421 protein-coding genes, 4 tRNA genes, 4 rRNA genes, 5 pseudogenes and 1 riboswitch (2 of these 435 only partly in view) are annotated in these 461,373 nt (G+C 55.7%); of the genes and pseudogenes, 255 read left to right on the top strand and 179 right to left on the bottom strand.

What is annotated here, in order from left to right:
* A protein-coding gene (locus tag KCG39_RS18050; protein WP_228299421.1) for a hypothetical protein crosses the window boundary here: on the top strand, positions 1-176 show its 3' portion. The gene continues 616 nt to the left of window position 1, outside the view; the window shows 176 of its 792 coding nt (coding positions 617-792); the start codon falls outside the window, past its left edge; its stop codon occupies positions 174-176.
* Between the two features lie 251 nt (positions 177-427).
* Here the strand turns inward: KCG39_RS18050 and KCG39_RS18045 are convergent, their stop codons facing one another.
* From KCG39_RS18045 to KCG39_RS18025, 6 genes and pseudogenes are all read right to left on the bottom strand, one after another.
* Positions 428-2,761 carry a primase-helicase zinc-binding domain-containing protein gene (locus KCG39_RS18045; protein WP_142468053.1) on the bottom strand — a complete coding sequence of 778 codons (2,334 nt, stop codon included), beginning with the start codon at positions 2,759-2,761 and terminating at the stop codon, positions 428-430.
* 11 nt (positions 2,762-2,772) lie between these two features.
* On the bottom strand, positions 2,773-3,093 hold the full coding sequence (locus KCG39_RS18040; protein ID WP_032433269.1) for a DUF5375 domain-containing protein: 321 nt from the start codon (positions 3,091-3,093) through the stop codon (positions 2,773-2,775).
* On the bottom strand, positions 3,090-3,317 hold the full coding sequence (locus tag KCG39_RS18035) for a hypothetical protein (RefSeq protein WP_163621176.1): 228 nt from the start codon (positions 3,315-3,317) through the stop codon (positions 3,090-3,092). The genes KCG39_RS18040 and KCG39_RS18035 overlap by 4 nt, the downstream gene beginning before the upstream one ends.
* On the bottom strand, positions 3,314-3,508 hold the full coding sequence (locus KCG39_RS27935) for a host cell division inhibitor Icd-like protein (protein ID WP_266098451.1): 195 nt from the start codon (positions 3,506-3,508) through the stop codon (positions 3,314-3,316). The genes KCG39_RS18035 and KCG39_RS27935 overlap by 4 nt, the downstream gene beginning before the upstream one ends.
* A 24-nt stretch (positions 3,509-3,532) precedes the next feature.
* Positions 3,533-3,751: pseudogene (locus KCG39_RS27930) on the bottom strand (ash family protein); the annotation flags it as partial.
* A gap of 116 nt (positions 3,752-3,867) precedes the next feature.
* A complete protein-coding gene (locus tag KCG39_RS18025) occupies positions 3,868-4,134 on the bottom strand; it encodes a helix-turn-helix transcriptional regulator (protein WP_004132554.1) in 267 nt (88 codons plus the stop codon).
* A 541-nt stretch (positions 4,135-4,675) separates the two neighbouring features.
* Between KCG39_RS18025 and KCG39_RS18020 the strand changes: the two genes are divergently transcribed.
* The 5 genes from KCG39_RS18020 to KCG39_RS18000 all read left to right on the top strand — a co-directional run bounded on the left by KCG39_RS18020 (position 4,676) and on the right by KCG39_RS18000 (position 8,705).
* Positions 4,676-5,413, top strand: a complete 738-nt coding sequence (locus tag KCG39_RS18020; RefSeq protein ID WP_211811442.1) for a glycoprotein 3 — start codon at positions 4,676-4,678, stop codon at positions 5,411-5,413.
* The gene (locus tag KCG39_RS18015) at positions 5,410-5,655 is read left to right on the top strand and encodes an ogr/Delta-like zinc finger family protein (RefSeq protein ID WP_004185270.1); all 246 of its coding nucleotides are present in this window, start codon (positions 5,410-5,412) and stop codon (positions 5,653-5,655) included. Before KCG39_RS18020 ends, KCG39_RS18015 begins: the two co-directional genes overlap by 4 nt.
* A gap of 17 nt (positions 5,656-5,672) precedes the next feature.
* On the top strand, positions 5,673-6,239 hold the full coding sequence (locus KCG39_RS18010; protein ID WP_211811441.1) for a phage polarity suppression protein: 567 nt from the start codon (positions 5,673-5,675) through the stop codon (positions 6,237-6,239).
* Positions 6,240-7,015: 776 nt separating this feature from the next.
* Positions 7,016-8,536 carry an anti-phage dCTP deaminase gene (locus KCG39_RS18005; RefSeq protein ID WP_142468057.1) on the top strand — a complete coding sequence of 507 codons (1,521 nt, stop codon included), beginning with the start codon at positions 7,016-7,018 and terminating at the stop codon, positions 8,534-8,536.
* Between the two features lies 1 nt (position 8,537).
* Positions 8,538-8,705: a hypothetical protein gene (locus KCG39_RS18000; RefSeq protein WP_163621171.1), complete on the top strand. Its 168-nt coding sequence runs from the start codon at positions 8,538-8,540 to the stop codon at positions 8,703-8,705.
* A gap of 63 nt (positions 8,706-8,768) precedes the next feature.
* Here KCG39_RS18000 and KCG39_RS17995 read toward each other — a convergent pair whose 3' ends face one another.
* Positions 8,769-9,944 (bottom strand): tyrosine-type recombinase/integrase, encoded by a 1,176-nt coding sequence (locus KCG39_RS17995; RefSeq protein ID WP_049087306.1) that lies wholly within the window; start codon positions 9,942-9,944, stop codon positions 8,769-8,771.
* Positions 9,945-10,106: 162 nt separating this feature from the next.
* Positions 10,107-10,201 (bottom strand) — tRNA-Sec (locus KCG39_RS17990).
* Positions 10,202-10,492: 291 nt separating this feature from the next.
* Between KCG39_RS17990 and KCG39_RS17985 the strand changes: the two genes are divergently transcribed.
* From KCG39_RS17985 to KCG39_RS17935, 11 genes are all read left to right on the top strand, one after another.
* The gene (locus KCG39_RS17985; protein ID WP_004126747.1) at positions 10,493-11,887 is read left to right on the top strand and encodes a glycoside-pentoside-hexuronide family transporter; all 1,395 of its coding nucleotides are present in this window, start codon (positions 10,493-10,495) and stop codon (positions 11,885-11,887) included.
* 13 nt (positions 11,888-11,900) lie between these two features.
* Positions 11,901-14,219 (top strand): alpha-xylosidase, encoded by a 2,319-nt coding sequence (gene yicI, locus KCG39_RS17980; RefSeq protein ID WP_142468059.1) that lies wholly within the window; start codon positions 11,901-11,903, stop codon positions 14,217-14,219.
* Between the two features lie 795 nt (positions 14,220-15,014).
* Positions 15,015-16,586, top strand: a complete 1,572-nt coding sequence (locus KCG39_RS17975) for a BglG family transcription antiterminator (RefSeq protein ID WP_142468060.1) — start codon at positions 15,015-15,017, stop codon at positions 16,584-16,586.
* Between the two features lie 10 nt (positions 16,587-16,596).
* On the top strand, positions 16,597-17,067 hold the full coding sequence (locus KCG39_RS17970; protein ID WP_142468061.1) for a PTS sugar transporter subunit IIA: 471 nt from the start codon (positions 16,597-16,599) through the stop codon (positions 17,065-17,067).
* Between the two features lie 21 nt (positions 17,068-17,088).
* Positions 17,089-17,403, top strand: a complete 315-nt coding sequence (locus KCG39_RS17965; protein ID WP_087828387.1) for a PTS fructose transporter subunit IIB — start codon at positions 17,089-17,091, stop codon at positions 17,401-17,403.
* Positions 17,404-17,426: 23 nt separating this feature from the next.
* Positions 17,427-18,518 (top strand): PTS fructose transporter subunit IIC, encoded by a 1,092-nt coding sequence (locus KCG39_RS17960; protein WP_004126739.1) that lies wholly within the window; start codon positions 17,427-17,429, stop codon positions 18,516-18,518.
* Between the two features lie 11 nt (positions 18,519-18,529).
* Positions 18,530-19,381, top strand: coding sequence for a class II fructose-bisphosphate aldolase (locus tag KCG39_RS17955; RefSeq protein ID WP_004126737.1), 852 nt, complete (start codon positions 18,530-18,532; stop codon positions 19,379-19,381).
* Positions 19,382-19,461: 80 nt separating this feature from the next.
* On the top strand, positions 19,462-20,322 hold the full coding sequence (locus KCG39_RS17950) for a ketose-bisphosphate aldolase (protein ID WP_211811440.1): 861 nt from the start codon (positions 19,462-19,464) through the stop codon (positions 20,320-20,322).
* Between the two features lie 50 nt (positions 20,323-20,372).
* The gene (locus tag KCG39_RS17945) at positions 20,373-21,305 is read left to right on the top strand and encodes an ROK family protein (RefSeq protein ID WP_123828643.1); all 933 of its coding nucleotides are present in this window, start codon (positions 20,373-20,375) and stop codon (positions 21,303-21,305) included.
* The gene (locus KCG39_RS17940) at positions 21,286-21,960 is read left to right on the top strand and encodes a D-lyxose/D-mannose family sugar isomerase (protein ID WP_049113012.1); all 675 of its coding nucleotides are present in this window, start codon (positions 21,286-21,288) and stop codon (positions 21,958-21,960) included. The genes KCG39_RS17945 and KCG39_RS17940 overlap by 20 nt, the downstream gene beginning before the upstream one ends.
* A 159-nt stretch (positions 21,961-22,119) precedes the next feature.
* On the top strand, positions 22,120-22,851 hold the full coding sequence (locus KCG39_RS17935) for a MurR/RpiR family transcriptional regulator (RefSeq protein ID WP_004126732.1): 732 nt from the start codon (positions 22,120-22,122) through the stop codon (positions 22,849-22,851).
* 91 nt (positions 22,852-22,942) lie between these two features.
* Here the strand turns inward: KCG39_RS17935 and KCG39_RS17930 are convergent, their stop codons facing one another.
* The 4 genes from KCG39_RS17930 to KCG39_RS17915 form a co-directional block, all read right to left on the bottom strand.
* The gene (locus KCG39_RS17930; protein WP_004126731.1) at positions 22,943-24,322 is read right to left on the bottom strand and encodes a family 4 glycosyl hydrolase; all 1,380 of its coding nucleotides are present in this window, start codon (positions 24,320-24,322) and stop codon (positions 22,943-22,945) included.
* Positions 24,323-24,335: 13 nt separating this feature from the next.
* Positions 24,336-25,895, bottom strand: a complete 1,560-nt coding sequence (locus KCG39_RS17925; RefSeq protein ID WP_211811439.1) for a PTS transporter subunit EIIC — start codon at positions 25,893-25,895, stop codon at positions 24,336-24,338.
* 194 nt (positions 25,896-26,089) lie between these two features.
* The gene (locus KCG39_RS17920) at positions 26,090-27,805 is read right to left on the bottom strand and encodes an AsmA family protein (protein WP_049113011.1); all 1,716 of its coding nucleotides are present in this window, start codon (positions 27,803-27,805) and stop codon (positions 26,090-26,092) included.
* Positions 27,806-27,950: 145 nt separating this feature from the next.
* A complete protein-coding gene (locus KCG39_RS17915; protein WP_004126728.1) occupies positions 27,951-29,342 on the bottom strand; it encodes a nucleobase:cation symporter-2 family protein in 1,392 nt (463 codons plus the stop codon).
* A gap of 286 nt (positions 29,343-29,628) precedes the next feature.
* Between KCG39_RS17915 and gltS the strand changes: the two genes are divergently transcribed.
* On the top strand, positions 29,629-30,831 hold the full coding sequence (gltS, locus tag KCG39_RS17910) for a sodium/glutamate symporter (protein ID WP_004126725.1): 1,203 nt from the start codon (positions 29,629-29,631) through the stop codon (positions 30,829-30,831).
* Positions 30,832-31,171: 340 nt separating this feature from the next.
* Here the strand turns inward: gltS and glpK are convergent, their stop codons facing one another.
* Positions 31,172-32,683, bottom strand: a complete 1,512-nt coding sequence (gene glpK, locus KCG39_RS17905; RefSeq protein WP_004126722.1) for a glycerol kinase GlpK — start codon at positions 32,681-32,683, stop codon at positions 31,172-31,174.
* Between the two features lie 21 nt (positions 32,684-32,704).
* Positions 32,705-33,556, bottom strand: coding sequence for an MIP/aquaporin family protein (locus KCG39_RS17900; RefSeq protein ID WP_004106970.1), 852 nt, complete (start codon positions 33,554-33,556; stop codon positions 32,705-32,707).
* 442 nt (positions 33,557-33,998) lie between these two features.
* Between KCG39_RS17900 and zapB the strand changes: the two genes are divergently transcribed.
* The 8 genes from zapB to KCG39_RS17860 all read left to right on the top strand — a co-directional run bounded on the left by zapB (position 33,999) and on the right by KCG39_RS17860 (position 42,156).
* The gene (gene zapB / locus KCG39_RS17895; RefSeq protein ID WP_009652751.1) at positions 33,999-34,244 is read left to right on the top strand and encodes a septal ring assembly protein ZapB; all 246 of its coding nucleotides are present in this window, start codon (positions 33,999-34,001) and stop codon (positions 34,242-34,244) included.
* A 151-nt stretch (positions 34,245-34,395) separates the two neighbouring features.
* Positions 34,396-35,385: a sulfate ABC transporter substrate-binding protein gene (locus KCG39_RS17890; RefSeq protein ID WP_123828644.1), complete on the top strand. Its 990-nt coding sequence runs from the start codon at positions 34,396-34,398 to the stop codon at positions 35,383-35,385.
* A 202-nt stretch (positions 35,386-35,587) separates the two neighbouring features.
* Complete coding sequence (locus tag KCG39_RS17885) at positions 35,588-36,349, top strand: CDP-diacylglycerol diphosphatase (RefSeq protein ID WP_049123098.1); 762 nt, start codon at positions 35,588-35,590, stop codon at positions 36,347-36,349.
* A gap of 264 nt (positions 36,350-36,613) precedes the next feature.
* A complete protein-coding gene (locus tag KCG39_RS17880) occupies positions 36,614-37,948 on the top strand; it encodes an MFS transporter (protein WP_004126712.1) in 1,335 nt (444 codons plus the stop codon).
* A gap of 10 nt (positions 37,949-37,958) precedes the next feature.
* Entirely contained in the window at positions 37,959-38,918 is a 960-nt protein-coding gene (locus KCG39_RS17875; protein ID WP_004126709.1) for an aminoimidazole riboside kinase, read from the top strand.
* Between the two features lie 9 nt (positions 38,919-38,927).
* Entirely contained in the window at positions 38,928-39,968 is a 1,041-nt protein-coding gene (locus KCG39_RS17870; protein WP_004126707.1) for an ADP-ribosylglycohydrolase family protein, read from the top strand.
* 62 nt (positions 39,969-40,030) lie between these two features.
* A complete protein-coding gene (locus KCG39_RS17865) occupies positions 40,031-40,753 on the top strand; it encodes a GntR family transcriptional regulator (RefSeq protein ID WP_142468063.1) in 723 nt (240 codons plus the stop codon).
* A gap of 98 nt (positions 40,754-40,851) precedes the next feature.
* Positions 40,852-42,156, top strand: coding sequence for an SLC13 family permease (locus tag KCG39_RS17860; RefSeq protein ID WP_142468064.1), 1,305 nt, complete (start codon positions 40,852-40,854; stop codon positions 42,154-42,156).
* 109 nt (positions 42,157-42,265) lie between these two features.
* On the opposite strand, the gene tpiA is transcribed toward KCG39_RS17860, so the two are convergent.
* Entirely contained in the window at positions 42,266-43,033 is a 768-nt protein-coding gene (gene tpiA / locus KCG39_RS17855) for a triose-phosphate isomerase (protein ID WP_004126701.1), read from the bottom strand.
* A gap of 108 nt (positions 43,034-43,141) precedes the next feature.
* Positions 43,142-43,741: a DUF1454 family protein gene (locus tag KCG39_RS17850; RefSeq protein ID WP_004126697.1), complete on the bottom strand. Its 600-nt coding sequence runs from the start codon at positions 43,739-43,741 to the stop codon at positions 43,142-43,144.
* Between the two features lie 112 nt (positions 43,742-43,853).
* On the opposite strand from KCG39_RS17850, the gene KCG39_RS17845 reads away from it, so the two are divergent.
* Positions 43,854-44,282, top strand: coding sequence for a DUF805 domain-containing protein (locus tag KCG39_RS17845; protein WP_004126694.1), 429 nt, complete (start codon positions 43,854-43,856; stop codon positions 44,280-44,282).
* On the opposite strand, the gene fpr is transcribed toward KCG39_RS17845, so the two are convergent.
* The 7 genes from fpr to gmk form a co-directional block, all read right to left on the bottom strand.
* Positions 44,283-45,029, bottom strand: a complete 747-nt coding sequence (fpr, locus tag KCG39_RS17840) for a ferredoxin--NADP(+) reductase (RefSeq protein WP_004126692.1) — start codon at positions 45,027-45,029, stop codon at positions 44,283-44,285.
* Between the two features lie 95 nt (positions 45,030-45,124).
* The gene (gene glpX / locus KCG39_RS17835) at positions 45,125-46,135 is read right to left on the bottom strand and encodes a class II fructose-bisphosphatase (RefSeq protein ID WP_004126688.1); all 1,011 of its coding nucleotides are present in this window, start codon (positions 46,133-46,135) and stop codon (positions 45,125-45,127) included.
* A 53-nt stretch (positions 46,136-46,188) separates the two neighbouring features.
* Complete coding sequence (gene recG, locus KCG39_RS17830) at positions 46,189-48,270, bottom strand: ATP-dependent DNA helicase RecG (RefSeq protein WP_004126685.1); 2,082 nt, start codon at positions 48,268-48,270, stop codon at positions 46,189-46,191.
* A 2-nt stretch (positions 48,271-48,272) separates the two neighbouring features.
* The gene (trmH, locus tag KCG39_RS17825) at positions 48,273-48,962 is read right to left on the bottom strand and encodes a tRNA (guanosine(18)-2'-O)-methyltransferase TrmH (protein WP_004126682.1); all 690 of its coding nucleotides are present in this window, start codon (positions 48,960-48,962) and stop codon (positions 48,273-48,275) included.
* Between the two features lie 163 nt (positions 48,963-49,125).
* Positions 49,126-51,246, bottom strand: coding sequence for a bifunctional GTP diphosphokinase/guanosine-3',5'-bis pyrophosphate 3'-pyrophosphohydrolase (spoT, locus tag KCG39_RS17820; RefSeq protein WP_004126679.1), 2,121 nt, complete (start codon positions 51,244-51,246; stop codon positions 49,126-49,128).
* 18 nt (positions 51,247-51,264) lie between these two features.
* Entirely contained in the window at positions 51,265-51,540 is a 276-nt protein-coding gene (gene rpoZ / locus KCG39_RS17815) for a DNA-directed RNA polymerase subunit omega (protein WP_004106927.1), read from the bottom strand.
* 54 nt (positions 51,541-51,594) lie between these two features.
* Positions 51,595-52,218 (bottom strand): guanylate kinase, encoded by a 624-nt coding sequence (gene gmk, locus KCG39_RS17810; protein ID WP_004126677.1) that lies wholly within the window; start codon positions 52,216-52,218, stop codon positions 51,595-51,597.
* A gap of 257 nt (positions 52,219-52,475) precedes the next feature.
* On the opposite strand from gmk, the gene ligB reads away from it, so the two are divergent.
* Positions 52,476-54,152, top strand: a complete 1,677-nt coding sequence (gene ligB / locus KCG39_RS17805) for an NAD-dependent DNA ligase LigB (RefSeq protein WP_142468065.1) — start codon at positions 52,476-52,478, stop codon at positions 54,150-54,152.
* Between the two features lie 5 nt (positions 54,153-54,157).
* Here ligB and KCG39_RS17800 read toward each other — a convergent pair whose 3' ends face one another.
* Positions 54,158-54,775 (bottom strand): trimeric intracellular cation channel family protein, encoded by a 618-nt coding sequence (locus tag KCG39_RS17800; protein ID WP_004126674.1) that lies wholly within the window; start codon positions 54,773-54,775, stop codon positions 54,158-54,160.
* A 274-nt stretch (positions 54,776-55,049) separates the two neighbouring features.
* Between KCG39_RS17800 and KCG39_RS17795 the strand changes: the two genes are divergently transcribed.
* Positions 55,050-56,309, top strand: a complete 1,260-nt coding sequence (locus tag KCG39_RS17795) for a chloride channel protein (RefSeq protein WP_139529940.1) — start codon at positions 55,050-55,052, stop codon at positions 56,307-56,309.
* A 73-nt stretch (positions 56,310-56,382) separates the two neighbouring features.
* Here the strand turns inward: KCG39_RS17795 and KCG39_RS17790 are convergent, their stop codons facing one another.
* Positions 56,383-57,246, bottom strand: coding sequence for a YicC/YloC family endoribonuclease (locus KCG39_RS17790; RefSeq protein WP_004126669.1), 864 nt, complete (start codon positions 57,244-57,246; stop codon positions 56,383-56,385).
* A 123-nt stretch (positions 57,247-57,369) separates the two neighbouring features.
* Here KCG39_RS17790 and rph point away from each other — a divergent pair, with 123 nt between their 5' ends.
* Both rph and pyrE read left to right on the top strand, forming a co-directional pair.
* Positions 57,370-58,086 carry a ribonuclease PH gene (gene rph, locus KCG39_RS17785; RefSeq protein WP_004106921.1) on the top strand — a complete coding sequence of 239 codons (717 nt, stop codon included), beginning with the start codon at positions 57,370-57,372 and terminating at the stop codon, positions 58,084-58,086.
* Between the two features lie 65 nt (positions 58,087-58,151).
* A complete protein-coding gene (gene pyrE / locus KCG39_RS17780; protein WP_142445864.1) occupies positions 58,152-58,793 on the top strand; it encodes an orotate phosphoribosyltransferase in 642 nt (213 codons plus the stop codon).
* Positions 58,794-58,917: 124 nt separating this feature from the next.
* Here the strand turns inward: pyrE and slmA are convergent, their stop codons facing one another.
* The 3 genes from slmA to coaBC form a co-directional block, all read right to left on the bottom strand.
* Entirely contained in the window at positions 58,918-59,514 is a 597-nt protein-coding gene (slmA, locus tag KCG39_RS17775) for a nucleoid occlusion factor SlmA (protein ID WP_004137709.1), read from the bottom strand.
* A gap of 177 nt (positions 59,515-59,691) precedes the next feature.
* Positions 59,692-60,150 (bottom strand): dUTP diphosphatase, encoded by a 459-nt coding sequence (gene dut / locus KCG39_RS17770; protein WP_004126662.1) that lies wholly within the window; start codon positions 60,148-60,150, stop codon positions 59,692-59,694.
* Positions 60,128-61,339: a bifunctional phosphopantothenoylcysteine decarboxylase/phosphopantothenate--cysteine ligase CoaBC gene (gene coaBC / locus KCG39_RS17765; protein ID WP_071988288.1), complete on the bottom strand. Its 1,212-nt coding sequence runs from the start codon at positions 61,337-61,339 to the stop codon at positions 60,128-60,130. The genes dut and coaBC overlap by 23 nt, the downstream gene beginning before the upstream one ends.
* A 175-nt stretch (positions 61,340-61,514) precedes the next feature.
* On the opposite strand from coaBC, the gene radC reads away from it, so the two are divergent.
* The 8 genes from radC to mutM all read left to right on the top strand — a co-directional run bounded on the left by radC (position 61,515) and on the right by mutM (position 68,998).
* Positions 61,515-62,180: a RadC family protein gene (radC, locus tag KCG39_RS17760; protein WP_004126657.1), complete on the top strand. Its 666-nt coding sequence runs from the start codon at positions 61,515-61,517 to the stop codon at positions 62,178-62,180.
* Positions 62,181-62,397: 217 nt separating this feature from the next.
* Positions 62,398-62,634 (top strand): 50S ribosomal protein L28, encoded by a 237-nt coding sequence (rpmB, locus tag KCG39_RS17755; RefSeq protein ID WP_002436699.1) that lies wholly within the window; start codon positions 62,398-62,400, stop codon positions 62,632-62,634.
* A 20-nt stretch (positions 62,635-62,654) separates the two neighbouring features.
* Positions 62,655-62,822 carry a 50S ribosomal protein L33 gene (gene rpmG / locus KCG39_RS17750; protein WP_003024094.1) on the top strand — a complete coding sequence of 56 codons (168 nt, stop codon included), beginning with the start codon at positions 62,655-62,657 and terminating at the stop codon, positions 62,820-62,822.
* Between the two features lie 195 nt (positions 62,823-63,017).
* Positions 63,018-63,695 carry a vWA domain-containing protein gene (locus KCG39_RS17745; RefSeq protein ID WP_004126649.1) on the top strand — a complete coding sequence of 226 codons (678 nt, stop codon included), beginning with the start codon at positions 63,018-63,020 and terminating at the stop codon, positions 63,693-63,695.
* A 4-nt stretch (positions 63,696-63,699) separates the two neighbouring features.
* A complete protein-coding gene (locus KCG39_RS17740; RefSeq protein ID WP_112166047.1) occupies positions 63,700-64,425 on the top strand; it encodes a PP2C family serine/threonine-protein phosphatase in 726 nt (241 codons plus the stop codon).
* The gene (locus tag KCG39_RS17735; protein ID WP_142468066.1) at positions 64,415-65,788 is read left to right on the top strand and encodes a DNA-binding protein; all 1,374 of its coding nucleotides are present in this window, start codon (positions 64,415-64,417) and stop codon (positions 65,786-65,788) included. The genes KCG39_RS17740 and KCG39_RS17735 overlap by 11 nt, the downstream gene beginning before the upstream one ends.
* Positions 65,789-68,125 (top strand): TonB family protein, encoded by a 2,337-nt coding sequence (locus tag KCG39_RS17730; protein ID WP_211811438.1) that lies wholly within the window; start codon positions 65,789-65,791, stop codon positions 68,123-68,125.
* A gap of 63 nt (positions 68,126-68,188) precedes the next feature.
* Positions 68,189-68,998 carry a bifunctional DNA-formamidopyrimidine glycosylase/DNA-(apurinic or apyrimidinic site) lyase gene (gene mutM / locus KCG39_RS17725; RefSeq protein ID WP_049112648.1) on the top strand — a complete coding sequence of 270 codons (810 nt, stop codon included), beginning with the start codon at positions 68,189-68,191 and terminating at the stop codon, positions 68,996-68,998.
* Between the two features lie 118 nt (positions 68,999-69,116).
* Here mutM and coaD read toward each other — a convergent pair whose 3' ends face one another.
* The 7 genes from coaD to rfaQ form a co-directional block, all read right to left on the bottom strand.
* Positions 69,117-69,593 carry a pantetheine-phosphate adenylyltransferase gene (gene coaD, locus KCG39_RS17720; protein ID WP_004106901.1) on the bottom strand — a complete coding sequence of 159 codons (477 nt, stop codon included), beginning with the start codon at positions 69,591-69,593 and terminating at the stop codon, positions 69,117-69,119.
* On the bottom strand, positions 69,590-70,366 hold the full coding sequence (locus tag KCG39_RS17715; protein ID WP_087828413.1) for a glycosyltransferase family 2 protein: 777 nt from the start codon (positions 70,364-70,366) through the stop codon (positions 69,590-69,592). The genes coaD and KCG39_RS17715 overlap by 4 nt, the downstream gene beginning before the upstream one ends.
* Complete coding sequence (gene waaA, locus KCG39_RS17710; protein WP_004126633.1) at positions 70,366-71,640, bottom strand: lipid IV(A) 3-deoxy-D-manno-octulosonic acid transferase; 1,275 nt, start codon at positions 71,638-71,640, stop codon at positions 70,366-70,368. The genes KCG39_RS17715 and waaA overlap by 1 nt, the downstream gene beginning before the upstream one ends.
* Before the next feature lie 92 nt (positions 71,641-71,732).
* Entirely contained in the window at positions 71,733-72,722 is a 990-nt protein-coding gene (locus KCG39_RS17705; RefSeq protein WP_004126630.1) for a glycosyltransferase, read from the bottom strand.
* A gap of 30 nt (positions 72,723-72,752) precedes the next feature.
* Positions 72,753-73,847 (bottom strand): glycosyltransferase, encoded by a 1,095-nt coding sequence (locus tag KCG39_RS17700; protein WP_142468068.1) that lies wholly within the window; start codon positions 73,845-73,847, stop codon positions 72,753-72,755.
* A 2-nt stretch (positions 73,848-73,849) separates the two neighbouring features.
* A complete protein-coding gene (locus KCG39_RS17695; protein ID WP_004126625.1) occupies positions 73,850-74,977 on the bottom strand; it encodes a glycosyltransferase family 4 protein in 1,128 nt (375 codons plus the stop codon).
* Positions 74,974-76,050, bottom strand: a complete 1,077-nt coding sequence (gene rfaQ / locus KCG39_RS17690; RefSeq protein ID WP_049115843.1) for a putative lipopolysaccharide heptosyltransferase III — start codon at positions 76,048-76,050, stop codon at positions 74,974-74,976. Before rfaQ ends, KCG39_RS17695 begins: the two co-directional genes overlap by 4 nt.
* Positions 76,051-76,161: 111 nt before the next feature.
* On the opposite strand from rfaQ, the gene KCG39_RS17685 reads away from it, so the two are divergent.
* Positions 76,162-77,124, top strand: coding sequence for a polysaccharide deacetylase family protein (locus KCG39_RS17685; protein WP_004126620.1), 963 nt, complete (start codon positions 76,162-76,164; stop codon positions 77,122-77,124).
* Positions 77,125-77,145: 21 nt separating this feature from the next.
* Complete coding sequence (locus KCG39_RS17680) at positions 77,146-78,228, top strand: glycosyltransferase family 9 protein (protein WP_142468069.1); 1,083 nt, start codon at positions 77,146-77,148, stop codon at positions 78,226-78,228.
* A gap of 26 nt (positions 78,229-78,254) precedes the next feature.
* Here the strand turns inward: KCG39_RS17680 and KCG39_RS17675 are convergent, their stop codons facing one another.
* The 5 genes from KCG39_RS17675 to rfaD are packed head-to-tail and all read right to left on the bottom strand — an operon-like array spanning position 78,255 to position 83,282.
* The gene (locus tag KCG39_RS17675) at positions 78,255-79,421 is read right to left on the bottom strand and encodes an O-antigen ligase family protein (RefSeq protein ID WP_004126614.1); all 1,167 of its coding nucleotides are present in this window, start codon (positions 79,419-79,421) and stop codon (positions 78,255-78,257) included.
* Positions 79,399-80,307 (bottom strand): sugar glycosyltransferase, encoded by a 909-nt coding sequence (locus KCG39_RS17670; RefSeq protein ID WP_142468070.1) that lies wholly within the window; start codon positions 80,305-80,307, stop codon positions 79,399-79,401. The genes KCG39_RS17675 and KCG39_RS17670 overlap by 23 nt, the downstream gene beginning before the upstream one ends.
* Positions 80,307-81,278 carry a lipopolysaccharide heptosyltransferase RfaC gene (gene rfaC, locus KCG39_RS17665; protein ID WP_004126608.1) on the bottom strand — a complete coding sequence of 324 codons (972 nt, stop codon included), beginning with the start codon at positions 81,276-81,278 and terminating at the stop codon, positions 80,307-80,309. Before rfaC ends, KCG39_RS17670 begins: the two co-directional genes overlap by 1 nt.
* Before the next feature lie 3 nt (positions 81,279-81,281).
* Positions 81,282-82,340 (bottom strand): ADP-heptose--LPS heptosyltransferase RfaF, encoded by a 1,059-nt coding sequence (gene rfaF, locus KCG39_RS17660; protein WP_004126606.1) that lies wholly within the window; start codon positions 82,338-82,340, stop codon positions 81,282-81,284.
* A 9-nt stretch (positions 82,341-82,349) separates the two neighbouring features.
* Positions 82,350-83,282 (bottom strand): ADP-glyceromanno-heptose 6-epimerase, encoded by a 933-nt coding sequence (rfaD, locus tag KCG39_RS17655; protein ID WP_004126603.1) that lies wholly within the window; start codon positions 83,280-83,282, stop codon positions 82,350-82,352.
* Between the two features lie 214 nt (positions 83,283-83,496).
* Here rfaD and kbl point away from each other — a divergent pair, with 214 nt between their 5' ends.
* From kbl to KCG39_RS17640, 3 genes are all read left to right on the top strand, one after another.
* The gene (gene kbl, locus KCG39_RS17650; protein WP_004126601.1) at positions 83,497-84,690 is read left to right on the top strand and encodes a glycine C-acetyltransferase; all 1,194 of its coding nucleotides are present in this window, start codon (positions 83,497-83,499) and stop codon (positions 84,688-84,690) included.
* A 9-nt stretch (positions 84,691-84,699) separates the two neighbouring features.
* Positions 84,700-85,725: an L-threonine 3-dehydrogenase gene (gene tdh, locus KCG39_RS17645; protein WP_004126597.1), complete on the top strand. Its 1,026-nt coding sequence runs from the start codon at positions 84,700-84,702 to the stop codon at positions 85,723-85,725.
* A 161-nt stretch (positions 85,726-85,886) separates the two neighbouring features.
* Positions 85,887-86,684, top strand: a complete 798-nt coding sequence (locus tag KCG39_RS17640; RefSeq protein WP_049114109.1) for a glycosyltransferase family 2 protein — start codon at positions 85,887-85,889, stop codon at positions 86,682-86,684.
* Here the strand turns inward: KCG39_RS17640 and KCG39_RS17635 are convergent.
* The 3 genes from KCG39_RS17635 to gpmM are packed head-to-tail and all read right to left on the bottom strand — an operon-like array spanning position 86,681 to position 90,442.
* Entirely contained in the window at positions 86,681-87,613 is a 933-nt protein-coding gene (locus tag KCG39_RS17635; protein ID WP_004126591.1) for a divergent polysaccharide deacetylase family protein, read from the bottom strand. The two genes, KCG39_RS17640 and KCG39_RS17635, sit on opposite strands and share 4 nt — an antisense overlap.
* 3 nt (positions 87,614-87,616) lie before the next feature.
* Positions 87,617-88,888: a murein hydrolase activator EnvC gene (gene envC / locus KCG39_RS17630; RefSeq protein WP_142468071.1), complete on the bottom strand. Its 1,272-nt coding sequence runs from the start codon at positions 88,886-88,888 to the stop codon at positions 87,617-87,619.
* Positions 88,889-88,897: 9 nt separating this feature from the next.
* Positions 88,898-90,442 (bottom strand): 2,3-bisphosphoglycerate-independent phosphoglycerate mutase, encoded by a 1,545-nt coding sequence (gpmM, locus tag KCG39_RS17625; protein WP_142468072.1) that lies wholly within the window; start codon positions 90,440-90,442, stop codon positions 88,898-88,900.
* A 245-nt stretch (positions 90,443-90,687) separates the two neighbouring features.
* Here gpmM and KCG39_RS17620 point away from each other — a divergent pair, with 245 nt between their 5' ends.
* The 5 genes from KCG39_RS17620 to cysE all read left to right on the top strand — a co-directional run bounded on the left by KCG39_RS17620 (position 90,688) and on the right by cysE (position 93,927).
* On the top strand, positions 90,688-91,119 hold the full coding sequence (locus KCG39_RS17620; RefSeq protein ID WP_004126582.1) for a rhodanese-like domain-containing protein: 432 nt from the start codon (positions 90,688-90,690) through the stop codon (positions 91,117-91,119).
* Positions 91,120-91,230: 111 nt separating this feature from the next.
* Positions 91,231-91,482: a glutaredoxin 3 gene (gene grxC, locus KCG39_RS17615; protein WP_004106850.1), complete on the top strand. Its 252-nt coding sequence runs from the start codon at positions 91,231-91,233 to the stop codon at positions 91,480-91,482.
* 59 nt (positions 91,483-91,541) lie between these two features.
* Positions 91,542-92,009 (top strand): protein-export chaperone SecB, encoded by a 468-nt coding sequence (gene secB, locus KCG39_RS17610; protein ID WP_004106849.1) that lies wholly within the window; start codon positions 91,542-91,544, stop codon positions 92,007-92,009.
* Positions 92,009-93,025 (top strand): NAD(P)H-dependent glycerol-3-phosphate dehydrogenase, encoded by a 1,017-nt coding sequence (gene gpsA, locus KCG39_RS17605; protein ID WP_049114115.1) that lies wholly within the window; start codon positions 92,009-92,011, stop codon positions 93,023-93,025. Before secB ends, gpsA begins: the two co-directional genes overlap by 1 nt.
* 80 nt (positions 93,026-93,105) lie before the next feature.
* Complete coding sequence (cysE, locus tag KCG39_RS17600; RefSeq protein ID WP_004106845.1) at positions 93,106-93,927, top strand: serine O-acetyltransferase; 822 nt, start codon at positions 93,106-93,108, stop codon at positions 93,925-93,927.
* Positions 93,928-94,032: 105 nt separating this feature from the next.
* Here cysE and trmL read toward each other — a convergent pair whose 3' ends face one another.
* The 5 genes from trmL to KCG39_RS17575 all read right to left on the bottom strand — a co-directional run bounded on the left by trmL (position 94,033) and on the right by KCG39_RS17575 (position 98,985).
* A complete protein-coding gene (gene trmL / locus KCG39_RS17595; RefSeq protein WP_004126574.1) occupies positions 94,033-94,506 on the bottom strand; it encodes a tRNA (uridine(34)/cytosine(34)/5-carboxymethylaminomethyluridine(34)-2'-O)-methyltransferase TrmL in 474 nt (157 codons plus the stop codon).
* 115 nt (positions 94,507-94,621) lie between these two features.
* Complete coding sequence (gene lldD / locus KCG39_RS17590; protein ID WP_142468112.1) at positions 94,622-95,851, bottom strand: FMN-dependent L-lactate dehydrogenase LldD; 1,230 nt, start codon at positions 95,849-95,851, stop codon at positions 94,622-94,624.
* Positions 95,851-96,624, bottom strand: a complete 774-nt coding sequence (gene lldR / locus KCG39_RS17585) for a transcriptional regulator LldR (protein ID WP_004126569.1) — start codon at positions 96,622-96,624, stop codon at positions 95,851-95,853. Before lldR ends, lldD begins: the two co-directional genes overlap by 1 nt.
* The gene (gene lldP / locus KCG39_RS17580) at positions 96,621-98,276 is read right to left on the bottom strand and encodes an L-lactate permease (protein ID WP_142468073.1); all 1,656 of its coding nucleotides are present in this window, start codon (positions 98,274-98,276) and stop codon (positions 96,621-96,623) included. The genes lldR and lldP overlap by 4 nt, the downstream gene beginning before the upstream one ends.
* A gap of 346 nt (positions 98,277-98,622) precedes the next feature.
* Positions 98,623-98,985, bottom strand: a complete 363-nt coding sequence (locus tag KCG39_RS17575; RefSeq protein WP_004126558.1) for a YibL family ribosome-associated protein — start codon at positions 98,983-98,985, stop codon at positions 98,623-98,625.
* Positions 98,986-99,259: 274 nt separating this feature from the next.
* Between KCG39_RS17575 and KCG39_RS17570 the strand changes: the two genes are divergently transcribed.
* Complete coding sequence (locus tag KCG39_RS17570; protein ID WP_004126554.1) at positions 99,260-99,484, top strand: hypothetical protein; 225 nt, start codon at positions 99,260-99,262, stop codon at positions 99,482-99,484.
* Here the strand turns inward: KCG39_RS17570 and mtlR are convergent.
* From mtlR to KCG39_RS17555, 3 genes are all read right to left on the bottom strand, one after another.
* On the bottom strand, positions 99,473-100,069 hold the full coding sequence (gene mtlR, locus KCG39_RS17565; RefSeq protein ID WP_004137764.1) for a mannitol operon repressor MtlR: 597 nt from the start codon (positions 100,067-100,069) through the stop codon (positions 99,473-99,475). The two genes, KCG39_RS17570 and mtlR, sit on opposite strands and share 12 nt — an antisense overlap.
* Positions 100,066-101,214: a mannitol-1-phosphate 5-dehydrogenase gene (gene mtlD / locus KCG39_RS17560; protein ID WP_049114683.1), complete on the bottom strand. Its 1,149-nt coding sequence runs from the start codon at positions 101,212-101,214 to the stop codon at positions 100,066-100,068. Before mtlD ends, mtlR begins: the two co-directional genes overlap by 4 nt.
* 125 nt (positions 101,215-101,339) lie before the next feature.
* Positions 101,340-103,250, bottom strand: a complete 1,911-nt coding sequence (locus tag KCG39_RS17555; RefSeq protein ID WP_049114682.1) for a PTS mannitol transporter subunit IICBA — start codon at positions 103,248-103,250, stop codon at positions 101,340-101,342.
* Positions 103,251-103,785: 535 nt separating this feature from the next.
* Between KCG39_RS17555 and KCG39_RS17550 the strand changes: the two genes are divergently transcribed.
* The 5 genes from KCG39_RS17550 to selB all read left to right on the top strand — a co-directional run bounded on the left by KCG39_RS17550 (position 103,786) and on the right by selB (position 109,319).
* A complete protein-coding gene (locus tag KCG39_RS17550) occupies positions 103,786-104,157 on the top strand; it encodes a DUF3302 domain-containing protein (RefSeq protein ID WP_087828417.1) in 372 nt (123 codons plus the stop codon).
* Between the two features lie 3 nt (positions 104,158-104,160).
* The gene (locus KCG39_RS17545; protein WP_024359733.1) at positions 104,161-105,297 is read left to right on the top strand and encodes an HlyD family secretion protein; all 1,137 of its coding nucleotides are present in this window, start codon (positions 104,161-104,163) and stop codon (positions 105,295-105,297) included.
* Between the two features lie 91 nt (positions 105,298-105,388).
* A complete protein-coding gene (locus tag KCG39_RS17540) occupies positions 105,389-105,997 on the top strand; it encodes a glutathione S-transferase (protein ID WP_004126536.1) in 609 nt (202 codons plus the stop codon).
* Positions 105,998-106,092: 95 nt separating this feature from the next.
* Positions 106,093-107,481: an L-seryl-tRNA(Sec) selenium transferase gene (selA, locus tag KCG39_RS17535; RefSeq protein ID WP_139529930.1), complete on the top strand. Its 1,389-nt coding sequence runs from the start codon at positions 106,093-106,095 to the stop codon at positions 107,479-107,481.
* On the top strand, positions 107,478-109,319 hold the full coding sequence (gene selB, locus KCG39_RS17530; RefSeq protein ID WP_142468074.1) for a selenocysteine-specific translation elongation factor: 1,842 nt from the start codon (positions 107,478-107,480) through the stop codon (positions 109,317-109,319). The genes selA and selB overlap by 4 nt, the downstream gene beginning before the upstream one ends.
* A gap of 107 nt (positions 109,320-109,426) precedes the next feature.
* Here the strand turns inward: selB and KCG39_RS17525 are convergent, their stop codons facing one another.
* Together KCG39_RS17525 and KCG39_RS17520 are read right to left on the bottom strand one after the other, a co-directional pair.
* The gene (locus KCG39_RS17525) at positions 109,427-111,388 is read right to left on the bottom strand and encodes a glycoside hydrolase family 127 protein (RefSeq protein ID WP_049113620.1); all 1,962 of its coding nucleotides are present in this window, start codon (positions 111,386-111,388) and stop codon (positions 109,427-109,429) included.
* A 10-nt stretch (positions 111,389-111,398) separates the two neighbouring features.
* Positions 111,399-112,799 (bottom strand): MFS transporter, encoded by a 1,401-nt coding sequence (locus tag KCG39_RS17520; RefSeq protein WP_087828422.1) that lies wholly within the window; start codon positions 112,797-112,799, stop codon positions 111,399-111,401.
* Positions 112,800-113,051: 252 nt separating this feature from the next.
* On the opposite strand from KCG39_RS17520, the gene KCG39_RS17515 reads away from it, so the two are divergent.
* A complete protein-coding gene (locus KCG39_RS17515) occupies positions 113,052-113,855 on the top strand; it encodes an AraC family transcriptional regulator (RefSeq protein ID WP_211811437.1) in 804 nt (267 codons plus the stop codon).
* Between the two features lie 188 nt (positions 113,856-114,043).
* On the opposite strand, the gene araD is transcribed toward KCG39_RS17515, so the two are convergent.
* From araD to yiaK, 10 genes are all read right to left on the bottom strand, one after another.
* On the bottom strand, positions 114,044-114,742 hold the full coding sequence (gene araD / locus KCG39_RS17510; RefSeq protein WP_142468076.1) for an L-ribulose-5-phosphate 4-epimerase: 699 nt from the start codon (positions 114,740-114,742) through the stop codon (positions 114,044-114,046).
* Positions 114,736-115,596, bottom strand: coding sequence for an L-ribulose-5-phosphate 3-epimerase (locus KCG39_RS17505; protein WP_004126521.1), 861 nt, complete (start codon positions 115,594-115,596; stop codon positions 114,736-114,738). The genes araD and KCG39_RS17505 overlap by 7 nt, the downstream gene beginning before the upstream one ends.
* Positions 115,589-116,251 (bottom strand): 3-keto-L-gulonate-6-phosphate decarboxylase UlaD, encoded by a 663-nt coding sequence (gene ulaD / locus KCG39_RS17500; RefSeq protein ID WP_049113623.1) that lies wholly within the window; start codon positions 116,249-116,251, stop codon positions 115,589-115,591. Before ulaD ends, KCG39_RS17505 begins: the two co-directional genes overlap by 8 nt.
* Complete coding sequence (locus KCG39_RS17495) at positions 116,248-117,744, bottom strand: FGGY-family carbohydrate kinase (protein ID WP_142468077.1); 1,497 nt, start codon at positions 117,742-117,744, stop codon at positions 116,248-116,250. Before KCG39_RS17495 ends, ulaD begins: the two co-directional genes overlap by 4 nt.
* A gap of 3 nt (positions 117,745-117,747) precedes the next feature.
* A complete protein-coding gene (yiaO, locus tag KCG39_RS17490; protein ID WP_004126515.1) occupies positions 117,748-118,734 on the bottom strand; it encodes a 2,3-diketo-L-gulonate TRAP transporter substrate-binding protein YiaO in 987 nt (328 codons plus the stop codon).
* Positions 118,735-118,745: 11 nt separating this feature from the next.
* A complete protein-coding gene (gene yiaN, locus KCG39_RS17485; RefSeq protein WP_004126509.1) occupies positions 118,746-120,023 on the bottom strand; it encodes a 2,3-diketo-L-gulonate TRAP transporter large permease YiaN in 1,278 nt (425 codons plus the stop codon).
* Positions 120,024-120,025: 2 nt separating this feature from the next.
* Positions 120,026-120,499, bottom strand: a complete 474-nt coding sequence (gene yiaM / locus KCG39_RS17480) for a 2,3-diketo-L-gulonate TRAP transporter small permease YiaM (protein WP_142468078.1) — start codon at positions 120,497-120,499, stop codon at positions 120,026-120,028.
* A 132-nt stretch (positions 120,500-120,631) separates the two neighbouring features.
* Entirely contained in the window at positions 120,632-121,573 is a 942-nt protein-coding gene (locus KCG39_RS17475; RefSeq protein WP_142468079.1) for a DUF4862 family protein, read from the bottom strand.
* 23 nt (positions 121,574-121,596) lie between these two features.
* On the bottom strand, positions 121,597-122,061 hold the full coding sequence (locus tag KCG39_RS17470; RefSeq protein ID WP_004126501.1) for a YhcH/YjgK/YiaL family protein: 465 nt from the start codon (positions 122,059-122,061) through the stop codon (positions 121,597-121,599).
* A gap of 11 nt (positions 122,062-122,072) precedes the next feature.
* Entirely contained in the window at positions 122,073-123,071 is a 999-nt protein-coding gene (gene yiaK / locus KCG39_RS17465; protein ID WP_211811436.1) for a 3-dehydro-L-gulonate 2-dehydrogenase, read from the bottom strand.
* Between the two features lie 229 nt (positions 123,072-123,300).
* Between yiaK and yiaJ the strand changes: the two genes are divergently transcribed.
* Positions 123,301-124,104 (top strand): IclR family transcriptional regulator YiaJ, encoded by an 804-nt coding sequence (gene yiaJ / locus KCG39_RS17460; protein ID WP_004126495.1) that lies wholly within the window; start codon positions 123,301-123,303, stop codon positions 124,102-124,104.
* 118 nt (positions 124,105-124,222) lie between these two features.
* Complete coding sequence (locus KCG39_RS17455) at positions 124,223-124,711, top strand: 4Fe-4S binding protein (protein ID WP_004126493.1); 489 nt, start codon at positions 124,223-124,225, stop codon at positions 124,709-124,711.
* A gap of 150 nt (positions 124,712-124,861) precedes the next feature.
* Here KCG39_RS17455 and avtA read toward each other — a convergent pair whose 3' ends face one another.
* Both avtA and KCG39_RS17445 read right to left on the bottom strand, forming a co-directional pair.
* The gene (gene avtA, locus KCG39_RS17450; RefSeq protein WP_142468082.1) at positions 124,862-126,118 is read right to left on the bottom strand and encodes a valine--pyruvate transaminase; all 1,257 of its coding nucleotides are present in this window, start codon (positions 126,116-126,118) and stop codon (positions 124,862-124,864) included.
* A gap of 174 nt (positions 126,119-126,292) precedes the next feature.
* The gene (locus tag KCG39_RS17445) at positions 126,293-128,323 is read right to left on the bottom strand and encodes an alpha-amylase (protein WP_049113632.1); all 2,031 of its coding nucleotides are present in this window, start codon (positions 128,321-128,323) and stop codon (positions 126,293-126,295) included.
* A gap of 315 nt (positions 128,324-128,638) precedes the next feature.
* On the opposite strand from KCG39_RS17445, the gene KCG39_RS17440 reads away from it, so the two are divergent.
* Positions 128,639-129,466 (top strand): protein bax, encoded by an 828-nt coding sequence (locus KCG39_RS17440; RefSeq protein WP_071988248.1) that lies wholly within the window; start codon positions 128,639-128,641, stop codon positions 129,464-129,466.
* 60 nt (positions 129,467-129,526) lie between these two features.
* Here KCG39_RS17440 and xylR read toward each other — a convergent pair whose 3' ends face one another.
* The 4 genes from xylR to xylF form a co-directional block, all read right to left on the bottom strand.
* Positions 129,527-130,705 (bottom strand): D-xylose utilization transcriptional activator XylR, encoded by a 1,179-nt coding sequence (gene xylR, locus KCG39_RS17435; RefSeq protein ID WP_004126484.1) that lies wholly within the window; start codon positions 130,703-130,705, stop codon positions 129,527-129,529.
* 122 nt (positions 130,706-130,827) lie between these two features.
* Complete coding sequence (xylH, locus tag KCG39_RS17430) at positions 130,828-132,009, bottom strand: xylose ABC transporter permease XylH (RefSeq protein WP_049113636.1); 1,182 nt, start codon at positions 132,007-132,009, stop codon at positions 130,828-130,830.
* Complete coding sequence (locus tag KCG39_RS17425; RefSeq protein ID WP_049113638.1) at positions 131,987-133,528, bottom strand: xylose ABC transporter ATP-binding protein; 1,542 nt, start codon at positions 133,526-133,528, stop codon at positions 131,987-131,989. Before KCG39_RS17425 ends, xylH begins: the two co-directional genes overlap by 23 nt.
* A gap of 64 nt (positions 133,529-133,592) precedes the next feature.
* Positions 133,593-134,585: a D-xylose ABC transporter substrate-binding protein gene (xylF, locus tag KCG39_RS17420; protein WP_123828669.1), complete on the bottom strand. Its 993-nt coding sequence runs from the start codon at positions 134,583-134,585 to the stop codon at positions 133,593-133,595.
* A 374-nt stretch (positions 134,586-134,959) separates the two neighbouring features.
* Here xylF and xylA point away from each other — a divergent pair, with 374 nt between their 5' ends.
* The 3 genes from xylA to yiaB all read left to right on the top strand — a co-directional run bounded on the left by xylA (position 134,960) and on the right by yiaB (position 138,360).
* Positions 134,960-136,282, top strand: coding sequence for a xylose isomerase (gene xylA / locus KCG39_RS17415; RefSeq protein WP_004137805.1), 1,323 nt, complete (start codon positions 134,960-134,962; stop codon positions 136,280-136,282).
* A 75-nt stretch (positions 136,283-136,357) separates the two neighbouring features.
* Positions 136,358-137,812, top strand: coding sequence for a xylulokinase (xylB, locus tag KCG39_RS17410; protein WP_004126469.1), 1,455 nt, complete (start codon positions 136,358-136,360; stop codon positions 137,810-137,812).
* Positions 137,813-137,979: 167 nt separating this feature from the next.
* Entirely contained in the window at positions 137,980-138,360 is a 381-nt protein-coding gene (gene yiaB, locus KCG39_RS17405) for an inner membrane protein YiaB (RefSeq protein ID WP_004126465.1), read from the top strand.
* On the opposite strand, the gene KCG39_RS17400 is transcribed toward yiaB, so the two are convergent.
* Positions 138,357-139,352, bottom strand: a complete 996-nt coding sequence (locus KCG39_RS17400) for an acyltransferase (protein WP_004126463.1) — start codon at positions 139,350-139,352, stop codon at positions 138,357-138,359. The genes yiaB and KCG39_RS17400 overlap by 4 nt on opposite strands.
* 180 nt (positions 139,353-139,532) lie before the next feature.
* On the opposite strand from KCG39_RS17400, the gene KCG39_RS17395 reads away from it, so the two are divergent.
* The 5 genes from KCG39_RS17395 (at position 139,533) to KCG39_RS17375 (ending at position 145,358) form a co-directional block, all read left to right on the top strand.
* Entirely contained in the window at positions 139,533-139,838 is a 306-nt protein-coding gene (locus KCG39_RS17395) for a YsaB family lipoprotein (RefSeq protein ID WP_004126460.1), read from the top strand.
* Positions 139,839-139,965: 127 nt separating this feature from the next.
* Complete coding sequence (gene glyQ / locus KCG39_RS17390; RefSeq protein ID WP_004126458.1) at positions 139,966-140,877, top strand: glycine--tRNA ligase subunit alpha; 912 nt, start codon at positions 139,966-139,968, stop codon at positions 140,875-140,877.
* Between the two features lie 9 nt (positions 140,878-140,886).
* Entirely contained in the window at positions 140,887-142,956 is a 2,070-nt protein-coding gene (glyS, locus tag KCG39_RS17385) for a glycine--tRNA ligase subunit beta (protein WP_142468083.1), read from the top strand.
* A gap of 328 nt (positions 142,957-143,284) precedes the next feature.
* Complete coding sequence (gene hokA, locus KCG39_RS17380) at positions 143,285-143,437, top strand: type I toxin-antitoxin system toxin HokA (RefSeq protein ID WP_139155932.1); 153 nt, start codon at positions 143,285-143,287, stop codon at positions 143,435-143,437.
* Positions 143,438-143,738: 301 nt separating this feature from the next.
* Positions 143,739-145,358 carry an ATP-binding cassette domain-containing protein gene (locus KCG39_RS17375; RefSeq protein ID WP_142468084.1) on the top strand — a complete coding sequence of 540 codons (1,620 nt, stop codon included), beginning with the start codon at positions 143,739-143,741 and terminating at the stop codon, positions 145,356-145,358.
* Between the two features lie 98 nt (positions 145,359-145,456).
* On the opposite strand, the gene cspE is transcribed toward KCG39_RS17375, so the two are convergent.
* The 3 genes from cspE to KCG39_RS17360 all read right to left on the bottom strand — a co-directional run bounded on the left by cspE (position 145,457) and on the right by KCG39_RS17360 (position 147,818).
* Positions 145,457-145,669 carry a transcription antiterminator/RNA stability regulator CspE gene (cspE, locus tag KCG39_RS17370; RefSeq protein WP_004126446.1) on the bottom strand — a complete coding sequence of 71 codons (213 nt, stop codon included), beginning with the start codon at positions 145,667-145,669 and terminating at the stop codon, positions 145,457-145,459.
* Positions 145,670-145,929: 260 nt separating this feature from the next.
* Positions 145,930-146,223, bottom strand: coding sequence for an HTH-type transcriptional regulator (locus KCG39_RS17365; protein ID WP_004126445.1), 294 nt, complete (start codon positions 146,221-146,223; stop codon positions 145,930-145,932).
* Positions 146,224-146,459: 236 nt separating this feature from the next.
* Positions 146,460-147,818, bottom strand: coding sequence for an MFS transporter (locus KCG39_RS17360; RefSeq protein WP_087828551.1), 1,359 nt, complete (start codon positions 147,816-147,818; stop codon positions 146,460-146,462).
* A gap of 634 nt (positions 147,819-148,452) precedes the next feature.
* On the opposite strand from KCG39_RS17360, the gene KCG39_RS17355 reads away from it, so the two are divergent.
* On the top strand, positions 148,453-149,163 hold the full coding sequence (locus KCG39_RS17355) for a DUF3053 domain-containing protein (protein WP_004126443.1): 711 nt from the start codon (positions 148,453-148,455) through the stop codon (positions 149,161-149,163).
* Positions 149,164-149,220: 57 nt separating this feature from the next.
* Here KCG39_RS17355 and ghrB read toward each other — a convergent pair whose 3' ends face one another.
* From ghrB to KCG39_RS17325, 6 genes are all read right to left on the bottom strand, one after another.
* Positions 149,221-150,192 carry a glyoxylate/hydroxypyruvate reductase GhrB gene (gene ghrB / locus KCG39_RS17350; protein WP_004126442.1) on the bottom strand — a complete coding sequence of 324 codons (972 nt, stop codon included), beginning with the start codon at positions 150,190-150,192 and terminating at the stop codon, positions 149,221-149,223.
* A gap of 24 nt (positions 150,193-150,216) precedes the next feature.
* Positions 150,217-151,497 (bottom strand): MFS transporter, encoded by a 1,281-nt coding sequence (locus KCG39_RS17345; protein ID WP_004855346.1) that lies wholly within the window; start codon positions 151,495-151,497, stop codon positions 150,217-150,219.
* A 101-nt stretch (positions 151,498-151,598) separates the two neighbouring features.
* The gene (locus tag KCG39_RS17340) at positions 151,599-152,537 is read right to left on the bottom strand and encodes a sugar kinase (protein ID WP_142468085.1); all 939 of its coding nucleotides are present in this window, start codon (positions 152,535-152,537) and stop codon (positions 151,599-151,601) included.
* Positions 152,538-152,540: 3 nt separating this feature from the next.
* Positions 152,541-153,290, bottom strand: a complete 750-nt coding sequence (locus KCG39_RS17335; protein WP_142447004.1) for a sugar phosphate isomerase/epimerase family protein — start codon at positions 153,288-153,290, stop codon at positions 152,541-152,543.
* Positions 153,291-153,398: 108 nt separating this feature from the next.
* Positions 153,399-154,415, bottom strand: coding sequence for a LacI family DNA-binding transcriptional regulator (locus tag KCG39_RS17330; RefSeq protein ID WP_211811435.1), 1,017 nt, complete (start codon positions 154,413-154,415; stop codon positions 153,399-153,401).
* 93 nt (positions 154,416-154,508) lie between these two features.
* Positions 154,509-155,171 (bottom strand): OmpA family lipoprotein, encoded by a 663-nt coding sequence (locus tag KCG39_RS17325; protein ID WP_004126414.1) that lies wholly within the window; start codon positions 155,169-155,171, stop codon positions 154,509-154,511.
* 167 nt (positions 155,172-155,338) lie between these two features.
* Here KCG39_RS17325 and KCG39_RS17320 point away from each other — a divergent pair, with 167 nt between their 5' ends.
* Positions 155,339-157,669: a molybdopterin guanine dinucleotide-containing S/N-oxide reductase gene (locus KCG39_RS17320; RefSeq protein WP_004126411.1), complete on the top strand. Its 2,331-nt coding sequence runs from the start codon at positions 155,339-155,341 to the stop codon at positions 157,667-157,669.
* Here KCG39_RS17320 and KCG39_RS17315 read toward each other — a convergent pair.
* A complete protein-coding gene (locus tag KCG39_RS17315) occupies positions 157,632-158,078 on the bottom strand; it encodes an N-acetyltransferase (RefSeq protein ID WP_004126407.1) in 447 nt (148 codons plus the stop codon). The two genes, KCG39_RS17320 and KCG39_RS17315, sit on opposite strands and share 38 nt — an antisense overlap.
* Positions 158,056-158,637: a DNA-3-methyladenine glycosylase I gene (gene tag / locus KCG39_RS17310; protein ID WP_004126404.1), complete on the bottom strand. Its 582-nt coding sequence runs from the start codon at positions 158,635-158,637 to the stop codon at positions 158,056-158,058. Before tag ends, KCG39_RS17315 begins: the two co-directional genes overlap by 23 nt.
* Positions 158,638-158,796: 159 nt before the next feature.
* Between tag and KCG39_RS17305 the strand changes: the two genes are divergently transcribed.
* From KCG39_RS17305 to dppF, 9 genes are all read left to right on the top strand, one after another.
* The gene (locus tag KCG39_RS17305; RefSeq protein ID WP_004126401.1) at positions 158,797-159,441 is read left to right on the top strand and encodes a hypothetical protein; all 645 of its coding nucleotides are present in this window, start codon (positions 158,797-158,799) and stop codon (positions 159,439-159,441) included.
* 296 nt (positions 159,442-159,737) lie between these two features.
* Positions 159,738-160,940 carry an L-lactate MFS transporter gene (locus tag KCG39_RS17300; protein ID WP_004126398.1) on the top strand — a complete coding sequence of 401 codons (1,203 nt, stop codon included), beginning with the start codon at positions 159,738-159,740 and terminating at the stop codon, positions 160,938-160,940.
* A gap of 241 nt (positions 160,941-161,181) precedes the next feature.
* Positions 161,182-162,870: a kdo(2)-lipid A phosphoethanolamine 7''-transferase gene (gene eptB, locus KCG39_RS17295; protein WP_142468086.1), complete on the top strand. Its 1,689-nt coding sequence runs from the start codon at positions 161,182-161,184 to the stop codon at positions 162,868-162,870.
* A gap of 89 nt (positions 162,871-162,959) precedes the next feature.
* Positions 162,960-163,036, top strand: a tRNA-Pro gene (locus KCG39_RS17290).
* 891 nt (positions 163,037-163,927) lie between these two features.
* Positions 163,928-165,535: a dipeptide ABC transporter periplasmic-binding protein DppA gene (dppA, locus tag KCG39_RS17285; protein WP_004126393.1), complete on the top strand. Its 1,608-nt coding sequence runs from the start codon at positions 163,928-163,930 to the stop codon at positions 165,533-165,535.
* Between the two features lie 107 nt (positions 165,536-165,642).
* The gene (dppB, locus tag KCG39_RS17280) at positions 165,643-166,662 is read left to right on the top strand and encodes a dipeptide ABC transporter permease DppB (RefSeq protein ID WP_004126390.1); all 1,020 of its coding nucleotides are present in this window, start codon (positions 165,643-165,645) and stop codon (positions 166,660-166,662) included.
* Between the two features lie 9 nt (positions 166,663-166,671).
* Positions 166,672-167,574 (top strand): dipeptide ABC transporter permease DppC, encoded by a 903-nt coding sequence (gene dppC, locus KCG39_RS17275; RefSeq protein WP_004126388.1) that lies wholly within the window; start codon positions 166,672-166,674, stop codon positions 167,572-167,574.
* Positions 167,575-167,584: 10 nt separating this feature from the next.
* Positions 167,585-168,568, top strand: a complete 984-nt coding sequence (gene dppD, locus KCG39_RS17270; protein ID WP_004126385.1) for a dipeptide ABC transporter ATP-binding protein — start codon at positions 167,585-167,587, stop codon at positions 168,566-168,568.
* Positions 168,565-169,578, top strand: coding sequence for a dipeptide ABC transporter ATP-binding subunit DppF (dppF, locus tag KCG39_RS17265; protein WP_004126382.1), 1,014 nt, complete (start codon positions 168,565-168,567; stop codon positions 169,576-169,578). The genes dppD and dppF overlap by 4 nt, the downstream gene beginning before the upstream one ends.
* A gap of 134 nt (positions 169,579-169,712) precedes the next feature.
* Here the strand turns inward: dppF and KCG39_RS17260 are convergent, their stop codons facing one another.
* The 6 genes from KCG39_RS17260 to KCG39_RS17235 form a co-directional block, all read right to left on the bottom strand.
* On the bottom strand, positions 169,713-171,311 hold the full coding sequence (locus tag KCG39_RS17260) for a hypothetical protein (RefSeq protein ID WP_004126379.1): 1,599 nt from the start codon (positions 171,309-171,311) through the stop codon (positions 169,713-169,715).
* Between the two features lie 16 nt (positions 171,312-171,327).
* Entirely contained in the window at positions 171,328-171,723 is a 396-nt protein-coding gene (locus tag KCG39_RS17255; RefSeq protein WP_004126376.1) for an allophanate hydrolase-related protein, read from the bottom strand.
* Positions 171,724-171,788: 65 nt separating this feature from the next.
* A complete protein-coding gene (locus KCG39_RS17250) occupies positions 171,789-172,742 on the bottom strand; it encodes a carbamate kinase (protein ID WP_142445854.1) in 954 nt (317 codons plus the stop codon).
* Positions 172,729-174,135, bottom strand: coding sequence for a YlbE family protein (locus tag KCG39_RS17245; RefSeq protein ID WP_142468087.1), 1,407 nt, complete (start codon positions 174,133-174,135; stop codon positions 172,729-172,731). The genes KCG39_RS17250 and KCG39_RS17245 overlap by 14 nt, the downstream gene beginning before the upstream one ends.
* A gap of 3 nt (positions 174,136-174,138) precedes the next feature.
* Positions 174,139-175,689 carry an acyl-CoA synthetase FdrA gene (gene fdrA / locus KCG39_RS17240; RefSeq protein ID WP_004126367.1) on the bottom strand — a complete coding sequence of 517 codons (1,551 nt, stop codon included), beginning with the start codon at positions 175,687-175,689 and terminating at the stop codon, positions 174,139-174,141.
* A gap of 73 nt (positions 175,690-175,762) precedes the next feature.
* Entirely contained in the window at positions 175,763-176,425 is a 663-nt protein-coding gene (locus KCG39_RS17235) for a cysteine hydrolase family protein (RefSeq protein ID WP_004126364.1), read from the bottom strand.
* A 242-nt stretch (positions 176,426-176,667) separates the two neighbouring features.
* Here KCG39_RS17235 and KCG39_RS17230 point away from each other — a divergent pair, with 242 nt between their 5' ends.
* A complete protein-coding gene (locus KCG39_RS17230; protein WP_004126361.1) occupies positions 176,668-177,459 on the top strand; it encodes an oxamate carbamoyltransferase subunit AllH family protein in 792 nt (263 codons plus the stop codon).
* A gap of 157 nt (positions 177,460-177,616) precedes the next feature.
* Here the strand turns inward: KCG39_RS17230 and KCG39_RS17225 are convergent, their stop codons facing one another.
* Positions 177,617-178,528 carry a LysR substrate-binding domain-containing protein gene (locus tag KCG39_RS17225; RefSeq protein WP_004126358.1) on the bottom strand — a complete coding sequence of 304 codons (912 nt, stop codon included), beginning with the start codon at positions 178,526-178,528 and terminating at the stop codon, positions 177,617-177,619.
* A gap of 807 nt (positions 178,529-179,335) precedes the next feature.
* Here KCG39_RS17225 and KCG39_RS17220 point away from each other — a divergent pair.
* The 8 genes and pseudogenes from KCG39_RS17220 to KCG39_RS27790 all read left to right on the top strand — a co-directional run bounded on the left by KCG39_RS17220 (position 179,336) and on the right by KCG39_RS27790 (position 191,145).
* A complete protein-coding gene (locus tag KCG39_RS17220) occupies positions 179,336-179,923 on the top strand; it encodes a cellulose biosynthesis protein BcsO (protein ID WP_004126356.1) in 588 nt (195 codons plus the stop codon).
* Position 179,924: 1 nt separating this feature from the next.
* Positions 179,925-180,717: pseudogene (bcsQ, locus tag KCG39_RS17215) on the top strand (cellulose biosynthesis protein BcsQ).
* A gap of 20 nt (positions 180,718-180,737) precedes the next feature.
* The gene (bcsA, locus tag KCG39_RS17210; RefSeq protein WP_087828562.1) at positions 180,738-182,849 is read left to right on the top strand and encodes a UDP-forming cellulose synthase catalytic subunit; all 2,112 of its coding nucleotides are present in this window, start codon (positions 180,738-180,740) and stop codon (positions 182,847-182,849) included.
* On the top strand, positions 182,846-185,248 hold the full coding sequence (gene bcsB, locus KCG39_RS17205; protein WP_049114976.1) for a cellulose biosynthesis cyclic di-GMP-binding regulatory protein BcsB: 2,403 nt from the start codon (positions 182,846-182,848) through the stop codon (positions 185,246-185,248). Before bcsA (KCG39_RS17210) ends, bcsB (KCG39_RS17205) begins: the two co-directional genes overlap by 4 nt.
* A complete protein-coding gene (locus KCG39_RS17200; protein WP_211811434.1) occupies positions 185,245-189,297 on the top strand; it encodes a cellulose biosynthesis protein BcsC in 4,053 nt (1,350 codons plus the stop codon). The genes bcsB (KCG39_RS17205) and KCG39_RS17200 overlap by 4 nt, the downstream gene beginning before the upstream one ends.
* Positions 189,297-189,773, top strand: a complete 477-nt coding sequence (bcsD, locus tag KCG39_RS17195) for a cellulose biosynthesis protein BcsD (RefSeq protein ID WP_162626056.1) — start codon at positions 189,297-189,299, stop codon at positions 189,771-189,773. Before KCG39_RS17200 ends, bcsD begins: the two co-directional genes overlap by 1 nt.
* An 11-nt stretch (positions 189,774-189,784) precedes the next feature.
* Positions 189,785-190,783, top strand: a complete 999-nt coding sequence (locus tag KCG39_RS17190; protein WP_004126345.1) for a family 8 glycosyl hydrolase — start codon at positions 189,785-189,787, stop codon at positions 190,781-190,783.
* 305 nt (positions 190,784-191,088) lie between these two features.
* Positions 191,089-191,145, top strand: coding sequence for a hypothetical protein (locus KCG39_RS27790; protein WP_120787595.1), 57 nt, complete (start codon positions 191,089-191,091; stop codon positions 191,143-191,145).
* 82 nt (positions 191,146-191,227) lie between these two features.
* On the opposite strand, the gene bcsG is transcribed toward KCG39_RS27790, so the two are convergent.
* The 3 genes from bcsG to bcsE are packed head-to-tail and all read right to left on the bottom strand — an operon-like array spanning position 191,228 to position 194,651.
* Complete coding sequence (gene bcsG, locus KCG39_RS17180) at positions 191,228-192,904, bottom strand: cellulose biosynthesis protein BcsG (protein WP_004126343.1); 1,677 nt, start codon at positions 192,902-192,904, stop codon at positions 191,228-191,230.
* A complete protein-coding gene (gene bcsF / locus KCG39_RS17175; RefSeq protein ID WP_004126340.1) occupies positions 192,901-193,098 on the bottom strand; it encodes a cellulose biosynthesis protein BcsF in 198 nt (65 codons plus the stop codon). Before bcsF ends, bcsG begins: the two co-directional genes overlap by 4 nt.
* Positions 193,095-194,651 (bottom strand): cellulose biosynthesis protein BcsE, encoded by a 1,557-nt coding sequence (gene bcsE / locus KCG39_RS17170; RefSeq protein ID WP_142468089.1) that lies wholly within the window; start codon positions 194,649-194,651, stop codon positions 193,095-193,097. The genes bcsF and bcsE overlap by 4 nt, the downstream gene beginning before the upstream one ends.
* Positions 194,652-194,818: 167 nt before the next feature.
* Between bcsE and bcsR the strand changes: the two genes are divergently transcribed.
* From bcsR to KCG39_RS17125, 9 genes are all read left to right on the top strand, one after another.
* Positions 194,819-195,007 carry a cellulose biosynthesis protein BcsR gene (bcsR, locus tag KCG39_RS17165; protein ID WP_004126335.1) on the top strand — a complete coding sequence of 63 codons (189 nt, stop codon included), beginning with the start codon at positions 194,819-194,821 and terminating at the stop codon, positions 195,005-195,007.
* Positions 195,008-195,018: 11 nt separating this feature from the next.
* Positions 195,019-195,756: a cellulose biosynthesis protein BcsQ gene (gene bcsQ, locus KCG39_RS17160; RefSeq protein ID WP_004126333.1), complete on the top strand. Its 738-nt coding sequence runs from the start codon at positions 195,019-195,021 to the stop codon at positions 195,754-195,756.
* Positions 195,753-198,371 carry a UDP-forming cellulose synthase catalytic subunit gene (gene bcsA, locus KCG39_RS17155; protein ID WP_139529913.1) on the top strand — a complete coding sequence of 873 codons (2,619 nt, stop codon included), beginning with the start codon at positions 195,753-195,755 and terminating at the stop codon, positions 198,369-198,371. The genes bcsQ (KCG39_RS17160) and bcsA (KCG39_RS17155) overlap by 4 nt, the downstream gene beginning before the upstream one ends.
* Positions 198,372-198,381: 10 nt before the next feature.
* Entirely contained in the window at positions 198,382-200,715 is a 2,334-nt protein-coding gene (gene bcsB, locus KCG39_RS17150) for a cellulose biosynthesis cyclic di-GMP-binding regulatory protein BcsB (protein WP_004126329.1), read from the top strand.
* 3 nt (positions 200,716-200,718) lie between these two features.
* Positions 200,719-201,828, top strand: coding sequence for a cellulose synthase complex periplasmic endoglucanase BcsZ (gene bcsZ / locus KCG39_RS17145; protein ID WP_185910497.1), 1,110 nt, complete (start codon positions 200,719-200,721; stop codon positions 201,826-201,828).
* Positions 201,810-205,295: a cellulose synthase complex outer membrane protein BcsC gene (gene bcsC / locus KCG39_RS17140; RefSeq protein ID WP_004126325.1), complete on the top strand. Its 3,486-nt coding sequence runs from the start codon at positions 201,810-201,812 to the stop codon at positions 205,293-205,295. The genes bcsZ and bcsC overlap by 19 nt, the downstream gene beginning before the upstream one ends.
* A 411-nt stretch (positions 205,296-205,706) precedes the next feature.
* The gene (gene hmsP, locus KCG39_RS17135; RefSeq protein WP_004126323.1) at positions 205,707-207,713 is read left to right on the top strand and encodes a biofilm formation regulator HmsP; all 2,007 of its coding nucleotides are present in this window, start codon (positions 205,707-205,709) and stop codon (positions 207,711-207,713) included.
* Between the two features lie 154 nt (positions 207,714-207,867).
* The gene (locus KCG39_RS17130) at positions 207,868-209,154 is read left to right on the top strand and encodes a dicarboxylate/amino acid:cation symporter (RefSeq protein ID WP_004126321.1); all 1,287 of its coding nucleotides are present in this window, start codon (positions 207,868-207,870) and stop codon (positions 209,152-209,154) included.
* A 221-nt stretch (positions 209,155-209,375) separates the two neighbouring features.
* The gene (locus KCG39_RS17125; RefSeq protein WP_004126319.1) at positions 209,376-210,881 is read left to right on the top strand and encodes a M16 family metallopeptidase; all 1,506 of its coding nucleotides are present in this window, start codon (positions 209,376-209,378) and stop codon (positions 210,879-210,881) included.
* Positions 210,882-211,075: 194 nt separating this feature from the next.
* Here the strand turns inward: KCG39_RS17125 and kdgK are convergent, their stop codons facing one another.
* Positions 211,076-212,011, bottom strand: a complete 936-nt coding sequence (gene kdgK, locus KCG39_RS17120) for a 2-dehydro-3-deoxygluconokinase (protein WP_004126317.1) — start codon at positions 212,009-212,011, stop codon at positions 211,076-211,078.
* A gap of 195 nt (positions 212,012-212,206) precedes the next feature.
* On the opposite strand from kdgK, the gene KCG39_RS17115 reads away from it, so the two are divergent.
* Positions 212,207-214,258: an AsmA family protein gene (locus tag KCG39_RS17115; RefSeq protein WP_004126316.1), complete on the top strand. Its 2,052-nt coding sequence runs from the start codon at positions 212,207-212,209 to the stop codon at positions 214,256-214,258.
* Positions 214,259-214,307: 49 nt separating this feature from the next.
* Here KCG39_RS17115 and KCG39_RS17110 read toward each other — a convergent pair whose 3' ends face one another.
* The 3 genes from KCG39_RS17110 to KCG39_RS17100 all read right to left on the bottom strand — a co-directional run bounded on the left by KCG39_RS17110 (position 214,308) and on the right by KCG39_RS17100 (position 218,083).
* Entirely contained in the window at positions 214,308-215,630 is a 1,323-nt protein-coding gene (locus KCG39_RS17110; protein WP_004126314.1) for an MFS transporter, read from the bottom strand.
* Between the two features lie 270 nt (positions 215,631-215,900).
* On the bottom strand, positions 215,901-216,932 hold the full coding sequence (gene yhjD, locus KCG39_RS17105) for an inner membrane protein YhjD (protein ID WP_004126313.1): 1,032 nt from the start codon (positions 216,930-216,932) through the stop codon (positions 215,901-215,903).
* Between the two features lie 251 nt (positions 216,933-217,183).
* A complete protein-coding gene (locus KCG39_RS17100) occupies positions 217,184-218,083 on the bottom strand; it encodes a LysR family transcriptional regulator (protein WP_049114761.1) in 900 nt (299 codons plus the stop codon).
* 119 nt (positions 218,084-218,202) lie between these two features.
* On the opposite strand from KCG39_RS17100, the gene KCG39_RS17095 reads away from it, so the two are divergent.
* Positions 218,203-218,961: an SDR family NAD(P)-dependent oxidoreductase gene (locus tag KCG39_RS17095; RefSeq protein WP_004126309.1), complete on the top strand. Its 759-nt coding sequence runs from the start codon at positions 218,203-218,205 to the stop codon at positions 218,959-218,961.
* 361 nt (positions 218,962-219,322) lie between these two features.
* Positions 219,323-219,931 carry a response regulator transcription factor gene (locus tag KCG39_RS17090; RefSeq protein WP_142446998.1) on the top strand — a complete coding sequence of 203 codons (609 nt, stop codon included), beginning with the start codon at positions 219,323-219,325 and terminating at the stop codon, positions 219,929-219,931.
* Here KCG39_RS17090 and KCG39_RS17085 read toward each other — a convergent pair.
* From KCG39_RS17085 to KCG39_RS17070, 4 genes are all read right to left on the bottom strand, one after another.
* On the bottom strand, positions 219,928-220,356 hold the full coding sequence (locus KCG39_RS17085; RefSeq protein ID WP_004126306.1) for a lysozyme: 429 nt from the start codon (positions 220,354-220,356) through the stop codon (positions 219,928-219,930). The genes KCG39_RS17090 and KCG39_RS17085 overlap by 4 nt on opposite strands.
* A 75-nt stretch (positions 220,357-220,431) precedes the next feature.
* A complete protein-coding gene (locus KCG39_RS17080; RefSeq protein ID WP_049114759.1) occupies positions 220,432-220,959 on the bottom strand; it encodes a GNAT family N-acetyltransferase in 528 nt (175 codons plus the stop codon).
* 68 nt (positions 220,960-221,027) lie between these two features.
* The gene (locus tag KCG39_RS17075) at positions 221,028-222,680 is read right to left on the bottom strand and encodes an alpha,alpha-trehalase (RefSeq protein WP_123828686.1); all 1,653 of its coding nucleotides are present in this window, start codon (positions 222,678-222,680) and stop codon (positions 221,028-221,030) included.
* 266 nt (positions 222,681-222,946) lie between these two features.
* Positions 222,947-224,095 (bottom strand): iron-containing alcohol dehydrogenase, encoded by a 1,149-nt coding sequence (locus KCG39_RS17070; RefSeq protein WP_142468090.1) that lies wholly within the window; start codon positions 224,093-224,095, stop codon positions 222,947-222,949.
* A gap of 121 nt (positions 224,096-224,216) precedes the next feature.
* Here KCG39_RS17070 and KCG39_RS17065 point away from each other — a divergent pair, with 121 nt between their 5' ends.
* Positions 224,217-224,840: a glutathione S-transferase family protein gene (locus KCG39_RS17065; RefSeq protein ID WP_142446996.1), complete on the top strand. Its 624-nt coding sequence runs from the start codon at positions 224,217-224,219 to the stop codon at positions 224,838-224,840.
* A 51-nt stretch (positions 224,841-224,891) separates the two neighbouring features.
* Here the strand turns inward: KCG39_RS17065 and gorA are convergent, their stop codons facing one another.
* Positions 224,892-226,244, bottom strand: a complete 1,353-nt coding sequence (gene gorA / locus KCG39_RS17060) for a glutathione-disulfide reductase (protein WP_211811433.1) — start codon at positions 226,242-226,244, stop codon at positions 224,892-224,894.
* A gap of 71 nt (positions 226,245-226,315) precedes the next feature.
* Positions 226,316-227,158, bottom strand: coding sequence for a 23S rRNA (adenine(2030)-N(6))-methyltransferase RlmJ (locus tag KCG39_RS17055; protein ID WP_009651758.1), 843 nt, complete (start codon positions 227,156-227,158; stop codon positions 226,316-226,318).
* A gap of 185 nt (positions 227,159-227,343) precedes the next feature.
* Here KCG39_RS17055 and KCG39_RS17050 point away from each other — a divergent pair, with 185 nt between their 5' ends.
* On the top strand, positions 227,344-228,615 hold the full coding sequence (locus KCG39_RS17050) for an acid phosphatase (protein WP_112165984.1): 1,272 nt from the start codon (positions 227,344-227,346) through the stop codon (positions 228,613-228,615).
* A gap of 167 nt (positions 228,616-228,782) precedes the next feature.
* Here KCG39_RS17050 and envZ read toward each other — a convergent pair whose 3' ends face one another.
* Positions 228,783-230,144, bottom strand: a complete 1,362-nt coding sequence (gene envZ, locus KCG39_RS17045; protein WP_004126293.1) for a two-component system sensor histidine kinase EnvZ — start codon at positions 230,142-230,144, stop codon at positions 228,783-228,785.
* Positions 230,141-230,860, bottom strand: coding sequence for an osmolarity response regulator transcription factor OmpR (gene ompR, locus KCG39_RS17040; RefSeq protein WP_001157751.1), 720 nt, complete (start codon positions 230,858-230,860; stop codon positions 230,141-230,143). Before ompR ends, envZ begins: the two co-directional genes overlap by 4 nt.
* A 237-nt stretch (positions 230,861-231,097) precedes the next feature.
* Here ompR and greB point away from each other — a divergent pair, with 237 nt between their 5' ends.
* The 5 genes from greB (at position 231,098) to feoC (ending at position 237,240) form a co-directional block, all read left to right on the top strand.
* Positions 231,098-231,577 (top strand): transcription elongation factor GreB, encoded by a 480-nt coding sequence (gene greB, locus KCG39_RS17035; RefSeq protein WP_004106676.1) that lies wholly within the window; start codon positions 231,098-231,100, stop codon positions 231,575-231,577.
* 101 nt (positions 231,578-231,678) lie between these two features.
* The gene (locus KCG39_RS17030) at positions 231,679-234,009 is read left to right on the top strand and encodes a Tex family protein (RefSeq protein WP_142446995.1); all 2,331 of its coding nucleotides are present in this window, start codon (positions 231,679-231,681) and stop codon (positions 234,007-234,009) included.
* A 411-nt stretch (positions 234,010-234,420) separates the two neighbouring features.
* Positions 234,421-234,648 carry a ferrous iron transporter A gene (gene feoA, locus KCG39_RS17025; RefSeq protein ID WP_004126281.1) on the top strand — a complete coding sequence of 76 codons (228 nt, stop codon included), beginning with the start codon at positions 234,421-234,423 and terminating at the stop codon, positions 234,646-234,648.
* A 27-nt stretch (positions 234,649-234,675) separates the two neighbouring features.
* Positions 234,676-236,994 carry a Fe(2+) transporter permease subunit FeoB gene (gene feoB, locus KCG39_RS17020; RefSeq protein ID WP_004126277.1) on the top strand — a complete coding sequence of 773 codons (2,319 nt, stop codon included), beginning with the start codon at positions 234,676-234,678 and terminating at the stop codon, positions 236,992-236,994.
* 9 nt (positions 236,995-237,003) lie between these two features.
* Positions 237,004-237,240: a [Fe-S]-dependent transcriptional repressor FeoC gene (gene feoC / locus KCG39_RS17015; protein ID WP_004126276.1), complete on the top strand. Its 237-nt coding sequence runs from the start codon at positions 237,004-237,006 to the stop codon at positions 237,238-237,240.
* A 220-nt stretch (positions 237,241-237,460) separates the two neighbouring features.
* Here feoC and KCG39_RS17010 read toward each other — a convergent pair whose 3' ends face one another.
* Both KCG39_RS17010 and bioH read right to left on the bottom strand, forming a co-directional pair.
* On the bottom strand, positions 237,461-237,730 hold the full coding sequence (locus tag KCG39_RS17010) for a YdgH/BhsA/McbA-like domain containing protein (protein ID WP_004106665.1): 270 nt from the start codon (positions 237,728-237,730) through the stop codon (positions 237,461-237,463).
* A gap of 111 nt (positions 237,731-237,841) precedes the next feature.
* Positions 237,842-238,624 carry a pimeloyl-ACP methyl ester esterase BioH gene (gene bioH, locus KCG39_RS17005; RefSeq protein WP_004126275.1) on the bottom strand — a complete coding sequence of 261 codons (783 nt, stop codon included), beginning with the start codon at positions 238,622-238,624 and terminating at the stop codon, positions 237,842-237,844.
* A gap of 38 nt (positions 238,625-238,662) precedes the next feature.
* Here bioH and gntX point away from each other — a divergent pair, with 38 nt between their 5' ends.
* The 5 genes from gntX (at position 238,663) to rsmJ (ending at position 244,657) form a co-directional block, all read left to right on the top strand.
* Positions 238,663-239,337 (top strand): DNA utilization protein GntX, encoded by a 675-nt coding sequence (gene gntX, locus KCG39_RS17000; RefSeq protein ID WP_004126274.1) that lies wholly within the window; start codon positions 238,663-238,665, stop codon positions 239,335-239,337.
* A gap of 58 nt (positions 239,338-239,395) precedes the next feature.
* Complete coding sequence (gene nfuA / locus KCG39_RS16995; protein ID WP_004126273.1) at positions 239,396-239,971, top strand: Fe-S biogenesis protein NfuA; 576 nt, start codon at positions 239,396-239,398, stop codon at positions 239,969-239,971.
* A gap of 330 nt (positions 239,972-240,301) precedes the next feature.
* Positions 240,302-241,618 carry a gluconate transporter gene (gene gntT, locus KCG39_RS16990; protein ID WP_004126272.1) on the top strand — a complete coding sequence of 439 codons (1,317 nt, stop codon included), beginning with the start codon at positions 240,302-240,304 and terminating at the stop codon, positions 241,616-241,618.
* 209 nt (positions 241,619-241,827) lie between these two features.
* Positions 241,828-243,870, top strand: coding sequence for an oligopeptidase A (gene prlC / locus KCG39_RS16985; protein ID WP_142468092.1), 2,043 nt, complete (start codon positions 241,828-241,830; stop codon positions 243,868-243,870).
* 7 nt (positions 243,871-243,877) lie between these two features.
* Complete coding sequence (gene rsmJ, locus KCG39_RS16980) at positions 243,878-244,657, top strand: 16S rRNA (guanine(1516)-N(2))-methyltransferase RsmJ (protein ID WP_142446994.1); 780 nt, start codon at positions 243,878-243,880, stop codon at positions 244,655-244,657.
* Between the two features lie 133 nt (positions 244,658-244,790).
* Here the strand turns inward: rsmJ and dtpB are convergent, their stop codons facing one another.
* Positions 244,791-246,257 (bottom strand): dipeptide/tripeptide permease DtpB, encoded by a 1,467-nt coding sequence (gene dtpB / locus KCG39_RS16975; protein ID WP_049123330.1) that lies wholly within the window; start codon positions 246,255-246,257, stop codon positions 244,791-244,793.
* Between the two features lie 262 nt (positions 246,258-246,519).
* Positions 246,520-246,957 (bottom strand): universal stress protein UspA, encoded by a 438-nt coding sequence (uspA, locus tag KCG39_RS16970; protein ID WP_004126268.1) that lies wholly within the window; start codon positions 246,955-246,957, stop codon positions 246,520-246,522.
* A gap of 380 nt (positions 246,958-247,337) precedes the next feature.
* On the opposite strand from uspA, the gene uspB reads away from it, so the two are divergent.
* Positions 247,338-247,673 (top strand): universal stress protein UspB, encoded by a 336-nt coding sequence (gene uspB, locus KCG39_RS16965; RefSeq protein WP_004126267.1) that lies wholly within the window; start codon positions 247,338-247,340, stop codon positions 247,671-247,673.
* Between the two features lie 68 nt (positions 247,674-247,741).
* On the opposite strand, the gene pitA is transcribed toward uspB, so the two are convergent.
* Entirely contained in the window at positions 247,742-249,238 is a 1,497-nt protein-coding gene (gene pitA / locus KCG39_RS16960; RefSeq protein ID WP_004126266.1) for an inorganic phosphate transporter PitA, read from the bottom strand.
* Positions 249,239-249,467: 229 nt separating this feature from the next.
* Here pitA and KCG39_RS16955 point away from each other — a divergent pair, with 229 nt between their 5' ends.
* Entirely contained in the window at positions 249,468-250,664 is a 1,197-nt protein-coding gene (locus tag KCG39_RS16955; protein ID WP_032741979.1) for a BaiN/RdsA family NAD(P)/FAD-dependent oxidoreductase, read from the top strand.
* A 34-nt stretch (positions 250,665-250,698) separates the two neighbouring features.
* Here the strand turns inward: KCG39_RS16955 and KCG39_RS16950 are convergent, their stop codons facing one another.
* The 5 genes from KCG39_RS16950 to KCG39_RS16930 form a co-directional block, all read right to left on the bottom strand.
* Positions 250,699-252,582, bottom strand: coding sequence for a sigma-54-dependent Fis family transcriptional regulator (locus tag KCG39_RS16950; protein ID WP_004126264.1), 1,884 nt, complete (start codon positions 252,580-252,582; stop codon positions 250,699-250,701).
* Between the two features lie 140 nt (positions 252,583-252,722).
* Positions 252,723-253,886, bottom strand: coding sequence for a metallo-dependent hydrolase (locus KCG39_RS16945; protein ID WP_004126263.1), 1,164 nt, complete (start codon positions 253,884-253,886; stop codon positions 252,723-252,725).
* A gap of 12 nt (positions 253,887-253,898) precedes the next feature.
* Entirely contained in the window at positions 253,899-255,293 is a 1,395-nt protein-coding gene (locus KCG39_RS16940; protein ID WP_004126262.1) for a DASS family sodium-coupled anion symporter, read from the bottom strand.
* Positions 255,294-255,359: 66 nt separating this feature from the next.
* Positions 255,360-256,058 carry an RraA family protein gene (locus KCG39_RS16935; protein ID WP_004126241.1) on the bottom strand — a complete coding sequence of 233 codons (699 nt, stop codon included), beginning with the start codon at positions 256,056-256,058 and terminating at the stop codon, positions 255,360-255,362.
* An 11-nt stretch (positions 256,059-256,069) separates the two neighbouring features.
* Complete coding sequence (locus tag KCG39_RS16930; RefSeq protein ID WP_004106636.1) at positions 256,070-257,023, bottom strand: hydroxyacid dehydrogenase; 954 nt, start codon at positions 257,021-257,023, stop codon at positions 256,070-256,072.
* Between the two features lie 360 nt (positions 257,024-257,383).
* Between KCG39_RS16930 and KCG39_RS16925 the strand changes: the two genes are divergently transcribed.
* Positions 257,384-257,689 carry a LysR family transcriptional regulator gene (locus KCG39_RS16925; RefSeq protein WP_004126236.1) on the top strand — a complete coding sequence of 102 codons (306 nt, stop codon included), beginning with the start codon at positions 257,384-257,386 and terminating at the stop codon, positions 257,687-257,689.
* Here KCG39_RS16925 and KCG39_RS16920 read toward each other — a convergent pair.
* The 8 genes from KCG39_RS16920 to KCG39_RS16885 all read right to left on the bottom strand — a co-directional run bounded on the left by KCG39_RS16920 (position 257,655) and on the right by KCG39_RS16885 (position 265,530).
* Complete coding sequence (locus tag KCG39_RS16920; RefSeq protein ID WP_211811432.1) at positions 257,655-258,668, bottom strand: magnesium transporter; 1,014 nt, start codon at positions 258,666-258,668, stop codon at positions 257,655-257,657. The genes KCG39_RS16925 and KCG39_RS16920 overlap by 35 nt on opposite strands.
* Before the next feature lie 56 nt (positions 258,669-258,724).
* Positions 258,725-258,908, bottom strand: a riboswitch (M-box (ykoK) riboswitch).
* A 165-nt stretch (positions 258,909-259,073) separates the two neighbouring features.
* Positions 259,074-259,490: a nickel-responsive transcriptional regulator NikR gene (nikR, locus tag KCG39_RS16915; RefSeq protein ID WP_142468093.1), complete on the bottom strand. Its 417-nt coding sequence runs from the start codon at positions 259,488-259,490 to the stop codon at positions 259,074-259,076.
* Between the two features lie 5 nt (positions 259,491-259,495).
* Positions 259,496-260,266, bottom strand: a complete 771-nt coding sequence (gene nikE, locus KCG39_RS16910; RefSeq protein ID WP_004126231.1) for a nickel import ATP-binding protein NikE — start codon at positions 260,264-260,266, stop codon at positions 259,496-259,498.
* Complete coding sequence (gene nikD / locus KCG39_RS16905; RefSeq protein ID WP_142468094.1) at positions 260,266-261,027, bottom strand: nickel import ATP-binding protein NikD; 762 nt, start codon at positions 261,025-261,027, stop codon at positions 260,266-260,268. The genes nikE and nikD overlap by 1 nt, the downstream gene beginning before the upstream one ends.
* Positions 261,027-261,860: a nickel ABC transporter permease subunit NikC gene (gene nikC, locus KCG39_RS16900; protein ID WP_004126222.1), complete on the bottom strand. Its 834-nt coding sequence runs from the start codon at positions 261,858-261,860 to the stop codon at positions 261,027-261,029. Before nikC ends, nikD begins: the two co-directional genes overlap by 1 nt.
* On the bottom strand, positions 261,857-262,801 hold the full coding sequence (gene nikB, locus KCG39_RS16895) for a nickel ABC transporter permease subunit NikB (protein WP_123828692.1): 945 nt from the start codon (positions 262,799-262,801) through the stop codon (positions 261,857-261,859). The genes nikC and nikB overlap by 4 nt, the downstream gene beginning before the upstream one ends.
* Positions 262,801-264,369: a nickel ABC transporter substrate-binding protein gene (gene nikA / locus KCG39_RS16890; protein ID WP_049113780.1), complete on the bottom strand. Its 1,569-nt coding sequence runs from the start codon at positions 264,367-264,369 to the stop codon at positions 262,801-262,803. Before nikA ends, nikB begins: the two co-directional genes overlap by 1 nt.
* A 300-nt stretch (positions 264,370-264,669) precedes the next feature.
* Positions 264,670-265,530, bottom strand: a complete 861-nt coding sequence (locus KCG39_RS16885; protein ID WP_139529902.1) for a LysR family transcriptional regulator — start codon at positions 265,528-265,530, stop codon at positions 264,670-264,672.
* A 97-nt stretch (positions 265,531-265,627) separates the two neighbouring features.
* On the opposite strand from KCG39_RS16885, the gene KCG39_RS16880 reads away from it, so the two are divergent.
* The 8 genes from KCG39_RS16880 to arnF all read left to right on the top strand — a co-directional run bounded on the left by KCG39_RS16880 (position 265,628) and on the right by arnF (position 273,912).
* Positions 265,628-266,134 carry a phenolic acid decarboxylase gene (locus KCG39_RS16880; protein WP_025106840.1) on the top strand — a complete coding sequence of 169 codons (507 nt, stop codon included), beginning with the start codon at positions 265,628-265,630 and terminating at the stop codon, positions 266,132-266,134.
* Positions 266,135-266,533: 399 nt separating this feature from the next.
* Positions 266,534-267,673: a UDP-4-amino-4-deoxy-L-arabinose aminotransferase gene (gene arnB, locus KCG39_RS16875; protein ID WP_004126209.1), complete on the top strand. Its 1,140-nt coding sequence runs from the start codon at positions 266,534-266,536 to the stop codon at positions 267,671-267,673.
* Between the two features lies 1 nt (position 267,674).
* Positions 267,675-268,658: an undecaprenyl-phosphate 4-deoxy-4-formamido-L-arabinose transferase gene (arnC, locus tag KCG39_RS16870; protein WP_004126208.1), complete on the top strand. Its 984-nt coding sequence runs from the start codon at positions 267,675-267,677 to the stop codon at positions 268,656-268,658.
* Complete coding sequence (gene arnA, locus KCG39_RS16865; protein WP_004126207.1) at positions 268,655-270,640, top strand: bifunctional UDP-4-amino-4-deoxy-L-arabinose formyltransferase/UDP-glucuronic acid oxidase ArnA; 1,986 nt, start codon at positions 268,655-268,657, stop codon at positions 270,638-270,640. The genes arnC and arnA overlap by 4 nt, the downstream gene beginning before the upstream one ends.
* Entirely contained in the window at positions 270,637-271,539 is a 903-nt protein-coding gene (arnD, locus tag KCG39_RS16860; RefSeq protein WP_004126206.1) for a 4-deoxy-4-formamido-L-arabinose-phosphoundecaprenol deformylase, read from the top strand. Before arnA ends, arnD begins: the two co-directional genes overlap by 4 nt.
* Positions 271,539-273,194, top strand: coding sequence for a lipid IV(A) 4-amino-4-deoxy-L-arabinosyltransferase (gene arnT / locus KCG39_RS16855; protein ID WP_142468095.1), 1,656 nt, complete (start codon positions 271,539-271,541; stop codon positions 273,192-273,194). The genes arnD and arnT overlap by 1 nt, the downstream gene beginning before the upstream one ends.
* Entirely contained in the window at positions 273,191-273,529 is a 339-nt protein-coding gene (arnE, locus tag KCG39_RS16850; protein WP_004126204.1) for a 4-amino-4-deoxy-L-arabinose-phosphoundecaprenol flippase subunit ArnE, read from the top strand. Before arnT ends, arnE begins: the two co-directional genes overlap by 4 nt.
* Positions 273,529-273,912, top strand: a complete 384-nt coding sequence (gene arnF, locus KCG39_RS16845) for a 4-amino-4-deoxy-L-arabinose-phosphoundecaprenol flippase subunit ArnF (protein WP_004126203.1) — start codon at positions 273,529-273,531, stop codon at positions 273,910-273,912. Before arnE ends, arnF begins: the two co-directional genes overlap by 1 nt.
* Here the strand turns inward: arnF and KCG39_RS16840 are convergent.
* Positions 273,909-274,958: an AI-2E family transporter gene (locus KCG39_RS16840; RefSeq protein WP_004126202.1), complete on the bottom strand. Its 1,050-nt coding sequence runs from the start codon at positions 274,956-274,958 to the stop codon at positions 273,909-273,911. The two genes, arnF and KCG39_RS16840, sit on opposite strands and share 4 nt — an antisense overlap.
* A gap of 341 nt (positions 274,959-275,299) precedes the next feature.
* Between KCG39_RS16840 and KCG39_RS16835 the strand changes: the two genes are divergently transcribed.
* A complete protein-coding gene (locus KCG39_RS16835) occupies positions 275,300-276,520 on the top strand; it encodes an MFS transporter (RefSeq protein WP_142446991.1) in 1,221 nt (406 codons plus the stop codon).
* On the opposite strand, the gene KCG39_RS16830 is transcribed toward KCG39_RS16835, so the two are convergent.
* Entirely contained in the window at positions 276,521-277,078 is a 558-nt protein-coding gene (locus KCG39_RS16830) for a DcrB family lipoprotein (protein ID WP_004126200.1), read from the bottom strand. It lies immediately after the preceding gene.
* 73 nt (positions 277,079-277,151) lie between these two features.
* On the bottom strand, positions 277,152-277,817 hold the full coding sequence (locus tag KCG39_RS16825) for a 7-cyano-7-deazaguanine/7-aminomethyl-7-deazaguanine transporter (protein ID WP_004126198.1): 666 nt from the start codon (positions 277,815-277,817) through the stop codon (positions 277,152-277,154).
* 291 nt (positions 277,818-278,108) lie between these two features.
* On the opposite strand from KCG39_RS16825, the gene tusA reads away from it, so the two are divergent.
* Positions 278,109-278,354: a sulfurtransferase TusA gene (gene tusA / locus KCG39_RS16820; protein ID WP_004106582.1), complete on the top strand. Its 246-nt coding sequence runs from the start codon at positions 278,109-278,111 to the stop codon at positions 278,352-278,354.
* A 115-nt stretch (positions 278,355-278,469) separates the two neighbouring features.
* On the opposite strand, the gene zntA is transcribed toward tusA, so the two are convergent.
* A complete protein-coding gene (gene zntA, locus KCG39_RS16815; RefSeq protein WP_112165958.1) occupies positions 278,470-280,674 on the bottom strand; it encodes a Zn(II)/Cd(II)/Pb(II) translocating P-type ATPase ZntA in 2,205 nt (734 codons plus the stop codon).
* Between the two features lie 78 nt (positions 280,675-280,752).
* A complete protein-coding gene (locus KCG39_RS16810) occupies positions 280,753-281,379 on the bottom strand; it encodes a lysoplasmalogenase (RefSeq protein WP_004126194.1) in 627 nt (208 codons plus the stop codon).
* A gap of 142 nt (positions 281,380-281,521) precedes the next feature.
* Here KCG39_RS16810 and KCG39_RS16805 point away from each other — a divergent pair, with 142 nt between their 5' ends.
* Positions 281,522-281,881 carry a DUF2500 domain-containing protein gene (locus tag KCG39_RS16805; RefSeq protein ID WP_004126192.1) on the top strand — a complete coding sequence of 120 codons (360 nt, stop codon included), beginning with the start codon at positions 281,522-281,524 and terminating at the stop codon, positions 281,879-281,881.
* Positions 281,882-281,895: 14 nt separating this feature from the next.
* Here KCG39_RS16805 and KCG39_RS16800 read toward each other — a convergent pair whose 3' ends face one another.
* On the bottom strand, positions 281,896-282,174 hold the full coding sequence (locus KCG39_RS16800; RefSeq protein WP_004126191.1) for a DUF1145 family protein: 279 nt from the start codon (positions 282,172-282,174) through the stop codon (positions 281,896-281,898).
* Positions 282,164-282,760 (bottom strand): 16S rRNA (guanine(966)-N(2))-methyltransferase, encoded by a 597-nt coding sequence (gene rsmD, locus KCG39_RS16795; RefSeq protein WP_004126189.1) that lies wholly within the window; start codon positions 282,758-282,760, stop codon positions 282,164-282,166. The genes KCG39_RS16800 and rsmD overlap by 11 nt, the downstream gene beginning before the upstream one ends.
* A 192-nt stretch (positions 282,761-282,952) precedes the next feature.
* Here rsmD and ftsY point away from each other — a divergent pair, with 192 nt between their 5' ends.
* The 4 genes from ftsY to rpoH all read left to right on the top strand — a co-directional run bounded on the left by ftsY (position 282,953) and on the right by rpoH (position 287,303).
* Complete coding sequence (gene ftsY, locus KCG39_RS16790; protein ID WP_087828579.1) at positions 282,953-284,470, top strand: signal recognition particle-docking protein FtsY; 1,518 nt, start codon at positions 282,953-282,955, stop codon at positions 284,468-284,470.
* A gap of 2 nt (positions 284,471-284,472) precedes the next feature.
* Positions 284,473-285,141 carry a cell division ATP-binding protein FtsE gene (gene ftsE, locus KCG39_RS16785; protein ID WP_004106557.1) on the top strand — a complete coding sequence of 223 codons (669 nt, stop codon included), beginning with the start codon at positions 284,473-284,475 and terminating at the stop codon, positions 285,139-285,141.
* Positions 285,134-286,192 carry a permease-like cell division protein FtsX gene (ftsX, locus tag KCG39_RS16780; protein WP_032742212.1) on the top strand — a complete coding sequence of 353 codons (1,059 nt, stop codon included), beginning with the start codon at positions 285,134-285,136 and terminating at the stop codon, positions 286,190-286,192. Before ftsE ends, ftsX begins: the two co-directional genes overlap by 8 nt.
* 256 nt (positions 286,193-286,448) lie before the next feature.
* Positions 286,449-287,303 carry an RNA polymerase sigma factor RpoH gene (rpoH, locus tag KCG39_RS16775; RefSeq protein ID WP_004106554.1) on the top strand — a complete coding sequence of 285 codons (855 nt, stop codon included), beginning with the start codon at positions 286,449-286,451 and terminating at the stop codon, positions 287,301-287,303.
* 32 nt (positions 287,304-287,335) lie between these two features.
* On the opposite strand, the gene pdxR is transcribed toward rpoH, so the two are convergent.
* Entirely contained in the window at positions 287,336-288,850 is a 1,515-nt protein-coding gene (gene pdxR / locus KCG39_RS16770) for a MocR-like pyridoxine biosynthesis transcription factor PdxR (protein WP_049112323.1), read from the bottom strand.
* Positions 288,851-288,967: 117 nt separating this feature from the next.
* Here pdxR and KCG39_RS16765 point away from each other — a divergent pair, with 117 nt between their 5' ends.
* The 3 genes from KCG39_RS16765 to KCG39_RS16755 all read left to right on the top strand — a co-directional run bounded on the left by KCG39_RS16765 (position 288,968) and on the right by KCG39_RS16755 (position 292,987).
* Positions 288,968-290,233 carry a 4-aminobutyrate--2-oxoglutarate transaminase gene (locus tag KCG39_RS16765; RefSeq protein ID WP_004126179.1) on the top strand — a complete coding sequence of 422 codons (1,266 nt, stop codon included), beginning with the start codon at positions 288,968-288,970 and terminating at the stop codon, positions 290,231-290,233.
* Positions 290,234-290,382: 149 nt separating this feature from the next.
* Positions 290,383-291,627 (top strand): aromatic amino acid transport family protein, encoded by a 1,245-nt coding sequence (locus tag KCG39_RS16760; RefSeq protein WP_004126177.1) that lies wholly within the window; start codon positions 290,383-290,385, stop codon positions 291,625-291,627.
* A gap of 256 nt (positions 291,628-291,883) precedes the next feature.
* On the top strand, positions 291,884-292,987 hold the full coding sequence (locus KCG39_RS16755) for a branched-chain amino acid ABC transporter substrate-binding protein (RefSeq protein ID WP_087828580.1): 1,104 nt from the start codon (positions 291,884-291,886) through the stop codon (positions 292,985-292,987).
* A gap of 631 nt (positions 292,988-293,618) precedes the next feature.
* Here KCG39_RS16755 and panM read toward each other — a convergent pair.
* Positions 293,619-294,005, bottom strand: a complete 387-nt coding sequence (gene panM / locus KCG39_RS16750; protein WP_142468096.1) for an aspartate 1-decarboxylase autocleavage activator PanM — start codon at positions 294,003-294,005, stop codon at positions 293,619-293,621.
* 420 nt (positions 294,006-294,425) lie between these two features.
* On the opposite strand from panM, the gene livK reads away from it, so the two are divergent.
* Genes livK through livF form a run of 5 tightly spaced genes read left to right on the top strand, consistent with a single transcriptional unit; the run spans position 294,426 to position 299,278 of the window.
* Entirely contained in the window at positions 294,426-295,535 is a 1,110-nt protein-coding gene (gene livK / locus KCG39_RS16745) for a high-affinity branched-chain amino acid ABC transporter substrate-binding protein LivK (protein ID WP_004126171.1), read from the top strand.
* A gap of 60 nt (positions 295,536-295,595) precedes the next feature.
* Positions 295,596-296,522 carry a high-affinity branched-chain amino acid ABC transporter permease LivH gene (gene livH / locus KCG39_RS16740; protein ID WP_004106541.1) on the top strand — a complete coding sequence of 309 codons (927 nt, stop codon included), beginning with the start codon at positions 295,596-295,598 and terminating at the stop codon, positions 296,520-296,522.
* Positions 296,519-297,799, top strand: coding sequence for a branched chain amino acid ABC transporter permease LivM (gene livM / locus KCG39_RS16735; RefSeq protein WP_004126168.1), 1,281 nt, complete (start codon positions 296,519-296,521; stop codon positions 297,797-297,799). Before livH ends, livM begins: the two co-directional genes overlap by 4 nt.
* Positions 297,796-298,563, top strand: a complete 768-nt coding sequence (gene livG / locus KCG39_RS16730) for a high-affinity branched-chain amino acid ABC transporter ATP-binding protein LivG (protein WP_004126165.1) — start codon at positions 297,796-297,798, stop codon at positions 298,561-298,563. Before livM ends, livG begins: the two co-directional genes overlap by 4 nt.
* A gap of 1 nt (position 298,564) precedes the next feature.
* Positions 298,565-299,278 carry a high-affinity branched-chain amino acid ABC transporter ATP-binding protein LivF gene (livF, locus tag KCG39_RS16725; RefSeq protein WP_004126158.1) on the top strand — a complete coding sequence of 238 codons (714 nt, stop codon included), beginning with the start codon at positions 298,565-298,567 and terminating at the stop codon, positions 299,276-299,278.
* A 44-nt stretch (positions 299,279-299,322) separates the two neighbouring features.
* Here the strand turns inward: livF and KCG39_RS16720 are convergent, their stop codons facing one another.
* The 4 genes from KCG39_RS16720 to KCG39_RS16705 form a co-directional block, all read right to left on the bottom strand.
* Positions 299,323-300,918, bottom strand: a complete 1,596-nt coding sequence (locus KCG39_RS16720) for a UxaA family hydrolase (protein ID WP_004126154.1) — start codon at positions 300,916-300,918, stop codon at positions 299,323-299,325.
* Positions 300,919-300,951: 33 nt separating this feature from the next.
* Positions 300,952-302,262: an MFS transporter gene (locus KCG39_RS16715; protein WP_004126145.1), complete on the bottom strand. Its 1,311-nt coding sequence runs from the start codon at positions 302,260-302,262 to the stop codon at positions 300,952-300,954.
* A gap of 18 nt (positions 302,263-302,280) precedes the next feature.
* Positions 302,281-303,180 carry a dihydrodipicolinate synthase family protein gene (locus KCG39_RS16710; protein WP_004126143.1) on the bottom strand — a complete coding sequence of 300 codons (900 nt, stop codon included), beginning with the start codon at positions 303,178-303,180 and terminating at the stop codon, positions 302,281-302,283.
* Positions 303,181-303,409: 229 nt separating this feature from the next.
* A complete protein-coding gene (locus KCG39_RS16705; RefSeq protein WP_087828637.1) occupies positions 303,410-304,177 on the bottom strand; it encodes an IclR family transcriptional regulator in 768 nt (255 codons plus the stop codon).
* Between the two features lie 271 nt (positions 304,178-304,448).
* Between KCG39_RS16705 and ugpB the strand changes: the two genes are divergently transcribed.
* From ugpB to ugpQ, 5 genes are all read left to right on the top strand, one after another.
* Positions 304,449-305,765 carry a sn-glycerol-3-phosphate ABC transporter substrate-binding protein UgpB gene (gene ugpB, locus KCG39_RS16700; protein ID WP_049115482.1) on the top strand — a complete coding sequence of 439 codons (1,317 nt, stop codon included), beginning with the start codon at positions 304,449-304,451 and terminating at the stop codon, positions 305,763-305,765.
* Between the two features lie 128 nt (positions 305,766-305,893).
* Positions 305,894-306,781, top strand: coding sequence for a sn-glycerol-3-phosphate ABC transporter permease UgpA (gene ugpA / locus KCG39_RS16695; RefSeq protein WP_004126134.1), 888 nt, complete (start codon positions 305,894-305,896; stop codon positions 306,779-306,781).
* A complete protein-coding gene (ugpE, locus tag KCG39_RS16690) occupies positions 306,778-307,623 on the top strand; it encodes a sn-glycerol-3-phosphate ABC transporter permease UgpE (RefSeq protein WP_004116045.1) in 846 nt (281 codons plus the stop codon). The genes ugpA and ugpE overlap by 4 nt, the downstream gene beginning before the upstream one ends.
* A 1-nt stretch (position 307,624) precedes the next feature.
* Positions 307,625-308,695, top strand: a complete 1,071-nt coding sequence (locus KCG39_RS16685) for a sn-glycerol-3-phosphate import ATP-binding protein UgpC (protein ID WP_004126131.1) — start codon at positions 307,625-307,627, stop codon at positions 308,693-308,695.
* Entirely contained in the window at positions 308,692-309,432 is a 741-nt protein-coding gene (gene ugpQ / locus KCG39_RS16680; protein WP_004126128.1) for a glycerophosphodiester phosphodiesterase, read from the top strand. The genes KCG39_RS16685 and ugpQ overlap by 4 nt, the downstream gene beginning before the upstream one ends.
* Positions 309,433-309,455: 23 nt before the next feature.
* On the opposite strand, the gene KCG39_RS16675 is transcribed toward ugpQ, so the two are convergent.
* Complete coding sequence (locus KCG39_RS16675; protein ID WP_123828699.1) at positions 309,456-309,776, bottom strand: DUF2756 family protein; 321 nt, start codon at positions 309,774-309,776, stop codon at positions 309,456-309,458.
* 121 nt (positions 309,777-309,897) lie between these two features.
* Here KCG39_RS16675 and ggt point away from each other — a divergent pair, with 121 nt between their 5' ends.
* Positions 309,898-311,640 carry a gamma-glutamyltransferase gene (ggt, locus tag KCG39_RS16670; protein WP_087828639.1) on the top strand — a complete coding sequence of 581 codons (1,743 nt, stop codon included), beginning with the start codon at positions 309,898-309,900 and terminating at the stop codon, positions 311,638-311,640.
* Between the two features lie 50 nt (positions 311,641-311,690).
* Here the strand turns inward: ggt and yhhY are convergent, their stop codons facing one another.
* Positions 311,691-312,182, bottom strand: coding sequence for an N-acetyltransferase (gene yhhY, locus KCG39_RS16665; RefSeq protein WP_142468097.1), 492 nt, complete (start codon positions 312,180-312,182; stop codon positions 311,691-311,693).
* Between the two features lie 247 nt (positions 312,183-312,429).
* A complete protein-coding gene (locus KCG39_RS16660; RefSeq protein WP_142468098.1) occupies positions 312,430-313,068 on the bottom strand; it encodes a bactofilin family protein in 639 nt (212 codons plus the stop codon).
* A 232-nt stretch (positions 313,069-313,300) separates the two neighbouring features.
* Here KCG39_RS16660 and KCG39_RS16655 point away from each other — a divergent pair, with 232 nt between their 5' ends.
* The 11 genes from KCG39_RS16655 (at position 313,301) to glgP (ending at position 329,556) form a co-directional block, all read left to right on the top strand.
* The gene (locus tag KCG39_RS16655) at positions 313,301-314,338 is read left to right on the top strand and encodes an oxidoreductase (protein WP_004126116.1); all 1,038 of its coding nucleotides are present in this window, start codon (positions 313,301-313,303) and stop codon (positions 314,336-314,338) included.
* Positions 314,339-314,459: 121 nt separating this feature from the next.
* Positions 314,460-315,155, top strand: coding sequence for a pirin family protein (locus tag KCG39_RS16650; RefSeq protein WP_024359821.1), 696 nt, complete (start codon positions 314,460-314,462; stop codon positions 315,153-315,155).
* 114 nt (positions 315,156-315,269) lie between these two features.
* A complete protein-coding gene (gntR, locus tag KCG39_RS16645) occupies positions 315,270-316,265 on the top strand; it encodes a gluconate operon transcriptional repressor GntR (protein WP_004106498.1) in 996 nt (331 codons plus the stop codon).
* A gap of 181 nt (positions 316,266-316,446) precedes the next feature.
* The gene (gntK, locus tag KCG39_RS16640; protein ID WP_004126110.1) at positions 316,447-316,977 is read left to right on the top strand and encodes a gluconokinase; all 531 of its coding nucleotides are present in this window, start codon (positions 316,447-316,449) and stop codon (positions 316,975-316,977) included.
* Entirely contained in the window at positions 316,977-318,317 is a 1,341-nt protein-coding gene (gene gntU, locus KCG39_RS16635) for a gluconate transporter (RefSeq protein ID WP_004126107.1), read from the top strand. The genes gntK and gntU overlap by 1 nt, the downstream gene beginning before the upstream one ends.
* Before the next feature lie 452 nt (positions 318,318-318,769).
* On the top strand, positions 318,770-319,876 hold the full coding sequence (gene asd / locus KCG39_RS16630; RefSeq protein ID WP_004106493.1) for an aspartate-semialdehyde dehydrogenase: 1,107 nt from the start codon (positions 318,770-318,772) through the stop codon (positions 319,874-319,876).
* A gap of 248 nt (positions 319,877-320,124) precedes the next feature.
* A complete protein-coding gene (gene glgB / locus KCG39_RS16625; RefSeq protein WP_004126099.1) occupies positions 320,125-322,311 on the top strand; it encodes a 1,4-alpha-glucan branching enzyme in 2,187 nt (728 codons plus the stop codon).
* Positions 322,308-324,284, top strand: a complete 1,977-nt coding sequence (glgX, locus tag KCG39_RS16620; protein ID WP_004126096.1) for a glycogen debranching protein GlgX — start codon at positions 322,308-322,310, stop codon at positions 324,282-324,284. Before glgB ends, glgX begins: the two co-directional genes overlap by 4 nt.
* 80 nt (positions 324,285-324,364) lie before the next feature.
* A complete protein-coding gene (gene glgC, locus KCG39_RS16615; protein WP_004126094.1) occupies positions 324,365-325,660 on the top strand; it encodes a glucose-1-phosphate adenylyltransferase in 1,296 nt (431 codons plus the stop codon).
* Entirely contained in the window at positions 325,660-327,093 is a 1,434-nt protein-coding gene (gene glgA, locus KCG39_RS16610) for a glycogen synthase GlgA (RefSeq protein WP_087828642.1), read from the top strand. The genes glgC and glgA overlap by 1 nt, the downstream gene beginning before the upstream one ends.
* 15 nt (positions 327,094-327,108) lie before the next feature.
* Entirely contained in the window at positions 327,109-329,556 is a 2,448-nt protein-coding gene (gene glgP / locus KCG39_RS16605) for a glycogen phosphorylase (RefSeq protein ID WP_004126089.1), read from the top strand.
* Positions 329,557-329,608: 52 nt separating this feature from the next.
* Here the strand turns inward: glgP and glpD are convergent, their stop codons facing one another.
* Positions 329,609-331,117: a glycerol-3-phosphate dehydrogenase gene (glpD, locus tag KCG39_RS16600; protein WP_004126088.1), complete on the bottom strand. Its 1,509-nt coding sequence runs from the start codon at positions 331,115-331,117 to the stop codon at positions 329,609-329,611.
* Positions 331,118-331,328: 211 nt separating this feature from the next.
* On the opposite strand from glpD, the gene glpE reads away from it, so the two are divergent.
* Genes glpE through KCG39_RS16585 form a run of 3 tightly spaced genes read left to right on the top strand, consistent with a single transcriptional unit; the run spans position 331,329 to position 333,326 of the window.
* Positions 331,329-331,658: a thiosulfate sulfurtransferase GlpE gene (glpE, locus tag KCG39_RS16595; protein WP_004126086.1), complete on the top strand. Its 330-nt coding sequence runs from the start codon at positions 331,329-331,331 to the stop codon at positions 331,656-331,658.
* A 59-nt stretch (positions 331,659-331,717) separates the two neighbouring features.
* On the top strand, positions 331,718-332,548 hold the full coding sequence (glpG, locus tag KCG39_RS16590) for a rhomboid family intramembrane serine protease GlpG (protein WP_032741973.1): 831 nt from the start codon (positions 331,718-331,720) through the stop codon (positions 332,546-332,548).
* A gap of 19 nt (positions 332,549-332,567) precedes the next feature.
* Complete coding sequence (locus KCG39_RS16585) at positions 332,568-333,326, top strand: DeoR/GlpR family transcriptional regulator (RefSeq protein ID WP_004126080.1); 759 nt, start codon at positions 332,568-332,570, stop codon at positions 333,324-333,326.
* Between the two features lie 169 nt (positions 333,327-333,495).
* On the opposite strand, the gene malT is transcribed toward KCG39_RS16585, so the two are convergent.
* Positions 333,496-336,201 carry an HTH-type transcriptional regulator MalT gene (gene malT / locus KCG39_RS16580; protein WP_004126077.1) on the bottom strand — a complete coding sequence of 902 codons (2,706 nt, stop codon included), beginning with the start codon at positions 336,199-336,201 and terminating at the stop codon, positions 333,496-333,498.
* Between the two features lie 619 nt (positions 336,202-336,820).
* On the opposite strand from malT, the gene malP reads away from it, so the two are divergent.
* On the top strand, positions 336,821-339,211 hold the full coding sequence (malP, locus tag KCG39_RS16575; RefSeq protein WP_087828643.1) for a maltodextrin phosphorylase: 2,391 nt from the start codon (positions 336,821-336,823) through the stop codon (positions 339,209-339,211).
* A 10-nt stretch (positions 339,212-339,221) separates the two neighbouring features.
* A complete protein-coding gene (gene malQ / locus KCG39_RS16570; RefSeq protein ID WP_087828644.1) occupies positions 339,222-341,315 on the top strand; it encodes a 4-alpha-glucanotransferase in 2,094 nt (697 codons plus the stop codon).
* A 46-nt stretch (positions 341,316-341,361) separates the two neighbouring features.
* Here the strand turns inward: malQ and pckA are convergent, their stop codons facing one another.
* From pckA to KCG39_RS16545, 5 genes are all read right to left on the bottom strand, one after another.
* Positions 341,362-342,984, bottom strand: coding sequence for a phosphoenolpyruvate carboxykinase (ATP) (gene pckA, locus KCG39_RS16565; RefSeq protein WP_211811431.1), 1,623 nt, complete (start codon positions 342,982-342,984; stop codon positions 341,362-341,364).
* Positions 342,985-343,332: 348 nt separating this feature from the next.
* On the bottom strand, positions 343,333-344,217 hold the full coding sequence (gene hslO, locus KCG39_RS16560) for an Hsp33 family molecular chaperone HslO (protein WP_162626051.1): 885 nt from the start codon (positions 344,215-344,217) through the stop codon (positions 343,333-343,335).
* 18 nt (positions 344,218-344,235) lie between these two features.
* Positions 344,236-344,637: a ribosome-associated heat shock protein Hsp15 gene (hslR, locus tag KCG39_RS16555; RefSeq protein ID WP_004126060.1), complete on the bottom strand. Its 402-nt coding sequence runs from the start codon at positions 344,635-344,637 to the stop codon at positions 344,236-344,238.
* Entirely contained in the window at positions 344,634-345,317 is a 684-nt protein-coding gene (gene yrfG, locus KCG39_RS16550) for a GMP/IMP nucleotidase (protein ID WP_004126058.1), read from the bottom strand. The genes hslR and yrfG overlap by 4 nt, the downstream gene beginning before the upstream one ends.
* A gap of 62 nt (positions 345,318-345,379) precedes the next feature.
* Entirely contained in the window at positions 345,380-347,509 is a 2,130-nt protein-coding gene (locus KCG39_RS16545; RefSeq protein WP_004126056.1) for an intracellular growth attenuator family protein, read from the bottom strand.
* 332 nt (positions 347,510-347,841) lie between these two features.
* Between KCG39_RS16545 and nudE the strand changes: the two genes are divergently transcribed.
* On the top strand, positions 347,842-348,402 hold the full coding sequence (gene nudE, locus KCG39_RS16540; RefSeq protein WP_004126053.1) for an ADP compounds hydrolase NudE: 561 nt from the start codon (positions 347,842-347,844) through the stop codon (positions 348,400-348,402).
* 43 nt (positions 348,403-348,445) lie between these two features.
* Here nudE and mrcA read toward each other — a convergent pair whose 3' ends face one another.
* Positions 348,446-351,004 carry a peptidoglycan glycosyltransferase/peptidoglycan DD-transpeptidase MrcA gene (mrcA, locus tag KCG39_RS16535; RefSeq protein WP_049115497.1) on the bottom strand — a complete coding sequence of 853 codons (2,559 nt, stop codon included), beginning with the start codon at positions 351,002-351,004 and terminating at the stop codon, positions 348,446-348,448.
* Positions 351,005-351,121: 117 nt separating this feature from the next.
* Between mrcA and KCG39_RS16530 the strand changes: the two genes are divergently transcribed.
* The 20 genes and pseudogenes from KCG39_RS16530 to KCG39_RS16435 all read left to right on the top strand — a co-directional run bounded on the left by KCG39_RS16530 (position 351,122) and on the right by KCG39_RS16435 (position 368,663).
* Positions 351,122-351,913, top strand: a complete 792-nt coding sequence (locus KCG39_RS16530) for a type IV pilus biogenesis protein PilM (RefSeq protein ID WP_142468100.1) — start codon at positions 351,122-351,124, stop codon at positions 351,911-351,913.
* Positions 351,910-352,444 (top strand): annotated as a pseudogene (locus tag KCG39_RS16525) (PilN domain-containing protein). Before KCG39_RS16530 ends, KCG39_RS16525 begins: the two are co-directional and overlap by 4 nt.
* A complete protein-coding gene (locus tag KCG39_RS16520; protein ID WP_142468101.1) occupies positions 352,434-352,874 on the top strand; it encodes a HofO family protein in 441 nt (146 codons plus the stop codon). Before KCG39_RS16525 ends, KCG39_RS16520 begins: the two are co-directional and overlap by 11 nt.
* The gene (locus KCG39_RS16515) at positions 352,864-353,271 is read left to right on the top strand and encodes a HofP DNA utilization family protein (protein WP_142468102.1); all 408 of its coding nucleotides are present in this window, start codon (positions 352,864-352,866) and stop codon (positions 353,269-353,271) included. Before KCG39_RS16520 ends, KCG39_RS16515 begins: the two co-directional genes overlap by 11 nt.
* Positions 353,180-354,421, top strand: coding sequence for a DNA uptake porin HofQ (gene hofQ / locus KCG39_RS16510; protein WP_142469300.1), 1,242 nt, complete (start codon positions 353,180-353,182; stop codon positions 354,419-354,421). The genes KCG39_RS16515 and hofQ overlap by 92 nt, the downstream gene beginning before the upstream one ends.
* Positions 354,422-354,690: 269 nt before the next feature.
* Positions 354,691-355,212: a shikimate kinase AroK gene (gene aroK, locus KCG39_RS16505; RefSeq protein WP_004106441.1), complete on the top strand. Its 522-nt coding sequence runs from the start codon at positions 354,691-354,693 to the stop codon at positions 355,210-355,212.
* Between the two features lie 54 nt (positions 355,213-355,266).
* Positions 355,267-356,361 carry a 3-dehydroquinate synthase gene (aroB, locus tag KCG39_RS16500; RefSeq protein WP_004126042.1) on the top strand — a complete coding sequence of 365 codons (1,095 nt, stop codon included), beginning with the start codon at positions 355,267-355,269 and terminating at the stop codon, positions 356,359-356,361.
* A gap of 84 nt (positions 356,362-356,445) precedes the next feature.
* Positions 356,446-357,744, top strand: coding sequence for a cell division protein DamX (gene damX, locus KCG39_RS16495; RefSeq protein WP_142468104.1), 1,299 nt, complete (start codon positions 356,446-356,448; stop codon positions 357,742-357,744).
* Between the two features lie 78 nt (positions 357,745-357,822).
* A complete protein-coding gene (gene dam / locus KCG39_RS16490) occupies positions 357,823-358,650 on the top strand; it encodes an adenine-specific DNA-methyltransferase (RefSeq protein ID WP_004126040.1) in 828 nt (275 codons plus the stop codon).
* 17 nt (positions 358,651-358,667) lie between these two features.
* Positions 358,668-359,345: a ribulose-phosphate 3-epimerase gene (rpe, locus tag KCG39_RS16485; protein ID WP_004126039.1), complete on the top strand. Its 678-nt coding sequence runs from the start codon at positions 358,668-358,670 to the stop codon at positions 359,343-359,345.
* Positions 359,338-360,087, top strand: coding sequence for a phosphoglycolate phosphatase (gph, locus tag KCG39_RS16480; protein WP_123828704.1), 750 nt, complete (start codon positions 359,338-359,340; stop codon positions 360,085-360,087). The genes rpe and gph overlap by 8 nt, the downstream gene beginning before the upstream one ends.
* A 3-nt stretch (positions 360,088-360,090) precedes the next feature.
* Positions 360,091-361,095 carry a tryptophan--tRNA ligase gene (trpS, locus tag KCG39_RS16475; protein WP_004126032.1) on the top strand — a complete coding sequence of 335 codons (1,005 nt, stop codon included), beginning with the start codon at positions 360,091-360,093 and terminating at the stop codon, positions 361,093-361,095.
* Between the two features lie 150 nt (positions 361,096-361,245).
* The gene (gene yhfZ, locus KCG39_RS16470; protein ID WP_004126029.1) at positions 361,246-362,151 is read left to right on the top strand and encodes a GntR family transcriptional regulator YhfZ; all 906 of its coding nucleotides are present in this window, start codon (positions 361,246-361,248) and stop codon (positions 362,149-362,151) included.
* Positions 362,152-362,167: 16 nt separating this feature from the next.
* Entirely contained in the window at positions 362,168-362,530 is a 363-nt protein-coding gene (locus KCG39_RS16465) for a PRD domain-containing protein (protein ID WP_004126026.1), read from the top strand.
* 83 nt (positions 362,531-362,613) lie between these two features.
* Positions 362,614-363,777 (top strand): YhfX family PLP-dependent enzyme, encoded by a 1,164-nt coding sequence (locus KCG39_RS16460; RefSeq protein WP_049114525.1) that lies wholly within the window; start codon positions 362,614-362,616, stop codon positions 363,775-363,777.
* Positions 363,777-365,000, top strand: coding sequence for a phosphopentomutase (locus KCG39_RS16455; protein WP_142468105.1), 1,224 nt, complete (start codon positions 363,777-363,779; stop codon positions 364,998-365,000). The genes KCG39_RS16460 and KCG39_RS16455 overlap by 1 nt, the downstream gene beginning before the upstream one ends.
* Positions 365,000-365,878, top strand: coding sequence for a phosphotriesterase-related protein (locus KCG39_RS16450; protein WP_004126017.1), 879 nt, complete (start codon positions 365,000-365,002; stop codon positions 365,876-365,878). The genes KCG39_RS16455 and KCG39_RS16450 overlap by 1 nt, the downstream gene beginning before the upstream one ends.
* A 10-nt stretch (positions 365,879-365,888) precedes the next feature.
* Positions 365,889-366,242, top strand: coding sequence for a DUF2620 domain-containing protein (locus KCG39_RS16445; protein ID WP_004126014.1), 354 nt, complete (start codon positions 365,889-365,891; stop codon positions 366,240-366,242).
* A 12-nt stretch (positions 366,243-366,254) separates the two neighbouring features.
* Positions 366,255-367,559 (top strand): annotated as a pseudogene (locus KCG39_RS16440) (YhfT family protein).
* Between the two features lie 15 nt (positions 367,560-367,574).
* Entirely contained in the window at positions 367,575-368,663 is a 1,089-nt protein-coding gene (locus tag KCG39_RS16435; RefSeq protein ID WP_004126009.1) for an aminotransferase class I/II-fold pyridoxal phosphate-dependent enzyme, read from the top strand.
* A 44-nt stretch (positions 368,664-368,707) separates the two neighbouring features.
* On the opposite strand, the gene cysG is transcribed toward KCG39_RS16435, so the two are convergent.
* From cysG to nirB, 4 genes are all read right to left on the bottom strand, one after another.
* Entirely contained in the window at positions 368,708-370,081 is a 1,374-nt protein-coding gene (cysG, locus tag KCG39_RS16430) for a siroheme synthase CysG (RefSeq protein ID WP_004126006.1), read from the bottom strand.
* Positions 370,082-370,301: 220 nt separating this feature from the next.
* Entirely contained in the window at positions 370,302-371,108 is an 807-nt protein-coding gene (gene nirC / locus KCG39_RS16425) for a nitrite transporter NirC (RefSeq protein WP_004126003.1), read from the bottom strand.
* Positions 371,109-371,244: 136 nt separating this feature from the next.
* A complete protein-coding gene (gene nirD / locus KCG39_RS16420; protein WP_004126000.1) occupies positions 371,245-371,571 on the bottom strand; it encodes a nitrite reductase small subunit NirD in 327 nt (108 codons plus the stop codon).
* Positions 371,568-374,111, bottom strand: a complete 2,544-nt coding sequence (nirB, locus tag KCG39_RS16415) for an NADPH-nitrite reductase large subunit (RefSeq protein WP_004125996.1) — start codon at positions 374,109-374,111, stop codon at positions 371,568-371,570. The genes nirD and nirB overlap by 4 nt, the downstream gene beginning before the upstream one ends.
* Before the next feature lie 240 nt (positions 374,112-374,351).
* Between nirB and KCG39_RS16410 the strand changes: the two genes are divergently transcribed.
* Positions 374,352-375,674, top strand: a complete 1,323-nt coding sequence (locus tag KCG39_RS16410) for a cytosine deaminase (RefSeq protein WP_004125993.1) — start codon at positions 374,352-374,354, stop codon at positions 375,672-375,674.
* On the opposite strand, the gene tsgA is transcribed toward KCG39_RS16410, so the two are convergent.
* Entirely contained in the window at positions 375,671-376,855 is a 1,185-nt protein-coding gene (gene tsgA, locus KCG39_RS16405) for an MFS transporter TsgA (RefSeq protein WP_049114521.1), read from the bottom strand. The two genes, KCG39_RS16410 and tsgA, sit on opposite strands and share 4 nt — an antisense overlap.
* Positions 376,856-377,132: 277 nt before the next feature.
* On the opposite strand from tsgA, the gene ppiA reads away from it, so the two are divergent.
* The 5 genes from ppiA to argD all read left to right on the top strand — a co-directional run bounded on the left by ppiA (position 377,133) and on the right by argD (position 380,474).
* Positions 377,133-377,702 carry a peptidylprolyl isomerase A gene (ppiA, locus tag KCG39_RS16400; protein ID WP_004125987.1) on the top strand — a complete coding sequence of 190 codons (570 nt, stop codon included), beginning with the start codon at positions 377,133-377,135 and terminating at the stop codon, positions 377,700-377,702.
* A gap of 107 nt (positions 377,703-377,809) precedes the next feature.
* Complete coding sequence (locus tag KCG39_RS16395; protein WP_065366150.1) at positions 377,810-377,977, top strand: YhfG family protein; 168 nt, start codon at positions 377,810-377,812, stop codon at positions 377,975-377,977.
* A complete protein-coding gene (locus KCG39_RS16390; protein WP_049114520.1) occupies positions 377,967-378,569 on the top strand; it encodes a putative adenosine monophosphate-protein transferase Fic in 603 nt (200 codons plus the stop codon). Before KCG39_RS16395 ends, KCG39_RS16390 begins: the two co-directional genes overlap by 11 nt.
* 31 nt (positions 378,570-378,600) lie before the next feature.
* Positions 378,601-379,164, top strand: a complete 564-nt coding sequence (pabA, locus tag KCG39_RS16385) for an aminodeoxychorismate synthase component 2 (RefSeq protein WP_004125978.1) — start codon at positions 378,601-378,603, stop codon at positions 379,162-379,164.
* 89 nt (positions 379,165-379,253) lie between these two features.
* Positions 379,254-380,474, top strand: coding sequence for a bifunctional acetylornithine/succinyldiaminopimelate transaminase (gene argD, locus KCG39_RS16380; protein WP_004138387.1), 1,221 nt, complete (start codon positions 379,254-379,256; stop codon positions 380,472-380,474).
* Here the strand turns inward: argD and KCG39_RS16375 are convergent.
* Together KCG39_RS16375 and crp are read right to left on the bottom strand one after the other, a co-directional pair.
* The gene (locus KCG39_RS16375) at positions 380,464-382,542 is read right to left on the bottom strand and encodes a YccS/YhfK family putative transporter (protein ID WP_004125973.1); all 2,079 of its coding nucleotides are present in this window, start codon (positions 382,540-382,542) and stop codon (positions 380,464-380,466) included. The genes argD and KCG39_RS16375 overlap by 11 nt on opposite strands.
* 51 nt (positions 382,543-382,593) lie before the next feature.
* Positions 382,594-383,226, bottom strand: a complete 633-nt coding sequence (gene crp, locus KCG39_RS16370; protein WP_000242758.1) for a cAMP-activated global transcriptional regulator CRP — start codon at positions 383,224-383,226, stop codon at positions 382,594-382,596.
* A gap of 304 nt (positions 383,227-383,530) precedes the next feature.
* Between crp and KCG39_RS16365 the strand changes: the two genes are divergently transcribed.
* Positions 383,531-383,935 (top strand): OsmC family protein, encoded by a 405-nt coding sequence (locus KCG39_RS16365; RefSeq protein WP_004106401.1) that lies wholly within the window; start codon positions 383,531-383,533, stop codon positions 383,933-383,935.
* A 46-nt stretch (positions 383,936-383,981) separates the two neighbouring features.
* Here KCG39_RS16365 and KCG39_RS16360 read toward each other — a convergent pair whose 3' ends face one another.
* The 4 genes from KCG39_RS16360 to KCG39_RS16345 form a co-directional block, all read right to left on the bottom strand.
* On the bottom strand, positions 383,982-384,851 hold the full coding sequence (locus tag KCG39_RS16360) for a phosphoribulokinase (RefSeq protein ID WP_004138395.1): 870 nt from the start codon (positions 384,849-384,851) through the stop codon (positions 383,982-383,984).
* A gap of 35 nt (positions 384,852-384,886) precedes the next feature.
* Positions 384,887-385,105 carry a YheU family protein gene (locus tag KCG39_RS16355; protein ID WP_004125965.1) on the bottom strand — a complete coding sequence of 73 codons (219 nt, stop codon included), beginning with the start codon at positions 385,103-385,105 and terminating at the stop codon, positions 384,887-384,889.
* On the bottom strand, positions 385,102-386,061 hold the full coding sequence (locus KCG39_RS16350) for a hydrolase (protein ID WP_229295910.1): 960 nt from the start codon (positions 386,059-386,061) through the stop codon (positions 385,102-385,104). The genes KCG39_RS16355 and KCG39_RS16350 overlap by 4 nt, the downstream gene beginning before the upstream one ends.
* A 144-nt stretch (positions 386,062-386,205) precedes the next feature.
* Entirely contained in the window at positions 386,206-386,925 is a 720-nt protein-coding gene (locus KCG39_RS16345) for an NUDIX hydrolase (protein WP_004125960.1), read from the bottom strand.
* A 196-nt stretch (positions 386,926-387,121) separates the two neighbouring features.
* Between KCG39_RS16345 and prs the strand changes: the two genes are divergently transcribed.
* Both prs and KCG39_RS16335 read left to right on the top strand, forming a co-directional pair.
* On the top strand, positions 387,122-387,991 hold the full coding sequence (prs, locus tag KCG39_RS16340; protein WP_004125959.1) for a ribose-phosphate diphosphokinase: 870 nt from the start codon (positions 387,122-387,124) through the stop codon (positions 387,989-387,991).
* Positions 387,992-387,995: 4 nt separating this feature from the next.
* Positions 387,996-389,486 carry a nicotinate phosphoribosyltransferase gene (locus KCG39_RS16335; protein ID WP_142468114.1) on the top strand — a complete coding sequence of 497 codons (1,491 nt, stop codon included), beginning with the start codon at positions 387,996-387,998 and terminating at the stop codon, positions 389,484-389,486.
* 61 nt (positions 389,487-389,547) lie between these two features.
* Here KCG39_RS16335 and KCG39_RS16330 read toward each other — a convergent pair whose 3' ends face one another.
* On the bottom strand, positions 389,548-391,452 hold the full coding sequence (locus KCG39_RS16330; protein ID WP_004125957.1) for an ABC transporter ATP-binding protein: 1,905 nt from the start codon (positions 391,450-391,452) through the stop codon (positions 389,548-389,550).
* Positions 391,453-391,627: 175 nt separating this feature from the next.
* Here KCG39_RS16330 and kefG point away from each other — a divergent pair, with 175 nt between their 5' ends.
* The 4 genes from kefG to slyD all read left to right on the top strand — a co-directional run bounded on the left by kefG (position 391,628) and on the right by slyD (position 394,874).
* Positions 391,628-392,188, top strand: a complete 561-nt coding sequence (gene kefG / locus KCG39_RS16325) for a glutathione-regulated potassium-efflux system ancillary protein KefG (RefSeq protein WP_004125956.1) — start codon at positions 391,628-391,630, stop codon at positions 392,186-392,188.
* On the top strand, positions 392,175-393,980 hold the full coding sequence (kefB, locus tag KCG39_RS16320; protein ID WP_142468106.1) for a glutathione-regulated potassium-efflux system protein KefB: 1,806 nt from the start codon (positions 392,175-392,177) through the stop codon (positions 393,978-393,980). The genes kefG and kefB overlap by 14 nt, the downstream gene beginning before the upstream one ends.
* An 11-nt stretch (positions 393,981-393,991) precedes the next feature.
* The gene (locus tag KCG39_RS16315; RefSeq protein WP_004106389.1) at positions 393,992-394,192 is read left to right on the top strand and encodes a YheV family putative zinc ribbon protein; all 201 of its coding nucleotides are present in this window, start codon (positions 393,992-393,994) and stop codon (positions 394,190-394,192) included.
* A 94-nt stretch (positions 394,193-394,286) separates the two neighbouring features.
* Positions 394,287-394,874, top strand: coding sequence for a peptidylprolyl isomerase (gene slyD / locus KCG39_RS16310; protein WP_004125951.1), 588 nt, complete (start codon positions 394,287-394,289; stop codon positions 394,872-394,874).
* 59 nt (positions 394,875-394,933) lie between these two features.
* Here slyD and KCG39_RS16305 read toward each other — a convergent pair whose 3' ends face one another.
* Entirely contained in the window at positions 394,934-395,152 is a 219-nt protein-coding gene (locus tag KCG39_RS16305; RefSeq protein ID WP_004106384.1) for a protein SlyX, read from the bottom strand.
* Positions 395,153-395,374: 222 nt separating this feature from the next.
* Between KCG39_RS16305 and fkpA the strand changes: the two genes are divergently transcribed.
* From fkpA to bfr, 11 genes are all read left to right on the top strand, one after another.
* Positions 395,375-396,193, top strand: a complete 819-nt coding sequence (fkpA, locus tag KCG39_RS16300) for an FKBP-type peptidyl-prolyl cis-trans isomerase (RefSeq protein ID WP_004125943.1) — start codon at positions 395,375-395,377, stop codon at positions 396,191-396,193.
* Positions 396,194-396,359: 166 nt separating this feature from the next.
* Entirely contained in the window at positions 396,360-397,082 is a 723-nt protein-coding gene (locus tag KCG39_RS16295) for a helix-turn-helix transcriptional regulator (protein WP_004125940.1), read from the top strand.
* On the top strand, positions 397,082-397,468 hold the full coding sequence (tusD, locus tag KCG39_RS16290) for a sulfurtransferase complex subunit TusD (RefSeq protein WP_087828653.1): 387 nt from the start codon (positions 397,082-397,084) through the stop codon (positions 397,466-397,468). The genes KCG39_RS16295 and tusD overlap by 1 nt, the downstream gene beginning before the upstream one ends.
* Positions 397,468-397,827 (top strand): sulfurtransferase complex subunit TusC, encoded by a 360-nt coding sequence (gene tusC / locus KCG39_RS16285; protein WP_004125933.1) that lies wholly within the window; start codon positions 397,468-397,470, stop codon positions 397,825-397,827. Before tusD ends, tusC begins: the two co-directional genes overlap by 1 nt.
* A 7-nt stretch (positions 397,828-397,834) precedes the next feature.
* Positions 397,835-398,122, top strand: coding sequence for a sulfurtransferase complex subunit TusB (gene tusB, locus KCG39_RS16280; protein WP_004125931.1), 288 nt, complete (start codon positions 397,835-397,837; stop codon positions 398,120-398,122).
* Positions 398,123-398,246: 124 nt separating this feature from the next.
* Positions 398,247-398,621, top strand: a complete 375-nt coding sequence (gene rpsL / locus KCG39_RS16275; protein ID WP_002920115.1) for a 30S ribosomal protein S12 — start codon at positions 398,247-398,249, stop codon at positions 398,619-398,621.
* 95 nt (positions 398,622-398,716) lie between these two features.
* Positions 398,717-399,187 (top strand): 30S ribosomal protein S7, encoded by a 471-nt coding sequence (rpsG, locus tag KCG39_RS16270; protein WP_004106370.1) that lies wholly within the window; start codon positions 398,717-398,719, stop codon positions 399,185-399,187.
* 95 nt (positions 399,188-399,282) lie between these two features.
* The gene (fusA, locus tag KCG39_RS16265) at positions 399,283-401,397 is read left to right on the top strand and encodes an elongation factor G (RefSeq protein ID WP_004115957.1); all 2,115 of its coding nucleotides are present in this window, start codon (positions 399,283-399,285) and stop codon (positions 401,395-401,397) included.
* A 70-nt stretch (positions 401,398-401,467) separates the two neighbouring features.
* Positions 401,468-402,652, top strand: a complete 1,185-nt coding sequence (gene tuf / locus KCG39_RS16260; RefSeq protein ID WP_004097636.1) for an elongation factor Tu — start codon at positions 401,468-401,470, stop codon at positions 402,650-402,652.
* Positions 402,653-402,825: 173 nt separating this feature from the next.
* Positions 402,826-403,020, top strand: a complete 195-nt coding sequence (gene bfd, locus KCG39_RS16255) for a bacterioferritin-associated ferredoxin (RefSeq protein WP_004125913.1) — start codon at positions 402,826-402,828, stop codon at positions 403,018-403,020.
* Between the two features lie 74 nt (positions 403,021-403,094).
* Positions 403,095-403,571 (top strand): bacterioferritin, encoded by a 477-nt coding sequence (gene bfr / locus KCG39_RS16250; RefSeq protein ID WP_004125910.1) that lies wholly within the window; start codon positions 403,095-403,097, stop codon positions 403,569-403,571.
* Here bfr and KCG39_RS16245 read toward each other — a convergent pair.
* The gene (locus KCG39_RS16245; RefSeq protein WP_004125908.1) at positions 403,555-404,031 is read right to left on the bottom strand and encodes a prepilin peptidase; all 477 of its coding nucleotides are present in this window, start codon (positions 404,029-404,031) and stop codon (positions 403,555-403,557) included. The two genes, bfr and KCG39_RS16245, sit on opposite strands and share 17 nt — an antisense overlap.
* Positions 404,032-404,411: 380 nt before the next feature.
* On the opposite strand from KCG39_RS16245, the gene rpsJ reads away from it, so the two are divergent.
* The 31 genes from rpsJ (at position 404,412) to KCG39_RS16090 (ending at position 419,290) form a co-directional block, all read left to right on the top strand.
* Positions 404,412-404,723, top strand: a complete 312-nt coding sequence (rpsJ, locus tag KCG39_RS16240) for a 30S ribosomal protein S10 (RefSeq protein WP_001181005.1) — start codon at positions 404,412-404,414, stop codon at positions 404,721-404,723.
* Positions 404,724-404,755: 32 nt separating this feature from the next.
* Positions 404,756-405,385, top strand: a complete 630-nt coding sequence (rplC, locus tag KCG39_RS16235; RefSeq protein ID WP_004106354.1) for a 50S ribosomal protein L3 — start codon at positions 404,756-404,758, stop codon at positions 405,383-405,385.
* 10 nt (positions 405,386-405,395) lie between these two features.
* Positions 405,396-406,001, top strand: a complete 606-nt coding sequence (gene rplD / locus KCG39_RS16230; protein ID WP_003031119.1) for a 50S ribosomal protein L4 — start codon at positions 405,396-405,398, stop codon at positions 405,999-406,001.
* Positions 405,998-406,300, top strand: coding sequence for a 50S ribosomal protein L23 (gene rplW, locus KCG39_RS16225; protein ID WP_000617546.1), 303 nt, complete (start codon positions 405,998-406,000; stop codon positions 406,298-406,300). The genes rplD and rplW overlap by 4 nt, the downstream gene beginning before the upstream one ends.
* A 17-nt stretch (positions 406,301-406,317) precedes the next feature.
* Positions 406,318-407,139: a 50S ribosomal protein L2 gene (gene rplB / locus KCG39_RS16220; protein ID WP_000301869.1), complete on the top strand. Its 822-nt coding sequence runs from the start codon at positions 406,318-406,320 to the stop codon at positions 407,137-407,139.
* Positions 407,140-407,155: 16 nt separating this feature from the next.
* Complete coding sequence (gene rpsS / locus KCG39_RS16215) at positions 407,156-407,434, top strand: 30S ribosomal protein S19 (RefSeq protein WP_001138115.1); 279 nt, start codon at positions 407,156-407,158, stop codon at positions 407,432-407,434.
* 14 nt (positions 407,435-407,448) lie between these two features.
* The gene (gene rplV, locus KCG39_RS16210; protein WP_002919773.1) at positions 407,449-407,781 is read left to right on the top strand and encodes a 50S ribosomal protein L22; all 333 of its coding nucleotides are present in this window, start codon (positions 407,449-407,451) and stop codon (positions 407,779-407,781) included.
* A gap of 17 nt (positions 407,782-407,798) precedes the next feature.
* Complete coding sequence (gene rpsC / locus KCG39_RS16205; protein WP_004106350.1) at positions 407,799-408,497, top strand: 30S ribosomal protein S3; 699 nt, start codon at positions 407,799-407,801, stop codon at positions 408,495-408,497.
* Positions 408,498-408,509: 12 nt separating this feature from the next.
* Entirely contained in the window at positions 408,510-408,920 is a 411-nt protein-coding gene (gene rplP / locus KCG39_RS16200) for a 50S ribosomal protein L16 (protein WP_002919759.1), read from the top strand.
* Positions 408,920-409,111 carry a 50S ribosomal protein L29 gene (gene rpmC / locus KCG39_RS16195; protein WP_002919754.1) on the top strand — a complete coding sequence of 64 codons (192 nt, stop codon included), beginning with the start codon at positions 408,920-408,922 and terminating at the stop codon, positions 409,109-409,111. The genes rplP and rpmC overlap by 1 nt, the downstream gene beginning before the upstream one ends.
* Entirely contained in the window at positions 409,111-409,365 is a 255-nt protein-coding gene (gene rpsQ, locus KCG39_RS16190; protein WP_004106347.1) for a 30S ribosomal protein S17, read from the top strand. Before rpmC ends, rpsQ begins: the two co-directional genes overlap by 1 nt.
* 165 nt (positions 409,366-409,530) lie before the next feature.
* Positions 409,531-409,902, top strand: a complete 372-nt coding sequence (rplN, locus tag KCG39_RS16185; RefSeq protein ID WP_000613954.1) for a 50S ribosomal protein L14 — start codon at positions 409,531-409,533, stop codon at positions 409,900-409,902.
* A gap of 10 nt (positions 409,903-409,912) precedes the next feature.
* Positions 409,913-410,227, top strand: a complete 315-nt coding sequence (gene rplX / locus KCG39_RS16180; RefSeq protein WP_004106345.1) for a 50S ribosomal protein L24 — start codon at positions 409,913-409,915, stop codon at positions 410,225-410,227.
* A gap of 14 nt (positions 410,228-410,241) precedes the next feature.
* Positions 410,242-410,781: a 50S ribosomal protein L5 gene (gene rplE / locus KCG39_RS16175; RefSeq protein WP_001096202.1), complete on the top strand. Its 540-nt coding sequence runs from the start codon at positions 410,242-410,244 to the stop codon at positions 410,779-410,781.
* Between the two features lie 14 nt (positions 410,782-410,795).
* The gene (gene rpsN / locus KCG39_RS16170) at positions 410,796-411,101 is read left to right on the top strand and encodes a 30S ribosomal protein S14 (RefSeq protein ID WP_002919667.1); all 306 of its coding nucleotides are present in this window, start codon (positions 410,796-410,798) and stop codon (positions 411,099-411,101) included.
* Between the two features lie 33 nt (positions 411,102-411,134).
* Positions 411,135-411,527: a 30S ribosomal protein S8 gene (gene rpsH, locus KCG39_RS16165; RefSeq protein ID WP_004106343.1), complete on the top strand. Its 393-nt coding sequence runs from the start codon at positions 411,135-411,137 to the stop codon at positions 411,525-411,527.
* 12 nt (positions 411,528-411,539) lie between these two features.
* The gene (rplF, locus tag KCG39_RS16160; protein WP_004106341.1) at positions 411,540-412,073 is read left to right on the top strand and encodes a 50S ribosomal protein L6; all 534 of its coding nucleotides are present in this window, start codon (positions 411,540-411,542) and stop codon (positions 412,071-412,073) included.
* A 9-nt stretch (positions 412,074-412,082) separates the two neighbouring features.
* The gene (gene rplR, locus KCG39_RS16155; RefSeq protein WP_000358960.1) at positions 412,083-412,436 is read left to right on the top strand and encodes a 50S ribosomal protein L18; all 354 of its coding nucleotides are present in this window, start codon (positions 412,083-412,085) and stop codon (positions 412,434-412,436) included.
* A 14-nt stretch (positions 412,437-412,450) separates the two neighbouring features.
* Positions 412,451-412,954 carry a 30S ribosomal protein S5 gene (gene rpsE / locus KCG39_RS16150; protein ID WP_004106339.1) on the top strand — a complete coding sequence of 168 codons (504 nt, stop codon included), beginning with the start codon at positions 412,451-412,453 and terminating at the stop codon, positions 412,952-412,954.
* Between the two features lie 3 nt (positions 412,955-412,957).
* Complete coding sequence (gene rpmD / locus KCG39_RS16145) at positions 412,958-413,137, top strand: 50S ribosomal protein L30 (RefSeq protein WP_001140434.1); 180 nt, start codon at positions 412,958-412,960, stop codon at positions 413,135-413,137.
* 3 nt (positions 413,138-413,140) lie between these two features.
* Positions 413,141-413,575, top strand: coding sequence for a 50S ribosomal protein L15 (gene rplO, locus KCG39_RS16140; protein WP_004106336.1), 435 nt, complete (start codon positions 413,141-413,143; stop codon positions 413,573-413,575).
* Positions 413,576-413,582: 7 nt separating this feature from the next.
* A complete protein-coding gene (gene secY / locus KCG39_RS16135) occupies positions 413,583-414,914 on the top strand; it encodes a preprotein translocase subunit SecY (RefSeq protein ID WP_004106334.1) in 1,332 nt (443 codons plus the stop codon).
* A gap of 31 nt (positions 414,915-414,945) precedes the next feature.
* On the top strand, positions 414,946-415,062 hold the full coding sequence (rpmJ, locus tag KCG39_RS16130) for a 50S ribosomal protein L36 (protein WP_000868187.1): 117 nt from the start codon (positions 414,946-414,948) through the stop codon (positions 415,060-415,062).
* Positions 415,063-415,208: 146 nt separating this feature from the next.
* Complete coding sequence (gene rpsM / locus KCG39_RS16125; protein ID WP_004106333.1) at positions 415,209-415,565, top strand: 30S ribosomal protein S13; 357 nt, start codon at positions 415,209-415,211, stop codon at positions 415,563-415,565.
* Between the two features lie 16 nt (positions 415,566-415,581).
* Positions 415,582-415,971 carry a 30S ribosomal protein S11 gene (rpsK, locus tag KCG39_RS16120; RefSeq protein WP_004138423.1) on the top strand — a complete coding sequence of 130 codons (390 nt, stop codon included), beginning with the start codon at positions 415,582-415,584 and terminating at the stop codon, positions 415,969-415,971.
* 33 nt (positions 415,972-416,004) lie between these two features.
* Positions 416,005-416,625 (top strand): 30S ribosomal protein S4, encoded by a 621-nt coding sequence (rpsD, locus tag KCG39_RS16115; RefSeq protein WP_004125897.1) that lies wholly within the window; start codon positions 416,005-416,007, stop codon positions 416,623-416,625.
* Between the two features lie 25 nt (positions 416,626-416,650).
* Positions 416,651-417,640, top strand: coding sequence for a DNA-directed RNA polymerase subunit alpha (locus tag KCG39_RS16110; RefSeq protein WP_002919219.1), 990 nt, complete (start codon positions 416,651-416,653; stop codon positions 417,638-417,640).
* 40 nt (positions 417,641-417,680) lie between these two features.
* Positions 417,681-418,067: a 50S ribosomal protein L17 gene (gene rplQ, locus KCG39_RS16105; protein WP_001216372.1), complete on the top strand. Its 387-nt coding sequence runs from the start codon at positions 417,681-417,683 to the stop codon at positions 418,065-418,067.
* 107 nt (positions 418,068-418,174) lie between these two features.
* A complete protein-coding gene (locus KCG39_RS16100) occupies positions 418,175-418,543 on the top strand; it encodes a DnaJ family domain-containing protein (RefSeq protein WP_004125895.1) in 369 nt (122 codons plus the stop codon).
* 2 nt (positions 418,544-418,545) lie between these two features.
* A complete protein-coding gene (gene zntR / locus KCG39_RS16095; RefSeq protein ID WP_004125893.1) occupies positions 418,546-418,971 on the top strand; it encodes a Zn(2+)-responsive transcriptional regulator in 426 nt (141 codons plus the stop codon).
* A gap of 58 nt (positions 418,972-419,029) precedes the next feature.
* Positions 419,030-419,290 carry an alternative ribosome-rescue factor A gene (locus tag KCG39_RS16090; protein WP_004125891.1) on the top strand — a complete coding sequence of 87 codons (261 nt, stop codon included), beginning with the start codon at positions 419,030-419,032 and terminating at the stop codon, positions 419,288-419,290.
* Here KCG39_RS16090 and mscL read toward each other — a convergent pair.
* From mscL to def, 5 genes are all read right to left on the bottom strand, one after another.
* Positions 419,244-419,657 carry a large-conductance mechanosensitive channel protein MscL gene (mscL, locus tag KCG39_RS16085; protein WP_004125889.1) on the bottom strand — a complete coding sequence of 138 codons (414 nt, stop codon included), beginning with the start codon at positions 419,655-419,657 and terminating at the stop codon, positions 419,244-419,246. The two genes, KCG39_RS16090 and mscL, sit on opposite strands and share 47 nt — an antisense overlap.
* A 140-nt stretch (positions 419,658-419,797) precedes the next feature.
* Entirely contained in the window at positions 419,798-421,174 is a 1,377-nt protein-coding gene (trkA, locus tag KCG39_RS16080; RefSeq protein WP_004125888.1) for a Trk system potassium transporter TrkA, read from the bottom strand.
* A gap of 21 nt (positions 421,175-421,195) precedes the next feature.
* The gene (gene rsmB / locus KCG39_RS16075) at positions 421,196-422,485 is read right to left on the bottom strand and encodes a 16S rRNA (cytosine(967)-C(5))-methyltransferase RsmB (RefSeq protein ID WP_142467990.1); all 1,290 of its coding nucleotides are present in this window, start codon (positions 422,483-422,485) and stop codon (positions 421,196-421,198) included.
* 52 nt (positions 422,486-422,537) lie between these two features.
* Positions 422,538-423,485 carry a methionyl-tRNA formyltransferase gene (gene fmt / locus KCG39_RS16070; protein WP_142467988.1) on the bottom strand — a complete coding sequence of 316 codons (948 nt, stop codon included), beginning with the start codon at positions 423,483-423,485 and terminating at the stop codon, positions 422,538-422,540.
* Between the two features lie 14 nt (positions 423,486-423,499).
* Complete coding sequence (def, locus tag KCG39_RS16065; RefSeq protein ID WP_049113989.1) at positions 423,500-424,009, bottom strand: peptide deformylase; 510 nt, start codon at positions 424,007-424,009, stop codon at positions 423,500-423,502.
* Positions 424,010-424,138: 129 nt separating this feature from the next.
* Between def and dprA the strand changes: the two genes are divergently transcribed.
* The 6 genes from dprA to KCG39_RS16035 are packed head-to-tail and all read left to right on the top strand — an operon-like array spanning position 424,139 to position 427,931.
* A complete protein-coding gene (gene dprA, locus KCG39_RS16060) occupies positions 424,139-425,263 on the top strand; it encodes a DNA-protecting protein DprA (protein WP_004125875.1) in 1,125 nt (374 codons plus the stop codon).
* Positions 425,235-425,708, top strand: a complete 474-nt coding sequence (gene smg, locus KCG39_RS16055) for a DUF494 family protein Smg (RefSeq protein WP_004125874.1) — start codon at positions 425,235-425,237, stop codon at positions 425,706-425,708. Before dprA ends, smg begins: the two co-directional genes overlap by 29 nt.
* 27 nt (positions 425,709-425,735) lie before the next feature.
* Positions 425,736-426,278, top strand: a complete 543-nt coding sequence (locus KCG39_RS16050; protein ID WP_004125871.1) for a DNA topoisomerase family protein — start codon at positions 425,736-425,738, stop codon at positions 426,276-426,278.
* A gap of 4 nt (positions 426,279-426,282) precedes the next feature.
* A complete protein-coding gene (gene tsaC / locus KCG39_RS16045; RefSeq protein WP_004125868.1) occupies positions 426,283-426,855 on the top strand; it encodes an L-threonylcarbamoyladenylate synthase type 1 TsaC in 573 nt (190 codons plus the stop codon).
* 3 nt (positions 426,856-426,858) lie between these two features.
* On the top strand, positions 426,859-427,677 hold the full coding sequence (gene aroE / locus KCG39_RS16040) for a shikimate dehydrogenase (RefSeq protein WP_004125865.1): 819 nt from the start codon (positions 426,859-426,861) through the stop codon (positions 427,675-427,677).
* Complete coding sequence (locus KCG39_RS16035; protein WP_004125863.1) at positions 427,674-427,931, top strand: DUF1488 family protein; 258 nt, start codon at positions 427,674-427,676, stop codon at positions 427,929-427,931. The genes aroE and KCG39_RS16035 overlap by 4 nt, the downstream gene beginning before the upstream one ends.
* Here the strand turns inward: KCG39_RS16035 and KCG39_RS16030 are convergent.
* Positions 427,907-428,461 (bottom strand): gamma carbonic anhydrase family protein, encoded by a 555-nt coding sequence (locus tag KCG39_RS16030; protein WP_004125862.1) that lies wholly within the window; start codon positions 428,459-428,461, stop codon positions 427,907-427,909. The genes KCG39_RS16035 and KCG39_RS16030 overlap by 25 nt on opposite strands.
* 472 nt (positions 428,462-428,933) lie before the next feature.
* Here KCG39_RS16030 and KCG39_RS16025 point away from each other — a divergent pair.
* From KCG39_RS16025 to rrf (KCG39_RS16000), 6 genes are all read left to right on the top strand, one after another.
* Positions 428,934-430,473: ribosomal RNA gene (locus KCG39_RS16025) — 16S ribosomal RNA — on the top strand.
* 85 nt (positions 430,474-430,558) lie between these two features.
* Positions 430,559-430,634: transfer RNA gene (locus KCG39_RS16020), tRNA-Glu, on the top strand.
* 190 nt (positions 430,635-430,824) lie between these two features.
* Positions 430,825-433,732, top strand: a 23S ribosomal RNA gene (locus KCG39_RS16015).
* Positions 433,733-433,932: 200 nt separating this feature from the next.
* Positions 433,933-434,048, top strand: a 5S ribosomal RNA gene (gene rrf / locus KCG39_RS16010).
* Between the two features lie 14 nt (positions 434,049-434,062).
* Positions 434,063-434,138 (top strand) — tRNA-Thr (locus tag KCG39_RS16005).
* Between the two features lie 38 nt (positions 434,139-434,176).
* A 5S ribosomal RNA gene (gene rrf / locus KCG39_RS16000) occupies positions 434,177-434,292 on the top strand.
* Together the 16S, 23S and 5S rRNA genes with 2 tRNA genes alongside form the textbook arrangement of a ribosomal RNA operon.
* A 226-nt stretch (positions 434,293-434,518) precedes the next feature.
* On the opposite strand, the gene KCG39_RS15995 is transcribed toward rrf (KCG39_RS16000), so the two are convergent.
* The 3 genes and pseudogenes from KCG39_RS15995 to KCG39_RS15985 all read right to left on the bottom strand — a co-directional run bounded on the left by KCG39_RS15995 (position 434,519) and on the right by KCG39_RS15985 (position 439,286).
* Positions 434,519-434,740, bottom strand: coding sequence for a putative periplasmic lipoprotein (locus KCG39_RS15995; protein WP_004125860.1), 222 nt, complete (start codon positions 434,738-434,740; stop codon positions 434,519-434,521).
* 282 nt (positions 434,741-435,022) lie between these two features.
* A pseudogene (locus KCG39_RS15990) lies at positions 435,023-438,133 on the bottom strand (efflux RND transporter permease subunit).
* 13 nt (positions 438,134-438,146) lie between these two features.
* Complete coding sequence (locus KCG39_RS15985; protein ID WP_087829066.1) at positions 438,147-439,286, bottom strand: efflux RND transporter periplasmic adaptor subunit; 1,140 nt, start codon at positions 439,284-439,286, stop codon at positions 438,147-438,149.
* A gap of 378 nt (positions 439,287-439,664) precedes the next feature.
* On the opposite strand from KCG39_RS15985, the gene envR reads away from it, so the two are divergent.
* Positions 439,665-440,315 (top strand): acrEF/envCD operon transcriptional regulator, encoded by a 651-nt coding sequence (gene envR / locus KCG39_RS15980; protein ID WP_211811430.1) that lies wholly within the window; start codon positions 439,665-439,667, stop codon positions 440,313-440,315.
* Between the two features lie 64 nt (positions 440,316-440,379).
* Here the strand turns inward: envR and fis are convergent, their stop codons facing one another.
* From fis to acuI, 11 genes are all read right to left on the bottom strand, one after another.
* Positions 440,380-440,676 (bottom strand): DNA-binding transcriptional regulator Fis, encoded by a 297-nt coding sequence (fis, locus tag KCG39_RS15975; protein WP_000462905.1) that lies wholly within the window; start codon positions 440,674-440,676, stop codon positions 440,380-440,382.
* Positions 440,677-440,700: 24 nt separating this feature from the next.
* Positions 440,701-441,666, bottom strand: coding sequence for a tRNA dihydrouridine synthase DusB (gene dusB / locus KCG39_RS15970; RefSeq protein ID WP_024360647.1), 966 nt, complete (start codon positions 441,664-441,666; stop codon positions 440,701-440,703).
* Between the two features lie 328 nt (positions 441,667-441,994).
* Positions 441,995-442,735, bottom strand: coding sequence for a carbonic anhydrase (locus KCG39_RS15965; protein ID WP_004125853.1), 741 nt, complete (start codon positions 442,733-442,735; stop codon positions 441,995-441,997).
* Between the two features lie 138 nt (positions 442,736-442,873).
* Positions 442,874-443,755, bottom strand: coding sequence for a 50S ribosomal protein L11 methyltransferase (gene prmA, locus KCG39_RS15960; RefSeq protein ID WP_049114902.1), 882 nt, complete (start codon positions 443,753-443,755; stop codon positions 442,874-442,876).
* Positions 443,756-443,766: 11 nt separating this feature from the next.
* Positions 443,767-445,218 carry a sodium/pantothenate symporter gene (gene panF / locus KCG39_RS15955; protein WP_004125850.1) on the bottom strand — a complete coding sequence of 484 codons (1,452 nt, stop codon included), beginning with the start codon at positions 445,216-445,218 and terminating at the stop codon, positions 443,767-443,769.
* On the bottom strand, positions 445,208-445,450 hold the full coding sequence (locus tag KCG39_RS15950) for a YhdT family protein (RefSeq protein ID WP_004125848.1): 243 nt from the start codon (positions 445,448-445,450) through the stop codon (positions 445,208-445,210). The genes panF and KCG39_RS15950 overlap by 11 nt, the downstream gene beginning before the upstream one ends.
* A gap of 110 nt (positions 445,451-445,560) precedes the next feature.
* Positions 445,561-446,910 (bottom strand): acetyl-CoA carboxylase biotin carboxylase subunit, encoded by a 1,350-nt coding sequence (gene accC, locus KCG39_RS15945; RefSeq protein ID WP_004125846.1) that lies wholly within the window; start codon positions 446,908-446,910, stop codon positions 445,561-445,563.
* A 10-nt stretch (positions 446,911-446,920) separates the two neighbouring features.
* Positions 446,921-447,394 (bottom strand): acetyl-CoA carboxylase biotin carboxyl carrier protein, encoded by a 474-nt coding sequence (gene accB, locus KCG39_RS15940; protein ID WP_004125844.1) that lies wholly within the window; start codon positions 447,392-447,394, stop codon positions 446,921-446,923.
* Between the two features lie 393 nt (positions 447,395-447,787).
* Positions 447,788-448,387, bottom strand: a complete 600-nt coding sequence (msrQ, locus tag KCG39_RS15935) for a protein-methionine-sulfoxide reductase heme-binding subunit MsrQ (RefSeq protein ID WP_004125842.1) — start codon at positions 448,385-448,387, stop codon at positions 447,788-447,790.
* The gene (msrP, locus tag KCG39_RS15930) at positions 448,387-449,388 is read right to left on the bottom strand and encodes a protein-methionine-sulfoxide reductase catalytic subunit MsrP (protein WP_004125841.1); all 1,002 of its coding nucleotides are present in this window, start codon (positions 449,386-449,388) and stop codon (positions 448,387-448,389) included. Before msrP ends, msrQ begins: the two co-directional genes overlap by 1 nt.
* Before the next feature lie 77 nt (positions 449,389-449,465).
* Positions 449,466-450,440, bottom strand: coding sequence for an acrylyl-CoA reductase (NADPH) (gene acuI, locus KCG39_RS15925; protein WP_004125839.1), 975 nt, complete (start codon positions 450,438-450,440; stop codon positions 449,466-449,468).
* Between the two features lie 219 nt (positions 450,441-450,659).
* Between acuI and csrD the strand changes: the two genes are divergently transcribed.
* The 7 genes from csrD to yhdP all read left to right on the top strand — a co-directional run.
* Positions 450,660-452,600 carry an RNase E specificity factor CsrD gene (csrD, locus tag KCG39_RS15920; RefSeq protein WP_004125832.1) on the top strand — a complete coding sequence of 647 codons (1,941 nt, stop codon included), beginning with the start codon at positions 450,660-450,662 and terminating at the stop codon, positions 452,598-452,600.
* A 305-nt stretch (positions 452,601-452,905) separates the two neighbouring features.
* On the top strand, positions 452,906-453,949 hold the full coding sequence (gene mreB / locus KCG39_RS15915) for a rod shape-determining protein MreB (protein ID WP_002918653.1): 1,044 nt from the start codon (positions 452,906-452,908) through the stop codon (positions 453,947-453,949).
* A 70-nt stretch (positions 453,950-454,019) separates the two neighbouring features.
* A complete protein-coding gene (mreC, locus tag KCG39_RS15910; protein WP_004125831.1) occupies positions 454,020-455,006 on the top strand; it encodes a rod shape-determining protein MreC in 987 nt (328 codons plus the stop codon).
* Entirely contained in the window at positions 455,006-455,494 is a 489-nt protein-coding gene (gene mreD / locus KCG39_RS15905) for a rod shape-determining protein MreD (protein WP_004125830.1), read from the top strand. Before mreC ends, mreD begins: the two co-directional genes overlap by 1 nt.
* A gap of 7 nt (positions 455,495-455,501) precedes the next feature.
* A complete protein-coding gene (locus KCG39_RS15900) occupies positions 455,502-456,083 on the top strand; it encodes a Maf family protein (RefSeq protein ID WP_004125828.1) in 582 nt (193 codons plus the stop codon).
* A gap of 2 nt (positions 456,084-456,085) precedes the next feature.
* Positions 456,086-457,555, top strand: a complete 1,470-nt coding sequence (gene rng, locus KCG39_RS15895) for a ribonuclease G (protein WP_004125826.1) — start codon at positions 456,086-456,088, stop codon at positions 457,553-457,555.
* 78 nt (positions 457,556-457,633) lie between these two features.
* Positions 457,634-461,373: the 5' portion of an AsmA2 domain-containing protein YhdP gene (gene yhdP / locus KCG39_RS15890; protein ID WP_004125823.1), read on the top strand. Its footprint extends 58 nt past the window's final position; only the first 3,740 of its 3,798 coding nucleotides appear in the window; the start codon lies at positions 457,634-457,636; its stop codon lies beyond the right edge, outside the window.

Genomic DNA, 461,373 nt, shown 5'->3' with positions numbered 1-461,373 from the left:
TAGACGAGGGATCTCATAGTCATGAGATGGAAGTGCTTTTTGAACGAGGTGTACAGTTGAATCTTGTTAGTAGTTCAACGGTGAATCTGCACTTTAAAACGTGCAAATCGACAAGTGCATCGGATATTGACTGTAAATTTATCGCCGCTAATGTTCTTCAAATTGAAATGATATAGTGACTCTATTGTCGTTAGTTTGGATTGTGTTAGCTCCTTGGTTTGAACGTCTGCTTTGGCACTGAGCAGCCTGATCACGTTTAAGGGTAAAAAGTTTTTTCTGGAAAAACTGTTCACACTGTTCACTCGGGGTTTTTGTTGTTTAATTTCATTGTGTTATCTGGTGAATACTCGGTGAACAGTGAACACTTTACTGTTCACTCTGGCCGGTGTGCAGGTAAAAAAAGACCGGCAATGCCGGTCCGGATAGGTTATGTAGCGGTGGGGTCGTCGCACTTCGGCAGCCAGTCGGCGTTGCTTTCCTCCCTGAGGGCGAGATTGGTCTGCATCCCCTGATTTGTGCGGCGCTTCTCGTAATTCAGACCGTACTCTTTGAGCATGGCTGAGAGCCCCTTGCCGAACATGGTCAGGCTGAGCGCATTCCTGTAGCCGTGGGCCTCCATGTACACCAGATAGGCATGATACAGGTACAGGCGCGGCTGGCGCGGGATAATGTTGGCGTTCCCCATATACATCCCGTCCGGCTCCGGCAGCGCCTCCAGATAGCCGCAAAAATCAAACGTCGGGTCAGCATCGCGCTTGATGCTCAGCGCCTCGTCGGAGTTCTGCTGCGACTGGAGCAGCGTGCGGGCACTCATCGGGTCGCTGAACTGCTGCATCAGCTGGCGCACGATGACGGCCAGCTCGCGAGCGATTTTATCCCTGAGCTGCGGGTCGCGCTCCTCCGGGGCTATCTGCTCCGGGAAATGAATAATAACCCGGCGACGTGACACGCCGCCGCTGCGGTCGGTGAAGCGCATCGGGTTATTGTTGACCGCTAGGATCACCGCCGGAATGTGCGTCGAGTACGGGTTCTGGTATTTCGGGTCGACCGACACCGCATCGCCGCCGGTGATGGCCTTGAGCCCCGCACCGTCACCACTCCATTTCTCCTGGTCAGGCAGGCGTATCAGTGAGAAACCAATCAGGGAGGCGCGCTTGCGCGGGTCTTCCAGCGTGTCTATATCCGCCGACGTGGCGTTATCCTCTCCGGCCAGCATCGTGGCGATTTCGGCCAGAATACTTTTCCCGCTGCCGCCGGGGCCGGTGACTTCGAGAAAGAGCTGCCAGTCGTAGCGGTTCGCCAGCACCATAAACAGTGCGGCCAGAATCACGTTACGTTTTGTCGGGTTGCCACTGGCCGCCCGGTCGAGCCAGCGCCAGAAGTTCGGCGCGTGGGTTTCCAGCGTTTCGCTCTCCACCGGCGGGGTAAAATCGACATCACAGAGCGTGCGCAGCCAGTGTGATTTGCTGTGCGGGCTGAATATACCTGAGCTGGTATCGAGCACCCCGTTGCGAAAACCAATCAGACGGCGTGCCGGTGCATCCTGCTGCGGGATAATCAGTTTCAGGGTCTCCACCACCGACGCAATTCTCCCTGATGAGAACGGGGCGCGCAGCCGCTGGAACAGTCCGGCCACGTCGCGGGCAAAATCAGACGGCGTTATCACCTTCCAGATGCCGTTTTCATAGCGGGACAGAAGCTGGCCGTTGGCATCCACGGCCAGCGCTTCGCCGTAATGCTCATGCACCCGCATTGCCTTATCGCTGGCGCTCATGGCGGTAAATTCCGCCTCGCTCATGGTGTCGAAGGGGCTTTGTGCCGCTGGCCGGATGGCGGCATAAATGGCTTTCCGCGTGGCGTCTTCGCCTCTGAGCATCACCGCATCATTCCAGTCACCAAATACCGGCGGCAGGGCGAGAACGCCCTCACAGGCCTGAGCGGCTGCGGTGGCTTTGTTCTGTCCATCGCCGTTCAGGTCACGGTCGGCGGCGAGGATAATCTGACAGGCCGGGTGTTTCTGACGGGCCAGGCTCGCCAGAGAAGAAAGGTTCACGGACGACAGCGCCACCATGACGGTTTCCCCGGTCAGGTGATGCACGGTAAGGGCCGTTGCATAGCCCTCCGCTATCCACAGGCGTTTTCCTGCCTGTTTTTTCCCTTCGATAGTGTGGCTCGCTCCTTTTACCGCGCCGCCCTTCAGGGTGCGTTTGAGACCCTCAGCATTAATAAGCTGGAGGTTAACCAGCGCGCCGGACTCGTCATACAGCGGTACAACTAAATCACCGGCGCGGTAGGCCACGCCGCCGGTTTTGTGCGACGTGGTCAGCGTCAGACATTCCCGGGCGGGAAAGCCCTTGCGGGTCAGGTAGGCGTTGCCGGTGGCCGGGCGGGTTTTCTCCAGCAGTCTGACGGCCAGCGCAATGGCCGCTTTGCGGTCGGCTTCCGTTCCGGCCTCTGCGGCTGCTGTCACCTCCGGGGCCACCGGCGGCATATTGCCGGTGACGGCGTTCACCTTCCGGGCAGCTTCGGGAGCCGATATGCCGAACACCTTCTCAACCAGTTTCAGGCCGTCACCGGCGCCGCACTGGTTACAGAACCATGTGCCGCGCCCCTCTTTATCGTCAAAGCGGAACCGGTCAGCACCGCCACACACCGGGCAGGCCTGATGGCGGTTTTTTATCACTTTCATGCCCAGCGCCGGGAGAATGCGCGGCCAGTGGCCGCACGCCTGTTTTACGGTGTCCGTTACGTTCATTTTCATGGTTTTCTCCCTCAGTGCAGTACAGGCGATGTCAGATGGCGGGCGCAGAGCTCATCCATCACGGCGAGCCCGAGGAAGGACAGCGCCGGGGCGGCTTTCAGCGGCCCGGCCTGCATCAAATCTTCCAGCAGCGCACAGGCAATCAGACGGCCTTTTTCCTCGCCGTGCTGGCGCAGGTAGAAGCCCTCCAGCTCGGCGGCGATGGCACTTTCCAGCGCGTCAAGGGTGAGGTGAGGATAGCGGTGCTGACGTTCGCACAGGGTCAGCCAGGCACAGGCGACAGCGCGGCGATAGAGCGCGGCACGCAATACGGGCGGTAATGGCGTTTTCATACGTTGCCCTCCCCGGTGAACCAGCGGTGGTTGCAGCGCTCGACCACGCCGTCGAGCTGGGCGGTCATGAGGTAAATCACGGAAGTGAGCTGTAACTGCTGAGTCGGGTCACGACGCAGGGAAGTACAGTCCTGCACCTGCATCAGCTCGCCGACGAACTGGCCGACGTTACGCAGGTGCTCCAGGCATTCGAGGTCACGGGCAGTAATCGTGGAGTGTTTCATGCGCGCACCTCCGCCACCGGCAGACGACCGGCAAACGAGAGGACGTAATCGCGAACGAGGGAAAGGCGTGCGGCGTGCTCGTCACCGGCAACGGTGCGGAGCATACAGATACGGGGCTGACAGTCTGCACGACGAACGGCGGCAAACACAAAGACAAACTGCGGGTGTGACGGGGTGAGGATAGTAGCCATGATGGCAGCCTCCATTGAGTAGCGGTTATTGCCACCACCGGAGTTCCTACACTCATGGGTGGTGACCCGGACGGGGGTAGGAATACCGGCCTCAATGGGTACCGGCCAGCCCGAAAGCTGCCCCGCCCGGACCACCATTATCTTGCCGGAGCTGCGGTGTGTGCGTAAACACCACAGCCCGAAAAATGGGTGTGCCTGAGCAACGACGTAAAAAAAGACGCATGGCGCGTCTGGTGTCGCCATTGAGTAACTCGGGTTCCTACGCCCGGCTGCCGATTTTGCGACAGCGATAAAACTATACCTGGAAACGGCGAAAGGAAGCAAGCCAGAAAAAGGGGCTTTTTGCGGAACGGGCATCATCATGCGTCATAGCCCCGGTTGCGTTCGGCGATGCGGTCGGCCATCCATCCGGTGATTTCCGACTGCGCCCACGCCACGTTTTTTCCGCCGAGCGAGATTTGTTTCGGGAAAGCCTCCCGGCTGATGAGGTCGTAAATCGTGGAGCGGGACAGGCCGCACAGATGCATCACTTCAGGCAGGCGAATAAAGCGCTCCTGAACGGCATCAGAAACCGGCATCAGAGGCGCGGCAGGGGCAGAAGACGGGGAAGAAAAAGCGGTGTGCATCGGGCTACCTCATAAAGTCCATACAGTGCCGGTCGTGTCCGTCCGGCCTCGGGTAGCTCTCTATTTTGTGAATATTTTCCCCGAGGGCAACAAGTCATTTTGTAGTGGCCCACCACACAACAGAGCGATTTTTAGACAGTGGCAAACGCTGGCCATCTTTTGGTAAACGTTGGCAAACTGGTGGCCCATTCCTGATTACTTTTATTTATATATTCTTCATTTTTAATCGCAAAAAAGACTAAATGAGCAGGGTTTCGTCAAAACAGAAAGGTGAACAGTAGTGAACAGTCGGTGAACACTTCTGACCTCAACTGTTCACCACTTAACTTACTGTATTACTTATTCTTTTATTTAAAGTGAACAGTAGTGAACAGTTATATGTAAAAAAATAAACGGTGAGTATGCTTTTCCTGAGACCTTTCTCTGGCAAGCCGGGTTTTGACGTCCTGTTTGTGCCAGAACTGCCACAACCGCAACAGGTCGTGTTGTTGTGTGTGCCCCGGCAGAATCACCTCATGTTGAAATCACGAGGAAACCTGCCATGACCGACACCCCCTTTATCCCTGATTACCTGAAACCGGCGCTGGAGCGACTGGCCGCAGCCCGAGAAGCCCATCTTGAACAGGCCCGCCGGATGGAGGACACCCTGACGGCCATTACCCGCGCGGAGGAGCAGAAAGCGGCGCTGGAGCAGGACAACGGCAGCGACACCCGCACATGGCGCGCTGCTTTCCGTGCCGGGGGTGCCATGCTGACCGATGAGCTGAAAAGCGGCCATATCGAGCGAGTGGCCCGCCGGGAGCTGGCGCAGGAATGCCACAACCTGACCGAAGTGCTGGCCTTTGAACGTGACCAGCTGAAAGCCACCTGCAACAGCACCGCGCGGGCATTCCGCCAGGCGCATCATGCTGTGCTGAGTAAATACGCTGAGGAAGAGCTTAACCGCGCGCTGAATGACACCCTCGGGCCACTGGTCCGGGCGATGGTGCTGAAAGCAGAGGTGATGGAAAATCCGCTGGCCAACACCACCGGCCATCAGGGGTACACCGAGCCGGAGAAAGAGGTCATGCATCAGGTGGTGACCTTCCTGACCAGGAAAGTGAGCGCCTTCTCCGTCACGCCAGCCGATGAGCCGGTGCTCTCCCTGACCGGCTTCCCGGCCGTCGCGCTTGCGCATATGGACCACGACGCCGCCAGCACGCCCGGCGAGCGTAAGGTCTGGCAGGAGAAAATGCGTCAGCGCGAGGCTGACCTGAAAGCGCGGGGGCTGCTGCCATGATGCACTGTCCGTTCTGCAAAAAGTCGGCGCATGCCCGCACCTCCCGCTATCTGTCGGAGAACGTCAAACAGCGCTATCACCAGTGCACCAATATTGAGTGCTCGGCGACGTTCCGCACCACTGAAGCCATCGACGAGGTTATCCGGCCCCCGGCGGAGAAAGCGCCGCCTGTCGCGGAGCCGGTCACACCCCCGGCACCCCGTAAAGTGCAGGGCTGCTACAGCTCGCCATACCGTCATTAATCAGGGGAGAACTGACCATGACCACCCTCACGCTACAGCAGGCCTTTGAAGCCTGTCAGAAGAACGAAACCGCCTGGCTGAACCATAAAGCCGAACTGGCGGCCGCAGAGCAGGAATACCGGGAACAGGTGCTGGCCGGGGATGACCGTATACCGGGCAGAATGCAGAAATTACGCGACATTATCGATGTCAAAAAATGGGAGATAAATCAGGCCGCCGGGCGCTATATCCGCTCCCATGAAGCGGTACAGCGCATCAGTATCCGCAACCGGCTGAATGACTTTATGCAGGCACACGGGACAGAGCTGGCCGCCACGCTTGCGCCGGAGCTGATGGGACTCAGTCAGCAGCCCGCACTCCTGACCGGCCATGCGCTTGACCGTTCGGCGCATTACCTGCGCGAAGCCCTGTCCGTGTGGCTGAGTACCGGTGAAGAAATTAATTATTCGGCAGAAGACAGCGATATTTTAACGGCCATCGGATTCAGGCCTGACGCGGCTTCACGGGTGGATAATCAGGAAAAATACACCCCCGCACAGAGCCTGATTTATGCCCGCCAGCGCACGGAACTGGCCAGTAAGTAGCTCCGCAAGAAATCCCCGAAAATATCGCTATTTTTCCCGAATTAAGCCATGCATCCACAGGGTGCATGGTTTTGCATGCGCTTTCCCGTCCCGTCACTCCCTTCGCAGCCCTGTCCCGGCGCGGCCTGAGCCCCCTGATGCACCTGCATGAAAACCGCCCCACGAAGCGGGCAGGCGAGGCGGGGAAAGCACTGCGCGCCAGCGGTAAAGTATTTATTTAATGATATTTAATTTGGCGGCCTGAGCGCGTCGCTGCGCTGCGCGGGTTCGCGGGAGTGTCAGTGGGTAGCGCCGTGCTGTTCGGGAGTGTGACGAGCCTCTGAGGAGATCAGGTGAGGGATAAGAAAGCGCCACCGGAAGGGAGGTAAATCAGTCATTTTATAATGTGGGGGAGTACCTCCTCGACATAAGAAACGTGCAGGCGTGAGAGAGGAAAGTATTATTAGAAGAGTCTGTTTAGTGATTTTGAAATGATGATCTTGGCGATGGTTTCACTTTAACTTCGAAGGTATATAAAAAAAATGCATAAACCCCGTTAGTTTGTAATGGTGGTTGGTATATGCAAGAGGAGCATATAGTCTTTACATATCTTAAAGGTGAAAATTAAAATACAATTATATATCACTTGCTCACCTTTTAATTGTTTAAAATCAGTGTGTTACCAAGCATGACTTAAAGAAAAACATGATGTGATTCAAATAATTTAATCAAACAATAGAAAATATGCTAAGAATTATTTATAAAAATGTTTTATCTCATGGGGGAGGCGGCTTCATATGAAAATCACAAAAATAACAGAATTGATTAAAGAGGCTCCTCAGGTTTTGAAAGGCTCTGAAGATGATAAGTTTTCTACGAAACCTTTAGAAGAAATGGTAATTGGGTTAGTTTGCTCTGTTGGTACAGACCTGGAAGCGATCACAAAAAAAATAAGAGATAGATTGTCCTTATATCAATTTGAATGTTCTGAGGTCCGGATTTCATCGGATGTGATCGCTCAGCTTTCTGGTTTTGGGCATTACATAGATAACTATCAAAGAATTGATGATTTAATGACCAAGGGGAATAAGCTAAGAGAAGATAGTGAATGTAATTATGTGTTAGCCCTCGGAGCAATAACTAAAATTAATGAAATAAGGGCAAGGAATGAATGTTTAAAGATAAAGAAAAAAGGGGTTGCGTATATTATTAATTCAATCAAGCATCCTGAAGAAGTTTATAAATTTAGAGAGGTCTATGGCTCTGGATTTTTACTTTTCGGAATTTTTTCAGATGAAAATCGTAGATTGGATAATTTGACTCGTAATAAAGGAATTCCAGAGGATAAAGCAAGTTTATTGATTGCCAGGGATGAGGATGAGGAATCTGGACATGGGCAGCATACCAGAGATACATTCCACTTAGCCGATTTCTTCTTAAACCAAGATGGAAGAGATGATAAGCTTAATAATGATATAAAAAGAGTCTTTGACTTGCTCTTCGGTAATCCTTTTATTACTCCAACGTTTGATGAATATGCAATGTATATGGCTTTTTCTTCAGCTTTGAGGTCTGCCGACTTATCTAGACAAGTTGGAGCTGTATTAGCTAAAAACTACGCTATTATGTCAACTGGGGCTAATGATGTTCCTAAGTTTGGTGGGGGGTTATATTGGCCATACTTTAATACAGAAAACGAAAGTTACGAGGATTATTCAGATGGAAGGGACTATGTAAGAGGTTTTGATTCAAATGCAAAACAAAAAAAAGAAATTATGGATGATATTCTTAAGCAAATAAATGGAAAATCGCGTGATAAATTAGAAAGAATCCTCAAGAACAGCCTTATTCAAGATATCACGGAATATGGTCGTGTAGTCCATGCAGAAATGGAAGCGATTTTGGCATGTGCCAGAACAAATATTAGCACTCAAGATGCTTATATATATTGCACAACTTTTCCATGCCACAATTGTGCTAAGCATATTATAGCTTCGGGAATTAAAAGGGTGGTTTACATAGAGCCATACCCCAAAAGTAAGGCTTATGAATTTCATTCAGAGTCAATAACTAATGATGAGAGAGAACATGAAAAGGTGCTTTTCGAACCGTTTATTGGAATAGGGCCTAGAGTTTATTTTAATCTATTTTCCATTGTTAATGGGAGTGGAAATAAAATTAAAAGGAAAGATAGTTATGGGAATGTTATGAAATGGAGCGAGTCTAATGCAACATTGAGAACATTAATGTTACCTATTTCTTACTTGGAAAGAGAACAGATTTCTGTTAATTTGTTCGCAAGGATCATAGGAGTTTAACATGTCTATCGAAAATAATTTTATTAAACATATAGTTGCAACAAAAGAAAGAATTAACGAATGGCCAGAGTGGAAAAAAAACCTCTTGGGAGGTGATGATTTATCTTCCAAGTCAATTAAGGTTTTAAATAATCTTGCTATACAACAAGATAAAAAGAATAAAAAGTAATAAATAAAGAATAAAAAAGAGTCTCGAAAGAGGCTCTTTTTGTTTTATAAATTAGAGTGTGGGTTAATTGTTCATTCTAAATATAAAATCACTGTACCATTGAAGCATAGAGCGTCTTTTTTCTAAATATTGTGCGTGATTATATGTTCCGCGAATAGAATTTTTATCTACATGCGCTAACTGCATCTCAATCCACGCACTATCAAATCCATTTTCATGCAATATTGTTGACATGGTATGCCGAAACCCATGGCCAGTTGCCCGCCCTTTATAGCCAAGTAGTTCAATGACTTGTGTCACACTTTCTTTCGAGATTGGCTTGCTGCGATTGTTCCTTCCAATAAAAATGTAAGGGTAATGGCCAGTGATGGGCTTGAGTTGCTTAAAGAGTTCAATCACTTGGGTAGATAAAGGTACGACATGCGGCCTGCGCATTTTCATCCGTTCTGCTGGAATTTCCCAAATTGCCTTTTCTAAATCAATTTCATCCCACGTAGAAAAGCGCATTTCCTGCGTTCTTACACCAGTTAACATGACTATCTTAGTCGCATTTTTAGTGATGATGCTGCCGGTATAGGCTTCAAGATCTCTGATAAAATGGGGCAATTCTTCAGCGGATAAGAAAGGATGATGTTTTTGCTTCGGTATGGCCAATGCGATAGCTAGATCAGGTGCAGGGTTATACTCAGCACGGCCAGTAATAATCGCGTATCTAAATACCTCTCCGCACCGCTGGCGTACTTTACGTGTTTTCTCCAGTGCTCCACGTTTCTCTATTCGTCGCAGCACTTCAAGTAATTCTAACGGTTTGATCTCACCGACAGGACGTTTGCCGATGAACGGGAAAACATCTTGCTCGAAGGTCTTAATGATTTCGTCGCGGTATGCCACTGTCCAGCGGTCAGCTTTGTTTGCATGCCATTCGCGGCTTATGGCTTCGAATGAGTTTTCTGTTGAAAGCTGCTGTGCCAGTTTTTGCGCTTTCCGTTCCTCAACTGGATCAATGCCATTAGCAACTTGCTTGCGGGCGACCTCGCGCTTTTCACGAGCTTCAGCGAGGCTTATCAAGTCGTAGCTGCCAAATGACATTAACCGCGCTTTTCCAGCGAGGCGAAAACGGAACCGCCAGCCCTTCGAACCATCGGGATTGATAAGCAATGACAGGCCTTGCCCATCGTTCAATGTGTAGGGTTTGTCTTGGGGCTTTGCTCGTTTGATTTGTATGTCTGTCAGTGCCATGTGTATAAGCCAAAAATGTGTATAAAAAACCTATACACATCACTATACATATTTTTCATGGATTCAGGGAGAACTTGTCGGACGATTACGGATGAACGATTAACTATGTGTATTGAAAATAAAGGGATTTTTAGACTTTCTCGGATAGCGGCGGAGCAATTTTGGCGGAAGATCACAGGAGTTGAACCTGCCCGGGACCGCTGGCGGCCCCAACTGGATTTGAAGTCCAGCCACCTCACCGGAGATGACGATCTTCCGCGCCTCGATTGCTACATGGAGGCGGGGCGCATTATAGCTACTTTCCTGCATTAACCACATACCCAAACGCACTTTTTTACTGTTAAAACTGGACTTTACAGAACCTTCTTAAACAATTCCTTGCAAAATCCGTGGCTTACACTTTTAAACACTCTTTCAGGCTACCGGGATCACATAAAACAAGAAACGTAATTTGAATATGAGATATCGCAATTCATCTTACTGCGCGGATGGTTTACAAAGCATGTAACCGGTACCAACCCGCGGCAGCGCTGAGAGAAGAGTGTGCGATGAAAGATCATATTTTGTCCGTCAAAGAGAAGATTGGCTACGGCATGGGCGATGCCGCAAGCCACATCATTTTTGATAACGTCATGTTGTATATGATGTTTTTCTATACCGATATTTTTGGTATTCCTGCCGGCTATGTCGGCACCATGTTCCTGCTGGCCCGCGCGCTGGATGCGATATCCGACCCCTGCATGGGGCTGCTGGCCGACCGTACCCGCAGTCGCTGGGGGAAATTCCGCCCGTGGATCCTGTTCGGCGCGATTCCGTTCGGCCTCGTCTGCGTACTGGCCTACAGCTCGCCGGACCTGAGTCATAACGGCAAGCTGATTTACGCCGCGGTCACCTACACGCTGCTGACCCTGCTCTACACCGTTGTTAACATCCCGTACTGCGCGCTGGGCGGGGTTATCACCGACAACCCAACGCAGCGCATCTCCCTGCAGTCCTGGCGCTTTGTGCTGGCGACGGCGGGCGGCATGCTCTCCACCGTGCTGATGATGCCGCTGGTGAACTTTATCGGTGGCGAAGACAAAGCCTTTGGTTTCCAGGGCGGCATCGCGGTGCTCTCGGCGATCGCGTTCCTGATGCTGGCGTTTTGCTTCTTCACCACCAAAGAGCGCGTCGAAGCGCCGCCGAGCTCAACCTCAATGCGGGAAGACCTGCGCGATATCTGGCGCAACGATCAGTGGCGTGTCGTTGGTCTGCTGACCATCCTCAACATCCTCGCGGTCTGCGTTCGCGGCGGCGCGATGATGTACTACACCACCTGGATCATGGGATCTGCGGGTCTGTTCACCGCCTTTCTCACCACCTACTGCGTCGGCAACCTGATTGGCTCGGCGCTGGCGAAGCCGCTCACCGACTGGAAATGCAAAGTCAGCGTCTTCTGGTGGACCAATGCTCTGCTTGCGGCGCTGAGCGTGGCAATGTTCTTCGTGCCGATGGACGCCGAAATCACCATGTTCGCCTTTATCTTCGTGATTGGCGTGCTGCACCAGCTGGTGACGCCGATTCAGTGGGTGATGATGTCCGACACCGTCGACTACGGCGAATGGTGTAACGGCAAACGCCTGACCGGCATCAGCTTTGCGGGCACCCTGTTCGTGCTCAAGCTGGGCCTGGCGCTGGGCGGCGCGCTGATTGGCTGGATGCTGGCAGGCGGCGGTTACGATGCTGCGGCCAAAACCCAGAACAGCGCCACTATCACCATCATTATCTCATTATTTACCCTCGCTCCGGCGGTCTGCTATCTGCTGAGCGCGGTCATTGCTAAACGCTACTACACCCTGAAAACGCCGTTCCTGAAAAAGATGATGACGGAGCTGGCTCAGGGGGCACGGCGCAACGAACACGACTTCACTTCAGCGCCGATCGGCAAAGAATGGCAAAACTAAAAGGAAGATATTGATGAAAATCAGTGATGGAAACTGGCTTGTCCAACCCGGACTCAATCTGATCCAACCCGTACAAGTATACGAGGTTGAGCAACAGGGTAACGACATGGTGGTCTATGTCGCGTCGCGCGAAGTGCGCGAGCGCGCCGCCCAACTGGACGTTCCGCTCTTTACCGTGCGCTTCTTCTCTCCGCAGGAAGGGGTGATCGGCGTACGCATGGAGCACTTTCAGGGCGCGCTGAACAACGGCCCGCATTATCCGCTGAACGTTGTAAAAGATGTGAAGGTGGAGATTCACAACGGCGCTGAATTTGCCGAGCTGAAGAGCGGCAATTTGACCGCACGCGTCACGAAAGGCGACTTCTGGTCGTTGGATTTCCTGCGCGACGGCGTGCGGATTACCGGTAGCCAGCTGAAAAACGACGGCTACGTGCAGGATACGAAAACCAACCGCAACTATATGTTCGAGCGCCTGGATCTCGGCGTCGGCGACACCGTTTACGGCCTCGGCGAGCGCTTTACCGCGCTGGTGCGCAACGGTCAGACGGTCGACACCTGGAACGAAGACGGCGGCACCAGCACCGAACAGTCGTACAAAAATATCCCGTTCTATCTGACTAACCGCGGCTACGGCGTGCTGGTTAATCATCCGGAGCGCGTCTCTTTCGAAATCGGCTCCGAGAAAGTCTCTAAGGTGCAGTTCAGCGTCGAAGGTGAATACCTGGAGTACTTCGTGATCGATGGCCCGACCCCGAAAGAGGTGCTGAACCGCTATACCCGGTTTACCGGGCGTCCGGCGCTGCCGCCGGCCTGGTCTTTTGGCCTGTGGCTGACCACCTCGTTCACGACCAACTACGATGAAGCGACGGTTAACCGCTTTATCGACGGCATGGCGGAGCGCAACCTGCCGCTGCACGTGTTCCACTTTGACTGCTTCTGGATGAAGGCTTTCCAGTGGTGCGATTTTGAATGGGATCCGGTGACCTTCCCGGACCCGGAAGGCATGATTAAGCGCCTGAAAGAGAAAGGGCTGAAGGTCTGCGTGTGGATTAACCCCTATATCGGCCAGCGTTCGCCGGTGTTTAAAGAGCTGCAGGAGAAAGGCTATCTGCTGAAACGCCCGGACGGTTCGCTGTGGCAGTGGGATAAATGGCAGCCGGGCCTGGCGATTTATGACTTCACTAATCCGCAAGCCTGCCAGTGGTATGCCGACAAGCTGAAAGACCTGGTAGCGATGGGCGTTGACTGCTTCAAGACCGACTTCGGCGAGCGTATCCCGACCGACGTGCAGTGGTTTGATGGTTCCGATCCGCAAAAAATGCACAACTACTACGCCTTCATCTATAACGAGCTGGTGTGGAACGTGCTGAAAGAGACCGTCGGCGAGAAAGAAGCGGTGCTGTTCGCGCGCTCCGCCTCGGTGGGCGCGCAGCAGTTCCCGGTGCACTGGGGCGGCGACTGCTACGCCAACTATGAATCGATGGCGGAAAGCCTGCGCGGCGGCCTGTCGATCGGCATGTCCGGCTTTGGGTTCTGGAGCCACGATATCGGCGGCTTCGAAAACACCGCGCCCGCCCACGTCTACAAGCGCTGGTGCGCCTTCGGCCTGCTGTCGAGCCACAGCCGGCTGCACGGCAGCAAATCCTATCGCGTGCCGTGGGCCTACGATGACGAGTCCTGCGACGTGGTGCGCCACTTCACGCAGCTGAAATGCCGCATGATGCCGTATCTGTACCGGCAGGCGGCGCTGGCCAATGAGTTCGGTACGCCGATGCTGCGTTCGATGATGCTGGAGTTCCCGCACGACCCGGCCTGCGACTATCTGGATCGGCAGTACATGCTGGGGGATTCGGTGCTGGTGGCGCCGGTGTTTAGCGAAGCGGGAGACGTGCAGTTCTGGCTGCCGGAAGGCCGCTGGACTCATCTGTGGCGTAATGATGAAGCACAGGGTAGCCGCTGGCATAAGCAGAATCACGATGTGCTGAGCCTGCCGGTGTACGTGCGTGATAACACTCTGCTGGCATTGGGTAACAATGACCAGAAGCCAGACTACGCGTGGAACGAAGGTACCGCCTTCCAGCTGTTTAGCCTCGACGATGGTCGCGAAGCCGTCTGCCAGGTGCCAGCCGCGGACGGGTCGGTGGTCTTTACCCTGACGGCAAAACGCCAGGGCAATGTCATCACCGTCAGCGGTGACGGCGAGGCCGGCGGCTGGACGCTATGCCTGCGCAATATCCAGCACGTTGCCGGCGTGCAGGGCGGCGCGCAGGCGGGTAGCGAGCTGGGCGTGGTGGTGACCGCGCAGGACAATGCGTTGACGATTACGCTGTAAGCGCTTTGTAGCCGGACAGGCGCATCAGGCGCCGCCTCCGGGGTTAGAGGCGCAATGCAGCCTCCGCTTTTCCCCGGCTCGCGCTACGCTTAGCCGGGCTACAGGCACCCCATCGGCTGCGGGCCAGTAGCCCGGACAAGGCGCGTCAAGCGCCGCCTCCGGGGAAACAACGCGCAATGCAGCCTCCGCTTTTCCCCGGCTCGCGCTACGCTTAGCCGGGCTACAGGCTCCCCATCGTCTGCGGGCCAGTAGCCCGGACAAGGCGCGTCAAGCGCCGCCTCCGGGGAAACAACGCGCAATCTAACCTCCGCTTTTCCCCGGCTCGCGCAGCGCTTAGCGGGTTTACAGGCTCCCCATCGTCTGCACGCCGGTAGCCCGGACAAGGCGCGTCAAGCGCCGCCTCCGGGGAAACAACGCGCAATCTAACCTCCGCTTTTCCCCGGCTCGCGCAGCGCTTAGCGGGTTTACAGGCTCCCCATCGTCTGCACGCCGGTAGCCCGGACAAGGCGCATCAAGCACCGGCTCCGGGAATGCTGTCAGGCTAAAGGCGGTCCGGATATATTCTTATGATGAATTGAGATCGCTATCACGTATATTTCTTCCTGAAATGTGATCTGAATTATAATTATTCCCTAATCCCTTTCTTCGTTTTATTTCTGTCCGGATGTCTGGACAAAATTTAGTATTGTTGTTTACGCCTCAGCTACTTATATTTATCCTCAATGATTTATGTAGCGCTCGCGTGGTATCGCGCTGGCCTCCAGGCATTAATCTGGTATGCAAAAAGGGTAAATAATGCAAATGATTACCTCACGACAGAACAGATTATTGAAATTTCTCCTGCCCCGCAGAGAATACGTTACGCTGATGAAAATTGCTGAATATTTAAATGTTTCAGAAAAAACGGTTCAGCGTGATTTACGCTTTTTAGAACAGTGGTTATCTGAGTGGAAAATGACTATCGATAAACGCTCAGGTACCGGCGTGATGCTGATCGCTGATAATGTCGCGGACCTGCTGCAATTAGACCAATTACTCGGTAACGAGGGGGAGGACAGCGATGTCATGATGAATAACTCCCGGCGCGTGAAAATTGCTTCGCAGCTGTTAAGTGAGACGCCGCGGGAGACATCAATAAATAAGCTCTCTGAGCGTTATTTTATCAGTAGCGCTTCTATCGTTAATGACCTGAAAATTATTGAATCATGGATTGCTCCGCTCGGCTTAGCGCTGATTCGTAGCCAGAGCGGGACGCATATTGAAGGTAGCGAAAACAGCGTCCGTCAGGCGATGGCGTCATTAATTAATGGGGTGATTAATCATAATGAGCCCGGTTGTATTATCCATTCCCGACTGGACTCAGGAAGCTATAAAGCGCTGGTGCATTATTTTGGTGAGGATGACGTTTTATTTGTTCAGTCATTATTACAGGAAATGGAGCGCAAGCTGTGCTGGTCATTAGGCGAACCGTATTATGTGAATATTTTTACCCATATCCTGATTATGATGTATCGCATTACCCGTGGGAATGCCTTACCGCGGCGTGAACAGGGGCAGCAGATTTTTGATGAGACGATATTTAGCGTTGCCCAGAATATGCTGCGAAAAATTGAACACCGTATTGATCATTCGCTGCCGGAAGATGAAGTCTGGTTTATTTATCAGTACATCATCTCATCTGGCGTTGTGGTGGAAGAGCGTGATGACGTCAGTATGGCGCGCTATATGCATTCTAGCGATGAGGCCCGACAAATTACCGATCGCCTGATTAGCGCTTTTTCCACCATGATTGATCTCGATTTAACCGCCGATCGCGTGTTATACGATGGTCTGCTCATTCATATTAAGCCGCTCATTAATCGCCTAAATTTTCGGATTTATATTCGTAACCCTCTGCTGGAGGATATCAAGGGCGAGCTGACGGACGTGTGGCCGCTCACCCAACGGGCGGTCAATCAGGTTTTTAGCTGCTGGGGCGAGCATGCGGTTTCCGACGACGAGATTGGCTATCTCACCGTTCATTTCCAGGCGGCGATGGAAAGACAGGTCGCCAGCAAGCGCGTTCTGCTGGTTTGTTCTACCGGAATCGGCACATCTCACCTGTTGAAAAGTAGAGTGTTGAGAGCGTTTCCTGACTGGACCATCGTCGGCGTAGTTTCGGCAAGCAGTCTGCATACCCTTCAACCGCAGGACAAGATTGAACTGGTTATTTCGACGATTAATCTGCCAGAAATAGCTTTGCCGGTAGTCTATGTTAGCGCTTTTTTTAATGATGCCGATATCCGACGGGTTACGGAAAAAATCGTTACCGACAAATTACATCGTGCGGCAATATCTGCTGTAGATAATGAAGTTTTATATCCATGAGGTAAAGAATATGGACATAACCAGTATTTTAAACACCAAACGCGTTTTGTTAGATATGCACGCTACGAATAAAGCGGAAGCCATCGAGGAGTTAACCGACTTATTACAAAAAGATGGGGCGATAAGCTGTCGTGAAACCTTTATTCAGGATGTCTGGCAGCGTGAGTCGGAAGGCTCAACGGGGTTTGAAAATCATATTGCGATCCCGCATGGAAAGTCTTCCGCCGTTGTTAATACTACCCTTGCCATTGGCCGCACCCGGCAGGATATCGCCTGGGAAACGCTGGACGGCAGCCAGGTACGCTGCATTATTTTATTTGCCGTTCGTCTGGAAGATCAAAATACCACCCATATTCGCCTGTTGTCCCAGGTCGCTGGAGCGCTGGCGGATGATGACATTATTGAACAACTGCTCAAAGAAACCAGTCCGCAGAGGATTATTGATCTGTTTAACCAATATGCCGAGTCGGACATTTACTAACAATAACTAGCGGAGTCCGAGATGAATATTGTCTGTGTTGCTGCCTGTACCGCAGGTATTGCTCATACTTATATTGCACGTGAGAAGCTGATTAAAGGCGCGAGAGCGCTGGGCCATAATGTCAAAGTCGAAACTCAGGGAACCATTGGAACTGAAAATGAACTGGCGGCGGAAGATATTGACGCTGCGGATGTCGTTATTCTTGCCATTGATGTGAAAATCAAAGGCGAAGAGCGTTTTAAAAATAAACGGATTGTCAGAGTAAAAACGGAAGTCGTGATTAAGTCGCCGATTCAGTTTATCGAAAAGGTCGAAAAATCCTTAGCGAATGCCTGATCCTTAATCTGGAGGGATCTACCATGAGTGAGAATAAAACTCCCGTCTCACAGGAAATTAAGAAGCATCTATTAACCGGTATTTCATGGATGATACCGCTGATCGTCGCCGCCGGGATCTGTATCGCGCTGGGACAAGTCCTTGGCGGGACGAACGTAGGCGAGAAAACCGGCACCATTCCGTGGATGTTAAACCAAATCGGCGGCTGGGGAATGGGGCTGATTGTGCCCTTGATCTGCGCCGCTATCGCTTACTCCATTGCCGATCGTCCTGGATTTGCTCCGGGTTTGATCGTGGGCTTTGTCTGCGGGCAAATTCATACCGGTTTTATTGGCGGCATGCTGGGCGGCTTCCTCGTGGGCTACACGGTACTGGCGCTGAAGCACTATATTCGGCTGCCGAAGTCGATGCAGGGGCTGATGCCGATTATGGTGCTGCCGGTATTAAGTACCATCATTAGCGGTTTGCTGATGATGACCCTGATCGGCAAGCCCATTGCCTGGCTGCAAGAAGCGCTGATTCACCTGCTGGAGTCGATGCAGGGCGGCTCGCGTTTCCTGCTGGGCGCCATCCTTGGCGCCATGGCGACCTTCGACTTTGGCGGCCCGGTGAATAAAACCATGTCGCTGTTTGCCGATGGTCTGCTGGTCAGCGGCGTTTATGGCCCGGAAGCGGTGAAGTTTGTGGGTTCGATCATCCCGCCGTTCGGCATCACCCTCTCGTTCCTGCTGACCCGGCATAAATATACCCGTGCCGAACGCGAAGCTCTGAAGGCCGCGTTCCCGATGGGGATCTGCATGATCACCGAAGGGGTGATCCCCATCGCCGCCCGCGATCTGCTGCGCGTCGTGGGATCCTGCGTGGTGGCGTCAGCGGTGGCCGGTGGCCTGATCATGACCTGGGGCGTGGAGAGTCCGGTGCCGCACGGTGGGATGTTCGTGGTGCCGCTCTTTACGCATCCCCTGCTGTTCTGCCTCTCTCTGGCGATTGGCACCGTGATTTGCGGTGTGATGCTCTCGCTGTGGAAAAAGCCGGTTACCGAGCGTGATGAAGAGTTTGATGAGCTGAACGACCAAAAGGTCAAAGACGACGAAATCACCTTTACCCTCGAATAAACGGAGGCCCTATGTTTGCCGATATGAAAAGTATGGTGATCAAAGCCTGGCGTGAACGGTATGCCCTGCTGGCGATTAACTGCATGAACCTGGAAAGCGCACGCGCGGCGGTGCGCGTGGCGGAAAAACATCGCGCGCCGATTATTCTCAACCTGTATCAGGGTCACCTGTCGCACTTTCCGGCGACCACGGCGGCGGCGGTAGTCAGGGTACTGGCGGAGGAAGCGAGCGTACCCGTGACGTTAAGTCTCGATCACGGTAAAGACCCGATAAAAATACGTCAGGCTTTCCGCGCCGGATTTAGCGGGTTAATGATCGATGCTTCGGCGTTCGCGCTGGCGGAGAACATCCGCCAGACCCGAGAGGTCGTTGAACTGGCCGCCAGCGTCGGGCTGTGCGTGGAGGGCGAACTGGGGCACCTGGCGGATGCGCCGCGCTACGACCAGGCCAGCAATGCCGATTTAATGACTCAGCCGGAGGACGTCCCTCCCTTTATCGAACAGACCGGGATTGACCTGCTGGCGGTCTCCGTGGGAACCGCCCACGGTATGTACGCTCCCGGTGTAAAACCAATGCTCGATTTCGACCGCCTGGCGCAGATACAGCGCGCGTCATCCGTGCCACTGGCGCTGCACGGCGGGAGCGGTACGCCGTTCGAGCAGCTGCAACGTTGCCCGGAATTCGGGGTCGCAAAAATCAACGTTGGGGCGGCGGTATTTGAAGCGGGGAAAGCGGCGCTGCTGCACACCCTGTGCCACGACAGCACCATTGAGCTGGCCGATGCGCTATCGGTGATGGAGCAGGCCAGCGCTGACGCCATCGTTCCCTATTTACGCGCATCCGGCTCAATCAACAAAGCCTGATTAAATCTCAGTAAGGCCTTCCATGCCGGCGCCCGTATGCCCTGGCAGGGCTTACCACACCCTGAAACTGGAGAATAACGATGTTAGTTTCAATGCACGAATTACTTAAACCCACCCGTGAACATGGTTTTGCTATCAGCGCATTTAACGTGGCGGATAGCTGTTTTATTCGCGCCGTGGTGGAAGAGGCGGAAGCGACAAATACGCCGGCGATTATTTCCATTCACCCCAGCGAGCACGATTTTGTTGGCGACGCGTTTTTTAGCTACGTGCGGGATATCACCCAGCGCAGCCGCGTGCCTTTCACCCTGCATCTGGATCATGGTGCATCGGTGGAACATGTTCTGCGCGCCATTCAGTGTGGCTTCACCTCGGTCATGATCGATGGTTCGTTACTGCCTTATGAAGAAAACGTCGCCCTGACCCACGAAGTGGTGCAGCTGGCGCACGCGGTGGGCGTGTCGGTGGAAGGTGAGCTGGGAACCATCGGCCAGACCGGGACTTCCGTGGAAGGCGGCGTGTCAGAAGTCACCTATACCGACCCGGCACAGGCGGAAGATTTCGTCGCCCGTACCGGCGTAGATACGCTGGCGGTAGCGATTGGCACCGCACACGGTATCTATCCGAAGGGGATGCAGCCGGAGCTGCAGATGCACATTCTGCGCGATATCGCCGGGCGTCTGTCGATTCCGCTGGTGCTGCACGGCGGCTCGGCTAATCCGGATGCGGAAATTGCGGAATCCGTTACGCTTGGCGTTGGCAAAATCAATATTTCCAGCGATATGAAATATGCCTATTTCCAGAAAGTGCGCGAAATTCTGACAAAAGAGACATGGTGGGATCCGAATGTCATTTATCCGGAACCGATTGACGCCGCGCGGAAGGTGATTCGCCACAAAATGAAGCTCTTTGGCTCCACCGGCAAGGCCAGCCTGTACTAATCCCCCGGCGGGGCGGGGAAACCTGCCTCGCTATCAATAAGGAGGCCGGTATGAAGTATTTGGGGCTGGATATCGGCGGGAGCAAAATCGCCGCCGTGGTGATGGATGAACAAGGCCATGAATGGAGGCGTTTTCGCGTTGAAACGCGAAAACAGACCCGGCAGCAGTTTATTGCAACGCTGGTGGCGTTAATCACCGCGATTGGTGATGAGCTGGCTCAGCCTTTGGCTATCGGTATCGCCCTGCCGGGAAGTATCTCCCCGCAGACCGGCAAGATCCGCAATGCCAATATTCAGGTCATCAACGGCTGCCGCTTACAGGATGAGCTTGAGCAGCGCCTGGGCCAGCCGGTTGTGCTGGCGAACGATGGCAACTGTTTCGCTTTATCAGAGGCCTGCGATGGCGCAGGTGCCGATTATTCGCTGGTATTTGGCATGACGCTGGGGACCGGATGCGGGGGCGGTATTGCGCTTAATCGCCAGATTTTCTCCGGCGCGTCAGGGATTGCGGCGGAGTGCGGGCATATCACGCTGCCGGGATATCAGGAGGTCAACGATGGGCCGCCCGCGCGCTGTTATTGCGGAAAATATAATTGCGTCGAGTCCTTTATTTCCGGCACCGGGCTGAGCGCGCGCTATCGTTTGCTGACCCGGGAGGCGCTCAGCAGTCAGGCTATTATCGCCCGGGCGCTGGAGGGCGAGCATGCCGCCTGCGAGCAGGTGCTGCGCTTTCGCCAGCAGCTGGCGCGGACGCTGGCGACGGTGGTGAATCTTATCGATCCCGGCGTGATTGTTCTCGGCGGCGGTCTGTCTAACGTGGCGCTGCTGGTGAACGACCTGGCGGCGGATGTTGCCCCGCTGGTGTTTACCGACCATTTCATCACCCCCATCGTGCCTGCCCGACATGGCGACAGTAGCGGTATGCGCGGCGCAGCCTGGCTGGCCGTCCGAAGCGGAGTCGAAAATGAAACGTTCACAGATTAACTACGCGATTGATAAAGCGCACGCTATCGCCGAGTCCTTTCGCATTTGTTTACCCGAGTTTGCCTGCTTTACCGCCGATATCTGGGCGAAAAAGCGGATTGAAGAGTGGCGAGAAGTTCGGGATCTACAGCTTGGCTGGGATATTACCGATTTTGGCAGCGGCCGTTTTCAGGAAACCGGACTGACGCTGTTGACCCTGCGTAATGGCGCGCCGGGCGATTCGCGCTATCCCAAACCCTACGCCGAGAAAATGTTGCAGATTCAGCAAGATCAGCAAACCCCCTGGCATTTTCATTATCACAAAATGGAAGATATTCTGAACCGCGGCGGCGGCCGGCTCTGTCTGCAGCTGGCATGGGCGACAGAGGATGAACGGCTGGATATGCAGCGCAGCGTGAGCGTCGCGGTTGATGGCCGCCAGCGCACGCTGAAACCGACAGAAACCCTGGTTCTTAACCCCGGGCAAGGTGTTTGCTTGCCGCCTACGCTGTACCACCGTTTTTGGGCTGAAAACGCGCTGGTGATGGGCTGGGAAATTTCGATGGTGAATGATGATAAGCGCGATAACCGTTTTCTGGAAGATAGCGGCCGTTTCCCGATGATTCAGGAAGATGAACCGAAAAAATGGTTATTGTGCAGTGAGTACGAGTGCTGAAAAGAGATAGACGTTGCTGAATCCATCACCCTCTTTACCGGAGGGTTTTTTTATTCCATTTTGTCTAAAAAAGTAATGTTCATTTCATTCTGGTGATTAATGCCACAGACGCCAGCGCCGCCGGGTGATAGCGTAGTTTAGCGCTGAGAGGAGCCCGGTATGGATTTAGAAAACATCTTTCGTGACGTTAAGCTAAGCAAAACGGAAATGACCGTGCTGCGTTTTATTCAGAACGATCCTGAGCAATGCGTTCGTGAGGGGATCCGCGCCGTGGCGGAGCACTGTTATAGTAATCCCTCTTCGCTGGTACGCCTGGCGAAGAAGCTGAAATTCAGCGGCTGGCTGGAGCTGGTCTATTTTATTAAATTCAATATCACTATGCCCAAACTCGATGTGACCAACGACATCGATTATATGAGCATTCAGCCGGCGGAGCGGATAGCTCCGCTGCTGGAAAGCCTGCAACATCACCGCATTTTGATTCACGGCAGCGGCTTTTCGCAGCTGATCGCCCAGTATATTTACAATAAATTTTTGGTAACCGGGGTGAATGCCAGCCTGGCGCTGTGGCCGGATTACGAAATCCTCGAGCAGAAGAACGCCGCCAAATTTGATTCGATCTGGATTATTTCCAAATCCGGACGCAGCAGTTCGGCGCTGAACTGGGTGAAAGCGCTGGAAGGCAAGGAGATTAACCTGGTCTGCTTTACCGGCGATTATCAAAGCCCGCTGGCGCAGGCGGCGGATACGGCGTTTATCATTCATGACCCGCAGAAGTTTGATGACGATATTTACTGGAGCAATCCATTCTTCGGCTACTGCATACTCGGCTTTGAGCGGCTACTGAAGATGTGGTTTATGCAGGCGGGCCTTCCCGGAGGCGGCGCCTGAGGCGCCTGTCCGGGCTACCGGCCCGCAGTTGGCGATGAACCTGTAGCCCGGATAAGGCGTTAGCCGCTATCCGGGGGATTTCTCCGGGCGTTTATCGCCAGTCGGCGAACTGCTTATCGTCGAGATAGGCTTCAACCAACGTTTTCGCCAGCGAATACGAGCCGACCAGCGGATGCGCCATCAGAGCCCGTATCGCCAGCGATTTATCGCGCTGCAGAATCGCCGCCACCGCCAGCCGCTCATACTCCTTCACGCTGGCGATCATGTTTTTCTGCGCCGTTGGCACATGCTTCGGCGTCACCGGCTTCAGGCCGTCTTTACTCAGGTCGCAGCTGATCTCAATCACATCATCCGGGCGCAGGAAGTCCAGCGTGCCGTTGTTCGACATCGACACCACGATACGCTTGGTGGTGGTGCTGTTGACCGCTTCCAGAATATCCAGCGCCACGCCAGCGTAACCGCCGGTATCCGGCTCCTCGATAAACTGCTTTAAGGTCAACGGCTCGCGGGTATGGAATTTTTCCTGCTGCGACTCGTTCTGCATATAGCTATTTTCCCGGCGCAGATAGTGCTTCATCCAGAGGGTAAACGCCGCTTCCGGGTTGGCTTTCACATCCACAGTTCGCAGCTCTTCGCGCATATCGTGATTGATACGGGCAATCTGCTCGCCGCGGGTTTCCGGCGCGTTCTGAATCGCTTTTAAGGCCACTTCGCGATAATAGTAGTAATAAAGATATTCATTCAGCAGCTGCTTATCGCACAGCTGTACCAGCTCCGGTGAAAAGTACTGCATTGCCGTCTTGCGATACAGGTCCGGGCTGGCGATCAGACGCTCGGTGACATCCTCGCCGCGCACGGTGAAGTGGGTAAACCAGGAGAAGTGGTTCAGCCCGTAGCACTCGACGCCGAGATCGCGCTCGTCGCAGCCGAGGATCTCGGGCAGCTCGCGAATCAGCTCCGACGGCGCGTCGCAGATGCCATACACCCGACGCTTAAAGCCGGATTTGATAATCGCCTCGGTGACCAGGCCCGACGGGTTGGTGAAGTTAAACAAAATGGCATCTTCGGCGGCATGCTCTTCAATCAGGCGGCAGTAGTTGAGAATCGCCGGAATGGAGCGCATCGCCATGGCGAATCCGCCCGCCCCGGTGGTCTCCTGGCCCAGCGTATTGTGCTCCAGGGCGATACGCTCGTCGCGGATCCGGCTCTCATCGCCGCCGACCCGCAGGGTGGTGATCACATAGTGGCTATTTTTCAGCGCGGGCACCGGGTCGCTGGTTACGCTGAAGTGAATATCCGGGCGAATAGCATTAAACACATAGCGGGCAATCTCGCCGAATATCGCCAGGTTCTCAGCGGAGCTGTCGAGAAATACCACTTCCGTTAACCCAATGCGGTGCGCGTTATATGCCAGAGATTTTGCCAGAAACGCAGAGCGAACGCCGCCCCCGCCTAATACGGTTAATTTCATAAATCACTCCTAATTAATTTTCTGCTAGCCAGCTATCAACCCGGGAACGAACCTGTCCGACTTTGACGCCGTAAATAACCTGAACTTCATTTCGATTTCGTACTACGCCATTTGCGCCGGTGCTTTTTAATATCGTATCGTCAACCAGATCCATATTATGAATAGCGACGCGCAGGCGGGTGAAACAGTTATCGACGGAAATAATGTTTTCTTTACCGCCCAAGCCATTGATAATTTCGTTAGTCACCGACTGCGGTTCGCCCATTTTTTTACGATAATCCGCCTTGCTATATAACTTCACGTTTTCATCGTCTTCACGACCCGGTGTTTTGAGATTCAACTTAATGACAAGGGTGCGGAAGATAACGTAGTAGACGGCGAACTGACCGAGCCCGATAAGCACGTAGCCGGGCCAGCGCGTCAGGGAGACCGGCAGCGGCAGGTTGTAAATCAGGAACTCAATCAGCCCGGAAGCGCCCCAGGGACGCACGGTGAAGATGTCGCAAATCGCCTGCGAGGCCGCGGTTAAGGTGGCGTGGATCACCCACAGCAGCGGCGAAACGAACAGGAAGGTAAACTCAATCGGCTCGGTGATGCCGGTGAGCATGGAGGTGATAATGGCCGGCAGCAGAATCGCTTTGGCCATCATTTTTTTCTCCGGTTTCGCCGTGTGGTAGAACGCCAGTGAGGCGCCGGCCAGGCCGAAGATGGTGGTCATTCCCTGCTGCGAGAAACGCAGCGCCTCGTTCATCACTGGGGTTAAATCCGGGTGGCGCATATAGGCGAGGAAAATCGCCTGGGTGCCGGAGACGACCTGGCCGTCGACGCTCAGCGTCCCGCCGATTTGGGTGAGCTGGAACGGCGACCAGACGAAGTGGTGCAGGCCGGTGGGGATGAGGAATTTTTCAAAGAAGCCATAGACGAAGACCCCGGCCACGCCGGCGTTTTTCATAAAGCCGGTCAGCGCCGCGATGCCGTGGGTCATAAACGGCCAGATCCAGGTAAAGGCGATAGCGTAGAGAATGACGATCGGCGTCATCGCCACCAGCGTCAGCTTGGCTCCGCCGTACATGGAGAGCGCGCCGGGCAGTTCAATCGTCGAGACTTTGTTATGCACCCAGGCGATGGTGCAGCCGAGAATAATCCCGAGGAAGACCCCCATATCGACTACCACAAACCCCAGCAGCTGAGTCTGCCCGGTACCGTAATATTCGCCGTTAATTTTTTCCGCGAGTCCGTGGGTATGTTCCAGCCACGAGTGGTTAGCGCCAAGAAACATGATAAAACACATTACCGAAACCAGCGCCACTTCGGTTTTTTTATCTTTTGCCAGGCCATAGCTGATACCGACGCAAAAGAGTAATCCCAGATTGCCAAATAATGGCCAGAAGGTATCGCCGAGGAGCTGTCCGAGCTGGTGTAAAAAACTGGTCTCCGAAATTAATGTTGGGTTAGTTAAGACTGAACTGAGTGCCAAAATTAAGCCAATGACCGGCAAGAACAATACTGCACCGATCATTGCTCTGGAGAATTTTTGCATATTCTCCAGAATACGCTGACATATTACAGACATGGTCGTTCCTTTATTTTTGTAGGTTCAGGGACTTTAATTATTTTTTTAACTTCCAGTATTTTTGTTATAGCAAGTCCGCTATTTGAAAGGAACAGGTTGCGGGAAATAGGTACAAACAGCCGCTTAATGGCAACAGGTTTCGCGAATGGAACAGGCCCCTCTCCCGTGGGGAGAGGGGAGAGGGTGAGGGAAAGTCAGGGAGTCGTTGTCGCCGGCGCTGAAGGGGTCGGGGCGTTGATGATCTCCCCGTTGCGCATCACCTGCGCCACCTGCTGTTTTTCCATATTTATCGCGCTAAGCTGCCCGTTGACGGTCGGCTTCAGCGGCGCATCCGCCAGCATGCTGCCGGTCGCCGTCAGCTGAAGGTTACCATCGCCGGAAACCGGCAGCGCGGGCCAGCCCCACGCCTGCAAAATATTCAGCGGCACGCCGCGACCGTTGAGACTCAGGTTGACCAGGCGCTGCGGGAGCTGCGACACCGCTGCGGTGGCTTGCAGGATCCCTCGTTCGGTAAAGGCGCTGAGCTCGTTAACGTTCACCGTTGAGGCGTTGGCGCTCAGCTTCAGCGACGGGCGGCGGACGTCAATCCGGTTAAACGTCGCGGCGGCGGCGTTCAGCGTCGCGCTACCGCTCCACACGCCCCAGCTGCGGTTTTTCACCAGCTGCAGCTCGCCGCCGTAGCCGTCGAGCGCGGTGATTTGCCACGGGAACGCCGGTTCAATATCGATAATCAGGTTGCGGCTGGCGCTGAACTTTCTCAGCGTCAGGCTTTGCAGCCAGTCGGGCAGCGGAGCCATCCACAGCTGCTTCCAGTTGTCCGGCAGGGTGTATTCCAGCCCGGCAAACGCCGCGTCATCCAGCACCAGGGCGTGACCGGCACGCAGCCAGTTACCGGACGTGCGCACCATGCCGCCCTCCCAGCGTGAGGTGAACTGGCGCAGCGCGATGCCCTGCGGTGAGAACCCGGCGTTAAGGATCGGGTCGAGGAAATGCAGCGAGCCGTAAATGAACTCGTTGGCGTTCATCGACAGCGTACCCTCCTGGCTTTGCCAGTCGCCGTGGCTCAGGGTGAGGTTGCGCAGATTAAGGTCGAGACCGGCGATCGCCCAGTCAGGCCCCTGCAGGCTGGCGTCGGTGACATCAAGGCGGCCAATCTCTAGCGAAGGCAGGGTAGTCAGCGGCGCGAAAAAGTCGGCGAGGGATTTATCGCTTTGCAGGCGGATTTCGCTGAGGCGCAAATTATCGACCTGCCAGCCGCCGTCGGCGCTGCGTTTCGCCGTGCCGGTGAGCGTACCGCGGGCGACGTCCGCTCCAATGGTCGAGAGGGACACTTCGCCGTTATCAATATTCCCCTGAATCAGCACGTTGCTGGCTTCAATACCGTTGAGCGTCATCGACCCGGCGCTGATCTGAATCTGCGTTTTCTTACCTAGCACGTTGCCCGCTTCCGGCGCCCACGGGCTGACGCCGCCGGTGACGCGCTGCGCGCTCAGATCCCAGTCGCTCTCCGGGCTGTTGAACGCCATATTGCGCAGCTGCAGACGGTCGGCGGCGAATGGCAGCGCCGCAGAGGAAGGGGAAAAGTTTAGCGTGCCGTCGCTGAGGACGATTTCGTCGGCATGCAGCGGGTCGCTAAACTGGCGGCTGCTAAAACCAATATCCACCGTTTGCGCCACCAGCGTGGCGGGTTTGCCGTCGCGGCCGAGGGTGACGTTTTGCAGCTGCAGGTGCATCGGCGAGGAGAAATTATGGTTCATCTTGTTGAAAGAGACCTTCCAACCGGTGCCGTCGCTTAGCCAGGCGCTGGCCTGGCGCCCACCCCACTGGGTTTGCAACAGGAAGTAAGCGGCAATAATCACCACCAGCAGGGCAATCAGCAGCCAGAGAATCAGCTTTCTGAGAAATTTCATGGTCTTCGATCCTGAGCGAGGCACATAAGGCTGTTATGCCCGAATTATGCGCAATCCTCAAGACAGGAATTGTGTAATGAGATGATGTGAGGTTGATGATGCAGACGCCCCGGCCAGCATTGCGCGGCCGGAGCGTCACAGAGGATCAGTTTTTCTCTGGCGGGAAAATCAGATTCAGAACAATCGCCGTGATACCGCCGGCAGCGATACCCGAGGAGAGCAGGTTCTTCAGCCAGTCAGGGGCGAACTGCAGGATCAGCGGCTGCTGGGAGACGCCAAGGCCGACGGCCAGCGACAGGGCGATAATCAGGATCGCCCGGCGGTTCAGCGGCTCGCGGGAGACGATGCGCACGCCGGAAGCGGCAATGGTGCCGAACATGACCAGCGTCGCGCCGCCGAGCACCGGCTCAGGAATATGCTGCACAAAGCCGCTCACCGCCGGGAACAGGCCGAGCACGATCAGCATCAGCGCGACCACGAAACCGACATAGCGGCTGGCGACGCCGGTCAGCTGGATCACGCCGTTGTTCTGACCAAAGCAGGAGTTCGGGAAGGTATTGAATACCGCCGAAACAAAGGAGTTCAGGCCGTTAGCCAGCACGCCGCCCTTCAGACGCTTCATATATACCGGGCCGGAAACCGGCTGCTCGGAGACGTCAGAGGTGGCGGTAATATCGCCGATGGTTTCCAGCGAGGTAATCATAAACACTAGCATCAGCGGCAGCAGCAGGTTCCAGTCGATGCCCAGCCCGTAGTAAAGCGGCGTAGGCACCATAATCAGGCTGCTTTCCGTCGGCGTGGTATTGGCCGGCAGCATATCGAGCAACCATGCCGCCAGATAGCCGGCCGCCATCGCGATTACCAGCGAAGCGATGCGCAGGTACGGGTTACGCTGGCGGTTAAGGATAATAATCAGCGCCAGCACGATCCCTGCCAGCAGCAGGTTTTTCGGCGCGCCGAAGGTGTGATCGGCCATGGCCGCATAGCCGCCGCCGATGGAGGTCAGGCCAACCTGGATCAGCGACAGGCCGATAATCATCACCACCACGCCGGAGACCAGCGGGGTAATAATGCGGCGGGCGAGATGCAGGACGCGGGAGAGAACCATCTCCGTGCAGCTGGCCAACATCAGGGTGCCGAACAGCGCGGCCATCATGGTCGGAACATCGGCGCCGCCGGTTTTCAGCGCGGTGCCGCCCATAATCAGCGGTGCGACGAAGTTAAAGCTGGTGCCCTGAATCGAGAGCAGACCAGATCCCACCGGGCCCCAGGCTTTAATTTGAATGATGGAGGCCACGCCGGAGGCGAAAAGGGACATGCTGATGATGTGTTGCGTATCCTGAGCCGGAAGGCCCAGCGCCTGGCAAATTAACAGCGCCGGAGTGATAACCGCGACAAACATCGCCAGCAGGTGCTGGAAAGCGGCGAACAAGGTTTGCGGTAGCGGCGGGCGGTCTTCGAGGCGGTAGATTAATTCGCTGGTTTGCATGTGCGCAACCGGTTGCGCATTTTCTGACTCTGCGGTGTTAACGGACATCACAACAATCCCAAAGGTGGCAAAGCGGGGATTTTATCGGACTGTAGACCAAAAGCAAACGTTTGCCACTCTTTAGCGGCAAATATTTAAGCATGGAATAAGTGTCAAATATTTATTAACATTTTGTATGCTTGATCGCATCATTATCCCTACAAAATATCTTTTCCTGTCCTTTTTTCCGTACTTCTGCTTAAAATCCCTTCCCGATTACTCATGATGAGAAGCAATCGACACCGGGAATACCGTCGCGTGTGAATGGATCATGCGCCTATAAGGAGCTCTTTTTATGTTTCATCTCGATACCTTATCGACGCTCGTTGCCGCAACACTCGTGTTGCTACTGGGTAGAAAACTCGTTCAAATCGTCCCTTTCCTCAAGAAATACACCATTCCTGAACCCGTTGCGGGCGGCCTGCTGGTCGCGCTGGCGCTGCTGGTATTAAAGAAAAGCATGGATATCGAAATCGATTTCGATATGAGCCTGAAAGATCCGCTGATGCTGGCTTTCTTTGCGACTATCGGCCTCAACGCCAACCTCGCCAGCCTGCGCTCCGGCGGCAAAGTGGTGGGGACGTTCCTGATTGTGGTGGTGGGACTGCTGCTGCTGCAAAACGCGCTCGGAATCGGCATGGCGAAGCTGCTGGGCCTCGACCCGCTGATGGGGCTGCTGGCCGGTTCGATTACCCTTTCCGGCGGCCACGGCACCGGCGCGGCATGGAGTAAATTGTTTGTTGAGCGCTATGGTTTTGCCAACGCCACCGAAGTGGCGATGGCTTGCGCAACCTTCGGTCTTGTCCTTGGCGGCCTGATCGGCGGACCGGTGGCGCGCTATCTGGTTAAGCACTCTTCCTCCCCGGACGGTACGCCGGACGATCAGCTCGCGCCGACCGCGTTTGAAAAGCCGGATATGGGGCGCATGATCACCTCGTTGGTGCTGATTGAGAGCATCGCGCTGATCGCCATCTGTTTGACGGTAGGGAAGATCGTTGCGCAACTGCTGGCGGGAACCATATTTGAACTGCCCACCTTCGTTTGCGTATTGTTTATCGGCGTGATCCTGAGCAACAGCCTGTCGGCGCTGGGGCTGTACCGCGTGTTCGACCGCGCGGTGTCGGTGCTGGGTAACGTCAGCCTGTCGCTGTTCCTGGCGATGGCGCTGATGAGCCTGAAGCTGTGGGAGCTGGCGTCGCTGGCGCTGCCGATGATTATTATTCTGGCGGTTCAGGCAGTGGCCATGGCGCTGTATGCAGTGTTTGTGACCTACCGGATGATGGGCAAAAACTACGATGCCGCGGTGCTGGCCGCCGGCCACTGTGGTTTCGGCCTCGGCGCGACGCCGACGGCGATTGCCAATATGCAGGCGATTACCGACCGTTTCGGTCCGTCGCACATGGCGTTTCTGGTGGTGCCGATGGTGGGTGCGTTCTTTATTGATATCGTTAACGCGCTGGTGATTAAGCTCTATCTGCTGCTGCCGGTATTTGGCTGATTAAAACCCGGCGGCGCTGCGCTACGGGGTTGTGCGGTCTGCGGGCAGTAGCCGGGTAAGGCGTTTAAGCCGCAAGCCGGGGATACTCCGGGATTTATACATCGACGCGGTTTCTCCCCGGCTCGCGCTGCGCTTAGCCGGGCTACGGGGTTGTGCAGTCTGCGGGCAGTAGCCCGGGTAAGGCGTTTACGCCGCAACCCGGGGATACCCCGGGTTTTATACATCGGCGCGGTTTCTCCCCGGCTCGCGCCGCGCTTAGCAGTGCTACGGGGTTGTGCGGTCTGCGGGCATTAGCCCGGCTAAGGCGTTTACGCCGTCAGCCGGGAATACCTCAACAATCTTACGCTTCGTCGTGCTCTTCCCACGCCAGCGCGCGTTTTACCGCTTTCTTCCAGCCGCTGTAGCGATAGTTACGCTCGGTGGTTTCAATTCCTGGACGGAACTCGCGCTCGATAACGGCTTTCTCCTGCAGCTCATCCAGATTCTGCCAGAAACCGACCGCCAGACCGGCCAGATAAGCTGCGCCCAAAGCGGTGACTTCACGGACTTCCGGGCGCTCCACGCGGGTGCCGAGAATATCCGACTGGAACTGCATCAGGAAGTTGTTGGCGACCGCGCCGCCGTCAACGCGCAGGGCGTGCAGACGGATCCCGGAGTCAGCCTGCATCGCTTCCAGTACGTCGCGGGTCTGATAGGCGATCGACTCTAGCGTGGCGCGAATAATATGGTTGGAGTTCACGCCGCGGGTCAGGCCAAAAATTGCGCCGCGGGCATAGGGATCCCAATACGGTGCGCCGAGGCCGGTAAAGGCCGGAACGACGTACACGCCGTTGGTATCCTTCACTTTGGTGGCGAAATATTCGGAATCGAACGCGTCGCTAATCAGCTTCATCTCATCGCGCAGCCACTGGATGGAAGCGCCCGCCATAAACACCGCGCCTTCCAGCGCATAGTTCACCTCACCGCGCGGGCCGCAGGCGATAGTCGTCAACAGGCCGTGCGTTGATGTCACCGCTTTCTCGCCGGTATTCATCAGCATAAAGCAGCCGGTACCGTAGGTGTTTTTCGCCATCCCCTCTTTAACGCACAGCTGGCCGAACAGCGCAGCCTGCTGGTCGCCGGCGATACCGGCGATCGGAATACGCGTCCCGCCTTTACCGCCGATGTTGGTCTGGCCGTACACTTCGGACGACTTGCGCACTTCCGGCAGCATGGCGCGCGGGATATCCAGCGCATCGAGCATTTTGTCGTCCCAGTCCAGCTCGTGGATATTAAACAGCATGGTACGCGAGGCGTTGGTGTAGTCAGTCACGTGAACGCGTCCCTGGGTCATTTTCCAGATAAGCCAGGTGTCTACGGTGCCGAACAGCAGCTCGCCGCGTTTAGCGCGTTCGCGCGCGCCTTCGACGTGGTCGAGGATCCACTTCACTTTGGTGCCGGAGAAGTACGGGTCAACTACCAGGCCGGTGGCCTTGCGGATGTACTCTTCCATGCCGTCGCGCTTGAGCTGCTCGCAGATCTCGGCGGTACGGCGGCACTGCCAGACGATAGCGTTATAAATCGGCTTGCCGGTTTCACGCTCCCAGACGATGGCGGTTTCACGCTGGTTGGTGATACCGATCGCCGCGATTTCATCGGAGCTGATATCGGCTTTTGCCAGCACTTCGACCAGCGTAGAGCTTTGCGATGCCCAGATCTCCATCGGGTCGTGTTCAACCCATCCTGGGCGCGGATAAATTTGTTCGAATTCTCGCTGAGAGACGCTGACGATATTGGCATCGTGATCCATTACCACGGCGCGGGAGCTGGTGGTGCCCTGGTCGAGCGCTACGATATATTTTTTGTCGGTCATAGTATGAGTCCCGTAGTCAGATTACAGCGAAGCTTTGTGTTGCGTCGTAGAGGGAGATGCGGCTTCTTTCTCTTCAACAACGCAGGTGTCGCAAGGCAGGTGGCGGCCAATCAGCTTGCGGTAGCAGAATGCGCCCAGCGCAGCACCGACGATTGGCGCACACAGCGGCACCAGGAAATAAGGAATATCTTTGCCGCCGGTGAAGGCGACGTTGCCCCAGCCTGCCAGCCAGGCGAAGGCTTTCGGTCCGATATCACGCGCCGGGTTCATGGCGAAGCCGGTCAGCGGGCCCATGGATGCGCCAATGACGGCGATCAGCAGACCAATCAGCAGCGGCGCCAGCGGGCCACGCGGCACGCCGTTGCCATCGTCGGTCAGCGCCAGAATGACGCCCATCAGGATAGCGGTAATCACCATTTCTACCGCGAAGGCCTGCACAAAATTGATATGCGGGTTCGGGTAAGTAGAGAAAATGCCAGCCAGCTCGAGACTTTCGACGCTACCGCGCACCATATTGTGGGTATGTTCGAAATCGAAGAAAAGATTGTAATAAAGCCCGTAAACTAAAGCCGCAGCGCAAAAGGCGCCAGCGAATTGCGCAATGATAAAAGGAACAACTTTACGACCGTCAAAGCAGGCGAATAGCCACAGCGCGATGGTGACCGCTGGGTTAAGATGCGCACCGGAAACCCCTGCGGTCAGGTAAATCGCCATGGCGACGCCCAGACCCCAGATGATGCTGATTTCCCATTGACCGAAGCTGGCTCCCGCGACCTTAAGCGCAGCGACGCACCCAACGCCGAAAAAGATCAACAACCCGGTACCGAGGAACTCTGCGATGCACTGGCCTTTTAGTGTTGATGTTTGGCTCATAATCGAATCCTGAAGCGTAGTGATGATTATTGTAAGTGTGAAGGTCGCAGGCGACCATGCTGCCATGTAGGCATAGTGTTAATTTATCGTTAACGAACAAAAACGAGAAATATCGAAATTCAAATGTGTGTACCACGTCAAGAAAATGAGCGTTTTCGCGCCATAAACGCGTATTCGGCCGTTTGCGGGAGCGTTTCACCGCTCATTTTTTTACGTCTTGATTAACAATTACGAAAAAGTACCGGGTAAAAGCGGCGAACGGACCAGGTAAAGGCTGAAAAGTGTTGCAAACCGCAATCTGCGCGGGTTGTCGCTGGACAGGGGAGGCGGGGCTTCATACAATCGACTACATCACCACTGTAGTGCGCTAATTTTCGTTAAGGCGTCAACGCGTATACGAAACGGACGGTTTCTATCAACGCCTTGCAAGTTCAGGAGAGGTATGACGATGTCATTAGAAGTGTTTGAGAAATTAGAATCTAAAGTTCAGCAGGCGATTGATACCATCACTCTGTTACAGATGGAAATCGAAGAGCTGAAAGAGAAGAACAACACGCTGGCGCAGGAAGTACAGAGCGCACAGCACAGCCGTGAAGAGCTTGAGCGTGAAAACGGTCAGCTGAAAGAACAGCAGCAGGGCTGGCAGGATCGTCTGCAGGCGCTGCTGGGCCGCATGGAAGAAGTCTGATGCTTCCCGCTCCCTCCCGTTTGGGAGGGGGCAAACTCTCCCCCGTTCTATATACTCGCAAGTTATAGCCAATCTTTTTTTATTCTTTAATCATCAGTCCGCTTTCTGGCACGCTTAATCCATCACAACACGACATAAAGAGAGCGGTGCGATGAATAAGTGGGGCATAGGGTTAACTCTGTTGCTGGCATCCGCCAGCGTTCTGGCAAAAGACATTCAACTATTAAACGTTTCTTACGATCCGACGCGCGAGCTGTACGAACAGTACAATAAAGCCTTTAGCGCCCACTGGAAGCAAGAAACCGGCGACAACGTGGTGATTCGTCAATCCCACGGCGGCTCCGGCAAACAGGCGACCTCGGTGATCAACGGCATTGAAGCCGACGTGGTGACCCTTGCGCTGGCCTATGACGTCGATGCGATTGCCGAACGCGGCCGAATCGACAAAAACTGGCTGAAACGTCTGCCGGATAACTCTGCGCCGTATACCTCCACCATCGTGTTCCTCGTACGCAAAGGCAACCCGAAGCAGATTCACGACTGGAACGACCTGATTAAACCGGGCGTGTCGGTGATTACCCCGAACCCGAAAAGCTCCGGCGGCGCGCGCTGGAACTATCTGGCGGCATGGGGCTACGCCCTGCACCAGAACAATGGCGACCAGGCGAAGGCGCAAGAGTTCGTAAAAGCGCTGTTTAAGAACGTCGAAGTGCTGGATTCCGGCGCCCGGGGCGCGACTAACACCTTCGTAGAGCGCGGGATCGGCGATGTGCTGATTGCCTGGGAAAACGAAGCCCTGCTGGCGACCAACGAACTGGGTAAAGACAAATTTGAGATCGTGACCCCGAGCGAATCGATTCTCGCCGAGCCGACGGTTTCCGTGGTGGATAAAGTGGTCGACAAGAAAGGCACTCGCCAGGTGGCGGAAGCGTATCTGAAGTATCTCTACTCGCCGGAAGGCCAGGAGATTGCGGCGAAGAACTTCTATCGCCCGCGCGATCCTGAAATTGCGAAAAAATACGCGAATGAGTTCCCGAAACTGAAGCTGTTCACCATTGATGATGTGTTTGGCGGCTGGACGAAAGCGCAGAAAGAGCACTTCTCCAACGGCGGCACCTTCGACCAGATTAACCAGCGTTAAATAGCCTCTCCTTATCCCCGCTCGCGCTGCGCGTAGCGGGGCTACAACTCTTGTAGCCAGGGTAAGCCGCGACCCGGGGCAGAGTAGCCCGGTCAGGCGCGTTAAGCGCCGCCTCGGGCAAAACTCAATGCACCACCTCCCGTTTTCATTTAGTCATCAAACTGCGTTACTCTTCCGTTTCTGGCTGAGACAGGAAAATAGAATGCGAAGAGTACGATACCTTTTATTAGCGCTGCTGGTGGCGGTTGTGGCGGCGATGGCCGGCGGCTACTACTGGCTCCATTCCGGCAACCCTGACGCGTTGCGCAAAATTGTTCTGCAGCAGTGCGTCCCCAACCAACAGCAGAATCAGGATCCCGCACCCTGTGCGGAAGTGAACCTGAAGGGCGGCTATGTGCTGTTTAAAGACCGCAATGGCCCGCTGCAGTATCTGCTGATGCCGACCTACCGTATTAACGGCACCGAAAGCCCGCTGCTGCTCAATCCCCTGACGCCGAACTTCTTCTGGCAGGCCTGGCAGGGGCGCGAAATCATGAGCCAGCATCGTGGTTCCGCTGTATCGGATGACGCGGTCTCCTTGACCATCAACTCACGCAGCGGACGCACGCAAAATCATTTCCATATCCATATCTCCTGCCTGCGTCCCGATGTCCGTACTCAGCTGGACAAGGAAGCGCCCGCTATCAGCAGTCGCTGGTTGCCGCTGCCCGGTGGACTACTGGGCCACGAATATCTGGCGCGCCGGGTCACCGAAACGGAGCTGGCGCAGCGCAGCCCGTTCCTGATGCTGGCCGAAGAGGTACCGGAAGCACGTGAACATATGGGCCGTTTTGCGCTGGCGATGGCGAAGCAGAGCGATGGTTCGCTGGTGCTGCTGGCGACCGAGCGTAACCTGTTGACGCTGAATCGCGCATCGGCGGAAGAGATTCAGGACCATAGCTGCGCCATTCTGGAATCCCGTTAATTTTCTTTACGTTCCCGCCATTCATTATCTCCTTGATTCTTATCCCGGTTTAACGCCGGGGTAGGATCGGGTGCATAAAAATATGTGAAACCGATCAAAAGATATAAAGGTATACCTTTATATCTTTTTGAGTATGGTTACACTCTCTTCATCGCCTCCATAAATTTCTGGCGGCGGCTTATATATAAAAACGTTTTTATTTCATGTAGTGACATCATTAATTGCTCACCCTATTTGCGCTGTTAAGCGTAAAGGAATATCAACATGAAACTTTCTATTGTGGAAAAGATCGGCTTCGGCGCAGGAGACATGGCGATAAACGTTGTGATTATCGCCATGCAGCTGCTGCTCGCCTATTTCTATACCGATATCTATGGCCTGAGCGCCGCTGATGTTGGCGTACTGTTCGTGGTTGTACGGATGATCGATGCGATTATCGATCCCGCCATGGGGGTTCTTACCGATAAGCTGAATACGCGCTGGGGACGTTATCGCCCGTGGCTGTTGTGGTTTGCAATCCCTTTTGGCTTCGCCGTTTATTTGATGTTTATCACGCCTGATATGGCCTATATGGCCAAACTGGCATGGGCCTACGGCACCTATATTCTGATGACTCTGGTCTATACCGCCATAACTATTCCTTATATTTCGATGATTGGCGTAATCACCAGCGACCCTGTCGAACGCTTAAGCGCAAACGGCTATCGCTTTGTGATGACTAAGATTGCCGCTTTTCTGGTAACTATCGTTGTGCCGATGCTCGCCGTCTGGCTGGGGCAGGGCAACAAGGCGCTGGGCTATCAGTTTTCAATGGGGCTGATGGGCGCGATGGGCGCCGTGCTGTTTATCTTCTGTTTTCTCACCACGCGTGAACGCAGCGAGCCGGAAATTACCTCGCTCTCGGTGGGGAAGCAGTTTAAGTATCTGTTACGTAACGATCAGTGGATTATTCTCGGCGTTGTTATTTTACTGCTGATGTGCGGCTATGTTATTCGTGGTTCCGTCGCGGCTTATTATGCTAAGTATTATCTGAACGGTGGCGATAGCCTGATTTCACCCTTCCTGACCACCGGCGTCATCGCTTCTATTTTGGCGATGATCGCCACCACATGGATAACCAAGTTCTGGGATAAAATTAAGATGTTCCGCTACACCCAGATTATTACTTTTATCCTGAGCGCGCTAATGTATTTCTCCGTCGGGCGTGAAAACCTTGTCCTGGCGTTTGCGTTCTATTTTCTTATTAATTTCTTCTGCGATATGCAAATGCCGGTGTTCTGGTCCTCTATCGCTGAAGCGGTAGATTACGGAGAAAAGAAAACCGGGCTGCGCGTTTCCGGACTCGCGTTTGGCGGCATCCTCTTCTTCCAGAAGTTTGGTATGGGCATTGCGGGAGGCATTCTTGGATTTCTGCTGAGCCACTTTGGCTATCAGGCCGATGTTGAACAGAGCGCACGTTCTCTAACCGGCATTGCGCTGATGATGACGCTCATTCCTGCCCTGTTCCACCTTGCGGTGGGGCTGCTTATGAAAAAATATCTGATTAATAACGAATATTACCGTGATATTCAGCTCGCCCTCGCGCAGAAAAAGGCATAAGGAGGCGCAAATGGACACCATCAATAAAGTTTGGGTTATCGGTGACGCCTCCGTTGACCTGGTGCCGGAAAAACAAAATAGCTACCTGAAATGTCCCGGTGGAGCATCGGCCAACGTGGGAGTGTGCGTGGCCAGGCTGGGCGGAGAATGCGGTTTTATCGGCTGTCTTGGCGACGATGATGCCGGGCGTTTTCTGCGCCAGGTATTCCAGGACAATGGCGTAGATGTCTCATTTCTTAGGCTGGACGCGAGCCTGACCAGCGCGGTGCTGATCGTCAATCTGACGGCTGACGGCGAGCGCAGCTTTACCTATCTGGTGCATCCAGGAGCCGACACCTACGTTTCGCCGCAGGATCTGCCGCCGTTCAGGAAACACGAATGGTTTTACTTTAGTTCGATAGGCCTCACCGACAGCCCCGCCCGCGAGGCGTGCCTTGAGGGGGCGAGACGTATGCGTGAGGCCGGCGGCTACGTTCTTTTTGACGTCAACTTACGCAGCAAGATGTGGCGCGATGCTACGGAGATCCCTGATCTGATCGCCCGATCTGCCGCGCTTGCCTCTATCTGCAAAGTCTCAGCAGATGAGCTTTGTCAGCTGAGCGGCGCCAGCCGCTGGCAGGATGCGCGTTATTACCTGCGCGATCTGGGCTGTGAGACCACCATTATTTCGCTGGGGGCTGATGGCGCGCTGCTCATTACCGCCGAGGGGGAGTTCCTTTTTCCTGCTCCGCGCGTTGACGTCGTCGATACCACCGGAGCAGGCGATGCCTTTGTTGGCGGCCTGCTGTTCACGCTTTCCCGCGCAAACGGCTGGTCTCATGCCCTGCTGGCGGAGGCTATCGGTAATGCCAACGCCTGTGGTGCGATGGCGGTGACGGCAAAAGGTGCGATGACGGCCCTGCCGTTTCCCGACCAGCTAAACACTTTTCTGGCCAGCCATTCGCTGGCACAAGCTATGACCATGAAATAAGGAGTCATCATGCACGTTGATCAAAACAAAATACTGGGATGCCTGGTTGGCGCCGCCGCCGCGGACGCGATGGGAGCGGCAACGGAAGTTCGGACTCAGCAGCAAATTAAGGACTATTTTGGCGGCTGGGTGACAACCTTTCAAAAACCGCCGGCGGATACGTTTGGCCGCTGCAATGAAGCGGGCATGTGCACCGATGATTTTATTCAGGCTAAGTACATTATGGACGCGCTGCTGTGCCATCAGCGCCAGGTCAGCGACGAAGCGATGCGCGAGGCGTTCCAGCAGTGGCTGGATTATCCTTACTACGCCAACTTTACCGGTCCGACGACGCGCGCGGCGATGAAAGCGATCTTCAATGACAACCGCGCCTCTTTGCAGGGCGAGCTGGAAGGTGAAAAACAGTCGGTACAGATTATTAATAAAGGAAACGCGGAAGCCACGAACGGCGCGGCGATGAAGATTTGGCCAGCGGCGGTGCTGCACCCCGGCAATATCGACGCGGCAATTGAATGTGCGCTGCAGATTTGCCGCTTTACGCACAACAATGTGCTGGCGATGTCCGGCGCGGCGGCGATGGCCGCGGCAACCAGCGAGGCGTTAAGATCGCAGACCAATGCAGACAGCATTATTGCCGCCGGTGTTTACGGCGCTCAAAAGGGCTATCTGCTGGCGCAGGAGCAAGGAGCGATGATGGTTGCAGGCCCTTCCGTTGCCCGGCGCATTGAGCTGGCGGTGGAGATCGGTAAACGTCATCGCCATTGGGAAACCGCGGTAGTGGAAATCGCCGATATTATTGGTTCCGGGCTGCACGTAAGTGAAGCAGTGCCTGCGGCCTTCGGTCTGTTCGCGTGTTGTCCGAATTCTGCCGTAGATGCTATTATCTCCGGCGTTAATATCGGCAATGATACTGATACTGTCGCCACCATGGTTGGGGCGATCTCCGGCGCATTTCATGGTGCGGATGCTTTCCCCGCCGATTATTTAACGACCGTGGATCGTATGAATCATTTCGATTTGGCAGAACTGGCCAGGCAAATCGCAGGGTAGCGAATTCACCCTGCCGGGGACGGTGAAACGTCCCCTGCTGGCGAAGACGTGAGGTGCGCAGTTTGCAGGTTGATAAAACGAGCTTTACTCCGCTTTATAAGCAACTATTTTTTATCATCTGTCAGCAGATCCAAAACGGGTCTTTGCCTTTAGGCAGCCAGCTGCCGACGCAAAAAGAGGTCGCCAGAGCCTACAACGTCTCGTTGATTGTGGTGAAGCAGGCCTGGAGCGAATTAATCAATGCCGGCATTATTTCGTCCCAGCGCGGAAGCGGCTCGGTAGTATGTTCCGTGCCGGAAGGCGTGAGCTATGGCCATACGTTTCGCGGAATTACCAGCGATCTTCAGGATGCCAGCGTCGAGATAGAGAACCGTATTCTGGAAATCGCTCCGCGCCGCGCGCGCGATGCTCAGGCAGATGGCTTGAGCCTTCCTGCCCATCATCATTATCTTTATATCTCGCGTATTCGTTGCCTGAATAACCGCCCGTTCAACCATGAAAAAATATATCTCGATCTTAGCTTCTTTCCCGGCCTGGAATTGACCCCGCGGTCGCTGGAACATACGTCGCTTTATTCGTTATTAAACGTTACAAGCGACTCGGCGATTGAAAAAGTTGAGGCGATTTTACCTTCCCCCGAGTTATGTGAAAAACTGCAGATTGCTGAGAATAAACCGCTGCTATCCGTCGCCAGACAGACGTTTCAGGCCGGACGCGATAGTCCTTTTGAATATTGCCGTTATTACGTGCTGTCTGAATACTTTGGTGAGATCCATTATCACTAAACTGCCTGTATCCATCCCGTAATAACCCCACCATATCTGGCGTTTACCTGTCTTATTGTCCGTCGTATTCTTGCTGAAAAAAACGACAGGAGACAGGTATGTCGCTCTGGTTTTCCCACCCTCTGTTCCTTCCCTCTATCATCGTCGGCATCACTATTCTCCTCTGGGCGACCTCGCTACTGCCGGAGTTTATGACCGCGCTGCTGTTTTTTGCCGCGGCGATGATCGCCAAAATCGCGCCGCCGGAGGTGATTTTCGGCGGCTTTGCCTCATCGGCGTTCTGGCTGGTGTTCAGCGGCTTTGTGCTGGGGATCGCTATACGCAAAACCGGGCTGGCGGACAGGGGGGCCCGGTCGCTCTCGTCGCGGCTAACCGACTCCTGGCCGCTGATGGTCGGCAGCGTGGTGCTGCTCAGCTATGCGCTGGCGTTTGTGATGCCGTCCAATATGGGACGTATCGCGCTGCTGATGCCGATTGTGGCGGCAATGGCCAGGCGTGCCGGTATCGAAGAGGGGACGCGCCCGTGGTTTGGCCTGGCGCTGGCGGTAGGGTTCGGGACCTTCCAGCTGTCTGCCACCATTCTGCCTGCCAACGTCCCGAATCTGGTGATGAGCGGCGCGGCGGAGGGGTCATACGGCATCCACCTGAATTACCTGCCCTATTTACTGCTGCATACGCCGGTACTCGGCTGGCTCAAAGGGGCTGTGCTGATCGCCTTGATATGCTGGCTGTTTCCCGGAAAACCGCACCCGCCGCGCGACATGACGCCGCTGCCGCCGATGAGCCGCGATGAGAAGCGCCTGGCGTGGCTGCTGGTGGTGGTGCTGACGCTCTGGGTGACGGAGAGCTGGCACGGCGTGGGGCCGGCCTGGACAGGGCTGGCGGCGGCGGTGATAACGCTGCTGCCGCGGGTCGGTTTTATCAGCGGCGAGGAGTTTTCCAGCGGCGTGAATATCCGCACCTGTATTTACGTCGCCGGAATTTTGGGACTGGCGATCACCGTGACGCAAACCGGTATCGGCGGCGTGGTGGGGAATGCCCTGCTGCAGATTATGCCGCTGGATAAAGAGAGTCCGTTCACCAGCTTTCTCGCATTGACCGGCATTACCAGCGCGCTGAACTTTATCATGACCGCTAACGGCGTACCGGCGCTGTATACCACCTTCGCGCAGAGCTTCTCCGATGCCACCGGCTTCCCGCTGCTGAGCGTGATTATGATTCAGGTGCTGGGGTACTCCACGCCGCTGCTGCCGTATCAGGCGTCACCGATTGTCGTGGCGATGGGGCTAGGGAAAGTGCCTGCGCGGGCGGGAATGCTGCTGTGTATCGCGCTAGCGGCGGTGAGCTATTTGATTCTGCTGCCGCTGGACTATCTGTGGTATCAGGCGCTGGGGAAACTGTAGCGGTGTAAAAAACCCGGCTTGCGCTGCGCTGAGCCGGGCTACAAATATTGCAGATTTCTGGTCAGTAGCCCCGGTTGCGAAGCGCGACCGGGATAGCCTTTAAAGCGAATTACGCTTTTTTCGCGGCTTCTGCTGCTTTAACGATCACCGCGAAAGCGTCAGCTTTCAGGGATGCGCCGCCAACCAGCGCGCCGTCGATGTCCGGCTGGGTAAACAGCTCTGCTGCGTTGCCCGCGTTAACGGAACCGCCGTACTGGATGATCACTTGTTCAGCCACTTTCGCATCGGCTTTCGCGATGTGGTCGCGAATAAATTTGTGTACTGCCTGAGCCTGAGCCGGGGTAGCGGATTTGCCGGTACCGATCGCCCATACGGGTTCGTAAGCGATAACCACGCCTTCGAAGGCCGCCGCGCCCTGAGTTTTCAGAACGGCGTCGATTTGACGGGCGCACACTTCTTCCGTTTTGCCCGCTTCGTTTTCCGCTTCGGTTTCACCGATGCACAGAACCGGGATCAGACCCTGCTCTTTCAGAACCGCGAATTTTTTAGCGATGAGCTCGTCGGACTCTTTATGGTAGGTACGACGCTCGGAGTGGCCGATGATGATGTACTGAGCGCCGATGTCTTTCAGCATTTCAGCAGAGGTTTCGCCGGTGAATGCGCCGGACAGGTTCAGGTCAACGTTCTGCGCGCCCAGGTGAATGTGGCTGCCGGCAGCGGCTTGTTTCGCCAGGTCGATGTACATTTCAGGCGGAGCAATTGCAACTGCACAGCCGGTCACGCCAGCCAGTTCGGTACGCAGGTTCGCGACCAGTTCGTTTACCATGTGGCGGCTGCCGTTCAGTTTCCAGTTACCCATCACTAAAGGATGTCGCATTTTTATTCTCCACGCTTCAAAGCGAATTAAGGAATATAGCCGCCCCCGAGGGCAGCATGGTCTGTGAAACAGTATAGAGATTCATCACTGGAAAGGCTTTGCTTTTTGTCATTTATTGTTGTTTTCCAGCGTTTCAGATAGCGCCAGCTTAATCGGTTCAACAGCGAAGGTCAGCCCCTTTTCGCCGTTGTCCGCCACCACATAGCGTACCGCGCCTTCGGTTTCGCTGAAGTAACGTTTACCTTTTCCGGCGGTCAGCAATTTTTGCAATTTTTGCTGGCTTTGCGTCTGGCTCAGGGTGGGCACAAAAGCGCGCATCACGGCGCTCATATACTCCTGAGCCCTGGCTTTCGCCGCTTTCTGCTGCGGCCCCTGAATCGGTAGCCAGGTTATTTGCATCGATTTAATTTTGAGGGTTCCACGTTCAAGCGCGGTCGACGCGTAGAGGTTCTCATTGATCTTGGTGGCGGCGCGGGTCAGGTTCGCCTGGTCTTTGCTGGCGGCGACGGCGCGAAATTCATTGAGCGTTAGCTTCGGGTTATCGCGATTGAATTTTTCCCGAAACTCGCTGATGGAAATATCAAAGACCGGCGCGCCGGAGAGAAGATAGGGTGCCGTAGCACCGGCGTCTGACTCGGCGGACAACGCCTTTTGGCCAACGGATAACGCCGCCAGCCCAATCAAACATAAGGTTGCCCACTTCTTCATGCCCATCTTCCCTTTTTTTATCTGCTGACGATTAAAACGAGAACCGTCACGCTTGTCAAAAAGTCACGCCTTCAGGGTAAACTACGTCGGTGATGATGATAAGGAATAAAATATGACCCTACAGCAGTGGCTATTCTCAATTAAAGGGCGGATTGGACGTCGCGACTTCTGGATCTGGATCGCTATCTGGATAATGACCATGAGCGCGCTGTTCACGCTGGCTGGCAGTAATCTTCTTAATTTACAGACGGCGGCTTTTATTCTGGTGTGCTTGCTGTGGCCGACGGCGGCGGTGACCATTAAACGCCTGCACGATCGGGGTAAATCCGGTCTCTGGGCGCTGCTAATGATTCTGGCGTGGATGCTGCTGGCGGGCAACTGGTCAATGCTGCCTGGGGTCTGGCAGTGGGGCGTCGGGCGGTTTATACCGACGCTGATTATCGTCATGATGCTGATCGACCTGGGCGCGTTTGTCGGCACCCAGGGCGCGAATAAGTTTGGTAAAGAGACGCTGGACGTACGCTGGAAAGCGGAATCCTGATTACCAATAGTGTTCGGCTGTCATATGACCCGGTCGGCGACGCAGGTGCTTGCTCATCTGCCGGGTCTCTTTCAGTAGCTGCTGGGTGTCGCGCACCATCTGCGGGTTACCGCACAGCATAACGTGGCTGCTCTCGGCGTTCATCGGCAGGCCGACGGCCTCTTCCAGCGCGCCGGTCTCAATCAGGAACGGGATGCGCCCCGTGAGCATGCCCGGCGCGGTTTCCCGACTGACGACTGACTGGATGCGCAGCTTGCCCGCATAGCGCGCTTCCAGCGCCTGCATCTGCGGCAGATAGCTGAGATCGGCGGCATAACGCGCGGCGTGCACCAGTACCAGGTTTTTAAAACGATCCAGGTCTTTCCCTTCTTCGAGAATCGACAGGTACGGGCCAATGGCTGTGCCGGTGGCGAGCATCCATAGCGTGTCGCAATCGGGTACCTCTTCCAGGACAAAGAAACCAGCGGCTTCGCTGACAATCTGCACTTCGTCGCCCGGCTTCAGTGCCGCCAGCCGCGGGCTGAGCTTGCCCTCCGGAACCGTCACCAGGTAGAACTCAAGATCGGGATTACCGGGGGCGTTGACGTAGGAATAGGCGCGCTGCACGCGTTCACCGTCAATGTCCAGGCCTAGCTTGGCAAACTGACCTGCGGTAAACGGCGCAACCGGTGCGTGAACGGTGAGGCTAAACAGTGCATCAGTCCAGTTTTGTACTTTTACCACTTTACCTGTAACCCAGTTGGCCATAGCGTCTCTCCTCTCAATCCTGTTAGCGTATCTTCACCGCGACGAGAGCAGATTTCCAGCCCGAAAAGGCTGGAAAGCTCTATTGATCAAATGTTTTACAGGATGTGCAGCTGGATATCCGGATCTTTGCGATCGAGATAATGAATCGACTGAATACGGCGAATTGTGCGGGATTTGCCGCGGATCAGCAGAGTTTCGGTGGTGGCCATATTGCCTTTACGGGTGATACCGTCCAGCAGATCGCCTTTGGTGATGCCGGTCGCTGAGAAAACGACGTTGTCGCTGCGCGCCATATCGTCCAGGCGCAGCACTTTGCCTGCTTCAATGCCCATTGCTTTGCAGCGTTCCAGCTCGTTTTCGCCGATGCGGCGGTTCTCTTCGCTGTCGCCCTTCACGTGGTGACGCGCCAGCAGACGGCCGTTCATATCGCCGTCCAGCGCGCGGATCACCGCTGCGGAAACGACGCCCTCCGGCGCGCCGCCGATACCGTACATAACGTCAACTTCGCTGTCCGGCATACAGGTCAGAATAGAGGCGGCAACGTCGCCGTCGGGGATAGCAAACACGCGCACGCCCAACTTTTGCAGCTCAACAATGACCTTATCATGGCGCGGCTTGGCTAAGATGGTGACCGTTAATTCGCTCAGCGGCTTATTCAGCGCGCGGGCGATATTATGCAGGTTCTCCGCCAGCGGCAGGTTCATATCGATGGTGCCTTTCGCCCCTGGGCCGACGATCAGCTTTTCCATGTACATATCCGGCGCGTTCAGGAAGCAGCCCTTATCGCCTACCGCCATGACCGCCAGCGCGTTCGCCTGGCCCATCGCCGTCATGCGGGTGCCTTCGATGGGATCGACAGCGATATCTACCGCATCGCCGTGGCCGGTACCGACGCGCTCGCCGATGTACAGCATCGGCGCTTCGTCGATTTCGCCTTCGCCAATCACGATGGTGCCGTCGATGTTGATCAGGTTGAGCATAATACGCATGGCGTTGACGGCGGCGCCGTCGGCGGTGTTTTTATCACCACGGCCTAACCACTTGTAGCCTGCCAGCGCGGCGGCTTCGGTGACGCGCGAAAATTCGATGGCCAGTTCTCGTTTCATAATCCACTCATCTGAATAAAAATTATGCGCAGCGTGGCGAGATGACGTTCGCGCTACGCGTTGGAATAGCGTTCGGTTTCCGGCATCCAGCGCTCAATCAGGGCCTGGGCCTGCTGGGGATAGCGTTCGTGAATATGGCGGGCGATGCGCTGAACTTCCGGGATCATGGCCTGATCGCGCAATAAGTCCGCAACTTTAAATTCAGCATTGCCGGTCTGACGGGTGCCAAGCAGCTCGCCGGGACCGCGAATTTCCAGGTCTTTTTGGGCGATGACGAAACCGTCGTTGCTATCGCGCAGAACCTGCAGGCGCTTCTGGGCGGTTTTTGAAAGCGGCGATTTGTAGAGTAGCACGCAGTGGGAAGCTACCGCGCCGCGCCCGACGCGGCCTCTGAGCTGGTGCAGTTGAGCCAGGCCCAGACGCTCCGGGTTTTCGATGATCATCAGACTGGAGTTGGGCACGTCCACACCGACTTCAATCACCGTGGTGGCGACCAGCAGATGCAGCTCGCCCTGCTTGAATGCGCTCATCACCGCCTGCTTCTCGGCGGACTTCATGCGCCCGTGCACCAGGCCGATATTCAGCTCCGGCAGCGCGAGCTTCAGCTCTTCCCAGGTGGCTTCCGCCGCCTGGGCTTCCAGCAGATCCGACTCTTCAATCAGCGTACAGACCCAGTAGGCCTGACGACCTTCGTGGGTGCAGGCGTTGCGCACGCGGTCAATAATATCGCTGCGGCGGGTATCCGGAATAGCCACCGTAGTGACCGGCGTACGGCCCGGCGGCAGTTCATCGATGACCGAGGTGTCGAGATCGGCATAAGCGGTCATCGCCAGGGTTCGTGGAATCGGCGTGGCGGTCATAATCAGCTGGTGCGGGTGAAAACCCTGCTGTTGGCCTTTTTCCCACAGCGCCAGCCGCTGATGGACGCCAAAACGGTGCTGTTCGTCGATAATCACCAACGCGAGGCCGTTAAACTGGACCTGCTCCTGAAAGATGGCGTGGGTCCCGACAATCATCTGCACCTGTCCGCTGGCGATAGCCTCCTGCTGCGCCAGGCGCGCTTTGCCTTTTTGTTTGCCCGCCAGCCAGCCAACCTCAACGCCCAGCGGTTCGAACCAGCTGCGGAAATTATTGGCGTGCTGTTCAGCCAGCAGCTCGGTCGGTGCCATCAGCGCCACCTGTTTGCCGTGGGCGATGGCGCGCAGGGCGGCAAGCGCGGCAACCAGGGTTTTACCGGAACCCACGTCACCCTGCACCAGACGCATCATCGGCACGTCCAGCGCCATATCGCGCTCGATTTCAGCCGTCACGCGCGCTTGCGCGCCGGTCGGCGTAAAGGGGAGGGAGGCCAGCAGCTTGTCTTTTAACGTGTCGTTAGCGCTAAGCGCGAGGGCGTGATAGCGCTGGGCGCCTGCCCGCAGCGCCAGCATGCTGAGGTTATGCGCCAGCAGCTCTTCCAGAATTAAGCGCCGCTGGGCTGGATGTTTACCGCTTTCCAGCTCGCCAAGCTGTAACGTGGGCGGCGGGCGATGCAGGGTGCGTAAGGCGTCCGGCAGGCTCATCATCCCCTGGGCCAACTCCGGCGGCAGCAGCTCGGCGATAGCGCAGGTTTCAAGCAGCTCAAGCGCCTGGTCAGTGAGCTTGCGCAGCGTAGCCTGCTTGATGCCTTCGGTGGTGGGATAAACCGGGGTCAGCGTTTCCTGTAAATCAGGCGTACTCATGTCGCCCTGAACCCGATATTCCGGGTGGATCATCTCCGCTCCGTGCTTACCGCGCTTCGCTTCGCCGTAGGCCAGTACGCGGCGCCCGGTTGCCAGGCTGTTTTTCATCGCCGCGCTGAAGTTAAAAAAGCGCATGGTGAGGATGCCGGAACCGTCGCTTATCTGGCAGGTCATCATCCGGCGGCCGCCGAAAGTGATATTGCAGTTGAGAACTTCGCCTTCAACGGTGGCGTAAACGCCGGGCAGCAGTTCGCCGATTTGATACAGATGGGTGCGGTCTTCGTAGCGTAGCGGCAGGTGCAGGAGCAGATCCTGTACCGTATGCAGGCCAATCTTTGCCAGTTTACTACTCTGGGCCGCGCCAACGCCCGTCAGGGAGTTGAGCGGCACCGCATCCAGCAGACGGCCCTGCATGATTACTTCGCCGCCTGCATGGTGGCCCACCACGCGGCATCGGCTTCGACTTCACCCTGCTCGTTGATGTGGGGGTAGGGGAGACCTTTGCGTTTTGCGACCCTCGCCAGCACCGGATAGCCGCCCTCAAACAGCAGGCGCTGCTGGTCTTCTTCCGGCAGCATGCTGTTCTCGCGCTGGTACATGCCGGCGTTCTGCCGCTGGCGCTGAGCTTCATAGAGGATAAGCGCTGAGGCGACGGAAACGTTCAGCGACTGCACCATGCCAATCATTGGAATGATGATGTCCTGGTCCGCCAGGTCTAACGCTTCCTGCGTAATGCCGGTTTTCTCCTGCCCCATCAGGATACAGGTAGGGCGGGTATAGTCGATTTCACGGAAATCAACGGCTTTATCAGAGAGATGGGTCGCCAGGATCTGCATTCCCTGGCCTTTTAAATGCGTGACGGCCTCGCCAATAGTACGGTGGGTTTTAACCTGCACCCAGCTATTGCTGCCGGCCGCCGCAGAGGCCATGGTACGCATACGGCTGCCCGGCCAGATGGCGTGCACTTCATGCACGCCAACGGCGTCAGCCGTACGAATGACCGCAGAGACGTTATGAGGTTTGTGGACCTGCTCCATGCAGACCGTCAGGTCAGGCTGACGCCTGGCGAGCATCTCGCAGATACGCGCATAACGCTGTAAATTCATTACACTTCATCCTTCGAATGACTCTTTAATCGCCGCAGATTACTCGGCCCATCCCTGGGCCTCGCCCCTTGCGGGGCTGCTGTAAGCAGCGTTCAAATCCGCTCCCGGCAGATTTGTCATTCGCTTGCCGCCTTGATGCAATTCGAATGATTTTGTGTCAGAGCTAGTTTCGGTTACGGGTGACTTTTATCACATCCGGCATGACGCGAATTTTGCGCATAATATTCGCCAGATGCACGCGGTCGCGCGCGGTGAGGCGAATAAAGGCGCTGTAAACGCGGCCATCTTTCTCTTCCGTATTCAGGCTTTGGATATTGGAAGAGGCGGTGTTGATCGCGGCGGTAAGATTCGCCAGGGCACCCTGATGGTTGAACATGTCCACCTTGATTTCGGTGATAAATTCCTGCGCCGTCTCTTTGTCCCACTCGACCGCCATAAATTTCTCCGGCTCTTTCTGATAGCCGCGAATGTTACGACAGGACTCATGGTGGATGACCAGGCCTTTGCCCGGACTAACGTGCGCAATAATCGGGTCGCCGGGGATCGGACGGCAGCATTTGGCAAAGGTGATCAGCACGCCATCCGCGCCTTTAATCGGCAGATGGTTATGGCCGACAGGCGCCGGCTGTACAGGCACGGCGGTAGTTTCACCCTGCTGTAGGTTTTTGGCCACCACGACGCTCATGGCGTTGCCGAGGCCGATTTCGGCCAGCAGATCGTCAAGCGTGGTCAGCTTCATGCGCTCAATTTCACGCTGAATATTCTCTGGCGGAATCTCCGCCAGCTTACGGCTACCGCCGAGGGCGTGGTTGAGCAGGCGGCGTCCGAGGCTAACGGAATCGTCGCGCTTGAGGTTTTTCAGCAGCTGGCGAATTTTGGCGCGCGCTTTCGAGCTGACGACAAAGTTCAGCCACGCGGCGTTCGGGCGTGCGCCCGGCGCGGTGATGATTTCCACCGTTTGGCCGCTGGAGAGCGACTGCGATAGCGGATAGGGCTGGCGGTCGACGCGCGCGCCGACGCAGGCATGGCCGATATCGGTATGCACCGCGTAGGCGAAGTCCACCGGCGTCGCGCCAGCGGGCAGTTCGACAATGCGCCCTTCCGGGGTGAAAACGTAAATCTCATCCGGGAACAGATCGGATTTCACGCTCTCAATGAATTCAAATGAACTACCGGCGCTCTGCTGAAGCTCCAGCAGGCTCTGCATCCAGCGCTGGGCGCGGATTTGCGCCGTGGTGCTGCTCTCGCCGCCGTGCTCTTTATAAGCCCAGTGCGCCGCAACCCCCATTTCCGCCATCTGGTCCATGTCTTCGGTACGAATTTGTACCTCAACCGGGACGCCGTGCGGGCCGATCATCGAGGTGTGCAAAGATTGATAGCCGTTCGCCTTTGGAATGGCAATGTAGTCTTTGACGCGACCCGGACGCGGCTTGTAAAGGCTGTGCATCTGGCCTAGCACGCGATAGCAGGTGTCAGAATCATGGACAATCACGCGGAAGGCGTAGATATCCATAATCGAGTGAAAACGCTGCTCTTTGAGCACCATCTTGCAGTAGATGGAGTACAAATGCTTTTCACGGCCGCTTACGCGACAGGGAATTCCCGCTTCCTGCAGGCGCCCTTCGATTTCGGAGAGGATCTTTTGAATCATCTCTTTACGGTTACCGCGCGCCGCTTTGACCACCTCTTTAATGACGCGGTAGCGGTTAGGATACAGCGCCTCAAAGCCCAGCTCTTCGAGCTCGGTTTTGATGTGATGAATACCTAAACGGTGCGCCAGAGGGCTGTAGATTTCCAGCGTTTCGCGGGCGATGCGGCGACGCTTATCCGGGCGCAATGAGCCCAGCGTACGCATGTTATGGGTGCGGTCAGCAAGCTTGATAAGGATGACGCGGATATCCTGCACCATCGCCATAATCATTTTGCGAAAGTTTTCGGCCTGGGCCTCTTTTTTGTCGCGAAACTTAAGCTTATCAAGTTTTGATACCCCCTCTACCAGTTCAGCAACGCTTTTACCAAAAAGCTGTTCCATGTCCTGGTAGGTGGCGGGGGTATCTTCTATCACGTCGTGCAGCAGAGCGGCCATCAGCGTTTCGTGGTCGAGTTTCATCTCGGCCAGGATACAGGCTACCGCTACCGGGTGCGTGATATAGGGTTCACCGCTTGAACGTGTCTGGCCCTCGTGAGCGTCACGTGCAACGAGATAAGCCTGCCGAAGACGTTTAATTTGCTCTTCGGGCAGGTAGTTTTGAATCAGCTGATTCAGGCTTTCAAACAGATACAAGGGCGACCCGCAGTGTGATTAACGACGACCTTCAGCAATAGCGGTAACGGCTTGTAATTCAGCGGCTTCCTGCTCTTGCTGTTCCTGGCGCTCACGAACGTCGAGGATCTTATTGTTGATCAAACCCTCTTCGATTTCGCGCAGTGCGATAACGGTAGTTTTATCGTTTTCTTCCGGTACCAGCGGATCCTTTCCGCCTACCTGCATCTGACGAGCGCGACGCGCGGCGACCAGCACCAGGTCAAAACGGTTACCAATTTTCTCTACAGCGTCCTGAACAGTTACGCGTGCCATACTTAAAATGCTCCACAGGTGAAGAAATGACTGGGCATAATACTGAATGTGGGTTCAGTCTGCCAACAGTTTGGTGATTAAAGCGCCATGTCGCTGCTTTTGGCGGCTCATGCGCAGACGTTCGGCGCGAATAATAATTTTCAGATCGCTCAGCGCGGTATCAAAATCATCATTCACAATCAGGTAATCATATTCCGCGTAATGGCTCATTTCTGCAACTGCCTGCGCCATACGTTTCGCGATAACCTCTTCGCTATCCTGACCGCGGCCGCGCAGGCGACGATCAAGCTCATCTTTTGACGGCGGCAGAATAAAAATACTGCGCGCGCCGGGCATTCTGTTGCGGATTTGCTGCGCGCCCTGCCAGTCGATATCAAGGAAGACGTCGACGCCGGTCGCCAGTACCTGCTCGATAGCTTCGCGCGAGGTGCCGTAATAGTTGCCAAAGACTTCTGCATGTTCAAGAAAAGCGTCTCTGCCAATCATCGTTCTGAATTCGTCGTGATTCACAAAGAAATAGTGTTCACCGTGCACTTCACCCGGACGCGGAGCGCGTGTGGTATGCGAAACAGAAACCTGAGAGTCGTACAACGGTTGGGTTTTTAATAAAGCCTGAATCAGGCTGGATTTACCCGCGCCGCTAGGGGCGGAAACAATATAAAGCGTGCCTTGAGCCATGAGTGTCTTTTGTATGTGATGGTCGAAATAGAGCTTACATACGAGCCTATTATACACGGCGGCGCAGCGTGACGCAGTCCCTGTCACACTTTTTGCGTTCTTTCTTTCATTTTGCTTGCTGTTTTCCTGATTTCTCCGTGCGTTGCAGAAACAACGCAGAAAAGCCGGAAGCATGCTCGCAGCGTTAAAAATCCCCTCTCGCCGATGAAAATAAGCCTGCGGCACAATCCACGGTGAGAAAACAGGAGGGCATCGCGATGCAAAAAGGAGTCTGGGCGCTGGTGCTGTGGATGCTGGTGGGATACGGGCAGGCAGCCTGCCCCGCGTGGCCGCAGGCCAGGGCTGAACAGGAAATCGAACGTCTTGGTCAGCGGATAACTGAATGGAATAACGCCTACTGGCAGCAGGGGAGCAGTACGGTAAGCGATGAAGTCTATGACCAGCTTGCGGCGCGGCTGGCATACTGGCAGCGCTGCTTCGCCAGCGAGACCCCCGCTCGCTTTGCGCTTCCGTCGCTAAGGGGAGATATCAGACATCCGGTAGCGCACACCGGCGTGCGTAAACTGGCGAATCAAGCCGACGTGGCGCGCTGGATGCGCGGCCAGTCCAGCCTGTGGGTACAGCCGAAAGTCGATGGCGTCGCGGTCACGCTCGTATATCGGCAAGGGCGTTTGACGCAGGCGATAAGCCGGGGTAACGGCTTGACCGGAGAAGACTGGACGGCCAGGGTCTTGCAGATCCCCTCCGTTCCTAAAACTTCTGATGGCTTACTCGCGAATAGCGTGCTGCAAGGCGAGCTGTTCCTGCTCCGCGAGGGGCATGTGCAAAAGCGAATGGGCGGCATGAACGCGCGGGCAAAAGTAGCCGGCATGATGATGCGACAGGAGGCGCAAGCGGAGCTTGATAGGCTGGGCATCTTTATCTGGGCGTGGCCAGATGGTCCAGAGGATATGGAACAGCGGCTGGCGCTGCTGCGGCAGGGCGGCTTTCTTTACAGCGCGCTTTTTTCGCATCCTGTCGCGGATGCGCAGCAGGTTGAACGGTGGCGCCAGCGTTGGTTAACTTCACCGCTGCCTTTTGCCACCGATGGCGTTGTGGTGCGGCGGGCGAAAGAGTCCCCCGGGCGTTTCTGGGCGCCGGGTCAGGGCGATTGGGTTATCGCCTGGAAATATCCGCCTGCCTCGCGGGTTATGGAGGTTCGCGGTATCAGCTTCAGCACCGGTCGTAGCGGTAAAATAGCCGTGGTGGCGCTCCTGGAGCCGCAGCTGCTGGACGATAAGCGCGTGCAGCGGGTGAACATCGGCTCGGTATCCCGCTGGCACAATCTGGACATCGGTATTGGCGATCAGCTGCAAATCAGCCTTGCCGGGCAGGGGATACCGCGCATCGATTCGGTCGTCTGGCGCACGGCTCAGCGTAATAAACCCCAGCCACCGGCGGCGCGTTTCAATGCCTTAACCTGCTATTTCGCCACCCCAGAGTGCGCGGAGCAGTTTCTCTCGCGGCTGGTCTGGCTCTCATCCCGATCGGTTCTCGATATTGACGGCGCGGGGGAAACGCTGTGGCGGTCCCTGCATGATGCGCGCGGCATGGAGCATCTCTTCTCATGGCTGGCGTTTACGCCGGAGCGGCTGCAATCCATCCCGGGCATCTCTGCACAGCGTGGGCAGCGGCTGTGGCATCAGTTCAATCTTGCGCGCGAACGGCCTTTCCTGCGCTGGATACAGGCAATCGGCGTGCCCATACCGAAGACGGCATTTGCCGGGCTGAAGGAGGATGACTGGCGACAGATGCAGGATCGCAACGAAGAGCAGTGGCGACGCCTGCCGGGCATCGGGGAAGAACGGGCGCGGCAGCTGGTGACGTTCTTGCATCATCCGGATGTCGCCGCGCTAGCGAAGTGGCTAAGCGGGCAACACGTTCCGGGATTCTGAAAGCACTAATGTGCGCTATGGTTGTAATTAAACACCGGCAGGCCCAGCTTCCAGCGCAGCGCCAGCATGCGGGCGGTAAAGCCGAACAGCAGGGTGGAGATAACCACCACATCGTGATTGCTGACGTAATGCTGGAGCGCGATATAAAGCACCGCGGCGGCGAATGATACCCCGGCGTACAGCTCTTTCTGGAACACCAGCGGGATGCGCTTGCAGAACATATCGCGCAGCACGCCGCCAAAGACGCCGGTGATCACGGCGGCAATGGAGGCGATGACCGGGCCCTGGCCCATATCCAGCGCGATCTGGGCGCCAATGATAGAAAACACGATCAGGCCGAGCGCATCAAGCACCAGAAACAGACGGCGCAGATGCGGCATCACCGGCGCGGCAATCGTGGTCAGGACCGCGGCGACGGCGACAATAATCACGTATTCAGGGTGCTGCACCCAGCCCAGCGGGTAGTGGCCAAGCAAAATATCGCGCACTGAACCGCCTCCGAGAGCCGTCGCGGTGGCAATAATAATGACGCCAAACGTATCCATACGGCGGCGTCCGGCAGCCAGCGCGCCGGTCATGGCTTCCGCCGTAATCCCAATCAGATAAAGAATATGAAGCAGCATAAATCCCCCACGGTGATGGCGGAAGGTTAACAATTTGTGCTCAGGATCACGATTGAGATTTTCTAAAGTGAATGCGTTTAACCTGATTAAACTAATGCACGATAGATTTAAATTGGCTGAAGTTAACGGTTTATTTATCATTTATTCATTTTTATTGATTATAAAAAGTAATGTGAAAGCCGTCGATGCGTATCGGTATTGAAAACGCGATGAATACCTGTTGTTTAACTCTCAACCTTTATCCTTTTATTTTCCTCCTTCAAGGCCTGAGAAAATGACTGCAGCAGCTGGCAATAAAAACTATCTCACCCGCCTGATTGCCGTTGTGCTGACGGGGCTGCTTGCCGGTCTATCAGGCATGGTTCTGGCGCTGATTTTACACGCGATTCAGCACCTGGCCTTTGGCTACAGCCCCGGGCAGATCGTGAGCGCGGAGTCATTTTTACAGGGCGTCACGGATTCATCCTGGCCTCGTCGCATCTCGGCCATTGTGGCGGGGGGAGCCATCGCAGGATTTGGCTGGTGGCTCCTTGGGCGCTATGGGCAGAAGCGAGTCTCAATAGCGTCAGCGGTGGCGAATCCTTCCGTGCCAATGCCTGCGGGTACCACAACGATTCATGCCCTGTTGCAGATTGTCACCGTGGCGCTGGGTTCTCCGCTTGGTCGCGAAGTGGCTCCCCGGGAAATGGGCGCGCTGGGAGCGGGGATGGTGGCGCGTAAGCTGGGGCTGACGGCGGATGAAACCCGAACGCTGGTTGCCTGCGGCGCCGGTGCGGGCCTGGCGGCGGTGTATAACGTCCCGCTGGCCGGTGCGTTATTCAGCCTTGAGGTCATGCTGCTGTCGTTTAGCTGGGAAAAAACGCTGGCGGCGATGATTACCTCGGCGATTGCCGCGTGGACGGCAACGCTCGGGTTAGGCGAGGAATCGCAATACCATTTTGCTTCCGACATCCTGCCGCATTCATTTCTCTGGTGGGCAATTATCGCCGGCCCCATTCTTGGCGCCGGGGCCTGGCTCTTCCGCAAAGCGACCAGCACGGCGCGCTCGCGGGTCCGAAGCAACTGGCAGATGCCGGTTTTCTGTCTACTGGCGTTTTCTCTGCTCGCCGTCCTCAGCCTCTATTTCCCCCAGCTTCCGGGAAACGGTAAAGGACCTATGCAGCTGGCTCTCAACGATGAACTGGGTTTCCCCGGGGCGGCGATGCTGCTGGCGCTCAAAATGGTGGTGATTCTGGCGGTGCTGCGCGGCGGCGCGGAAGGCGGCCTGCTGACGCCGGGGCTGGCGGTCGGCGGCCTGACCAGCCTGCTGCTGTGTATGCTCTGGCAACAGCTGCTTCCCGGCGGAGATTACGGCAGTTTTGCTCTCGTCGGCGCGGCGGCGTTTCTCGCCGCATCCATGCAGATGCCGCTCACAGCGGTCGCGCTGGTGATGGAGTTCACCCACATGGATCACAGCTATCTGGCACCTACGCTGCTGTGCGCCGCAGGGGCATTTTTAACCTGCCGGATATTGGACAAAAACTATGGCTTCTGAAACGCAGCGAAAATAAAAGGCCATGATTTACCATGGCCTTTTGTCTGAGCGTGATGTGGCGGGCGGGGAACCGTTACTCGATGTTCTGGATCTGCTCGCGCATTTGTTCGATCAGCACTTTCAGCTCAATGGCGGAGTTCGTCACTTCGGCATTGATTGATTTAGACGCCAGGGTGTTCGACTCGCGGTTGAACTCTTGCATCATAAAGTCGAGACGGCGACCGACCGCTTCTTTCTTCTTCAGGATATTCCACGTTTCTTTCACGTGTGCTTCCAGACGATCCAGCTCTTCGGCGACGTCTATACGCTGCGCCATCAGCACCAGCTCCTGCTCGAGGCGGTTGTTTTCCAGCTGCACTTCCGCATCTTCCAGCTTGGCAACCAGACGCTCGCGTTGCCACTGTAAAATTTCCGGCATATGGGCGCGCACTTTAGCCACTTCGGCCGTCACGCCGTCGAGACGCTGTTCGATCAGCGCTTTCAGCGCCTGGCCTTCGGTTTCGCGGGCGACGATAAAGTCATCCAGCGCGCCGTTTAACGCGCCCAGGATTTCGGCGGCAATGGCGTCCAGATCCTGCTCATGAGCTGACATTACGCCCGGCCAGCGCAGAATATCGACTGGATTGATTTCGCCTTCGTCGCTCTGCATTTTGACCCAGTTGGCGGCGTTAACCAGCTGCTTTGCCAGTTTCTCGTTGAGGATCAGCTCGCCCTGCGCGCTCGGGTCCTGCTCAAAACGCAGGGTACATTCGACTTTACCGCGGGTCAGACGGGAACGAATACGTTCCCGCACCACGGGCTCCAGGCTACGGAACTGCTCCGGCAGGCGGAAGTAGGTTTCCAGATATCGTTGGTTTACCGAGCGCAGTTCCCACGCGGCGCTACCCCATTCACCCTTGATTTCACGCCGGGCGTAGGCGGTCATACTGCGGATCATAGACGTTCCTGTTTTTAAAGGAGAGTGGGGTGGATTATAGCTTTCGAGGCCTTATCAGGATAGGAATAAGCGCGCATTATCCGTATAATGCGCAGCCACATTCGTTTCAAGCCGGAGAACACCATGCGTCCAGCAGGCCGTAGCGCTAATCAAGTGCGCCCAGTAACCCTGACCCGTAACTACACAAAACACGCAGAAGGCTCCGTGCTGGTCGAATTTGGTGACACGAAAGTATTGTGCACCGCTTCTATTGATGAAGGCGTGCCGCGCTTTCTGAAAGGCCAGGGCCAGGGGTGGATCACCGCTGAATACGGCATGCTGCCGCGTTCTACCCACACGCGTAACGCGCGTGAAGCCGCAAAAGGTAAGCAGGGCGGACGCACCATGGAAATCCAGCGCCTGATCGCGCGTGCGCTACGCGCTGCAGTTGACCTGAAAGCGCTGGGTGAGTTCACCATCACGCTGGACTGCGACGTGCTGCAGGCAGACGGCGGCACCCGTACCGCGTCTATCACCGGAGCCTGCGTGGCGCTGGCCGATGCGCTGAATAAGCTGGTCGCGGCCGGTAAGCTGAAAACCAACCCGATGAAGGGAATGGTGGCGGCGGTCTCCGTGGGTATCGTGAATGGCGAAGCGATTTGCGATCTGGAATACGTTGAAGATTCCGCGGCGGAAACCGATATGAACGTGGTGATGACCGAAGATGGCCGCATCATTGAGGTGCAGGGAACGGCGGAAGGCGAGCCGTTCACCCATGAAGAACTCCTCACCCTGCTGGCATTGGCCCGGGGGGGTATCGAATCCATTGTCACGACGCAGAAAGCGGCGTTGCAAAACTAGTTTTTAAGGCGACTGAGAAGTCGCCTTTTTTTTGTCCGTAGAAAAGTAAGATGAGGAGCGAATCCATGAAACCGTATCAGCGCCAGTTTATTGAGTTTGCGCTTAACAAGCAGGTACTTAAGTTTGGCGAATTTACGCTGAAATCCGGGCGCAAGAGCCCCTATTTCTTCAACGCCGGCCTGTTTAATACCGGGCGCGATCTGGCTCTGTTAGGCCGTTTTTATGCCGAAGCGCTGGTGGATTCCGGGATTGATTTTGACCTGCTGTTTGGCCCGGCCTATAAAGGCATTCCGATTGCCACGACCACGGCGGTCGCGCTGGCGGAACACCATGACCGCGATCTGCCTTACTGCTTTAACCGCAAAGAGGCAAAGACTCACGGCGAGGGTGGAAACCTGGTGGGGAGCGCGCTGCAGGGCCGCGTGATGCTGGTGGATGATGTGATTACCGCAGGCACCGCGATTCGGGAATCGATGGAAATTATTCAGGCCAACGGTGCTGAGCTGGCCGGCGTACTGATCTCTCTGGATCGTCAGGAACGCGGACGCGGCGAAATCTCCGCGATTCAGGAAGTTGAGCGCGACTACGGCTGTAAAGTGATTTCCATCGTGACGCTGAAAGACCTGATTAGCTATCTGGAAGAGAAACCGGAAATGGCTAAACACCTGGCGTCCGTTCGCGCCTATCGCGAAGCGTACGGCGTATAAACCGCAGCCCGGCAGGCGCCGGGCTGATTCAAGCCGCTACGCTGAGAGCTGCAGGATATCAACGCGGATCACGTTCCTGTGGGAAGAGATGCAGCCTTTCTGGCTGCATAGAGACAGGCGATAATTACTTCAGCTGGGCGGCGACCAGCGGCCAGCGGGCGTCAAAATCGTCCGTCGGGCGATATTTAAATTCGCTGCGCACAAAGCGCGACAGCATCCCTTCGCAGAAGGCCAATAGCTGGCTGGCCAGCAGGGCCTCATCGACGGTAAAGCCTTCGCCTTCGCGCATTTTCTTTTCCCGCATCACCTGACGCAGCTGAACTTCAATACGCTCGAACAGCTGATTGATACGGCCCTGAAGCCGGTCCTGTTCAAACATCAGCGCATGGCCGGTCAGAATTCGTGTCAGCCCAGGATTACGCTCGCCAAACCCAAGAATCAACAGAACAATCAGCCGCAGGCGCGCTGAAGTGTCTTTTTCATCTTTTAAAATCAAATTGATGCGCGTAATCAGGCTGTCTTCAATAAATTCAATCAGGCTATCAAACATGCGGGTCTTGCTCGGGAAATGCCGATACAGAGCCGCTTCGGATACGCCAACGGACGCCGCCAGTTTCGCTGTGGTAATGCGCTGACTTCCATCGCTGGATTCAAGCATTAGCGCCAGAGATTGAAGTATTTCTTCGCGACGATTCCTTTTCGCAGTTTGTTTTTCTGCCATGTTTTAAAATACCCCTGAAAAAAAGCACTTGTCAGGCAGGCACCCACAAAGCGACCGCAAGCTGTGGCCTGCGGTGATGTTATTGCATTAGTGCGCTTTGCGATGCTGGTTCCACTTCATCCTTCAGGCTGCCTTTTTGCCGGCGACGCCCCGAAAGGTTTTTGTCTAACGCCGGGCTTATTGACGCCCTGAGTGGCCGAAGCCGCCTTCGCCGCGATCGGTGGCGTCAAAATCTTCCACCAGGTTAAATTCCGCCTGCACAACAGGCACAAACACCATTTGCGCGATGCGCTCGCCGGGTTCGATGATGAAGCTCTGCTGGCTGCGGTTCCAGACGGAAACCATCAGCTGGCCCTGATAGTCAGAATCAATCAGACCGACCAGGTTACCCAGTACGACACCGTGCTTATGGCCCAGCCCGGAGCGTGGGAGAATGACTGCGGCCAGAGAAGGATCGGCAATATGAATCGCCAGTCCGGTTGGCACGAGGGTGGTTGCGCCGGGAGCCAGCTCTACGGCGTCATCGAGACAGGCTCGCAGGTCAAGTCCGGCGGAGCCGGAGGTGGCATAGGTCGGCAGCGGAAATTGCTGACCAACGCGCGGGTCCAGAATCTTAACGTCGATTTTTTTCATCATAACGGGTAACGATCTCGTCGAGTAATAATTGGCCCAGGAGTTCCTTGCGCTCAAGTGGTAAGCGCTTATCTCCCTCCTGCCAGAAAAGGTGTAATGCATTGCTGTCGCTGTTAAATCCTTGATTTGGCTGTGAAACATCATTTGCGCAAATCAGATCAAGATTTTTGCGGGCTCGCTTTTGCCGTGCGTATTCTTCCACATTATTTGTTTCGGCGGCAAACCCAACGACGTAAGGGCGGTTGGCCTTAAGCGCAGCGACCCCTGCGACGATATCCGGATTTTTCACCATTTTCAGGGTTAATTCATCACCTTGTTTTTTAATTTTTTCTTCGGCGATGGCAACCGCGCGGTAGTCGGCGACTGCCGCACAGCCAATAAAAATCTGCTGTTGAGACGCGCTGTTTTGCACCGCGGCTTCCATTTCCAGCGCGGTGGTAACATCAATTCTGTGTACAAACGGCGGCGTAGGCAGCGAAACCGGGCCGCTCACCAGCGTGACGTTCGCCCCGCGGCGCGCGGCGGCGGCGGCAATCGCGAAGCCCATCTTACCAGAACTGTGGTTGGTGATATAACGCACCGGATCCAGCGGCTCCCGGGTGGGGCCCGCGGTAATCATGATGTTCAGATGTTGCAAATCTTTGACAGGAGAGAAATGCTGCGCGGCCATATCCACAATGGTCAGCGGGTCGAGCATCCGCCCTGGGCCAATATCGCCGCAGGCCTGGCTGCCGCTGTCCGGGCCCCAGACCAGCAGGCCGCGTGCGGCGATGACGCCAAGATTATGCTGGGTGGCGGCGGCGCGATACATCTGCTGGTTCATGGCGGGCAAGACGGCGACCGGCGACGGCGTAGCGAGACAGATCGTCGAGACGAGATCGTTGGCCATGCCTGCCGCGATGCGGGCGATTAAGTCGGCGGTGGCGGGGGCAAGAATGACCAGGTCAGCCCATTTCCCCAGCTCAATATGGCCCATTGCCGCTTCGGCGGCCGGGTCGAGCAGGCTGTCGGATACCGGATAACCGGATACCGCCTGTAAACTTAACGGTGTAATGAAGGCTTTTGCGGCTTCCGTCATGGCGACGCGGACATCCGCGCCGCGGTCACGCAAGCGGCGCACCAGTTCCGGCGTTTTATAGGCGGCAATGCCGCCGCTCACGCCAAGAACGATCTTTTTACCAGCCAGACTCATCATGATTTTTTCCTGTTGCGGTACACCAGAATTCGCGCATCTTATCACAATCCTCACGGCATCGTGTGCCTGGTAGAGATTCACTTTGCGAGGCGCCACGCAGGGACAAAACTTGCGTATCGGCGGCGCAAAAAGGCTGTGCCAGGATAGCGCGGAGTGGGAAGGAGAGGCCGCGATGGAAATACAAGAATCCCTGATGCCGAGGGAAAAGATGCAGCGCTACGGTATCGAAGTTTTGTCGGATATTGAGCTGTTGGCGCTATTTTTACGTACCGGTACCCGCACGCAGGATGTGATGACGTTTTCGCGCGAGTTGCTGCAGCGTTTTGGCTCGCTGTACGGCCTGTTATCGGCGGAGGAGTCGCAGTTTGCCGAGGTCGAAGGCATTGGCCTGGCGAAATATGCGCAGCTAAAAGGGATTGCTGAACTGGCGCGACGCTATTTTAGTCTGCGAATGACCGAAGAACCCTCGCTGGTTACCCCATCGATGACGCGGGAATTTCTGCAAAGTCAGTTAGCCGACGAAGAGCGCGAGATCTTCATGGTGATCTTTTTAGACAATCAGAACCGGGTATTGAAACATAGCCGACTTTTTTCTGGTACTCTTAGCCACGTTGAGGTGCATCCGCGAGAAATCGTACGCGAAGCCATCAAAGTGAACGCCGCCGCGGTGATCCTGGCACATAATCATCCATCCGGTAGTCCTGAGCCGAGCAAGGCCGACAGGTTGATTACCGAAAGAGTGATAAAATGTTGTCGATTCATGGATATACGTGTGCTTGATCACCTTGTAATCGGCCGCGGAGCGTACGTATCTTTTGCTGAACGCGGCTGGATTTAGCCCCGATCGCGCGATCCATCGGGATCTTTGTCTGTTCGGGACTTGAGCACATCGCCGAGTCAGCGTATACTACGCCACCTTTGAGAATCTCGGGTTTGGCATTTGGGCCTGGCAATCGAGAGTTCAATAGAACTATGCGATGACCGGGCTGTAAAGCCTGACGAGGCGCCAATACCCCATACGAAGCTCGAGCTAATTTGATTTTTGGAGAATAGACATGTCCCGAGTCTGCCAAGTTACTGGCAAGCGTCCGGTGACCGGTAACAACCGTTCCCACGCACTGAACGCGACTAAACGCCGTTTCCTGCCGAACCTGCACTCTCACCGTTTCTGGGTTGAGAGCGAGAAGCGTTTTGTCACCCTGCGCGTATCTGCTAAAGGTATGCGTGTTATTGATAAGAAAGGCATCGATACAGTTCTGTCCGAACTGCGTGCCCGTGGCGAAAAGTACTAAGTACTTAGAGGAAATAAGTCATGGCTAAAGGTATTCGTGAGAAAATCAAGCTGGTTTCTTCTGCTGGTACTGGTCACTTCTATACCACCACGAAGAACAAACGTACTAAGCCGGAAAAACTGGAACTGAAAAAGTTCGATCCAGTTGTCCGTCAGCACGTTTTATACAAAGAAGCTAAAATCAAATAATTTTAGATTCCTTGTAAAGAAAAACCCCGCCTCGGCGGGGTTTTTTGTTTCCATTTTATAGCCCTCCTTCAGTATTAATCAGTCGTCCATGTTTTCCTTTTCAATCATTAACTATATGAATGAAATGGTTTTTCTTGTCTTGAGTGCATGAGGTGTTTATTCTGCCGGTACAGAAAACCACCGACAGGGATTGTTATGGCATCTTTAATTCCGGATGTTTCATTTATTGATAATAGTGAACAGCGCACGCCTTTAATTTTGGTTCTCGATTGTTCCGGTAGTATGGACGGCCAACCTATGGCTCAGCTCAATCAGGGGCTTAAGCTCCTGGAAGAAGAGCTGAAGCAGGATGTCATCGCGGCTAAACGCGTCCGCCTGCTGGTGATTAAATACGGCGGTTATGATGAATGTGAACTGTATGGCGACTGGTGTGATGCGATGGACTTCACGGCTCCCGTACTTGAAGCCAATGGACTGACGCCAACCGGGCAGGCCGTTAGCCTGGCGCTGAGCGAAATCGAGGCAGAAAAACAGCGTCTGAAAGCAGCTGGTGTACCCTATACCCGGCCATGGCTGTTTTTGATGTCGGACGGCGAGCCTACGGACAACTGGCAAGCCGCGGCGCAGGAGTGTCGCGAAGCGCAGGCGGCAAACAAAGTCGCCGTATTCCCGATTAGCGTAGGAAAAGAAGCCACTGAATCAATGGGCCACTTCAGCCGTAGCGGCATTAACGGCGTGAAGCAGCTAAAAGGATTGCAGTTCCGCGAGCTGTTCCTCTGGCTGAGCGCCAGTATGCAGGTCGTTTCGCAGTCGACGCCGGGCGGTAAAGCACAGCTGCCGCCGACGGATAGCTGGTCAGAAATTTCGGTCTGATGCCATGAGCTGGCGCGTTTACGCTTCGTCGGTCATTGGCAGCAGCCACCGACAAAATAACCTTCCCTGTCAGGATGCTTTTTGCTATCGCAATTTGGGCGATCGTCTGGTGGCCGTCGTTTGTGACGGCGCAGGCTCCGCCGCGTATGGCGAACAGGGGGCGGCTTTGGTCAGCCGGGAGCTGGTTGAGGGGCTGGTAAAATTTACCGCCGTACCCGATGAAAATCAGCTGTCTACTCTGGTGGAGAGCGTGCGCAAGACCATTCTGAGCCAGGCGCAAGAGCGGGAACGCTCCGCAGGCGATTTTGCCTGTACTGTTGTGGCCGCGTGGCTCGGGGAGAGTGCCTCAGTGATGCTACATATCGGCGACGGTGTTGCAGCGTTGCATATTGATGCTGATGAGCACTTCTCTTTACCTGAGAACGGAGAATACGCTAACCAGACCTGGTTTCTTACCAGTCACGACTGGCGAGACCATTTACGTATCAGCCAGTTTGCTGGTCGCGCCACGCAGCTGGTGATGATGTCTGACGGCGTGCAGCCGTTCGCGCTAAACCGGCGCGGCGATGCGCTGTTCTCTCCTTTTATGGATCCTGTTTTGCGCTATTTACAGCAGGTCTCCGAGGCTAAAGGGAGCGAAGCGATATGCGCCACGCTTGACGATCCGCGCTCCTGGGCGATAACCGGTGATGACAAGACGCTTCTGGTAGCTCTGCGTCATGAAGCATAAAAAGGTTGCGACCTGCTATACCGAGCAGCGCCGCGCGGTACGTCTGGGGAAACTCATCAAGAGCGGCGGTGCGGGTAGCGTCTATTTCCTGGCGGATGACCCGGACCGCGTTGCCAAAATTTACCATCCCCATACCGATACCGGTTATTACCAGCGTAAGCTCGGCGCTATGCTGGCGCAGCGCCCGGAAATCCCTGCGCCGACAGAAGATGAGGCGATTGTTCAGCTGGCATGGCCTGATTATTTGCTTTTCGATGAGCGCAGGCGCGTCGTTGGTTTTGTTATGCCTGTTCTGGATACCCAGCGCACCATTGAGCTGGAGTACATTTTACAGGCGCGGCAGGCGAAGGCGCAGAATCTGCCGGAAGGCATCGGCGCAAAAGTGAGCCTGGCCTGTAACCTCGCAACCCTGGTATCCGCGCTGCACGCTCGGCAGCACCGGGTGATCGACATGAAGCCGATCAACCTGCGGTTTTATCGTGACAGCCTCTATATCGCGCTGCTGGACTGCGATGGCTTTAGCATCCAGGGCGTCGGTGAACGTTTCCCGGCCGGGCAGTTTACGGCGGATTACCTGGCGCCGGAGTTTCAGCGCATCGGGCAAGTACCCGGAGAACAGGAAGAGGCTCAGGATCGCTTTTCTCTGGCAGTCATTATTTTCCAACTGCTTAACCACGGTATCCATCCCTATAGCGGCCGTTCACAAACGGCGAAGGTGCCTGATGATTTATCAGGGCGTATTGCCGTGGGCTGCTACGCCTACGGCATTGATGCCGCAAACAGTATCTCTCCGGTACCGGCCAGCACTCACCATCTCTTGCCGCTCGAGCTACGTAAGCTGTTCGATCGCGCTTTTAGCGATTCAGCCTCCCGACGTCCTTCCGCCGATGAATGGGCGCAGGTGCTGCGTCCTTATGCGCTACGCAGCACGCAAAAAATTATTCTCTGTAGTCAGAAGCATCAGCATTTCGCCGGAATGCCGTGCCTGGTCTGCGCGCGTGAAAAACAGCTTACTGAGGGGGTAAAACAGGCGAAGCAGCATAAAAGGACGCAAACCATTCGCCCGCGTCCTGCGCCTGTAAAACGGCAGCCTCATGCGGCGTCAGCCGCCGCGGTTCCTCGGCAGCCAGCCGTGCCGGGGCCGTTAACGCTGCTGTGGCGCAATATTCGCGGCAAAGTCCCTTCGTTTGTATGGCATGGCGCCCTGGCTCTTATTAGTACGCTGGTGATGGCCATATTAGCGCGCAATTTTACCCAACTGAGCGGTCCCTGGCATGCCTGGTACGATAACGCGGCGTTAATCCTGATTTTTGTCTGGATAACCGTGATGGGGTTGCTGGCGATTTTTCGGAGTAAGCCATAAATGATTACGCCGAAGTTAAAATACCTGCTGGTTATCTTGTCTTTGATTGCGCTTTTTGTCGCGCCGAATATGGTGCTCTTTCTCTGGTCTGCACCCTTTATGTTGGTGGATAAGCTTTCGCTTTTACCTGCGGTGCTCAACGACCCCCAGCGTGTATATCTCTATGGCCTGTGGCTGGGGGGAATGCTCTATTTTTCCGCCCTGATGTGGGTGGCGGTTACCCGGCGTAATAAAGGTTATCTGGCAGCCGCCGTGGCGCAGGTTGTTTTTGTCGTGGGGATCACGTTATTCAATGTCCCCATCGGCGAGCAGAACCAGCGGCGCTGGCACAGTATGAATCAGCTGGAATCATCCGCCTGGCAGGGATTTCTCTATGATCGCCATGCCCGTTTTATTCAGATAACCTTGGGCGGAGAGCCGTTTAATCAGCATCAGATTATTGAGCAATTTCTCGCGCAGAAAAGACCGCTGGCGGAGCTGCCGCTTGGCTGGAGTGAAGAAGATGCCGCCGCTGCCGATGCGCTCTGGCAACAGGCATTGGGCTATCCTGAGCAAGAGGCAAAAGCCCTTCTGAAGATGGATGATTATTTGTCCTGGATGCCGGACCGTGGCGATCTGACGCTGGCTGCGGCCGTCCTGACGCTGACCACGGATGCCAATAAATCGCTGGCTGAAAGCGCGTTTCGTCGGGCAATCGCTATTGTGCCGGAAAACCCTGACGCCTGGCTGGGTTGGGCATTAGCGCTGATTCAGTCCCGGGATGATGAGCGGGTGCGAAATTCGCAGTTTCAGCCGCTTACGCAAAGCATCACCAGCGGATTATTGATGGCGGAGGGCCTGAAGGATAGCCCGCGCCAGCCTGCGCTACAGCAGCGGTTAGAGGAGTATATCGCGCAAATGCCGGCAGAAGATCGGCAAATCCTGCAAATTCTGCGGGCCAGAATGCAGAGCCGTTCCTGCGATTTGCCACTGGACAGCTATGCCTCGGAAAAGGGTGAGGCTGGTAAGGTACTGCCTTTATCGAAATCGATCCTGTTTAAACAAGGCCTTGTGCATAGCGTCAGCCCGGTTAACGAGCGCTTTCCCGGACACGTGAGTATTGAGGCCGAAAGATATGGAATCGCCAAAGAGACGTTGTCTCCGATGCTCTATCCGGCGATATATAAATTTATCAAGTCGGCGACGACGGTGCTCTCGGTGGATACTCACGTTAGCGGCGATCTGTTAAACGTGGTGGTTGAATGCAGTAGCGGCGTTCCAGAGTTTGATAAGGCTGCGCTGCACTACGCGCAGCAGTGGCGTTTTCACGCTAACCCGCAGGGAAGGCGTTTGCTGATACCAGTGACGTTTATCAGCGATCGTCTGCCTCCTGAGGAACACTATCGGGAGATGGAAACACGGGCGATGCGTATCGCCCGGCTGGCGGCCCGGCATAATAAAGCCGGGATGGAAACTGCCGCGCAAGAGATGACCGCGCAATTCACCCGGATGAAAGCGCTCTTTCCGCAGAAGAAGCTCAGCGCGGAAGAGGCGCGAAATTTGCAGCTCGTCTACTTCAAAAAGCGGGATAAAAGTACCAAAGGCCGAATGGAAGCCTTCACTGAAATGACCGAGGCGATGGAGGCCCTGGTTGATACGCATCCGTACTACGCGCCGCTATTGAAGGATCTGGCGCTGCGAAAGAGCTTTGCTTCTTTTGAAGAGAATCGGGCAACGTGGGCACAGCTGCTGGCGCTGGCTCCGGAAGACCCGCAGGTATGGATGGCCTGGGGTAGTCTGTGGGCCGAGCGTGACCCCGAGCTGTACATTGGTGCGATGATCTATTCCCTGTTGCTACAGCCCCTCGTCGCGGATACCGAGCAGAAATTAGCCGATATCAAAACTAAGCTGCTGATGCGGGTTGGCATGGGTGAACGTAATGCGATTCTTTCAGCAAAAGTGTACGCGGATTATGTCGATATCCTCGGGGAAAGAGCGAAAGGTGAAGATACCGCAAAGGCCGGAGACATCTTACCGGCGAGCAAAATGCTGGACCGTCATGAAACCATTGTTGCCGGTGACTTTCCGGTGAGTATGGCGGTTGATATCGATCGGAATGAGGTGTTAAACGCGCCTTTCTTCAACGTTGAATGGAAGACGCCGCAGGCGCAAGGAGACAAACGCGCTGAGCTGAGCGTTGATATTGATAAAAATGGCGCTCCGACGCTGGTGCTGGTGAGCAAAAGCAGCGAAGTGGAAGAGTATGATGCACGGGCGATCGATATGTTTTGGCGCTGGAAATTCAAGCCGCAGCCTGACGGCAGGAGAATAACTATCCGAGTGAATTTTCAGCACTAAACGCTTCGTTACCTCCTGAAAGAGGTAAAATAGGGGCGCCTGCTGTTTAAACATGAGAAAAATATGCCTGAATTACCTGAAGTAGAAACCAGTCGCCGCGGCATTGAGCCGCACCTGGTGGGAGCCACCATCCTGCACGCCGTTGTGCGCAACGGGCGTCTGCGCTGGCCCGTTTCTGAAGAGATCTATCGTCTGAGCGACGTTCCGGTGCTCAGCGTACGCCGCCGTGCTAAATATCTGCTGCTGGAGCTGCCCGACGGCTGGATTATCGTCCACCTCGGCATGTCCGGCAGCCTGCGTATCCTCAGCGAAGAGCTGCCCGCGGAAAAACACGATCACGTAGACCTGGTGATGAGTAACGGCAAGGTCCTGCGCTATACCGATCCGCGCCGCTTTGGCGCCTGGCTGTGGACTAAAGAGCTGCAAGGCCATCCGGTGCTGGCGCATCTGGGGCCGGAGCCGCTGAGCGATGAGTTCAACGCCGATTATCTGCAGGCGAAGTGCGCGAAGAAGAAAACCGCGATTAAGCCCTGGCTAATGGATAATAAGCTGGTGGTCGGGGTGGGCAATATCTACGCCAGCGAATCGCTCTTTTCGGCGGGCATTCATCCCGACAGGCTGGCTTCTTCTCTATCGCGAGAGGAGTGCGAGCAGCTGGTGAAAGTGATTAAGCTGGTCCTGCTGCGCTCCATCGAACAGGGCGGGACGACGCTGAAAGATTTCCTGCAAAGCGACGGTAAACCGGGCTACTTTGCCCAAGAGCTGCAGGTGTATGGCCGCAAGGGCGAGCCGTGCCGCATTTGCGGGACGCCGGTTATCGGCAGTAAGCACGCCCAGCGGGCGACGTTTTATTGCCGCCAGTGTCAGAAGTAAAGTGCGGGGGTTACCGTGAACCCGGCTCGCGCTGCGCTTAGCCGGGCTACAGGGCGGCAACGGAGATAGCCCCGCTAAGCGCAGCGCGAGCGGGGGAGTGCATGGGTAAAAAACTTTACTACAGCTTCTTCAGTAGCGCCTGGTGAACGTTTGCCGGCAGAAAGTGAGAGACATCGCCCTGGTGGCGCGCCACTTCTTTTACCAGCGAAGAGGAGATAAACGACCACTCTTTGCACGGCATCAGAAACACGCTCTCCAGCGTCGGCATCAAATGACGGTTCATATGCGCTAGCTGCATCTCATATTCAAAATCCGCCACCGCCCGCAGGCCGCGAATTAAAATATTCGCCTGCTGCGCGCGGGCGAAGTTGGCCATTAAATCGCTGAAGCCAATAACCTCAACGTTGACCAGATGCGCCGTTGCCTGGGTGGCCAGCGCGATGCGCTCGTCGAGAGTGAACATCGGCTTTTTGCTCGGGCTGGCGGCGATAGCCAGCAGCACTTTATCGAACATGCTGGCCGCGCGGGTGACGATATCGATATGGCCGTTGGTGATAGGGTCGAAGGTTCCCGGATAGATCGCTTTTGTGCTCATAATGACACTTTCTCCGAGTAGCCGCGGCTCAGGGCCCACAGCTCGGTGTATTTATTAAACGTATATTGCGCGTTGACCACCGCCAGCAGCCAACCTTGTTTCCCATCCAGAATGCCCCCGCGCAGCAGCAGCGTTTTAACAAAAGCGCCCAGCGTATGGCCGAAGATAGCGGCCAGCGAGGTCTTCTTCCCTCTTTGATGGCGCTCCTGCGCCCAGGCGGCGGCGTAGGCCAACTGCTTTTGCTGAAAGCCGGAAAAATCGCGGCAGGTCAGATGCAGCAGGTCGCCCGCGAGTTCGATAACCTGCGCGCCCTGGGCGTCGAGAGATTCGTGGACCAGATTATCGTTATAGCGGTAACGGTCGCGTTCGTACAGGCGCATCACGCGGTCGGGGTACCAGCCGCTGTGGCGCATAAAGCGGCCAAGGAAATAGTTGCGCCGGGCGATGCTGTATATCGCGCCGGTTTGCGGCGCGGCCAGCACGCTGCGGATGGACTGCTCAAGCTCCGGGGTCACGCGCTCGTCGGTATCGATCATCAGCACGTAGTCGCCGGTGGCGTAGGCCTGGGCGCGCTGGCGCTGAATGCCGTAGCCCTGCCAGTCGCGGTTGATATGTACCTGAACGCCCTGGCTGCGGGCGAGTTCGACGGTGTTGTCGTTGCTGCCGGAATCCAGCAGCACTATCTCATCGGCCCAGCTTACCGAGGCCAGACAATCAGGCAGCAGATCTGCCGCGTTTTTGGCGATCATCACGACCGAGAGGCGAGGCGACATCAGTGGCTCCGCTGCGGCAGGTAGGGTTGTAGTAACTGTAGCAGACGGGAGAGCGCGCCCTGGTTTTGGTGCAGAACTTCCACCGCGTGACGGCCGTACCACAGACGGTAATCTTCATCGGTTAGCAGGTTAGACACCTGCGTTACCAGCGAGTCGGCGTCGGTGACGGTAATCAGTCCATCGTCCTGCTGCAGCTTGGCGCAGATATCTTTGAAGTTGAACGTGTACGGACCCATCAGTACCGGTATCGCATGGGCGGCGGGCTCCAGCGGGTTATGGCCGCCGCGTTCTACCAGGCTGCCGCCGACAAACGCGAGGTCGGCAATACCGTACAGCAGCATCAGCTCGCCCATGGTATCGCCAATCACCACTTGGGTACTGTTCGATGGGATTTCGCCAGTGCTGCGCAGGGTGTAGCTCATTCCCGCTTTCTGCACCATCTCGCGGGCGTCGCTGAAGCGCTCCGGATGGCGAGGGACAAGGATCAGCAGCAGGTTGGGGAAACGCTCGAGCAGCTTTTTATGCGCCTGAAGAATAATTTGTTCTTCGCCGTCGTGGGTGCTGGTGGCAATCCACACCTGGCGGTGGGGCGCCCACTGGCGGCGTAGGGTGATGGCGCGAGCCGCCAGCTCCGGCGTGACCGAAATATCAAACTTCAGGCTGCCGGTGACCGCCAGTTGATTGCGTTTCAGGCCAAGGGCGATAAAGCGGCTAGCGTCTTCTTCGTTCTGCGCGGCGATAAGGGTAATGCGGCTTAGCAGCCGACGCATAAATTTCCCCAGTTTGGCATAGCCTTTCGCCGACCGTTCGGAGAGGCGGGCGTTGGCGATCACCAGCGGGATTTTACGCTTGTGCAGCGTGGCGACCATGTTCGGCCAGAGTTCGGTTTCCATGACGATAACCAGCTTCGGCTGAACGGTGTTGAAGAAGCGGTTCATCGCGCCGGGCAGATCGTAAGGCAGATAGACGTGATGCACGTCTTTGCCGAAAGCGGACATGGCGCGTTCAGAGCCGGTTGGCGTCATGGTGGTGACGGTGATTGGCAGATAGGGGTAACGGTGGCGTAGCGCGCGCACCAGCGGAATCGCCGCCAGGGTTTCGCCAACGGAAACGGAATGCAGCAGGATGCCACCCGGTTCTACCTTGTTCTGGCAGAAGCCATAACGTTCCTTCCAGCGTTTACGATAGGCAGGGGCCTTACGGCTGCGTAACAGCAGTCGCAGCCACACCAGCGGCTGAATGAGGTAAAGTAGGGCGGTATAAAGCAATTCCAAGCGATTTATCCGTATTTATGTTTTTGCGGGCAAATTCTAAGCATTTAACCCGCGTAAAGCTATCTCTTTGGCGGAAACTAAGGGATTCAGTATTAAGCCGCGTCGCGATAGCGCTTGATGCGCAGATAGCGGCGTCCAAGACGCCAGCGTAGACGGAACGTACGGGCGTTTTTCCAGATCAGGCGCCAGATGCCGCGGTCGAAAAACTCTTTAATGATAATATGCTTTTTTGACTCATCTTTCATGCTATCGAAGGTATGAATAATTCCCAGCCCCTCTTTGGCGATCTGCCAGCGGCAGGCGGAAATATCGCGAACCTTGTCCGGATAGCGCTGGTTGATGGCGTCCAGCATCTCCAGAATCTTCATGTAGTGGCGCGCTGAACGCATCAGCGTGTCGTCGTTGTCCGGCTTATGCGATACCGATTCCGAGTGAATATAGTAGTCGTAGAACTGTTCGCTGGTGTACTGCACGCGTTCTGCCGCCAGCAGCACTTCGGTGGTCCAGGGAATATCCTGATGGCGCAGGCCAGGCTCAAAATGGAAGTGGTGGCTGGCGATAAACTCGCGGCGGTAGATATTGAGCCAGGTGACATGCAGGAACTTACGAGAATCCAGCGCCTGCTTTAACCAGACGTGGCCGGGCAAAACGCCCGTCGACTGCAGCCGGTCCAGCGGAAAAATAGGATGGATATCTTTTTTCGTCTCGTAGACGTAGCGGCCGTTGCAGGTGGCGACGTCAAGATTGCCCTTTTCCGCCATCTCCAGAAGCGTACGGTACATGCCCGGGTAAAGCTTATCGTCGATATCCGGGAAGGTCAGGTACTTACCGGTCGCCGCGGCGAGGCCGGTATTGCGCGCCACCGACACGCCCTGGTTTTCCTGCTCCAGCACGAGCACGTTTTGCAGGCGCTCTTTCCACTGGTCGATAACCGCAAGGCTGCCGTCCGTCGACCCGTCGTTCACCAGGATCAGTTCATAGCTTTCCAGCTGCTGTTGCTCAAGGCACTCAAAGAATTGCGCAAGGAATTTTTCGCCGTTATAGACGGCGGCTACGATGCTTAGTAAAGGCGTTTGACTCATAACTCATTCGATCCTGGTTGAATAACGGCGTCAGGCGCTGCGCAGCTGACGATACTGCTGACAAATCGATGCCACGCTGAACTTCTCCAGCGCCGCTGCGTCGATGGCCGGCGGGCTATGGTAAATGCTTTGCATCGTCTGAGCCAGCGCCGGGCTGTTGAGATCCGCCAGGCCGCGCGACAGCTCGCCGGTGAGGATCTCGGTCACGCCGCCCGGGCAGCGGGTGCTGGCGACCGGCGTATCCAGCAGCAGCGCCTCAACCACCACGTTGCCAAAGCCTTCGCTATCGGAGCTGAGGACCAGCATCCGCGCGCCTTTGATCCACGGCAGCGGGTTTTTCTGGAAGCCTTTAAACAGGACGCGATCGGCAACCTGTAGCGCCTGCGCCAGCTGGCGCAGGCGCTGCTCTTGTTCCGGTTTGCCCTGCCCCAGCAGCACCAGCGGCGCGTCGATACCGCTTTGCGCATAGGCCTCAATCAAGCGGTCGTGCCGTTTGCCGGGGTGGAAGCGGCCGACGTGAATAATATAGTCGCCGTCGGGTCGCTGGCTGGGCTCTTCGGCCGCGGCGCGCAGGGCGGCGATATCAAACGGGTTATAAATCGTTTTAAGCTGGGCGGGGCGAATGGCGAACTGCTCGATCAGGTCTTGACCGACCGCATCGGAGACGGTAACGACATTGCGTCCCTGATAAACGCGCCCGATCTTCTGCTTTTTCATCCAGCGGTTAAAACCGCTGCGGTGTCCGAGATAGGACGTGGAGAACACGCCGTGCAGGCAGAACCAGACGTTGCGCCCGTTCAGCAGGCGGCTGCGGGAGACGATGCGGTCGGTTTTATGTAGATTGGAGAGCACCAGATCGAAACGGCCCTGCTGTTCTGCTTTCTCGATTGCCGCATCAAGCTGGCGCGCGCGCCGGGATAGCTCGGTGAGTTTGCGCCAGGGTTTGCGGCAGCGGTCGGCGATGACCTGATAATCCAGCCCCGCCGGTAGCGGATACTCGCAGACATCGCGTAGGGAAAAAAGCGATACCTGTTCACCCTGGCTGCTAAAATGCGCTGCCAGCGTCAGCACGACTTTTTCCGCGCCGCCGCCGGGCAGGCCGTCGATAACAAACAGTATGCGCATCGTTATTTCACCAAATCCTGATAGAGGGAGAGCAGCTGTGCCGAGAGCCGTTCGCTGGTGCAGGTCATGATCCGCTCGCGGGCGCGCTGGCCTTCTGCAGAACCCAAAGCCCGAGCAGGCAGGGCGTTAACCGACTCCTGCAGGGCCGGGATATCCAGCGCATCGCAAACGTAGCCGTTGCTGCCCTGAACGATAAACTCCGCGCCGCCGCAGCCGGTAGTCGTAATCACCGGCAGGCCGCAGGCCATCGCTTCGAGAATGACGTTGGGGAACGGATCGTAAAGCGTCGGCAGCAGCAGGGCGTCGGCCATCTGATAGAATGGCAGGGTTTCCGACTGCATGCCGAAAAAGCGCACCCGTTCCTCGCAGTTGAGCGTTTTCGCCAGCTGCTGATAGCGACTCTGCTCTTTATCTTTGCCCACCACCAGAAGATAGCGGTTGGTCGGCGCGATGGCGCGGATCGCCGCATCCAGCCCCTTGCGCTCAAAGCCGGAGCCGACGTAAATCAGGCAGGTTGCCTGGATCGGCAGATTCCATTTGGCGCGCAGCGCGGTAAAGGCTTCTTCCGTCGGCGGCAGAAAACGCTGGTTATCAATAGCGTTATAGATGACGTGAATTTTTTCCGCCGGCAGGCCGAAGTCTTCAATAATCTCGCGTTTAATCATCTCCGCGTTGCAGATAACGCCGCGCAGGTGCGAGTCCTGGTACATGTCGCGCTCGGCCTGCATCACATAGCGATGGTAGCGGTCGGCAAACAGCAGGCGGCTTTTCCAGCCGGGCAAAATGCGCGAGCGCTGCTGCAGCCAGCGACGGTGTACGCCGTCTCCGGCGCGGTACAGGTCGCAGCCGGGTATACGCTCATGGCTTTGCACCAGATCGAAGGCTTCGCGCTGCCAGAGCTGGCGGGCGGCGTCGGCAAACCCACGCTCGCGGCTGATCCGCCCCCACTTGCGCGGATTGCAGATGTGGATGTTCCACTCGGGCTTCACCGGCCCCTGCCACTCGCGGGTGATGACGTTCAGTTCAAGATCGCTGTCGTCGAGGGCTTCCAGCGCGCGGGAGACAAAGCGCTCCGCACCGCCGTCCGGGCGATACTTCTGGCGTACCAGAGCCAGCCTGAATTTACTCATGCCAGTACCTTTTTCGCCGCCGCGATGACCGCGTCGGTGGGGATTAAATCGAGAAAGCGTTCGTTGGTGTTGGTATCAATGTCGTCAGGATCGGGAATCGATCCAAAATCACCCGCCCAAATCACCTCGCCCTGCGCCTGCCATGGACGCCAGAAGGTGAGCTTGGAGGGGCCGAATAGCGCCACCAGCGGCGTACCGAGCGCGGCGGCCATATGCATCGGCACCGAGTCGACGCCGATGAACAGGCGGGCATGGTCGATGACGGACGCCAGCTGGCGCAGGGTGAGCAGCCCGGCGAGGGAGTGCAGGCGAGCATCGGGGCAGCCCGCCATAATGGTGTCGATCATCTGCTTCTCTCTGGCGTCAGGGCCGGAGGTCAGCACGACCGGGTAGCCTGCTTCAGAAAGCGCGTTTATCAGGGCGCTCATTCGCGCTTCGCGCCAGCACTTAAAGAACCAGCGGGAGGTCGGCTGAATGACGATATAGTTATCCTGAAATCCTTCCGGCAGCAGCGCGCGGCTGGCGCGCCAGTCCTGCTCGCTGTAGCCCATCTTCGCCGGCGCGTCAGCAATATCCAGTCCAAGCGGCGCCAGAATCGACAGATTCTGCTGCACGGTATGCAGCTGGTTATGCCGCTCGGTTGAGGCGAGGGCGGTATGGCAAAAACGCCAGGCCGGGTGGCGACGCTTCGGAAAGTCAAAGCCGATACGGATGGCCGCCCCGGTCAGTTTGGTGATGATCGCGCTGGGCCACTGATCGGCAAGATTGAGCACCATATCGTAGCGCTGCTGGCGGAGCGTGCGAATCAGCCGCCACTCCATCTTCAGCTGATGGCCAGCGCCCTGTTTTTTCCAGCGCCGGTCAATGCCGTAAATGTGGCGGATATCCGTATTCGCTGCGAGCATATCCCGCGTTTCTTCATAAAGCAGCACATCCACGCAGGCGGCGGGATATTGCTGCTTAAGCGCATGAATAAGCGGCGTTATCAATAACATATCGCCATGATGGCGAAGCTTAATAACCAGGATTCGCGCCGGGTTCACGCGGCCGGAAGTGCGGGTTTCAGGCGTCATTCTCTGTTCTTCATTCAGGGTCAGGGCTCCGATTCTAGGGGATCAGATAGATTGAGAGAAGCCTTGTCTTGCTCTACCATGACCCGATACGTATGGCCTGAGGACGTTTTCGTGCACAAACCCGCATTTCTCATCACGATTGATACAGAGGGTGATAACCTCTGGCAAAAACATGACAGCATCACCACCGAGAATGCGCGCTATCTACCGCGTTTTCAGCAGCTTTGCGAAAAGTATGGTTTTAAACCGGTCTGGTTGACCAACTATGAAATGGCTATCGACCCGGTTTATATCGAATTTGCCAAAGATACGATCGCCCGGGGAACCGCGGAAATTGGTATGCATCTCCACGCGTGGAACAGCCCGCCGACCGATCCGCTCACCGATGACGACTGGCGACATAAACCGTATTTGATCGAGTACAGCGATGCGGCGATGCGGGCAAAAGTCGACTATATGACCCGTCTGCTGGAGGACACCTTCCAAACCAAAATGGTCAGCCATCGCGCCGGGCGGTGGGCGTTTGATGAGCGCTACGCGCGTCTGCTGGTGGAGTATGGTTATCTGGTGGATTGCTCGGTTACCCCGAGAGTGAACTGGAAGACGGCGAAAGGCGCGCCGCAGGGCGACGGCGGCACCGATTATCGTCATTTCCCGCAGCACGCCTATTTTCTTGACGAGAATGATATCCGTCGTGAAGGGCAATCATCGCTGCTGGAAGTGCCTATGAGCATTCAGTACAAGCACTCCGCGTGGATGAATAGCCTGAAGCAGGGCTACGATCGCCTGCGCGGCAAAGTACGCTCGCCGTCGGTACACTGGCTGCGTCCGATGGGCGGTAACGTTGAGACGATGAAAAAAGTGGTCGAACAAACGTTGACTCAGGGTAATGACTACGTCGAATATATGCTCCACTCTTCAGAGTACATGCCCGGCGGCAGCCCAACGTTTAAAAACGAGCAGGATATCGAGCGCTTATATGCCGATCTGGACGCTTTTTTCAGCTGGCTGGCGCCGCAGGTGAAGGGAATGACGTTGGCGGAGTATTACCAACAGAAACTCACACAGCGATAAAAGATCACAACCAGGTACCGTATGCGTATCGTGAAGCAGTTTACGCGGAAGAAAAATGCCTTCTTCCGCGAAATTAAGTTTAATTTAATTAACTATCGTTACAGAAATAAAAGCGCACGCCAGCCCTTTAATTCCGCGAAGATTCAGCATGTTTTATTATTGCGCCTGGATGACAAAGTTGGGGATATGGTCGTAACGACCGGCTGCGCAAAGCTTTTAGCCGATCGGGGCTATAAGGTTTCTGTGCTGACCGGGCTGGTCTGTAAGCAGATGCTTGCCGGCGCGGATTTTCTTGAGCAGGTCTATTTATATCAGCCGCGGATGCCGTTAAACGCACTGCGTGCGGCAGGATTTGACGCGGTTGTTGATTTTGATGATGTGAAAACCTACGAGCGTTTTAAACTGCTGGCTGATTTGCAGCCTGGCTGTGTTATCGGTTTTAATAAACAAGAATATAAACTTTACGATCACTCCATCCCTTTTCTGGATAGCAGCAGCCATATTTCCGCCCGCTATAAAGCCGTCGCCAGGCTATTTGGCATAGAACACCCTCATTACCACTATCATCTGCCCGGCGATGCTTTTGAGCGGGAAAAAGTCAAAACACTGATGGCTCAGCACAAGGGGAGTCAGCTCTGTATTGCCATAAACCCGTTTACCGCCTCAACGGATAAAGACTTTTGCCGTCATCAGGTTTCTGCCCTGATTGAGCGCTTATATACGCTCCCTTATAAAATCAGCGTCGTGATGGTCGGGCATAGCGAGAAAATTCGTCAGCTTAATCTGGAAACGGCGCTGCATCTGCCTGATAGCAATATTAATTCAGCAGTTGAGATTGTTCGCCACTGCGATCTGGTGATTACGGCGGATACCGCCATCGTGCATATTGCTCGCGCGTTCGACAAGCCCATGGTGGCGGTTTACAACAAACGTAAACTCAAAGATACCGGATTGCCGGGCTATACCATCTGGGCGCCGGGTTATGACAAGGCCAGACAAATTGTCTGCGAAGAGACTAACGTCGCCGACATGACCATTGACGCGGTCTGGCCGGTGATCAAAGCCCAGGCGGATGCCCTGATCGCCGCCCGCCAGCAGGCGTAAAAAAGGGCCCGCTGCGGGCCCTTGTCTTAGCGTTTCGCCTTCAGGCCGCCGCTGAGCGCAATGCCCAGCGGTAGCCAAAACAGCGGCCAGCTTTCGCGAGGGTTGCTGATGATAAACATGCCCTGCGAAGCCATAAAAATCAGCGCATAGATAAAAATCGCCAGCCCGTAGCGGCCATCCTGCTGTTTACGCCATGCCTGCCATAACCCTCCGGCAATCACCGCCAGCAGCAGCGCCAGGCCGATGATGCCGCCTTTCAGCAGTGCGCCAAGATAGACGCTGTGGGTGGTGGTGATATGCTCGCCGCTGTAGTTGGTAAAGTTGAGCTCGTAGTCAAAGCCACGACCCAGCCACGGCTGGCTGGCCACTTCCTGGACCGTATGGCGCCAGATACTCAAGCGCAATCCGCTTTGTGTGCCCAGCTCTTCAAAGCGCGCCAGCAGCAGGTCTCCCGTTGGCGTAAAGAGGAAAAGCGCGCCCAGAACCAATGCTAACGCGGCGACAATCAAAAGATTGCGGCGGGTAAAGACGTGCAGGTGCAGGGTGCAAACAAACGCCACCAGCAGGGCGATAATCGGGCCGCGGCTTTGGGTCAGAAACAGCATCACCAGCATGATGGCCATCGGCACATACAGCAGGTGGCTGCCTTTCTCCTTCAGCAGCATCGCGCAAATAAGGATACCGATACCGCAATAGCCTGCGAGGTCGATAACGTTGGTCGGCCCGGGATTGCCCGGTGACACCAGACGCTCTTTGAGGACCAGGGTGAAATCGATCGCCATCGTCCAGATGGAGAGCACCGTGATCCCGGCAACGACGCTCAGCAGCGCCAGATGTCGGGTTCGGGTGTCGCCCAGCAGGGTAGTTAGCAGCAGGAGATAAAAAATTAAATAGGCGCCGTGCGTCAGCGGCGAGTCGATATGCTGAGGCGTCTGCCCCCAAATATTGCTCAGGGCATAGTAAACGCAGAATACCACCAGCAGGCTATAAACCGGCCACCGCTGGCGGATGCTTTCCGCTATTGCCTGACGGTTAACCTGGTTAAGCAGTGAAAGCAAAAACAGCAAGATAGATAAATGAAGAAGGTTGTTTGTCCGGGTTGATACGCAAAAAACAGCGCTAAAAAACAGAAACAAAGTGAAGAAAATGGTGTAGCCCTGTCTGGCGTAACTACTTATTTTTAAAGTACTCATCAAAAGAAACCTTTGCGAAAATCGTTTCCGGAACCGCGCTTTCTAAAGAGAAGTTAACGACCCGAATATGGTTTTGTTGCAGCACGTTGGCAGCGTGCGAAAAGGACGGCATGACCAGGTCATCCACCTTATTTGCCAGCCAGGAGGGGAGTTTATCCTGTTCCGTTTCGTAGAATCGCGGCTGGTTGAAGTTACTCATATCCAGACCGCTTATCAGAATGGTTTTAAATCCCAGCCACATCAGAATTTGCAGGGCCCAGTAGACCACGGTTCCGGCATCGAAAATGCCCTGGCGGATATCGGTGCTAAAGCAAATATCCTGCCGCTGCGGGTGAAAGCGTAAAGCCGCAACGCCTTTCCAGACCTGCGGCATCGCGCTTTTGGCGACTTTGGGCTGATAAATTTTATAACAGGCGTCTTCAATTAATGCCAAACGACAGCGAAGCTCTGCGCCGTAGCGGTCGAGGATTTTGGCGATACCGTGCATGGTGGTGAAGAGCACGAGATCGGGTTGGCTAATCACTGAACGAATCACGTCCGGCTTTTTATCGTAAAACACCATATCGACAATGGTATAGAACGAAAATTTAATTTTATCAGAGAGATGCCAGGCGCCATTCACCCCCATCACCGGAACGCTTTTCGGCAGCCGCGTGAAATCAATACGGCGCGTAGAGGGGCCGGTGGCGGTCAGCAGCACCTCGCCCTGGGCGCTATCCTTCAGTTCGCTGAGATTAACCAGCGGCACCGTTTTCCCTTTGTATTTCAGGGTGCGGATTTCACCGCTCGCCGCGCGCGTGATATGGGTAAACGGCCAGAGATTTTCGTTATGGCGATAGGCGCGTCGATGCGTGTAGCGATAGATCTGCTTAAATAATGAACCCATTAAGCCAGTTCCTGAGATTTCAACAGTTGCCGAATCCGGGAGGCGGGTATATCCCCCGTGCTGCTGCCGCTTTCCGGGCGCACCACGTACTGATTTTTACCGTAGCCGCCAATCAGCCCCGGATCGGTCGGACCGTACAGCGTGAAGTTCGGTTTATCGAGCGCGGCGGTAAGATGGCTCAGCCCCGTGTCGACGGAAACCACCCCGCGCGCGCCTGCCAGAACCTCTGCTACCTGCTCCAGGCTCATGCGCGGCAGGACGTCGACAAAATCGTGCCCCTCCGCCAGGCGCCTGGCCCGCGCCTCTTCATGGGGGGCGCCCCACGGCAGTTTGATGCGTACGCCGCTGTCGGTCAGCAGGGCGATAAGCGCCCGCCAGTTCTCTTCCGGCCAGTGCTTATCATCGCGCGTCGTGGCGTGGAGGAACACCAGATACGGCGCAGCGGACGGGTCAGTCTGACGCAAAAAATGGCGGGCGATCGCGTAGTCGCCCTGGGTTTCCGGCTTCGCGTAGCCGAGGCTTTTTGCGAACAGCTCGCGGGTGCGCTCAACGGCGTGCTGCTGTTTAGCAATATGGTGGCGACGGTTGTAAAACAGGCTGGCCAGCGGCTCGCGGGCGGTTTGCCAGTCCATACCGTGCTTCACGCCGCGGGCCAGCCGGGTGACCAGCGCGGCGCTCTTCACCAGCCCCTGAGCATCGATGATCGCGTCATATTTTTCCGCCCGTACGGCGTCGCGGAAAGCCTTACGCTCGGCTTTGATCGGCGCGGAAAACCACGCCTTGCGCCAGCGGCGAATCGCTACCGGGATGACCCGGTCGACGGTCTCATGCCAGGAGGGGATCTGCGCGAAGCCTTCCTCAACCACCCAGTCGAAACGAATGCCGGGAAAGGCCAGCGCGGCGTCGCTCAGCGCGGGCAGCGTGTGCAGCACGTCGCCCATGGACGAGGTTTTTACGATCAGTACCCGCATCCGTTAGTCTTCCTCTTGTTCCGTTTTTTCCAGCAACAGGTCGTTTAATTCTTCCAGCACGCGCTGTGGCGTAATGTCGATCAAACTCTGATGATAGCCTTCGGCGGCGTCGCCTTTACGCACTTTGTGGTAGCCACTGATCAGGCGGATCACGCGCGCTTTGTGCGACAGAGGTGGAGTGAAGTCCGGGCTGCTGGGCCCGTAGAGCGCCACCAGCGGACGGTCGAGCGCGGCGGCGACGTGCATCAGGCCGGAATCGTTGCTGACCACCGCTTTACAGGCGGCGATCAGAATGACTGCCTGCTCAAGTTGAGTCTCCCCGGCCAGATTGCGGCACCATGCCTGCTGTTCGGTATTGAGGGCGGCGAGGATTTCATTGCCCGCTTCGTGATCTTTCGCGGAGCCAAACAGCACGATCTGAAAGCCTTCGTCGATCAGCTGTTTCGCCAGTTCGGCGTAGTGATAGTGCGGCCAGCGTTTTGCCGGGCCGAACTCTGCGCCGGGGCAGAAGCCGATGAGCGGGCGCTCGGCTGAGAGGTTAAACGCGCTACAGGCCTGCGATTTTTCGCCTTCATGTACCTGCAGCTGCGGCCAGAGCAGCGGCTGCGGCAGATCTTTCGCGCAGCGCATCACGCCTTTGTCGTAGGCCAGACCGACGTAGCGTTCGACCATCAACGGCCAGGCGTCTTTATCCAGCTTGCGGGCATCGTTCAGCAGGCCGTAGCGCATCTCGCCGAGCCAGCCGGTGCGATGCGGTATTCCCGCAAAGAACGGCACGAGGGCCGATTTAAACGAGTTGGGCAGCACATAAGCGCGATCGTAGCGACGTTCGCGCAGGCTGTGCCCAAGCTTACGCCGTTCCCCGATTTCCAGCGCGCCGTGGCCGAGCGGCATCGGGATTGCTTCGTTGACTTCCGGCATGCGCGATAGCAGCGGACGGCACCATGCGGGCGCCATCACGTCGATGATCGCCTGGGGATAGCGCGCCCTGAGCGTACGATAAAGACTTTGCGACATCATCATGTCGCCCACCCAAGACGGGCCAATCACCAGTATTTTCATGCTTGCTTCTTACGCGTCGCGGTTCAGCCAGGCCATATATTCCGTTACGCCTTCGGCAACGGTCTTAAACGGTTTATCGTAGCCCGCTGCGCGCAGGTTTGTCAGATCCGCCTGGGTAAACGCCTGATAGCGGCCTTTCAGCTTATCCGGGAACGGAATGTACTCGATGCTGCCTTTCTGGTGGTAAGCCAGCGTTGCGTCTGCGACAGCCTGGAAAGACTCCGCGCGGCCGGTGCCAAGGTTGAAAATGCCGGATACGCCGTTTTCCCAGAACCACAGGTTCACCGCCGCGACGTCGCCGACGTAGACGAAGTCGCGCTTGAAGCCGTCGCTGCCTTCAAACAATTTCGGACTTTCGCCATTATTCAGCTGAGTATTCAGATGGAAAGCGACGCTGGCCATGCTGCCTTTATGGCCTTCGCGCGGCCCGTAGACGTTGAAATAGCGGAAGCCGACGATCTGCGAGTTCGCTTCCGGCAGGATCTGACGGACATATTCATCAAACAGAAACTTGGAGTAGCCGTAAACGTTGAGCGGCTGCTCGTATTCGCGGGATTCGATAAAGTCGCTGGTGCGGCCGCCGTAGGTCGCCGCGGAAGAGGCGTACAGGAACGGGATTTCACGCTCCAGACAGTAGTGAAGCACCTCTTTTGAGTACTGATAGTTGTTATCCATCATGTACTTGCCATCCCACTCCGTGGTGGAAGAGCAGGCGCCTTCATGGAAAATAGCGTCGATATCGCCGAACTCTTCGCCCGCCATAATCTGGATCAGAAAGTCTTCTTTATCCATGTAGTCGGCAATGTTCAAATCCACCAGATTGATGAATTTGGTGCCGTCTTTCAGATTATCTACGACCAGAATGTCGGTAATGCCCTGGTCATTCAGTGCTTTAACGATATTGCTGCCGATAAAGCCTGCGCCGCCGGTAACGATGATCATAACTGTAACCTTTGAAGTGGGTAGTCCAGAGACAATCCGGACATGAATACTCTTATCATATCACTACATCGAAAAGGCTTCAGCCATTCGCCGATAAGGTAGAGAGGGACTCGTGATTTATGCTGCAAATAATTCATGCAGTAATGCATCATCTCGTATCAGCGTATAGCTTTAGGTAATATGTGCCAAATTTTGCCGAATCTGGAGAGTTGCAATGCGTGGTGATTTCTACAAACAGTTAACCAATGACCTGGATACCGCGCGCGCGGAAGGGTTGTTTAAAGAAGAACGGATTATTACTTCGGCGCAGCAGGCGGATATCACCGTCGGCGGCAGCCAGGTGATTAACTTCTGCGCCAATAACTATCTCGGCCTCGCGAACCACCCGGAACTGATTGCCGCCGCGAAAAGCGGCATGGATAGCCACGGCTTCGGTATGGCCTCCGTGCGTTTTATCTGCGGGACCCAGGACAGCCATAAAGCGCTTGAGAAGAAGCTGGCCGATTTTCTCGGTATGGAAGATGCGATTCTCTACTCCTCCTGTTTTGATGCTAACGGCGGCCTGTTTGAAACCCTGCTCGGCGCAGAAGATGCGATTATCTCCGATGCCCTGAACCACGCGTCGATCATCGACGGCGTGCGCCTGTGTAAAGCGAAGCGCTTCCGCTACGCCAACAACGATATGGTGGAGCTGGAAGCCCGTCTGAAAGAGGCGCGTGACGCCGGCGCGCGCCATGTGCTGATTGCCACCGACGGCGTGTTCTCAATGGACGGGGTGATCGCCAACCTGAAGGGCGTTTGCGATCTGGCGGACAAATACGACGCGCTGGTGATGGTGGATGATTCTCACGCCGTGGGTTTTGTGGGTGAAAACGGCCGCGGTTCCCATGAGTACTGCGACGTGATGGGCCGCGTCGATATTATCACCGGTACGCTGGGTAAGGCGCTGGGCGGCGCGTCCGGCGGCTATACCGCCGCGCGTAAAGAAGTTGTCGAGTGGCTGCGCCAGCGCTCGCGTCCGTATCTGTTCTCCAACTCGCTGGCACCGGCGATTGTCGCCGCTTCCATCAAAGTGCTGGAGATGGTGGAAGCGGGCAGCGAGCTGCGCGACCGCCTGTGGGCTAACGCGCGCCTGTTCCGTGAAAAAATGACCGCGGCAGGGTTTACCCTCGCGGGCGCCGATCACGCCATTATCCCGGTGATGCTCGGTGAAGCCACCGTGGCGCAGCAGTTCGCGCGCGAGCTGCAAAAAGAAGGGATTTACGTCACCGGATTCTTCTACCCGGTGGTACCAAAAGGCCAGGCGCGTATCCGTACCCAGATGTCTGCGGCACATACCCCTGAACAAATTGAACGTGCGGTGGAAGCCTTTACCCGCATCGGTAAACAACTGGGCGTCATTGCCTGAGGGTGTGAGATGAAAGCGTTATCCAAACTGAAGGCGGAAGAAGGCATCTGGATGACCGACGTGCCGGAACCGGAAGTCGGCCATAACGATTTGCTGATTAAAATTCGCAAGACCGCGATTTGCGGTACCGACGTGCACATCTACAACTGGGACGAGTGGTCGCAAAAGACCATTCCGGTGCCGATGGTGGTGGGCCATGAATATGTCGGCGAAGTGGTGGGTATCGGTCAGGAAGTTCGCGGTTTTAAGCTTGGCGACCGCGTTTCCGGCGAAGGGCATATCACCTGCGGCCACTGCCGTAACTGCCGCGCCGGGCGTACGCATCTGTGCCGCAATACCACGGGCGTCGGCGTCAACCGTCCGGGCTGTTTTGCCGAATATCTGGTGATCCCGGCGTTTAACGCCTTTAAAATCCCCGACAATATCTCTGACGATCTGGCGTCGATTTTCGACCCATTTGGCAACGCCGTGCATACCGCGCTTTCATTCGACCTCGTCGGTGAAGATGTGCTGGTTTCCGGCGCCGGCCCGATCGGCGTGATGGCCGCCGCGGTGGCGAAACACGTTGGCGCGCGTAACGTGGTGATTACCGACGTTAACGAATATCGTCTGGAGCTGGCGCGCAAAATGGGCGTCACCCGGGCGGTGAACGTTTCTAAAGAGAACCTTAACGATGTGATGGCCGAACTGGGCATGACCGAAGGTTTCGACGTGGGTCTGGAGATGTCCGGCGCGCCGCCGGCGTTCCGCACCATGCTCGATACCATGAACCACGGCGGGCGCATCGCCATGCTGGGGATCCCGCCGTCGGATATGTCTATCGACTGGACCAAGGTGATTTTCAAGGGGCTGTTTATCAAAGGGATTTATGGTCGCGAAATGTTCGAAACCTGGTACAAGATGGCCGCGCTCATCCAGTCCGGTCTCGATCTGTCGCCGATCATCACTCACCGCTTTGGTATTGATGATTTCCAGCAGGGCTTTGACGCGATGCGTTCCGGCCAGTCTGGCAAAGTCATTCTCAGCTGGGATTAATTTCCCTCGGTCTGCATTTTAAAAAAGCGCCCTGCGGGCGCTTTTTTGAGAGTTGTCCTACATTTTTGTGATACTTAATCCACTCCGCACTTTTTCTAAATCGCTTTCTCGCCTATTCGTTTATACAGTCAGTTTAACCATGGTTTAACCCTACAAAGATTATGCTTAAACTTTCTGTATGCTTATTGACCTGTAATTCATCCCGCTTATTACGGGAGGTTTTACCACCTTTGCTTAAGGTAGCCGATGAATTTATCGTCATCGATTCAGGCAGTACGGACGCCACGCTGCAGATTTGCCAACAGTTCGGTCTCACCGTTCACTATCATGCTTATACCACTCACGGCTCGCAGATGAACTACGCGACCTCCCTCGCCAGCCACGACTGGGTGCTGTGTATGGATAGCGATGAGATTCTTGATGACGAGGTGGTGGCAGCTATTCTGGCGCTGAAGGCGGGGGATGAGCCCGATCCAACCTGCGCCTGGCGTCTGCCGCGCTACTGGTTCGTGCTGGGTGAAGAGGTGCGAACTATTTACCCGGTATCCTCGCCGGATTTCCCGGTTCGCTTGTATAACCGTTCTGCCGCCCGGTTCAACGAGCGTCCGGTAGACGATCAGGTCGTCGGTTTTTCGCACTCGGCCAGGCTACCGGGATGCGTGCGCCACGACACTTTCTACTCCCTGCATGAAGTGTTTAATAAGCTTAATAGCTACACCACGCGGCTGGTTAAATATCAGAAGATCAGGCCGTCTCTTGGGCGCGGAGCGATCAGCGCGATTGGCGCTTTCTTTAAGTGGTATCTGTTTAGCGGAGCGTGGCGAAAGGGCAAGGTCGGCGTGGTCACCGGGCTTTACGCGACCTTTTACAGCTTTCTTAAATACTTTAAAGCCTGGTACGCCCATCAGGACAAGCCGGAATCCGCGGCGGATAAGCACACGGATTCCCGGACGATTTAGTTGGTGGGCTGATCCCAGCCCTGCCACTTCAGCTGGTAATACTGCAACAGCGTACTCTGGGCGATGCTTTCGCTCAGAATGGTAAAGAAGCGGCTGGCGTTGACCGGCTCCGGCGGACGTTTAGATTTGCACTGCTTCACGCCGCGGAACGGATTGCGCGGCGGCTGAACCCGCGGCGCGGTGTTCGGCGTAGAGGTATCCACCTGCGGTTCGTTGAGCAGGCTGCTCGGGCGAACCAGAGTGATATCCGGCGGCAGGTTATACACCATCTGCTGCAGCACGCGCACCGTCGTCGGGTGCGGGTGGCCGATAGCAATGGCGGAACCGTTGCGCCGCGCCAAAGCGATAGCGCGGTTGAACTGATAGCGGATATCCGCTTCGTTTTGGGTATCGTCGAGGAAAACCTTACGCTTAATCACCTTTACGCCGGTGCCCTGCGCCGCGCGCATGGCTTGGGTATTGCCGATGGTGACGCTATCGAGAAAGTAGAGATTGTAGCGCTCGAGCGCCTGCATCACCTTCTGCATGCCGAAGAGGTTCGACGTCATCGCGCTGCCCATATGGTTATTCAGCCCCACGGCGTAAGGGACCTTGCCGTAGGCTTCGCGGATAATGCGCTCTATCTCGCTGCTGTTCATATCCGGACGGAGAGTATCTTTTTCCAGCGGCTGTTTGCTGAGCGGCGCCATCGGCAGGTGGATGAGCACCTCGTGGCCGAGATTATGCGCTTTGGTTGCCATTTCGCGGGCGTGGGGCGCATTAGGGAGTACGGCAACGGAGATCGTCGCTGGCAGCGCCAGCACCTGGTTTTCCGTTTGTGGACGATAGCCAAAGTCGTCGATAACAATGGAGAGTTTGCCGGCAAATACCGGCGACGCGATAACCAGCGTACCGGTTACCGCGAGTGCGATTCTGCGAAATTGAAGCAAAACTTATCTTCCCAACCACGGCTGTGGATTGACCGCCTGACCCTGGCGGCGAATTTCGAAATAGAGCGACGGACGGCCCTGACCGCCGCTGCTGCCTACGAGAGCGATCGGCTGGCCCGCCCGGACCTGAGTGCCGACGCTGACCAGCGCGCTTTGGTTATAGCCGTAAAGACTCATGTCGCCTTTGCCGTGTTCAACGACCACCACCAGGCCATAGCCCTGCAGCCAGTCGGCGAGAATAACCCGACCATCGGCAACGGCTTTGACCTCGGTGCCTTCAGACGCAGCGATAACCATCCCCTTCCAACGTAGTTCACCTTGCAGCTGTTCGCCATAGCGATGGAGAATTGAGCCGCGAACCGGCCAGAATGCCTGGCCGCGCGGTGAGCCAAGCCCGCCGGTGCGGGACATCAGCGAGCGTTCGCTTTCGGTAGGTTTGTAGGTGGTGCCTTTACGCGAGGCTTCCTGCTGGCGATCGCGCACATCCTGCGCTTCGCGGGCTTCGCGATCCGCCCGCGCTTTGGCCGCCGCCGCCGCCTGGGCGATACGGCCGCGCAGGCGTGATTCGTTAGCCCGCATCTCGCTGAGCTGCTGCTGGCCTTGCTGAATGGAGGATTCCAGGCTGGCGAGGGTCTTTTTACGCTCGTTGCGCGCCTGCTCCAGCTTGCTCTGCTGGGCGCGCTGTTCGTACACCAAGGTTTGCTGCTGGCTCTGTTTCTCTTCCAGCATCGATTTTTGCACCGCCATGTCTTCGCGGGTTTTCTTCAACTGGGCGATGGTTTCCTGGCGCGCCTGGTTCAGATAGCCAAAGTAGGCCTGCAGGCGTTGATTACGCTGCCCCTCTTCGCCGCTGAGGATCATCTGGATACCGGTATGTGGCCCCTGACGAAACGCGGCGTCGAGTTGCGCGGAAAGATTACGCTCCTGCGAGGCGCGCTGACGCTCCAGCTTAGCCAGCGCGGCGTTCATTTCGTCGATCTGCTTATTTAGCTGGTTCAGCGTTTCCTGAGTTTCGCGCAGCTTGCGCGCGGCGGCGGAGATAGCCTCCTCCTGCGTTTTAAGCTGAGCGACCAGGGAAGCGCGCTGCTGCTGCTGCTGCTTAATCGCCCGCTGTTTAGCGGCGATATCGGCCTGAATGGATTTAAGCTGGTCGCTGTCGTCGGCGTGAGCAGATGCGGCGCACAGCAATACGCCAGCGCTAAGCGCGCTGGCGTAAAGGACGGATCGAACTGCCGTTGCGATCCATGTAGTTGAATAAGTCGCCTTTCCCCTCATGGGGAAGGATTATTCCACGATGAACAGCGGCTTGCCAGTCATCTCTTGCGGGATTTCCATTCCCATCAGCGTCAGCATGGTCGGCGCGATGTCGGAAAGTTTGCCGCCGTTAACCGCTTTGACGTTTTTATCGCCAACGTAAATCAGCGGAACCGGCAGGTTGGTGTGCGCGGTATGCGCCTGACCGGTGGCCGGGTCGCGCATCTGCTCGGCGTTGCCGTGGTCTGCGGTGATCAGCAGCTGTCCGCCAACGGATTCAACGGCTTTGCTAACCTGGTCGATGCAGTGATCCAGCGCTTCCACCGCTTTAACGGCGGCTTCCATCACTCCGGTATGGCCAACCATATCGCCGTTCGGGTAGTTACAGATGATGGTGTCGAACTGACCGCCCTTGATGGCGGCAACCAGTTTTTCGGTCAGCTCGGCGGAGCTCATTTCCGGCTGCAGATCGTAGGTCGCGACCTTCGGCGAGTTGATCAGAATGCGCTCTTCGCCTTTGAACGGCTCTTCAACGCCGCCGTTGAAGAAGAAAGTTACGTGAGCGTATTTTTCGGTTTCGGAGATGCGCAGCTGGGTTTTGTCGTTCCTCGCCATCCATTCGCCGAAGGTATTGGTCAGGGACGCCGGCGGATAAGCACAGGCGACTTTAATGTCCGCGGCGTATTCGGTCAGCATGACGAAATCGAGGTTCACCACTTTCTTACGGGCGAAGCCGTCGAAATCGGCGTTAACGAAGGCGCGAGTAATTTCGCGGGCGCGGTCGGCGCGGAAATTCATGAAAATCAGCGCATCGCCGTCTTCCATCGCCGCGTCGGCCTGGCCTGCGGCGCGGATAACGGTCGCTTTCACGAACTCATCGTTCTCATCGCGCGCATAAGCGGCCTGCAGGCCTGCAACGGCGGTATCGGCCTGGAACTCGCCTTTTGCCAGGGTCATCAGATCGTAAGCCTGCTCAACGCGATCCCAACGATTGTCGCGGTCCATGGCGTAGTAGCGGCCAATGATCGAGGCGACGCGGCCTTTGCCCAGCGCGGCAAATTTGTCTTCGAATTTCGCCAGCGTCTTTTCAGCGCTGCGCGGCGGGGTATCGCGGCCGTCGAGGAAGGCGTGCAGATAGATTTTATCCGCGCCGCGCTCGGCTGCCAGTTCCACCATCGCCATGATGTGGTCTTCGTGGCTGTGGACGCCGCCCGGCGACATCAGGCCCATGATATGCACGGCTTTGCCCGCGGCGACGGCTTTATCGACCGCGCCGGTCAGTACCGGGTTGGCGAAGAAGGTGCGTTCTTTGATTTCAACGTCCAGGCGGGTCAGATCCTGGTACACGATGCGGCCCGCGCCGAGATTAACGTGGCCTACTTCAGAGTTGCCCATTTGACGATCCGGCAGACCGACTTCCAGGCCTGAAGCATCGATCAGAGTGTGCGGACGTTTTGCCCACAGTGCGTCCATAACAGGGGTTTTAGCGCTATAAATAGCGTTATCCTGCTGGTCTTCACGGTAGCCATAGCCATCCAGAATCACCAGTACCATAGGTTTTTTAGAAACCGACATTGCGACAACCTCATGCTCAAAGACAGAAAATTTGCGTAATTTTACTACAGCTGAATCGATCAAATCACCGTAAAAGATCAAAGAAAGAGGGCGGCCAGAGCGCATCGTTGCGGCGAGAGCGGTTTTTTTTCGTGACGGGCCGCAGAAAATACATTACATCGCGCTCACTGGCTGTATTTGCCGCAATGCACAGGTATACTCCTTCCCTGGTTTTTTTATCACTTAGTCGGGAGTTGTAACCCCCCATGCAAGAAATTATGCAATTCATCAGCCGTCACCCCGTCCTGAGCATCGCGTGGGTCGCGCTGCTGGTGGCGGTGCTGTTCACCACCTTTAAAGGATTGATGTCGAAAGTTAAAGTCATCACCCGTGGTGAAGCGACGCGCCTGATCAACAAAGAAGATGCCGTGGTTGTCGACCTGCGTCAGCGTGACGATTTCCGTAAAGGCCACATTGCGGGTTCTATTAACCTGCTGCCGAGCGATATCAAAGCAAATAACGTCGGCGAGTTGGAAAAGCACAAAGCACAACCCATTATAGTAGTAGACGGCTCAGGTATGCAGGCGCAAGAACCCGCCAGCGCGCTGAACAAAGCCGGCTTTGAAAAGGTCTTCGTACTGAAAGAGGGCATCGCTGGCTGGAGCGGCGAGAACCTTCCTCTGGTACGCGGTAAATAATTTACCCGCGTCTTTATGGCGCAGCGCGGTTTTCCCTGCGGCGGCTATTCGCCAGCGGGAAAATAGCGCCTGCGGCGTGAAACTCTCGGGGGTAAAAACAGGAGTGAAGTCATGGCCAATATTGATATCTATACCAAAGCGACCTGCCCGTTCTGCGTACGTGCAAAAGCGCTGCTGAACAGCAAGGGCGTGACGTTCAACGAGTTGCCTATCGATGGCGATGCTGCGAAGCGTGAAGAAATGATTCAGCGCAGCGGTCGGACGACGGTTCCGCAGATTTTTATTGATGCGCAGCACATTGGCGGCTGTGACGACTTGTATGCGCTTGATTCACGTGGTGGACTCGATCCCCTCCTGCGCTAATTTTTGCGCTCATCCCCATTGGACGGGCGTACTTAAGGACAACACGAAAGGGTTTTACTATGTCAGAACAAAACAGCACCGAAATGACTTTCCAGATTCAGCGCATCTACACCAAAGATATCTCTTTTGAAGCGCCGAACGCGCCGCAAGTTTTTCAGAAAGATTGGCAGCCGGAAGTTAAACTTGATCTGGATACGGCTTCCAGCCAGCTGGCTGAAGGCGTGTATGAAGTGGTGCTGCGCGTAACCGTAACCGCCTCTCTGGGCGAAGAAACCGCGTTCCTGTGTGAAGTACAGCAGGGCGGTATTTTCTCCATCGAAGGCATCGACGGTACCCAGATGGCGCACTGCCTCGGCGCATACTGCCCGAACATTCTGTTCCCGTACGCGCGCGAGTGCATCACCAGCCTGGTTTCTCGCGGTACCTTCCCGCAACTGAACCTTGCGCCAGTGAACTTCGATGCGCTGTTTATGAACTATCTGCAGCAGCAGGCTGGCGAAGGTGCTGAACAACATCAGGATGCCTGATGAACGCGCTTAACGCTGCAATGACTGTGATCGGTGCCGGCTCTTACGGCACCGCTCTTGCCATCACCCTGGCAAGAAATGGCCACGAGGTTGTCCTCTGGGGCCATGACCCGAAACATATCGCGACGCTGCAGAACGATCGCTGCAACGCTGCGTTCCTTCCCGATGTTCCATTCCCGGATACGCTGCACCTTGAGAGCGACCTGGCAACGGCGCTTGCCGCCAGCCGCGATATTCTCGTGGTGGTGCCCAGTCACGTCTTTGGGCAGGTTCTGCGCCAGATCAAGCCGCTGATGCGCCCTGACGCGCGTCTGGTATGGGCAACAAAAGGTCTGGAAGCCGAAACCGGACGCCTGCTGCAGGACGTGGCCCGTGAAGCGCTGGGCGACGCTATTCCGCTGGCGGTGATTTCCGGCCCGACCTTCGCCAAAGAGCTGGCGGCAGGCCTGCCGACCGCGATCTCGCTGGCGTCTACGGACCCGCAGTTCGCTGATGATTTGCAAAGCCTGCTGCACTGCGGCAAGAGCTTCCGCGTCTATATCAACCCGGACTTTATCGGCGTGCAGCTCGGCGGCGCGGTGAAAAACGTCATCGCTATCGGCGCCGGCATGTCTGACGGCATCGGCTTTGGCGCCAACGCGCGTACCGCGCTGATTACCCGCGGGCTGGTTGAGATGTCCCGCCTCGGGGAGGCGCTTGGCGCCGATCCGGAGACCTTTATGGGGATGGCGGGCTTAGGCGATCTGGTGCTCACCTGCACCGATAACCAGTCGCGTAACCGCCGCTTCGGCATGATGCTCGGTCAGGGCATGGACGTGCAAAGCGCGCAGGAGAAGATTGGCCAGGTGGTTGAAGGCTATCGCAATACCAAAGAGGTTCGCGTTCTGGCGCAGCGTTTAGGCGTCGAAATGCCAATAACCGAGGAAATTTATCAGGTATTGTATTGCGGAAAAATTGCGCGCGAGGCAGCATTGACCTTATTAGGTCGTGCACGCAAGGACGAGCGTAGCAACTAACTGCGATGGAACCTGGATCACCTGAGTGACCCGGCCAGCAAAGAACTGGCCGGTCATTATTATATCGTCTGGAGTCAGCAATGCCGTGTGAAGAACTGGATATCGTCTGGAATAATATTAAAGCCGAAGCTCGGGCTTTAGCTGACTGTGAGCCGATGCTCGCCAGTTTTTACCACGCCACGCTACTCAAGCACGAAAATCTCGGCAGCGCCCTGAGCTATATGCTGGCGAATAAACTGGCTTCTCCGATCATGCCCGCCATCGCGATTCGTGAAGTGGTGGAAGAGGCCTACGCCGCCGACCCGGAAATGATCGCCTCCGCCGCCTGCGATATTCAGGCGGTTCGTACCCGCGACCCGGCGGTGGACAAATACTCGACGCCGCTGCTCTATCTGAAAGGGTTCCACGCGCTGCAGGCCTATCGTATCGGCCACTGGTTGTGGAATCAGGGGCGTCGGGCGCTGGCGATCTTCCTGCAAAATCAGGTTTCCGTATCGTTCCAGGTGGACATCCACCCGGCGGCGAAGATTGGCCGTGGGATCATGCTTGACCACGCGACGGGTATCGTCGTCGGTGAAACGGCGGTGATTGAAGACGATGTGTCGATTCTACAATCCGTGACCCTTGGCGGTACCGGTAAAACCAGCGGCGATCGTCATCCGAAAATTCGCGAAGGCGTGATGATTGGCGCCGGGGCGAAGATCCTCGGCAATATCGAAGTCGGACGCGGGGCAAAAATCGGCGCGGGTTCGGTGGTGCTACAGCCGGTGCCGCCGCATACCACCGCCGCAGGCGTTCCCGCCCGCATCGTGGGCAAGCCGGAGAGCGATAAGCCGGCGATGGATATGGATCAGCACTTTAACGGCATACACCATACCTTCGAGTACGGCGACGGTATCTGATTGATTTCCCGGAGACGATGCTGCGCATCTATCCGGGCTACAAAACAGAGCGCTGTCCGGTAGCCCGGACAGGTCCTACGCGCCGCAATCCGGGAATCGCTCAGGCTAGCTGCGCAGCACCGCTCCGGGATAGCCCAGCTGGCGCCAGGCTTCATACACCACCACCGACACCGCATTTGACAGGTTCATGCTGCGGCTGTCCGGCATCATCGGAATACGAATTTTTTGCTCTGGCGGCAGGGCATCGAGAATGCTGGCCGGCAGGCCGCGGGTTTCCGGGCCAAACAGCAGAAAATCGCCATCCTGATAGCTCACCGCGCTATGCGCCGGGGTCCCTTTGGTGGTCAGGGCGAACAGACGCTGCGGCTTTGCGCTTTCAATAAAAGCGGCGTAATCACGATGGCGCTGGACGGCGGCGAACTCATGGTAATCCAGCCCGGCGCGGCGAAGACGCTTATCATCCCAGGCAAAACCCATGGGTTCGATAATATGCAGATTGAAGCCGGTGTTAGCGCACAGGCGGATGATATTCCCGGTATTTGGCGGGATTTCTGGTTCGAATAAGACGATGTTCAGCATACTGCCCCCTTAATTGCGGGGGGCAGAATAGCAGATATTTGGTTAACCCTCACCCCGACCCTCTCGCGGAAAGGGTGCGGGAGAAAACCGGCGCCGGCCTGTGAGCCCGATGGCGTTAACCCGCCTGCCGGACGTTTCCCTCTCCCTGGGGGAGAGGGGTCACTGCCGGGTTTCCTGCTACGATCGTATCAAAGGTCCGCAGCGCATCGGCGTTTTGCACTAAAGATTCACGGCTGATTTCGCCGATAGTTTTCGCGCCGGTCAGCGTCATCGCCACCTTCATCTCTTTCTCGATCAGGTTCAGCAGATTGGCGACACCCTGCTTGCCGTGGGTGGCGAGCGCATAGAGGTATGCGCGGCCCAGCAGCACGCTGTCGGCGCCAAGGGCGATCATGCGTACGACATCGAGACCGTTGCGGATGCCGCTATCGGCGAGGATGGTAATGTCGCCTTTAACCGCATCGGCAATCGCGGGCAGGGCGCGGGCGGAAGAGAGCACGCCGTCAAGTTGGCGGCCGCCGTGGTTGGAAACCACGATGCCGTCAGCGCCGAAGCGCACCGCGTCGCGGGCGTCTTCCGGATCGAGGATCCCCTTGATCACCATCGGACCGTCCCAAAAGTCGCGGATCCACTCAAGGTCTTTCCAGGAAATCGAAGGATCGAAGTTATTCGCCAGCCAGCCGATATAGTCCTCCAGACCGGTCGGCTTGCCGAGGTAGGCGGAGATATTGCCCAAATCGTGCGGCCGACCGTTTAATCCGACGTCCCATGCCCACTGAGGATGAGTCACCGCCTGCCAGTAGCGGCGCATTGCCGCGTTCGGGCCGCTCATCCCGGAGTGAGCGTCGCGATAGCGCGCGCCGGGGGTTGGCATATCGACGGTAAAGACCAGCGTTGAACAGCCCGCCGCCTTCGCCCGCTCCAGCGCATTGCGCATAAAACCGCGGTCGCGCAGGACGTATAGCTGGAACCACATTGGGCGCTTAATGGTCGGGGCGACCTCTTCAATCGGGCAGACGGAAACGGTAGAGAGGGTAAACGGAATACCTTTTTCATCCGCCGCGCCGGCGGCCTGCACTTCACCGCGGCGGGCGTACATCCCGCACAGTCCAACCGGCGCCAGGGCTGTCGGCATCGCCAGCTTCTCGTTGAATAAGGTGGTTTCCAGGCTCAGGTCCGACATATTGCGCAGAATACGCTGGCGGAGCGCGACGTCGGACAGGTCCTCAACGTTGCGGCGCAGGGTGTGCTCGGCGTAAGCGCCGCCGTCGATATAGTGGAACAGGAACGGTGGCAGGATACGCTGTGCGGCGGCGCGGTAGTCGCTGGCGGCGGAAATAATCATCACAAGTTCTCCCTGGAATTTTCGTTATGGTCACCGGGCAGGCGGGTAATTCGCGCCTGGCGGGCCTGGTCTTCATCAAAGCGTTTGATCGTGGCGTGAACAAAGCCCAAATGGGCCATCATCGCCTTTCTGGCACCTTCCGGGTCACCGGCGATAATCGCCTCCATGACCGCCTGGTGCTGTTCGGTCAAGCGAGCGAATACCGGCGGGACGAGATACATCCGCTGGCGGCTCTCCTTGACTGAGGACTGTAAGAGGTCGAAAAAACCGCGCATGGTTTGCAGCAGCACCACGTTGTGCGAGGCTTCGGCAATCGCCAGGTGGAAGCGGACGTCGGCCTGCGAGGCCAGGTCCGGATCTTCGCTTTGGGTGGCTTCAAAGCAGAGGCGGATTTTCTCTTTTTCGGCATCGGTTGCCCGCATTGCCGCATGCCAGGCGGTACTGGCTTCGATGGCGTGACGGGCTTCGAGAATATCAAAGCTGTAATCGGGGTCGTCGGAGAGCAGCGTCTTCAGCGGCTGGACGATGTTTTGCTCCGACCACGCTTCATGCTGCCAGCGCACGAAGGTGCCCCCGCCGCGACGACTGAGCAGCACCCCTTCGTTGACTAACATCGCCAGCGCTTCGCGCAGGGAATTGCGCGATACGCCCAGCTGCGCCGCCAGCTGACGTTCGGCGGGCAATCGCATGCCCGCCTCCAGCTTTTGTTCTTCAATCAGCGCCCGCACGCGACGGGCTACATCGTCGGCAAGGCGTTTTGGCATCACTATCACGGGATCATCCAGGTTAAGACGTAGGCCTGCAGGGTGGTGATCACGCCGACCATGCAGGTGAAAATCAGACTATGTTTCACGGTAAAGCGGAACAGGTCCGACTCCTTCCCAACCAGACCGACCGCCGCACAGGCGATGGCGATGGACTGTGGGGAGATCATTTTCCCGGTCACGCCGCCGGTGGTGTTGGCGGCGACCAGCAGGATATCGGAGACGCCAATCTGCTGGGCCGCCGTCGCTTGTAGCGCGGCAAACAGCGCGTTCGACGAGGTATCCGAACCAGTCAGGAATACCCCCAGCCAGCCGAGGAACGGCGAGAAGAAGGTAAACGCATGGCCGGTATGCGCCAGCGCAAGGGCCAGCGTTGAGGATAGACCGGAATAGTTAGAAATAAAGGCGAACGCCAGTACCATGCCGATGGAGTAAATCGGCAGCGCCAGCTCTTTCAGTGTGCTGCCAAAGGCCGAGATCGCGTCCTTCGGCTTCATGCGCAGCCAGACGATGGAAAGCAGCGCGGCGAACAGGATGGCGGTGCCGGTGGCGGAGAGCCAGTCAAACTTATAGACCGCGGCGTAAGGCGTGGCTTCGTTGACCACCGGCGGCATGCGGGCCACCATTTTGTCGAGAAACGGCACGGAAATATTAATCACAAAATCGTACATCGCGCCGCCCGGGGCGAACAGCGCTTTGAACGGCGGCACGCTCCACAGGGTCACGGTTGCGGTCAGAAACAGGAACGGCGACCACGCGCGAATCACCTGTCCCGGCGTGTAGCGGGTGTGCGCCAGGTTCATATCGACCTGCGATGCGCCCATATCGCCGAAGCGGAAGATGCGAACCGGCTGCCAGCGTTTGAGGAACAGCGTCAAGCAGACCAGCGATACCAGTGAAGAGATAATGTCCGGCAGCTCCGGGCCGAGGAAGTTAGAGCTGAGGTACTGAGCAATCGCGAAGGAGCCGCCGGCGACCATGACTGCGGGCCAGGTCTCTTTAATGCCGCGCCAGCCGTCCATAATCGCCATGATCCAGAACAGCACGATGATGGTCAGGAACGGCAGCTGGCGGCCAACCATCTGGCCGATTTCGAAACTGTCGAGGCCCGTCACCTGTCCGGCGACCAGAATCGGAATGCCCATCGCGCCAAACGCGACCGGCGCGGTGTTAACGATCAGACAGAGGCCTGCCGCATACAGCGGGTTAAAGCCGAGCCCCACCAGCAGCGCTGCGGTGATGGCGACCGGCGCGCCAAAACCGGCGGCCCCTTCGAGGAACGCGCCGAAGGAGAAACCGACAATCAGCATTTGCAGACGCTGATCCGGGGTGATTGACAAAATCGATGAGCGGATAATGTCGAACTGCCCGGTTTTCACCGAGATTTTATAGACGAAGACCGCAGCGATAATAATCCACGCGATTGGCCACAGGCCGTAGAAGAAGCCGTAGATGACGGAGGCCAGCGCGTGGTCAACCGGCATTTTGTAGAACAGCAGAGCGACGGAGAGCGCAATGAGCACGGTCCAGGTCGCGGCAACGTACCCTTTCAGCTTGAGCTTTATCAGGGCAAAAAAGAAAAACAGAATCGGTAGCGATGCGATAAGACTCGATAGCCAGATGTTGCCGGCCGGATCGTAATTTTGTTGCCAGAGGTTCATGCAGGTCTCCATCGGGCCGTTATGATGCCGTGCTGAGTCTTGCGCTCTTAGCAGGTCACATCATTTGTAAAATTGGCCCAGCCAAATTGCGATTGTAGGATTAACGACAACGAATGGTTAATCAAATGTTATTGATGAGCAATATGTCTGTGACGAAAAATGATGGATATGTGAACCATTGGGCGATTTAAGAAATAATTGGTAGGGCCAGTTGGGGCGATGAATAGCGTTAGAAACAGAATAGATCCCGGAGGCGATGCTGCGCATCTGTCCGGGCTACCATCTCGCAGACGGCGGTGAACCCATAGCCCCGGTAAGGCGTTAGCCGCCACCGGGGACGACAGGATTAGAACGCGGTTTTGGCGAAGCCGGTCATCTCTTTGAGGCCCATTTCGCGACCCAGCGCGGTCATCGGGTGAACAACAACCAGACCGCGCACGCTTTTCTTGAGTTTGCCCATATCGGCCTGCTCTTTTTTGGTGATGGCGCGGCGATGCGGCATGTCCATCAGCTTTTGCGCTTCTTTGCTCAGCTTCTGGCCTTGAATCTCACGCAGGCGGATGATTTCTGCCTCAATGGTGGTTTTTTCTTTTTCCAGCTCGGCGTATTTTTCTGCGGCTTCAACCAGGGACAGATCGGCCTGCTGGTGGCGGATGGCGTCAAGACGATCGCTCAGACGTTTAATTTCGTTTTTTTCGACTTCTTTCATGATGGCTTAATCTATTAAGAAAGGGGCATTATCAGACTATAGTATGTGCTGTCGCTTGGGTTGTGGGTAGTAATTTATCAAAACGTCGCCGTTTTTTGGTCATAACAGCCGTAACGGCATTCAATAACCTATTGAACATAAAAATCATTTTTAGCCAGAGTTAGCGAATATTCATTTCTGTGAAGCCTGTCGGTCATTCAGCACGTTTTCCTCATCTGAAAGCCTGTTTTTGGCTAATCCTTAATAAGATCATTCCCGAGCAGAGGAGAGCGTGATGGCGAAAATCGGCGACGGCGTACCGCGCATTATTGATAAGGCCGTAGATTTTATGGCTTCAAGCCAGGCTTTTATGGAATATCTGAAAAAATCTCCGCGTTTGCAGCATATACCGCCGGATATTCCGGCTGATAAAGAAGCGCTATTTCTGCGGCGTCTTGAGTATTATCGTCAGCTTTATCGGCCGACGTGCGACCAGCAAGAGCCAGAATCAGAGCGTTGATTTTTGAAAGGCTTTTTTTAAGCTGATTTTAGAAATCAGCTCGGTCAGAGATAGCATCATTGTCGAACGTACGACCTGCTGGTAGCGCAGCTTTTGCATTGCCAGCAGGTCCGCATCGCTCTCATCAAATAGCGGCGTTGGCGGCAGAGCGGCTACGCAGTGCAGTTCGCCAAACGGTCCAAGGATCTCATCGTCGGTAAAGCTGTACTCATTACCGTCGTGGTTCAGTTCTTCGCGCAGGGCCATCAGCAGTTCAGCGTCTTCATATTCGGCGCGGCTAATCACCCCAAGGCCGTAAATCAGCTTCAGGCGTACAGAAAGGTCGCCAAGCGGCCCGTCGCCGTCCAGCAACGGCTCCACTGCGTATTTCACCGCGTAGTCGTCTTTACGGAATACCTGAAGCACCAGAATATTGACCGCTTCCGTCAACAGTTCAACGGTGGCGATCAGGAAGCTTCTTACGGTTTTGCCAGCATTCAGACGTTCAAGCACACGGTTTTCAAATGCCTGTGTTTCTTCCATTATTGCCTGCATATCTGACATGAGTAATGGGCGCGGTTCGGACCGCGCCAGGTCTTGCCTCATTTGGTGGCGCTGTAGTCGTTAACGGCCTCCGCCACCACTTCGCTTGCCGCGTCCAGACCCGAAATCTGCGCCAGCGCAGCCTGCGGACCTTTCTCGGCAATCAGCGCCGCCAGTTCCTGCGCCTGCGGGTCCTCTTCGCTGCGGAAATGCATCGCCGCGGCGATCCCTTTCACCAGATTCCGATGCGGCAGGCCATATTCCAGCGTGCCGAGCAGCGGCTTAATTAAGCGATCCCCCGCGCTCAGTTTGCGCAGCGGCTGGCGGCCAACGCGCTCAACGTCATCTTTCAGATACGGGTTCTCAAAACGACCAATAATTTTCTGGATGTATGCAGCGTGCTTTTGCGCATCAAAGGCATAGCGTTTGATCAGCACCGCGCCGCTCTCTTCCATTGCCCCTTTGACCACAGCGCGAATATTCTCATCAAGAATCGCGTCGCGAATCGTCTGGTGGCCCGCCAGTTTTCCGAGGTAGGCGGTTATAGCATGTCCGGTGTTTAAGGTGAATAGCTTACGTTCGACAAATGCCATCAGGTTATCGGTTAATTCCATACCTGGGATGTTCGGCAGTTCGCCTTTGAACTGGGTCTTGTCGACAATCCACTCGCTGAAGGTTTCCACGGTGACTTCCAGCGGATCGTGAGTGGCGGAAGCGGACGGCGGAACGATGCGGTCAACGGCGGAATCAACGAAGCCGACGTTGGCTTCAACCCAGGCTTTATCCTCTTCGGCCAGGGCGTTAAAAACGTGGCCCTTAAGCTGGCTGGTGCCGCGAACCATATTCTCGCAGGCGATGATATTCAGTGGGGCCGTAACGCCCTGGGCCTTGCGTTTAGCCAGGCCTTTGGCAATCGCCGGTGCGATGCGCTCGAGCACGACCGGGCCGACGGCGGTGGTCAGCAGATCCACGTGGGCGATCAGCTCCACGACTTCATCGCCGATGCTGCTGACGGCATCAACGCCGGAAACGGTATCAACCTGCTCGTTCTCGCCGACTACGTGAACCTGATAGCTATGACGGGCATTCAGGGCATCAAGAACGACCTGATTTACATCCGCAAACGTCAGCTGTATCCCCGCGTCCGCCAGCAGTTTGCCGATAAAGCCACGACCGATATTACCTGCGCCAAAATGTAATGCTTTCATAGTATTAACCTTAAATTAATGTTTTTACCTGAGAGGGCTGGGGTGAGGCTTTTCCCTCACCCAAACCCTCTCCCCATGACTAAGGAGAGAGGGGGGCGTTTCCCGGCGCACCGCCGGGAGACAAATTACCCTTTCAACAGCGTCAGAACTTCTTCAACGCTGGTGGTTTTCGTCAGACGCTCAATCACAGATTCATCGTCCAGCGCGTTCGTCAGGCTGGTAATGACCTGAATATGCTCGTTATTACGAGCCGCGATACCGATAACCAGGCGAGCCACCTCGTCCTCTTCTTCGCCGAAGCGCACGCCTTCGGGATACTGGCAGAAGACGATGCCGGTTTTCAGGACGCGATCTTTCGCTTCAATCGTGCCGTGCGGTACCGCGATAGACTCACCCAGATAGGTGGAGGTCAGCTTTTCACGGTCCAGCATCGCCTGGACGTATTCCGGCTCAACGTAGCCGCCTTTCACCAGCTGCTCGCCGGCAAACAGAATCGCTTCTTCTTTGGTCGCCGCTTTACGACCGAGGAAGATGTTCTCCGCGCCGAGTTTGAACAGGTTGGTGTCAGCCGCCTCGAAGCTGTCTTTCAGGCTATCGCGGACTTTCTCTTCGTTGTCAGTATGGCGCTGCGCCGCAACCAGACGTTCAGTCAGGCTGGTGTACAGGCCGCTGTCGAGGAAGTTAGTCAGCGAAATATGCTGCGCCTGCGGCACCTGACGCATCGCCCGCTCGGTCAGATCGCGGTGGGTGATGACCAGGTCCACATCCGGCGGCAGGTTGTTAATCGCACAGTTAGTCACGGAGATATTGCTCAGCCCGGCATCCTGCACTTTCTTACGCAGCACGCCTGCGCCCATGGCGCTGGAGCCCATACCGGCGTCGCAGGCGACGATGATTTTACGTACGTGGCTCAGGTCGTTCGCGACATCGCCAGCGGCCAGCGGAGTAGCGGCGCCTTTGGATTCGGCTTTCATATCGTGCATGCGACGGGTCGCGGCTTCGATATCATCTTCTTCTTTCACTTTGCTGGTTTTCAGCAGAACCGCTGCGACCACGAAGGAAACGGCCATCGCGGCGACAATCGCGGCGATATTAGCGAAGTAGGCGCCTTTCGGCGTCATCGCCAGCACGGCCAGGATGGAGCCCGGGGAAGCCGGAGAGACCAGACCGCCGTTAAAGATGGTCAGCGTGAATACACCGGTCATCCCGCCGAGGATAACGGCCAGAATCAGGCGCGGGTTCATCAGCACGTACGGGAAGTAAATCTCGTGGATACCGCCGAGGAAGTGGATGATTGCCGCACCGCCCGCAGACTGTTTGGCGCTGCCGCGGCCGAAGAACATATACGCCAGCAGGACGCCCATCCCCGGACCTGGGTTAGCTTCGATCAGGAAGAAGATCGATTTGCCCAGCTCGTGGGATTGCTGAATACCCAGCGGCGAGAAAATACCGTGGTTAATGGCGTTGTTGAGGAACAGGATTTTCGCCGGTTCAACAAAGATAGACGCCAGCGGCAGCATCTCGTGCGCCACCATGAAGTTAACGCCTGCGGCCAGAATTTTCGACAGGACTTCAACCGCCGGGCCAATGCCGAGAAACGCCAGAATGGCGAGGATCATACCGATGATGCCTGCGGAGAAGTTATTCACCAGCATCTCAAAACCGGATTTGATCTTACCGTCTACCCAGACGTCGAATTTTTTAATTGCCCAGCCGCCCAGCGGGCCGGCGATCATGGAGCCGAGGAACATCGGCATATCCGCGCCGACGATAACGCCCATGGTGGTAATCGCGCCGACCACGCCGCCGCGCTCGCCGCCAACCAGCTTACCGCCGGTATAACCGATCAGCAGCGGCAGCAGATAGGTGATCATCGGACCAACCAGCTTCGCCAGCGTTTCGTTCGGTAACCATCCTGTCGGAATGAATAGAGCGGTGATAATACCCCACGCGATAAACGCGCCGATATTTGGCATCACCATATTGCTGAGGAAACGACCAAAGCTTTGCACTTTGATCTTGATATCGGATGACATAAAACACCCCTTCTTCTGTTTTTGCTATCGGCAGGCTGAAAGCCCGAGGCTTGTTGTTAATAAGGCGGCAGAGGTAGCCGGGCCCTGAGTGATAGTGCGAAATCTGGCACTGAATCGTTAAGCTGTCCAGTCGATGGATTTTTATGTGATTTGGATCACATGAATATAGGGCGATAACGGTCTTTTGTAGTGATCTGCATCACAAAATGGATGTGTAAAAAAACAACAGACCGGGTTTTAAGGGGGGATAATGCATTTTTATGTGATGAAAATCACAAATTTACTTTGGCACTTTGTTATTTATCTGTGATGTTTATCACAAAATATTTTCACCAGGATTTAGCCTGGTGTGATCTCGCGCAGGTTATGCCGCGTTCCGCTTGCTGATACGTCACTCAGCAACGCGATCGCTTAAAGAACATTTTAGTCATCAATGGCGAAAATGATACGGGTGAATTATGCTCATTTTGTCGGCCCATTTTTCATCCGGCCCGGCACACATCCTGAAAATAATTAGCGTAAATCCGAGGAAATTATGTTTCTCAATTATTTTGCGCTCGGTGTTCTGATCTTTGTATTTCTGGTGATTTTTTATGGAATCATCATTCTTCATGATATTCCTTACCTGATCGCGAAGAAACGTAATCATCCGCATGCCGATGCGATTCACGTCGCGGGCTGGGTGAGCCTTTTTACGCTGCACGTCATCTGGCCGTTTTTATGGATATGGGCCACGCTTTACCGGCCAGAACGCGGCTGGGGTATGCAGCATCGGCGGGACGAGACGCCGTCTGAGGCGGTGGAAGAGGGGGACGAAATCAGCGAACTGCGCCAGCGGGTTATCGCGCTCGAGCAGCAAATAAACGGTCTTAGACCGTCAGCTCAACCTCCTTCGGTGGAGAAATAACTCATGGATCTGCTAATTATTTTGACCTATGTGGCAATTGCCTGGTCAATATTTAAAATATTTAAGATCCCGGTAAATAAATGGACGGTTCCCACCGCGGCGCTGGGCGGCGTATTTATTGTTAGCGCGCTTATTTTATTAATGAACTATAACCACCCGTATACCTTTACCGCGCAAAAAGCGGTTATTTCTATTCCTATTACGCCGCAAGTCACCGGGGTGGTCAGCAGCGTCACGGATAAAGCAAATCAACGGGTTAAAAAGGGCGAGGTGCTGTTTACCATCGATCCGGCGCGTTATCAGGCCCGGGTGGACAGGCTGCAGGCCGACCTTGTTACTGCGCTGCACAGCATTAATACCCTTAAAGCCCAGCTTTCTGAGGCTCAGGCCAATACCACGCGCGTTTCGGCGGAGCGCGACCGTCTGTACAAGGATTATCAGCGCTACCTGAAAGGAAGCCAGGCGCGGGTCAATCCGTTTTCTGAAAGCGATATCGATAATGCCCGGCAAAACTATCTGGCGCAGGATGCAATGGTGAAAGGGTCTGTCGCGGAGCAGGCACAGATCCAGAGCCAGCTCGACAGCATGATAAACGGTGAGCAGTCGCAGGTGGTGAGCCTGCGCGCGCAGCTGGCGGAGGCGAAATATAACCTCGATCAGACGACCGTGCGCGCGCCCAGCGATGGTTATATCACCCAGGTGTTAATTCGTCCTGGGACCTATGCCGCCTCGCTGCCGCTGCGTCCGGTGATGGTCTTTATCCCCCAGCAAAAACGGCTGATTGTGGCGCAGTTCCGGCAAAATTCGCTGCTCAGGCTGGAGAAGGGTGACGATGCTGAAGCGGTGTTCAACGCGCTGCCGGGACAGGTCTTTCGCGGCAAGCTGGTTAGCATCCTGCCAGTCGTGCCGGGGGGAACATACCAGGCGCAGGGCACGCTGCAGGCGCTGACGGTGACGCCGGGCACCGACGGCGTGCTGGCGACCATTGAGCTGGAGCCTGATGCCGCCGTAGACGCCCTGCCTGACGGCATTTACGCCCAGGTGGCGGTCTACTCCGATCATTTCACCCACGTTTCGGTGATGCGCAAGGTGCTGCTGCGGATGACCAGCTGGATGCACTATCTCTATCTGGACCATTAGCGGGGTCGGTCCGGCATGAGGTGATTGCTCTCTCTGCTATTTGCCTGCGTCTGCGCCATACTTACTACTTTGTTGGCGAAAGGAGCAGGCAATGAAACTGATCGGCAGCTACACCAGTCCCTTTGTGCGCAAAATTTCCGTCATATTGCTGGAAAAAGCGATCCCCTTCGAGTTCGTCAACGAATTCCCTTACCACGAGACCAACGGCGTGGCGCAGTATAATCCGCTGGGAAAAGTACCCGCTCTGGTCACCGACGACGGTGAATGCTGGTACGACTCGCCCATTATTGCGCAATATCTGGAGCTGCTCGGCATCGCGCCGGATATGTTGCCTGTGGCACCGAAGGCCGCGCTGAAATTGCGTCAAATTGAAGCGCTGGCTGATGGCGTGATGGAGGCTGCGCAAACGCTGGTACGGGAGAAAACGCGCCCGGCGGCCCAGCAGTCGGAAAGCGAACTGCTGCGCCAGCGCGAAAAAATTGCGCGCGGGCTTGATGCGCTGGAAGGGTATGCAGGTGACGGGACATTACGTCCTGATGAGGTCAATCTGGCAACCATTTCGACCGCCTGCGCCATTGCTTATCTCAATTTCCGTCGCGTCGCGCCGGGCTGGTGCGCTACTCGACCGAAGCTGGTTCGGCTGGTGGATTCCCTCTTTCAACGCGCCAGCTTTGCGCGCACTGAACCGCCGGTGAGTTGACCCAGACAGGTAACAGTTTTTGCGCGGAGGCATTACAATTGCTGCTCATTTGTTGACTCCCTCTCCCGTTGGGAGGGGGGAAAATAGGTTCATTCATGACTAGCGAAATTCGTGCGCTTTATACCCGGCTTCCGGCCATCGACCGTTTACTCCGCGACCCCGCATTTTCACCGCTGTTGATGCAATACGGTCATGCCCAGACGGTGGCGCTGCTGCGTCAGATGCTGGACGAGGCGCGGGAATACATCCGCCTGAACCAGGCGCTGCCGGACTGGTGCGAAGCGTGGCTAATGGAGACCTCGCGTCGTTTGACGCAGAGACAGCAAAGTGCGCTGCGCCCGGTGTTCAACCTGACCGGTACCGTGCTACACACCAACCTTGGGCGGGCGATTCAGGCGGAAGCGGCGGTGGAGGCGGTGACCCAGGCGATGCGCGCGCCGGTGACGCTGGAATACGATCTTGACGATGCCGGACGCGGCCACCGCGATCGCGCGCTGGCCGACCTGCTTTGCCAGATCACCGGCGCGGAAGACGCCTGTATCGTCAACAACAATGCGGCAGCGGTGCTGCTGATGCTGGCGGCAACCGCCAGCGGCAGTGAGGTGGTGGTGTCGCGCGGCGAGCTGGTGGAGATCGGCGGCGCGTTCCGTATTCCCGACGTGATGCGCCAGGCGGGCTGTGTCCTGCATGAGGTCGGAACCACGAACCGCACCCACGCGAAAGATTATCGTCAGGCGGTGAATGACAATACCGGCCTGCTGATGAAGGTGCACACCAGCAACTACAGCATCGAGGGCTTTACTAAAGCGGTCGATGAGGCGACGCTGGCGCAGATTGGCCGCGAGCTGAATATCCCGGTGGTCGCCGATCTCGGCAGCGGCTCGCTGGTTGATTTAAGCCAGTACGGCCTGCCGAAAGAGCCGATGCCGCAGGAGATGATTGCCGCCGGCGTCAGCCTGGTGAGCTTCTCCGGCGATAAACTGCTGGGCGGTCCGCAGGCGGGAATTATCGTCGGTAAAAAAGCGCTGATCGACCGTTTGCAGAACCACCCGCTCAAGCGCGCCCTGCGGGCGGATAAAATGACCCTCGCGGCGCTCGAGGCGACGCTGCGCCTCTATCTGCATCCGGAAAAGCTGGCCGCTGAACTGCCGACCCTGCGTCTGCTGACTCGCCAGGCGGACGAGATTCGCCTGCAGGGCGAGCGCATTCAGGCCGCGCTGGCTGCGCATTATGCTGATTTTGACCTGCAAGTTGAGCCATGCCTGTCGCAGATTGGTAGCGGCTCGCTGCCGGTGGACCGCTTGCCCAGCGCGGCGTTGACCTTGACCCCGCGCGATGGCCGCGGCAGCCGGCTGGAAGCCCTGGCGGCGCGCTGGCGTCTGTTGCCCGTGCCGGTTATTGGCAGGATCTACGATGGCCGCCTGTGGCTGGATCTGCGCTGTCTTGAGGATGAAACCCGGTTTATGGAGATGTTATTGAGATGATTATTGCCACTGCCGGCCACGTTGACCACGGCAAAACCACGCTGCTGCAGGCGATTACCGGCATCAACGCCGATCGCCTGCCGGAAGAGAAAGCGCGCGGGATGACTATCGACCTCGGCTACGCCTACTGGCCGCAGCCCGACGGGTGGGTGCTGGGTTTTATCGACGTCCCCGGTCACGAAAAGTTTCTGTCCAATATGCTGGCCGGCGTTGGCGGTATCGATCACGCGCTGCTGGTGGTGGCCTGCGATGATGGGGTGATGGCGCAGACGCGCGAGCATCTGGCGATCCTCCAGCTTACCGGGCAGCCGACGTTAACCGTGGCGCTGACCAAAGCGGACCGCGTAGAAACGGCGCGGGTTGAGGAAGTGAAGGCGGAGGTCGAGGCGGTGCTGGCGGAGTTCGGCTTTACCGGCGCGACCCTGTTCGCCGTCGCGGCGACGGAAGGTCTGGGTATCGCCGGGCTGCGCGATCATCTCCTGCAGCTTTCCGCGCGCGCTCACCCGCAGCATCAGCGTTTTCGCCTGGCGATCGACCGGGCGTTTACCGTCAAAGGTGCGGGGCTGGTGGTCACCGGGACGGCGTTATCCGGCGAGATTAACGTTGGCGATACGCTGTGGCTGACCGGCGTCGATAAACCGATGCGCGTGCGCGGCCTGCACGCGCAGAATCAGCCGGTGGCAAAAGCGTGGGCCGGTCAGCGCATCGCCCTGAATATTGTCGGCGATGCGCAAAAAGAGGATCTCAACCGCGGTGACTGGCTGCTGTCGCTACGGCCGCCGGAAGCCTCTGAACGGGTCATTGTCGAACTCCAGTGCCACACGCCGCTTAGCCAGTGGCAGCCGCTGCATATCCACCATGCCGCCAGCCATATTACCGGCCGCGTGTCGCTGCTCGAAGGCGCGCTGGCGGAGCTGGTTCTCGATACGCCGCTGCGGCTGGCGGATAACGACCGTCTGGTGCTGCGCGATATTTCCGCGCGCCTGACGCTGGCCGGCGCGCGAGTGGTGACCCTCAATCCGCCGCGCCGGGGCAAGCGTAAGCCGGAGTATTTACAGTGGCTGCACGCGCTGGCCGCCGCGCAGGGCGATGACGTCCAGGCGCTGGATATTCACCTTCAGCGCGATGCGGTGCGCCTCGATGATTTCGCCTGGGCGCGTCAGCTCAGCGACGAAGGGCTGAAGGCGCTGATTAACCGTCCTGATTACCTGCAGGCGGGCAATAGTCTGCTGAGCGCCCCGCTCGCCGCGCGCTGGCAACGGAAACTGCTCGACGCCCTGGCGCGTTACCACGACCAGCATCGCGATGAGCCCGGGCCGGGCCGCGAACGCTTGCGGCGTATTGCGCTGCCGATGGAAGATGAAGCGCTGGTGCTGCTGCTGATTGAGCAGATGCGTGAAAGCGGTATTGTTCATAGCCACCACGGCTGGCTGCATCTGCCGGAGCATAAAGCGGGCTTTACCGACGAGCAGCAGGCCATCTGGCAGCGGGTTGCCGGGTTGTTTGCCGATGAGCCATGGTGGGTTCGCGATCTGGCGCGTGAAGCCAACGTAGAAGAGTCGTTAATGCGGGCGGTATTACGCCAGGCGGCGCAGCAGGGGATGATTACCGCGATCGTTAAAGATCGCTACTATCGCAACGATCGGATTGTGGCGTTTGCCAAAATGATCCGCGAGCTGGATCTGGAAAGAGGCTCAACCTGCGCGGCGGATTTTCGCGATACCCTGAACGTCGGGCGTAAGCTGGCGATTCAGATCCTCGAGTATTTCGACCGTATCGGCTTTACCCGTCGTCGCGGTAATGACCATATTCTGCGTGATAAGGCATTGTTCCTTTAGAATAAGCAGGTTGTCCCGGGTCGCGGCGTGAACGCCTTACCCGGGCTACGATAACGCACAAACCTTGTAGCCCCGGTAAGCACAGCGCCACCGGGGAATGTTCACACTTACGCTTCCGTCTCGTTCACCCAGATACGCATCTCGCCTTCGCCGCGGTTGGCCCAGCTAAACCACGGAATAAAGGTTAATACTTGCGGCTGACGGGAGGACTGCGCACGGTCATAGTTCCACAGAGCCTGGTTTTCGGCATCTTCCGCCGTTTGCTTATAGCCAGGCGCCTGGAGAAGTATCTTGCGGGCAAAAATCCCTTTGCCCTCTACAGTGCTAAACCGGGCGTCGCGCGGCAGCTGCAGGTTATGCAATTGCTCGCCGTTATCCGCCTGCTCCAGGCAGTAAACCAGCGGACCGCGCTGGACGGCGACCAAACCGGCCTGGTGGCGCACCAGCGGGTTACCGTAAATGCGGCGCACCGGCATCGGCAGGGTTAACTGTAGCGTGTCGCCCTCCTGCCAGAGATGGCTGATGTGCAGATACCCTTTGCGTACGTCCTGCGTAACCGGCACGCCGTTGAGCGTCACCTGCGGCTTATCGCACCAGTCCGGCAGGCGCAGGGCCAGGGTATGATGCACAGGTGAAGATGAATCGACGACTATCTTCACCTGTTCCTGCCATGGATAGTTGCCGCTGATGCGCAGGCGCAGTGCCTCATTGCCGACCGGGATCTCCACGCTGTTGCCGACATACAGGTTGATGTACAGGGCGTCGTCGTGCGGCGAGTAGATATAGTGCCCCAGCGAGGTGAGCACGCGGGCGATATTCGGCGGGCAGCAGGCGCATCCGAACCAGCGCTGGCGGACGGGCTTAACGTGATCGTAAATATGGTTGAATTTTAAGGATTTTGGATTCACTTCCAGCGGGTTGACGTAGAAGAAGTGCTTGCCGTCGAGCGCCATTCCACCCAGCACGGTGTTATACAGCGCGCGCTCCATCACGTCGGCGTACTGGCTGTCGGCTTCCATCTCCAGCATCCGGCGGGCAAACATCATCAGGCCAATGGAAGCACAGCTTTCGGCATAGACCGTGTCGTTTGGCAGGTCATAGTCGCTGCTGAAGGCCTCCCCGCTGCTCTGCGAACCGATGCCGCCGGTGATATACAGCTGACGCTGGGCCATATTTTTCCACAGACGCAGACAATCCTGGCGCTTGCCCTCGTCCTGACTTAAACGGGCGAGATGGGCAACACCGGTCATCAGATAGACGAAACGGACCGCGTGGCCGATGGCGACCGGCTGTTCGGAAATCGATTGATGCGCCTGGCTGTAGGGCTTATCCATCACCATCCACGCCGGACCGTAGGTGTTCCAGTAAGAAGTTTTGCCGCGCTTCTCATATTCGATATCGTAAAAATGCGGCTGCGTTCCGCGCGCCTCAACGAAGTACTTCACCAGCGCGATATAGCGCGGCTCCTGAGTGACGTCGTACAGGCGCATTAACGCCAGCTCGATTTCCGGATGGCCAGGATAGCCGTGCAGCTGATTATCTCCGGGGCCAAACACGCTATCGATGTGGTCAGCGAGGCGGCAGACGACATCCAACAGACGACGTTTTCCGGTGGCCTGGAAGAAGGCGACGCCCGCTTCAATCATGTGCCCGGCGCAGTATAGTTCATGGCATTCGGCGAGGTTTGTCCAGCGCTCCTCTGGCGCTTTGACCGTGAAATATGTATTCAGATAGCCATCTTCACACTGGGCGGCCGCGACCAGTTCAATCACCTCGTCGGCAGTTTTTTCCAGCCCGGCGTCCGGCTTCTGGCACAGCGACCAGGCCACCGCCTCCAGCCATTTCGCCACGTCGCTGTCCTGAAAGACCATGCCGTAGAATTCGCCCTCCTGTCGACCGGCGGCGATGCGGAAGTTCTCTATCGCATGACTCGGGTCCGCCTCTTCGATGCGGTCATTAAGCGCATCCCACTGGTAGGGGATGACGACATCGCGTACCAGTTGCTGGTACTGGCCGAGGAACGGGTCGTTGATTTTCAGTTTGTGCAGATCGACTTCCATAACGGGCATGACGGACTCCTTAAGACTGAACGTGACGCGTGCGCAGGTCAGTGGCAATGCGCGCCATCATAGGATTGTTAAGCTTGCAGGCGCGAATAGTGAAGGCCAGCAGCAGATGGAACAGGGCGGGCAGCAGGGTCTCCATTGAGGAGATGCCCGCCAGGGATGAGGCCGTTTGGTTTTCCACGCCCGGCTGATAAGCCACGTAGATAAACACGACGCTGATAATGCCGGCGCTGGAAGCCCATGCCAGCTTGATAAAGAACAGGTTAAAAGCGAAGTTCATCCCGGAAGAGCGCACCCCGGTTTTCCATTCGCCGTAGTCGTCGGAGAAGGCCATCAGCGAAAAGTGCAGCGGAAGGGTAAAGCCGAGAATAATGCCGTTACCGAGAATGACGACCAGCCACAGGGTCTGGTACGCTTGCCCGGTTGGCAAAAACCACATCGCCACGGCCAGCGCGGCTAGCACCAGGTTGGTGTAGTAGTAGAGTTTGACGGTATCGAAGCGGCGCGAGAGCAGGTTGATGATCACGGAGCCCGCAATCGAGGCGAAGGTTACCATGGTGAAGAACAGCGAGGTGTAGCCGGTGGAGCCGCCCAGCACGTAGGTGATGAAGTACATATAGCCGCCGCCGCGGATATTAAAAACGTTGATCAGCAGGAACGACATTACCAGCATCAGCAGCAGCTGGTCGTTTTTACGCAGCCCGGCGATGTGCTCGCGCAGGGTAAATTTCCCCATGACATCCAGCGAGACGCGTTCGCGAACCCAGAAGAAGCAGCACAGGAACATCGCCACCGCGATGGCGCAGAGTACGCCGACGCCGTACTGATAGCCCTGCGCGGTATCGCCCTTGCCGAGCGCTTTCACCAGCCACGGCAGCCCAACGGAGACTAAGAATCCCGCCACGCCGCACAGCACAAAACGCCATGCCTGACATGAGATAACCTCGCTATGGCGCGTGGTCATGGTGTTGATCAGCGCGCAGTAGGGGACGTTAATCGCGGTGTAGCTCACCGACAGCAGCAGATAGGTGCCGAACGCCCAGGCGATTTTTACCCCCATGCTGGCGTCGGGCACGGTAAACGTCAGGACGCCGATAACGCCGATTGGCACGGCAATCCACAGCTGCCAGGGACGAAAGCGTCCCCAGCGGCTCTGGGTACGGTCGGCCAGCACGCCCATGATCGGGTCGGAAACAGCGTCGAAAACGCGCAGGGCCAGGAATAGGGTCCCGACCAGCGCGGGCGTCAGGCCGAAGACATCGGTATAGAAAAAAGTTAAAAAGTTCATGATCAGGCAGGTAATCACCGTCCCGCCCGCGTCGCCGAGTCCGTAGCCTATTTTTTCCCGAAGGGATAATTTGTCGTCCTGGGCACGCTGTGCCAAATCAGTTGTGGTAATCGGAGCCGAAGTCATAAATAACTCCCGGAGAGGATGTGCGAATAATATCCCACTGAAGTGCGGGCTTTAATTGTGTTATTTGCAAATTACGCTATTTATTCTGCACCAAATGTTGGGGGCAACAAGGGAAGGGAAAAGTATAAAAAGAGGACGATTCCGACCTGATGGTAAAAATGTGATTTCGATCCAGCAGACGGCTATTTTATCGTGAATAATCAAAGGGAATAGGGGTTGTTAATGATATTAAAAGCGGAATATTGAATATCTATGCTTGAATTATCCATGTCACTTCCGATTAAAGTGCAGAACGGCGGATTGTTTATTTCCCGCGGCGTCGGCAGCCATCCGGCGCGCCGGCTTCACTCCTGGGAAATAATCTTTGTGGAAAAAGGGACATTAACGATTCGCGAAAACAACGAGATTTTTAGCGTCAATGCCGGGGACAGTTTGCTGCTCTGGCCGCAGCGATTACATGTGGGGATCGGACAGTTTCCGGCAGATTTAAAATTCTACTGGCTGCATTTTGAAGTGATGTTGGGTGAGGGTGATACGCTGCTTTCTATTCCACAACACATGCGCGTTAATGACCCGCAGTATATTATTTCGTTGTTCCGCCAATTCTTACGCGAGCAGGAAAATATTCATCGTAGCGTGGCGCTGGAGCTGATTCTGTTGCTGATTTTGCAGCAAATTTCGGCGGCAGCAGGCGAACAGCCCGCCGACAGTCCCGGTAACGCGCTGGCGTGGCGAGCGCAGCAAATCATTCGTACCCGGTTTCATTTGCCCCTTTCCGCATCCACACTGGCGCAGGAGCTGCACTGCAATGTGGATTATCTGGGGCGCGTTTATCGCCATGTTTTCCGGCTGACGTTAACCGAAGCGCTGCACCGTCAGCGGGTAAGGGCGGCGGAAAAGCTGCTTATCAGCGATTCCCTGTCGCTTACCGAGGTGGCGATGAAATGCGGGTTTAACGATGTTGGCTATTTTCGCAAGATTTTCCGCAAGCACACCAGCCTGACGCCGGCGGCGTGGAAGCGTCGTTACTGCAAGGAACATATTAATTCGGCGTAGGGTTGATGGGCTTTTCCCGACGGGGACGGGCAGCTCGGACAGATGCGCAGCATCGCCTCCGGGAGAATTCTGCAACATCCTGCACGCTTTCCCCGGGGGCGGCGCAAAGCGCCTGCCCGGGCTACGGGACCGCAGACCGCCGGTAGCCCTGATAAGGCGTTAGCCGCGATCTGGGGAGTCCCGAGGTGTTAGTTTTGTCCGTAATAGGCGTTTGCGCCGTGTTTACGCAGATAGTGTTTATCGAGCAGTTCAGACTGCATATCCGGCAGCTGTGGCGACAGCTGGCGCGAGAAGAGACCCATATAGGCACACTCCTCCAGCACCACGGCGTTATGTACGGCGTCGGCCGCATCTTTACCCCAGGCAAACGGGCCGTGCGAATGGACCAATACCGCCGGGATTTGCGTCGGATCCAGGCCGCGCTGTTCAAAGGTTTTGATAATCACCTCGCCGGTCTGATACTCATACTCGCCGTTAATCTCCTCAACGGTCATCCGTCTGGTACAGGGGATCGCGCCATAGAAGTAGTCGGCGTGGGTGGTACCCCAGGCGGGGAGATCGAGCCCGGCCTGCGACCAGATCGTCGCGTGGCGGGAGTGGGTATGCACGATCCCGCCTATCTGCGGATAGCGACGATAAAGCGCCAGATGTGTTGGCGTATCCGAAGAGGGTTTTTTAGCGCCTTCAACGACTCTACCGCTGGCGATCTCTATGACCACCATATCGTCGGCGGTCATCTCCTCATACTCGACGCCGGAGGGCTTAATGACCATCAGCTTGCGCGTTTCATCGACCGCGCTGACGTTGCCCCAGGTAAAGGTGACCAGTCCGTGCGCCGGGAGCGCCAGGTTTGCCGCCAGTACCTCGGCTTTCAGTTGTTCTAACATGTGAATCCCCCTTCCTGCATCCGTGATTCAATCCAGCGCCGGGCCTGGATAATCTCCAGCACCGGCTCGCTGGCTTTCTCCGTCCACATCTCAATCAAAAATGAACCGCGGTAGTTCAGCTCGCGCAGCGTCTTAAAAATGCCGACAAAATCGACGCATCCTTCGCCGAACGGCACGTCGCGGAACTGTCCGGGGCTATCGTCGGTCACGGGCAGCGTATCTTTCAGGTGGATGGCGGCGATACGATCGATGCCCAGCTTCAGCTCGGCGGTGACGTCGTTTCCCCAGGCGCTGAGGTTGCCGACGTCCGGGTAGACGGTAAACCACGGTGACGAAAGCATCTCGTCCCACTTTTTCCATTTGCTGATGGAGTTCATAAAGGCGGTGTCCATGATCTCCACCGCCAGCATTACCTGCGCGGCAGCGGCCTGTTCTACCGCCCAGGCCAGCCCTTCGGCAAAACGCTGCCGGGTGCCTTCATCGTGCTCTTCGTAATAAACGTCGTAACCCGCCAACTGGATGGTGCGGATCCCCAGATCGCGCGCCAGGCGGATGGCTTTGGTCATGATCTCCCGCGCCCGATCGCGTACCGCTTCATCGCGGCTGCCAAAGGGGAAACGGCGATGGGCGGACAGGCACATTGAGGGGATGGCGACGCCGGTTTCCAGCATTGCGCTCACCAGCGATGCCCGCTGGCCCGGGGTCCACTCCAGGCGCGAAAGGCGTTCGTCGGTCTCGTCCACCGACATTTCGACAAAATCAAAACCGCAGCTTTTGGCCAGCACCAGCCGCTCAGGCCAGCTGAGATCCTTCGCCAGCGCTTTTTCATAAATACCTAACGGGTGGCTACGCATGCTGTTCTCCCCAGATAGCGTCGATTTGCGCGTGGAATTCGGCGGCAACCCGCGCCGGATGGGCGGCGCCTGCCAGCGCACGCCCGGCAATAAAGGCTTTGACGTTGATATCTTTGAACAGCGGCAGATCCGCCGGGGTAATGCCGCCGGTGATCGATAGCTCAAGGCCGATGTCGGAGAGCGCTTGCATGCGCGCCAGATCCGCCTCCCCCCACTGCTGCCCGCTGGCCTGGGCATCGCGTCCGCGATGGTAAATCGCCTGATGGACGCCGGTACGGTACCAGGCGCGGGCGTCATCCAGCGTCCAGTTGCCGAACAGCTCCATCTGAATCTCACCGCCGCAGGCCTGGGCCACGGCGTGGCCTTTCTCGACCGTGGCGAGCGGCGCGGCGCAGATGATGGTCATCCAGTTGGCGCCAGCGCGAAAGGCCTGCTGCGCCAGGGTTTCACCGGCGTCGGCGACTTTCCAGTCGGCGACGATGATCTTCTGCGGACACTGGGCGCGCAGGGCTTTAACCGCGCTAAGCCCTTCGGTTAAGCAGAGGATGGTTCCCGCCTCCACAATATCAACGTGATCCTGTAGCAGGGCGACATCGCGCTGCGCAGCCTGAAGGCTGGTGTGGTCGAGCGCCAGCTGCAGTAATGGTCGGCTCATAATGCGTGCTCCTTAATACGGGCGTGATAGCCCTGTAGTGCTTCAATCAAATGCAGGTAGTGGCGGTATTTGCGCTGATAGCGCGCGTGGGCGGTCATATCGGGCAGCAGCGTGCGCACCGGGTGCTGCCGGGCGTGCCGGGCATCGCTAAAGCTGCGGTATACGCCAGTGCCGACGCGAGCGGCGAGGGCCGCGCCATAGCAGCCGGTCTCTTCCACCTGCGGCAGTTCAACGCGTAAGCCGCTGACGTCTGCCAGCATTTGCATCCAGACGTCGGAGTGCGCCGGGCCGCCGGTGACGCGCAGGGTCTGAACGCTTGTAAAGCGTTCGCGCATACGGTTGAGATGGGTCATATGGCTGAATACCACGCCTTCATAAACCGCCTGCAGCAGGTGGGCGCGGGTATGCAGCGCCTGCATGCCGTAAAAGCCGCAGGTCATCTCCAGCCCGGCGTTGCTGCCGTAGAGAAACGGCAGAAAAAACAGCTCGCTACCGGCTTTCGGCAGGCTGGCTACGGCCTGATTGATCTCAGCAAACGAGAGATCGCCCCACTGGGCGGTAAACCATTCGAGGTTGCCGGACGAGGTCGGGCTGGCTTCGTGAACGATATACTGGCCGTCATTGACGTAGCGGCCATAGACATAAGGATGGGCTTCGTGTTCGCGCAAACCGTTGGCTATCCCGCTGGTGACGGCCCAGGTTCCCATTACCGCATTGAGGGCCGATTCATCCTCAATCCCGGCGCAAAGGGCGGTGGAGACCACGTCAAACAGGCCGCCAACGACGGGAGTACCCGCCGCCAGACCGGTTAAAGCGGCTGCCTGAGCGGTGATCTCCCCGCAAATTTCGGCTGACCCTACAACGGGTGGCAGCGCGTTATCGATTTCACCGATGCCCAGCCACTCGGTCAGGCGCGGGTCGTACTGGCCCGCGGCCATGTTGTAAAGGTTTGACTCGGAGATGTTGCTCTCCTCACAGCCTTTCACGCCGGTTAAGCACCAGCGCAGATAGTCATGCGTCATCATGACGCAGCCTATCTGCGCATAGCGCTGAGGTTCATTGTCTTTCATCCAGCGTAAAAGGGAGACCGGATGGCCGGTCCATAACGTTTGTCGGGTAATGGGGTAGAGTTGTTCCGGAATACCATCCTGCTGCCATTGATGGATGATGCCCATCGCGCGCCTATCGGATGAGAGGATTGCCGCTCCCAGCGGTTTGTCATTTTTATCGAGTAAAAATAGCCCCTTGCCTTGAGCTGAGATGCCTACACCGCGGATGCGGGTATTGTCGATGCCGGTACGTGAGAGCAATGTGGCGATAACCGCAGCACACTGTTGCCATAACGCATACATGTCGCGCTCTGCTCTACCCGGCTGTGGACTGAGCGTGCGCAGCGGCAGGCGCTCTACGCCTGCCTCCCGGCCTTCACGGTCATACAATCCGGCTTTCAGCCAGCTTCCGCCGCAGTCTAACCCCAGCCAGTAATCGCTCATAACTTATTGCACCTCATCAACGGCTTTCAGGAGATCTGCGCCCTGAGGGCTGTCTTTCAGGAACATATCGCGTACCTGGTTACCGAGCACATCGCTAAAGGCTTTACGATCGATATCGGTCAGAACTTCCACTCCGGCTTGCTTCATGCCGTCGATGATTTTTTGCTGATCTTCGGCGACCAGTTTGCGCTGATAGTCGCCGGCTTCTTTGGCGGAACTTAGCAGCGCTTCCTGAAACTGCGGGCTTAAAGAATCGAATTTGGTTTTATTGATCACCAACAGCAAAGGAGAATAAGCGTGGTGAGTCAGAGAAAGGTACTTTTGTACTTCATAGAATTTGGCCGACCAGACGACATTAATAGGATGTTCCTGGGCATCAATCGTGCGGGTTTCCAGCCCGGTATAGACTTCGGAGAACGGCATCGGAATCGGGTTCGCACCAAAGATTTTAAAAGCCGCGATATTCATTGGGCTGTTATTGGTACGAATTTTTAACCCTTTTAGATCGGCAGGGGTTTTTACCGGCGTACGGGAGTTAGTAACGTCACGCCAGCCATTTTCCCAGTACGCGAGAACTTTTAGCCCTTTTGACTCGAGTGATTTTTTCAGTTCATCGCCGACTTTACCGTCGAGCGTTTTATGCGCATGTGGGGTATCGCGAAACAGGAATGGAACATCAAGTAAGTTGAATACCGGGGCCAGGCCGGTGAAATTGTTTGAACCGGACATTTCCATATCAATGGTTCCGCCACGCACCCCGCTGATCATCGCCTGTGCGTTACCTAATGTGCTGTCAGGAAAAAGTTTTAAGGCCAATTCGCCATTGGTTTTTTCTTTTAATAATTCGTTAAATTTTTTCGCAGCAATATGTTGGGAGTCAGTTTGCGGTGTTTCATAACCAAAACGTAAAGACTGCGCCGCCAGAGACGACATGCTGAAAACTGTCAGGCCAGCTATGAATAATGAACGAGCAATAACATGTAATTTCATAATATTATCCTTTAATTAATCCATTTAAGCGGTGTGGTAATTAGCTCGGGAATAAAAATAAATAGAACCAGCAGCGACATCAGGACAGCAACGTACGGGAATACGCCTCTCACCGCGTCATCAAACTTTAATTTTGCTACGCCGGATATCACGTTAAGAACGTTACCGACCGGCGGTGTGATTAACCCTATAGAGCAGTTAATAATGAACATGACTCCGAAATAAATAGGGTCAATGCCTGCTTCTTTAACCAGCGGTAATAATACGGGGGTAAGAATTAACACCGTTGGCGTTAAATCCATCACCATACCCACGACCATAATTGAAATCATAATGACGATAAATAAGAGTCGCGGAGAGTCGACCAGCGGCTGCAGCAAATCTGACACCATCATTGGCAATTCCGCGATAGTAATCAGCCAGGCGGATACTTGTGCCGCGGCGACCAGAAACATGACGACAGAGGTTGTTTTGGCAGCATTGACCAGCACGTGGTAAAGACTGGAAAACGTTAATTCCCGATAGATAACGACGGCGACAAAGAGGGCGTAAAACGCGGCAACTGCCCCAGCTTCTGTTGGCGTGAAGAGCCCGGAACGGAAGCCGCCGATGATAATCACCGGTAAAAACAGCGCCCAGATGCCTGAAACTAATGATTGCCAGATTTCACGCGTTGTTGCTTTGGGCTGGGAGGGAAGATTTAATCGCCCGGCTTGCCACCACCATGTGAGCATAAGCGCCGCGCCCATCATGATTCCCGGTGCGATGCCAGCCATGAACAGCTTGCTGATAGACAGACCGCTGGAAACGCCAAAGATAATAAAAGGAATTGAGGGTGGAATAATGGGTGCAATGATCCCGCCGGAAGCGATTAACCCAACGGAGCGGTTGATCGGATAGTTTGCCGAACGCATCATCGGCACGAGCAGCGCGGCAACCGCGGCGGTATCCGCCACCGCAGAGCCAGAAAGACTGGCCATGATCATGGCTGCAATAACGCCTACGTAGCCCAGGCCGCCGGGTTTATGGCCGACCAGCTTCATTGGCAGATCGACGATTCGCTTTGACAGGCCGCCCGCGTTCATGATTTCCCCGGCCAGAACAAAAAAAGGAATCGCCAGCAGGGAGAAACTGTCTGCCCCGTTAACCAGAGTCTGCGCCATAATCTGCACGTCAAACATATCCAGGTATGTCATCAGAGCAGCGCCGCAAAGTAGTAACGACCAGGCGATGGGTAAACCAATCGCGATCCCGCCGAGCAGGCAGCAGAGAAATATCACCACGGCCATGATTAGGCTCCTTGCTGTGGTTGTTGAAAGGAATCGTTACGCGTTATTAAGCGATACAGCCGACGCAGTTCGATTAATGCGATGGCAACGCTTGTGGGCAGACAAGCGATATACATCAGGCCAATCGGTAAACCGAGGATTGGCGAGTGATCGCTCCAGTCCTGCATCGCTTTTTGCAAACTGCCCCAGCCTAGTGCGATGCATAACAATAAAATCAGCGAATGTGTCAGTAGCGAGAGACGGCGTTGATTCGCTGGTGAGAGTTTTTCCACTACAAAGATGACCTGAACGTGAGCGTTATCCATAAATGCAACGATGGCACCGATAAATGTCAGCCATACAAAGAGATAACGAGATAATTCATCCACTGATAAAATACTGCTCTCAAAACCATAACGTAAAACCACATTAATAAATACAATGCAGGAAAGTACGGCAATTAATACCGCAAGTATGCCCTCAAGTACCCGCTTCATAACGACTCCATCAGGTTGTGGAACTTATATTTTTTGCGCTGAATATTGGAACTTAACTTCTTATGCCTGGTGTATATTAGGTCCGGTACAAAAACGAATTGTTCGTCGTAAATTAAGATTTTAATACTTGAGTCAGGTCAACCGCTGGGTGGCTTTCGCCAGAGTATTAATACCGTCACGTAATATACTAATGCGGTGATTAATATCGGCGCTGGCATTGATTTCCAGCAATTTAATCCCGGTAAACCGCAGCGGATCGGGATCGGCGGCGGTAATGAGCTCCCTGGCATGTTTCTCGGTCATCAGGCTTTGCGAGCAGAAAGGGGAGAATGGAGCATGGAGATCTTGCCACGCGCCGTACTCTCCGCTCTGCGTCGTGCCGGAGAACATCAGCGCACCGAGCTTTCCTGCCCGTTTGGCCTGATGCACGTGGGTTAGTGGCAAACGACTATTCTGCCCTTCAATGGCGGAACGCGCCCAGTTAATGCAGATGCTGATGTCATAGTCAGCAATGGTTTCCAGCACGTTTTCTAACGGTAAGAATCCTTTGCGCGGTGCGGGGCCATTCATTGCGTCGCAGTGTTCGAGCACCAGCTCGCAGGACCAGTCCCAGCGGGTAATTTCTTTTAATGAACGGGCAAAGGCGTCGGTCGCCTGAGCCACGTTGGCATTGCCCGCCAGCGGGGCGGCGTGAAGCTCAAGGGCAATGACCTTTCCGTCGTTATTGCCATTGATTTTAGCGATCTTCTGCTGCAGGTGGCGATAGTACTCCACGCAGGCTTTGCGCTGCTCTTCGTCGCTGGACGCCAGCCCAAAGCCGCCGTTTTCACCGCGGCGGCGCATGGTCTCCATAATGGCGGTGACAACGATTTGCCAATTTCCCGGCGTATGGCGCAATAACCACTCGTCGCCGAGTGGATGCAGATGTTCAAGGCAAGGCTGCTCCAGCCCACGAATGTTTGGGGTATCGGAGAGCTGTCGCCAGAATTCCGTCTCTTCCTCTTCACTCTTTTGGTGAAATGAGGGGGCACAGGGGTACGCACCGATAATGTAACCGGTATTATTCGAATTCATAGTGTGCTCCTGAAAATAATTTTCTATAAAGCCGCTATTGCAACTTTAACGACTATTTTCCTGATTGGCGTAGCGATATTTTTATTACAACCTGGCCGATGAACATCCTGCGGGAAAAAAATCGCGTAACTTCCCGGTATCATTTCAATGAACGACTCATGCTCACTATCGTGGTAAAAAATAATATCACGCTGTTCTAATAAGGCTTCGTTTATTTCATTATTGCCGGTATCAATAGCAATACCGATTTTCTCTTCACCCGACGCCAAAAATTGAATATCCAGATAGCGGCGATGCACCTCGGGACGATTGTCAGCGGCATCGCGGGTGGTTAAATCGATGATCTGCGCGTAAATATTTTTACCATCAATCTCCACGACGCCGGGTTCGTGCGTGCGAAAGTCTGTGGTGCGTAAAAAATGAAGCGCTTTCTCAATCGCGTCTGGCAGATGACATGGATTCGGCTGCGCGATATGACCAAAGATCATATTTTAACTCCCTACAACGCTTGAATTTTAGCCCAGACGCTATCGTCAATGGTGATGCCGTTACGACGATTTTCATCCAGCAGTTTCGTAAATTCATGACCAGGCAGACGAATGGCCACGTTTTCATCTGCCCGTTCAGCGGTGGTGACGAAACCCATAATCCGCTGCAGTTTGGCATCACGGGTTGCGCCGTCGATCAGCTTATCCACTTCAATGGCGATGAAGATCTGCGAAACGCCATATTCATCGCTGTTTTCCTGGGTGACTTCAGCAACGGAGGAACCGTTAGAAAGCAGAGTGGCTATCATATCCAGCACGATGGACAGACCGGAGCCTTTCCAGTAGCCCATTGGCAAAATGCGGCGATTTTTTTCGATTACGCCAGGCTCTTTGGTCAGATGACCCTCATCGTCGAATCCACCATCCACGGGCAGTTCGCGGCCGGCAAGGCGGTTAACTTCCAGCATACCGTAGGAGAACATCGACATCGACATATCCACCATGGTGATCGGCGTCGACGGAATGGCGACGATCAGCGGGTTGGTACCGATGCGGCACTCTTTAGCGCCCCAGGGTGGCATCACGGCGATGGAGTTGGTCCAGCAAATGCCGATATAGCCTTTTTCCGCCGCCTGCCAGCCGTAGCTGCCGCCGCGCATCCAGTGATTGGCATTACGTAGTGCGATCAAACCGATACCGTGCCCGGAGGCCAGCTCAATGGCCCGATCCATCATCTTTTTCGCCGTCAGGTTGCCGATGGAGCGTTGGGCATCCCATTGTTCGATGGCGCCGAGGCTGGTCACCCGCTGCGGTTTAGCTTCAGGGATAATGTCGCCGTTATGTAACTGTTGGATGAAACGCGGAAAACGGTTAACACCATGGGAATAGACCCCGGACTCGGTTGTTCTGGCGAACATTTCAGCGCACTCGTCCGCCGTTTCTTCCGTGATATTTCGTGACCGTAGCACACGATAGAAGGCCTCTTTTAACTCTGCGAAAGTTACTTTCATCCCAGCTCCCCTGGTCGATTCTTAAAAATGATGGTATGTTTTTTTATCTCTAAATTTCACAATGCGAAACCTGATTCCAAATATATAGATCAAAAATTAACAAGGCAACGATATGTAACTTTTTTAAAAATCATTAAAATCAAAATGTTATGCTTTTTATGTTGAGATCGTGAACTACAACACACTTTGAGCTACCATCTGAGTGCCAGGAAAAGGAGGGGTATTTCTGATGAACCTGAACGATGAAAAAGAGAAACCAGCAGGAAGTCAGAGCCTGTTTCGTGGCCTGACGTTGATAGAAATTTTGAGTAACTATCCGAACGGCTGCCCGTTGGCGCACCTGTCGGAATTGGCGGGATTGAACAAAAGTACCGTTCATCGCTTATTACAGGGGCTGCAGTCCTGCGGGTACGTGACGCCTGCCCCGGCGGCGGGGAGCTATCGTCTGACGACAAAATTTATCGCCGTTGGCCAAAAGGCTTTGTCGTCGCTGAATATTATCCACGTCGCGGCGCCGCATCTTGAGGCGCTCAATCTTGCCACCGGCGAGACGGTGAACTTCTCCAGCCGTGAAGATGACCACGCCATCCTGATTTATAAGCTGGAGCCGACCACCGGCATGCTGCGTACGCGCGCTTATATTGGTCAGCATATGCCGCTGTACTGTTCGGCGATGGGGAAGATCTACATGGCGTTTGGTCACCCTGATTATGTTGAGACTTATTGGGACACGCACCAGGACATCATCCAGCAGCTCACCCGTAATACCATCACCACGTTACCCGCCATGAATCTAGAGCTGGCGCAGATCCGCGAGCGAAACATGGCGATGGACAGGGAAGAGAACGAGCTGGGCGTATCGTGCCTGGCTGTTCCCGTTTTCGATATCCATGGGCGCGTGCCTTATGCCATTTCTATCTCTCTATCAACATCGCGCCTCAAGCAGGTGGGAGAGAAAAATTTACTCAAGCCGCTGCGCGATACGGCAGAGGCGATTTCCCGCGAACTGGGCTTTTCCGTGCGGGAAGGGTAAGGCAGATGACCAGATTATCCCGGGCATCTGAGAGAAAACGCCGCTGACTCCATTCAGGATCAAGGCGCGGAAGCGGTTTTTTCTGGCACTCTGCGTTTTTATCCCCAATGGAGCAAGGATGAACCGGTTTATTCTCGCGGATGCGCAAAAGTGCATCGGCTGCCGTACCTGTGAAGTCGCCTGCGTGGTGTCCCATCAGCAGGACCAGGACTGTTCTGGCGTCTCCGCCGCGCGCTTTGCGCCGCGGATCCGCGTGGTGAAAAATGATGAACTCTCGACGGCGACGCTGTGCCGCCAGTGCGAAGATGCGCCCTGCGCCAACGTCTGCCCCGAGGGCGCAATCCGCCGCGAAAACGCGGTCTGGCACGTGGATCAGCGCCGCTGTATCGGATGCAAAAGCTGTATGGTGGCGTGTCCCTATGGCGCGATGACCGTGATGCGGGTGGAGGAGGGCGTACAGGCGCTGAAGTGCGATTTATGCAGCCATCGCGAAGAAGGCCCGGCCTGCGTGGCGGCGTGCCCGACCCAGGCGCTGCGCTGCATGGAGCCGATGGAGCTGGAGAGAATAGCCGCTGAACGTCGCCAGCGGATGGCGCTGGCGATGTAGCGATGACGCCTTCTTACGGTGTGTTCCCGGAGGCGGCGCTTGCGCGCCTTGTCCGGGCTACCTGTCCGCAGATCGCTGGAAGCCTGTAGCCCGGCTGAGCGCAGCGCGAGCCGGGAATATATCTGGATTATTCAGGATTCTGGCGCCCGTTTACCCGCCCTGTTCACCCCATGCGCGTTCAACCTCTTCGGCGAGAATCTTCACGCCCGCTTCAATCTTCGCCGGGTCCGGCACGTAGTTCATGCGCATGCACTGATGCGTGTGCGGCCACGGCTTATCCAGGCCCGGGAAGAAGTAGTCGCCCGGCACCATCAGGACGCCGCGCTTTTTCAGGCGCTGGTACAGCAACTCGGTAGAAATCGGCAGATCCTTAAACCACAGCCAGAGGAAAATCGCCCCTTCCGGCTTATGAATCAGGCAGCGATCTTCCGGTAAATAGCGGCGAATAATGGCGATAGTCTCCTGCACGCGCTGGTAATAGAAAGGCTTAATCACCGTTTCTGACAGGCGCAGAAGATCGTTGCGCTTAATCATCTCGCACATCATAGCCGGCCCCATTCCACCGGGGGCGAGGCTGATAATGCCGTTCATATTGCTGATGGCGGTGATGATTTTTTCGTTTGCGATGATAATCCCGCAGCGGCTACCCGGCAGGCCCAGCTTGGATAGGCTCATGCACAGCACGATATTCGGATTCCACAGCGGCCTGGCGTCGCTGAAAATAATCCCCGGGAACGGAACGCCGTAGGCGTTATCAATCACCAACGGGATGCCGTGCTGGTTGGCCAGCGCATCCAGCTTGATCAGCTCATCGTCGGTGATCACGTTACCCGTTGGGTTGGTGGGGCGGGAAACGCAGATCATTCCCGTCTCGTCCGTGACCTGCAAATGTTCGAAATCCACGTGATATTTAAACTGGCCTTCCGGCAGCAGCTCAATATTCGGGCGAGTGGCGACAAACAGATCTTCTTCGAGGCCGGAATCGGCGTAGCCGATGTACTCGGGCGTTAACGGAAACAGCACTTTACGGGTGGTTCCATCCGCACGACGGCCTGCGAAGAGGTTAAACAAGTAGAAAAACGCGCTCTGACTGCCGTTTGTCAGTGCAATATTCTGTGGTTCGATCTCCCAACCCAGTTCATCACGCAGCATCTGCGCCAGCAGGGCCAGCAGCTCGCTTTTACCCTGCGGACCGTCATAATTACAAAGCGCATCAAGGGCTTTGCCGCTGTTCAGCATGTCGGCCAGCAGGCTATGGAAGTAATCATTCATTTCCGGAATCTGTGCGGGATTGCCGCCGCCCAGCATGATGGCGCCCGGCGTACGTAGGCCGTCATTGAGGTCTTCCATCAAGCGGGTGATGCCCGAATGACGGGTAAATTTGTCGCCAAAAAGTGAAAATGTCATCGCGATTAGTCTGTCGGTATTCCAGGAAAGTGGGTAACCATAACGCCAGTGCAGACAGGGTGCAAATCGAGGTATCAGGAAGATATTTTGTTTTTATGCTGTGAGAGAAAATATTTTTGGATGTTTATCCTGAAAAGGCTCCCCCGAACGTCAGGGGAGCCATGGGTCAGAAAGCTACTGCTGACCTGCCCATACCACCATCACTTTGTCATCGCCGTTCTCGCGAATAAAGCCGTAGCCTTTCGCCATCGATAGCGTGGTTTGTTTACCCATGCCAATCGCCGGGTGACGGGCGCGGAACTGGCCCAGTTTCTCCCAGTGGGTCACGCTGCGCGCGGCTTTGCCGTTGACGTCCTGCCAGTTCATATCTGAACGCGTCCCCTGAAGCGGATCGGAGCCGGTCGGACCGAACGGTCGTGAGGATTCATCGCCGTAGAAGATCTGCACTGCGCCAGGCGCGAGCAGCAGCAGTTCCGCCGCCGTGCTGCCGCCTTCGCGGAACAGGCTGGTATCGTGTGAGGAGAGGTAGCTTAACACATTGAAATCCTGAAGCTTCTCCGCCATATGTTGCCAGGTGAGGTCTATGTTCGCCAGGCAGCTTGTCGCTTTCGCCGCCTGATCCTGGTAATCAAAGTTCAGCATGGCGTCAAAGCCGTGGCGATAGTAGTCGCTCTGCATCACGCCGTGGCCCCAGGCTTCGCCGGTCATCCAGAACGGCGCGTTATCCAGCGCTTTGTCCGGATTGGCTTTTTTCCATTCCGCCAGCGCTTCAGTGGCCTGAGTTTTTAATTGCAGCCAGGCGGCCTGCTCGACGTGCTTGGCGGTATCGACGCGGAAGCCGTCGATACCGTAATCGCGCACCCATTGGCTCAGCCAGTGGGTCAGATAATCGCGCGGCGTATAGCCGGGGATCGCTTTGGCCGCGGTATCCGGCTTATGGCGATAGAAGTTCGGCAGGCCGGATGGCTCCGTGGATTCGGTTTTCAGATCCGGCAGGAAGGCCAGCGACATGGTCAGGTCGTCAAAGCCGGGGTTGTCGTAGTCGCCGATATCGGTGCGGATCCATTTTTTACCCCACCATTTCTCCCATCCGGCTTTGTCGCTGAAGTTGATGTAATCGTTAAAGCTGTGCCAGCTTTGGCCCGTGCGGGGCTTCCAGTCGGTCCAGCGCTCTCCGAAGGTCTTTTTCAGTTCATCTCCCTGGATGTACAGCGAGCCGAACTGAAACTCCTGCATATCGGCCAGGGTCGCGTAGCCGGTATGGTTCATCACCACGTCGAACAGAATGCGGATCCCGCGCTTGTGGGCTTCATCGACGAGGCGACGCAGATCGTCTTCCGTCCCCATATTAGCATCCAGCTTCGTCCAGTCCTGGATGTAATAGCCGTGATAGGCGTAGTGCGGGAAATCGCCTTTCGTACCGCCGCCGACCCAACCGTGGATTTGTTCCAGCGGCGAGCTGATCCAAAGGGCGTTGACGCCGAGCTGCTGGAGGTAATCCAGTTTGCTGGTCAGGCCCTGCAGGTCGCCGCCATGGAAGGTGCCAATTTCCTGCATGCCGTCTTTGTGGCGGCCATAGCTATTGTCGTTGGCCGGGTTGCCGTTGACAAAGCGATCGGTCAGGACGAAATAGACGGTGGCGTTATGCCAGTTGAACGGCGCGGCGGCTTCCGTTTCCGCGCGTTCAAGCAGCAGCAGACCATTGCTGTTGAATGCCGGCTGGAGGGTAATTTTACCGCCGCTGACGGTCGCGATATTGCCGCTGTAGAAATCGCGAACTTGACTGCCTTCGGCGAAGGATTTGCTGACGTCAATGGTGAGCGGCTTGCCATCCCATTTCGGACACTGTTTCATCTGCGGCGCGGCGGCGGCGGTCTGCTTCTCCTCCAGAGAGACCATCAGGGTTGGCGTACCTGAACGGGTATCGACTTCCAGTGTATAGCGGCCATCGCGGAATACGCGCCACTGCGGCGCCGGATCGCGGCAAGGCTCCATAGAGAGCATCTGGTTGAGCTTGATCGCGCCGGCAGGCTGCCAGCACTGTTGGTCAAACGTAATCCGCAGAGGGCGCGTACCCTTTGCTACCTCGTTTTGACTGATAAATCTGCCGGTGCCTTCTTCGGTAAAGGCGGGGAAATCTGCGGTAGTCCAGGCGGCGAAGGCCATCCCAGGCAACAGCAGCGACGCAAGCGCAGCGAGTTTCATTCCGGAGTCCTGTGTGCGGTTTTTTGTTCAGTTTGCGCGTCCGGCAGTCCCATGAACTCATCCCAGCGGCGCTTTTCCAGGGAGGATGGAAAAGGGTGAGTGATCGCGTTCAAAAAATGAGCAAAAAATGAGAAGGTAGTCGCATTTTTGTACTGTTGTCAGGATGCGGAAACCGATTTCAGATGACAGCTTTTCGGAATTGGACTATTTCTGTGGGTGCGTCATCTGGGTATTTTTGATACTATTCGCGATTCAACTATCGATTTTTTGTGAAAAACAAGGCGTTGGAATGATTGCATCCGACCAGGAGACCTAATGATATCGACTCCCATTCGACGATATGGGGCCGCGATACTCATGTTACTTACCTGCATATTTTCAGGTAGTGTGCTGGCAACAACACACACAGCAACAACGAGTCATAAAGCCCCAATCGTTAAGAAGCAAAGTACCGTTAAAGTAAGCAAGGTAAGCAGTAAACAAGAGTATTCTCGCAATAGTGTAAAGAGCAGTTCACTTCCTGATTTGCGAAAATACCCTTCCGGGACACCAAGGAAAAAAGCGTTTCTCCGGACGGTAATGCCTTATATTACGAAACAGAATCAGGTGATTACCGCCGATCGTAACTGGCTTGTTTCAAAGCAGTACGATGCGCGCTGGTCGCCAAGTGAGCGTACTCGACTGAAAGAGATCGCCTCTCGCTATAAAGTGAAGTGGTCCGGCAATACTCGCCATATTCCATGGAACTCGTTGCTTGAGCGCGTCGACATTATCCCGAATAGCATGGTTGCCACCATGGCAGCGGCGGAAAGCGGCTGGGGAACGTCAAAGCTGGCGCGGGTGAACAACAATCTGTTTGGTATGAAGTGTGGCGGTGGAAACTGCCGCGGCGCGGTGAAGGGCTACTCCCAATTTGATTCGGTGGAAGAGTCCGTTCAGGCCTATGTCCGAAATCTGAATACGCATCCGGCCTACTCGTCATTCCGTAAATCGCGTGCGCAGCTGCGTAAAGCCGATCAGGAAGTGACCGCCAGCACGATGATTCATAAGCTGAAGGGCTATTCGACCAAAGGGTCGAGCTATAACAACTATCTCTTCGCGATGTATCAGGATAACCAGCGGTTGATAGCCGCGCATATGTAATGGATTATCCATGACATTATTAATGCCCGGCGCGTAAGCCCGGGCATTTTTCTTTGCGCGCTACATCATCACTTCGCTGTGCCGGTCGCGGTACTCCTTCGGCGTCACGTCGTACTCTTTCTTAAACACCGAGTAGAAATACTGCAGCGAGGGATAGCCGCACATCTGTGAGATTTCGTTAATCGAAAGGGTGGTCGATACCAGCAGGCTGCGCGCTTTTTCCAGTTTTTCGCTGTGGATCACCGTATGAATGGTTTCGCCGACTTCCTCTTTGAAGCGCTTTTCCAGGTTCGAGCGGGAAATACCCACGGCGTCCAGCACCTGCTCCACTTTTATCCCTTTACAGGCGTGGTTACGAATATAGTGCATCGCCTGGATAACCGAGGGGTCGGTGAGCGAACGGTAGTCGGTGGAGCGGCGTTCTACCACGCGCATCGGTGGGATAAGCTGACGCTGAAGCGGCAGCTCTTCATTCTCCAGCAGGCGATGCAGCAGCTTTGCCGCCTGGTAGCCCATCTGACGGGTGCCCTGCGCAACGGAGGAGAGGGCCACGCGCGACAGGTAGCGGGTCAGCTCTTCGTTATCTATGCCGATAACGCACAGCTTTTCCGGTACCGGAATATGCAGGCGCTCGCAGGCCTGTAATACGTGGCGGGCGCGGGCGTCGGTAACGGCGATGATGCCGGTTTGCGGCGGCAGGGTTTGCAGCCAGTCGGCGAGGCGGTTTTGCGCATGCTGCCAGTTTTCGGGCGCCGTCTCTAGACCCTGATAGACCACGCCGCGATATTTCTCTCTGGCGACCAGCTGGCAAAACGCGTGTTCGCGCTCGGCGGCCCAGCCCTTACAGCTGGAAGCGGGCAGGCCGTAAAAGGCGAAGCGGTTGATGCCTTTTTCTTTGAGGTGTAGAAAGGCGCTCTCGACCAGCGCGGCGTTGTCGGTGGCGATATAGTGAACCGGCGGATAGCATTCCGGCCGGTGAAAGGAGCCGCCAACGCCGACAATCGGCACATTGACGTCGATCAGCAGATTTTCAATTTCCGGATCGTCATAATCAGCAATGACGCCGTCGCCTAACCACTCCTTGATGTTTTCAATCCGCGCCCGAAAATCTTCCTCAATGAAGATATCCCATTCCAATTGCGATGCCTGAAGATACTCGCCAACGCCCTCAACGACCTGACGGTCATAGGCCTTGTTGGCGTTGAATAACAGCGTAATACGGTGACGCTTTTCAAACATAGTGTTGTTCCTGGTCTCTCTTGCAGGCCATACAATACCGGCCAATGCCCGGATTATTTCAAGTTACTTGTGCCTAAGTTTGGCTGTAGCGCAAATAATTCGGGCATTTTTTTTCACTGTCCTCAGTTCCGACGTTTAGTGGCTGAATCCATCCACACCGCGAGCAATAAAATGACCCCTTTGACGATGTACTGCCAGAAGGTGGCGACGTCCATCATGCTCATGCCGTTATCCAGCGCGGACATGATGAAAGCGCCCATGACTGCGCCCGCGACGCTGCCAATGCCGCCGGCCAGGCTGGTACCGCCGATCACGCAGGCGGCGATGGCGTCCAGTTCGGCGATGTTGCCGGCGGAAGGGGAACCGGCGCCCAGGCGCGAGCTGAGAATCAACCCGGCGATCGCCACCATCAGGCCGTTAATGGCGAACACCGCCAGCTTGGTGCGCTCCACGCTGATACCGGATAAACGCGCGGCCTCCAGGTTGCCGCCGATGGCGTAGATGCGGCGCCCAAACGCGGTACGGGTGGCCATAAACATGCCCGCCAGCAGCAGCGCGGCGAGGATCAGTACCGGCGTCGGGACGCCGCGATAGTCGTTTAACAACCAGATGGCGCCCAGCACGATAACGGCGGTGATCGTCTGACGGCCAACGGTTGAGGCGGAGGCGGGCGTGGAGAGGCCCAGAGCCTGGCGTCGCATACGGCCGCGCCACTGCCAGATAATAAATGCCGCCATACCCAGCACGCCGATGCCAAAGCCAATACCATCAGGTAGATAGCTCTGGCCGATTTGCGACATCGCCGGGCTGGTGGGAGAGACGGTGGTGCCGTTGGTGATGCCTATCAGAATACCGCGAAATGCCAGCATCCCGGCGAGCGTCACGATAAACGAGGGGACCTTACGATAGGCAACCCACCAACCGTTCCAGGCCCCCAGCAGCAGACCCAGGACGAGGGTAACCACAATTGTCAGCGGTAGCGGCCAACCGAGCCAGACGTCAAAGATTGCCGCCGCGCCGCCGAGCAGGCCCATCATTGAGCCCACGGAGAGGTCGATCTCGGCGGAAATAATCACAAACACCATGCCGACCGCGAGAATGCCGGTGATAGCGGTCTGGCGCAGCAGGTTGGAGATATTACGCGCGCTCAGATAAGCGCCTTCGGTAGTCCAGGTGAAAAACAGCATAATGGCCACGATGGCGGCGATCATCACGAATACCTGGAGGTTCATCCCCTTCAGCCCTGACAGCGCGCCGGCAGTAGGCGGGGTGAGTTTCATTTCAGACGACGTGTTCTTCGACATGGCGTTCGCTCCTCAGTGCGGCTTCCATTACCTGTTCCTGGGTCAGACCCTGGTTGATCAAATTAGCCTTCAGCTTACCCTCATGCATCACCAGCACCCGGTCGCTTAGGCCAAGCACTTCGGGCAGCTCGGATGAAATGACAATGACGGCGATCCCCTGCTGCACCAGCTGATTAATCAGCTTGTAGATTTCATACTTGGCGCCGATGTCGATGCCGCGGGTAGGCTCATCGAGTATCAGAATGCGCGGGTTCAGTAGCAGGCAGCGGGCGAGGATCGCCTTTTGCTGATTGCCGCCGCTCAGACGACCGATCGCCAGCTCCGGCGATGAGGTTTTGATCTTCAAACGCTGGATGGATTGCTGAATACAGTGCTGCTCTCCGGCATCGTCAAGACTGCTCAGCGGACCGGTAAACTGGTTTAACGCGGCGAGGGTGATGTTTTTACCCACTGCCATAACTGGCACGATGCCGTCTTTCTTCCTGTCTTCCGGCACCATGGCGATGCCCTGGGCAATAGCCTGCTGGCAGCTGTGAATCGTCACCTGCTTGCCATCAATAAAGATTTTTCCTTGCCAGCGGCCCGGCCAGACACCGAACAGGCACTGCACCGCTTCGGTTCGGCCCGCGCCGACCAACCCGGCGATCCCCAGAATTTCGCCGCGCCGTAGCGAGAAGGAGACGTCATTGACGCGCTTAATGTGGCGATTCACCGGGTGCCAGGCCGTCAGGTTCTCCACCCGCAGGATTTCCTCGCCGCAGCTGTGGGCTTCGCTCGGGTAGAGGGCGGTAAGCTCGCGGCCGACCATCATGGTGATAATGTCATCTTCGCTCATGCCGTCAGCGTTGCGGGTGCCAATATGCTGCCCATCGCGGATCACGCAGATGGTGTCGGAGATGGCTTTGACTTCATTGAGCTTGTGGGAAATGTAAATGCAGGCAATACCGTGATTTTGCAGATCGCGAATAATATTCAGCAGAATTGCCGTCTCTTGTTCCGTTAATGAGGCGGTGGGTTCGTCGAGAATTAACAACCGCACCTGCTTGTTCAGCGCTTTTGCTATTTCAACCAACTGCTGCTGACCAAGGCCTAAATCGCCGACGCGGGTGTCGGGTGATATGGCTAAATTGACCTGGGCCAGCAGCTTCTCGCAGCGCAAAGTCATGGTTTCATAATCCAGCAGACCGTGGCGGGAGATTTCCGCGCCGAGAAAAATATTCTCCAGCACGGTCAGATGTTTTACCAGCGCCAGCTCCTGATGAATGATGGCAATCCCTTTGCGCTCGGTATCGCGTATATGGCCCGGCCGCAACGTTTCCCCGGAAAAAATAATCTCTCCCTCATAGCTACCGTGCGGATATATTCCGCAAAGGACCTTCATGAGCGTGGACTTACCGGAGCCGTTTTCGCCGCACAGCGAGACCACTTCTCCGGCGTTAAGCCGCAGACTGACATTATCGATCGCCTTCACCGTACCGAAGGTTTTAGTAATGTTTTTCATTTCGAGTAACCAGGACATAGAGACTCCACATAAGCGATATCCGGCTGAATGGGGCAACGCCCCCGGGAGAGGGCGTCAGAGATTACAGCTCGCTTTTTTTGTGGAAACCGTCTTTGATCACCGTCTGATCAATGTTGTCTTTATTGACCTCAATGGGGGTCAGCAGCCGTGACGGGACATCTTTCAGCCCATTGTTGAGCGTGGAATCGGCCTGCGGCTGCTTGTCGTTGCCTAGTTCGACGGCGATTTCAGCCGCGGTGGTGGCAAGGGTGGTGATAGGTTTATAGACGGTCATCGTTTGGGTGCCGGCGATAATGCGCTTCACGCCGGCGAGGTCGGCATCCTGTCCTGATATGGCGACTTTGCCTGCGAGTCCCTGGGCGCTTAATGCCTGGATGGCGCCTCCAGCGGTGGCGTCGTTGGAGGCGACGACCGCATCAATTTTATTGTTGTTGGCGGTCAGGGCGTTTTCCATAATTTTCAACGCATTTTCCGGTAACCATCCGTCGACCCACTGATCGCCGACGATTTTAATTTTCCCTTCATCAACATAAGGCTTGAGGACTTTCATTTGTCCGGCACGGAAAAGCTTGGCGTTATTGTCCACCGGCGAGCCGCCCATCAAGAAATAGTTACCCTGAGGCACTTTATCGACCAGACTTTGCGCCTGCATTTCACCCACTTTTTCATTATTAAATGAAATATAAAAATCAATGTCGGCGTTATTGATAAGACGATCGTAGGCGAGAACTTTAATTCCCTCCTGTTTCGCCTCTTTTATGACATTGCTCAGCACCTGGCCGTTATAGGGAATAATCACCAGAACGTCGACGCCACGGTTGATCATATTTTCGATTTGCGACATTTGCGTTTCTTCGTTGCCATTGGCTGACTGGACGAATACTTTTGCACCTAATGATTCTGCTTTGTTGACAAAAATATCGCGATCTTTTTGCCAGCGTTCAAGACGCAAGTCGTCAATCGCCATGCCAATTTTAACTTCTTTAGCAATGCCCGACAGGCTGGTGAGGAGGAGTGAAGCGCAGAGCGTTAGGCAAAGGTTCTTTATCTTCATAATAATAACACCTTTTTTGTAAAGTGCAGGATAAGACGAACGATAAAAATAAACGGCCTGATACGTAGCAGATTTTTAACGCGGAAAGGAACGCTGGCAATTATCTATGCTTATTTTGCCGTTATGAAATTTTGTTTATTTGTTAATTTATGACCGCGATCGTACTTTAATAATTAGTTCTCACCGTATTTCATTGATCTTTCGTGGCGGAAGCGGCGGAATGGGGCCGCTGACGTATTATTTTTGCGACCTGGCGCACGTTTGTGGATTCTCTCAATCACGGTGTGAAATAACGTAATTGAGGAAACTAAAAAGAGAATTCTATATTGGCTTATGACTTATTACTCGCCGCATCCCTGAATATGGAGTTCATTATGCAGACCTATTTTGACCAGCTCGATCGCGTTCGTTATGAAGGCCCGAAATCCGCTAACCCACTGGCTTTCCGTCATTACAACCCGGATGAGCTGGTGCTGGGCAAACGGATGGAAGACCATTTACGCTTTGCGGCCTGCTACTGGCACACCTTCTGCTGGAACGGTGCCGATATGTTCGGCGTGGGCTCCTTTAACCGCCCGTGGCAGCAGCCGGGTGAAGCAATGGAAATGGCGAAACGTAAAGCCGATGTCGCTTTTGAGTTTTTCCATAAACTGAACGTACCGTACTACTGCTTCCACGACGTCGACGTTTCTCCTGAAGGGGCATCGCTGAAAGAGTATGCCAATAACTTCGCACAAATGGTTGATGTGCTTGCGGAAAAACAGCAGCAAAGCGGCGTCAAGCTGCTGTGGGGCACGGCAAACTGCTTTACGAACCCGCGTTACGGCGCCGGTGCGGCAACCAATCCGGATCCGGAAGTGTTCAGCTGGGCGGCGACCCAGGTGGTGACCGCGATGGATGCGACCCACAAACTGGGCGGTGAAAACTACGTCCTGTGGGGCGGTCGCGAAGGCTATGAAACCCTGCTGAACACCGACCTGCGTCAGGAACGCGAGCAGATTGGCCGCTTCATGCAGCTGGTCGTGGAGCATAAACATAAAATCGGCTTCCAGGGTACGCTGCTGATTGAACCGAAACCGCAGGAGCCCACCAAGCATCAGTACGATTACGACGCGTCTACCGTCTACGGCTTCCTGAAACAGTTCGGCCTGGAAAAAGAGATCAAGCTGAATATCGAAGCGAACCACGCGACGCTGGCCGGCCACACGTTCCACCACGAAATTGCTACCGCCATCGCCCTCGGCCTGTTTGGTTCCGTTGACGCTAACCGCGGCGACCCGCAGCTGGGCTGGGATACTGACCAGTTCCCGAACAGCGTTGAAGAGAACGCGCTTGTGATGTACGAAATCCTTAAAGCGGGCGGCTTCACCACCGGCGGCCTGAACTTTGATGCTAAAGTGCGTCGTCAGAGCACCGACAAATACGACCTGTTCTACGGCCACATCGGTGCGATGGACACCATGGCGCTGGCGCTGAAAGTCGCTGCCCGTATGATTGAAGGCGGCGAGCTGGATAAACGCGTTGCCAAACGCTATGCCGGCTGGAACGGCGAGCTGGGTCAGCAGATCCTCAAAGGCCAGATGAACCTGGCGGACATCGCCCAGTATGCCACTCAGCATAACCTGGCGCCGCAGCACCAGAGCGGCCATCAGGAACTGCTTGAAAACGTGGTTAACCGCTACCTCTTTGATCGCTGATGATGGCGAAAATGCCCGGCGGGTCCGGGCATTGGTTTAACCGATGCTTTATTCCCGTTAGTAAGGAGAGGCTGTATGTATATCGGGATTGATCTCGGCACCTCGGGCGTTAAGGCCATTCTGCTCAACGAGCAGGGCGAGGTCGTGGCTTCGCACACCGAAAAGCTCAACGTGTCGCGTCCGCACCCTTTATGGTCTGAACAAGATCCTGAGCACTGGTGGCTGGCGACGGACCGCGCGATGAAAGCGTTGGGCGCGCAGCACTCTTTGCGCGCGGTTAAAGCGTTGGGCATTGCGGGTCAGATGCACGGCGCGACGCTGCTCGATAAGCAACAGCGCGTCTTGCGCCCGGCGATCTTGTGGAATGATGGCCGCTGCGGCGAGGAGTGTGCGCTGCTGGAGGAGGAAGTCAGCCGTTCGCGACAGATCACCGGTAATCTGATGATGCCGGGATTTACCGCGCCGAAGCTGTTGTGGGTGCAACGTCACGAGCCTGAGATTTTTAGGCAAGTCGATAAGGTTCTGCTGCCAAAAGATTATTTACGTTTGCGTATGACCGGTGAGTTTGCCAGCGATATGTCCGATGCCGCCGGAACGATGTGGATGGACGTGGCGCGCCGCGACTGGAGCGATGAAATGCTCGCCGCCTGTGGGTTGAGCCGCGATAACATGCCAGCGCTTTTCGAAGGATGCGAAGTGACGGGCTCGCTGCGCCCGGCCGTCGCGCAAGCGTGGAATATGCCGGAAGTATTGGTGGTGGCCGGCGGCGGCGACAACGCGGCGGGAGCGGTTGGCGTAGGTATGGCGGATGCGGGCCAGGCGATGCTGTCGCTGGGGACCTCGGGCGTCTACTTTGCCGTCAGCGACGGCTTTCTTAGCAAACCGGAAAGCGCCGTTCACAGCTTCTGCCACGCGTTGCCTGGACGCTGGCATCTGATGTCGGTCATGCTGAGCGCGGCTTCCTGCCTTGATTGGGCGGCGACATTAACTGGCCTGGGCACGGTTCCGGCGCTGATTGCGGCAGCGGAAGCGGCGAACGACGATGCCGATCCGGTCTGGTTCTTGCCTTATCTCTCGGGTGAACGCACGCCGCACAACAATCCGCAGGCGAAAGGCGTCTTTTTCGGCCTGACTCATCAACACGGTCCGGCGGAGCTGGCGCGGGCGGTGCTGGAGGGAGTCGGTTATGCCCTGGCGGACGGCATGGATGTGGTTCACGCCTGCGGCGTCAAACCGGAGAGCGTCACGCTGATTGGCGGCGGCGCGCGCAGCGCCTACTGGCGGCAAATGCTGGCGGATATAAGCGGCCAGCAGCTTGATTTCCGCACCGGCGGCGATGTCGGACCGGCGCTTGGCGCGGCGCGGCTGGCGCAGCTGGCGCTGCATCGAAATGTCGCGTTTTCCGATCTGCTCCCGCAGCTCCCGCTGGAACAGGCTCATCTTCCGGATGCCGAACGCTTTGCGCGTTACGCACCTCGTAGGGAAACTTTCCGCCAGATTTATCAGCAGCTTTTACCGCTGATGTCCTGAAACATTCGCCCCTTTCACGGGGCGAATTCATCTAATGAATATTTTTAAAATCATCTAGTTATCGAGTGTATTGATATATTCCGAATTTGTCGTTTCAGATGCGAAAAGTGCGGATAATCACGTTCTGGCAGTACACAATGGGGCCTGTCTTATGCCAGGGAGGCCTCATGAAAAATAATATTATTCCTAAGCTATTGATGTCCCTTGGGGCACTGGTTTATCTGCTGGGGATCTGGCGCACCTGTCCGTTATTTAGCGGCAAGGGCTATTTTCTCGGCGTTCTGGTGATGGGCATGTTCGCGATTTTAGCGCATCAACGTACGATGCAGGAGAAGGGGCCAGACGATGGCTTTGCTTCGCTGTGCCGCCTTGTGCTCCTGCTGTCGGTCGGTTTACTGATGGTCGGCGCCTGGTTCGTACCCGCCGGATGGAACGAGAAGATCATCTACGTGGCGGCCTGGTTTGTGTGCTTATACGGCGTTTCCGCGATGCCCCAGAAAGCGCTGGACGCACAGGCTGCGCAGAAAGATTCCTCAGAACGGCCTTAACTGACAAAGCGGCGGACATCAAACCGCTGAACCAGCATTGAGAGCAATAAACTTCCCAGCAGCGCAGCGCTGAATATCCAGACAATATCTAATAACGGCCAGCGGGACAGCGCCAGTCCGCTGGCGCGGAGCGCGTGGATAATCAACGCATGAAAACCGTAAATCCCTAATGAATGGCGTGCAATCAGCGCAATAAGAGGCAACTCACGCGTATTCAGCGTATTTTTTACCAGCGTCAGAAGCGCTATCGCGCAAACAAAAACCGCGGGACCGCAATATAAATACCAGGTATCGCCAAAGTCGCCGCGCCAGCGCAGTTCGTGCAGCGTACCGCGTGATATGACCCATACTCCCGCGATGAAAAGGCCAGCGCTGAGCGCAGTCAGCCATTTTTTATCGCTATTCATCATACCGATTGCCCGGCCTAACACGCCATACATCACATAGTAGAACGTATCCCCGTTGATATAGAGATTGATCGGCAGCCACTCGACTCCTCCCGCTTTCACCGCCACCATATTAGGATTCGCCAAAAGCCCGATGATCGCCATCAGCGCCAGCAGCATCTTGCCGCTAACCGGTTTGACCTGAACCAGCGGTGAAAGCAGGTAAATGACGACGATTGCGAAGAAAAACCACAGATGGTAGAACACCGGTTTTTGCAGCAAATTCTTCAGCGATAGCTCAACGTTGATGTGGGTAAACAGGGTGATATAGAGCAGCGACAGCGCGCTATAAAAGAGGATGCACAGCGCGATGCGCAAAAAGTGCCGGGGCTGGGCGCTGCGCTCGCCGAAAAACAGATAGCCTGAAATCATGAAAAATAGCGGCACGCTGACGCGAGACGCGGAGTTGAGGATATTGGCTACATCCCACGTCAGCAGACTAACGGTGTGCGGGTGCGTGATATACCAGGTGGTGCTATGAATCATGACGACCATCAGGCAGGCAATACCGCGCAAATGGGTAATCCAGTGTATTTTTTCCTGCATCAGTACCTCTGTTTCTCCTTCTCAGACAGGGTCTGACTGCCCTTATCCGCTTGTATCGCAGTGGAATAATCCGAGTTTTTCATCATAGACTTGTCGAGGTGTGGTCCAATTCGCACAATGAGCCGGTTATTTAACGTAACCTGCACGATAACAATTTACTAACAATGCGGTCGAGAAAAAATGGTGATGAAATATGCGTTTTCTGGACTGCTGCTGTGCATGCTTGCGGGCTGTAGCGCAACGCCGCCTCAGCCAGCGCAGAAGGCGCAAAAAGCGCGGATAACGCCGCAGGCAACACTCAATATGGCGCAGCTGTGCAAGGATAATGCCGCCGTACGTTACAGTACAGGCGTGCGTCAGATTGACGTCAGCCATTTCGAACAGTTCCGGGGGAGCTACGAGCTTTCGGGCAAGACTGCGCGGAATGAACGCTTTATCTGTTCTTTTGACCCGGACGGGCAGTTTTTGCATCTTTCCATGCGCTAGATGCGCCCGCGATGGCGCTTATTTCCGCAATTTTCCCTAAACAATCCCGTTTCATACTGTATATCTCGCAGCCAGCGGGTATACTGGCTCCTTCCTTTAAATCCACACGTATCCAGCACGAAATCATATGCAAAAGTTTGATACCAGGACCTTCCAGGGCCTGATCCTGACCTTACAGGATTACTGGGCTCGCCAGGGCTGCACCATTGTTCAACCACTGGACATGGAAGTCGGCGCAGGCACTTCTCACCCAATGACCTGCTTACGCGCATTGGGCCCAGAGCCGATGGCAACCGCCTACGTGCAGCCTTCCCGCCGTCCGACCGATGGTCGCTACGGTGAAAACCCGAACCGTTTACAGCACTACTATCAGTTCCAGGTGGTGATAAAACCTTCTCCGGATAATATTCAGGAGCTGTACCTTGGGTCTCTGAAAGAGCTGGGTATGGATCCGACCATCCACGACATTCGCTTCGTTGAAGACAACTGGGAAAACCCGACGCTGGGTGCCTGGGGTCTGGGTTGGGAAGTGTGGCTGAATGGTATGGAAGTGACGCAGTTCACCTACTTCCAGCAGGTTGGCGGCCTGGAGTGTAAGCCGGTAACCGGCGAGATCACCTACGGTCTGGAGCGCCTGGCGATGTATATCCAGGGTGTCGACAGCGTTTACGATCTGGTCTGGAGCGATGGCCCGCTGGGTAAAACTACCTACGGCGACGTATTCCATCAGAACGAAGTGGAGCAATCCACCTATAACTTCGAATACGCCGACGTGGACTTCCTGTTCTCCTGCTTCGAGCAGTATGAGAAAGAAGCCCAGCAGCTGCTGGCGCTGGAAAACCCGCTACCGCTGCCTGCTTACGAACGCATTCTGAAAGCCGCCCATAGCTTTAACCTGCTGGACGCGCGTAAAGCCATCTCCGTCACCGAGCGTCAGCGCTATATTCTGCGCATTCGCACCCTGACCAAAGCAGTGGCTGAAGCTTACTATGCTTCCCGTGAAGCCCTTGGCTTCCCGATGTGCAACAAGAATAAATAAGAGGCGGCCATGTCTGAGAAAACTTTCCTGGTGGAAATCGGCACTGAAGAGCTGCCACCAAAAGCCCTGCGCAGCCTGGCTGAATCCTTTGCTGCGAACGTGACCGCGGAGCTGGATAACGCCGGCCTCGCGCACGGTAAAGTTGAATGGTTCGCCGCGCCGCGCCGTCTGGCGCTGAAAGTGGCGAATCTGGCGGCTGCGCAAGCAGACCGTGAAGTCGAAAAACGCGGTCCGGCGATTGCCCAGGCGTTTGACGCCGAAGGTAAACCGAGCAAAGCGGCTGAAGGCTGGGCGCGCGGCTGCGGTATTACCGTCGATCAGGCTGAACGTCTGGCGACCGATAAAGGCGAATGGCTGCTGTATCGTGCCCACGTGAAAGGCGAGAGCACCGAAGCGCTGCTGCCGAACATGATCGCTACCTCGCTGGCGAAGCTGCCGATCCCGAAACTGATGCGCTGGGGCGCGTCTGACGTGCACTTCGTGCGTCCGGTTCACACCGTGACCCTGCTGCTGGGCGACAAAGTGATCCCGGCAACGATTCTGGGCGTACAGTCCGACCGGATTATTCGCGGCCATCGCTTTATGGGCGAGGCGGAGTTCACCATCGATTCTGCCGATCAATACCCAGAAATCCTGCGTGAGCGCGGTAAAGTGATTGCGGATTACGCTGAGCGTAAAGCCAAAATCAAAGCCGATGCCGAAGAAGCGGCGCGCAAAATTGGCGGTAACGCCGATTTGAGCGAAAGCCTGCTGGAAGAAGTCACTTCCCTGGTGGAATGGCCGGTGGTATTGACCGCGAAGTTCGAAGAGAAATTCCTTGCAGTGCCTGCCGAAGCGCTGGTTTATACCATGAAGGGCGACCAGAAGTACTTCCCGGTTTACGACAACGCGGGCAAGCTGCTGCCAAACTTTATCTTCGTGGCCAACATCGAATCGAAAGATCCGACCCAGATTATTTCCGGTAACGAGAAAGTAGTTCGTCCGCGTCTTGCGGATGCGGAGTTCTTCTTCAATACCGACCGCAAAAAGCGTCTGGAAGACAATCTGCCGCGTCTGCAAACCGTACTGTTCCAGCAGCAACTGGGTACGCTGCGCGACAAGACCGATCGCATTCAGGCGCTGGCCGGCTGGATTGCCGGGCAGATTGGCGCAGACGTTAACCACGCGACCCGCGCGGGCCTGCTGTCCAAGTGCGATCTGATGACCAACATGGTCTTCGAATTTACCGATACTCAGGGCGTGATGGGGATGCACTACGCGCGCCATGATGGCGAAGCGGAAGATGTGGCGGTTGCCCTGAATGAGCAATATCAGCCGCGCTTTGCCGGTGACGCCCTGCCGTCAAATCCGGTTGCTTGCGCGCTGGCGATTGCCGACAAGATGGATACTCTCGCGGGTATCTTCGGGATTGGTCAGCACCCTAAAGGCGACAAAGATCCGTTCGCGCTGCGCCGCGCTGCGCTGGGCGTGCTGCGTATCATTGTTGAGAAGGACCTCAATCTGGATCTGCAGACCCTCACCGAAGAAGCGGTGCGCCTGTACGGCGATAAGCTGACGAACGGCAACGTGGTCGATGATGTTATCGACTTCATGCTGGGACGCTTCCGCGCCTGGTATCAGGACGAAGGCTACACCGTCGATACCATTCAGGCGGTACTGGCGCGTCGTCCGACCCGTCCGGCAGACTTCGATGCGCGCATGAAGGCGGTTTCGCACTTCCGTACCCTCGAAGAGTCCTCCGCGCTGGCGGCGGCGAACAAGCGCGTTTCCAATATTCTGGCGAAATCGGACGTTACGCTGAACGATATCGTTCACGCCTCCGTGTTGAAAGAAGCGGCTGAAATCAAACTGGCAGGCAATTTAGTCGTGCTGCGCGATAAGCTGCAGCCGTACTTCGCCGAAGGGCGTTACCAGGATGCGCTGATCGAGCTGGCGTCCCTGCGCGAGCCGGTTGATGAATTCTTCGAGAACGTGATGGTCAACGCCGAAGACCAGAACGTGCGCGTGAACCGTTTGACGCTGTTGTCCAAACTGCGCGATCTGTTCCTGCAGGTAGCGGATATTTCCCTGTTGCAGTAAGCGTATCGCTAATAATAAAAAACCTGCCTCAGTGCAGGTTTTTTTTATGCGTATACTATAAATAAGCGAACCATTAATAATTCTCTGATCAATATTTTTTTTCAATATATAGATTCAAGAAAAATATTTTAGGAATATGCCAGCGCAGTCTGGTCAGATATTTGCGGTAGAATAGTTGTGGGTGTTTGAGACTGTTTGTCTCAGGCGTTCAGCAGGAGACAAATAGAGAAAAGCCCCACCTGATGATAAATCAAAGTGAGGCTCCCCTATGCATCAACACCATAAGAGTAGCCTCTTACCTGTTGGAAATCAACACCGGAGGCGAGGAATGCCGCAAAAGCATCTGTTGTTTGGCTTAATAGTGATTTGCTTCACTATTTTATTATTCACCTGGATGGTTCGTGATTCACTGTGTGAATTACAGGTCAGACAGGGGAATATCGAGCTGGTGACATTCTTAGCTTGTGAAATTAAACGGTAAGAGCATCTGGCGGGGAGCGATTGCCGCCAGACTTACGGCGTTAGGCATTTTCAATGCACCCTGTTTTTTTCATTAATTAATTATTTTGCCTCCTGATACAGGAGGCTTTTTTTTCGCAACCATCGTCTGTTGAAAAAACAGGCTTGAAAAGTATACCGCAGTATGGCTATCCTATGCTCCGACGAATCCCTCGTCTCACCGGAGAGCACGCGCCAAATGAACAAACACGACTGATGAATTTCGCTCCTTGCTTAGCGCTATTTGCGAGCAGGGGAAGTATTGATTTCATTCAGGAGTGCTTATGGCTCATTGTGCCCAATCCCCCTCTTTTCTTTTGCATCAGGTCACCTGTCAATTTGCGACGGGAGATACGCTTTTTGGTCCGCTGAATTTATCGCTGGAAGGCTCCCTCTGCGGGCTTGTCGGGCGCAATGGCGTCGGTAAAACCCGACTGTTGCGTTTACTGGCGGGCCTGGACTCACCGTCGAGCGGCCATATCGAACGTATGGTTTCGGTAAGCTACGTTGCTCAGCAGCATGCGATGACTCCTGATACGACGCTGGCGGAGTGGCTAAGCTTCGAATTCGTTTTTTCTGCTCTGGCGCGTCTTGAGCGAGGCGAAGGGCGAGTTGACGATCTCGAACGTCTTGATGGCTTTTGGGATCTTCCGGATCGTTTGAATGCAGGCTTCCTGGCCGCTGGCTTGGGGGAATTTTCTCCCGCACGGCTCGCCTCTTCGTTGAGCGGCGGGCAAAGAGTGAAGGCGCAGCTCTGCGCAGCATTCTTGTCCGGCGCGGATTTTCTCCTGCTTGATGAACCCACCAACCATCTCGACAGACAAGGCCGGGCGTGGTTCTATCAGCAGCTTGAGCAATGGCGCGGCGGCGCGCTTATCGCCAGCCATGACCGCGAGCTGCTGGCCCAAACGCCGCGCATCCTCGAGCTGACGTCCGCAGCTTTGCGCAGCTACGGCGGTAACTATGCGGATTATCAGCAGCAGCGTGAGCTGGAGCAGCAGGCGGCTCGCGCCGCGCTGGAGCATGCCGTCATCGAACGGCGGCGTACTCGCGCAAGGATGCACAAAGAGCATGATGCCTGCCTGCGGCGCTCTGCGCAGACGTTGCGTACTATTGATACGCTAAATATCGCTTCATTCGAGCGGGTTGCTTACAAAGGCGCGGCGAAAGAGCGCCCCGGAACCCTTAAGCGCCAGCATCGTGAACAACGTAGCGCGCTTAACGATGCGGTGGTTCAGGCGCGGGAGCGGGTCGAGGAGGACAACCCGGTGATGTTTACTCTGCCCGGTAGCCAGGTCGCTGCGGGAAAACAGGTGCTGGAGCTGGAAGCGTTGCGGCTGGCGTATGCGTCTATAGCGCCGCTGAACTGGCGCATGGATGGGCCGATGCGCGTGGCGCTGCGGGGCCCCAACGGCTGCGGTAAGACGACGTTGCTTAAAACGCTGCTGGGCCTGGAGTCGCCGCTTTCAGGACGCTGCCGCTTATCGGTAAACGCGGCGTATCTGGACCAGCATCTGACCCAGCTGGATCTGTCATTATCCGCAATGACGCACCTGAATCTCGGCGATACGCCTTTGGAAGAGGGCGTGCTGCGCAGCCAGCTGGCGCAGCTACAGCTGGGGGCGGACAAAGTCCATTTGCCGCTATCGGCCCTTAGCGGAGGAGAACGCCTGAAGGCGGCGCTGGCCTGCGTGCTCTGGCGGAGGGAAGCCACGCAGCTACTGTTGCTGGATGAGCCCACCAATCATCTCGACCTGGCGTCCACCCAGGCGATTGAAAAAGCGCTGGCGCAGTTTCCCGGCGCGATGCTGGTGGTATCGCATGATGACGCCTTTTTACAGGCGCTGAAGCTGACCCACTGCCTGGAATGGCGGGAAGATGGCTGGCGCTTTGAGCGGCGATAAATGCAAAACCGCCATCCCCGGGATGGCGGTTTCTTATCGCACAAATAAAAAAATCCCCGCCGTTTGGCAGGGACTTAAGAATTTTGAGCTTTTTAAGCTTACAGGCTGGTTACGTTGCCAGCTGCCGGGCCTTTAGCGCCGCTTTCGATGGTGAAGGAAACTTTCTGACCTTCGTCCAGAGATTTGTAGCCTTCGTTCTGGATAGCAGAGAAGTGTACGAACACGTCTTTAGAACCATCGTCAGGAGTGATGAAACCAAAACCTTTGTCAGCGTTGAACCATTTTACGATACCAGTCATTTTACCGGACATAGTGAATTACCTTTAAAAAAAATAAATGAGCCTTTCGGCGTTACGGTCTGGACTACAGATTTGAAGCGATAAAGGGAAAGTTCACTACCGGGGTATCAACGGATAACCTTTGAAGGACTGCTCTATTCGAATGCTCTGTGGTCTTTACATCAAACCTGCGAGCATTAACGCATGTTCACGTTGTGATAGCAAACTTTTTTTTATTGGCATGAAAACGGTCCTTTATCAGGACCGCTAGCCGAAACCAAAAAACGCTAAAATTATGAGTCAATAAGCTGTCTTGAAAGCTGCGGATTCGCCTGTATCAGGCGCATCAGCTTAAGCTCCGTGGGAGAGGGCTTCACGCGTCTCGATTCCCACTCTTGTACCATTGCTACACTGACGCCCATGGCGCTGGCAAAATCATCTATTTTCAGCCCGGTGCCTTTGCGTAGCTGGTCAAATTCAATGCTTGCGGCGGGCTTACGCGTCAGCGAGGCCGCCTGTGCCTGATCTTTAAAAATAATTTGTTCAAGGTTGCTCAGCAGTTCAAATGCAGGATCTTTATATTCCATTGAGAACTCCTCTCTTTCATACGGCGGAGGGTGAATTATGTAGAGCCTCTTAAGAATAGTCGGAAAAAAAAGTCAGGAATGATTACCGTGGTAATTATTTATCACTTGAGGTTCTTTACGTCCGTTTCCAGCGGTATAACGTGCTGAAAAGTAATAGAGAGAGCCGTTAAGAAAATTATTGTAAACAGATAAGAAGAAAAGCGGAAAAGGCCAGCGCGCGCCCGCTGGCCGGTGTATTACGCCTTTTGCAGCTTCTTCACATCGCCTTGCGAAGCCGCGGGTTGCCGTTGGCCCAGCTTATATTTGACCAGCAGCGCAATGGCCGACAGGAAGGCCGGAATAGCCAGCAAGGAGAAAATCGTTTCGAAAGAGAGCTGGGCCTGCATCAGGAACGCGCCGCTAAAGGCGCCGAGGATACCGCCAAAGCGGCCAATCCCTAACATCCAGGCCACGCCGGTCGCACGTCCCTGTGTGGGATAGAAACCGGCGGCCAGCGCAGGCATTGATGATTGCGCGCCGTTCATAATGCTGCCGGCGATAAAGACCATTATCCCCATCAGCAGCAGGTTATGGGTCGAGAAACCAACCAGACAAACGAACACGCCGGTCAACAGCCAGCCCACGGCAACCACTTTGTTTGGGTTGAGCTTATCCATCAGCGCGCCGAGGATAAGCACGCCAATACCGCCGCCCAGCGGGAACAGCGCGGTGATAATAGAGGCCTGACTCATCGTCGCGCCGGTTTCGCGGATGAGCAACGGCAGCCAGCTGGTCAGCAAATAGAAGATCAGCAGGCCCATAAAGTAGGTCAGGCAGAGCATGATGGTGCCGACGGCGTAGCGCGGAGAGAAAATCACGCCGATGGATGATTTCTCTTGTATCTGGCCCGCTTCGCGTAGCTCAAACTCAGCCTGCTCGGGAACCGGCGCGATGCGGCGCAGGATCGCGGCGATACGCTGTGCAGGTTGGCGTTTGACCACCATATAGCGCGCGGATTCCGGCAGAAGGAAGATCAGCACTACCGCCAGCAGCAGCGGCATCACTCCGCCAAGCACCAGCACGCTTTGCCAGCCGTAGTGGGGGATCATCCAGGCGGAGAGGAAGCCGCCCAGCGAGGAGCCCATCGGAAAGCCGACGAACATCAGGTTGACCATCAGCGCCCTACGCCGCTCGGGGGCGTATTCGCTCATCAGCGTCGCGGCGTTCGGCATGGCGGCGCCCAGCCCAAGGCCGGTGAGAAAACGCAGTAGCGTCAGTTGGTTAAGGCTGGTAGCAAAGGCGGTCAGCAGACTGAAGCCGCCGAAAACCACGATGGACATAATCAGAACTTTTTTCCGCCCAACGCGGTCGGCGAGCGGTCCGGCGGTCAGCGCGCCGACGGCAAGCCCGACTAAGGCGGCGCTCATCACCGGGCCTAACGCCGATTTTTCGACGCCCCATTCCTGCACCAGGTCAGAGGCGATAAAGCCGATTATCGCGGTATCGAATCCGTCCATCGCGACGGTGATAAAACATAAGGCCAGAATCATCCACTGGTATTTCGTGAAGGGATGTTCATTGATAAAAGCCTGAATATCGATGGTTGTGTTCTTCATGCGGCATTCCTGGCAGGCAGAGCGGGGGACAGAGATATACCCGTCATACTTCAAGTTGCCTGTGCGTTGGCTTCGCTCGTTCACCCTAGTCACTTACACCAGTAAGCTCCTGGGGACTCCCTCACTTGCCGCGTCACTCGGCCTAAGGCCTCGCCCCTTACGGGGCCAGCGCAAGCGCTGTTCAAAACGGTTTAACGTTTTGTCCCGCAACTCGAATTATTTTGGGTATAGATTATTGTTATCTCCCTCGCGGTCGTTGATGTTGTTTGTGCGATTATCGAACAATGCGCCGTTAATCGCTCATTTAATAAAATCATCGAACGGTGGTTCAGGCAATGCGGGAGAAAAGGGAAGCGTGCGATTATCGTCCGCTTTACGGGCAACTCGGGAGTGAGGTTAAAGTAATCGTAGTAAAATCATATTATTAGATAAACTCGCTGCGCGCTGAACGATGGTGGTAATTGTGATGAACTTAACAGAGGCCGCCGCCGCGCGCTAAAACGTCGAAAACCCGGTTTTAAAGGCGGAAGATTGTCAGGAAAAGGTATCCTGCAAGGCCGACCTGGACTATCCTTGTCAGCGTCTGGCACGTGTGTGTCTGTTTGCGCTTTTTTTGGCTGAAAGGAGTAAAAAAATGGCGACAGGAAAGTCCTGCTCTCGCTGGTTTGCGGCTATTGCGGCCCTGTTAATGGTGGTTAGCCTGAGTGGGTGTTTTGATAAAGAAGGCGATCAGCGCAAAGCGTTCATCGACTTCCTGCAAAATACGGCAATGCGTAGCGGCGAACGTCTGCCGACGCTGACCGCCGATCAGAAAAAACAGTTCGGGCCTTTCGTTTCCGATTACGCGGTGATTTACGGCTATTCACAGCAGGTAAGCCAGGCGATGGATGCGGGTTTGCGTCCGGTAGTTGATAGCGTGAACGCGATCCGCGTACCGCAGGATTATGTTACCCAGCGCGAGCCGCTGCGTCAGGCAAATGGCGCTTTGGGCGTACTGAGCCAGCAACTGGAGAACGCAAAAATACAGGCGGATGCCGCCCACGGCGCGCTGAAACAGGGTGACGATCTCAAGCCGGTCTTCGACCAGGTCTATAATAAAGTCGTGACGGCCCCGGCGAATGCGCTACAGCCGTTAATTCCGGCAGCGCAGGTATTTACCCAGCAGCTGGTGCAGGTGGGTGATTTTATCGCCCAGCAGGAGACTCAGGTCAGCTTCGTGGCGAACGGTATTCAGTTCCCGACTTCGCAGCAGGCCAGTCAGTATAATACGCTGATTGGACCGCTGGCCGCTCAGCATCAAGCTTTTAATCAGGCGTGGACAGCGGCAGTTAACGCGACCCGTTAACGGCTCTGACAACCCGGGCAAGGCTTCACCTTAGCCCGGGTTTTCTTTTTTCACTTCTCACTTCACCTGCGGATTCACGCAGTTCTTCTCAACATTGCCGTTCAGGGCATCAATCAGATTATCCACCGCGCAGGCCGCCATGTTATAGCGGGTTTCATGCGTGGCTGAGCCAATATGCGGCAACGCGACGACATTCGGCATGCTCAGCAGCGGGGAGTCTTTCGCCAGCGGCTCTTGTTCAAAAACGTCCAGCCCGGCAGCATAAATTTCACCTTCCTGCAGCGCGGCAATCAGCGCCTTCTCATCCACTACCGGTCCGCGCCCGGCGTTAATAAAGATGGCGGAGGACTTCATTTTGGCAAACTGCGCTTTGCCGAACAGGTGATGAGTCTCTTCGGTCAGGGGCAGGATCAGACAGACAAAATCCGCTTCCTCCAGCAGGGTATCGAGATCGCAGTAGCGGGCGTTAAAGCGCTCCTCCGCCTGCGGGTGCTGGCGGCGGGCGTTGTAGAGAATGGGCATGCCGAAGCCCGCGTGGGCGCGCTGGGCGAGCGCCATCCCGATACGCCCCATACCGACGATACCGAGGGTTTTATGGTGCACGTCGTTGCCAAACCAGTCCGGGCCGATGCTTTTGGTCCACTCGCCGGCCTTCACGCGGTTAGCCACTTCCACCACCCGACGCGCGGTGCTCAATACCAGCGCCATCACGGTATCGGCGACGGTCTCGGTCAGTACCGTCGGGGTGTGCATCAGCAGTACTTTACGCGCGTTCAGCGCATCGACGTCGAAGTTATCGTAGCCGACGGAAATGGTCGAAGTTGCACGAAGCTTGGGCATTTTCTCCAGTAACGCGGTATCGACTTTTTCGCTGGAACCCAGCAGACCTACCGCCTCAGCAAACGCGGCGGCGTGCTGTGAAACGGTCTCCGGACGCAGGTTTTTCACCTGCGTGACGGTAAAGTGTTGTTCCAGACGCTGTTGCAGGTCGTCGGGAAGCGTTTTGTAGAGAATGACTGACGGCTTCATGCGGTTCTCCGTTGCGTTAAGGTTTCAGGCGTGACGTGCGCCGAGCGGAAGTTTTTGATTATTAGCAGGCTTAACAATCAAAGTAAGCCATACCGAGACGAAAAGCGCCACTCCCATGAAAATGTACGAGGCTGCGGGGCTGCCGGTGGTGCCGTTCAGGTAGCCGACAAACCATGAGCCAAAGAACGAACCCAGCGCGCCCATGCTGTTAATCAGGGCCATGGCGCCCCCGGCGACGTTACGCGGCAGCATCTCGGGAATGATGGCGAAGAACGGCCCGTAGGGGGCGTACATCGCCGCGCCGGCAATCACCAGCAGGGTATAAGAGACCCAGAAATGGTTGGCGCCAACGGCCCAGGAACCAATAAAGGCGAAGGCGGCAATCAGCAGCAGCGGCCAGACGAACAGCTTGCGGTTCTGCATTTTATCGGAGGCCCATGACACCACGATCATCGCGATGGTTGCCGCCAGATAGGGGACGGATGAGAGCCAACCGACCTCGACCATGCCCATATTCTCGCCGCCGCTGCGGATAATTGACGGCAGCCACAGCACGAAACCGTAAACCCCGATGCTCCAGGCGAAATACTGCATGCACAGCAGGACAACGTTGCGCGAGCGGAAGGCTTCGCCGTAGTTGCGCACCGGTTTGATTCCCTGCTGTTCACGCTCCAGCTGCTCCTGCAACGCGGCTTTTTCGCTTTCCGCCAGCCAGTTGACCTGCGAAGGTTTGTCTTTTACCAGCACCCACCAGCAGAAGGCCCAAATTACCGCCGGAACGCCTTCGATAATAAACATTTCCCGCCAGCCGAATGCCTGAATCAGGTAACCGGACACCACCGACATCCACAGCACCGTCACCGGGTTGCCGAGGATCAGGAAGGTATTGGCGCGCGAGCGTTCAGATTTGGTAAACCAGTTGCTGATGTAAATCAGCATCGCCGGCATGACCGCGGCCTCGACGACGCCGAGAATAAAGCGAATCGCCGCCAGCGCGGGAATATTGTGCACCATCCCGGTCAGCGAGGCGCAGGCACCCCACAGGATCAGGCAGATAAAAATGAGTTTGCGTACGCTGCGGCGTTCGGCGTAAATCGCGCCGGGGATCTGAAAGAAGAAGTAGCCAAGGAAGAACAGCGCCCCCAGCAGGGAGGAGATACCTTTGGTGATCCCCAGATCTTCAGTAATACCGGCCGCCGAAGCGAAGCTGAAGTTAGCGCGGTCGAGGTAGGCCAGGCTATACGTGATAAACACGATAGGCATGATGTACCACCAGCGTTTTGTTGCATTCGTCGAACTATTCATAGGTATGCCTCTGTGAGTGAGGTGACGCTCATCATAGAAAAGATCCGTTACGCCGCGCTGCATGTAGGGTACAGAACGGCCTGACGTTGTGCTGAATCTGCTTACTCGCCCAGCGCCTCACGCGTGGGTAAGCCTTCGCTATCGCCCTGAACCTGAATGGCCAGTGAGCCGATTTTGTTTCCGCGTTTCACCGCCTGCCGCAGCGGTTTTCCTTCCAACAGGGCGCTAATCACCCCGACGGCAAAGCCATCGCCGGCACCAACGGTATCGACGACGTTATCTACTTTTATCGCCGCCACGGCCCTCTGTTCGCCGTCGGCCGTTTTATACCAGGCGCCGTCGGAACCGGTTTTAATGATGACCGCACGAACGCCCTGGCCGAGATAAAAGTCGGCGATGGCTTCCGGCGTTTGTAGACCGGTCAGAATCATGCCCTCTTTTAAACCCGGTAGAACCCAGTCGGCCTGAAACGCCAGCTGGTTAAGCTTCTCGATCATTTCGCCTTCGCTTTTCCACAGCGTTGGCCGCAGGTTGGGGTCGAACGAAATCGTTTTTCCCTGCGCTTTCATCGTGCGCGCCGCGCGCTCCAGCAGGGCGTATGAGCTTTCCGACAGCGCGGCGGCCACGCCGCTTAAGTGCAGGTGACGGGCGCTGGCGAAATACGATTCATTAAAATCGTCCGGCGACAGATGGCTGGCGGCGGAGCCTTTGCGGAAATATTCCACAATGGGATCGGTTCCATTTTCGACTTTAGATTTCAGCTGAAAGCCGGTAGCGTAGCGGCCATCGGTACTCACGCCGCGGGCGTCGATTCCCTCTTTCGCCAGCGCGTTGAGGACGAAGCGGCCAAAGCTGTCCTTGCCGATGCGGCTTACCCAGCCGACGCTCAGGCCGAGGCGAGCCAGCCCGGTCGCGACGTTCAGTTCCGCGCCCGCCACGCGCTTCATAAAATGTTCTACTTCAGCCAGCTCGCCGGTCTCTGTGGCGACAAACATCGCCATGGCTTCGCCTATCGTGATGACATCTAATGCTTTTTGCATAACTTAATCCTCGCGTAGCAGGTTGACGTAGCGGCGGGTCACGGCCGTCAGGTCATGGCCAGTCAGCGGAAATTCAATCCCGCGCGGGGCATCGGCGGGCAGGTTATCGAGCAGCGCCAGCCAGCGTCCGGAGGCTTCATCCGGCGGTACGGCGCGAAAGTGCGAATGGTGCGGCTCAGCCGCCTTAACATGAATATAGCTGACGGCCGGGGCCAGGTGGCGCGCGGCCTCTTCCGGCGAGTCGCCGACCCATAGCCAGTTGCCCATATCAAAGGTGAGAGTGATCGGCAGCTGGTTAACCCGGCAGGCGGCTTTGAAGCGCTGCATCGGCGCCAGCTGGCCGCAGTCGGTTTGATCGTTTTCCACCACCAGCGCCATGCCGCTCTCGCGCAAAATATCGCGCAGGGTTTCCAGGCCATGGTGGTGGGTAAAATGGCCCAGCGAGAGCTTAAGCCACAGCGCGTTAAGGGTTTGCGCTTCCTGTAAAAGGTCAGAAAGATGGGGGTTAAGCGCTCCGTCTGCGGCAAACAGGGCTTCCGGCGCGGAATAGCAAACCAGCAGGCCGCGGCGCTCAATATCGGCGGCCAGCTCCGCCAGGCTGTTCAGCTCATCCGCGCTGAAAAGTTCCCGGCGGATCTCTACGCCGTCCGCGCCGGAACCGGCGATAAACGGCAGTACGGCGGACTGCCCGCCAAGCGCTTTAATATGGTCATTCCCGTACGCGGCGGTAACGACAATAATCTTTCTGGCCATCCCAATACTCCCGACGATAATCTGATGCGTTGTTTATTACGCTAGATGGTATCGGTTCCAAAGCAAAGGCCAGGATGTCTAATTTATGATCGCCATCACGAAGGATCGTTAGCGGGAGGTGGAGCCTCTGACGATCAGCTCGCCGGAAAACACTCGTTCGCAGACCGGGTCGTTGCTGCCTTCAATCCGACGCACCACCTGCTCGACGGCGGCGAAGCCAATCTGCCAGGTCGGCTGTTTGAGCGTGGTGATCCCCACGCCCGCCAGTTCGGCCCACTCCAGCTCATCGAAGCCTAGCAGGCCGATATCGCTGCCCCAAATCAGGCCAACGCGTTTAAGCGAGCGTGCCACCTGCAGCGTCAGCGCGCCGTTGGCGGAAATCACCGCCTTGCGCATGCCGCGATGGTGGGAGTGGAAATGGCGCAGGACGTTATCCAGCATCGCGCCATCGTTCAACGGTACTTCGGCGTTTTCCGCGACGATACCGCTGTGGTGCTGCAGGGTGTGACGAAAGGCGCTCAGGCGCTCGCGGCGGGTATTGACCGAGCCAAGGGGTTCGCTGAGGAACAGCAGGGCCTCGAAGCCTTTTTCCACCAGGTGTTCGGTGGCGGTGGTGGCGGCCTGGGTATTATCGAGGCCGACGACATCGCAGGCGAATTCTGGAATCTTGCGGTCGATAAGCACCATCGGTAGCGCCGACTGCTGCAGGCGGTTCAGGCCGTCCTCGCGCATCCCGACGGCGTTGACCACGATCCCTTCCACCTGGTAACTGCGCAGCAGGTCGAGGTAGTGCAGCTCCTGGTCCAACTCGTTATTGGTATTACATACCAGCAGGGTGAAACCCTTTTCGCGACAGGCGGCTTCAATGCCGCTGAGCACGTTGACGGAGTAGGGATTGGTGATATCGGCGATGATCAGGCCGATCAGCCGGGTGCGGCCATGCTTCAGGCCGCGGGCCATCAGGCTGGGACGATAGTCGAGCTCGGCAATGGCTTTTTCAATCCGCCCCAGCAAATCCTCGGAAAGCAGATGCTTTTCGCCGTTCAGATAGCGTGAAATGCTGGTTTTGCCGGTCTGTGCGGCTTTCGCCACATCGCTAATGGTTGCTCGCGCCGCTTTCGCCATGGTGGCTTCCTTTGCTGAAATCTGCACACACCTTAGCGCGAAAATTCGCTATATCAAGCATTTTGCCCGGCGAGTCGCCGGGCAAAGAGGGCATTACTGCAGCGGGCTGAGGGTAATTTCAACGCGGCGGTTCTGCGCTTTGCCTTCCGCGGTGCTGTTGCTGGCGATCGGGTTCGCCGGGCCCATGCCGGTAGTGCGGATGCGGTTAGCCGCTACGCCCTGGGTGATAAGCGCGCTGGCGACGCTCTCCGCGCGCTGCTGAGAGAGGCGCATATTCAGATCCTGGCTGCCGGTGCTGTCGGTGTAGCCAACCACGTTAACGGCGGTTTTCTCATACTCTTTTAGCACCATCGCTACCCCGGTCAGGGTATTGGCGCCCGCCGGTTTCAGATTGGCGCTGCTGCTGTCGAAGGTCACATTGTTTGGCATGTTCAGCACGATATTGTCGCCATTTCGCGTCACGCTTACGCCGGTTCCCTGCATTTTCTCGCGCAGCTTCGCTTCCTGCACGTCCATATAGTAACCAATGCCGCCGCCCAGCGCCGCGCCGGCCGCCGCGCCGATCAGCGCGCCTTTGCCGCGGTCATGTTTGGAGGAAGAGAGCACCCCTACGCCTGCGCCGACTAACGACCCAATGCCCGCGCCGATCCCGGATTTACCCGCTTCGCGCTCCCCGGTGTAGGGGTTGGTGGTACAGCCAGAAATAGCCAGTGCGCCGCTAACGACAGCCGCAATCATGAGTACGCGTTTTTTCATCTTATTTCCTTAATCCTTTTTATTCTTTGCCACAGCGACCGTGACGGTTGATTATGACGCGCGAAACCGGAGAAAATTCCGCAGAGAGCATCTCAATTTGTAAATAACATTGAACGGCTGAATAACGTGCCGTCACCACACCTGCTATCGCTGACCAGGAGCCCGCATTGCCAACCTCATCCGCCACCAAAACTATCCTCACCGCAGCCCACTGGGGGCCAATGCTGGTCGAAACCGATGGCGAGAACGTCATCTCATCGCGAGGGGCGCTTGATACCCCTTTCGCCAACTCGCTGCAAAGCGCCGTACGCGATCAGGTGCATAGCAAAACCCGCGTACGGTACCCGATGGTACGTAAGGGATTTCTCGCCTCGCCTGAAAGCCCGCAGGGCGTGCGCGGGCAGGATGAGTTTGTGCGGGTAAGCTGGGATCGGGCGCTGGATCTGATTCACGCCCAGCATCGCCGAATTCGCGAAAGCTACGGCCCGGCGTCGATTTTTGCGGGTTCCTACGGCTGGCGCTCAAACGGCGTGCTGCACAAAGCGGCGACGCTGCTCCAGCGCTATATGAGCCTGGCGGGCGGCTATACCGGGCATCTGGGCGATTATTCCACCGGCGCGGCCCAGGCGATCATGCCGTACGTGGTTGGCAACAATGAGGTTTATCAGCAGCAGACCAGCTGGCCAATGGTGCTGGAACATAGCGATGTGGTGGTGCTGTGGAGCGCTAACCCCTTAAATACGTTAAAAATCGCCTGGAACGCTTCCGACGAACAGGGTATCCCGTGGTTCGACCGTCTGCGCCAGAGCGGGAAGCGGGTGATCTGCATCGATCCGATGCGATCGGAAACGGCGGAATTCTTTGGAGATGCGGCGGAGTGGATCGCCCCGCATATGGGCACCGACGTCGCCCTGATGCTTGGTATCGCCCATACGCTGGTGGAAAACGGCTGGCAGGATGACCAATTTTTGGCCCGTTGCACCAGCGGCTATGACGTTTTCGCCCGCTATCTGGCCGGCGAGAGCGACGGAACGGCAAAAACGGCGGAATGGGCGGCGGCGATCTGCGGCGTTAGCGCGGATAAAATTCGCGAACTGGCAAAACTTTTCCACGAAAACACTACCATGCTGATGTCCGGCTGGGGCATGCAGCGCCAGCAGTTTGGCGAACAAAAACACTGGATGCTGGTGACCCTTGCGGCCATGCTCGGCCAGATCGGCACTGAAGGCGGGGGTTTTGGCCTTTCCTATCACTTTGCTAACGGCGGCAACCCTACGCGGCGTGCGGCAGTGCTGGCCTCAATGCAGGGTAGCGTGGCGGGCGGTACCGACGCGGTAGCGAAAATTCCGGTCGCGCGCATCGTTGAAGCGCTGGAGAACCCCGGCGCCGCTTATCAACATAACGGGATGGATCGTAGCTTCCCGGATATTCGCTTTATCTGGTGGGCGGGCGGCGCCAACTTTACCCACCATCAGGACACCAACCGGCTGATCCGCGCCTGGCAAAAACCGGAGCTTATCGTGATTTCAGAATGCTTCTGGACCGCGGCGGCGCGCCATGCCGATATCGTCCTGCCCGCGACAACCTCGTTTGAACGCAATGATATGACCATGACCGGGGATTACAGCAACCAGCATCTGGTGCCGATGAAGCGGGTGGTCGCGCCGCGCGATGAAGCGCGCGATGATTTCGAGGTCTTCGCCGACCTCAGCGAGCGCTGGGAAGCGGGCGGGCGGGAGCGCTTCACCGAGGGTAAAAACGATCTGCAGTGGCTGGAGACGTTTTACCAGATTGCCGCCCAGCGCGGGGCGCAGCATCAGGTTACGCTGCCGCCGTTCGCCCAGTTCTGGCAGGATAATCAGCTGATTGAAATGCCGGAGAGCCCCGAAAACGCGCGCTTCGCCCGTTTTGCCGCCTTCAGGGCCGATCCGCAGGCGAACCCGCTGAAAACCGCTAGCGGTAAAATTGAGATTCACTCACCGACCATCGCCGGGTATGCCTATCCGGATTGCCCGCCGCATCCGATGTGGCTGGAACCGGACGAGTGGCATGGCAATGCGCAGGAAGGTCAGCTTCAGGTGCTGTCAGCGCATCCGGCGCACCGCCTCCACAGCCAGCTCAACCATACGTCGCTACGCGAACGCTACGCGGTGGCGGGCCGTGAACCATTAACCATTCATCCGCGCGATGCGCAGGCGCGTAATATCGCCGATGGCGATCTGGTGCGGGTATGGAATTCACGCGGCCAGGTGCTGGCCGGCGCGGTAGTGACTGACGGTATTCGTCCTGGGGTTATCTGCTTGCATGAAGGAGCATGGCCCGATCTCGACCCTCAGGCGGGGATCTGCAAAAACGGTGCGGTGAACGTGCTGACCAAAGATATTCCGACATCGCGGCTGGGCAACGGCTGCGCCGGAAATACGGCGCTGGCGTGGCTGGAAAAATATATCGGGCCCGAGCTTACGCTGACGGCATTTGATCCGCCGACCAATGCATAATCCAGGTCGGATGCTGGGTTTCATCCTGCCATGCGCAGTCTTCAATACGGAAGCCTTGCGCATGGTAGAAATTCACCGCCTGAACGTTTTTCTGGTATACCTCAAGGGTTAGCCAACCGTAGTGTTTTTTGACTTCGCCAATCAGCGCGCTGCCGATACCCTGTCTGGCTGCATCCGGTGCGACGAACAGCGCGCCGATGAAGCGTGACTCCATCACGCTGATAAAACCCTTCAGCACGCCTTCCTGCTCCCATACCCAGGTTTGGGCGGAGGGCAGGTAAACGTCGCGCACTATCGCCAGACTGTCATGCCAGTAGCTTTCGGCGATAAATGGGTGGGCGTGGATCGTACTCTCCAGCCATAGCTCAAGCAGCGGGCCGGTTTCGTTAGCGTCCCAATTGCGAATCATCCTGGCCTCCTGAGCGACAGAAACAGCCGGTAACGTGGTCATTGACCAGACCGCAGGCCTGCATAAAGGAGTAGCAGATCGTTGAGCCGACAAACTTAAAGCCCCGTTTTTTCAGCGCTTTTGACAGCGCATCAGAAGCCGGAGTGGTTGTCGGGATCTCCGCCAGCGCGGCGGCGGTAGTCACCTGGGGATGATTATCGACGAATGACCAGACGAAATCTGCGAAAGGCTCGCCATTTTCCTCCATCGCCAGAAAGGCCCGGGCGTTGCCGATGATGGCCTGAATTTTCCCGCGATGGCGAATAATACCGGCATCGAGCACCAGACGTTCAACATCTTCTTCGCCCATCGCCGCGACGCGAACCGGGTCAAACTGATGAAAGGCGCTGCGGTAGTTTTCACGCTTTTTCAGTACGGTGATCCACGATAGCCCGGCCTGCTGGCCCTCGAGACAAATCATCTCAAACAGCTTGCGGGGATTTTTTTCAGCAACGCCCCACTCGTTATCGTGGTACTCAATGTATAAAGGATCCTGACTGACCCATCCGCAACGTTGCATCTGTCTCTCCCTTTTGTCATAAAAATCAGCCGGGCAACTTGACGGCTGTAAGATAAAGATAATAGTTAATACAGGGTTATTATCCCCAAAACAGGGATAGGATACCCCATAAAAAAACACAGCAACCTTGCCGTTTCGGCTCTTTTTGGAGTCGCATTAATGATAATAAAGAAATGCAATGGCCTCCGGGTATTCCTGGTCCCGGCGTATGTATCCGTCTGGGCGTCGTGTGTTGCCGGTGCGAATGCCTGGCAACAGGAATATATCGCTATCGATACAAAAAGTAATACTGCGGAACGCTATACATGGGACAGCGATCACCAACCGCGCTATGAAGATATTCTCGCGGAGCGGATAAATGCGTCCGACGATCCTTCCGGACTGGCGTTTAATCAGGCGGTCTCTCCAGTGGATAGCGCACGCGGTATGAGCGTCGGCTGGAATTTCTCTCTGACCGAGGGTATGACGTCCGGCCCGGTCGCCAGTTTACATTCCGATCTGACGTCGCCGCCGCTGACCCGCAATACGGCCGGAACCGGCTACGTGAATACGCTGGGCTGGCGGGTAGATTATCAGAAGCTATGGGGCGTACATCCGTGGGCCCAGGTGAGCTATAACCAGGGATTCACGGCTGATGCCGGCGGACAGAATCGCACGCAGGACGGTGCCTGGCGGGACGTGACCTTTGGCGCCGATATGTCGCTCAACTCTCATCTTGCCGCCTGGGCGGCGTTGTCGCAGGCGGACAACTTGCCCAACGGGGCAAACTATCTCTATTTAATGGGCGTGAGCGCCAATTTTTAATTTATTCGTCATGCTTCAAGCTGGAGATGCGTTGGCTGCAATTCTAATTATTTAGGCTAATTATGTAGCATATTTGATACGTTTAATTTACTTCATAATTACAGTAATGATGCATCTTCTGGCGGTAGCAGGTACTAACTTTTCAATGAATATTTAAGGCGTGAATGTTTTTCACTGTCATTCATTCCGCCTTTAGTGCATTTCATTCCGCGGTGACGGCAGTTCATGCCTTTTTTCCCCAGGCTTAAAGGGGACTTCGTTATGGTGGCGGCAGTTAATTATCCAGGACAACTGCTATGAACGCTGCAAACCGTCAATACACCCGCTGGCTTACGCTGCTTGGCACTATCATTACGCAATTTGCGCTGGGATCGGTTTATACATGGAGTTTGTTCAATAGTTCGCTTTCCACCAAGCTGGACGAACCGGTCAGCCAGGTGGCGTTCTCATTCGGCCTGTTAAGCCTTGGCCTGGCGCTCTCCTCATCCGTGGCGGGCAAATTACAGGAACGTTTCGGCGTCAAACGCGTCACCATGGCGTCCGGCGTCTTGCTGGGCCTCGGATTCTTCCTGACCGCGCATTCAAACAGCCTGATGATGCTGTGGCTGAGCGCGGGCCTTCTGGTCGGGCTTGCCGACGGCGCCGGCTATCTGCTGACGCTGTCGAACTGCGTCAAATGGTTCCCGGAACGTAAGGGGTTGATTTCTGCTTTCTCTATCGGTTCTTACGGGCTTGGCAGCCTGGGTTTCAAGTTTATTGATTCCCATCTGCTGGCGACGGTCGGTCTGGAAAAAACCTTTATCATCTGGGGCGCTATCGTGCTGGTGATGATCGTTTTCGGCGCGACGCTGATGACAGACGCGCCGAACCACACCGTCTCCGCGAACAATGGCGTGGTCGAAAACGACTTCACACTCGCCGAATCGATGCGTAAACCTCAGTACTGGATGCTGGCGGTGATGTTCCTGACCGCCTGCATGAGCGGCCTGTACGTGATTGGCGTAGCGAAAGATATTGCCCAGGGAATGGTGCATCTCGATGTGGCGACGGCAGCCAACGCGGTGACGGTGATTTCCATCGCTAACCTGAGCGGCCGTCTGGTTCTGGGCATTCTGTCGGATAAAATGTCGCGCATCCGGGTGATTACCATCGGACAGGTCGTTTCGCTTATCGGTATGGCGGCGCTGCTGTTCGCTCCGCTGAACGCCACGACTTTCTTCGCCGCCATCGCCTGCGTGGCCTTTAACTTCGGCGGCACGATTACCGTCTTCCCGTCGCTGGTCAGCGAGTTCTTTGGCCTCAATAACCTGGCGAAAAACTACGGTGTGATTTATCTCGGTTTCGGTATCGGCAGCATCTGCGGTTCGCTGATTGCTTCCCTGTTCGGCGGTTTCTACGTGACCTTCTGCGTCATTTTTGCGCTGCTGATTCTTTCCCTGGCGCTTTCGACAACGATTCGCCAGCCGAAAAGTGAAATTTACCACCAGGCTCATGCCTGAAACCGGGCGTTATTACGGCCCCGATGGTTAATTACCTAAGCTAATAGTGCCAATCCAACCAAATGTTTTGTAAATGTTTGGTTGGATCACATTCCCTCCTGATACTTTTTCCTTCCGCTGTGGTCTACTTATCGCGCTTTGTAGAGGTTTCTTATAACCAAGCTAAACGCACTTTATTAACCTGCTTACTTATATCGCTTAAGTCGGGCGGTTTTATCTCTTCGTTTTCCAGGTTTTTTGCATGAAATACATTAAAACGATGACGCAGCTGAAGCTCAGTATCTGGCTGGCGCTGTACATCGGCTGGTTTATGAACGCTGCCGTATTCTTCCGCCGCTTCGAAGGGTACGCTCAGGAGTTTACCATCTGGAAAGGACTCTCCGGTGCAGTTGAGCTGATTGGGACCTTTCTGGTCACCTTCTTTCTGCTGCGTATTTTGTCGCTGTTTGGCCGCCGGGTCTGGCGCATCCTTGCGACCATCGTTGTACTATTCTCCGCCGCCGCCAGCTATTACATGACCTTCCTGAACGTGGTGATCGGCTACGGGATTATTGCCTCGGTGATGACTACTGACATCGACTTGTCCAGAGAAGTTATCGGCTGGCACCTGATTCTCTGGCTGGTGCTGATGAGCGCGCTGCCGCTGGTGCTTATCTGGAGCAACCGCTGCCGCTTCACGCTGCTGCGTCAAATTCGTACGCCCGGCCAGCGGATGAAGAATATTACCATCGTGCTGCTGGCTGGCCTGATGGTTTGGGGGCCAATTCGTCTGCTGGAGGTTCGCCAGAAGAACTTCGAGCGCAGTTCCGAAGTCGATCTGCCAAGCTATGGCGGGGTGGTGGCTAATTCCTACCTGCCGTCTAACTGGCTTTCAGCGCTGGGTCTTTACGCATGGGCGCAGGTGGATGAGTCTTCCGATAATAAATCTCTGATCAATCCAGCGAAAAAATTTACCTACGTTGCGCCGCAAGGGCTGGATGACACTTATGTGGTGTTTATCATCGGCGAAACCACCCGCTGGGACCATATGGGCATCCTGGGCTATAACCGCAATACCACGCCTAAGCTGGCGCAGGAGAAAAACCTGGTCGCTTTCCGCGGATACTCCTGCGATACCGCGACTAAGCTGTCGCTGCGCTGTATGTTCGTTCGTCAGGGCGGGGCGGATGATAACCCGCAGCGGACGCTGAAAGAACAGAACGTCTTTGCCGTCCTCCACCAGCTCGGCTTTACCGGCAATCTGTACGCCATGCAGAGCGAGATGTGGTTCTACAGCAACACAATGGCGAACAATATCGCCTATCGCGAGCAGATTGGCGCTGAGCCGAGTAACCGCGGCAAGAGCGTTGACGACATGCTGCTGGTAGATGAAATGAAGCGCGGGCTGGCGAAGAATCCCAATGGTAAGCACCTGATTATTCTGCATACCAAAGGATCGCACTTTAACTATACCCAGCGCTATCCGCGCAGCTTTGCCCAATGGAAGCCGGAGTGCGTTGGCGTCGATAATAAATGCTCGAAGGCTGAGCTGATTAACTCATACGATAACAGCGTGACTTACGTCGATCACTTTATCGTTAGCGTGCTGGATCAACTGCGGGATAAGAAGGCGATTGTTTTCTATGCAGCCGACCACGGCGAGTCCATCAACGAGCGCGAACACCTGCACGGGACGCCGCGCAAGATGGCGCCGCCGGAGCAGTTCCGCGTGCCGATGCTGGTGTGGATGTCCGATAAGTATCTGGAGTCGCCTGACCACGCAGCCTCCTTTGCGCGCCTGAAGCAGCAGGCGGCAATGAAGGTACCGCGTCGTCACGTAGAGCTCTATGACACCATTATGGGCTGTCTTGGCTATACCTCGCCGGACGGCGGGATTAACCAATATAACAACTGGTGCCACGTTCCTGACGCTGTGGCGAAGAAGGAGTAGCAGAGTGGCGAGTTTCTCGCCGCTTGAGCGACTTTTTCATAATAAGGCATTGACGGGTGTGTATCGCAGCAGTAAGATGCGCCCGCATTCGGTGATTGGCGCAGCCTGGTAGCGCACTTCGTTCGGGACGAAGGGGTCGGAGGTTCGAATCCTCTATCACCGACCAAATTCAAAAAGCCTGCTCAACGAGCAGGCTTTTTTGCGTCTGTCGCCGGTAAAGGCGCCCAGCACCGCCTCCGGGAATTTCAGCGACTCTGCGCTCGGCTCCCCGGTGGCGGCTGACGCCTTACCGGGGGGGCTACGGGTTCACCGTTGTCTGCGGGCCGGTAGCCCGGACAGATGCGCAGCATCGCCTCCGGGAAAATACGCTGCTTGCTAAGAGTGTAAAAAAACGCCTCCACCCTCATTTCCTGGCGCCAATTCCCTGTTTTGTGACATCTTCCATTGTATTTTTTTATATATACTCCGATCTTTTTTCGCGAAGCTTATGGATAACTTCAGCATTTTCCGCTGTGCGTTTTAACGTTCACGCTATTTATCGCTCACATATTGGTCACATCGCAAGAAATTTTTACCATTTGCCATAATTGCTTATCACTGGCTACCGGAAAATATTAAGGCGTTTATTCTGTATACTGGCCGCTAGCATAAATTTCTCTGCTGGAAATAGCGCTTTGCACTTTTTTTAATCTTTGCCTGCCGATTCTCACCCCGGATGTAAAACCTGGTTGGCTGTATTGACGTTTCCCCATTCTGTTGACAGATTGTAGGGCATGAGGGGCATTTCATGGAGAATCCGTACTGCAACTCAGTCGTTTTTGTGAAAGGAATCCCCATCTCTCTCAACGCTTTCGGGCACCACCGACCGGACCGGGTATATTCTAAATAGTTCGAGCTGCGGGAAGGCGGCAAGCTTGAGAATCCCCAGGAGCATAGATGACTATGTGACTGGGGCTATCGAGCGCAGCCAACGCATCCGTAGTTCGAAATATGACGAATAAAAATAAATAAAGGTCTGGCGGATATATGCAAACAACATCACATTTGGAGCAGAATAATGAGTATTTCCTTGAAAAAATCAGGGATGCTGAAGCTTGGTCTGAGCCTGGTTGCCATGACCGTCGCAGCAAGCGTACAAGCGAAGACCCTGGTTTATTGTTCAGAAGGTTCGCCGGAAGGCTTTAACCCGCAGCTCTTCACTTCTGGTACCACCTATGACGCCAGCTCAGTGCCGATTTATAACCGCCTGGTAGAATTCAAAACCGGCACCACGGAAGTCATTCCGGGCCTGGCTGAAAAATGGGAAGTTAGCGAAGACGGGAAAACCTATACTTTCCATCTGCGTAAAGACGTGAAGTGGCAGGATAACAAAGATTTTAAACCGACCCGCACGCTGAACGCCGATGACGTTGTCTTCTCATTCGACAGACAAAAAAATACCAACAACCCGTACCATAAAGTGTCTGGCGGCAGCTATGAATACTTTGAAGGCATGGGGTTACCTGACCTGATTAGCGAAGTGAAGAAAGTGGACGATAATACCGTCCAGTTCGTGCTGACCCGTCCGGAATCGCCGTTCCTTGCCGATCTCGCTATGGACTTCGCCTCTATTCTGTCAAAAGAGTATGCCGACAACATGCTGAAAGCCGGTACGCCGGAAAAAGTGGACCTCAACCCAATCGGTACCGGCCCGTTCCAGCTGCTGCAGTATCAGAAAGACTCCCGTATTCTCTATAAAGCCTTCCCGGGCTATTGGGGCACCAAGCCGAAAATCGATCGCCTGGTCTTCTCCATCACCCCTGATGCTTCCGTGCGCTACGCTAAGCTGCAGAAAAACGAATGCCAGATTATGCCGTACCCGAACCCGGCAGACATCGCGCGCATGAAACAAGACAAGAACATCACTCTGCTGGAGCAGCCGGGCCTGAACGTCGGCTACCTCTCTTTCAACACCGAGAAGAAGCCGCTGGATGATGTCAAAGTTCGCCAGGCGCTGACCTACGCGGTAAACAAAGAAGCGATTATCAAAGCCGTTTACCAGGGCGCAGGCCAGGCCGCGAAGAACCTGATCCCGCCGACCATGTGGGGCTATAACGACGACATTAAAGACTACACCTACGATCCAGAGAAAGCGAAAGCGCTGCTGAAAGAAGCAGGCCTGGAAAAAGGCTTCACCATCGACCTGTGGGCGATGCCGGTACAGCGTCCGTATAACCCGAACGCGCGCCGTATGGCTGAGATGATTCAGGCTGACTGGGCGAAAGTCGGCGTCCAGGCCAAGATCGTGACCTACGAGTGGGGTGAATACCTCAAGCGCGCGAAAGCGGGCGAACACCAGACCGTCATGATGGGCTGGACCGGCGACAACGGGGATCCGGATAACTTCTTCGCCACCCTGTTCAGCTGCGCGGCGGCAAAAGACGGTTCTAACTACTCCCGCTGGTGCTACAAACCGTTTGAAGATCTGATTCAGCCGGCTCGCGCCACCGATGACCACAACAAACGCATTGAGCTGTACAAACAGGCTCAGGTCGTGATGCACGATCAGGCTCCGGCGCTGATCGTCGCTCACTCCACCGTCTATGAGCCGGTGCGTAAAGAAGTCAAAGGCTACGTGGTCGATCCATTAGGTAAACACCACTTCGATAACGTCTCTATCGAATAATAACAGCGTGTTTCCCCTCTCCCCGCCTTGGGGGGAGGGAATTGACATTTGTGAGCAATACAGACGTCCTGTCACCAGGCGGGTCGTCTCCAGAGAGAATCCGGGTTATGTTGCAGTTCATTCTCCGACGTTTGGGACTTGTCATCCCAACATTTATCGGTATTACCCTTCTCACTTTTGCCTTCGTTCATATGATCCCCGGCGACCCGGTGATGATTATGGCGGGCGAACGTGGTATTTCCCCTGAACGTCACGCGCAGCTGCTGGCCGAAATGGGCCTCGATAAGCCAATGTGGCAGCAGTACGTCAACTATATTTGGGGCGTGATGCACGGTGATTTGGGCATCTCGCTGAAAAGCCGTATTCCCGTCTGGGAAGAGTTCGTACCGCGCTTTAAGGCCACCATGGAGCTGGGCGTCTGCGCGATGATTTTTGCCATCATCGTCGGGATCCCGGTGGGTGTGCTGGCGGCGGTCAAACGCGGCTCTATCTTCGACCACACCTCCGTGGGCCTCGCGCTGACCGGCTATTCCATGCCTATCTTCTGGTGGGGGATGATGCTGATCATGCTGGTGTCGGTACAGCTTAACCTGACGCCGGTTTCCGGGCGTATCAGCGATACCGTCTTCCTTGACGATACCCTGCCGCTGACCGGATTTATGCTGATCGATACCGCGATTTGGGGCGAGCCGGGCGACTTTATTGATGCGGTGATGCATATGATCCTGCCCGCCGTGGTGCTGGGGACGATTCCCCTGGCGGTGATCGTGCGTATGACTCGTTCGTCGATGCTGGAAGTGCTGGGCGAGGATTATATCCGTACCGCGCGCGCGAAAGGCCTGACGCGGATGCGGGTGATCGTCGTTCATGCTTTACGTAACGCGATGCTGCCGGTGGTCACGGTTATCGGCCTGCAGGTCGGTACGCTGCTGGCGGGGGCCATCCTGACCGAAACCATCTTCTCCTGGCCGGGTCTTGGCCGCTGGCTGATTGATGCGCTGCAGCGCCGCGACTATCCGGTGGTGCAGGGCGGGGTGCTGCTGGTGGCGACGATGATTATTCTCGTCAACCTGCTGGTCGACCTGTTGTACGGCGTGGTGAACCCGCGTATCCGGCATAAGAAGTAAGGGGCCATCATGTCACAAGTTACTGAAAATAAAGTTGTCGCCGCACCGGTGCCAATGACCCCTTTGCAGGAGTTCTGGCACTATTTTAAACGCAACAAAGGCGCCGTTGTGGGGCTGGCCTACGTCGCGGTGATGATTATCATCGCCGTCTTCGCCAACTTCATCGCGCCCTATAACCCGGCGGACCAGTTCCGCGACGCGCTGCTGGCTCCGCCGTTCTGGCAGGAAGGCGGCAGCGTGACCCACCTGCTCGGCACCGATGACGTCGGCCGCGATATCCTGTCGCGCCTGATGTACGGCGCGCGCCTGTCGCTGCTGGTTGGTTGTCTGGTGGTGGTGCTGTCGCTGATCCTCGGCGTGGTGCTCGGCCTGATTGCTGGCTATTTTGGCGGCGTGGTTGACTCGGTCATTATGCGCGTTGTCGATATTATGCTGGCCCTGCCAAGCCTGCTGCTGGCGCTGGTGCTGGTGGCCATCTTTGGCCCATCCATCGTCAACGCCTCACTGGCGCTAACCTTTGTCGCCCTGCCGCACTACGTGCGTCTGACCCGCGCCGCGGTGCTGGTGGAAGTCAACCGCGACTACGTGACCGCTTCTCGGGTGGCGGGCGCAGGGGCTATGCGTCAGATGTTCATCAACATTCTTCCCAACTGCCTTGCGCCGCTGATTGTTCAGGCGTCGCTGGGCTTCTCTAACGCCATTCTCGATATGGCCGCTCTTGGCTTCCTTGGCATGGGTGCGCAGCCGCCGACACCGGAGTGGGGCACGATGCTCTCCGACGTGTTGCAGTTCGCGCAGAGCGCCTGGTGGGTCGTCACCTTTCCGGGTGTCGCTATCCTGCTGACGGTGCTGGCATTTAACCTGATGGGTGACGGTCTGCGTGACGCGCTCGATCCCAAACTGAAGCAGTAAGAGGTTCGAGATGGCGTTATTAAATGTAGATAAACTCTCGGTGCACTTCGGCGACGAAGGGACGCCGTTCCGCGCCGTAGACCGCGTAAGCTACAGCGTAAACCAGGGCGAAGTGGTCGGTATTGTCGGCGAGTCCGGCTCGGGCAAATCGGTCAGTTCGCTGGCGATTATGGGGCTGATTGACTACCCCGGCCGGGTGATGGCTGAAAAGTTGGAGTTTAACGGTCGCGACCTGAAGCGCATTTCCGAAAAAGAGCGCCGCCAGCTGGTGGGCGCGGAAGTGGCGATGATCTTCCAGGACCCGATGACCAGTCTGAATCCGTGCTATACCGTCGGCTACCAGATTATGGAAGCCATCAAGGTCCACCAGGGCGGTAATAAGAAAACGCGTATTCAACGGGCGATTGACTTGCTGACGCTGGTGGGGATCCCCGACCCGGCTTCGCGTCTCGATGTCTATCCGCACCAGCTCTCCGGCGGCATGAGCCAGCGTGTGATGATCGCGATGGCGATTGCCTGTCGGCCAAAGCTGCTGATTGCCGATGAACCGACGACGGCGCTGGATGTGACCATTCAGGCGCAGATCATCGAGCTGCTGCTGGAGCTGCAGCAGAAAGAGAATATGGCGCTGATCCTGATCACTCACGATCTGGCGCTGGTGGCCGAAGCGGCGCACAAAATCATCGTCATGTACGCCGGCCAGGTAGTGGAAACCGGCGATGCGAAGGATATCTTCCGCGCGCCTCGCCACCCCTATACGCAGGCGCTGCTGCGCGCGCTGCCGGAGTTCGCTCAGGATAAAGCGCGCCTCGCCTCGCTGCCGGGCGTGGTGCCGGGCAAATACGACCGTCCGAGCGGCTGCCTGCTCAACCCGCGCTGCCCGTATGCAACAGACAAATGCCGCAGTGAAGAACCTGAACTGAACCTGCTTAACGGCGGTCGTCAGTCAAAATGTCATTACCCACTTGATGATGCCGGGAGGCCAGGGCTATGAGTACGCATGAGGCCACCACGCAACAGCCTCTGTTGCTGGCCACCGATCTGAAGAAATACTATCCGGTGAAGAAGGGGCTATTTGCGCCGGAACGCCTGGTCAAAGCGCTGGACGGCGTCTCGTTTACTCTTGAACGCGGTAAAACGCTGGCGGTGGTGGGGGAATCCGGCTGTGGTAAATCGACGCTCGGCCGTCTGCTGACGATGATTGAAATCCCCACTGGCGGCGAGCTCTATTATCAGGGGCAGGATCTGCTTAAGCACGATCCGCAGGCGCAAAAGCTGCGCCGGCAGAAAATCCAGATTGTGTTCCAGAACCCCTACGGTTCGCTGAACCCGCGCAAAAAGGTGGGGCAAATTCTGGAAGAGCCGCTGCAGATCAACACCAGCTTAAGTAAGGAGCAGCGCCGGGAGAAAGCGCTGGCGATGATGGCCAAAGTGGGCCTGAAAACGGAACACTACGACCGCTATCCGCATATGTTCTCCGGCGGCCAGCGTCAGCGTATCGCCATCGCCCGTGGTCTGATGCTTGACCCGGACGTTGTAATCGCTGACGAACCGGTCTCCGCGCTGGACGTTTCGGTGCGCGCGCAGGTGCTGAACCTGATGATGGATCTGCAGCAGGATCTGGGGCTTTCTTACGTCTTTATCTCCCACGATCTGTCGGTCGTGGAGCACATCGCAGATGAAGTGATGGTGATGTACTTAGGCCGCTGCGTGGAAAAAGGGTCGAAGGATCAAATCTTCAACAACCCGCAGCATCCGTACACTCAGGCACTGCTGTCGGCAACGCCGCGCCTGAACCCGGATGACCGCCGCGAGCGCATCAAGCTGACCGGCGAGCTGCCGAGCCCGCTGAATCCGCCGCCGGGCTGCGCGTTTAACGCCCGCTGCCGTCGCCGCTTTGGCCCATGCACTCAGCTTCAGCCGCAGCTGAAGGATTACGGCGGCCAGCTGGTGGCCTGCTTTGCCGTCGACCAGGATCAAAACGGCGAGAAACCGCTGAGCTGATAATCAGGTATTGTCTTCCCCGGTGGCGCTAACGCTTACCGGGGCTACGGGTTCACAGACGCCTGCGTTCCCGTAGCCCGGCTAAGGTGTTACGCCGCAAGCCGGGGAAAATCCCGGCAGCGGCGGTTTATGACTTAATGTACCACCTCATCGCCATTATCAATTGGCGACCAGTCGACTTTTCCTTCTTCCTTAACCTGTCGCCAGGCCATAAAGGTCAGGAACAGCGTGGCAACGCCATAGCCAAACGTCACCGTCGGTGAAGCGTTAAACGCCATCTGATGGCCGTGAATAAAGCCGAAGAACGACAGGACGGTGGCTGCTGCGGCATAAAGCGCCGCCCAGTTAAAGCGCCGGTCGATAATGAACGCGGCAATCGCCCCCATCATTAACCCCGCCAACACCGCACCGCCCCCGGTGGTTGCCATACCGTGATACAGCACACCGTTGTTGGCCATCGTATTAACGACGTCAGCCGGGAGGTTGACGGTATTCGCGCCGGCCGCCGCCAGCGCACCATCGACCTGGCTCTTCGCCCATTCGGCGATATTCGGTACCAGCGCCAACACGATCGCCGGAGCGTGGCGTTTCGGCGACACCTGGAACGCCTGAGCGCCAATGACCAGACCGATAAACAGCAGAATAGGTACGATTGCCACCAGTGGGATGATGGAGAGCAGCAGCGCGGTGAGGCCCAGGAAGCAGACGATGGCCATACAAACACCGGTTGCCAGCGAATAACCAATGCGCCCGCCCATCGCTTTCCAGCCCGGATGGCCGATATAAACCGCAGGTGGAAACGGCGAACCCAACAATGCGCCGACAATCGCGCCCAGCCCGTCAGCCGCCAGTACCGCGCGCAGGTTGTAGCTGTCGCCTCCTACTGCGGCGGATTCGACGTTATTGAGGATTTCGGTAAAGTTGAAAATCCCTAACGGGATCGCCGTCACCAGCAGTGGCCAGACCAGGCTCATCGGGACGTTAAAGACATCAGTAGAAAGCGTGGGTAAATAGAGCGAGAAACGCCCCGCGGCCTCTTTGACTTCCGCCGGATTCATAATGTCGCTAAAGCCAAGCCAGGTCGCGCCCCAGCCCAGCAGGCAACCCACCAGAACCACCGCCAGCCCGCCCGGCAGACCGAACGGCAGCCGCACGTTACCGACCCAGTTGAGCAGGATAATGGCGAAGCAGACAATGCCAATCCAGGCGGTATCAAACATCTGATACGCCGGGCGCATGGCGATAAACGCAATCGCAATCCCCGCCAGCGTCCCCAGCATTGCGGCGCGCGGCGTATATTTACGAATCGCCGGGCCAACCAGCACGCCTGCCAGCACAATAAGGCCGACAATCATTGCCCAGATAAGCCCGAGCTTCCACGCCAGCATCCAGTCTTTATGGATAAGCAGCGTTGGCAGCATGACAACGAACACCACGATGAACATGTGCGGTACGCTTGGCCCGTATGGCAGGGCGGTCACCGTGTCGCGACCCTCGCGTTTTGCCATCCGCCAGGCAAGCCAGGCGTAAAACAGATTACCCAGCGGCAGCGCGATACCTAACGCTGGTAGGATGCGGCCATAAACGGTGGTCGCCGGGATTTGCGCGACGTACAGCGCGAGGCCTGACAGGACCAGCACGTTCAGTAATACGTTGGTAAACAGTCCGAAAAAAGCGTTGAGATCGCCCGTCACCCATAGCGGTGGACGAAATGTGAGTTTTCCTTGCCCCATAATCCTTCTCCTGAAGTTATTCAGTCATGTGGTGGCCGGTGTATGCCCGCCAACCGCCGAGGTCAGTGATCTCCGGCTGGCCTTCAACCAGCCAGGATTCCGCCAGAACGCCCAACACTTCACTACCGTCGTCCAGTAACACTTTGCCGATACAGAGTCCGGCAGGTTCTTTTTGCAGAATATTCCCCAGTCCGGCAGGAGGAACCGCCCAGATTTCCAGCGCGATTTTTGCGCCGTTATCCGGTGAACGAATCATTCCGGGGTGATCGTCGTTGATGCTCCAACAGCGGTAGCAGGGGGCCGTTTTATCCTCACGAACGAATTCGGCATTAACGGCAAGCATGTTGGGGTTTAGCTTCAGGCCGCGCATTAGCGTGCCGTTAACCGCAAGCAGGATTTTGCTATCTGACATCGTATTTATCCTTATTTATACCTGAATATAGGGCCGCCATTCGCCGTGCGCATGGCGGCGTAAACTTAACCGGTAAACCGGGTTCCACCGTTACCGTCAATGGCGCGAACGATGGTTTCCGGATTGGTAATCAGCCCAACCCCCGCAGGATTACATCGCAGGAAGGTGAGCATGGCTTCGACTTTTGGCGCCATGCTGCCGGCTCCGAACTGACCGCTTTGCAGCATGGCCTGCGCTTCAGCTAACGTTAAAGTATCGAGCCAGCGCTGCTCCGGTGTGCCAAAGTTGATGGCGACTTGCTCTACGCCGGTCGGAATCAGCAGCATGTCCGCCTGCAATTCGCAGGCCAGCAGCGCCGATGCGCGGTCTTTATCAATGACCGCCTGGGCGGCAATAAGCTTGCCAGACGTATCGCGCCAGACTGGAATACCGCCGCCTCCGCAGGCAATGACTAAGACATTTTGCTCAAGCAGGGTGCGAATAACCGGCGTTTCGATGACTTCTTTTGGTGCCGGTGATGCCACGACGCGTCGCCAGCCGCGGCCCGAATCTTCTGCGATATCCCAGCCCTGAGCCGCCGCCAGCGTCTCCGCCGTTTCCAGAGTCATATAGTCGCCGATAGGCTTATCAGGATGGCTGAAGGCGGTATCGTTTGGGTCTATTAACGTTTGCGTCACCAGCGCGACGGCGCTGACGCTATCAAGACCGCGTAAGGTCAATGCGTTATTCAGCGCGTTCTGGAACATAAAACCAATTGCGCCCTGGGTATCGCCGACCGCGTACTCCAGCGGCACCGCAGGAACGGCGTCTTTGGCGATTTCGCTACGGCGCAGGATAAAACCCACCTGCGGACCATTACCGTGCGTCACCACCACGCGCCAGCCTGCGGCAATCAGATCAACCACATTTTCAGCAGTGGCTTTTACCGCTTCGTACTGCTGTTCCAGCGCATTTTCTCCGGGGTTGCGGATCAATGCATTACCGCCGACGGCGACGACGGCGACTTTATTTTTTTTCATGGTCAGCTCCTTCTGCCAGCGCGCGAAGCGCGGCGGTAAAGCAGGCCAGCGGCGCAGTGGTGATCCCGGCACCGATCTGCCCTACGCCCGCGCGTTTATGCGCAATCCCGGTGTTGATGACCGGGAGAATATTGCGATCAACCACGTAGCGGGCATCGATACCGCAGCCGCTACCGGCAAAGTTCAGCGCGGGCAGCGTGAACGCCGGATGGGTGGCGAGCGTGATTTCCTGCATCGTCAGGCTATGACGGACGGCATCGGCTGGCGTGCCGCCGACGAATTTAACGATGGCCGGGGAGGCTGCCATGGCAAATCCGCCGATCCCGGCGGTTTCGGTAATTGCCGAGTCGCCTAAATCGGCCGCCGCATCGTCGATACCGTAGCCAGGGAAGAACAGGCCATCGACGGGATTAGCCGGGGCCTGGAACCAGCGTTCACCGGTACCAGAGAGGCGAATGCCGAAGTTGACACCGTTGCGCGCCATTACCGTAACCAGCGAGCTGTGCGGCACATCACAGGCGGCATCCAGCATTGATTTACAGGCAGCCATCGAAAGATTAAGGAAGAAATGGTCGTTGGCGGCGATAAACTCCAGCGCTTCCGGGCCGTGTTGAATACGCGCCAGATGCGGCGCCAGGCGTTTAAAGAACAGCCCGCTCGCTGCCGCGTTGCGGTTATGGCACTCATCACCCATATGCAGCGCCTGGGCAATCAGCGGTTTGAGCTCTATTTCGCCGCTGAGCGCCAGCGCCTGCTTCAATGCAGGAGTCAGCACGTTCCCCATCCAGGTCAGGCGGCTCAGCACATCCTCGTTATTGGCCCCGAAACGCAGAACTTTACCGAGTCCCTCGTTGAAGTTACAAAACGCGCGATTGCCGTGAGTGCGGTTTTCTACAATCCACACCGGCATGGAAGGACTGATAATCCCTGCCATCGGCCCGGTGGCGTGGTGATGATGGCACGGTTCGAGATCGACCAGCCCCGTCGCCGCCATTTGCATTGCTTCTTCCGTGCTGCTGGCCCAGCCTTCAAAAACAATCGCGCCAGCAATCGCGCCCTGCATCGGGCCGCACATATCGCTCCAGGCGATCGGTGGCCCGGCATGAAGAATTTTGCGTACGCCGTTCAGGCCGGAGATTGCCTCGCTGGCTTTGGCGACATCGACCAGTACCGGTTGGGCATCAAGATAGCGCTGTAGCGCCTGTTCGTTAGCGGCTTTTATACGCTCGTCGGCCAGCAGGGTCGCCAGCGTCCAGCCCGCCTGTTCATCACCCTGCGCCACGGGTTGCCATTGCAGATGAAGCACTTCGCCACCGGCTTCGCGCAGATTATCAGCAAAACTTTCCAGTCCGAGATTGATAACCGAAAGCGGTTGTTGAAATAAGGTCGTCATAGTTTATTTCCGTTGTTGCGCGATAAATGCCGCCAGGCGAGCGGCCTCGATATTGCTGTCAGCCACCAGGACGCCAGCGCTTTGCAGCAGCGTGATCTGCTGCGCTCTGTCCTGGGGATCGGTATCCGTGCCGCAGACATGAGCAAGCAAGACAATATGGCGCTGTTCAGCGGCTTCAATGCGCTGAATTTCTTCGATAATGGGCAGCAGGGCGCTGCACGGCTCGGCGCTGGCGCCATAGCCCAGCACGATGTCGAATAGCAGGACGGCGGTGCGCGGGTCCAGCGCTTCCGACAGCAGGCGCGCGTTACGCAGTTCCGGGTCAATCATCGGATGCGGGCGTCCCTGGGTGAACTCATCATCGCCCATATCCACCAGACTGTGGCCGTGACCATGATGTTTATCCTGCAGCGCCCGTGCGCCCGTTACAGGGGCATTGGATTCACAGGACAGTCCTGCCGCCTGGAGCGCGAGCTGGGCTTCGTAGCAGAAAGTCCCGCCCGCGAAAACGCCGCGAATGTCGGTTTGCTCCGCGGTCATCTCGCGAATCGATTGCACCGCTTGCTGCCGTAAGGCTTCAGGTAAGGAATGGCTGGCGGCGGCCGTTTCTCCCCGCAGCGTGGCGACCGCGATATCCGCGGCATGCTGCAGACTGTGGGCTGGGATGATGCCATACGTCAGCAGCGTCGCCTCGCTTGTCCCGAGGAAATGGGCTACAACCGGTTTGCCACACTGACGGGCGGATTCCAGCACTTTTTCCATGATGGCGGGTGACGGTGGTTTGGAGATCAGCGCAATGAGCTGCGTTTCGGGATCGTCCGCCAGCATGGCGATCCCTTGCAGCATGCTCAGACCACCAATCTCTTCGTGCAGATCGCGACCGCCGGTGCCGATAGCTTGCGAAACACCTTCACCGAGGTGGTGAATGCGGCAGCTCACTTCCTGTAAGCCGGTACCGGAAGCGGCAACCAGACCAATCGCTCCGCGGCGGACTACGTTGGCGAATCCCAGCGGCATTCCGTTGATGATGGCGGTACCGCAGTCCGGCCCCATCACCAGCAGGTTATGCTCGCGGGCATACTGCTTAATGGCCGCTTCCTGTTCTTCCGGGACGTTATCGCTAAAGAGCATCACGTGCAGCCCGGCGCTCAGGGCTTTAAGCGCTTCGGCGGCGGCGTAGCTGCCGGGAACCGAAATCAGCGCCAGATTAGCCTGCGCGGACGCTCCCACACCTGCGGCGATGCTGGTGGCCGGGCGTCGGGTTGTACCTTCGGTGTTTTCCGTTGCGGCTGGAGGGCTCAGTAACTCACCCGCCAGCGTCAGCGCCTGTTTTGCCGTTTCGTCATCGGCCAGCAGGGCAATAAGCAGATCGTTAGGTCGGGCCTCAAGCGTAATGGGCATTCCCGCATCGCGCATGCGTTCGATATTGGCCGCCGTCGCCATGGCGACAGAAGCTTGCTCAACGCCCTCTAAAGCATTGAGTTTTGCGGAAACCTGCATCAGAGAAACGGAATCTTTATACAGGTTAGGGAAGCAGTGGTAATGCAGAGTCATTTCCTGTCCTCGGGCAATAAGAGGCCACCGCCACAGATGTGGCGGAATGGGGTTATTACCAGTTGTCGAAAAATTAGTTTTGCAGCGCGCCGATAATGCTGGCTGAATCGCTGACCCAGCCGACGATGGCGCCCTGGGCTTTCATCATGTCGAGCGCGGCGCGGTGGAATTCTGGAAAGTAGGAGGCGCAGCAGTCTTCCGGGATGACCAGCTCGTAGCCTCTGTCGTTGGCTTCTCTGGCCGTGGTTTGCACGCACACTTCCGTGGTCACGCCGCAGATAATCAGTGATTTAATGCCGCGAGTTTGCAGAATCAGCCCCAGGTCGGTGGCGTAAAATGCTCCCTTGCCGGGTTTATCGATAATCGGTTCACCGGGGAGTGGCGTGAGCTCCGGGATGATATCGTGCCCTTGTTCGCCACGAATTAAAATACGCCCCATCGGGCCGGATTCGCCGATAAATGTTTTCCCGCCGCGTGTTTTTTTCGCTGGAGGACAGTCCGCCATATCCGCGCGATGGCCTTCGCGGGTGTGAATAATAAATAACCCTGAGGCTCGGGCTTGTTCCAGCAGTTGACGGCATGGCGCGATAGTCCGGCGCAGATGCGAGACGTCATTACCCAGCACCTCGCCAAAACCGGCGGGTTCGACAAAGTCGCGTTGCATATCGATGATGACCAGCGCAGTGCTGGCAGGATCAAACGTGAAATCAAAAGGTTGAGCTTGAATAGTACGCATAAACGATCCCTTGTTAGCTATGACTACACTAGCAGTGTATGGACAGAACGCGATGGCTGCGCAGAAAGGTTTTCTGCTTATCCCTCAAAAAATATGAGGGATAAATCCATATCGGCAAGGCAAAATGGCTGGGGTCCTGATGCCGTGGGGATTACGGCGAACAGGGGAGATCAGCCGGTCGGTCAAGGGGGCGAAAATGGATGTGCAAAAGTGTGAACCCCCTCGGGAAATAAGGTTAACGTATGGCTTTGAATGCACTAAAACATTGCGCCAGACTGACTTCTGGGCAAGCGGGGCGCGTGCACTCGGTCTTCACCCACGCCTGTAATCTGCTCATGCCGAATGGCGAACTCTGGGTTGTGCAAACCCGCGAAATGCCGCTGGCCCCCAACGGTATCATTGTCGACATCGACGATTTGCGACTCCGTTTTATCGCCGGGACGAGTGTGGCCTGTTTGCCCCGCGGGGGCGATGTGTCGATGCTCGGTTCGACTCCTGTCTCCACGCAGCTTATTTCTGCCGGAAACGCCGCGAATTTACGGCGTTTCGCCAGCGCATTATCTGTTTTCCTCGCAGGGCAACCCTGCAATGGTATTCGGCTGGCCTTGCAGCAAGAGCCCGCGCTGGCTGATGTCTATCAACGCTTTACCCGCTGGCTGACGAATGGTGAAGGTGATGTCGTTCCCCTGCTGCGTTTTCTGATTGGGCGCGGGGAGGGGCTAACGCCCTCAGGCGATGATTTCCTGGTGGGCGTATTGCTGGTCATGGAGAACTGGCAACATCCCCGGCTCTCCTTGCTGCGCCGGGCTATTCCCCCGCTGTTGTTAGCTACCACGGATATCAGTCGGGAAATGCTGGGACATGCGTGTCAGGGGCGCTATAGCCAGCATTTGTTAGCGCTGATGGCGACGCCTGCGGTTAATTTTCCTGCGGTTGCCGGGTATGGTCATACGTCTGGTCTGGATATGCTGGCCGGGATGGGGGCGGCGGTCAGCGTTTTATACCCGTCATACTTCAAGTTGCATGTGCGTTAGTTTTGTTACTCGGCTCATCCATGAGCCTCGCCCTGCAATCTGTTCCGGACAGATTTGTCGCTCACCCCTGTCACTTACGGAAGTCAAGCTCCAGGGGATTCCCTGCGTCACTGCCTTCCTGCAACTCGAATTATTTAGGGTATATCAGCAAACCCGGTCAACTGAGTTCGGTTAAAAACCCTTCGATGACATCCGCCCGCTGCAACTGCGTCAGCCACCAGTGGCAGCAAGGGCGGGGAGGTTCGTTTTGCCAGGCCAGAAAAAGCGGCGTCGGCGGTTTACTGACGTCCACCGGCACGCTAACGAGTCTGCCGTCGTCAATGTAGCGCTGGCAAAAATGGCGGGGAAGAAAGCCAATGCCCAGACCGTGGAGATGCATCGTAATTTTGCTGTGGTAATCGGGAGCGAGCAGCGCTTTTTGGCCGCGCAGTTGCCAGGCAACCTGTGGCTCGAGCTGCACGGAAGTATCCTGGATACAGATTGCCGGGTAGCGGCGCAGATCTTCTGCCTGTAGCGGGCGGTGAACCGCCGCCAGCGGATGGTCGGGCGCAATGGCGAACAGCCACTCAACGGCGGGCATTTCTGCACAAAGGACTTCACCGTGGCGTACCACCTGGTTAGGCGCGCCGATAGCGATATCCGCACGCTTTTCCAGCAGCGCGTCCCAGACGCCATCATGCACATCAATACTCAACTGAATTTCCGTTTGCGGGAAGTGGTGTTCACTTTGTTTCAACAGCGCGTAAATAGGTTGCAGGCTGATAATGTTATTGAGCGAGAGGCTTAAGCTCGTCTCTGTACCGCTGGCAATGCGACGAGTGGTGTGCTGCAACTCTCCCAGTTCGCTCAGGATCAACTGCCCTTTTTTGATAAAATAACGGCCCGCTTCCGTCAGGATCAGCTGTTTGCCCTGGCGTTCAAACAGTTTGGCGCCCAGCTCGTTTTCCAGCTTATGTACCGTGTAGCTGAGAGCCGTGGGCACCTTGTGCAGCTCTTCGGCGGCAGCACTAAAGTTGCCACAGCGCGCGATGGTGACGATGACGTTCAATGCCTGGACGCTTATCAACATACCCTCTTCCTAGCGATATACCCGTCATCCTTCAAGCTGCCTCTTTGTTGGCTGCACTCAGAAACCCCAGTCACATAGTTATCTATGCTCCTGGGGATTTCTTCCCTTGCCGCCTCGGTGCATCTCGAATGATTTTGTGTATAGACTGAAAAACCCCTTCACAATCGGGAACATAAAACGAACATTTATCGAATATAGAGGATCTGAAATCACTATGTCTATCAACTAAGCTAACTCTCTGAATATATTTTATTTTACGCTATTCAAGCTTTCAGGTGGTCTAAAAGGGGGGCAGCAATGATTTCTGATGTTGTTCTTTGTTGTTCGCTCAACGCTTTATATTCCTGGTTTTTGGATAACATCCTGAGCTATTTATTTTGCGGCAGAACATTATTTATTATTTTAATTAAGCGCGGGAGGTGATTTCTAAACGCCTTAAAAAATATTAAAATGTATTCTCTTTAGCCGTCGGTTGGCGTGTATTACGCCGTTTTTTAAAATTAAGGCAGTATAAAAAACTACTCTCTGCGAATAGCCTGGCAGGCTGCGGGGGGAAAGACGGCGCCGCCGCCTAAAAAATGGGGCTATCATTTTGAAAAAGAGCTGTTAGTGTAGCCGCACTACCACTATGGTATTACACCAGCCTGACTTATTCATAATAATCAAATCGCGACTAAAGTTAGCATATTGTGACGGGCATGACGCCGGATAAATGCCCAAAAAACAACAAATTAAACTATGCTTTAGCGGCGTAGAATGACAATTAAAACAGATTAAATATGATGTATTTAAATCATGAGGTTATCTATGAACCATTATGATGATTTGCAGCGCTTCAAGGAAAAGACGCGGACACACAGTCTAAAATTCAAGGACCTCTCATCAGAAACCGGCGCCGGTGAAAAAGGCGATTGGGTTATTCTCAATCAGCTTATTCCCGCGGAGGAAGCATCCTCTTTGGCTATGGGCGGATCGGTATCTTTACCCGTGCCGCAGCTGGTACCTGCCAATATGTTTCATCAGGTGGAGCGGACAGCCGTTCAGACCGCGCCGGCGGCATCGTCGGTTGTGCCGTCGGTAATGATTCCAGACCCTGTCGCATCATCCGCGCCGCAGCCTGTTCCCGCGGTGAGTCCTGTTGCTCCGGTGGCCGTAGAACCGGTAGTGCAGGCAAGCGAGGCCGCGACCGGGCAAGCTCCCCGGGCAGCCGTGTCGCAACCTGCTGCACCGCTATCTGACCACGTGACAGCTCCGGCTGTCAGACATCGCCCGGCGATAGCGCCGACGGCGGAAGGGTTTGCCCATCTCTTTGCGACAAAAACCGCAGAGCCGGTAGCAAAAGATAAAGATCAGTCACTGAAATCACTCCTGGAGAGGATCGCGACATGCCGTTGATCTGCGTGTGTTCACCGAAAGGCGGCGTAGGAAAGACGACCCTGGCGGCAAATCTGGCCTGGGCGCTGGCCCGCGCAGGCAGCAAAGTTCTGGCCCTCGATTTTGATGTGCAGAACGCCCTGCGCCTGCATTTTGGCGTCCCGCTTAGCGATGAGCGCGGCTATGTCGCGAAAGCGCTGGAGCTCCATGACTGGAGCCAGTGCGTATTAAGCGCCGGCAGCAATATTTTCGTCTTGCCCTACGGCGAAGTGAGTGAAGCCCAGCGACAGGCTTTTGATGAGCGTTTGACCCACGACGAGCATTTCCTGACCCGCGGCCTGGCGGCATTACTCAACTATCCGGGGCTGATTACCATCGCCGACCTGCCGCCGGGCCCGTCGCCCGCGCTGAAAGCGCTCACTTCGCTTGCCGACCTGCATCTGGTACCGCTGCTGGCGGATACCGCTTCAATGTCGGTGCTGTCGCACGTCGACAATCAGCGGCTGACCGGGGGCGAACTCAACCAGAAACACGGACACTATTTTGTGATTAACCAGAGCGATAGCCGTCGCCAGGTCAGTCGCGATGTCACGGCGTTGATGGAAGAAAAGCTGGGCGATCGTTTGCTGGGCATCATTCATCGTGATGAAAGCGTGGTGGAAGCGAATGCTTCCCAGAAGTCGATCCTTGACTTTAATTCATCCTCCGCAGCCGCCTTTGATATTGAAATTATTGCCAAAAAAATTTCTGCGCTGTTGGGTATCAATATTGGTGACGGCAAGGTGCATAGCCAGCCTCGCAGGTCAGGGCTTTAATTTAATTGCAGGGCTGCTGAATGAAAAAGACGCTTTTCTGGTTGCTGGTACTGGTGCTTTCGCCGATTGCCGTGCTGGTGGTGATCACGCCGATGGACAGTCAAAAGCAGTATATTTTTGGCCTGCTGAGCATCGGTATTCTTTTCCTGATGGGATTCAGTAAAAATCGCAGCGTTTCCGTCATCATGGTGGTGACATCGCTGCTGATGTCGACCCGTTATATGTATTTCCGTCTGACGCAGACCCTGCATTTTAACTCCACCATCGAAGCGATTCTGGGGATGGGGCTGTTTCTGGCGGAAGTCTATATCTGGGTGATGCTACTGCTTAACTACCTGCAAACGGTCTGGCCGCTAAAGCGTGAAATCGTCCCGCTGCCGGATGATATGAGCAAGTGGCCGACGGTCGATATCTATATTCCCAGCTATAACGAACCGCTTGAAGTGGTGCGTGATACCGTACTGGCCGCACAGTGTATTGATTATCCTAAAGATAAATTAAAAATCTATTTACTGGATGACGGGAAGCGCAATGAATTTGCGGTCTTCGCCGCCGACGTTGGGGTGGGGTATATCACCCGTAACGACAACAAACACGCCAAGGCGGGCAACCTCAACCACGCGATGACGCTGACCCACGGCGAGCTTATCTGCGTGTTTGACTGCGACCATGTGGCAACCCGCGTTTTCCTGCAGGCGACGGTAGGCGGATTCCTCAACGACCCGATGCTGGCGCTGGTACAGACGCCGCACTACTTCTACTCGCCGGATCCCTTTGAGCGCAACCTCTCCGTTGGCCGCAATATTCCTAACGAAGGGATGTTGTTTTATGGCCCGATTCAGCAGGGGAACGATAACTGGAACGCGACCTTTTTCTGCGGCTCCTGTGCCGTCATTCGCCGCGCCGCGCTGGAGCAGATCGGCGGCTTTGCGGTAGAGACCGTGACCGAAGATGCCCATACCGCGCTGAAGTTCCAGCGTCTGGGCTGGAAGTCGGCATTCCTCGATATCCCACTGGCGGCCGGCTTAGCCACCGAACGTCTGGTGGTGCACGTCATTCAGCGTACCCGCTGGGCGCGAGGGATGACGCAAATATTCCGTCTGGATAACCCGCTGCTGGGCCGCGGGCTGACCTTTCAGCAGCGCCTGTGCTACCTCAGCGCCATGCTCTATTATCAGTTCGCCCTGCCGCGCGTGGTCTTTGTCACTGCGCCGCTGGCCTACCTGCTGTTCAACCTGAATATCATCTACTCCTCGGCCAGCCTGATCGTCTCTTACGCGCTGCCGCATCTCTTCCTCGCGATCTACGTCGGTTCGCGCATGAACGGTCGCTATCGTTACAGCTTCTGGGGCGAAATCTACGATATCGTGCTGGCGTTCCACCTGGTGCTGCCGACGCTGGTGACCATGATTTTCCCCAAACGCGGGAAATTCAACGTGACCGATAAAGGCGGCCTGCTGGACGTAGGCTACTTCGACTTTACCGTCGTCAGACCGCACCTGGTCGTCGCCTGTCTGCTGGGCCTGGGCGTGGTGGTCGGTATCGTCCGCGCCATCGGTCACGACTACTTTGCCTCAGACCCGAACGTTATCGCGCTGAACGTCGGCTGGGGAATTTACAGCCTGATCTTCCTGCTGGCGGCCATCGCCGTGGCGCGCGAAACCCGCCAGGTGCGAAAAACGATTCGTATTGACGTCGATATCCCGGTGCTTATCCACTACGCCAGCGGCATTGTCTCCCGCAGCCACACCGCGGACCTGTCAATGGGCGGCTGTCGCGTTAGCGCGCCGGATAACCGTCACCTGCAGGATGAAATTGAAGAGATTGAGCTGATCCTCCAGTCCGGGGCGATCTCGATTCCGGTACGCCAGATCACCGCCGATGAGCGCTTTATCCGCCTGCAATTTGATGAAAATATTCAGCTTTCCCGCCGCCGCGAACTGGTGCGCGTGGTATTGGCCCGCGCCGATGCGTGGATTAACCCGCCGCGCCCGCAGGATAACCCGTTCCGCTCTTTTGCCACCATTTTGCGCTGCGTGTTTGAACTGTTCTGGCTAACGTGGAAAACGCGCCGCAGCCAGCGCCGCCAGCCGCCTGCGGCCAATCCGGCGCAGGAGGATGGTAGCTTATGAAACGCTTAACGACGCTTGCGCTGCTGGCCGGGATGCTCTCTGCGCCGACGCTGCATAGCGAGGAAACGCCCGCTGACGCATTGCCGCAGCTTAACTTTCCGCTATCCGGGACGGAAGCCAACGGCGCATCGGCGGCCGAGGCGAATTCGCCCGCCGCGACGGAGCCCGAGCCGGCAAACGCCGTTCAGCCGGCTTCGCTACCCGCGATGCCGCCGCCGATCGCCCCCGGCATTCCTGATACGGTACCACTAACGCCGATTGTCGGCGGTAACCTGAACCTGACGCAGATGGGTATGCCGGACGGCATCATCCTTAGCGGCGGGCAAAACCAGGGCGGCGCCAGCTTTACGTTGCCCTCCGATCAGGTGGTGACCCACGCTCAGCTGATGCTGGACGTTAAGGTCTCGCCGGAGATGGCGGCCCGCAACGCCACGCTGCAGTTAATGCTCAATGGCCAGCCCCTCGGCACCTTGCCGCTGGGCGCGGACGGCGAGGATATTTCGCACTATCAGCTGGATATCCCGGCGGCGCTGATGGTCTCCAGCAACAACCTGAGCTTTAAGATTAACGACGGCGACGCGATGCAGTGCCGGCTCGATATTCACGACACCTCGCGGGTGACCATTTTACCCGCCTCGCACTTTAGCTGGGAGAGCCAGCAGCTCAATATCAGCAACGATTTAAGCCACTTTCCGCGGCCGTTTTTCGACAGCATGCAGATGACGCCGGCGGATATCGCTATCGCTTATCCGGAGAAATCGACGGCGGATATCTTCAGCGCTGCGGCGCTGGTGTCGTCGTGGCTGGGTATTCAGGCCGACTATCGCGGTATCGCCTTTGACGCGCTGCGCGATCGCCTGCCTGAGAAGCACGGCATTATTATCGGCCACCCCGGCGATCGGGTGGGCGGCCTGACGCTACCGCAAACCGACAAGCCGCTGCTGCGGATCGTTGAGAATCCCGGCAACCCGGCCTATAAGCTGCTGCTGATTGTCGGGCAGAATGACGCCGCGCTGCGGATGGCCGCCTGGCGTCTGACCCGCGGCGATTTCGCCCTGCAGACGGCCAGTATGGAGGTTGATCCGCAGGCGATTCCCGTCGGCAAGCCGTATGACGCCCCGCGCTGGATCGCCACCGATCGGCCGGTAAAAATCAGCGAGCTGATCCGCCAGGATCAAAGTATGACCGTCAGCGGCGTGTGGCATGAACCGCTGCGCGTCGCCTTCCGCGCCGCGCCGGATCTCTACCTGTGGGATGGCGAAACCATTCCGTTGCAGATTGGCTACCGTTTCCCGTCGGAGAGCTGGATTAACGAGGACAAGTCGTTGTTGAGCGTGACGCTCAACAACACCTTTCTCAACAACCTGCCGATGAACAAACAGGGGCCGCTGGAGAAGCTCTGGCGTCACCTGGGCGGCGACGCGCGTCAGGAGCGTTTTACGATCCCGCTGGCGCCGTATCTGATTTACGGCGATAACCAGCTCTCGCTCTATTTTAATCTGGTGCCGAAGGATAGCGCTCCCTGTTCAGTGCTGCTGAACAGCACGATCAAGAGCCGCATTACCGACGACTCGTGGATCGATTTGAGCGGCACCCGGCACTTCTCGCTGTTGCCGAATCTCTCCTACTTTGTCGGCGCGTCGTTCCCATTCTCCCGGCTAGCGGATTACTCGCAAACCACGCTGCTGCTGCCGGAGCGACCTTCGGAAACCCAGGTCGCGATGATGCTGAATCTGGCCGCCCGCTCGGGGAACTCGACCGGCAAAGCGCTGGCCAATAACCGCGTGATGCTGGGCGTTCCTGACGACGTCGCCAATTCGCCTTTTCTACGCGATCGCGATGTGCTGGCGGTGAGCGCGCTTGACCAAAAAGCGTTCAACCAGCGCCTGTTGGCAGACTCTCCCTATAACCCAGTCGAAAACCTGCTGAGCGTGCGTGAACCGGCGCTATGGGCGAAAATTCAGCGCAGGCTGAGCGGCGACTGGGCCTCCGACGGCGTGGATGCCGATCGCTATTTCTCTTCCAGCAGCGCCTGGCGTGGGTTTATTAGCTATCGCTCGCCGTGGAACCCGCAGCGAGTAGTGGTGGTGGCGATGGCCAGCAGCGACGATCAGCTGGCGAAACTCGAAGACGACCTTAATTCACCGCGTATCAATGCCGGTATTCGCGGCGATACGGCGGTGATTACCAGCGATAACGGCGTGCGTAGCTTCCAGGTCAGTACGCCGTTCCCCAGCGGCCAGATGCCGTGGTACATGATGGCGGTGTGGTATGCCAACCAGCACTCCGGCCTGCTGGCTGTGCTGGGGTTAATCGCCACATCGATTCTGGGTCTGGCGCTGACCGCCATGTTTAAACGTCATGCTCGTAAGCGCCTGGAGTCGGGAGATAGCCAATGAAAAGAGTCAGCAGAATGAATAATAAGGCGGCCCGTCAATTTTCCACGCTGTGCCTGTCCGGCGCGCTGACGCTGGGCGCCTTTGGCGAGGCGCAGGCGGCGGGTAACGATGCGGCGCTACAGGCGCTGTTTGCGCAGGCCAACTACTGGCATGAAAAATCCCACGATGAGCTGGCGATGGAATCGCTGCAAAAAGTGTTGTCGGTGGATGCCAACAACGCTCAGGCGCTGTACCTGATGGCGCTGTGGGCGCAGCAGGGAGGCAACCTGCAGGCCGCGGCCCAGTGGCGGGCGCGACTGGAGAAAGCGGCGCCCAACAGTCCCGGCTTGCAGGATCTGGATAGCGCCAAAAAAATGGCCCAGGTCCCGCAGGGGCAGCTAAACTTGGCGAGACAGCAGGCGCGCAGCGGCAACGTGCCCGCCGCGCTGGCGACCTGGCGGAGTATGTTTAACGGCAACGTTCCGCCTTCCGGTCTGGCGGCGGAATACTACCTGACGATGGCCAGCGACAAGTCGCTCTATCCGCAGGCGGTGAGCGAACTGCGTCAATACGTCGCTCAGCATCCGCAAGAGAACGGGCCGCGCGTAGCCCTGGGTAAGGCGCTGACCTGGCGCGAAGAGACACGGCGGGAAGGGATCGCTATGCTGGAGCCGATGGCCAGCGGCAGCAAAGAGGCCGATGCCGGACTGCGCCAGGCGCTGCTGTGGATGGGACCACAGCCGGGGGATGAACCGTTTTACGATACCTGGATGCAGCGCCACCCGCAGGATAGCGAAGTGCAAAACTACTTCCGTGAACGGCGTAGCGGCCAGGCGCGCGGTCAGGGCTACTCTGACCTGAACAGCGGCAATACCGCCGCGGCGAAGCAGCAGTTTGAACAGGTCCTGCAAACCAATCCGCAGGACGCTGACGCGCTTGCCGGGATGGGCTATATCGCCCAGCGCAGCGGCGATTTTCAGGCGGCTTCTCAATATTTGAGCCGGGCGGCGGATCTCGGCGGCGAGAGTTCTGAAACCCGGCGCCAGCAGGCGGCGGATGCGCTGTTTTACGGCCAGCTCGCGCAGGCGCAGCAGGCCTACAAGCAAGGCAACATTAGCCAGGCGCTGGCGCTCTCCGCGCCGCTGGCGCAGCAGAGCGGAGCCCAGGGCTCGGCGGCGAAGCTGTTCCGCGCCGACGTTCTGCGCCACAACAAAGATCTGCCTCAGGCCGAACAAACGCTGCGGGCGCTGCTCAACGACCAGCCGCAAAATGGCCCCGCCCGGGAGAATCTCTATTACGTCTTGCGTGAACAGAATAAAACTGCGGAAGCCCAGGCGATGCTGCGAACGCTGCCGGAAAGCCTGCAGCAAAAACTGCAGCCGCGCGTGGTCACCGGGACGCCGGGAGACTCCCTGCGTCGGCAGGCGCAGGAGCAGGCCAGCGGTGGTAACGTGACCGGGGCTATCGCCACGCTGCGCCAGGGCGTTTCTCGCTATCCGGACGATGCGTGGATGCGCCTCGATCTGGCCCGACTGCTGCAAAAGTCCGGTAACGACGGCGAGGCGAACGCGATCATGGGCGCCGCGTATCGTCCCGGCGCCAGCAGCAGCTCGCTGTACGCCGCGGCCCTTTTCGCCAGCGAGAACGGCGGCTGGCAGCAGGCGCAAACCCTGCTGGCGAGAATTCCTCCCGCCAGCCAGACCAGCCAGATGCGCGATTTACACCAGCGGGTGAACTACAACCTGCAGTTGGCGACGGCGCAGGGCTATCTGGCGCAGGGGAATACCGTCGCGGCTTCCAATACGCTAAGGGCGATGGCCGCGACGCCGCCAAAATCCCCGGCTGATGTCGGTAAACTGGCGCGTCTGCTGGCCCAGAGCGGCGATGTGACCACCGCGGTATCGCTGGTACGCAACAATATTAACGGCGGTATCTCGGGTAATGCCGGGGATTACGCAGACCAGGTGACGGTACTTAACCAGGCAGGCCTGACGAACGAAGCGCAGAGGCTGCTCACCAACCCGCAGCTGCAGGCGAGCAGTACGCCGACGCAGCTAGCCAGTATCCGCAACGGCTATGTGATTAACGAAGCGGACCATCTGCGCGAGCAGGGCAACTACGCGGCGGCGTATGACAAGCTGATGGGCGCGATGCAAAGCGACCCGCAAAATACCGACCTGATGTTCGCCATGGCGCGTCTCTATCAGAGCGGCAAAATGAATAAAGAGGCCGGGGTCGTCTATGACTACCTGATGACCCGCGATACGCCGACCCAGGACGCGCGCAGCGGGGCTATTGATGTCGCGTTGTCGGCAGGCGATAACGACCGGGCGGCGCAGCTGGCAGGCGGGCTGCGCCCGGATAATTCGCCGGACCGTTTGCTGCTGCTGGCGCGCGTTGCCGAATCGCAGGGGCATCATCAGCAGGCGATGACCTATCTGCGCAGCGCTCGCGGAAGGCTGCTGGGGTTACAGAGCAGCAACGGTACGCAAACGCCGACCGTGGGCGGCGTGCTGGCGGCGGATAATCCGTTTGTCGGCGTCTCGCGTACGCCGGCGGCGACGCGTACTGCCTCCACCTACGGGCAATATATGCCGTGGCAGGTTTCTCAGGTATCGACGGGTGATGGCAGCACGCTGCCGGGGATCCAGCGCACCGATCTGCCGGTCGAAACCGCGCAGACCCGAATGCTGCGCCAGGTGGACACCATGATGGAGACGTTGCAGGAAAAAACCGGCACCTGGCTGCAGGGGGGCATGGAGGTTCGCGGTCGTGATGGCGAATCCGGCACCAGCAAGCTGACCGAAATAAAAACCCCCCTGACCTGGTCCTCCTCGCCGTTCGGTGATTCGCGTTTCGACTTTACCGTGACGCCAATTACGTTGAACGCAGGGACGGCAACCGGCGACGCCTGGCGGCGCTATGGCGCGAATCCGCTATCAAACGCGGTCTCCAATATGATCTCCACCGCCACCAGCGAGCAGGCGGCGATTGCGGCGATGACCGCTACCGAGCGCACGACGTACTTTGCCAACAATCCGGGGGCGGAGACATTGAGCGGCCTCGGCACGCTGAATGCTTCAGATTTTAATGCCACCACCAGCAGCGGCATGGAGAATCTGGCAAAGCTCGGCACCTATGACTCCGGGCAAGTTGCCAGCTATCTGGCTTCTTCAAATCTGAAACCTAACGTTGATCAGGCCAGCGGCTCGACGGATTCGCAGAAGGCGAACGGCGTGGAGCTGGCGCTGGCGCTGAGCGGCGACGAATATCGCGTCGATATCGGCAGCACGCCGCTGGGTCAGGATCTGAATACCGTGGTGGGCGGTGTGAAGTGGTCGCCAAAGCTGACCAACTACCTGTCGCTGATTTTTACCGGCGAGCGTCGTTCGCTGACCGACAGCCTGCTCTCCTACGTGGGGCTGAAGGATTCCTACTCCGGCAAGACCTGGGGTCAGGTGACCAAAAATGGCGGCACCCTGCAGCTAAGCTATGACGATGGCGATGCTGGTTTTTACGTCGGCGGCGGGGGCTATAGCTACCTTGGTCAAAACGTCGCCAGCAACACCAGCATTAACGCCAACGCTGGGGTTTACCTGCGGCCTTATCACGATGAATATCGTCAGTTACAAACCGGGTTGAGTATGAGCTACATGGATTACTCGAAAAACCTCAGCTACTTCACCTACGGGCAAGGGGGCTACTTCAGCCCGCAGAACTACGTCAGCGTGTCGCTGCCGGTCAGCCTGACGGAGAAATATGATAACTGGACGATGAAGCTTGGCGGTTCGGTGGGGTATCAATCGTACAGCCAGGATAAGAGCGCCTATTTCCCGACCAACGCCGAGTGGCAGCAGACGCTCGAGACCGCTGTGAGCAACGGTTTTGCCAAAGAGGCGTACTATTCAGCCACGTCGAAGAGCGGCATCGGCTATACGCTGCGCGCCGGCGCGGATTACAAAGTGAATAAACAGATGACGCTCGGCGGCCAGGTGGGCTATGACACTTTCGGCGATTATAACGAGAGCACCGCCGGCCTCTATATCCGCTACATGCTGGGAGATCGCTGATCATGACGGACAATAATAATGCGCTGGTGACGACCTGGTTTCAGCAGCAGCAAACGCCTGCCGGGTGGTTCGATCTGCTGCTGATTATGGTTGATGGCATGGTCAACAACGCGGGTGAACTGGAGAGTCAGCCCTTTCTGCGACAAATGGGCGAGGCGTTGGCCGATGAGCATCCGCTGCCGGAGTCGGAGACGATCGGTGAGCTGGAAGCCCATATCAATGCGCAGCTCAGCCGCTTTCAGTGGGGGCTGGTGAGCGTTGAGGTGAGCGATGATGGCCTGCGGTTACGCCATCAGGCGCTGCCGGTGAGCCGCGATGAAGCGCGCCGCGTACGCTGGTGTAATGCGTTTTGTGCCATACTCGAGGGGCTTTATTCCCGCTGGCTACAGGGACAGGGCGGCGCGGCGCATGTGGTTTTACAGCGCGAGCGGCTGTTTTCGGTCTCTGACGTTCAGTTTCTTTACTTCCATCCCTGAAGGGTGAATTTATGTCCTTGCGTGCTTTAGCGACAGTCGTGGTGACGACGGTGATGATGCTTCCCCACGCGTGGGCCGATACGGCGTGGGAAAGCTATAAATCGCGTTTTATGATGCCGGACGGGCGCATTATTGATACCGGCAATGGCAACGTCTCTCATACCGAAGGGCAAGGTTTTGCCATGCTGTTAGCGGTGGGCAATAACGATCGCCCCGCCTTTGACAAGCTATGGCAGTGGACCGATAAAACGCTGCGTAACAAAGAAAATGGGCTGTTTTACTGGCGCTATAATCCGGTGGCGCCTAATCCGGTGGCGGATAAAAACGATGCCACCGATGGCGATACCCTGATTGCCTGGGCGCTGCTGCGCGCGCAGCAGCAGTGGCATGAAAAATCCTACGGCAGTGCGTCGGATGCGATAACCGCTTCGCTACTGAAGTCCACGGTGGTCACCTTCGCCGGCCGTCAGGTCATGCTTCCGGGCGCGAAGGGATTCTATCTCAACGATCATCTGAACCTTAATCCCTCCTACTTTATCTTTCCGGCATGGCAGGCTTTCGCCGCGCGGACGCATTTAACCGCCTGGCGAAAGCTGCAGAGCGATGGTCAGGCGCTGTTGGGGAAAATGGCGTGGGGGACATCTCAGCTTCCCAGCGACTGGGTCGCCTTAAGAGCGGACGGCAGGATGGAGCCGGCAAAAGAGTGGCCGACGCGGATGAGCTTCGATGCGATCCGTATTCCGCTGTATGTTTACTGGAGTGACCCGAAAAGCAGCCTGTTGACGCCATGGAAAAACTGGTTCCAGCGCTATCCGCGTCTGCAAACGCCGGCGTGGATCAACGTCAACACCAATGAAGTGGCGCCGTGGTTTATGACCGGCGGGCTGCTGGCGGTACGCGATTTAACCCTTGGCGAAGCGCAGGCCGAGCCGCAGATTAGTGCCCAGGACGACTACTACTCCGCCAGCCTGAAGCTGCTGGTATGGCTGGCAAATAAAGACCAGGCGTAAACTATGGAAGGCGCCTCGAATAACGCGCCAGGACCGAGTACTGAAATCGGAAGGGCGCCGTAGAATCATCGGCAAGCCGGGATTACCCGGTGAGGCGCAATGTTGCGGGGGCTTGAACCCCGGCGGCAGAGATGAATTGGTTGCTGGAAAGAGAAAACCCCCGCACGTTGTTTGGTATCAACCTGGCAACGTATCGGGGGCTACTCTCAAACCTGAACAATTTGAGGATAGCCGCGAACGGTTGCCATTGCAACAAGGCGGCTGTATGACGCTCGCTCAGTTAGGCCTGGTGCTGTGGGACGACGGTGATTGCTGGCATTCTGGTCAGCATCATCGTGAGCTGGATGGATAACCGCAAGTAGCCAGCCGGTGGGTATCTGCCTGCCTTAGTGGCAGCATGCGCCCGAACGGGGCCGCAGGGGTAACATCCTGCGGCCTTTTCGTTTACTGCGGATAAGGGACCCAACTGCCGCCGTTCAGCTGAACATACGGTTTCCCCTGGTACTGAATGACGATAGCGTTGGAGTTTTCCGACACCGCCGCGCTCTGCGGCAGGTTGGCTATATACTGCTGCCAGTTGATGTCGTTTTCGTCAAACATCTTGCCGTCGAGGGCGCGAACCACCAGCTCAGAAATCGCCAGGTAGCTGCTTGGCTGGTTGATGATTATCGGCGCATCGGGATGTTGCGCTTTAATGCCGAAGAATTTCACCGCCGCAGGAACGTTAGTAATGGACGGACTGGGAATATCGCGCAGGCCGGAAACCTGCATTTTGTCGCCTTTCAATGCTGCACCGTGTTCCGGTACGACGATGACCAGCACCTTACGCCCCGATTTCTCCAGTTCAGTGAAGAAACTGTCCAGCTCATCGAAGAACTTCTGCGCACGGGCTTTATAGTCCGCGGTTTTGCTCTGGCCCGGATAGTGGTTACCGTCATGCAGCGGCAGCGTGTTGTAGAAGGTCGCCGTGCGCGGCGTATTCAGCTTATCCAGCGTCTGCAGCCAGCGGTTCAGCGTTGCCTGGTCGTCATAGACCGGGGAGCCGTCAAAGCCCTGCAGAATCACCGGCAGGCCGGATTGATCCATCAGCGGGCTCTGGATACCGCCCAGCGAGCGTAGTTCTTTCAGGAAATCGCCGAAGATACCGTTGTGACCGAGCATCAACTGCTGAGTAAAGCCCAGCTTCGCGAGGTTTTCAAACAGATAGCATTCGCTACCTGACGGCTGGTAGAGGTTGGCGTGCGAGAGCTGGCCGCAGCTGGCGCGCAGCAGACGCGCCGCCGCCGGGCCGCTGTAGGAGGTCGCCGAGTTAAAGTTTTTGAACAGCAGGTCGAAATGCTTCCACAGCGGATGGTCCGTCAGCCCGGCTGCTTCAATGTCTGACCATGAGAGCGAGCAGATATTGATAATCAGGACATCAAACGGCTGGGCATCGGCCGGAAGCGCGTCCGGGAAAGTGGTTTTACGTTTCTGCTCAGAAGCATAAAAGGCGTTCAGCCAGTTGGTCAGATTGGCTGAAGTCGGCGGCTCGGTTTGCGGCGGAATATCGTTATTCGCCGGTGCGGTATTGGTCGCGATGGCCGTACCGCCGGTCGTATTCGCGGTGGTGTTCGCCGCCACTGCCGTTGGCTGACCTGCCGGCCAAAGGGTGAAAGAGGGCAGCAGCGGGCTGACGACCAGCCAGACCATGATTGCAGAGACGAAAACCGTCACCCGCAGCCACTGGCTGATAAACAGCCACAGAACCAGCAGCACGAAGAAAGCGCCGACCATATTCCAGTTAATAAAGCGGGTCACCAAATCCCAGATATAGTCGGCGCTGAAGCCGGCAATCTGCGAGCCCTGGCTGGCAATGCTTTCCGGGCCGGGCAGCCAGGTGTCGTGCCAGAACAGCATAAAGCCCAGCGGGATCGCTATCCAGTGGCGGATGCGGTGCAGCTTATACTGCGGAATCGGCACCAGCAGGAAGGCCAGAAACACCAGGTTTAACATGGGATGAAAATTGAGGTATCCCGCCCATAGCAAAGCGAACTTCACCAGAAAGTAGAAGTTCCAGCCAGATAAGCCTCGCCAGTACCGCCAGAGCGGAAGCGACGCGGTGGGTGTTTTGGGTTTGGTCATTTCGTTGGTTTGCCTTGCCTGGATGCCGCTTCCCGGCGCAGCACGCCAGCCGGTTTGACATAACGGGGTTTAAAGAACATCAGTCTTAACGTGGTGCGAATACGCCGCTGGTAGTGGCGCGTCAGGTATCCCAGCGGGAAGAACAGCAGGGCGCACAGGACGACCAGCTGAATAATATCGGCGATAGACATCATAAGGTTGGCTCCCCATCAAGGGACAGACGGTGCGCCTCGGGGTTGCGCCGCCAGCTTCGCCCGTCATGGGTCGCGTTGATGGTTTCATTTTTGCCAAGCGAAATGGGCAGCGGCGTGTTCCAGTTCTCCGGCAGAATCCCGCGCATCTGGATGATCTCTGCCGTTATTTGCTTATCTTCAAACCAAATCATACGGTTAGAAAAAATATCGCCGGTTGGTAAAGGGAAAATATGGTTTAACGCGGTATCCAGGTCGTTCACCCGGCAAAATGACAGAAACAGCACCAGGCGATTGTTGCCGATGGTCATAATGTCGCCCATGCGGTTGGGCTTGCACAGCGTCAGCGCCTGCTCTACGCGCAGGCCGGGCGCCGGGCGCAGCGCCACCATCACGCCTTTGCCATCGGCGGGCAGCATGGTGTTGGCCATAATATTATGCACCGCTTCGCAGAAGTCCTCCCATTTCTGGTAGCCGCGCAGTTTTAGCGGCTGGCTCCAGGTCAGCAGAGTATTAAAATCTTCCGGAATATGGCGAGTAAACTGCTGTTTCTGAACGCTTTCTATAAGCGTAAGGCAGCGTGATAACGGCGCGCCGCTGGGAATAACCATATTGGCGCCGCTACTCAGCAGCAGGCGTTCATCGGTGGCGCGCAGGCTTGGCGTTTGCTCACGGACGATAATTTTTAACGCACTGCCGCGCTGTCGGCGCAGGGTATGGATATAGCGTCCCAGCTGTTCAATCTGCTCATTCTGGGTAATGGAGAAGATCAGCGTCGCCGCCTGCGCCATCCTCCCGGCGTTGAAAACGGCGTCGTTGGTATCGAACAGCGTCCAGTATTCGGAAAGCGCGGGAGCCCCCTCCAGTACGCGCAGATTGCTGAGAATGACTTTCTCATCGCTGCGCGGCTGCACCACCGTTTCTTCATCCTGCGCCAGCTGCCAGCCGTTCTCATCCTGGAGAACAATGAGCTGCTGCCGGGCGCTGATGCCTTTTTCACTTCCCCACCAGGCGATATCGAACAGGTGATTATCCCCCTGGTAACGAATACTTGCCAGGCCGGAAAGCGAGCGGTACTCGCGTAATAAAGGGGAGAGTTGCTTATCGATATCGTGCCCGGAATTAAGTACTAATAATGAACAACGATGGTAATTAGTCCATCGATATGATTTTTCAACCCAATTGCATAGATCTTCACTTTTTATATTTTGCCAGGCATTTTCAGCGCATAGCAGAATAAACAAATAATTGCCAGGTTCGAGGGAGCAAACTAAATCACGGTGCATTTCTGCCAGACCCTCAAAGCGGTTCGGCATGCTAAACAATGCGATCTTTTCTGGGCCGCGATCTTTTCCTGGTGCAATGATTTTATTGGGGTTCTCGCCCATGACTATCGCCGCAACCTGACTCTTTTTATCCTGGGCTGCCAGCGTATGGTTGAGCAGGCTTACTGCGTCAGCATGGCGGTCGACATTCAGCCACCATACTCCACCAATGGGCATATGGCGTACTTCGTCCCATAATGATGAAATACCCAAAGAATATACGATATCCACGGCGTCCCTCGTGAGACTTGATTTACACTTGATTAGTTTACTAGCGAAAGCGTCAGAGTAAACCTAACATTGAAATTAAAGGACATCAGTTTTAGCATGTAAACATATTTTAAGGATGAACTTACGCCTCTCGGTTTAATTTATTGTATTTTCCAACGGACAGAGAAATGCCAGCAAAAGAGCCTGCTGTACCCACCGATGCGACTTTGGGCTACACGTTTCAAAATGATTTCCTGGCGTTAAGCCGGGCATTTTCCCTGCCTGATATTAACTACCACGATATTTCCCGACGCGAGCAGTTAACCGCGGCGCTAAAACGTTGGCCATTACTGGCTGAATTAGCAGAGAAAAAGTAAGGAAGCCATCAATGGCGATACTGGGATTACAGGGCGTGCGCGGCGGTACTGGCACCACGTCGATAACCGCTGCGCTGGCCTGGGCGCTGCAGTTACTTGGTGAAACCGTACTGGTGGTGGACGCCAGCCCGGACAACATGCTGCGCTTCTTTTTCAACGTCGATTTCAGCCATAAAGCGGGCTGGGCGCGCGCCACGATCGATGGCACCGACTGGCGCGACGCCGGGCTGCGCTACACTTCGCATATCGATCTGTTGCCTTTTGGTCAGTTGACGCCGGGCGAGCGCGAGAATATCGACCAGCTTCAGCCGACGCTGGCGCCGATGGCCGGGATCGTGCAGAAGCTCCATCAGCAGGGCGATCACCGCTGGCTGCTGATTGACCTGCCGGACGGTTACTCGCCGCTGACCCGCTCTCTCATTGACGTCTGCGACCGCACGCTGGTCGTCGTGCATCCGGACGGCAATAGCCATATTCGCCTGCATCAGCAGGCGCTGCCGGTCAATAGCGATATTTTGATTAACGATCTGCGCGTCGGCAGCCAGCTGCAGGAGGATTTGTATCAGCTGTGGCTGGAGAGCCAGCGGCGCATTCTGCCGGTAACGATTCATCGTGATGAGGCGATGGCGGAGTGTCTGGCGGCGAAGCAGCCCCTCGGCGAATACCGCCAGGACTCGCTGGCGGCGGAAGAGATACTGACGCTTGCCAACTGGTGTCTGCTGCACTACGCCGGCAAGGGGGCGGAATGATTCGCCTGAGCGCGCTGCTGCTGGCGCCGCCGGTCGGGAAACGGCTGAGCGAGCGCTATCTTGATTACCGCCAGCACGGCGCCTCGTGGTTGTCGGCCGCGCTGGGCTGCCTGTGGGCGTCTCTGGCATGGGCGTTTATGCCGTTGGAAACGCCGCGCTGGCAGGCTATCCGCGAACGTCACGGCGAGTTTTTCCCACATATTAATCCGTATCGGCCGCGCCCGCTGGACCCGATTCGCTACCTGCTGCAAGCCGTGTGGCTGCTGGCGACGCGGGCGCCGGAGCCGGATAAAAAGATCAACTGGCGTTCCCTGGCGGCGCTGGAAGGCGTCCACGGGCGCTACGCCCAGTGGCTGGAAAAGCTGCCGGAAAAGGTCAACGCCCGTACCGGCCATCTGGATAAGCATAAAGAGCTGGGGCACCTGAATCCGAAAATACGGCGGCTTATTCTGGGCACGATAACCTTTTTCTCGCTGATCCTCGCGCTGCTCTGCATTACCCAGCCGTTTAATCCGCTATCGCAGTTTATTTTCCTGCTGCTGCTGTGGGGCGTAGCGCTGCTGGTGCGCCGTATTCCGGGACGCTTTTCGGCCCTGATGCTGATCGTGCTGTCGCTAACCGTCTCCTGCCGCTACATCTGGTGGCGCTACACCTCGACGCTCAACTGGGATGATCCCGTGAGCCTCGTGTGCGGGATAATTCTGCTGTTTGCTGAAACTTATGCCTGGGTGGTGCTGGTGCTGGGGTATTTCCAGGTCGTCTGGCCGCTGAACCGTCAACCGGTTCCGCTGCCGGAGGATATGGCGCAGTGGCCGACGGTCGATATTTTTGTGCCGACCTATAACGAAGACCTTAACGTGGTGAAAAACACCATTTACGCTTCTCAGGGAATCGACTGGCCGAAAGACAAGATCAATATCTGGATCCTCGACGACGGCGGGCGCGAAGAGTTCCGTCAGTTCGCCAAAGACGTCGGGGTGCACTACATCGCGCGCACCACCCACGAACACGCGAAAGCCGGCAATATCAACAACGCCCTGAAGTACGCCAAGGGCGAGTTCGTGTCGATTTTCGACTGCGACCACGTGCCGACCCGTTCGTTCCTGCAGATGACCATGGGCTGGTTCCTGAAAGAGAAAGAGCTGGCGATGATGCAGACGCCGCACCACTTCTTTTCCCCGGACCCGTTTGAGCGCAACCTGGGACGATTCCGCAAAACGCCGAACGAAGGCACGCTGTTTTATGGCCTGGTGCAGGACGGGAACGACATGTGGGATGCGACCTTCTTCTGCGGCTCCTGCGCGGTGATCCGCCGCGGCCCGCTGGATGAAATCGGCGGCATTGCCGTGGAAACGGTGACGGAAGACGCCCACACCTCTTTGCGCCTGCACCGTCGCGGGCACACTTCAGCCTACATGCGTATTCCGCAGGCGGCTGGTCTGGCGACGGAGAGCCTGTCGGCGCATATTGGCCAGCGCATCCGCTGGGCCCGCGGGATGGTACAAATTTTCCGCCTTGATAACCCGTTGTTTGGCAAAGGGCTGAAGCTGGCGCAGCGCGTCTGCTACGTCAACGCGATGCTGCACTTTCTGTCCGGTATTCCGCGGCTGATCTTCCTGACCGCGCCGCTGGCGTTTCTGCTGCTGCACGCCTATATCATCTATGCGCCAGCGCTGATGATCGCCCTGTTCGTGCTGCCGCATATGATTCACGCCAGCCTGACCAACTCGAAGATTCAGGGCAAATACCGCCACTCTTTCTGGAGTGAAATTTATGAAACGGTGCTGGCGTGGTATATCGCGCCGCCGACCTTTGTCGCGTTGATTAACCCGCATAAGGGCAAATTCAACGTGACGGCGAAAGGCGGCCTGGTGGAGGACGAGTACGTCGACTGGGTGATCTCTCGTCCCTATATCTACCTCGTGCTGCTGAACCTGGTCGGCGTCGGGGTGGGGATCTGGCGCTTTATGTACGGCCCGGAAAACGAAATTCTGACCGTCTGGGTGAGCATTATCTGGGTGTTCTATAACCTGATTATTCTCGGCGGCGCGGTGGCGGTCTCGGTTGAGAGCAAGCAGGTGCGGCGATCGCACCGCGTGGAGATGTCGATGCCAGCGGCGATTGCCCGCGATGACGGGCACCTGTTCTCCTGTACCGTCCATGATTACTCCGACGGCGGCCTCGGCGTCAAGATTCACGGCGAGGCGCAGGTGCTGGAAAGTCAGCACGTCAAGCTGCTGCTGAAGCGCGGGCAGCAGGAGTACGCCTTCCCGGTGCGGGTTGCGCGGGTCAACGGCAGCGAGGTTGGGCTACAGCTGCTGCCGTTAAGCAATCAACAACATATCGATTTTGTACAGTGTACGTTTGCCCGCGCAGATACGTGGGCGCTTTGGCAGGATAGCTTCCCGGAAGATAAGCCGATGGAAAGCCTGCTGGATATCCTGAAGCTGGGGTTCCGTGGATATCGTCACCTGGCGGAGTTCTCTCCGCCGTCGGTGAAGGTTATTTTCCGCTCGCTCACCATGCTGGTGGCCTGGTTTGTCTCGTTTATTCCGCGCCGTCCGGAACGCGCAGCGGCGACACTCTCGGCAGAACCGGCGATGGCTCAACAATGATGATAATGCGATGAACAGAAAACTCTCTTTGATTTGTGCAGTAGCGGTGGGCATTGGCGGCTGGTCTCCCTTCGCTTCGTATGCGGAACCGGCGCCGCAGGCCACGCAGACGACGACGGTACCCGGTATCGCCGGTACGGTGGCGGACAGCCAGCCCACGGCGACGCTTGCCGACCCAGCGGCGCCGGTGGTGGTGCTGGATAACGCCCCGACCCGCGACGTGAAGCTGACCTTCGCTAAAATCGCCCCGCCTCCGGGCAGCATGGTGCTGCGCGGCGCGCGCCCTGAGGGTTCGGTAGAGTTCGGCATGCGCAGCGATGAAGTGGTAGCGAAAGCGCTGCTGAATCTCGACTACACGCCCTCTCCGTCACTGCTGCCGGTGCAGTCGCAGCTGAAGGTGTATCTTAACGATGAGCTGATGGGCGTGCTGCCGGTCACCAAAGAGCAGTTGGGCAAAAAAGTCAGCGCGCAGATCCCTATCGATCCGCTCTATATCACCGACTTTAACCGCGTGCGTCTTGAGTTCGTTGGCCACTATCGCGATGTGTGTGAAAACCCGGCCAGCAGCACCTTATGGCTGGACGTCGGTCGCGAAAGCTATCTGGATTTAACCTACCAGTCGCTGAACGTGCGCAACGATCTTTCGCATTTCCCGGTGCCGTTCTACGATTCGCGCGATAACCGCCAGCTGACGCTGCCGATGGTCTTCGCCTCCGCACCGGATGTCCTGCAGCAGCAGGCGGCGGCCATTATCGCCTCCTGGTTTGGTAGCAAGGCGGGCTGGCGCGGCCAGCAGTTCCCGGTCCAGTTCAACCAACTGCCTGACCGTAACGCCATTGTTTTTGCGACCAACGATAAGCGCCCTGACTTCCTGCGCGAGCATCCGCCGGTTAAGGCGCCGACGATTGAAATGATCGACCACCCGGATAATCCGTACGTCAAGCTGCTGGTGGTCTTCGGGCGGGATGATAAAGACCTGCTGCAGGCGGCGAAGGGGATAGCCCAGGGCAATATTCTGTTCCGCGGCAGCAGCGTGACGGTTGACGATGTCAAACAGCTGCAGGCGCGTAAACCGTACGATGCGCCAAACTGGGTGCGTACCGATCGGGCGGTGACCTTTGCCGAGCTGAAAACCTACGAACAGCAGCTGCAATCCAGCGGTCTGGTGCCGGATTCCATCAACGTGGCGCTGAACCTGCCGCCGGATCTCTACCTGCTGCGCGCCAACGGCATCGATATGAACCTGAACTATCGCTATACCATGCCACCGATCAAGGACAGCTCGCGCATGGATATCAGCCTTAACGATCAGTTCTTACAGTCCTTCAGCCTCAACAGCTCGCAGGATGTGAATAAGCTGATACTGCGCCTGCCGGTGCTGCAGGGGCTGCTGGACGGCAAAACGGAAGTGACGATCCCGGCATTGCGCCTCGGCGCCATGAATCAGCTGCGCTTCGACTTCCAGTATATGAACCCGATGCCGGGTGGTTCTATCGATAACTGTATTACCTTCCAGCCGGTGCAGAACCACGTGGTGATAGGCGATGACTCGACCATCGATTTCTCGAAGTACTATCACTTTATGGCGATGCCGGATCTGCGCGTCTTTGCTAACGCGGGCTTCCCGTACAGCCGGATGGCCGATCTCGCCGATACCCTGGTCGTGGTGCCCAGGTCGCCGACCGAGGGCCAGGTTGCCACGCTGCTGGAAACCGCCGGCGGCATCGGCGCGCAAACCGGCATGGCGGCCATTAACCTGCGCATGACTGACGATGGTAGCCAGATTAAAGATAAAGACGCCGACCTGCTGCTGATTGGCTCCATTCCGCAGGCGCTGAAGGACGACACGAAAATCAACCTGCTGGTTGAAGCGACCAAAAGCTGGGTGAAAATGCCGATGCGCCACTACGATCTGGCCAGCATCTATCCCGATACCGAGGCCAGAACGCCGAATACCCGCACCGACGTCACGTCGACCGGGCCGATGGCGGCGATTATTGGCTTCCAGTCGCCGTACAACGATCAACGCAGCGTCGTGGCGCTGCTGGCCGACAGCCCGCGCGGCAACGAACTGCTGACCCAGGCGCTTAACGACAGCGGTAAACGCGCGGCGATGTTTGGTTCCGTTGCGGTCATTCGTGAGTCGGGTGTTAACAGCCTGAGGGTGGGCGATATTTACTATATCGGCCACCTGCCGTGGTTCGAACGCATCTGGTTTGCGCTCTCCAGCCATCCGGTGCTGCTGGCGATTCTGGCGGCGGTCAGCATCGTTCTGCTGGCATGGGTACTGTGGCGCATGCTGCGTATTATCAGCCGTCGCCGCCTCGATCTTGATGATGAGTAATTGATGATGAACGCGGTACGTAGTGTGGTGTTATCAGTATTGATGCTGGCGGCGGCGCAGGTGAGCGCCGCCTGCCAGTGGCCGGCCTGGGAGCAGTTTAAAAAAGAGTACGTCAGCGCCGAAGGTCGGGTTATCGATCCCAGCGATGTGCGAAAAATCACCACCTCAGAAGGACAAAGCTACGGGCTGTTCTTTGCTCTGGCGGCTAACGATCGCGACGGCTTCCGCAAGCTGTTTGAGTGGACGCAAAACAATCTTGCTGAGGGCGATCTGCGCGCGCACCTGCCGGGCTGGCTGTGGGGGAAAAAGAGCGATGACCAGTGGACGGTGCTGGACAGCAACTCCGCCTCGGACTCCGACCTGTGGATAGCCTGGGCGCTGCTGGAAGCCGGACGTCTGTGGCAAACGCCTCACTATACGGAAGTCGGCAAAGCGCTGCTGGCGCGTATTGCCGAAGAAGAGGTCGCCACGGTGCCGGGACTGGGGCCGTTGGTACTGCCGGGAAAAGTCGGCTTTGTTGATGACGGCGGCTGGCGTTTCAATCCCAGCTACCTACCGCCACAGCTGGCAACCTATTTTGCCGCTTTTGGCGCACCCTGGCCGAAAATACGCGACAACAATCTGCGCCTGCTGCTGGAGACCGCGCCAAAAGGCTTCTCGCCTGACTGGGTGCGCTACCAGAAAGGGAAAGGCTGGCAGCTAAAAGCGGATAAACCGATTATCGGCAGCTATGACGCCATCCGCGTCTATCTGTGGACCGGTATGCTCGATGACGGCGATAAGCAAAAAGCCCCCCTGCTGGCGCGCTTTAAACCGATGGCGGCCCAGACGGTTGCACAGGGCGTGCCGCCAGAAAAAACCAACATCGCGACCGGTAAAACCACCGGTAATGGCCCCGTCGGCTTCTCTGCGGCGTTACTGCCGTTCTTGCAGAAGGAAGATGCCCGCGCCATTCAGCGCCAGCGCGTCGCCGATGACTATCCCGGGGCGGATGCATACTACAGCGCGGTCCTGACCCTTTTCGGCCAGGGATGGGATCAACACCGTTTTCGTTTCACCGCTGGCGGTGAATTACGGCCTGACTGGAACCAGGAATGCACAAGTTCTCACTAAGCTTATTCACTCTCTCCCTGGGCGTCGCGCTGATGCCGCTGGCGCATGCCGCGACTACCCCTGTTCAGGAGCATCTACTGGAGCAGGTCCGCCTCGGTGAGGCCAGCAAACGTGAGGATTTGGTGCGCCAGTCGCTCTATCGCCTGGAATTGATCGACCCGAATAATCCGGACGTTGTTGCCGCGCGGATGCGCTATCTTCTCCGCCAGGGCGATACCGCCGGCGCGAAGCAGCAGCTGGAACGTCTGGCGAAGCTGGCGCCGGAATCGCCTGAGCTGAAAGCCTCGCGCGATGAGATGAAAAGCAGCACCGGCGATGGTCGCCAGGAGCTGCAGCAGGCTCGTCTGCTGGGCGTGGCAGGGAAGGTTGATGAAGCCATCGCCGCTTACGAGAAGCTGTTTAACGGCGTTCCTGATGATGATGACGCGGCGATTGAGTACTGGACGCTGGTGGCGCGGCTTCCCGCCCGTCATAACGAAGGCATCAATCAGCTGAAAAAACTTAACGCCCGCTTGCCGGGCAACGTCTCGCTGCAAACGGCGCTGGCGAAACAGATGTTTGGCGATAATAAGCCCGAAGAGGGATTTGCTTATCTGGAGCAGATGTCCCGCTCGGCGGCGGGCCGCGGTATCGCGGCGGACATCTGGTTTAACGAAGTGAAAAGCATGCCGGTCAGCCGGGCCAGCGTGCAGGCGCTGCAGCGCTTTCTCATGCAGTTTCCCACCGGTTCCACCTCGGCCAATGCCCGCGTCCTGCTCGATCAGCAGCAGACGCAGCTAAAAGACCCGACGTTCCGCGACCGCGCGGAGGGGCTGGCGGCGGTGAAGGCCGGGAAAGGTTCGGTGGCCGTGGCCGATTTGCAGCAGGCCGTACGGGCGGATGCCAAAGACAGCGACGCGGTTGGCGCATTGGGGCAGGCGTACTCCCAGCGCGGCGATCGGGCGCGGGCGGTGGCCCAACTGAGTAAAGCCATCAAAATGGACCCGGATAGCCCGAGCCGCGATAAGTGGGACAGCCTGCTCAAGACTAACCGCTACTGGCTGCTGATTAAGCAGGGCGATAGCGCCCTCAAAAGCGGCCAGCTGGCGCAGGCGCAAAATAATTACGCCCAGGCGCAGCGTATAGACAATACCGACAGCTATGCGGTGCTGGGGCTGGGCGACGTGGCGGCGGCGCGTAAAGAAAACGCGGCGGCGGAGCGCTACTACCAGCGCGCGCTGCGAATGGATCGCGGCAACAGCCTGGCGGTGCGCGGTCTGGCGAATCTGTATCGCGCCGAATCGCCGGAAAAAGCCAGCGCGTATATCGCCAGCCTGTCGCCGGGCCAGCGGCGCAGCATTGATGATATTGAACGCAGCCTGACGAACGATCGGCTGGAGAAACAGGCCGAAGCGCTGGAGAGCCAGGGCAACTGGGCGCAGGCGGCGGAAGTGCAGCGCAGACGGCTGGCGCTGGATCCGGATAGCGTGTGGATCGCCTACCGTCTGTCGCGGGATCTGGTCAGCGCGGGCAGCCGCAGCGAAGCCGATGCGATCATGCGCGCGATGGTCAATCGCCAGCCTGGCGATGCCGACCGGGTTTACGCCTACGGCCTCTATTTATCCGGGAATAACCAGGATGAGATGGCGCTGGCGCAGATTAACGCCCTGCCGCGCGGCCAGTGGACGGATAATATCCGCGAGCTGGAGGCGCGTCTGCAAAGCGACAGGATCTTGCGTCAGGCAAACCAGCTGCGCGATAGCGGCCAGGAAGACCGGGCGATCGCGCTGATTCAACAGCAGCCGACGTCGGTGCGCTACGCGCTGACGCTAGCGGACTGGGCGCAGCAGCGCGGCGACAGCCTGACGGCGATTGCTGAATATCAGCGGGTGCTGGGGCAGCAGCCGGACAACGGCGATGCGCGTCTGGGCCTGGCGGAAGTGTATCTTGCCGATGGCGATAAAAATGCCGCCCGCGCCCAGGTGGCGCAGCTCAAGGGCGAAGACATCGATTCTATCAATATGCAGCGGCGTATCGCCCTGGCGCAGGCCGGGTTGGGCGATCGCGCTCAGGCGCAGCAAACCTTCGCCCGCATCGTGCCGCAGGCGAAAGCGCAGCCGCCGTCAATGGAAAGCGCGCTGGTGCTGCGCGACGCCGCGCGTTTCCAGGCGCAGAACGGCGAGCCGCAGCAGGCGCTGGAAGGCTATAAAGATGCAATGGTGGCCTCCGGCGTCGCCCGCGAGCGCCCACAGGATAACGACACCTTTACGCGGCTGACACGTAACGACAGCAGCGATGACTGGCTGAAGCGCGGGATCCGCAGCGACGCCGCCGATCTTTATCGTCAGCAAGATCTTAACGTCACCCTCGAACATGATTACTGGGGCTCCAGCGGTACCGGCGGCTATTCCGACCTGAAAGCGCATACCACAATGCTGCACGTGGACGCGCCGCTGGCCGACGGGCGCATGTTCTTCCGTACCGATCTGGTGAATATGGACGCCGGGAGTTTTTCGACGAAGAGCGACGGCAGCTATTCGCCGAGCTGGGGTACCTGCGGTGAAATCGCCTGTACCGGCGGCAGCAAACACCAGAGCGACAGCGGCGCCAGCGTCGCGGTGGGCTGGAAGAATGATACCTGGAGCGGCGATATCGGCACTACGCCGATGGGCTTTAACGTCGTTGATGTGGTGGGCGGCCTGAGCTACAGCAGCGACGTTGGCCCGCTGGGCTACACCGTTAACCTCCACCGACGCCCCATCTCCAGCTCGCTGCTGGCCTTTGGCGGGCAGAAAGATAACCCTAACGACGGCCATACCGGCAAGACCTGGGGCGGAGTGCGCGCCGACGGCGGCGGTGTGAGTCTGAGCTACGATAAAGGCGAGGCCAACGGCGTCTGGTCTTCGCTGGGCATCGACCAGTTGACCGGGAAAAACGTCGCCGACAACTGGCGCGTGCGCTGGATGACCGGCTACTACTATAAAGTGATTAACGAAGATAACCGCCGGGTCACCGTCGGCCTGAACAATATGCTCTGGCACTACGATAAGGATCTCAGCGGCTATACACTGGGTCAGGGCGGTTACTACAGTCCGCAGGAATATGTCTCCTTCTCGGTGCCGGTCACCTGGCGTCAGCGGACGGAGAACTGGTCATGGGAGCTGGGAGGCTCGGTGTCATGGTCCCATTCGCGCACCAAAACCGAGGCGCGCTATCCGCTGCTCAATTTGATTCCCTCGCAGTATCGCCATGATGCCAGCCAGCTTACGGAAGAGGGCAGCAGCAGTTCCGGCGTCGGTTATACCGCGCGGGCGCTGATTGAGCGACGGGTGACCAGCAACTGGTTTGTCGGGGCGGCGGTGGATATTCAGCAGGCGAAAGATTACACCCCGAGCCACGCGCTGCTGTACGTCCGCTATTCAGCTTCCGGCTGGCAAGGCGATATGGATATGCCGCCGCAGCCGTTGGTCCCTTACGCTGACTGGTAGCAGATTAGACTGAATTATGCGACAGGGCGCCACTCCACGGCGCTCTTCGCGTATACTCGTTGCCTTCAGCCAGGCACGCAGATTCCCTTTCCGGTGGCGCTGAAGCTGCACTGCGCGCTGCATCCCGGAGGCGGCGCCAGGGGCGCCTGTCCGGGCCACCGGCCCGATGGCGGTGGTGAACTTATCACCCGGACGGTTTTGTAGCCCGGTAAGGCGTCAGCCGCCGCCCGGGAATGTTCCCCGGTCGCGCTGTGCTTTACCGACCCGTGTAGCCTGCGGGAAAGCCTCCCGATGGCATTGCTTCGCGCCTGGCGGGCGTGAGCGAACAATTTAAGTATATAATCAGCCTGATAACGATCGGTGAGAGGGATCTATACCCGATATACGTTCAGTTTCAGTGGAGAACCCCCGTTGCGCGTCAGCCGTTCACTTACAATTAAACAGATGGCGATGGTCGCGAGCGTGTCCATGGCGTTTGTACTGGTCTTCTGTTCTATTCTGCTGTTTCACTTCGTCCAGCAGAGTCGCTTTACCACGGCCACGCAGTTAGAAAGCATCGCGCGTTCCGTTCGCGAACCGCTGTCAGCGGCTATCCTGAAAGCCGATATCCCTGAGGCGGAAGCCATTCTGAGCCGTATTCAGCCCGCAGGCATCGTCAGCCGGGCGGATGTCGTGCTGCCCAACCAGTTCCAGGCGCTACGGATGCGCTTTATTCCCGAACGCCCGGTGCCGGTAACGATCACCCGCATGTTCGAACTGCCGGTACAGATTTCTCTGCCAATTTACTCCCTGGAGCGCCCGGCCAACCCGCAACCGCTGGCCTATCTGGTGCTGCAGGCCGATTCCTACCGCATGTATAAATTCGTCATGAGCGCGCTCGCAACGTTAGTGACTGCTTACTTACTCCTGGTGCTGATTCTGACGGTGGCGATTACCTGGTGTATCAACCGCCTGATCGTCCGCCCGCTGCGTAAAATCGCCCGTGAGCTGAACGATGTCCCGCAGCATGAGCGTTTGGGCCATCAGCTCACGCTGCCGCGTTTACATCATGATGATGAAATCGGCATGCTGGTGCGTAGCTACAACCGCAACCAGCAGACGCTGCTGCGCATGCACGACGAGCTCTCTTTGCAGTCGACCCGTTTCCCGGTATCCGAGCTGCCGAACAAAGCCTTTCTGATGGCCATGCTGGAGCAAACCGTCGCCCGCCCGCAGGCCTCGGCGCTGCTGATTGTCGCCTGCGAAACGCTACAGGATACCGCTGGCGTACTGAAAGAGACGCAGCGTGAAATGCTGCTGCTAACCCTTGTTGAAAAGCTGCGGGCGATTATCCCGGCGCAGATGGTGCTGACCCAGGTGAGCGGCTACGACTTCGCGATTCTGGCCCACGGTATCAGCGAACCCTGGCAGGCGGTGACGTTAAGTAAGCAAGTACTTACTGTCTTAAATGAACGTTTGCCGCTGCACGGGATCCAGCTGCGCCCCTGCGCCAGTATCGGTATTGCGATGTTTAACGGCGACATTAACGGCGAACAACTCTACCGTCGGGCGTTTTCCGCCGCCGTGACCGCGCGTCGTAAAGGGAAAAACCAGATTGAATTCTTCGATCCGCACCAGATGGAAAAAGCGCAGCGCCGCCTGATGGAAGAGCACGATATTCTGACGGCGCTTGATAACCAGCAATTTGCTATCTGGCTACAGCCGCAGGTGGACGCCAGCAGCGGTAATGTGTGCGGAGCGGAAGTGCTGCTGCGTCAACGGCAGGCGGACGGGAGCTGGTCGCTGCCGGGCGATCTGATTGAGCGTATTGAAGCCTGCGGACTGATGATCCCGGTTGGCTACTGGGTGATGGAGGAGGCTTGCCGTCAGCTTGCCGCCTGGCAAAACCAGGGCATCATGCTGCCGCTGTCGGTCAACGTGTCGTTGCTACAACTGCTGCATCACGATCGCGGCGAGGAGATGCTGGCCCTGCTCGCACGCTATCGCATCGCGCCGGGTACGTTGGTTCTGGAGGTCACCGAAAGCCGGCGGATAGACGACCCGCAGGCGATTATTTCCCTGCTGCGTCCGCTGCGTGAAGCGGGAGTGCGGATTGCGCTGGATGACTTTGGTATGGGCTACGCGGGACTGCGCCAGCTGCAGCATATTAAATCGCTGCCGGTGGATATCCTGAAAATCGATAAAGTCTTTATCGATATGCTGCCGAATGACATCAGTATGGTGCCTGCGATTATCCAGCTGGCGCGCGGACTGAATCTGCGCATTGTCGCGGAAGGCGTCGAAACCGATACCCAGTACCGCTGGCTGCAGGTGGCGGGGGTCGAGACGGTGCAAGGGTATCTTTTTGGCTGCGCCATGCCGCCTGAAGCTTTTATCGCCCGCTTTTTACCCGCCGCCGTAGAGGATGCAAGTTTGTAAACGCATTGTTAGCTTACGCGAGTCAGCTCAAATAAATTAACAATTACATTTCAATTTCATCACTCGTTATTTCTGAAATGTTTCATGGGTGTTATTTTTAAGCCACGGACGCAATACCCCCTCACGGTCTGTGGTTATATCCAAAGGACACCCTATGAAAATCTCTTTCTTTAAAAGCCTTTATGTCCAGGTTCTCTCGGCCATAGCGATCGGTATTCTGCTGGGCCATTTTTACCCGGAATTGGGTGCGCAGATGAAACCCCTCGGCGATGCCTTCGTTAAGCTGATTAAAATGATTATTGCCCCGGTTATCTTCTGTACCGTCGTGACGGGGATTGCCGGGATGGAGAGCATGAAGGCCGTCGGCCGCACCGGCGCGGTGGCGCTGCTCTATTTTGAAATCGTGAGTACCATTGCGCTGATCATCGGCCTGATTATCGTTAACGTGGTGCAACCCGGCGCGGGAATGAACGTTGACCCGGCGACCCTCGACGCGAAGGCCGTGGCGGTTTACGCCGAACAGGCGAAGGACCAGGGGATCGTGGCATTTTTGCTCGATATTATCCCCGGCAGCGTGATTGGCGCTTTCGCCAGCGGCAACATTTTGCAAGTACTGATGTTTGCGGTGCTGTTTGGTTTCGCGCTGCACCGCCTCGGCAGCAAAGGCCAGCTGATTTTTAATGTTATCGAAAGCTTCTCGCAGGTGATCTTCGGCATCATCAATATGATTATGCGCCTGGCGCCGATTGGCGCTTTCGGGGCCATGGCCTTTACCATCGGCAAATACGGCGTCGGTACGCTGGTGCAGCTTGGCCAGCTGATCGTCTGCTTCTACATCACCTGTATCCTGTTTGTGGTGGTGGTGCTGGGGTCAATCGCCAAAGCCACCGGCTTCAGCATCTTTAAATTTATCCGCTATATCCGCGAAGAGCTGCTGATCGTGCTGGGCACCTCTTCATCCGAGTCGGCGCTGCCGCGTATGCTCGATAAGATGGAAAAGCTGGGCTGCCGTAAGTCGGTGGTGGGGCTGGTTATCCCGACGGGGTACTCCTTTAACCTCGATGGAACCTCAATCTACCTGACGATGGCGGCGGTGTTTATCGCCCAGGCGACGAACAGCCATATGGATATTTTCCATCAGATAACCCTGCTGGTGGTGCTGCTGCTCTCCTCGAAGGGCGCGGCGGGGGTGACGGGCAGCGGCTTTATCGTCCTGGCGGCGACGATTTCCGCCGTCGGCCACTTGCCGGTCGCCGGTCTGGCGCTGATCCTTGGTATCGACCGTTTTATGTCCGAGGCGCGCGCGCTGACCAACCTGGTGGGTAACGGCGTCGCGACTATTGTGGTCGCGAAATGGGTTAAAGAGCTGGACTCACAGCAGCTCGATGATGTGCTGAATAACCGTACGCCGGTAAACAAATCGCACGAATTATCCTCATAAATCCATCTGTTAGGCCCGTAGTCCCTTGCTGGAGTACGGGCTCCTGCGCATAATTAGGGGTCACTGTCGCTTACGCGGCGGTGGCCCTTATGATTATTTCACGTCAACATGCGACATTTTCATCTCCGTGTGGTCTAACCGACGTACTTAACTCACCATATTTTTTCGGCGGCCCTCCCGTGGGCCGCTGTTGTAACCAGGATTGTTCATCAGGGGTTCACATGCAGGGCACAAAAATTCGACTCTTAACCGGTGGTTTGCTGATGATGGCGACGGTCGGTTATGTGCAGGCAGAAGCGCTCCAGCCGGACCCGGCCTGGCAACAGGGGACACTGGCGAACGGGTTTCAGTGGCAGGTTCTGGCCACCCCGCAGCGTCCCAGCGATCGTATCGAAGTTCGCCTGTCCGTGAATATTGGCTCGCTGAGCGAAAGCACTCAGCAGAGCGGCTTTAGCCACTTTATCCCGCGTCTCGCGCTGACGCAAAACGGCGGCCTCCCGACCATGCAGGCCCGTTCGCTATGGCAGCAGAGTATTGATCCGAAGCGTCCTCAGCCGCCCGCCATCGTCTCTTATGACTACAGTTTGTTTAACCTGAGCTTACCGAATAACCGTAACGATCTGCTGAAAGAGGCCCTGAGCTGGCTGGCCAGCGCCGGCGGTAAAATGTCGATCACCCCGGAAGCGGTCAACCACGCGCTGCAGGGCGAAGATATGGTGGCGACCTGGCCTGCCGATACCAAAGAAGGCTGGTGGCGCTATCGGCTGAAAGGGTCCACCATGCTGGGGCACGATCCGGCGGCACCCCTGAAGCAACCGGTTGATATTGCTCAGCTAAAAGAATATTACCAGAAGTGGTACACGCCGGATGCCATGACCCTGATTGTGGTCGGCAACGTTGACAGCCGCAGCGTTGCGGAGCAAATCAACAAAACGTTCGGCGGCCTGAAGGGCAAGCGCGAAACGCCGGTGGCGGTTCCTACACTGTCGCCGCTGCCGACGACACCGGTCAGCATCATGACCGATGCGGTGCGCCAGGATAAGCTGTCGCTGATGTGGGATGCGCCGTGGCAGCCGATCCGCGACTCGGTCGCTCTACAGCGCTACTGGCGTGACGATCTGGCCCGGGAAGCGCTGTTCTGGCACGTACAGCAGAATCTGAGCAAAAGTAATATTAAGGATATCGGCCTTGGCTTTGACTGCCGCGTCCTCTACCAGCGCGCCCAGTGCGCGATCAATATCGAATCGCCGGGCGAGCGCCTGAACGCCAACTTAACCACCGTAGCGCGCGAGCTGGCGAAAGTACGCGATAACGGCCTGCCGCAGGAGGAGTTTGATGCTCTGATCGCGCAGAAAAACCTCGAGCTACAGAAGCTATTCGCCACCTATGCGCGCACCGATACCTGGATCCTGATTAGCCAGCGGATGCGTTCGTTGCAAAATCAGGTGGTGGATATCGCGCCCGAGCAGTATCAGAAGCTGCGCCAGGAGTTTCTCAATTCGCTGACGGTCGACATGCTGAATCAGTACCTGCGTCAGCAACTGTCGCAGGATATGGCGCTGGTGTTGCAGCAGCCGCAGGGCGAGCCGGAATACAACATGAAGGATCTGCAGGCGACGTGGGAAAAGCTGATGGCGCCAGCGCCGGCGGCCGCAGCGGCGCCCAGCAGTAACGGAGACGTTGTGCAAGGGCGTAACGAAGCGACGGATATCCCGCCAGGGCAGTAAAGCAAAACCGGATAGCGTGGCTATCCGGTGAGGTTTATGGCTAATCTGTTTTAAGTATTGCTGGGTTGGCCCGGTGATTTTCCCGGAGACGGCGCTGGTGCGCCTTGTCCGGGCCACCGGCCCGCAGACGGCGGTAAACTCGTAGCCCGGCTAAGCGCAGCGCAAGCCGGGAAGCAGCAGCGCCGATGCTTCTGCTATAGCTCCTGCGGCATCGCCTCGCGCGGGATAATCGCGCCGCGATACTGGATCACCGTGCTGGCGGTCAGATGCCCGCGTTTGGCCGCCGATTCAGCATCGCCCCCGGTCAGGCGCACGGCCAGGTAGCCAGCGCTGAACGAATCGCCCGCCGCGGTGGTATCAACCACTTTCTCTTTCGGCAGCTTAACGGCCGGGACTTCCCGCTGCGGCTGTCCGGCAATCGCCACCAGGCAGGAGTCTGCGCCGCGCTTAACCACCACTTCTTCCACGCCGGCGGCGTGGGTGCGGGCAATCACTTCCGCAACCGGCTTCTCGCCCCACAGCGCGTCTTCGTCATCGAGGGTCAGGAAGGCGATATCGGTGCAGCTCAGCATCTGCTGATAAACCTGCTGCGTCTCCTCTTTGCTGCTCCACAGGCGCGGGCGATAGTTGTTATCAAAGATAACTTTGCCACCGTTCGCCCGGCACTCACGCAGCAGGGTCAGCAGCTTCTCGCGGCTGGTTGGGCTAAGGATCGCCAGGCTAATGCCACTGAGATACAGATAATCAAAGGTCGCCAGCTCTTCACAGATGGCCGCGGACTGTTCGCTCTCCAGCCAGAACTTCGCCGCGGCTTCATTACGCCAGTAATAAAAGGTGCGCTCGCCGGTATCGTCGGTTTCGATGTAGTAGAGGCCCGGTAGCCGGTCGGCCATGCGCTGAATCAGGTCAGTCTGGACATTCTCGCTCTGCCAGGATTCAAGCATTTGCTGGCTGAAGGTATCCGTTCCCAGGGCGGTAACGTAGTGCACGCCCAGCGCACTGGCGTCAGTCTGACGCGCAATGTAGACGGAAGTGTTTAAGGTATCGCCGCCAAAGCCGCGATTTACCGCCGCGCCTTTCTCTGACAGCTCAATCATGCATTCGCCGATGACGGCAATTTTCTTAGACATAGTGATGACCTGAAATTAAATCAATATTAACCCTAGTGTGCGCTGGGCCGCTTTTATGGTCAATGATATTAAAACAACGTTCCATTATTTTTTTGACCTGGCGCGGATTATGTGACGAAAACCTCATTCGACGGAGCAACTGGCGTTTCTCAACTATATTCAGGACTGGCGATACGCAAAAGGAGTGCAGAAGGGATGAGCAGAACCCGAAAAACCGTTGCTATTATTTCTGGAACGATAGTCATACTGATCGTTTTGTTTTTTATCGTGCTGGCGACCTTTGACTGGAACCGCCTGAAGCCGACGATTAATCAGAAAGTATCGGCCGAGCTGAACCGCCCGTTTGCTATTCGCGGCGATCTGGGCGTCGTCTGGGAACGCCAGCCCGGTGAAAGCGGCTGGCGAAGCTGGATCCCCTGGCCGCACGTTCACGCCGAAGATATCGTCCTCGGCAACCCGCCTGATATCCCACAGGTCACGATGGTCCATCTGCCGCGCGTTGAGGCGACGCTCGCCCCGCTGGCGCTGCTTAGCAAAACGGTCTATCTGCCGTGGATAAAGCTTGAACAGCCCGACGCGCGACTGATTCGACTGTCGGAGAAGACCAACAACTGGACCTTTGACCTGGCCTCGGCGGGGGCGTCGGAGAAAGATGCGCCGCCTTCCAGCTGGTCTTTCCGTCTCGACAATATTCTGTTTGACCGCGGCAAGATTGCTATCGACGACAAGGTGTCGCGCGCAGACGTGACGATTGTGGTTGACCCGCTCGGTAAGCCGCTGGCGTTTAGCGAGGTGACTGGTGAAAAGGGGAAAGGGCAGTCGCAGAAAGTGGGCGATTACGTCTTCGGCCTGCAGGCGAAAGGCAGCTACAACGGGCAGCCGCTTGCCGGTAACGGCAAAATCGGCGGCATGCTGGCGCTGCGCAGCGAAGGCACGCCGTTCCCGCTGCAGGGGGATTTTCGCTCCGGCAATACCCGGGTCGCTTTTACCGGCACGGTCAGCGACCCGCTTAACCTCGGTGGAGTCGATCTACGGTTGAAGTTCTCCGGTGATTCGCTGGGCGATCTCTACGACCTGACCGGCGTACTGCTGCCGGATACGCCGGCGTTTTCGACCGACGGGCATCTACGGGCCACCTTCAAGGATAAGGCCGGTTCACGCTTCGCCTATCAGGACTTTAATGGCCGTATCGGCGAGAGCGATATCCACGGCTCCCTGACCTACACCACCGGTAAACCCCGACCTAAGCTGGAGGGTGACCTGGAGTCCAGGCAGCTAAGGCTGGCGGATCTGGGACCGCTGATTGGCGTCGACTCCGGCGGCAAAGGGAGCAAAACCGAACAGCGTAAAGGCGAGTCCTCTCCGCAGCCGGCCGGAAAAGTGTTGCCGTATGACCGCTTTGAAACCGATAAGTGGCAGGTGATGGATGCCGATGTGCGCTTTAAAGGACGGCGCATTGAGCACGGCGGCACGCTCCCTATCAGCGACCTCTCCACCCACGTGATCCTCGAACGGGGCGACCTGCGCCTGCAGCCGCTGCGTCTGGGGTTGGCCAACGGCACCATTGCCGGCAGCATTCATCTGGCGGGGGATAAAAAACCGTTGCAGGGGACGGCGAACCTGCAGGCGCGCCGCCTGAAGCTGAAAGCGCTGATGCCAAACGTGGAGATGATGCAGAAAACCCTCGGCGAAATGAACGGCGATGTGCAGCTTCGCGGTACCGGCAACTCCGTCGCCGCGCTGCTGGGCAACAGTAACGGTAACCTGAAGCTGCTGATGAACGACGGGCTAATCAGCCGCAACCTGATGGAAATCCTCGGTCTGAACGTCGGCAACTATATCATCGGGCAGATCTTTGGCGACGATGAGGTGCGGGTAAACTGCGCGGCGGCCAATATCGACGTGGTCAACGGTGTCGCCCGGCCGCAGGTATTTGCTTTTGATACCGAAAACGCGCTGATCAACGTCACCGGTACCGCCAGCTTTGCGTCGGAGCAGCTCGACCTGACCATCGATCCGGAAAGCAAGGGATTCCGCATTATCACTCTGCGCTCACCGCTCTACGTGCGCGGTAGCTTTAAGTCGCCGAACGCGGGCGTGAAGGCGGGTCCGCTGATTGCACGCGGCGCTGTGGCGGCGGCGCTGGCGACGCTGGTGACGCCAGCCGCCGCGCTGCTGGCGCTGATCTCACCCGCCGAAGGCGAGGCGAATCAGTGCCGGACCATACTGTCGCAGATGAAAAAATAGTCGGCAAGGTGACTCCCCTGGCCGGATGGTCAGGGGAGCGAGTGGAGAATTACAGCGACTGGTGGCGCGTTTCGTGAGTCAGCAGCAGCGCGATCATCGTCAGCGCCGCCATGGCGGCCAGATAGAGTCCGACTGCAGGCAGACCGTAGTTACCCTGCAGCCAGGCGGCGATATACGGCGCGACGGACGCCCCGAGGATCGACGAGACGTTGTAGGAGAACGATGCGCCGGTATAGCGAACTTCCGTCGGGAACAGCTCCGGCAGCAGCGCGCCCATTGGGCCAAACGTCAGCCCCATCAGGCTCAGGCCAATCAGCAGGAAGGCAAAGACCAGCAGCGGGTTACCGGAACCAAGCAGCGGTTTAAAGGCAAACAGCGCGAAGAGAATGATCAGGGTCGTGATCACAACCATGCTCTTACGACGACCAAATGCATCCGCCAGCAGGCCCGCAACCGGCACCATCACGCCAAAACCGATAACCGCCATCATCAGCATCCACAGCACTTCGTTACGCGGCAAACCGAGGCCAATCGGCGCGGCGGCGGTACTGAAGGTCATGGAGTAGACGGTCATGATGTAAAACAGCGTGTAGGTCGCCAGCATGATAAACGTGCCGAGCACCGTCACGCGGACGTGTTTGGTCAGCAGCGTGCCCAGCGGGATTTTGACCTGTTTCTTCGCGGCGGCAACCTTAGCGAATACCGGCGACTCGTGCAGCGAAACGCGGACGTACAGGCCGATAATCACCAGCACGGCGGAGAAGATAAACGGCATACGCCAGCCCCACTCCATAAACTGCTGGTCGGTCAGCAGCCAGGAGAGCAGCAGGAAGGTGCCGTTAGCGAAGAAGAAGCCAATCGGCGCGCCCAGCTGTGGGAAAGAGCCGTACAGCGCGCGTTTGCGCGGCGGAGCGTTTTCCGTCGCCAGCAGCGCCGCGCCGCCCCATTCGCCGCCAAGGCCGAGCCCCTGGCCAAAGCGCGCCAGCGCCAGCAGCACCGGCGCCATAATGCCAATGGTTTCATAGCCGGGCAGCAGGCCGATAACCACGGTGGAGATCCCCATCGTCAGCAGCGAGGCGACGAGGGTCGCTTTACGGCCTACGCGGTCGCCGAAGTGGCCAAAGACCGCTGAACCGATAGGGCGTGCGATAAAGGCGATAGCGAAGGTGGCCAGCGATTGTAGCGTCGCGGCGGCGGGATCGCCCTGCGGGAAGAAAATGTGCGGGAATACGATAACCGCCGCGGTGGCATAGATGTAGAAGTCGAAGAACTCGATGGCGGTACCAATGAGTGAGGCGACGACGACTTTATTGCGTGAGTTAACCGGTACGGTGTCCTGCGCGTTGTCGAGTGTTGTGGCTGTGGCTTGCATAGATCTTTCTTATTTTTTGCGAACGAAAGGCCATATAGCCACAGCCTTTGGGACATTTCAATCTGTAACAAGGGGCGAGAGAGGCGAAAAAAGAAGCAAAAAGTGAATAATTTCTGTGCCAGAAAAATAACTTCTATGAAATGCTTCACAAAATTCAAATAATGGTCGATAAAACCAGGTTTTGGTTAAATAAAAGTTACATGTTGGATTTATATGCTGAAATGCCAGGTTGGGCTGAATTTTGCGTCTTTTATTCAGCCCAGTGATGGTTTAGTCGTGGGCTTTGCCCGGCATCCGGCGGTCGTCTTTATATTCGGCGGTCGCAATCCATGCGGCGCAGAACAGCGTCAGGCGGGCGAAAAAATAGAAGAAGGCCATTATCCCCAACACCGACCCGAATGCCGCCCCAGAGGGAGATTTCACCAGCGCAGGTAGCGTCCAGGTCATGATGATTTTGATTATCTCAAAGCCGACGGCCGCAATCAGGGTGCCGCGAATCAGCGCCTTACGGCGAGGACGGTGGCGCGGGAGCCGCCAGAAAATCCAGAAAAACAGCAGATAGTTGGCGAAGATGGAAATCGCCAGGCCAATAAGCCGCCACGCCGGTTTCAGCCACTCAATGTAATCAAGATAAAGCGCCGAGATAATCATCTGCTGCGCCGAGCCGGCGATAGAGGTGATCGACAAGGTAATAACCAGCGCCACCAGCAGGCCGATCAGCGAGATAAAGTCGCGGAAATACTTTACCCAGATTTTCTCCTGATCCTGCGGCGTGCGCTCCCAGACATCGCGCGACTGGGCGCGAATGGCCTCACGCAGGTTGCCCATCCAGTTAATGCCGGAGTAGAGCGCCACCAGAAGACCCACGATCCCGACGGCGGTGCGCTGCTGTACGGCGGTGTTGATGGTATTTTTCAGCGTTGCGGCGAGTGTCGGATCGCTAACGTTCAGCAGGATTTTATCGAAAATGTCCTGTAGCAGCGTGGGATGCGAGGCCAGCACAAAACCGGCGGCCGCAAAAGAGACCATCAGAATCGGGATCATCGATAAAAACGAGAAGTAGGTGATCGCCGCGCCAAACTGATTACCCAGCCTGTCGTTGAAGCGCTCTGCGGCGCGGATAATATGGGCGACCATATGGTTACGCTGAACTTTTTCCGCCGTTCCGGTGACGCTTTTCAGCGCCTGGTTGGCTTTTTTCGCCACGGTAGAGTCGTTTATCGCAGCCATCGCGCTTTTGTTTTTTTCCGGCTGCTGGCCCGGATCCTCGGTTGGGCGTTGAGCGTCGTTTTCCGGCGTCATAAATTATTTCTTCCTTTTTTACAGCGATATTCTTCAAAAATTATATACGTAAAATCGCGGATAAGGCGTACTGGAGCCATCCGTTGTATGAATCAGAGGGCGGTTGAAGCGCGCTCTTCTGCCATTGTGCGGAGCTACAGGAAGTTGATAACGTGATGTTATAGCTGGTTTTTCATTCTGATTCAGGCCTCATTCGGCATCCGGCAGAAAATATCGGCACGCTCTCAAATACGGATTTTTCATCATGCGGACTAATCAACGTAGTTTTTCATCAGCCCGCCGAGCCACTCCATAAACAGATGTACCCGCCGCGAGAGATTACGCCGGTGCGGGTAAATGAGCGACACCGGCAGCGGTTCGGCGCGGTAGTGGGGAAGAATTTCGATCAGTTCTCCGCTGCGCAGCATTTCGCGAACGCCTACCCGTGGAACCTGAATAATCCCCAGTCCTGCCAGACATGACGCCTGATAGGTCTCGGTACTATTGACCGTAAGCACGCCGCCCGCTTTAACCCAGCGAACCGCGCCATCGCTGACCACTTCAAATCCGAGAGGACGAACGCCCAGATTGCTGGCGTAGTGGATCAGCGCATGATCCGCGAGATCGTCCAGCGACTGCGGATAGCCAAAGCGCGTCAGATACTGCGGGCTGGCGCAGTTAATTTGCGTGAGCTTACCCAGCGGCCGCGCGATCAGCCCGGAATCTTTCAGCGTACCGACGCGTACCACGCAGTCAAAGCCCTCGCGGACCACATCGACTAACCGATCGCTGCTGCTGAGCTCCAGTTCGATGCCCGGATACTGCTGCAAAAACGCCGGCAGCTGCGGAATGACCAGCTTTTTCGCGACTGCGACAGGCATGTCGATCCGCAGACGTCCGCTGATGCTGGAGGGGTCGAGCTGAAACATACCGTCGAGCTCCTCAAGATTGCTCAGCAGGTCTCTGGCGCGTTCATAGTAAACCATGCCGTCCTGGGTTAGCTGCACCCGGCGGGTCGTGCGGTGCAGCAGGCGAGCGCCAAGGTGGCTCTCCAGCGCCTGAATCTGGCGCGATACGCTTCCTTTCGGCAGGCCAAGAGTGTCGGCGGCGCGGGAAAAACTTTCCAGCTCAGCTACCCTAATAAACAGCTGCATTGCGTGAATTTTATCCATCCCGGCGACCTATTGTTGTTCAATAAGAAACAGTAAAACGTAATTTGCCATATTTATTGTTGTTATAGCAGCTAATAAGCTCTTCAACTATGCAAACGCAACCGAGAAGGGGTTTTCTGATGGCACAACGTATCGCTTTAGTCACCGGCGGCAGCCGTGGATTGGGAAAAAACGCCGCATTGAAACTGGCGGCGAAGGGAACTGATATTATTCTGACCTGGCGCAGTAACCGGCAGGATGCGCTGGACGTGGTGGCTGAAATTGAACGAACAGGCGTGAAAGCCGCGGCATTACCGTTAAACGTCGGTGATGTCGGCAGTTTCGATGCTTTTGCTCAGCAGGTGGCGGAGGTACTGCGGGAGCGCTGGAAACGGGATACCTTCGACTATTTATTGAACAATGCCGGAATTGGTCTGAATATTCCTTTTGCTGAAACCAGCGAAGCGCAGTTTGATGAATTAATGAACATCCAGTTTAAAGGGCCTTTCTTCCTCACCCAACGCCTGCTGCCGTTATTGCAGGACGGCGGGCGGATCCTCAATGTTTCCAGCGGGCTGGCGCGTTTTGCTCTCCCGGGCTACGCGGCCTATGCCTCAATGAAAGGGGCGATGGAGGTGCTGACGCGCTATCAGGCGAAAGAGCTGGGGGAACGCGGAATTTCGGTCAATATCATTGCGCCTGGCGCGATTGAAACCGATTTTGGCGGCGGCGTGGTGAGGGATAACGCCCAGGTTAATCAGCATATTGCCGCGCAAACGGCGCTGGGAAGAGTAGGGCTTCCGGATGATATTGGCGATGCCATCGCCGCGCTACTGAGCGATGACCTGCGCTGGATGAACGCCCAGCGCGTAGAAGTTTCAGGCGGGATGTTTTTGTGATCGAACGCCCCTCCATCAATGATGGCGGGGCAACGCGCATTTCATGCGTTTTCTTACTCCGTAACATACTTTCCTCACTTTGCCATCGCCTGCGTTTCCGGGATCGTTTAAAATAGAGTAATTAATATTATGTTTTATTCTTTTCTTGCCTGGTAATTAAGGATTTCCTTAATTTAAATGTAATAATTATTGTGAATAAGTAATGGTATCAACAAGGCCTGTAACTATTCATTGTTATGATATTCAGTTAATCCTCTCTATCGGTAAAATGCCCCAGGCCAAACAGCGAGCGCTTATTTTACTTGCTGATATTCCCCTTCCCCCTGATTAAATCGGGCATTTCTTTGATGGAGAGAAATCCATGCAGGTAATTATGTTTGACAGGCAGTCGATATTTATTCATGGAATGAAAATTGGCCTTCAGCAATACATTCCTGAAATTGATCTTTTTGGCACCTGTCAGTCTGAACAGCTCTGGCAGACGCTGACGACGCACCCTGACGCGCTGCTCATTCTGGATGGTGATATGCACAGTGAGTTTTGCTGTTGGTTGTTGCAGGAAAAACAGCTTCGCTTCCCGCAATCTCAGGTACTGTTAATTGTTTCTGACAATAATAAGAACTGGCTACAGCGCGCGCTGTCTTACAATGTGCGGGCCATCGTGCAACGCGAGGAAGGTTTGCAAACTTTCGCTCAGGCGATCAACAGCGTACTGCAGGGGCTGCTCTGTTTACCGGGCGATTGGCTAATGACGGCGGATGCACGGGATAATAAATGGGTTCATTTAAGCCAGCGCCAGCGTGAGATTTTACAGCTGCTGGCCGCCGGTGATTCAAATAAAGAGATTAGCCGTACGTTAAATATTAGCGCCGGCACGGTAAAGGCCCACCTTGAGTCGCTCTATCGCCGGCTTGACGTGAAGAATCGTACCCAGGCGGCGATGATTTTTAATAGCATTAGCGAAACTTAATCGGTTCTGGCTTTGAATCGTGCGCACTCTTCGCGACGCTGTTCGCGTCCGCTGCGAATATTTTCCCATGCTTTAAGCGCCTCAGCGAACCGCTGCTGGTTAAGATGCGTCAAAACGAGATTAAGCGCCGGAGACGCTGGCCCGCAGCTAAAGGCTAAAGAGACCAGCGCATCATATTGCGCTTGATTAAGCGTAACCCGAAGGCTGCGCTTAAGCTCGCGCTGGCATTGCAGTAGATCCACGGTAAGTAAGGTCTCCGCGACCTCGCGCGTGAAGTGGCTGAACGTCTCGAAATCGTTGAGAACGTGGCCGTAGCCAATCACGCGCAGGCCGTTTTCGTCCCGATAGGGGACGAGCGATAATCCCTGGGCGCGCTTAATAAACTCGAGGCCCTGCAGGCTTAGCGGCGGTATCGTCGGGAACATTTATTGCCTTCCTCTGTTGTCGGCCTGCAGTGTAGAGGAAAAGTCCGTCGCGCCCTATTCGCCAGATGGCCCAGGCTAGTTGTAATCGCGGTGCAGCAGGCCAAAAAGCCAATCATTATGCCAGCGACCGTTGAGCCAGTAGCATTCGCGCAGCTCGCCTTCCTGATGAAAACCCACTTTTTGGAGCAGATTTTTTGACGCAAGGTTGCCCGCGGTGACGGTTGCCGTAAGCCGCCGGATGCCGCCCGTGGAGAAGGCGTAATCGCATAGCGCGCGCAGAGACTCATAGCCGTAACCCTGGCCCTGTGCATGGGGAGCGAACAGAAAACCCGCTTCAGCGCTGTCGGGGGCATGGTGATGATAACCGGTGAGGCCAAGGGGGGCGTGGGTATAGCGGTCGCGCACCACCAGGCACAGCCAGTGGGGCGCCCCCGGCGACCACGCGGGAAGCCGCGAATCAAAAGCGTCGCGAATTTCCGCTACCGGGCGAGGATCCGCGACGTAGAGCATGACCTCGGGGTCTTGCTGTAAGCTGAGAAAAAAGGGCCAGTCGTCAAGCTGCAGCGGCGAGCAGCGCAGGCGTGGGGTCATCAGTTCAGGCATGGCAGGGGTTCCGGCGAAAGTCGATGTCATGAACATAGCAGGACATCGACTCCTCGAATAGCGAGCTTTTACAACGGCTCGCCGTACAGGCCGATAAGCCGGCGCACCACGCCGTTAGTCCAGCCGAACCCGTCCTGGAGGGGATATTCACCCCCTCCGCCTTCGTGGGGTGTGGCGCTGGCGATATGGTACTTTTCAATCAGCTTGTAGTGCTGTTTATAGTAATGATTCACCGTTTGCAGCCAGCTCTGCGCTATTTCATCGCCGAGCGGATCCTGGCCGTACATTTTAAAACCCTGTACCGCCATCCACTGCAGCGGCGCCCAGCCGTTGGGTTTATCCCACTGTTCGCCGCTTTCATATTCGGTCGCCATAATACCGCCCGGAGTGAGCAGGCGAGCGCGTACCGCGTCGGCGAGCCTGTCGGCCTGTTCATGGGTCGCCATGCCGACGTAGAGCGCGACGATGCTGGCGGCGGAAAACAGCGCCAGCTGCTCGCGGCGCCAGTCGTAATCGCGAAAACAGCCGCTTTCGTCATCCCACAGATAGCGGGTTACCGCCGCCCGGCGGTCGCTGGCCTTCTGGCGAAACGCGGCCTCTGTTTCCCGGTCGCCCTTGAGGCCGGAGAGGTTGGCGATGGTGTTCTCCAGCTTGAACAGAAAGGCGTTCAAATCGATGGGGATAAACTGGGTGGTGCGGATGCTCGCCAGCCGGGTGATATCCCGCAGCCAACGGCTGGAGTAATCCCAGCCGGACTCCGCCCCGGCGCGCAGGTCGCGATAGACCTCGTTTGGCGGGCGGCCGGAGTGTTTTGCCGTTTCGACATCTTCCCGCCATGACTCATCGCGCGGCGTATCGCGATCGTCCCAGTAGCGGTTCAGCAGCGAGCCGTCCGGCATACGCACCACATGGCGGTAGGCCTGATTGGGGATCAGCGATTCCGCGCCGTCCATCCAGAAACTGTACTCCATCTGCAGATGGTCAAGGTATCGTTTAGCGCCGCGGACGCCATCTTCTTCAAACAGTTCAACCATCAGGGCAAACACCGGGGGCTGCGAGCGGCTGAGATAATAAGTGCGGTTGCCGTTGGGAATATGGCCATAAATTTCAATCATCCACGCGAAGTTGTCGGCCATACACTTCAGCAGATCTCCACGGCCGCTTTCCGCCAGCCCCAGCATGGTGAAGTAGGAATCCCAGTAGTAGGTTTCGCTAAAACGGCCGCCGGGAACGATATAAGACTGCGGCAGCGCCAGCAGCGACGACCAGGGAATATGATCCTGCGGCTCGCGGGTCAGCACGGGCCACAGGTTATCAATATGCTCTTTTAACGTTCGATTAGGATCGGAGACGTAATCCTCGGCACGGCTATCCGGCAGCCAAAAGTGATCTTCAACGAACTGGCGGAGATCGAATCCGGGAGTGCGCCTTACGCGACGGTAGTGAATCAAAATATCCAGCGGGTCCTGCTTCGGCGCGCAGTCGGGGAAGGTTTTGCTATCGGCGAAAATGCGTGACTTCTGGACGTGAGCGAACAGTTCCAGATAGCGATCGGCAGGGGTCAGGGCATCCGAGGCGGGCAGCCCTTCGATGATCTCCGGTTCGGGTTCGGCGTCGAACATTTCATCCAGCTTTAACTCATACGGATCGGCTTCGTAGCACGGATCGTTTTCGATCCTGAGCTCATCGTCATCAACGTTGCGTAATTTCTGGCTGAACATAGTGGTACGGACCTCCGGATTGCGTCAGTAGAGGATGCCGGGCGCGCCCGACCTGTCTATTAAGCTTAGACATTCGCAGCGGGAAACGAAAAGAGAAGTGTGAGGTGTATCACGCTTTTTTCTAAACCTTCAGCCCGGGGTTTGTGCTTTAACTATTTGACCTGGCGCATTAAAACCGTTTTAACCGCTTCGTATTGTGCCGAAAAATTCGGAGATTTCGTTTTGCAACAAAATCTAAATTTCCGGGCGCTTTAGCAATAAAGCTCTTACTCCCACGCGGCTTCCAGCATCTCCAGCAGCTGCTCGCTGGTTAGCACGACCGGGTTAGCCTTCATTGATGACGAGCTGCTGGCGGCGAGAGCCGCGGGTTCCAGCGCTTCGCGGGAGACGCCGAGCTCGCGCAGGTTACCCAGCCCGGCGCGCTGGCTCCATTCGCGCAGGCTCTCCCAGGCGTCGTTCGGGTCAACGTCCAGCCCCGCCGCCAGCCACTGGCGTACGTCGGCAAAACGCTGGCGGATTTTTTCGTCATTAACCTGGGTTTCATTGAGCGCCAGGCCGAAGGGGAGCAGGCTGCCGCAAAGCGCGCCGTGGGCGGCGTTGCTCAGACCGCCTAAGGGGCCTGCCAGACCGTGAATCACGCCGAGGCCGGCATTGGCTAACGCCAGTCCGCCGCACAGGCTGACCCATGCCATCTCATCGCGGCTATCCGGGCACTCTTTTAGCATCAGCGTTCTGAGCGCTTTGATGCCGCGTGGGATCGCCTCCCGGCAGAGAGCGTCGGTAAAAGGATTCGCCCGGGTGCACAGCCACGGCTCAATCACCTGGGTGATGGCGTCGAGACCGGAGGCGAGAGTCACCGCGCGCGGGGTATTGTCGGTGAGCGACGGGTCGACAATCGACAGGTCCGGCAGCATGCGGTCATCGCGCAGGCTGACCTTGCGCTGCTGCTCGGGGACGTTGATCACCGCGTTCTTTGTGACTTCCGCCCCGGTACCGGCCGTGGTGGGAATGGCGACGAACGGCAGCGGATTGGTTTCCAACAGCCGCCCGGAGCCCACCACTTCCAGATATTCGATAGCGGGCCCCTGAGCGGGAACCAGCGCCGCAATCGCTTTGCCCGCATCAATAACCGCGCCGCCGCCGAGGCTGACCACCGCGCCGACGCCTTTTTCCCGCGCCAGACGAACGCCCCGTTCAATATCCTGCAGGTCGGGTTCATGGGCGATAGACAGCGTGGTGACGTGCAACTGGTGAGCGTGGAGTTCGCTTAACAAAAACTCTGCGCGCTGCAGGCTGGCGCCGTGAACCAGCAGTATCTGCGCGGAGCGTCCAGCGAGCCAGGGCGCGGCGCTACGAGCAAGGCCGCGTCCAAAGCGGATATTGCCCGGTGTTAAAACGTTAAAAGAGGTCAACATGTCGGGTAACCTGTCCTGGAGAAAAATCGTGCAATCCACTATACACATTATCCGGGTGTACATGCGTCGCCGATGCAGTATTGTGAAACAACTATCTCTTTTGATTGAGGAATTGCTGAGAATGCTAAAAATACTGGGCAAACGCTCATCAATTAACGTGCGTAAAGTGCTGTGGACCTGCGAGGAAGCGGGACTTGAGTATCAGCAGGAGGATTACGGCAGCGGGTTTCAGTCCATCGAGACGCCTGAGTTTCGCGCCCTTAACCCGAACAGCCTGGTGCCCGTACTGCTGGATGACGACTTTGTGCTGTGGGAGTCGAACAGCATCTGCCGCTACCTGGCGCGCAAAGCCGGGCGGGAAGACCTGCTCCCTACGGCGCTGCGGGCTGCCGCCGAGGTTGAGCACTGGATGGACTGGCAGGCAACGGAATTTAACACGGCCTGGCGCTACGCCTTTATGGGGCTGGTGCGCAAGGACCCGCGCTTCCAGGACTCGGCGGCTATCAAAGAGAGTATCGCCGCCTGGACCCGCTGCGTGCAGATCGTTAATACGCAGCTGCAGCAAACCGGGGCATGGGTTGCCGGTAGCGAGTTTTCGCTGGCGGATATTGTCCTTGGCCTATCGGTGCATCGCTGGAAAATGACGCCGTTCGCGCATCCTGAAATGGCGGAAGTGGAGCGCTGGTATATGGCGCTGAATCAGCGGCCGGCGTTTAAGCGTCACGGCAATAACGGCGTGGCGTAGAGATAAAAAAAGAAGCTCTGGAGAGCTTCTTTTTCATGCGTGGTGCCCGTCTTAGCGCATCGTCACAAACTCTTCCGCGGCGGTTGGGTGGATCGCCACGGTATTGTCGAAGTCTTTCTTGGTTGCGCCCATCTTCAGCGCCACCGCGAAGCCCTGCAGCATCTCGTCCATCCCGAAGCCGATACCGTGAATACCGACAATCTTCTCTTCCGGGCCGACGCAGACCAGCTTCATGCGGCACGGCTGGCGGTGTGAAGTCACGGCGGTATACATGGCGGTGAAAGAGGATTTATACACTTTCACCGCTTCATCGCCGTACTGCTCGCGCGCCTGCGGCTCGGTTAAGCCGACGGTGCCGATAGGCGGATGGCTGAACACCACGGTCGGGATGTTGCTGTAGTCCAGATGTTCGTCCGGCTTGTTGTTAAACAGACGCTCGGAGAGACGACGGCCTGCGGCGACGGCGACCGGGGTTAGCTCGACGGCGCCGGTATTATCGCCGACGGCGTAAATACCCGGAACGCTGGTGTTCTGCAACTTATCGACGACGATATAGCCTTTATCGTGAGTTTCCACTCCGGTCGCGGCGAGGTTGAAGTTATCGGTCGCCGGTTCGCGACCGATCGCCCAAATCAGGCAGTCCACGGTCTGGCTGCGGCCATCTTCCAGTTCCAGGGTCAGGCTGCCGTCGGCGTTCTTCACTACCGCTTGCGGAATGGCGTTGGTGTGCAGCTGCGGGCCTTCGGCGTTCATTACCTCAACCAGCGTTTCCACGATCAGCGGATCGAAGCTACGCAGCGGCGCGTGTTTACGCACGAACAGGTGGGTCTCCGCGCCCAGGCCGTTAATCACGCCCGCCAGCTCAACGGCGATATAGCCTGCGCCGACAACCGCAACGCGTTTCGGCAGGGCCGGCAGTTCGAAGAAACCATCGGAATCAATCCCGTATTCGACGCCGGGAATGTTCGGATGGCTCGGGCGGCCGCCAGTGGCGATCAGAATATGATCGGCGGTTATCGTCTCGCCGTTCACTTCGATGGTTTTCGCATCGACAAAACGGGCGAAGCCTTTAATCACGTCGACCTTATTTTTGCCCAGCACGTTATCGTACGAGGTATGGATACGATCGATATAGGCGCTACGGCTGGCGACCAGCTTGTCCCAATCGAAATGATTGATCGTGGTATCAAAACCGTAATCCGGGCCATAAAGATGGATAGCTTCGCGAATCTGCGCCGCATGCCACATCACTTTCTTCGGCACGCAGCCGACGTTTACGCAGGTACCGCCCAGGTCTTTGGCTTCAATCAGCGCGCACTTCTGGCCGTACATAGCGGCACGGTTAATGGAGGCGATACCGCCGCTGCCGCCGCCAATGGCGATATAGTCATAATGCTTGCTCATGAGTCTTATCCTTAATGTCTGATTGGCGCGATTGTATACCTGAAATCAATAGTTTCCACCGATGACTGCGATTACTCAGGCACGATCCAGCTGACGGTGGTATGGCCGATACCGGTCGGCACCAGCTTTTTATGCAGCCACGGCAGAACGTTGTTCATCTGCTGCTCCAGCTTCCACGGCGGGTTGATGACGATCATCCCGGAGGCGGTCATTCCGCGCTGGTCGCTGTCCGGACGCACCGCCAGCTCGATTTGCAGAATTTTGCGAATGCCGGTGGCCTCTAACTCTTTGATCATGCGCTTAATCTGCGCCCGTAGCACCACCGGATACCACAGCGCATAGGTGCCGGTGGCAAAGCGTTTGTAGCCTTCATGAATACCGGTCACGACCGCCTGGTAATCGCTTTTGATTTCGTAAGGCGGGTCGATCAGCACTAGTCCACGGCGAGACACCGGCGGCAGCTTAGACTTCAGCTGCTGATAGCCATCGGTTTTTTCAACCCGGGCGCGGTCGTCTTTCTGAAACTCGGCGCGCAGTAGCGGAAAATCGCTGGGATGCAGTTCGGTCATCTGCAGGCTGTCCTGCTCGCGCAGCAGCTGGCGAGCAATCAGCGGCGAGCCGGGGTAGTAGCGCAGCTGGCCGCTACGGTTGAAGTGCTGAACGACGGAGATATACGGCTCCAGCTCGGCGGGCAGGTCATCCTGCTGCCAGATGCGGGCGATGCCTTCGAGATATTCACCGGTACGCTCGGCGTGTTCGCTGCTCAGCTGATAGCGGCCTGCGCCGGCGTGGGTGTCCAGATAAAGAAACGGTTTTTCTTTCTCTTTGAGCGATTCAATGATCAGGCTCTGAACGGTGTGTTTAAGAACGTCGGCGTGGTTGCCTGCGTGAAAGCTATGACGATAACTGAGCATGGATACGGTGATTCCGGGATTTAGACAAGATTACCGATAGTTTACCGCAGATCGGCCTGGATTACCGCCGCGCTGTTTCCATTCCGCTTAAAGCGTTGCAAAACATAACCGTGTCATAAAAGCGTCAAAGAGAAGGGCTAGCGTCACGTAAAGGCAAGGTAATGGTTTGAATAAAAGGAAAAATAATGAAACTGCACATCACGCTACTCGCATCGGCGTTAATGCTGGCGCTGCCGGCGCTGGCGAAAGAGGTTCCTTTGAATCAGGCGGCGGCAATCGCCAACGGCGTGACGCCAGCCGCCGCCAGCCCGGCGTTTGATGCGCTGGAGAGCCAAAGCCTGTCGCAGCTGCGCAACGCGCTGAAGGGCGATGCGGTAACTCTGACTCGCGACCAGCTCGAACACGCCAGACAGAATAAAACCCAGGCGGATACCGCATGGCTGAAGGCCAGCGGTTATGACTTCCAGGCAAAAGCCAACCAGCAGGCGGGTATTGCGCTGCTCTCGGCGTTCACTACGTTGCCGAAGGCGGTAATTGAGCAAAATCTGGCGACGGTCACCGCCATCAATCGCGATGCCGTACAGACCTCCCGACATCAGGCGCTGGCGGATGCCGAGGGCATCGGCTATCTCTACTTCCTCAGCGATGCGCTGGGGCCGCGTCTCGGCAAAGCGTTCCTCGCCGCCTACGACAAAGGCGAGCTCGGTAAGGCGGCGGCGCTGATCAAAGCGTCTGAAGTGAGTACCGGGGCGGCGAAAAAGCACTTTAACAACCCGCGCCCGTTCCTGATTCAGGGCAATACCATCCATCTGGTGCCGGACGATGTGGTCGTTAAGGACAATGAGCCCTATACCGCCGACGGCGGCTCGTTTCCGAGCGGGCACACCAACACTGGCTATACCGACGCTCTGCTGATGGCGGAGATGATCCCGGAGCGCTTCGACGCGCTAGTGACCCGCGGCGCCCGCTATGGCTATTCGCGCATCGTGCTGGGTGTGCATTATCCGCTGGATGTGATGGGTTCGCGGATGGTGGCGCAGCGCAACGTCGCCCACTATTTGAATGACGCGAAGTATCGCGGGCTGTTTAATGAGGCGCGCGACCAGCTGCGCGCCGCGCTGGAGAAGGAGTGCGGCACGACGCTGGCGGAGTGCGCGAAGGTGCCTGCAAAAGACGATCCGTATAGCGACCCGGCGATGAAGGCGTTTTATCGCTTTACCATGACCTACGATCTGCCGCAGCAGAAGGGCGAAAAACCGAGCCTGAAGGTGCCGCAGGGGGCTGAAGTGCTGCTGGAGGCTGCGTTACCGAATCTGTCCGCCGCGCAGCGTCGGGCGCTGATGGTCAAAACGGCGCTGCCCGCAGGGTATCCGCTCTCCGGTGAGAACGACGCTCAGCAGTTCTGGCAGCGGCTGAATCTGCCGGCGGCGTATCAGATGGCGAATAAAGCGCATTAAACGTAACGCGATTGGGGCTTGTCCCGGAGGCAGCGCTGTCGCACCTGTCCCGGCTACAAAGGCGATGCGGGGTTTGCAGGAGCCGCTGTTCCGGTAGGCCCGGGCAAGCGTAGCGCCGCCGGGCGGTTTTATGTGGGCGTACCGGATGGGGTTGGTTTAAGGTCGATCTAGCTCTCTTTTGAGGATTTTACCGCAGGCAGAGCGCGGTTCATCGGTACCGGCAGCCAGGCGCGAATTAATAATCCGCCGCGTTCGCTGGAGCCAAGTTCCAGCTTACCGTTATGGTTATCGATAATGCGCTGAACGATAGCCAGGCCGAGTCCGGTTCCGCTAATCGTTCGGGCGCTATCGCCGCGCACGAACGGCTGGAACAAATGCTCACGCTGCTCCGGTTTAATCCCTGGACCGTCATCTTCTACCTGGAACCAGGCCCGGTTCCCCTCGCTGCCGCTGCTGACTTTAATCCAGCCGTTGCCATAGCGGGCGGCGTTGACCACCATATTCGCCAGCGCGCGTTTGATGGAGAGCGGATGCACGCGCAGTGGGATCTCGCCCGGCTGCAGATCGGTGGCGATCTCTCGCTCGTAGCCGCTCTCCGCCGCAATCACTTCCCCCAGCACCGCGTTAAGGTCCGTCAGCTCCATCGGCATCTCCTGACCGGTGCGCAGGTAGTCGATAAACTGTTCAATAATGGCGTTACACTCTTCGATATCTTTATTAATCGACTCGGCGAGGTAGCCGTCCTCTTCGCCCATCATCTCCGTCGCCAGACGAATACGCGTGAGAGGGGTGCGTAAATCATGGCTGACGCCGGCCATCAGCAGCGTACGGTCGTCCGCCAACTGCTTCACGCCAGCCGCCATATGGTTAAAAGCGCGGGTCACCGACCGCACTTCCGATGCGCCGTATTCGCGCAGCGGCGGGGGAATAATGCCTCGCCCGACCTGCAGCGCCGCGTGCTCCAGGTCGACCAGCGGTCGGTTCTGAATACGAATAAAGAGCCAGGCGCCGCCGATCGCCAGCAGCATGATGGCAAGGGTGTAGCGGAACAGCGGCGAGAAGTCGCCCTGGTGGATTTCGGTCAGCGGTACGCGCACCCAGATATTGGGGGAGAGCCAGGTTTTCAGCCACACCACGGGCGAGCTTTTATTCACTTCCACCCGCACTTCGGTCGGCCCGCCGAGCTGGTGCGCCATCTGCTGACTTAAGAATTCATAATGCTGCGCCCAGCGCAGGCCTGCGTCTTCCGCCGCTTCGTTGGAATAGAGCGAAATGCCCAGCTCGCGGTAAATCTCGCGGCGAAACGCCGGCGGCACCACCAGCTGGGTGCCGTCTTCCAGCTGCAGTTTATCGGTCATCAGCATACGCACTTCGTAGGCCAGAACCTTATTAAACTGCTGGAGACTGGGCAGGATCGCGAAATTCAGCACCACTAAATAGGTCGTCACCAGGCTGGCGAACAGCAGGGTGACGATCAGTAACAGGGTACGGGCAAACGAGCTTCGCGGCGAAAAGCGCACGCGTTTCATGCCTTAGAGCCGTCCGGGACGAAAACGTAGCCCAGGCCCCAAACGGTCTGGATATAGCGAGGATGCGCCGGGTCTTCTTCCACCATGCGGCGCAGGCGGGAGATCTGTACGTCGATGGAACGTTCCATGGCCGAATATTCACGGCCGCGGGCGAGGTTCATCAGCTTATCGCGGGATAAGGGTTCGCGCGGATGGCTCACCAGCGCTTTCAGTACCGCGAATTCACCGCTGGTCAGCGGCATAGGCTCATCTTCGCGGAACATCTCGCGGGTGCCGAGGTTCAGCTTGAACTTACCAAAGGCGATCACCGCCTCTTCCTGCGAAGGCGCGCCCGGCAGTTCGTTAGCCTGGCGGCGCAGCACGGCGCGGATACGGGCCAGCAGCTCGCGCGGGTTGAACGGTTTTGGGATGTAGTCGTCGGCGCCGATTTCCAGGCCCACGATACGGTCAACTTCTTCCCCTTTCGCCGTGACCATAATGATCGGCATCGGGTTGCTCTGGCTGCGCAGGCGGCGGCAAATGGACAGGCCATCTTCGCCCGGCAGCATGAGATCCAGCACCATGAGGTGGAAGGATTCACGGGTCAGCAGGCGATCCATCTGTTCAGCGTTCGCCACGCTACGAACCTGGAAGCCCTGCTCGGTCAGATAACGTTCGAGTAGCGCACGCAGGCGCATGTCGTCATCGACAACCAGAATCTTATAATTCTCTTGCATTGTTTATACTCCCAAAGGTTCACTGCAATTGTCAGTACGTATTCTCAAAAAAGCCCGGGTCGCCCACCAGCGAAATCTGGTATATATTCCAGGCTAAATTGTTACAAAGCATATTTAACAGCAGCTTAAGTATACATTTAAGCATAAGACACATTATTTATCCTGTTGCTATGATGACGTGCGACGAATTGTGCGCAGCATTGCACAAAGATCTGTAATCAGGAGCCGGAACCTTCGATGAAAACGCCGCTGATCACCCGTGAAGGGTATGAAAAACTGAAGAAAGAGATGGATACTCTGTGGCGCGAAGAACGTCCGGAAGTCACCAAAAAAGTGACCTGGGCGGCGAGCCTCGGCGACCGCAGTGAAAACGCCGATTACCAATACAATAAAAAGCGCCTGCGTGAAATTGACCGCCGGGTGCGCTACCTGACCAAGTGCCTTGAGCAGCTGAAAATCGTCGATTATTCGCCGCAGCAGGAGGGGAAGGTCTTTTTCGGCGCATGGGTGGAGATTGAAAACGATGCGGGCGAGACGAAGCGTTTCCGGATTGTCGGCTACGATGAAATCTTTGGCCGCAACGACTACATCTCCATTGATTCGCCAATGGCGCGCGCGCTGCTGAAAAAAGAGGTCGGCGATTTAGCTATCGTGAACACCCCCGCGGGCGAGGCGGCCTGGTACGTGAACGAAATTGAATACGTCAAAGCCAAATAGGCCCGGAACATTCCGAGAGGCTTTGGTCGCGGCTGGCATTTTAGCGTGTCAGTCCGTATAACTATCCCCCTGATTTTTGATCCTAAAGATGAATTAAACCGATGATGAATGATTCGCTCTGCCGCATTATTGCGGGTGAACTTCAGGCCAGAGCTGAACAGGTAGAAGCTGCCGTTCGCCTGCTTGATGAAGGGAACACCGTGCCGTTTATCGCACGCTATCGTAAAGAAGTCACCGGCGGTCTGGATGACACGCAGCTGCGTAATCTGGAAACCCGCCTCGGTTATCTGCGTGAACTCGAAGATCGCCGTCAGGCAATCCTGAAGTCCATCGGCGAACAGGGCAAACTGACCGAGGCGCTGGAAAAAGCCATCAACGGGACCTTGAGTAAGACCGAACTCGAAGACCTCTACCTGCCGTACAAACCGAAGCGCCGCACCCGCGGACAGATCGCCATTGAGGCAGGGCTGGAGCCGCTGGCTGAGCTGCTGTGGAACGAACCGTCCCACGACCCGGAAACCGAAGCCGCCAAATATATCGACGCCGATAAAGGCGTCGCGGACAGCAAAGCCGCTCTCGACGGCGCGCGCTATATCCTGATGGAGCGCTTTGCGGAAGACGCCGCCCTGCTGGCAAAAGTGCGTGACTATCTATGGAAAAACGCCCACCTGGTGGCGACCGTCGTCATCGGTAAGGAAGAGGAAGGGGCGAAATTCCGCGACTACTTCGACCATCACGAACCGATCGCCACCGTGCCGTCGCACCGCGCGCTGGCGATGTTCCGCGGCCGCAACGAAGGCGTGCTGCAGCTCTCTTTAAATGCCGACCCGCAGTTCGACGAGCCGCCGAAAGAGAGCCATGGCGAGCAAATCATTATCGACCATCTCGGCCTGCGCCTGAACAACGCCCCGGCGGACAGCTGGCGTAAGGGCGTGGTGAGCTGGACGTGGCGCATCAAGGTGCTGATGCACCTCGAAACCGAACTGATGGGTACCGTACGCGAACGTGCGGAAGATGAGGCAATTAACGTCTTCGCCCGCAATCTGCACGACCTGCTGATGGCCGCGCCGGCCGGGCTGCGCGCCACCATGGGCCTCGATCCGGGTCTGCGCACCGGCGTTAAAGTCGCCGTTGTTGACGGTACCGGCAAGCTGGTGGCTACCGATACCATCTACCCGCATACCGGGCAGGCCGCTAAAGCGGCGGTGGCGGTTGCCGCGCTGTGTGAAAAGTACAACGTTGAGCTGGTGGCTATCGGCAACGGTACCGCTTCGCGTGAAACCGAGCGTTTCTTCCTCGACGTGCAGAAGCAGTTCCCGAAAGTGACCGCGCAAAAGGTTATCGTCAGCGAAGCGGGCGCGTCCGTGTATTCAGCCTCCGAGCTGGCGGCGCTGGAGTTCCCGGATCTCGATGTTTCCCTGCGCGGCGCGGTCTCTATCGCCCGTCGTCTGCAGGACCCGTTGGCCGAGCTGGTGAAGATCGATCCGAAATCTATCGGCGTCGGCCAGTATCAGCACGATGTCAGCCAGACCCAGCTGGCGCGTAAGCTGGACGCGGTGGTGGAAGACTGCGTGAATGCCGTCGGCGTCGACCTGAACACCGCTTCCGTCCCGCTGCTCACCCGCGTTGCCGGTCTGACCCGCATGATGGCGCAGAATATCGTCTCCTGGCGCGATGAGAACGGTCAGTTCCAGAACCGCCAGCAGCTGCTGAAGGTGAGTCGTCTGGGGCCGAAAGCGTTTGAGCAGTGCGCAGGCTTCCTGCGCATCAACCACGGCGACAACCCGCTGGATGCCTCAACCGTGCACCCGGAAGCGTATCCGGTGGTGGAGCGCATTCTGGCGGCGACTCAGCAGGCGCTGAAAGATTTGATGGGCAACAGCGGCGAACTGCGTAATCTGAAAGCCGTTGATTTCACCGATGAGAAATTCGGCGTGCCGACGGTGACCGACATCATCAAAGAGCTGGAAAAACCGGGCCGCGACCCGCGTCCGGAGTTTAAAACCGCCCAGTTCGCCGATGGCGTAGAGACCATGAACGACCTGCTGCCGGGGATGATCCTCGAAGGCGCGGTGACCAACGTCACCAACTTCGGCGCGTTTGTCGATATCGGCGTTCACCAGGACGGCCTGGTGCATATCTCTTCCCTGTCGAATAAGTTCGTTGAAGATCCGCACACGGTGGTCAAAGCGGGCGATATCGTGAAGGTCAAAGTGATGGAAGTCGACCTGCCGAGGAAGCGTATCGCGCTGACGATGCGTCTGGACGAACAGCCTGGCGACAGCAACGCGCGCCGCGGCGGCGGAAGCGATCGTCCTCAGGGTAACCGCCCGGCGGCGAAGGCCGCTAAACCTCGCGGTCGCGAAGCGCAGCCAGCGGGCAACAGCGCGATGATGGACGCGCTGGCGGCGGCAATGGGTAAAAAACGCTAGTCTCTTTCCGGCCCCTTTTCTGAGGGGCCGTTTCTCCTCTGCTCTTCGCCATATTGCGCAAACAAGCATCAGTATTTTCTTATAACCTCTTAATAAGCGCGAATTGCGGATAATGAGATTATTATTTTCATTTCATTAACCAATGACACCTTTATTAAACATTTGCTAAGCAGAAATAATGATTCTCGCTACGGCCATGACAAAATAGAGTTTGCTCAATATCAACAAATGCTCAATTTTCTGTTTAAAAAAAGAATCGAGCGCATTATATGTATTGATGATAAAAACTATTCTCATTATCATTATTTCCATTGAATATTTTTTATTCTTCGTTGGCTACGGTCCCTGGCGCCGCGTTTCCGGCGCATACGGAAAACTCTCTTTTCAGTTGGCGATAAACAAGTAGGTCCTATGCAATTCACACCTGATAGTGCGTGGAAAATCACCGGCTTCTCCCGCGATATTAGTCCGGCATATCGGCAGAAGCTGCTGTCCCTCGGGATGCTGCCGGGGTCGTCTTTTAATGTGGTCCGCGTGGCGCCGCTCGGCGACCCTATTCATATTGAAACCCGACGCGTTAGCCTGGTATTACGTAAAAAGGATCTTGCGTTAATTGAGCTGGAAGCGGTTGCACAATAATGCCTGACCGGCACTAAGAGTATGAATATGAAAAAATTAACCCTTGGTTTAATTGGTAATCCAAATTCCGGGAAAACAACGCTGTTTAACCAGCTCACCGGCGCGCGCCAGCGTGTCGGGAACTGGGCGGGGGTAACCGTTGAGCGCAAAGAGGGTGGCTTCAACACCACCGATCATCAGGTCACGCTGGTAGACCTTCCTGGCACGTATTCCCTGACCACCATCTCCTCGCAAACCTCGCTGGATGAGCAGATTGCCTGCCACTATATTCTCAGCGGCGACGCCGACATGCTGATAAACGTGGTCGATGCCTCCAATCTGGAGCGTAACCTCTATCTGACGCTACAGCTGCTGGAGCTCGGCATCCCCTGCGTGGTCGCGCTGAATATGCTCGATATCGCGGAAAAACAGAACATCCGCATTGATGTCGACGCCCTGGCCGCCCGCCTCGGGTGCCCGGTGATCCCGCTGGTCTCCACCCGCGGGCGCGGTATCGAAGCCTTGAAAATGGCTATCGACCGCCATCAGCAGAATCAGGATATTGAACTGGTGCACTATCCGCGGCCGCTGCTGCGGGAGGCGGACAAGCTGGCGGAGATAATGGCCGCGGACATTCCGCCGCGCCAGCGCCGCTGGCTGGGTTTACAGATGCTTGAAGGCGATATTTATAGTCGCGCCTTCGCCGGAGACGCCGCCCACAAGCTGGACGTAGCCCTGGCGAATTTGAGCGAAGAGCTGGATGACCCTGCGCTGCACATCGCCGATGCCCGCTACCAAAGCATTGCCGCCATTTGCGATGCGGTCAGTAATACCCTCACTGCCGAGCCCAGCCGCTTTACCACAGCGATGGATAAAGTGATCCTCAACCGCTTCCTCGGCCTGCCGGTCTTCCTGTTCGTTATGTATCTGATGTTCTTGCTGGCGATTAATATTGGCGGCGCGCTGCAGCCTATTTTTGATGCCGGTTCCGTCGCTATCTTTATTCACGGCATACAGTGGATTGGCTACTCTCTTCACTTCCCGGACTGGCTGACGGTGTTTCTCGCCCAGGGGATTGGCGGCGGTATCAATACCGTGCTGCCGCTGGTGCCGCAGATCGGCATGATGTACCTGTTCCTCTCTTTCCTTGAAGACTCTGGCTATATGGCGCGGGCGGCGTTTGTCATGGACCGCCTGATGCAGGCGCTGGGTCTGCCGGGGAAATCCTTCGTGCCGCTCATCGTAGGTTTTGGCTGTAACGTCCCGTCGGTGATGGGCGCGCGTACGCTTGATGCGCCGCGCGAGCGTCTAATGACCATTATGATGGCGCCGTTTATGTCGTGTGGCGCGCGGCTGGCGATTTTCGCTGTCTTCGCCGCCGCCTTTTTCGGCCAGAACGGCGCGCTGGCGGTCTTCTCCCTGTACGTGCTGGGGATTGTGATGGCGATTGCGACCGGATTGATGCTGAAGCATACCATTATGCGCGGCGAAGCATCGCCGTTTGTGATGGAGCTACCGGTGTATCACGTTCCGCACGTGAAAAGCCTGCTCATCCAGACCTGGCAGCGCCTGAAAGGCTTCGTCCTGCGGGCAGGTAAAGTTATCGTCATCGTCAGTATCTTCCTCAGCGCGCTGAACAGCTTCTCGCTGAACGGTAAGATCGTCGATAACATCAACGACTCGGCGCTGGCGTCGGTCAGCCGGGTGATTACCCCGGTGTTTAAGCCGATTGGCGTACATGAGGATAACTGGCAGGCGACCGTCGGCCTGTTTACCGGCGCGATGGCGAAAGAAGTGGTGGTCGGGACGCTGAACACCCTCTACACCGCCGAAGATATCCAGAACGAAGCGTTTAATCCGCAGGCGTTTAACCTCGGCGATGAGCTACTGGCCGCGGTAGATGAGACCTGGCAGAGCCTGAAAGACACCTTTAGCCTGAGCGTGCTGGCCAACCCTATCGAAGCCAGTAAAGGCGACGGCGAAATGGCAACCGGCGCGATGGGCGTGATGGGCAGCAAATTCGGTAGCGCCGCTGCGGCGTACAGCTACCTGATTTTCGTCCTGCTCTATATTCCCTGCATCTCGGTCATGGGGGCGATTGCCCGTGAGTCGAGCCGTGGCTGGATGATGTTCTCGGTTCTGTGGGGGCTGAATATCGCTTACTCGCTCTCTACGCTGTACTACCAGACCGTCAGCTTTAGCCAGCATCCGCGCTATAGCCTGGTGTGCATTCTGGCCGTTGTGTTATTTAATATTGTGGTCTTCGGCCTGCTGCGCAGAGCACGTAGCCGGGTGGACGTCTCGCTGCTGGCGACGCGCAAAACGCCGTCGTCCTGCTGCCAGAGTCCGGCTGGCGATTGTCACTAAGGAGCGATGATGGCGTCGTTAATTGATGTGCGCGATATGCTGGCCCTGCAGGGGAGGATGGACGCAAAGCAGCTCAGCGCCCGCCTGCAAGCGCCGCAGCCGTTGATCGACGCGATGCTGAGCCGCCTGGAAGCGATGGGTAAAGCGGTGAAAGTGACCGAGGATGCCGATGGCTGCCTCTCCGGCAGCTGTAAAAGCTGCCCGGAAGGCAAAGCCTGCCTGCGGGAGTGGTGGTCGCTGCGCTGATGGGTATGTAAAGGTTGATTTCCCCGGATTGCGGCTTACGCCTTATCCGGGCTACACGCCTGTGCGGTTTGAGTCTGGTAGCCCGGGTAAGGCGTTTACGCCGCGACCCGGGAGATTCAATCACAGATTTGTACGGTTTTGGGGTGGGGAGCGCGTACAGTCTCACCGCGACGCCTCCGGGCCCAGGGCTGCAAGCGGGTCCTGAGACCCGCTTTCTGGCTTACTTGTAGACGTCCGCGTTAGCGTGAACCGTTTTCTCGTTCTTCTCGCCTGCAATCACCACGAAATAGGTGCCACCCAGCTCATCCGCTTTTTTCGACAGATCGCGCTTTGCATCCATCGGAGAGGTCGTTCTTGAGGTGGTAATAGAACCAATTTTGGTCAGGTTCATCTTAGCCACTTCGTCTTTTTGAATTTCCTTGGCGGCGAATGCGCCGAAGGACAGGGAGCCAATCACCAGAGATGCAACAATTCCTGTAACAAGTTTCATAGCCTCTACTCTCCATTAGGTTGTTTTTTTTAGGTCACGGGTCCGGCGTGAAATAGTCAACCCCCGCAACAACCTAAGTATTGCTGCACCTTGCGTTTTTACCACGTCCCGCTAAAAAAATTTATCGATCTCATGCTTCAGCTCAATCAGCGGAGCGCAAAACGTCTGCGGATGTGAAATGAATGGCGCATGGGCGGCTTTATCGAAGACAATCGACGTGCTTTTTGGCCACAGCGCATCGAGAACCGGGATGATTTTACGCGGCACCAGGCCATCCAGGCGACCGTACAGGCGCAAAAACGGCACGTCGAGGGTAGTCAACGGCTGGCGTAAATCGGCGGTTTTGAGGATCTCCAGCCCGCCGTTTAAAACCTCCGGCGACGGCATCGGTAGCGACAGTACCGTGCTCTTCAGCGCTCTCGCATCCTGACGCGCGCTTTCGGTACCCATGGTTTGCAACGCCAGAAAGCGTTCGACGGTGCGTTGAAAATCTTCGCTCAGCTGCTGCTGAAATCCGCTCAGCACGTCGGGCTTAATGCCGGGCCAGCTGTCGTGAGCGCTGAAGCAGGGGGAAGAGGCGACGGTGACCAGCGCCTGCACGCGATCGGGATGGGATAACGCGACCTGGCTGGCCACCAGCCCGCCGAGGCTCCAGCCTAGCCAGATCGCGCGATCCGGCGCTTTTTCCAGCACCCGCTGCGCCATCTCTTCCAGCGACATCGCGCCAAAGCCGCCGCTGCGGCCATAGCCAGGAAGATCGACGAGGTGCAGCGTAAAATGCGAAGCCAGCTGCGGCGTGATGCAATCCCACACTTTGGCATTCAGCCCCCATCCGTGCAGCAGCACAAGATGACAATTTCCTTCGCCCGTGGTCTGCCACGCGATCGTTTTCATCAGTTACTGTTCTCTTTCCACCAATATGAGGGGGAAATATGCTAACAGCACACAGCTTATGCTGGCTATGCCAAATGCCGCTAGCCATCGCCGACTGGGGGATCTGCTCGCGATGCACGTCGGCGCTGCTGGCGTCTGAACCGCTGTGCCCGCAGTGCGGCCTGCCGGCCCAATCAAGCGCGCTGCCCTGCGGGCGCTGCCTGCAAAAACCGCCGCCGTGGCAGCGGCTGGTGACGGTGAATGACTATCGACCGCCGCTGAGCGGCCTGATTCACCAGCTGAAATTCAATAAGCGGCCCGAGCTGGCCCCGGCGTTGGCGCGTCTGCTGCTGTTGCGCATTCGCCTGCGTCGGGATCTTCCCCGCCCGGACCGGATAATTAGCGTGCCGCTCTGGCAGCGGCGCCAGTGGAAGCGGGGGTTTAATCAGAGCGACCTGCTGTGTCGGCCGCTATCCCGCTGGCTGGGCAGCGCCTGGCGTAGCGACGCGCTGACCCGTCGGCGCCGTACCGGCACCCAGCATCAGCTCAGCGCCAGATTGCGTAAACAGAATCTGAAAAACGCCTTTCAGCTTGAATTGTCGCTACAGGGTCACCATATCGCCATTGTGGATGATGTCGTCACAACCGGAAGCACCGTCGCCGAGATATCCCGCCTGCTTTTGCGAAACGGCGCCGCGACGGTTCAGGTATGGTGTATATGCCGTACCTTGTAGACCCCTGCTGATGGGCGTATTATAACCCAGTAAAATAGTCAACTATTAGGCCAACGCTATGATCCGTATTTCCGATGCTGCACAAGCGCACTTTGCCAAACTGCTGGCAAATCAGGAAGAAGGGACACAAATTCGCGTATTTGTGATCAATCCCGGCACCCCTAACGCCGAGTGCGGCGTGTCCTACTGCCCACCGGATGCGGTGGAAGATTCCGATACCGCGCTGAAGTTTGAACAGCTCACCGCTTATGTCGATGAACTTAGCGCGCCGTATCTGGAAGACGCTGAAATCGATTTTGTTACCGACCAGCTGGGCTCCCAGCTGACGCTGAAAGCGCCAAACGCCAAGATGCGCAAAGTGTCCGACGATGCCCCGCTGATGGAGCGCGTCGAGTACCTGCTGCAGTCGCAAATTAACCCGCAGCTGGCCGGTCACGGCGGGCGCGTCACGTTGATGGAAATCACCGAAGATGGCCTGGCGATCCTGCAGTTCGGCGGCGGCTGCAACGGCTGTTCGATGGTCGACGTGACGCTGAAAGAAGGGATCGAGAAGCAGATGCTAAACGAGTTCCCGGAACTGAAAGGCGTACGCGATCTGACCGAACACCAGCGCGGCGAGCACTCCTACTACTAATTATCCGCCCGGTTGCCTTTGCGCAGCCGGGCGGCTCCCCCATGTTACCGCGCAACATTCCCCGCTAAGCGACCCGGCAAAAACCCGGGAAAGAGTATGACTTAAGTCTCATATTTGAAATTTTCACCGCCCAGGTGATTCTCAAACTTCATATGTTACCCGTATCATTCACTTCAGGCGCCACAGATAAAAAAATAGCCAGCTATCCTTTCTCTGGGTAAGGATAAAGCCAGCTTCTACGGCGTCAGACATTTTTTGTTCCGGTCGGAACGGATGAAGTCAATGTTGAAACTATGACGTTACCCATAACAAATTAAGGCCAGGTAAATCATGCCATTAGTCATCGTTGCTATCGGGGTTGCCCTGTTATTGTTGCTGATGATCCGTTTCAAGCTGAACGGGTTTATCGCTCTGGTTCTGGTGGCACTTGCCGTCGGGCTCATGCAGGGTATGCCTCTGGATAAAGTTATCGTCTCCATCAAAAACGGCGTTGGGGGAACCCTCGGCAGCCTCGCGCTGATCATGGGCTTCGGCGCGATGCTCGGTAAAATGCTGGCGGACTGCGGCGGTGCGCAGCGTATCGCCACCACGCTGATTGCCAAATTTGGTAAACAACATATTCAATGGGCGGTTGTGCTGACCGGTTTTACCGTCGGCTTCGCCCTGTTCTATGAAGTGGGCTTCGTACTGATGCTGCCGCTGGTCTTTACCATCGCCGCATCCGCCGGTATCCCGCTGCTCTATATCGGCGTGCCGATGGCGGCCGCGCTCTCCGTGACGCACGGTTTCCTGCCTCCGCACCCGGGCCCGACGGCGATTGCCACTATTTTCCATGCCGACATGGGCAAGACCCTGCTGTTTGGTACGATTCTGGCGATCCCGACGGTTATCCTCGCGGGCCCGGTTTATGCGCGCTTCCTGAAAGGCATCGATAAGCCGATTCCGGAAGGGCTGCATAACCCGAAAACCTTCACTGAAGAAGAGATGCCGGGTTTTGGCGTCAGCGTCTGGACCTCGCTGGTCCCGGTTATCCTGATGGCGATGCGCGCCGTGGCCGAGATGGTTCTGCCGAAAGGCCACGCCTTCCTGCCGATCGCTGAATTCTTCGGCGACCCGGTGATGGCGACGCTGATCGCGGTACTGATCGCGATGTTCACCTTCGGTCTCAACCGCGGTCGTTCAATGGAGCAGATTAACGATACGCTGACCTCCTCGATCAAAATCATCGCCATGATGCTGCTGATCATCGGCGGCGGCGGCGCCTTCAAGCAGGTGCTGGTCGATAGCGGGATGGATAAATACATCGCCTCTATCATGCATGAATCCAATATGTCCCCGCTGTTTATGGCGTGGTCGATTGCTGCGGTTCTGCGTATCGCGCTGGGTTCCGCCACCGTTGCGGCTATCACCGCAGGCGGTATCGCCGCGCCGCTGATCGCCAGCACCGGCGTGAGCCCTGAACTGATGGTTATCGCCGTTGGCTCCGGCAGCGTTATCTTCTCCCACGTTAACGATCCGGGCTTCTGGCTGTTTAAGGAATACTTCAACCTGACCATCGGCGAGACCATTAAGTCGTGGTCAGTGCTGGAAACCATTATCTCCGTGTGCGGTTTGATCGGCTGCCTGCTGTTGGGTATGGTGGTGTAAGCCAGTTATCGCCTTAAAACGGGCCGGGTCGCCGCGATGCGAACCCGGCTTTTTTATGCGTGATGGCCACAACGGCCAGACTTATCGCAGTAATACCCGCCTGCGCGCGGCGCCTGACATTGAAATTCACCCAACTATCCCCCATTCTAGATCCCATGCTACAGCGCGGGACGCGCGCTTCATTCACCCTATTCAACAGGACTGCGCATATGACCAATCCATTACTGACGCCTTTTTCATTACCGCCATTTTCTGCAATCAAACCCGAGCACGTGGTCCCCGCGGTCACTAAAGCGCTGGATGACTGCCGGGCGGCGGTAGAGCGCGCGGTGGCGCAAGGGGCGCCGTATACCTGGGAAAATCTTTGCCAGCCGCTGGCGGAAGTGGACGATGTGCTGGGGCGCCTTTTTTCTCCGGTCAGCCACCTGAACTCGGTTAAAAACAGCCCGGAGTTGCGCGAAGCCTACGAACAAACCCTGCCGCTGCTCTCCGAGTACAGCACCTGGGTTGGGCAACATGAAGGTCTGTACAAAGCGTACCGCGACCTGCGCGACGGCGACCATTACGCCACCCTGAATACCGCGCAGAAAAAAGCGGTCGATAACGCGCTGCGTGATTTTGAACTCTCCGGTATTGGCCTGGCGAAAGAGCAGCAGAAACGCTACGGCGAAATCGCCGCTCGCCTCTCCGAGCTGGGCAATCAGTACAGCAACAACGTGCTCGACGCGACCATGGGTTGGACCAAGCTGATCGCCGATGAGTCCGAGCTCTCCGGGATGCCGGAAAGCGCGCTTGCCGCGGCGAAAGCCCAGGCTGAAGCCAAAGAGCAGGAAGGGTATCTGCTGACCCTGGATATCCCGAGCTATCTGCCGGTGATGACCTACTGCGACAATCAGGCGCTGCGTGAAGAGCTGTATCGCGCGTATTCCACCCGTGCCTCCGACCAGGGGCCGAACGCCGGAAAATGGGATAACGGCCCGGTGATGGCGGAAATTCTTGCCCTGCGCCATGAACTGGCGCAGCTGCTGGGCTTTGACAGCTATGCCGATAAGTCGCTGGCGACCAAAATGGCGGAAAATCCGCAGCAGGTGCTCGACTTCCTGACCGACCTGGCCAAACGCGCCCGTCCGCAGGGTGAGAAAGAGTTGGCTCAGCTGCGCGCCTTCGCCAAAGCCGAATGCGGCGTTGATGAGCTGCAGCCGTGGGATATCGCTTACTACAGTGAAAAACAGAAGCAGCATCTTTACAGCATCAGCGATGAACAGCTGCGCCCGTACTTCCCGGAAAACAAAGCCGTTAACGGCCTGTTCGAAGTGGTTAAGCGTATTTACGGCATTACCGCGAAAGAGCGTACTGACGTTGACGTCTGGCATCCTGAGGTGCGCTTCTTCGAACTCTATGATGAAAATAACGAGCTGCGCGGCAGCTTCTACCTCGATCTCTACGCCCGCGAACACAAACGCGGCGGGGCGTGGATGGATGACTGCGTCGGCCAGATGCGCAAGCTTGACGGCACGCTGCAAAAGCCGGTCGCTTATCTGACCTGCAACTTTAACCGTCCCGTCAGCGGTAAGCCGGCGCTGTTCACCCACGATGAAGTGATCACCCTGTTCCACGAATTTGGTCACGGTCTGCACCATATGCTGACCCGTATCGATACCGCTGGCGTCTCCGGCATCAGCGGGGTACCGTGGGATGCGGTCGAACTGCCGAGCCAGTTTATGGAAAACTGGTGCTGGGAGCCGGAAGCGCTGGCGTTTATCTCCGGCCACTACGAAACCGGCGAGCCGCTGCCGCAGGAGCTGCTGGAGAAAATGCTGGCGGCGAAAAACTACCAGGCGGCGATGTTTATTCTGCGCCAGCTGGAGTTCGGTCTGTTCGACTTCCGCCTGCATGCAGAGTTCAGCCCGCAGCAGGGCGCGAAAATCCTCGAAACGCTGGCGGAAATTAAGCAGCAGATCGCGTTGATTCCTGGTCCGTCGTGGGGCCGCTTCCCGCACGCCTTCAGCCATATCTTCGCCGGAGGTTATGCGGCGGGCTACTACAGCTACCTGTGGGCCGACGTGCTGGCGGCGGATGCCTTCTCGCGCTTCGAAGAGGAGGGGATCTTCAATCGCGAAACCGGCCAGTCGTTCCTCGACAACATCCTTAGCCGCGGCGGTTCGGAAGAGCCAATGGTCCTGTTCAAACGCTTCCGCGGTCGCGAGCCGCAGCTGGACGCGATGCTTGAGCATTACGGTATTAAGAGTTAATCCTGTTGTGAAAATTTGTTTAATTGATGAAGCGGGCGCCGGAGACGGCGCCCTATCCGTTCTGGCTGACCGCTGGGGGCTGGAGCAGGATGAGGACAACCTGATGGCGCTGGTGATGACGCCCGAGCATCTGGAGCTTCGCAAGCGCGATGAGCCGAAGCTTGGCGGCATCTTCGTCGATTTTGTCGGTGGGACGATGGCCCATCGGCGCAGGTTCGGCGGCGGCCGCGGCGAGGCGGTGGCGAAAGCGGTGGGCATCAAAGGCGACTACCTGCCGGATGTGGTCGATGCGACCGCCGGTCTGGGAAGGGATGCCTTTGTTCTTGCCTCCGTGGGCTGTCGCGTGCGGATGCTGGAGCGTAACCCGGTGGTTGCCGCACTGCTCGACGATGGCCTGGCGCGCGGCTACGCCGATGCGGAGATCGGCCCGTGGTTGCAGGAGCGGTTGCAGCTGATCCACGCTTCCAGCCTGACGGCGCTGACCGATATCACCCCGCGTCCGCAGGTGGTCTATCTCGACCCGATGTTTCCGCATAAGCAGAAAAGCGCGCTGGTGAAGAAAGAGATGCGGGTATTTCAGTCGCTGGTGGGGCCGGATTTAGACGCCGATGGTCTGCTGGAACCGGCGCGACGGCTGGCGAGCAAACGGGTAGTGGTTAAGCGACCGGACTACGCGCCGCCGCTGGCGGACGTGGCGACGCCGAACGCGGTCGTGACCAAAGGCCACCGGTTTGATATATACGCCGGAACGGCGGTTGAGCCACAATCCGGGCATGTTTCTGACTGAAATAGCGTGCGTGCTTCCCCCGGGGGCGGCGCTCATCGCGCCTTGCCCGGGCTATGGGTTCGTGCGGTCTGGGGGGTGTAGCCCGGATAAGGCGTTAGCCGCAATCCGGGAAACCTTGTCGGCGGCCGCGTTTTTACGCGCTTTTTGTATTAATCATCCGGTTCAGCCACGGCACCATGATCGCCATGACCACCGTTACGCCCAGGGTCACCAGGCCAATTTTGCTGAAGACATCGGTATAAATCGGCAGCGTCTGTAGCGGGTCGGTAATATTGTCCGGTACGGCGGTGAAGGTCGCCACGTAGCCGCCCAGCAGGAACGCGGCGGCCTGCGTCAGGAACCACATCCCAAGAATAAAGCCCATCAGATGCTGCGGTACCAGCGCGGCGACCATCGCCAGCCCCAGAGCGCTAATCAGCAGTTCCCCCAGGCTCTGGAACAGATAGACCAGCACGATAAACCACGGCGAGGTCAGCCCCTGGGCATCGGCAAACCACATTCCCGCGGCGGCGGCCGTCAGAAAGCCTAGCGCGCACAGGAACATACCGAGGGTGAACTTCATCGGCATGGTCAAATCTTTGCCCTTATTACCCAAACGCGTATAGATAGCGGCGAGGATCGGACTGGCAACCACTACCCAGAACGGGTTTAGCGCCTGGAAACTCACCGGATTAATCGCGAAGCCGAGAATTTCATGGTGGACGTTGTTGATCGCAAAGAAGTTGAGTGAGGTGGGCATCTGCGCGTACAGAATATAAAACAGCACCGCTTCCAGCATCAGGATAAAGGCGACGAACATTTTGTTGCGTCCGGTCTTATCCAGCTTGAAGGCCTCGCGGAAGAAAAAAATCGTCACCACCACCGAGAGGATAATCAGCACCAGGTTGGCGATTTTGACGTTATGCATCAGCCAGGCGCAGAGAAAAATCATGACCACCGTTCCGGCCAGCACGTACAGCAGATTGCGCAGGCTTAGCGGCTTGCGGTCCGGCTCAGAGCCGATATCTTTCACCATTCCTCGACAGGCGAAGTAAACCAGCAGGGCGACGATCAGCCCTGCGCCGCACAGGTTGTAGGTCACCGCGTAGCCGAACTTATCGGCAATCACCGGCGCCAGCGAGAGCGACAGCAGCGAACCGATATTGATCGACATATAAAACAGCGTGAAGGCGCCATCCAGACGGGCATCTTTTGGCGGATAGCACTTAGATAGCAGGCTCGCCGGGTTGGCTTTAAATAGCCCGTTTCCCACCGCAATAGTCCCCAGCGCGATGAAAATCAAATTGGGTTGGTGCAGCGACAGGCCGGTCATAAAGTAGCCCGCTGCCAGCACAATCGCGCCCAGAACCAGCGTACGTTTCGTACCCAGCAGATGATCGCCGACATAGCCGCCGATGGAGATAAGGCCGTAGACCAGCGCGGCAAACGCGCCGAAGGTAATAAATGCCTGCTCCTGAGAAAAACCAAGCTGTTTAACAAAGAATACAGCCAGGATGCCCTGTACGCCGTAATAGCCAAATCGCTCCCATAGTTCCACAAAAAAGATCATGAAGAATGGGCGAGGTTGCTGCAGCAAGCCTGTCGGTGCGGTTGAATTCATCTTTCTTCGCCTTTAAGTCCTGTCCGGAAAAGTATGAACGCGTATGCCAAAACGCGCTGAAAAAGCTTTATTTTGCGTAATGATATGATGTTCACGGCTGTTAACAAATTATTATATGGGTAAATTGCCGGTGAAATGGTTGATCAATCTGGTATTATGGTGATTATGTGGATGTATGTGCTTTTTCTGCGGTGGGTGAGGCGAGAAACAAAAACGCCCGCGTTAGCGGGCGTTGGTCATCAGCGAATTAAATAACGTCCTGTTATTCGTCTTCTTCGTCGCGCAGTGGGACAATCAGCATATCAACGTGAACGGTGTTGATAAGCTGACGCGCTGAGGACATTAGTTTGCTCCAGAAGTCCTGATGGTGACCACAAACCACCAGGTCCATATCATATTTTTTAATCGCATCAACCAGAACCTGGCCGAGATCGCCGCTGCCGCTGAGGGTCTCAGTGATCGGGTAGCCCGCGTTAGTCGACAGCTCGCTTAACGCGTGATGAGTCTCTTCAGAGATGCGTTTCTGCATGTCGCCCAGATTGACGTCAATAAGGCCGGTGTAGAGATCGGAGTAATTCACATCCACGTGGATCAGGGAAACTTTTGCATTGTAGGGACGGGCCATAGAAACGGCTTTTTCTACCAGTACTTTGCTTTCCGGGGACAGGTCTACTGCAATAAGAATATGTTTGTAAGCCATAGTGTTACTCCTTCCATAAGTTGTCGATGACCGTTGGACCTGACAGCCAGCGCTGCCGCTTCGCCCGCGTCCTGCGTGCTACATTCGCGGGGGCTAGTCCTTAAGGACCTAATTGTAGAAGATATTTCTACCTTATAGCGCCCCTCGCGATCCGTCAATCCACCTTGTTCAGCGAATAGTTAAACAAATATATCCGACTTATGCATTGATAATGATTAACGTTGTGGTAAAAAAATTAACTGATCTCCTACACTATTTAATGAGCCGGTCGGATAAATAAACGTGATCGGAATCGCACTCTTTTACTGTACAGTCGGTTTGCTATTGGGGAGCGGTAGTCCCGGAGGGAGCCTCCGAGGACGGGTCGCCGGGGAGGAGGTATGATCAGCACTATTGCGCTGTTTTGGGCCCTGTGTATCGTATGTGTAGTGAATATGGCACGCTACTTCTCGTCGCTGCGTGCATTGCTTGTTGTGCTACGTGGTTGTGACCCTTTGCTCTATCAATATGTCGACGGCGGCGGTTTTTTTACGTCGCACGGACAGCCCAGCAAACAGATGCGCCTGGTGTGGTACATCTACGCTCAGCGCTACCGCGATCACCATGACGATGAGTTTATCCGCCGCTGCGAGCGGGTTCGTCGGCAGTTTATCCTCACCAGCGCGCTATGCGGCCTGGTGGTGGTCAGCATGATTGCCCTGGCTATCTGGCACTAGCTTTACGGCAGGCAAAAAAAACGGGCCAGTTTCCTGACCCGTTTGTCTCTCTTCTGACTGATACCCGCTTAGATAAACTGCAGCGAGAGCCAGTACAGCGCACCGGACAGCAGAATCGCTGCCGGCAGGGTGAGCACCCAGGCCATCAGGATGCTGGTGACGGTTTTCTTCTGCAGACCGCCGCCATCAACGAGCATCGTCCCCGCTACCGAGGAGGAGAGCACGTGGGTGGTGGAAACCGGCATCCCGGTATAGCTCGCCAGACCAATCGATACGGCTGCGGTCATTTGAGCTGACATACCCTGCGCGTAGGTCATCCCTTTCTTACCGATTTTCTCGCCGATAGTGGTCGCCACGCGACGCCAGCCGATCATGGTGCCGATTCCCAGCGCCAGAGCAACCGCCATAATAATCCAGATTGGCGCATACTCGATGGTGCTCAGCATATCGGTTTTCAGCTTCTTCAGCAGACGCTTATCGTCAGCATTCACTTCCGGCAGTTTAGCCACTTTATCGGTGGTGTCGGAGATGCAGAGCATAATACGGCGCAAATGGCTACGCTGCTCAACGGAGAGCGTGTCGTAGCTTTCGGTGCCGGCCAGCATCGTCTTCACGCGGTCAAGTGCGTTGATGGTGTTGGCCGGGTGGCAGTGAAACTCGCCGTTAGCGGCTGCCCCTGCGTCCGGAGACGGAATGAGCTGCTCGGCGCCGGTCGCTTTCTTCAACAGCTCAGGGCGCTGCTGGAAGAAGGTTTCCACATTGTTGACCGCATCGCGGGTACGGGTGATTTCGTAGCCGGAAGCGTTCATATTAACCACGAAGCCCGCCGGAGCAACGCCGATCAGAACCAGCATCACCAGGCCAATGCCTTTCTGGCCATCGTTCGCGCCATGGGAGAACGCGACGCCAATGGCGGACAGAATCAGCGCAATACGCGTCCAGAATGGCGGCTTTTTCTTGCCGTCTTTCTTTTCACGCTCGGCTGGGGTCAGGTGGATACGGGCGCGTTTTTTGGTTCCGCTCCAGTAGCGACGCAGAATGAAAATCAGGCCGCCCGCCACAACCAGACCCACGATTGGCGAGATGATCAGCGAGCCAAAAATACCCATGACTTTCGGGATGTTCAGCGCATCTACCACCGACGTGCCGGTCATCAGCGCATTGGTTAAACCAATACCGATGATCGCGCCGATCAGAGTGTGCGAGCTGGAGGCCGGAAGGCCGAAGTACCAGGTGCCGAGGTTCCAGATGATTGCCGCCAGCAACATGGAAAAGACCATGGCGAGGCCATGCGCTGAACCCATGTTAAGCAGCAGGTCGGTCGGCAACATATGCACGATGGCATAGGCTACGCTGAGACCGCCCAGCAGAACGCCGAAGAAGTTAAAAAGAGCCGCCATCGCCACAGCAAGCTGCGACCGCATTGCGCGTGTGTAAATCACAGTTGCAACAGCGTTTGCGGTATCATGAAAACCATTGATCGCTTCGTAAAAAAGCACGAAAGCCAGAGCAAGCAATAATAATAGCCCGGTATGTAAATCCAGACCGGCAAATAAATGTAGCATAGGACGTTACGCCATTTTGAGGACATGAACGCGGCGCATTATCAGTGACTTTCGCGGCGCGGGCAAAGTGAAATATAGACTTTTTTTGATTTTCTTCCTGTTTAAGTTTTACCTTGTTGGGAGTATTCCTATATCTTTCAATAAGGTACATAAATCTGTTTTTTTCAGGCTGGTGCGACCAGAATGAAAAATTTACAATTCCCGACAATCGGGATATGAGGAATGTTGTGTGGAAAGGTTTGATGCCATCGTAATCGGCGCCGGAGCGGCGGGAATGTTTTGTGCGGCGCAGGCGGGGCAGGCAGGTTGCCGGGTACTGTTGCTCGATAATGGCAAAAAGCCCGGGCGTAAGATCCTGATGTCCGGCGGTGGCCGTTGTAACTTTACTAACATGTATATCGAACCCGCGGCATATCTCAGTCAAAACCCGCATTTTTGCAAATCTGCGCTGGCGCGCTACACCCAGTGGGACTTTATCGATCTGGTTGGCAAATACGGTATTGCCTGGCATGAGAAAACTCTGGGCCAGCTTTTCTGCGATGATTCCGCCGAGCAAATCGTTAACCTGCTGCTGGCCGAGTGCGAAAAAGGCGGCGTGCAAATTCGTCTGCGCAGCGAAATTATCGGCGTTGAACGGGATGATGAGGGCTACACGCTACAGCTTAACGGCGAGACGGTGGCGGCGAAAAAGCTGGTGGTTGCCTCTGGCGGACTGTCTATGCCGGGCCTCGGCGCCTCGCCGTTTGGCTATAAGCTTGCCGAGCAGTTTGGCCTGAAGGTGCTGCCGACCCGAGCGGGCCTGGTGCCGTTCACCTTGCATAAGCCGCTGCTTGAACAGCTGCAGGTGCTTTCCGGGGTGTCGGTACCCTCGACCATCACGGCGGAAAATGGGACCGTCTTCCGGGAAAATCTGCTCTTTACCCACCGCGGGCTGTCCGGACCGGCGGTACTGCAAATTTCCAGCTACTGGCAGCCGGGAGAATTCGTCAGCATCAATCTGCTGCCGGATTGCCATCTTGATGACTTCCTTAACGAGCAGCGTGCGGCGCATCCCAATCAGAGCCTGAAAAACACCCTCGCGATGCAGCTGCCGAAGCGGTTGGTTGAATGCTTACAGCAGCTGGGCCAACTTCCGGATGTCACCCTGAAACAGCTTAACGTTCGCGAGCAGCAGGCGCTGGTTGAGACGCTGACCGCATGGCGCGTCCAGCCGAATGGTACCGAAGGCTATCGCACGGCGGAAGTGACCCTCGGCGGTGTCGATACGAATGAGCTCTCTTCGCGCACCATGGAAGCCCGAAAGGTGCCCGGTTTGTACTTTATCGGCGAAGTGATGGACGTCACCGGCTGGCTGGGAGGCTATAACTTCCAGTGGGCGTGGGCATCAGCCTGGGCATGCGCGCAGGCTTTAGCGGAACAGAAATAACCGCTTGATCTGTATCCGCAGACCCGGCTCCGCCTTATCCGCTGATATTGTGCTGCTTTAATTTGCGCCACAGGGTCGTGGGACTGATGCCGAGCATCACCGACGCTTTGGTTCTGTCCCCGTCGGTTTTTTCGATGACATGGGTAATCAGCCGTTTCTCTTGTTTCTTTAATAAATCGGTTTCATCTGATGTCACGCCCGTGGCCGGGAAGTGAGAGCTCTCGTTGTCGCCATCCGGTGAAATTTGACCGATCTGCAGCAAAACGTCTTTGCTCACTCGATCGATGTCCAGCAGGACGATGAGCCGGTAGATAACCGCCTGAAGTTCACGAATGTTGCCAGGCCAGCTATAGCGATGCAAAAAATCCACCGCGTCGGGGGTGAATGTGATTTGCTTACCTTGCTGATAAAGCAGGTTCTGAATCAACAACATGATATCGCCCGGTCGTTGGCGTAAGGCCGGTAGACTCAACTCAAGAATATTAATTCTATAGTACAGATCCCGCCTGAACTCACCGCTGGCGACGAGCTGGCGCAGATCCTTATTGCTGGCGGTGATCAGGCGAAAATCGGCGGTGATCAACGTATCGCCCCCGAGACGAGAGAATTGCTTCTCTTGTAACACGCGCAGCAGCTTAACCTGTACCGATAACGGCGCTTCGCTGATTTCATCGATAAACACTGTGCCGTTCATCGCCATTTCAAACACCCCCGGTTTTCCGCCCTTACGTGCGCTGGTAAATGCGCCGTCGGCATAGCCAAAGAGTTCGCTTTCCAGAATACCCTCAGGGATGGCCGCGCAGTTAATCGCGATAAAAGGGCTATGGCTTCTGGCGCTATGGTTATGAATACTTTGGGCGAAAAGCTCTTTGCCTGTGCCGGTATCGCCTAAAATATGAATGGGAAGTTCGTGGCGGGCGCACAGTTTAGCTTTTTTTATGACATCGCGTATCGCCGGAGACTGGCCAATAATGTCGTCGAAAGACCAGGTTGTGGAAAAACCGCGGAGCTTACTTTTTTTGCTGATACTATTTTGCCAAAGCGAGCTTTCCTGGCTTAACCCCGTAATAACGGCATAAGATATTTTTGGGTTAGAAAAATGGCGCACGGAAATATGAATCGTTACGCCGTTAATGTCTATAGCCTGCTCTTTGATGTCTAATTCATTAATAATGCTGGCATAAATCTCTTTAAAGGCTTCTTTTTTGAATAGTTTATCTCCGGCTTGACATTGAAATAATTCAACACCGGTGGCATTGATATTTATAATTTCACCAAGCTGATCAATGCACATAATACCTTCACGCGCCTGATTCAAGGCTGAATGGCTCATGATTAGCTTGCTGTTTTCTCGATTAATGTATTTCAATAAACTGTGAGATTCATTGATGGCCTGTTCAATGGAAATGTTATCGGTATCACCCATGATTGCATTGAGGTGATATTTTTGCGCCATTTCAGCAACGGTCAGGCCGCCGATTACGGTATGATAATTATTCTCCGAAAGATTCTTTATAACATTTTCAATATCGTGATGGTTGTAAACCTGACAAATTTTAAACTCTTCATTGGTCATGTTTTGGTAATGGCGCAAGGCGCTACAAAATTGCGGGAAGCCAACGGCGGCAATTTTTTGCGATTTGCTGTTGGCTTCTTGTAAGATGCGATAAACGCCATGAAAATCATGGGCGATTTCAACGACAGGGATAGTAATGTTGCTACGCAAGAGTGCGGCGGTACCGCCCCGGCTAATAATTATCTTAGTGCCGGATTGAATCATCTCATGGGCTTTGTCGAGAACATCTGAATAACGAAATTCATAGACGGGGATGTCGAGCTTTCTTTCAATAAGGACATTCATAATTCTTTGGGTTATTGTCCTGGAAACTGAAAAGATAACAATTTCATTATTATTCATGCATTATTCTCGCAGGCATCAGAGTAGGCAAGCCTTAGTATATGATGAGACCGAGGAGAAGCAATGAGGGAAGTCATGTTATGAGTGATTCAGAATAAAAGCCCTACGCCGATGTAGACGTAAGGCTTCATAATTAGCGATTAGAAGCGCAGGCGGCGATAGACGATTTGACCATTACACAGAGTTGCGCAGTTATCAATGTAACGGTCCCCTTCAATTTTAACGCCCTGAGTATCTTCAAAAACAATCTTCTCTTTTCGCAGCTTAACAATGGAAATATCAGCACAAGCACCGGGCGCCAGGGTACCAATTTGTCCCTGCATTTTCATTAAGCGCGCCGGCGTAGCGGTTACCGCGCGAACGATATCGAAGAAGGACATTCCCATGTTGAGATATTTCGACATGACGTGGAGCAGACTGTAGACCTTATCCGTCCGTAAGCTATTTCTCAGGGTGAGATCGGTACTAATGATATCCGGATAGAATCCCTGCTCCATGGCGGTTCTGGCAACGTGAAAATCAAAGTGGGCCACGCCGTTTGAACAGTCGAAGATAACCCCCCGGGTCTGCGCCTCTTTTATCGCCGCATAGACCTCGCCCTGTTCATTAAGAATCGAGTGGCCGGTACCGTGGAAGCAGTGTGCGTAAATATCATCGGCATTAAAATAACGGATCAGTTCATCGGCACAGAGAAGCGAGTCCGTGACGTGAACGCAAATCGTGGTATCCAGTTTACGCGCCAGGGAGACGGTAGAGAGAAGCGGGTCGCTGGCGTACTGTTTCCCTTTGGCGATATCCTGGCTGTAGCGTAGTTTCAAGCCGAGAATATTGTCTCTATTGCCATTTAGGGTTTGGGCTATCTTCTCTTCGTTGTAATTTGCCGGGTTGGTATTTTCCAGATAACCGGTCGGCCCGCCCCCAAGGGTGGAAAGCCCGACGTTGACCACGTTCAAATAGCTTTTGATTTTCACCATGGCAGGATGAATCACGCTGTTGCGAAAAAGCTGATAATTCACCCAGCCGCTGCTGCCGGCATCGACCATGCTGGTGACCCCGTTGGGCAAGCATACGATATCAGGGTTGACGCTGATGGCGGTTCCGCCGTGAAAAACATGACCATGGAAGTCGATTAAACCAGGCAGCACGATACAACCCGCGGCATCAATCACCGTTTCGGCCTGCAAATCGTCAACGGCATTTAAGTCCACGATGCGATTACCGATAACGCCAATATTGCGATTAATATAATCATGGCCTTCGAGATCGGCGACCAGACCGTTTTTAATCAGAATATCCAGTTTCATTTTTTGCTCCTGTTAAATGCCGATAAACTTCCAGTAGGGGATACCGATCAGGAAGAAGATTAATACGTTGACCACCACCATGATGGTGCCCAGCATCCAGAACGTTTTTTGCGGGACATAGCCGCTGGAGAACGTAAATACGCCAGCGCCGTTGCCGTAGTGCGTAAGCAGTGCGCCGTATCCTGCGGAGAAGGCCAGAGAAAGCGCCACGTACATAGGATGCGCCTGGGTCGTCATTCCCAGGGTAAAGAGTACCGGATAGAAAGAGACGACGAACGCGCTATTCGAGACAAAGAAATAGCGGACAGCAAGGCTGATAAAGACCAGGACGGCAATCGCGCTGATTTCATTCAGGTGCGACAGGTCGAGATAGTTTTTGATAACGTCCACCAGAAAGACGTAGAAACCGCCTTTTGATAGGGCAACCGCACATCCATAAAACGCGCCATACCAGACGAAAGTTTGCCAGGCCGATTTTTCACTCACCACGTCATTCCAGCTCAGCACGCCGAAAAGCAGCAGACAGGCGAGAAACGCCAGGCCGACGGGAATAAAGGCGATACCGGTGATGGAACCCGTCATCCAGCCGAGCACGCCCAGAACAAAGAACACGATCAGCAGCTTCTCTTCGCGTTTTACCGGACCCAGTTCACGCAGACCCTTCTCGGCAATTTCATTGACGTTATCGATAACTTTCAGTTCCGGCGCGTAGATTTTATACAGTATCCACGGCGCGAGCAGCAGCACCAGTCCGGCAGGCACCACGGCAGCTTTAAACCAGGTCATCCATTCGAGATTCACTTTCATGATCTCATTGGCCAGCGAGACGGTAATCGAGTTAGTCGCCATCCCCGTCAGAAACAGGCTGGAGGTTCCCATTGAGACGACGTACATCAGGATGGTCAGATAGGCGCCGATTTTCCGGCTACCGTCGTCGGGCTTAGAGCCCAGCGCTTCGGCGATGTTCCTGAAGATGGGATAGGTGATGCCTCCCGAACGGGACATATTTGAACCCGTTGCCGGGGCCAGTACGGTATCCGTCACCATCATCAGATATCCCAGGGTGAGGGTATTTTTACCGTAGCGTTTTAGCAGCAGATAGGCGATACGTTTACCCAGTCCGGTGATAACAAACGCTTTGCAAATAATAAAGGCGCTGATAATAAACCAGACCATAGGGCTGCCAAAACCGGCAAACAGGGGAGCAGGGTCGAGAACCAGAGAGGCAAACCCGAGAATAATCAGCATAATGACCGCATCGGTAAACGGGCGCAAAACCAGCCCGCACAGCATCGCCAGATAGATGCCAACCATATGCCAGGTCGGTGCGGAGACGCCTTCCGGGTGCGGTATTATCCAAAATAAAACGGGGAAAAAGATAATGGGCAAGAGTTTTAAATAAAGCATTTTTATTACCTTTGCTTTAATGCCGCGGCCCTTCAGGGCACCGCGGCCTGATATTATTTAATCAAATTAACGATACATGTCGTCGATAAACTCAACGCCTGTCTCATCCAGTGATTTTTTGACCCAAAGGCGATTCGCGGTGCCGTTTTTGGCGGCCTCTACTTTGCTGGCATCGAATTTTGCATACTCTTTGGCTTTATTCAGTACGGCTTCTGCGTCGCCGAGGGGGATTACAATCACGCCATCCGCATCGCCGACGATCAGGTCGCCCGGACAAACCGCGACGCCGCCAACGGCGATCGGCGTGTTCACCTCTCCCGGACCTTGTTTAAACGGGCCCGCGGGATTGGAGCCGGTGGCGAACAGCGGAAAATCGAGAACCGACAGCGCATCGATATCGCGGATAGGTCCATCCAGCACGATACCGGCGACTTTCTTCATGCAGTGGGCATAGGCCACCATGATCTCGCCCATCAACGCTCGCGAGCGGTCGCCTTCGTTGGAGACCACAATCACATCGTTCTCACCCGCCATATCCAGCGCGGCGTGCAGCATCAGGTTATCGCCCGCGCGAACTTTTACGGTGATGGCGAAGCCCGCCATAATCGGTTTTTTCGGCGAAGAAATACGTTTAATTCCGTTACCCAGTACGGCAATACGGTTCATGGTGTCAGCGATATTCGCCGCCGGGAGCTGTTCAAATTCTTTAAGGAGATCGACGCTGCAGGCTGGACGTTTTAAAAAAATGCGGTTACCAATAGTCATGTTCTTTCTCCTTAAAAACCCGGGACCGGCCAGGACGGCTTCTTACCGGATAAGACTTCATCAATGCCAATAGCGGAATGGAGCGATGCTCTGTCGGTCGCTTCGATAGTGGCGGCGCCAATGTGCGGGGCAATCACGATATTGCTTAGCGAGAAAATCGGATCGTTGGCATCAAACGGCTCTTTCTTTAAAACATCCACGCCCGCCCCGGCGATAGCGTGGGTGCTCAAGGCGTGATACAGCGCTTTTTCATCGACCAGCTTTCCGCGTGCGGTATTAATGAAGTAGGCGGTGGGCTTCATCATGGAAAACTGTTTCTCACCGACAAAATCAGTGGTTTCCGCGGTTGTTGGGCAGTGCAGAGAAACAAAGTCGCTTTCTTTGAAAATACGGTCAAAATCGTCGGTAAGCTCTACGCCTTCGGGGATCTGCTGCTGAGTTTTATACGGATCGTAGGCGATAACTTTCATATTAAAGCCATGCAGCGCTTTTATTGCCACGCGTGAACCGATATTTCCCACACCAATCAGGCCCAGCGTTTTACCATCCAGTTCCACTTTTGGCGTGCGCAGTTTTGCCCAGTAATAATCTTCAAGCATCTTTTCCTGTACCAGCTTGAAATTACGCGAGCAGTGCAGCATATAAAATATGGCCAGTTCGGCAACGGACATACTATTTGCAATGGGCGCATTTAATACGACTACGCCATGACGTTTAGCGGACTCCAGATCGACCGTATCGTAACCAGCACCATGTCGTGCAACGACTTTCAGCTTTTTAGCCGCCTCAAATACGCGATCGGACATTTTTGAAAGGCGTACGATAATACCGTCGCAATCCCCAATGTCGCGAATGATATCTTCTTCTTCCATCCCTGAGCCGTTAATCAGCTGATAACCGCGGCTTTCCAGATATTCTCTTCCTTCCGCCATGATTTCCTGCGGGAGTAAAATTTTGTAGGTCATTTAACTATCTCCAGTGTTGATTACGTGGAGGTAATTGCATGGGGTGTGCCATAAATTAATATTGTGCGAATTTAATTTTCAACTACATGATAAGTATGCAGTTTTTTTATTTTTATTTTTGTGGCTGAGTGATGCTCTTCACATATTAAGATAGTGCTGTGGGTTGGGATATTTAATTTTGAAATGGTTGAAATGCAAAATTAAATGAGGCGGCTATTCGCCTCACATTTTGTGTTGTTGATGCAAAGTAATGGTTTGTTTGTATCCATTGACATTGTTCAGCGGACAACTTAAAACGTCAGGGTGACGTTTTCTCAAGGGGAATTATTGCCAGTGAATAAACTACAGCTGGAGATATTCATGCTTATGGTTCAGGAGGGGAATATTCACTGCGTATCTCAGCGGCTAAGTATTGAACCCTCTTCGATAACAACCAGCATTTGTGCGCTTGAAAATGCGCTGGGTTTCAATCTTATTAAGCGCGGCAGGAATATCAGAAAAGTTATCTTAACGGAAAAAGGGCACGCGTTTTATCGACTTGCCCCAGAGTTACTGAGATTGCTTAATGTGATTGCGGATATTCGGGCAGGAATAAAACAGCCCGGCAAATCTTTCCCGCCGGGCAAGATAATCAGTTCAGCCCAAGGAAATACTGGGCGATTTTGAAGTAGATAATCAGTCCGGTACCATCGATAAGGGTGGCGATAAACGGCGCTGAAACTACCGCCGGGTCGATACCGACGCGTTTGAGCGTCAGGGGGATCACCGACGATACCACCGCGCTCCACAGGGTAATACAAACCAGCGTCAGGCTGACGATCAGGGTGATCTCCATGCCGATGCCCATCATCCAGGCGCGCAGGCAGCCCGCCAGACCGAGCGTAATGGCGATCAGCAGCGAGGTTGAGACCTCTTTACGGATCACGTGCCCCATATCGCGCAGCCGCACTTCCCCGAGCGCCATGGAACGCACGAGGGTGGAGGTGATCTGCGTCCCGCTGTTACCGCCGGTACCAATCAGCAGCGGAATGAAAAAGGCCAGCGCGATAGCTGACTCCAGCGCCTCTTCAAAATGCTGTAACACGCTGCTGGTGTAGGCTTCGGCGACAAAGAGCAGCAGCAGCCATACCGAACGTTTTTTCCATAGCGCCCACGGGCTGGTTTCCAGATAGGGCTTTTCCAGCGGCAGCGTTGCCCCCTGGCGCTGAGCATCCTCGGTCACGTCATCTTCCAGCAGATGCGCAATCTCTTTTTCCATCAGGCAGCCGACCAGCTCGCCCTTTTCGACCACCGGCACGAGATCGAGCCCGCGCTCGGCCAGTTCGGCGACCACCTGTGGACGCGGGTCGTCAGGCCTGACGCGAAACAGGCAGCTATCCATTAAATAACGAATGGATTGTGCGGCATCGCTCTCCTGCAGCAGCTTTTTTATCGATAAGCTGCCGCGCAGTTTTTTTCCGGCGACGACAAAAACCTGGCCGGGGATCTCATCGCTGGCCAGCTGAGAAACAAACAGCTCGCGGGCTTCATGCACGCTAAGATGTTCCGGCAGGGTGATGAAATCGGTACGCATGTACTGGACGATCGCGTCGCCGTCGAAAGCCGAGGTGGCGTGGTGTGCGGCGCGCAGTTGAATGGAAGACATGGTGTAATTCCCTATAAAAAATCACTCATAGGGGCGAACAAGACAGGATGAGCACAGGCAGATCCCTACGTCCTGGTTTTAGCACTGCACAACGTATCTGTCCGGCATGAACGCCGTCAGAAGTTACCTTGGCAACACCTTGATTCGATGGAAGCCTGTATTTCCCTGAGTGGTCTCTCTCGATACCAACAGGGCGGTAACTTATGTTTATGCAGGAGCCTCGCCATAACGAGATCGTTAAATGAGACGTGATTATTAGCGAAGTGAAATAATTAACCAAACGTATAATTCATGTTGTTTATTAATCGTTGAGAAAAACCGCTACGAGGCGCATGGGCCAACGAGCCAGCATGATAGCGTTAGCTCCGCTCGCGAGTTAAAAAGCCGTTTATCGCCGCGCACAGTTTATGAGTGGGGGGATTCCTTCTCCGTCGGCAGGCACTGCAAATGGCCGTGGCGCACGCCGCGCTGGGCGATAACGTCATCGGCAAAATGCTGAACGTCGCCCATATCGCCTTTCAACACGGCGATTTCGAGACAATCATCGTGGTTGATATGGACGTGAAGGGTGGCGACCGAGAGATCGTGGTGGTGATGCTGGGTGGAGACTAAACGGCTGGCGAGATCGCGTTTCTCATGCTCATAAACATAGGAGAGGACCGCGAAGCCTTGGGTACCTTGCTCCTGAGTGGTTTCCTGGGCCAGCGTGCCGCGCAGAATATCGCGGATGGCTTCGGAGCGATTGTGATAGCCACGGCGCTGGCTGAGGTTATCCAGCATGTCGAGTAAATCGTCATCGAGAGTAATCGTGATACGTTGCATCTGTTTTAAACCTTATTGCGGCGCACGGGAAAGGCAGGAAGTACCGCATTTTGTAACATGCGGCCGGCACTGGAAGAAAACGTTAATTTATCGCCCACAGCCTGTATCTCAACGATTTGCCCCTCATCCATCACCATCACCCGCTGGCAAAAGCGCTCCACCAGACGTAAATCGTGGGTGATAAACAGGCAGGCGGTGCCAAACTGCTGCTGGAGTTTTTTGAGCAGACCAATGACGTCCGCCTGGAGCACCAGGTCGAGGTTAGAAACCGCCTCGTCAAGGATCAGCAGCTTCGGTTCTACCGTCAGCGCGCGCGCAAGGCAGACGCGCTGCAGCTGTCCGCCGCTCAGCTGCGGGGGGCGTTTATCCAGCACGCTATCGTCGAGATCCACCGCTTTGAGCATTGCGCTTGCCCGGGCCAGCTGCTCCGATTTGGTCAGCGACAGCAGATGACGCATGGGTTCGCGCAACATTTCGCGTACCGTTTTACGCGGATTCGCCGCGCTGATGGCGTCCTGGAATACCATCTGAATATCCCGCCGGAACGCCTTTTGCTTAGCGCGATTGAGCCGGGAGAGCGGTTCTCCCCGCCAGCAGACGCTGCCCTCAGTGGGCGATTCCAGGCCGACGAGCAGGCGCGCCAGGGTACTTTTCCCGCAGCCGCTGCGTCCCAGCAGGGCTACGGTTTCGCCGCTTTTCAGCGCCAAAGAGACCTCTTTTAGCACCTTTAAATCGGTATATTGATGGGTAATCGCGGATACGCTCAGTAATGTCATCAGGCCAGCTCCAGACCATAGAGGGCGAGATGCGCCGCCACCAGACCGCGGGTGATGCTGTGCTGCGGAGCGCTGAATATTCTTTCCACATCGCCCTGTTCCACGATGCTGCCGCTATCCATCACCACCACATCGTCCGCCAGCCGCGCCACAACACCCATATCGTGGGTGACCAGCAGCATCCCAGGCCCGCGCTTTTGCATAATGCCTGCCAGCAGATCGAGAATGCGCGCCTGGGCCACCGCGTCCAGATCGGTGGTCGGTTCATCGGCAATGATAAACGGCGCCTCGCATAGCAGCGCCATGGCAATCATCATCCGCTGCAGCATGCCGCCGCTCATCTCGAACGGATAAAGCTTCAGGACGCGCCGCGCCTCCTCCAGCCCAACGGCTTCCAGCACCGCGATAAGCGCGGCGTCGTCTGCGGGTTTACCCAACGCCCGGCAGGTCTCCCGCGCGTGGGCCGCCATGGTGTGCAGCGGATTAAAGGCGCTGCGAGGGTTCTGCATAATGGTGGCGATTTTGCTGCCGCGCAGTTCGCCGGGAGAAACCGTCTGGCCGTCGGCGAGAATTGTTCCCGCCGTTTGCCGTACGCCGGGAGGCAGAATGCCCAGCGCCGCCGCGCAGGTTAGCGATTTTCCGCTGCCGCTGCCGCCAACCAGCGCCAGCACGCGCCCGCGTTTGAGCGTCAATGATACGCCGTGCACCAGCGGACACTCGGCCTGTAAGACTATGTTTTGCAATGTAATTTGTTGCGGCATTAGTGGGCGTGCTCCGCGATAAGATGAGGATCCAGGCGATCGCGGAGCGCGTCGCCCACCATGTTGAAGGCCATGACGGTGATAAACAGCGCCAGTCCCGGCCAGAACATTTGCAGCGGCTGGGTCCAGATATACTGGCGGGCGTCGTTAATCATCACTCCCCACTCGGCGGTGGGCGCGGTGACGCCGAGGCCGAGGAACGACATCCCGGCGACGTGCAGCATCATATGCCCGATATCCAGGGTCGCCAGCACCAGCAGCGACGGAATGACCGCCCCGGCCAGATGGTCGACAAATACCCGTACGTGGCCCGCCCCGGAAAGCCGCGCGGCGAGCACAAATTCGCGCTGGCGCAGGGAGATCGTCAGGCTGCGCACCATCCGCGCATACCATGCCCAGTGCGACAGGGCGATGGCGATAATCACGTTGGTCAGCCCGGTTCCCAGTACTCCTACCATAAAGAAAGAGAGGATTGAGGTCGGGAAGGTCATAAACATATCCGCGACGCGCATGGTGGTCTGATCGACGCGGCCGCCGATAAGCCCGGCGCTGCCGCCGACGATGAGCCCCAGCGCCAGCACCAGCAGCAGGCAGGCCATCACCGAGCCAAGCGATACGCGGGTCGCCGCCAGCAGGCGCGAGAAGATATCGCGCCCCAGATGATCGGTGCCGAGCCAGTGCTGTCCGCCAGGCGGCAGCAGGCGCGAAGGCAGATCGATGGCCTGCGGATCGTACGGCAGCCACCACTGGCTGGTGAGCGCAACGATCGCCAGCAGGGCGATGATGAGCAAGGATATGCGGACTGACCCGCGTGAAGAGAAGAAGAAGTTCACGAGCGCGCTCCTTCATGGCGGCGAATGCGTGGGTCCAGCGCGGCGTTCAGCAGGTCAACCATCAGGTTACAAACCACAAAAACGATCACCATCATCAGGGTAAAACACTGAATGACCGGGTAGTCGCGGTTAAAAATCGCCGAGACGGCGTAGCGGCCCACGCCGGGCCAGGCAAAGATATTTTCGATAATCATCGTGCCGCCAATCAGCTCGCCGATATGCATTCCCACGGCGGTAATCATCGGCAGCGAGGCGTTGCGCAGAATATGGCGACGCTCGGTTTGCTTAGCGTTCAGGCCGCGCAGTCTGGCCCAGGTTACGTGACGCTGTCCGGCGACTTCCAGCATGCTGGCGCGCAGCAGACGGGCGTTGATCGCCAGCGACATAAAGGCAATCGACACCGCAGGCAGAATGATGTGCTGCCAGCCGCCATAGCCCATCGCCGGCAGCCATTGCAGGTAAACCGAAAAGAACATCACCAGCAGGAAAGCCAGCCAGAAGTTGGGCATCGACACGCCGAGAAAGGCGATGATCCGCACAATAAAATCCGGCAGGCGGTCGCGGTGCCGCGCCGCCCAGATGCCGAGCGGCACGGAGGTGAGGAGGATCAGCACCAGCGCGGCCCCCGCCAGTTGCAGCGTGGCGGGCAGGAAGCTCAGCATATCGTCCAGCACCGGGCGCTGGGTGGCGAACGAAATGCCAAAATCCAGCTGCAGCGCCCGCCACAGCCAGCCGCCGTACTGGACGATAAGCGGCCGATCCAGCCCCAGCATCGCGCGGGTCGAGGCCACCATTTCCGGCGTCGGCGGCAGGTTTGACAGGCGCAAATAGTCCAGCGCCGGGTCACCGGTGCCCAGGCGGAGCATTAAAAAGATAATCACCGAGGCGGCGAAGATCATCGGTATCAGCAGCGCAACCCGCCGCAGCGCGTAACGTAACATCAGGGTTTCACCGGCTTAATCTGTTCAAACGGAATCTCAGACGCGATCGGCGCATAGGGGATCGCGCCCAGCTCCGGTCTGGCGACCACCATCATCGAGACGTAGCTGATGGGTAGGTAGACCGCATCGTTGTGCAAACGCGTGAGAATGTCGCGATACAGCGCCTGACGCCGCGTTTTGTCGGTGGTTTCCAGCACCTCGCCAATTTCTTTATCAATAATCGGTTTGTCGGCTAATCCCTGTTGCGCCTGAAAATCGGCGTGCGACGGCACGCGCATCGAACTCATAAAGGCGTGCGGATCGTAGGGTGCGCCCCAGGTACGGTTGAAAATCATGCCGAAGCGACCATCGCGCTGGCGGGCATAAATACTGCTCTCTTCCTCGCCGACCAGCGCCACGTCCACGCCAATCTGGCGCATATCGGCCTGAATGATTTCGGCCATCGATTTGCTCAGCGCGTCGGTGCCGATAAACGACAGTTCAACGTGCAGCGGTTGGCCGTTTTTCTCGCGAATATCTTTTCCCGCAGGCAGTACCCAGCCCGCGTTTTCCAGCAACGCCTTCGCCTGCTGCGGATCGTACCGACGCGGCTTCAGGCCAATATCGGCATAGGGCACGGTAGGAGCGAACAGCGTATCGGCAACCTGCTGAGTGCCGTACAGGGCGTTATCAATCAACGCTTTTTTATTCACCGCAAAGTTCAGCGCTTCGCGCACCGGGAGCTCATTAGTGGGGGCCCTGGCGGAGTTCAACGCCAGCATCACCGTCTCTATCGGCTGGGAAAGCTGGGTACGGTAGGCCGGGTTGTGGCTGAAGCGGGCAAAGGTGTCGAGCGGCAGCAGCCCTTCGTTGCCGTAGAGCAGATCAATATCGCCGGTTTCAAACGCCACCGCGCGGGTGGTCGGGTCCGGGATCACCTTGACGGTGATCTTTTGAATTTGCGGCTTTTCACCCCAGTAGCGGTCGTTACGCACCAGCACGTCATACTGATTGAGTTTTGATTCCTTCAGTACCCATGGACCGGTGCCAATCGGCGCTTTAATGCCGCGCAGGGTCTCATTGTCTTTGAACTGCGACGGAGCGATAAAGCGGAAAGGGCGCGGCAGCGACAGCTCCTGTAAGAACGGGTAATAAGCGCTTTTCAGGGTGATTTGCAGATGGCTTTTGTCGAGCGCGTTGACATCGACGATCTGATTGACCAGCTCCAGCCAGGCGTGGCGCTGGCGGTTATCGAGCACCACGCGGAAGTTCTCCGCGGCGGCATGAGCGTCAAACGCTTCGCCGTTGGAGAATGTTACATTATCGCGCAGGGTGAAGGTCCAGACTTTGCCATCCTCCGAGTGCGTCCAGCTCGTGGCCAGCCAGGGCTTCACCGAGCCATCCGCCTGATACTTCACCAGCGGTTCATACACCATGCTTTGGGCGTACATCTGATTGGGCGTGTAGAGGTGCGGGTTGAGCGGTCCCACGTTAACCGGCCATGCGGTGGTGATATCATTCGGCGCGGCACGGACCAGCAAACAAACGCAGGCGAGTAGCGCCAGCAGCGTGGTGCGGATAATAGACAAGGCTTTTTCTCAGCGACAGGAAAGTATGACGATTTTAATGATTCATCATACTTTCGGCGTAAGCTGGATCAATATAGCGCCTGAAAGTATAAGAAAAAGATATAGTTCCTTTGGCTGTATGAGTTTACGAACCCGCCTGCAGCCTGGCTAAACGCAGCGCAAGCCGGGAAGCATCAGCTTCGGCACATTTCCCGGAGGCGATGCTGCGCATCTGTCCGGGCTACCAGATCCGCAGACGGCGGGGAACCTGTAGAACCTGTAGCCCGGCTAAGCGCAGCGCGAGCCGGGTAAACAAGCCCATCAGGGCGTTCTGAACAGATCCAACAGCGTGGCGACCTGCTCATCAATTGGCGTTAAATCACGCTTCACGATCAGGTGAAGCGGCGTTGCCCGCCGCGCGCCGTGTCCTAACGGTAGCGCCTTCAGTACCCCCTCTTGAAGCTGTGGGCGAATCCGCTCTTCCGGCAGCCAGCCGAACCCGACCTGATACAGCACCGCATCGATAGCGGCATCAATAGTGGAGAAGGTCCACGCGTCGCGGGCGGACTGCGGATCGTTGCTGCGGTCGGCGATGCGCACCAGCGGCCAGGGAGTAAGCGCGTTATCGTCCAGCGGCCCTTCGAGGGCGGATAGCGGATGATCGCGATGGGCGACGGCGACAAAATCAATATTCATCAGCCATTCGCCGCGGCCGGTAATATCCTGACGACGGGTCAGCACCATCACGTCCGCCTCGCTGCGGGCCGGATGCTCTTCCTCAACGTTTTCCAGCACTTCGGTCAGCCTGACCTGGGTTTGCGGGTAGCGCTGCTGAAACTGGCGCAGAATGGCGAATAGCCGCTGGCGTGGGAAAATGCTGTCGACCACCAGATCCAGCCGGGTCCGGGCGCCGTCTCGCAGGGTGGCGGCATGGGTTTCGACGTAAGAGAAGGCCTGCAGCAGCGGTTTAACCTGACCGAGCAGCAGCTCGCCTGCCGGGGTCAGCACCGCGCGACGGCCCGATGGCGTCAGCAGCGTGACGCCCAGCCGTTCCTGCAATAGCGCGAGATTATAGCTCACCGACGACTGGCTGCGGTGGGTCTCGTCCGCCGCCTTTGCGAAGCTACCCAGCTCGACAACTTTCTCCAGCAGCGCCCATTGTTCCAGCGTAGTCTTGTGCATAATCCATCTAAAAAGTGAATGAGTTTAATCCAAACATAGCGTTATTCATCCATTTTTTAAAGCAGTATGCTTGTTCTCAACAAACAGAGGAGAACAGATTATGAGCACATTCGACAAACATGACCTGAGCGGTTTTATCGGCAAACATCTGGTTTATACCTATGATAATGGCTGGAACTACGAAATTTACGTTAAAAACGGCACTACTTTGGATTATCGTATTCACAGCGGTATCGTCGCGAATCGTTGGGTGAAAGATCAGCAGGCTTACATCGTTCGCGTCGGCGAAAGCATCTACAAAATTTCCTGGACCGAACCGACCGGTACCGACGTGAGCCTGATCGTTAACCTCGGCGATAAACTGTTTCACGGCACCATCTTTTTCCCGCGCTGGGTAATGAATAACCCGGAGAAAACCGTCTGCTTCCAGAACGATCATATTCCGCTGATGGTCTCTTATCGTGAAGCCGGTCCGGCTTATCCGACAGAAGTGATTGATGAGTTTGCTACCATCACTTTTGTGCGCGATTGCGGCGCGGATAATGACGAAGTGATTAATTGCCCGGCTAACGAATTACCTGACAACTTTCCTGCCAACCTGTAATCATTTTGAAATAGTTTCGTGATTCGACTGGATTTTTTATATTTGCTGAACCATGTTTAAAGACTGTTTATGAGAATCTGGTTGAGCATCCGTTTACTTTTCAGCAATGCGTTCCCGCTATTTCGCCGTCCGGCGGGAACGCTATAGCGCCTTTTTCTGCGATAAATTCCACTCTATCTCAATGATTTTTAAAGAAATCATCATGCATATCTAATTAATATTAATTTCTTAATATTATCCTAAGCAAAGCTGACTAAATTTAATAACATCTGAATACAAAATAATGAAATGCGCCCTCTGGCTGATTTCGCTTTCATTTTCATTTTGTTTAGGTCAGCAGGTGCAGGATATTTCTTATCGACCCGGTTTTTCGCGGGTCATTCACAGAACAGGAACATGATGAGCGATTTTTTGCCGTTTTCGCGCCCGTCGATGGGCGACGCAGAGCTGGCTGCGCTGCGTGAAGTTTTGCAATCGGGCTGGATCACCACTGGACCGAAAAATCAGGCGCTGGAAGAGGCGTTCTGCACGTTAACCGGCAACCGTCACGCCATCGCCGTCAGTTCGGCGACCGGCGGCATGCACGTCACGCTGATGGGGCTGGGTATCGGTGCGGGCGATGAAGTGATCACCCCTTCCCAGACCTGGGTCTCCACGCTGAACATGATCTGCCTGCTCGGCGCGACCCCGGTGATGATCGATGTTGATCCCGATAACCTGATGATTACCCCCGAAGCGGTTGAAGCGGCAATCACCCCGCGAACCAAAGCAATTATCCCTGTGCACTACGCTGGCGCACCGGCGGATATTGACGCTATTCGCGCGATTGGCGAGCGTCACGCTATTCCGGTGATTGAAGATGCCGCCCACGCGGCGGGGACGTACTACAAAGGCCGTCACGTCGGCTGGCGCGGTACCGCCATTTTCTCATTCCATGCGATCAAGAATATGACCTGCGCCGAAGGCGGGCTGGTGGTGACCGATGATGACGAGCTGGCCGCGCGCATTCGCAGCCTGAAGTTCCACGGCCTCGGCGTTGACGCTTATGACCGCCAGACTCTGGGCCGCGCCCCGCAGGCAGAGGTGATTTCGCCGGGCTTTAAATACAATCTCGCGGATATCAACGCCGCGCTGGCGCTGGTGCAGCTGGACAAGCTCGCCCACGCCAATCAGCGTCGCGCCGCGATTGCGCAACGCTATCTGCGCGAGCTGGCGGATACGCCCTTCAGGCCGCTGGTGGCACCGTCGTGGGAGCATCAGCACGCCTGGCACCTGTTTATTATCCGCGTTGATGAAGCCACCTGCGGCATCAGCCGCGATGCGCTGATGGAAAGACTGAAGGCCATGGGCATTGGCACCGGCCTGCACTTCCGTGCGGCCCATACGCAAAAGTATTACCGCGAGCGTTTCCCTGAAGTTTCATTACCGCATACGGAATGGAACAGCGCGCGCATTTGTTCCATTCCGTTGTTCCCGGATATGACCGATGACGATGTCACTCGGGTCATTTCCGCACTGCACCAGCTGTCAGGACGTTGATATGTTTAGCTATCCTCCCGTGAAAAAGGTCTCGGTCGTTATTCCTGTGTATAACGAACAGGAGAGCCTGCCGGAGCTTATCCGCCGCACCGACACCGCCTGCGCGACGCTCGGACGGCAATATGAAATTCTGCTGGTCGACGACGGCAGCAGCGATGACTCGGCGCGGATGCTCACCGAAGCCGCCGAGGCCGAAGGCAGCCACGTGGTGGCGGTCCTGTTGAACCGCAACTACGGCCAGCACTCGGCGATTATGGCGGGTTTCAGTCACGTTACCGGCGACCTGATCATTACCCTTGATGCCGACCTGCAAAACCCGCCGGAAGAGATCCCGCGCCTGGTCGAGAAGGCCGACGAGGGCTACGACGTGGTCGGTACCGTGCGCCAGAACCGCCAGGACACCTTCTTCCGTAAAAGCGCCTCGAAGATGATCAACCGCCTGATCCAGCGCACCACCGGTAAAGCGATGGGCGACTATGGCTGCATGCTGCGCGCCTATCGCCGCCATATCATCGACGCGATGCTCAACTGCCATGAGCGCAGTACGTTTATCCCGATTCTGGCGAACACTTTTGCCCGCCGGGCGGTTGAGATCCCGGTGATGCACGCCGAGCGCGAATTCGGCGATTCCAAATACAGCTTTATGCGCCTGATTAACCTGATGTACGACCTGGTGACCTGCCTGACCACCACGCCGTTGCGCCTGCTGAGCCTGTTCGGCAGCGTCATCGCTCTGCTGGGCTTCGCCTTCGGCCTGATGCTGGTTGTGCTGCGTCTGGTGTTTGGTCCCCAGTGGGCGGCGGAAGGGGTGTTCATGCTGTTCGCGGTGCTATTTATGTTTATCGGCGCCCAGTTCGTCGGGATGGGCCTGCTCGGGGAGTATATCGGCCGCATCTATAACGATGTCCGCGCCCGCCCCCGCTACTTTATTCAACGTGTTGTTCGCCAGCCGGAAACGGCATCTCAAGAGGAAGATCGTTCATGAAAGCCGTAGTCTTCGCTTATCACGATATGGGTTGTGCAGGTATTCAGTCTCTGCTGGATGCCGGTTATGACATCGCCGCTATTTTTACCCATCCGGATAACCCTGGCGAAAACCATTTTTTTGGCTCCGTGGCGCGTATTGCCGCTGAGCAAGGCATCCCGGTATGGGCGCCGGAAGATGTGAATCATCCGCTGTGGATCGAACGTATCCGTGAGATTAAACCGGACGTGCTGTTCTCGTTCTACTACCGCAACCTGCTGTGCGATGACATTTTGAATATTGCGCCGCAGGGGGCTTTTAACCTGCATGGTTCACTGTTGCCGAAATACCGCGGCCGCGCGCCGCTGAACTGGGTGCTGGTGAACGGCGAAAGCGAAACTGGCGTAACGCTGCACCGTATGGTTAACCGCGCGGATGCCGGCAATATCGTGGCGCAGAAAAGCGTCGCGATCGGCGCGGATGACGCGGCGCTGGCGCTGCACCGTAAACTCTGCGCCGCAGCGTCGGATCTGCTGGCACAGGCGCTACCCGCCATCCGCGACGGTAAAACCGAAGAGCGCGTCCAGGATGAAAGCCAGGCGACTTACGTCGGTCGCCGTACGCCGGAAGACGGTCGCCTCGACTGGGAACATTCGGCCCAGACGCTGCACAACCTCGTCCGTGCGGTCTCCGATCCGTGGCCGGGTGCGTTCGGCTACGCCGGCGCAAACAAGTTTATCGTCTGGAAATCCCGCGTGCGCCACGATCTGGCCGCCGCCAAAGCAGGGACGGTGCTCTCCGTTGCGCCGCTGGTCGTCGCCTGTCAGGAAGGGGCGTTAGAAATCGTTACCGGGCAGACCGAGCGCGGCGTTTATATGCAGGGTACCCAGCTGGCGCAGGCGCTTGGCCTGGTTGCCGGCGCGGTGCTGAGCAGCAAACCGGTGGTGGCGATTAAGCGCCGTACCCGCGTGCTGATCCTCGGGGTGAACGGCTTTATCGGCAACCACCTGACCGAGCGCCTGCTGCAGGACGACAACTACGAGATTTACGGCCTGGACATTGGCTCCGACGCTATCAGCCGCTTCCTCGACAACCCGCGCTTCCACTTCGTTGAAGGCGATATCAGCATCCACTCCGAGTGGATCGAGTACCACATTAAGAAGTGCGATGTGGTCCTGCCGCTGGTGGCGATTGCCACGCCAATCGAATATACCCGCAACCCGCTGCGCGTATTTGAGCTGGATTTCGAAGAGAACCTGAAGATTATCCGCGACTGCGTGAAATACGATAAGCGCATCATCTTCCCGTCGACCTCGGAAGTGTACGGCATGTGTACCGACAACAACTTTGATGAAGATACCTCGAATCTGGTGGTCGGGCCGATTAACAAACAACGCTGGATCTACTCGGTTTCCAAGCAGCTGCTGGACCGCGTGATCTGGGCCTACGGCGATAAGAACGGCCTGAAGTTTACTCTGTTCCGCCCGTTTAACTGGATGGGGCCGCGCCTCGATAACCTTAATGCCGCGCGCATCGGTAGCTCTCGCGCCATCACCCAACTGATCCTCAACCTGGTAGAAGGTTCGCCGATCAAGCTGATTGAGGGCGGTAAGCAGAAGCGCTGTTTTACCGATATCAGCGACGGTATCGAAGCGTTGTTCCGCATCATTGAGAACAAGGACGGCCGCTGCGACGGGCAGATCATCAACATCGGCAACCCGGATAACGAAGCGAGTATCAAAGAACTGGCGGAAATGCTGTTGGCCTGCTTTGAACGCCATCCGCTGCGCGACCGCTTCCCGCCATTCGCCGGATTCCGCGAAGTGGAAAGCAGCGATTACTACGGTAAAGGCTACCAGGACGTCGAACATCGTAAGCCGAGCATTCGCAACGCGAAGCGCTGCCTGAACTGGGTGCCGACGGTGGAAATGGAAGAGACCGTGGAACATACCCTGGACTTCTTCCTGCGTACGGTTGAACTGACGGACAGCGGCAAATCATGAAACAGGTCGGCTTACGCATAGATGTCGATACCTTTCGCGGTACGCGGGACGGGGTCCCGCGACTGCTGGCTCTGCTGAGCCAGCACGGGATTCAGGCAAGCTTCTTTTTCAGCGTCGGGCCGGACAACATGGGGCGTCATATCTGGCGCCTGGTAAAGCCGAAGTTTCTGTGGAAGATGCTGCGCTCAAAGGCCGCGTCGCTATACGGCTGGGATATCCTGCTGGCCGGCACCGCCTGGCCAGGGCGCAGGATCGGCGCGGGTAATGAAGAAGTTATCCGCGCCGCCGCGCAGGAGCATGAAGTTGGCCTGCACGCCTGGGATCACTATAGCTGGCAGGCGTGGAGCGGCGTCTGGCCGCAGGAAAGGCTGACGCTGGAGGTTGAACGCGGGCTGCTGGAGCTGGAGCGGATTATCGGTCGCCCGGTAACCTGTTCCGCCGTTGCTGGCTGGCGCGCCGATCAGCGGGTGATCAAAGCCAAAGAGGCTTTCGATTTCCTCTATAACAGCGACTGCCGGGGGACCGGGCCTTTTCTGCCGCAGCTGGGGAACGGGGCGCCGGGGACCGTGCAGATCCCGGTGACCTTACCGACCTGGGATGAAGCGGTGGGAAACGCGGTGGATATTGCGGGCTTCAACCGCTATCTGCTGGACTGCATCCACCGCGACGCGGGGACGCCGGTCTATACCATCCATGCTGAAGTGGAAGGCATCGCCTTTGCGGATCAGTTTGATGAACTGCTGACCATGGCCGCACAGGAAGAGATCCAGTTTTGCCCGCTAAGCCAGCTTCTGCCCGCCGACTTTAGCGTGCTGCCGCGAGGGAAGGTGGTTCGTGGTGAACTGGCCGGCCGGGAAGGCTGGCTTGGACGTGAACAATTACTCAATTCGGGTGTTTGATGAAAAGCATTCGCTACGGCGCCTCTCTGGTCGCCCTTTTTGTCCTCTACTATTTACTGCCGCTCAACTTCCGCCTGCTCTGGCAGCCTGATGAAACCCGCTACGCGGAGATCAGCCGCGAAATGCTGGCGACCGGCGACTGGGTAGTGCCGCATTTCCTCGGGCTGCGCTACTTTGAAAAACCGATTGCCGGCTACTGGATCAACAGCATCGGCCAGTGGCTATTCGGCCACAATAATTTTGCCGTCCGCTTTGGGGTGGTGTTTTCCATTACCGTCACCGCGCTGCTGGTCGCCTGGCTGGCATGGCGTCTTTTCCGCGATAAACGCGTCGCGATCCTGTCGCCGGTGATCTTCCTGACCGCGCTGCTGGTCTACGGTATCGGCACCTACGCGGTGCTCGACCCGATGATCACCATGTGGATGGCGCTGGCGATGTGCAGCTTCTGGGGCGCGGCGCAGGCCCAAAGCCACGGCGGCAAAATTCTCGGCTATGTTTTACTCGGCGTGGCCTGCGGGATGGGGGTGATGACCAAAGGCTTCCTCGCGCTGGCGGTGCCGGTGGTCGGGGTACTGCCGTGGGTGATTGCGCGTAAGCGCTGGCGCGAAGTGCTGACTTACGGCTGGCTGGCGGTGGGCGTCTGCGCGCTGGTGGTGCTGCCGTGGGGGCTCGCCATCGCCAAACGCGAGCCGGACTTCTGGCGCTACTTCTTCTGGGTGGAGCATATCCAGCGTTTCGCGGAAAAAGATGCCCAGCATAAAGCGCCGTTCTGGTACTACATTCCGTTCCTGATTGCCGGCAGCCTGCCGTGGCTGGCGCTGCTGCCGGGGGCGCTCAAGCGCGGCTGGACCGAACGCGATGAGTCGCGCGGCGCGCTCTATTTGCTCGGATGGGTGGTGATGCCGTTCCTGTTCTTCAGCATTGCTAAGGGTAAACTGCCAACCTATATCCTGCCCTGTTTTGCTCCCCTGTCGATTCTGATGGCGCGCTACGCGCTGGACGCCGCGAAGGCGGGGGTGAAGGCGCTGAAAATTAACGGCGCGATCAACCTGGCCTTTGGCCTGATTGGCCTGGTCGCCGTGCTGGTGGTTTCGCCGTGGGGCTTTATGCACAAGCCGGTATGGAGCCATATTGAGCTCTATAAATGCCTGCTGGCTGCGCTGATATTTGGCTGCTGGGCGCTGATGGGCTGGCTGGCGATGAAGGACAACGGCCGCCGCTGGACCCTCGCCTCCTGCTGCCCGCTCGGGCTGGCGCTGCTGGTGGGCTTCGCTATCCCGGATCGGGTGATCGACAGCAAGCAGCCGCAGTTCCTGGTGGATATCGTCAGCGAATCGCTGACCCCGAGCCGCTACGTGTTGACCAATAACGTCGGTATCGCCGGCGGGCTGTCGTGGGAGCTCAAGCGCAGCGATATCATTCTGTTCGACAAGCAGGGCGAGCTGAAGTACGGTCTCTCCTGGCCGGACGCGCAGCGCCAGTTTGTCGATCAGGCGCATTTTGCTGACTGGCTGGCGACACACCGCCAGCAGGGCCCCGTCTCGCTGGTTCTGCTGATGGACAAAGGAGAAAGTATGGCTGATTTAGCGCTACCGAAACCAGATAGCTCCTACGAGCTAGGGCGCGTGGTGTTTATCCAGTATCTGCCGCAATGAGCGTGTGGATCTGTCTGGTTTTCGCCAGCCTGCTGAGCTGCGCTGGACAGCTGTGCCAGAAACAGGCCACCCGCCCATCCAAATCCGGGCGGCGCGGGCGCCATATCCTCGGCTGGCTGGGTTTAGCGCTGCTCGCTCTGGGCTGCAGTATGCTGCTGTGGCTTAGCGTGCTGCAGTCGATCCCGGTCAGTATCGCCTACCCTATGCTAAGCCTGAACTTTGTCTGGGTGACCCTGGCGGCGTGGGGGATCTGGCGCGAGCCGGTCGCGCGTCGCCACTGGATTGGCGTGGGACTCATCGTCGTCGGGATCGTTATTCTGGGGAGCCGTATCTGATGGGCTTAATCTGGGCGTTATTCAGCGTCGGCCTGGCGAGCGGCGCGCAGCTGCTGCTGCGCAGCGCGATGGTCGAGCTCCCGCCGTTGACGGAGATATTCACCTTCCTCAACCATCTGCTGCATCTGCGGGCGGGCACGTTTGGCCTTGCGTTTGGGCTTATGGGTTACCTGCTGTCGATGGTCTGCTGGTACTTCGCCCTGCATCGACTGCCGCTGGCGAAAGCCTACGCGCTGCTGAGCCTGAGCTACATCCTGGTATGGGCCGCCGCCATCTGGCTCCCCGGCTGGCATGAGCCTTTCCACTGGCAATCGCTGCTGGGCGTGCTGCTGATTGTCGCCGGGGTGCTGACGATCTTCTGGCCGGTGAAGCGGCAGGGCTAGCCCGGTAGCCTGCTTTTGGGGCGACCGGGCCCGAGCAGGATGGCTAACTTACTGCCGCCCCTGGTGGTCTCCATCCATATTTTACACACGCTGGTTAACGGTACCGACAGCAGCATTCCCACCGGGCCAAGCAGCCATCCCCAAACCAGCAATGAGAGGAAAACCACCAGCGTAGACATGCCCAGCCGGTGGCCCATCATGCGGGGTTCGAGAATATTGCCGATAATCATGTGCACGACTAAAAAGAGCGCGCCGACCAGCAGACACTCATAATACCCGTTAAAAAGTAACGCCTGGATCATCGGCGGGACGGCGGAAATCACCGAGCCAATGTTAGGCACATAGTTCAGCAGAAAAGCCAGCACGCCCCACATCAGCGCAAACTGTACCCCCATCAGCATCAGTCCTAACCAGACAATCACCCCTGTCCACAGGCTGAGCAGCGTTTTCAGCGCCAGATAATGCGAAACGCCTTTTAACGCCCGGTGAAGACCGGCGATGTGGATTTGCGGGTTGTTGAGGGCAAAACGGAGCTTATAGGGCACATGACGGACTTCAAAAAGCATAAATACCACCGTCATCACCAGCAGAATGACGCTGGCCATAGCGCCGGACAGCCCGGTCATCAGGGTGGTCGTGAACGTCATCAGCTTGTCAGAGTCTATGCGTTGTAGCATACGCTCCGGGGACATGTGAATATGCAAAAACGGCAGCGCCTCCTGCAATCGCAGGACTTTTGCCGTCAGCTCTTTATTATATTTTGGCATCATGGCGACAAATTCGTTAACCGACGCGGCCAGTACGCCAATTAACGCGGTGAGCACGATCAGCATCACCACCACCACGATAGTAATGGCTGCCGGGCGACGCACGCCGCGGCGAATAAACCAGGTGACCAGAGGGTTGAGGACAATGGCGAAGAACAGCGCCAGTAATAGCTGCACGATGATATCTGCCGCGGCGTGAATACCGGCGAGGATAACCACCAGTGACGCCAGTTTGAGCAGAATATGCATGCCCGTTTTATCGGGCTGAGGGGTTGTCATTCACTCTTCCTTTCTATGATTTTCATTAAGAGCCCACTCCATTAGGGCTATTTTACTTGCCATTTTGAACACGGGCAGTGCTCGACAAAATACGAAAGTATTTTGAACGCCCTTCAGGGCGGCCCGGAGGGCGAGCGTAGCGAGTCAATCCTCACGTACTCCGTGTACGCTCCGGTTTCTGTGCGCTGTCCGTGTTCAAACTGCCTGCGACAATAACGCCTGGTGGGATAGACTCTAAGTGTAGCGGCTGGCTTGCTGCCAGGAATCCTAATCTGGCTGCTGATTTATAACGTGTGGCGTGGTAGAAATGAAACACAGTTGTAAAAATCTGGTGGAACCCGATGCCCGAAACCGTCGCTGAACCGGCGCTCAATGGATTGCGCCTCAATCTGCGGATTGTCTCTGTCGTGATGTTTAACTTTGCCAGCTATCTGACCATTGGCCTGCCGCTGGCGGTATTGCCCGGCTACGTTCATGATGTGATGGGGTTTAGTGCCTTTTGGGCCGGGCTGGTGATTAGCCTCCAGTACTTCGCTACGCTGCTCAGCCGCCCGCACGCCGGGCGTTACGCCGACCAGCTGGGGCCAAAAAAGATCGTCATTTTCGGCCTGTGCGGCTGCTTTTTGAGCGGACTCGGCTATCTGCTGGCGGCGCTCTTCGGCGGTTTGCCCGTGGTTAGCCTGGCGCTGCTGTGCCTTGGGCGCATAATTCTCGGCATCGGGCAGAGCTTCGCGGGAACCGGCTCCACGCTGTGGGGCGTCGGGGTAGTCGGTTCGCTGCATATCGGGCGGGTTATCTCCTGGAACGGCATTGTCACTTACGGGGCGATGGCGATGGGTGCGCCGCTCGGCGTGCTCTGTTACTCGCTGATGGGCCTGCACGGGCTGGCGTTGACCATTATGGCGCTCGCGCTGGTGGCGGTGCTGTGCGCGTTGCCGCGGGCAGCGGTGAAAGCGGGCAAGGGTAAAGCGATGTCGTTTCGCGCGGTGCTGGGGCGCGTCTGGCTCTACGGCATGGCGCTGGCCCTGGCTTCGGCGGGTTTTGGCGTTATCGCCACCTTTATCACCCTGTTTTATGATGCTAAAGGCTGGGACGGTGCCGCCTTCGCCCTGACGCTGTTTAGCTGCGCCTTTGTCGGCACCCGGCTGTTGTTCCCCAACGGAATTAACCGCCTCGGCGGGCTGAACGTGGCGATGATCTGTTTTGTCGTCGAGATTATTGGGCTGCTGTTAGTAGGCCTGGCGGAGACGCCGCTGCTGGCGAAAGTCGGCACCTTCTTTGCCGGAGCCGGTTTTTCGCTGGTGTTCCCGGCGCTTGGCGTGGTGGCGGTGAAGGCCGTGCCGCAGCAGAACCAGGGGGCGGCGCTGGCAACCTATACGGTATTTATGGATCTCTCGCTGGGGATCACCGGTCCGCTTGCCGGGCTGCTGATGGCGTGGGCGGGCATTTCATCGATCTATCTGGCGACGGCGGGGCTGGTCGCGGCGGCGCTGCTGCTGGGATGGCGGTTAAAAAAACGGCCCCCGGTCGCTGAACCGGAGGCCGCGGCGTCAGGCCAGTAGTTACTGGATGACGAGGGTGTTGATAATGTTTTCCGCTTCGGTCTGCGCCTGCTGCTGATTATCCGCTGGCAGCGTGATCTGTAGCGTCAGCAGTTTGTCATCAACCTTACCGAGCAGGACGGAAGACCAGGCGGTCTGGCCCTTGGCGGAGATGATGCTGTCCAGCTGTTGCAGGGTGTGGCCTTTGATCTCAATGGATTTATTGCTCACCACCTGCAGCTGCGGGTCGCGGCTGCGCTGCTGCTCTTCCAGACGCTGGCTCATGACGGCCAGATCTTCATTGGTGCTGTCGCCAACAATCACGATCACCGCTTTCTGGCCGGTAGCGTCAGAATAGACGTGCATATTGTTGGCCTGGGTGCCCAGCTTGCCGCTCTGGTCGGTCATACCGGCTGGCAGGGAGAAGCTCAGTTTGCCATCCAGCAGACTAATAGGTTGCCCGCTGGCGTTGCTTTCCGCAGCCGCCCCGGCAGTCGGCGTTTTTGTATCGCTGTTATCACAGGCCGCAAGACCCACAACCAGCAGGCCAATACCGACATATTTAACCAAATTGCGCATTGACATCTTCCTTTCGATAAACGGCCACTAACGGCTCATTCGCTTATCTTATCACATCGTTTCACGAGTACTCTTAACCTGGCTGCAATGCGGATAAATCAGATTTATCTGCCAGCTTTTTCAGCAGCATATTCAACAACATGCCGTACATCGGCAGGAAGAATACGATGCTAATCAGCACCTTGAAGCAGTAGTCGACGATGGCGATTTCACCCCAGTGCGCCGCCATAAACGGATCCGGGCTGCGCCAGAAGGCGATAAAGAAGAAGGCCAGCGTATCGCTGACGTTACCGAAAAGAGTGGATGCCGTGGGCGCTAGCCACCAGCGGCGGTTCTGACGCAAGCGGTTGAAGACGTGGACGTCGAGGATCTGCCCCAGCGCGTAGGCCATAAAGCTGGCGGCGGCGATACGGGCGACAAACAGATTAAAGCTGGTTAATGCGGCAAAGCCCTGCCACTCGCCCATATAGAACAGCGCGGAAACCCCGTAGGAGATGAGCAGCGCCGGAATCATCACCGCGAGGATAATGCGTCGCGCCAGCGGAGCGCCGAAAATCCGCACCGTCAGGTCGGTGGCGAGGAAAATAAACGGAAAGCTGAACGCGCCCCAGGTGGTATGAAAACCAAAGATGGAGATCGGCAGCTGCACCAGATAGTTACTGGAAGTGATGACCAGCAGATGGAAAAGCGATAGCCAGATCAGCGCTTTTTTACGCTGTACGGTAGTAAACGGACTCATATTGTGACCTTTTTATGCCCGTTATTCTTCAAGCTGCAGATGCGTTAACTTTCCTCGCTCATCCCAGTCACTTACTGATGTAAGCTGCTGGAAATTCGCTGCGTCGTCGCCTTTCTGCAACTCGAATGATTTAGGGCCAGAGAGTTGGGGTGAGGGAACCCAATAAAAACGGCTGCATGATACTGCGTTGCGAGCGTATTGCAATGGTTGTTTTTCGCGCAAACGTTAACCTGGCTTGCGTACTGGCGAACTGGGGGTAAACTAGGGCCGTTTTGTTAATGTGAGATGAAAATGAGCGAACTTTTCTCCAGCCCTGATCATACGCTTGATGCGCAGGGGCTTCGTTGCCCGGAACCGGTGATGATGGTGCGTAAGACCGTGCGTACCATGCCGGTGGGCGAGACGCTGCTAATCGTGGCCGACGATCCGGCGACGACCCGCGATATTCCCGGTTTCTGCCGCTTTATGGAGCATGAACTGCTGGCGCAGGAAACCGAGGCGCTGCCGTACCGCTATTTGATCCGTAAAAGCCACTGATCCGCTTCAGGTTTCCCCGGATTGCGGCTGGCGCCTGATCCGGGCTACAACAAACCAGACCGCACTAACCTGTAGCCCGGGCCAGGCGCGTCAAGCGCCGTCCCGGGACTTGCCCTTATTTCTTACGTAACAGCCGCAGCGCGTTAGCGGTGACCAGCACCGTCGCCCCGGTATCCGCCAGCACCGCCAGCCACAGGCCGGTCAGTCCAAGCAGGGTGGTGACGAGGAAAATCCCCTTCAGACCCAGCGCGATAGCGATGTTCTGCCGGATATTGGCGTGGGTGGCGCGCGCTAGCGAAATCATTTGCGCCAGCCCGGTCAGGCGGTTATGGGTCAATGCCGCATCAGCAGTTTCCAGGGCGACGTCGGTGCCGCTGCCCATGGCGATGCCAATCGTCGCCGCTTTCATCGCCGGCGCATCGTTGATTCCGTCGCCGACCATGGCCAGCGGCGACTCGGCGTTGAGCGCGATCACCGCCTGTACTTTATCCGCAGGCAGCAGCCCGGCGCGGAACGCCAGCCCCAGTTCGCTGGCGATGGCCGCCGCCGCGCGCGGATTGTCGCCGGTCAGTATGACTCCCTGAACGCCTAACTGATGGAGCTCATCCACCGCCTGGCGGGCATCGTCGCGCAGCGTATCGCGCAGCGCCAGAATCCCCAGCAGCGTCTCATCGCGCATCACCAGCACCACGGTTTGTCCGGCGCTCTCCAACTGTTGAATACGTTCATCGTACTGCGGATCGTTATTTTTCCCGGCGGCGCAAATCAGCACCTGACGACCTTCGACCTGTGCCTCAATGCCGGAGCCGGCCAGCGCGCGCTGGCCGCTGGCCAGCGGAATCACCAGCTGACGCTGCTCCGCCTCACGTACGACGGCCTGGGCTAACGGGTGGCTGGAGCCTTGCTCCACGGCGGCCGCCAGCGCCAGCAGATCGTTTTCGCCAATGTTCGCGGTCGCCATCACGGCGGTGACGCGCGGCTGGCCTATAGTCAAGGTGCCGGTTTTATCAAACGCCACCTGGCGCACGCGGCCCAGTTGCTCCAGCGCCGCGCCGCCTTTAATCAGCGCGCCGCGACGCGCCGCCACCGCCAGCCCTGAGGTAATCGCCGCCGGGGTGGAGATCACCAGCGCGCACGGACAGCCAATCAGCAGCAGCGTTAAACCTTTATAGATCCACGGCAGCCATGCGCCAGCAAACAGCAGCGGCGGAACAAGGGCTACCAGCAGCGCGACGACCATAATCGCCGGGGTATAGATGCGGCTGAAGCGATCGATAAAGCGCTCAATCGGCGCGCGGCGCTCCTCCGCTTCTTCAATCAGCTTAAGAATGCGATCGATGGCGCTGTCGCCCGGTTCGGAGAGCACCGTCAGCTGTACCAGACGATCGACGCTGGTGGCGCCGGCCGCTACGCGTTCCCCGGCGTTACGCTCCACCGGTACGGATTCACCGGTTAGCGCGCTCTCATCGAAGCTGGCGAAGGGCGAGAGCAACTGGCCATCGGCGGGCAGACGGCCACCGGCGGCCACTTCAATCACGTCGCCGGGGCGCAGGTCGCGCTGGGCTACGATTTCGCGTACGCCGTCTCGCACGCGGATTGCCGTGTCGGGTTTCAGCGCCATCAACGCGCTGACGCCTTGACGCGCGCGGCTGGCGGCCCAACCCTCAAGGCGTTCGCCGATTAAGAACAGCAGTAGCACCATCGCCGCTTCGGCGGTGGCGCCGATAAACAGCGCACCGATGGCGGCGACGCTCATCAGGGTTTCGATGGCGAACCAGCTTCCGCTTTTGATCAGGCGTATTGCTTGCCGGGCGACCGGCCACAGGCCGACAAGGGTGGTTGCGATGAAGGCGATTTCGCCCAGAGGAGGGTTAAACTGCTCCAGCCCCCAGCTGAGGGCCATCATTGCGACCAGGGTGATGAGCGGCAGATTCTCGCGCAGCCACGAGGTGGAGTCCTCTGTCCGGGGCGCGTTTTCATCCCGCAGCTGATAGCCCGCGGCGCGCACGGCGCTTTCGATCTGCGGACCAACGTCGCCCTCGGCGTTGACCAGCAGCTTTTCGGTGGCGAACAGCACCTGAACCTGGCTTACTCCCGGCACCTGGCGAACGGCGGTTTCAACCTTGCGGGCGCAGGCCGCGCAATCCATGCCTTCTACCAGCCAGCTAAAGCGAGCGTGACTGAACGCGTCGTTTTCAGCGGCGGTTTCGCTGCTGCAGGCGTGGTCCGCGCAGCAGCTTTCCGCAGGCTGTGCGGCAGGGGTAAATTTTAACGATGAGAATTGTGGGACTTTTTTATCCTGCGATTCTGGAGCCGACATAGGACCCTCCGGGTAATGATAATTTTCTCATTACCCAGAGGATACACTCTGGAGTCGACTCCAGAGTCAAGCGCTTAATTACAAATAGAGTGCGCGGACGATCAGGAAGTGCCCGGCGAAGTAAAACGCCGAGGAGATCGCGTTGTCAGCGCGGAAGCGGCGGCGATAATGGCTGATGAGCCAGACCGCGTTGCCGAGCAGCAGGAACGCGGCGCCAACGAAGCCGGAAAGCGCGGTGTCCGTCGGGCGAGCGAACCACAGCTCGCCAGCGAGCCAGACCATCACCAGCGTCATCGCGATAAAGGTAAACACCGGCATTCGCATCTCTTCCAGGCGCGTCCAGATGATGGCCAGCAGCAGCGCGCCGAGGATCAGCAGCACCAGCGGCAGCGGCCAGAAGAACGATAGCGTCAGCTGGCTGGCAAACCAGATGGTGTAGAGCAGATGGGAGAGAAAGAACGCCCCCACGGCGTACATCACCCGCTGCCGGGGCAGTAGGGTCAAGGCGTCGCCGACCAGCGAAGCGCAAAGCCCGGCCAGCACCAGATAGCTGATGGCGTTAAACATCGGCGCTTGCCAGGCCAGTAACAGAAGCAGGATCAGCGTGACGGGTTTAAATACCCAGCGACGCCAGGCTGGCCCACGATAGGACGCATCGACATAAAGCCATGCGGAGAAACAGACAGCAATAAATGACCAAAGCATAGTAAGTCCCTGTATCTGTTATCATTAAGTAAGTGATTGTACTTACAGTACTGAATCTCAGTGTAGTGGTTTGCAGAGGAAGATGACAATGATAATCAAGCCACAGTATGCTTATTCCTGATAATTCCTGGGGGCAAGGTGAATGAGTAAGGTTCCGCTGTTTTTTATGGTTGCCGTTGCCATCATTGCGGTTGCCGCGTCGTATCGCTATGCGCAGCAGCGCCGCGAAAAAATGGAGAACGACGCCGCGCCGCTGTTGCAAAAACGGGTGGTGGTGAGCAATAAGCGGGAGAAGGTGATTAACGATCGCCGTTCGCGCCAGCAGACGGTGACGCCTGCCGGCAGCGAGATGCGTTATGAAGCCAGCTTCAGGCCGGAAAGCGGCGGAATGGAAATGGTTTTTCGTCTGCAGGCGCCGCAGTATCATGCGTTAAGCGTCGGCGATAAAGGCGTCCTGAGCTATAAAGGTTCGCGGTTTATGGGCTTTGCGCCAGATCCCTGAACCTTTTCCCGGCGTTACTTCTTCTTCAGGGTCGCCTTGAGTTTTTTCTGCCAGGCGACCAGTTCGAACACGCCGAAGATGAAAATACGGACCTGTTCGAAACGCCCCAGCGGCGGCATCTCTTTCGTCTGCGTCGCCTTGAGCAGCGTCAGCTGCAGGCCGTGCATCAGAATCATAAAGATTAGCGCCACGTTAACGAAGATATTCAGTGGCTTTGGGAACGGTTGAAACAGATTCAGCAATAAAAACGCCCACACGCACAGCATCAGCAAGCGGCCAAAATTAATCAGCATGGTTTTCTCCTTGGGCCTCACGTTGATAGAGACGGTAGGCGACCTGTCCGGCCACTTTTTCACGATAGACGTGCCAGTTCTCCGGCACCGGCGGTAAGCCGTTTTCGACTTCACTCTCGATGTAGATGAGCGCTTCATCGCTAAGCCAGCCGTTGTTTTCCAGCAGTTTCAGCGTCTCTTCAAGCAGCCCCTTACGAAACGGGGGATCGACAAACACAATATTGTGCGGTGCGCCCGCCTGAGCGAGAAACGCTAAAGTATTGGTGTTCACGACCTTAGCGTTGCTGGCTTTGAGGGTCGCCAGGTTTTTTTGCAGCTGCTGCGCGACGCCGCGCTCCATTTCCAGCAGCGTGGCGTTGGCCGCATAGCGGGAGAGGGCTTCAAGGCCCAGCGCGCCGCTGCCGGCGAAGCAGTCGAGGCAGTTAGCGTCAACGATCGACGGCGCCAGCCAGTTAAATAGCGTTTCGCGTACCCGGTCGGTGGTCGGGCGCAGACCCGGGCTCTCCGGCACCGGTAATTTACGGCCCCGCCATTGCCCGCCGATAATACGGATCTGGCCGCTGCCTGCGTGGTTTGGTTTCTTCATCTCTTTGCTCAAGTCTCAACTTCCGGGCTGCTATTCTAACGATCGGCAGCGGTTGACGAAACCTTAATCCGGGGGCGGTGATGCGAGTTAAGTTAAGTGGTAGACTATCCGACTAATTTCATCATTTTTCAGCTTCCGCTGCCAACAGGCCGAAGCTGTGCCATGAATTAACAGCGAGGAGTGTAGTCGCAAATGGCGAAAGACAAAAAACGTGGCTTCTTTTCCTGGCTGGGCTTTGGCCAAAAAGAACAGGCGCAGGAAAGCGAAACAGAACAAAAAGTAGAAGCCCAGCAAGAGGTTGCAGAACCGTCTGCGGAAAGTGAAGCGCCTGTCGCTGCGCCGGAAACGGTCGACGCGCCTACGACGGAGAAACCGGACGCCGAAGCCTTTGCCGCCGAGGTGGTTGAGGTGACCGAGCAGGTCGTGGAGAGCGAACAACCGCAGGCGGTTGTCGAATCCCCGGTCGTTGAAGCAGTTGCGGAGCAGCCTGCGGTTGAAGAAATTGTCGCTGAGCCGCTGATTGAAGAGGTCATTGCCGAGCCGGTAGCGGCTGAAGCCGTCGCTGAACAGACGCCGGAAGCGGTCATTACCGAACCGGAAACAGCAGTTATTGAAGAAACCGCCGTTGACCAGCCGGAACCAGACGAAACGGCAGAAGAGGCTGAGGCCGATATCACCGATGAAGAGCTGGAAGCGCAGGCTATGGCGGCGGCCGATGCGGCAGAAAACGCTAAGGAAGTGGTGCCGGACGAAACCGTCGTGACGCCGTTAGAGCAGGAAAAACCGACCAAAGAAGGTTTCTTCGCCCGCCTCAAACGCAGCCTGGTAAAAACCAAACAAAACCTCGGTTCCGGATTTATCAGTCTGTTCCGCGGTAAGAAAATCGACGATGATCTGTTTGAAGAGCTGGAAGAGCAGCTGCTGATTGCCGACGTCGGCGTGGAAACCACGCGTAAGATCATCACTAATCTGACCAACGACGCCAGCCGTAAGCAGCTGCGCGACGCCGAGGCGCTGTACGGTCTGCTGAAAGAAGAGATGGGCGATATTCTGGCGAAAGTGGATGAGCCGCTGAACGTTGAAGGCAAAACGCCGTTTGTGATTCTGATGGTCGGCGTCAACGGCGTCGGTAAAACCACCACCATCGGTAAGCTGGCGCGTCAGTTCGAGCAGCAGGGCAAGTCGGTGATGCTGGCGGCGGGCGATACTTTCCGCGCGGCGGCGGTAGAGCAGCTTCAGGTTTGGGGGCAGCGTAACCATATTCCGGTGATTGCCCAGCATACCGGCGCGGACTCGGCATCGGTCATTTTCGATGCCATCCAGGCGGCGAAGGCGCGCAATATTGACGTCCTGATTGCCGATACTGCGGGCCGTCTGCAGAATAAATCGCACCTGATGGAAGAACTGAAGAAGATTGTCCGCGTCATGAAAAAACTCGATGTCGATGCGCCGCATGAAGTTATGCTGACCATTGACGCCAGCACCGGGCAGAACGCGATTAGCCAGGCCAAACTGTTCCACGAAGCGGTTGGACTGACCGGTATCACCTTGACTAAGCTGGATGGTACCGCCAAGGGCGGGGTTATCTTCTCGGTTGCCGATCAGTTCGGTATTCCGATTCGCTACATCGGTGTTGGCGAACGTATTGAAGATCTGCGTCCGTTTAATGCGGGCGACTTTATTGAGGCACTTTTTGCCCGAGAGGATTAAAAATGATTCGCTTTGAACAAGTCAGCAAAGCCTATCTCGGTGGGAGACAAGCGCTGCAGGGGGTGACTTTCCACCTGCAGGCGGGCGAGATGGCGTTTCTGACCGGCCATTCCGGCGCGGGGAAAAGTACCCTGCTGAAGCTTATCTGCGGTATCGAACGGCCCAGCGCCGGCAAAATCCTCTTCGGCGGCCATGATATCAGCCGCCTGAAGAGCCGCGAGGTGCCGTTTTTGCGCCGTCAGATTGGCATGATTTTCCAGGACCATCATCTGCTGATGGACCGTACCGTTTACGATAATGTGGCGATCCCGCTGATTATCGCCGGCGCCAGTGGCGATGATATCCGTCGTCGCGTCTCGGCGGCGCTGGATAAAGTCGGGCTGCTGGACAAAGCGAAAAACCTGCCGATTCAGCTTTCAGGCGGTGAACAACAGCGCGTGGGCATCGCCCGCGCGGTGGTCAATAAACCCGCGGTCCTGCTGGCGGATGAACCGACCGGTAACCTCGATGAGGCGCTGTCGGAAGGGATCTTACGTCTGTTTGAAGAGTTTAACCGCGTTGGGGTGACGGTGCTGATGGCGACGCATGACCTGGGGCTTATATCCAGTCGTCCGTACCGCGTCCTGTCCCTCAGCGAGGGGCATATGCATGGAGGCCACATCGGTGAATAAGCGCGAGGCAATGAACCACATTCGCCGATTCGGCAATCGATTCGACCGTTTCCGCAATGCGGGCGGGGCGGGTGGTAGCGGCGGACGCAATGGGTCGAAGCGGCCAAAAGCCGCGCCGAATCCGGCTTCCCGTAAGAGCAACGTATTCAATGAGCAGGTGCGCTACGCCTGGCACGGCGCGGTACAGGATCTGAAAAGTACGCCGCTGGCGACGTTCCTGACGGTGATGGTGATCGCCATTTCGTTGACCCTGCCGAGCGTGTGCTACATGGTCTACAAAAACGTCAGCACCGCAGCGTCGCAGTATTACCCCACGCCGCAAATCACCGTTTATCTGGAAAAAACGCTGGATGACGATGCGGCTGCCCGGGTAGTCGGCCAGCTGCAGGCGGAGCAGGGCGTCGAGAAGGTTAACTATCTGTCGCGTGATGAAGCCCTTGGCGAATTCCGCAACTGGTCTGGCTTTGGCGGCGCGCTGGATATGCTGGAAGAGAACCCGCTGCCGGCGGTAGCGATCGTGGTGCCGAAGATTGATTTCCAGAGCGTTGAGGCGCTGAACACGCTGCGCGACCGCGTGAGCCACGTTCAGGGCGTTGATGAAGTGCGTATGGATGACAGCTGGTTTGCGCGCCTCTCGTCGCTCACCGGGCTGGTCGGACGCGTGTCGGCGATGATCGGCGTACTGATGGTGGCGGCGGTCTTCCTGGTGATCGGCAACAGCGTACGTCTGAGCATCTTCGCCCGTCGCGATACCATTAACGTGCAGAAACTGATTGGCGCGACCGACGGCTTCATTCTGCGTCCGTTCCTTTACGGCGGAGCGCTGCTGGGGTTCTCCGGCGCGTTTCTGTCGCTGATCTTGTCGGAAATTATGGTCATGCGCCTGTCGTCGGCGGTTACCGAAGTGGCGAAAGTCTTCGGCACGCAGTTTGAACTCAGCGGCTTAGGCTTTGACGAGTGCCTGCTGATGCTGATTGTTTGCTCGATGATTGGCTGGGTCGCCGCCTGGCTGGCAACCGTTCAACATTTACGTCACTTTACTCCCGAGTAGTAAAAATCTGGTATAATCTTTCCCTGCACTGAATATCTCTCTGCAGGGAAAGAGTCCCTGTCGACGCTTCCCTAAACTTCATGACCATGTCACATTTTGTGCGTAATCTATTCACATCATTGCATGGAACTTGTGGATAAAATCACTGTCTGATACTAATGTGAGTGATATTCTCGTTGCTCATCAATGCTGGCATGTTTGTTGCTCCGTTGTGAGGACAGAATGATGCCAGAAGATATCGATTGAGAGGATTTGAATGACCAAAGATATGCAAACTTTAGCCTTAGCCCCCGTTGGTAACCTGGAATCGTACATCCGGGCTGCTAACACTTGGCCGATGTTATCGGCTGATGAAGAGCGGGAGCTTGCTGAAAAGCTGCATTACCAGGGCGATCTGGAAGCAGCGAAAAAGCTGATCCTGTCTCACCTGCGCTTTGTTGTTCATATTGCTCGTAACTACTCGGGCTATGGCCTGCCGCAGGCGGATCTGATTCAGGAAGGCAACATTGGCCTGATGAAAGCCGTGCGCCGTTTTAACCCGGAAGTGGGCGTGCGTCTGGTTTCCTTCGCCGTGCACTGGATCAAAGCGGAAATTCATGAATACGTGCTGCGTAACTGGCGTATCGTGAAGGTCGCGACCACGAAAGCACAGCGTAAGTTGTTCTTTAACCTGCGTAAAACCAAGCAGCGTCTGGGCTGGTTTAATCAGGATGAAGTCGAAATGGTTGCCCGCGAGCTGGGCGTGTCGAGCAAAGACGTGCGTGAGATGGAGTCACGTATGGCGGCGCAGGACATGACCTTTGACATGTCTTCGGATGATGAGTCCGATAGCCAGCCGATGGCGCCGGTACTCTATCTGCAGGATAAAACGTCTAACTTTGCCGATGGCATCGAAGACGATAACTGGGAAGAGCAGGCGGCGAACAAGCTGACCGACGCGATGCAGGGTCTTGACGAACGTAGCCAGGACATCATCCGCGCCCGCTGGTTGGACGAAGACAACAAGTCCACGCTGCAGGAGCTGGCAGACCGCTACGGCGTGTCGGCTGAACGTGTGCGCCAGCTTGAAAAGAACGCCATGAAAAAACTGCGCGCCGCTATCGAAGCCTAATCTGAGCGCCAGTCCCCCGATAACGCCCCACATTACGTTGGGGCGTTTTGTTTTTCTGCCTCCGCCAGCGCCTGTGGGCAGTGCATTTTCAGACACTCAAGCAGGATGTTGAACGCCGGCTCCATCTGCGTTTCCGGCTGCGAAGCAAAGCCCATCAACAGCCCTTTCTTGCGTTGCGTTGTCAGGTAATAGCGTGACAGCGGACGCACTAAGATATTGCGCGCGTTGGCGTCGCGGGCAATCGCCACGTCATCCGCCTCATCCGGCAAATTCAGTATTAGATGTAGTCCGGCATTATCGCTGAAGTCCGACAGCGCGTGCGGCCCGCAGTGCCGCTGAATCAGCTCGGTCAAAAAGACGCGGCGGCGGCTGTAGAGCAGGCGCATGCGGCGAATATGCGCCGAGTAATGACCGGCGTTGATAAATTCCGCCAGCGCCAGCTGGATAAGCGAATGGCCGCCGCGATAGAGCTCGGCATGGGCGTTTTTGAGTTCAGCCGCCAACGGTCGAGGCAGCACGACATAGCCAAGCCGCAGTCCAGGGTAGAGCGTTTTACTGAACGTACCGACGTAGACCACCGGCGCTTCGGGGACTAAGCCCTGTAGCGCCGGGATCGGCTGGCCGGAAAAGCGAAACTCGCTGTCGTAATCATCTTCCACAATCCAGCTGTCGTGCTGATGGGCTAGCGTAAGCAGGCGCTGTCGGCGCTCAAGGCTCATTACCGCGCCGAGGGGATACTGATGGGATGGCGTAACGAAGATCAGCCGCGGGGCTTCGGCTATGCTTTCGGGCGGGCACAGGCCGCTGGCATCAACCACCACGGGCTCGGCCCGCACTTCATTCATCGCCAGCACATGGCGAATGCCCCAGTAGGACGGTTCCTCCACCCAGGCGAGATCGCCGCGGTCGCACAGCATGCGGGTAATCAGGTCGATCGCCTGGTGGATCCCTTCGGTGATAAGAATTTGATCTGCCTGACACTGAACGCCGCGCGCTACTCTCAGATAGTCCACCAATGCGTGCTGTAGCTCGGCCGTTCCGCCGTTACAGCTGTAGCTGAGCTGTTCCGGTTTTGGACGGCGGCTGATACGCGCCTGGATTTTACTGAACAGCGGATGGGGAAACGCGTTGACGTCCGGTACGCCGGGGATAAACGCCCCCCACTGACGCGGGCTGGCGCTGACCTGTCCCAGCAGATGCTGGCCGCGCCTGGAGATAGGCGCGCTGGCTGCGGGCGCCGGGCTGCTTTCACTGGCGCTGCTGGCGGGAAGGAACATATCGGGCAGCGTTTTCGCGACGAATGTTCCGCTGCCGCGGCGGGATACGACGTACCCCTCGGCCAGCAATTGTTCGTAAACTGTTAAGATTGTGTTGCGAGACATTCTCAGCTCCCCCGCCAGATCCCGCGATGGCGGTAGGCGGCTATGGGGCGGCAGAGAACCATCCAGAATGGCGTGGCGAATCGCCTTGTAAAGGCGCTTGTGCAGGAGCGGATCGGTTTCTTTCTGCAATCTGACCAGCACCATGTCTGCGATGAGCGAACGCAATTGGATCCCTCAGATAATCTTAATTGGTACTCGATTATAGGGCCAAATCCTGTGTAAATAAACGACATAGTTTCGGATTTGTTGCGATAACGTGACACACATGACAGGAGATTCCCGGTGAAAAGTTCAGAACTGAATCAGCGTCGCCAGCAGGCGACTCCGCGCGGTGTAGGGGTAATGTGCAGCTACTTTGTTGAGAAAGCAGAGAACGCTACGCTGTGGGATATTGAAGGGAATGAGGTGATTGATTTCGCCGCCGGCATTGCGGTGCTGAATACCGGCCATCGGCACCCTAAAATCATTGCCGCCGTTGAACAGCAGCTACAGGCCTTTACCCATACTGCTTATCAGATTGTCCCGTACGAAAGCTACGTCACGCTGGCCGAGCGGATTAACGAGCTGGCGCCGATTGACGGTCAGGCAAAAACGGCGTTCTTTACCACCGGGGCGGAAGCGGTTGAAAACGCGGTGAAAATTGCGCGCGCTTATACTGGTCGTCCGGGTCTGATTACCTTCGGCGGCGGATTCCACGGCCGTACTTTCATGACCATGGCGCTGACCGGCAAAGTGGCGCCTTATAAGATTGGTTTCGGCCCGTTCCCGGGCTCGGTTTATCACGCCGTCTACCCTAATGCTGCCCATGGCATTACCACCGCTGACGCGATGAAAAGCCTGGATCGTATTTTTAAAGCCGATATCGCGGCCGACCAGGTGGCGGCGATTGTTCTGGAGCCGATTCAGGGCGAAGGCGGCTTTAACGTCGCCCCGCCTGAGTTTATGCAGGCGCTGCGCGCGCTGTGCGATACCCACGGCATTCTGCTGATTGCCGATGAAGTACAAACCGGCTTTGCACGCACCGGCAAGCTGTTTGCGATGCAGCACTATGATGTGAAACCTGACCTGATGACGATGGCTAAAAGTCTGGCCGGCGGTTTCCCGCTCTCCGGCGTGGTCGGTCGCGCGGAGGTGATGGATGCACCTGCGCCGGGCGGCCTGGGCGGTACCTATGCCGGTAACCCACTGGCGGTCGCGGCTGCGCATGCGGTGCTGGACGTGATTGAAGAAGAGCAGCTGTGCCAGCGCGCTGAGCGCTTAGGCAGTCATCTGAAAGAGGTGCTGAATCAGGCACGTCAAAGCTGCCCGGCCATTGCGGACGTACGCGGCCAGGGGTCGATGGTGGCGGTGGAGTTTAACGATCCGCAAACCGGCGAGCCGTCGCCGGAGATCACTCGTCAAATCCAGCAAAAAGCCCAGGAGAACGGACTGCTGCTGCTAAGCTGCGGCGTCTACGGCAACGTCATTCGCTTCCTCTATCCGTTAACGATTCCGGATGCGCAGTTTACGAAGGCGCTGGATATTTTGGCCCGCGTGCTGAAGGGCTAGTCAGTCTTACATCCATCTGCGGCGGTAGGGAAGCCCAACAGAAACAGGAAGCCGCAGTCTGGTTATTCATGCTCAGCGTGAGTGGTATTTCACCCTGATATCACCTTTTTTCCGGCAGCGCATGTTGCCGGAATAAAACGGAAAATATTATGTCTGACAACTCCACCTTTTCTTCGGTTCTGACGAGCCGGGAACGTACCGCTGTACCTGCAAAATCCCTCAGTTTCATCGAAGGCGTGTCGATGATCGTCGGCACCAATATCGGTGCTGGGGTGCTATCCATCGCCTATGCCTCCAGCAAAGCGGGCTTTCTGCCGCTGCTGTTTTGGCTCGTTGTTGTCGGTAGCCTGACGACTATTACCATGCTCTATGTCGCAGAGTCGACGCTGCGTACCCGCAAGCATTTACAGCTCAGCGGCCTGTCGCAGCGCTATGTTGGCCGCTTCGGGGCATTGATGATGTTCCTCTCCGTTTGCGTCAACAGCGTCGGCGCGCTGACGGCTTATATGACCGGCAGCGGTAAACTCCTGCATTCGTTATTCGGCATCTCGCCTGCCCTGGGCAGCGCACTGTTTTTTATTCCGGCGGCCGGGGTGCTTTATCTTGGCCTGAAGGCGATTGGCCGGGGTGAGAAATTCATCAGTATCGGCATGGTCGTTATGATAACCATTTTGGTTGCCGCGACGTTGCTGAAAGAAACCGCGAGCGTGAGTTATTTACTTGAAGGTAACTGGCTGTATATGGTGCCAGTGTTTAATGTGGTCGCGTTCTGCTTCTCCGCGCAGTATATCGTGCCGGAAATGGCGCGCGGTTTCGCCGATAAACCGGAGAAACTGCCGAAGGCCATTATGGTGGGGATGGTGTTAACCTTTTGCCTGCTGGCCCTGGTCCCGCTCTCGGTGATTGCATTAAGCGGGCTGGATAATATTTCTGATGTGGCGACCATTTCATGGGGAAGGGCGCTCGGCGAGTGGGCCTTCTTCTCGGCAAACCTCTTTGCGCTCTGCGCGATGCTGACCTCCTATTGGGGACTGGGTGGAAGCTTCCTGACCAATATCTTCGATCAGTTTCGCTTGGGCAACGACGAGCAGCCGTTCAAACGCTTTAAGGTGCTGCTCGTGGTCGCTGTGCCGCCTTTTATTCTGGCCTACAGCGGGATGGTGTCCTTCGTGAACGCGCTCTATTTTGCCGGGGTATTTAGCGGGGTGATTTTGTCCATCATGCCGATCCTGATCCTGAAAGGTTCACGGCGGCAGGGGGATATCACTCCCGGTTGGACCTGCCCGGCGCTGATAACGCACCCATTCATCCAGATCTTCATCGTATTGCTCTATCTTTGCAGCGCCGTCTACGCCATCGCTTCTGCCTTTGGCTATCTGCCCGCGGGCTGGTAGTCGCGTTGCTCATGCCACCGCGTTCGGTTTATTCCGGCGCGGGTTTTTATTTGTCACTTATCTGTTACATACTCCGCAATTTTATCGTTTCCAATTCTCCTGAATGACGGTATGTTTAGCATAGTGTGCTGCAAAAGCGCAGGCAGCAGACCCTAATCTAACTATCATATGCTTTTCTTATGTGTCTAATTAGAATAATGCGCTAACAAACAACATCACAACAAATGCAAAAACCATAATAATGGGGAGCCTCAGGATGAATATGAAGGGTAAAGCGTTACTGGCAGGATGTATTGCCTTAATCATGAGCGGTACGGCAATGGCCGAAGATATCAAAGTCGCCGTCGTTGGCGCGATGTCCGGTCCGGTAGCGCAGTACGGCGATCAGGAATTTACTGGCGCTGAGCAGGCCATTGCCGATATCAACGCCAAAGGCGGCATCAAAGGTAATAAGCTGCAGATGGTAAAATACGACGACGCCTGTGACCCGAAACAAGCGGTTGCCGTCGCTAACAAAGTGATTAACGACGGTATCAAATACGTTATCGGCCACCTGTGCTCTTCTTCCACCCAGCCGGCGTCTGATATCTATGAAGATGAAGGCGTGCTAATGATCACCCCGGCAGCAACCGCGCCGGAGCTGACGGCTCGCGGCTATCACCTGATTCTGCGCACTACCGGTCTGGACTCCGATCAGGGGCCAACCGCCGCCAAATATATTCTGGAAAAAGTGAAGCCGCAGCGCATCGCGATTGTCCACGACAAGCAGCAGTACGGCGAGGGTCTGGCCCGCGCGGTGCAGGACAACCTGAAGAAGGGCGGCGCCAACGTGGTGTTCTTTGACGGCATTACCGCCGGTGAGAAAGACTTCTCAACCCTGGTGGCGCGTCTGAAGAAAGAGAACATCGACTTCGTCTACTACGGCGGCTACCACCCGGAGATGGGGCAGATCCTGCGTCAGTCTCGCGCCGCTGGCCTGAAAACGCAGTTTATGGGACCGGAAGGGGTAGCGAACGTGTCCCTGTCTAATATCGCGGGCGCTTCTGCGGAAGGTATGCTGGTGACCAAGCCGAAAAACTACGACCAGGTTCCGGCTAACAAACCCATCGTAGATGCGATCAAAGCGAAGAAACAGGATCCAAGCGGCGCGTTCGTGTGGACCACCTATGCCGCGCTGCAGTCGCTGGAAGCAGGTCTGAATCAGTCTGACGATCCGGCAGAAATCGCCAAATATCTGAAAGGGGCAACGGTTGAGACCGTGATGGGGCCGCTCACCTGGAACGAGAAGGGCGATCTGAAGGGCTTCGAGTTCGGCGTGTTTACCTGGCATGCTAATGGTACGGCGACCGACGCCAAATAATTTAACCTGCGCCTTTCACGCCGCAGATGCGTTGTCTGCGCCCCTCAACCCCGGTCACTTACCGATGTAAGCTCCCGGGGATTTCGGGTCTTGACGCCTTTCTGCAACGCGAAATGCTGGGTTAAATGAAAGGACCTTTCACGCCGCAGAGGCGTTGTCTGCGCCCCTCAACCCCGGTCACTTACCGATGTAAGCTCCCGGGGATTTCGGGTCTTGACGCCTTCCTGCAACGCGAAATGCTGGGTTAAATGAAAGGGTCTTTCACGCCGCAGATGCGTTGTCTGCGCCCCTCAACCCCGGTCACTTACTGATGTAAGCTCCCGGGGATTTCGGGTCTTGACGCCTTCCTGCAACGCGAAATGCTGGGTTAAATCCGTTGATCCTTTCCTCTTCGCATAGGCGAGGATAAACGTAAAAGCAAAAAGGCAACGTAAGTTGCCTTTTTAGTCGGTAGCCCGGGTAAGGCGTTACGCCGCAACCCGGGGAATGCGCCGGGGTTGATGCATTGGTGCGGTTTCTTCCCGGGTCACGCTGTGCTTACCCGGGTTACAGTCTGGTGCGGTCTGGTTTTTTGGAGCCCGGATAAGGCGTTCAGCCGCAATCCGGGAATGTTCGGCCTTCTTTCGCCGATTTATTGCTTTTTTACCCAACCGCCGGTTTGCGCGTTAAAGCCCAGCGCCTGCATAAACGCCGCCATCACGCCGCGGTCTTCCACGTCGGTATCCGCGATGCGCCAGCTGCCGATCTCTGGATTATCCCTTAGCACCTCTTCCACTAAATATTGTCCGACGCCGCGACGGCGGGTCACTTCACGCACGCACAGCGCGCCGAGCTCACCCTCAACGCCGTTCAGCGTTACGCGAACCGCTGCCAGCAGGCGCTCATTAAAGCGGGCGGCATAAATACGATGGTTCTCATCCAGCGCCAGCGCCGCGAGATCCTGCGACGGCCAGATTTTACCTAAGTCGATGCGATCCTGATCGCTGAAGTGCTGTAAACGAATAATGGTCAGTTTCATACGCGAGGGTCCAGTCAAAACAGAGTCGTTAGTGTATCCAAATTCCCTGCCAGGCGGAGCGCCGTTTTTTGCCTGTTCATCAGGGGATTCGTTTTCCTGGAAGGTGCTGGGTAGAGCAATTCATCATGGATCGAAAAATAAGCAGAATTTTAACCTGATATGTAGCGTTTTATTCCGCCTTATGTATCGTTATTTTATGCTGTTTACTGGACTTTTTTTGTTTATCTTCCGGTAAATACAGAATATTATCTTTGCTTAATCGCCTGAAAAATAGAGATTTTACTCTGTATTCAGGCAAAAAACCTCGCTAAACCATTAAAGATAATGGTAAAAGTAGCGTTGTTTAATAAAAGTACAGAATGCTTTTTAACCATAAAAATACAAAATATTTACACCACATCACGAACGGGGTTCTGCAGCATGAAAAGGAACGCGAAAACGGTTATCGCGGGGTTAGTCGCACTGGCGATGTCCCAGGCGGCTTTTGCCAAAGATATTAAGGTCGCCGTTGTTGGCGCGATGTCTGGCCCGGTAGCCCAGTGGGGCGATATGGAATTCAACGGCGCACGCCAGGCGATCAAAGATATTAACGCCCAGGGCGGCATCAAGGGCGATAAGCTGGTTGCCGTGGAGTACGATGACGCCTGCGACCCGAAACAGGCTGTTGCGGTGGCGAACAAAATCGTCAATGACGGCATTCAGTACGTTATCGGCCACCTGTGCTCTTCTTCCACCCAGCCGGCATCCGATATCTATGAAGATGAAGGCATTCTGATGATCTCCCCGGGTGCGACCAATCCGGAGCTGACCCAGCGCGGCTATCAATACATCATGCGTACCGCCGGTCTGGACTCTTCGCAGGGGCCGACCGCCGCAAAATACATCATGGAAAACGTCAAACCGCAGCGTATTGCTATCATTCATGATAAGCAGCAGTACGGCGAAGGTCTGGCGCGTTCTGTCCAGGAAAGCCTGAAAAAAGGCGGCGCGAATATCGTCTTCTTCGACGGCATTACCGCCGGTGAAAAAGACTTCTCCGCGCTGCTGGCGCGTCTGAAAAAAGAGAATATTGACTTCGTTTACTACGGCGGCTACTACCCGGAAATGGGCCAGATGCTGCGCCAGGCGCGCTCCGTGGGCCTGAAAACCGTGTTTATGGGCCCGGAAGGCGTGGGTAACGCGTCGCTGTCCAACATCGCGGGCGATGCGGCGGAAGGCATGCTGGTCACGATGCCGAAACGCTATGACCAGGACCCGGCCAACAGCGCTATCGTTGACGCGCTCAAAGCAGAGAAGAAAGACCCGAGCGGTCCGTATGTCTGGATCACCTACGCCGCCGTGCAGTCTCTGGCGCAGGCTATGGACCGGGCCGGAAGCCAGGCGCCGCTGGATTTAATCAAAGATCTGAAAGCTCACGGCGCGAAAACCGTGATTGGGCCGCTGAATTGGGACGAAAAAGGCGATTTGAAGGGATTTGAGTTTGGTGTCTTCCAGTGGCACGCGGACGGGTCATCCACCCTCGCGAAATAAGCCATAAGACAAGTTATCCCACCGCCCGCGCAAAGCGGGCGGGTAGAAAAAGGTTACCTTATGTCCGAGCAGTTTCTCTATTTTCTGCAGCAGATGTTTAACGGCGTCACGCTGGGAAGCACCTACGCGCTGATTGCCATCGGCTATACCATGGTTTACGGCATTATCGGCATGATCAACTTCGCCCACGGCGAGGTCTATATGATTGGCAGCTACGTCTCCTTCATGATCATTGCCGCCCTGATGATGATGGGCATTGATACCAGCTGGCTGCTGGTTGCCGCCGGATTCGTCGGCGCTATCGTCATTGCCAGCGCCTACGGCTGGAGTATCGAACGCGTGGCCTACCGGCCCGTGCGCAGCTCCAAACGCCTGATTGCGCTGATCTCCGCCATCGGGATGTCTATCTTCCTGCAAAACTACGTCAGCCTGACGGAAGGTTCGCGCGATGTCGCGCTGCCAAGCCTGTTTAACGGCCAGTGGACGGTGGGCAGCAGCGACAATTTCTCCGCGACCATTACCACCATGCAGCTGGTTATCTGGGTAGTGACGTTTATCGCTATGCTGGCGCTGACGCTGTTCATCCGCTATTCCCGTATGGGGCGCGCCTGCCGCGCCTGCGCTGAAGACCTGAAAATGGCCAGCCTGCTCGGGATTAACACCGACCGCGTAATTGCGCTGACGTTTGTTATCGGCGCGGCAATGGCGGCGGTTGCCGGCGTTCTGCTCGGTCAGTTCTACGGCGTGATCAACCCGTACATCGGCTTTATGGCCGGGATGAAGGCCTTCACCGCTGCGGTTCTTGGCGGTATCGGCAGTATTCCTGGGGCGATGATCGGCGGGCTGATCCTCGGTATCGCCGAAGCGCTCTCTTCTGCCTATCTCAGCACGGAATATAAAGACGTGGTCTCCTTCGCGCTGCTGATCCTGGTTCTGCTGGTGATGCCTACCGGTATCCTGGGTCGTCCGGAGGTAGAAAAAGTATGAAACCGATGCATTTTGCGATGGCGCTGCTGTCCGCGGTGATGTTCTTTATCCTCGCGGGCGTCTTTATGGGCGTGCAGCTGGAGCTGGACGGCACCAAACTGGTGGTGGATACCGCCGCCGATATCCGCTGGCAGTGGATCTATATCGGTACCGCAGTGGTCTTCTTCTTCCAGTTGCTGCGTCCTGTTTTCCAGAAAACCATTAAGAACGTCTCTGGGCCGAAGTTTATTCTGCCGGCTATCGACGGTTCGACGGTAAAACAGAAGCTGTTTCTGATCGCCCTGCTGGTTATCGCCGTGGCGTGGCCGTTTATGGTGTCGCGCGGGACGGTGGATATCGCTACCCTGACGATGATCTATATCATCCTCGGCCTGGGACTCAACGTGGTGGTGGGGCTTTCCGGCCTGCTGGTGCTGGGCTACGGCGGTTTCTACGCCATCGGCGCCTATACCTTCGCGCTGCTGAACCACTATTACGGTCTGGGCTTCTGGACCTGCCTGCCGCTGGCGGGGCTGGTTTCGGCAGCGGCGGGCTTCCTGCTTGGCTTCCCGGTTCTGCGCCTGCGCGGCGACTATCTGGCGATTGTGACGCTCGGTTTCGGTGAAATCGTGCGCATCCTGCTGCTCAACAACACCGAAATAACCGGCGGTCCGAACGGTATCAGCCAGATCCCGAAACCGACGCTGTTCGGTCTTGAATTTAGCCGCAGCGCCCGCGAAGGCGGCTGGGATACGTTCAGCAATTTCTTCGGCGTGAAGTACGACCCCTCCGATCGCGTGATTTTCCTCTATCTGGTCGCTTTGCTGCTGGTGGTGTTAAGCCTGTTCGTGATTAACCGCCTGCTGCGGATGCCGCTGGGCCGCGCGTGGGAAGCGCTGCGCGAAGATGAGATCGCCTGTCGCTCGCTGGGCCTCAGCCCGACGCGCATCAAGCTGACCGCCTTTACCATCAGCGCCGCGTTTGCCGGTTTTGCCGGAACCCTGTTCGCCGCCCGTCAGGGCTTCGTCAGCCCGGAATCCTTTACCTTCGCCGAGTCGGCCTTTGTGCTGGCGATTGTGGTTCTCGGCGGTATGGGTTCGCAGTTCGCGGTGATCCTGGCGGCGGTTCTGCTGGTCGTCTCGCGCGAGCTGATGCGTGATTTCAATGAATACAGCATGCTGATGCTGGGTGCGCTGATGGTACTGATGATGATCTGGCGTCCGCAGGGGCTTCTGCCGATGACCCGTCCACAGCTGAAGCTGAAAAATGGGCAGGCCAAAGAAGGAGAGCAGGCATGAGTCAGCCATTATTATCCGTAAACGGTCTGATGATGCGTTTTGGCGGCCTGCTGGCGGTCAACAACGTGTCGCTGGAGCTGCGCGAGCGGGAAATCGTTTCGCTTATCGGCCCTAACGGCGCGGGCAAAACCACCGTCTTCAACTGCCTGACTGGTTTCTATAAGCCAACCGGCGGCACCATTATGCTGCGTGACCAGCATCTGGAAGGGTTGCCGGGGCAGCAGATCGCCCGCATGGGCGTCGTGCGAACTTTCCAGCACGTGCGTCTGTTCCGCGAAATGACGGTGATTGAAAACCTGCTGGTGGCGCAGCATCAGCAGTTGAAAACCGGTGTTTTCTCCGGCCTGCTGAAGACGCCATCCTTCCGCCGCGCCCAGAGCGAAGCGCTCGATCGCGCCGCGACCTGGCTTGAACGTATCGGCCTGCTTGAGCACGCCAACCGGCAGGCCAGCAACCTGGCCTACGGCGACCAGCGTCGTCTGGAGATTGCCCGCTGTATGGTGACTCAGCCGGAAATCCTGATGCTGGATGAACCGGCGGCGGGGCTGAACCCGAAAGAGACTAAAGAGCTGGACGAACTGATCGCCGAGCTGCGCAGCCATCACAACACCACTATCCTGCTGATTGAGCACGATATGAAGCTGGTGATGGGCATTTCCGACCGTATTTACGTGGTAAACCAGGGCACGCCGCTGGCCAACGGTACGCCGGAAGAGATCCGCAACAACCCGGACGTGATCCGCGCATACCTTGGTGAGGCATAAGATGGAAAAAGTGATGTTATCTTTTGACAACGTCAGCGCGCACTACGGCAAGATCCAGGCGCTGCACAACGTCAGCCTGCATATCAATCAGGGAGAGATTGTCACCCTGATTGGCGCGAACGGCGCAGGGAAAACCACCCTGTTGGGCACCCTGTGCGGCGACCCGCGCGCCTCCAGCGGACGCGTGGTGTTCGACGGTAAAGATATTACCGACTGGCAGACGGCGAAAATCATGCGCGAAGCGGTGGCGATTGTTCCGGAAGGGCGTCGCGTCTTCTCGCGGATGACGGTGGAAGAGAACCTGGCGATGGGCGGTTTCTTTGCCGACCGCGACCAGTTCCAGACCCGCATCAAGTGGGTCTATGAGCTGTTTCCGCGCCTGCATGAGCGTCGGGTTCAGCGGGCGGGCACCATGTCCGGCGGCGAGCAGCAGATGCTGGCCATCGGTCGCGCGCTGATGAGCCAGCCGCGCCTGCTGCTGCTGGATGAGCCTTCGCTCGGTCTGGCGCCGATCATCATTCAGCAAATCTTCGACACCATTGAACAGCTGCGCGAGCAGGGGATGACCATCTTCCTCGTCGAGCAGAACGCCAACCAGGCGCTGAAGCTGGCCGACCGCGGCTACGTGCTGGAAAACGGCCACGTGGTGCTGGAGGATACCGGCGACGCGCTGCTGGCTAACGAAGCGGTACGCAGCGCCTATCTGGGCGGTTAGTGAAGTCAAAACGCCCGGCGTCTGCCGGGCGTTTTGCTGGATCCCTACAGCTCCAGAGAGCGCTTCCACAACATAAAATCAAACTGTTCGAGCGCATCCGCTTTAGTGCGCCAGGTTCCGCTGGCGGTGGCGATGATTTTCTCAAACAGGCCGTCGGCGATATCCGCCAGCGGCGTACCTTCGATAATCGGCCCGCAGTCATAATCGATAATATCCGGCATCTTTTTCGCCAGCGCGGAGTTGGTTGAAACCTTAAGCACTGGAACGATAGGGTTCCCCGTCGGCGTACCTAACCCGGTTGAGAAGATCACCACATTGCATCCCGCCGCGACCAGGCCCGTTACCGCGTCCACATCGTTGCCCGGCGTGCAGACCAGCGAAAGGCCGCTTTCTCCCATCGGTTCGGCATAGTCGCATACCGCGCTTACCGGCGCCCTGCCGCCTTTTTTCGCCGCGCCGGCGGATTTGATGGCGTCAGTGATCAGCCCATCGGCAATGTTTCCCGGGCTGGGGTTATCGGCGATGGTGGTGCCGAAGAAGTTCGCGACATGCTCATAGTTTTTCATCAGCGACAGAAACTTCTCTTTCAGCTCGCGGGTCGCGCAGCGCTGAACGATATCCCCTTCCGCGCCGCACAGCTCCGGGAATTCCGCCAGCCCCGACGCGCCGCCGAGGGCGACAAGACGATCTGACACTTCGCCCATCGCCGGGTTTGCGCTGATCCCCGAGAAGCCGTCAGAGGCGCCGCACTTCACGCCGATTTTGAGGTGGGAGAGCGGGACGTCCTGCCGCTCGGCGACAGGGGCTTCGCGGATCGCGTTATAGGTTTCGGTCAACGCATCCTGCATCATTTTTTCTTCGCTACTCCAGTCCTGCTGCCTGAAGTAAATAATCGGTTTGCTGAAGTTCGGGTTACGCTTCGCCAGCGCGGCGTTGAAATCGACAATTCGCGCTTTTTCACAGCCCAGGGCAAAGACCGTCATCCCAAGAACGTTGGGATGATCGGAATAGGCGGCCAGCACGTCGCACATGGTCATGCTGTCCGAAGTGGCACCGCCGCAGCCGGAGTTGACGGTAATACAGCGGATGCCGTCAAGATGCGGGAAGGGTAGATGCCGGGTATCGTTTAAGGCCCCCGCCGAGGTCACCTGGCGAGCAAAATTTTTCAGGCCATTATTTGCGTAGCCGAGGGCATCGTTTAGCGCATCGGTGACGCGCTGAACGTTGCGGTTTTCACAGAATACCAGCGGAATGACCAGCCAGTAGTTCGCGGTGGCGACCCGGCCATCTTCGCGAACGATCCCCTTAAACGTCCGCTGCTGCCAGGCGGAAACATCCGGCTGCTGCCAGTCATAGGGCGCGACATCGTCAAGTGAAACCGGGGCCGCGTAGTGTTTGATATTCTCCGTGGTAATGGCTTCGCCGCGGGTAATAGGCCGCGTCGCTTTGCCGACCGGTACGCCGTACAGCGACACGATATCGCCGGGCGCAATATCCTCGGTGGCGAATTTATGTTTGGCTTTGACATCGCTACGCAGAATGTAGGCTTCATCGTTCCAGTTCACCTGCTGCTCTTTGCGCAAGTCCTGCAGCGCAACGATCAGGTTATCGGTAGGGTCAATTTTTAAGATGGTCTGCATGTTATTTATCCTTTGTTATACGCGCGTCAGGACTTAGTGGTGGGAGACCGCAACGCCGTTTGTCGCTTTTCTGCCCGCGAGGGCGGCAATCAGCAGCGCGCAGCAGACGGTGATGAGCGACAGGGCGACCAGACCCGCCGAATCGTTGCCAAAGAAGGCATCGACCTCAACGCGAATCAGCGGCGCGAGGAAGCTGCAAAATGCGCCCATGGTGGTGCAAAAGCCGATACTGGCGGCCAGCGCTGAGCCTGACACAATCTGCGCCGGGAAAGTCCAGAAGATAGGTTGCACGGAGAGGAAGCCGATGGCCGACAGCGAGAGCGCGGCAATGGCGAGTACCGGGCCGGACCAGGCGGAAACAAACAGCCCCAGCGCCGCCGCCAGCATACAGATGACCGAAATGAGGACCCGGCGGGCCGGCATTTTGTCCGCCAGACGCGGAATGTAATAGACGCCGACGGCGGAGCAGGCCCACGGAATGGCGGCGACCAGCGACTCCTTAAAGCCGAGCGTGGAGCCCATTAGCGAGGCGACTTGCGAAGGCAGGAAGAACATCAGCCCGTAAACGCTGATCTGGATGGTGCCGTAGATCAGCGCCAGGTGCCAGACTTTCAGGCTTTTCAGGGCAGTGCCGACGCTGCTGGTTTCCGTCTGCCGCTGCTCCTGCTGAAGCTGGGCAATCAGCGCCTTTTTCTCTTCGTCGTTGAGGAAGCGCGCTTTGGCCGGCGTATCGTCGAGCCAGAACCAGGCGAAGATCCCCATGATGACCGCCGGAATGCCTTCAATAAAGAACATCCAGAACCAGCCGGGTTTACCGAGGAATCCGTGCATTTCCAGAAGCGCGCCGGAGATGGGCGAGCCTAAGGTCAGCGCCAGCGGTACGCCGAGCACGAAGATACCGACGACGGAGGCGCGAACTTTATTGGGAAAGTAGATGGAGGCCAGCAGCAGAATACCGGGATAAAAACCGGCTTCGCCTAACCCCAGTAAAAAACGCAGAACAATAAACTGGGTTTCCGTCTGCACCAGTCCGGTGAGGGCAGAGAGTACGCCCCACAGCGCGGTGGTAATGCTTAGCCATTTCTGCGCGCCGATTTTATTCAGAATCAGGTTAGCGGGAATACCAAACAGCGCATAGGCGGCGAAAAAGATCCCCGCGCCGAGGGCAAAAGCGGAATTGGAGAGCCCAATATCCACCTGCATCGCCTCTTTGGCGAATCCCACGTTCACCCTGTCGATAAAGGCGATGAAGTACAAAATAAACATCAGCGGCACCAGGCGCTTCCATGATTTGGTAATCGCGGAATTGAGGGCCGGATTGTCGTAAGCTGTGATGGTTTTCATAATACCTCCACGTAGGGGTCAGGCATTAATTTCAATACCCGCACGGGAAAGTATCCGCAGAATACTTTCGGTCTGGCAGGTGGCGAGCGAGCTAAACGGTGGCGTGCAGCGGTCGGACTGAATAATTCCGCGCAGCTGTAATGCTTTTTTAAATGTTGGAATGAACGGATCGTTAATCGCGTAAATATCCATTAACCCATCCACTTTTTGCTGATACCGCGAAATTTGCTGCAAATCGTTATCGTTAAATGCCTGCATCCAGTCGCGGAATAGCTCAGGGCAAATATTGGATAACCCGCCAATACATCCATCGCCCCCCGCCAGAACATTGTGCGCGAAGTTATTGTCATAACCGGCATAGACTTCAAAATACGGCAGCTCAGATTTTACCTGGCGAATCACCTGCGACGTATGATTGGTGTCCGGAATAGTATCTTTAAGACCGATAATGTTTGGGAACTCTCTGGCGAGTCGTAAACAGACCTCCGGCGAGACGGAATAGCCGGTGCGCTCCGGAAAGTTATAGATGAATATTTTGGCGGCGGTGCGGCGAGCGATCTGGCTATAAAAGGTATAAATGCCTTCATCAGTCAGGCGGAAGTACCACGGGCTGATAATCATGACGCCATCCAGCCCGCACTCATCGGCGTAGTTTGCCAGCTCTACGCATTCGTCGATATCCATGCGGCTGGTTCCCGCATAGGCCTTTATTTCCTCGCGCGGGAACTCTGCCGCCATTTGAATTATCTGACGGGATGTTTTCATATCCAGCGAGAAAAACTCGCCGGTACTGCCCATGACGACAAATCCCGATACGCTGTTTTTAATGAAATCGTACAGGCGGAAATTTCCGTCAGGATCCAGCCTACCCTGCTCATCAAAAACCGTTATTGCCGGGGTGATGTAACGACTTTGCATATTTAACCTCTCCGTTTGTTCGTATATACAAACAGTGTTTGTATTTGCGATTGGGCATAAGTAAACACGCCATCGATGTGAAGTCAAATGGCGCAAAAGACGTACGGATAATTGATTAAATCAATGAATTGATGGGAAAATAGGCAGGATCGTCCGGCGCTACGGTGAATTATTAAATATCGGTATTGTGTGGGTAATCACAATTCCGCTGGCGCCGTTGGCGAATAAATCAGTAATTTTTGATATCCGGCAGCTTGTTCAGCACGCTCTCAATACGACCCTTTGCCTCTTTTAACGCGCGAATGACCTGCTGTGTTTTCTCATCGCTGGCGCGGAAGTAGGGCAAGGAGACGCTGATCGCCGCCAGAATGATGCCTTTCTGCAGCAGCGGCACCGCGAAGCAAATAGTGTCATCGTTGATTTCCCGATCGTCCATGGCATAACCGTTGACGGCGACCCGTTCCAGCTGCTGGCGAAGCTGAGCCATATTCGTCACGCTGCGGGCGGTAACGGAGGGAAAACCTTGCGGATAGAGCTCGAGAATCTCTTCGTCGCGGTGCTTATGTAGCAGCGCCTTGCCCAGCGCGGAGCAGATCGCCGGAAGACGCGTTCCTACCCTGGAGACCAGCTGCACGGTTTGGTCACCCTGGACTTTATCAACATAGAGCACCCAGGCGTCATCCAGAATGCCGAGCTGACAAACTTCATTGCATTCGTTGACCACCGCGTGCATTTCGCTATTGATCGTTTTCAGCCAGAACTCTTTTTCCACCGTTGAGCTGGCCAGCACCGCGCATGAGATCCCCAGCGTGTAAATACCGTTGCGATCGTCGTGGCTGATATATTTCCGGTACTGCAGTGATTTGAGGATCGGGAAAATGGTTCCCTTTGAAATATCCGTCTTGAGCGATAGCTCGGAAAGCGTCATTCCGTCCGCGTTGGCTAAGGTTTCCAGAATGAGTAAAACGCGCTCGGTAGGTTTATGCAGCGTCTTCATATTTTTCCTTGTGACGGCTCGCCGGAGAGTGCTCTTTAACGAACCCTATTTAACTACAGATCCCTGATTATCTGTAGTCTGCGCGGGCGCTCTTTTTCGCTTTGCCATTTCCCTGCCACTTTTTTTTCACCGTTTCATCATGTTTTTGCCAATTTATTGTAATATTTTTGTAATGCAATAGTTATTTTTCTGTCATTCGAGCATGTCATGTTACCCCCGCGAACATAAAACGCGTGAAATCGCGCATCCGGAACAACAAGAGAGATAACCGATGATATCGTTACGACATACAGCTTTAGGACTGGCGCTCAGCCTGGCATTTGCCGGACAAGCCCTGGCGGTAACCACTATCCCGTTCTGGCATTCGATGGAAGGGGAGTTGGGGAAAGAAGTTGATTCACTGGCGCAACGTTTCAACGCAGCCAACCCGGACTACAAAATTGTTCCGGTGTACAAAGGCAACTATGAACAGAGCCTGAGCGCCGGCATCGCCGCCTTCCGTACCGGCAACGCGCCGGCTATTTTGCAGGTGTATGAGGTTGGCACCGCGACGATGATGGCCTCTAAGGCGATAAAGCCGGTCTATCAAGTGTTCAGCGATGCGGGCATTCAGTTTGATGAAACGCAGTTCGTGCCTACCGTCTCCGGTTATTACACCGACTCCAAAACCGGCCATCTGCTCTCCCAGCCGTTTAACAGCTCCACGCCGGTGCTGTACTACAACAAAGACGCCTTTAAAAAAGCCGGTTTAGACCCAGAGCAGCCGCCAAAAACCTGGCAGGATCTGGCGGCGTATACCGCGAAGTTGAAGGCCGCAGGGATGAAGTGCGGCTACGCCAGCGGCTGGCAGGGCTGGATCCAGATTGAAAACTTCAGCGCCTGGCACGGCCTGCCGGTGGCGACTAAAAACAACGGCTTCGACGGTACCGATGCGGTACTGGAGTTCAACAAGCCGGAGCAGGTGAAGCATATCGCCCTGCTTGAAGAGCTGAACAAGAAAGGTGACTTCAGCTACTTCGGGCGTAAAGACGAATCCACCGAGAAGTTCTATAACGGCGACTGCGCCATTACCACCGCTTCCTCCGGCTCGCTGGCGGATATCCGTCAGTACGCGAAGTTCAACTATGGCGTAGGGATGATGCCGTACGACGCCGATGTGAAGGGCGCGCCGCAAAACGCCATTATCGGCGGGGCCAGCCTGTGGGTGATGCAGGGTAAAGACAAAGAAACCTATACTGGCGTTGCCAAATTCCTCGATTTCCTGACTAAGCCGGAAAACGCCGCCGAATGGCATCAGAAAACCGGCTATCTGCCGATTACCACCGCCGCCTATAACCTGACCCGTGAGCAGGGCTTCTATGATAAGAACCCCGGAGCGGATATCGCGACGCGCCAGATGCTGAACAAGCCGCCGCTGCCGTTCACCAAAGGCCTGCGCCTGGGCAATATGCCGCAGATTCGTACCATCGTGGATGAAGAGCTGGAAAGCGTATGGACCGGGAAGAAAACGCCTCAGCAGGCGCTGGACGCGGCCGTTGAGCGCGGTAATCAGCTGCTGCGCCGTTTTGAGCAGTCAACCAAGTCGTAATCTTATAGCCAGCCCCTCATCCTAACCCTCTCCCCGGCCGGGAGAGGGGACCGCCCGGAGCCGTTTTTTCACTCTTGTCCGTTTAGGGAGAGGGCCGGAATGAGTGCAAACCAACTCAGAGTTTAACTATGTCATCATCCCGTCCGGTGTTCCGCTCGCGTTGGCTGCCCTATGTGCTGGTCGCGCCGCAGCTGGTCATCACCGTCATCTTTTTTATCTGGCCCGCGGGCGAAGCGCTGTGGTATTCGCTGCAGAGCGTCGATCCTTTTGGGCTCTCCAGCCAGTTTGTCGGCCTGGATAACTTTTTAGCCCTCTTTCAGGACCCGTACTACCTGGACTCCTTCTGGACCACCATTAAGTTTAGTACGATGGTTACCGTCAGCGGTCTGCTGATCTCGCTGTTTTTCGCCGCGCTGGTGGATTACGTGGTGCGCGGCAGTCGCTTCTATCAGACGCTGATGCTGCTGCCTTATGCCGTTGCGCCCGCAGTCGCGGCGGTGCTATGGATCTTCTTGTTCAACCCGGGACGCGGGCTAATTACCCATCTCCTCGGCGAGATGGGCTACGATTGGAACCACGCGCAGAACAGCGGCCAGGCGATGTTCCTCGTGGTTTTCGCCTCGGTGTGGAAGCAGATTAGTTACAACTTCCTGTTCTTCTTCGCCGCGCTGCAATCTATTCCCCGCTCGCTGGTAGAAGCCGCCGCGATTGACGGCGCCGGTCCGGTTCGCCGCTTCTTCAGGCTGGCGCTGCCGCTGATCGCCCCGGTGAGCTTCTTCCTGCTGGTGGTGAACCTGGTATACGCCTTCTTCGATACCTTCCCGGTTATCGATGCCGCAACCGGCGGCGGGCCGGTTCAGGCGACGACAACGCTGATTTATAAGATCTATCGTGAAGGTTTTGCCGGGCTCGACCTTTCCGCTTCCGCCGCCCAGTCGGTGGTGCTGATGTTCCTCGTCATCATTCTGACGGTGGTGCAGTTCCGCTACGTTGAACGAAAGGTGCGCTACCAATGATTGAGAATCGACGCGGGCTGACGATTTTCAGCCACACCATGCTGATTTTAGGGATCGCGGTCATTCTGTTTCCGCTGTATGTTGCCTTTGTCGCGGCGACGCTGGACAGTAAAGCGGTCTTTGATACGCCGATGACGCTGATTCCCGGCGGCCATCTGCTCGAAAACATGAAATTTATCTGGGTGAACGGCGTAGGGGCCAATAGCGCGCCGTTCTGGCTAATGATGCTCAACAGCTTCATCATGGCCTTCGGCATTACGGTAGGCAAAATTACGGTCTCGATGCTCTCCGCTTTCGCCATCGTCTGGTTTCGTTTTCCGCTGCGTAACCTGTTCTTCTGGATGATTTTCATCACGCTGATGCTGCCGGTTGAGGTGCGTATTTTCCCAACGGTGGAAGTGATCGCCAACCTCAAAATGCTCGACAGCTATGCCGGGCTCACGCTGCCGCTGATGGCCTCGGCGACCGCGACCTTCCTGTTCCGCCAGTTTTTTATGACCCTGCCGGACGAGCTGATAGAGGCCGCACGTATCGACGGCGCATCGCCGATGCGCTTCTTCCGCGACATCGTGCTGCCACTGTCGAAAACCAACCTGGCGGCGCTGTTCGTCATCACCTTTATCTACGGCTGGAACCAGTATCTGTGGCCGCTGCTGATCATTACCGACGTGAATCTCGGCACGGCGGTCGCGGGCATCAAAGGGATGATCGCCATCGGCCAGGGCACCACGCAGTGGAATCAGGTGATGGCGGCGATGCTGCTCACGCTGATTCCTCCGGTTGTCATCGTTTTAGCCATGCAGCGCGCGTTTGTGCGTGGTCTAGTGGATAGTGAGAAATAAAATGGCAGGACTTAAGCTACAGGCAGTAACCAAAAGCTGGGATGGCAAAACCCAGGTGATCCAACCGCTGACGCTGGACGTCGCGGACGGCGAATTTATTGTGATGGTGGGCCCCTCGGGCTGCGGAAAATCAACCCTGCTGCGCATGGTGGCGGGCCTGGAACGGGTCACCAGCGGCGATATCTGGATTGACCGCAAGCGCGTCACCGAAATGGAGCCGAAAGACCGCGGCATTGCGATGGTGTTTCAGAACTACGCCCTCTATCCGCATATGAGCGTGGAAGAGAATATGGCGTGGGGCCTGAAAATTCGCGGTTTAGGTAAAGGATTAATTGCTGAGCGCGTCCAGGAAGCGGCGCGCATTCTGGAGCTGGACGGCCTGCTGAAGCGCCGTCCGCGCGAACTCTCCGGCGGCCAGCGTCAGCGCGTGGCGATGGGGCGGGCTATCGTGCGCGACCCGGCGGTATTTCTGTTTGATGAGCCGCTCTCCAACCTCGATGCCAAACTGCGCGTGCAGATGCGTCTTGAGCTGCAGCACCTGCATCGTCGGCTGAAAACCACCTCGCTGTACGTGACCCACGATCAGGTTGAGGCGATGACCCTCGCGCAGCGGGTGATGGTGATGAATAAAGGCGTCGCCGAGCAGATTGGCACACCGGTCGAGGTGTACGAAAAGCCAGCCAGTCGCTTTGTCGCGAGCTTTATCGGCAGTCCGGCAATGAACCTGCTGGAAGGCCGGGTCAGCGACGACGGTAGCCGCTTCGAGCTTGCGGGTGGGATGCTTTTACCGATCAACAGCGAGCATCGCCGCTACGCCGGGCGTAAGATGACGCTGGGTATCCGTCCGGAACATTTTGCATTAAGCTCCCAGGCGGAAGGTGGCGTACCGCTGGTGATGGATACGCTGGAAATTTTAGGCGCCGACAACCTCGCCCACGGGCGCTGGGGCGAGCAGAAGCTGGTGGTCCGGCTGCCGCACCAGCAGCGACCGCAGGCGGGCAGTACCCTGTGGCTGCATCTGCCGCAGGAAAGTCTGCACCTTTTTGATAGTGAAACAGGACAACGCGCATGAGTCACTGGCCTTATCCTCATATCGTCGCCCACCGCGGCGGCGGTAAACTGGCCCCGGAAAATACCCTGGCGGCTATCGATACTGGCGCTCGTTACGGCCATACGATGATTGAGTTTGACGCTAAGTTATCGAAAGACGGGCAGATTTTTTTACTGCACGATGACAATCTCGAACGCACCAGCAACGGCTGGGGCGTGGCGGGTGAATTGGCGTGGAACGATCTGCTGAAAGTGGATGCCGGCAGCTGGTATAGCGGCGAGTTCAAAGGCGAGCCGCTGCCGCTGCTGAGCGAGGTCGCGGACCGCTGCCGTCAGCACGGTATGATGGCGAATATCGAAATCAAACCGACCACCGGTACCGGTCCGCTGACCGGTAAAGCGGTAGCGCTGGCGGCGCGTGAGCTGTGGCAGGGCATGACCCCGCCGCTGCTCTCGTCGTTTGAAATCGATGCCCTGGAAGCCGCGCAGGAAGCCGCCCCCGAGCTGCCGCGAGGGCTGCTGCTGGATGAGTGGCGCAACGACTGGCGCGAACTAACCGCGCGCCTCGGCTGTGTCTCTATTCATCTCAACCATAAGCTGCTGGATGAAGCGCGCGTGGCGAGCCTGAGGGCCGCGGGTCTGCATATTCTGGTGTATACCGTTAACAAACCGCAGCGCGCCGCCGAGCTGCTGCGTTGGGGCGTGGACAGCATCTGCACCGATGCGATTGACGTCATCGGTCCCAACTTCCCGGGGTAATCTGCACCTGCGCCAGGCGGCCCTTACGGGGTCGTCTGGCGTTGCAGCATTCCACCGTTGGTGTTTGGCAGAGGCTGCTGCCGGTTCAGGTTGTCATTCTGCTGTACCCGCAGCCGGTCGTTATTCAACTGCGTCTGAAGATGCTGCTGCTGCGCGCGCGACTGGCTTTGAATACCCTGCTTAAGATTGTTTTGGTGCTGCATTTGCTGGGTTTGCATCTGATTTTGCATTCGCTGCTGGCTGGGCACCACGTACCCCGGCTGATTGGGGTTATTGTCGATATTGATTGGCTGCGCCAGAGCGCTCAGCGGCAGCAGCGCCGCCAGATATAACATAGCTTTCATTGTTCTCTCCTCCCTTTCATGGGATCTCTTAAGTTTACCCTCTTTCCGGCACAACAATGATTTTTTAAGACTTATCATCCAGGATTATGGGTAAATAAAAACATCATTCAGGAGTATGACAATGATAAAAACAACGCTCTGGCGTCAGGTGGTCATCGCTGCGTTGCTGGCGGGCGGCAGTTTTAGCGTCGCGGCAAATCCCGCTCCTCCGCCTGTGTCTTATGGTGTAGAGGAAGATGTTTTTCATCCGGTCCGCGCGCAGCAGGGGATGGTGGCCTCGGTGGACGCGCTGGCAACGAAGGTAGGCGTGGATATTCTGCGTCAGGGCGGCAACGCGGTGGATGCCGCCGTGGCGGTGGGCTACGCGCTGGCGGTCACCCATCCGCAGGCCGGTAATATCGGCGGCGGCGGCTTTATGATGCTGCGAACCAAAGATGGCAATACCACGGCGATCGACTTCCGCGAGATGGCGCCGGAACAGGCTACCCGGGATATGTTTCTCGACGATCAGGGCAACCCGGACAGTAAGAAATCGCTGACCTCGCATCTGGCTTCCGGTACCCCGGGCACCGTCGCCGGCTTCTCCCTTGCGCTGGAAAAATACGGCACGATGCCGCTCAACAAAGTGATTCGCCCGGCGATTAAGCTGGCCGAAGAGGGCTTCGCGGTCAACGATGCGCTGGCCGACGATCTGAAAACCTACGGTAGCGAAGTGATCCCCGACCATGCCAACAGCCGGGCTATCTTCTGGAAAAACGGCGAGCCCCTGAAAAAGGGCGATAAGCTGGTGCAAAAACAGCTGGGTAAAAGCCTGGAACTGATTGCCGAGCTGGGACCGGACGCGTTCTATAAAGGCGCGATTGCCGACCAGATTGCCGCTGAGATGAAGAATCACGGCGGGCTTATCACCAAAGCGGACCTGGCGAATTACAAAGCGGTCGAACGTACGCCGGTGAGCGGCGAGTATCGCGGCTATCAGGTGTTCTCGATGCCGCCGCCTTCATCCGGCGGCATTCATATCGTGCAGATCCTGAATATTCTGGAAAACTTCGATATACATAAGTATGGCTTCGGCAGCGCCGATGCCATGCAGGTGATGGCGGAAGCCGAAAAGCACGCCTATGCCGACCGCTCGGAATACCTTGGCGATCCGGACTTCGTCAAAGTGCCGTGGCAGGCGCTGACCAGCAAAGCGTACGCCAAATCAATTGCTGAACAGATTGATATCAATAAAGCGAAGCCGTCGAGCCAGATCCGCCCCGGCAAGCTGGCGCCGTATGAAAGCAACCAGACCACCCATTTCTCGGTGGTGGATAAAGACGGTAACGCCGTTGCGGTGACCTATACGCTGAATACGACCTTTGGCACCGGCATCGTGGCGGGGAACTCCGGCATTCTGCTGAATAATCAGATGGATGATTTCTCGGCTAAACCCGGCGTGCCGAACGTCTACGGGCTGGTGGGCGGTGACGCCAACGCCGTCGAGCCGAAAAAGCGTCCGCTGTCATCGATGTCGCCAACGATTGTGGTGAAAGATGGCAAAACCTGGCTGGTGACCGGTAGCCCTGGCGGCAGCCGCATTATCACTACCGTACTGCAGATGGTGGTGAATACCATCGATTTCGGAATGAACGTCGCGGAAGCCACCAACGCCCCGCGCTTCCATCATCAATGGTTGCCGGATGAACTGCGGGTGGAGAAGGGATTCAGCCCGGATACGCTGAAGCTGCTGGAGAGTAAAGGGCAGAAAGTGGCGGTGAAAGAGGCGATGGGCAGCACCCAGAGTATTATGGTTGGCCCGGACGGCACGCTGTACGGCGCATCCGATCCGCGTTCCCCGGATGATTTAACGGCAGGGTATTAGGTGTACCCTTACTCCGACCCTCTCCCTGCCGGGAGAGGGTTAGTTGAGCGTTATCCCTTCAGCCGCGCCATAAAGTAGGCATCGACATATTCGCCGTTGCGCAGGGCATACTTTCTCCCCGTCCCTTCAATTTCAAAGCCTAATTTCTGATACACCGCCACCGCGGGAGCGTTATCCACAAACACCGTCAACTCAATACGGTCAACGCGCAGCCAGTTGTCGCACATGTCGATCATGGTGCGAATCAGCTCACTGGCAACGCCGCGATTGTGCCATCGTGAATCCACGCAAATGCCGAAATCGGCGACGTGGCTCCGGCGCGGGCGCTGGATAACCTCAATGGCGAGGTGTCCCACGATCTGGTCACCTATGCTGGCGACCAGCTGTTTGACGCCCGGTCGGTCGGTTAGTCGCTCGTGCCACATATGGCTGGAAGGATGAGGAACCTGTAGCGTATTGTGATATACCTCCGGCTGAGCATGGATCTGACGGATTGCGTCGTAATCTTTGGCTTCGGCATGGCGTATCACGATGTCGCTCATTCTTCATTTTCCTTTTTAGGTTAAGTGTCCCTTTAAAGATCACTGACTTTAAAAAAGGGATCAACGCCTATTTTTTGCAAAAAGGAGTAGACAAGTGCGAATGAGAATGATTATTATTGCTCTGCATTCAGGGAGACCCTTGCGGAAAGCCTGAAAGCACGACATTGCTCACATTGCTTCCAGTATTACTTTAGCCAGCCGGGTGCTGGCTTTTTTTTTGCTTTTTTCCGCCGCACCCGGATGGCTGCTACTGCGCCTCAACCTTATCTTTGGTTTCAATAGCGGTATCGGCGATAAACCCTACGACGTTGCTCTTTTCTGCCGCCGGCAGCAGCTCTGCCTGGCCGGAAAAAACGCCGCCCTTTTTGATGGCCAGCGTGCGGTAGGCCAACGTGCCGGTCACGTTGCCATTCTTATCGATTTCAATCGTTTCGCTGCGGCACTGGCCGATGACGCAGCCGTCAATAATCAGCTCGCAGCAGGTGATATTCCCCTCTACCAGACCGCCGGTCATGATCTTTATTTGGCTCTCTCGCGCGTCGATATTGCCGCTTACGGTGCCGTAAATATCGACGTCTCCCTCGGCGATAATGTTTCCGTCAAAGCGGATACCGCCGGCGATAACCGTGGTGGCCGGTTTTCGGGCCATGGCGGAGGGAGATTCACCGTTGAGTACCGCCGTATTCACCGCCGGCGGCGTAGATTCAATGATTTTGTTCTTTTTAAACATATGGTTAATCCGCTGATATTGAAAATGAAAAACGAAGGAGGATAAGGCGAAAGAGCCCGATAGCCAGGCCAGATACGTGGATTCGAAGCACCAGGCCATCAGGCCAAGCAGCCAAAAGAGAAGGGCGCTATTTAAGGCGATATATTTGCTTTCCATGCGAACGAGATGGCTACTCCTTTAGTCATCGTATTTTGGGAAACGGTGAGCGCGCTGGATAAAAAACGTTCTTTTCCCGAGGGGTCCTCTTATCCAGAATTTAGCCAGCAGGGTCAATAAATTTGAGCGCTAAATTTAACATTTAAGAATTTGGCACACTCATTGAAGGGGTTAAGTTTGCAGCCAGCTTGCGCTATGGTTAACAGCAGAGACCTTAAATAAGGATAGCGTTATGACTTTGCACTGCGCATTTATTGGATTCGGCAAAAGCACCACCCGCTACCATCTTCCCTATGTCCTGCACCGAAAAGAACGCTGGCATGTGGCGCATATCTACCGCCGCAGCGCAAAGCCGGAGGAACAGGCTCCGCAGTATTCGCACATCCACTTCACCAGCGACCTCGAGGAAGTGCTTAACGACCCGCAGGTCAAACTGGTGATTGTCTGCACCCACGCGGACAGCCATTTTTCCTATGCGAAACGGGCGCTGGAGGCGGGCAAAAATGTGCTGGTCGAAAAGCCCTTTACCCCGACGCTTGAGGAGGCAAAAACGCTATTCGCCCTGGCGAAAAGCAAGGGACTGACGGTTACGCCGTACCAAAATCGTCGCTTCGACTCCTGCTTCCTGACCACGAAGAAGGTGATTGAGAGCGGAAAACTTGGCGAGATCGTCGAGATTGAAAACCATTTCGACAACTATCGTCCGGTAGATGGAGGAAAACCCGGGCTGCCTCAGGACGGCACATTCTACGGCCTGGGCGTCCATACCCTGGACCAAATTATCTCCCTGTTCGGTCGCCCGGACCATGTCTCTTATGACATCCGTAGCCTGCGCAATAAGGCCAACCCGGACGATACCTTTGAGGCCCAGCTGTTCTACGGCAACCTGAAGGCGATCGTCAAAACCAGCCATCTGGTGAAGCTGCCCTACCCAAAATTCATCGTCCATGGTCATAAAGGTTCGTTTATTAAATACGGTATCGACCAGCAGGAGACCAGCCTGAAGGCCAATGTTATGCCGGGCGAGCCGGGATTCGGCGCGGATGAGACGGTTGGTCTGCTGGAGTACGTCAATGAGGCGGGGGAAACCGTACGGGAAGAGATCCCGCTTGAAACCGGCGACTATGGGCGAGTCTATGATTCGCTGTATGAAACCCTCATTAACGGTCAGCCAAATTTCGTCAAGGAATCTGAAGTTCTCACAAACCTGGAGATCCTCGAACGCGGCTTTGAACAGCCATCACCTGCCACGATTACCCTTACCCGATAAGCCATCATGGCTCCTCTGTACTCGTTCATATTTTTTGAACAGAGGAGTCAATTTTCACCCTCTATGATCGTTTGGCGATTGGGTCCACACTGAGTCCATCGAAAACATACGGGGGTGCAACATGATCTACTTACGTAAAGCTAACGAACGCGGCCACGCTAACCACGGCTGGCTGGATTCCTGGCATACTTTCTCTTTCGCTAACTATTACGACCCTAACTTTATGGGCTTCTCGGCGCTGCGGGTGATCAATGACGACGTGATTGATGCCGGCCAGGGCTTCGGTACCCATCCGCACAAGGACATGGAAATCCTGACCTACGTGCTGGAAGGGGCCGTTGAGCACCAGGACAGCATGGGGAATAAAGAGCAGGTTCCGGCGGGCGAGTTCCAGATCATGAGCGCGGGTACCGGAGTTCGTCACTCTGAGTACAACCCAAGCGCCACGGAAAAACTGCATCTGTACCAGATCTGGATTATGCCGGAAAAAAATGGCATCACGCCGCGCTACGAACAGCGCCGCTTTGACGCCGCGCAGGGCAAACAGCTGGTACTGTCGCCGGATGCCCGTGAAGGTTCGCTGAAGGTGTACCAGGATATGGAGCTGTACCGCTGGGCGCTGCTGAAAGATGAGCAGTCGGTGCACCAGATTGCCGCTGAACGTCGGGTGTGGATCCAGGTGGTGAAAGGTGAAGTCACCATCAACGGAACGAAAGCTACCACCAGCGATGGCCTGGCGATTTGGGACGAGCAGGCGATTTCCGTACACGCCGACAGCGATAGCGAAATTCTGCTGTTCGATCTGCCGCCCGTCTGATCGTTCTCCGATCGGGTCTAAATAAATTGCGCAACCTTCCCGGATGTTAGGGAAGGTTGCGCTTTGTCCGTGATAAACTGGGGAAATGTTTCCCCGTTGATCGCAGTCAGGACGATGAAAAAGAAAAGACCCGTACTTCAGGATGTAGCCGATCTTGTCGGCGTGACCAAAATGACGGTCAGTCGCTATTTACGTAACCCGGAACAGGTTTCCGAAGCGCTGCGTGGCAAGATAGCCGTTGCTCTCGATGAACTGGGTTATATTCCTAATCGCGCCCCTGACATCCTCTCTAATGCCACCAGCCGCGCCATTGGCGTGCTGTTGCCCTCGTTAACCAACCAGGTTTTCTCAGAAGTGCTGCGCGGTATTGAAAGCGTGACCGACTCTTTCGGTTACCAGACGATGCTGGCGCACTACGGCTATAAGCCGGAAATGGAAGAAAAACGTCTGGAATCCATGCTTTCCTGGAACATTGACGGTCTAATCCTCACCGAACGAACCCACACGCCGCGCACCCTGAAGATGATCGAAGTCGCGGGGATCCCGGTCGTGGAGCTGATGGACAGCCAGTCGCCGTGTCTCGATATCGCCGTCGGCTTTGATAACTTTGAAGCGGCCCGGCAGATGACTGCGGCGATTATCAATCATGGCCACCGTCACGTTGCCTATCTTGGCGCACGTCTTGATGAACGTACTATCATCAAACAGAAGGGGTACGAGCAGGCGATGCTTGATGCCGGGATGACGCCCTACAGCGTGATGGTTGAGCAGTCTTCTTCTTATTCTTCGGGGATTGAGCTGATGCGCCAGGCGCGTCGTGAATATCCGCAGCTTGACGGCATATTCTGTACCAACGATGACCTTGCGGTCGGCGCGGCGTTTGAGTGCCAGCGTCTGGGGCTGAAAATCCCTGACGATATGGCGATTGCCGGTTTCCACGGCCACGATATCGGCCAGGTGATGGAGCCGCGTCTGGCCAGCGTGCTGACGCCGCGTGAGCGGATGGGGCGGATTGGCGCAGAGCGTTTGCTGGCGCGTATTCGCGGTGAAGCGGTGACGCCTAAGATGTTAGATTTAGGTTTCACATTGTCACCGGGCGGATCTATTTAAACTGACAAATTTGAAGTAGATCACACATATTCACATCTGGCACGAATGGTTATTGCTTCTCCACAACTCCGGCATGACAATGTTACCGATAACAGTTACCCGTAACAATTAACCTGTACGCCAGTGTTCCACGCCGTTAAACGCTGCCAGGCTGCGCGTATGTGTCCAGTGGGAGGAAGCTTTGAGCACGACTAACCATGATCACCACATCTATGTCCTGATGGGCGTTTCCGGCAGCGGCAAATCCGCTGTCGCCAGCGAAGTGGCGCATCAACTGCACGCCGCGTTTCTCGACGGTGACTTTCTGCATCCGCGCAGCAACATCAACAAGATGGCTTCCGGCGAACCGTTAAATGACGATGACCGCACCCCATGGCTGCAGGCGCTGAATGATGCCGCGTTTGCCATGCAGCGTACCAATAAAGTGTCGCTGATTGTCTGCTCCGCGCTGAAAAAGAGCTATCGCGACATCCTGCGTAAAGGCAACCCGAACCTCTCTTTTATCTATCTTAAAGGCGATTTCGAAGTTATCGAACAACGTTTGAAGGCGCGTAAAGGCCATTTCTTTAAAACCCAGATGTTGGTTACGCAGTTTGAAACGCTGCAAGAGCCGGGCACGGATGAAAACGATGTTTTAATCGTCGATATCGACCAGTCATTGGAAGGCGTGGTCGCCAGCACCATTGAGGTGATCAACAAAGGCAGTAAATAGTGAGTACATTAACGCTTGTTTTAACAGCAGTCGGCTCCGTTTTGCTGCTGCTGTTTTTAGTGATGAAGGCGCGTATGCATGCCTTCGTGGCTTTGATGGTGGTTTCTATTGGAGCAGGGCTTTTTTCCGGCATGCCGTTGGACAAGATCGCGGCGACAATGGAAAAAGGCATGGGCGGCACGCTGGGCTTTCTGGCTATCGTCGTCGCGCTAGGGGCAATGTTCGGGAAGATCCTGCATGAAACCGGCGCGGTCGACCAGATTGCCGTCAAAATGTTGAAATCTTTCGGCCATAGTCGCGCCCACTATGCAATAGGCCTGGCCGGCCTTATCTGCGCGCTGCCGCTGTTTTTCGAAGTGGCGATCGTGCTGCTGATCAGCGTGGCGTTCTCGATGGCGCGTCATACCGGTACCAACCTTGTGAAGCTGGTGATCCCGCTGTTTGCCGGGGTGGCCGCCGCCGCGGCGTTCCTGCTGCCGGGGCCTGCGCCGATGCTGCTGGCATCACAGATGCACGCCGACTTTGGCTGGATGATCCTGATTGGCCTGTGCGCCGCGATCCCGGGGATGATTATTGCCGGGCCGCTGTGGGGTAACTTTATCAGCCGCTACGTTGAGCTGCATACGCCTGACGATATCAGCGAGCCGCACCTCGGCGAAGGCAAAATGCCGTCCTTCGGCTTCAGTCTGGCCTTAATTCTGCTGCCGCTGGTGCTGGTTGGCCTGAAAACCATCGCTGCGCGTTTTGTGCCGGAAGGCTCTACCGCCTACGAATGGTTTGAGTTTATCGGCCATCCGTTTACCGCAATTCTGGTTGCCTGCCTGGTGGCGATCTATGGCCTGGCGGTACGTCAGGGGATGGCCAAAGATCGGGTGATGGAGATTTGCGGTCATGCGCTTCAGCCAGCGGGCATTATTCTGCTGGTGATCGGCGCGGGTGGCGTGTTCAAACAGGTGCTGGTCGACTCCGGCGTGGGGCCGGCGCTCGGCGAAGCGCTGACCGGGATGGGCCTGCCGATTGCGATCACTTGCTTTGTGCTGGCGGCGGCGGTACGTATTATTCAGGGCTCCGCGACTGTGGCCTGCCTGACGGCCGTCGGTCTGGTCATGCCGGTTATTGAACAGCTGCACTACAGCGGCGCGCAGATGGCGGCGCTCTCCATCTGCATCGCCGGCGGCTCTATCGTCGTCAGCCACGTTAACGACGCGGGCTTCTGGCTGTTCGGTAAGTTTACCGGCGCGACCGAAGCGCAAACGCTGAAGACCTGGACGATGATGGAAACTATCCTCGGCACCGTCGGGGCGATAGTCGGTATGATTGCGTTTACGCTGTTGAGTTAACCGACAAAGTGAAACACCCGGCGGAGCGAGGCGATGCCGGGTTAATTTCCCCGCTCTACTTATATCGAAAACCCTTAGCTTTACCCCTCTTCCGATCTGCCACTACCAGAAATACGACAAACATCATATGGCTCATAAACCCATGCCACGCCTGGATTTAACCGGTTTGGTCAGCGAGAATAAAACAACCGAATTTCTGCTGTAATCCATAACCCGGATCAATAAAATAGCGGCGGAAAATATTCCCTTCACAATGTAAATTCCCTGATAATTATTCGGGTATTCCGGGGTGCCAGTGACGGCGGCCATCAGGCAAAATTAGCTGCGTTACTGATTGCCTCGCAATCATTGATTAATTTCACTTGCGACTTTAGCTGCATTTTGTAATGTGAAGGACTAACCAGTAGGAAACTGGCCTGGAACAAACAGCACACACCTCGCAGGAATACGTTATGAAAAATGTTGGTTTTATCGGCTGGCGCGGAATGGTCGGCTCTGTCCTCATGCAACGCATGGTTGAAGAGCGAGATTTTGACGCCATTCGCCCTGTTTTTTTCTCCACCTCTCAGCTGGGGCAGCCTGCTCCATCTTTTGGTGGCAGTACCGGTGGCACGCTTCAGGATGCGTTTGATCTGGAAGCGCTGAAGGCGCTGGACATTATTGTCACGTGTCAGGGCGGCGATTACACCAACGATATTTACCCGAAGCTGCGTGAAAGCGGCTGGCAGGGCTACTGGATTGACGCGGCCTCTTCGCTGCGCATGAAGGACGACGCCATTATCATTCTTGACCCGGTGAACCAGGACGTCATTACCGCAGGTCTGAACAACGGCGTGAAAACCTTTGTTGGCGGCAACTGTACCGTTAGCTTGATGCTGATGTCTCTCGGCGGCCTGTTTGCTCAGGATCTGGTCGAGTGGGTGAGCGTGGCGACTTATCAGGCGGCTTCCGGCGGCGGCGCGCGTCATATGCGCGAGCTGCTGACCCAGATGGGCCAACTGCACAGCCACGTTGCGGCTGAGCTGGCGGATCCGGCCTCCGCGATCCTGGAGATTGAACGCAAGGTCACCTCTTTGACCCGCAGCGGCGAACTGGCGGTGGACAACTTTGGCGTTCCTCTGGCGGGCAGCCTGATCCCATGGATCGACAAGCAGTTGGATAACGGCCAGAGCCGTGAAGAGTGGAAAGGCCAGGCGGAGACCAACAAAATTCTCGCGACCGCCTCACCGATTCCGGTAGATGGCTTGTGCGTTCGCGTTGGCGCGCTGCGCTGCCATAGCCAGGCGTTCACTATCAAGCTGAAAAAAGATGTTTCTATTCCGACCGTTGAGGAACTGCTGGCCGCGCACAACCCGTGGGCCAAAGTGGTGCCGAACGATCGTGATATCACTATGCGTGAGCTGACCCCGGCTGCCGTCACCGGCACCCTGACCACCCCGGTGGGCCGCCTGCGTAAACTGAACATGGGGCCGGAGTATCTGTCGGCTTTCACCGTGGGCGACCAGCTGCTGTGGGGGGCCGCCGAGCCGCTCCGCCGCATGCTAAGACAGCTGGCGTAGCCGTCACAAGATGGGAAAAGGGGTGTTGAAACACCCCTTTTTTTTGCGTAATACAAGGAGTAAACGCGAATGTTAGATTTTTCCCAACGGAGGTAACTCAGCCTTGGCTATGCTTTAAGTAAGGAGTCACGCTGTCTCCTTACCTGAAGGTGGGACGGAGCAGGGGGACGCATAACGTGCTGCGCCGTTCAGGTCAAAAAAAAGTCGCCGGATACAGGAAAGGGCGACACCTACAACAGGATGAAACCATGTCTAATCGTATTGATAAGGACGTGATTAATGCGCTTATCGCCGGCCATTTTGCGGATCCTTTTTCCGTGCTTGGCATGCATTACGCCGACGCCGGGCTGGAAGTTCGTGCATTATTACCCGATGCCACCGATGTGTGGGTCATTGAACCAAAAACCGGACGCAAAGTCGGCAAGCTAGAATGCCTCGACTCGCGCGGTTTCTTCTGCGGCGTTCTGCCGCGCCGCAAAAATCCTTTTCGCTATCAGCTGGCCGTCACCTGGCACGGGCAGCAGAACCTGATTGATGACCCGTATCGTTTTGGTCCGCTGTTGCAGGATCTCGATGTCTGGCTACTGTCGGAAGGCACGCATCTGCGTCCTTATGAAACGCTGGGCGCGCATGCCGACACCATGGACGGGGTGGTCGGCACGCGCTTCTCGGTCTGGGCGCCTAACGCCCGCCGGGTATCGGTTGTCGGCCAGTTTAACTACTGGGACGGCCGCCGTCATCCGATGCGCCTGCGCAAAGAGTCCGGCATCTGGGAGCTATTTGTTCCCGGCGCGCTGAACGGTCAGCTGTATAAATTCGAGCTTATCGATGCCCATGGCAATCTGCGGGTGAAATCTGACCCTTACGCTTTTGAAGCGCAAATGCGCCCGGAGAGCGCCTCGCTTATCTGCGGGCTGCCGGAAAAGGTCGAGCAGCCGCCGGAGCGCAAGCAGGCGAATCAGTTTGATGCGCCGATATCGATTTATGAAGTACACCTCGGCTCCTGGCGCCGCCACACCGATAATAACTTCTGGTTAAGCTACCGCGAGCTTGCCGACCAGCTGGTCCCGTATGCCAAATGGATGGGCTTTACCCACCTCGAACTGTTGCCGGTTAACGAGCATCCGTTTGACGGCAGCTGGGGCTATCAGCCGACCGGGCTGTACGCGCCCACCCGTCGCTTCGGCACCCGGGAGGATTTTCGCTACTTTATCAACGCCGCGCACGCCGCGGGGCTTAACGTTATTCTGGACTGGGTGCCCGGTCATTTCCCTGCGGATGATTTTGCTCTCGCTTCGTTTGACGGTACCTCGCTGTATGAACACAGCGACCCGCGCGAAGGCTATCACCAGGACTGGAATACCCTGATCTACAACTATGGCCGCCGCGAGGTCAGCAACTACCTGGTTGGTAATGCGCTGTACTGGATCGAGCGCTTTGGCATTGACGCGCTGCGGGTCGATGCGGTGGCGTCGATGATTTATCGCGACTACAGCCGCAAACAGGGCGAGTGGGTACCGAACGAGTTCGGCGGTCGGGAAAACCTGGAGGCGATTGAGTTTCTGCGTAATACCAACCGCGTGCTGGGCGAACAGACGCCGGGCGCGGTGACGATGGCGGAAGAGTCGACTGATTTTCCCGGCGTTTCTCGTCCTTCCTCAACCGGCGGGCTGGGTTTCTGGTTTAAATGGAACCTCGGCTGGATGCACGACACCCTCGACTATATGAAGCTGGACCCGGTGCATCGTCGACATCATCACGACAAGATGACCTTCGGCATGCTCTACAACTACACCGAAAACTTTGTCCTGCCGCTCTCTCATGATGAAGTGGTACACGGCAAAAAATCGATTCTCGACCGCATGCCGGGCGACGCATGGCAGAAGTTCGCCAACCTGCGCGCCTACTACGGCTGGCTGTTTGCCTTCCCGGGTAAAAAGCTGCTGTTTATGGGCAATGAGTTTGCTCAGGGGCGTGAGTGGAACCACGATGCGAGCCTCGACTGGCATCTGCTGGAGGGCGGCGACAACTGGCACCACGGCGTCCAGCGGCTAGTCCGCGACCTCAATCATACCTATCGTCACCACAAAGCGCTGCATGAGCTGGATTTCGACCCTTATGGCTTTGAATGGCTGGTGGTGGACGATCATGAGCGCTCAGTGTTTATCTTTGTTCGTCGCGACAAGGCGGGCAATGAAATCATCGTCGCCAGCAACTTCACTCCGGTGCCGCGTCATGAGTACCGATTTGGCATCAACCAGCCCGGCCGCTGGCGTGAAGAGCTGAACACCGACTCCATGCATTACCACGGCAGCAATACCGGCAACGGCGGGGTCGTTGAAAGCGAAGCGATCGCCAGCCACGGTCGTGAACACTCCCTCTCCATTACCCTGCCGCCGCTGGCGACGGTGTGGCTGGTGCGGGAGGCGCAATGATCGCACTCACGGCAGGAAAGCCCGCGCCTTTAGGGGCCAGCTACGACGGTAAAGGCGTGAATTTCGCGCTCTTTTCCGCCCATGCGGAGCGGGTGGAACTCTGCGTGTTTGACGACCAGGGCAATGAGCGGCGCGTCGACATGCCCGCGCGCAGCGGCGATATCTGGCACGGCTGGCTCGCCGATGCCGGGCCTGGCTTACGCTACGGCTATCGCGTCCACGGGCCCTGGGACCCGGCGCAGGGACACCGCTTCAATCCGGCCAAACTGCTGCTCGACCCCTGCTGCCATAACGTGGAGGGCGGGCTGCCTGACGATGAGCGTCTACACGGCGGCGACTTCGCTCCCGACAACCGCGACAGCGCAGCGATAGCGCCGAAGTCGCGGGTGATCGACCTGCATTACGATTGGCGCGGCGATAAGCCGCCGCGCACGCCGTGGGGCCAGACGGTGATTTATGAAGCCCACGTCAAGGGGCTGACGTATCTGCACCCCGATCTGCCGGAGAGTATCCGCGGCACCTATAAAGCGCTCGGTCACCCGGTGATGATCGATTACTTCCGCACGCTTGGCATTACTGCACTAGAGTTAATGCCGGTGGCGCAGTTCGCCAGCGAACCGCGCCTTCAGCGGATGGGGTTAAGCAACTACTGGGGCTACAACCCGCTGGCGATTTTCGCCCTCGATACCCGCTACGCCAGCGTGACGGAACAGGCGTTAAATGAGTTTCGCGATGCGGTTAAAGCGCTGCATGCAGCGGGCATTGAAGTGATCCTTGACGTGGTGCTCAACCATAGCGCGGAGATAGACCTGGAAGGGCCGACCTTCTCGCTGCGCGGAATCGATAACCGTAGCTATTATTGGATCAGGGAAGACGGTGATTACCACAACTGGACCGGCTGCGGGAACACCATCAACCTCAGCCACCCCGGCGTGGTGGAGTATGCCCGCCAGTGCCTGCGCTTTTGGGTCGATGAGTGTCACGTCGACGGCTTTCGTTTCGACCTGGCTTCGGTGATGGGGCGGACGCCGGCGTTTCGTCAGGATGCGCCGCTGTTTGAGGCCATCCGTAACGATCCGCATCTTGCGGAGGTGAAGCTGATCGCGGAACCCTGGGATATCGGTCCCGGCGGCTACCAGGTGGGGAACTTTCCGCCGCTGTTCGCCGAGTGGAACGACCATTTTCGCGATACCGCGCGTCGTTTTTGGCTGCAGCAGAACGTCTCGCTGGGCGACTTCGCTCAGCGCTTTGCCGCTTCCAGCGACGTCTTTCAGCGTCATGGACGAGCGCCTGCGGCGGCGGTGAATCTGGTCACCGCCCATGATGGTTTTACCCTGCGCGACTGCGTTTGTTTCAATCAGAAACATAATGAAGCGAACGGGGAGGAGAATCGCGATGGGACTAACAATAACTACAGCAACAATCATGGTATAGAAGGATTAGAAGGGAGTCTTGCCGTGATTGAACGGCGTCGTGCCAGCGTTCACGCTCTCCTTGCGACGCTGCTGCTGGCGCAGGGAACGCCGATGCTGCTGGCGGGTGACGAACACGGTCACAGCCAGCATGGCAACAATAATGCTTACTGTCAGGACAATGCGTTGACCTGGCTGGACTGGAACCATACTAACCGCGGGCTGACCGCGTTCACCGCCGCGCTAATTCATCTGCGCCAGCGTATTCCGGCTTTAACCGAGAATCGCTGGTGGCAGGAGGGAGACGGCCGCGTTCGCTGGTTAAACCAACATGCGCAGCCGCTGTCCGCCGATGAATGGCAGCACGGTGCGCCGCGTATGCAGATCATATTGTCCGATCGCTGGCTGATGGCGCTCAACGCCACCGCCGAGGTGGCGGAGATGGTTTTACCTGCGGGGGAATGGCGCGCCATTCCACCTTTCGCCGGAGAGGATAATCCGGTCACTATGGCTGTCTGGCATGGGCCCGCGCACGGAGTGTGCGTATTTCAAAGGTCGTAACCTCGGGGCTTCCGGTTGGTCTCGAAGCGGCGGCGCGGCGAGAAGGGCAGGCAAGCTGGGGAGTAAAAAAGGAGTTAATTATGGTTGGGGTAGAAAAGAACGATCCGTTGATGCTGGCGCGTCAGTTGCCGATCAAATCCGTTGCGCTGATCCTTGCTGGGGGACGTGGTACCCGTCTGAAGGATCTGACCAATAAACGCGCGAAACCTGCTGTCCATTTCGGCGGCAAGTTCCGCATTATCGATTTTGCGTTATCTAACTGTATTAACTCAGGCATTCGCCGTATCGGCGTCATCACCCAGTATCAATCGCATACTCTGGTGCAGCATATCCAGCGCGGCTGGTCGTTCTTCAATGAAGAGATGAACGAGTTTGTTGACCTGCTGCCCGCTCAGCAAAGGATGCAGGGGGAAAACTGGTATCGCGGCACGGCGGACGCGGTGACGCAGAACCTCGACATCATTCGTCGCTACAAGGCGGAGTACGTCGTTATCCTCGCGGGCGACCATATTTACAAACAAGACTACTCGCGGATGCTTATCGATCACGTCGAAAAAGGCGCGCGTTGCACCGTCGCCTGTATGCCGGTGCCTATTGAAGAAGCACGGGCGTTCGGGGTGATGGCGGTGGACGAGAGCGATAAGATTATCGATTTCGTCGAAAAGCCGGCTAACCCTCCGGCGATGCCGGGCGATGCCAGCAAATCGTTGGCGAGTATGGGTATCTATGTCTTTGATGCGGATTACCTTTATGAGCTGCTGGAAGACGACGATAACGACGAAAGCTCCAGCCACGATTTTGGTAAAGACATCATCCCGAAAATCACCAAAGCTGGCATGGCTTATGCACATCCTTTCCCACTCTCCTGCGTGCAGTCCGATCCGCAGTCTGAACCCTACTGGCGCGATGTGGGGACCCTGGAAGCTTACTGGAAAGCCAACCTCGATCTGGCTTCGGTGACTCCAGAGCTGGATATGTACGATCAGAACTGGCCGATTCGCACCCATATGGAGCCTTTGCCACCGGCAAAATTCGTTCAGGACCGCTCGGGTAGCCACGGGATGACCCTGAACTCGCTGGTCTCCGGGGGCTGTATTATCTCTGGTTCGGTGGTCGTGCAGTCGGTGCTGTTCCCGCGCGTGCGGGTGAATTCATTCTGTAACATTGATTCGGCAGTTTTGTTGCCAGAGGTTTGGGTTGGCCGTTCGTGCCGCCTGCGTCGCTGCATTATTGACCGCGCTTGCGTGATCCCGGAAGGTATGGTTGTTGGGGAGAACGCGGAAGAAGATGCACGCCGTTTCTACCGCTCGGAGGAAGGTATCGTGCTGGTCACCCGCGACATGCTGCGGAAATTGGGGTACCCACAGGAGCGCTAATGCAGGTATTACATGTATGTTCAGAGATGTTCCCGCTGTTAAAAACCGGTGGACTGGCGGATGTGATCGGCGCGCTGCCTGCAGCGCAAATCGCAGGAGGCGTCGACACTCGCGTGCTGCTGCCGGCGTTTCCCGATCTCCGTCGCGGCATAACGGATGCGCAGGTGGTGACGCGCCGGGAGACCTTTGCCGGGCGCATCACCCTGCTGTTCGGGCACTTTAACGGCGTGGGCATCTATTTGATTGATGCCCCGCATCTCTACGATCGGCCAGGGAGCCCTTACCACGATACCAATCAGCACGCTTACACCGACAACGTGCTGCGCTTTGCGCTACTGGGATGGGTAGGCAGCGAGATGGCCTGCGGCCTGGATCCTTTCTGGCGCCCTGATGTTGTTCACGCCCACGACTGGCATGCGGGCCTGACGCCGGCCTATCTGGCGGCGCGCGGTCACCCAGCTAAGTCGGTCTTTACGGTGCATAACCTGGCCTACCAGGGGATGTTCTACTCGTGGCATATGAACGACATTGAACTGCCGTGGTCGTTTTACAACGTTCATGGACTGGAATTTAACGGCCAGATCTCCTTCCTGAAGGCCGGCCTCTATTACGCCGACCACATTACGGCGGTCAGTCCAACCTATGCCCGTGAAATCACCGAGCCGCAGTTCGCTTATGGGATGGAAGGGCTGCTGCGTCAGCGTCAGCACGAGGGCCGCCTCTCCGGGATCCTCAACGGGGTGGATGACCATATCTGGAATCCGGAAAGCGACCTGCTGCTGGCCGCGCGCTATGACCGCGATAGGCTGGAAGAAAAAGCGGAGAATAAACGCCAGTTGCAAATCGCCATGGGCCTGAAGGTGGATGACAAAGCGCCGCTGTTTGCCGTTGTCAGCCGTCTGACCAGCCAGAAAGGGCTGGACCTGGTGCTTGAAGCGCTGCCGGGCCTGCTTGAACAGGGCGGCCAGCTGGCGCTGCTGGGGGCGGGCGATCCGGTGCTGCAGGAGGGATTCCTTGCCGCCGCGGCCGAACATCCGGGTAAAGTCGGCGTACAGATTGGTTACCATGAAGCCTTCTCGCACCGCATTATGGGCGGCGCCGATGTGATTCTGGTGCCGAGCCGTTTTGAACCGTGCGGCTTAACCCAGCTGTACGGACTGAAGTATGGCACGCTACCGCTGGTGCGGCGTACCGGCGGCCTGGCGGATACCGTTTCCGACTGCTCGCTGGAGAACCTCGCCGATGGTCTGGCTACCGGCTTTGTTTTTGAAGACAGCAACGCCTTGTCGCTGCTGCGGGCGATTCGACGCACGTTTGTTCTGTGGTCGCGCCCATCGCTCTGGCGCTACGTCCAGCGTCAGGCGATGAATATGGATTTTAGCTGGCAGGTTGCCGCGAATTCTTACCGCGAACTTTATCAACGCTTGCTGTAACCAGGAGCCAAAGCTATGAATGTACCTTTTAGCTACTCATCACCCACCCTGAGCGTTGAGGCGTTAAAGCACTCTATTGCTTATAAGCTGATGTTTATCATCGGCAAAGATCCGGCTATCGCTAACAAGCATGAATGGCTCAACGCCACGCTGTTCGCCGTTCGCGATCGCATGGTTGAGCGCTGGCTGCGCTCAAACCGTGCGCAGCTTTCTCAGGAAGTTCGCCAGGTTTACTACCTGTCGATGGAATTTTTGATTGGCCGTACGTTGTCCAACGCGCTGTTATCGCTCGGCATTTATGAAGATGTGAACAGCGCGCTGGAAGAGATGGGGCTGAACCTTGAAGAATTAATTGATGAAGAAAACGACCCGGGCTTAGGTAACGGCGGTCTTGGTCGTCTGGCGGCCTGCTTCCTCGATTCGCTTGCGGCGCTGGGGTTACCGGGCCGCGGCTACGGTATCCGCTACGACTACGGGATGTTTAAGCAGAATATCGTCGATGGGCGGCAGAAAGAATCCCCGGATTACTGGCTGGAGTACGGCAACCCGTGGGAGTTCGAGCGCCATAATACGCGTTACAAAGTGCGCTTCGGCGGCCGTATTCAGCAGGAAGGTAAATACTCCCGCTGGGTGGAGACCGAAGAGATTATTGCAGAAGCCTATGACCAGATTATCCCTGGCTTCGACACCGACGCTACCAACACGCTGCGCCTGTGGAGCGCCCAGGCCAGCAGCGAGATCAACCTCGGTAAATTCAACCAGGGCGACTACTTCGCGGCGGTGGAGGATAAAAACCATTCCGAGAACGTGTCGCGGGTGCTCTATCCGGATGACTCGACCTATTCAGGACGCGAGCTGCGCCTGCGGCAGGAGTACTTCCTCGTATCGGCGACGGTGCAGGACATCCTCAGCCGCCACTACCAGCTGCATAAAACCTACGCCAACCTGGCAGACAAAATCGCGATTCATCTCAACGACACGCATCCGGTGCTGTCGATTCCGGAGCTGATGCGCCTGCTGATTGACGAGCATAAGTTCAGCTGGGATGAGGCGTTCGAGGTGACCTGCCAGGTCTTCTCCTATACCAACCATACCCTGATGAGCGAAGCGCTGGAGACCTGGCCTGTCGAGATGCTGGGTAAAATCCTGCCGCGTCATTTGCAGATTATCTTCGAGATCAACGACTATTTCCTGAAGACCCTGCAGGAGCAGTACCCCAACGATACGGCGATGCTGGGCCGGACGTCGATTATCGACGAGTCCAACGGTCGTCGCGTACGTATGGCGTGGCTGGCGGTGGTGGTGAGCCATAAGGTCAACGGCGTGTCGGAGCTGCACTCCCGGCTGATGGTCGAGTCGCTGTTTGCCGAATTTGCCAAAATCTTCCCGATGCGCTTTACCAACGTCACGAACGGCGTGACGCCGCGCCGCTGGCTGGCGCTGGCGAATCCGCCGCTATCAAAAGTACTGGATGAAAATATCGGCCATAACTGGCGCACGGATTTGAGCCAGTTGAAGGAGCTGGAGCAGCATATTGACTATCCGAAAGTCAACCAGGCGGTGCGCCAGGCTAAGCTGGAAAACAAGCAGCGGCTGGCGAACTACATTGGTCAGCAGCTTAATGTGGTAGTGAATCCGAAGGCGCTGTTTGATGTGCAGATCAAGCGTATTCACGAGTACAAACGTCAGCTGATGAACGTGCTGCACGTGATTACTCGCTACAATCGCATTAAGGCCAACCCCGACGCCGAGTGGGTGCCGCGGGTGAATATCTTCGCCGGAAAGGCGGCTTCGGCTTACTACATGGCCAAACATATTATTCATTTAATTAACGACGTCGCGGCGGTGGTGAATAACGATCCGCAGATTGGCGATAAGCTGAAAGTGGTGTTTATCCCTAACTACAGCGTCAGCCTCGCGCAACTGATCATTCCGGCGGCGGATCTCTCCGAGCAGATTTCGCTGGCGGGAACGGAGGCCTCCGGGACCAGTAATATGAAGTTCGCGCTTAACGGCGCGTTAACCATCGGTACTCTGGACGGCGCTAACGTTGAGATGCAGGAGCACGTAGGGGCGGATAATTTCTTTATCTTCGGTAATACGGCGGAAGAGGTGGAGGCCCTGCGTGCCGACGGCTACAAACCGCGTGATTACTATGAGCAGGATGAAGAGCTGCACCAGGCGCTGACGCAGATCGGCACCGGCCTGTTCAGCCCATCGGAGCCGGGCCGCTATCGCGATCTGCTGGATTCGCTGATTAACTTTGGCGACCACTACCAGGTGCTGGCGGATTTTCGTAGCTACGTGGATTGTCAGGATAAGGTGGATGAGTTGTATCTTCACCCGGAAGAGTGGGCCAACAAAGCGATGCTCAATATCGCCAATATGGGCTACTTCTCTTCTGACCGCACGATCAAGGAGTATGCCGACCATATCTGGCATATCGATCCAGTACGTCTGTAGCGGGTTAGCCATAACAAAACGGGGCCACCAGGCCCCGTTGCTATTTACAGTTTTACGACGCTAACGACAGTTCAGACTTTCCCGCGTGCTGCGCCAGCCACTCGCTGATGCGCGCCTGCTGCTCGGCATTCAGCCACATACCTTGTTTGGTCCGGCGCCAGATAGCGTCATCCAGACGGCGTACCCACTCGTGTTCTACCAGATAGCGCAGCTCGGCTTCATAAAACTCGTGGCCGAAATCTTCGCCCAGATCGGCAAGCGAAGTCGCTTCGCCGAGGATCCATTCGCTATTGCTGCCGTAAGTCCGCGCATAGTGGCGGGCCATCGATTCGCTGATAAACGAAAAGCGGCGGCGCAGCTTTGCCGCGTAGTCGTCACGGTCGCCGCCGATATCGCCGCCGGGCAGTACCGCGGTTTTGGTCCATGCCGGGCCGATGCCTTTATAGTAAGGCGTCAGTTTCTCCAGCGCATGCTCGGCAAGCTTACGATAGGTCGTGAGCTTGCCGCCAAAGACCGACAGCAGCGGAGCCTGTCCGTTTTCATCGTGAATATCGAGGGTGTAATCGCGGGTGATCGCCTGCGGTGAGTCGGATTCATCGTCGCACAGCGGGCGTACGCCGGAGTAGGTCCAGACAATATCGTCCCGCGTGAGCGTCTTTTTAAAGTGGGCGTTATAGACGTTCAGCAGGTAATTAATCTCTTTACCGTCGATCGCCACGGCTTTTGGGTCGCCTTTATATTCAACGTCGGTGGTGCCAATGATGGAGAATTCATCCATCCACGGGATCACAAAAACAATACGTTTATCTTCATTTTGCAGGATGTAGGCCTGCTTCTGCGCATGCACGCGCGGCACGACGATATGGCTGCCCTTAATCAAACGGATGCCGTACGGTGAGCGCAGGTGCATCCCTTCATCGAAGAACTGTTTAACCCACGGGCCAGTGGCGTTAACCAGACCGCGCGCCTGCCAGGTAAACTTCTCGCCGCTATCAATATCTTCTGCCTCAACAATCCACAAACCGTTTTCACGTTTTGCCGAGATGGCGCGGGTACGGGTGCGCACTTCCCCGCCTTTACGCACAACCATCTGGGCGTTGGCCAGCACCATGCGCGCATCGTCGACCCAGCAGTCGGAATATTCGAAACCGCGCACGATTTCAGGTTTAAGTACCGATTCTGTGCCAAAACGCAACCCGGTTGAGCTGGGTAAACTGGTGCGCTTGCCCAGATGATCGTACATAAACAGCCCAATGCGGATCATCCACGCCGGGCGCAGGTGCGGACGATGCGGTAAACGAAAGCGCATCGGGAAGGCGATGTGCGGGGCCATTTTTAATAACACTTCACGCTCGGCCAGCGCTTCGCTCACCAGGCGGAACTCATAGTGTTCAAGGTAGCGCAGCCCGCCGTGAATCAGCTTTGAGCTGGCGCTGGATGTGGCGCAGGCCAGATCGTTCGCCTCCAGCATCAGCACGGATAAACCACGCCCTGCGGCGTCTGCCGCGATACCGGCACCGTTGATGCCTCCCCCTATCACAATCAGATCTTTGGTTTCCACGCTCGCCACCTCTTACACTTTCGTTTAAGCTCATAAATGTTCGATATCGCTCAATATAGCAAACAATCGCGCTATTGGTAACATCAAAAAAACATTTCAGAGTGATGCGTGTAACATATTGGCGTTTATTTAGCGCCAGGCTGTACACTAGACGCTAAAATCCAGGGCGTTCGCCGCCTGCCTGTATATCCGTATATAAAGAAGAGAGCTTATGGATCGCTTTGAATGTATTAACGTAGAAGAAGCCCACCAGAAAATGCACCAGCAGACGGCGGTGCTGGTCGATATTCGCGACCCGCAAAGCTATGCAATGGGCCACACGCCGGGCGCTTTTCATCTGACTAACGATACGCTGGGCGCGTTTATGCGCGACAACGATTTTGATACGGCGGTCATGGTGATGTGTTATCACGGCAACAGCAGCAAAGGCGCCGCACAGTATCTGCTACAGCAGGGTTACGACAAGGTTTATAGCGTGGACGGCGGGTTTGATGCCTGGCATCGGCATTTCCCGGCGGAAGTTGCGCATGGCGCACTTTAGGCGTTAGCGTCGGTTGTGGCTATAATATCTCCCTTTGTGTGGAATAAGCGATCCGCTGCATGTTAATGATTACCTCTTTTGCCAACCCGCGCGTGGCCCAGGCGTTTGTCGACTATATGGCGACGCAGGGGATTATTCTGACTATTCAGCAGCATACGCAGAGCGATATCTGGCTGGCCGATGAGTCCCAGGCTGGACGCGTGCAGGCCGAGCTGGCCCGTTTTCTGGAAAATCCCGCCGATCCGCGTTACCTTGCCGCCAGCTGGCAGTCGGGGCACACCAACAGCGGGCTGCACTACCAGCGCTTCCCCTTTTTAGCGACGCTTCGCCATAACGCCGGGCCGGTGACCTGGGGCGTGCTCTTCGCCTGCATCGTCGTCTTTGTCCTGCAAACGGTCATTGGCGATCAACCGGTCATGCTGCTGTTGGCCTGGCCCTACGATCCTTCGCTGAAATTTGAAGTCTGGCGCTACTTTAGCCATGCGCTCATGCACTTCTCGCTGATGCATATTTTGTTCAACCTGCTATGGTGGTGGTACCTCGGCGGAGCGGTAGAAAAGCGCATTGGCAGCGGCAAACTGGTGGTGATTACCGTAATCAGCGCCTTGCTGAGCGGCTTTGTTCAGCATCAGTTTAGCGGCCCTTGGTTTGGCGGACTGTCCGGCGTGGTCTATGCGCTAATGGGCTATGTCTGGCTGCGAGGCGAGCGCGATCCGCAAAGTGGCGTTTATTTACAGCGCGGCTTGATACTCTTTTCTTTAGTGTGGTTAATTGCTGGCTGGTTTGATGTTTTCGGCATGTCGATTGCGAACGGCGCGCACGTGGCCGGTCTGGTGACCGGGCTGGCGATGGCGTTTGTTGACACGCAGAATGTGCGAAAACGAACGTAGAGATTCCCAGGGATATTTCATGAAACAAACACAACGTCATGACGCGATTATCGAGCTGGTAAAAAAACAGGGATACGTCAGTACCGAAGAGCTTGTCGAGCAGTTTGCCGTCAGCCCGCAGACCATTCGCCGCGATCTGAATGATTTAGCCGATCAGAAAATGATCCTCCGTCATCACGGCGGCGCCGCGCTACCTTCCAGCTCGGTGAATACTTCATGGCACGACAGGAAATCGACCCAGACTCAGGAAAAAGAGCGCATTGCCCGCAAGGTGGCGAGCGAAATCCCCGACGGTGCGACGCTGTTTATCGATATCGGTACCACGCCGGAAGCGGTAGCCCATGCGCTGCTTAACCATAACGATCTGCGTATCGTCACCAATAACCTCAACGTCGCCAATACGCTGATGGTGAAAGAGGATTTCCGCATTATTCTGGCCGGCGGCGAGCTGCGTAGCAGGGACGGCGGTATCATCGGTGAAGCCACCCTGGATTTTATCTCCCAATTTCGTCTTGATTTCGGCATTCTCGGCATCAGCGGTATCGACACCGATGGCTCACTGCTGGAGTTCGACTACCATGAAGTGCGCACCAAGCGGGCGATTATTGAAAACTCTCGTCACGTGATGCTGGTCGTTGACCATTCTAAGTTTGGCCGTAACGCGATGGTTAATATGGGCAGCATCAGTATGGTTGATGCGGTCTACACCGATGTTATGCCGCCGGCCGGCGTGCTGAAGGTGATTACCGACAATAATCTTCAGCTGGAGCTGTGCTGATTCATTAACTTTTCCCGGGGCAGGCCAACGCGCGCCGCATGGCGTGATGCCGCGGGTGATACGTCACGCGCTTATCTCCGGTGATGGAGAGGGAGAACGCCAGGCGGAGGGAAATTTTTCCGCCGGCGATTAATCAGGGTGGCGATGTATAAGGCCAGCCGATAGCGGCTTATACGCCGTATCCCATCATTTTCAACAGCTGCTGGGCATGCTGAACGGCATCCTGGCGGTGCGCCACGCCCAACTTCTGATACAAATTACGGATATGTGTTTTAATCGTCGTGGCGGCCACGTCCAGCTCACCGGCGATCTGCTCGTTGCTGTAACCGGAATAGATGAGCCCCAGCACCTGCCATTCGCGCTGGGTCAGCGGGCTGGTACGGATAAGTTCCGGCACTTCCGGATGGTTCAGCAGCCGCTCGACGAAGCTCTCGTCAAAGTGGGCGAACTTATGGCGATGATGCTGGTTGATATCGCGCAGAATACGCTGGGCGCGGTGCTGCTCCAGCTCCGGTAGCGTATTGAGCTGAATCAGCTGGCGCAGCTGCTGCGCCATCGCTTCGCCTTCAATGACAAAATGATTAATAAACCCGGTGCGGTTCGCGAGGGTGAGCGCTTCCAGCAGCGCTTTTTGCGCCTCGCTCTTACGCCCTGCCTGCCAGTAGAGCTGGTTGAGCAGCAGCAGGTTGCGGTTCAGATCGCTCATCAAACGCAGCGAGCGGGCGTTATCGTTTAACTCATCCAGTACCATTTCGGCGGAATCAAAATCGCCGAGCAGAATTTGCGCGCGGGCGATATTGCGCCACTGGCTCTGCAGGAAGTGGTTATTGGCGAACTCCGGTTTTGGCGTCTGGCGCAGCCAGTTTGCCGCGGCGGCTTTGTCGCCGATCATCTGCCAGTAGATAACCCGGACTTTATCGGCATTGGATACCCAGTCGCTATGGTAATGACCGTTGCCCAGCAGGTTTTCCAGGCGATTCAAATGGCTGCGGGCGTTATCCAGATCGCCGCGCGCCAGCGAGCACTGCACCATCAGCGTCAGGCACTGCAGCTGCTGCTGCGGTTGATAGGACGAGAGCACGTTCATGCCGCTGCGCGCGGAGGTTTCCGCTTCATCCAGCCGTGCCCAGGCCCACAGGAGCTGGGAACGAATACGCAGCAGGAACTCATGCATCGGCAGCTGTTCCAGATGCTGTTCACGAATGAGCTGGAAAGCTTTTTCCTGAATTTCCCAGGCGGCCTGCAGGAAGCCCTGTGCGAAGAGAATTTCGCTTTGCTGGATCATGCTCCATAACGCGTAGTGCCAGACGTCATGACGGCGGGCCATCTGTTCCGTCTGCTGCATGACCGCCAGCGATTTGCTCAACTGGCCTTTGCAGTGCAGAACTTCGCCGTGTACGGATGTGGCAACGATGCGGCTGTAGTAGCTGGCCAGCGGTAGTTCATCAAGGGCCACCATCGCCAGGCGCTCGGCTTCGTCCTGATCGCCGGCGTTGATCGCCACCTGGGCACGCAGGGCGTTGAAATCGCCGTGCATGGCGGTGTCCATTTCCGAATCCATTTCCTGCTCGGCGCGCGCCAGCAGGGTATTGACTTCACTATAGCGGTGCTGGCTCTGCATCAGCCAGGCCTGTAAAAGAATCAAACGCGGGTTTTCCAGCAGGTTTGACCAAGGCAGCGCGGCGAGGGACTGTTCCAGCAAACTCAGTTCGCTGTGGTTAAACATGCCCCACGCGTGGTTGAGCAGAATATCGCGCAGCATTTTGGCGTCACCCGCGGCCAGGGCGTGATGAATAGCTTCGCTCGGGAAGCCTTGCGCCATCCAGCTCTCAGCGGCCGCACGGTGAATTTCCGGCAGTTCGACCGCCAGCTCCCACTGGCAGCGCTGGCGCAGGAAGTTGCCGAACAGCGGATGGTAGCGAAACCATTCGCCGGAGTCGTCCATCCGCTGCAGGAATAATCCCTGACGCTCAATTTCTTCCAGCTGCATCTGGCCATTCTCTTCGCCGGTGACGCGGACGATGAGCGCATCGTTCATCGAGCGCAGCAGCGAGCTTTTTAGCAGGAAGTTACGCGTCCGCGGGTCCACGTTATCCAGCACCTCATCGACCAGATAGTCAGAAAGATGGCTGGCGTTAATACCGGCAAGACGACGGGCGGAGTGATGGGCGGAAGTATTGTTCTGGCGCGCCGAGAGGGCAATCAGCTGCAGCGCGGTGGCCCAGCCGGCAACATCGTCGCACAGCCTTTTGCTATCGTCGGCCTCAATAGGCGAACTGAGACGACAGTCGAAAAACTGCTTCGCTTCCTGATGGGTAAAAGCGAGCTGCTGGCTGCCGATTTCCAGCAGCTGATCGCGCACGCGCAGGTTGGCGATACCCAGCTGCGGCAGATTACGCGACAGCACCACCAGCGTCATATTTTCCGGCTGATGGCGGAGGAAGAAACGCATCGCATCATGAATAACCGGATTGGTGATCAGATGATAATCATCAATCACCAGGAATAGCGGGCGCTGCCAGTCGGCCAGCTCAATAAACAGTTGCGCGAAGAGAGAGGGCAGGCTGGCGTATTGGCGCTTTTGCACCATCGCTTCGCTGGCCGCACAGTGGCCGCCTGTCGCCTGCTGAACGGCGGCGATAAGATAGCTGGCAAAACGCTCCTGTTGGTTATCACCTTCATCCAGCGAGAACCAGCCGAGATCGTTTTTCCCCGCCGCCCATTGAGAAACGAGCGTGGTTTTACCGTATCCAGCCGGACTGGTCACCAACGCGAGACGATAATTGTTCGCGCCGGAAAGTTTCGCCAGCAATCGCTCACGAACCACAGTGTGTTCAAGGCGGACCGGGCGACTTAATTTAGACGGAATCAACATAGTTCTTCATTTCGCTGTGCAAGTGAGGAATTGCGAATTTTTTTGCGCTTCGTAATTAATATCCAATAAGGTCGGCCATAATGAATTTTATTGCAAGTTATGTCCGAGTTTTATGCTCTTGAATTTGCTCTATGTCACAAATTTGCATAGTGAGAGAAATTCATATAAATGCGCGGCAGCGCGCGCGGTTATTGGGATTGCGGAAGTTTTAGGCACGATAAGCTAATCTTTTATTACAAAATTAGTAGCTGTTTGTTTTTAATGAAATATTATCAGTGAAATCTTATAAGTCATCTTTTTGAGCTATTTCTGCATTACAGTCCGTTTATTCTGCAGATATTTACTTTTATTTGGCAATATTTACAAATCGATGTTTTGCCCGCTTTTATCGTCCTGGCTTGTAACAAAATTTAGCGCGGTAAGCAGGCCGATTTGTGGTTCCGGCGTGGCGAATTTTGCAGCATAATTTTTGCCGGTAAGCTAACGTAATAGTGGCCACGATCACACTTTTCGCTCATCCCTGCTACTCCTCCCCGGCTAATCCCTGGCGGGATGAGGACGTGACTCCGGGAGGTCGGCACACTAACGCTAACGTTTTAGTAAAGGACCCGGATTACTTATGTCACAGACTTCTTTTAACAAAGCTCAGTTTCAGGCTGCACTGACGCGTCAGTGGCAGCATTTTGGTTTACAGTCCGCTTCCGAGATGACCCAGCGTCAGTGGTGGCGCGCCGTAAGCGGCGCGCTGTCCGAGCTGTTGTCGGCTCAGCCGGTAGCGCAAGCGGCCGAAGGGCAGCGCCACGTAAACTATATCTCCATGGAGTTTTTGATTGGTCGCCTGACCGGCAACAACCTGCTTAACCTTGGCTGGTATCAGCAGGTCAGCGATGAGCTTCAGGCGCATGACGTTAACCTGACCGACCTGCTGGAAGAGGAAATCGACCCGGGCCTGGGCAACGGCGGCCTCGGTCGTCTGGCGGCATGTTTCCTTGATTCTATGGCCACCGTGGGACAATCGGCGACCGGCTACGGCCTGAACTACCAGTACGGCCTGTTCCGCCAATCTTTCGCTGATGGCCAGCAGATGGAAGCGCCGGATGACTGGGGGCGTAATAGCTACCCGTGGTTCCGCCACAACGAAGCGCTGGACGTGCAGGTTGGCCTCGGCGGTAAAGTGACCAAAAGTGGTGAGTGGGTACCGGCATTCGTGATTACCGGCGAAGCCTGGGATCTGCCGGTGCTGGGCTACCGTAACAACGTGGCTCAGCCGCTGCGCCTGTGGCAGGCTAAGCACGCGCATCCGTTTAACCTGACCAAATTCAACGATGGCGATTTCCTGCGTGCCGAACAGCAGGGCATTGACGCCGAAAAACTGACGAAAGTTCTCTACCCGAACGATAACCATCAGGCGGGTAAAAAACTGCGTCTGATGCAGCAGTACTTCCAGTGCGCCTGTTCGGTTGCCGATATTCTGCGTCGCCATCATCTGGCGGGCCGCAAGCTGGCGGAGCTGGCGGATTATGAAGTCATCCAGCTTAACGATACTCACCCGACGATTGCGATTCCGGAACTGCTGCGCGTGCTGATTGATGAGCATCAGCTGAGCTGGGACGACGCCTGGGCAATTACCAGCAAAACCTTCGCGTATACCAACCACACCCTGATGCCGGAAGCGCTGGAGTGCTGGGATGAGAAGCTGGTGAAAGCGCTTCTGCCGCGCCACATGCAGATCATCAAACAGATTAATGACCGCTTTAAAACGCTGGTGGATAAAACCTGGCCGGGCGATAAGCAGGTGTGGGCGAAACTGGCGGTGGTGCACGATAAACAGGTTCGCATGGCGAACATGTGCGTGGTGAGCGGCTTTGCGGTTAATGGCGTTGCCGCGCTGCACTCCGACCTGGTGGTGAAAGATCTGTTCCCGGAATATCACCAGCTGTGGCCGAATAAATTCCATAACGTCACCAACGGTATTACCCCGCGCCGCTGGATCAAACAGTGCAACCCGGCTCTGGCCGCGCTGCTGGATAAAACCCTGAAGAAAGAGTGGGCCAACGATCTCGACCAGCTGATCAACCTCGAAAAATATGCCGATGACGCTAAGTTCCGTCAGATGTATCGCGACATTAAGCTGGCTAACAAAGTTCGTCTGGCGGAGTTTGTGAAGCGGCGTACCGGTATCGAGATTAATCCGCAGGCGATTTTCGATATCCAGATCAAGCGCCTGCACGAGTACAAACGCCAGCACCTGAACCTGCTGAATATTCTTGCGCAGTACAAAGAAATTCGCGAGAACCCGCAGGTGGACCGCGTACCGCGCGTGTTCCTGTTCGGCGCGAAAGCGGCGCCGGGCTACTATCTGGCGAAGAATATTATCTGGGCGATCAATAAGGTTGCCGCCGCGATCAACAACGATCCGCTGGTCGGCGATAAGCTGAAAGTGGTATTCCTGCCGGATTACTGCGTCTCGGCGGCGGAAATGCTGATCCCGGCGGCGGATGTCTCCGAGCAGATCTCAACGGCGGGTAAAGAGGCCTCCGGTACCGGCAACATGAAGCTGGCGCTGAACGGCGCGCTGACCGTGGGAACCCTGGATGGAGCGAACGTGGAAATCGCTGAGCAGGTAGGCGAAGAAAACATTTTTATCTTCGGTCATACCGTGGAAGAAGTGAAAGCGCTGAAGGCCAAAGGCTACGATCCGCTGAAATGGCGTAAGAAAGACAAGCTGCTGGACGCGGTGCTAAAAGAGCTGGAGAGCGGTAAATACAGCGATGGCGATAAGCATGCTTTCGACCAGATGCTGCACAGCCTGCTGAAAGGCGGCGACCCGTACCTGGTGCTGGCAGATTTTGAAGCCTACGTGGCGGCGCAGAAGCAGGTTGATGAGCTGTATCGCGACCAGGAAGCCTGGACGCGCGCGACGATTCTGAATACCGCGCGCTGCGGCATGTTCAGCTCCGACCGCTCGATTCGCGATTATCAGCAACGTATCTGGCAGGCAAAACGCTAAGGACAGGCCTATGGAGACTAAACGCCTTGATAACGCAGCCCTGGCGGCGGGAATAAGCCCAAGCTATATCAACGCGCACGGTAAGCCGCAGTCCATTGCTGCGGCCACCAAGCAGCGGCTGCTTGATGCGATGCATCGTACCACCATCACCCCGAAGGCGGTGGTTAACCCACTGCCAGCGGTGCAGGTGTTCACCCACGGCAAAAAGATGTCTCTGCCGGTAGCGGGCCAGGGGGAGTTTCACTGGATCCTCACTACCGAAGAAGGGAAACAGTATCAGGGCCAGGCGCGCGGCGGTGAAACGCTGCCGCTGCCGGCAAGATTACCGGAAGGGTATCATACGCTCACGCTGACTCAGGACGGCGATCGCTGGCACTGCCGGGCGATCGTCGCGCCCGCGCGCTGCTACGAACCGCAGGCGCTGAAGGATGGCCAGAAACTGTGGGGAACCTGCGTGCAGCTGTATACGCTGCGCTCGGAGAAGAACTGGGGGATTGGCGACTTCGGCGATTTACGCGCGATGCTGCCGGAAATCGCCCGCCGGGGTGGCTCGTTTATCGGACTTAACCCGATTCACGCGCTCTATCCGGCTAACCCGGAGAGCGCCAGTCCGTACAGCCCCTCTTCGCGCCGCTGGCTCAACGTTATCTATATTGACGTCAATGCGGTAGAGGATTTCCGTCATAGCAAAGAGGCGCAGAAATGGTGGCAATCACCGGCTACGCAGCAGACTTTACAGGCCGCGCGCCAGACCGATGACGTTGACTATACCGCCGTGACCGCCCTTAAGCTCACCGCGCTGCGCATGGCCTGGAAAGGTTTTTCTGCGCGCAACGATGAGGCGATGGCGGAGTTTCGCCAGTTTGTCACCCGCGAGGGCGACAGCCTGTACTGGCAGGCGGCGTTTGACGCGCTGCATGCCTGGCAGGTGCAACAGGACCCGATGCGCTGGGGCTGGCCCGCGTGGCCGAAGGCTTATCAGGATACCGATAGCCCGGAGGTTAAAACGTTCTGCACCGAACATGCCGATGAGGTGAATTTTTACCTGTGGCTGCAGTGGCTCGCTTATACCCAGTTTGCCGAGTGCTGGCATACCAGCCAAAACGACGCCATGCCGATCGGCCTGTATCGCGACCTGGCGGTGGGCGTTGCGGAAGGCGGGGCGGAAACCTGGTGCGATCGCGAGCTGTACTGCCTGAAAGCCTCCGTCGGCGCGCCCCCGGATATCCTGGGCCCGCTGGGGCAAAACTGGGGCCTGCCGCCGATGGATCCGCATATCATGGTGGCGCGCGCCTATGAGCCTTTCGTCGAGCTGCTGCGCGCGAATATGCAAAACTGCGGGGCGCTACGCATCGATCATGTCATGTCGGTGCTGCGTTTGTGGTGGATCCCTTACGGCGAGACGGCCGATCACGGCGCCTATGTGCAGTATCCGGTAGACGATCTTTTGTCGATTCTGGCGCTGGAGAGTAAGCGTCATCGCTGTATGGTGATCGGCGAGGATCTGGGAACCGTACCGGTTGAGATCGTCGGCAAGCTGCGTAAAAGCGGCGTTTACTCCTACAAAGTGCTCTATTTCGAAAATGACCACGAAAAGGCTTTCCGTGCGCCGAAGGCGTATCCGGAGCAATCAATGGCTGTGGCAACGACGCATGACCTGCCAACGTTGCGCGGCTACTGGGAAAGCGGCGACCTGACGCTGGGTAAATCACTCGGCCTGTATCCGGATGAGGTGGTATTACGCGGACTGTATCAGGATCGCGAGCTGGCGAAGCAGGGGCTGCTGGATGCTCTGCACCGCTATGGCTGTCTGCCGAAGCGTACCGGACATAAAGCGTCGCTGATGGCGATGACGCCAACCCTGAATCGCGGAATGCAGCGCTATATCGCCGACAGCAACAGCGCGCTGCTGGGCCTGCAGCCGGAAGATTGGCTGGTGATGGCCGAGCCGGTCAATATTCCCGGGACCAGCACCGAGTATCCAAACTGGCGTCGTAAGCTTTCCACTACGCTTGAGGCGATGTTTGCCGATGAGCAGGTAAATAAGCTGATTAAGGATCTGGATAAGCGGCGCAAGGCGGCGAGTAAGAAGAAGCCAGCCTGATGTAAGCCAAAAAAGCCGGGAAGCGATTCCCGGCTTTTTATTCTCTTTAGCGTTTCGGCCCAGCGGCTACTAGCGCAGCGCCTGCTGGTGTATCGGTGTATTTCTCAAAGTTCTCGATGAATAGCTTCGCCAGCTGCTCCGCTTTTTCCTGCCACTGCTCTGGCGAGCCGTAGGTGTTGCGCGGGTCGAGGATATGGGTATCCACCCCCGGCAGCTCGGTCGGGATCTGCAGCTCAAACATCGGCAGAGTGAAGGTTTCGGAATTGTCCAGTGAACCATCAAGAATCGCATCGATAATGGCGCGAGTATCTTTGATCGAGATACGTTTGCCGGTACCGTTCCAGCCGGTGTTGACCAGATAGGCCTGGGCGCCGGAAGCCTGCATGCGTTTCACTAGCACTTCTGCGTACTGCGTTGGGTGCAGAGACAGGAAGGCGGCGCCAAAGCAGGCGGAGAAGGTTGGCGTCGGCTCCGTGACGCCGCGCTCGGTACCGGCCAGCTTGGCGGTGAAGCCAGACAGGAAGTGGTACTGGGTCTGGTCGGCGGTCAGACGAGAAACCGGCGGCAGAACGCCAAAGGCGTCAGCGGTGAGGAAGATAACCTTGGTGGCATGACCGGCTTTGGAGATGGGCTTAACGATGTTCTCGATATGATTGATCGGATAAGAGACGCGGGTGTTTTCGGTCTTTGAACCGTCGTTAAAATCGATGGTGCCGTCAGCCAGCACGACCACATTCTCCAGCAGCGCATCGCGGCGAATCGCATGGTAGATATCCGGCTCTGCGGCTTCGGATAGCTTAATGGTCTTGGCGTAGCAGCCGCCTTCGAAGTTGAATACCCCGTCGTCATCCCAGCCGTGTTCGTCATCGCCAATCAGGCGGCGTTTCGGATCTGTAGAGAGGGTGGTCTTGCCGGTACCGGAAAGGCCGAAGAAGATAGCGACATCCTCTTTTTCCCCGACGTTGGCGGAGCAGTGCATGGAAGCGATGCCCTTCAGCGGCAGCAGGTAGTTCATGATCGAGAACATCCCTTTTTTCATTTCGCCGCCGTACCAGGTTCCGCCGATAAGCTGGATGCGCTCGGTCAGGTTGAACGCGACGAAGTTTTCGGAGTTCAGGCCCTGTTCTTTCCACTGCGGGTTGGTGCACTTAGCGCCGTTCATCACGATGAAATCCGGCTTGAAGTTTGCCAGCTCTTCCTCGCTTGGGCGAATAAACATGTTTTTCACGAAATGCGCCTGCCAGGCGACTTCGGTAATAAAGCGGACGCTCAGGCGGGTGTCGGCATTGGCGCCGCAGAAGGCGTCAACGATAAACAGGCGCTTGCCGGAGAGCTGGCGGGTCACCAGCCCCTTCAGGTGCTGCCACGTTTCCTCAGAAAGCGGCTTGTTGTCGTTCTTACCTTTGCCTTTATCGGCCCACCACACGGTATCGCGGGTGGTGTCGTCACGAACGATATACTTATCTTTTGGAGAACGGCCGGTAAAAATACCGGTATCTACGGCGATTGCACCAAGATTTGTTAATACGCCACGTTCATAACCTTCCAGATTGGGGGCGAGCTCTTCCTGATACAATGTATCGTAGCTGGGGTTATGGACGATATCCTGGACGTCATTGATACCATAAGCCTTGAGATCCTGCGGGGTTAAACCATTATTAACGCGCATGTCACTGCTCCTTAGCCAATATGTACTGCTTTAAATTGTAGGGTTTATTACGGGGTATAGACCGCGACCAGGCTCATAGATTTACGTATCTCGACAAACGGCGGACTTACGAAAAACGTTGTGACTCCTGTCACGAGGCGTAGGGGATTATCTCAGGAATTAGGGCTACAGTGGGGGTAGATGTTTCTTAATGGTTAAAAAGTAATTAAAAAAACTGTTGAAATGTGAATGTAATCGCTTACCTGAAAGAAAATTACGTAACTCTTTCATGGGGAATCGATTCACCACGCGAAGAAAAATCGTTGACGTCAGGCGCGAGGAGGAAAACCGCGCCTGACAGAGTGGGGATTAATGGATTTGCGGATCGGCCGGGGAGGCGTTGTTACGAATTTCGGCAATATCCATCGCATTAAAGATGTAATGATTACCGCAATAGTCGCAGTGCATATCGATTTCTCCTTCGTCGGCCAGGATGCTATCGATCTCCTCATCCGGCAGCGTTTTCAGCGCGCCGGCGCAGCGCTCGCGAGAGCAGGTGCATTTAAACTCAACGCCCTGCGGCTCGTAAACGGTGACTTCTTCTTCGTGATACAGGCGCCAGAGCACATCGTTCGCGGGCAGGGTAAACAGCTCTTCAGCTTTGATGGTTTCGGTCAGGGTGCTCAGATGTTCGAAATCAGCCGCCTGCGCGTCCTGCGCCGGCAGAACCTGCAGCAGCATGCCGCCGGCCATTGGTTTACCTTCGTGTTCACCGCTACGGATGATCAGTCGGGTTGGCAGCTGTTCAGAGCGCTGGAAGTAATCTTCGAGGCAGGCCGCCAGCGTATCGCCTTCAAGACCAACCACGCCCTGATAGCGCTCGCCCTCTTCCGGAGAGATGGTAATGACCAGATAACCATTACCGACCATGGTTTTCAGGTCCGCCCCTTCCGGGATCTCGCCCTGGGTGCGGGCGACACCGCGCATCTGCTGCTGGTTGTTGCCGTTGATCACCGCCAGCGACAGCGGGCCATCGCCCTGCAGCTGAACGGTAATATCGCCCGCGAACTTCAGCGTGGCGGTCAGCAGGCTGGTAGCGACCAGCAGTTCCGCCAGCAAGGTTTTCACCGGCTGCGGGTAGCTATGGTTGGTCAGAATCTGTTCTAAAGTTTCTGAAACTGTTACCAGCTCACCGCGTACGGCATAGTTTTCAAACAGATAGCGGTGTAATTGATCGTGTTGAGTCATAATCATCTCTCTTGCGGGCCACAGTTATTCACTATCGCCGTGTTTAAATCTCATCAGGTCGCGGCGCTCTTTCTTATCCGGTCGCCTGTCGGGATGCGGCATGGTTAGGGCGTTCATTTTCCGCGCCAGCGCCACTTTCTCGCGTTTCTCGATGCTCTCAGCCGTCTCTTCATAAAGCGCGACGGCTTCACTGGCGGGCCTGCGCTGTTCGGTAATGCCTTTTACCACAATGGTGCGTTCGTCATTGCCCTGGCGGAGCATCAGGGTCGCGTTCAGCTCGACCACTTTGCCAGGCTTACTGCGCTGCCCGTTATAGTGCACTTTGCCGCCTTCAATCATCTCGCGCGCCAGCGCTCGGGTTTTATAAATGCGGGCTGCCCACAGCCATTTGTCCAGCCTGACGGCTTCGACGGGTTTTTCTTTCATGGCCTCTCCTGTAGGGTCAGCGAGGGGATCAGATGCCGGTAGTCGTTCAACCCAGGATGGCGAGCGTAGCTTTTTTCCGCCAGCCCGGAGTCGGGGTTGGTGATACCCAAGCAATAGCGGATGCCGTACTCCGCCGCCGCGTCCAGAATCGCCTCGTTATCGTCGACGAACAGCGTATTGCGCGCGTCGAAGCCGGTTTCTTCAGCCACTGCGTGCCACAGCCGCTGATCCTCTTTCGGATAACCAAATGTGTGGGTGGAAAGCAATAAATCAAGGTGCGCGTCCAGACCGGTATGCTTTAGCTTCACCGCCAGATTATGCGGGTGGGCATTGGTCAGCAAAATCCGCCGTTTGCCGCTGGTTTTAAGCGCCTCAAGGAACGGCACGGTATCTTCACGCAGCGCGGCCCTTGGCCCCTGCTCGCTGGTCATCGCACAAATATCCAAACCCAGACGCTCGCTCCAGTAGTCCAGGCAGTACCAGTTTAGCGTATGTTGTACCGCATGATACTCCTGGCGCATCGCGTCTCTGGCTTCCTGCAGGTTGAGCCCCCGCGCGGCGCCCCAGGTTTCCGGAACCAGTTTTTGCCAGAAGTAGTTGTCGAAGGCGAGGTCGAGCAGCGTACCGTCCATATCCAGCAGAACGGTATCAACCTCTTGCCAGGCGATATCAAAATGCATGGTCAGTCTCCAGCGAGGGGGGAAATTGCGCGACAGGGTATCACACCCCGTCGCGTAGAGAATTATTCTTGCTGGTCGGGTGAGGAAAGTAGAACCGGATTCAGGCAGCTTTCGTAGTATTTCTGGATCTCTTCCTGACGCTGGCGATGGCGCTGATAGCGACGAAAAGCCTGGATACCGTGATACGCCGAACAGCCCAGCATGGTCAGCAGCAGCAGCGTTGTGCCAAGGTAGCGCCACAGCCCGGAGCGGTCAGGAATACGATGCAGGTTGATATGCTGCGTGCCGTTGGCATCGGTGTAAAGATTGGTGACGATGCCTTCTGCCTGGAATGGCGTGTGCATTAGCATGCCTGCCAGACGCTGCAGTTCGCTCCACTGCTGGTGAGCAGGGAAATCATATAAACCGGTGCCTGGCCACGGCTGATTTACCAGATCACTGCCTTCATCGCTGGCAATCAGGAAACCGCCGGGTGCCGGGCTATTCAGCGCCTGAGCCGCGCGCGAGGTTTCACGGCTGATGAACGGCGCGGTGGAGGTGGTGACCAGGTTCTCCAGCGATTCCGCGCTTACCGGGCGTAACAGGACGTTGACGCCGTCCAGTTTGCCCGCGCTGGCGCGTTTGGTCAGGGCTTCCCAGTTGCGGGTATTACCGAGGTTAACCAGCGCATTCTTCAAACGAACGCAATCGTCTTTCGCAGAGCACAGGTCGTTGGTTTTTGTGACGATATCGCCAAAATCATCCAGCAGCACCATGCCTGACTTCTGAATGGCGGAACGTAGCGCCGGGCTGACGCGCGAATCGTCATCGGATTCGGGATGGAGCTGGCGCTGGACGGTCTGCATCAGGGCGGTGGCCTTACTGACGATATCTGACTCCGGCAGCGGCAGGGGAGGGGCATCATTCCAGACGATTTGTGAACAATCGAACGGCATAAACGGCGAGTTCTCTTTTGCCGTCCAGGCGCCCGGCGAGTGGATGTTGCACATTCCTGTGCCTTTCAGGCGCAGCGTGTCGCCGATGCGAATCTTTGACTTCTCCAGCTGGGCAACCGTCGTGGCTTCGATAGTTTGCGCGCCCTTGAGCCATGAAAGGGTGAATTTAAAGGGCATATTCAGCGGTACGCTGGCCCACAGCATCACGACGATCAGCAGCGCGCCGAGGGCGATAATCGCGCTGCGGAGCCAGTACTGAAGCGGGAAGTTTTTGACCTCATCATGCAGCGACAGGAAGCGGCCCTGGCGGACAACGTGGCGGCTGAGGTAGATGTCGATATCCGTTTGCTGGCCGAGGTCCTGCGCAATCCATGGTTGCCAGTGGCGCGGGTAGATAAGGTCGATAATGCCGAGGGAAATATTATTGATATGTTCCTGGTTATTTTCGCCAAACAACCCCCAGCGTTTCGGCATGCCGCGCAGACAGTGAATTTCCCGCAGCGATGTTTTACGCGGGGGAGCGTAGATCCCCCATACGCCTGCCAGCAGCAGGAGTAACCCGCCGCCCAGCAGCCAGGGCGAAAAAACGTTCGGGGTTATCAGGCTGCAATAAAACAGCAGGAAGGCGGCAACCACCAGAATGGCTTCGCGAAGGCCGTCAGGGCGGCTAAGCGCATGCTCTTCTGGCGTTTCCGGGCGGATGTTTAGCAGCTCAATTTGCTCGCTCTCTTCCCCGCGGATGGATGCCTGAGGCACCGCGGCTTTTTCAAGCGCAAACCCCCGGGATTCCTGAGGATAGTCGCTGAGCGTTTGCCCATTCAGAGCAATCACCAGCGGCAGGCTATCGGTGGAGATTAACTCGACGCTGTTTTCATCGTTGATATGTTGCTCCCAGAAGGGGGGCAGATGAATTTCCACTGAATCAAGGAAGTAGCGCCATTTGTTGAGGTCATCGGTGGTGATGCCGTAGCGCGTAATGGCGCGGGTGACGCTATACACGGTACCGCTCTGTTCGTTCAGCGTCAGGTTGACCGGCGCGGTGCTGGCGCCAGACGCTGGCAACTGCTGGTTACGGCTGAGGCTTTCGAGGTATTTTTCTACGGCGCTACGCTCTTCATCGGAAAGCTTGCGCGTCGCGGCATCGCTAAAGGCGTGCAGCAGCGGCAGGCGACGACGTCTTGCATGCGTGCGATACCACCACCCGATAAGCAATGCGCAGATCAGCAGAGCTAACAAAAATATCAGAAAGGTGCCCATGCCCATCCCATCATAGTTATTCTTTTCTTACTGGTATCGTCGGTTGCCATTCATCAATAGAGGTAAAACAGCCGTCGAAATCGGCACTTAATTACGTCAACGCGGGAAAATCTATTATGTAATGCAGCAGCATACAACCTTATCAAAAGCGTTAAAATCCAGGAATCAGTATATTCTCAAATACTATTCAACCTATTGACTTTTTAGTCTTTGTGATACCTGGGCGCAAGGCGAAAAAGTTGCAACTATGTAAATTAGTGGTGATTAGGATTGCCGAAACCGGGCTGCGTATCGCACAATGACCGCTGTAATCACAGCATAGACCGATGACAATGAGCAAATCATTACAAAAACCCACCATTCTCAATGTTGAAACAGTCGCGCGCTCGCGCCTTTTTAATGTTGAAAGCGTGGACCTTGAGTTCAGCAACGGCGTGCGCCGCGTGTATGAACGGATGCGGCCTTCTACCCGTGAAGCCGTGATGATTGTGCCGATTGTCGATGACCATATAATCCTGATTCGCGAATATGCCGTTGGTACGGAGTCCTATGAGCTGGGCTTTTCAAAAGGCCTGATCGATCCAGGCGAAAGCGTACTGGAAGCCGCCAACCGCGAGCTGAAAGAAGAGGTTGGGTTTGGCGCGCAAAAGCTGACGTTTTTGAAAAAACTAAGCATGGCTCCGTCCTACTTCTCCAGCAAGATGAATATCCTGGTGGCGGAAGACCTTTATCCGGAGTCGTTGCCCGGCGATGAGCCCGAGCCGCTGCCGCAGGTGCGCTGGCCGCTGTCGCAGCTGATGACGCTGCTCGAGGAAGAAGATTTCAACGAAGCGCGTAACGTTAGCGCGCTTTTCCTGCTGCGCGAGTGGCTGCAGGCGCAGGGGCGGCTGTAGCGCCTCTCCCAGATAAAAAAAGCGCCCACAGGCGCTTTTTTTGTCAGAACAGTTCGTGGGTCTCGCCCCCGCCATCGGTAATGGTGGTGCCGACTTCATGAACCGCCTGTTGGGTAGGCTGCGTGCCGTCAATAAAGTACTCGGCGCGGCTGTTACCGCCGCTGGCCAACTGGCCGGTGCTGCGGTCGATGTTCACCGTAATAATACCCGGCGGCGGCGTTAGCGGCTCTTCCGGTACGCCTTCCAGCACCCTTTTCATAAAGTCATCCCAGGCCGGTTGGGCACTTTTAGCGCCGCCTTCATAGCCGGATATCTGATCTTTTATTGCTCCGGAGGCGGTGGTACGGCCCAGATCGCGGCGGTGGTCATCAAAGCCAATCCATACCGACGTTACGACGCCAGGACCATAGCCTGAGAACCACGCATCTTTTGAACTGTTGGTGGTCCCGGTTTTGCCACCGATATCGTGACGCTGCAGGTCGCGGCCTGCCCGCCAGCCGGTACCCATCCAGCCCGGTTCGCCGAAGATGTTGGTGTTCAGGGCGCTTTTAATCAGGAACGCCAGCGGCGTGTTGATCACGTGCGGCGCGTACTCCGGAGCGCCGCTTTGCGCCACCAGGGACTGGTTCGCCTGCGCAAGTTGCGGTTGTGGTGGAACGCCGGGGTTTTGCGGGTCCTGTGAGGTGGCGACGTCCTCAACGTCTTTATTCTCCAGCACATCAGACTTCGGCGTATCGCCGTAAATCACCGGAATATCGCACTGTGGGCAGGCAACTTTTGGCCGTTCTTCAAAAATGACGCCGCCCTGATCGTTCTCGATTTTGCTGATGAAATAAGGGCTCACAAGGAAACCGCCGTTAGCCATCACCGAATAACCGCGAGCAACCTGAAGCGGGGTGAAAGACGCTGAACCCAGCGCCAGCGATTCGGTCCGCACGATGTTCTGCGCCGGGAAGCCAAAACGCTGGAGATACTCAGCCGCGTAGTCCACGCCCATGGCCCGCATCGCGCGAACCATCACCACGTTCTTTGATTGACCCAGCCCCTGACGCAGGCGGATAGGGCCCGCATACTGCGGCGGTGAGTTTTTGGGGCGCCAGTCGGAGCCGGAGCCGGCATCCCAGCGGGAAATCGGCACATCGTTGAGCATGCTCGCCAGCGTTAAGCCTTTATCCATCGCAGCAGTGTAGAGGAACGGCTTAATGTTAGAACCGACCTGGCGCAGCGCCTGTGTCGCACGGTTGAACTTGCTCTGGTTGAAATCGAAGCCGCCGACCAGCGCAATGATTGCTCCGTTTTGCGGGTTGATCGAGACCAGCGCCGAGTTGACATCCGGCACCTGCGACAGCCACCAGCTACTACCCACCTGACGTACCCAGACCTGTTGCCCGGTCTGCACCACATCGTTCACTTTACGCGGCGTGGCACCCTGCTGGGTATCAGAGATAAACCGACGCGCCCAGCGGACGCCTTCCATATTCAGCGACACTGAGGTTCCGTTGCTCATTAGCGCGACGGCTTCCTGCGGATTTGCCGACGTGATGACCGCCGGCGAGAGCGGTCCGGTATTCGGGGTTTTTTTCAGCGTATCGAGGATTTTCTGGTTATCCCACGGCGTTTCACCCACTTTCCATAGCACCTTTTCCGGGCCGCGATAGCCGTGGCGCATGTCGTAATCCAGCACGTTTTTACGCACGGCCTCCTGGGCCGACTGCTGATTTTTACGGGTAATGGTGGTGTAGACGCGATAACCGTCTTCATAAGCCTGCTCACCGTAGCGGCCGACCATTTCCTGGCGCACCATTTCGCTGAGGTACGGGGAGGAGAAGGCGATTTCCGGCGTATGGTAGCTGGCGTCAATCGTCTGGCTACGCGCCTGATCGTACTGCGCCTGCGTGATGTAGCCTTCGCTCAGCATCCGTGAGAGAACAACGTTGCGGCGGGCGGTTGCGCGATCCATGGAGTAGAGCGGGTTAAACGTCGACGGCGCTTTAGGCAGGCCCGCAATGACCGCCATTTCACTCAGCGTTAGCTGGTCGACGGATTTCCCGAAATAGACCTGCGCGGCCGCGCCGACGCCGTAGGCGCGGTAGCCAAGATAGATTTTGTTCAGATACAGCTCAAGGATTTCATCTTTATTGAGCAACTGCTCGATGCGGATCGCGAGGAAGGCCTCTTTTACCTTACGCATCAACGTCTTTTCTGGGCTCAGGAAGAAGTTGCGCGCCAGCTGTTGAGTAATCGTACTGGCGCCCTGCGAGGCGTGGCCTGAGAACATCGCGACGCTGGCGGCGCGGAAAATCCCGACCGGGTCAACGCCATGATGCTCATAAAAACGGCTGTCTTCGGTGGCGATAAACGCTTTTATCAGCTCTGGCGGCATTTGCTGTAGCGTGACGGGAATACGGCGTTTCTCGCCATATTGCGCAATCAGCTCGCCATCCGCGCTATAGACCTGCATAGGGATCTGCAGGCGCACATCCTTCAGGGTTGCGACGTCGGGGAGCTGCGGCTCTATATATTTATAGAGACCAAAAATCGAGCCTGCTCCCAGCAGTACGCAACATACTGCAAGGATAAAAAGATACTTTACGAACTTCACCGGAGATTTCTCATTTAGTTTTCATTGGGCAGTTTATAAACAAACGCGCAGTAGTATAAAGGCAAGCCTGGAGCATTGATATAGCGAAGCATATCGGCGGATAAGGAGATCGTAAGCATGGCGTTTAGAAACTGGCGCGTAGGAATGCATATCCAGCAGGACCACATTGCTATTGTCGCGTTATTACATGAGCGCTCACGCTGGGCGCTTCGCCGCTGGTGGAGCATCCCGCTCATGCCCGGTACCGTGCGGCAGGGAATGGTGGTGGATGTTGAATCGCTGGCCCGCCAGCTGCAAAGCTGGCGGCGGGAGCTGCCTTTGCACCATCAGGTCTGTATCGCCTTTCCGGCGGCGCGAACCCTGCAAAAGCAGCTCCCGCGCCCGCAGATTTCATTAAGAGAAAGCGAACAGGCGACCTGGATTGCCAGCGCGATGGCGCAGCAGCTGGAAATGCCCGCATCGTCGCTATGCGTCGATTATGCGGAAACCGGAGCGGTCGATGGCTGGCGAGTTACCGCCGCGCAGCGGTTGGACGTTAACCTTCTGTGCCGCCTGGCAAGTCGACTCAAGCTGAGGGTGGTGGGGATTGTTCCGGATGCCAGCGCGCTTAGCGCCTTTCTCCCCTGGCAACCGGATGACGTTCAGGGGCTGGCCTGGCGTGACGAAGCGAGCTGGCTTTGGTCCACCTCTGACAGCTGGGGATGCTGTCCGTGCAGCGACGCTCCTTCTTTTCCAAACCTGGTATCCCGGGTGAACGGCGGTACGTTTCGCCTCTGCGCCTCCGCATCGCCCGACGGACGGAATTTTGACGCCTGGAGCGCCATCCACCGCCTGCAGCCGCCGCTCCCGGCATGTGGCGATAGCTTTACCGTTGCCCTCGGCCTGGCGCTGGGAGCGCGTCAGTCATGAGCCATATTGTCAACTTCCTTCCCTGGCGCGAAACGCGTCGACGGCAACGTCTGCAGATGGCGGGGCTGCTGATTGTTGGTCTGCTGCTTATGCTGCTGGCGGCGTTCCTCACTTCACAGCTCAACCAACGGGTCGGCCATTTGCTTGAAACCGCGAGGATTAGCGCTGAAGACCAGCTTTATACCGCCTTGCAGCAGCGTGAGCGAGCCATGCGCCAGCGGCTACAGCAGCAGGAACAACAACGTCTGCGCGTTCTTCGGCGGGAGAAAACCGCCGCGTGGCAGTCAAGGTTGCAGGCGATAGCGGCGCTTATGCCGGAACACGCCTGGTTAACTCAGTTGGAATACCGCCAGAATACTCTGTGGCTGAGCGGGTTAACGTTAAATCTTAAGGGGTTATCCGCGCTGGAAAAGGCGCTGGGGCGCCTGCCCGGCTTGCGCCCCCCCCAGGGCGGGTGAAACGCACCGCGACGGTGAAGGACGCTGGTTATTTCACTTTTCCATGGCCGGAGAGGAAGACAATGCGGGTTGAGATTGAACGCTGGCTGACGGGGCGCAAAAGCCTGGTAACAATACCTGTCGTTCTGGTTCTCATTGCCGGATCCTGGGGATGGCTACTGCGGCTCCCTCACCCAGACACTAACGGGGCCGGCACGCTGCGCATACAAGCGCAGTGGCGCAAACTGTTGCCGCTGCGGGCTGCGCTACAAAACGTTGATATTGAGGAGCAACAAACCCAGGCTTTCTCTCCCATTGACCTCCCGGTGACGGGCGCTGCGCTTATGGACTGGCGGCCGATAGGGCGCGGTGGCGAGATGCAGCTGGCGGTTGACTGGCAAGCAGTACCGGCGCTTTTTTCCTGGCTAGCCCGCTGCGGGATGCGGGCCACGGCTTTCTCAATTCAGCCGGGAAATCAGGTTCTACGGCTTACCCTGCAACTGGAGGCGGAAGATGCGCCGTAAAGGGTGGTGTTTACTGCTGTTTCCTCTGCCGCTGCTGGCTGTGGAACGCGATCCCTTCCAGCCTCCGGTCGATAGCTGCCGAACGGTACAGCTTAGCCAATGGCGCTACGGTGGGGCGATAGGCGATCCGCGAGAGTTGATTGGCATCCTACAGGATAGTGCCGGGAAATGGCGCCGCGTGAGGGATGCGGAGACGCTGCCTACAGGCTGGCGGGTCACGCTTCTGACATCTGACAAAATGGCTATATCAACCGGCGCGGGGTGTGAACCCGCACAGTGGGTCTGGCTGCGAAAGGGAATAAAGAATGATGCGATGGATAAGCCTGCTGTTTCTGCTCCTGCCGCTGGTGGCGGTCGCGGCAAAAAAAGATCTTCCCGTATCGCTGGTCGTCGATGATGCGCCGGTGACCCAGGTACTGCAAACGCTGGCGGAGCTAAAGCAAAAAAATCTCGTGGTGGCGCCGGACGTCAGCGGAACGGTATCTTTGCAGCTTAAGGAGGTGCCGTGGCAGCAGGCGTTGCGATCGGTTATCGATAGCGCCGGTCTGACCGTGACCCAACAAGGCTCGGTACTGTACGTGCATACTCAGGCCTGGCAAAAGGCGCAGCAGGCACAGCTTGAGGCGGAGAGAGCAAAGCGTCTACAGAATCTCCCTCTACAGGGGCATAGCATGAGCCTGCGATATGCTGATGCAGAGGATCTGGCCAAAGTAGGCGAAAAACTGCTGAGTGCTCGCGGGTATCTGATGGTCGATAAGCGAACCAATCGCCTGTTGATTCGCGATGACGCCAGGCACCTCCCGGCGTTAAGGGCATGGGTTCAGGAGATGGATGTGCCCGTCGGTCAGGTTGAGCTGGCGGCGCATATTGTCTCAATGAGCGAAACCAGCCTGCGTGAACTGGGCGTTAAGTGGAATCTGGCGGACGCCAGCAGCCCACCGGGATCCGATAAACTGACGACCTTGAGCAGTAACCTGGCGGTAGGGGATGCCAGTACGAGGGCCGGGTTTAACATCGGCCGCATCAGCGGGCGGCTCCTGGAGCTGGAGCTTTCCGCACTTGAGCAGAAGCAGCAGGTGGACATCATCGCCAGTCCCCGGCTGCTGGCTTCACATATGCAGCCCGCCAGCATTAAGCAGGGCAGCGAGATACCCTATCAGGTCTCCAGCGGCGAAAGCGGCGCGACCTCCGTTGAATTTAAAGAGGCGGTGCTGGGGATGGAGGTGACGCCGACGGTGCTATATCACGATCGCGTGCGTTTAAAACTCAGGATTAGTGAAAATACTCCGGGCCAGGTGCTCAAACAGGAAAATGGCGAAGCGCTGGCTATCGATAAACAAGAAATAGAAACGCAGGTTGAGGTGAAAAGCGGAGAGACTCTGGCGTTAGGCGGTATCTTTGCGCAAAAAAATAAAACGTCTCGTGATGGTATTCCTCTTCTTGGCGATATCCCCTGGCTTGGCCAGTTGTTTCGCCGTGACGGTAAGGATAACGAACGACGTGAACTGGTTGTCTTCATTACTCCACGTATTCTGGCAGTGCATTAAGCGGGTTTTTCTTGCTAAACACGTTTCAGGTGTTTGACGTGAGGACGGATTTAGCATACAAGGGGTACCGATTTGAGAGTCGGGTACGACATCAATCCTCCCTTTCTTGTCCGGTGATTTATTCTGTTGCCAAACCAGCCGGAGTATTGAGATAATTTTTAGTCTGACTCTCGCTCTATTGCATATGAGGTTTCAGTTCATGTCCTGCTGCGCTGGGTGTCTGCGAAGCGGGTTTACCATTAACGAATAGTCTTAGTAGTACCGAAAAAATGGCAGAGAAACGCAATATCTTTCTGGTTGGGCCTATGGGTGCCGGCAAAAGCACTATTGGGCGCCAGTTAGCCCAACAGCTCAACATGGAATTTTACGATTCCGATCAAGAAATTGAGAAACGCACTGGCGCAGATGTGGGTTGGGTCTTTGATGTAGAAGGCGAAGACGGCTTCCGCGACCGTGAAGAAAAAATTATCAATGAGTTGACGGAAAAACAGGGAATCGTGCTGGCAACCGGCGGTGGCTCTGTAAAATCCCGTGAAACGCGTAACCGTCTCTCCGCCCGCGGCGTGGTGGTCTACCTGGAAACAACTATCGAAAAGCAGCTTGCCCGTACGCAGCGCGATAAAAAGCGTCCTTTGCTACAAGTTGATGCGCCGCCTCGCGAAGTACTGGAAGCGTTGGCGGATGAGCGTAATCCGCTGTACGAAGAGATTGCTGATGTCACTATCCGTACTGACGATCAAAGCGCGAAAGTGGTAGCAAACCAGATTATTCATATGCTGGAAAGCAACTGATTCTGGCTTAATAAAGTGCGTCAGAGTAAAAGCAACTGAGGTGGACGTCGCGTTATGGAGAGGCTTACTGTAACCCTCGGGGAACGTAGTTACCCGATTACCATCGCGGCTGGTTTGTTTAACGATCCAGCTTCCTTCCTGCCACTGAAATCAGGCGACCAGGTTATGCTGGTCACCAATGAGACGCTGGCGCCGCTTTATCTGGATACCGTACGCTCCGCACTTGAGCAAGCGGGAGTAAAAGTCGATAGCGTGATTCTTCCCGACGGCGAGCAGTATAAAAGCCTGGCGGTGATGGATACCGTTTTTACCGCGCTATTGCAAAAACCACACGGCCGCGACACCACGTTAGTGGCGCTCGGCGGTGGGGTAATTGGTGATTTAACGGGATTTGCAGCGGCCAGCTACCAGCGTGGCGTGCGCTTTATTCAGGTTCCGACCACTCTGCTGTCGCAGGTGGATTCTTCGGTCGGCGGCAAAACGGCCGTCAACCATCCTCTCGGTAAAAACATGATTGGCGCCTTCTGGCAGCCCGTATCTGTTGTTGTCGATCTCAACTGTCTCAAAACGCTGCCGAAGCGTGAGCTCTCTTCCGGCCTGGCTGAAGTGATCAAGTACGGCGTTATTCTTGACGGCGAATTCTTCGACTGGCTGGAAAATAACATTGATGCATTAATGGCGCTGGATGAAACCGCAATGGCGTACTGTATCCGTCGCTGTTGTGAGCTGAAAGCGGAAGTTGTCGCCGCCGACGAGCGCGAAACCGGGTTACGTGCTTTACTCAATCTTGGCCATACTTTTGGTCATGCTATCGAAGCTGAAATGGGCTACGGTAACTGGTTGCATGGTGAAGCTGTCGCGGCCGGTATGGTGATGGCGGCGCATGCGTCCGAGCGTTTGGGGCGCTTTGATCCGCAGGGTACGCAGCGAATTATTCATCTGTTGCAGCGTGCTGGTTTGCCGGTATGCGGGCCGCAGGCGATGGCAGCAGAGGCGTATTTGCCCCACATGATGCGTGATAAAAAGGTGCTGGCAGGCGAGATGCGGCTGGTGCTACCCCTCGCGATAGGGAAGAGCGAGATACGCGGCGGAGTACCGCATGATGTTGTTCTTGGCGCGATTGCTGATACTCAGCAGGCGCAACAATAAGAAGGTCTGGCCGCGTTCGCGCGGCGTTATCATTTCGGGTGATGTGCAATAGTCGTGAGCATAAGCCTTTTAGTGGGGTGTTAAATGGATGAATTAAAACCAGAAGACGATATGAAAGCCGATCGCAGCGATCGTCGTACTGGTCGTTCTCGTCAGTCTTCAGAGCGTGATGCCGATCCGCAAATCAATTTTGATGATGTCGATCTTGATGATGCTGACGATGGTCGCCCGACGCGCGGCAGCAAAGCACGCCGTGAGCGCGACGAAGAACAGTATGAAGAGTACGAAGAAGAGGTAGAGTCTGACGAAGGCGATGACGAAGAGCGTCAGGTTGAGCGTCGTCCTCGTAAGCGTAAGAAGGCGCCTGCGAAACCAGCCTCTCGTCAATACATCATGATGGGCGTGGGGATCCTCGTTCTGCTGCTGCTGATTGTTGGCGTGGGTTCCGCGCTGAAATCACCATCCTCATCCAACGAGCAAACGGCTTCCGGTGAGAAGAGCATCAACCTCTCCGGTGAGCAGGACAATAATAATACTCAGCCTGCTGCTCAGGATTCATCAGCGGCTAACAGCGCGCAGCCGCAGGATGTTTCTCTGCCGCCTATCGCCTCTAACCCGACTCAAGGTCAGGCTACGGCTGAACCACAAGGGCAGCAGCGCGTTGAGGTTCAGGGCGATCTGAATAATGCGCTGACCCAGCAGCAGGGTCAGATTGATAGCGCGGTAGCGAATTCTACTTTGCCAACTGAGCCTGCTACCGTTGCGCCGGTGCGCAATGGCGCCACTGCCCCACGTCAGGCGACGACAGAGCGTCAGACGGCAACAGCACCGCGCCCGGCTGAGCGTAAGCATACGGTTATCGAACCGAAACCGCAGGCCACGGCGAAAGCGTCGACCCAGCCGAAATCGGCTCCGGTCCAGCCTAAGCGTGTAGAGAACGTCGCGACCACGACGCCGGCAGCAACGCAGCCGACTAAGCCTGCTGCAACGGGCCAGACCAAACCAGCCGCGACTACCGCGCCTGCTGCTGCGACCACCGCGCCCGCAGCAACTGCCGCTGCCGCTCCGGCAGCAACGGCTGCTGCGGGTAAAAGCTCTGGTGACGTCAGTTCGATGAAGTCTGCGCCGTCCGGTCACTACACGCTGCAGCTCAGCAGCTCTTCTAACTACAACAACCTCAACAGTTGGGCGAAGAAAGAGAAGCTGGAAAAATATGTTGTCTATGAGACTACGCGTAATGGTCAGCCCTGGTATGTCCTGGTGAGCGGCATTTACGCTTCGAAAGATGAAGCGAAACGTGCTGTTGCTACGCTGCCAGCAGATGTACAGGCGAAAAACCCGTGGGCAAAACCGCTGCATCAGGTTCAGTCTGACCTGAAATAATGCCGCAGAGTAGTCTGAAGCGCAGGATGCTGTCGGAGCTTTCTCCGCAGCCGGAGAATGTGTAATTAGTTAGGCAGCATGAAAAAGAATCGCGCTTTTCTGAAATGGGCAGGGGGTAAATACCCCCTGCTTGACGATATTAAAAAGCATTTGCCGCAGGGCGACTGCTTGATTGAGCCTTTTGTAGGCGCCGGGTCGGTATTTCTGAATACCGACTTTTCTCGTTATATCCTCGCTGATATCAATAGTGATTTGATTAGTCTGTATAACATCGTCAAGCTGCGTACCGATGACTATGTTACGGCGGCGCGTAAGATGTTTACGCCAGAGAACAACGTCGCAGAGCAGTATTATCGGTTCCGTGATGAGTTCAACCAGAGTCAGGAGCCGTTGCGTCGCGCGGTACTGTTCCTTTATTTGAACCGTCATGGCTACAATGGCCTGTGTCGCTACAATCTGCGCGGTGAGTTTAACGTGCCGTTTGGTCGCTATAAAAAGCCCTATTTTCCCGAAGCTGAGCTGTATCATTTCGCGGAGAAGGCGCAGCATGCAGAGTTTCATTGTGAATCTTATGAAGAGTGCATGAAGCGGGCGGATAACCGCTCCGTTGTTTACTGCGATCCGCCCTATGCGCCGCTGTCGTCTACGGCGAATTTTACGGCTTATCATACGAATAGCTTTAGCCAGGAGCAGCAGGAGCTGCTGGCTAAAAAAGCGGAATTGCTGATGAAAAAGCGTATTCCTGTGCTTATTTCAAACCATCGCACGCCGCTCACTCAGGAGTGGTACAAGAACGCCGCTGAGACGCATATTGTGAAGGTTCGACGCAGCATCAGCAGCAACGGTGGTACACGTAAGAAGGTGGACGAGCTTCTGGCTCTGTACCGTCCGCCCAAGACCAAATAAATTTCAAGGAGATGCGGATGAAGCAGTATTTGATTGCCCCTTCGATTCTGTCGGCTGATTTTGCCCGTCTGGGCGAGGACACCGCCAATGCGTTGGCTGCGGGTGCGGATGTTGTGCACTTTGACGTGATGGACAACCACTACGTGCCGAATCTGACCATTGGCCCGATGGTGCTGAAATCACTGCGAAATTACGGTATCACTGCGCCGATTGACGTGCATTTGATGGTCAAGCCGGTTGACCGCATCGTCCCTGATTTTGCCGCCGCGGGCGCCAGCATCATTACTTTCCATCCGGAAGCTTCCGAACACGTTGACCGCACGCTGCAGCTTATCAAAGAGCACGGCTGCAAAGCCGGTTTGGTGTTTAACCCGGCGACCTCCCTGAGCTACCTTGATTACGTAATGGATAAGCTGGATGTTATTCTGCTGATGTCCGTCAACCCTGGCTTTGGCGGTCAGTCTTTTATTCCGCACACCCTGGAAAAACTGCGTGAAGTTCGTCGTCGCATTGATGAATCCGGCTACGACATCCGTCTGGAAGTCGACGGCGGCGTAAAAGTCAGCAATATCGCTGAGATTGCCGCCGCCGGTGCGGATATGTTTGTTGCTGGGTCGGCCATTTTCGATCAGCCTGACTACAAAAAAGTGGTCGATCAAATGCGTAGCGAATTAGCAAAGGTTAGCCATGGATAAGTTACAAAATATTCGCGGCGTGGCGTTCGATCTCGATGGGACGCTGGTCGATAGCGCGCCGGGCTTGACCGCTGCCGTTGATAACGCGCTGTATGCGCTGGAACTGCCGATGGCGGGCGAAGAACGTGTCGTGACCTGGATTGGCAACGGCGCGGACGTTCTGATCCAGCGGGCTCTGACCTGGGCCCGTCAGGAGCGCGCGGCGCTGAGAACTGCGCAGGGTAAACCTTCCGTCGATCATGACGATATCCCGCAGGCTGAACAGCAGGCCATTTTGCGCAAGCTGTTCGACCGCTACTATGGCGAAGTGGCGGAAGAGGGGAGCTTTTTGTTTCCAGCCGTTGCCGATACGCTGGGCGCGCTGCACGCAAAGGGCCTGCCGCTGGCGCTGGTGACCAATAAACCGACGCCTTTTGTCGCGCCGATTCTGGCGTCGCTGGATATCGCCAAATATTTTACCGTTGTTATCGGCGGCGATGATGTAAAAAACAAAAAACCGCATCCGGAACCGCTGCTTCTGGTCGCGGAGAAACTGGGGCTGGCACCCGGAGAGCTGCTGTTCGTTGGCGACTCGCGCAATGATATTCAGGCCGCGAAGGCCGCGGGCTGCAGCTCGATCGGCCTGACCTACGGCTACAACTACGGCGAGCCGATTTCGCTGAGCGAGCCGGATTATATCTTTGACCAATTTAATGAACTCTTGCCCGCTTTCGGGCTACCGTATAGTGAAACTCAGGAATAAAAAATGACTAAGCCCATCGTTTTTAGTGGCGCACAGCCCTCAGGTGAATTGACCATTGGCAACTACATGGGTGCGCTGCGTCAGTGGGTAAACATGCAGGACGATTACCACTGCATTTACTGCATCGTTGATCAGCACGCGATTACCGTTCGTCAGGACCCGCAGCAGCTGCGTAAGGCCACGCTGGACACGCTGGCGCTGTATCTGGCGTGCGGTATCGACCCGCAAAAAAGCACCATCTTCGTTCAGTCCCACGTGCCGGAGCACGCGCAGCTCGGCTGGGCGCTGAACTGCTACACCTATTTCGGCGAACTGAGCCGTATGACCCAGTTTAAAGACAAGTCATCGCGCTATGCGGAAAATATTAACGCCGGTCTGTTTGACTATCCGGTGCTGATGGCTGCCGACATTCTGCTGTATCAGACTAACCAGGTCCCGGTTGGCGAAGACCAGAAACAGCACCTGGAGCTGAGCCGCGATGTCGCCCAGCGTTTCAACGCTATTTACGGCGACGTGTTTAAAGTCCCTGAGCCGTTTATTCCAAAATCCGGCGCGCGCGTGATGTCGCTGCTGGAGCCGACCAAAAAGATGTCCAAGTCAGATGATAACCGCAACAACGTTATCGGCCTGCTGGAAGACCCGAAATCGGTGGTGAAGAAGATTAAACGCGCGGTCACCGACTCCGACGAGCCGCCGGTTGTTCGTTACGACATCCAGAACAAAGCGGGCGTCTCCAACCTGCTGGATATCCTCTCTGCCGTTACCGGCCAGAGCATTCCAGATCTGGAGCAGCATTTTGAAGGCAAAATGTACGGCCACCTGAAAGGCGAAGTGGCTGAAGCCGTTTCCGGTATGCTGACCGAACTGCAGGAGCGCTATAACCGTTTCCGCGGCGATGAAGCTTTCCTGAATCAGGTGATGAAAGAGGGCGCGGAGAAAGCCAGCGCTCGCGCTTCTGTTACCCTGAAGGCGGTCTACGAAGCGATTGGTTTCGTCGCTAAGCCTTAATCTATCTGATGGTTGTCGTCATATCCAAAGCCGGGTGCAATGCATCCGGCTTTTTAATTTGTGATAACTGTCGTGATTTGATTATTTGCTCCTTGTTAATTATCTTCATTTTAGTGAAGATATAAATATTCAATTTAGTGAAGATTATAGATGCGTCGGACATTCATTAAAAAAGAGGGCATGGCACTAACGACCCTGGCTCGTTATTTGTTGGGCGAGCAGTGCGGTAATCGTCTAAAAACGATTGATGAGTTAGCGGGTGAATGCGGCTCTTCCGTTGGGCTGACTCAGGCGGCGCTAAAAACGCTGGAGTCTTCCGGGGCCATTCGTATTGAACGCCGAGGGCGCAACGGCAGTTACCTGGTTGAGATGGATAACAAGGCCCTATTGGCGCATATCGATATCACCAACGTCGTTTGCGCAATGCCTCTGCCCTATACGCGATTGTATGAAGGGCTGGCGAGCGGACTGAAAGCGCAGTTTGAAGGTATTCCTTTTTACTATGCGCATATGCGCGGCGCTGACATTCGCGTGGAGTGCTTACTTAACGGTGTTTACGACATGGCGGTGGTTTCGCGCCTGGCGGCAGAAAGTTATTTAGCGCAGAGCGGGCTGCGGATGGTAATGACCCTTGGGCCGCACACCTATGTCGGTGAGCACCAGCTGATTTGCCGGAAAGGCGAAATCGATTCGGTGCGGCGAGTGGGGCTTGATAACCGCTCGGCGGACCAGAAAATTATGACCGAAATTTATTTTGCCAATAGCGACGTAGAGCGCGTCGACCTCTCTTATCACGAGAGTCTAAGTCGCATCGTCAAAGGCGAAATTGACGCCGTTATCTGGAACGTCACCGCTGGCGCGGAGCTGGCCATGTTAGGGCTGGAAGCCCTGCCGCTAAGTGACGATCCGCGTTTTTTGCAGGCGACTGAGGCGGTAGTGTTGGCCAGGGCAGATGATTACCCGATTCAACATCTGCTACGTGCATTCGTTGATAAACAGGCGCTATTAGCTCATCAACAACGGGTGGTGAGCGGAGAGCAAGAGCCAAGCTATTAACATTAAGGCAGTGATTATGGAAAACAGGCTCAACTTGCTGTGTGAGGCAGGGATTATCGACCAGGATATTTGTCGCGGAATGATGCAGGTCGTCCGCCAGCTGGACGAGCAGTGGCATCTTCCCGTCTTTAGCGAGCAAGGGGAAATCGCGATAACTCATATGGCAAATGCGCTGATGCGCAGCCGCCGCGGTGAGGTTATTGAGCCGCTGGATGAGGAGTTCATGGCAGAGATAACCAGTTCGGCGCATTGGGATGAGATTCATCAATTGCATCAGGCGCTGATGCAAGAATTTGACGTCACTCTACATGCTAATGAAAAAGGTTATTTGCTCGCTAACTGGTATGGGTTGTGGGGAGCGGCGCAGCAGGCCGTGTGAAGAATATTGGGAATGGGCGCTATGCGACTTAAATATTCAAAAAAATGAATATTTAAAAAAGGAATAAAAGCAGAGGCAAGTAAATGTTTATTAAAGCATTACAACGGCAGAACCCGGCGCTGATTGCGACAGCGCTCCGCTTCTGGCAGCAAGGGCTTATCGCCCCGGATAGCTGGGTTATTGATGTCGATCAGGTGCTGGAAAATGGCAAGCTGCTGCTGAAGACCGCGCAGCAATATGGAATTAGCCTGTACGTGATGACCAAGCAGATTGGTCGAAATCCGTGGCTGGCAGAAAAGCTGTTGGCGCTGGGGTATCAGGGCATTGTTGTTGTGGATTACAAAGAGAGTCGGGTGATGCGCCGTGCCGGTTTGCCCGTTTCCCATCAGGGTCATCTGGTGCAAATACCTTCCGCGCAGGTGGCGGGCGCGGTAGAGCAGGGTACCGAAGTCATTACCCTGTTCTCTCTGGAGAAAGCTCAGGAAGTTTCGGCGGCGGCGGTAGCAAGCGGTCGGGCGCAGGCGGTCATGCTTAAGGTCTATGGAGAGAGCGATTTCCTCTATCCGGGACAGGAGAGTGGATTCGCGTTGGCTGAGCTGGACAACGTGGTGGCTCATCTTCAAAGCCTGCCGGGCATTGAACTGACCGGGCTCACCCACTTCCCTTGCCTGCTGTGGGATGACGAACAGGAAAAAATTCTGCCAACGCCGAATTTACGCTCTTTGCTCGCCGCGAGAGACAAGCTCGAAAGTCTCGGCGTGACGGTTCAGCAACTGAATGCGCCTTCGGCAACCAGCTGCAGCTCTCTGCCGCTACTGGCGGAGTTTGGCGTCACCCACGCTGAGCCGGGGCATGCGCTGACCGGTACCATCCCCGCCAACCAGCAGGGAGATCAACCGGAGCGTGTTGCCATGCTGTGGCTGAGTGAAATTTCCCATCATTTTGCCGGGCAAAGCTATTGCTACGGCGGCGGCTATTATCGGCGTGGTCATGCTAAGCATGCGCTGATATTCGCTCCGGCCAGCGAAAAAGCCCAACTGGCGCAGCTTAATGCGGTAGATGACAGCAGCATTGATTACTACCTGCCGCTGGAAGGTGAGTTTCCTGTCGGCAGTGCGGCAATCTTCTGTTTCCGCACGCAGATTTTCGTTACCCGTAGCGATGTGGTGCTGATTGCCGGTATTCAAAGCGGCAGCCCTGAAATCGTTGCCCGTTATGACAGTCTTGGCAACGTTCTGGAGGACTAATGGCGAGATTTGTGGTGTTGGTGATAGACAGCTTTGGCGTCGGCGCGATGGCTGATGTTCCCGAAGTGAGGCCGCAGGATATCGGTGCGAATACCTGCGGGCATATTCTGCAACGCTTTCCTGCGCTGCGGCTGCCAACGCTGGAAAAGCTGGGTCTGATAAACGCCCTCGGTTTTGCCCCAGGTGTGATGCAGCTTTCTGAAGATGCCGTATGGGGAACCGCAGAGCTTGAACATGAGGGCGGTGATACCTTTATGGGGCATCAGGAGATTTTTGGGACCAAACCCCGAACCCCGCTGCGAATGCCATTTAATGCTGTTATCGATAAGGTTGAAGATGCGCTGCTTGCCGCCGGACATCAAACAGAGCGTCATGGCAAAGGCCCGTTTTGGCTGTTGGTGGACGGCGCGGTGGCGGTTGGCGATAACCTGGAAGCCGATCTGGGGCAGGTTTACAACATCACCGGCAACCTGAGTGAAAAGACTTTTGCTCAGGTGAAAACGATTGGCAGGACGGTGCGTGAACAGGCTTCCGTGGGACGCGTTATCACTTTTGGCGGTCAGCTGTCCAGTACACAGAATATCTTCGACGCGGTGGAAGAGAAAGAGGGCGGCTATATCGGTATCAACGCACCGCGCTCAGGCGCCTATAAACAGGGATTCCAGGTTGTGCATATGGGCTACGGCGTTGATGAACAGGTGCAGGTTCCTGCCCAGCTCTTTGCGGTGGACGTTCCGACGGTTCTCGTCGGCAAGGTCGCTGATATCGTTAGCAATCCCCATGGCATCAGCTGGGAAAATCTGGTCGATAGCCAGCAGATTATGGAGATCACCCGGGCGGAGTTTAACCGCCGGGAGACGGCATTTATCTGCACCAATATCCAGGAAACCGATCTGGCGGGTCATGCTGAAGATGTGGAGCGCTATGTCGACAGGCTGGAGCTGGTCGATGAGCAGCTGGCTCTGCTGATGGCGGATATGCGCCCGGATGATTGCCTGGTGGTGATGGCCGACCACGGTAACGATCCAACGATAGGCCACAGTAAACACACGCGGGAGAAGGTGCCGCTGCTGGTGTGGTCTCCCGGGCAATCGCCTGCACGGCTCGGGACCCGTCGCACGTTGTCTGATGTCGGCGCGACCGTATGCGACTTTTTTGGTGCGCATGCGCCGGAAAATGGGTGCTCTTTCCTTTCGCTTATAACGCTCGCAAGGAATACATAATGATGATTGATAGCTCCGGTTATACCTACGCGCACGAGCACTTACATATCGATTTGTCCGGTTTTAAAGGCAACATCGATTGTCGCCTGGATCAATACGAACTGATTAGTAAAGAGATGCGCGATTTAATGCACCTCGGCGTGCGCAATATTGTTGAGATGACTAACCGTTATATGGGGCGCAACCCGTCCTTTATGTTGGATCTGATGCGCGATACCGGCATCAACGTGATTGCCTGCACCGGCTATTATCAGCACGCTTTCTTTCCTGAGCATGTTGCTACCCGTTCTGTGCAGGAACTGGCGCAGGAGATGATCGATGAGATCGAAATCGGTATTGATGGCACGCCGCTCAAAGCCGGAATTATCGCCGAAATCGGTTCCAGTGAAGGGGTGATTACCGATCTGGAAGCCAAAGTGTTTAGCGCCGCGGCGCTGGCGCATAACGCGACCGGACGACCTATCTCAACGCATACTTCGTTTAGCACCATGGGGCTGGAGCAGCTTGCCCTGCTGAAACAACACGGCGTCGATCTCTCCCGCGTGGTTATTGGCCATTGCGACCTGAAAGATAATATCGATGATATTTTGCGCATGATCGATCTCGGCGCTTATGTCCAGTTCGACACAATTGGTAAAAACAATTATTACCCCGACGCAAAACGCATCGCTATGCTGCTCGCCCTGCGTGAAAGGGGCTGCCTGGACCACGTCATGCTGTCGATGGATATCACCCGCCGTTCTCACTTAAAGGCTAATGGCGGCAACGGTTACGACTATCTGTTGACTACCTTTGTCCCTCTGCTTTACCAGGCCGGTTTCAGCCAGGCCGATGTGGATCTGATGTTACGAACTAACCCTACTCAATTTTTCCTGTAAGGACATAGAGATGAAAAAGATTGGTGTTGCTGGCTTACAGCGCGAGCTGATTAAAAAAACGATTGAAAATACGGCGCCAGGGTGTTTCGAGGTGTTCATCTACAACGACATGGAAGCGGCTATGAAGGTGAAAAACGGCCAGTTGGATTACTACATTGGTGCGTGTAACACCGGTGCTGGCGCGGCGCTTTCCATTGCGATCGCCATTATCGGGTTCAACAAAAGTTGCACTATTGCTAAGCCGGGTATTAAGGCGAAAGAGGATCAGATTGCAAAAATGGTGGCGGAAGGAAGAGTCGCGTTTGGCCTTTCGGTTGAACATATTGAACATGCGATCCCATTACTGATCAACTATTTAAAATAAAAAGGCACTGTTATGGCGCTTTATATTCAACTCATTGTGGTGGCTTGTCTGACGGGGATGACGTCGTTACTGGCGCACCGGTCAGCCGCGGTTTTTCATGATGGTATTCGCCCGATCCTCCCGCAGTTGATTGAAGGTAACATGCATCGTCGGGAAGCGGGCAGTATCGCATTTGGTTTAAGTATTGGCTTTGTCGCCTCAGTCGGGATTTCGTTCACGTTGAAAACCGGGCTGCTGAATGCCTGGCTGCTGTTTTTGCCTACCGATATCCTTGGTGTACTGGCAGCGAATAGTCTTTTGGCTTTCGGCCTGGGGGCGGTCTGGGGGATTCTGATCCTTACCTGCCTGCTGCCGGTTAACCATCTGCTGACGGCGCTACCGGTCGATGTATTGGGATCGTTGGGCGAATTGAGTTCGCCGGTAGTATCCGCTTTTGCACTGTTCCCATTGGTGGCCATTTTCTACCAGTTCGGTTGGAAAAGCAGCCTGCTGGCAGCGGTTGTTGTACTGATTACGCGCGTACTGGTCGTCCGCTATTTCCCGCATCTCAATCCTGAGTCGATTGAGATTTTCATTGGCATGGTAATGCTGTTGGGGATTGCGATTACCCAGGATCTGCGCAATCGCGGTAGCGAGGATCATGACGCCAGCGGGATGTCGGTGTTTGAAGAGCGCACGTCGCGGATTATCAAAAACCTGCCGTATATCGCTATTGTGGGCGCGCTGATTGCGGCGGTAGCCAGCATGAAAATTTTTGCCGGTAGCGAGGTGTCCATCTTTACTCTGGAAAAAGCGTATTCGGCAGGCGTGACGCCGGAGCAGTCGCAAACGCTGATTCATCAAGCGGCGCTGGCGGAGTTTATGCGTGGTCTGGGTTTCGTGCCGATGATCGCCACTACCGCCCTGGCTACCGGGGTGTATGCGGTTGCCGGTTTTACCTTCGTGTATGCAGTGGGCTACCTGGCGCCGAATCCGTGGATTGCCGCGCTGCTGGGCGCTCTGGTGATTTCAGCGGAAGTGCTGCTGCTGCGTTCAATCGGTAAGTGGTTGGGGCGCTATCCTTCAGTGCGCAATGCGTCAGATAACATTCGTAATGCGATGAACATGCTGATGGAGATGGCGCTGCTGGTTGGCTCTATTTTTGCCTCCATCAAAATGGCTGGGTATACCGGTTTCTCAATCACCGCTGCGATCTACTTCCTCAATGAGTCGTTGGGACGTCCGGTTTAAAAAATGGCCGCGCCGGTTGTGGCAGTCATGATTACCGGTATTGTGCTGAATATTCTGTTCTGGCTCGGATTATTTATTCCGGCATAAGAAGGAGCGTGGGTTATGAGAACCTTTCCGCTGGAAGGTCTGTCGCTGGTTGAAGCCCAACATAAGCAGTTCGCGCTAGTGGATGCTATCTGTCGCCATTTTCCTGGGGCCGATTTCCTGCGCGGTGGTGACTTTGGTCTGGCGTCGGGGCTGAATCAGCCCCGCGTCACGCAGCGCGTCGAAGCAGTGCTGGCTGATGCATTCCATGCCGAGGCCGCCGTGCTGCTGCAAGGAGCCGGGACCGGGGCAATTCGCGCGGCGATAGCGGCATTGGTGAAGCCCGGCGGCACGCTATTAATCCACGATGCGCCGGTCTATCCGACGACCTCGGTGATTATTGAGCAGATGGGACTAAAGCCAATTCGCGTGGACTTTAACGATCTGGCGGCGCTCTCAGAGACGGTGGCGCAGTATCGACCCGATGCTGCGCTGGTGCAGCATACGCGTCAGTGCCCTGAAGATAGCTATCGGTTGGCAGAGGTGCTCTCTGTGCTTAATGAGCAGCATGTTCCGACACTGACCGACGATAACTACGCGGTGATGAAGGTGGCGAATATCGGCTGCGAATGCGGTGCGACGCTGGCGACATTTTCCTGCTTTAAGCTGTTTGGTCCGGAAGGCGTGGGTGCGGTGGTGGGACGTGCTGATGCCGTTGCCCGCATCCGCGCCAGCATGTATTCCGGCGGCAGCCAGATTCAGGGGGTGCAGGCGCTGGAAGTACTGCGAGGGATGGTGTTCGCCCCAGTGATGCACGCAGTGCAGGCGGGGGTGACGGAGCGGCTTCTGCTGCAGTTGAATCACGGCGTGGTGTCGCAGGTTAAACAGGCAATTATCGCTAACGCGCAGTCCCGGGTCCTGCTGGTTGAGTTTCATCAGCCGATTGCGGAGCAGGTACTGGCTAATGCGCAGCGGCTTGGGGCATTGCCATATCCGGTTGGCGCCGAGTCAAAATATGAAATACCGCCGTTGTTCTATCGCTTATCCGGAACCTTCCGTGAGGCAAATCCGGGTATTGAACGCTATGCGATTCGTATTAACCCTAATCGTAGCGGTGAGGAAACGGTGTTGAGAATATTGCAGGAAAGCTGTGAGGAAGTGCATTAATGCAATTTGTAGCCCGGTGCATCATGCTCCGGGCTACAGAGCGATTAGTGATTTGAGAACCAGTTCAGCTTATCGCGCAGACCGACCACGCGACCGACAATAATCAGTGCCGGGCTGGCCATTTGCTGGGCCAGAATATCCAATTGTTCTAACGTGCCGGTGACAACTTTCTGCGTTATCGCCGTTCCGTTTTCAACGATGGCTGCGGGCATATCCGCCGCCATGCCGTGGGCAATCAGCTTTTCCCGGATCGCCGGGGCCTGGTTCAGGCCCATATAAAACACCAGGGTTTGCTTTTCAACCGCCAGGTTTTCCCAGTCCAGCTCGCCGCCGGTCTTAAGGTGGCCGGTGACCAGGCGCACGCCCTGGGCAAAATCCCGGTGGGTCAGGGGAATGCCCGAGTAGGCGGAACAGCCTGAGGCCGCGGTAATTCCTGGTACAACGGAGAACGGAATACCGGCATGGCACAAGGTTTCCAGCTCTTCACCGCCGCGGCCAAAGATAAACGGATCGCCGCCTTTCAGCCGTACAACGCGTTTCCCCCCCTGGGCTTCGCGCAGCAGAATCTGGTTAATCTCTTCCTGCGGTACGCAGTGGTAGCCCGAGCGTTTACCCACGAAGACCCGATCGGCATCGCGGCGCACCAGATTCATAATATCGTCGGAGACCAGGCGGTCATAAACCACGACATCGGCCTGCTGTATTTGCTGCAGGCCTTTGAGCGTCAGCAGTCCGGCATCGCCGGGGCCGGCGCCCACCAGTACCACTTCACCGCGATGATCCAGCGGCTCGGTCAGCAGCTGCTCCGTGGCATCAGCGACGGCCTGACGGTCCTCATTGGCCAGCGACTGCGCCAGTCTGTCATTAACAAACAGCTTCTCCCAGAAGCGTCGGCGCTCGCCGACGGTGGCAAACTGCTTCTTCACCCTTGAGCGCAGCTGACCTGCGTAGTGGGCCAACTGGCCCAAATGTAATGGCAGAACCGACTCCAGCTTTTCGCGCAGCAGGCGCGCCAGCACCGGCGAGGTGCCGCCGGATGAGACGGCAACCATCAGCGGTGAACGGTCGATAATCGACGGCATGATAAAGCTGGCCTGCTGAGGGGCGTCGACCACATTGCAAAATATTCGCCTTTCTTCCGCTGATTCGCTGACCTGTTGATTAACCGCTTCGTTGTCGGTTGCGGCAATGGCCAGCCAGCTGTTATCCAGCAGAGCAGGATTAAACTCGCCCTGAACCAGGGTCAACATGTTTGCATCGGCCCATACCTGGAATTGCGGCACAAAATCCAGGGCATTAACCGTCAATCTGGCGCCAGCGTCCAGTAACAGGCGAGCTTTACGTTCAGCCACATCGCCGCCGCCGACTAACAAGCAGTCACGATCGCGTAATTGGCAAAATATAGGCAAATGGTCCACGACATTCCCTCTTAATTATTGGCAGCAGCCTTAGAATCTGGCTATCCGGCTATTTTATTTGTCAGGTTGAGCCTGGGGAGTGCTCACACAAAATTCATCGAGTTTTGAACGCCCTTTAGGGCGGCCCGAAGGGTGAGCGTAGCGAATCATCCTCATGTACTACGTGTACGTTCCGGTTGTTCCGCGCTTTCTGTGTTCAACCTGTCTGCACCGATTACACCTACTGAGCCAGACTCTCAGTCTCGTTAGTTTTTTCCGGGGCGGGGCGCTCCGATTGCGGCGTAGCATACCAATAACCCAACCCCATAAATACGACACCGGACAAAGTATTGCCGAGTGTTACCCATAACAGATTGTGACCGATTCCCGCAAGCGTGTAGGCATCGCTGTGATGGCCAAACCAGGAGAGGGCAAACAGCGTCATGTTGGCGACGGAGTGCTCATAGCCGGACGCGATAAACGCCAGCAGACACCACCAGATAGCAATAAATTTTGCCGCGCCCTCGGTACGAATCGCCATCCAGATCGCCAGACACACCAGCCAGTTACACAGCGCGCCTTTGAAAAAGAGCGCCATCGCGGATTGGCTGGTTTTTGCCAGCGCGACGGTATGGACGAGGCTGGTATCGACCGGCAGCAGGCCGCCGCCGCCCCAGCTATACAGCAGCGCCACGAATACGGAACCCAGAAGGTTACCGACCCAGGTTTGCGGCAGAATCGCCCACATCTGACCCTGACGGATGGTTCCCGCCTTCACCCCCAGGGTAAGGAACATGGTGTGGCCGGTGAACAATTCAGAGCCGGCGATAATCACCAACGTTAACGCAATGCCAAAGGTGGCGCCCATCACCAGCGGGCGAACGGCAGGGTCGAGCAGGTTGCCGAGGGTGAAAATAAGGATGATGCCGAGGCCGACGTAGGCGCCTGCCATCATGGAGCTGACCCAGAAGCTGAGTGGATGATTGGCCGAGAGGCGCGCAATACGTCCGGCGTTGGCCGCGCACTTGTTGATTGTGTCCGTAAACATAGGAGCTCCTTTCGCACCTCATCCTTTGCGCTGCCTCTTGGTTGGCTGCCTTCGCGATGCAGTACAAATGATGTTGTGCCATCAATTGAAGAAAAAAATGCAAAAAAAGGGAGGCGTTGCGCCTCCCGTAAAATGATTAACCGCGTAGCTGCACGACGCCGTCTTTCACTCGGACTTCATAGTGCGCCACCGAATGACTTTCATCTTCCATACACAGGCCATCGCGCAGTCGGAAGCGCTGCTTTTTCAGCGGGCTGGCCACCCACAGCTCGCCCTGATGCTCGGCGATCAGGCCGCGAGAGAGGACGCTGGACTCGAAGAACGGGTCGATATTGCTAATCGCAAACACCTGGTCACCGTGATAGGGGCGGAAAATCGCCACTTGTTTATCGCCTAACAGCGCGCAGACGCCGGTTTCCGGCAGGATGTCATCGAGTTTGCAGATATTTTTCCACTGGCTCATGCGTTTTCCTCCACCAGAGTTACCGGGATACGTTCGTAGGGCGTGGCCGGGCGATGCTGTTCACGCTCAGGCACTACCTGGACGTTAGGGTCGCGCTTGTCGCTGTTGATAAAGTGTTTGAAGCGTACCTGGGCCGCTGGCGAGTTAACGGTTTCCGTCCACTCGCAGACTACCGCTGCACGCAGGCGGGCCATCTCTTCTTCCAGATGCTCGTTCAGGCCCAGCTTGTCATCAATGATGACCGACTTCAGATAATCGATGCCGCCTTCCAGGTTATCCAGCCACGGCGCGGTACGGGTCAGTTTGTCGGCGGTACGGATATAGAACATCATGAAGCGGTCGAGGTATTTCATTAGCGTTTCGCGGTCAAGATCCGCCGCCAGCAAATCCGCGTGGCGCGGCTTCATGCCGCCGTTGCCGCAGACGTAAAGGTTCCAGCCTTTCTCCGTGGCGATGATGCCGACGTCTTTACCCTGGGCTTCCGCGCACTCGCGGGTACAGCCGGAGACGCCAAACTTCATTTTATGCGGCGTACGAATGCCTTTGTAGCGGTTTTCCAGCTCGACGCCGAAGCCGACGCTATCGCCTACCCCGTAGCGGCACCAGGTGCTGCCGACGCAGGTTTTCGCCATCCGCAGCGCCTTGGCATACGCATGGCCGGTTTCGAAGCCCGCTTCGATCAACTGACGCCAGATTTCTGGCAGATCGTCTTTTTGCGCGCCGAACAGGCCGATACGCTGAGAGCCGGTGATCTTGGTGTACAGATTAAATTCGCGGGCGATACGGCCGACGGCCACCAGGCCTTCCGGCGTGATTTCGCCGCCCGCAGAGCGCGGGATAACGGAGTAGGTACCGTCTTTCTGGATGTTGGCCAGGAAGTTGTCGTTGGTATCCTGCAGCGGGGTATGCTGCGGCTTGAGGATATATTCGTTCCAGCAGGAAGCCAGCAGCGAGCCCACGGTCGGTTTACACACTTCGCAGCCGTAGCCTTTTCCGTGTTTCGCCAGCAGCTCTTCAAAGGTTTTGATGCCTTCCACCCGGATGAGGTGGAACAGTTCCTGACGGGAGTACGCAAAGTGCTCGCACAGGTTATTGTTGACTTCGATACCCTGTTTCGCCAGTTCGGCGTTGAGCACCTGAGTCACCAGCGGGATACAGCCGCCGCAGCCGGTACCGGCTTTGGTTTCCGCCTTCAGCGCCGCCACCGTGTGGCAGCCTTTATTAATAGCGGCAATCAATGCGCCCTTAGTGACATCGAAGCAGGAACAAATTTGCGCGCTGTCCGGCAGCTTATCGACACCGATGGACGGCTTACCGCTGCCCGCGTGCGCCGGCAGGATTAGCGAGTCGGGGTTTTCCGGCAGTTCGATGGCGTTCAGCACCAGCTGCAGCAGATTGCCGTAATCGCTGGTATCGCCCACCAGCACCGCGCCGAGCAGGGTCTTGTTGTCAGGGCTGACGATAAGGCGTTTGTAGACCTCTTTGCTTTCATCAAGATAAACATAGCTGCGCGCGCCCGGCGTACGACCGTGAGCGTCGCCAATGCCGCCGACGTCAACGCCCAGCAGCTTCAGCTTGGCGCTGAGATCCGCGCCTTCAAAGGCGTTTTCGGTCTGGAGAATATGGTCAACGGTCACCTGGGCCATTTTGTAGCCAGGTGCGACCAGGCCAAAAACGCGGTTGTTCCAGCTGGCGCATTCACCGATGGCGTAGATATCCGGGTCAGAGGTCTGACAGGCATCGTTGATCACGATACCGCCGCGGGGAGCGACTTCCAGACCGCACTGGGTGGCCAGCTTATCGCGTGGACGGATACCGGTAGAGAAGACAATAAAGTCGACTTCCAGCTCGCTGCCGTCGGCAAAACGCATGGTTTTACGCGCTTCGGTACCTTCCTGAACGATCTCTTTGGTGTTTTTGCTGGTGTGAACGCGTACGCCCATGCTTTCGATTTTACGGCGCAGCTGTTCGCCGCCCATCTGATCCAGCTGTTCAGCCATCAGCATGGGCGCGAATTCAATCACGTGGGTCTCAACGCCGAGGTTCTTCAGCGCGCCCGCGGCTTCCAGACCTAGCAGACCGCCGCCGACGACCGCGCCGCGTTTGCTGCGGCGGGCGCAGGCTTCAATAGCGTTAAGGTCTTCAATGGTGCGATAAACAAAGCAGTCCTGAGTTTCCGAGCCTTTAATCGGCGGGATCCACGGATAGGAGCCGGTCGCCATAATCAGCTTGTCATAGAAAACGGTACGGCCCGCGCTGGAGTGGATAACCTTCTCCTGACGGTTGATGGTGATGGCGCGTTCGCCGACCAGCACCTTAACGCCGTGCTTCTCGTAGAAACCTTCCCGTACCAAAGAGAGTTCTTCGGCGGTATGGTGAGAGAAGTAGGAGGAGAGGTGCACGCGGTCGTAGGCGATACGGGGTTCTTCACAGAAGACGGTAATATCGAACAGGCTGGCGTCGGATTTATCAAGAAGGTCCTCAATAAAGCGGTGGCCGACCATACCATTACCAATGATAGCGAGTCTGACTTTGCTCATTTTTGCCTCGATTTCTTTTATATTACCGCCTACCTTAACGATTCAGCCGCGACACTTATTGATGCAAATCAATTACACCTTTACCTACTACTTAAGTGGTATGTTTATGATTTGTCAGTATTTTTGTAAGTGTTGGAAAACGCTGGCTTTTCCTTTTTGCTTTTTTTATGTACAAAATTGGCAACGGAGACCCACGGCGGGTTGAGTAAAACTTCAGCAACAATTACGGGAGTCATCGATATGACAGCAGCGCCGCTTTGGTTAATTGAGAACGTTCGTCTGCCCGATCGCGAAGGGTTATGGCAGATAGCGATAGACAAGGGGCGCTTCGGGAATATCACCCCTATGGGCGAGGCGCGCAATGAGAGTTATGAAGTGCTGAATGCGCGCGGCGGGCTGGCCATTCCTCCGTTTATTGAGCCGCATATACACCTCGATACCACCCAAACCGCCGGAGAGCCGAACTGGAATCAGTCCGGAACCCTGTTTGAAGGGATTGAGCGTTGGGCGGAGCGGAAGGCGTTATTGAGCCATGAGGATGTTAAAGCCCGCGCGTGGAAGACGCTGAAGTGGCAGATCGCCAACGGCATCCAGTTTGTACGTACCCACGTTGATGTTTCCGACCCTACGCTGACCGCGCTCAAAGCCATGCTGGAGGTCAAACAGGAGGTTGCGCCGTGGGTAGAGCTGCAGATTGTCGCCTTCCCACAAGAGGGTATTTTATCCTATCCCAATGGTGAGGCTCTGCTGGAAGAGGCGCTGCGTCTGGGTGCCGACGTGGTGGGCGCGATTCCGCATTTTGAATTTACGCGCGAATATGGCGTGGAATCCCTGCACATCGCTTTCCGTCTGGCGAAAAAGTATCAGCGGCCTCTGGATATCCACTGTGATGAAATCGATGATGAACAGTCGCGGTTCGTTGAAACCGTGGCGGCCCTGGCGTTAAAAGAGGGCATCGGCCCGCGAGTGACCGCCAGCCATACCACCGCGATGCACTCCTACAATGGCGCGTATACGTCGCGTCTTTTTCGTTTGCTGAAGCTGTCGGGCATTAACTTCGTCGCTAACCCACTGGTCAATATTCACCTCCAGGGACGCTTTGACGACTATCCGAAGCGCCGCGGCATCACGCGCGTGAAGGAGCTGATGGCGGCGGGTATTAACGTCTGCTTTGGCCATGACGATGTATTTGACCCCTGGTATCCGCTGGGGACAGGCAATATGCTGCAGGTGCTGCATATGGGGCTGCATGTTTGCCAGATGATGGGCTATCAGCAGATTAATGATGGACTGAAGCTGGTGACGGAAAACAGCGCGCGAACGTTTGGTCTGAGCGATTATGGTATTGCGAAGGGGAACCCGGCGAATCTGGTGATTCTGCCCGCGGAAAACGGGTTTGAGGCCGTGCGCTGTCAGGTACCGGTGCGCTGGTCAATTCGTCAGGGGAGAGTGATTGCAACGACGCAGCTGGCGCAGACCTGGGTACAGACGGACAGGGGCGGGGAAGAGTTGTTCTTTACTCGAAATAGCCCCTTTGCCGGAACAAAGGGGCCTGAGGCTTAGTGGGATTCCGCTGCCGCGTTGTTCTGACGGTGGCGGGAGACAAAGCCGAGGATCAGACACATCACAAATACCACCGCGTAGAGAACGTTAGCGGTATGCAGCGCCGCCAGCGGGCCGCTGGCGGCAACAATAGGACCAGTAACCACGAAGGTCAGCATGGTGCCTACCGTGCCGCAGGTGAGAATGAAGTTCACCAGCTTCGGCGATGACACTTTGGTCTGCAGCGAGCCCAGGGTGATGATCGACGTATAAATAGCGCTGGAGAAGAAGCCGAGGGTCAGGATAAACCACGGCATATGCTCCGGCGAACCGTTGATAAACAGATACATCAGTACCGTCGCTACGCCTGCCAGCACGGTCAGAATACGCTGCAGGTCGAAGAAGCGCAGAATAAAGCTGAATGACCACATGCCGATCATGTACGACATCCAGAAATCACTCACCAGTTTACCTGCATCACCAAGACTCATGCCCAGGCCTTTGGCGTATTCCGGTACCCAGGAGATGAAGCCCAGCTGGCCGAGGATATAGCACAGCGCGGCGATGGAGAGGAACAGCACGCCGATACCCCATTTCTCTTTCACTACCGGCTGGCTATCCTGCAGGGCTTTTTTGCCTAATACCGGGAATTCACAGCCGAAAGTCAGCACGAAAATCGCGACGTAGACCAGGCCGATGCAGGCATATACCCAGTACCACTCGATGCTGCGCGCCAGCAGATAAGCGGCCAGCATTGGAAAAATCATCCCCGCCATGCTGAAGAAGGAGTCGGTGAACAGCAGACGCGCCCCGCGCTGACGACCTTCATACATATGGGTGATCAGGAAGGTACCAATCGACATGGTAATCCCGCTGACCAGGCCAAGCACGAACATCGAAGCGGAAAACAGCGCCAGGCTGTGGCTGAACATTAAACCCGCGACGGCCAGAACCATCAGGATAAAGCCAAAACGCAGCTGGGTTTTCAGCGGAACAATTTCCATCAGCCAGGCGTTCAGGAAGATAGAGATCAGGATACCGGCATTAAGGAAGGTAAAGGTGTTGCTCATACTGGAAACAGGCAGATGAAAATAATCTGCGATGTTTCCCATCACCATCCCGGTGACAATCACCAACGCGCCGGTCAGGGCGTAGGAGAAAAAGCTGATCCATGTGAGCTTGATACGGTTGCTGTTAGTCATGACTGGCCTGTGAATAGAAATGTAAAGCGCGTTGACTCTGCGCCGGGCGGACAGATTTTATGCGTTAGTGTGATTCAAGCAAACTTTTATTATGAGAATTAGATGTTTTTGCAATTATTAATGTGACTTAATTCACATTTATTTATTTGGCGGATCAATAGATGCATCGTTACAAGTGTTTCAGCTAAGTAAAATTAGGTAAAAGGCTGGCCCAGGATGCAAAGGCTCTTTAGAATCAAAGCACTCGGTTTTTATTCTGCTCCGTTAAGGAATTTCCATGCTCAAATCAACTCTCGCGGCGGTGGCTGCCGTTTTCGCCATTTCAGCATTCTCCCCGGCCATGGCGGCAAAAGGGGATCCCCATGTGTTGCTGACCACGTCTGCGGGCAATATTGAGCTTGAGCTGAATAGCCAGAAAGCACCGATCTCGGTGGATAACTTCCTCAAGTATGTGAACAGCGGCTTTTATAACAACACCACTTTTCACCGCGTGATCCCGGGCTTTATGGTGCAGGGCGGCGGCTTTAACGAGCAGATGCAGCAGAAGCAGCCTAATCCGCCGATTAAAAACGAAGCCGACAACGGCCTGCGCAACACGCGTGGCACTATCGCCATGGCGCGTACTGCCGATCAGGACAGCGCCACCAGCCAGTTTTTTATCAATATTGCGGATAACGCCTTCCTCGATCATGGCCAGCGCGATTTCGGCTATGCGGTGTTTGGTAAAGTCGTCAAAGGCATGGACGTGGCGGATAAGATTTCTCAGGTGCCGACCCATAACGTTGGGCCGTATCAGAATGTACCGTCGAAACCTGTCGTGATCCTTTCCGCTAAAGTGCTGCCGTAACCCTATTTGCGCGGGTAACCCTTCCCCGCGCATTCCCCGCTTCCCTGCGAAATCGTTTTTTGCCGCTTATACTTGTGGCAACCGCGGACGCGTCAGGGAGGTGTTAAATGAAAAAGCTCACCGAAAAACAGAAATCCCGTCTCTGGGAGGCTCGACGTAACATGAATTTTCAGGCCAGCCGACGGCTGGAAGGCGTCGATATTCCGCTGATAACCCTTACCCCCGAAGAAGCCCTGGCGCGTATTGCGGCGTTAAGGAGTCACTATGAGCGATAAATTCGGCGAGGGGCGGGACCCCTATCTCTACCCCGGTCTTAAGGTGATGCGCAACCGCCTGGGTATTCGCCAGGCTCAGCGACTTGAACAGGCGGCGTGGGAGCTGACCGCATTACGCGCGGCAACCATTGAACTCGGGCCGTTGGTGCGGGGATTGCCTCATCTCTGCGCTATTCATCGCCAGCTTTATCAGGATGTTTTTGACTGGGCGGGGCAACTGCGTGAAGTGGATATCTATCAGGGCGACACCCGTTTCTGCCATTTCGCCTATATCGAAAAAGAGGGAAACGCGCTGCTTCAGGATCTTGAAGAGGAGAGTTATCTGGTGGGGCTCGCGCTGGATAAATTCATTGAACGTCTTGCTCATTACTACTGCGAAATAAATGTCCTGCATCCTTTCCGTCTCGGTAACGGCATGGCGCAACGCATTTTCTTTGAGCAGCTGGCTATTCATGCGGGCTATACGCTGGATTGGCGCGATATTGCGGTCGATGCGTGGAACCAGGCCAACCAGAGCGGAGCGATGGGCGACCTTTCTCCACTGCGGACGATATTTCGCAAAGTGGTAAGCGAAGCCGTGGAAACTGAGTAGAATAGCGCGGTTCTTTGTTCCCGGAGCCGCTATGATCCTGCTTATCGATAACTACGATTCTTTCACCTGGAATTTGTATCAGTATTTCTGCGAGCTTGGCGCGGAAGTTCTGGTCAGGCGTAATGACGAGCTGACGTTAGCGGATATCATTGCCCTGGCGCCAGCGAAAATCGTTATCTCGCCGGGCCCCTGCACGCCCGATGAGTCAGGGATTTCGCTGGCGGTGATTCGCCACTTTTCCGGTAAGACGCCGATCTTAGGCGTTTGCCTCGGCCATCAGGCGATTGCCCAGGTTTTCGGCGCCGCTATCGTACGAGCCGCCAAAGTGATGCACGGGAAAACGTCCCCCATCAGCCATACCGGTCAAGGGGTGTTCCTTGGACTGAATAATCCGCTTACCGTAACCCGCTACCACTCCCTGCTGATTGACCCGCTAACGCTGCCTGAATGCTTTGAGGTGACCGCCCGCAGCGAAGAGGGGGAGATCATGGGCATTCGCCACCGCGTGTACGATCTCGAGGGTGTGCAGTTTCATCCGGAGAGTATTCTCAGCGAGCAGGGACACCAGCTGCTGGCAAACTTCCTCAATCGTTGATTTGTAGTTGCCATGAGTTGATTTTTTATGCATATTTTGTGATTAGATTATCATAATCATTGCTGCATAACGTAAAGGATGGGCACCACATGGCAACTGAACAACCGGCAATCACCCGCGCTACATTCGATGAAGTCATTTTGCCGATTTATGCACCGGCAGAATTTATTCCGGTGAAGGGCAAGGGGAGCCGAGTATGGGATCAGCAGGGTAAAGAGTACGTTGATTTCGCCGGCGGTATTGCCGTGACCGCGCTCGGTCATTGCCATCCGGCGCTGGTGGCGGCACTGCATGAGCAGGGTGAAAAACTGTGGCATACCAGCAACGTTTTTACCAACGAACCGGCCCTGCGACTCGGGCGAAAGCTGGTGGATGCGACTTTTGCCGATCGCGTCGTGTTTATGAACTCCGGAACGGAAGCCAACGAAACGGCTTTCAAGCTGGCGCGCCACTACACCGTGACTCGCCATAGCCCGTACAAAACCAAAATCATCGCTTTCCATAATGCGTTTCACGGTCGCTCGCTTTTCACCGTTTCCGTCGGCGGTCAGCCGAAATATTCCGACGGGTTTGGGCCGAAACCGGCCGATATCGTTCACGTGCCGTTTAACGATTTACACGCGGTGAAAGCCGTGATGGACGATCATACCTGCGCGGTGGTGGTCGAGCCGATTCAGGGTGAAGGCGGAGTGACGGCGGCGACGCCGGAATTCCTGCAAGGATTGCGCGATCTCTGCGACCAGCACCAGGCATTGCTGGTGTTTGATGAAGTGCAGTGCGGTATGGGGCGCACAGGCTCGCTGTTTGCCTATATGCACTACGGCGTGACGCCGGATATTCTGACCAGCGCCAAGGCGCTTGGTGGCGGCTTCCCTATCAGCGCGATGCTGACCACCCATGATATCGCCAGCGCTTTCCACGCGGGTTCCCATGGTTCGACCTACGGCGGAAACCCGCTAGCCTGCGCGGTCGGTGGGGCGGCCTTCGATCTGATTAACACGCCGGAAGTGCTGGACGGCGTCACTGCGAAGCGTGAGCTGTTTGTTCAGCACCTTCAGCAAATTGACGCGCGGTTCGATCTGTTCAGTGATATTCGCGGCATGGGTCTGCTGATCGGCGCCGAGCTGAAGCCGCAGTATCACGGGAAGGCGCGCGATTTCTTGTATGCAGCCGCAGAGGCGGGCGTCATGGTGCTCAATGCCGGACCGGACGTGATGCGCTTCGTACCGTCGCTGGTGATTGATGATAGCGATATTGCTGAAGGCATGGCGCGCTTTGCCCAGGCGGTTGAGCGGGTGCTTAGCGCTTAGTGGCGCGCAGCCAGATGCCATGATGCGGACGCTGACGCCATGCCACCGATGAAATGGTGTGCATGGTGTTCAGATGCCCGAGGATGCGCTGCAAATGCTGCTCCATCGTACTGAGCGGGCCGCGAGGGACCTCCGCATCCTGCGCCTCCATAATATTCACATCCCCCGCACTGCCCGGCCCGTCGGAATCCAGCCGCTGCTGGCAGCGCTGGAGCGCAATCTCGCAGGATTCCAGATAACGCTGCGCCAGATCCGGTGTCAGCATATTGTGCTCGCGCGCCAGAGTGGTCATCGCGTTAATATGCTCGACAATAAACTGGCTGTGGGTCACCCACAGCTTCATGTCTTCCAGATAGTGAGAGTTAAAGCCGGGCTCCTGCATCGCCTGATTTAGCGAGTTAAACAGCGCGTTATGCGCCTGATTGACGCGCATTCTCTGATAGGCCAGCGCCGGGGCCTGATGGTCGGCGCTGAGGATCAGCCTGATGGCCTCCTGATCGGCTTCCAGCGCGTCGTGGGCATTTTTGCGCAGCAGCCCGCTTTGCCACTGCGGCCATAGCCAGACCATCCCGCCGAAAGCAATCAGGCAGCCAATCAGGGTATCAATTAGCCTGGCGACGATAAACTGCTCGCCGTTCAGGGTAAGTAGCTGCAGGGTATACACCGCCGTCACGGTAAATCCGACCATCGCCCAGCCGTAGTGCTTGCGGATAATCAGATAGCTTAACAGCGTGATAAATAGCATCGCGGTCAGCGTATAGCCTTCAGGAACGTGAAAGTGCAGCGTGAGCCCGGCAATGACCAGTCCCGCAATGGTTCCGGCAGCCCGATGGACGATACGTACCCGCGTCGCGCCGTAGCCGTTTTGTGTCACGAACAGCACGGTCATCAGGATCCAGTAGGGCTTAGGCAGATGCAGCGCGCTGCCCATCAGGCTAGCGGCGCTCAGCATCACGCTGATACGCGCGGCATTACGTAACGCTGGCGACTTAAGCGACAGATAGTTTTTCAACGCGGGTAGCAGCGGCAGGCGGCGGGTTTTATCCGCCATCAGGTTACGCGCGTATAGCGGGCGCTGGGTGCGCAGAACTCTGGCAATGCGGCTGAAGTGCCAGGCGCAGAACTGGCCGACAGGATTATCCGGATGCTGCCAGGCGATTTTTTCCAGCGCGCCGATCTGTTTGTCCATCTGAAAGCGCCGGGGATAACGGTGGTAGAGCAGATCGTCCGCCAGCTCTCGCAGGCGGGCGGCAACGGTTTGCGCGTTCCAGCGAATCACCGCTTCCGCGTGGCTGCGCTCCACCAGCTTCTGCACCTCTTCCGGCTGATGAAGGCTGACGGAAATATGCTCCTGAAGGTCCAGTCCAACCTGGAAAGCGCGCAGCAGGCGTTTATGATCGCTGCGCTGGTTAGCCGCCAGCATATGCATTTGCTGATAGCACTGGGTAATCAGATCCACCACCTTTTGCTGGCGGTTAAGCAGCGGCGGCAGCGATGTGGCGGGATCCGTATGCTGGGTAAGCAGACTGTATTTGGCCTCGCAGTAGTTGGCGAGCTCCCGGTAGAGCAGGCTTAATGATTCACGCAGCGGCTGTTCGCGCCAGAGCCAAAACCAGAACCAGTTAAACACGCCATACCATAAGGTGCCGAGGGCGTAGATTAACAGCGGCTCCCAGATCGGCATGTTGCCAGCGAGACTGAGGGTAAAAATAGCCGCGATAAGCGAGGCGGGCAGCAGCCGCGCGTGCAGGGAGCTGATTTCAGCCGTGACGCCGAGGATCAGCGCCAGACCGGTGAGGATCAGCGGCAAAGGGATGTCTCGCTGCAGAAGGAGCTGAACGATCAGGCTACTGCTGGCGAAAAGGCTGCCGCCGATAATTAGCCGTTTAAAGAAACGTTTATGCGGCGTATCCAGCCCGGCAACGTTGCAGCAGGCGGGAACAAGAGAAAACAGCAACCCCTGCTGGAGATGACCGAACAGAAGCCCAATCGCAACCGGCAGGCACAACACCAGCGTTTGCCGCAGTGCATAGTTGACTTCCGGGTGGTAAATCAGCCTGCGCCACATGAGGGGAAAACAAAAACGGCGTATCGTCAGGCAATACGCCGTTTTACCGACTTAACGGGTACCGTAGACGACGATAGTTTTACCGTGCGCGGAGATCAGGTTTTGATCTTCCAGCATTTTCAGGATACGGCCAACGGTCTCGCGGGAGCATCCGACGATCTGACCGATTTCCTGGCGGGTAATTTTAATTTGCATACCGTCCGGGTGGGTCATCGCATCCGGCTGTTTAGCCAGGTTCAGCAGCGTCTGAGCGATACGACCGGTAACGTCGAGGAAGGCGAGGTTACCCACTTTCTCAGACGTGACCTGCAGACGACGAGCCATCTGCGAAGAGAGACGCATCAGGATGTCCGGGTTAACCTGGATCAGCTGACGGAATTTTTTGTAGGAGATTTCGGCCACTTCACATGCGGTTTTCGCACGTACCCAAGCGCTACGCTCCTGGCCTTCTTCAAACAAGCCTAATTCACCGATGAAATCGCCCTGATTGAGGTAAGAGAGGATCATCTCTTTACCTTCTTCATCCTTGATGAGTACAGCCACGGAGCCTTTAACGATGTAGTACAACGTTTCTGCTTTCTCACCCTGGTGGATCAGCGTGCTCTTTGATGGGTACTTATGAATGTGGCAATGAGACAAGAACCATTCAAGGGTAGGGTCTGTTTGCGGTTTGCCAAGCACCATGCGCGGTTATCCTCTGTTATAAGCTATCTCCGGGTGCCGACACTACACGGCATCCGGGCATGCAATCGTATTGAATCCCTATACCTGGGAATCCGGCTGAAAGTTTTCTGCAGCCTGTAATGTGAACTCCTCTGCATACATGCAGTACATCAATGTATTACTGTAGCATCCAGATTGTTTTAGCATAGCTTTCGCTGCATGTCTCCTGGTGTCTCGCTTCAGCATGACCCAGGTCGCCTTCCGTTGCGAGAATTGTTATGTACGCGTAATCTGTCGGGAAAATTACAGCCCTGGAGTTAAAATTATGCAAGCGCGAGTGAAATGGGTTGAAGGGTTAACCTTCATCGGTGAGTCGGCTTCTGGTCACCAGATTCTGATGGACGGAAATTCCGGGGATAAAGCGCCCAGCCCAATGGAAATGGTCCTGATGGCGGCAGGCGGATGCAGCGCGATCGATGTGGTTTCCATATTGCAGAAGGGCCGTCATAACGTCACCAACTGCGAAGTCAAGCTGACCTCGGAGCGCCGCGAAGAGGCGCCACGTCTGTTTACCCATATCAATCTGCATTTTATCGTGACCGGTAAAGAACTAAAGGACGCTGCGGTGTCTCGCGCGGTCGATCTGTCGGCGGAAAAGTATTGTTCCGTCGCGCTGATGCTTGAGAAAGCGGTAAACATTACCCACTCTTATGAAGTAATCGAAGGGTAAGCCGAACGGGCCCCGGCCGGCAATTGCGTCACCGGGGTTTTGACCGTTAGCTTATTTTCCTGCCTTCCATCAGGCGCTCAACCAGCGGCGCCATGATCAGCTCCATCGCCAGCCCCATTTTCCCGCCCGGCACCACCAACGTATTCATATGCGAGATAAACGAGCCCTGCAGCATCGCCAAAAGCCAGGGGAAATCGATATTTTTTAGATTGCGGAAATGGATAACGACAAAGCTTTCATCCAGCGAAGGGATGGCTTTCGCCGCAAAAGGGTTGGACGTATCCACCGTTGGTACGCGCTGGAAGTTGAGGTGGGTGCGCGAAAACTGCGGCGTGATAAAGTTGATGTAGTCTTCCATCGAACGGACCACTGAATCCATCACCGCCTCACGAGAGTGCCCGCGTTCGCTGGTGTCGCGGATAAGCTTCTGGATCCACTCAAGATTGACGATGGGCACCACGCCGACCAGCAGATCGACATGGTTTGCTACGTTATGCTGCGGCGTCACCACGCCGCCGTGCAGGCCTTCATAAAACAGGACATCAGTCGGCTCGGGCAGCGGCTGCCAGGGCGTGAAGGTCCCCGGAACCTGATTCCACGGCACGGCCTCGTCATAGGTATGTAAATACTTACGCGACTGGCCTTTGCCGCTTTGCCCATATTCGGCGAACGTGTGTTCCAGCAGGCCGAAGTCGTTAGCCTCGGGGCCAAAGTAGCTGATATGTTTGCCCTGATCGCGTGCTTTACGGATCGCCATGTCCATTTCCGGACGGGTATAGCGGTGAAAGCTATCGCCTTCAACTTCGGCGGCGTGCAGATTAAGCTGGGCGAAGATTTTGCGAAAGGCGAGGCTGGTGGTCGTGGTTCCCGCGCCGCTGGAGCCCGTGACGGCAATCACCGGATGTTTGGCAGACATAACAACTCCCAGAGTAAACGATAGTGTGTGCCGCCTTAGCCGTGAAACTGCTTGCGGGGCATAATGTTCACCGTCTCGTGCAGTTCTGACCACACCAGCACGGCTTCTCCGCTTTTCAACTGCTGTTTAACATCCGCGACTTTATCAGTCAGCGAACGTTCATGTTCACCATAATCGGTGCCTTCACGTAATACAAAACTTTCGATCAGGTTATCCAGCGTTTCGGGATCAAGATCTTGCCAGGGAATGATCATATTTGCGCTCCTAACCAACGGGTTAGCCAATCCGGAATTCGTTTTTCAAGCCACATTTCTGGCTTACGCAGCGTGCCGCCGACGAAACCAACATGCCCGCCGTGCTCCGTGAGCTGATATTCGACATTCGCCGGCAGCTGCTCCTGCGGGGGAATCGAATGGTGATCCATAAAGGGATCGTCCTTCGCGTGAATAATCAGCGTTGGCTTAGTGATATCGCTTAAGCGCGGCATGGCGCTACACTGGCGATAATAGTCCAGCGCATCGGCAAAGCCGTGGATCCTGGCCGTGATGCTATCGTCAAATTCGCGAATACGGCGCATGCTTTTTAGCTGGCGTAAATCGACGGGCAGAGAGCCGGGATAGGCTTTTAGCTTACGCGCGGCGTTGGCTTTCAGCAGGTTGAGCAGGTAGCGCTGATAAACGCGGGAGAAACCTTTGTCCATATGATAGCTACAGGCCTCCAGCATAAACGGAGCCGAGACGATAACCGCGGCATCAACGGGAATAGCGTCGCCCTCTTTTGCCAGCAGGCAGCCCAGCATATTGCCCCCGAGCGAATATCCCACCGCGGCGGTGGGGGCGGTGCCGTACTCGCGCTGGAGCCAGCGCAGAAACCAGGAGCCATCCTCCGTTTCGCCCGAGTGGTAGATGCGGTTATTCCTATTGGGTTCGCCGCTGCAGCCGCGAAAATGCATCACCACGCCCAGCCAGCCGCGCTGCATTGCCGCATGGATAAGTCCGTGGGCGTAAGGGCTGTGTAGGCTCCCCTCCAGGCCGTGAAATACCACCAGACGAGGTTTATGGCGCGCCTGAGAAGGGTCTTCACTCCAGGCCAGATCGATAAAGTCGCCGTCCGGCAATTCAAGGCGCTGCCAGTGGGGAGTAAAACGGAGTTTGCGACGGATTAGCCGCGGCAACATGGTTTGCAAATGACGATTGCCTACGCCGCGCATCGGATGAAACTGCTGCGAGTCGTCTTCAGGGGGCGTCATTTCTGTAGGAGTGATATCAACCATAGCACCAGAGCAATAAATAATCTTTATAACATACTATACCGCGCATGAAGTGCGCAGGTTAGCCCATATGTGGCCTTGCGGCTAATCGGTCAGCAGGTTACGTGAAAAGAGATGAAAATCGACGCCGGGTTTACGCCGCCATAGCCGCGCTTTCCGCGCACCGGTTGCCGCTGTTTCACCGGTCTCTTCAAACATTCCGGAAGCTTCGAAGCGGCGAATCAGGCTTTTGCGTTGAATCGGCTGACCAAGGATGATTTCCGTGGCTTCCAGCAGCTGACCATGGGTAAAGGTCTCCGGCAGACAGTAAACCGGCAGTAAAGAGTACATCGTTTTTTGGCGTAAGCGATGCAGACCGGCGTCGATGATCTTTTGATGATCGAAAGCCAGCGAATAGCTATCCAGCTGCGCTACCGGCACCCAGCGGGCATCGCTGACGCTGGCGATATGCGGCTGACAATCTACCCACGAGATTAACGCAAACCAGGCGATAGTCAGGCTCCAGCCGCGCGGATCGCGATCCGGCCCGGAAAAGGTGTCGAGTTGCTCCAGCCATGGCGGTGAAATCCCGGTTTTTTCCGTGAGCTTACGTAGCGCCGTGGCGCGGGTTGAATCATCGTGCGCCTGGTCGATAAACCCGCCGGGTAGCCCCCAGGCCCCCTGCTGCGGCGGATTAGCGCGCTCAACCAGCAGAACGCACAGCGCCCCTTCATGCAGGGTAAACAGGACGCTATCGACGGTCACCAGCGGCGAGGGAAAGCGGCTGGCATCGTATTGGCTGAGGTATTCGGCATCGGTGGTCATAGAGCGCTCGTAGCGTAAAAGAACGCTGACAAGTGTACCAGCCCCTACCTGAGCAGCAAGTCTCTATTTTTATTATTATTTTTCAATTGGTTAATCCATTTTTCCGCTTAAGTGACATTTAACGCTTGCACTATATGTGTCTTAGGGACATTATTGATTGTGTCTTAGGGACACAATTTAATGAGTAGAGGTCATCATGAGCGAAAAATTTACCCTGGAATTGGATGATGAGGCGTTTACGCTTGCAAGCGGCGCCTTTCCCGATGGCGCTGTGTGGCTGAAGGTAACCGCTCAATTACCGCCTTCCGCCCGTTTGATGCGCATCCGGGCGGTTGCTCTGCGCGACATGAACGATTTTATGCTGCTGGCGCAGCTGGTGGAGGCCGTGCGTCATGTTACCGACGTGGCGTTTAGCCATCTGGAACTGCCGTGGCTGCCGTGGGCGCGTCAGGATCGTCATATGGTGCCGGGAGACAGCTTTGCGCTGAAGGTCTTCGCCCGGCAGCTTAATACCCTTGGCTTTGACAAAGTCGTGGTGCTTGACCCACACAGCGATGCCGCCGCGGCGGCAGTCAATAATATGGTCGCGGTGGCACAACAGCACTGTCTTCTGCAGAGCGCCGGTCTGCGTCAGGCTATTGCTGCCGGGGAGCTGATGCTGGTGGCGCCGGACGCCGGCGCGCTCAAGAAGATTCACCCTGTGGCTAAAGCCTGCGGTGCCGGAGAGTTCGCGATCCTCGGTAAAGAGCGTGACCTTGCCAGCGGCGCGTTAACCGGATTTTCCCTGTTGGCCGGAAATGTAGCGGGGAAAGCAGCGCTTATTGTTGACGACCTGTGCGACGCTGGCGGCACCTTTATCGGCTCGGCGAAGGTGCTGCGCGAGGCGGGCGCCCGCAGCGTGAGTCTGTATGTCACCCACGGTATTTTTTCCAAAGGCGTAGAGCATCTATTGAATAACGGCATCGATGCCGTTTACACCACCACCTCTTTGACTTCTCCTGCCCTGACTCATCCGCAGCTGGAGCTTATCGATATTGACGCCATCTACCGCGCACATTGGGGATAACATGATGAAAATAAATCCGATTCTGGCTATTGATGGTTATAAAGTTTCCCATCGCGTGCAGTATCCGCAGGGGACTACGAAGGTCTACTCAAACTTTACTCCGCGCAGCGATCGTTTTTTCCAGTCGCCGCAGGCCGACGGCAAGCTGGTATTTTTCGGCCTGCAGGGCTTTCTGCAGTGGTTCCTGGTCGATCTGTTTAACGAGGCGTTTTTCGCCCGCCCGGAAGAGGAGGTCGTCAACGAGTATAAGCAGGTGATGGACGGCTATCTGGGGCGCGATACAGTTGGGGTGGAGCCTATTCGTGCTCTGCATCGGCTTGGCTATTTACCATTGCATATCAAAGCGCTGGATGAAGGCACCAAGGTGCCGATGAAAGTACCGGTGCTGACCATCACCAATACGCAACCTGAGTTCTTCTGGCTGGTAAACTATCTGGAAACGGTGCTTTCGGCGGAGCTGTGGAAAGCGTCAACCAACGCAACCATCGCCCACCACTATCGCCTGATTTGCGAACGCTGGGCGGAGAAAACCTGTAGCGATCTGACGCACCTTGATTTCCAATGTCACGACTTTTCGTTTCGGGGAATGTCCGGGCTGCACGACATTGCGCAGTCGGGCTGCGGACATCTGGCCAGTTTCAAAGGTACCGATAGCCTGCCTTCGCTGCTGTATGCCCGTGATTATTACACTCGCGGTGACGATGAGCTCATCGGCGCCAGCATTCCGGCCACGGAACACAGCGTAATGTGTATGGGCGAGCGCGAGCGGGAAATTGAAACCTTTCGCCGGCTGATTACCGAAGTCCACCCGCAGGGTTTCGTCTCTATCGTCTCGGATACCTGGGACTACTGGCAGGTGCTGACCGAATACACCCGCGAGCTGAAGGCGATAATTATGCAGCGTCAGGGGCGAGTCGTATTCCGTCCGGACAGCGGCGATCCGGTGGCGATTCTGTGCGGCACCGCAGCTGACAATGACACCAGCAGCGAGCGCAGCGCCGAGGAGAAAGGCTCCGTAGAGGTTCTGTGGGAAATCTTCGGCGGTACGATTAACGAAAAAGGGTATAAGGTGCTGGATCCGCATGTCGGCCTGATTTACGGCGATTCCATTACCCTTGCCAGAGCGGATGAGATCCTGCGCCGTCTGGAAGCGAAAGGTTTTGCCAGCGCTAATGTGGTATTTGGCGTGGGTTCCTTTACCTACCAGTACAACACCCGCGATACCTTCGGCTTCGCGATGAAAGCGACCTGGGGGGAGGTGAACGGCGAGGGAAGAGCTCTCTTTAAGGAGCCGAAAACCGATAATGGCCTCAAACGCTCAGCGCGCGGTCTGCTGCGCGTGGAACGCGACGCCTTGGGGGAACTGCAGCTGTACGATGGGCAAACGCTGGAACAGGAGCAGCAGGGCGAGTTAAAAACGCGCTTTCTGGATGGCAAGCTGTACGGCTATGCCTCGCTGTCGCAGATCCGCGCCCGGCTGGCGGCACAGCGTTAAGCGGCTGTGAGAGGGATTAAAAAAGGCGGGCGTTCCCGCCTTTTGGTACTGCATCATGCCGTTAGCCTTCCTGGAGCATCTGTTCCAGCTGTTCCTGGGCATCCAGCCAGGCCATCTCACACTCTTCCAGCCCGGACTTCGCGCTAGCCTGCTGCTGTAAACACGCGGTGAGTTCCGCTTTGCGGCTTTGATCGTACAATTCGCTGTCGCCCAGCTTCTCTTCCGCCTGCGCCAGCTGCGCGTTGAACTTCTCCATCTCTTTTTCCAGGCGGGCAATCTCTTTGCGCAGCGGTTGGGTTTGCGTACGCAGCTCGGCTTCCCGGCGTTTCTGATCTTTACGCGCCTGGGCGCTGTTGCCGTTTTCCTTCGGCTCTTCTGAGGCTTGGTTTTCCTGCTTTTGCGTGTCGCTCAGCCACTGCTGGTAGTCTTCAAGATCGCCGTCGAAAGGTTCGACTTTGCTATCGTGCACCAGATAAAGGTCGTCGGTGGTGGAGCGAATCAGATGGCGGTCGTGCGAAACCACCACCAGCGCGCCTTCAAAATCGATTAACGCTTCGGTTAGCGCCTGACGCATATCGAGATCGAGGTGGTTGGTGGGTTCATCAAGCAGCAGCAGATTTGGCCGTTGCCAGACGATTAACGCCAGCACCAGGCGCGCTTTCTCGCCGCCGGAGAAACGCTGCGTCTGTTCGTTGACCTTATCGCTCTGGAAGCCGAAACCGCCCAGGTAGTCGCGCAGTTTCTGCTCTAACTCCTGCGGCGCGAGGCGGGCAAGATGCTGCAGCGGGGATTCATCCGCGCGCAGGAATTCCAGCTGATGCTGAGCGAAGTAGCCAAGCTTGATGCCTTTCGCCAGACCAATTTCACCCTGCAGCGGCTGTAGCTCACCGGCCAGCAGTTTAATCAGCGTTGATTTACCGGCGCCGTTGCGCCCCAGCAGACCGATGCGCGAACCGGGCACCAGATTCAGCTTGATTGAGTCTAGAATCACGCGCTCGCCATAACCGGCGCTAACCTTTTCCATCTTCAGCAGCGGATTGGGCAAGCTTTCCGGCGCGCGGAAGCTAAAGTGGAACGGGTTATCCACGTGGGCAGGCGCGATGAGCTCCATGCGCTCGAGCATTTTGATACGGCTTTGCGCCTGTTTAGCTTTGGTGGCTTTAGCGCGAAAACGGTCGATGTAGCTCTGCAAATGCGCGACGCGCAGCTGCTGGCTTTCGTACATCGACTGTTGCTGCGAAAGGCGGGTCGCGCGCTGCACTTCAAATGAGCTGTAGTTGCCGGTGTACTCGAACATCGTTTGCTGTTCGATATGGATAATTTTGTCGACGATCGGATCGAGAAAGTCGCGATCGTGGGAGATCAGAATCAGGGTTCCCGGGTAGCCTTTGAGCCACTTCTCCAGCCAGATAACCGCGTCGAGATCGAGGTGGTTAGTCGGTTCATCAAGCAGCAGCAGATCGGAACGGCAAATCAGCGCCTGAGCGAGGTTAAGGCGCATACGCCAGCCGCCGGAAAAGTCGCTCACTGGTCTTTCAAGCTGTTCGTTGCTGAAACCGAGTCCGTGGAGCAGGCTGGCCGCGCGTGAGCGGATGGTCCAGGCGTCGATAGCGTCCAGCTTACCGTGTACCGTCGCGATGGCGTGACCGTCATTGCGTTCGTTGGCCGCGTGCAGATCCGCCTCCAGCTTGCGGAATTCGCGATCGCCATCAATAACATAGTCAATAGCCGGCTGCGCAAGCGCAGGTGTTTCCTGGTTAACCCAGGCCAGCTGCCAGCTGCCGGGGAAGGTCATCGAGCCGCCATCGGCGCTAATCTCGTTTTTCAAAAGCGAAAGCAGCGTGGATTTACCGCAGCCGTTTTTACCCACCAGGCCGACTTTTTGCCCTGGGTTGATGGTAGCGGTGGCGTTGTCCAGCAGGACGCGTACGCCGCGACGAATTTGTAAGGAGGAGAAAACAATCATAAGGCGCCGTATGTTCTGACTATGTTAATTTGTCATTATGATAATGTAGTGTGGAGCGAATCGCTCAACCGGGCCGCAATGGTAGCCCAAAATGAAGATGATACACAAAGTCATTCTGGTTGCGTCGGGACGCAGCCGCTGCACAGGCCGCCAGAAGACGTTCGGGAGGGGAAAGATGTCTCAGACAGCGAAAGTTTTGCTGCTGTATGCCCACCCAGAATCTCAGGATTCCGTGGCCAACCGGGTTTTGCTTGAACCGGCCTTACAGTTGTCGAATGTGACCGTGCACGATCTCTACGCGCACTATCCGGATTTTTTTATCGATATCGCCTGTGAGCAGGATCTCCTGCGCCAGCATGAGGTGATTGTTTTCCAGCATCCGCTCTATACCTGGAGCTGCCCGGCGCTGATGAAAGAGTGGCTGGACAGGGTGCTCAGCCGCGGCTTTGCCAGCGGGGCGGGAGGGAATCAGCTGGCGGGAAAGTACTGGCGTAGCGTCATTACCACCGGTGAGCCGGAGAGCGCCTACCGGCGCGATGCCCATCGTTATCCGATGAATGACATTCTCCGTCCTTTTGAATTGACTGCCGGCATGTGCCGTATGCACTGGATGAGCCCGATTATCGTCTACTGGGCGCGTCGGCAATCTCCCGAAGACCTGAAAAGCCGCGCTCGCGCCTACCGCGATTGGCTGGCTAATCCTGTAATGGCTGGAGGTCCAAATGGCGGGAGCTGATTTACTGCTGGCCGGGGTGTTATTTCTGTTTGCCGCGGTGGTGGCGGTACCGCTGGCGGCGAGGCTGGGTATTGGCGCCGTGCTGGGGTATCTGCTGGCCGGTATCGCCATCGGCCCCTGGGGATTAGGGTTCATCAGCGATGTTGATGAAATTCTTCACTTCTCAGAATTAGGCGTCGTCTTTCTGATGTTTATCATCGGACTGGAGTTGAATCCGTCCAAACTGTGGCGGCTGAGAAGCTCAATTTTCGGCGTCGGGGCCGCTCAGGTCGCCTTTAGCGCGCTCATTCTTGGCGGTTTGCTTATGCTGAGCGACTTCTCATGGCGCGCTGCGGTGGTCGGCGGGATTGGGCTGGCGATGTCTTCCACTGCGATGGCGCTGCAGCTGATGCGTGAGAAGGGCATGAGCCGCAGCGAGTCTGGACAGCTGGGTTTCTCGGTATTGCTGTTTCAGGATCTGGCCGTGATTCCGGCTCTGGCGCTGGTTCCATTGCTTGCGGGTTCTGGTGACGACCATTTTAACTGGCTCACCATAGGGATGAAGGTGCTGGCCTTCGGCGGAATGCTGGTTGGCGGTCGTTATCTGCTAAGGCCGGTATTTCGTTTTATCGCCGGATCCGGCGTGCGGGAAGTCTTCACCGCTGCAACGCTACTGCTGGTGCTCGGATCGGCTTTGTTTATGGATGCGCTCGGTTTGTCAATGGCGCTCGGGACCTTTATCGCCGGCGTTCTGCTGGCCGAGAGTGAGTATCGCCACGAGCTGGAAATCGCCATTGATCCATTTAAAGGTCTTCTCCTTGGGTTGTTCTTTATTTCCGTTGGCATGGCGCTGAATCTTGGGGTGCTTTATACCCATTTGCTGTCGGTTGTGGTCAGCGTCGCAGTGCTGGTGACGGTAAAAGGTCTTGTCCTGTATCTTCTGGCGCGGGTATACGGTTTGCGCAGTTCAGAGCGGGTGCAGTTTGCCGGCGTGCTGAGCCAGGGAGGGGAGTTCGCCTTTGTGCTTTTTTCACTACCCGCTTCGCTTCGTCTGTTTCAAAACGATCAGATGGCCCTGCTGCTGGTGACGGTGACGTTGTCGATGATGACCACGCCGCTGTTGATGACGCTAATCGATAAAGTGCTTTCGCGGCGATTGAATCAACCCGAAGAAGAGGGTGAGGCGCCGTGGGTTGAAGATGACAAACCGCAGGTCATTATCGTAGGGTTTGGGCGTTTCGGCCAGGTGATTGGCCGTCTGCTGATGGCGAACAAAATGCGCATCACGGTACTGGAGCGCGATATCAGCGCGGTCAATCTGATGCGTAAATATGGCTATAAAGTCTATTTTGGCGATGCGACGCAGCTGGAGCTCCTGCGCTCGGCGGGCGCCGAAGACGCGCAGTCGATCGTTATCACCTGTAACGAGCCGGAAGATACCATGAAGCTGGTGGAGATGTGTCAACAACACTTTCCACATCTGCACATTCTGGCGCGAGCGCGGGGACGCGTTGAGGCCCATGAGCTGTTGCAGGCGGGAGTGGCGCAATTTTCTCGCGAAACCTTCTCCAGCGCGCTGGAGCTGGGACGAAAAGCGCTGATCTCACTCGGTATGCATCCCCATCAGGCGCAGCGCGCTCAGCTCCACTTTCGGCGTCTTGATATGCGGATGCTGCGCGAGTTAATGCCGGTGCATAGTGATACCCTGCAGATATCCCGCGTGCGGGAAGCCAGACGCGAGCTGGAGGAGATCTTTCAGCGTGAGATGCAAAAAGAGAGCAGGCAGTTAGACGGCTGGGATGAATTTGAATAAAGGTAAATGATATGGCTGTGCGTAAACGTTTTATTGCCGGTGCGAAATGTCCGGCGTGCCAGGCTCAGGATTCACTGGCGATGTGGCGTGAGAATAATGTCGATATTGTTGAGTGCGTTAAGTGCGGGCATCAGATGCGTGAGGCGGATAAAGAGGTCCGCGAGCATGTTCGCAAAGAAGAGCAAGTGATAGGCATTTTTCATCCGGACTAGCGTTATCTATCGGCTTTTTTTAAGCTAGAGGGTACACGGCTGCAGAATTCCGCTACAATCTGCGCCACTATTCTTCCCATGCTCAGGAGATATCATGAAAGTAGCAAAAGACCTGGTGGTCAGCCTGGCCTATCAGGTACGTACAGAAGACGGTGTGTTGGTTGATGAGTCTCCGGTAAGCGCGCCGCTTGACTACCTGCATGGTCACGGTTCCCTGATTTCCGGCCTGGAAAACGCGCTGGACGGCCACGATGTAGGCGACAAATTTGACGTCGAAGTCGGCGCTAATGACGCGTACGGTCAGTACGACGAAAACCTGGTTCAGCGCGTGCCTAAAGACGTATTTATGGGCGTTGATGAGCTGCAGGTTGGCATGCGCTTCCTGGCGGAAACCGATCAGGGTCCGGTACCGGTAGAAATTACCGAAGTGGGTGACGAACACGTTGTTGTTGACGGTAACCACATGCTGGCTGGTCAGAATCTGAAGTTCAACGTTGAAGTTGTCGCAATTCGCGAAGCAACGGCGGAAGAGCTGGAGCATGGTCATGTACACGGTGCTCACGGCCACGATCATGGCCACGACCACGATCATGACGGTTGCTGCGGCGGTCACGGCCATGACCATGGCCACGAACACGGCAAAGGCGGTTGCGGCGGTAACGGCGGCTGTGGTTGTCATTAATTCCGCTACGCTCGCGTTGCGGAATAGAAAAAAGCGGGGAGACCCGCTTTTTTTACGTCTTAATAATGCGGAGGAGGCGTTTCTTCCGCCTGTGAAGCCATGTGTGATGGCTGAGTCGCTTTCAATTTTTCCACCATCAGGCGCATATGTTCGCGCATCCTTGCCATTTCTATCTCGTGGGCGGTGACGGTTTTGTTGAGGTCTTCAATAGTGATTTCCTGAAACGCTAGCCTGCTCTCCAGCTCCGCAAGGCGAGTCTCTAAAGTGCTATCGTGCATGAGTAACCTCTTCTGTCTTATCCTGCGGGCGGATTCTACTGAAGTTTCAGCATCCGTGCAGCATCGTTACGTCTGACGGGAAACTAATTTATACAAAAATAGTCTTAAATGAGGCGATATTCAGGTACGTCTGTATGTTGATTTGTTCTGCAACGTTCTATAGTACGTTTTTTGTTTTTTACGATAACCCTGGGGTGAGATGCCCCGGCCCTGGAGAAATGGATGAAATCACTGTTTAAAGTAACGCTGCTGGCGACCACAATGGCCGTCGCCCTGAATGCACCGCTGAGCTTCGCTGCTGAGACGACAGCGAAAGCGGCACCCGCAACGGACAGCAAATCGGCATTCAAAAATGACGATCAGAAATCTGCTTATGCGCTGGGTGCATCGCTGGGACGTTACATGGAAAACTCCCTGAAAGAACAAGAAAAACTGGGCATCAAATTAGATAAAGATCAGCTGATCGCCGGTGTTCAGGACGCTTTTGCTGATAAGAGCAAACTGTCCGATCAGGAGATCGAACAGACTCTGCAGACGTTTGAAACCCGTGTAAAAACGGCTGCTCAGCAGAAAATGGAAAAAGACGCCTCTGAGAATGAAGCGAAAGGCAAAGCTTACCGTGACGCCTTCGCGAAAGAGAAAGGCGTGAAAACCTCTAAATCTGGCCTGCTGTACAAAGTTGAGAAAGCCGGTACCGGTGAAGCGCCGAAAGACAGCGATACCGTTGTGGTTAACTACAAAGGTACGCTTATCGACGGTAAAGAGTTTGATAACTCCTACACCCGCGGCGAGCCGCTTTCCTTCCGCCTGGACGGCGTGATCCCGGGCTGGACCGAAGGCCTGAAGAACATCAAGAAAGGCGGTAAAATCCAGCTGGTCATTCCACCGGATCTGGCTTACGGCAAAACCGGCGTACCGGGTATCCCGGCGAACTCTACTCTGGTATTTGATGTAGAGCTGCTGGATATTAAACCGGCCCCGAAAGCGGATGCCAAGCCTGAAGCAGCCGCTGAAGCCCCTGCCGCTGACGCTAAGAAGTAATCGGTTTTAAGCCGCCGCCTCCAGAGGCGGCGGCTTTTTTATTGCGGGCAGATATAATTAAAACTGGAAAGAACCTCAGGCGCTGTATTACTTTAGATAGATTAATAATGATGATGAGCCTGCCCTGACGATAACGACAGGCTCCTGAAAAGGAGTGCTTTTTTCCATGTCCAGGTCGCTTTTAACCAACGAGACCAGTGAGCTTGATTTACTGGATCAACGTCCTTTTGACCAGACCGACTTCGATATCCTCAAATCCTATGAAGCGGTAGTGGACGGGTTAGCGATGCTCATCGGTTCCCACTGTGAAATCGTATTGCACTCATTGCAGGACTTAAAATGTTCCGCTATTCGTATCGCCAACGGTGAACACACCGGCCGACAAATCGGCTCGCCAATTACCGACCTTGCGCTGCGCATGCTGCACGATATGACTGGAGCCGATAGCAGCGTTTCCAAATGCTATTTTACCCGCGCCAAAAGCGGTGTGCTGATGAAATCGGTCACAATCGCCATCCGCAACCGTGACCATCGGGTTATCGGCCTGCTGTGCATCAACATGAATCTTGATGTGCCGTTCTCACAAATAATGAGCACCTTTATTCCGCCGGAAACGACGGAGGTAAACTCGCAGGTCAACTTTGCTTCATCGGTTGACGATCTGGTTGCCCAGACGCTTGAGTTCACGATTGAAGAGGTAAACGCTGACCGTAACGTTTCTAACAACGCCAAAAATCGGCAGATCGTCCTGAACCTCTATGAGAAAGGGATCTTTGATATCAAGGATGCCATTAACCAGGTGGCCGATCGGCTGAACATCTCTAAGCACACGGTCTATCTCTACATTCGTCAGTTCAAAAGCGGAGATTTCCAGGGGCTGGAAAAATAATGCGCTTTGCCATTACGGTGACGGGCCCCGCTTACGGTACCCAGCAGGCCAGCAGCGCATTACAGTTTGCCCGAGCCGTTTTGCAGGAAGGGCACGAGCTGCTAAGCATCTTTTTCTATCGTGAAGGCGTCTACAACGCGAATCAGCTTACGGCTCCCGCTAGCGACGAGTTTGATCTGGTTCGGGCCTGGCAGGCGCTGCATGACGAACACGCTGTTTCCTTGCATATCTGTGTAGCCGCAGCTTTACGCCGTGGAATCACTGATGAACAGGAGGCCCGGCAGCTGAGTTTGCCTGCGCATAATTTGCAGCTGGGCTTTACCCTGAGTGGATTGGGCGCGCTGGCGGAAGCCGCGTTAACCTGCGATCGCATGGTGCAGTTCTGATGAAACGCGTAGCCTTTATTTTTTCCTCTGCGCCCCATGGTTCAGCGTCGGGCAGGGAAGGGCTGGACGCCTTGCTGGCAACCTCAGCCCTGACCGAAGAGATCGGCGTTTTCTTCGTGGGCGATGGCGTATTTCAGCTGCTTCCAGAGCAGCGGCCTGCCGCGGTGCTGGCGCGCGACTATATCTCCACCTTCAAACTCTTATCGCTATACGATATCGAACAGTGCTGGATTTGCGCTGCTTCAGCACGGGAGCGCGGTCTGAATTCTGCTACGCCATGGGTCGTTGATGGTGAATGGCTGGAGCCAGAGGCTCTACGCGCCCGGCTTGATGATTTTAACGTGATACTGCGTTTCTGAGGCCTGAATGCTCCACACACTAAGCACATCCCCCTGGCACGCCGATATAGCGACGATGCGCCGTTTGATAAAAGAGGGTGACGATCTTCTCCTGCTGTCGGACGGCGTTATCGCCGCCATCGCGGAAGGGCGTTTCCTTGAAATCCTGCAATCTGCCCCCATCTCCATCTACGCTCTGCAAGAAGATATCGAAGCCCGCGGGCTGACTGGTCAAATTGCGGACAGCGTCATCAGGGTTAGCTATACTGAGTTCGTCAGACTGACCGTCAAACATGCGGGTCAGTTGGCCTGGTAATGGCGGGATTGTTGTATATTTCTTGACACCTTTTCGGCACCGCCCTAAAATTCTGCGTCCTCATATTATATGAGGCGATTTATTACGTGTTTACGAAGCAAAAGCTAAAACCAGGAGCTATTTAATGGCAACAATTAACCAGCTGGTACGCAAACCACGCGCGCGCAAAGTTGCAAAGAGCAACGTGCCGGCGCTGGAAGCCTGCCCGCAGAAACGTGGCGTATGTACTCGTGTATATACCACCACTCCTAAGAAACCGAACTCCGCACTGCGTAAAGTTTGCCGTGTGCGTCTGACTAACGGTTTCGAAGTCACCTCCTACATCGGTGGTGAAGGTCACAACCTGCAGGAGCACTCCGTGATCCTGATCCGTGGCGGTCGTGTTAAAGACCTTCCGGGTGTTCGTTACCACACCGTTCGTGGTGCGCTTGACTGCTCCGGCGTTAAAGACCGTAAGCAAGCTCGCTCCAAGTATGGCGTGAAGCGTCCTAAGGCTTAATGGTTCTCCGTTAAGTAAGGCCAAACGTTTTATATTAATGTCAAACTAAACTCTTAGAGTTTTGGACAATCCTGAATTAACAACGGAGTATTTCCATGCCACGTCGTCGCGTCATTGGTCAGCGTAAAATCCTGCCGGATCCTAAGTTCGGATCAGAACTGCTGGCTAAATTTGTAAATATCCTGATGGTAGATGGTAAAAAATCTACTGCAGAAGCAATCGTATACAGCGCGCTGGAGACCCTGGCTCAGCGCTCTGGTAAAAATGAACTGGAAGCTTTCGAAGTCGCTCTCGACAACGTGCGCCCGACTGTAGAAGTTAAGTCTCGCCGCGTTGGTGGTTCTACTTATCAGGTTCCAGTTGAAGTCCGTCCGGTTCGTCGTAATGCTCTGGCAATGCGTTGGATCGTTGAAGCTGCTCGTAAACGTGGTGATAAATCCATGGCTCTGCGTCTGGCGAACGAACTCTCTGATGCTGCAGACAACAAAGGTACTGCAGTTAAGAAACGTGAAGACGTTCACCGTATGGCAGAAGCCAACAAGGCGTTCGCACACTACCGTTGGTAATCCCTTCGGAGTCATAGTCACCAGACGGGCGCTTCAGATAAGTCGCCCGTTTTGGATAACTTAACTGAACGCCTAAAGAAATAACGAGGAATCAAATGGCTCGTACAACACCCATCGCACGCTACCGTAACATCGGTATCAGTGCGCACATCGACGCCGGTAAAACTACTACTACCGAACGTATTCTGTTCTACACCGGTGTAAACCACAAAATCGGTGAAGTTCATGACGGCGCTGCCACCATGGACTGGATGGAACAGGAGCAGGAGCGTGGTATTACTATCACCTCCGCAGCGACTACTGCATTCTGGTCAGGTATGGCTAAGCAGTATGAACCGCATCGCGTAAACATCATCGACACCCCGGGGCACGTTGACTTCACTATCGAAGTAGAACGTTCCATGCGTGTGCTTGATGGTGCAGTAATGGTTTACTGCGCAGTTGGTGGTGTTCAGCCTCAGTCTGAAACCGTATGGCGTCAGGCAAACAAATATAAAGTTCCGCGCATTGCGTTCGTTAACAAAATGGACCGTATGGGTGCGAACTTCCTGAAAGTTGTTGGTCAGATCAAAACCCGTCTGGGCGCGAACCCTGTTCCGCTGCAGCTGGCGATTGGCGCTGAAGAAGCGTTCACCGGTGTTGTTGACCTGGTGAAAATGAAAGCCATCAACTGGAACGAAGAAGATGCAGGTGTAACCTTCACTTATGAAGATATCCCGGCAGACATGCAGGAACTGGCCGAAGAATGGCACCAGAACCTGATCGAGTCCGCTGCTGAAGCTTCTGAAGAGCTGATGGAGAAATACCTGGGTGGTGAAGAACTGACTGAAGAAGAGATTAAAACTGCTCTGCGTCAGCGCGTTCTGAACAACGAAATCATCCTGGTAACCTGTGGTTCTGCGTTCAAGAACAAAGGTGTTCAGGCGATGCTGGATGCGGTAGTTGACTACCTGCCATCCCCGGTTGACGTACCTGCGATCAACGGTATCCTGGACGACGGTAAAGATACTCCGGCTGAGCGTCACGCTAGCGATGATGAGCCGTTTGCTGCTCTGGCATTCAAAATCGCTACCGACCCGTTCGTGGGTAACCTGACCTTCTTCCGCGTGTACTCCGGTGTGGTTAACTCTGGTGATACCATCCTGAACTCCGTGAAAGCTGCACGTGAGCGTTTCGGTCGTATCGTACAGATGCACGCTAACAAACGTGAAGAGATCAAAGAAGTTCGCGCGGGCGATATCGCTGCTGCTATCGGTCTGAAAGACGTAACTACGGGTGACACTCTGTGCGATCCTAATGCGCCGATCATTCTGGAGCGTATGGAATTCCCTGAGCCGGTAATCTCTATCGCTGTTGAACCGAAAACCAAAGCTGACCAGGAAAAAATGGGTCTGGCTCTGGGCCGTCTGGCTAAAGAAGACCCGTCTTTCCGCGTATGGACTGACGAAGAATCTAACCAGACCATCATCGCCGGTATGGGTGAGCTGCACCTCGACATCATCGTTGACCGTATGAAGCGTGAATTCAACGTTGAAGCGAACGTCGGTAAACCTCAGGTTGCTTACCGCGAAGCGATTCGCGCGAAAGTTACCGATATCGAAGGTAAACACGCTAAACAGTCTGGTGGTCGCGGTCAGTACGGTCACGTCGTTATCGACATGTACCCACTGGAGCCGGGCTCTAACCCGAAAGGTTATGAGTTCATCAACGACATCAAAGGTGGTGTAATTCCTGGCGAATACATCCCGGCCGTTGATAAAGGCATCCAGGAGCAGCTGAAAGCAGGTCCTCTGGCTGGTTATCCGGTAGTTGATCTGGGCGTGCGTCTGCACTTCGGTTCTTACCACGACGTTGACTCCTCTGAACTGGCGTTTAAACTGGCCGCTTCTATTGCCTTTAAAGATGGCTTTAAGAAAGCGAAACCAGTTCTGCTTGAGCCGATCATGAAGGTTGAAGTAGAAACTCCGGAAGAGAACACTGGTGACGTTATCGGTGACCTTAGCCGTCGTCGCGGTATGCTGCGCGGTCAGGAATCCAACGTGACTGGCGTTGTGATCCACGCTGAAGTTCCGCTGTCTGAAATGTTCGGATATGCAACTCAGCTGCGTTCTCTGACCAAAGGTCGTGCTTCTTACTCCATGGAGTTCCTGAAGTATGATGATGCGCCGAACAACGTTGCTCAGGCCGTAATCGAAGCCCGTGGTAAATAAGCCGCAGGGTTAAAACCAAAGTCCCGTGCTCTCTCCAGAAGGGGAGAGCACTATAGTAAGGAATATAGCCGTGTCTAAAGAAAAATTTGAACGTACAAAACCGCACGTCAACGTCGGTACTATCGGCCACGTTGACCATGGTAAAACTACTCTGACCGCTGCAATCACTACCGTTCTGGCTAAAACCTACGGTGGTTCTGCTCGTGCATTCGACCAGATCGATAACGCGCCGGAAGAAAAAGCTCGTGGTATCACCATCAACACTTCTCACGTTGAATATGACACCCCGACTCGCCACTACGCGCACGTAGACTGCCCGGGCCACGCCGACTATGTTAAAAACATGATCACCGGTGCTGCGCAGATGGACGGCGCGATCCTGGTTGTTGCTGCGACTGACGGCCCGATGCCGCAGACTCGTGAGCACATCCTGCTGGGTCGTCAGGTAGGCGTTCCGTACATCATCGTGTTCCTGAACAAATGCGACATGGTTGATGACGAAGAGCTGCTGGAACTGGTTGAAATGGAAGTTCGTGAACTTCTGTCTCAGTACGATTTCCCGGGCGACGACACTCCGATCGTTCGCGGTTCCGCTCTGAAAGCGCTGGAAGGCGACGCAGACTGGGAAGCGAAAATCATCGAACTGGCTGGCTACCTGGATTCTTACATCCCGGAACCAGAGCGTGCGATTGACAAGCCGTTCCTGCTGCCGATCGAAGACGTATTCTCCATCTCCGGTCGTGGTACCGTTGTTACCGGTCGTGTAGAGCGCGGTATCATCAAAGTTGGCGAAGAAGTTGAAATCGTTGGTATCAAAGAGACTGCGAAGTCTACCTGTACTGGCGTTGAAATGTTCCGCAAACTGCTGGACGAAGGCCGTGCTGGTGAGAACGTTGGTGTTCTGCTGCGTGGTATCAAACGTGAAGAAATCGAACGTGGTCAGGTACTGGCTAAGCCGGGTTCCATCAAGCCGCACACCAAGTTCGAATCTGAAGTGTACATTCTGTCCAAAGACGAAGGCGGCCGTCATACTCCGTTCTTCAAAGGCTACCGTCCGCAGTTCTACTTCCGTACAACTGACGTGACTGGCACCATCGAACTGCCGGAAGGCGTAGAGATGGTAATGCCGGGCGACAACATCAAAATGGTTGTTACCCTGATCCACCCGATCGCGATGGACGACGGTCTGCGTTTCGCAATCCGTGAAGGCGGCCGTACCGTTGGCGCGGGCGTTGTTGCTAAAGTTCTGGGCTAATAATAAGTTCTGAATTAAAAAGGGCGCTAAGGCGCCCTTTTTGCTGCCTGCTATTTGTGAGTTGCAGCACGATGACCAGCAGCAAATAGATTAAATGTTTATTTAATAGACACGCTATTGTAATCATAACTATTCTCATTTACACTTTGTTTGTAAGTTGAACGGGAGTATATATGTACGTTTGTCTGTGTAATGGTGTGAACGATAAAAAAATTCGCCAGGCTGTGCGCCAATTCAATCCTCAGTCTTTTCAGCAACTGAGAAAATTTATTCCCGTTGGAAATCAATGCGGTAAGTGCGTTCGCGCGGCGCGCGAAATTATGGAAGATGAATTAACCCGCATGCCGGAATATCAAGAGATCGCCTGAAGCCCCTCAGCTTTACTTTGACATCCCTATAGCTCGAACTACGCTTCAATAAGTGGAAGCGGAGGGACTATATAATGAAAGGTGATGTCAAAATCATAAGTTATCTCAATAAATTATTGGGAAATGAGCTTGTCGCAATTAATCAATACTTTCTCCATGCGAGAATGTTCAAGAACTGGGGCCTGATGCGCCTCAATGATGTCGAATACCACGAATCTATCGATGAAATGAAGCACGCCGATAAGTATATTGAGCGCATTTTGTTTCTCGAAGGGATCCCGAATCTGCAGGATCTCGGCAAACTCCGCATCGGGGAAGACGTCGAGGAGATGCTGCAATCCGACCTGAGGCTGGAGCTTGAAGGGGCGAAGGATCTACGCGAGGCCATTGCCTATGCCGATAGCGTCCATGACTACGTCAGCCGTGATATGTTAATCACCATCCTTGCAGATGAAGAGGGCCATATCGATTGGCTGGAAACCGAATTGGACCTGATAGGCAAAATTGGTCTGCAGAATTATCTTCAGTCGCAGATTAAAGTGGCTGACTGATAAACGCCTGCCATCCACAGAACACACCCGCTGCGGCCAGGAAAGGGCCAAAAGGCAGCGGGTAGTGTAGCGTCTGCCTTGTTCTTGTGCACAAAGTCAGCGCCGTTACGGCAGCGCAGGCCAGAATAGCTGCTATGAGAACAAGCTGCGGTAAAACTTTCCACCCATGCCATGCCCCAAGCGCGGCGAGAAATTTTATATCGCCGTAGCCGATGCCTTCTCGCCCGCGTATTCCCCTGTAGAGCCAATAGATCAACCCGAAGGCCAGATAGCCGCCTATCGCACCCCAGACGGCATGTACCAGATTAGCCGGCGACAGACAGAGATAATAAAGCAATCCACTCCACAGCAGAGGGCAGGTAAATTTATCGGGTAGCAAGCCGTAGCGCAGGTCGTGCCAACAAAGCGTGAGTAATAACCCGCCATGGATAATAAAGAATGCAAAGGTCGCTACTGTCATCGATTGTTCCCGCGTTGTGGCCTCAGTGACCGAGTGTGATGCTGATACGGGGTTTCTGGCAAAAGGCAATAAACAGGAGTGGATACCCTAATCCAGAGTTTTTACTGGTCTTTCATGGTATTGCAGTAAACGCGGATGCGTGCTCCCGGAAACAGGTGATGATTTTGTACGCAGCCCTTGCGTTGTATCTGAATTTGCGTATAATGCGCGGGCCTGTCAAAGTTGACGGCCGGTTCGATATGAACCCCGGTAGCAGCAACACGCTACCAAACAATGTTCCCAATTGGGGAACTATGTAAGAACGGTTACACTCTCCCATCAATCGTAATGGGTATGAGGAGTAACCATTTCGTCTATAAAATAATTGGAGCTCTGGTCTCATGCAGAACCAAAGAATCCGTATCCGCCTTAAAGCGTTTGATCATCGTCTGATCGATCAATCAACCGCGGAAATCGTCGAGACTGCTAAGCGCACTGGTGCGCAAGTCCGTGGTCCGATCCCGCTGCCGACCCGCAAAGAGCGCTTTACCGTTCTGATTTCTCCGCACGTCAACAAAGATGCGCGCGATCAGTACGAAATCCGCACTCATAAGCGTCTGGTTGACATCGTTGAGCCAACTGAAAAAACCGTTGATGCTCTGATGCGTCTGGATCTGGCTGCCGGTGTAGACGTGCAGATCAGCCTGGGTTAATCAGGTCATCGAGCGATTGAGAGGTTGAAACAATGATTGGTTTAGTCGGTAAAAAAGTGGGCATGACCCGCATCTTCACTGAAGATGGCGTATCTATCCCAGTAACCGTAATCGAAGTTGAAGCAAACCGCGTTACTCAGGTTAAAGATCTGGCTAACGATGGCTACCGTGCCGTTCAGGTTACCACTGGTGCTAAAAAAGCTAACCGTGTAACTAAACCGGAAGCGGGTCACTTCGCTAAAGCTGGCGTTGAAGCTGGCCGTGGTCTGTGGGAATTCCGTCTGGCTGACGGCGAAGAGTTCACCGTAGGTCAGGACATTAGCGTTGAGCTGTTTGCTGACGTTAAAAAAGTTGACGTAACCGGTACCTCTAAAGGTAAAGGTTTTGCTGGTACCGTTAAGCGCTGGAACTTCCGTACCCAAGACGCAACTCACGGTAACTCCTTGTCTCACCGCGTTCCGGGTTCTATCGGTCAGAACCAGACTCCGGGCAAAGTGTTCAAAGGCAAGAAAATGGCAGGTCAGCTGGGTAACGAACGTGTCACCGTTCAGAGCCTGGACGTAGTACGTGTTGACGCTGAGCGCAACCTGCTGCTGGTTAAAGGCGCGGTCCCGGGTGCAACCGGTAGCGACCTGATCGTTAAACCAGCTGTGAAGGCGTAAGGGGATAGCAATGGAATTAGTATTGAAAGACGCGCAGAGCGCGCTGACTGTTTCCGAAACTACCTTCGGTCGTGATTTCAACGAAGCGCTGGTTCACCAGGTTGTAGTTGCTTATGCAGCTGGTGCTCGTCAGGGTACTCGTGCTCAGAAGACTCGTGCTGAAGTAACTGGTTCAGGCAAAAAGCCGTGGCGCCAGAAAGGTACCGGCCGTGCGCGTTCAGGTTCTATCAAGAGCCCGATCTGGCGTTCAGGTGGCGTGACCTTCGCTGCGCGTCCGCAGGACCACAGTCAAAAAGTTAACAAAAAGATGTACCGCGGCGCGCTGAAAAGCATTCTGTCCGAACTGGTACGTCAGGATCGTCTGATCGTTGTCGAATCTTTCTCTGTAGAAGCGCCTAAAACTAAGCTGCTGGCACAGAAACTGAAAGACATGGCTCTGGAAGATGTGCTGATCATCACCGGTGAGCTGGACGAGAACCTGTTCCTTGCTGCGCGCAACCTGCACAAGGTTGACGTACGTGATGCAACTGGTATCGACCCGGTTAGCCTGATCGCCTTCGACAAAGTCGTAATGACTGCTGATGCTGTTAAGCAAGTTGAGGAGATGCTGGCATGATTCGTGAAGAACGTCTGCTGAAGGTGCTGCGCGCACCGCACGTTTCTGAAAAAGCGTCTACTGCGATGGAAAAAACCAATACCATCGTTCTCAAAGTTGCTAAAGACGCGACCAAAGCAGAGATCAAAGCTGCTGTGCAGAAACTGTTTGAAGTCGAAGTCGAAGTCGTTAACACCCTGGTTGTTAAAGGGAAAGTTAAACGTCACGGACAGCGTATCGGTCGTCGTAGCGACTGGAAAAAAGCTTACGTCACCCTGAAGGAAGGCCAGAATCTGGACTTCGTCGGCGGCGCTGAGTAAGTCGGAGGAGTAATACAATGGCAGTTGTTAAATGTAAACCGACATCTCCGGGTCGTCGCCACGTTGTTAAAGTGGTCAACCCAGAGCTGCACAAGGGCAAACCTTTTGCTCCGCTGGTTGAAAAAAACAGCAAATCCGGTGGTCGTAACAACAATGGCCGTATCACCACCCGTCATATCGGTGGTGGTCACAAACAGGCCTACCGTATTGTTGACTTCAAACGCAACAAAGATGGTATCCCGGCAGTTGTTGAACGTCTTGAGTACGATCCGAACCGCTCCGCGAACATCGCGCTGGTTCTGTACAAAGATGGTGAGCGCCGTTACATTCTGGCCCCTAAAGGCCTGAAAGCTGGCGACCAGATTCAATCTGGCGTTGATGCTGCAATCAAAGCAGGCAACACCCTGCCGATGCGCAATATCCCGGTTGGTTCTACCGTTCATAACGTAGAAATGAAACCAGGTAAAGGCGGTCAGCTGGCGCGTTCCGCTGGTACTTACGTTCAGATCGTTGCTCGCGATGGTGCTTATGTCACCCTGCGTCTGCGCTCTGGTGAAATGCGTAAAGTCGAAGCAGACTGCCGCGCTACTCTGGGCGAAGTTGGCAATGCTGAGCATATGCTGCGCGTTCTGGGTAAAGCAGGTGCTGCACGCTGGCGTGGTGTTCGTCCTACCGTTCGCGGTACTGCGATGAACCCAGTCGACCACCCACATGGTGGTGGTGAAGGTCGTAACTTTGGTAAGCACCCGGTAACTCCGTGGGGCGTTCAGACCAAAGGTAAGAAGACCCGCAGCAACAAGCGTACTGATAAATTCATCGTACGTCGCCGTAGCAAATAATTTTAGAGGATAAGCCATGCCACGTTCTCTCAAGAAAGGTCCTTTTATTGACCTGCACTTGCTGAAGAAGGTAGAGAAAGCGGTGGAAAGCGGAGACAAGAAGCCCCTGCGCACTTGGTCCCGTCGTTCAACGATCTTTCCTAACATGATCGGTTTGACCATCGCTGTCCATAATGGTCGTCAGCACGTTCCAGTTTTTGTTTCCGACGAAATGGTTGGTCACAAACTGGGTGAATTCGCACCGACTCGTACTTATCGCGGCCACGCTGCTGATAAAAAAGCGAAGAAGAAATAAGGTAGGAGGAAGAGATGGAAACTTTAGCTCAACATCGCCATGCTCGTTCTTCTGCTCAGAAGGTTCGCCTTGTTGCTGACCTGATTCGCGGTAAGAAAGTGTCGCAGGCCCTGGATATTCTGACCTACACCAATAAGAAAGCTGCTGTACTGGTCAAGAAGGTACTGGAATCTGCCATTGCTAACGCTGAACACAACGATGGCGCTGACATTGATGATCTGAAAGTTGCGAAAATTTTCGTAGACGAAGGCCCGAGCATGAAGCGCATTATGCCGCGTGCTAAAGGTCGTGCAGATCGCATCCTGAAGCGCACCAGCCACATTACTGTGGTTGTGTCCGATCGCTGAGACTCTGGAGACTAGCAATGGGTCAGAAAGTACATCCTAATGGTATTCGCCTGGGTATTGTAAAACCATGGAACTCAACCTGGTTTGCGAACACCAAAGAATTCGCTGACAACCTGGACAGCGATTTTAAAGTACGTCAGTACCTGACTAAGGAACTGGCGAAAGCGTCTGTATCTCGTATCGTTATCGAGCGTCCGGCTAAAAGCATTCGTGTGACCATTCACACTGCTCGCCCGGGTATCGTTATCGGTAAGAAAGGCGAAGACGTAGAAAAACTGCGCAAGGTCGTCGCGGATCTCGCTGGCGTGCCTGCACAGATCAATATTGCCGAAGTTCGTAAGCCTGAACTGGACGCTAAATTGGTTGCTGACAGCATCACTTCTCAGCTGGAACGTCGCGTTATGTTCCGTCGTGCTATGAAGCGTGCTGTACAGAACGCAATGCGTCTGGGCGCTAAAGGTATCAAAGTTGAAGTTAGCGGCCGTCTGGGCGGCGCGGAAATCGCACGTACCGAATGGTACCGTGAAGGTCGCGTTCCGCTGCACACTCTGCGTGCTGACATCGACTACAACACCTCTGAAGCGCACACCACTTACGGTGTAATCGGCGTTAAGGTATGGATCTTCAAAGGTGAGATCCTGGGTGGTATGGCTGCTGTTGAACAACCGGAACCGGCTGCTCAACCTAAAAAGCAGCAGCGTAAAGGCCGTAAATAAGGAGCGTCGCTGATGTTACAACCAAAGCGTACAAAATTCCGTAAAGTGCACAAAGGCCGCAACCGTGGTCTGGCGCAGGGTACGGATGTTAGCTTCGGCACTTTCGGTCTGAAAGCTGTTGGCCGTGGTCGTCTGACTGCACGTCAGATCGAAGCAGCACGTCGTGCTATGACCCGTGCAGTTAAGCGTCAAGGTAAGATCTGGATCCGTGTATTCCCGGACAAACCGATCACCGAGAAGCCGCTGGAAGTTCGTATGGGTAAAGGTAAAGGTAACGTGGAGTACTGGGTTGCCTTGATTCAGCCGGGTAAAGTCCTTTATGAAATGGACGGCGTACCGGAAGAGCTGGCCCGTGAAGCATTCGGCCTGGCAGCAGCGAAACTGCCGATCAAAACCACCTTTGTAACTAAGACGGTGATGTAATGAAAGCAAAAGAGCTGCGTGAAAAAAGCGTTGAAGAGCTGAACGCTGAGCTGCTGAACCTGCTGCGTGAGCAGTTCAACCTGCGTATGCAGGCTGCAAGTGGCCAGCTGCAACAGACTCATCTGCTGAAGCAAGTGCGTCGTGATGTTGCACGCGTTAAGACTTTACTGACTCAGAAGGCGGGTGCGTAATGACCGATAAAATCCGTACTCTGCAAGGTCGCGTGGTTAGCGACAAAATGGAGAAATCCATTGTTGTTGCTATCGAACGTATGGTGAAACACCCGGTATACGGCAAATTCATCAAGCGTACGACCAAACTGCACGTACATGACGAGAACAACGAATGCGGTATCGGCGACGTGGTTGAAATCCGCGAATGCCGTCCGCTGTCCAAGACTAAGTCCTGGACGCTGGTTCGCGTTGTAGAGAAAGCGGTTCTGTAATACAGTACGCATTCTCGATACGGATAAACGGCTCAGCGATGAGCCGTTTATTTTTTCTACCCATATCTGATTTGCGGTGTTATAATGCCGCGCCCTCGATATGGGGCTTTTTTAACGACCCTATTTTTGGGTCTCAGTAGTAGTTGACATTAGCGGAGCACTAAAATGATCCAAGAACAGACTATGCTGAACGTCGCCGACAACTCCGGTGCACGTCGCGTAATGTGTATCAAGGTTCTGGGTGGCTCGCACCGTCGCTACGCAGGCGTAGGCGACATCATCAAGATCACCATCAAGGAAGCAATTCCGCGTGGTAAGGTCAAAAAAGGTGATGTGCTGAAGGCGGTAGTGGTGCGCACCAAGAAGGGTGTTCGTCGCCCGGACGGTTCTGTCATTCGCTTCGATGGTAATGCATGCGTTATTTTAAACAATAACAGCGAGCAGCCCATCGGTACGCGTATTTTTGGGCCGGTAACTCGTGAACTTCGTAACGAGAAGTTCATGAAAATTATCTCTCTGGCCCCAGAAGTACTCTAAGGAGCGAATCATGGCAGCGAAAATCCGTCGTGATGACGAAGTTATCGTGTTAACCGGTAAAGATAAAGGTAAACGCGGTAAAGTTAAGAATGTCTTGTCTTCCGGCAAGCTCATTGTTGAAGGTATCAACCTGGTTAAGAAACACCAGAAGCCGGTTCCGGCTCTGAACCAACCAGGCGGCATCGTTGAAAAAGAAGCTGCTATTCAGGTTTCTAACGTTGCGATCTTCAATGCGGCAACCGGCAAGGCTGACCGTGTAGGCTTTAGATTCGAAGACGGCAAAAAAGTCCGTTTCTTCAAGTCTAACAGCGAAACTATCAAGTAATTTGGAGTAGTACGATGGCGAAACTGCATGATTACTACAAAGACGAAGTAGTTAAAAAACTCATGACTGAGTTTAACTACAATTCTGTCATGCAAGTCCCTCGGGTCGAGAAGATCACCCTGAACATGGGTGTTGGTGAAGCGATCGCTGACAAGAAACTGCTGGATAACGCAGCAGCAGATCTGACAGCAATCTCCGGTCAAAAACCGCTGATCACCAAAGCACGCAAATCAGTTGCAGGCTTCAAAATCCGTCAGGGCTATCCGATCGGCTGTAAAGTAACTCTGCGTGGCGAACGCATGTGGGAGTTCTTTGAGCGCCTGATCACTATTGCTGTACCGCGTATCCGTGACTTCCGTGGCTTGTCCGCTAAGTCTTTCGACGGTCGTGGCAACTACAGCATGGGTGTCCGTGAGCAGATCATCTTCCCAGAAATCGACTACGATAAAGTCGACCGCGTTCGTGGTTTGGATATTACCATTACCACTACTGCGAAATCTGATGAAGAAGGCCGCGCTCTGCTGGCTGCCTTTGACTTCCCGTTCCGCAAGTAAGGTAGGGTTACTTAATGGCTAAGCAATCAATGAAAGCACGCGAAGTAAAGCGCGTGGCTTTAGCTGATAAATTCTTCGCTAAACGCGCTGAACTGAAAGCTATCATCTCTGATGTGAACGCAACCGACGAAGATCGTTGGAACGCTGTTCTCAAGCTGCAGACTCTGCCGCGTGATTCCAGCCCGTCTCGTCAGCGTAATCGCTGCCGTCAAACAGGTCGTCCGCATGGTTTCCTGCGGAAGTTCGGGTTGAGCCGTATCAAGGTCCGTGAAGCCGCAATGCGCGGTGAAATCCCGGGTCTGAAAAAGGCTAGCTGGTAATTGTCACCAATTGAATCACGGGAGTAAAGACAGATGAGCATGCAAGATCCGATCGCGGATATGCTGACCCGTATCCGTAACGGTCAGGCCGCGAATAAAGCTGCGGTCACCATGCCTTCCTCCAAGCTGAAAGTGGCAATTGCCAACGTGCTGAAGGAAGAAGGCTTTATTGAAGATTTTAAAGTTGAAGGCGACATCAAGCCGGAACTGGAACTGACTCTTAAGTATTTCCAGGGTAAAGCTGTTGTAGAAAGCATTCAGCGTGTCAGCCGCCCAGGTCTGCGCATCTACAAACGTAAAGATGAGCTGCCGAAAGTTATGGCGGGTCTGGGTATCGCGGTTATTTCTACCTCTAAAGGTGTTATGACCGATCGTGCAGCGCGCCAGGCTGGTCTTGGTGGCGAAATTATCTGCTACGTAGCCTAATCGGAGGAAAAAATGTCTCGTGTTGCTAAAGCACCGGTCGTTGTTCCTGCCGGCGTTGATGTAAAAATCAACGGTCAGGTTATTACGATCAAAGGTAAAAACGGCGAGCTGACTCGTACCCTCAACAATGCTGTTGAAGTTAAACATGCAGATAATGCTCTGACCTTCGGTCCGCGTGATGGTTTCGTGGATGGATGGGCTCAGGCTGGTACCGCGCGTGCCCTGCTGAACTCAATGGTTGTTGGTGTTACCGAAGGCTTCACTAAAAAGCTTCAGCTGGTTGGTGTAGGCTATCGTGCAGCGGTCAAAGGGGATGTAGTAAACCTGGCTTTAGGTTTCTCTCATCCTGTTGAGCATAAACTGCCGGCCGGTATCACTGCAGAATGTCCGACTCAAACTGAAATCGTGCTGAAAGGCGCTGATAAGCAGGTGATCGGTCAGGTTGCAGCAGATCTGCGCGCCTACCGTCGTCCTGAGCCTTATAAAGGCAAGGGTGTTCGTTACGCCGACGAAGTCGTGCGTACCAAAGAGGCTAAGAAGAAGTAAGGTAACACTATGGATAAGAAATCTGCTCGTATCCGTCGTGCGACCCGCGCACGCCGCAAGCTCCAGGAGCTGGGTGCAACTCGCCTGGTGGTACATCGTACCCCGCGTCATATTTACGCACAGGTAATTGCACCGAACGGTTCTGAAGTTCTGGTAGCTGCTTCTACTGTAGAAAAAGCTATCGCTGAACAACTGAAGTACACCGGTAACAAAGACGCGGCAGCAGCTGTGGGTAAAGCTGTTGCTGAACGCGCTCTGGAAAAAGGCATCAAAGATGTTTCCTTTGACCGTTCCGGGTTCCAATATCATGGTCGTGTCCAGGCACTGGCAGATGCTGCCCGTGAAGCTGGCCTTCAGTTCTAAGGTAGAGGTGTAAGATGGCTCACATCGAAAAACAAGCTGGCGAACTGCAGGAAAAGCTGATCGCGGTTAACCGCGTATCTAAAACCGTTAAAGGTGGTCGTATTTTCTCCTTCACAGCTCTGACTGTAGTTGGTGACGGTAACGGTCGCGTTGGTTTTGGTTACGGTAAAGCGCGTGAAGTTCCAGCAGCGATCCAGAAAGCGATGGAAAAAGCCCGTCGCAATATGATTAATGTCGCGCTGAACCACGGCACCCTGCAGCACCCGGTTAAAGGTGTTCACACGGGTTCTCGTGTATTCATGCAGCCAGCTTCCGAAGGTACCGGTATCATTGCCGGTGGTGCAATGCGCGCCGTTCTGGAAGTTGCTGGAGTTCATAACGTTCTGGCCAAAGCATATGGTTCCACCAACCCGATCAACGTGGTTCGTGCAACTATTGATGGCCTGGAAAATATGAATTCTCCAGAAATGGTCGCTGCCAAGCGTGGTAAATCCGTTGAAGAAATTCTGGGGAAATAAACCATGGCAAAGACTATTAAAATTACTCAAACCCGCAGTGCAATCGGTCGTTTGCCGAAACACAAGGCAACGCTGCTTGGCCTGGGTCTGCGTCGTATTGGTCACACCGTAGAGCGCGAGGATACTCCTGCTGTTCGTGGTATGGTCAACGCGGTTTCCTTCATGGTTAAAGTTGAGGAGTAAGAGATGCGTTTAAATACTCTGTCTCCGGCCGAAGGCTCCAAAAAGGCGGGTAAACGCCTGGGTCGTGGTATCGGTTCTGGCCTCGGTAAAACCGGTGGTCGTGGTCACAAAGGTCAGAACTCTCGTTCTGGCGGTGGCGTACGTCGCGGTTTCGAAGGTGGTCAGATGCCTCTGTACCGTCGTCTGCCGAAATTCGGCTTCACTTCTCGTAAAGCGATGATCACTGCAGAAGTTCGTCTGTCTGATCTGGCTCACGTAGAAGGCGATGTTATCGACCTGAACACGCTGAAAGCGGCTAACATTATCGGTATCCAGATCGAATTCGCGAAAGTGATCCTGTCTGGTGAGGTATCTCGTCCGGTAACTGTTCGTGGCCTGCGCGTGACTAAAGGTGCTCGTGCTGCTATCGAAGCTGCTGGCGGTAAAATTGAGGAATAAGTAGCAGATGGCTAAGCAACCGGGATTAGATTTTCAAAGTGCCAAAGGTGGGATTGGCGAACTGAAGCGCAGACTGTTGTTTGTAATCGGTGCGTTGATTGTGTTCCGTATTGGCTCTTTTATTCCGATCCCTGGTATTGATGCCGCTGTACTTGCCAAACTGCTTGAGCAACAGCGAGGCACCATCATTGAAATGTTCAACATGTTCTCTGGTGGTGCTCTCAGCCGTGCTTCTATCTTTGCGTTGGGTATCATGCCGTATATTTCGGCATCGATCATTGTCCAGCTGTTAACGGTTGTTTATCAGCCGTTAGCAGAGCTGAAGAAAGAAGGGGAGTCTGGTCGTCGTAAGATCAGCCAGTACACCCGCTACGGTACTCTGGTGCTGGCGATATTCCAGTCGATTGGTATTGCTACCGGTCTGCCGAATATGCCTGGTATGCAGGGCCTGGTGATTAATCCAGGCTTTGCATTCTATTTCACCGCTGTTGTTAGTCTGGTCTCAGGAACGATGTTCCTGATGTGGCTCGGTGAACAGATTACTGAACGCGGTATCGGAAACGGTATCTCGATCATTATCTTCGCCGGTATCGTTGCGGGTCTCCCGCCGGCCATCGCCCATACTATCGAGCAAGCGCGTCAAGGCGACCTGCACTTCCTCCTGTTGCTGTTGGTTGCAGTATTAGTATTTGCAGTGACTTTCTTTGTTGTCTTTGTTGAGCGTGGCCAACGCCGCATTGTGGTAAACTACGCTAAGCGTCAACAGGGTCGTCGTGTCTATGCTGCACAGAGCACACATTTACCGCTGAAAGTGAATATGGCAGGGGTAATCCCGGCAATCTTCGCTTCCAGTATTATTCTGTTCCCGGCAACCATTACATCATGGTTCGGGGGCGGTACTGGTTGGAACTGGCTGACAACAATTTCGCTGTATTTGCAGCCTGGGCAACCGCTTTATGTGTTACTCTATGCGTCTGCAATCATCTTCTTCTGTTTCTTCTATACGGCGTTGGTTTTCAACCCGCGTGAAACAGCAGATAACCTGAAGAAGTCCGGTGCATTTGTACCAGGAATTCGTCCGGGAGAGCAAACGGCGAAGTATATCGATAAAGTAATGACCCGCCTGACTTTAGTCGGTGCGTTATACATCACTTTTATCTGCCTGATCCCGGAGTTCATGCGTGATGCAATGAAAGTACCGTTCTACTTTGGTGGGACCTCACTGCTTATCGTTGTTGTCGTGATTATGGACTTTATGGCTCAAGTGCAAACTCTGATGATGTCGAGTCAGTACGAGTCTGCATTGAAGAAGGCGAACCTGAAAGGCTACGGCCGCTAACAGGTCGCTCGAGAAGTTACGGAGAGTAAAAATGAAAGTTCGTGCTTCCGTCAAGAAATTATGCCGTAACTGCAAAATCGTTAAGCGTGATGGCGTCATCCGCGTGATTTGCAGTGCCGAGCCGAAGCATAAACAGCGCCAAGGCTGATTTATTCGCATATTTTTCTTGCAAAGTTGGGTTGAGCTGGCTAGATTAGCCAGCCAATCTTTTGTATGTCTGTACGTTTCCATTTGAGTATCCTGAAAACGGGCTTTTCAGCATGGTGCGTACATATTAAATAGTAGGAGTGCATAGTGGCCCGTATAGCAGGCATTAACATTCCTGATCACAAACATACCGTAATCGCATTAACTGCCATTTTCGGTATCGGCAAGACCCGCTCTAAAGCCATCTGTGCTGACACGGGTATCGCTGAAAATGTTAAGATCAGTGAGCTGTCTGAAGAACAAATTGAATCCCTGCGTGAAGCGGTTGGTAAATTTGTCGTTGAAGGTGATCTGCGCCGTGAAATCACCCTGAGCATCAAGCGTCTGATGGACCTTGGTTGCTATCGTGGTTTACGCCATCGTCGTGGTCTTCCGGTTCGCGGTCAGCGTACTAAGACCAACGCACGTACCCGTAAGGGTCCGCGTAAACCGATCAAGAAATAGTCGGGGTGATTGAATAATGGCAAAGGCACCAGTTCGTGCACGTAAGCGTGTAAGAAAACAAGTCTCTGATGGCGTGGCTCATGTCCATGCTTCTTTTAACAACACCATCGTTACCATTACCGATCGTCAGGGTAACGCGCTGGGTTGGGCAACAGCCGGTGGTTCCGGTTTCCGTGGTTCTCGCAAATCCACTCCGTTCGCAGCTCAGGTTGCAGCAGAGCGTTGCGCTGAAGCCGTAAAAGAATACGGCATCAAGAATCTGGAAGTTATGGTCAAAGGTCCGGGTCCAGGTCGCGAATCTACTATTCGTGCACTGAACGCCGCTGGTTTCCGCATCACGAATATTACTGATGTGACTCCGATCCCTCATAACGGTTGTCGTCCGCCGAAAAAACGTCGCGTATAACGCGTTCGTTTCTAGGATTGTTGGAGAAAGAAAATGGCAAGATATTTGGGTCCTAAGCTCAAGCTGAGCCGTCGTGAGGGCACAGACCTGTTCCTTAAGTCTGGCGTTCGCGCGATCGATACCAAGTGTAAAATTGAACAAGCTCCTGGCCAGCACGGTGCGCGTAAACCGCGTCTGTCTGACTATGGTGTGCAGTTGCGTGAAAAGCAAAAAGTTCGCCGTATGTACGGTGTGCTGGAGCGTCAGTTCCGTAACTACTATAAAGAAGCAGCGCGTCTGAAAGGCAACACCGGTGAAAACCTGTTGACTCTGCTGGAAGGTCGTCTGGACAACGTTGTATACCGTATGGGCTTCGGCGCGACTCGTGCTGAATCACGTCAGCTGGTTAGCCACAAAGCTATCATGGTAAACGGTCGTGTTGTTAACATCGCTTCTTATCAGGTTAAAGCGAATGACGTTGTCAGCATTCGTGAGAAAGCGAAAAAGCAATCTCGCGTGAAAGCCGCTCTGGAGCTGGCTGAGCAGCGTGAAAAGCCAACCTGGCTGGAAGTTGATGCTGGCAAGATGGAAGGTACGTTCAAGCGTCAGCCGGAACGTTCTGATCTGTCTGCGGACATTAACGAACACCTGATCGTCGAGCTTTACTCCAAGTAAAGCTTAGTACCAAAGAGAGGACACAATGCAGGGTTCTGTGACAGAGTTTCTAAAACCGCGCCTGGTCGATATCGAGCAAGTGAGTTCGACGCACGCCAAGGTGACCCTTGAACCTTTAGAGCGTGGCTTTGGCCATACTCTGGGTAACGCACTGCGCCGTATTCTGCTCTCATCGATGCCGGGTTGCGCGGTGACCGAGGTTGAGATTGATGGTGTACTTCATGAGTACAGCACCAAAGAAGGCGTTCAGGAAGATATCCTTGAAATCCTGCTCAACCTGAAAGGGCTGGCGGTGAGAGTTCAGGGTAAAGATGAAGTTATCCTTACTTTGAACAAATCTGGCATTGGCCCTGTGACCGCAGCCGACATTACCCATGACGGTGATGTCGAAATCGTCAAGCCGCAACATGTGATCTGCCACCTGACCGATGAGAACGCTGCTATTAGCATGCGTATCAAAGTTCAGCGCGGTCGCGGTTATGTGCCGGCTTCTGCCCGAATTCATTCGGAAGAAGATGAGCGCCCAATCGGCCGTCTGCTGGTCGACGCATGCTACAGCCCGGTAGAGCGTATTGCCTACAATGTTGAAGCAGCGCGTGTAGAACAGCGTACCGACCTGGACAAGCTGGTCATCGAAATGGAAACCAACGGCACAATCGATCCTGAAGAGGCGATTCGTCGTGCGGCAACCATCCTGGCAGAACAACTGGAAGCTTTCGTTGATTTACGTGATGTACGTCAGCCGGAAGTGAAAGAAGAGAAACCAGAATTCGATCCGATCCTGCTGCGCCCTGTTGACGATCTCGAATTGACTGTCCGCTCTGCTAACTGCCTTAAGGCAGAAGCTATCCACTATATCGGTGATCTGGTACAGCGTACCGAGGTTGAGTTGCTGAAAACGCCGAACCTGGGTAAAAAATCTCTTACCGAGATTAAAGACGTGCTGGCTTCACGTGGTTTGTCTCTGGGCATGCGCCTGGAAAACTGGCCACCGGCAAGCATTGCTGACGAGTAACCGGATCACAGGTTAAGGTTTTACTGAGAAGGATAAGGTCATGCGCCATCGTAAGAGTGGTCGTCAACTGAACCGCAACAGCAGCCATCGCCAGGCTATGTTCCGTAACATGGCTGGTTCGCTGGTTCGTCATGAAATCATCAAGACGACCCTGCCGAAAGCGAAAGAACTGCGTCGCGTAGTTGAGCCGCTGATTACTCTTGCCAAGACTGATAGCGTTGCTAATCGTCGTCTGGCATTCGCCCGCACTCGTGATAACGAGATCGTGGCAAAACTGTTTAACGAGCTGGGCCCGCGTTTCGCGAGCCGCGCCGGTGGTTACACTCGTATTCTGAAGTGTGGCTTCCGTGCAGGCGACAACGCGCCGATGGCATACATCGAGCTGGTTGATCGCTCTGAATCGAAAGCAGAAGCTGCTGCAGAGTAATCTGTAGTAACGTAAAAAAACCCGCTCCGGCGGGTTTTTTTATATCCTCCCTATTCCTGCTTGTTTACAATATCTGCATTATTTATGTTCATCGCCGGAGCCTTATGATGTGGTTACTGGATCAGTGGGCAGAACGTCATATTCTTGATGCGCAGCGCAAAGGTGAGTTAGATAATCTTCCGGGAAGCGGGGAACCCCTGTCTCTGGATGACGACTCGCATGTGCCAGCTGAGCTACGCGCAGGTTATCGATTACTCAAAAATGCGGGTTGTTTACCTCCAGAACTTGAACATCGTAAAGAAGCGGTAATGCTCACTGACTTACTAAAAGGTGTACAGGAGAGCGATCCGCGCTATGCGGAGCTGAGCCGTCGTTTGGCGCTACTCGAATTAAAGCTGCGACAGGCGGGCCTGAACACTGACTTCCTGCGCGGAGATTACGCTGATAAGTTGCTACATAAAATTAAAGAGGAGTAATCATGTACCGTATTGGTGAACTGGCAAAATTGGCTGATGTTACTCCCGACACCATCCGCTACTACGAAAAGCAGCAGATGATGGATCACAATGTGCGTACGGAAGGTGGATTTCGCCTCTATACGGACAACGACTTACAGAGGCTGCGTTTTATCCGCTATGCCAGGCAGCTCGGTTTCACGCTGGAATCGATCCGCGAACTTCTTTCGATCCGCATCGATCCTGAACATCACACCTGCCAGGAATCTAAAGGTATTGTGCAGGCTCGTTTAAGCGAAGTGGAATCCCGGATTAAAGAGCTACAAACCATGCGTCGTTCTTTGCAGCGCCTCAATGATGCTTGCTGCGGAACAGCGCACAGCAGCGTCTATTGTTCAATTCTTGAAGCGCTTGAGCAGGGTGCCAGCAACCAAAATACAGCACGTTGATTTTTGCATCAGTCGCGTCTACACTCAGGCCGATTTCTTTTACTAATCTGGAGAGTTTATGAGCCGCTATCAGCATACTAAAGGGCAAATTAAAGATAACGCCATTGAGGCATTACTTCATGACCCATTATTCAGGCAGCGAGTTGAGAAGAACAAGAAAGGGAAAGGGAGCTACCAAAGAAAAGAAAAACATGCAGGACGGAATGGTCGGGAGGCCAGTGGCAAGAAAGTAAATAACTTTTTTACCACTGGCCTTCTGCTTTTGACGCTTCTTAAGAACGATTGTTTTGTTCTTTCAACAGGTCACGAATTTCGCTAAGCAGGACTTCTTCTTTGGTCGGGGCCGGTGGTGCTGCCGGTATCTCTTCTTTTTTTCTATTCAATTTATTCATCAGTTTGATTGCCATAAAAATGGCAAACGCCACGATAATAAAATCGAAGACGTTCTGGATGAATACGCCATAATGCATTACGACCGCTGGGATGTCTCCCTGGGCGTCTCGTAGCGTGACAGCAAACTGTTTAAAGTCGATTCCGCCAATGAGTAAACCTAGTGGCGGCATAATAATATCGGCAACTAACGACGATACGATTTTACCAAATGCTGCACCAATGATGACACCGACTGCCAAATCAACCACGTTCCCGCGCATCGCAAATTCGCGAAATTCTTTTAAAAAACTCATTTTATTCTCCTTGAGCCAGCTAACACAGATAAGTTTAACAAATGTATTCTTATTTTCCATTACTGGGGAATAATTGCAGAAAAATATTATCCTTTGATATATAAGGGATAAAAGAAAGGCGTCTTGTCGACGCCTAAGAGCTACAGGAAGAAAGGACTTGGCTGGAATAGTCTCTCGACATCAGAGATGAATTTTTTGTCCGTCAGGAACATAACGACATGATCCCCTTGCTCAATACGCAGATTATTATTCGCGATCATGACATCATTACCGCGTACTACTGCGCCAATAATTGTTCCGGGGGGGAGTTTAATCTCATCGATAGCGCGACCAACGACCCGCGAAGTGCTTTCATCTCCGTGCGCTACAGCTTCAATGGCCTCCGCGACACCGCGGCGCAGAGAGGAAACGCCAACAATATCGGCTTTACGCACATGGCTGAGCAGAGCAGAAATTGTTGCCTGCTGCGGTGATATTGCAATGTCGATCACGCTCCCCTGAACAAGATCAACATAGGCCCGGCGCTGGATCAGTACCATTACTTTTTTGGCGCCCATGCGTTTTGCGAGCATGGCAGACATAATGTTAGCTTCATCATCGTTGGTGACGGCAATAAAAAGATCGACTTGATCGATGTGTTCTTCCGCCAGCAATTCTTGATCTGATGCATCACCGTAAAAGACAATTGTATTTTGCAACTTTTCTGCGAGCTCTGCGGCGCGCTGTTGATTACGTTCAATAAGCTTGACGCTGTAATCTTTCTCCAGCTTATGGGCGAGCCCGGCCCCAATGTTTCCCCCGCCAACTAACATGATGCGCTTGTACGGTTTTTCAAGACGCTGAAGTTCGCTCATCACTGCACGAATATGCTGTGATGCTGCGATGAAAAACACCTCATCACCGGCTTCTACGATTGTTGATCCTTGTGGCCTGATAGGACGATCGTGGCGAAAAATAGCTGCTACGCGTGTATCAATATGCGGCATATGCTCGCGCATAGTTGAAAGCGCGTTTCCCACCAAAGGACCGCCATAATAAGCTTTAACGACAGCAAGGCTGACTTTGCCTTCAGCAAAATTGACAACCTGCAGCGCGCCTGGGTACTCGATCAGACGGTGAATACTGTCAATTACCAGCTGCTCTGGAGCGATGAGGTGGTCAATAGGAACCGCTTCTGAATGGAAAAGTTTATCAGCATCGCGTACATAATCCGGGGAACGGATGCGGGCAATACGATTTGGCGTATTAAACAGCGAATAGGCGACCTGACAGGCCACCATGTTCGTTTCATCTGAGCTGGTCACTGCAACCAGCATGTCGGCATCATCCGCACCGGCCTCACGCAGCACGCGAGGATGCGAGCCGTGGCCCTGAACCACTCTGAGATCAAATTTGTCCTGAAGACTGCGAAGGCGGTCGCCATTCGTGTCTACCAGCGTAATATCGTTGTTCTCTCCGACAAGGTTTTCTGCCAGAGTTCCGCCGACCTGCCCTGCGCCCAATATGATAATTTTCATCAGTCGCGACTCGTTATCTCATTACTTTTTGATTAGCTTAGCGTAAAAGAAGCCGTCACCTTGCTCGGCGCCAGGCAAATTTTGCTGGCCCGGTAAATCAGCGTCGCCGGTTTCGCTGAGAACCGCATCAGCTGTACGTTGCAGGAAGGCTTTTATTTGCTGGCTGTTCTCTTCTGGCAATACTGAACATGTCGCGTAAACCAGAGTGCCGCCGGATTTCAGGTGCGGCCATACGGCATCCAAAATTTCAGCCTGGAGCTGGGCCAGTTCCGCGATATCGCGATCCCGGCGCAGCCATTTAATATCTGGGTGACGGCGAATAACACCGGTGGCGGAGCAAGGGGCATCCAGCAGAATACGATCGAATTGTTGCTCGCCACACCATTGGGCTGGATAACGGCCATCGCCTTGCTTGACGGTTGCCTTCATGCCCAGACGCTTCAGGTTGTCGTAGACGCGGGAGAGTCGCTGCTCATCAACGTCGACAGCCAGAACTTGTGCTTCGGGCGCCGCTTCGAGAATATGGGTGGTTTTACCACCCGGGGCAGCGCACAGATCCAGAATTTGCTCGTCGTTTTGCGGATCAAGGAATGTCATGCAGCCCTGAGCAGAGGCATCCTGCACGGTCACCCAACCTGCCTCAAACCCGGGTAATGCGTGGACCGGTACCGGTGTTTCCAGGCGCACGGCGTCAGGGTAAGCGGGATGAGTAAAGCCTTTCATTCCCGCCGCCTCCAGTAATTCCAGCCAGCTGTCGCGCGAATGGTGGACGCGGTTTACGCGCAACCACATCGGCGGGCGCTGGTTGTTCGCTTCTACAATAGATTCCCACTGTGCTGGATAGGCTTTCTGCAGACGTTTCAATAACCAGGAAGGATGTAAAAAGCGGATCTCGCTACGAGAAAATTCAGCTAACAGCTCTTCCTGCTGACGCTGAAACTGGCGCAAGACACCATTTATCAACCCTTTGAGCTGTGGACGCTTAATAGCAACGGCGCCTTCAACGGTTTCCGCCAAGGCTGCATGAGGCGGGATGCGTGTGTATAACAGTTGATAAAAGCCCACCATAATCAGATAGTGCACAACGCGCTGCTTACCCGTCATCGGTCGGGACATGAGCTTGCCTATCAGCCAATCTAACTGTGAAAGTGTACGTAGCACGCCAAAGCATAGCTCCTGAAGCAGCGCTTTATCTTTATCCGAGACTTTTTGTTGCAGCGGGGGCAGAACGTTGCTTAAGGATTGCCCTCGTTCGAGAACCTGTTCAACGGCCTGTGCTGCCAGACTGCGTAAATTGAGTTGTTTTTTCATAAGTACAAAAATAAAAATGCCCGGTAACACCGGGCGTATTAAGAAGGGAGCGTCAGACCAGACGGCTGCCAGGTACAAACCATTCCCGGCGCGAGTTTAATAGATCCTGAGCACTCATGGCTTTTTTCCCGGCCGGCTGTAGCGACAGTAAATTCAGGACCCCGTCCCCGGTCGCGACCTGAATTCCCCGTTTGGTCGCTTCAAGAATGGTTCCTGGCTCGGCGGTTGTGGCCACATTGATAACCGACGCCTGCCAGACTTTTACCGGTTGGCCATCAATTTCTATCCAGCTCATTGGCCACGGGTTAAAGGCGCGAATGCAGCGTTCTAACTGAGCAGCGGAAAGAGACCAGTTGATATGCGCTTCTTCTTTGCTGAGTTTTTGCGCATGGGTAACCAGCGCTTCATCCTGTACAACCGGTTTTGCGGTACCTGTGGCAAGCTGCTTAAGGGTTTCGATAAGCCCCTGAGGGCCAAGGTTAGCCAGCTTGTCGTACAGCGTCCCGCTGGTGTCTTCTGCGGTGATCGGGCACGCAAGCTTATACAGCATATCACCCGTATCGAGACCAACATCCATCTGCATGATGGTTACACCCGTCTCGGCATCGCCAGCCCACAGCGAACGTTGAATCGGGGCCGCACCGCGCCAGCGCGGAAGCAGCGAGCCGTGAACGTTAATGCAGCCCAGGCGTGGAATATCAAGTACGGCTTTTGGCAGAAGGAGGCCATAGGCCACGACGACCATAACATCTGCGCGCAGGTCAGAGACGAGTTGTTGGTTTTCCTGCGGACGTAACGAAACTGGCTGGAATACCGATATGCCTTTCTCTTCCGCCAGAACTTTTACCGGGCTGGGCATGAGTTTTTTACCGCGACCAGCCGGACGGTCCGGTTGGGTGAACACGCCAACAACGTTATGTCCAGAGGAGAGCAGCGCGTCGAGATGACGCGCTGCAAAGTCAGGTGTGCCCGCAAAAATAATACGTAGTGAATCTGACACGTTAATTCTCGTCCTTAAGCTCGGGCATTCAGGCGATCAAGTTTCTCAACTTTCTGACGAATGCGTTGTTGCTTGAGCGGCGACAGGTAGTCGATGAACAGCTTACCGACGAGGTGATCCATCTCATGCTGAATACAGATTGCCAGCAGACCGTCAGCTTCAAGCTCATAAGGTTTACCGTCGCGATCGAGCGCGCGGATTTTCACCTTTTCTGCACGCGGTACTAAAGCACGCTGTTCAGGAATAGAGAGGCAACCCTCTTCAATGCCTGTTTCTCCGCTCTTTTCCAGCAGCTCAGGGTTAATTAATACCAGCTGCTCTTCACGATTTTCTGATACGTCAATAACGATAATGCGCTGATGAATATCTACCTGCGTTGCGGCCAGACCGATACCTTCTTCAGCGTACATCGTCTCAAACATATCATCGACGATACGCTGAATTTCTGCATTTACTTCTTCTACCGGTTTTGCGACTTTGCGAAGGCGCTCGTCCGGAATATGTAACACTTGCAAAACTGACATAGTTATCCAGAGTTGTGTTCAGGAGTTGGAAAGATTATTACCTCTATTCTAGACAAAACCCCCTGCAATTGACAGTCTCACTGACCAATCGCAAAGATTGTTAAAGTCGCTTGTGGCAGGGGAACAGGGATGACGCCGAGGGAAATTTGGTTACGTTTGATGAGAGTGAGCAGCCTGTATGGCGAAGGTGCTATCAGTGCTGCACGCCAGCTATGTTCATCTCCGACGCTAGAGCGAGAAGAGTTGCGTGCCCGTGGTTTGAATCTGGCGCAATCGAAGCATTTCCTCGGCGTTAACCAATGCGAAATCGATGCCACGCTACAATGGCTGGAGCAACCCAATTGCTATTTACTGACTGCCGAAGATCCGCTTTTCCCACCTCAATTGCGGGCGATTGTCGACTTTCCATGCGCCCTTTTAGTATGTGGAGATCCTGCGCTACTCAGTAGCCGGCAGCTGTCCGTCATTGGGAGTCGGTCACACTCTTGGTATGGCGCTCGTTGGGGAAAACTATTTAGCGAAGCTTTAGCGCGGTATGACATTACGATCACGAGCGGTCTGGCCCTTGGCATTGATGGTATTGCTCATCGTGGTGCGCTGGAAGGGAAAGGTAAAACGGTGGCTGTTTTAGGGAATGGCTTAGGAGAGATCTATCCTCGTCGCCATCAGGCGTTAGCGGAGCAGATAATTAACGGTGGCGGAGCCGTCATTTCTGAGTTTCCGCTGTTCACTCCGCCCCTTCCGGGCAATTTTCCCCGCCGTAACCGGATTATCAGTGGCCTAAGCGCCGGTGTGTTGGTTATTGAAGCTGCGCTGAAAAGTGGCTCATTAGTGACGGTTCGTTATGCGCTGGAGCAGGGAAGGGATGTCTTTGCTCTGCCAGGGCCGATTGGCAGCCCGGGTTCAGAAGGCCCTCATTGGCTTATCAAGCAGGGCGCGATTCCCGTAACAGCCCCTGAAGATATCGTCGAATACTGGCGAGATGAGCTACCGAATATTCTTCCCGAGCCAAATGACGTAAATAATTGCGGTGATCGGCCTTCTGTAGCATTGCCATTTCCAGAGCTCCTGGCTAACGTAGGAGATGAGGTAACACCTGTTGACGTTGTCGCTGAACGTGCCGGCCAATCTGTGCCAGTAACCGTAGCCCAGCTACTAGAACTGGAGTTAGCAGGCTGGATCGCAGCTGTACCCGGCGGCTATGTCCGATTAAGGAGGGCAAGCCATGTTCGACGTACTGATGTATCTGTTTGAAACTTACATCCATAACGAAGCAGAAATGCGCGTGGATCAGGACAAGCTAACTCGGGATCTGACCGATGCCGGTTTTGAACGAGAAGATATCTATAACGCCCTAATGTGGCTCGAAAAACTGGCTGATTACCAGGAGGGGCTTGTTGCACCTATGCAGCTAGCTTCTGACCCACTCTCGTTACGAGTATATACTGACGAGGAGTGTCAGCGTCTTGACGCGAGTTGCCGGGGATTCTTACTGTTCCTTGAGCAAATTCAGGTGTTGAACCTCGAAACACGGGAAATGGTGATAGAGCGCGTGCTGGCGCTGGATACGGCAGAATTCGATCTGGAGGATCTCAAATGGGTGATTCTGATGGTGCTGTTCAATATTCCCGGTTGCGAAAATGCCTACCAGCAAATGGAAGAATTACTCTTTGAAGTAAATGAAGGTATGCTGCACTAACTTTTTTGCTGCGACATTAGAATTGTTATGACCAAAACAGCGCTGTTTTCGGTGCGTAAAAACGAACCTTGCCCGCAGTGTGGGGCTGAACTGGTAATACGCTCCGGGAAGCACGGGCCTTTTCTCGGCTGCTCGCATTATCCTGACTGTGACTATGTCCGGCCCCTGAAAAATCAGGCGGACGGGCATATTGTTAAAGTTCTGGAGGGGCAAACGTGTCCGTCTTGCGGCGCAGTGCTGGTGCTACGCCAGGGGCGTTTTGGTATGTTTATCGGTTGTAGCAGCTATCCTGATTGCGAACATACTGAACTTATCGATAAGCCGGATGAAACTGCAATAGCCTGCCCGCAATGCGGGCAAGGGCATCTGGTTCAGCGCCGTTCACGTTATGGAAAAAACTTCCATTCCTGCGATCGTTACCCCGATTGCCAGTTCGTCATTAACTTCAGGCCAGTGGCGGGCGAGTGTCCTGAGTGTCATTACCCGTTGCTAATCGAAAAGAAAACGGCGCAGGGCGTTAAGCGCTTTTGTGCCAGCAAACAATGTGGAAAGCCGATATCGGCGGAATAAATCTGTGAATAATAACCTGCCCTCAGAAGCCATCGTACGCGCTGTGGCGCTTCTGAATAATGAACATGTCATTGCCTATCCAACAGAAGCCGTTTTTGGCGTCGGTTGCGATCCCGATAGCGAAAAAGCCGTCATGAGTCTGCTCGCACTTAAGCGGCGTCCCGTTGAAAAGGGGCTGATTCTGATTGCTGCGAACTTTGAGCAACTCAAGCCGTATATTGACGATACGCAATTGAGCGATGAGCAGCTAGCGGCTATTTTTTCGTGTTGGCCTGGGCCGGTAACATTTGTCTTCCCGGCCTGCGCTTCAACGCCGCGTTGGTTGACCGGGCGCTTTAATTCATTGGCAGTACGAGTCACGGATCATCCGCTGGTGGTCGAACTGTGTAAGGCTTACGGGAAACCGCTTGTTTCTACCAGCGCAAATTTATCTGGTCTGCCACCTTGTCGCACGACGGCTGAGGTTTATACGCAGTTTGGCGCGGATTTCCCGGTAGTCGATGGGGCAACGGGAGGGCGTCAAAACCCATCTGAAATACGTGATGCCTTGACGGGCGAACTCTTCCGCCAGGGGTAACTCATGGAAACTTATGCCGTCTTCGGACACCCGATTGCCCATAGCAAGTCGCCATCTATTCATCGGCTTTTTGCGCAGCAGCTGCACATTACGCATCCCTATGGCCGTATCCTGGCTCCGCTCGATGATTTTGTTACCACGCTCGATACCTTCTTTAATGAAGGCGGTAAGGGAGCGAACGTCACCGTGCCTTTTAAAGAAGAGGCCTTCGCGCGAGCGGATGAGTTAACCGAACGTGCAGCGCTGGCTGGTGCGGTCAATACGCTTAAACGGTTGGAGGATGGCCGCCTGCTTGGGGACAATACCGATGGTATTGGACTACTGAGCGATCTGCAACGGCTTGGTTTTATTAAACCTGGATTCCGGGTGTTGCTCATTGGCGCAGGTGGGGCTTCACGCGGCGTATTGCTTCCTCTCTTGTCGCTGGATTGCGCCGTGACTATTGTTAATCGTACCTATTCTCGCGCCCATGAACTGGCTACGCTTTTTGCTCATACCGGCAGCGTCCACGCTTTGGATATAGAAGCATTAGGCGGCCAGGAATTTGATCTCATTATTAATGCGACGTCCAGCGGTATTGACGGCGATGTTCCCGCGATCCCTGTTACATTAATAAATCCCCGTGTCTGTTGTTATGACATGTTTTACCAGAAAGGCTGTACGCCATTTTTAACACTATGCCGGCAACATGGTGCCACCAAATGCGCTGATGGGCTGGGAATGCTGGTGGCGCAGGCTGCCCATGCGGTGCTGTTATGGCATGGCGTACTGCCAGAAATTACGCCAGTCATTGCGGCTTTGCAGAAGGAACTGAATGCATGAACCAGGCTATTCAGTTTCCAGACAGAGAGGTATGGGATGAAGCGCATCAATGTATCGCTTTTCCGGCATTAGTTAACGGCATGCAGCTAACCTGCGCCTTAACGCTAACCGGTCTCAAGAAGCGTTTTGGCGGTGAAGACCCTGCGCAATGGCTGGCCGCTTTTCGTGAACATCGCTGGGATCTGGAAGATGAAGCCCAGGTTCTCATTCTCGACCAGCAGGAAGATGCTCAGGGTTGGATCTGGCTTTCCTGATCGAGATAATCACCTTTCCACTTTACATAGTTATTCGCTGAATATATGAGCCCCGCGATTTCCGCCTCCGTCAGGGGGCGTATCTGTTTTACCGGGTTGCCAAAGTAAAGATAGCCACTCTTGAGACGTTTGTTCTGAGGAACCAGACTACCTGCGCCAATCATTATGTCGTCTTCAACAATCACGCCATCCAACAAAATCGAACCCATCCCCACCAGTACCCGATTACCAATAGTGCAGCCGTGTAGCATCACCTTATGGCCGACGGTAACATCATCGCCAATGATTAATGGATTGCCTTGCGGTTTGGAAGGAGACTTATGTGTGACATGTAAGACGCTACCGTCCTGAATATTGGTGCGAGCGCCTATTTCGACGTAATTCACATCACCGCGAATCGCGACCAGAGGCCAGATACTGACGTCATCAGCCATTCTGACATCACCGATCACCACGCTGCTGCTGTCGATCATCACGCGCAGGCCCGTTTTAGGGAATAAATCTTTATAACGACGCAAACTGGTGGTCATGGTTACCTCAATAAATGAAGGGAGTGCAGAGACTTTGGTTGCTTTTTTGGCCGTCTGCAACCCTTTATTGTGGTAAAAAGTGAGCGGATTGAGCAAGAACACCGCGAAGCGGCTGAAAAACCATCATTTGGAAAAAAAGATCGAAAAAAGGCTTGTGCAAAAAAATGGGATCCCTATAATGCGCTCCCACTGACACGGCAGATGTGAATCACTTCACAAACAGCCCGGTCGGTTGAAGAGAAAAAATCCTGCAATAACGGGTTGACTCTGAAAGAGGAAAGCGTAATATACGCCACCTCGCAACGGTGAGCGAAAGCCGCGTTGCACTGCTCTTTAACAATTTATCAGACAATCTGTGTGGGCACTCAAAGTGATATGGATTCTTAACGTCCTCGGACGAAAAATGAATACCAAGTCTCAAAGAGTGAACACGTAATTCATTACGAAGTTTAATTCTACGAGCATCAAACTTAAATTGAAGAGTTTGATCATGGCTCAGATTGAACGCTGGCGGCAGGCCTAACACATGCAAGTCGAACGGTAGCACAGAGAGCTTGCTCTCGGGTGACGAGTGGCGGACGGGTGAGTAATGTCTGGGAAACTGCCTGATGGAGGGGGATAACTACTGGAAACGGTAGCTAATACCGCATAACGTCGCAAGACCAAAGAGGGGGACCTTCGGGCCTCTTGCCATCAGATGTGCCCAGATGGGATTAGCTAGTAGGTGGGGTAACGGCTCACCTAGGCGACGATCCCTAGCTGGTCTGAGAGGATGACCAGCCACACTGGAACTGAGACACGGTCCAGACTCCTACGGGAGGCAGCAGTGGGGAATATTGCACAATGGGCGCAAGCCTGATGCAGCCATGCCGCGTGTATGAAGAAGGCCTTCGGGTTGTAAAGTACTTTCAGCGGGGAGGAAGGGAGTAAGGTTAATAACCTTATTCATTGACGTTACCCGCAGAAGAAGCACCGGCTAACTCCGTGCCAGCAGCCGCGGTAATACGGAGGGTGCAAGCGTTAATCGGAATTACTGGGCGTAAAGCGCACGCAGGCGGTCTGTCAAGTCGGATGTGAAATCCCCGGGCTCAACCTGGGAACTGCATTCGAAACTGGCAGGCTGGAGTCTTGTAGAGGGGGGTAGAATTCCAGGTGTAGCGGTGAAATGCGTAGAGATCTGGAGGAATACCGGTGGCGAAGGCGGCCCCCTGGACAAAGACTGACGCTCAGGTGCGAAAGCGTGGGGAGCAAACAGGATTAGATACCCTGGTAGTCCACGCTGTAAACGATGTCGACTTGGAGGTTGTTCCCTTGAGGAGTGGCTTCCGGAGCTAACGCGTTAAGTCGACCGCCTGGGGAGTACGGCCGCAAGGTTAAAACTCAAATGAATTGACGGGGGCCCGCACAAGCGGTGGAGCATGTGGTTTAATTCGATGCAACGCGAAGAACCTTACCTACTCTTGACATCCAGAGAACTTAGCAGAGATGCTTTGGTGCCTTCGGGAACTCTGAGACAGGTGCTGCATGGCTGTCGTCAGCTCGTGTTGTGAAATGTTGGGTTAAGTCCCGCAACGAGCGCAACCCTTATCCTTTGTTGCCAGCGATTCGGTCGGGAACTCAAAGGAGACTGCCAGTGATAAACTGGAGGAAGGTGGGGATGACGTCAAGTCATCATGGCCCTTACGAGTAGGGCTACACACGTGCTACAATGGCATATACAAAGAGAAGCGACCTCGCGAGAGCAAGCGGACCTCATAAAGTATGTCGTAGTCCGGATTGGAGTCTGCAACTCGACTCCATGAAGTCGGAATCGCTAGTAATCGTGGATCAGAATGCCACGGTGAATACGTTCCCGGGCCTTGTACACACCGCCCGTCACACCATGGGAGTGGGTTGCAAAAGAAGTAGGTAGCTTAACCTTCGGGAGGGCGCTTACCACTTTGTGATTCATGACTGGGGTGAAGTCGTAACAAGGTAACCGTAGGGGAACCTGCGGTTGGATCACCTCCTTACCTTAAAGAACCTGCCTTTGTAGTGTCCACACAGATTGTCTGATGAAAAGTAAATAGCAAGGCGTCTTGCGATTGAGACTTCAGTGTCCCCTTCGTCTAGAGGCCCAGGACACCGCCCTTTCACGGCGGTAACAGGGGTTCGAATCCCCTAGGGGACGCCACTTGCTGGTTCGTGAGTGAAAGTCACCTGCCTTAATATCTCAAAACTCATCTTCGGGTGACGTTTGAGATATTTGCTCTTTAAAAATCTGGATCAAGCTGAAAATTGAAACGACACACATGTTATGTGTGTTCGAGTCTCTCAAATTTTCGCGACACGACGATGTTTTACGAAACATCTTCGGGTTGTGAGGTTAAGCGACTAAGCGTACACGGTGGATGCCCTGGCAGTCAGAGGCGATGAAGGACGTGCTAATCTGCGAAAAGCGTCGGTAAGGTGATATGAACCGTTACAGCCGGCGATGTCCGAATGGGGAAACCCAGTGCAATTCGTTGCACTATCGTTTGATGAATACATAGTCAAACGAGGCGAACCGGGGGAACTGAAACATCTAAGTACCCCGAGGAAAAGAAATCAACCGAGATTCCCCCAGTAGCGGCGAGCGAACGGGGAGCAGCCCGGAGTCTGAATCAGCTTGTGTGTTAGTGGAAGCGTCTGGAAAGTCGCAGGGTACAGGGTGATACTCCCGTACACTAAAACACACAGGTTGTGAACTCGAAGAGTAGGGCGGGACACGTGGTATCCTGTCTGAATATGGGGGGACCATCCTCCAAGGCTAAATACTCCTGACTGACCGATAGTGAACCAGTACCGTGAGGGAAAGGCGAAAAGAACCCCGGCGAGGGGAGTGAAAAAGAACCTGAAACCGTGTACGTACAAGCAGTAGGAGCCCACTTGTTGGGTGACTGCGTACCTTTTGTATAATGGGTCAGCGACTTATATTCTGTAGCAAGGTTAACCGTATAGGGGAGCCGCAGGGAAACCGAGTCTTAACTGGGCGTTAAGTTGCAGGGTATAGACCCGAAACCCGGTGATCTAGCCATGGGCAGGTTGAAGGTTGGGTAACACTAACTGGAGGACCGAACCGACTAATGTTGAAAAATTAGCGGATGACTTGTGGCTGGGGGTGAAAGGCCAATCAAACCGGGAGATAGCTGGTTCTCCCCGAAAGCTATTTAGGTAGCGCCTCGTGAACTCATCTTCGGGGGTAGAGCACTGTTTCGGCTAGGGGGTCATCCCGACTTACCAACCCGATGCAAACTACGAATACCGAAGAATGTTATCACGGGAGACACACGGCGGGTGCTAACGTCCGTCGTGAAGAGGGAAACAACCCAGACCGCCAGCTAAGGTCCCAAAGTCATGGTTAAGTGGGAAACGATGTGGGAAGGCCCAGACAGCCAGGATGTTGGCTTAGAAGCAGCCATCATTTAAAGAAAGCGTAATAGCTCACTGGTCGAGTCGGCCTGCGCGGAAGATGTAACGGGGCTAAACCATGCACCGAAGCTGCGGCAGCGACGCTTATGCGTTGTTGGGTAGGGGAGCGTTCTGTAAGCCGTTGAAGGTGGCCTGTGAGGGTTGCTGGAGGTATCAGAAGTGCGAATGCTGACATAAGTAACGATAATGCGGGTGAAAAACCCGCACGCCGGAAGACCAAGGGTTCCTGTCCAACGTTAATCGGGGCAGGGTGAGTCGACCCCTAAGGCGAGGCCGAAAGGCGTAGTCGATGGGAAACAGGTTAATATTCCTGTACTTGGTGTTACTGCGAAGGGGGGACGGAGAAGGCTATGTTGGCCGGGCGACGGTTGTCCCGGTTTAAGCATGTAGGCGGATGTTCCAGGTAAATCCGGAACGTTATTAACGCTGAGGTGTGATGACGAGGCACTACGGTGCTGAAGTGACAAATGCCCTGCTTCCAGGAAAAGCCTCTAAGCATCAGGTAACATCAAATCGTACCCCAAACCGACACAGGTGGTCAGGTAGAGAATACCAAGGCGCTTGAGAGAACTCGGGTGAAGGAACTAGGCAAAATGGTGCCGTAACTTCGGGAGAAGGCACGCTGATATGTAGGTGAAGTGATTTACTCATGGAGCTGAAATCAGTCGAAGATACCAGCTGGCTGCAACTGTTTATTAAAAACACAGCACTGTGCAAACACGAAAGTGGACGTATACGGTGTGACGCCTGCCCGGTGCCGGAAGGTTAATTGATGGGGTTATCCGTAAGGAGAAGCTCTTGATCGAAGCCCCGGTAAACGGCGGCCGTAACTATAACGGTCCTAAGGTAGCGAAATTCCTTGTCGGGTAAGTTCCGACCTGCACGAATGGCGTAATGATGGCCAGGCTGTCTCCACCCGAGACTCAGTGAAATTGAACTCGCTGTGAAGATGCAGTGTACCCGCGGCAAGACGGAAAGACCCCGTGAACCTTTACTATAGCTTGACACTGAACACTGGTCCTTGATGTGTAGGATAGGTGGGAGGCTTTGAAGTGTGGACGCCAGTCTGCATGGAGCCATCCTTGAAATACCACCCTTTAATGGCTGGTGTTCTAACGTGGGCCCGTAATCCGGGTTGCGGACAGTGTCTGGTGGGTAGTTTGACTGGGGCGGTCTCCTCCTAAAGAGTAACGGAGGAGCACGAAGGTCAGCTAATCCTGGTCGGACATCAGGAGGTTAGTGCAATGGCATAAGCTGGCTTGACTGCGAGCGTGACGGCGCGAGCAGGTGCGAAAGCAGGTCATAGTGATCCGGTGGTTCTGAATGGAAGGGCCATCGCTCAACGGATAAAAGGTACTCCGGGGATAACAGGCTGATACCGCCCAAGAGTTCATATCGACGGCGGTGTTTGGCACCTCGATGTCGGCTCATCACATCCTGGGGCTGAAGTAGGTCCCAAGGGTATGGCTGTTCGCCATTTAAAGTGGTACGCGAGCTGGGTTTAGAACGTCGTGAGACAGTTCGGTCCCTATCTGCCGTGGGCGCTGGAGAATTGAGGGGGGCTGCTCCTAGTACGAGAGGACCGGAGTGGACGCATCACTGGTGTTCGGGTTGTCATGCCAATGGCATTGCCCGGTAGCTAAATGCGGAAGAGATAAGTGCTGAAAGCATCTAAGTACGAAACTTGCCCCGAGATGAGTTCTCCCTGACCCTTTAAGGGTCCTGAAGGAACGTTGAAGACGACGACGTTGATAGGCCGGGTGTGTAAGCGCAGCGATGCGTTGAGCTAACCGGTACTAATGAACCGTGAGGCTTAACCTTACAACGCCGAAGATGTTTTGGCGGATTGAGAAGAGAACAATTTCAGCATTGATTACAGATTTTCGGGAACGAAAGATTTTACGCTGAGGCAAGGCGGCAAATGAAGTAAAGGAAGGAGCATACTGAGGTATGTGACTGACTTTACGAATGCAGCCAACGCAGCATCGGTGTAAAAGATTCGTTTCTGACAACAGAATTTGCCTGGCGGCGATAGCGCGGTGGTCCCACCTGACCCCATGCCGAACTCAGAAGTGAAACGCCGTAGCGCCGATGGTAGTGTGGGGTCTCCCCATGTGAGAGTAGGGAACTGCCAGGCATCAAATTAAGTGTGCTGATATGGCTCAGTTGGTAGAGCGCACCCTTGGTAAGGGTGAGGTCCCCAGTTCGACTCTGGGTATCAGCACCAGTTTTTAGGTTAAAGTTCGGCGATTTTAAAAGAATTTGCCTGGCAACGATAGCGCGGTGGTCCCACCTGACCCCATGCCGAACTCAGAAGTGAAACGCCGTAGCGCCGATGGTAGTGTGGGGTCTCCCCATGTGAGAGTAGGGCATTGCCAGGCATCAAATAAGTGAAAAGCCCATCCGCCAGGATGGGCTTTTTGCGTTTTTGCGTCTACGAAAAAATTATATCCGGCAATGACGTTTCATCCGCTCGATGTTATTCGAGGGAGCTTTGCCCGAGCTTCAGCAGCGGGCAATGTAGTTTAAGCATGGTGGGGCTTACCTTCGGGGAAAGCGGTACCGGATATTACTCCGGTACCTGCCATGGTAGAGAAGAGAAAGGAATTAACGCGTCAATGCCACAATACCGAGCGTCAGGCCAGCTATCGCGGCTGCGCCACCGGCAATCGCGCCAGCAGTTTCCCAGTTATCCTGGGTCGTTCCTTTCATACAGGTATTAGTGTGGACTAATCTACCTTCAGAATCATAGACCGGCACGCACGGAGAATCGTGCGCACAGCCAGCGAGCAGAGTCGCCAGCAATGCCACTATAATAAATTTATTCATGATGTTACCTCTAAATAATCCGCTTCGCTGTATTGGAGAACCCATACACCTACGGAACGGTTTATTTTATCATCAGCAATACAGGGCGCCGCTAGAGTAAATAATCTCAATTTATGAGTAACGTAAATATCGTGAAGAAAGTCAGAAGACTATAGGTAAATAATGTGTATGGGAAACTGCGGTAATTATTAAATAGTAATAAATACATTTAATATCATTAGGATAGGTTACCGATACGCAGACGAAAAAAGGCACCAGAAAGGTGCCTTTAGAAAAGAATATTTACTCTGCGTGTTTCGTAAAACGGCGTCTTACCACCACGAAGAAGACCGGGACGAAGAAGATAGCCAGCAATGTTGCCATCAGCATTCCGCCCATAACACCGGTACCAACCGCGTTTTGGGCGCCGCTGCCAGCTCCATGGCTAATTACCAGAGGCAGAACCCCCAGGATAAAGGCCAGCGAAGTCATCAGGATAGGGCGTAAACGCATACGCGATGCTTCAAGTGTGGCTTCAATAATTCCTTTGCCTTCTTTATCCATCAGGTCTTTCGCAAACTCAACGATAAGAATAGCGTTTTTCGCAGACAGGCCGATAGTTGTTAATAAACCCACCTGGAAATAAACGTCATTATTTAGCCCGCGTAACGACGCTGCCAGTAGTGCTCCAACCACCCCTAATGGAACGACGAGCATGACGGAGAAGGGAATAGACCAGCTTTCATAAAGCGCCGCGAGACACAAAAAGACAACAATAAGAGAAATGGCATATAAGGCTGGCGCCTGATTACCGGATAAACGTTCTTGATAAGACATTCCCGTCCAGTCGTAGCCGATCCCAGCAGGAAGCTTGCTGGCCAACTGTTCCATTAAAATCATCGCATCACCGGTACTTTTTCCGGGCGCCGCTTCGCCAAGCATTTCCATAGAGGGCAGACCGTTGTAGCGCTCAAGGCGCGGGGAGCCATAAACCCAGCGCGAAGTCACAAAAGCGGAGAATGGGACCATTTCGCCATTCGCGCTGCGGACGTACATATTATTGATATCGCTCGGCAGCATACGGAATTTAGCATCGGCCTGAACGTAGACTTTTTTCACTCGTCCATGGTCAATAAAGTCGTTGACGTAATATCCCCCCAGCGCCGCGGAAATAGTCTCATTGATATCGGATAGCGAAATCCCCAGAGCCTGAGCTTTCTCCTGATCGACATCCAGCTTGAATTGTGGTGTATCTTCAAGCCCGTTTGGACGAACGCGTACCAGCTGATCCGGATGCTCTCTCACCATACCAAGGAGCTGATTACGAGCCTGGGTTAGCGCGCTATGGCCGAGGTTACCCTGATCGATAAGCTCAAAGTCAAAACCCGTGGCCGTACCCAGCTCGATAATGGCCGGTAGGTTGAAAGGGAAGACCATGGCATCTTTAATCTGGCTGAAGGCGGCGGTTGCTCGTTTGATGATGGCCTCAACGCCATTTTCGGAACCACTACGTGCTTCCCATGGCTTCAGGCTGACAAACGCCATACCGGAGTTTTGACCCTGACCGCTAAAGCTAAAGCCGTTAACGGTAAAGACGCTTTCAACGTTCGCCTTCTCTTTATGCAGGTAGTAATCGGTAACCGTATCGAGCACTTTTTGCGTGCGCTCCTGCGTTGCGCCTGAAGGCAGTTGGATCATGGTCATAAATACCCCTTGATCCTCATCCGGCAAGAAGGAGGTGGGCAGACGCACAAAGAGCGCGGCCATACCCACAACGATCAGCAAGTAGATGATGAGATAGCGTCCGGTACAGCGCAGGATCCCGCTAACGCTGTTAGTGTAGTGGTTTACGCTACGATCGAATTTCGCGTTAAACCAACCAAAAAACCCTTTTTTCTCATGATGATCGGCTGATGTTGGTTTCAATAATGTAGCGCAAAGCGCGGGGGTCAGGATCAGCGCAACCAGTACGGACAGCGCCATGGCGGAGACGATGGTGATAGAGAATTGCCGATAAATCGCTCCCGTAGAACCACCAAAGAAGGCCATCGGGACAAACACCGCCGAAAGCACCATGGCAATGCCAACCAGCGCCCCCTGTATTTGCGCCATCGATTTTTCCGTCGCCTCTTTTGGCGGAAGCTTCTCTTCAACCATGACGCGTTCGACGTTTTCCACCACCACGATAGCATCGTCAACCAGGAGGCCTATTGCCAGCACCATGCCAAACATCGTTAGCGTATTGATGGAGTAACCAAACGTTGCCAGGACGGCAAAGGTGCCGAGCAGGACGACCGGAACCGCAATGGTGGGGATCAGCGTGGCCCGGATATTCTGTAAGAACAGATACATCACCAGGAAGACGAGGATAATCGCTTCAAAAAGCGTCTTCACAACCTCATGAATAGAGATTTTCACAAACGGCGTAGTGTCGTAGGGATAGACGACCTTCATCCCCTGTGGGAAGTACGGCTGCAGCTCGGCAAGCTTCGCTTTAATCGCGGCGGCGGTATCGAGGGCATTGGCGCCGGTAGCGAGCTTAATTCCCAGGCCTGAAGCCGGTTTTCCATTGATTTTTGCGACAACGTTGTAGTTTTCACCTCCCAGCTCAATACGTGCCACATCTTTCAGATGTACCACTGAGCCACCCGCGTTCACGCGCAAAGTCACTTTGCCAAACTCTGCCGGATCCTTCAGCCGCGTCTGAGCAATAATGGATGCATTTAGCTGCTGGCCTTTAAGAGCCGGCGTACCACCAAGCTGGCCTGCTGCGATCTGATCGTTCTGTATCTGTAGCTGGTTAATGACGTCGACAGGCGTGAGGTTGTACTTATTCAGGAGATTACCGTCCAGCCAGACGCGCATGGCATACTGCGCGCCGAAGAGCTGTACATCGCCTACGCCGTTAAGGCGGCTAATGGTATCTTTGACGTTCGATGCTACATAGTCAGAGATATCATCCTGAGTGGTACTGGGGTTATCCTAGATGAATCCAGCAACCATCAAGAAACTACTGCTTGATTTCTCGACGCTAATCCCTTGCTGCTGCACTTCCTGAGGCAGAAGCGGCGTCGCCAGTTGGAGTTTATTCTGCACCTGAACTTGCGCAATATCCGGATCCGTACCCGACGTAAAGGTCAGGGTGATGGTCACGCCGCCTGCAGAATCGCTGGTTGAGGACATGTACATCAGATTATCGATACCGTTCATGTTCTGTTCGATAACCTGAGTCACCGTATCCTGAACGGTTTGTGCGTCCGCACCTGGATAGGTTGCGGAGATGGCCACCGCTGGCGGCGCGATAGTCGGGTATTGTGCAATCGGTAGCTGCATAATTGCGAGGCCACCGGCAATCATCATGATGATCGCCAGCACCCAGGCGAAGACCGGTCGATGAATAAAAAACTTAGACATAGGGATTCGTACCTTATTGCGCGACGGACGTCGCGGTATCCTCTTCGGCCTTCACGGTGACGCCGGGACGTACTTTCTGCAGACCGCTGACGATAACCTTTTCACCGGCTTTCAGACCGCTCGTGATTAACCACTTATCGCCAATCGCCTGTGAGGCGGTGACGGCTCGCGTTTCCACCTGGTTTTTGTCATTAACGATCATCACGCTGGCATCGCCGCGCGGCGTCCGGGTGACTCCCTGCTGGGGCACGAGAATGGCATTCGGCGAAACTCCCTCATCAATGCGGGCGCGAACAAACATACCTGGCAGCAGAGCGTGCTGTGGGTTAGGGAAGATGGCACGAAGCGTAATGGAGCCGGTACTCTCATCCACGGTGACATCAGAGAACTGCAAAGTGCCCTGAAGCGTATACGGCTCACCATTTTCCATAATCAGCTGCACGTTTTTGGTGTCATTGCCGTGCTGCAGACTTTCCTGTTTCAGGCGCATGAAATCATTACTGGATTCGGTAACGTCCACATAAATAGGATCGAGCTGCTGTACCGTCGCCATCGCGTCGGCCTGACCGTTTGTCACCAGGGCGCCTTCGGTCACGCTGGATTTGCCGATACGGCCGCTGATGGGAGAGGTCACTTTGGTGTAGGCCAGATTAATACGCGCGCTTTCAACGGCCGCTTTTGCAGCGATAACATCGGCATCAGCCTGGCGTGCTGTCGCCACCGCCTGATCGTATTCTTGCTGGCTGATATATTTTGTGCCGAGAAGAGGCGCGTAGCGTTTTACCGTTAAATGGGCGATGGCGGCTGCCGCCTCTGCTTTCGCTTCATCACCCTTTGTACTGTTGTAAGCCGCCTGATAGGTCGCCGGATCGATTTGATAAAGCGACTGTCCTGCGCTGACATCGCTACCCTCGACAAAGTTACGCTGCAGGATAATTCCGTTCACCTGCGGGCGGACTTCCGCGACGCGGTAGGCTGATGTGCGGCCGGGTAGCTCCGTGGTGACGGACAGCGGCGCGCTGTGTACCACATAGACGGAGACCTGAGGTGTCTGCGCATGCGGTTGCTCATCGCCTGAATTATCGCAACCGCTGAGCAAGATAGCCGAGATGATAAGGCTGGATAAAAGTGTAACCCTGACATGAGGTGTCATTGCTGTTCCTTATAGATTATGAGCCTGACCTGGCCACGAATCTGTGCAAGAAATAATGAATTAAAATGCGGTTTGTTATCCTACAAATAAAAAACGATGGATGTAAGAAATAGTTATTTTTTAGCCATCAGCAAGGCACGTAAAAACAAAATATCAGGGGTAATGTTTTTATAATGATCTGAAATTAAAATTTGCTTACATTGATATTTAATTCATGAATGAATTAGAATTAATTATTTGTTGTATGTATTTATTTTATTTTGGTTTGAGATTTAACTTATCTGTGTTTTTGCTAAACAATATTGATTGTCAGATGCTAGGTTTATACCTATTCAGCTATTTCCCACACTCTCAATCTGGCGTTGAGTGGAGCACCGTATGCCTAGAAGAACGAAAGAAGATGCGCTAAAGACCCGGCAGCTTCTGATTGAGTCTGCCATTCAGCAGTTTGCCCTACGCGGCGTGACCAGCACCACCTTGGCCGATATTGCTGATTCTGCTGGTGTCACGCGCGGAGCGGTGTACTGGCACTTTGCGAGCAAAGCGGAGCTATTTAATGAAATGTGGCAACAGCAGCTGCCGCTACGTGACCTGCTTCAGCATGAATTTCCCCAAAAAGAGAGCCAGGATCCGCTCAGTACGCTCCGAGAGAAATTTATTATTGGCTTACAATATATCGCCAATAACCCCCGTCAACGTGCGTTGATGCAAATTCTGTATCAGAAATGCGAGTTTTCCAGCGACATGATGCCGGAAGCTGAGATTCGTAAGAGAATTGGATTTAGTTACCCGATTATTCGCGGGGTTTTGCAGCTCTGTATTCGTAACGGTTTATTACCAGCGGAAACTAATGTTGAAATTTCATTAATTGTCTTACACAGCGCGTTTACGGGTATTATTAAAAACTGGCTGGTGGAACCCGGGCAATTTGATCTGTATCGCCAGGCGCCCGCTTTGGTTGATAATATTATGTCGATCCTTTGTGGGGCTACCCGACAGCTGGCGACAGTTAGCCATTATAATCAATGAAATAAAAAAGGCGCTTCCCCATGCCGAAGAGCGCCTTTTATATCAAACACTTAACTGATTAGTATCAGTTCATGCCGTATTTTTTCAATTTTTTACGCAGAGTACCACGGTTGATGCCCATCATCAGGGCAGCACGGGTCTGGTTACCGCGGGTGTATTGCATCACCATGTCCAACAGGGGCTGTTCTACTTCAGCCAGTACCAGCTCATACAGGTCATTAACATCCTGACCATTCAGTTGAGCAAAATAGTTCTTCAGTGCCTGTTTAACCGAGTCACGCAGGGGCTTTTGAGTTACCTGATCCTGAGAGTTAACGGTAGAAACGGTCAGTACGTCAGAATTTACGCGTTGTTCGAACATAGTTCTGTCAGCTCTTTATTTCTATTACGCAAAATTTTCGAAGTATGCCTCCAACGCCTCCAGCTGTTCGCTGGAATCTTCTATGGCGTTGAATGTGCGCCGAAACTGGTCATCTGGAGCGTGTTCCTGCAGATACCAGGATACGTGTTTGCGTGCGATTCGGTACCCTTTTGCCTGGCCATAAAAGCCATGCAGTTCCCGAACGTGTGCACAAAGCAAGCGCTTAACCTCTGCCAACGGCAGCGGGGGCAGCAGCTCTCCAGTGTCCAGATAGTGCTGGATTTCCCGAAAGATCCAGGGTCTTCCCTGAGCGGCACGGCCTATCATAAGGGCATCTGCCCCCGTATAGTCGAGCACAGCTCTGGCTTTAAGCGGGTCAGTAATGTCGCCATTCGCGATAACCGGAATGGAAACTTTCTGCTTAACTGCCCGAATACTGTCGTACTCAGCATCTCCGTTAAACAAGCAGGCGCGCGTGCGTCCGTGAATAGTCAGAGCCTGAATGCCACATTCTTCAGCCAGTTGGGCAATTTCTACACAGTTACGGTGTTCCGGTTCCCAACCGGTGCGAATCTTGAGAGTTACGGGAACGTCCACTGCTTTGACGACCGCCGTCAGGATGGACTTCACCTGGTCGGGGTACTGCAAGAGGGCTGAACCTGCAAGCTTACGATTCACTTTTTTAGCCGGACACCCCATATTGATATCAATAATCTGGGCGCCGCTTTCCACGTTAATACGGGCGGCTGCAGCCATCTCTTCCGGTACGCTGCCGGCGATTTGCACGGTACGAATACCGGGCTCATCAACGTGCACCATCCGTAAGCGGGACTTGTCGCTCTCCCAAACCTGCGGGTTGGAGGACATCATCTCGGATACGGTCAACCCTGCTCCCATCTCGTAACACAACGTCCGGAATGGTCTGTCAGTAATGCCAGCCATAGGCGCTGCGATGAGTCGATTTCTGAGCTGGTAGTGTCCGATGCGCATGAGTTAAGAAATGACCATACTGTGACTGCAAGGCGGCGTATATTACGCATTTTTTGCACGAGATGAAAGGCCAAACTTTGAGCAATCCTCTGCGGTGGATCAAAGAATCGCCGTGAAGATTAGCGCCAATGAATAATTAGCTTTATAAATCATTGCATTAAAAATATGTGATGAATTTATCTACACATATAATTTTGTCTAACTTCTCATTTTTTCTTCCCGGAGCCGGGCGCGGGCAAGATAATCTGCTGAAGAAATCAGCAAATTACCTTAGCTTTATGTGAGTTAACTCTCATTTCAGAACATGATCGTGAAGCATCTCTGATGTTTACTCTATGACCACGCGACCGTTCAGCGGCTGTACCGGACGATTGTTATCGTGATGCATAGCGTGGCTGAATTTTGCCAGCTGCGCTGAAGAAAGGGTCAGGGGATGCTTAAGCACAATCCAGGTCACCCCTTCTGAACAAGGCGGAGTGGTCAGAGAGCCGCTAAAGCGCCAGTAGGTGTTATCTACGGGAAGCAGGGCGTTGAGATCCATTTGCGTGACAATTTTAGCCGTCTGCTCAGCCTGCTCGGGCATAGTGGCCCATAGCTTGTTCAGCTCGCTATTTTCCGCGCCCTGGTCGAACATCACCGCCACTACGGCAACGGCGCCTTTAGCGCTTTTATGAACCAGATGCATCTCCATCGCATAGTGCTTGCCGTGGACCGTGTTTTCGCTCGGGGCATGGAAATGGAACTGCTGGAGGATAAATGGCGTACCGTCAATCGTAATGGTATCCGCTGTCGTGGTCTTTAGCCCCGCCTGTATGGTGTGGCCATTATTAATAAGCGTGATTGGCCCATCGATGTAGTGTGTGTCCAGCGGTGAAAGGTGGGTTTTGAACGTGGCATCGATGTTGATAGGGGATTGGTTCATGCCGTTCTGGCAGATTTTGTACTCCTCATTGAGCGCCCCCCAGTGTTCCGGCGAACCTTCGCCTTCATAGCTCCAGTGGGAAGCGAAAACCGTAACGGGCATCATGCTTAACGCCAACAATGCCGCCTTGCCCAAAGATAATTTCATATAATTCGTCCGATGAATAGAATGATGATTTTATTGGTAACTACAATACGTTACCTCATCATCTTATTCTTATTGAGCGCAAGATTATGTACAGAAAACGCGAAAAGTTGTGGCCTGCGATGAGGCCACAAGGAGAGATTACTTTTTATAACCGGTAATCCGGCACCACTCCTCTTTCTCCACGACGGGATCGAGCTCAAAGAGCTCGGCGTAGGCTTCACAAACGCTTTCCGCCTGGCTGGCAAGGATACCGGAAAGCCCCAGCAGACCGCCTGTAACCGGCAGCACGCTGATAAGAGGGGCCAGCTCGCGTAATGGGCCAGCCAGAATGTTGGCGACCACCACATCGGCTGTCATCGCCTCTGGCTGATCCTTGGGCAGATAGAGTTCCAGGCGTTCAGAGACCCCGTTACGTTCGGCATTATCGCGGCTGGCCTGAATGGCCTGCGGATCGATATCAATACCGATAGCTTTCGCCGCGCCCAGCTTCAATGCCGCGATGGCCAGAATGCCGGAGCCGCAGCCAAAATCGATAATCGTTTTACCCGCGAGATCGAGTCCATCCAGCCACTGCAGGCACATCGCGGTAGTGGGGTGCGTTCCGGTACCAAACGCCAGGCCCGGGTCGAGCATCACGTTCACGGCGTTTTCATCCGGAACATCGCGCCAACTCGGGCAAATCCACAGCCGTTGACCAAAGCACATAGGGTGGAAGTTATCCATCCACTCGCGCTCCCAGTCTTTATCTTCCAGTTGTTCGATTTTATGCACGAAATCGGCGCCCAGCAGCGGATGCTGCTGCAGAATGGCGACCACCTCTTCCATATCGGTTTCGGCGTCAAACAGACCGATAACGTCCGTATCGCCCCACAGACGGGTTTCACCCGGTAGAGGCTCGAATACCGGCGTATCGTGAGTATCCTGGAAAGTAATGGAAACGGAACCCGCTTCCATCAGCGCATCACTCAGCTCTTCCGCGTTCGCGCCGGTAGTATTCAGTTTCAGTTGGATCCATGGCATAGCAAAACTCTTTATTTATCAGTAGTCAATACGGCGGCTTGCGGTGCGGAGGTACCGAACCGGTTTCCGACCAGGAAAGCCAATAAGCTTAACAGCAACGAGGGCACTATCGGATGGAAACCCAGGTACTGAAGATTAAAAGTGGCGAGTATGGCATAGAGTAAGCCGCCGACGATCATCGCGCTCAACGCCCCTTTCGCGTTCGCTCGTTCCCAGTACAGGCCCAGCACCAGCGGCCATAAGAACACAGCCTCCAGGCCGCCGAATGCCAGCAGGTTGAGCCAGATAATCATCTCAGGGGGACGCCAGGCTGCCAGCAGCAGTAAAGCGCCCAGCAGCAAGGTGATCGTTGCCGACATCCGCTTCAACCGGGCTTCATTTGTTATCTGCTCGGGGCGCAGATTCAGATAGAGATCTTTAATGATCGTAGCGGAACTTTGCAGCAGTTGGGCGTTGATCGTCGACATAATGGCGGCCATCGGCGCAGCGAGGAAGATCCCTGCGGCAAAGGGCGGCAATACTTTCACCATGAGCGTCGGGATAACCAGATCCGGCACCGTCAGATTCGGGATCACCGCCCGGCCTAACGCACCCGCAAGATGCATCCCAAACATCAGGATCGCCACCACGACGGTGCCAATGATAATTCCCCGGTGCACCGCTTTGCTATCTTTATAGGAGATGCAGCGAACGGCGGTGTGCGGGAGGCCAATCACCCCGAAGCAGACCAGCACCCAGAAGGAGGTCATAAAGGTGGGGGAAAGAATGTCATCAGCCCCCTGCGGTGAAACCAGTTTAGGATCGATGGTTTGCAGGGTTTCTACCGCATTATGTAGCCCGCCAGCCGCATGAACGACGCCAACCAGCAGGACAATAGTGCCGACCAGCATCACCATTCCCTGGAGCGTGTCGTTGAGGACGCTGGCACGAAAACCGCCGAACGCGGTATAGAGCGCGATACTAACGCCAAAAATCAGCAGACCGGTTTCGTAGGGAATACCCGCCGCGGTTTCCAGCAATCGCGCTCCGCCGATGAACTGCACCGTCATTGCCCCGACAAACGCCACCAGAAGGCTCAGGCTCGCGAGCCAGACCAGCAGGCGGCTTTGGTAGCGGGCAAAGAGCATATCGTTAAGGGTTACTGCATTATAGCGGCGCGCCAGAATGGCGAATTTCTTACCCAAAATCCCCAGAGAAAGCCAAATCGCCGGAAGTTGGATCATTGCCAGTAGCACCCAGCCGAGGCCATATTTATAGGCTGCGCCGGGGCCGCCTATAAACGAACTTGCGCTGATATAGGTAGCGGTAAGCGTCATGGCTAATACAATGCCGCCCATCGAGCGGCTGCCGAGGAAATATTCGTTCAGGAAGGAACCCGTTGTGCGCTTACGCATTGCATAGATGGAGAGAGCAAACACCACCAGCAGGTAGGCGATAAGCGGCAGTATGACTTCAAGCTGCATCGTCATCCTCCAGAGGAATATCGCGATAGATAACTTTTACCATCGCCCAGCACAGCAGAATAAACACCAGCGGTACCAGCAGGCAGGCCATTTCGAACCAGTGCGGCAGGCCGGTTAGGCCAATACCGACGCCTGGCAGATAGGCGGCAGCCAGCCAGGCCGCAAGGTAGAGAAGGGTTAGCCACAGCGCCCAGCGCGCCTCTTTATGGGCCTGAACAAAGCGTTTGTCCATTTTTTGTCCCCTGAGGATGAAGAAAGCGGGGATTGTACCGCATGGAAAAGAGGAGAGGAGAGAAAAAGAAAAAAGGCCGGATTATCCGGCCTTTTGCAGCGATGGGAGAACTACTTCTCCTGCAATCCGAGTTTTTTCTCCAGATAGTGGATATTGGTGCCACCATTCTGGAAATGCTCGTCGTTCATGATGCGGATCTGCAGATCAACGTTGGTTTTGATGCCGTCGATAATCAGCTCCTGCAGCGCATTTTTCATGCGGGCAATCGCGACATCACGGTTTTCGCCATAGCAGATCAGCTTACCGATCATTGAGTCATAGTACGGAGGCACGGTGTAGCCAGCGTAGATATGAGACTCCCAGCGCACGCCAAAACCGCCCGGCGCGTGGAAGCGGGTAATTTTACCCGGGCTCGGCAGGAAGGTATTCGGGTCTTCGGCGTTGATACGGCATTCCACCGCATGGCCTTTAACCACAACTTCTTCCTGCTTGATGGACAGCGGCTGCCCTGCTGCGATACGCAGCTGTTCTTTAATCAGGTCGACGCCGGTGATCATTTCGGTTACCGGATGTTCAACCTGAATACGGGTGTTCATTTCGATGAAATAGAACTCGCCGTTTTCGAACAGAAACTCAAAAGTACCCGCGCCGCGATATCCGATATCGACGCACGCTTTGGAGCAACGTTCGCCGATATAGCGACGCAGTTCCGGCGTAATGCCCGGCGCTGGCGCCTCTTCGACAACTTTCTGGTGACGACGCTGCATGGAGCAGTCACGCTCAGCCAGATAGATAGCGTTACCCTGGCCGTCAGCCAGTACCTGGATCTCGATATGACGAGGATTCTCCAGGTATTTCTCCATATACACCATGTCGTTGTTGAAAGCGGCTTTCGCTTCCGCTTTGGTCATGGAGATGGATTGAGCCAGCTCAGCATCGCTGCGCACGACGCGCATACCGCGACCGCCGCCGCCGCCGGAGGCTTTGATAATCACCGGGTAGCCAATACGTTTTGCATGAGCGCGGTTAACGTCCATATCTTCGCCCAGCGGACCATCAGAACCCGGTACGGTCGGAACGCCCGCTTTCTTCATCGCGGTGATAGCCGACACTTTGTCGCCCATCAGGCGGATGGTGTCAGCTTTCGGACCGATAAAGATAAAGCCGGAACGCTCAACCTGCTCAGCGAAGTTTGCGTTTTCGGACAAAAATCCGTAACCCGGGTGAATTGCCACCGCGCCGGTGATTTCAGCAGCGCTGATAATCGCCGGGATATTAAGGTAGCTTTTTACGGACGGTGCCGGCCCGATACAGACCGTCTCATCCGCTAACAATACGTGTTTTAAATCGCGATCCGCCGTTGAGTGCACAGCAACGGTCTTGATGCCCAGTTCTTTACAGGCACGCAGGATACGCAATGCAATCTCGCCGCGGTTGGCGATAACAATTTTATCCAGCATGTTCGCCTCGTTATTCGATGACGACCAGTGGCTCGTCAAATTCTACCGGTTGACCACTTTCGACCAGAATGGCTTTCACCACGCCAGATTTATCGGCTTCGATCTGGTTCATCATTTTCATGGCTTCAACGATGCACAGGGTATCGCCCGCGTTAACTTTCTGACCGATTTCGATGAAGGCTTTCGCGTCCGGGCTCGGGGTGCGGTAGAAAGTACCAACCATTGGGGAACGTACGATGTGGCCACTGATTTCCGCTGCCGCAGGGGCTTCCATTGCTGGCGTTGCCGCAGAGGCGACTGCGTTAGACAGAGCTGGCTGTTGCTGCATCATCGGTGCGGCATAAGCCTGTTGCATCACCGGGAAACCTGCGTTTGGCGCGGCACGGCTGATGCGTACAGACTCTTCGCCTTCAGAAATTTCCAGTTCGGAGATGCCTGATTCTTCAACCAGCTCGATCAGTTTTTTAATCTTACGAATATCCATGAGTGGGTTCCGTACTCTTTGTTTAGTGTGATTGTGACAGGCGTGTTAGCACCGTCTGTAAAGCATATGAATTACTGCTGTTGCACGACGCCGCGCTTCTTCAGAAGCCGACAGGTTAAGCCTCCGATGCCCGAAAGCAAAAAGCGAAACTTATCGGCCAATATGCGGCTATCTTCTGCCATTCTCGGGTAAAAAACAAAATATACCTTCGATGCGCGATTGTCACCTTTTCGGGACTCAAAAAGCCCGTCAGGAAAACCAAAGTCGCACATTATAACGATTTCGTAGCAATTGGCAGCTAAATACTGGTCTTATCAGGGAAGATTATCAACCGCTATCGTGAAAAGAGTGGCGGTTGATAAAAGAACTGCGGGAAACTGCACATATCCGGAATTAGCGCCACCACTGGCGGAACTTCTTGTATCGCCATGCTAAAAGTAGGACCGCCAACAGCGCATAAATTACCGGTTGCGGGGATAAAATCTTCACCGACCACAGGTAGTGGATGGGGGCGAGGATCGCGACAACATAGACGAAGTTATGCAATGTTTGCCAGCGACGACCCCATTTTCGCTGCATCGCTTGCGTTGACGTCGCCGCCAGCGCCAGCAGAATCAGCCAACTGATTAACCCCAGCGTCAGATAGGGTCGGGTGAGCACTTCTGTACCCAATAGCGCCAGATTGTTAATCCCAAGTTCGAGCAGCGTATAGCTGGTCAAATGCAGCGTTGCCCAGGCAAAGCACCATAAACCGAGTAAGCGCCGGGTGCGTATCAATAATGGCTGTTTAGCGTAGCGCGCCAGCGGCGAAACAAGCAAGGTAGCCAGCAGGAATTTAAGAGCCATCCTACCGGTAAAGTGCTGGATATCCTTTGCCGGATCGGCGCTGAAATACCCCTGATGCCCAGCCCAGAACAGCCAGACAAAAGGCAAAAAGCCGGCAAGATGGAGAAGCGCTTTCAGCCAGGTTATCTGTTTTACAGTCAGGCGCACTAGTAATTCTCCCGCAGGTTCAGGCCCCGGTATAGCGAGGCCACTTCCTCGGCATAACCGTTGAATAGCAACGTTGGCTGGCGCTTGACGTCGAGTACGCCGCCTGCACCGATAAAACGCTCGGTTGCCTGCGACCAGCGGGGATGATCGACATGCGGGTTGACGTTGGCGTAGAAACCATACTCTTCAGGCCCGGCGAGGTTCCAGGTGGTGGGAGGACGTTCACGGGTCAGTTCAATACTGACGATCGACTTTATCCCTTTGAAACCGTACTTCCAGGGAACGGTGAGTCGAACCGGCGCGCCGTTTTGCGGAGGCAGCGCTTTACCATACACGCCGACGCTGAGCAGCGTCAGAGGATGCATGGCTTCATCGAGCCGCAGCCCTTCGACATAGGGATACGCCAGCCCGCCGCCGATAAAACGATCCTTCTGGCCCGGCATCTGCTCAGGCGCATAAAGCGTTTTAAACGCGACATAGCGTGCATTGCTGGTGGGTTCGACCAGCGACAGCAGTTTATGTAGCGGGAAGCCGACCCACGGAATCACCATCGACCAGGCTTCGACGCAGCGCATGCGGTAAATTCTCTCCTCCAGCGGGAAGCGGCTGGTCAGGTCGTCATGATCGAGCGTGAGGGGTTTTGCCACTTCACCGCCGATCGTTAGCGTCCAGGGGTCGGTGCGCAGGCTTCCGGCATTTGCCGCCGGATCGGCTTTGTCCAGGCCGAACTCATAAAAATTGTTGTAGCCTGATACCTTATCTTCCGGCGTTAACGTGAGATTGTTTTGCCATTGCGCCGGTTTATCGAACGTCAGCGCTTTACCCGCCGGCGCTGGCGGGCGGTCGTTGCCTTTAAACCAGTCCAGCAGGTCAGCTTGCGCGGAGGGCGAGAGGGAAAGGGCGGTCGCGCTAATTCCCAGCATTTTCAGGATCTGGCGACGTTGCAGCATAAAAACGGATTCTGCCGTCACGTCGGCTTCCGTCAGTTTTTTGGGTTTCATGGCATCCTCCGTCATGCGTTTTTCTTAGCATGGCGGAGGCGCAGCGTTATTGCGAATATGTCACGAAAAATTGCAGATTAGGCGATTTTGACCAGCGTGCGGCCCTGAATTTTATTGCTCATGATCTTATCGGCAAACGCAGGGGCCTCCGCGAGGGCGATTTCCGTTGCGCTTTGCGCGTAGAAAGATTCCGGGAGATCGCGAACCAGCCGCTGCCAGGCCTCGGCCCGGCGCGCGGGAGGGGTCATTACCGAGTCAACGCCCTGCAGGCGCACGTTACGCAGAATAAAGGGCATCACGGTAGTGGGCAGAGCAAAGCCACCTGCCAGACCGCAGGCGGCGACGCAGCCGCCGTAGTTCATCTGCGCCAGCACTTTTGCCAGTACTTTATCGCCAACGGTGTCAACGGCACCTGCCCACAGCTGTTTTTCCAGCGGCCGGGTTTCGGCGAACTCATCGCGGCTAAGAATGCGCTGCGCGCCGAGGTTTTTAAGGTATTCATGCGTGCTTTCGCGCCCGGAAACTGCCGCCACCGTGTACCCGAGATGATGCAGCAAAGCGACCGCGGTGCTGCCGACGCCGCCGCTGGCCCCGGTGACCACCACTTCGCCGTCTTCAGGTCGGATCCCGGCGTCTTCCAGCGCCATCACGCACAGCATCGCGGTGAAACCCGCAGTACCAATGACCATGGCTTTACGTCCATCCAGGCCTTGCGGCATCGCCACCAGCCAGTCGCCTTTAACGCGAGCGCGCTCCGCCAGGCCGCCCCAGTGGTTTTCACCCACGCCCCATCCTGTCAGCAGCACCTGCTGGCCGGCGTGGAAGCGAGGATCTTCGCTGCTATGGACAAAACCGGCAAAATCGATGCCAGGAATCATCGGAAAGTTGCGGATAATTTTTCCTTTACCGGTGATAGCCAGCGCATCTTTATAGTTCAGGCTGGACCATTGGATATCCACTGTCACATCGCCCTGTGGCAGCTGGCTGGCGTCAATGGTTTGCACCGAAGAGAGAGTTTTGCCATCCTGCTGTTCTAAGATTAAAGCCTGCATACGCCGGTCCTCATAGGTTGGATGATTGGAAAATTTTTTCTGCAGACTATACTCGCTAACGGCATTATTACACCGACGTAACGCAATAAATTGCCAGATGCGCCAGCTTTGATAGTATGCGTCGCTCTTTAGAAAGTTAGTGCTTACTTTAGCTTAGGCGCCAGCACAGGAGCCCGGATGTTTATCGGGTAGTCATTCACACGCGGAGTTAACACAGGGATGCGATTAACGACGAAATTCTCAGCTTTTGTCACGTTGCTCACCGGTCTGACGATCTTTGTCACGCTGATTGGCGCGTCGTTGAGTTTTTATAACGGCATTCAGCTAAAAATGACTAACCGCGTTCAGGCGGTGGCGACGATGCTGGATAACCGTCTGGTCTCTATGTCCTTTGACCAGATTGAACCGCAGATGGATGAGCTGATGACGCCGGTCGAAGCGGTGCGCGTTGATTTTCAGCTCAATGGCAAGCCGGTCTATAGCCATTCTCGTACCGATAATTATCGCCCTTTAGGCAGCAGCAATCAGTTTCGCGACATCACGGTCCCGTCGCTCAAGCACCCAGGTATGGCTATCCATCTGGTGTACCTGGATCCCATGGCCGATTACTTCCGTTCACTGCACGTCACCGCGCCGCTTTCCATCGCCATTGGTTTTATGGTGCTGATTATCTTTTTCTCCGTGCGCTGGATCCGTCGCCAGCTGGCGGGCCAGGAACTTCTGGAGCTTCGCACTGCGCGTATTCTTAATGGCGAACGTGGACCGCAGGTGCGAGGGTCGGTGCACGAGTGGCCAGCAAACACCAGTAGCGCACTGGATATGCTGCTATCCGAACTTCAGTTCGCCAGCGATCAGCGAAGCCGCATGGATACCCTGATTCGTTCCTATGTCGCACAGGATTCAAAAACCGGTCTGAGTAACCGATTATTTTTTGATAATCAGCTGTCGACGCTGCTTGAAGATCAGGAGAAGGTGGGGTCATACGGCATCGTTATGATGATCCGCCTGCCGGATTTCGACCTGCTGCGTGATAACTGGGGGCGCGCGGCGACCGAAGAGCATTACTTTACGCTGATCAACATGCTTTCCACTTTCATTATGCGCTACCCTGGCGCTTTGCTGGCTCGCTACCATCGCAGCGATTTTGCCGTCCTGCTTCCGCATCGCACGTTAAAAGAGGCGGACAGCATTGCCGGCTTGCTATTGAAAGCCATGGACGCCCTGCCGCCGACGCGCATTCTCGATCGTGACGATATGATGCATATCGGGATCTGCGCTTTCCGTAGCGGGCAAACGGCGGCTCAGGTGATGGAACATGCGGAAGCGGCTACGCGCAATGCGGTGCTGCAGGGCAGCAATAGCTGGGCTGTTTATGATGACTCTCTGCCGGAGAAAGGGCGTGGCAACGTGCGCTGGCGTACGCTTATCGAGCAGATGCTCAGCCGCGGCGGGCCGCGACTTTACCAGAAACCTGCGGTGACTCGTGATGGTCGCGTACATCATCGCGAACTTATGTGCCGTCTTTATGATGGTAAGGAAGAGGTAATCGCGGCGGAATATATGCCGATGGTGCTGCAGTTTGGCCTGGCGGAAGAGTATGACCGCCTGCAAATTACTCGACTGCTGCCGTTTTTAGGCTTCTGGCCGGAAGAAAACCTCGCGCTTCAGGTGACGGTTGAGTCCTTAATCCGCCCTCGATTCCAGCGCTGGCTGCGCGATACTTTGATGCAATGCGAAAAATCACACCGTCGACGTATTATTTTTGAACTTGCAGAGGCGGATGTTTGTCAATATATCGGCCGCCTGCAGCCGGTTATGCGGTTGGTTAACGCTTTAGGTATTCGGATTGCCGTGGTTCAGGCTGGTCTGACGCTGGTTGGAACCAGCTGGATCAAGCAGCTCGACGTTGAAGTGATTAAGCTGCATTCGGGGTTATCGCGCAATATAGAAAAACGCAGTGAAAATCAGCTGCTGGTCCAGAGCCTGGTTGAGGCCTGTAAAGGAATGCCGGTTCAGGTTTTCGCTACCGGCGTGCTCAGCCGAAGCGAGTGGCAGGTGCTGTCTCAATGCGGTGTTACCGGTGGACAGGGGGAATTTTTTGCCGCCTCACAGCCACTTGACACAAATGTGAAAAAATATTCGCAAAGATACTCTGTTTGATCTGCCGTTTAGCGTGATTTCACGTAGAATAATGCGCGCCATAGTGATGGGGGTGTGCTTGTCTACCTGCCGGATTGTCGCAATGTAAATGCCAGTGAATGACCTTTGACAGGTTGCAGATTCAAGCGCGGAGCGCTGCTGAAGATTTCTGCGTCGGACGGACTCAGTCAAATTTGTAACAAAGGTAACGAACTGCACTAATTTTCACCGCAGCAGATGATTTTTGCGCCTTGTCGCTGCTGCGCGTGGTTGGTAAAGTAAGCGGATTTTGTTTTCCGCCCCAGCTTTCAGGATTATCCCTTAGTATGTTAAAAAAATTTCGTGGCATGTTTTCCAATGACCTGTCCATTGACCTGGGTACCGCGAATACCCTGATTTATGTAAAAGGACAAGGCATCGTATTGAATGAGCCTTCCGTTGTGGCCATTCGTCAGGATCGTGCCGGATCGCCGAAAAGCGTCGCCGCTGTGGGTCATGAAGCGAAGCAGATGCTTGGGCGTACACCGGGCAACATTGCAGCTATTCGCCCAATGAAAGACGGCGTTATCGCCGACTTCTTCGTTACCGAAAAAATGCTCCAGCACTTTATTAAACAGGTGCACAGCAATAGCTTTATGCGTCCGAGCCCGCGCGTGCTGGTCTGCGTACCGGTCGGCGCGACCCAGGTTGAACGTCGCGCGATTCGCGAATCCGCACAGGGCGCTGGCGCCCGTGAAGTCTTCCTGATTGAAGAGCCGATGGCGGCTGCGATCGGCGCAGGTCTGCCGGTCTCCGAAGCAACGGGTTCGATGGTTGTGGATATCGGCGGCGGTACCACTGAAGTGGCGGTCATCTCGCTGAACGGTGTGGTTTACTCCTCCTCCGTACGTATCGGCGGCGACCGTTTTGACGAAGCCGTCATTAATTATGTCCGTCGTAACTATGGCTCCCTAATCGGCGAAGCGACCGCAGAACGTATTAAACACGAGATCGGTTCCGCTTATCCGGGTGATGAAGTTCGCGAAATCGAAGTTCGCGGGCGTAACCTTGCTGAAGGCGTGCCGCGCGGCTTTACGCTGAACTCTAACGAAATCCTCGAAGCGCTGCAGGAGCCGTTGACCGGCATCGTCAGCGCGGTGATGGTCGCGCTGGAGCAGTGCCCGCCGGAACTGGCTTCCGATATCTCCGAACGCGGAATGGTTCTGACTGGCGGTGGCGCACTGTTGCGCAACCTTGACCGTCTGTTAATGGAAGAGACAGGAATACCTGTCGTAGTTGCAGAAGATCCACTGACCTGCGTCGCTCGTGGCGGCGGTAAGGCACTGGAAATGATCGATATGCACGGCGGCGACTTGTTCAGCGAAGAGTAGTCAGCCTGAGATCCGGGTAGCTGGCTTACGGCTACCCCGATCTTAACTGACACGAGAATACGCATAGCCTATGAAGCCAATTTTTAGCCGTGGCCCGTCGCTACAGATTCGCCTTATTCTGGCGGTTTTGGTGGCGCTTGGCGTGATAATCGCCGACAGCCGCCTGGGTACGTTCAGCCAAATTCGAACGTACATGGATACAGCCGTCAGCCCTTTCTACTTTGTCTCAAATGGTCCAAGGGAATTGCTGGATAGCGTTTCGCAAACGCTGGCCACCCGCGACCAGCTCGAACTGGAAAACCGCGCGCTGCGCCAGGAACTGTTGTTGAAGAACAGCGACCTACTGATGCTGGGCCAGTACAAGCAGGAGAACGCGCGTCTGCGTGAACTGCTGGGCTCTCCGCTGCGTCAGGACGAGCAAAAAATGGTGACTCAGGTCATCTCAACGGTTAATGACCCCTATAGCGATCAGGTCGTTATCGATAAAGGCAGCGTTAACGGCGTTTATGAAGGCCAGCCGGTGATCAGCGATAAAGGCGTTGTTGGTCAGGTGGTCGCGGTGGCGAAACTGACCAGCCGCGTGCTGCTGATTTGCGATGCCACGCATGCGTTACCGATTCAGGTACTGCGTAACGATATTCGCGTGATTGCCGCAGGCAATGGCTGTACCGATGATTTGCAGCTGGAACATCTGCCGGCCAATACCGATATTCGCGTTGGCGATGTTCTGGTGACTTCGGGCCTCGGTGGCCGCTTCCCTGAAGGGTATCCGGTGGGGGTGGTTTCGTCCGTTAAGCTGGATACGCAGCGTGCGTATACGGTGATTCAGGCGCGTCCGACAGCCGGTCTGCAGCGCCTGCGTTACCTGCTGCTGCTATGGGGAGCCGATCGCAACGGCGCGAATCCGATGACGCCGGAAGAGGTTCATCGCGTAGCGAATGAACGCCTGATGCAGATGATGCCGCAGGTTCTGCCTGCTCCGGATGCTATGGGGCCGCAGATGCCGGCTCCGGCAACCGGTATGCCACAGCAGTCTCAGCCAGCGGGGGGACAATAGTGGCAAGTTATCGTAGCCAGGGACGCTGGGTTATCTGGCTCTCGTTTCTTATCGCACTATTGCTGCAAATAATGCCCTGGCCGGCGGACATTAGCGTTTACCGGCCAAACTGGGTATTGCTTATCCTGTTGTACTGGATCCTCGCGCTACCCCACAGGGTTAACGTCGGTACAGGCTTTGTGATGGGGGCGATCCTCGATCTCATCAGCGGCTCGACGCTTGGCGTTCGCGCACTATCATTAAGTATTGTGGCTTATCTGGTCGCGCTGAAATATCAGCTGTTCCGCAATCTGGCGCTCTGGCAACAGGCGTTGGTAGTAGTCATGTTATCCCTCTCCGTGGATATCATTGTTTTCTGGGCAGAGTTTTTAGTGATCAACGTCTCTTTCCGTCCGGAAGTGTTCTGGAGTAGTGTAGTAAACGGTGTGCTCTGGCCATGGATTTTCCTGCTGATGCGTAAAGTGCGCCAGCAGTTTGCGGTGCAATAAGGTTGATATGACGACTCTGTATCTTGCTTCAGGTTCTCCGCGTCGGCAGGAACTGCTGACTCAGCTTGGCTTCGCTTTTGAGCGCGTGGTTCCCGGTATTGAGGAACTGCGCCGCCCACAGGAGAGCGCACAGCAGTATGTGGTCCGTCTGGCGCGCGAAAAGGCGCAGGCTGGCGTCGTGCTGGCGCCGCGCGATCTGCCCGTTTTGGGCGCGGATACCATTGTCATCCTTAACGGTGAAGTGCTGGAAAAACCGCGCGATGCCGGGCACGCCGCCGAGATGCTGCGCATGCTTTCCGGGAAAACCCATCAGGTGATGACCGCCGTGGCGCTGGCCGATAAGCAGCAGATGCTGGATTGCCTGGTGGTCACGGAGGTCACTTTCCGCGTGCTCTCAGTACAGGATATCGCCGATTATGTCGCCAGCGGCGAACCGTTAGATAAAGCAGGTGCATACGGTATTCAGGGGTTGGGTGGCTGTTTCGTCAGGAAGATAAATGGCAGCTATCACGCCGTCGTTGGCTTACCGCTGGTGGAAACGTATGAGTTGCTAAGTAACTTTAACTCACTGCGTGAAGAAAAGGGATAAAGATGACTGCTGAATTATTAGTTAACGTAACGCCATCAGAAACGCGCGTCGCTTACATTGATGGCGGTATTCTCCAGGAAATTCATATTGAGCGTGAAGCGCGACGCGGAATAGTAGGCAATATCTACAAGGGTCGTGTCAGTCGGGTGCTGCCGGGAATGCAGGCGGCTTTTGTAGATATTGGCCTGGATAAGGCCGCGTTTCTGCACGCTTCTGATATTATGCCGCATACCGAGTGCGTGGCGGGCGAAGAGCAAAAGCAGTTCGCCGTCCGCGATATCTCCGAGCTGGTGCGTCAGGGACAAGATTTAATGGTGCAGGTGGTGAAAGATCCTCTCGGCACCAAAGGTGCCCGCCTGACCACCGATATCACCATTCCTTCTCGCTATCTGGTCTTTATGCCCGGGGCTTCGCATGTCGGCGTCTCTCAGCGTATTGAAAGCGAAGCGGAACGCGAACGCCTGAAAAAAGTGGTGTCTGAATACTGCGATGAACAGGGCGGATTCATTATCCGTACCGCGGCGGAAGGCGTTCATGAGCAGGAGATGGCCGCAGATGCCGCCTATTTAAAGCGCGTCTGGACAAAAGTGATGGAGCGCAAAAAGCGCCAGCAGACGCGTTATCAAATGTACGGTGAACTGGCGCTGGCGCAGCGCGTGCTGCGTGATTTCGCCGATGCGCATCTTGACCGTATTCGCGTTGACTCCCGTCTGACCTACGAATCGCTGCTGGAGTTTACCGCCGAATATATTCCGGAGATGACCAGCAAGCTGGAGCATTACAGCGGCCGCCAGCCGATTTTCGATCTTTTCGACGTGGAAAACGAAATTCAGCGCGCGCTGGAACGTAAAGTTGAGCTGAAATCAGGCGGTTATCTAATCATTGATCAAACGGAAGCGATGACCACCGTTGATATCAACACCGGCGCATTCGTCGGTCACCGTAATCTTGACGATACTATCTTTAATACCAATATTGAGGCGACCCAGGCGATTGCTCGTCAGCTACGGCTGCGCAATCTTGGTGGGATTATCATCATTGATTTCATTGATATGAACAATGAAGATCACCGTCGCCGGGTGCTGCACTCTCTTGAGCAGGCGCTGAGCAAAGACCGGGTTAAAACCAGCATTAATGGCTTCTCCCAGCTTGGACTAGTAGAGATGACCCGCAAGCGCACTCGTGAAAGCGTGGAGCATGTGCTATGTAATGAGTGTCCTACCTGCCACGGGCGCGGTACGGTGAAAACGGTGGAAACGGTGTGCTATGAAATCATGCGCGAAATCGTGCGCGTGCACCACGCCTACGATTCCGACCGGTTCCTGGTCTATGCTTCTCCTGCGGTAGCGGAAACGCTGAAAGGGGAAGAGTCGCACGCGCTGGCAGAAGTCGAGATCTTTGTCGGTAAGCAGGTCAAAGTACAAATTGAACCGCTCTATAATCAAGAGCAGTTTGATGTCGTAATGATGTAATCATCCGTTTGCTTGCTGATGTCGGGATAAAGAGGCGGGCGAAAGGATGACGCGTAACAGGCTGACAAGGAGAGATGCGTGAGGCGACTGCCCGGGATATTACTGCTCACCGCGGCAACATTGATTGTTGTCGTCGCACTGCTGGTGAGCGGTCTGCGTCTCGTTCTGCCGCAGTTGAACAGCTGGCGTCCGCAGGTGCTGGAAAAAGTCTCCGCGATGGCCGGCGTGCCGGTCGATGCCTCAAACATTGTCGCCAGCTGGCAGACTTTTGGCCCAACGTTGGATGTCCGCGATGTTAAGGCCGGCCTGAATGACGGCGGTGAGCTTTCCGTCAAGCGCGTCACTCTGGCGCTCGACGTCTGGCAAAGCCTGCTGCATATGCGCTGGCAGTTTCGCGATCTGACCTTCTGGCAGCTGCAGATTCATACCAATACTCCTATTCAAACCAATAACGGCGGTGAAGGGCTGAAAACCGACCGTATCAGCGATCTTTTTCTCCGCCAGTTCGACCACTTTATTCTTCGCGATAGCCATCTGAGCTTCCTGACGATCTCGGGCCAGCGGGCAGAGCTCTCCATCCCGCAGCTTACCTGGCTGAACGGTAAAAATCGCCATCGCGCTGAGGGGCAGCTTAGCCTTAGCAGCCTGACCGGCCAGCATGGCGTGATGCAGGTGCGCATGGACCTGCGCGATGAAGACGGCTTGCTCAATAAGGGGCGCGTCTGGCTTCAGGCCGATGATATCGACGTTAAGCCATGGCTTGGTCGCTGGATGCAGGACAACATCGCCCTGCAGAGCGCGCGGTTTAGCCTTGAAGGCTGGATGACCATCGACAAAGGCGACGTCGCCAGCGGGGATGTATGGCTGAAAAAAGGCGGTGCCAGCTGGCAGGGTGATAAAGATAAGCATCATCTCTCGGTTGATAATCTGACGGCGCACATCTATCGCGATAATCAAAGCTGGGGCTTTGACATCCCGGATACGCGCATTTCGATGGATGATAAACCCTGGCCGCGCGGCGCGCTGTCGATGGCGTGGATCCCGGCTCAGGATGTGGGGGGAAAAAATGGTCAACGCAGCGATGAGCTGCGCATTCGCGCCAGCAATCTTAACCTTAGCGGCCTGACCGGGCTGCAGCCGATGGCGGATAAACTGGCACCGTCGCTGGGCGAAATCTGGCGTACGACGCAGCCGGACGGCAAAATCAACCTTCTGGCGCTGGATATTCCGCTACAGATGGCGGAAAAAACGCGTTTCCAGGCGGACTGGAGCGACATGTCCTGGAAGCAGTGGAAGCTGCTGCCCGGCGCGGAGCATTTCTCCGGCAACATTGCCGGCAGCGTGGAAAACGGTACCCTGCATGCCCACATGGCGCAGGCGAAAATGCCCTATGAAACGGTCTTTCGCGCGCCGCTGGAAATCGCCCGGGGCGATGCGACCCTCAGTTGGGTGAAGAATGACAAAGGTTTTATGCTCGATGGTCGCGACATCGACGTACAGGCTACCGGTGTTCGTGCCCGCGGCGGGTTCCGCTATCTGCAGCCGCAGGGCGATGAACCCTGGCTCGGTATTCTGGCCGGTATCAGTACCAACGACGGCGGTCAGGCATGGCGCTACTTCCCGGAAAATCTGATGGGCAAAGCGCTGGTGGATTATCTCAGCGGAGCGATTAAAGGCGGCCAGGCCACTGATGCCACGCTGGCTTATGGCGGCAACCCGCACCTTTTCCCGTATAAGCATAATGAGGGGCAATTCCAGGTCACGGTGCCGCTAAAGAACGCCACCTTTGCCTTTCAGCCTGACTGGCCTGCGCTAACCGGCCTGAATATCGACCTTAACTTTATCAATGACGGACTATGGATGAAGGCCGATAAGGCAATGCTCGGCAAAGTGACCGCCAGCAATCTCGATGCGGTGATCCCCGACTATTCGCGTGAAAAGTTATTAATCGATGCCGATGTTAACGGTCCGGGTAAAGAGGTTGGTCCTTATTTTAACGAGACGCCGCTGAAAGAGACGCTGGGCGCGGCGCTGGATGAGCTTCAGTTGGACGGTAATGTGAGCGCTCGCTTACATCTTGATATTCCCCTGGATGGCGAGATGACCACCGCTAAGGGTGATGTCCGGCTGGACAATAACAGTTTATTTATCAAGCCTATTGATACCACATTGCAGAACCTGAACGGTAAATTCAGCTTTGTAAACGGCGACCTGAAAAGCGAACCGATGAGCGCGACCTGGTTTAATCAGCCGCTGAATATCGATTTCTCGACCACCGAAGGCGCAAAAGCATTCCTGGTAGACGTCGGGATGAACGCCAACTGGCAGCCCGCGCGTACCGGTTTACTGCCGAAAGCCCTGGATGGCACCCTGAGCGGTAGCGTGCCCTGGGACGGTAAAGTCGCGATTGAGCTTCCGTATCGCGGTAACGCTAGCTATAAGGTGGATGTTAACGCTGACCTGAAGAATGTAAGTAGTCACTTACCTGCACCGGTCGATAAACGGGCCGGTGAGCCTCTACCGGTAAACATTAAGGTTGATGGCGGCCTAAGCAGCTTTACTCTGGCCGGCTCCGTGGGGGCGAAAAATCATATCAATAGCCGCTGGCTGCTGGGTCATAAGCTGACTCTGGACCGCGCTATTTTAACCACTGACAGTAAAGCCGTGTCTCCACTCCCCGGGCAGCCTGGCGTGGAGCTGAATATGCCGCCGATGGATGGTGCGCAGTGGCTGGCGCTGTTCCAGGGCGGCGCGGCCAATGACGTCAGCAGCAATATGATTTTCCCCGAGCAGGTCACGCTGCGTACGCCGGTGTTAACGATGGCGGGCCAGAGCTGGAATAACGTCAGCCTTGTTTCCCAACCCGGCGCCGGAGGGACGAAGATTGAAGCCCAGGGACGTGAAGTTAACGCCACCCTGACAATGCGGAAAAACGCACCGTGGCTGGCAGCCATTCGCTATCTCTACTACAACCCCACTGCAGCGAAAAGCGGCGGGACGGAAAAAAGCAGCGGCCCTCTGGCAGACGCAAAAATGGATTTCCACGGCTGGCCGGACCTTCAGCTTCGCTGCGCCGAGTGCTGGCTGTGGGGGCAAAAATATGGTCGCATCGAAGGCGATTTCACTATTCGCGGAGATACCCTGACGCTGGCGAACGGCCTGGTGGATACCGGTTTTGGCCGCCTGACGACCGATGGCGTGTGGGTGAGCGCGCCGGCGGGCGTACGAACCTCTTTAAAAGGTAAACTGCACGGTAATAAAACCGATGATTTCGTGAACTTCTTCGGCGTATCCACGCCGGTAAAAGGTTCTTCGTTTGATATTGATTATGACCTTCACTGGCGTGCGCCGCCGTGGCAGCCCGACGTTGCCTCGCTTAACGGGATCCTTAAAAGCCGTCTTGGGAAAGGCGAGTTTACCGATCTCAGCACCGGTCATGCCGGCCAGCTACTGCGTTTATTGAGCGTTGACGCGCTGCTGCGCAAGCTGCGTTTCGACTTTAGCGATACCTTCAGCGAAGGTTTCTACTTCGATTCCATTCGCAGTACGGCGTGGATTAAAGACGGCGTTCTCCATACCGACGATACGCTAGTTGATGGCCTGGAAGCGGATATTGCCATGAAAGGGTCGGTGGATCTTGTCCGCCGTCAGCTGAATATGCAGGCCGTGGTCGCGCCGGAAATTTCCGCGACCGTGGGCGTCGCTGCAGCCTTTGCCGTTAACCCGATAATCGGCGCCGCGGTCTTTGCCGCCAGCAAGGTATTGGGGCCGCTGTGGAATAAAGTTTCTATTCTGCGCTATCGCATCACCGGTCCTAT

It is taken from the genome of Klebsiella pasteurii, assembly GCF_018139045.1.
In the GTDB taxonomy this organism is placed as follows: Bacteria; Pseudomonadota; Gammaproteobacteria; order Enterobacterales; family Enterobacteriaceae; genus Klebsiella; species Klebsiella grimontii.
This window is presented reverse-complemented; position numbering and strand designations above follow the sequence as displayed.

Bases quoted from the DNA above. Each gene is read 5' to 3' on its own strand.
- kbl (WP_004126601.1), top strand. From the start codon at position 83,497: ATGCGTGGTGATTTCTACAAACAGTTAACCAATGACCTGGATACCGCG.
- KCG39_RS17695 (WP_004126625.1), bottom strand. From the start codon at position 74,977: ATGAGTAAATTCAGGCTGGCTCTGGTACGCCAGAAGTATCGCCCGGAC.
- KCG39_RS16945 (WP_004126263.1), bottom strand. From the start codon at position 253,886: ATGAAACTGGATATTCTGATTAAAAACGGTCTGGTCGCCGATCTCGAA.
- rfaF (WP_004126606.1), bottom strand. From the start codon at position 82,340: ATGAAAATACTGGTGATTGGCCCGTCTTGGGTGGGCGACATGATGATG.
- KCG39_RS17235 (WP_004126364.1), bottom strand. From the start codon at position 176,425: ATGCGTACTATTCAAGCTCAACCTTTTGATTTCACGTTTGATCCTGCC.
- KCG39_RS17900 (WP_004106970.1), bottom strand. From the start codon at position 33,556: ATGAGCCAAACATCAACACTAAAAGGCCAGTGCATCGCAGAGTTCCTC.
- ulaD (WP_049113623.1), bottom strand. From the start codon at position 116,251: ATGAGCCGACCATTACTGCAGCTGGCGCTCGACCACACCAGCCTTCAG.
- kdgK (WP_004126317.1), bottom strand. From the start codon at position 212,011: ATGTCTAAGAAAATTGCCGTCATCGGCGAATGCATGATTGAGCTGTCA.
- KCG39_RS17740 (WP_112166047.1), top strand. From the start codon at position 63,700: ATGAGCTGGCGCGTTTACGCTTCGTCGGTCATTGGCAGCAGCCACCGA.
- KCG39_RS18040 (WP_032433269.1), bottom strand. From the start codon at position 3,093: ATGAAAACGCCATTACCGCCCGTATTGCGTGCCGCGCTCTATCGCCGC.
- KCG39_RS16950 (WP_004126264.1), bottom strand. From the start codon at position 252,582: ATGAATAATAATGAAATTGTTATCTTTTCAGTTTCCAGGACAATAACC.
- selA (WP_139529930.1), top strand. From the start codon at position 106,093: ATGACTAGCGAAATTCGTGCGCTTTATACCCGGCTTCCGGCCATCGAC.
- KCG39_RS17305 (WP_004126401.1), top strand. From the start codon at position 158,797: ATGATAATAAAGAAATGCAATGGCCTCCGGGTATTCCTGGTCCCGGCG.
- yiaB (WP_004126465.1), top strand. From the start codon at position 137,980: ATGAAAAATAATATTATTCCTAAGCTATTGATGTCCCTTGGGGCACTG.
- gorA (WP_211811433.1), bottom strand. From the start codon at position 226,244: ATGAGCAAGCATTATGACTATATCGCCATTGGCGGCGGCAGCGGCGGT.
- fusA (WP_004115957.1), top strand. From the start codon at position 399,283: ATGGCTCGTACAACACCCATCGCACGCTACCGTAACATCGGTATCAGT.
- bioH (WP_004126275.1), bottom strand. From the start codon at position 238,624: ATGAAAACGATCGCGTGGCAGACCACGGGCGAAGGAAATTGTCATCTT.
- KCG39_RS17860 (WP_142468064.1), top strand. From the start codon at position 40,852: ATGTCGCTCTGGTTTTCCCACCCTCTGTTCCTTCCCTCTATCATCGTC.
- malT (WP_004126077.1), bottom strand. From the start codon at position 336,201: ATGTTGATTCCGTCTAAATTAAGTCGCCCGGTCCGCCTTGAACACACT.
- KCG39_RS17230 (WP_004126361.1), top strand. From the start codon at position 176,668: ATGGCTTTGAATGCACTAAAACATTGCGCCAGACTGACTTCTGGGCAA.
- KCG39_RS16390 (WP_049114520.1), top strand. From the start codon at position 377,967: ATGAGCGATAAATTCGGCGAGGGGCGGGACCCCTATCTCTACCCCGGT.
- bcsA (WP_087828562.1), top strand. From the start codon at position 180,738: ATGAAAAAGACGCTTTTCTGGTTGCTGGTACTGGTGCTTTCGCCGATT.
- hslO (WP_162626051.1), bottom strand. From the start codon at position 344,217: ATGATTATGACTCAACACGATCAATTACACCGCTATCTGTTTGAAAAC.
- KCG39_RS17055 (WP_009651758.1), bottom strand. From the start codon at position 227,158: ATGCTCAGTTATCGTCATAGCTTTCACGCAGGCAACCACGCCGACGTT.
- KCG39_RS16520 (WP_142468101.1), top strand. From the start codon at position 352,434: ATGCGGGTTGAGATTGAACGCTGGCTGACGGGGCGCAAAAGCCTGGTA.
- rpsD (WP_004125897.1), top strand. From the start codon at position 416,005: ATGGCAAGATATTTGGGTCCTAAGCTCAAGCTGAGCCGTCGTGAGGGC.
- secY (WP_004106334.1), top strand. From the start codon at position 413,583: ATGGCTAAGCAACCGGGATTAGATTTTCAAAGTGCCAAAGGTGGGATT.
- glgX (WP_004126096.1), top strand. From the start codon at position 322,308: ATGATCGCACTCACGGCAGGAAAGCCCGCGCCTTTAGGGGCCAGCTAC.
- tusB (WP_004125931.1), top strand. From the start codon at position 397,835: ATGCTCCACACACTAAGCACATCCCCCTGGCACGCCGATATAGCGACG.
- KCG39_RS16090 (WP_004125891.1), top strand. From the start codon at position 419,030: ATGAGCCGCTATCAGCATACTAAAGGGCAAATTAAAGATAACGCCATT.
- KCG39_RS16530 (WP_142468100.1), top strand. From the start codon at position 351,122: ATGGCGTTTAGAAACTGGCGCGTAGGAATGCATATCCAGCAGGACCAC.
- KCG39_RS15950 (WP_004125848.1), bottom strand. From the start codon at position 445,450: ATGGACAAACGCTTTGTTCAGGCCCATAAAGAGGCGCGCTGGGCGCTG.
- KCG39_RS17515 (WP_211811437.1), top strand. From the start codon at position 113,052: ATGCTTGAATTATCCATGTCACTTCCGATTAAAGTGCAGAACGGCGGA.
- feoB (WP_004126277.1), top strand. From the start codon at position 234,676: ATGAAAAAATTAACCCTTGGTTTAATTGGTAATCCAAATTCCGGGAAA.
- hokA (WP_139155932.1), top strand. From the start codon at position 143,285: ATGCCGCAAAAGCATCTGTTGTTTGGCTTAATAGTGATTTGCTTCACT.
- KCG39_RS17335 (WP_142447004.1), bottom strand. From the start codon at position 153,290: ATGGCCAGAAAGATTATTGTCGTTACCGCCGCGTACGGGAATGACCAT.
- arnB (WP_004126209.1), top strand. From the start codon at position 266,534: ATGAGCGATTTTTTGCCGTTTTCGCGCCCGTCGATGGGCGACGCAGAG.
- arnA (WP_004126207.1), top strand. From the start codon at position 268,655: ATGAAAGCCGTAGTCTTCGCTTATCACGATATGGGTTGTGCAGGTATT.
- KCG39_RS17955 (WP_004126737.1), top strand. From the start codon at position 18,530: ATGTTTGCCGATATGAAAAGTATGGTGATCAAAGCCTGGCGTGAACGG.
- KCG39_RS18045 (WP_142468053.1), bottom strand. From the start codon at position 2,761: ATGAAAATGAACGTAACGGACACCGTAAAACAGGCGTGCGGCCACTGG.
- dppB (WP_004126390.1), top strand. From the start codon at position 165,643: ATGTTGCAGTTCATTCTCCGACGTTTGGGACTTGTCATCCCAACATTT.
- rsmD (WP_004126189.1), bottom strand. From the start codon at position 282,760: ATGAAGAAACCAAACCACGCAGGCAGCGGCCAGATCCGTATTATCGGC.
- KCG39_RS17470 (WP_004126501.1), bottom strand. From the start codon at position 122,061: ATGATCTTTGGTCATATCGCGCAGCCGAATCCATGTCATCTGCCAGAC.
- KCG39_RS16705 (WP_087828637.1), bottom strand. From the start codon at position 304,177: ATGAAGACGCTGCATAAACCTACCGAGCGCGTTTTACTCATTCTGGAA.
- arnD (WP_004126206.1), top strand. From the start codon at position 270,637: ATGAAACAGGTCGGCTTACGCATAGATGTCGATACCTTTCGCGGTACG.
- KCG39_RS16030 (WP_004125862.1), bottom strand. From the start codon at position 428,461: ATGACCACCAGTTTGCGTCGTTATAAAGATTTATTCCCTAAAACGGGC.
- nudE (WP_004126053.1), top strand. From the start codon at position 347,842: ATGAGCAAATCATTACAAAAACCCACCATTCTCAATGTTGAAACAGTC.
- KCG39_RS16315 (WP_004106389.1), top strand. From the start codon at position 393,992: ATGGCTGTGCGTAAACGTTTTATTGCCGGTGCGAAATGTCCGGCGTGC.
- zntR (WP_004125893.1), top strand. From the start codon at position 418,546: ATGTACCGTATTGGTGAACTGGCAAAATTGGCTGATGTTACTCCCGAC.
- pckA (WP_211811431.1), bottom strand. From the start codon at position 342,984: ATGCGCGTTAATAATGGTTTAACCCCGCAGGATCTCAAGGCTTATGGT.
- arnT (WP_142468095.1), top strand. From the start codon at position 271,539: ATGAAAAGCATTCGCTACGGCGCCTCTCTGGTCGCCCTTTTTGTCCTC.
- KCG39_RS16755 (WP_087828580.1), top strand. From the start codon at position 291,884: ATGAATATGAAGGGTAAAGCGTTACTGGCAGGATGTATTGCCTTAATC.
- livG (WP_004126165.1), top strand. From the start codon at position 297,796: ATGAGTCAGCCATTATTATCCGTAAACGGTCTGATGATGCGTTTTGGC.
- rpsJ (WP_001181005.1), top strand. From the start codon at position 404,412: ATGCAGAACCAAAGAATCCGTATCCGCCTTAAAGCGTTTGATCATCGT.
- rplB (WP_000301869.1), top strand. From the start codon at position 406,318: ATGGCAGTTGTTAAATGTAAACCGACATCTCCGGGTCGTCGCCACGTT.
- trmH (WP_004126682.1), bottom strand. From the start codon at position 48,962: ATGAATTTACAGCGTTATGCGCGTATCTGCGAGATGCTCGCCAGGCGT.
- ftsE (WP_004106557.1), top strand. From the start codon at position 284,473: ATGATTCGCTTTGAACAAGTCAGCAAAGCCTATCTCGGTGGGAGACAA.
- KCG39_RS17525 (WP_049113620.1), bottom strand. From the start codon at position 111,388: ATGCCCGTTATGGAAGTCGATCTGCACAAACTGAAAATCAACGACCCG.
- livH (WP_004106541.1), top strand. From the start codon at position 295,596: ATGTCCGAGCAGTTTCTCTATTTTCTGCAGCAGATGTTTAACGGCGTC.
- glyS (WP_142468083.1), top strand. From the start codon at position 140,887: ATGTCTGAGAAAACTTTCCTGGTGGAAATCGGCACTGAAGAGCTGCCA.
- KCG39_RS17790 (WP_004126669.1), bottom strand. From the start codon at position 57,246: ATGATCCGCAGTATGACCGCCTACGCCCGGCGTGAAATCAAGGGTGAA.
- nikE (WP_004126231.1), bottom strand. From the start codon at position 260,266: ATGACATTACTGAGCGTATCCGCGATTACCCATCAATATACCGATTTA.
- gltS (WP_004126725.1), top strand. From the start codon at position 29,629: ATGTTTCATCTCGATACCTTATCGACGCTCGTTGCCGCAACACTCGTG.
- argD (WP_004138387.1), top strand. From the start codon at position 379,254: ATGGCAACTGAACAACCGGCAATCACCCGCGCTACATTCGATGAAGTC.
- glgB (WP_004126099.1), top strand. From the start codon at position 320,125: ATGTCTAATCGTATTGATAAGGACGTGATTAATGCGCTTATCGCCGGC.
- dam (WP_004126040.1), top strand. From the start codon at position 357,823: ATGAAAAAGAATCGCGCTTTTCTGAAATGGGCAGGGGGTAAATACCCC.
- ugpQ (WP_004126128.1), top strand. From the start codon at position 308,692: ATGAGTCACTGGCCTTATCCTCATATCGTCGCCCACCGCGGCGGCGGT.
- malP (WP_087828643.1), top strand. From the start codon at position 336,821: ATGTCACAGACTTCTTTTAACAAAGCTCAGTTTCAGGCTGCACTGACG.
- avtA (WP_142468082.1), bottom strand. From the start codon at position 126,118: ATGACATTTTCACTTTTTGGCGACAAATTTACCCGTCATTCGGGCATC.
- KCG39_RS17345 (WP_004855346.1), bottom strand. From the start codon at position 151,497: ATGAATAGTTCGACGAATGCAACAAAACGCTGGTGGTACATCATGCCT.
- bcsZ (WP_185910497.1), top strand. From the start codon at position 200,719: ATGATGAACGCGGTACGTAGTGTGGTGTTATCAGTATTGATGCTGGCG.
- KCG39_RS16650 (WP_024359821.1), top strand. From the start codon at position 314,460: ATGATCTACTTACGTAAAGCTAACGAACGCGGCCACGCTAACCACGGC.
- msrP (WP_004125841.1), bottom strand. From the start codon at position 449,388: ATGAAACCCAAAAAACTGACGGAAGCCGACGTGACGGCAGAATCCGTT.
- KCG39_RS27935 (WP_266098451.1), bottom strand. From the start codon at position 3,508: ATGGCTACTATCCTCACCCCGTCACACCCGCAGTTTGTCTTTGTGTTT.
- rpoZ (WP_004106927.1), bottom strand. From the start codon at position 51,540: ATGGCACGCGTAACTGTTCAGGACGCTGTAGAGAAAATTGGTAACCGT.
- dprA (WP_004125875.1), top strand. From the start codon at position 424,139: ATGACGCCGAGGGAAATTTGGTTACGTTTGATGAGAGTGAGCAGCCTG.
- livM (WP_004126168.1), top strand. From the start codon at position 296,519: ATGAAACCGATGCATTTTGCGATGGCGCTGCTGTCCGCGGTGATGTTC.
- KCG39_RS17355 (WP_004126443.1), top strand. From the start codon at position 148,453: ATGGCGACAGGAAAGTCCTGCTCTCGCTGGTTTGCGGCTATTGCGGCC.
- KCG39_RS17550 (WP_087828417.1), top strand. From the start codon at position 103,786: ATGTTTCTCAATTATTTTGCGCTCGGTGTTCTGATCTTTGTATTTCTG.
- tusC (WP_004125933.1), top strand. From the start codon at position 397,468: ATGAAACGCGTAGCCTTTATTTTTTCCTCTGCGCCCCATGGTTCAGCG.
- KCG39_RS16940 (WP_004126262.1), bottom strand. From the start codon at position 255,293: ATGCTTTATTTAAAACTCTTGCCCATTATCTTTTTCCCCGTTTTATTT.
- uspB (WP_004126267.1), top strand. From the start codon at position 247,338: ATGATCAGCACTATTGCGCTGTTTTGGGCCCTGTGTATCGTATGTGTA.
- KCG39_RS18015 (WP_004185270.1), top strand. From the start codon at position 5,410: ATGATGCACTGTCCGTTCTGCAAAAAGTCGGCGCATGCCCGCACCTCC.
- KCG39_RS17225 (WP_004126358.1), bottom strand. From the start codon at position 178,528: ATGTTGATAAGCGTCCAGGCATTGAACGTCATCGTCACCATCGCGCGC.
- KCG39_RS17250 (WP_142445854.1), bottom strand. From the start codon at position 172,742: ATGAAAAAAAATAAAGTCGCCGTCGTCGCCGTCGGCGGTAATGCATTG.
- KCG39_RS16445 (WP_004126014.1), top strand. From the start codon at position 365,889: ATGAAAAAGATTGGTGTTGCTGGCTTACAGCGCGAGCTGATTAAAAAA.
- KCG39_RS17970 (WP_142468061.1), top strand. From the start codon at position 16,597: ATGGACATAACCAGTATTTTAAACACCAAACGCGTTTTGTTAGATATG.
- rplX (WP_004106345.1), top strand. From the start codon at position 409,913: ATGGCAGCGAAAATCCGTCGTGATGACGAAGTTATCGTGTTAACCGGT.
- KCG39_RS17680 (WP_142468069.1), top strand. From the start codon at position 77,146: ATGCGTATCGTGAAGCAGTTTACGCGGAAGAAAAATGCCTTCTTCCGC.
- asd (WP_004106493.1), top strand. From the start codon at position 318,770: ATGAAAAATGTTGGTTTTATCGGCTGGCGCGGAATGGTCGGCTCTGTC.
- dppC (WP_004126388.1), top strand. From the start codon at position 166,672: ATGTCACAAGTTACTGAAAATAAAGTTGTCGCCGCACCGGTGCCAATG.
- ligB (WP_142468065.1), top strand. From the start codon at position 52,476: ATGCAAAAAGGAGTCTGGGCGCTGGTGCTGTGGATGCTGGTGGGATAC.
- KCG39_RS16110 (WP_002919219.1), top strand. From the start codon at position 416,651: ATGCAGGGTTCTGTGACAGAGTTTCTAAAACCGCGCCTGGTCGATATC.
- coaD (WP_004106901.1), bottom strand. From the start codon at position 69,593: ATGAGCACAAAAGCGATCTATCCGGGAACCTTCGACCCTATCACCAAC.
- mreB (WP_002918653.1), top strand. From the start codon at position 452,906: ATGTTAAAAAAATTTCGTGGCATGTTTTCCAATGACCTGTCCATTGAC.
- gntR (WP_004106498.1), top strand. From the start codon at position 315,270: ATGAAAAAGAAAAGACCCGTACTTCAGGATGTAGCCGATCTTGTCGGC.
- KCG39_RS17475 (WP_142468079.1), bottom strand. From the start codon at position 121,573: ATGAATTCGAATAATACCGGTTACATTATCGGTGCGTACCCCTGTGCC.
- KCG39_RS17220 (WP_004126356.1), top strand. From the start codon at position 179,336: ATGAACCATTATGATGATTTGCAGCGCTTCAAGGAAAAGACGCGGACA.
- araD (WP_142468076.1), bottom strand. From the start codon at position 114,742: ATGTTAGAACAACTGAAAGCCGAGGTACTGGCGGCAAACCTGGCGCTC.
- arnF (WP_004126203.1), top strand. From the start codon at position 273,529: ATGGGCTTAATCTGGGCGTTATTCAGCGTCGGCCTGGCGAGCGGCGCG.
- nirB (WP_004125996.1), bottom strand. From the start codon at position 374,111: ATGAGCAAAGTCAGACTCGCTATCATTGGTAATGGTATGGTCGGCCAC.
- KCG39_RS17395 (WP_004126460.1), top strand. From the start codon at position 139,533: ATGGTGATGAAATATGCGTTTTCTGGACTGCTGCTGTGCATGCTTGCG.
- ppiA (WP_004125987.1), top strand. From the start codon at position 377,133: ATGCTCAAATCAACTCTCGCGGCGGTGGCTGCCGTTTTCGCCATTTCA.
- slyD (WP_004125951.1), top strand. From the start codon at position 394,287: ATGAAAGTAGCAAAAGACCTGGTGGTCAGCCTGGCCTATCAGGTACGT.
- KCG39_RS17115 (WP_004126316.1), top strand. From the start codon at position 212,207: ATGAGCAGAACCCGAAAAACCGTTGCTATTATTTCTGGAACGATAGTC.
- KCG39_RS16840 (WP_004126202.1), bottom strand. From the start codon at position 274,958: ATGACAACCCCTCAGCCCGATAAAACGGGCATGCATATTCTGCTCAAA.
- KCG39_RS17505 (WP_004126521.1), bottom strand. From the start codon at position 115,596: ATGCGTAGCCACCCGTTAGGTATTTATGAAAAAGCGCTGGCGAAGGAT.
- rph (WP_004106921.1), top strand. From the start codon at position 57,370: ATGCGTCCAGCAGGCCGTAGCGCTAATCAAGTGCGCCCAGTAACCCTG.
- ggt (WP_087828639.1), top strand. From the start codon at position 309,898: ATGATAAAAACAACGCTCTGGCGTCAGGTGGTCATCGCTGCGTTGCTG.
- rfaQ (WP_049115843.1), bottom strand. From the start codon at position 76,050: ATGACGCCTGAAACCCGCACTTCCGGCCGCGTGAACCCGGCGCGAATC.
- dut (WP_004126662.1), bottom strand. From the start codon at position 60,150: ATGATGAAAAAAATCGACGTTAAGATTCTGGACCCGCGCGTTGGTCAG.
- KCG39_RS17190 (WP_004126345.1), top strand. From the start codon at position 189,785: ATGTCCTTGCGTGCTTTAGCGACAGTCGTGGTGACGACGGTGATGATG.
- fkpA (WP_004125943.1), top strand. From the start codon at position 395,375: ATGAAATCACTGTTTAAAGTAACGCTGCTGGCGACCACAATGGCCGTC.
- KCG39_RS18005 (WP_142468057.1), top strand. From the start codon at position 7,016: ATGAAAATCACAAAAATAACAGAATTGATTAAAGAGGCTCCTCAGGTT.
- rfaD (WP_004126603.1), bottom strand. From the start codon at position 83,282: ATGATCATCGTTACCGGCGGCGCAGGCTTTATCGGCAGCAATATCGTT.
- trpS (WP_004126032.1), top strand. From the start codon at position 360,091: ATGACTAAGCCCATCGTTTTTAGTGGCGCACAGCCCTCAGGTGAATTG.
- KCG39_RS17030 (WP_142446995.1), top strand. From the start codon at position 231,679: ATGATGAATGATTCGCTCTGCCGCATTATTGCGGGTGAACTTCAGGCC.
- rpsK (WP_004138423.1), top strand. From the start codon at position 415,582: ATGGCAAAGGCACCAGTTCGTGCACGTAAGCGTGTAAGAAAACAAGTC.
- yiaM (WP_142468078.1), bottom strand. From the start codon at position 120,499: ATGAAGCGGGTACTTGAGGGCATACTTGCGGTATTAATTGCCGTACTT.
- rplF (WP_004106341.1), top strand. From the start codon at position 411,540: ATGTCTCGTGTTGCTAAAGCACCGGTCGTTGTTCCTGCCGGCGTTGAT.
- yicI (WP_142468059.1), top strand. From the start codon at position 11,901: ATGAAAATCAGTGATGGAAACTGGCTTGTCCAACCCGGACTCAATCTG.
- KCG39_RS16345 (WP_004125960.1), bottom strand. From the start codon at position 386,925: ATGACCACCGATGCCGAATACCTCAGCCAATACGATGCCAGCCGCTTT.
- rpmD (WP_001140434.1), top strand. From the start codon at position 412,958: ATGGCAAAGACTATTAAAATTACTCAAACCCGCAGTGCAATCGGTCGT.
- KCG39_RS17795 (WP_139529940.1), top strand. From the start codon at position 55,050: ATGACTGCAGCAGCTGGCAATAAAAACTATCTCACCCGCCTGATTGCC.
- KCG39_RS18035 (WP_163621176.1), bottom strand. From the start codon at position 3,317: ATGAAACACTCCACGATTACTGCCCGTGACCTCGAATGCCTGGAGCAC.
- xylA (WP_004137805.1), top strand. From the start codon at position 134,960: ATGCAGACCTATTTTGACCAGCTCGATCGCGTTCGTTATGAAGGCCCG.
- KCG39_RS16710 (WP_004126143.1), bottom strand. From the start codon at position 303,180: ATGCAAAGTCGTTACATCACCCCGGCAATAACGGTTTTTGATGAGCAG.
- KCG39_RS17340 (WP_142468085.1), bottom strand. From the start codon at position 152,537: ATGCAAAAAGCATTAGATGTCATCACGATAGGCGAAGCCATGGCGATG.
- bcsB (WP_049114976.1), top strand. From the start codon at position 182,846: ATGAAACGCTTAACGACGCTTGCGCTGCTGGCCGGGATGCTCTCTGCG.
- ftsY (WP_087828579.1), top strand. From the start codon at position 282,953: ATGGCGAAAGACAAAAAACGTGGCTTCTTTTCCTGGCTGGGCTTTGGC.
- rplW (WP_000617546.1), top strand. From the start codon at position 405,998: ATGATTCGTGAAGAACGTCTGCTGAAGGTGCTGCGCGCACCGCACGTT.
- KCG39_RS17850 (WP_004126697.1), bottom strand. From the start codon at position 43,741: ATGAAGAAGTGGGCAACCTTATGTTTGATTGGGCTGGCGGCGTTATCC.
- KCG39_RS16305 (WP_004106384.1), bottom strand. From the start codon at position 395,152: ATGCACGATAGCACTTTAGAGACTCGCCTTGCGGAGCTGGAGAGCAGG.
- KCG39_RS17300 (WP_004126398.1), top strand. From the start codon at position 159,738: ATGAACGCTGCAAACCGTCAATACACCCGCTGGCTTACGCTGCTTGGC.
- greB (WP_004106676.1), top strand. From the start codon at position 231,098: ATGAAAACGCCGCTGATCACCCGTGAAGGGTATGAAAAACTGAAGAAA.
- ugpE (WP_004116045.1), top strand. From the start codon at position 306,778: ATGATTGAGAATCGACGCGGGCTGACGATTTTCAGCCACACCATGCTG.
- rpsG (WP_004106370.1), top strand. From the start codon at position 398,717: ATGCCACGTCGTCGCGTCATTGGTCAGCGTAAAATCCTGCCGGATCCT.
- KCG39_RS17365 (WP_004126445.1), bottom strand. From the start codon at position 146,223: ATGGAATATAAAGATCCTGCATTTGAACTGCTGAGCAACCTTGAACAA.
- KCG39_RS17620 (WP_004126582.1), top strand. From the start codon at position 90,688: ATGCAAGAAATTATGCAATTCATCAGCCGTCACCCCGTCCTGAGCATC.
- nirC (WP_004126003.1), bottom strand. From the start codon at position 371,108: ATGTTTACGGACACAATCAACAAGTGCGCGGCCAACGCCGGACGTATT.
- xylR (WP_004126484.1), bottom strand. From the start codon at position 130,705: ATGTTTGAAAAGCGTCACCGTATTACGCTGTTATTCAACGCCAACAAG.
- KCG39_RS16450 (WP_004126017.1), top strand. From the start codon at position 365,000: ATGATGATTGATAGCTCCGGTTATACCTACGCGCACGAGCACTTACAT.
- rpmC (WP_002919754.1), top strand. From the start codon at position 408,920: ATGAAAGCAAAAGAGCTGCGTGAAAAAAGCGTTGAAGAGCTGAACGCT.
- KCG39_RS16925 (WP_004126236.1), top strand. From the start codon at position 257,384: ATGCTTATGGTTCAGGAGGGGAATATTCACTGCGTATCTCAGCGGCTA.
- nirD (WP_004126000.1), bottom strand. From the start codon at position 371,571: ATGAGCCAGTGGAAAAATATCTGCAAACTCGATGACATCCTGCCGGAA.
- accB (WP_004125844.1), bottom strand. From the start codon at position 447,394: ATGGATATTCGTAAGATTAAAAAACTGATCGAGCTGGTTGAAGAATCA.
- rpsN (WP_002919667.1), top strand. From the start codon at position 410,796: ATGGCTAAGCAATCAATGAAAGCACGCGAAGTAAAGCGCGTGGCTTTA.
- glyQ (WP_004126458.1), top strand. From the start codon at position 139,966: ATGCAAAAGTTTGATACCAGGACCTTCCAGGGCCTGATCCTGACCTTA.
- KCG39_RS16930 (WP_004106636.1), bottom strand. From the start codon at position 257,023: ATGACCTACAAAATTTTACTCCCGCAGGAAATCATGGCGGAAGGAAGA.
- tusD (WP_087828653.1), top strand. From the start codon at position 397,082: ATGCGCTTTGCCATTACGGTGACGGGCCCCGCTTACGGTACCCAGCAG.
- KCG39_RS17920 (WP_049113011.1), bottom strand. From the start codon at position 27,805: ATGAAATTTCTCAGAAAGCTGATTCTCTGGCTGCTGATTGCCCTGCTG.
- kefG (WP_004125956.1), top strand. From the start codon at position 391,628: ATGTCTCAGACAGCGAAAGTTTTGCTGCTGTATGCCCACCCAGAATCT.
- coaBC (WP_071988288.1), bottom strand. From the start codon at position 61,339: ATGAGTCTGGCTGGTAAAAAGATCGTTCTTGGCGTGAGCGGCGGCATT.
- KCG39_RS16830 (WP_004126200.1), bottom strand. From the start codon at position 277,078: ATGCGCAATTTGGTTAAATATGTCGGTATTGGCCTGCTGGTTGTGGGT.
- bcsB (WP_004126329.1), top strand. From the start codon at position 198,382: ATGAACAGAAAACTCTCTTTGATTTGTGCAGTAGCGGTGGGCATTGGC.
- nikR (WP_142468093.1), bottom strand. From the start codon at position 259,490: ATGCAACGTATCACGATTACTCTCGATGACGATTTACTCGACATGCTG.
- rplQ (WP_001216372.1), top strand. From the start codon at position 417,681: ATGCGCCATCGTAAGAGTGGTCGTCAACTGAACCGCAACAGCAGCCAT.
- KCG39_RS16760 (WP_004126177.1), top strand. From the start codon at position 290,383: ATGTCTGACAACTCCACCTTTTCTTCGGTTCTGACGAGCCGGGAACGT.
- KCG39_RS16245 (WP_004125908.1), bottom strand. From the start codon at position 404,031: ATGACAGTAGCGACCTTTGCATTCTTTATTATCCATGGCGGGTTATTA.
- bcsR (WP_004126335.1), top strand. From the start codon at position 194,819: ATGCCAGCAAAAGAGCCTGCTGTACCCACCGATGCGACTTTGGGCTAC.
- nikD (WP_142468094.1), bottom strand. From the start codon at position 261,027: ATGCCGCAACAAATTACATTGCAAAACATAGTCTTACAGGCCGAGTGT.
- cysE (WP_004106845.1), top strand. From the start codon at position 93,106: ATGCCGTGTGAAGAACTGGATATCGTCTGGAATAATATTAAAGCCGAA.
- gmk (WP_004126677.1), bottom strand. From the start codon at position 52,218: ATGGCTCAAGGCACGCTTTATATTGTTTCCGCCCCTAGCGGCGCGGGT.
- yhhY (WP_142468097.1), bottom strand. From the start codon at position 312,182: ATGAGCGACATCGTGATACGCCATGCCGAAGCCAAAGATTACGACGCA.
- hslR (WP_004126060.1), bottom strand. From the start codon at position 344,637: ATGAAAGAAAAACCCGTCGAAGCCGTCAGGCTGGACAAATGGCTGTGG.
- KCG39_RS16655 (WP_004126116.1), top strand. From the start codon at position 313,301: ATGACTTTGCACTGCGCATTTATTGGATTCGGCAAAAGCACCACCCGC.
- KCG39_RS16100 (WP_004125895.1), top strand. From the start codon at position 418,175: ATGTGGTTACTGGATCAGTGGGCAGAACGTCATATTCTTGATGCGCAG.
- KCG39_RS17400 (WP_004126463.1), bottom strand. From the start codon at position 139,352: ATGCAGGAAAAAATACACTGGATTACCCATTTGCGCGGTATTGCCTGC.
- KCG39_RS16455 (WP_142468105.1), top strand. From the start codon at position 363,777: ATGGCGAGATTTGTGGTGTTGGTGATAGACAGCTTTGGCGTCGGCGCG.
- ompR (WP_001157751.1), bottom strand. From the start codon at position 230,860: ATGCAAGAGAATTATAAGATTCTGGTTGTCGATGACGACATGCGCCTG.
- KCG39_RS17090 (WP_142446998.1), top strand. From the start codon at position 219,323: ATGCAGGTAATTATGTTTGACAGGCAGTCGATATTTATTCATGGAATG.
- KCG39_RS17940 (WP_049113012.1), top strand. From the start codon at position 21,286: ATGAAACGTTCACAGATTAACTACGCGATTGATAAAGCGCACGCTATC.
- gph (WP_123828704.1), top strand. From the start codon at position 359,338: ATGGATAAGTTACAAAATATTCGCGGCGTGGCGTTCGATCTCGATGGG.
- bcsC (WP_004126325.1), top strand. From the start codon at position 201,810: ATGCACAAGTTCTCACTAAGCTTATTCACTCTCTCCCTGGGCGTCGCG.
- feoC (WP_004126276.1), top strand. From the start codon at position 237,004: ATGGCGTCGTTAATTGATGTGCGCGATATGCTGGCCCTGCAGGGGAGG.
- KCG39_RS17360 (WP_087828551.1), bottom strand. From the start codon at position 147,818: ATGAAGAACACAACCATCGATATTCAGGCTTTTATCAATGAACATCCC.
- KCG39_RS16050 (WP_004125871.1), top strand. From the start codon at position 425,736: ATGACCAAAACAGCGCTGTTTTCGGTGCGTAAAAACGAACCTTGCCCG.
- bcsF (WP_004126340.1), bottom strand. From the start codon at position 193,098: ATGATGTCTATCGCCGATATTATTCAGCTGGTCGTCCTGTGCGCCCTG.
- pabA (WP_004125978.1), top strand. From the start codon at position 378,601: ATGATCCTGCTTATCGATAACTACGATTCTTTCACCTGGAATTTGTAT.
- KCG39_RS17555 (WP_049114682.1), bottom strand. From the start codon at position 103,250: ATGTCATCCGATATCAAGATCAAAGTGCAAAGCTTTGGTCGTTTCCTC.
- KCG39_RS17545 (WP_024359733.1), top strand. From the start codon at position 104,161: ATGGATCTGCTAATTATTTTGACCTATGTGGCAATTGCCTGGTCAATA.
- KCG39_RS17700 (WP_142468068.1), bottom strand. From the start codon at position 73,847: ATGCGCATACTGTTTGTTATCGACGGCCTGCCCGGCGGCGGCGCGGAA.
- glgP (WP_004126089.1), top strand. From the start codon at position 327,109: ATGAATGTACCTTTTAGCTACTCATCACCCACCCTGAGCGTTGAGGCG.
- KCG39_RS17640 (WP_049114109.1), top strand. From the start codon at position 85,887: ATGCTTAAACTTTCTGTATGCTTATTGACCTGTAATTCATCCCGCTTA.
- fpr (WP_004126692.1), bottom strand. From the start codon at position 45,029: ATGGCCAACTGGGTTACAGGTAAAGTGGTAAAAGTACAAAACTGGACT.
- KCG39_RS17110 (WP_004126314.1), bottom strand. From the start codon at position 215,630: ATGCAAGCCACAGCCACAACACTCGACAACGCGCAGGACACCGTACCG.
- KCG39_RS17730 (WP_211811438.1), top strand. From the start codon at position 65,789: ATGATTACGCCGAAGTTAAAATACCTGCTGGTTATCTTGTCTTTGATT.
- tpiA (WP_004126701.1), bottom strand. From the start codon at position 43,033: ATGCGACATCCTTTAGTGATGGGTAACTGGAAACTGAACGGCAGCCGC.
- ugpB (WP_049115482.1), top strand. From the start codon at position 304,449: ATGATATCGTTACGACATACAGCTTTAGGACTGGCGCTCAGCCTGGCA.
- yhfZ (WP_004126029.1), top strand. From the start codon at position 361,246: ATGCGTCGGACATTCATTAAAAAAGAGGGCATGGCACTAACGACCCTG.
- slmA (WP_004137709.1), bottom strand. From the start codon at position 59,514: ATGGCAGAAAAACAAACTGCGAAAAGGAATCGTCGCGAAGAAATACTT.
- aroK (WP_004106441.1), top strand. From the start codon at position 354,691: ATGGCAGAGAAACGCAATATCTTTCTGGTTGGGCCTATGGGTGCCGGC.
- pitA (WP_004126266.1), bottom strand. From the start codon at position 249,238: ATGCTACATTTATTTGCCGGTCTGGATTTACATACCGGGCTATTATTA.
- smg (WP_004125874.1), top strand. From the start codon at position 425,235: ATGTTCGACGTACTGATGTATCTGTTTGAAACTTACATCCATAACGAA.
- rplP (WP_002919759.1), top strand. From the start codon at position 408,510: ATGTTACAACCAAAGCGTACAAAATTCCGTAAAGTGCACAAAGGCCGC.
- acuI (WP_004125839.1), bottom strand. From the start codon at position 450,440: ATGCAGGCTTTAATCTTAGAACAGCAGGATGGCAAAACTCTCTCTTCG.
- KCG39_RS17540 (WP_004126536.1), top strand. From the start codon at position 105,389: ATGAAACTGATCGGCAGCTACACCAGTCCCTTTGTGCGCAAAATTTCC.
- rpmG (WP_003024094.1), top strand. From the start codon at position 62,655: ATGGCTAAAGGTATTCGTGAGAAAATCAAGCTGGTTTCTTCTGCTGGT.
- KCG39_RS17070 (WP_142468090.1), bottom strand. From the start codon at position 224,095: ATGTTGACCTCTTTTAACGTTTTAACACCGGGCAATATCCGCTTTGGA.
- KCG39_RS16375 (WP_004125973.1), bottom strand. From the start codon at position 382,542: ATGTGGCGCAGGCTGATTTACCACCCGGAAGTCAACTATGCACTGCGG.
- KCG39_RS17085 (WP_004126306.1), bottom strand. From the start codon at position 220,356: ATGTTCCCGACGATACCGCCGCTAAGCCTGCAGGGCCTCGAGTTTATT.
- KCG39_RS17125 (WP_004126319.1), top strand. From the start codon at position 209,376: ATGCAGGGCACAAAAATTCGACTCTTAACCGGTGGTTTGCTGATGATG.
- KCG39_RS17945 (WP_123828643.1), top strand. From the start codon at position 20,373: ATGAAGTATTTGGGGCTGGATATCGGCGGGAGCAAAATCGCCGCCGTG.
- KCG39_RS18025 (WP_004132554.1), bottom strand. From the start codon at position 4,134: ATGCACACCGCTTTTTCTTCCCCGTCTTCTGCCCCTGCCGCGCCTCTG.
- KCG39_RS18020 (WP_211811442.1), top strand. From the start codon at position 4,676: ATGACCGACACCCCCTTTATCCCTGATTACCTGAAACCGGCGCTGGAG.
- KCG39_RS17870 (WP_004126707.1), top strand. From the start codon at position 38,928: ATGCACGTTGATCAAAACAAAATACTGGGATGCCTGGTTGGCGCCGCC.
- yhjD (WP_004126313.1), bottom strand. From the start codon at position 216,932: ATGACGCCGGAAAACGACGCTCAACGCCCAACCGAGGATCCGGGCCAG.
- mreC (WP_004125831.1), top strand. From the start codon at position 454,020: ATGAAGCCAATTTTTAGCCGTGGCCCGTCGCTACAGATTCGCCTTATT.
- trkA (WP_004125888.1), bottom strand. From the start codon at position 421,174: ATGAAAATTATCATATTGGGCGCAGGGCAGGTCGGCGGAACTCTGGCA.
- livF (WP_004126158.1), top strand. From the start codon at position 298,565: ATGGAAAAAGTGATGTTATCTTTTGACAACGTCAGCGCGCACTACGGC.
- mscL (WP_004125889.1), bottom strand. From the start codon at position 419,657: ATGAGTTTTTTAAAAGAATTTCGCGAATTTGCGATGCGCGGGAACGTG.
- tusA (WP_004106582.1), top strand. From the start codon at position 278,109: ATGAGCGAACTTTTCTCCAGCCCTGATCATACGCTTGATGCGCAGGGG.
- csrD (WP_004125832.1), top strand. From the start codon at position 450,660: ATGCGATTAACGACGAAATTCTCAGCTTTTGTCACGTTGCTCACCGGT.
- KCG39_RS17065 (WP_142446996.1), top strand. From the start codon at position 224,217: ATGCTAAAAATACTGGGCAAACGCTCATCAATTAACGTGCGTAAAGTG.
- KCG39_RS16365 (WP_004106401.1), top strand. From the start codon at position 383,531: ATGCAAGCGCGAGTGAAATGGGTTGAAGGGTTAACCTTCATCGGTGAG.
- nikB (WP_123828692.1), bottom strand. From the start codon at position 262,801: ATGTTACGTTACGCGCTGCGGCGGGTTGCGCTGCTGATACCGATGATC.
- glpG (WP_032741973.1), top strand. From the start codon at position 331,718: ATGTTAATGATTACCTCTTTTGCCAACCCGCGCGTGGCCCAGGCGTTT.
- glgC (WP_004126094.1), top strand. From the start codon at position 324,365: ATGGTTGGGGTAGAAAAGAACGATCCGTTGATGCTGGCGCGTCAGTTG.
- KCG39_RS17975 (WP_142468060.1), top strand. From the start codon at position 15,015: ATGCAAATGATTACCTCACGACAGAACAGATTATTGAAATTTCTCCTG.
- KCG39_RS17200 (WP_211811434.1), top strand. From the start codon at position 185,245: ATGAAAAGAGTCAGCAGAATGAATAATAAGGCGGCCCGTCAATTTTCC.
- KCG39_RS16545 (WP_004126056.1), bottom strand. From the start codon at position 347,509: ATGGGCACCTTTCTGATATTTTTGTTAGCTCTGCTGATCTGCGCATTG.
- KCG39_RS17455 (WP_004126493.1), top strand. From the start codon at position 124,223: ATGAACCGGTTTATTCTCGCGGATGCGCAAAAGTGCATCGGCTGCCGT.
- crp (WP_000242758.1), bottom strand. From the start codon at position 383,226: ATGGTGCTTGGCAAACCGCAAACAGACCCTACCCTTGAATGGTTCTTG.
- glpK (WP_004126722.1), bottom strand. From the start codon at position 32,683: ATGACCGACAAAAAATATATCGTAGCGCTCGACCAGGGCACCACCAGC.
- dppF (WP_004126382.1), top strand. From the start codon at position 168,565: ATGAGTACGCATGAGGCCACCACGCAACAGCCTCTGTTGCTGGCCACC.
- yiaJ (WP_004126495.1), top strand. From the start codon at position 123,301: ATGAACCTGAACGATGAAAAAGAGAAACCAGCAGGAAGTCAGAGCCTG.
- nfuA (WP_004126273.1), top strand. From the start codon at position 239,396: ATGATCCGTATTTCCGATGCTGCACAAGCGCACTTTGCCAAACTGCTG.
- KCG39_RS17095 (WP_004126309.1), top strand. From the start codon at position 218,203: ATGGCACAACGTATCGCTTTAGTCACCGGCGGCAGCCGTGGATTGGGA.
- mutM (WP_049112648.1), top strand. From the start codon at position 68,189: ATGCCTGAATTACCTGAAGTAGAAACCAGTCGCCGCGGCATTGAGCCG.
- xylB (WP_004126469.1), top strand. From the start codon at position 136,358: ATGTATATCGGGATTGATCTCGGCACCTCGGGCGTTAAGGCCATTCTG.
- KCG39_RS16885 (WP_139529902.1), bottom strand. From the start codon at position 265,530: ATGCACAAGACTACGCTGGAACAATGGGCGCTGCTGGAGAAAGTTGTC.
- KCG39_RS16360 (WP_004138395.1), bottom strand. From the start codon at position 384,851: ATGTCTGCCAAACATCCGGTGATTGCCGTCACGGGCTCCAGCGGCGCG.
- bcsG (WP_004126343.1), bottom strand. From the start codon at position 192,904: ATGACCAAACCCAAAACACCCACCGCGTCGCTTCCGCTCTGGCGGTAC.
- prs (WP_004125959.1), top strand. From the start codon at position 387,122: ATGAGCGAAAAATTTACCCTGGAATTGGATGATGAGGCGTTTACGCTT.
- KCG39_RS17950 (WP_211811440.1), top strand. From the start codon at position 19,462: ATGTTAGTTTCAATGCACGAATTACTTAAACCCACCCGTGAACATGGT.
- rsmB (WP_142467990.1), bottom strand. From the start codon at position 422,485: ATGAAAAAACAACTCAATTTACGCAGTCTGGCAGCACAGGCCGTTGAA.
- KCG39_RS16465 (WP_004126026.1), top strand. From the start codon at position 362,168: ATGGAAAACAGGCTCAACTTGCTGTGTGAGGCAGGGATTATCGACCAG.
- cspE (WP_004126446.1), bottom strand. From the start codon at position 145,669: ATGTCCGGTAAAATGACTGGTATCGTAAAATGGTTCAACGCTGACAAA.
- bfd (WP_004125913.1), top strand. From the start codon at position 402,826: ATGTACGTTTGTCTGTGTAATGGTGTGAACGATAAAAAAATTCGCCAG.
- KCG39_RS17880 (WP_004126712.1), top strand. From the start codon at position 36,614: ATGAAACTTTCTATTGTGGAAAAGATCGGCTTCGGCGCAGGAGACATG.
- KCG39_RS17995 (WP_049087306.1), bottom strand. From the start codon at position 9,944: ATGGCACTGACAGACATACAAATCAAACGAGCAAAGCCCCAAGACAAA.
- bfr (WP_004125910.1), top strand. From the start codon at position 403,095: ATGAAAGGTGATGTCAAAATCATAAGTTATCTCAATAAATTATTGGGA.
- KCG39_RS16295 (WP_004125940.1), top strand. From the start codon at position 396,360: ATGTCCAGGTCGCTTTTAACCAACGAGACCAGTGAGCTTGATTTACTG.
- rpsC (WP_004106350.1), top strand. From the start codon at position 407,799: ATGGGTCAGAAAGTACATCCTAATGGTATTCGCCTGGGTATTGTAAAA.
- ghrB (WP_004126442.1), bottom strand. From the start codon at position 150,192: ATGAAGCCGTCAGTCATTCTCTACAAAACGCTTCCCGACGACCTGCAA.
- rpsS (WP_001138115.1), top strand. From the start codon at position 407,156: ATGCCACGTTCTCTCAAGAAAGGTCCTTTTATTGACCTGCACTTGCTG.
- KCG39_RS16335 (WP_142468114.1), top strand. From the start codon at position 387,996: ATGAAAATAAATCCGATTCTGGCTATTGATGGTTATAAAGTTTCCCAT.
- secB (WP_004106849.1), top strand. From the start codon at position 91,542: ATGTCAGAACAAAACAGCACCGAAATGACTTTCCAGATTCAGCGCATC.
- KCG39_RS17325 (WP_004126414.1), bottom strand. From the start codon at position 155,171: ATGAAAAAACGCGTACTCATGATTGCGGCTGTCGTTAGCGGCGCACTG.
- rplN (WP_000613954.1), top strand. From the start codon at position 409,531: ATGATCCAAGAACAGACTATGCTGAACGTCGCCGACAACTCCGGTGCA.
- KCG39_RS17925 (WP_211811439.1), bottom strand. From the start codon at position 25,895: ATGTCTGTAATATGTCAGCGTATTCTGGAGAATATGCAAAAATTCTCC.
- gntT (WP_004126272.1), top strand. From the start codon at position 240,302: ATGCCATTAGTCATCGTTGCTATCGGGGTTGCCCTGTTATTGTTGCTG.
- KCG39_RS16920 (WP_211811432.1), bottom strand. From the start codon at position 258,668: ATGTCTTCCATTCAACTGCGCGCCGCACACCACGCCACCTCGGCTTTC.
- KCG39_RS17570 (WP_004126554.1), top strand. From the start codon at position 99,260: ATGGCGAAAATCGGCGACGGCGTACCGCGCATTATTGATAAGGCCGTA.
- KCG39_RS18000 (WP_163621171.1), top strand. From the start codon at position 8,538: ATGTCTATCGAAAATAATTTTATTAAACATATAGTTGCAACAAAAGAA.
- KCG39_RS17375 (WP_142468084.1), top strand. From the start codon at position 143,739: ATGGCTCATTGTGCCCAATCCCCCTCTTTTCTTTTGCATCAGGTCACC.
- yrfG (WP_004126058.1), bottom strand. From the start codon at position 345,317: ATGCATTTTGATATCGCCTGGCAAGAGGTTGATACCGTTCTGCTGGAT.
- mtlR (WP_004137764.1), bottom strand. From the start codon at position 100,069: ATGAGGCAAGACCTGGCGCGGTCCGAACCGCGCCCATTACTCATGTCA.
- KCG39_RS17670 (WP_142468070.1), bottom strand. From the start codon at position 80,307: ATGGGTTCATTATTTAAGCAGATCTATCGCTACACGCATCGACGCGCC.
- grxC (WP_004106850.1), top strand. From the start codon at position 91,231: ATGGCCAATATTGATATCTATACCAAAGCGACCTGCCCGTTCTGCGTA.
- KCG39_RS17245 (WP_142468087.1), bottom strand. From the start codon at position 174,135: ATGACGACCTTATTTCAACAACCGCTTTCGGTTATCAATCTCGGACTG.
- rplO (WP_004106336.1), top strand. From the start codon at position 413,141: ATGCGTTTAAATACTCTGTCTCCGGCCGAAGGCTCCAAAAAGGCGGGT.
- KCG39_RS17735 (WP_142468066.1), top strand. From the start codon at position 64,415: ATGAAGCATAAAAAGGTTGCGACCTGCTATACCGAGCAGCGCCGCGCG.
- KCG39_RS16805 (WP_004126192.1), top strand. From the start codon at position 281,522: ATGAGTAAGGTTCCGCTGTTTTTTATGGTTGCCGTTGCCATCATTGCG.
- KCG39_RS17100 (WP_049114761.1), bottom strand. From the start codon at position 218,083: ATGGATAAAATTCACGCAATGCAGCTGTTTATTAGGGTAGCTGAGCTG.
- KCG39_RS15995 (WP_004125860.1), bottom strand. From the start codon at position 434,740: ATGAATAAATTTATTATAGTGGCATTGCTGGCGACTCTGCTCGCTGGC.
- dppD (WP_004126385.1), top strand. From the start codon at position 167,585: ATGGCGTTATTAAATGTAGATAAACTCTCGGTGCACTTCGGCGACGAA.
- KCG39_RS17985 (WP_004126747.1), top strand. From the start codon at position 10,493: ATGAAAGATCATATTTTGTCCGTCAAAGAGAAGATTGGCTACGGCATG.
- KCG39_RS16460 (WP_049114525.1), top strand. From the start codon at position 362,614: ATGTTTATTAAAGCATTACAACGGCAGAACCCGGCGCTGATTGCGACA.
- KCG39_RS17845 (WP_004126694.1), top strand. From the start codon at position 43,854: ATGACCCTACAGCAGTGGCTATTCTCAATTAAAGGGCGGATTGGACGT.
- KCG39_RS17965 (WP_087828387.1), top strand. From the start codon at position 17,089: ATGAATATTGTCTGTGTTGCTGCCTGTACCGCAGGTATTGCTCATACT.
- xylH (WP_049113636.1), bottom strand. From the start codon at position 132,009: ATGTCGAAGAACACGTCGTCTGAAATGAAACTCACCCCGCCTACTGCC.
- glpE (WP_004126086.1), top strand. From the start codon at position 331,329: ATGGATCGCTTTGAATGTATTAACGTAGAAGAAGCCCACCAGAAAATG.
- prlC (WP_142468092.1), top strand. From the start codon at position 241,828: ATGACCAATCCATTACTGACGCCTTTTTCATTACCGCCATTTTCTGCA.
- rpoH (WP_004106554.1), top strand. From the start codon at position 286,449: ATGACCAAAGATATGCAAACTTTAGCCTTAGCCCCCGTTGGTAACCTG.
- yiaO (WP_004126515.1), bottom strand. From the start codon at position 118,734: ATGAAATTACATGTTATTGCTCGTTCATTATTCATAGCTGGCCTGACA.
- envC (WP_142468071.1), bottom strand. From the start codon at position 88,888: ATGAGGGGAAAGGCGACTTATTCAACTACATGGATCGCAACGGCAGTT.
- KCG39_RS17935 (WP_004126732.1), top strand. From the start codon at position 22,120: ATGGATTTAGAAAACATCTTTCGTGACGTTAAGCTAAGCAAAACGGAA.
- bcsQ (WP_004126333.1), top strand. From the start codon at position 195,019: ATGGCGATACTGGGATTACAGGGCGTGCGCGGCGGTACTGGCACCACG.
- KCG39_RS17575 (WP_004126558.1), bottom strand. From the start codon at position 98,985: ATGAAAGAAGTCGAAAAAAACGAAATTAAACGTCTGAGCGATCGTCTT.
- rpmB (WP_002436699.1), top strand. From the start codon at position 62,398: ATGTCCCGAGTCTGCCAAGTTACTGGCAAGCGTCCGGTGACCGGTAAC.
- KCG39_RS16685 (WP_004126131.1), top strand. From the start codon at position 307,625: ATGGCAGGACTTAAGCTACAGGCAGTAACCAAAAGCTGGGATGGCAAA.
- panM (WP_142468096.1), bottom strand. From the start codon at position 294,005: ATGAAACTGACCATTATTCGTTTACAGCACTTCAGCGATCAGGATCGC.
- dtpB (WP_049123330.1), bottom strand. From the start codon at position 246,257: ATGAATTCAACCGCACCGACAGGCTTGCTGCAGCAACCTCGCCCATTC.
- glpX (WP_004126688.1), bottom strand. From the start codon at position 46,135: ATGAAACGAGAACTGGCCATCGAATTTTCGCGCGTCACCGAAGCCGCC.
- aroE (WP_004125865.1), top strand. From the start codon at position 426,859: ATGGAAACTTATGCCGTCTTCGGACACCCGATTGCCCATAGCAAGTCG.
- KCG39_RS16935 (WP_004126241.1), bottom strand. From the start codon at position 256,058: ATGACTATTGGTAACCGCATTTTTTTAAAACGTCCAGCCTGCAGCGTC.
- rfaC (WP_004126608.1), bottom strand. From the start codon at position 81,278: ATGCGGGTACTGATCGTAAAAACCTCGTCCATGGGCGACGTGCTGCAC.
- rplE (WP_001096202.1), top strand. From the start codon at position 410,242: ATGGCGAAACTGCATGATTACTACAAAGACGAAGTAGTTAAAAAACTC.
- KCG39_RS18010 (WP_211811441.1), top strand. From the start codon at position 5,673: ATGACCACCCTCACGCTACAGCAGGCCTTTGAAGCCTGTCAGAAGAAC.
- eptB (WP_142468086.1), top strand. From the start codon at position 161,182: ATGAAATACATTAAAACGATGACGCAGCTGAAGCTCAGTATCTGGCTG.
- livK (WP_004126171.1), top strand. From the start codon at position 294,426: ATGAAAAGGAACGCGAAAACGGTTATCGCGGGGTTAGTCGCACTGGCG.
- dusB (WP_024360647.1), bottom strand. From the start codon at position 441,666: ATGCGCATCGGACACTACCAGCTCAGAAATCGACTCATCGCAGCGCCT.
- tsgA (WP_049114521.1), bottom strand. From the start codon at position 376,855: ATGACTAACAGCAACCGTATCAAGCTCACATGGATCAGCTTTTTCTCC.
- KCG39_RS16660 (WP_142468098.1), bottom strand. From the start codon at position 313,068: ATGGAAAGCAAATATATCGCCTTAAATAGCGCCCTTCTCTTTTGGCTG.
- KCG39_RS17520 (WP_087828422.1), bottom strand. From the start codon at position 112,799: ATGACTTCGGCTCCGATTACCACAACTGATTTGGCACAGCGTGCCCAG.
- KCG39_RS17675 (WP_004126614.1), bottom strand. From the start codon at position 79,421: ATGAGTACTTTAAAAATAAGTAGTTACGCCAGACAGGGCTACACCATT.
- arnC (WP_004126208.1), top strand. From the start codon at position 267,675: ATGTTTAGCTATCCTCCCGTGAAAAAGGTCTCGGTCGTTATTCCTGTG.
- KCG39_RS17050 (WP_112165984.1), top strand. From the start codon at position 227,344: ATGAAACTGCACATCACGCTACTCGCATCGGCGTTAATGCTGGCGCTG.
- yiaK (WP_211811436.1), bottom strand. From the start codon at position 123,071: ATGAAAGTAACTTTCGCAGAGTTAAAAGAGGCCTTCTATCGTGTGCTA.
- rpmJ (WP_000868187.1), top strand. From the start codon at position 414,946: ATGAAAGTTCGTGCTTCCGTCAAGAAATTATGCCGTAACTGCAAAATC.
- KCG39_RS16435 (WP_004126009.1), top strand. From the start codon at position 367,575: ATGAGAACCTTTCCGCTGGAAGGTCTGTCGCTGGTTGAAGCCCAACAT.
- accC (WP_004125846.1), bottom strand. From the start codon at position 446,910: ATGCTGGATAAAATTGTTATCGCCAACCGCGGCGAGATTGCATTGCGT.
- gntX (WP_004126274.1), top strand. From the start codon at position 238,663: ATGCTAACAGCACACAGCTTATGCTGGCTATGCCAAATGCCGCTAGCC.
- lldD (WP_142468112.1), bottom strand. From the start codon at position 95,851: ATGATTATTTCCGCCGCCAGCGACTACCGCGCCGCCGCACAGCGTATC.
- rplV (WP_002919773.1), top strand. From the start codon at position 407,449: ATGGAAACTTTAGCTCAACATCGCCATGCTCGTTCTTCTGCTCAGAAG.
- feoA (WP_004126281.1), top strand. From the start codon at position 234,421: ATGCAATTCACACCTGATAGTGCGTGGAAAATCACCGGCTTCTCCCGC.
- rpe (WP_004126039.1), top strand. From the start codon at position 358,668: ATGAAGCAGTATTTGATTGCCCCTTCGATTCTGTCGGCTGATTTTGCC.
- rpsL (WP_002920115.1), top strand. From the start codon at position 398,247: ATGGCAACAATTAACCAGCTGGTACGCAAACCACGCGCGCGCAAAGTT.
- tag (WP_004126404.1), bottom strand. From the start codon at position 158,637: ATGCAACGTTGCGGATGGGTCAGTCAGGATCCTTTATACATTGAGTAC.
- rng (WP_004125826.1), top strand. From the start codon at position 456,086: ATGACTGCTGAATTATTAGTTAACGTAACGCCATCAGAAACGCGCGTC.
- rpsQ (WP_004106347.1), top strand. From the start codon at position 409,111: ATGACCGATAAAATCCGTACTCTGCAAGGTCGCGTGGTTAGCGACAAA.
- KCG39_RS17915 (WP_004126728.1), bottom strand. From the start codon at position 29,342: ATGTCCGTTAACACCGCAGAGTCAGAAAATGCGCAACCGGTTGCGCAC.
- KCG39_RS17330 (WP_211811435.1), bottom strand. From the start codon at position 154,415: ATGGCGAAAGCGGCGCGAGCAACCATTAGCGATGTGGCGAAAGCCGCA.
- KCG39_RS17930 (WP_004126731.1), bottom strand. From the start codon at position 24,322: ATGAAATTAACCGTATTAGGCGGGGGCGGCGTTCGCTCTGCGTTTCTG.
- KCG39_RS17315 (WP_004126407.1), bottom strand. From the start codon at position 158,078: ATGATTCGCAATTGGGACGCTAACGAAACCGGCCCGCTGCTTGAGCTA.
- KCG39_RS17960 (WP_004126739.1), top strand. From the start codon at position 17,427: ATGAGTGAGAATAAAACTCCCGTCTCACAGGAAATTAAGAAGCATCTA.
- KCG39_RS15985 (WP_087829066.1), bottom strand. From the start codon at position 439,286: ATGACACCTCATGTCAGGGTTACACTTTTATCCAGCCTTATCATCTCG.
- KCG39_RS16675 (WP_123828699.1), bottom strand. From the start codon at position 309,776: ATGAAAGCTATGTTATATCTGGCGGCGCTGCTGCCGCTGAGCGCTCTG.
- rplD (WP_003031119.1), top strand. From the start codon at position 405,396: ATGGAATTAGTATTGAAAGACGCGCAGAGCGCGCTGACTGTTTCCGAA.
- fis (WP_000462905.1), bottom strand. From the start codon at position 440,676: ATGTTCGAACAACGCGTAAATTCTGACGTACTGACCGTTTCTACCGTT.
- rplR (WP_000358960.1), top strand. From the start codon at position 412,083: ATGGATAAGAAATCTGCTCGTATCCGTCGTGCGACCCGCGCACGCCGC.
- KCG39_RS17705 (WP_004126630.1), bottom strand. From the start codon at position 72,722: ATGAGTCAAACGCCTTTACTAAGCATCGTAGCCGCCGTCTATAACGGC.
- rpsE (WP_004106339.1), top strand. From the start codon at position 412,451: ATGGCTCACATCGAAAAACAAGCTGGCGAACTGCAGGAAAAGCTGATC.
- bcsA (WP_139529913.1), top strand. From the start codon at position 195,753: ATGATTCGCCTGAGCGCGCTGCTGCTGGCGCCGCCGGTCGGGAAACGG.
- hofQ (WP_142469300.1), top strand. From the start codon at position 353,180: ATGATGCGATGGATAAGCCTGCTGTTTCTGCTCCTGCCGCTGGTGGCG.
- prmA (WP_049114902.1), bottom strand. From the start codon at position 443,755: ATGCCATGGATCCAACTGAAACTGAATACTACCGGCGCGAACGCGGAA.
- KCG39_RS16825 (WP_004126198.1), bottom strand. From the start codon at position 277,817: ATGAGTCCGTTTACTACCGTACAGCGTAAAAAAGCGCTGATCTGGCTA.
- def (WP_049113989.1), bottom strand. From the start codon at position 424,009: ATGTCAGTTTTGCAAGTGTTACATATTCCGGACGAGCGCCTTCGCAAA.
- envR (WP_211811430.1), top strand. From the start codon at position 439,665: ATGCCTAGAAGAACGAAAGAAGATGCGCTAAAGACCCGGCAGCTTCTG.
- KCG39_RS17745 (WP_004126649.1), top strand. From the start codon at position 63,018: ATGGCATCTTTAATTCCGGATGTTTCATTTATTGATAATAGTGAACAG.
- KCG39_RS17715 (WP_087828413.1), bottom strand. From the start codon at position 70,366: ATGTCGCCTCGCCTCTCGGTCGTGATGATCGCCAAAAACGCGGCAGAT.
- KCG39_RS17080 (WP_049114759.1), bottom strand. From the start codon at position 220,959: ATGCCTGAACTGATGACCCCACGCCTGCGCTGCTCGCCGCTGCAGCTT.
- KCG39_RS15900 (WP_004125828.1), top strand. From the start codon at position 455,502: ATGACGACTCTGTATCTTGCTTCAGGTTCTCCGCGTCGGCAGGAACTG.
- KCG39_RS16395 (WP_065366150.1), top strand. From the start codon at position 377,810: ATGAAAAAGCTCACCGAAAAACAGAAATCCCGTCTCTGGGAGGCTCGA.
- trmL (WP_004126574.1), bottom strand. From the start codon at position 94,506: ATGCTGAACATCGTCTTATTCGAACCAGAAATCCCGCCAAATACCGGG.
- KCG39_RS16810 (WP_004126194.1), bottom strand. From the start codon at position 281,379: ATGCTTTGGTCATTTATTGCTGTCTGTTTCTCCGCATGGCTTTATGTC.
- malQ (WP_087828644.1), top strand. From the start codon at position 339,222: ATGGAGACTAAACGCCTTGATAACGCAGCCCTGGCGGCGGGAATAAGC.
- KCG39_RS16350 (WP_229295910.1), bottom strand. From the start codon at position 386,061: ATGCGCGGCGTAGGCAATCGTCATTTGCAAACCATGTTGCCGCGGCTA.
- KCG39_RS17075 (WP_123828686.1), bottom strand. From the start codon at position 222,680: ATGTTCAGCCAGAAATTACGCAACGTTGATGACGATGAGCTCAGGATC.
- KCG39_RS16330 (WP_004125957.1), bottom strand. From the start codon at position 391,452: ATGATTGTTTTCTCCTCCTTACAAATTCGTCGCGGCGTACGCGTCCTG.
- xylF (WP_123828669.1), bottom strand. From the start codon at position 134,585: ATGAAGATAAAGAACCTTTGCCTAACGCTCTGCGCTTCACTCCTCCTC.
- KCG39_RS17495 (WP_142468077.1), bottom strand. From the start codon at position 117,744: ATGAGCGATTACTGGCTGGGGTTAGACTGCGGCGGAAGCTGGCTGAAA.
- KCG39_RS17445 (WP_049113632.1), bottom strand. From the start codon at position 128,323: ATGAAACTCGCTGCGCTTGCGTCGCTGCTGTTGCCTGGGATGGCCTTC.
- KCG39_RS17130 (WP_004126321.1), top strand. From the start codon at position 207,868: ATGAAAATCTCTTTCTTTAAAAGCCTTTATGTCCAGGTTCTCTCGGCC.
- kefB (WP_142468106.1), top strand. From the start codon at position 392,175: ATGGCGGGAGCTGATTTACTGCTGGCCGGGGTGTTATTTCTGTTTGCC.
- selB (WP_142468074.1), top strand. From the start codon at position 107,478: ATGATTATTGCCACTGCCGGCCACGTTGACCACGGCAAAACCACGCTG.
- uspA (WP_004126268.1), bottom strand. From the start codon at position 246,957: ATGGCTTACAAACATATTCTTATTGCAGTAGACCTGTCCCCGGAAAGC.
- KCG39_RS16410 (WP_004125993.1), top strand. From the start codon at position 374,352: ATGACAGCAGCGCCGCTTTGGTTAATTGAGAACGTTCGTCTGCCCGAT.
- ugpA (WP_004126134.1), top strand. From the start codon at position 305,894: ATGTCATCATCCCGTCCGGTGTTCCGCTCGCGTTGGCTGCCCTATGTG.
- KCG39_RS17260 (WP_004126379.1), bottom strand. From the start codon at position 171,311: ATGGGGCAAGGAAAACTCACATTTCGTCCACCGCTATGGGTGACGGGC.
- gpsA (WP_049114115.1), top strand. From the start codon at position 92,009: ATGAACGCGCTTAACGCTGCAATGACTGTGATCGGTGCCGGCTCTTAC.
- KCG39_RS17875 (WP_004126709.1), top strand. From the start codon at position 37,959: ATGGACACCATCAATAAAGTTTGGGTTATCGGTGACGCCTCCGTTGAC.
- KCG39_RS16800 (WP_004126191.1), bottom strand. From the start codon at position 282,174: ATGCTGATTAATTTTGGCCGCTTGCTGATGCTGTGCGTGTGGGCGTTT.
- panF (WP_004125850.1), bottom strand. From the start codon at position 445,218: ATGCAGCTTGAAGTCATACTGCCGCTTATCGCCTACCTGCTGGTGGTG.
- KCG39_RS16720 (WP_004126154.1), bottom strand. From the start codon at position 300,918: ATGCAGACCATCTTAAAAATTGACCCTACCGATAACCTGATCGTTGCG.
- KCG39_RS17890 (WP_123828644.1), top strand. From the start codon at position 34,396: ATGAATAAGTGGGGCATAGGGTTAACTCTGTTGCTGGCATCCGCCAGC.
- rpsH (WP_004106343.1), top strand. From the start codon at position 411,135: ATGAGCATGCAAGATCCGATCGCGGATATGCTGACCCGTATCCGTAAC.
- envZ (WP_004126293.1), bottom strand. From the start codon at position 230,144: ATGAAACGCGTGCGCTTTTCGCCGCGAAGCTCGTTTGCCCGTACCCTG.
- KCG39_RS16515 (WP_142468102.1), top strand. From the start codon at position 352,864: ATGCGCCGTAAAGGGTGGTGTTTACTGCTGTTTCCTCTGCCGCTGCTG.
- tdh (WP_004126597.1), top strand. From the start codon at position 84,700: ATGAAAGCGTTATCCAAACTGAAGGCGGAAGAAGGCATCTGGATGACC.
- rplC (WP_004106354.1), top strand. From the start codon at position 404,756: ATGATTGGTTTAGTCGGTAAAAAAGTGGGCATGACCCGCATCTTCACT.
- KCG39_RS17425 (WP_049113638.1), bottom strand. From the start codon at position 133,528: ATGTCCTGGTTACTCGAAATGAAAAACATTACTAAAACCTTCGGTACG.
- zntA (WP_112165958.1), bottom strand. From the start codon at position 280,674: ATGTCGGCTCCAGAATCGCAGGATAAAAAAGTCCCACAATTCTCATCG.
- KCG39_RS15965 (WP_004125853.1), bottom strand. From the start codon at position 442,735: ATGAAATTATCTTTGGGCAAGGCGGCATTGTTGGCGTTAAGCATGATG.
- KCG39_RS17885 (WP_049123098.1), top strand. From the start codon at position 35,588: ATGCGAAGAGTACGATACCTTTTATTAGCGCTGCTGGTGGCGGTTGTG.
- KCG39_RS16355 (WP_004125965.1), bottom strand. From the start codon at position 385,105: ATGATCATTCCCTGGCAAGATCTTGATCCCGAAACGCTGGATAACCTG.
- KCG39_RS17255 (WP_004126376.1), bottom strand. From the start codon at position 171,723: ATGTCAGATAGCAAAATCCTGCTTGCGGTTAACGGCACGCTAATGCGC.
- KCG39_RS17440 (WP_071988248.1), top strand. From the start codon at position 128,639: ATGATATCGACTCCCATTCGACGATATGGGGCCGCGATACTCATGTTA.
- mtlD (WP_049114683.1), bottom strand. From the start codon at position 101,214: ATGAAAGCATTACATTTTGGCGCAGGTAATATCGGTCGTGGCTTTATC.
- damX (WP_142468104.1), top strand. From the start codon at position 356,446: ATGGATGAATTAAAACCAGAAGACGATATGAAAGCCGATCGCAGCGAT.
- glgA (WP_087828642.1), top strand. From the start codon at position 325,660: ATGCAGGTATTACATGTATGTTCAGAGATGTTCCCGCTGTTAAAAACC.
- arnE (WP_004126204.1), top strand. From the start codon at position 273,191: ATGAGCGTGTGGATCTGTCTGGTTTTCGCCAGCCTGCTGAGCTGCGCT.
- recG (WP_004126685.1), bottom strand. From the start codon at position 48,270: ATGCAGGGCCGTCTGCTGGATGCGGTGCCGCTCAACTCCCTGACGGGC.
- KCG39_RS17010 (WP_004106665.1), bottom strand. From the start codon at position 237,730: ATGAAACTTGTTACAGGAATTGTTGCATCTCTGGTGATTGGCTCCCTG.
- pyrE (WP_142445864.1), top strand. From the start codon at position 58,152: ATGAAACCGTATCAGCGCCAGTTTATTGAGTTTGCGCTTAACAAGCAG.
- zapB (WP_009652751.1), top strand. From the start codon at position 33,999: ATGACGATGTCATTAGAAGTGTTTGAGAAATTAGAATCTAAAGTTCAG.
- yiaN (WP_004126509.1), bottom strand. From the start codon at position 120,023: ATGGCCGTGGTGATATTTCTCTGCTGCCTGCTCGGCGGGATCGCGATT.
- radC (WP_004126657.1), top strand. From the start codon at position 61,515: ATGGAAATACAAGAATCCCTGATGCCGAGGGAAAAGATGCAGCGCTAC.
- aroB (WP_004126042.1), top strand. From the start codon at position 355,267: ATGGAGAGGCTTACTGTAACCCTCGGGGAACGTAGTTACCCGATTACC.
- KCG39_RS16035 (WP_004125863.1), top strand. From the start codon at position 427,674: ATGAACCAGGCTATTCAGTTTCCAGACAGAGAGGTATGGGATGAAGCG.
- lldP (WP_142468073.1), bottom strand. From the start codon at position 98,276: ATGAACCTCTGGCAACAAAATTACGATCCGGCCGGCAACATCTGGCTA.
- KCG39_RS16835 (WP_142446991.1), top strand. From the start codon at position 275,300: ATGCCCGAAACCGTCGCTGAACCGGCGCTCAATGGATTGCGCCTCAAT.
- fdrA (WP_004126367.1), bottom strand. From the start codon at position 175,689: ATGACTCTGCATTACCACTGCTTCCCTAACCTGTATAAAGATTCCGTT.
- gpmM (WP_142468072.1), bottom strand. From the start codon at position 90,442: ATGTCGGTTTCTAAAAAACCTATGGTACTGGTGATTCTGGATGGCTAT.
- KCG39_RS16715 (WP_004126145.1), bottom strand. From the start codon at position 302,262: ATGAAAACCATCACAGCTTACGACAATCCGGCCCTCAATTCCGCGATT.
- KCG39_RS16585 (WP_004126080.1), top strand. From the start codon at position 332,568: ATGAAACAAACACAACGTCATGACGCGATTATCGAGCTGGTAAAAAAA.
- dppA (WP_004126393.1), top strand. From the start codon at position 163,928: ATGAGTATTTCCTTGAAAAAATCAGGGATGCTGAAGCTTGGTCTGAGC.
- KCG39_RS17800 (WP_004126674.1), bottom strand. From the start codon at position 54,775: ATGCTGCTTCATATTCTTTATCTGATTGGGATTACGGCGGAAGCCATG.